This window comes from Azospirillaceae bacterium (assembly GCA_028283825.1).
Classification (GTDB): domain Bacteria; phylum Pseudomonadota; class Alphaproteobacteria; order Azospirillales; family Azospirillaceae; genus Nitrospirillum.
Window position 1 is genome coordinate 111,845 of the sequence record JAPWJW010000004.1, and the last position, 461,373, is coordinate 573,217.

A 461,373-nucleotide genomic window follows, 5' to 3' on the forward strand; every position below is an offset into this window, starting at 1 on the left:
GTGGCCTTCAGCCAGACCTTCAAGCTGGGCCACGGCCTGGACCCCACCGTGCAGTTCGGCCCCCTGGTCAGCGCCGGCCATGCCGCCCGGGTCATGGGTTTCGTCAGGCGGGGCCAGGAACAGGGTGCCAGCCTGGTGGCCGGCGGCGTGCAGCCCGACCGGCCCGGCCACTTCCTGCCGCCCACCATCTTCACCGACGTGAAGACGGACATGAGCCTGTTCCGGGATGAGATCTTCGGGCCGGTCATGGCCATCAACAAGCTGGACACCACCGACATCGAGGAAATCGCCGATCTGGCCAACGACAGCGAATACGGCCTGTCGGGCAGCGTGTGGACCCAAAGCCTGTCCACCGCGCACAAGCTGGCGTCGCGCATCCGCTCCGGCCAGGTGTCCATCAACTGCCACGGCGCCATCGGCAACAACATCCCCTTCGGCGGCTATCGCCAGTCCGGCTGGGGGCGCGAGTTTGGCCGGGAAGGCATGGACGGCTATCTGGAGACCAAGGCCGTCACCGCGCGTTTGTGATGCTTATGCATCGCCCTCAAGCGCCGGGCGCCGGCATCCGCCGGCTTGGCTGATCCTCCCTTTCCAGTCCGCCTTCGGCTCCCCGGAAAGGTCCGGCGGACGCGGTCGCGTCCTACATCCCTTCCGGCCTGGTCAGGAAGGGGCGCAAGGCCAAGACCATGGGGATGATGGCGGCGGCGGTCAGTGTGGCCGCCACGACGCCGATGGTGCGGTCGGAATGGTCGGCGATGGCGCCATAGGCGATGGGGGCCAGCCCGCCGGCACCGATGACGCCGGTGTAGAACAGGGCGAAGGCCCGCCCGACCTCGCCATTCTTCGCCAGTTCCGGCACGGTTCCGTACAGGACGGAGGAGGTGCCGTTGAGGACGATGCCCAGCAAGGGCAGCAGTGACAGGGTGGGGTTGAGCGGCACCATCAACGTCGTGATCATGAACAGGGCCGTCGCCCCTTCGGTGATCACCACCGTCCAGACAACGCCGAAGCGCTGCCCCAGCGGGCCGCAGCAGGCCTTGCCCAAGGCGCCGCCGGCGAACAGCAGGGCCAGGCCGATGCCGGTGGTCGCCCCGGTGGCACCCTTGCTGTGCAGCAGGAAGGGCAGGAACAGCAGGTAACCCATGCGCGTGGCGGTATCGAACGCGCCGATGGCCAGCAGCAAGCCGAAACCCCGGCCGTTGCCGCCCGCCGTGTAGGACTTATCCTTGGGCAAAACAGCGGGCTGCGGCGGTATCAGGGCCAGCAGGCCCAAGGCGGCCACCAGTCCCACCAGCCCCATGATGCCCACCACGGGGCGCCAGGCGAACACGGGCAGCAGCAGGGCGACGACTGCCGGGAAGGTGGCCTTGCCCAGGTCGCCGGCGAAATTGTAGATGCCCAGGGGCCCGCGCGCCGCCCTGCCATAGGTTTCCGTGACCAGCAGTGAGGCGCGCGGGTGCTGCACGCTGGACCCGATGCCCGCCAGGACCAGCCCGGCGCACAGGCCGGGGAAGCCAAGCGGCAGGGCCATCAGCAGATAACCGCCAGCGGCGATCAGCGTGGCCAGCGCCAGGGCGGCACGGGGGCTGAGCCTGCCGGTGAACCGGCCCGCCGGCACCTGCAAGCCGCCCATCGTTCCGGAGTACAGCGCGCGCACCAGCGCCAACCCGGCATAGGAGAGGCCAAACGCCTCCTGCCAGACAGGCAGCAGGGCATAAAGCTGGTCGGTGTAGCCGTCATGCAGCAGGTGGGCGAGGCAGGCGCCCAGCAGGTTGCGCCGCTGTGGTGAACGCCTGGCGTCCGGTTCCTCGCGCGCCCAATCGACGGCTGCCACGGCGTTGCCCCACTGGTTTGCGATGTCTGGCGACGACCCTATACCCGTCAGTTTTTGTCGAATAGAGTGAGGCTTCTCACGCGTTCTGTCCGCTTTTCTCACGGGTTCTCCCATGCGCCGCCTGCCGCCGCTCAATGCCCTGCGTGTCTTCGAGGTCGCGGCCCGGACCGGCAGTTATGCCGAGGCCGGCGCCGCGCTGGGCCTGACCCATGGCGCCGTCAGCCGGCAGATCGCCCTGCTGGAGGCCTGGCTGGGCCAGCGGCTGTTCGTGCGCACGGGACGGCGCATGGTGCCGACCCAGGCGGCCCGCGCCTTCGCGGAGGAGGTCAGCCTGTCCTTCGACCGCGTGGTCATGGCGGCGGAGGCCTGCGGGCGCCCGTCCGCACGGCGCATCCTACGCGTCAACGCCCCCACCACCTTCGCCATGCGCTGGCTGATCCCCCGCCTGGAACGCTTCCATGGCGAGCGCCCGGATGTGGAGGTGGTGGTGACCACCGCGACGACGGTCCATGGCGAACTGCGCGGCGGCTTCGACCTGGCCATCCGGCGCGGCGTGGCGGAACAGTCCCTGTGGCCGCAGTACCGGGCGGTGCATTTCCTGGATGAGGCCGACACCGTGATCATCAGCCCGGCCCTGTTGGCGTGCCTGCCGTTGGACCAGCCGGCCGATATCGCCGGCCACGTCCTGCTGGGTAGCGAGACGCGGCCGGGGGACTGGACCGATTGGCTGGAACGCGCCGGCCTGCCCCACCGCGCCGAACAGCGGCGGCGGATGTTCGACCATTTCTTCGTCACCCTTCAGGCCGTGGCCGACGGCCTGGGCATCGGCGTCGGCCCCCTGCCTGTCCTGCAAGCCGACCTGGACAGCGGGCGCCTACTAACCCCGTTCCCCGACATCACCGTATCCCGCACCGGCTACGTCGCCCTGACGCCCTTCGACGCCAACAAGACACCGGCGCTGACGGCCTTCATCGACTGGCTGGTGGCGGAAGGGGCGGGGGCCGCGACCCCCGGTGGTATTTCGACCGCCGGCGATTAGCAGGCTTGGCCTGGGTCAGATTTATAGTACTTATGTCCCCATAAAATCAGGAGGACATGGATCTCAAGATGGTGGGTTCAAGGAAGAAGACGCCGTTCCTGCGGGCGGCACTGGCTGGTTTCGTCTCCGCGCTGGCCCTGACCGCTGCGGCCAAGGCCGAGCCGATCACGGTGCTGGATCGCGCCGGCGCCTGGGTCTCGGTCGAGGGCTACGGCCCCAACGTGGTGCGCGTCACCATCGCGACGGAGAAGGATGAAGCGCTGAAGGCCCCCGGCTACGGCCTGATCCCTGAGGCCGCCAACAACGGCGGTTTCCGGCGTACCACCGACCAGGGCGGCGACAGCTTCACCTCCAATGCCCTGACCCTGCACGTCGACGCCGCCAAGCCGCCGCGCGTGCCCAGCCAGATGGAAAAGTACTTCGCCCCGCAGCTGCCGCAGGTGAACCTGCAGGTGAAGAACGCTCAAGGCGAAGTCGTGCTGAACATGGACGGCTGGTCCATGGCGCCGCACACCGTGGCGGGCGAGAAGACCTACCAGGTCGGCGCCAGCTTCAAGTCCCCGGCGGATGAGCATTATTACGGCATGGGCCAGAACCAGATGTCGCTGGGCCCGCTGGATCTGCGCGGCCGCACCATCGACTGCAAGCACTGGTACGACGCGCCGGGGGGCGAGACCGTCTGCATCCCGGTGCTGGTCAGTTCCAAGGGTTATGCCATCGTCTGGGACAACCCGTCCGACACCATCCTGAACGCCGGCATCAACGGTGCCACCTCCATCGCGTCCAACGTGGGTGAGCGGGTCAGCTTCTTCGTCATCACCGGCGACACGCCGACCGACATCTATGGCGCCTATGCCCGCCTGACCGGCCGCACGCCCATCCCGCCCAAGGCCGCCTTCGGCCTGATCCAGTCCAAGGCGCGTTACGACAGCCAGGATGAGATCCTGCGGGTTGCCAAGACCTACCGGCAGAAGCAGTACCCGCTGGATATCATGGTGCTGGACTGGTTCTACTGGACCCGCATGGGCCAGATGGACATCAACCCGGCCGAATTCCCCAACCCCGATGCCATGAACCAGGAACTGCACGCCATGGGCATGCAGTCCATCGTGTCCATCTGGCCGCGGTATGAGACCTCGGGCCGCTATTTCAATGAGTTGGACACCAAGGGCTATCTGCTGAAGGACGAGGACGGCAAGACCGTGGACGGCCTGCCCTTCCGCTCCGACCGCACCGGCGGCCTGATCGATTCCACCAACCCCGCCGCCCGCAAGTGGTTCTGGGAACACGCCCGCGACAACATCCTGAGCCATGGCTTCGACTATCCCTGGCTGGATGAGACGGAACCGGACCTGGTGCCCGATGGCTTCTTCTATTCCATCGGATCCGGCGACCGGTACCACAACGTCTTCCCCCTGCTGCATGTGGAATCGGCGACGCAGGGGTTGAGGGCGTGGAAGCCCAACCGCCGGCCCCTGATCCTGGCGCGCGCCGCCTACCTGGGATCGCAGCGCACCGGCGGCCTGTTCTGGTCGTCCGACATCAGCCCGCAGTGGGAGGTGCTGCAGCGCCAGATCCCCACCGGCCTGAACATGACGGCCTCGGGCATCGCCTATTGGGGCAACGACATCGGCGGCTGGCAGTACCTGCCGCAGACCACCAGCTACACCGGCACGCCGCTGGTGAGCCCGGCCGGTGCCGAAGATGTGGTGGGCCAGAACCACGACTATCCGGAACTGCTGGTCCGCTGGTTCGAGTACGGCACCTTCCTGCCCACCCTGCGCCTGCACGGCGATCGCAAGCATACCGAGATCTGGGCCTTCGGTCCGGAGGCGGAGGCCATCATGGCCCGGTATGACAAGCTGCGGTACGCCCTGATCCCCTACCTGTATTCCCAGGCCAAGGCGACGTACGACACGGGCGTGCCCTTCATGCGGGCCTTGTGGATGGACTTCCCCCACGATCCCAACGTGGCTGACCTGGGCACGGAATACCTGCTGGGCCCGGCCTTCCTGGTGGCGCCGGTGACCAAACCGGGCCAGACGGAGAAACAGGTTTATCTGCCCGCCGGCACCGATTGGTACAATTACTGGACCAACCAGAAGCTGGCCGGCGGCCAGTGGGTCACGGTGGCCTCGCCCATCGACCAGATCCCGCTGTTCGTGCGCGCCGGTTCCATCCTGCCGCTGGGATCCGACGTGCAATCGACGGCGGAGAAGCAGAAGATCGTGGCGCTGAAGGTCTATCCCGGCCGTGACGGCAGCTTCACAGTCTATGACGATGACGGCCTGAGCCTGGATTACGAGAAGGGCAAGGGCGGTCAGACCGCCACCCTGCGCTGGGACGACAAGGCCCGTAAGCTGACGTCAGACGGCTCGCGTGAGCCCTTCGCCAAGGCGCCTGCTGACCTGGTGCAGGTCATCGGCAACTGACCGGAGCGGGGCGCCCACTGAAATGGGCGCCCCGTTTCACTCTGTTCGCACCGCCCCCGGCGCTATGCGCCGCGTGACGGTGTGAAAAGCCCGGCGGTCGCGACCTCGACACGCCGGCGCGCGGCCGTCTCATCATCGCCAAATCGGTCGACGGCCCAGGACAGCGCCGTCACCAGCTCGAACACTTCGCTCGCCGTGACGGTATCAACGGCGGCACCCGCGTCCCGCGCCCGTTCGAGCAGGTGTTCCGTGGCGGCCATGAGGGATGCGACCGGCGGGCTCATCGACGACTCCGCCGTGCCGCTGGCGGCGGCGACGCATTGGGGCAGATCGTGCCAAAGCCGCAGCTGCCAGGTCAACCACACCAGCCATCCGGCAAAGGCGTCACGGGGCGCAAGCTCGCGACCCAGCCTTTCCGCCTCATCCATTGCAATGGCGATGCTGGCCTCCATCACGGCGGCGAGCAGATCCTCCCGTGTCGGGAAATTCCGGTAAAGCGTCGCGTTCCCGACCCCGGCGCGGACGGCGATCGCGTCCAGCGACGCGAGCACCCCCTCCGTCTCAAACACCTCCCGCGCCGCCCGCAGGATGGCATCGCGGTTCCGCCGGGCATCGGCGCGCAGGGGCCGGAGTTCCTTCACGCGTTTATCAGCAGCCATCGTCCGTTGCCTTGAAAAAGCGGGGGCTGTCCCCATTTATATGGGGAGTGCCCCCATATATCCCTGGAGTAAGCGATGACCGTATCTTCCGACAAGGCCAATCCACGCATTGATGGCCGAATTGTCCTGGTTACCGGCGCGAATGGCGGCCTGGGCCGGGAGTTTGTCCGGCAGGCGATCGAGCGCGGGGCCGCGAAGGTCTATGCGGCGGCGCGCTGGCCCGAAAGCTGGAATGATGACCGGATACAGCCGCTGCCGCTCGATATCACCGACGTGGCAGCGGTCGCGAGCGCCGTCGCGGCGGCGCCCGACGTCGATCTGCTGATCAACAACGCGGCCATCGCGCCGTCGGGCGATTCCATCGCCGGCCCGGAAGCGGAACTGCGCCGCATCTTCGAGACCAACTTCTTCGGCTCATTGCGCGTCGCCAACGCCTTCGCCCCCGTCCTCGGCGCGAACGGGGGCGGAACCATCCTCAACATCCTGTCATCGGCCGCCTGGGTCAGCATGCCGACCGCCTATGCGGCGTCGAAAGCGGCCTTCTGGTCGGCGACCAACGCCTTGCGGTTCGAACTGGAAGGGCAGGGCACGCAGGTGACGGGCCTGCTGGTCGGCATGATCGATACGCCGATGGCGGCCGGGTACGATGTCCCCAAATCCAGCCCCGCCGGCGTGGTGGCGCAGGCTTACGAGGGCGTCGCGTCCGGGGCACTCGAGGTGTTGGCCGACGATCTCACGCGCGATCTGAAATCGCGGCTGAACACGCCGGCGGAAGGCTTCTATCCCTGGATGCACGCCCAGCTTCGCGCGTTCTTCGCCGGCTGATCAAGGTTGGTCGCCGCCGCGCGGGCATGGCGTGCGCCCGCGCGGCGGAACCAGCCAGCAATCAGGCGTCTCGCGTCAAACCAGGCCGTCGATAGGCTTCAGGGGCTGCAGCACGATGTCGGCGATGGCCGATACGCCGACCTTGAACGCGATCTGGTATTCCGGATCGGCGACCATGTCCTTGAACGCGGAGCGGCGGGGATACTGAACCAGCACGGCGGTATCCCATCCCTGTTCCCGCCCTTCGGTAAGCGCCGGAAGGCCATCGCCGCCGAACAGGATCTTCGCGCCGAACCGGGCCAGGATCGGCTTGGCCATGCCCAGATATTCCAGATACCGGTCCCGGCCGCCATCGGGCGCGAACCGGATGAGGTTCAACATCACGACCTCGGTATCGTCCTCTTCGGTCAGGAACGCTTCCAGGGCGGCGGGGGACAACGCGACCATTCATTTTTCCTTTAACGTGGCAGTGCGCTTGGGGTTCTTCCCCCAATTGCTAACCCGTCGGCGTGCCGGAAACTGTCAGGAGCGGTCGCCGCCGGGCGGGCATGGCGTGTGCCCGCGCGGCCAATCCGGCAAACGTCGGCCTCAGGCCGGGGCGCTGGCGGCGTCCAGTTCCGCGATGGCGTCGGTATCCAGCGTCAGGCGCGTGGCCGCCACCAGATCCGCCAGTTGTTCCACGCTGGTGGCGCTGGCGATGGGGGCGGTGATGGCGGGCTTGGCCATCAGCCAGGCCAGGGCCACGGCGGCGGGCTTGGCGCCATGCCGGGCGCCGACCGTGTCCAGGGCCGCGACCACGCGGAAGCCGTGATCGTTCAAGTACTTCTCGACATGCCGGGCGCGGGCCTTGCCGGCCGCATCCTCCTTAGACCGGTACTTGCCGGTGAGGAAGCCGCTGGCCAGCGAGAAGAACGGGATGACGCCCACCTTCCGCGTCAGACACACCTGTTCCAACTCGCCTTCGAAGGCCGGCCGTTCCACCAGGTTGTACAGCGGCTGCAAGGTCTCATAGCGGGGCAGGCCGTTGGCGGCGCTGACCTCCAGCGCCTGGGACAGGCGGGCCGCGCTGTAGTTGGACGCGCCGATGGCGCGGACCTTGCCCGCCTTGATCAGCGCGTCATAGGCGCCCAGCGTTTCCTCCAGTGGCGTGCCCTGGTCATCGCTGTGCGACTGGTAGAGGTCGATGTAATCGGTGTTGAGGCGCGCCAGGGATTCGTCCACCGCCTGGCGGATGCGGCGCGCGGACAGGCCGGTCTTGCCCTCGCCCATGTCCATGCCGACCTTGGTGGCGATGACGACATCGTCGCGCCGGCCGCGCTTGGCCAGCCAGCGGCCGATGATGGTTTCCGACTCCCCGCCAGTGTGGCCGGGAACCCAGCGGGAATAGACATCCGCCGTGTCGATGAAATTCAACCCCGCCTCCACCAGCGCGTCAAGCAGGGCGAAGGACCGGGCCTCGTCCGCCGTCCAGCCGAAGACGTTGCCGCCGAAGCAGAGGGGCGGGACCTTCAGGCCCGAGCGGCCCAGTTCGCGATGTTCCATGGCGTTCTTCCTCAGCGGGTTGCGTTTTGGGGCGCCCATGCCAGGACAGGGGACCGTCGATGTCAACCGTGGGGACAGCCGATGATCGAAAATGACGCAGGATGCCGCCTGATCCCGAACAAGAAAAACGGGGGCGCCGAAACCGACGCCCCCGGGAAGGATAGGCGCCAACCGGGGAACGGATGGGCGCCGCAGTCATCGCTCAACCCCACGGGTTCAGGGTGTCGCGATCTCGTCGATGGCGCTGTTGAAGCGCTCGGTCGTCTCGGCTTGCGCGGCTTCCGCCGCTTCCTTGCGCTGCAGGTAGAACAGCCGCTCCAGGAAATCCTGGCGGCGGGCCTCACGTTCCTCCAGTGCCGCCTGGTCCAGCACCAGGGTCTCGATACCGGCGGCCAGGTCCAGGCCACCGGCCTTGGCCACGCGCTCGGCGCTGTCCAGCCGGTCGCGCAGCACCGACAGTTCGTTGGCCAGCACCATGATCATGGAGACGGCCTGGTCCAGGCCGGGGGTGTCATAGAAATTCGGGCGTTTGCCCTTGGCGTCCTTGACGACGTGCGGACGTTCAGCGGACATCAGGCGGCATCCTTGCGGGCGGTGGTTTCAGGCTTGTGGGCGATCAGGACTTCCCAGCCGCCGCCGGGGGCGAACTCGCCGGCGGCGAATTCACGCTCCGCCACGGCGTTGGCCGCTTCCTCGCTGTAGCCGGTGACGGCTTGGGCCGCGAACTCCATCACCGCCATGGGGGCGGTGTCGAAGCGCACGTCGGCGCGGTCGAAACCGGCGCGCTCGGCCAAATCGTACTGGTTCATGTCGCGCATGGCGCCCCAGAACGGCTCATTGTTGTACCAGGTCTCGTTGTCCAGGATGAACTGGGTGAACGGGTCCATCAGGTCGAACGGCGGCAGGTCGGCGTGGATCATGTAGCCGCCGGGCGCCAGCAGGCGATGGCATTCCTGGAAGATGCGCGGCATGGCCTTGGCGCTGGTCTCGTGCAGCAGGATGTGGCTGACGACCAGGTCGAAATGCCCGTCGGGGAAGCGGGTCTCCTCCGCGTTCATCTGGGCGAAGTTGACCTCCAGCCCCAGGCCGGCGGCGCGGGCGTGGGCGTAGCGCACCTGGGGTGCGGCCACGTCGATGCCCCAGATCTCCGCGTCCGGGAACAGTTCCTTGTAGGGCAGGGTGGAATGGCCGACGGTGCAACCCATGTCCAGGATGCGGCGCGGCTTGAAGCCGTTCAGGCGGCGCTTGACGTAGTTGCAGACCGACCGGCCCATGTCGTCGTTGAAGGGGCCGGTGTAGCCCATGGCGTAGAGGTAGACGCCACGGTCGTACAAGCGCGCCGACGGAGATGTCGCCCTTGGTCACCTCGGTGGTGTAGCCGCCCGGCATGCAGTGGATGTCCAGCGCCGTGACATAGCGCGGCGCCACGAAGCCTTCCGGGATGTCCAGGATGGCCTTGGACCCGGCCGACAGCTCGGCCGCCTTGGCGTTCAACTCAGGCAACTCACGATCGACCGTCACGTTGGTCGATTCCCACAGCAGTTCCTGGGCGATGCGGTTGGCGGCGGCGTAGTGCTGGAAATACAGGTCGTGCACCATGCCGGCGCGGATGTCGCGGCGGTCGACCGGCTTGCGGCCGTGCTCGCGCTCGAACTTCGGGACGACGCGGCTCTGGTAGACGGGGGTGAGGCCGGGCAGCAGCTTCTGCTGGATGAACCCCTTGAAAGCCTTGGTGAATTCCTGGCGTGCCGCCTCGTCATGCGTAGGCTTGGGCAGCACCGGATGCGCTGTTTGTTGGAAGGTGTTCAGCATGTGCCCGCTCCCGGTTCCGTGATGGTGCGTTGGGGGGATTGAAGGGCCGGCGGCGGCAAAGGCCAAGCGGGCCCCGGAAACTGTCCACCTGGCGGTTGATGGGTGGTGCCGGGCTTCACAAACGCGCGCCCGTGAGATGCCCTGTCACCAAAGCATGGGGCAGGGGGCAAAAAGCAGCATGACCGCGTATTCTGAGGTATCGACCGGCCCGTCCGGCCGCCTGAGTCTTCTGGCCCAGGCCGGATATGGGGTCGGCCAGATCGCCGGCCAAGTCTTCCGTGACGTTCCATCCCTGCTGCTGCTGTTCTTCATGACCAACGTGCTGGGCATCATGCCGGCCTTGGCGGGGGCGGCGATCTTCATTCCCAAGCTGGTGTGGGGGGTAGGCTGCGACACCCTGGTCGGCATCCTGTCCGACCGGTGGAAGCACCGCTTCGCCCGCCGCCGCTGGCTGCTGGTCGGCGCGGTCGGCACGCCCATCGCCTTGATCCTGCTGTTCCATGTGCCGGATCTGCCGGTCACCGGCCGGGTCATCTACGTGGCGTTGGCGTTCAGCCTGTACATGGCGGTTTTCGCGTGCTTTTCGGTGCCTTATTTGGCCATTTCCGGTGAATTATCGTCCGATCCGCACCAGCGCACCGTGCTGATGGCCTGGCGCCTGGTGTTCACCGCCATCGGCATCCTGGTGGGCGGGGCGTTGTCGCCCTACATCGTGCAAAGCCAGGGCGGCGGGCAGCCGGCCTATGAGGCCATGTCCCACTTCCTGGCGGTGGTCTGCCCGGTGGCCCTGGTGCTGGCCTATTTCGGCATCGGCCGCGCCGCCCGCCAGCGGGCCGAGGCCGTCACCGCCCCGGTGGTGGCGCATGTGCGCCTGTCGGCGGGGGAGGTGATCTCCACCCTGCTGGCACCGCGCTTCTCCATCCTACTGCTGGCCAACCTGCTGCAGCTGGCGGGGTCGGGCATGGCCTACGCCTCCATGCTGTACTTCCTGACCTACAACATGGCCCGGACCGACGCCTTCCAGCTGATCGGCGGGCTGGTGCTGATCGCCTGTGCCGCCATCGTGGTGGCCCAGCCCCTGTGGGTGGCGCTGGCCCGGCGGGTGGGCAAGAAGCCCATCTACGTCCTGTCGGCCGCAGGATATGGCCTGTCATACCTGGCGTGGTCCTTGAGCGCCGACGCCGGCGTGGTCGCGGCCTATGCCTTCTCCTTCGTGGCGGCGGTGGTCAATTCCGGCTGGACCCTGCTGGGCTTCTCCATCATGTCGGACATCGCGGGTGAGGATCAGGCCCACGCCGGCCTGTATTCCGCCGCCTGGATCGCGGCCGACAAGATCGGCTTCGCCCTGGGCGGCACCCTGCTGGTGGGTTTCGTGCTGTCGGCCTTCGGCTTCGACGCCGCCCACGCCGTGGCCGGCCTGCCGCAGACGGCCAGCGCCCTGACCGGCGTCATGCTGGCCTTCGGCGTCATCCCGGCCGCCCTGAACATCCTGTCGGCCCTGATCTACTGGCGCTTCGGGCGGGCATGATGAACCAGACGGCAAGCGAGTTTCGGCGGGGCTGGCGCTTGGTGCTGGCGGCCGCCACCGGGGTGGGGCTGGGCATCACCGGTCTCAGCTTCTACACCCTGGGCATCTTCATCGGCCCCCTGACGCAGGAGTTCGGCTGGTCGCGCACGGAAATCGCCAGCGCCACCCTGCTGACCACCGCAACCACCCTGTTCCTGGGCTATCCCGTGGGCCGGCTGGTCGACCGCTTCGGCGGCCGGCGGGTGGGCCTGACCTCCCTGTTGCTGCTGGCCCTGGGCCTGGCGGGGTTGAGCCGCATCGGCCCGTCGCTGACCGGCTTCTACCTGTCCTTCGGTGCCGCCATGGTGATGGGGGCCGGCACCCTGCCGGTGGTGTGGACCCGCGCCATCAACACGGTGTTCGACCAGGCCCGCGGCCTGGCCCTGGGCCTGACCCTGGCCGGCACCGGCGTCTGCGCCATCCTGGCACCCCCCTTTACCCAATGGCTGGTGGCCAACCATGGCTGGCGTGCCGCCTACCTGGGGCAGGGCGCCCTGGTGGCGGTGCTGGGCCTGGTGGTGGTCGGCCTGCTGTTCCAGGAACCGGTGGCGCCCAAGGCCACCATCGCCCAGCCCGTCCCCATCCTGCCGGGATTCAGCGCCGCCCAGGCCCGCCGCACCCGCCGCTTCTGGCTGCTGGGCTTTGGCATGCTGGTGGTGTCTTTCGCCATCGCCGCCCTGATCGTCCACCTGGTGCCGCTGCTGGTGGGCGGGGGCATGGCAAGGGGCGACGCCGTCTGGTTCGCCAGCCTGCTGGGTTTCGCCATCATCATCGGCCGCCTGGGCGTGGGCAGCCTGGTGGACCGCTTCCACCCGCCCGCCGTCGCCTTCGCCGTCATGGCGGCGGCCGCCTTCGGCTGCGGCCTGCTGGCCCTGTCCAGCGGCCGGCCGGGCCTGGCCACGGCGGCCGTGGTGCTGGTCGGCCTGGCGGCGGGGGCGGAGGTCGATCTGGTCGCTTTCCTGGTCAGCCGGTATTTCGGCATGCGGGAATACGGCGCCATCTATGGCTGGCAGCTGGGCTTCTTCGCCCTGGGCGCCGGCCTGGGCCCCATGACCCTGGGCCGCCTGTATGACCTGACCGGCGGCTATGGCGCCGGATTGGGCGCCTGCGCCCTGGGCCTGGCCCTGGGTGGGCTGGCGCTGGGTGCCCTGGGCCCCATGCCCCACCGCTTCCCCGAGACCGCCCCCGCCGCCTGATACCCTGTCCACAGGCCGGATAGGGCGCACGCTGGCCGGGAAGGGCCCGCGCGGAACGGGCATGGTTGGCGCATTCTGTTGATACCCCCGCCAAGGAACGCCTTTGATGTCTGAAACCGCCGGCCTCGCGTCCCCCACCACCGACCTGAACCGGCTGCGCGGCATCCTGGGCGACGACGCGGTGTTGACCGACGCGGCGTCCCTGGCCTTCTACGGCCATGACGTCTACACCGCCGGCGCCCCCTTGCAGGCGGTGATCCGCCCCGCCACCCGCCAGGTGCTGGTGGAGGCGCTGGCGGCCCTGAAGGGCAGCGGTGTGGCCCTGGTGCCGCGCGGCGGCGGCATGTCCTATTCCGGCGGCTACCTGGCGCCGGCGGCCGGGGCGGTGATGGTGGACACCAGCCGCCTGGACCGCATCCTGGAGATCAACGAGACCGACATGTACGTGGTGGCCGAGGCCGGCGTGACCTGGGCCGCCCTGGACGCGGCCCTGGCGCCCCTGGGCCTGCGGGCACCCTTCTGGGGCCCGTTTTCCGGCATCCGCGCCACCATCGGCGGGTCGCTGTCGCAGAACGCCTGCACCTACGGCACCGGCATCTTCGGCACGGCGGTGGACAGCGTGCTGGGGATGGAGGTGGCGCTGGCCGACGGGGCGCTGATCCGCACCGGCAGCTGGGGACATGGCCAGACGGCGGCTTTCTTCCGTCATTACGGTCCCGATCTGACCGGCCTGTTCGGGGCGGACGCGGGTGCCCTGGGCATCAAGACGGCGGCGGCCCTGCGCCTGGTGCGCCGCCGCCCCATCGCCACCGGCATCTCCTTCGGCTTCCAGGATTTCGAGGCGCTGCGCGGCGCCATGGCCGCCGTGGCGCGCGAGGGGGTGGCGTCCGAATCCTTCGGCTTGGACCCCCTGCTGCAAAAACAGCGGCTTGGCATGGGTGATTTGAAGTCGGATCTGAAGATGCTGCTGGCCGTGGGCCGCGCCGGCCGTGGCCCGGTCGCCTCCCTGGTGCAGATGGCCAAGATCGTCCTGGCGGGCAAGAACTTCCTGAAGGATGTGAACTATTCCGCACACTTCACGGTCGATGCTGCCGACAAGGATGAGGAGCGCTCCATGCTGCGCCGCATCCGCGCGGCGGCCAGCACCTTCGGGCGGGAGATCGAGAATTCCATGCCCACGGTGGTGCGCGCATATCCCTTCCCGCCGCTGAACCACATCATGGGCCCGAAGGGGGAGCGGTGGGTCCCCGTGCACGGCCTGATGCCCTTCAGCCAGGCCACCGCCTTCCACGCCGACCTGCAGGCCATCTACGCCCGCCACGCCGACGCGTTGAAGAAGCACAAGGTGGTGACCGCCGCCATGTTCAGCACCGTCGCCACCAACGCCTTCCTCTATGAGGTCGCGATCTATTGGGAGGAGCAGCGGGCCGAATTCCACGACCGCATCCTGGAGCCGTCGGCGGTCCAGAGCCTGCCGCGCTACCCCGCCAACCCGGAGGGCACCACCCTGGTGGAAACGGTGAAGGCGGAGATCGTGGCGCTGTATCGCAAGCACGGCGCCGTCCACATGCAGGCCGGCCGCCAGTATCAGGTAATGGCTGACCGCAACCCGGCGGCGGCCGACCTGTTGCGCAGCGTGAAGCGCTGGGCCGACCCCGACGGCGTCATGAACCCGGGCGCCCTGGGCCTCAACTGAGTTTCCGGTTGCCGGGCCATATCTGCGGGTGTCGCGGCTAAGCACCCCCAGAAATGGCGGACGTTAGAGCGGAACACGATCAGGTGGAATCACCTGATCGTGTTCCGCTCTATCATGAACAGCTTTAGAGCAAGATGCGATCACGCATGATCGCATCTTGCTCTAAACGCCCTCTTTACGGCAATGAGATCAACGTGGCGGCCGAAGAAGCGCCATGCCAAGCCGAAGCACGGCAAGCCAACTCCTCGGCTTTGTCTTGTCCAACCCCACGAAAATTCTTGAAACCCGGACAAGCTGATCCGCTGGATAATGATCTGGGAGCCTGGCAAGTATCCTTGATGCCCTGTCTCGGCCTTGAGGGGCTTTCGTTCGATCGGCCCGCCGGAGCAGTAGCGGCAACTCTTCGCGCGTCGGGTCTGTGCAGTAGGCTGGCTGCCCCGGCTGTTGACGCCACGATTCCGATAATGGCCCCGCATCGACAGCGCCAAATCCCAGCCGTTCCACGATCGCCATGATGTCGGCCCGCGCCCTAGGATCGTCGCCGGCGACGGGTAGCGCAATGCGGTGTGGATCGCCTTCGGACTCGCCCCCTGTGGCCAACCTGGATGCGATGATGTTGTTGAATGCCTTGGTCACGGCGACGCCCAGTGTCCGGGACACCCACTGGGACTCGGCCAGGCCAGCATCGATCTCGGGAATCGCCCCGTCCCGCAGCGGATAGTAATTACCCGCGTCCACCACGATCGCGCCTCGCGGCAGCGTCGCGATAACAGTCTTCGGCAAGTCGCGGATGCGTGCCATAGGGATCGCGATAATGAGAACGTCCACCCCGAGCGAAATGCCGGCGATGTCGACAGCCTCGGCGCCCGTCCTTTGCGCGAACGCCCCGAGACTGTCAGGACCGCGGGAGTTCGCCACCTTCACGGCATGCCCCGTCTCGCCAAGCCGGCAAGCAAGCGCCTCGCCGACATGCCCAGCGCCAATAATTCCGACGTTCTTCATGTTTGTTCCTAAAAGTTACTATTGTTAGTAACTAAGTTATACTGTGGCGCCGTCGGTACAAGACGGCACATGCCTGTGCCCCGGTTACAAGGAGGGAACCTATGTCGACGACGGTGGATGAGTCGGACGAAGGGGCGTCTCATGGCATCGGAGCACTGTCTTGCGCGCCGCACGATATGCTGACGCACCTTGGGGACAAATGGACAATTCTTGTGGTATTGCTATTGGCGCAGACACCGGGTAATCGGCTTAGATTCTCCGGAATAAAGCGTGGCGTGGAGGGTATCTCGCAGCGAATGCTCACACTGACGCTGCGAATGCTGGAACGTAATGGTCTGGTTGTGCGTCATTATTTCGCCGAAGTTCCTCCTCGAGTCGAATATGAGCTTAGCGTCATGGGGAAGGGCATGCTTCCTCCGCTGGAGTTCTTCGCCAAGTGGATCGGTGAAAACTGGCAGGCCATGGAGCGGGCGCGGACCGAGTACGATGCGAGATCGGTCACATGATCAGCTTTCGCGACGGAGGAGGGCCGAACGATGCCGATGATGCAGGAACCATCGGACCGGAACTGGCTGGAGCCCGACGACGTGCCCCGGCCGGTGGTGTGCTTCGGCGTCGCCAACGTGGATGTGGGCCGCATCGAACTGGACCCGCACCACCACCGGAAAAGCCAGTTGATCCTGGTGCAGGAGGGGGCGCTGAGTTGCGAGGTGGAGGGTGGCCTGTGGATCGTGCCGCCCCGCAGCGCCATCTGGATCCCCGGCGGCGCGCTGCACGCCATCAAGGTCACCGGCCTGCTGACGGGATACGGCGCCTTCGTGGAGCCGGACGTGGCCGCCAGCCTGCCCCAGACCTGCTGCGCCGTGTCGGTGACGCCCCTGCTGCGCGAACTGCTGGCCCGCGCCGCCACCTTGCCGGCGCTGTATCCGGAGGGCGGGGCGGAATCGCGCCTGATGACCGTCCTGCTGGACGAGCTGGCCACGGTGGAGGTGGCGGACCTGCACCTGCCCATGCCGACGGATGCCCGCCTGTGCAAGATGGTCGACCTCATGCTGGCGGCACCGGCGGACCGCAGCCTGATGGCGGTCTGGGCGCGGCGCGTGGGCCTGAGCGAACGCACCCTGACCCGCCTGATCTCCCAGCAGACGGGCATGAGTTTCAGCCGTTGGCGCCAGCAGCTCAGCGTCCTGTTCGCGGTCAAGTGGCTGGCCGGCGGCGCCTCCATCCAGCAGGTCGCCGATGATCTGGGGTACGAGAGTGCGGCCAGCTTCGTGACCATGTTCCGCAAGGCGCTGGGCACCTCACCCGCCCGGTACATGGCGGAGCGCCATCCCGGGCGGTTTTGACGGCGGACGGCCGCGCCATCGCCGGACCAACACCAACCACTTTTCTTATAAAATCTACAAAAGATAGTTGTGCTGACTGGTAAATGACTGCATCTCCGTAAATAATTGACTGCCTGCCGTAAGCGCAGTTCCCGGGTTGTCCGAGTAGTGGACAAGACATCGCATGCGCTTTGGCGCGCGCGGCATTTGGGGGGATCGTTCGGTCAAGCCCTACGCCGGCGGGGCCGTCCCGGGAGAACCCGGGATGAAAACATCCTTTTGACGTTCCCTTTTAACGTTGGATGCTCCCCATGCCCCGCCACGATCGCTCCCCCTTGCCGCCCACCGCCCCATCCCGCCGCGCTGTCATCGGCGGTTTGCTTGCGGCCCCCGTCATTCTGTCCACCACCCGCCGTGCCTGGGCCAAGGGGCCGCAGACGGTGGACGTCATCGTCATCGGCGCCGGCCTGGCCGGCCTGAACGCCGCCGGCATCCTGGAATCCCAGGGCCTGAGCGTGCAGGTGGTGGAGGCGTCGGACCGCGTCGGCGGCCGCCTGCGCACCGCCCGCCGCGACGGCTATCAGGCGGAACTGGGCGCCAGCGAGGTCGGGCCGCTGTACGGCCGCGTGCGCGACGCCTGCGGCCGGCTGAACGTGGGCCTGACGCCCCAGGGCATCGTCCCCACCGATATGCTGATCCACGTGAACGGCAGCGCCGTGTCGGCCAAGGACTGGGCCGGTGCCGCCAACAACCTGACGCGCGGGGCCGAGCGGGCCATGCCGCCCTTCGTGCTGCAGCCCGGGCTGTTCCAGAAGTGGCTGCCCTTCACCAACACCGGTGACTGGCTGGAACCGGCCAACATGGCCTACGACGTTTCCGCCGCCGAGTTCATGCGGGCCAAGGGCGTGTCGGAAGAGGCGATCCGCCTGGCTGGTGTCGATGTCAACGCGCCCAACCTGGAAAGCGTCTCCGCCCTCAGCCTGTTCCGCGACCTGGCCCGGGCGCGGGCGGAGGGCTTGAAGGACAACCAGCCGGAATTCGGCGCCGCGAATGTGGAGCGCAGCTACATCGTCGGCGGCGCCGACACGCTGCCCCGCGCCATGGCGGCGGCCCTGAAGCATCCGGTGCGCCTGGACAGCCCGGTGGTGGCGGTGGACCAGACGGCCGACCGGGTGCAGGTGCAACTGGCCGGCGGCGACGTGCTGACCGCCAAGTACCTGGTGATGGCCGCCCCCTTTTCGGCGGCGCGGCGCATCCGCTTCACCCCCGGCCTGCCGGAGGCCCAGACGGATGCCATCGCCGGCGCCCTCTACACCGCCACCACCCAACTGCACTTCCGCATCACCAGGCCCTATTGGGAAAAGGACGGCCTGCCGCCGTCGCTGTGGAGCGACCTGCCGTTCGAACGCGCCTTCGCCTTGAAAAGCCCGGCCACCGGCGCCATCGACAGCCTGGTGGTCTGGGTCAACGGCGACGGCGCCACCCGCTGGGACGACCGCGCGGTGGAACAGCAGGCCGACCTGGCCCTGGCGGAACTGATCCGCGCGCGGCCCGCCATGGCCGGATCCCTGGAGTTCTTGCTGGGCCACAGTTGGGGCCGCAATCCCTATATCGGCGGCATGAAGCAGGTGTTCGGCGCCGGCCAGGTGAAGCGTTTCGCCGCCGACATGGGCAAGCCCGCCGGCCGCATCCACTTCGCCGGCGAACATCTGCGCCGTCTGGAACACGGCATGGAATCGGCCATGGAAACCGGCGAGGGCGCCGCCATGGAGATTCTGGAGAAGGCCTGAGCAAAACCAAATCTAGGACGCGACCGCGCCCGCCGGAGCTTTCCGGGGAGGCGCAGGCGGACTGGAAAGCGAGGAAGGCCAAGCCGGCGGATGCCGGCGCCCGCCGATTGAGGGGGCGGTTGATCGGTCACGATCAGCCGCCGCGCGTATAATAACCACTAACAGGAGAGTTTGGGGACATGAGCGGACCGGAGATGACGCGGCGTGAGAGTCTGGGGCTGGCGGGTCTGGCCATGGCGGCCGGTACGTTGGGGATGGGCACCCTGGCGCCCGCGGGGCCGGCGAGTGCGGCCACGCCCACCTTCCTGACCAAGATCGACTTCAAGGATCCCAAGTGGAACCGGGACGCCTATGCCCGCCTGGACATGGATTTGGATCCGACCAAGCAGAAGATCGGCTTCTTCCGCGGCAACGTCTATGGCGTGCGGGATAATGAGCCGGTGCGCACCCTGTTCAGCGTCGATGGCTTCAGCCTGGTGCGGTCCCAGCAACTGCCCGACGGCAGCTGGCGCCGCATGCTGCGCGAGATCGGCTTCTACCGGAACGCCCAGACCGGCCAGATCATGGACACCTGGCACAACCCCTACACCAATGAGGATGTGCGCGTCGTTCCCATCGCCAACGATCCGTTCAACTTCACCATCAGCGAATTCCTGCCCGAACCGCCGTCCTACGGCGGCCTGAACAAGGAGGCGCCGCCCAAGCGCCCCTTCCTGCTGAACTGGACCTTCGGGCCGGACGACACCGTCCACGTGGAAAGCGACATCCACCTGTTCTACCCGTCGGCCCTGCAGCCCGACAAATGGCCGCGCGAATCGACCGGCGCCTACAACCGCGTGTCGGAACTGTTCCACTACGTCGTCAAGCGCGCCGACCTGGAAAACCCGGCCAAGACCCACGTGCCCTGCATCGGGTCGTGGGCGCGCGTGACGCCCTGGCTGCCCTGGATGCTGATGGGCCAGGCGCCGGGCTGCATCAATTACTTCTGCACCTTCGGCATGGTGGAAAGCCTGGACAAGCTGCCGCCGGATCTAGTGGCGGCGGCCAAGGCCCTGGATCCCAAGTGGCTGTCGGCCCCCGACAGCGACTACGGCCCGTCGCTGTCCAGCCTGGAGAACTACGCGCGCGAGCAGAAGCCGGCGCCGGTTCCGGCCGGCTGGGCCCCGCCGCAGCCACCGGCGCCGCGTACCTTGCCGGGGCGGTGATCGCCTGATCGGCCAGCGGTATGGGACTGAGTCCCATACCGCTGTAGGCCCCGATTGGGGCCGCCGGAGCTTTCCGGGAAGCGTTAGCGGACTGGAAAGCGAGGACAAGGCCAGCCGGCGGATGCCGGCGCACGCCGTTTGAGGGCGATCAAATCAAACTTTGTCCACTGTACGGCCATAACCGACGGGGCACATCGACTTGGCGCCCCGTCGGGTCGTTTCATTGCACCCGCATAACTGGAGGCTTCCTTGGGTCTTGCCGCCCGCGCTGCGCGTCGTCGCGTCCTTCCGTCCTTGGCCCTGCTGGCCCTGCTGGCGACCCTGCCGGCTGCCGCGCAGACACCGGACAAGGGGGAGCGCCTGGCCATCCGCTGCCGCACCTGCCATGAATTCGCGGCCGACAAGCCGCACAAGGTCGGCCCCAATCTGCATGGCCTATTCGGCCGCAAGGCGGGGCAGGAGCCCGATTTCCACTATTCCAAGGCCTTGCCGGCCAGCGGCATCGTCTGGGACGACGCCACGCTGGACGCCTGGCTGACGCGGCCCGCCACGCTGGTGCCGGGCACGACCATGGCGTTTCCCGGCATGCCGGACAAGGCCGACCGCGACGCCCTGATCGCCTGGCTGCACCAGGCGACACGCTAGAGTTTTCTATTCGAGCATTCTTGGAGGAGGCCGACGATGGTTGAGATTTTAGAGGCAGGCACCCCGGCGACCGAGGCGGCGCGGGCCTATCTGTCGGGCCCCCCGCGACGGCGCCATGCTGATCGGCGGCCAGTGGGTGCAGGCGGCCAGCGGCGCCAAGATCGAGACCATCGATCCGGCCACGGGCAAGGTGCTGGCCCATATCCCCGATGCCCAGCCTGAGGACGTGGACGCCGCCGTCCGCGCCGCGCGCCGGGCCTTCCCCGCCTGGGCGGAGACGGTGCCGGCCCAGCGCGCCGCCATCCTGTGGCGCATCGCCGACATCCTGGAACAGCACATCGATGAGCTGTCGGAGCTGGAGACCCTGGACCAGGGCAAGCCGCTGTTCGTCGGCCGCTGGGCGGAGATCCCCGGCGCCATCGGGCAGTTCCGCTTTTACGCCGGCCAGTGCCTGACCATCGAGGGCCGGACCATCAACACCTCGGTGACCTACCAGCCGCAGGGCAAGCAGGTGCAGGCCTGGACCCTGCGGGAGCCGGTGGGCGTGGTCGCCGCCATCGTGCCCTGGAACTCGCCTTTGGTGCTGACGGCCATGAAGCTGGCCCCGGCCCTGGCCGCCGGTTGCACCGTGGTGCTGAAGCCGGCGGAGGACACCTCCCTGACCGCCCTGCGCCTGGGCGAGTTGATGATGCAGGCGGGATTGCCCGAGGGCGTGCTGAACATCATCACCGGGCGCGGCGCCACGGCGGGCTCCGCCCTTGCCGCCCATGGCGACGTGGACAAGGTGGCCTTCACCGGATCCACCGCCACCGGCCGCGCCATCCTGGACGCCTCCAAGGGCAACCTGAAGCGCGTGACCCTGGAACTGGGCGGCAAGTCGCCGGTCATCGTCTTGCCCGACGCCGATTTGGACCTGGCGGTGCCCGGCGTGGCCAACGCCATCTTCTTCAACGGTGGCCAGGTTTGCGTGGCCGGATCCCGCGCCTATGTCCACGCCGACATCTATGACCGTGTGCTGGAGGGGGTGGCGGCCCAGGCCCAGGGCATGCAGCTGGGCCACGGCCTGAACCCGGCCACCCAGATGGGCCCGCTGGTCTCGGCCAAGCAGGCGGAACGGGTGGCGGGACTGATCGACGGGGCGCGTGCCGCCGGCGCCAGCGTGGTGACGGGCGGTGAGCGGCTGGGCCCCGCCGGCACCTTCATCGCCCCCACCGTGATCGCCCAGGTGAAGCCGCAGATGGAAATCGTGCGGGAAGAGGTGTTCGGCCCCGTGCTGGTGATCCAGCGCTTCACCGACGTGGATGAGGTGGTGGCCGCCGCCAACGACAGCGTCTACGGCCTGGCGGCCAGCATCTGGACCCAGTCGCTGTCCCACGCCCATCGCCTGTCGCGCCGCGTGCAGGCCGGCACGGTGTGGATCAACACCCACTCCATGTATGACGCCAGCCTGCCCATCGGCGGCGTGAAGCAGTCCGGCTACGGCCGCGACAGCGGCCTGGCGGCGCTGGACAACTACCTGGAATGGAAGACCGTCTGCGCGGTGGTTTGAGGGAAGGGGCCCCATGACGATGCCAACCGTGCCACCCCACCGCCTGCCCATCCTGGTCAAGGCCGGGTACGGCATGGGACAGGTGGCGGGGCAGCTGTTCCGCGACGTGCCGTCGCTGCTGCTGCTGTTCTACCTGACCACGGTCATCGGCATCGCGCCGGCGCTGGGCGGGGCCGCCATCTTTTTCCCCAAGGTGTTTTTCGGCGCGGTGTCCGACCTGGGCATCGGCATCCTGTCCGACCGGATGGCGGCGCGCATGCCGCGCCGCCGCTGGCTGCTGGTGGGGGCCGTCCTGGCGCCCATCATGATGCTGGCGGCCTTCGCCGTGCCGGACGTGCCGGTGGCGGCACAGGTGGCCTATGTGGTGGTGGCGTTCAGCGGCTATATGATCGCCTTCTCCACCTTCTCCGTCCCCTATCTGGCGCAGTTCGCGGAGATCACCGACGATCCCGCCGAACGGACGGAGATGATGGCGTGGAAGCACGGCTTCACCGGCAGCGGCCTGCTGCTGGGATCGGCCCTGACGCCCATCCTGATCCACGAACTGGGGGGGGCGGGCGCCCGGCCTACATCATCGCCGCGGCGGCGTTGGGGGCCATCTGCACCCTGTCGCTGCTGGTGGCGTGGCGGGCGGCATCCCGCATCCGGGTGGTGCCGGCGGGCGGTCCGGCGCTGGACCTGCGCGGCCTGCTGTCGGTCTTCACCTACCGGCCCTACCTGGTGCTGTGCGCCTCGGCCGTCGCCATGACGGTGGGGGCCGGCATCTCCTACGCCGCCTTCGTCTTTTTCATCACCTACAACATGGCCCGGGCCGACGCCCTGGTGCAGATCGCCATCATCGCCACCCTGGCCGCCGTGCTGGTCATGATCGGCGCGCCCTTGTGGGTGTTCGTGGCCCGGCACCTGGGCAAGAAGCGCACCTATATGCTGGGCGCCCTGGGCCATGCCGGCACAATGGTGGCCTGGGCATGCTCGGCCCATGCCCCCCTGGGTCTGATCTACGTCTATGCCGGCCTGGTCGGCCTGTTCAATTCCGGCTGGGGCCTGATCGTGCTGTCGCTGCTGGCCGACACCATCGCCCGCTCACGCGAGGAGACCGGCCAGGACCGTGCGGGATCCTTCGCCGCCGTCTGGTCCATCATCGAGAAGGCCGGCATCGCGCTGGGCGGCACCCTGATTGCCGGCGGCATCCTGTCGCTGTCCGGGTTCGACGCCCGGTTGGCCAAGCAGGGCATCGCCCAGCCGGCCTCCGCCCTGGACGGCATCGCCGCCGCCTACGGCCTCATACCCGCCAGCCTGATGGTGGTGGCGGCCTTGATCATCTGGCGCTTCGTTGATGAGGCCCAGCCCTTGAAAGCCCCCGCCTATGCCGAGTGATCCCGACACCCGCCTGCGGTTCATCGTGGTCGGCTGTGGCCGCATCGCACCTTCGCACCTGGACGCCATCGCCAGCCTGGCCAACGACGCCACGCTGGTGGCCACCGTGGATGCCGACAGCGACCGGGCGGCCGCCCTGGCCACGCGTTATGGGGCGGCACATTCCTTCACCGATCTGGCCGATGCCCTGGCGCTGCCGGGCGTGGACGCCGTGCTGATCGCCAGCCCCAACAGCCTGCATGCCGCCCAGACCCTGCAATGCCTGGCGGCCGGCAAGCATGTGCTGGTGGAAAAGCCCATGGCGGAGAACGCGACCGACGCGCGCGAGGCGGCGGAGGCCGCACGCCTGGCCGGAAAGGTGCTGTCGGTCGGCCATACCTTCCGCCATAACGCCGCTGTCCGTCACCTTCAGGATCACTGGGCCGATTTCGGCCGCCTGCGCGCCGTGGAAATCTCCCAATGCTTTTTCTGGGATGGCCCGCAGGCGCCGTGGTGGGCGACGCGGCCGGCGGCGGAGGGGCTGATCCTGTCCCTCTACGCCCCCCATCCCCTGGACTTCGTGCAACTGGTGATGGGACAGGACGAGCCATCCCGCGTGCAGGTGGAGGCGGCACGCCACCAGACCGGCTGGCTGGGGGAGGATGAGGCCATGATCCTGCTGGGCTATCCCGGCCGCCGCATGGTCAGCATCCACATCTCCTACAACCAGCGCCAGGTGACCGACCGCAAGACCCTGTTCTTCGACCTGGGCGTGATGCGCATCGAGGATGGGGAATTCCTGTACTGGAACGACGAACTGCTGGTGCGGCCGGATCCCGCCACCATCACCGACGCACGCAGCATGGGCGGGCGGGATCTCTCAGGATATTTCCGCACGCAGCTTCAGGAATTCATCCACGCCGTGCGTGGCCAGCCGCACCGCAGCCCCCTGGGCAATGACGGCGCCCGCCTGATCGCCCTGATCGACCGCATCAAGGCGGCGGCGCGGGCCACCTGTGCCGACGACATCGACGGGCCGCCCGGCCAATGATAGGCTCCCGCAACCAAAAAGCGGGAGGGTCATCATGCCTGTGGTCGGTATCGGCGGCGTCTTCTTCCGGGCGCGGGATCCCAAGGCCCTGAAGGCCTGGTATCAGAAACATCTGGGCATCGGCGGTTATGACTGGGTGCAGCAGGCCGGCCCCACCGTGTTCGCGCCCTTTTCCCAGGACACGGACTATTTCCCGCCGGACAAGCAGGCGATGTTCAACTTCCGTGTCACGGAACTGGACCGGCTGCTCCAGGATCTGCGCGACGCCGGCATCGAGGTCGCCACCAACCCGGAATGGGACTCGGCCGAGACTGGCCGCTTCGCCCGCATCCACGACCCTGAAGGCAATCCCCTGGAACTGTGGGAACCGCCGGCCGAGTAGGCAGCGCGGCGATTCCCGGCACGCTCAGAACTTATAGGTCAGGCTGCCGCCGTCGTACGCTTATCCGCCCCCCTAGGGATTGAAGCCCGACCCTTGCAGCGCCGCGGCCTGCACCAGGGCATCGATCACGACGCGCACTTTCGGCTGGACATACCGCGACCGGGGCCAGACCGCGTGGATCGGCATTTCTGCGCCGGAGAAGGCATCAAGCACGGAGACCAGCCGCCCGGCGGCGAGATGGTCGTTGACCAGCCAGGTCGGCAGTTGGCACAGGCCGCAGCCGGCCAGCACGGCGGCCACCATGGCCTCGCCATCGCTGAATTCCTGCCGCACATGGATCTCCTGCCGCGTGAAACGCCCGGAAGCGTCACGCAGCAGCCAGCCCGGGCGCGGCACGCGGCGCCAGCCGATGATGCAGTCGCGCGTCGTCAGTTCCTCGACCGAGGCCGGGCGCCCGTGTTCCGCAAGGTAGCCGGGTGAGGCGCAGATCAGCACCCGTTGCGTGCCCAGGCGGCGCGCGACCAGATCGTTGTCATCGTCCAGCGTGCCGATGCGGACGGCGAGATCGACGCCCTCGGCGATGATGTCCACGGTGCGCTCCGTGAACATCACGGCCAGATCCAGGCGCTTGTGGCGATTGGACAGGTCAATCAGCGTCGGCATGATGTGCCGGCGCCCGAAGGCCGCCGGCACATCCAGGCGCAGCTTGCCGACCGCGTCCGAGCGGCCGGAGGCCAGGCCGCCCTCCACGCCCTCCAGATCCTCCACGATCCGTAGGCAGGCCTCCAGATAGGCCTCGCCCTCCGGGGTCAGGGTCAGCCGCCGGGTGGTGCGGTGCAGCAGCTTCATGCCCAGGCGCTGCTCAAGCCGGGACACGCTTTTGCCGACGGCGGAGCCGGTCAGGCCCAGGTGGGTGGCCGCCGCCGTGAAGCTGCCGGTCCGCGCGGTTTCGACGAATTCCGCGATGCCGTTGAAGCGTGTCTGGTCGATCATTCTGGAACTGCAGGACGGAGTGACTGGAATATTGACGCCATTATCGCATTAATGGGCCCGAATTAACATGCGCCAAGCATGAGGCCCCGTCGACCTGATGCGGCATGCCGGACGACGGACGGCCTGCGTTTCCCCCTTCGGCATCAGCGCACGGGATCCCGCAATGAACCAGCAACTCAGCGGCCTCATCGATAAGGAGGCGATACGCGACCTGCGTATCCTTTACAGCCATTACCTGGACAGCAACAATTTGGACCTGCTCGACCAGGTCTTCACGGCCGACGCGGTGGTCGAGGTCACGGTCGGCACCCTGCGCGGCCTGACCGAGATCCGTGCGGGCCTGGCCGGCGCATTCACGCTGTACGACCGTGACGGGCAGGGGACTTATCCCTTCCTGCACACCGTCACCAACCATTGGATAAAGCTCACCGGCCCCGACACGGCCGAGGGCCTGTGCTATCTGCTGGATTTCGAGACGGCGTCGAAGCCCGATCCCAACCCCCTGCTGTTGCTGGGGCTCTACGCCGACGAATACAAACGCGTCGATGGCGCGTGGCGCATCAGCCGCACCCGGCTGGACGTCGCCTGGCCCAACCGATCCGCCGGGACGCCGCCGCGCCCCGTGTTCGACGTGCCGGGGCGTGCGTGATGGCCCGGCACGAGCATGCGATGACAGCCGAGGCAGCCGACCAGCCCGCCAGCCGGGCGGTGATCTGGTTGCTGGCGCTGGGGGCCGGCGTCTATTCCAGCCAGTCCCACCACCGCCGTCATCAACGGCGTCACCATCCTGGCGTTCGCCTCGATGAAAGACGCGGAGACCTTCCTGGCCTCTGAAAGCCACGCGGCCATCGTGGCAGCGGAGCGGGAGATCACCCGGCCGGAGCGGAGTGAGTTCTGGACGGGCCTCAGCCTCACCGTCGTCGACCGGCCCCGCGCCTGATTGCTGTATCACCCAAGGAAAAAACAACCATGAGCCTTCTTTTCCAGCCGTATGATTTGGCGGGCCTGCCGCTTTCCAACCGCGTCGTGATGGCGCCGATGACCCGGGCGCGGGCGCCGGAGGACGTGCCGGACGATCTTACCGTCCTTTATTACCGGCAGCGCGCCGGGGCCGGCCTTATCGTCAGCGAAGGGGCGCCGGTCTCGATCGAGGGGCGCGGCTATCTTTATAACCCCGGCCTGTACAACGCGCGGCAGGCGGAGGGATGGCGCCGGGTCACCGACGCCGTCCATGCCGAGGGCGGGAAAATCTTCGCCCAGTTGTGGCATGTCGGGCGCGTGTCCCACACCTCGCTTCAGCCGGACGGCGGCGCGCCGGTCGGCCCGACAAACGGCCGTGCCCCCACCGCCAAGGCCTTCGCCTATGACGCGGCCGGCAATGCCGGCCTGGTGTCGGTCAGCACGCCGCGCGCCCTGGCGACCGATGAGATGCCGCGCATCACCCGGGATTTCGTGCGTGCCGCCCGCCTGGCCATCGATGCCGGTTTCGACGGCGTCGAACTGCACGGCGCCAACGGCTATCTGTTTGAGCAATTCATCAACGGCGCCCTGAACGACCGTACCGACCGCTACGGCGGCCCGATCGAGAACCGCCTGCGTTTCCTGCTGGAGACGTTGGACGCCATCGCGGCCGAAATCGGCGGACACCGAACCGGCGTGCGCATCTCCCCGTTCGGGCGCCTGTTCGACATGATGCCCTACGCGGACGAGGCGGCGACCTGGATGGCGGTGGCCGCCTCGTTCCAGGCGCGGGATCTCGCCTATGTGCATCTCAGCGACCAGTTGACGCTGGGGGCGGAGAAAATCCCGGATGGCTTCGGGGCATCGTTCCGCAAAGCCTACACCGGCACGCTGATCGCGGCCGGCGGCTTCACCCAAGAGACGGGGGAGCGCGCGCTGGAAGCCGGCGACCTCGATCTCATCGCCATAGGGCGGCCCTTCATCTCCAACCCCGACCTGGTGGAGCGGATGAAGAACGGCTGGCCGCTGGTGCCGGCCGATCCCGCCACCTTCTATGGCGGCGGCGGTGCCACCGGCTACACCGACTATCCGCCGTACCAGGGCGGGTGATCCGTGTCCGGTGATGGAAGCGCCCCTCCCCACCCCTTGGGGGAGGGGCGTTGCCTCACGCTTTCAGGGTGGGATAGTCGGTGTATCCCTGACTGCCGCCGCCGAAGAAGGTGGCGCGCTCGGCCTCGTTCATCGGCGCGTCCCGCTTCAGGCGATCCACGAAATCCGGGTTGGCCAGCACCATCTGGCCATAGGATTCCAGGTCGGCCAGGCCGGATGCCACGTCGGTTCCCACCTGGTCGCGGGGGCGGCCCGGCCGGTTCAGGATCAACGTACCGGTCCACAGTCGGCGGATGTCGGACAGCAGCGCCTCATTACCTTGATGCGCGATGTGCAGGTAAGCGAGCTTTATGGTGTCAAGTTCCGCCACCAGGTGGCGGTAGAGATCCGGTCCCTCCGCACCCTCATCAATGCCCCATAGGCTGAGGCCGGGGGACAGGCGGAGGGCCGTGCGGTCGGCGCCGATCTCGCCCGCGATGGCGGTCGCCACCTCGATGGCGAAGCGGGCGCGGTTCTCGATGGGGCCACCGTATGCGTCGGTGCGGGTGTTGGCGCTGGGGGCCAGGAACTGGTGCACCAGATAGGCGTTGGCGCCATGAATCTCGATCCCATCGGCGCCGGCCTCGACGGCCCGGCGGGCGGCGTGGCGGAAGTCCTGGACCGTTTGGCGCACCTCCGCCACCGACAGGGCGCGCGGCACGGGAATGTCCTGCATGCCCTTGATGGTGAACATGCCGCTGCCGGGCGCGATGGCCGATGGCGCCACGCCCTGGCGATGGTGGGGCGTATTGTCGGGGTGGGACATGCGGCCGGCGTGCATCAACTGGATGAAGACGCGGCCGCCCTTGGCGTGCACGGCGTCGGTCACCGTCCGCCAGCCGGCAACGTGCGCATCGGTGTGGATGCCCGGCGTGGTCAAATAGCCCTGGCCGTCTTCGGACGGCTGCGTGCCTTCGGTGACGATCAGGCCGACGCCGGCGCGCTGGGCGTAATACTCGGCCGCCAGGTCGCCCGGCGTACCATCGATCTGCGCCCGCGACCGGGTCATCGGCGCCATGACCAGGCGATTGCTCAGGGTGTGGTGGCCAAGGCGGACGGGGCTGAACAGGCTGCTCATGGAATGGGTCCTCCAATCTCGATACCCGGATCATCCGCCGCTTCCCATGTGGGATAAATCCGGTATTTTGGAGAATACTGATCCGTTTTTGGAGCAATTGCCGTGGAGATTCTGAACGACATGGCCCTGTTCGTGGAGGTGGTGAAAGCCAAGGGCTTTCGTGCCGCGGCCGAGGCCATCGGCATGCCCAACTCCACCCTGTCGCGGCGCATCAGCGCGTTGGAAAAGGGCATCGGCCTGCGCCTGCTGCACCGCACGACCCGGCGGATCGAACTGACCGAGGCCGGGCAGATCTATTTCGACCGCTGCAAGCGCATCGTGGATGAGGCCCGGCTGGCGCACGCGCAACTGGGCGACATGCTGGCCCAACCCACCGGGGTCTTGCGCGCCTCACTGCCGGTGGATTTCGCGCTGACCTACCTGGCGCCCCTGATGGCGGAGTTCGCCGGCCTTTATCCCGGCATCACCTTCAACTTCGACCTGACGCCACGCCGGGTGGACTTGGTCAGCGAACCTTTCGACGTGGCCATCCGCATCGGTGAATCCGAAGACAGCCAGTTGATCACCCGCCTGCTGGCCACCCTCACGCCCCGCCTTTACGCCTCACCGGGATATCTGGCGCAGGCGGGGGAGCCGACGGTGCCGGCCGACCTGGAACGGCATGAGTGCCTGGGCATCCTGCGCGCCGGAACCTGGACCCTGCGCGATGGGGAAGGAACCACCACGGTGCCCATCGGCGGCCGGTTCATCCTGAACAGCGTCGGCATGATCCGCCGCCTGGCGACACTGGACATGGGCATCGCCCTGATGCCGGAGGAAGTGGTCATGGATGAGTTGGCCGCCGGGACGCTGCGCCGGATCATGCCCGAATGGCACGGCCTTCCCACCCCGATCTACGCCGTGACCGAAACCCGCCTGCTGCCGGCCAAGACCCAACGCTTCATCGAATTCCTGCAGGCGCGATTGAGCCGATAAGCCGTCGCCCTGGAGATACCAGCGGCATGAGGTTTCGCCTCATGCCGCTGTAGGCTGCGACCGCAGCCGCCGGACCTTTCCGGGAAGCCGAAGGCGAACCGGAAAGGGAGGAAACCCAGCCCGCGGATGCGGGCGCCCGGCGATTGAGGCAATGTGAAAATCAGAACTTATACCGCACCGTGGCCAGCACGCTGCGCGGGTCCAGCGGGAAGCGGGGCTGGACGACGGAGAAGCCGAAGCCGGTGACATAGCCGCTGGCGTTCAGCAGGTTTTTCACGCCCACATGATAGACCCAGGGGCCTTGCTCATACCCGACATAGGCGTTGACGAAGCTCTGGTCCGGCACCTTGCCGATGGCGCCGTTGTCGATGGTGGAATAGGTCTGGCTGCGGAACAGGGCGTCGCCGCCGAAGCTGAAGGTGCCGGCGCCCAGGGCCACGGCATAATCGGCGCCGACGTTGAACTGCTGGTCCGGCAGGCCCACCACCTTCTTGCCAGTGGTGTCCACCGTCGTCGTGCCGCCGCCGCTGGTGTAGGTGCCGTCGTTGAAGGACGCGTTGCCCCACACCGTCAGTTCATGGGTCACGCGCCACGACGCCTCGATCTCCGCGCCACGGATGCGGGCATCGAAATTGTCCACCAGGAAGGTGCCGTCATCCAGGTTGAACAGCTGCTGGATGTTGTGGACGTCGTTCTGGAAGAGGGAGACGTTGACGCGCACGTGGTTTTCGAACAGCTCCGTCTTCACGCCCACTTCCTTGGCGGAGGTCACCTCGGGCTTGAAGGGGGTGTTGATCTGTTCGGCGGTACCCGCCAGGCCGTTGTAGCCGCCGGCCTTGAAGCCTTCGCTGTAGGTGAAATAGGCCTGGATGTCCGGCGTGAATTTGTAGGTGATGCCGGTCTTGGGGGAGAAGCGGGCGAAGGCGTCGTCACGCTGGATGGCGGTATTGTCGAAGTAGGCCGACAGGTGCTTGTAGTCCACGGTGTAGCGGCCGCCGGCGATCAGCGACAGCTTGTCGGTCAGGTTGGCGGTCAACTGGCCGAAGGCGGCGTAGCTGTCGGTGTCGACGTTGAAACCCTGGGTGCTGGGCGCCAGGAAAATGGACTGATCCACATCCTGCGTGGCGGATTCGCTGAAGTAATAAAGCCCGCCGACATAATCCAGGAAGCCACCGAAGGCGTGGCCCGCCGCCTGCAATTCCTGGCTGATCTGGTGCTGGGTCGATTTGCTGTCGCGGATGTACAGCGCCAGGTATTCATCCGACGGGATGCCCAGGGCGGACGACGGCACGCCGCCGGAGAAATCCTCCCCCCAATTGTTGGTCAGGTGGGAATAGCCGGTGATGGAGGTGATGGTGCCGCCGTCATAATCGGCCTGAAGGTTCAGGGTGCTGCCGTACTGCCGCGTGTGGGTGTAGGACGGGTAGGGCGACAGGCTGGTGTTGTACGATCCCGACAGCGTGCTGATCTGGCTTTCCACCCCGTTGGCGTAGGGGTTGGTGGGGATGGCGTACTGCCCGTCTGAATCCAGGTTGGTGTAGAAGGCGGTGAACCGGCCCCGGATGGGGGCGGAGCCCTTGTAGGCCACGTCGGCCTGCAAACCTTGGGAATTCCTCGGCACCCACGTCCTTCTTCAGGGTGGCGTCATAGTACTTGCCGCCGTCCTGGCCGCGCGCCATGCCGTTGATGGACGCGGTCCAGTCGCCGCTGTCGCTGATGGCGTCGGTGACGTAGGCCTTCAGCTGGCGCTGGTTCCAGTTGCCGTAGCCGCCCTCGACATAGCCGTCCAGGTCCGGTTCCGGCGCGCGGGTCACCAGCTTCACCGCACCGGCGGAGGAGTTGCGGCCGTACAGCACGCCCTGCGGCCCGCGCAGCACCTCCACCCGGTCCAGATCCAGGAAGTCCATGATGGCGCCGGACAGGCGCGCCCGGTAGACGTCGTCGACATAGATGCCGACGGCGGATTCCGAGGTGACGTTGCCGCCGTCGCTGACCCCGCCGCCGCGGATGTAGGGACGCAGCTGGGTGCTGCCGCCCGTGCCCGCCGCGAAGTTCACGTTGGGGGCGATGCGGCCCAGATCGTTGGCGGTGGTGATGTCCATGCGTTCCAGCGTGGCGCCGGTCACGGCGGTGACCGCCACCGGCACGTCCTGCAAGCGCTGGCCCGTGCGCTGCGCCGTGACGGTGATGACCTCAAGCTGGCCGTCGTCGGGTTGACTTGCGCCGGCCTGGGGGGATTCCGTCTGCTGCGGCGCGTCAGCGGCGTGCGCGCCGGCCTGCAACACGAGCGCGCCCAGCAGCGCGACGCCGGAAGCGCCCCGCTTTATTTTCTTTTTCATGCCCTAGCCTCCTTATTTTTGTGGCTAAGGGTAAATGAACATCATAGTTAACAGTCTTAAACGTCAGTTTAGACGACTGTCCGCAGGTTGGTCAAAACACACACAAACAGTGGCGCATCCGTGATGAATGCGCCCAATATTTTATCCGCCTAGCGAATTATTCCATCAGGTGGACAAAAACCCATGGCGATCATCAAGCGCGGCTTCGTCGATACCAGTTTCGGCCAGCTTCACTACCGCACGGCGGGGCAGGGGCCGGCGGTGATTCTCCACCATATGTCGCCCGGCAGCGCCAAGCAGCTGGAATCGCTGATCGCCCTGCTGGCCGACGGCTACCGGGTGGTGGCGTTCGACACCCCCGGCAACGGCGACAGCACCCCGCTGCCCCTGGCGGAACCCACCATCGCCGACCTGGCGGCCGGCCTGCTGGAGGGCATCACCGCCCTGGGCATCACCCAGGCCGCCGTCTATGGGTCCCACACCGGTGCTGACGTGGCGATCGAGGTGGCGATCGCCGCCCCGCAGGTCATCACCAAGGTCATCCTGGACGGCATCGCCGTCTTCACGCCGGAACAGACGGCGGAGTACCTGAACGTCTACGCCCGGCCCTTCGCCCCGGAACTGGACGGCACCCATCTGCTGCGCTGCTTCATGTATTGCCGCGACCAGTCGCTGTTCTATCCCTGGTACAAGCGCGATCTGGCGCACAAGCTGGACAGCAGCCTCTATTCCCCCCAGGCGCTGCAGGATATGGTCCTGGAAGTGCTGAAGGCGGCGGAGACCTATCCGGTCAGCTACCGCGCCGCCTTCACCTACGACCCCACCATCCGTATGCCGCTGGTCACCCAGCCGGTGCTGGTGGTCGCCTCGATGCAGGATGGCCTGCTGGAGGGCACCATCGAAGCCGCCAAGAACATCAACGCGCCGTTTCGCGGCCTGCCCGGCTTCAGCACGCCCGAGTTCAAGCCCAAGCTGGCGGAGGAAATCCGCGCCTTCGTGGGCTGATTGCCGTTACGGCGGCATGAGTTTCGGCTCATGCCGCCTAGGCTGCGACCGCAGCCGCCGGAGTTTTGTGGGGAACGAAGTGGACCGCAAAACGAGGAAGCCCAAGCCAGCGGATGCTGGCGCCCGGCGAATGAGGGGACCTTTGATCGCTCCCGATCAAAGGTCGCTGGATAAGGCGTTCTGACATACCGTCGCGATGGTCCGGCGCAGCCAGCGGTGCGCCGGATCCCCGTCCATGCGGGGATGCCAGATGGCGGAGACGGTGAATTCCGGCATGGGAACCGGCGGGTCAAAGCTTTGCAGGCCCACCGCCTGGTCGCCGACCCCCGCACCGCCCAGGCAGGTTCGCGGCACCAGCGCGACCAGATCCGACCGGCCCGCGATCTGCATCGCATTGGGATAGGCGGGGACCACCAGGACCACGGTCCGCTTGAGGCCCAGCAGCGCCAGGGCGTCATCGACCGGGCCGGCAACGGTCCCCCGGCGGGAAACCGCGATGTGGCGGCAGGCGGCGTAGCGTGCCGCCGTCACCGGCCCCTCCGCCAGCAGGGGATGGCCGGCGCGGCAGATGCCGATGAGCCGGTCGCGGAACAGCACTTGCGTCCGCACCTCGGGCGCCGCGGTGCCGATCACCCCGATTTCCAGGTCGATCAGCCCGTCGCGCAGCGGCTGCGCGTCCTTGTCCGGTTTCGGGGCGAAGCGCAGGCGCACGCCGGGTGCGGCCTGGGTCACCGCCGCCACCAGCGGTGCCGCCAGCAAATCCACGAACCCCTCGCCGGCGCGCAAGCTGAAGGTCCGCTCCAGCGCCGCCAGGTCCAACCGGTCGCCGGCGGGCCTCAGCACGGCCTGCACCTCCCGCGCCAATGCCGGCACGCGGCCGGCCAACTCCTCCGCATGGGGCGTGGGCACCAGCGTCCGTCCGGCCTGCACCAGCAGCTGGTCGCCCGTGGCCAGCCGCAGCCGCGCCAGTGTACGGCTCATGGCGGAAGGGCTGAGGCCCAGGCGCCGCGCGGCGCCGGTCACGCTGCGTTCCGCCAGCAGGGCGTCCAGCGCCACCAGCAGGTTCAGATCCAAATCGTGCATGGGGGAAGGATAACGCCAGGCAAGGCGTTCGGCGCAATCATTCTTTGTATCCTGTGCGCCTGGCGCAAGATTGGCCGGACGCTCATATCGCCGCCTATGCATCAATGAAAGGCGGCAACCCCATGACCCCCAACAACATCCCCACCATCCTGCTGATCGGCGCTTCCCGCGGCTTGGGCCATGCCATGGCCACCGAATTCCTGAAAAAGGGCTGGAATGTCGTCGGCACCATCCGCGCCGGCGGCGGCCGGACCAAGCTGCACGATCTGGCTGAGGGACATCCCGACCGGGTAACAATCGAGACCGTGGACATCTGCGCGCCCGACCAGGTGGCCGCCCTGCGCGTCCGCCTGGCGGGGCGCATGTTCGACATGCTGTTCGTCAATGCCGGCGTCACCAACAACCCGCATGAGACCATCGGTGAGGTGGCGACGGACGAGTTCATCCGAATCATGGTCACCAACGCGCTCAGCCCCCTGCGGGTGATCGAGGCCTTGCAGGACCTGGTCACCCCCACCGGGCTGATCGGCGTGATGTCGTCGGGGCAGGGCAGCGTCAGCAACAATGTGATGGGACTGCGCGAGGTCTATCGCGGCAGCAAGGCGGCGCTGAACATGTTCATGCGCAGCTACGCCGCCCGCGCGGGCGGCACCCGGGCGCTGGCCCTGCTGGCGCCGGGTTGGGTCCGCACCGACATGGGCGGCCCGGACGGGAAGCTGTCCATCGATGAAAGCATTCCCAGCCTGGTCCAGGTACTGCTGGCCAAGCGGGAACGTCCGGGCCTGGAGTACCTGGACTATCTGGGCCGCACCGTGCCCTGGTAAATCCGACCAGCGGCATGAGCCACCTTGCTCATGCCGCTGTAGGCCCCGACTGGGACCGCCGCACCTTTCCGGGGACCAGAGTGGACTGGAAAGGGAGGATCAGCCAAGGCCACGAACGTGGCCGCCCGGCGCTTGAGGGAACCTTTAAGATTCCGACTTCCAGCCGGCGGCACCCTTGTTGCCCGACCGCACGTGGTATTTGAAGCGGTCGGGGCGGTAGTTGCCGTGGATGACCTGGATACTGCGGCCCTTGCGGTCGCGCACCACGCGCTCGATGCGCAGGATGGGGGCGCCGGCCTCCATGCCCAGGGTGGCGGCGGTGACGGGGTCGGCCGCCGTGGCGGTGATCCATTCCTCCGCCTCGTGCGCGGCGGCGCCGGCGCGTTCCAGCAGCACCAGGGTGGGCACCTTGTCCATGTCGGCGCGGGGGATGCGGTCGGCGATGTCCACCGGCATGTACTGCACGATGTAGGAGAACGGCTCCCCCCCCAGCTTGCGCAGGCGCACCACCCGCTGCACCACGGTGCCGGCCTCCTGGTCCAGCTGGGCGCTGATGGCGACGGGCGGGATCATCTCGACCACGTCCAGCACCTCCACCTCCGTCTCCAGCCCCATGATCTTCAGGCTTTCGATCATGTTGGCGAAGCTGCCGTGGACCTGGGGCAGGGTGGCCGAGGGCGTCACCACGGTACCGCGGCCCCGGTGGCGGGTCACCAGGTCGTGGGCCGCCAGCTCGTTCAGCGACCGCTTCACCGTGATGCGCGAGACGTTGAACAGCTTGGCCAACTCCTGCTCACCCGGGATGACCGAGTTGGCCGGAAACTCCCCGCTGCGGATTTTCTCGCGCAGCAGCAGGAATATCTGGTGGTAGAGCGGTGTCGGGGTGGAATGATCCACCTGTTCCGGACTTAACCCCGGAACGGAGGTCGACTGGTCCATGAAAGCCCGCGCGACAATTACAGGGAGCAATTTTTTCTTCAGCTATAAGGGAAATTCAACCGGAAGCAAGGCTGTCGCCCTTGGGACCGGTTTCAGGGAACCGCGGCCGATCACCGCGCCCGGCCGATCCAAAGCCCCATCAAGGGCCCATCCTTGCCTGACAAAAACACAACTCTTTTCCGGGTCTTCCCGATACGCCCCAAGGGCCTAAGCCCCCCTTTGGTTCCACCAAAGGCGCCCCTTGGCGTCTTTCGAAAATGCCCCTAGGTGCCATCAGACACCCTTGGCCTGCCATCCGCACGCCGCAACCGCAGGATAAACCGCAGAGTGGACAGCCGGCGCGTTGGGCGCGCCCCGGCACCGGTTCGGCGGCTAGGGTGGGGGCCATAACGCGGGATGCGGGCCGACGTGTCCGCAGGTCGCCCGCATCACCAAACTGTTCGGGGACAACATGGCGTATCGATTGGGTGTGGACGTCGGCGGTACCTTTACCGATCTGCTGCTGCTGAACCAGCAGAGCGGCGATTTCTGGCGGCACAAGACGCCGTCCACCCCCCATGACAGCTCCGTCGGCATCCTGAACGGGGTGGAGGCCATCTGCGCCAAGGCCGGCGTCACCCCGGCGGACGTGGAATTCTTCCTGCACGGCACCACCGTCGCCACCAACGCCGTGCTGGAGGGCAAGGGTGCGCGCGTCGGCCTGATCGTCACCGAAGGCTACCGGCAGATCATGCAGATCGCCCGCAGCTTCGTGCCCGGCGGCCTGGCCGGCTGGATCGTGTGGCCCAAGCCCACGCCGCTGGCGGCACTTGAGGACACGGTCGAGATCAAGGGCCGCATGGACGCGCAAGGGGTGGAGGTGCGGCCCACCGACGACGCCGACATCCGTGCCGCCCTGGAAACCCTGAAGGCCCAGGGCGTGCAGGCCCTGACCGTGTCGCTGGTCAACGCCTACCTGAACGGCAGCCACGAAGCCCGGGTGGCCGAACTGGCCGCCGAGATCATGCCCGACATCCCCCTGTCGCTCAGCCATATCGTCCTGCCGGAAATGCAGGAATATGAACGCACGCTGACCACCGTCGCCAACGCCTCCGTCCGGCCCATCGTCGGCAACTATGTGCGCAACCTGCGTTCCAAGCTGCGGGGCGGCGGCATGGCGGGCTCCCTGTCGCTGCTGCGTTCCGACGGCGGCCTGATGTCCTCGGAAAAGTCGGAGGAGCATCCCGTCTCGCTGCTGATGTCGGGTCCCGCCGGCGGTGTCACCGGCGCGGTGTGGGTGGCCAAGAACGCCGGGCTGGACAACATCCTGACCCTGGACGTGGGCGGCACCTCCACCGACGTGGCGCTGATCGAGAACCTGGAGCCGCGGCGCGTGCGCACGACCGAGGTCGGCCACCTGTCGGTTCGCGCCTCCTCCCTGGATGTGAAGACGGTGGGTGCCGGCGGCGGTTCCATCGCCTACGTGCCGGAACTGACCAAGGCCCTGCGCGTCGGCCCGCAGTCGGCCGGTGCCGTGCCGGGCCCCGTCGCCTATGGCAAGGGCGGCACCCTGCCCACCGTGACCGACGCCAACGTGGTGCTGGGCTACCTGCCCGAGGCGCTGCTGGGCGGCACCTTCAAGCTGGACCGCGAGGGGGCCAAGAAGGCGGTGCAGACCATCGCCGACAGCCTGGGCATCGGCCTGATGGAGGCCGCGCGCGGCATCATCGACATCGTGAACGAGAACATGTTCGGCGCCCTGCGCATGATCTCGGTCCAGCAGGGCTACGACCCCCGCCACTTCGCCCTGATGGGCTTCGGTGGCGCCGGCCCCCTGCACGTCAACGCCGTGGCCCGCCTGATGGGCAGTTGGCCCGCCGTGTCGCCGGTCAGCCCCGGCGTGCTGTGCGCCCTGGGTGATGCCACCACCCGCATGCGCACCGAGACGGCCCGCAGCTTCTCCCGCCGCTTCAAGGAAACGGACGAGGCCGAGGTGCTGTCCATCCTGGAAGAGATGGCGGCCCAGACCCGCAAGGAACTGAAGGCGGAGGGCATCGCCGACGCCGACATCACCACCCTGTTCGAACTGGACGTGCGGTATGAGGGCCAGGCCTTCGAGGTGCCGCTGTCGATCGACGCGGAAACCCTGAAGCGCGACGGCCTGGCCGGCATCACCGGCCGCTTTGACGAGGAACACCACCGCCTGTTCACCTTCAACATGGAAAGCGACCATGAGCTGGTGAACCTGCGCGCCGTGGCCCTGGGCCCCGTGCTGGAGCTTGAGGCCCACCGCCTGCCGGAGGGCAACGGCGACCCGTCGGCCGCCAAGATCCGCGACCATGAGCTGTGGGCCGATGGCGCCATGCGCCCGGCCGTGATCTACGACCGGTCCAAGCTGCGCGCCGGAGACAAGATCCCCGGCCCCGCCGTGGTGACCGAAATGGACAGCACCACCCTGATCGAACTGGGCTGCGTCGGCACGGTCGACGCGGTCGGCAACATCCTGATCACCCTGGCCTGAGAATAAGGAACCCGAAACCATGACCGCACGGATCATCCAGGCCAACGAAACGCCCTATAACAAGGTGGCCATCGACCCGGTGACGCTGGAAGTCATCGAGAACGCCCTGCGCAACGCCCGCATCGAGATGGACGCCACCCTGGTGCGCACCGCCATGTCGCCCGGCATCCGCGAGCAGGGCGACGCCTTCCCGCTGATCTGCGACCATCTGGGCCGCATGATCGTGGGCCAGTTCGGCAGCTACATCGGCCCCTTCCTGGAAGGCTATGACGGCACCGTCGAAGACGGCGACATGATCTTCCTGTCCGACCCGTACTCCGTCGGCGGCGCCATCAGCCATTGCAACGACTGGCTGGTGCTGCTGCCGGTGTTCAAGGACGGCCGCCTGCTGGCCTACACCTCCATGTTCGGCCACCAGTCCGACATCGGCGGCAAGGTTCCGGGATCCATGCCGATCGACGCCACCAACATCTTCCAGGAAGGCGTGCGCATCCCGCCCGTCAAGATCTGGAAGAAGGGCGTCTATAATGAGGACCTGGTGAAGCTGGTGATGCACCAGGTGCGCACGCCGGCCTGGTGCAAGGCCGACCTGAACGCCCTGATCGCGTCCTGCCGCGTGGCCGCCCGCCGGGTGGTGGAGATGGCCGAGCGTTTCGGCGACGACGTCTACACCTCCGCCACCGAAATGCTGCTGGACCGCAACTACCGCGCCATGCAGCACCTGATCGAAACCTCGGTCAGCGAGGAGAAGGTCAGCTTCCAGGATTACGTCTGCGACGACGGCATGGGCTACGGCCCCTACAAGATCAAGTGCACGATGTGGCGCGAGGATGGCCGCGTCATCCTGGACTTCGACGGCACCGACCCGCAGTCGTCCGCGTCGATCAACTTCTTCCTCAACGAAAACATGATGAAGATGTTCTTCGGCATCTACATGATTATGGTTTTCGATCCGCAAATCCTGTTCAACGACGGCTATTACCCGCTGATCGACGTACGCATCCCGGAAGGTTCGCTGCTGAAGCCGCGCTTCCCGGCGGCGCTGTCGGGCCGCACCCACGCGCTGGGCCGCCTGTTCGACATCATGGGCGGCCTGCTGGGCCAGAAGACGCCGGAGTTCCTGAACGCCGCCGGCTTCTCCTCCAGCCCGCATCTGTTTTATGCCGGCACGGACAAGCAGGGTAAGTGGTTCCAGCTGTTCCAGATCGGCTTCGGCGGCATCCCCGGCCGCCCGCTGGGCGACGGCCCGGACGGCCATTCGCTGTGGCCGGGCTTCACCAACGTGCCCAACGAGTTCCTGGAGCGCTACTTCCCGATGCGCATCGAGAAGTACGAGACCGTGCCCGACAGCGGCGGCGCCGGCCTGCACCGCGGCGGCAACGGCATCAACATGGTTTATCGCTTCCTGGAGCCGGGCGTCATCGCCATCCATGACGACCGCTGGTTCGTGCCGCCGTGGGGTGTGAACGGCGGTGAGCCGGGCACCCGCGCCCGCAAGCTGCTGGTCAAGGCCGACGGCACCGAGATCGTCCTGGGCAACAAGCTTGAGGATTATGAGGTCGAGGCCGGCGACCAGCTGCACTTCATCACCTGGGGCGGCGGCGGCTGGGGGGACCCGCTGGAACGCGATCCCGCCCTGCTGGCCAAGGAACTGGGCCAGGGCCTGGTGACCGCCAACGGCGCCCGCCGCTATGGCGTGGTGCTGGTGGATGGTGCCGTGGACCAGGCCGCGACCGAGACGCTGCGGGCGGAGATGCGCGCCACGCGGGGTGAGATCGCCACCTTCAACTTCGGCCCGGATATCGAGACCCTGCGCGCCAACTGCCTGGCGGAAACCGGTCTGCCGGCCCCGCGCCAGCCCGTCTGGCACCACGCCGCCGCCGCCGAGTGATCCCTGAAAAGACGGCCCCTTCGCCGCCCATGCGCGAAGGGGCCCTTGCCTGAAAAGAGCCTGACAGATGTCCAATCCCATCCTTCGCCAGAAGCTGGCCGCCGGTAAGTTCTTCGTCGTCCCCGGCATCCAGGACATGATCACCGCCGTCATCGCCAACAAGGTCGGCTTCGACGTGGTTTACGGCACCGGCTATTGGCTGACGGCCTCGGCCCTGGGCCTGCCCGACGCCGGCATCGCCAGCTACACCCAGATGGTGGACCGCATGTCCACCCTGGCGCGCACCAGCAACGCCGCCCTGATCGCCGATGCCGACACCGGCTATGGCGGCCTCTTGAACGTGCACCACACCGTGCGCGGGTATGAGCAGGCGGGCGTCACCGCCGTGCAGATCGAGGACCAGGAGTTCCCCAAGAAGTGCGGCCACACGCCGTACAAGCGCATCGTACCGGTGCAGGACATGGTGGATAAGATCAAGGTGGCGTGCGAGGCGCGCACCGATGCCAACACCCTGATTGTCGCCCGCACCGACGCCCGCCAGAGCGAAGGCCTGGACGGTGCCCTGCGCCGCCTGGATGCCTATGCCGAGGCCGGCGCCGACATCCTGTTCCCCGAAGCCCTGACCACCGAGGAAGAGATGCGCACGGCGTGTGAGCGTTTCGACAAGCCGGTGATGGCCAACATGGCCAACGGCGGCCTGACGCCCGTGCCCAACGCGAGCGTGCTGGAGCAGATCGGCTACGCCTTCGCGATATACCCGTCGCTGACCAGCCTGGTGGCCGCCACCGCCATGGAAAAGGCCTTGGTGGACCTGAAGGAACGCGGCATCGGCGAGCCCGAGGGCATCTTCAACTTCAAGGAATTCTGTTCCCTGATCGGCTTCGACGACGTCTGGGCGTTCGAGGCCAAGTGGGCGCCCAAGCCCTGAGATTGGGCGGAAGGCGATAAATCCGGTTACAGTTCATGCGGCGCCCTCAAAAAGCGCCGCATGATTTTTAAGAAGCACCCGAGGGAGTGAACGATGGACATCACGGCGGCCGTGCTGGGACGCAGCGGCGACAACGAACGGCCCTATGGCGCCAACGCGCCCCTGGCGGTGAAGACGGTGCAGTTGGCCGACCCGCAGCCGGGTGAGCTGCTGGTGCGTATCGACGCCGCCGGCATCTGCCATTCCGACCTGTCGGTCATCAACGGCGACCGCCCGCGCCCCATGCCCATGGCCCTTGGCCATGAGGCCGCCGGCACGGTGGTGAAGGTGGGGGATCCCGCCGACACCGGCTTCGCCGTGGGCGACCGGGTGGTGCTGGTCTTCCTGCCGTCCTGCGGGCAGTGCCCGGCCTGCGCCTCCGGCCAGGGGTACCTCTGCCCCAACGGGGCGGCGGCCAATGGCGAGGGCCGGCTGATGCGCGGCGGCCGGCGCCTGTCGGACTGCGGCCACGACATCCACCACCATCTGGGCGTTTCCGCCTTCGCCACCCACGCGGTGGTGGACCGTCGGTCGGCGGTGAAGATCGACGCCGACGTGCCGCCGGAAACCGCCGCCCTGTTCGGTTGCGCCGTGCTGACCGGCGTGGGTGCCGTCATGAACACCGCCCAGGTGCGCCCGGGCGAAAGCCTGCGCATCTATGGCCTGGGCGGTGTCGGTCTGGCCGCCTTGCTGGGCGCGCTGGCCGCCGGCGCGCAGCCGGTGCACGCGGTGGACCCGTCGCCGGAGAAGCGCGCCCTGGCGCTGGAACTGGGGGCCGCCCGCGCCGTGGCGCCGGAGGAGGCGGGCGACCTGCCCCAGGCTGACGTGGTGGTGGAGACGGTGGGCCGCGCCGCCGTTCTGGCCCAGGCCTACGCCGCCGCCCGCCGGGGCGGCCGCATCGTCACCGTGGGCCTGCCCAACCCGTCGGAGATGCTGTCCATCCCCGCCGTGTCGCTGGTGGCGGAGGGCAAGACCCTGATGGGCAGCTACATGGGATCGTCCATCCCCTCGCGCGACATCCCGCGCTACCTGGCCCTGTGGCGGGCCGGTCGCCTGCCCATCGAACGGCTGCTGACCTCCGTCAGCCCGCTGTCGGAGATCAACCAGCTGATGGACGTGCTGGCCGAGGGCAACGCCGTGCGCCAGATCGTGAAGCCCGCCTGATACCGCCGTTGGAACCTTGCCAGATCGCTGGCGAGGTTCCGGTCCTTGATCCTCAGCCGATGCCGGCGATGATGGCGGTGGCATAGGACGTCAAGGTGCTGCCCTGGAAGGGCAGGGACGCCGTGGCCCAGAGGGAGGCGCCGGCCGAACCATATCCCCGCATCGCCTGGGTCACCTGAGTGGGCGTGCTGACCGGCTGGGCGGTGGTGTCGCAGGAAAAGATGGGCCAGACGAAGGCGGCGGGGTTGGGAACGCCCGTGTTCGGCGCCGCCGCGACGGCCTTCGCCCAGGCTGTCGGGTCGTTGCCGGCGCCACCCGCATAGATCTGCAGGTTGAAACCGGCCACCGGCTGGGTGCCCAGGGCGGAATAGACCTGCTGCAACGCCTGGATCCACGCGGATTGCGCGGCGTACGGGCAGAAGGTCACCGGGCACTTGAACTCATTGTAAAGGGCGACGGTCACGGTCGCCACCAGCGCGGCCAAGTCCGTGCCCCCTTCCTCATAATCCATGTCGAAGCCGACGGCCTGCACCCCCCTGATCGCACCCAACAGCTGGACGATGGCGGCGAAGTTGGCCAGTAGTGTCGCCTTCAGCGCCCCACCCGTGTTCAGGATGGTCTGGATATTGGTGAACGCGTTCGAGCCCGCGCCGCCAAGGGAAAGCCAGGCCCGCTGACACTTGGCCCTCGTGACACCTGTGGTGATGACGTCGAACAACATGTTGCGGGCGGCAGCGGTGACTTGGCCACCGGTCGCCAGGACGGGCCCACTATTGCCGAAGTTGATGTCGGCACTGGTGCCGCTTTTCACATTCAGGCTGAACAGGATGTAGTCGGTGGTCGCACTACCCGGGATTTGGGCCAGCGCGGTCCTGAGGCCGCCCTGGTCCAGGCCATTCAAATAGGCACCGTTCATCGTGATCGCCATGGCATCACCTCATAAGGTTAGGGGGAGGGATAGGCCGCGCCCTCAATCTATGGTGATTTTCTATATATATTTTTCTACTATAACAAGTACCGCCGAGTACGACATTCGCCCCAGGGTCCGACAGTTGTACCGCGCGGGATCCACGGAGGACGGCGCGGTTCGCCGGCCGCCTTGGGGCGACAGGAACAGCCGTGCCGACGGTGACCACAAGGCGGACAGGGGGGCAGGCCGGCCGAGGCCCCGGGACATCGGCGGCCTATAAGCGATCTTCACCGCATTGTTTGGCCTTCAGTCGGACCGCCTGCCCGTGACCCAGCCTAAGACCCTCTACGCGAAACTTTGGGACAGCCACGTCGTGGCCGACATGCCCGGCGGCGACACCCTGCTGTATATCGACCGGCAACTGGTGCACGAGGTCAGCAGCCCCCAGGCCTTCGCCGCCATGAAGGCCGCCGGCCGCCGCTTCCGCCGGCCGGAAACGCACCTGGTGGTGGCCGACCATGCCGTGCCCACCGCCACGCGCGGCGGCGCCATCGCCGATCCCCAGGCCCGCGCCCAGGTGGCGGAGCTTGAGGACAATGCCCGGACCTTCGGCCTGACCTACCGCGCGCTGGACGGTGACGGCCAGGGCATCGTCCATGTCATCGGCCCGGAGCAGGGCTTCACCCTGCCGGGCATCACCCTGGTCTGCGGCGACAGCCACACCTCCACCCACGGCGCTTTCGGCGCCCTGGCCTTCGGCATCGGCACCAGCGAGGCCGGCACCGTCATGGCGGCGCAGTGCCTGAAGCAGCGCCGGGCCAAGACCATGCGGGTGGATTTGGTGGGCCGGCTGGGCGCCCACGTCTCGGCCAAGGACATAGCGCTCGCCTTCATCGCGCAGGTGGGCGCCCTGGGTGCGGGTGGTTATGCGGTGGAGTACACCGGCCGCGCCATCGAGGATTTGTCCATGGCCGGGCGCATGACGCTCGCCAACATGACGATCGAGGCCGGCGGCCGCGTCGGCCTGGTGGCGCCGGATGAGACCACCTTCGCCTATGTCGAGGGCCGGGCCCTGGCACCCAAGGGCGCCGCCTGGGAACGGGCGGTCGCCTACTGGCGCACCCTGCGCTCCGACCCCGGCGCCACCTTCGACCGGTTGGTGAAACTAGATGCTTCGGCCATCGCGCCGCACGTCAGCTGGGGCACCAGCGCGGACGAGTCCGCCGCCATCACCGGTTCCATCCCGGATCCGGCGACGCTGGGGGACGACAGCGCCCGCCGGCATGCGGAGAAATCCCTGGCCTATATGGATTTACAGCCGGGCATGGCGTTGGAGGATATCACCATCCAGCGCGTCTTCATCGGTTCGTGCACCAACAGCCGGATCGAGGATTTGCGGGCCGCCGCAGACGTCGCGCGGGGGCGACGCGTGGCGCCCGGCGTCCAGGCCATCGTCGTGCCCGGTTCCACCGTGACCAAGCGGCAGGCCGAGGCCGAGGGCCTGGACGCCATCTTCACCGAGGCCGGCTTCGAATGGCGCCACGCCGGCTGTTCCATGTGCGTGGCCATGAACGACGACCGCTTGAAACCGGGGGAGCGCTGCGCCAGCACCTCCAACCGCAATTTCGAGGGCCGCCAGGGCCCCGGCGGCCGCACCCACCTGATGAGCCCGGCCATGGCCGCCGCCGCCGCCGTCACCGGCCACCTGACCGACGTTAGAAAGCTCCTGCCGTGACGATGCAGCCCTTCACCCGCCTGGCCGGATCCGCCGCCGCCCTGATGGAAGAGAATATCGACACCGATATCATCTATCCCGCGCGCTTCCTGCTGATCACGTCGCGCGACGGCCTGGGGAAATACGCCTTCCACGACCGCCGCTTCGATGCCGATGGCAACGAGGTTCCGGACTTCGTCCTGAACCGCGGCCCCTGGCGCCAAGCCCCCATCCTGGTGACGGCCGCCAACTTCGGCTCCGGCTCCAGCCGCGAGCACGCGGTGTGGACCCTGATGGGCCAGGGCATCCGCTGCGTCATCGCCCCCAGCTTCGGCGAGATCTTCATGGGCAACTGCTTCCGCAACGGCCTGCTGCCCATCGTCCTGCCCGCCGAACAGGTCGAGGCGCTGGGCGAGGCCGCCATGGCCGAAAGCGTGTTCGAGGTGGACCTGGAAGCCCAGAGCCTGACCATCGACGGCAACGCCCCCATCCATTTCGCCATCACCCCGGAACGCAAGCTGGCCCTACTGAACGGCTGGGACGAGACGGGGGTGCTGCTGAACACCTACGGCCAGGACATCACCGCCTATGAGGGCCGGCACCGCGACCGCCAGCCCTGGCTGTTTGACCAAAATCCGTGAGGCGGGCGGCGGACGGATTCCCTTCATGGTGGAAAGCCATCCGATAACTTAGGCTATTGGAAGAAGGTCCCTTGCCGGGTTCAGGCATGCCCCTATCTCACTTCCAGCCGTGAGCGGGGCCGAGAGGGGGGGATTCCCCATGCCCATCAACCAGCAGGATTTTCACAACAGCCTGGCGTCGCTGAACCTCAGCCCCATGATGTGCCTGGGCTTCGAGGAAGATGCCTATGGCGCCACCCTGGGACTGCTGCATTTCCGGGAACTGAGCCTGGGCAATCGGCACGCCTGGGATACAGCGGTCTCCCGGGCAGCAGCCGAACGCAACCCCACCAGCGGCTTCCGCAGTGGCGCTGCCGTGTTCTATGGCATGCTGCACCAGACCCGCCGCACCACCTTCGGCAACAGCCTGGACAACGCCGGCATCAATGTCAGCGAACGCCTGGTGGCCGCCCCCTGGTGCCTGACCGAGGCCGAGTTCCAGTACTGCCTGGTCTACGTCCGTGACGGGGCCGAGCCGGTGTTGAAGGATTACGACCCTAGCTTGATGACGGATGGCCAGGAGGCCGTAGCGGGATGGCTGTTCTCATTCGGACAATTGGCCTTAACAGAGTTCCTTAAAAGGTACGCGCCCGAAGCGATCGGTGCTGTTTCTGTCACCTTGGAGCGTTTGTCCTGGCCACTGTTGATAGCCAATGGAGCAAAGACGGCAATTGACTACATGCTAAAGGAAAAGACCAAGAATGAGATGATGCGGCGCTACGAGATCGACGCCAGACGGCGGGTTACCTGCAGGGATCGAAGCAAAACAAGGGCGGCTACGTCGCTTCAGCCGGAGCGCGGTGATACATGACACAGGTATTCAAGCCGCTGTTCGGCCTGGTGCGGCGCGTGCCGGCATGGGTGGATCTAATCGCGTTCCTCATCCTCGGAACCATCCTGTGGTTCACCATGGATTTTAGGACCATGGTTTTTCTGTTGGTATGGCTGGGGCTCCGGCAAGGTGACGAAGAAAAATGGCTTAAGATGTGGACCGCGTTTGGGCTTGCCGCGATGTTGGCTGTGATGGCGGCCCTCGGGTATCCGGGGCATTAGCCCTCGTCCAGAGCATCGCGCCAGTTGGCGAGGAAGGGGATCGAGCACCTGCTGGCCAAGGACGTGATGCTGCAGCGCTATGAGATCGACGCCAAGCGGCGGGATTACCTGCGGGGATCGAAGCGGAATGGGGATGGTTATATCGCCTCAGCCGGGGCCCGGTGACGCCGATGGAACAGATGTTCAAACCCCTGTTCGAGCTGGTGCGGCGCATGCCGGGATGGGCGGAATTTAGCGTGTTGCTTATCGTACTGATCCTGCCACTGATCACCCATGATGTCTGGTTCATCGTCCTGGCAATGGTATGGGTGGGATCACTCAGGGTGCGGAAGGAAAGTGGTTCTGGATGTGGACGGGCTTCGCGGCTGCCTTGCTAGGAGCAATCATTTTGGTTTGGGCAGACGCCGCAGTGCGGGCAGGAAACCACGCCGTCGGCGCCCTGGAGGCCCCTTCCCGGAACGTCGCACCCGCGCAACCCCTGTCCGCGCCCTTTGGGGCCAGGGATTTCAGCCGCTAAAATCGGCGGGCTAAAACGACGTCTCCAGCCGCAGGTTCACGATCTCGCCCGCGAAGTCGTTCTGGGTATAGAGGTTGTGGTTGTATTCCAGGGTGAGGCCGATGCCGCCCACCTTGTAGCCCAGCAGGGGGCCCAGGCCGTAGGTGCCCACCCGGCAGCCGGCCTTGGCGGCGCAAGATGCGGATCCCGGGCCGCTGTCGTCCTCGACCTGGGTTTCCTGGTGGGCGCCCAGGCCGGCGCTCCATCGGCCGCCGGCCCATGAGCCCAAATCCCGCATGGCGGTGTAGTCCACCGCGATCTCATCGCCGGAGCGATAGCCGGTGGTGGTGTCGCGGAAGTTATGGTCGTAGTGCAGGTCCAGGCTGAGGTTCCAGCCGTGGGACAGCCAGGACAGGCCGATGCCCGGCTCCACCGTCCAATAGCCGTTGCCGGACGCCGCCCCGCCATTGGCGGGCGCGTGGGCGGGGTCGCTGCTGGCGTCGGGGACATAGATGCCCAGCGACGTCTTCAGGTGCACGTCCTGCCCCAGATCCCAGGACAGGATGGCGGGCACGGCGATGGTGTTGAAGGTGCCCCAATGCCCCTTGGTCGCCCCACCACCACTGCGCAGGCCGGTGTAGATGAAGGGCTGCGACAGGGCGGCGGCGTAGTCGGCGCCCAGCACCTTCCAGCCAGTTGACCAGAGGACGATGGGCACCTCCACCTGCACGTAAAGCTGGGGGTCGGTGGCATGGCCGCCGGCGCCCCGCCAGGTGTAGATGCCGGCATAGTTGTCCAGCACGGCATAGAGGCCCGGCGGGGGCAGGGCGCCGGCGACGCTTCCCTCATTCATGCCGCGCAAATAGGGATCCCACAGTTCCTCGGCACGAGCGCGCGGGGCATGGGTGGCGGCCGCCGCGCAGGCAAGCGCCATCGCGGCCGCATGGACATACGGTCGGTTCTTCATTGGTCACGTCAGGTCTGAAAGGGGACTTAGGCTTCCCACCGCAGCTTGGCGGCGAAGGCGGCGCGGTTGTCGGTGTACTTCAGGTGCCGCAGGGTGATTTCCCATACGGGGGCGGCCATGCCGCGCGCCTGGGGGAAGCACTGGTCGTACAGGGCGCGCGCGGTGCTCTCCGCATCGCCCTCCAGCAGCCGGGCGACACCCTGGAACTGCACGCCCCGGATCTCGGTGATTGCCAACGGCTGGCCGGCGACGGTGCCGGCCACTTGGGCGTTTTCCAGCATCCAGCCGCCGTGGCGGGTACGCGTGTCGCTCAGGATGATGAAACGCGGTACCGCGACATCCAGGGCGTAGAACACGCTGGCGGCCCACGGCTCCCGCCCCTGACACACCGCCAACGACAGCACGTGGTGCTCCAGCAAGAAAGCCAGCGCGGGGTCGGGAAGCGGGTTCATCCGAAGATCCGGGTCCAAAGGGCCGACAGCGGCATGGCGAACAGCAGGGCCGGCAGCATGTTGGCGACGGGGAAGGCCTTGATACCACAGATGCGGAAACCCGCCGCCAGCATCAGCAACCCGCCCGCGGCGGAGAAGTCGGCCTGCATGGCTGGCGTGGTCAGCGGCATGATCAGCACCGCGCCAAAGGCCAGGGCCAACTGGATGACCAGTTGCGGCGCCGTGATGGCGGCGACGGCATAGCCCAGGCTGGTGGCGAAGATGCCGGCGGTGAAGAAGTCCAGGAAGGACTTGGCCAGCAGCACGGTGTAGTCGCCGGTCATGCCCTCGTGCATGGCGCCGAACACGCCGGTGCCGCTGGCGCAGAACAGCACGGTGATGGCCACGAACTTTTCCAGGAATTCCTCATGGCTGAGGCTGCCCGGCGGGGCGGGCAGCACCCGGTCCGCCACCGTGCGGACCGACGCCGCCAGCTTGCCGATGCCATGTTCCAGGTACACCAGTTCACCCACCAGGGCGCCCAGGATGCCGGACAGCACCATCACCGGCATGTGCACGGCCTTGCCGATCAGGATGACGGCCATGGCCATGGAACAGATGCCGAAGGTCATCGGCAGGGCGCTGCGCAGGCGGTGCGGCACGCGGGTCGCCAAGGCGGCACCGCCCACGGCGCCACAGAAGACGGCAGCACCGTTGATGTAGGGCCCGATGATCATGGTGCGCGCCCTTCGCTCTCCGCCGTGGTGGCCGGCAGGGTTTCGCCCCAGCGCGGCAGGGCGTCCGATTCAAACCCCAGCAGGCCGATGGCGCGGGCCGCACTGTGCGTCACGATCTGGTCCACATCCTGCGGGCCCGCGTACAGCGCCGGCACCGGCGGGAAGACGATGGCGCCGTATTCGGTGACCGACGCCATGTTGCGGATGTGGCCCAGATGCAGCGGCGTCTCCCGCACCATCAGGACCAGGCGGCGGCGTTCCTTCAAGGTCACGTCGGCGGCCCGGGTCAGCAGATTGTCGGTGATGCCGGTGGCGATGGCGCCCAGCGTGTGCATGGAACAGGGCGCCACGATCATGCCGGCGGTGCGATACGACCCGCTGGAGATGGGCGCCCCCACGGCACCGGTGGGGTAGAAGACGTCGGCCATGGCGATGACCTCGTCCCGCGACAGCGTCGTCTCATGTTCCCGGGTCAAACCGGCGGCCTTGGACATCACCAGGTGGGTCTCGGCGCCCAGCCCCCGGAGGAGCTGGAGCACCTTGACGCCATACTGGAAGCCCGTGGCCCCGCTGATCCCGACGACAACTCGGGGCTTTCCCGAGGGGGGCTTCTGCATGGCTTCCTCCGTTATTTGGCGTTGAAGCCGGGCAGGAAGCGCTCGACATCCACGTCCAGGAATTTCGACCGCTCGAAATGCCCCTTCAGCTTGAAGGGCACGGTGCAGTCGAAGATGGTCTTGCAGGAGATGCCGACGCCCGGAATGCTGGGGCTGAATTCCGGGATCTGCGATGGATCCAGCGGGTGGCAGCGCACACCGGGAATGAAGACGGTGCTGACGTCGCCCTGATAGCGGGTCTGCATGGCCCACAGCACGTCGTCGGTATCGAAGATGTCCACGTCCTCATCCACCAGGATGACGTGCTTCAGCTCCGGGAAGGCGGCGAAGGCCAGCAAGGCGGCCTGGCGCGGGCGGCCTTCGTCCACCGGTGCAGCCTTCCTGAACTGCATCACCGCCAGCAGCTTGCCACCACCCGAGGAATGGGCGAACACGTTCCGCACCCGGCCCGGCATGGCGCGGTCCACCATGTCCAGGATGCTGGCCTCCGTCGGGATGCCGGCCAGGTTCACGTGTTCCTCGCCCGGGCCCACCGTGGTTTGCAGGATGGGGTTGCGGCGGTGGGTGACGGCCTTGACCTTGATGACGGGCAGGGCGTCCTTGGCATCGCCGGTATAGCCGGGGAATTCCGGCATGGCCTTGCCGGTGTCGGTGTTCTGATCCTCGCGCACCCGGACGTTGGGCAGCAGTTCGCCCTCGATCACCACCTCGGCATGGGCGATGGCGCGGGTCCCGACCGTCAGGCAGGGCACCATCTCGACCGCCCGGCCGCGCAGGGCGCCGGCGATGCTGAGTTCATTGAAGCCCAGGGGCGTGGTCGGCGGCTCGAAACAGGCGGCGATCTGGACGGCGGGGTCCAGGCCGATGTTGATGGAGATGGGCAGCGGCTTGCCCGCCGCCTCCGCCTTCTGGCGGAAGACATCGATGTGCCGGCCCGGCGCCAGGTACATGGACAACTCATCCCGGCTTTGCACGCACAGCCGGTGGATGGTCACGTCCGACTCCCCCGTCTCGGGGTCGGAGGCATGGCACAGGCCCATGGTGAGATAGGGGCCGGCATCCTCCGGCGTGTTGGTCGGGGCCGGCAGCAGGGTGCGCAGGTCGAAACCGGGATCGTCCGCCCTGTGCACCACCTCCTGGCACAGGGCGCGGTCGGCACCCACTACCACCGGCGGGATGGCGTGCTGGACGGACGACCGCAGCAGGAAACCCAGCTTCTCCACCGGATGACCCAGCAGGCGGGCGACGCGGCGGCGGGATCCCACCATGCCGATGACCACGCGGAAGTCGGGGTAGCCCTTGACCTTATTGAACATCATGGCCGGCCCGCCCTTGCGCGTCGGGCGCATGCAGGTGCCGCCGCCGCCGACGTAACGATAGACGCCGGACAGCTCGGCCTCCGGATCCACCGGCGTATCGGTCTCGACGAACTCTTCCCCGTACTGCTGCAGCAGGGCGATGGCCGAGCGCAGGTCGGTCACGTCGGAAGCTTTGATCGGTTTCTCTTTCATCGCGGCAACTCTCCATAGTGGGGCGCCCGCAAGCGCCAAACCCAGGACCCACTATCGAAGGGATGATTGAGAAGATCGATACGCATTCAGGCGGATTATTGATAAGATAAAACTTATGGATAATCTGCTCACCACCGTCTCCCTGCGCCGGCTTCAGGTCTTCCTGGCGGTGTGCGAGACCTTGCACATGGCGCGTGCCGCCGAACGGCTGGGCGTGGCCCAACCCGCACTCAGCCAGCAGATTGCGGCGCTGGAGGCAGCACTGGGCGTCCGCCTGTTCAACCGCCGCAAGCGGGGCATAGACCTGACCGCGGCGGGGGCGGCCTGCCGGGCGGAGGCGGAGCGCCTGCTGGCGGCCCACGCCGGCGCCATCGACACCGTGCGCCGCACCGCGCGGGGGGAGGCCGGGCGCCTGTCCCTGGGCTATGTCGCCTCATCCCTGATGGAGCGCGACTTTCCCGCCCAGCTGAAGGTGATGCGCGACCGCTATCCCGATGTGGAACTGGCCCTGCGCGAGGGTGGCGTGGCCGCCCTGCTGGATGCCCTGGAACGGGGGGAACTGGACGCGGCCCTGGTGCGGGCGCCGGTGACGGTCAACCGCCCCCTGGTCCACCAGGTCCACTCCAGCCAGGATCTGGTGGCCATCCTGCCCAAGGGCCATCCACTGGCGGAGTTGGAGGCCGTTCCCATAACCCGGCTGGCGGGTGAGGCCCTGGTCGGTTTCGACGATCCGGAGGATGTGGGCATCATGCGGGTGGTGTCCGACCTGGCCGCCACGGCCGGCACATCCTTGCAGATGAAGTGGCGGGTGTCGGCCATCGGCAGCGTCCTGGGCCTGGTGGCCGCCGGCATGGGCTATGGCATCGTGCCCCGCAACATCGCCCTGCTGGCGGGGGCGGAAATCGTGGTGCGCCCCCTGGCGGACACCCACGCGCGGGCCGAGCTATGGCTGTTGTGGCATGAGCAGCGCCGGTCGCCCACCCTGGCCCGCTTCCTGGCGGTGACGGGTGAATCCACACGCCAAGAATCGTAATTTATCGTTTGCGCACAAATGCTTCCACGTGGCGGCCTGCCGTCATTCTACAGGTGCATCCCGTCGCGGGCTGGGGTTGAATGGCCCGTCCCCTTGCGTGGGGATGTGACGCCAGAAGGAAACGACGACCCATGACGACCGCCAACGGCCGCACCGCCGACCACCCCATCGCCCCGCAGTTCCTTGAGCGCTGGTCGCCCCGCGCCTTCACCGGCGAGGCGATGAGCGAGAAGGATCTGCTGACCATCCTGGAGGCCGCGCGCTGGGCCCCGTCCGCCTACAACGCCCAGCCGTGGCGTTTCGTCTACGCCCTGCGCGGCACGCCGTCGTGGGACAAGCTGCTATCCCTGCTGCTGCCCTTCAACCAGGCCTGGGCCAAGGAAGCCGGCGCCCTGGTCTTCATCGTGTCCGCCACCACCCTGCTGCCGCCGGGTGCGACCGAGCGCGTGCCCTATCGCAGCCATGCCTTCGACACCGGCGCCGCCTGGGGCTTCGCCTCGCTGGAAGCGCAGCGCCTGGGCTGGCACAGCCACGCCATGGGCGGCTTCGACCATGAGCGCAGCCCGGCCGAACTGGGCCTGCCCGCCGACTATCGCGTCGAGGCGGCGGTGGCCTTCGGCCGCCTGGGCGACAAGTCCATCCTGCCGGAAAAGCTGCAGGCCCGCGAAGTGCCGGCCCCGCGTGAGCCGCTGAGCGCGCTGGCCTTCGACGGCGCGTTCAAGGCCTGATGGTAAAGACTGGGGGCGGGTTCAGCCGCCCCCAGCGTCCCTTACTTCATGGTCGGCATGACGAATTCGGCCCCGGCGCGGATGCCGGTGGGCCAGCGCGTGGTGATGGTCTTCAGCCGGGTGTAGAAGCGGATGCCCTCGGGCCCATGCATGTGGTGGTCGCCGAACAGCGACTGCTTCCATCCGCCGAAGGAATGGAAGGCCATGGGCACGGGGATGGGCACGTTGATGCCCACCATGCCCACCTGGATCTGGTGGGCGAATTCCCGCGCCGCGTCGCCATCGCGGGTGAAGATGGCGGTGCCGTTGCCGTAGGGGTGTTCGTTGATCAGGCGCGCGGCCTCGGCATAGGCATCCACCCGCAGCACCGACAGCACGGGGCCGAAGATTTCCTCCTTGTAGATCGTCATGTCCGGCGTGACATGGTCGAACAGGGTGCCGCCCAGGAAATAGCCGTTCTCGTACCCTTGCAGGCGGACATCGCGGCCATCGACCACCAGCCGGGCGCCCTGGGCCAGGCCGGCGTCGATATAGCCCAGCACCTTATCCAGGTGCTGGCGGGTGACCAGCGGCCCCATCTCGGATGCCGGATCCGTGCCCGGCCCCACCTTCAGGGTGCGCAGCCGGTCGGACAGGCGGCCCACCAGGGCGTCGGCCGTGGCCCGGCCCACCGGTACCGCCACCGACACCGCCATGCAGCGTTCCCCCGCCGAGCCATAGGCCGCCCCCATCAGCGCGTCCACCGCCTGGTCCATGTCGGCGTCGGGCATGACGATCATGTGATTCTTGGCACCGCCCAGGGCCTGGCAGCGTTTGCCGTAACGGGCGGCGGTCTCATAGATGTAGCGGGCGATGGGGGTGGAGCCCACGAAGCTGACGGCCTGCACCGCCGGCGCCGACAGCAGGGCGTCCACCGCGACCTTGTCGCCGTTCACCACGTTGAACACGCCGGGCGGCAGGCCCGCCTCCTCCAGCCATTGGGCGATCAGCAGGGCCGCACCGGGGTCGCGTTCCGACGGCTTCAGCACGAAGGTGTTGCCGGCGGCCAGCGCCACCGGGAACATCCACATCGGCACCATGGCCGGGAAGTTGAACGGCGTGATGCCGGCGACCACGCCCAGGGGCTGGCGCAGGGCGTGGCTGTCCACGCCGCTGCCCACGTCGGCCGTGATCTCCCCCTTCAGCAGGGTGGGGGCGGCGGTGGCGAATTCCACCACCTCCAGCCCGCGCTGGACCTCGCCCAGGGCGTCGGAATGGATCTTGCCATGCTGGGCCACGATCACCTTGGCCAGCTCATCCGCCCGTTCCTCCACCAGCCGCAGGAAGCGGTTCAGGATGCGGGCGCGGCGCAGCGGCGTGGTGGCGGCCCAGCCCGGGAAGGCCGCCGCTGCCGCCGCCACGGCCTCATTGACCTCATCCACTGAGGCGAGGTCCACGCGGGCACTCTCCTCCCCCGTCGCGGGGTTGAACACCGGCGCGGTACGGCCTGACCGGCCAGGCACTTGGCGACCGTTGATGTGATGGGGGATGGCGCTCATGGGTTCCTCCGTCCGTTTTTCGTTATCTGCGTCTTCCCTTATCCCGCTTGAATATCCGCGCATCAATGGGCAATTCTGGCACCCTCATTGTGCAGGAATTAAAGCGTAATCCGTCGGAGCGATGCAGATATGGAATGGGATCATGTCCGCGTTTTCCTGGCGGTGGCCCGCGCCGGCCAAATCCTGGGCGCGGCCCAGCGCCTGGGCCTGAACCACGCCACCGTGGCCCGGCACCTGACGGCACTGGAGGCCAGCCTGGGCGCCCTGCTGGTGGAACGCCGTCCCCAGGGCTGCACCCTGACCCCGGCGGGGGAGATGCTGATGGCGGCGGCGGAGCGCATGGAGTCCGACCTGCTGCAAGCCGGATCCGCCATCTCGGGCAGTGCCGGCAGCGTGGCCGGCACGGTGCGCATCGGGGCACCGGACGGCATCGGCACCTATTTCCTGGCGCGTGAACTGGGCACGCTGGCGGCGGCCCACCCCGGCCTGACCATCCAGCTGGTGCCGCTGCCCCGCACCTTTTCCCTGTCGCGGCGTGAGGCCGATCTGGTGATCACCCTGGACCGGCCGGAACACGGCCGCCTGATGGTGCGCAAGCTGACGGACTACACCCTCAGCCTGTACGCCAGCCGCGATCACATCGCCCGCCATGGCGCGCCGGCCTCACCGGCGGATCTCGCGGGCCGGCTGTTCGTCACCCAGGTGGAGGATTTCGCCTACAGCCGCGCCCTGGACTACGCCGCCGAAATCGGCCGCCTGACCGACCGGCATTACGAATGCGGCAGCGTGGTCGCGCAGATGGAGGCGGTGCGCGCCGGCCACGGCATCGGCGTGCTGCACGACTATGCGGCGGCGGCCATGCCGGACCTGGTGCGCGTGCTGCCCGACCTGCGTTTCACCCGCACCTACTGGCTGCTGACCCACCCCGACAGCCACCACACCGCCCGCATCACCGCGGTGCGGGAACACATCGCCGACCGCGTGGCCGCGACCCGGCACCTGTTCATGGGATAGGGTCATCCACCCCATCCACATAAAGAAAACGGCGACCCCGTCGCCAGGGCCGCCGTCGTCTCATCAAACGCTCAACCGCTTCAGTTGGCGGCGGGCGCCGGGTGCTTGGCGGCCAGGTCGACCAGGGCCGCCCAGTTGCTGACCGAGATGAAGTGGCAGATGACCAGGTGCAGCCAGCCACGCTCGCGCCAGCGCAGGAATTCCTCAGCCGGCAAGGCGTTGAACTTCGCCTCGTCGATGACCTTGAAGCCGGCCAGGCTCAGCTTCTGGCCGTCCTTCAGGGTGACGTCGGCGCGGTTTTCCACCAGCAGGTCGGCCTTCACCAGCGCCGCGACAAACTCCGTCGTCACGGCGTAATGGCCCTGGTAGTCGCTGCAGAAGGCCAGGGCGTTGCGGGTGACCTCGGTGGGCTGGCCATCCTGGAACAGCTTGTTGGCGCCGCCCTTGCCGACGACGGGGGCCGCCTCGTCGATGCACAGGGTGAATTCCGACTTGTCGCGGTTTTCCATGAAGATGAAGGGATAACGGCGGACATAGGCCGGGATGTAGGCGCCGGCGGCCCAGGTGCCGTCCGCGTCCACGAACAGGTTTTCACCGTTGCGCAGGCCGAACAGGGCCACCGGCTGGGCGGCCGCCCCATCCACGAACAGGATGGGGTACTGCTTGCAGGCCAGCGTGAATTCCGCCGCGATCAGCGGGACGGAGTTGGCGGTGGCGGCGAACTTGTAGTCCGTCACCGGCGTCAGGGAGGTGTCGCCGTCGCGTTCCGCCGCGATGGGCCGGGGCTGCTGATAGAAGGCGGGAAGGGCGTTCGTGCTCATCGTCTGATCCAAATCCGATTGCTTAAGACTTAACGGGTGGTGGTCTGGTTGGCGGCACCCTCCTCGGTCAGGACCGAGGGCTGGGCGTTGGCGCCGATGATACCATTGATACCGCCGCTGGTGGTCAGCACCTGCGGGGCCGCGTAGGCCGCCAGGGTGTCCGGCGTGATGCCGGCGCTGGTCACCGTGCCGCTGAACAGGCTGTTCACGCCCGGCGTGCTGGGCACCGGCACCCGGGCGACGACCGTCGCCGCCACCTGGCTGACCGTGTCGGTCGGGCCCCAGGGGGTGTTGTTGATGTACCAGGGTGCACCGCGCAGCGGGCTGTCGATGGCGCTGGCCGCCAGGGCCGAGCCACGGCCCTTGACGGTGCCGTACATCGTGGCCGAGGCCGCCTTGTCCACCTTCAGGCTGGCGACGTTGATGGTCTGCTGCGCCGTGCCGTTGGGCAGGCCCACCACCATGGCGCCGGTGCCCGACGACATGATCAGGGCCGTGGTCGCCCCCTGCAGGCCGGCCATGGTGATCTTGCCGTCGGTGGTGATGGTGGCCGTGCCCGTGGGCAGGGTCGCCACCGTCCCGAAGGTGATCGGGCCATGGGTCACCGTGATGGTGGCCGGCACCAGGAAGGTGGCGCCACCGGTCTGGGTGAAGCCGGCCGCCGCCGTCACCGTCGCCGGGCTGGCGAAGCGGATGGTGCCGTCGGCCTGGCTGTCGGCCAGGGCGATCGTCCCGGCGCTGGCGGTGACCGCCTGCTCGAACACGAAGCCATTGCCCGTCAGTTGCAGGCCGCCGCTGCCGTCCGCCACCAGCGTGCCGTGGAAGGTGGTGACATCGCCGGCCGCGGTTTCCACCAGGCTGCTGACCGTCACCGCCTGGGTGAAGGTGGCGGTGCCGCCGGTGCTGATGGTCAGGACGCCCAGCGGGCCGGTGCCGCCGACCGCGCCCGTCACCTGCAGGGCGTCGTCCGCCGTCAGGTTCAGGGCCGACCGGTTGGCGCTGTCCAGCGTGCCGCCGAACACCAGCGAACCGCCGGTGCTGGTCAGCGACTGGCCGCCGTTCACCGCCACGGCACCGGTGTAGGTCTGGGTGCCGGTGGCGTTGATGGAACCGCCGTTCAGGGTGGCGGTGCCGCTGACCGACAGGGGTGTTCAGCGCCTGGTTGGCCCCGAAGGCGCCGGCCAGCACGCCGTTGCCGACGATGGCCAGGGACTGGCCGCCGGCGGTGGCGGCGTCGCCGCCGGCCAGCAGGGTGACGGTGCCGCCGGTCAGGATGGCGTCGCCGCCCAGGGTGACGGCGCCGGTGTAGGTCTGATCGCCGGTGGTGGTGACCGAACCGCCGTTCACGGCGCTGGTGCCGCTGACCGACAGCTGGCGCAGGGCGGTGGTGCCGCCCAGGGCGCCGCCCGCCACCAGGTCGCCGGCCACGGCCAGGGACTGGCCACCGGCGGTGGCGCCGTCGGCACCGGCCGCCAGGGTGACGGTGGCGCCGGTCAGCACCGTGTCCGTGCCCAGCACCGCCCGCTCACCGAAGGTCTGCGCCCCCGTGGTGGTGACGCTGCCGCCGTTGAGGAACAGGGTGCCGGACGCATCGGTGGTGATCGCCGCCGCCTGCACCGCACCGCCGAAGGTGGTGGCGCCGCTGGTGTTGACCACCAGGGTGCCGGCACCGTTGATCGCGGCGAAGGTGACGTCGCCAGAGTTGGCATCGACGATCAAGGTCGAGCCGGTGTTCAGCGCGCCGGTGAAGGTGACGCCGCCGGTGGTGACCAGGTGGGTATCGGCCGTCACGGTGGTGGCACCGCTGACCGACAGGCCGGTCAGGGCCGCGTTGGCACCGATGCCGCCCGCCAGGCTGGCGTCACCCTGGATGACCAGGGCGACCGGCGTGGCCAGGGCATCGGCACCGCCGTTCAGGCTGACCAGCGTGCCGGCCAGGGTGGTGTCGGCGCCGATCACCGCGCGCTCGCCGTAGGTCTGCGTGCCGGTGGTGTCGACCGAACCGCCGTTGATGAACAGGGTGCCGGGGACGTCGGTGGTGACGCTGGCGGCGGTGACCGCGCCATCGAAGGTGGTGGCCCCGCTGGTGTTGACCGTCAGGTCGCCCAGGCGGCTGGTGCCGCCGACCACGCCGCTGAAGGTCACGGCGTTGCCGCCGGTGATCACCAGGGCATGGCCGCCGTCGACCGTGGCCGCGAAGGCGACAGTGTCGCCACCGGTCAGCGTGGTGTCGCCGGCCAGGGTGACGGCACCAAGGTAGGTCTGGCTGGCGGCCGTGGTGACGCCACCGTTCAGGGCGGCGGTGCCGGTCACCGACAGGGCGTTCAGGGCGGTGGTGCCGCCGAAGGCGCCGGTCAGGGCGGTGTTGCCCACGATGATCAGCGACTGGCCACCGGCGGTGGTGCCGTCGGCGCCGGCCGCCAGGGTGATGGTGCCGCCGGTGCTGGTCAGGGTGGTGTCGGCGCCCAGGGTCACGGCACCGGCATAGGTCTGGTCGCCGGTGGTGGTGACGGCCGGATCGCCGAAGACGGTGGTGCCGCTGACGCTGACGGTGCCCAGCGCCACCGTGGCGCCCACGGCCTGGTCCACCACCGCGTTGCCGACGATGGCCAGGGACTGGCCGCCGGCGGTGGCCGCATCCAGGCCGCCCGACAGGGTGACGGTGGCGCCGGTCAGGGTGGTGTCCGCCCCCAGGACCACCGCGGTGGCATAGGACTGCGCGCCGGTGGTGGCGATGCTGCCGCCGTCAATGGCCAGGGTGCCCGTGCCATCGGTGACCGTCAGGGCGGTCAGGGTGGTGGTGCCGCCCACGGCGCCGGTGAAGGTGATGGTGCCCGACGCGGTGGTGATGGTCAGGGCGTGGGCCCCATCCAGCGTGCCGCCGAAGGTGACGGCGCCGTCCGTGGTGGTCAGCGCGGCGTCGGCCCCCAGGGTGGCGGCACCGGTGTAGGCCTGGTCACCCGTGGTGGTGACCGAACCGCCGTTGATCGCGGTGGTGCCGCTGACGGTCAGGCCGGTCAGGGCGGTGTCGCCACCGATGGCGCCGCCGAACACGGCGTTGCCGGTGACGGCCAGGCTGGCCAGGCCGTCCAGGGTGCCGCCGATGCGGACGGTGGTGCCGGTCAGGGTGGTGTCGGCATCCAGCAGCCACGGCGCCGGTGTAGGCCTGCGTGCCGGTGGTGGTGACCACGCCGCCGCTGATCAGGCTATTGCCGCTGACCGAAAGGGTGGTCAGGGCCTGTTCCTGGCCCACCGCTTGGGCGAAGGCGGCATCGCCGGTGATGGCCAGGGCATGGGCGCCATCCACCGTGCCGATGAAGATGATGCTGCTGCCCTTCAGCACCGTGTCGGTGGTCAGCACCAGGGACTCGCCATAGACCTGGCTGCCGGTGGTATCGACCGAACCGCCCGCCAGGCTCAAGGTGCCGGGTGCGTCGGTGGCCAGGCGGGCCGCCTTGACGGCGGCGTCGAAGACCGTGCCGCCGGCCGTGTTGACGGTCAGCGCCCCCAGGCGGGTGGTGCCGCCGACAGCACCGGTGAAGGTGGCGCCGCCGTCGCCGGCCGTGATGGTCAGCGCCTTGGCGCCGTCCAGCGTGGCGTTGAAGACGACGCCGCCCAGGGTGGTAAGGGTGGTGTCGGCGCCCAGGGTGACGGCACCGCCATAGATCTGGTTGTCGGCGGTGACGGCGCCGCCGTTCAGGGCGGTGGTGCCGCTGACCGTCAGGCTGGTCAGGGCATTGGTGCCACCGACAGTGCCGCCGAACACGGCGTTGCCGGTGACCGCCAGGGTCCTGGCGCCATCCAGCGTGCCGCTGAACGTCACGATGCTGCCGGTCAGGCCGACGTTGGACGCCAGGGTGACCGCACCAAGGTAGGTCTGGGCGCCGGTGGTGCTGACATCGGCGGCGATGGTGTCGGTGCCGGTGACCGAGACGCTCTTCAGCGCCTTGGTGGCGCCCAGGGCGCCGCCGGCCGCCAGGTTGCCGACCACGGACAGCGACTGGCCGCCGACCGTCGTGGCATCGACACCGCCCGTCAGGGTGACGGTGGTGGCGGTCAGGGTGGTGTCCGCCACCAGGGTAGCGGCCTCACCGTAGGTCTGCGCGCCGGTGGTGTCGACCGAACCACCCAGCAGCTTCAGCGTGCCATCGGCATCGGTGGTGACGCTGGCCGCCTTGACGGCGCCGCCGAAGGTGGTGACGCCGCTGGTGTTCACCGTCAGGGCGCCCAGGCGATAGACGTTGCCCACCGTGCCGTTGAACGTCACATCGCCGGTACCGGCGGTGATGGTCAGGGCCTGGGGACCGTTCAAGGCGCCACCGAAGGTGACGGCGCCGTTGCTGGTGGTCAGCGTGGTGTCGACCAGCGCCTGGCTGCCACCCGAGTAGGTCTGGGCGCCGGTGGTGGTGATGCCGCCACCGAAGAACGAGGTGGAGCCGCTGACCGACAGGCTGGTCAGGGCGGTGGTGCCGCCCACGACGCCATAGAAGCTACCGGCACCGGCGATGGCCAGGGTATGGGCACCATTCAACGTGCCGCTGAAGGTGACGGAGGTGCCGGTCAGGGTGGTGTCGGCGCCCAGGATAGCGGCCTGGCCATAGGACTGCGCGCCGGTGGTGTCGATGCTGCCGCCGTTGATCGCCACCGTGCCACCGGCGTTGGTGCTGAGGTTGGCGGCCTTGACGGTGCTGGTGAAGGTGGTGGCGCCCGTGCTGTTGACCATCAGGTCGCCCAAGCGGGTGGTGGCGCCCACGGCACCGGTGAAGGTGACGTTGGCCGCCCCGTTGCTGATGATCAGCGCCTTGGCGCCGTCCAGCGTGCTGGCGAAGACGATGTTGCCGCCGAAGGTGGTGAGGTTGGCGTCCGCCCCCAGCGTGACGGCACCGGTATAGGTCTGGCCACCGTTGGTCTTGACGCCGCCGCCGTTCAGGGCGGTGGTGCCGCTTACCGACAGGCTGGCCAATTGCGAACTTCCGCCCACGGCGCCGCCGAACACGGCGTTGCCGGTGACGACCGTCGCGTACCCGCCGTCCAGCGTGCTGACGAAGCCGACGGTGCTGCCGGTCAGGGTCGTGTCGGCGGCCAGCGTGACGGCACCGGTGTAGGTCTGCGCACCGGTGGTGTTGACGGCACCGCCAACCAGCAGGGTGGCTCCCGAGACCGACAGGCTGGTCAGGGCGGTGGTGCCGCCCACGGCACCACCGAAGTCGGCGTCGCCGGTGATGGTCAGCGCCTTGGCGCCGTCCAGCGTGCCGCCGAAGGTGACGCCGGTGCCCTTCAGGGTGGCCGCCGCCGTCAGGGTCGCGGCGTCATTGTAGATCTGGGTGCCGGTGGTGTCGACGCCGGCACCCAGGACCACGGTCCCGCCGGCATCGGTGGTGACGCTGGCCGCCTTCACCGCGCCGGAGAAGGTGGTGGTGCCGCTGGTGTTGACCGTCAGGTCGCCCAGGCGGGTGGTGTCGCCGATGGTGCTGGAGAAGGTGACGGCGCCCGAACCGTTGTTGATGATCAGGCCATGGGCGCCGTTCAGGGTGCCGCTGAACGAGACGACGGAGCCGGCCAGCGAGGTGGCAAGCGTGGTGTCGGCGCCCAGGGTTACGGCACCGTGGAAGGTCTGGTTGCCGACGGTGGAAATCGCGCCGCCATTCAGGGCCGCCGTGCCGCTGACATACAGGCTGGACAGGGCCGTCGTGCCACCCACGGGGCCGCCGAACGTGGCGTTGCCGACGACGGCCAGGACCTTATAGCCGTCCAAGGTGCCACTGAAGGTGACGCTGCTGCCCGTCAGGGTGGGGTTGGCGGCCAGGGTGACGGCACCGGTGTAGGTCTGCGTACCGGTGGTGGTGATGCCGCTGGCGTTGATGCGCGTCGTGCCGCTGACCGACAGGCTGGTCAGGGCCGTGCTGCCGCCGACGACGCCGTTGATGGCTGCATTGCCGGTGACGGCCAGGGTGTGGGCGCCGTTGACCGTACCGTTCAACGTGACGGTGCTGCCGGTCAGGGTGGTGTCGGCGCCCAGGGTGGCGGCGTCGCTGTAGGTCTGGGTGCCGGTGGTGTCGATCGAACCACCCGCCAGGCTGAGCGTGCCGGCCGCGTCGGTGGTCAGGCTGGCGGCCTTGACGGCGGCGTTGAAGGCGGTGGCGCCGCCGCTGGTGACCGTCAGGGCGCCCAGGCGGGTGGTGCCGCCGACGGCGCCGGCGAAGGTGACATTGCCCGTGCCGTTGCTGATGAGCAGCGCCTGGGCGCCGTTCACCGTGCTGCTGAACAGGACGGCGCCGTTGACGGTGCTGGTCAGGGTGGTGTCGGCACCCAGGGTGACGGCACCGGTATAGGTCTGGCCGCCCGTCGTCGTCAGCGCGCCGCCGTTCAGGCCGGTTGTGCCGCTGACCGACAGGCTGGTCAGGGCGGTACCGGCGCCGACCGTGCCGCCGAAGGTGGCGTTGCCGGTGACGGCCAGGGCGTAGCCGCCGTTGACCGTGCCGGTGAAGGCGACGGTGCTGCCCGTCAGGGTGTCGTTGGCGCCCAACGTCACGGCACCGGTATAGGTCTGGGTGCCGGTGGTGGTGACATTGCCGGACAGGGCGCCGGTGCCGCTGACCGACAGGCTGGTCAGGGCCGTGGTGCCGCCGACGACGCCGTTGAGGACCGCGTTGCCGGCGACGGCCAGGGCATGGACGCCGTTGGTCGTGCCGTTCAGCGTGATGGTGGTGCCGGCCAGGGTTGTGTCGGCGCCCAGGGTGACGGCGTCGCTGTAGGTCTGGGTGGCGGTGGTGTCGACCGAGCCGCCGTTCAGGGCGGTGGTGCCGCCGGCGTTGGTGGCCAGGCTGGTGGCCTTCACCGCGCCGCCGAAGGTGGTGGCGCCGGTGCTGTTGACCGTCAGGGCGCCGGCGCGGGTGGTGGAACCAACCGCCCCGGTGAAGGTGACGTTGCCCGAACCGGTGCCGACCGTCAGGTTGCCGGCACCGTCCACGGTACCGCTGAACAGCACGGCGCCGTTGGTGGTAGCCAGGGTGGTGCCGGTGCTGTTCGCCAGGGTGACGGCGCCGGTGTAGGTCTGGCCGCCCGTGGTGGTGACGCCATCGGTGCCCAGGGTGGTGGCACCGCTGACCGACAGGCTGGTCAGCGCCGTGGTGGCGCCGACGGTGCCTTCCAGGTCGGCGTTGCCGGTGACGATCAGGACATGGGCGCCGTTGACGGTGCCGTCCAGCGTGACGGTGCTGCCGACCAGCGTGGTGTCACCGGCCAGGGTCAGGGCGCCGCTGTAGGTCTGGGTGCCGGCGGTGGTGGTGGTGCCGGTCAGGCTGGCGGTACCGCTGACCGACAGGTTCTTCAGGCGGGTGACAGCACCGAAGGCGCCGCTGGTGCCCAGGTTGCCGACGATGGACAGCGACTGCTGGCCATCGGTCGTGCCGTTGGCACCGTTGGTCAGGGTGAGGGTGGTACCGGTCAGGGTCGTGTCGCCGGCGATGGTGACGGCGCCGGTATAGGTCTGGGTACCGGTGGTGGTGACGTCGCCCGACAGGCTGCTGGTCCCGCTGACCGACAGGCTGGTCAGGGTGGTGGTGCCGCCGATCACACCGCTGAAGCCGGCGTTGCCCACGATGGACAGGGTGTGGGCGCCGTTCAGCGTGCCGCTGAAGGTGATGGTGGTGCCGGTCAGGACGGCATTGGCGCCCAGGGTGACGTCGCCGCTGTAGGTCTGGGTGCCGGCGGTGGTGACGCTGCCCGACAGGGTTTCCGCACCCGTGACCGACACGTTGTTCAGGCGGTGGGTGGCGCCCAGGGTGCCGGTCACCAGGTTGCCCGCGACCGTCAGCGACTGGGCATCATTGGTCGTACCGTCCGCACCGCCCGTCAGGGTGATGGTGCCGCCGGTCAGGGTGGTGGTGGCCGCCGACAGGGTGGCCAGGCCGGTGTAGGTCTGGTCGCCGGTGGTGGTGATGGCGCTGGCGAGGTTGCTGGTGCCGGAAACCGACAGGCTGGACAGGGCGGTGGTGCCGCCGACGATGCCGGCGAAGGTGGTGGCGCCGGTGCCGTTGGCGATGATCAGCGCCTGGGCGCCGTTGACCGTGCTGCTGAACAGGACGGTGTTGTTGCCGGTGCTGGTCAGGGTGGTGTCCGCACCCAAGGTGACGGCGCCGGTGTAGGCCTGCGAGCCGGTGGTCTTCACCGCACCGCCGTTCAGGCCGGCCGTGCCGCTGACCGACAGGCTGGTCAGTGCGTTGGTGGTGCCGACGGCGTCGGCGAAGGTGGCGTTGCCGACGATGGCCAGGGTGTGGCCGCCGTTCACCGTGCCGCTGAAGGCGACGGTGCTGCCGGTCAGGATGTCGTTGGCCGCCACGGTAACGGCCCCGGTGTAGGTCTGGGTGCCGGTGGTGGTGACGTTCTTCGACAGTGTGCTGGTGCCGCTGACCGACAGGCTGGACAGGGCGGTGGTGCCGCCGACGATGCCGCTGAGGGTCGCGTTGCCGGTGATGGTCAGCTTGTGCGCGCCGTCCACCGTGCTGCTGAGCGTGACATTGCTGCCCGTCAGCGTGGTGTCGGCGGTCAGGCTGACGGCCTCGCCATAGGCCTGGGAACCGGTGGTGTTGATGCTGCCGGTGTTCAGCGCCAGCGTGCCGACGCTGTCGGTGTAGACGGAACCGGCCGTGACGGCGGCGTCGAAGGTGGTGGCGCCGCCGCTGTAGATTTGCAGGGCGCCGGTGCGGGTGGTGCCGCCCACGATGCCGCTGAAGGTGACGTTGCCGGTGCCGGCGTTGATAGTCAGGGCATCGCTGGACGACAGGGCGTCGCCGTTACCGTCGACCGTGCCGCCGAACAGGACGGCGCTGTTGGTGGTGTTGAGGGCGGTGACGCCGGTGCTGCGCGCCAGGGTGACGGCACCGGTGTAGGTCTGGGTGCCCGTGGTGGTGATGGCCGAACCGCTGAGGACGCTGGCGCCGCTGACCGACAGGCTGGTCAGGGCGGTGGTGCCGCCGATGGTGCCTTCCAGGGCGGCGTCACCGGTGATGACCAGGACATGGCCGCCGTTGACCGTGCTGACCAGGGTGATGGTGGTGCCGACCAGCGTGGTGTCGCCGGCCAGGGTCACCGCCCCGCCATAGGTCTGCGTGCCGGCCGTGGTGGTGGTGCCGGTCAGGCTGGCGGTGCCGCTGATCGACAGGTTCTTCAGGTGGGTGACGGCACCGAAGGCGCCGCTGGTGCCCAAATTGCCGACGATGGACAGCGACTGCTGGCCCGCCGTGGTGCCGTTGGCACCGTTGGTCAGGGTGACGGTGGTGCCGGTCAGGGTGGTGTCGTCCGCCAGGGTCACCGCACCGGTGTAGGTCTGGATGCCGGTGGTGGTGACCGAGGCGGCGTCCAGGGCGGTGGTACCGCTGACCGACAGGCTGGTCAGGGCGGTGGTGCCGCCCACGGTGCCGTCGAAGGCGGCGTTGCCGGTGATGGTCAGCGCGCGGGCACCGTCCAGCGTGCCGCTGAACGTCACGGTGCTGCCGGTCAGGGTGTCCGTGCCCGTCAGGGTGGCCGCACCGGTGTAGGTCTGGGTGCCGGTGGTGCTGACGCTGGCGCCCAGGCTGCTGGATCCTGTGACCGACAGGCCGCTCAGCGCCTTGGTGCCGCCCAGGACGCTGGTGGTGACCAGGTTGCCGTCGATGGTCAGGCCCTGGGCGCCGGCGGTGGTGGCGTCCACCAGGTTGACGGTGATGGTGCCGCCCGACAGCGTGGTGTTCGTCGTCAGGATGAGGTTGTCGGTGTAGCCCTGGTTGCCCGTGGTGTCGACCGAGCCGCCGGACATCGTGACGGTGCCCAGGCTGCCGCTGCCGGCGTTCATCGTGACGCTGGCCGCCTTGACGGCGGCGTCGACGATGGTGGAACCGCTGTTGCTGACGGTCAGCGCGCCGACGCGGGTGGTGGCACCCACTGCACCCGTCAGGGTGACGGTGGCGTTGCCGCTGTTGATGGTCAGGGCATGGGCGCCATCGATGGTGGAGCTGAAAGTCACCGCCTTGGAAACGGTGGTGACCGCGGTGTCGCCGCCCAGGGTCACGGCGCTGTTGAAGGCGATGGTGCCGGTGCCGGTGGTGCTGTAGGTGCCGTTCAGCGTGGTGGCGCCGGTGTAGGACTGGTCGCCGGTGCTGGTGACGCCGGCGGTGCTGATGCTGCCGCCAGTGGCCGTCAGGCCGGCCAGGCCGGATGCTGCCCCACCCAGGGTGATGGCGCCCGTGCCGGACGTCAGGGTCAGGGCATGGCTGCCACCGGTCAGGGCGCCGGTGATGCCGATGGCGCCGTTGCTGCCGCTGGTGTCGATGGTGCGGGTGCCGGTGCCGCCCAGGGTCAGGCCGCCGGTGACGGTGACGGCGCTGGCCGTCAGGTCGCCGGTGATGGTGGTGGCGCCGGTGTAGTGCTGGGCGCCGCTGGTGCTCATGCCGCCGACGCTGATGGTCGTGGCCGTGGCGTCCAGGCTGGCGGCGGTCATGCTGCCGCTGACGCTGATGGCGCCGCCGCTGTTGGTCAGGGTGACGGCGTGGCCGTTGCCGGCGGTGATGCCGCCGGTGGAGGTCAGCGTGGTGCCGGACCCGCCGCCGGTGATGGACACAACGCCGTCAGCCGTGGTCAATCCTGCCAGCGACAGGGTGCCGGGCGCCGACAGGTAGATGCCGTAGTCGCCGGTGCCGTTGGCCAACACCGTGCCCGTCACATTGGCGGACAGGGTGGCGGCGGTGGCGACCAGGGCCTGGCTGGCGCTGCCGATGGCCTTCAGGCTGGTCAGGTTCAGCGTGCCGGCGGTGACGGCGGAACCGCCTTCACCCACCAGGGCGCCGGTGGTGGCGGTCAGGTTGACCGTGCCGGTGCTGGTGGCGTTGATGCCGCCGCTGCCCACCGTCAGGTCACCGGTGCTGGCCGTAAGGCTGACGGTGGAACCGGCCGCCGTGGCGTTGACCGCCGTGGTGGTGAAGCCGACATCGTTGGTGAAGGTGATGTTGCCCTTGGCCGTGGCCAGGGTCAGGCCCGACAGGCTGCCGGTGTTGCTGACCGTCAGGTTGGCGGCCGTGGTGGTGCCCGTCAGTTCCGCGTCCAGCGCGCCCACCGTGGTGGTCAGGGTGGTGCTGCCGCCGGCGGCACCGCTGATGAACTTCAGGCTGTCGGCGCTGATGGTGATGGCGCGCGGCGTGACGCCGGCGGCCACGATGTCGGTGGTGCCCTTCAGGTACAGGTCGCCCTGGGTGGAAACCCCGCCCGAGGCCAGGGTCAGCGTGCCGCCGGCCAGCAGGGCCAGGTCGCCCGTGCCCACGTTGGGCAGGCCGCTGCTGGCGTCGATGTTGCCGGTGGCCTGCAGGTAGGCGGACCCGTTGGTGCCCAGGGTGACGACGGTGCCGGTGCCCAGCGTCAGGTTGCCCGTCTGCTTGACGTTGATGACGCTGCCGGCGTCGGTGGCCGACAGGGCGGTCAGGGTGCCGACTGCCGTGACGATGGGGGCGCCCGCACCGGTGGTGAAGTTGGTCAGCGTGCCGATGCCGGTCTTGGACGACAGGCTGGCGCTGTAGGCGGTGACGTTGGTGCTGCTGCCGCTGGCGGCCAGGATGGCGCCGGTGGTAGCCGTCAGGGTGACGGTGCCGCCGGCGGTACCGGTGCTGACGGTGCCCACGGTCAGGTCGCCGCTGGCGTCCGTGACGGTGATGTTGGCGCCGATGTTGGAGGCGGGGGTCGCGGTCACGCTGGTCAGCGTGGTCGGACCGGCGGTGGTGATGACGGTGTCGCCCAGGGTCGTGCGGGAACTGATCGTCACGCCGTTGGTGTTGTTGTCATCGACATGGACGCCGGCACCGGAACCCCCGGTCAGGCTCAAGGTATTGGCGGTGGTCTGGACGGCGCGCGTGGAGGTGCCGATGCCGCTCTGGGTGGCCAGCGTGACGGTGTTGCCGATGATGCGGGTCAGGTCCGACCCGTCATCCAGGATGACGCCGCCCGTGCTGCTGGCCGTGATGTTCACATTGCCGGTGCCGGCGTCGACGTTGCCGGCATAAACGGTGTAGCCGCCGGTGCTGACGGTGATGTTGCCGCCATCCGACAGGATGTTGCCCAGATAGATGGTGCCGTTGTTGGCGATGGTGATGTTGCCGCCGCCGGTGGACACGTAGGCCAGCGTGCTGGCGGCCGCGGGCGCCAGGTAAATGTTACCCGCCGTGGTGACGGCGTTCACGCGCTGGCCGACCAGGTTCAGGCCCAAAACGCTGCTGGACCCGATGCCGGTCGCGGCATTGACGGAGATGCCGAAGGCGCTGACCTCGTTGCTCAGGCTGGGCGAATTTTGCGACAGCACGCTGCCGGTCAGGGCCGACAGGGTGATCTGGCCCTGGGTGGTGCCGGCGGTGACGGCGCCGCCCAAGGTCAGGTTGCCGCTGCTGACGACGACGGAGATGCCGTCGCCCGAATTGTCGGTGCTGGAGGTGGCGCTGCTCAGCAGCAGGGAACCGGCCGAGGTGACGCTGGTGTAGCCGTCGGCGGTGGAGGTGGTGAGGCCGCCGGTCATGGCACCGGTGCTGTTGATGTAGATGTCGCCGGTGCCGGTGACCGTGGCGCTGACGATGCTGCTGGGGGCGGAGATCTGCAGGGCGTCATCGGCGCTGCCGATGCCGGTGCCGGCTGTCAGGGAGATGGTGCTGCGGCCGGTGCTGGTCAGCGCACCGTCGCCGCCCAGGATGGCGCCGCCCGTGATGACCGTCAGGTTGGAGGTGGCGCCGAAGCTGACGCTGCCCAGGGTCACATCGACGTTCGAATTGGTCGACACCTCCAGCCCGCCGGTGGTGCTGACGTTGGACAGGTTGATGTCGCTGGTCGGCGTGATGTAGATGCCGCCGGTCCCGGCGCTGGCCGTGATGTCGGTGGCGGAGATGCCCAGCAGGAAGTCCAGGTTGCCGATGCTGCTGGCCGTGCCGCCGGCGGCCATCACCAGCGAACCGGTGGTGATGGCGGACGACGTGCCGGTCGCGAGGATGGAACCGCTGCCGGTGGCCGGGGTCACCGTCAGGTCGACGCTGCCGGTGCTGCCCACGTTGATGGTGCCCACCGCCACGTTGTGGTTGGTGTTCAGCGTGAAATCCAGGCCCGACTGGGCCAGGTTGGTGATGGTCGTGGTGGTGGCGCTGTCCGTGATGCTGGTGGTCAGGCCGGTCGCGGCCAGGCTGATGGTGCCGCCGCTGCTGTAGTCGCCGCTATCCGCCGTGCGGTTCAGCGTCAGGCTGGTCAGCGTGGCCGTGTCGCTGACGTAGACGTTCTTGGTGCCGGTCAGCGTCAGGACCTGGGTCGCCACGTTGACGGCGGTGCCCGAGGCGCCGATGGAATGGCCCGTGCTGTCGATGGCCGTCACCAGGCTGACGCTGCTACCGGTGATCAGGTTGCCGGTGCTGGTGCCGGTGATGTCGCCGGCCCCGGCGGTGATGGTGACCGTGCCCGTACCGGCATTGACGGTGCCGACCGAAACGCCGCCGTTGTTGGCGGTCAGCGTCACGTCGCCGGCGGCGGTGATGCTGCTGGCGATCAGGCTGCCGCTGCTGTTGGTTTCCGTGATGTTGACGCTGCCGCTGGCGCCGTTGGCGGCATGGGCGGTGGCGGTCACGGTGGTGGCGGCACCGTTGGCGTAGGTCGTGATGGCGCTGACGTTGCCGATGGAGCCCTGCGCCGTCAGGGTGACGGACGTGGTGTAGCTCAGCGAGCCGCTGAGGATGGAGCCGCCTTCGTTATCCACGGTCAGGGCGTGGCCGTTCAGGTCGATGCTGCCCAGCGCGATGTCGCCGGCACTGTTGTACAGCGTGACGTCGCCATCAGCCGTCAGGCCCTTCAGCGCCGCGGAGGCGGAGAAGCCCAGCGACATGCCGCCGTTGGGGGAGTAGGCCGACAGCGTGTTGACCTGGGCGTCGATCTCGTTGCCCGTGCCGCTGGTGCCGATGTTGCCGTTGCTGGCATCCAAGGTCAGGGACGCGGCCGTGATCTGGGTGGTGGCGTCGCCATCGCCCTTGATGTCGCCGTCGGTGGTGTACAGCTGGGCCGTGCCGGTGGTGCCCAGGTTGATGGTGCCGACCGTCATGGTCTTGTCGCTGGTGAGGCTCAGCGCCAGGCCAGTGGTGTCGGTGATGTTGGTGATGACCGGGCCGGTGCCGTCGTCGGTCATGTTCAGCGCCAGTCCGACCGAGGTGATGTCGTAGGTGCTGGCGTTGGCCGTCGGATGGCGGCTGTAGATCGACAGGTCGTCGATATGAACGTCGGAGTTCAGGTAGACGCTGCCGCTGGTGTCCAGGTTGACGGCCGGGCTGCTGATGTTCAGCGTCGTGCCGCTGACGCCCACGCTGCCGCCGTTGTTGGCGGTCATCAGGGTGGTTTCGGCGGCGGTGATGTGGTTGCTGCCATCGGTGCCGACGATGTCGTGCTGGCTGGTCAGCGACACCAGGCCGCCGACCAGCGCGCCCGTGGCGCGGGTGTCGATGGTGCCGATTTCCAGGCTGTGCTGGGTATAGGCGGTGAAGTTGATGCCGGTGCTGTCGGACACCTGGTCGATGTGGGTGTAGGTGCCGTCATCCCCGCCGGCGAAGGTCAGGCCGGTGGCGGTGATGGCGAAGACGCCGCCGGTGGCGCCGGTCTGCGTCGTCGTCAGCGACAGCGCGGACAGATCCAGGGTGTTGTCGACATAGATGTCGGCGCCGGTGCTGACACCCAGGGACAGGGCCGTGGTCTGGATGTGCGTGCCGGCCGTGCCGATGGAGCCATGGGCCGTCAGGTTGACTGTGTCGCCGGTCACCATCTCGCCCGTCGCGGCTGTCAGGTTGCCGGCGCTGCTGGTGATGGCGACCGTGCGGCCCATCTGGCCGTTCACGGTGCCGATGACGACGTCCTTGTCACCGGTGAAGCTGAAGTCCAGGCCGCTGGTGTCCACCACGTTGACCAGGTCGAACTGGCTGCCCGTGTCGGTCACGTCGAACACCAGGTGCGGCGCCGTGATGGATAGGGTGTTGGACTGGCTCAGGACATGGTGATCGGTGACGGCCAGGGAATAGAGGTCGGACGTGGCATCCACATAGATGTCGTTGCCGCTGTCCAGGGTCAGATTCTGGGCATCGACCGCCAGGTGCGCGCCGGCCGTGCCGATGGAACCACCGGTGGCGGTCAGCTCCAGCGTGGGCGCCGTGACCACACCGCCAGCGGAGGTGATGGCGCCGGAGGTGATGATCCTGGCCGACAGGCCGGCCGTCAGGTCGCCCAGCGCCAGGTCGCCGGTGTTGGACAGGTAGATGCTGCCGCCGGTGACCTTGCCCGTGCTGGCGTAGGTGCTGACAATGGTGCCCGACAGGCTGCTGGCCGTGGTCAGGAAGGGGTCGGTGCCGTCGTTGTAGACGCTGACGCCCGTGGCGTTCAGCGTCAGGGCGCCGGTGGTGATGCGCGACGCGCTGGTCTGGGCCTGGATGGCACCGGTGGTGGTCAGGCTGACGGATCCCGTGCCGACCCCGGTGGAGATGCTGCCGACGGTGATCAGCGCGTTGCTGGTCAGCGCGAAGTCCACCGTGCCGCTGTTGACGGTGAAGTTGCTGATCTGCAGGCCGTAGTTGCCGCTGTTGCTGTAGCTCAGGCTGTCGGTGATGTTGGTGGCGGTGATGCCGTAGCTGGCGGTCGCCGTGCCGGACTGCTTGAGGATGTTGCTGATCGTCAGCGACGACAGCGCGCCGCTGTCGGCGACATAGATGTTGCCGGAGGACGCCACGGACAGGTTGGCGGTGTTCACGCCGATGGCGGCGCCGCTGCTGCCGACGACGGCATTGGTGGCCGTGGCCGACAGGCCGACGCTGCCGGCGGTCAGCGTGGTGCTGGCGGCGGCGGAGATGGACCCGCCGGCCGTCAGCGAAATCGAGCCGGTGGTGCCGGCGTTGAAGTTGTTGGCGACCTGGATGGCGCGGTCGCTGGTGTAGCTGAGGTTCAGCGCCGAGTGGCCGTTGCGGATGGCGAAGTTGACGCCGTTGCTGAACAGCTGCGTCGCGCCGTCGGTGATGGTCAGCGCGCCGCTGAAGTTCTGGGCGGTGATGGCGATCGCATTGTCGGTGTCGGAACCGGGATGCTTGTTGACGATCGCCAGGTTGGTCAGATCGAGGTCATCCTCGATGTAGACCGAACCCACGGAATTGATGGTCAGCGTGCCGGTGGTCAGCACCAGGGCGTTACCGCTGGCGCCGATGTTGCCGTAGGCGGTGCCGGCGTTCTCGGTGGTCAGGGTGATGGGGCCGTTGGAGGACTGGATGCCGCCGTAGCCGGACATCATCGTGATGTTGGCGGTGGCGCCGTCAACCGTCAGCGAAACGTCGTTCAGGGTGGAAATGGTGCCAACCGCCAGGCTCTGCTTGGTGTAGAGGCTGAAGGTGTCGAGGTCGCCGATGCCGCCGGTGGTGTGTCCGGCGCGCAGGACCGTCAGGACGCCGCCGGTGCTGGACAGCAGATAGGTCTGGGTGGGGGCGGTCAGGCGGTAGGTGCCGGAGGTGCCGTTGATGTTCAACGCCAGCGCCGTCAGCGCGGTGTCGTCCTTCACATAGAAATTGGCGGCCGTGCCCACGGTCAGGCTGGTGACGCCGGACAGGTCGATCCACTGGGAGGTGTCGCTGTCGCTGGTCCCGGCCACGCCGACGGACCCGGTGCCCGAGGTCAGCGAGACGGTGTCGGCCGTGATGTGGGTGGTGGCATCGCCGTCATCGACGATGCTGCCGGCCTTGGCGGTGATGGAAACGCTGTCGGCGGTGATGGCGCCGGCGACGAAATTGCCCGAGCCCACAGTGATGGCCAGGGCGCCGCTGCCCGTGTCCACACTGGTGAGGGTGGCCGTGCCGCCGGAGGTCAGCGTGGCGGCCCCGCCGCCGGTGCTCAGGCTGGTGACGGTCAGGGTGCCGCTGCCGCCGCTGGTGAGGGTGGCGGCACCGCCGCCGGTGGCCGCACTGCCCACGGTCAGGGCGCCGCTGGTGGTGGCGAGAGCCAGCGACCCGCCGGCGGTGATGATGCCGTAGCCGTCGGTGGCATCGTTGCCGACAACGGGGCCCAGCACGGTGACGGCATGGCTGCCGGTGAAGGTCAGGTTCAGCGCGGACGTGGCGGTCAGCTGCGTCACGGTGAACAGGGCGCCGCTGTCGTTGACATTGAACGCCGAGATGTTGCCGGCGCTGATGTTGAAGCTGTTGAGGGCGCTGGTGCTGGTGCTGGCCAGCGTCAGGTTCGACAGGGCGGCGGTATCCGCGACGTCGATGCTGCCCTGCGAGGTGATCGTCAGGTCGGCGGTGGTGACCGACAGCGCGTTGGCGCTGCTGCCGACGCTGCCGCCCGTGGCCGTCAGGACCACGGCGCCGGCGGTGGTGCCGGTGGCGGCGTTGCCGTCATCCAGGATGCTGCCGCTGGTGCTGACGATGCCGACCGTGCCGCCGGCGCTCAGCGTGCCCAGCGTCACGCCGGCACTGGCGGTGACGGCGATGTCGCCCGAGGCCGACAGGCTGTTCAGCGTGAGGCCGGTGCCGGTGGTGCTGACCTGGATGTCGCCGGCCGAGGCCGTGGCGTTCAGCGTGGCGCCACTGCCGCTGATCAGGATGGGGGCGCCGCTGGCGCCGATGCCGCCCGAGGCCTGCAAGGTCACGGTGCCGTTGGTCCCCACCGTCAGGGTCTGGTAGACGGGCGTGGAGCTGTAGGCGGAGCTGATGTCCGGATCGGTGATGGATCCGGCATCCGCGATCAGGGTGATGGCCTGGCCCGTGGTGCTGAGGGCGCCCACCTGCAGGTCGCCCTGCTTTGCCTCGATCACCATGTTGCCGGAGTTGTATGAGCCCGTGTTGACGACGACCGTGTTGGTCGCGCTGTCCACCGGCATGGACACGACGACATGGGTGCCGCCGTTGGCGGCGGCCACGGTCAGGTCGCCGGTGGCCACGGTCAGCGCCGTGTCGCTGGTGCCCAGGCTGGAGCTCTGGCTGCCCACCGCCGACAGGGTGATGCTGCCGGCCAGCACCTGGGTCGCGGTGTTGGCGTCGTCCAGGATGCTGCCGTAGTCGGCATAGACGCTGAAGGTGCCGTTGCGGGTGACGTCGATGTTGCCCAGCGTGACGGTGCGGTCGGTCTCGATCGACGCGTTCAGGCCGGTGACGTCGGTCAGGGTGTTGATGGCGAAGGCGCTGGTGCTGTCGGTGACGCTGAAGGCCAGCGAGGGCGCGGTCAGGACGTAGCTGTTAACGCTGCCGTTGGTGTTGTGGTAGGCGTCCAGCGACAGGTAGGACAGGTCCTGGTCGTCGCTGACATACAGGTTGCCGTAGGTGGTCAGGCTCAGCTGGTCGGTGCCGACGTTCAGCGGGTTGGCGGCCGTGCCCAGGCTGCCTTCATCCGCGTACAGCCGGACATAGCCGCCGCTGACGCGGGTCTGGCTGTCGCCATCGTCCAGGATGTCGCCGCTGGTGGCCTCCAGATAGACCTCGCCCGAGGCACTGGCCTGGATGCGGCCCAGCACCAGCGTCTCATCGCTGGTGAACTCCAAATTATCCAGGGTGGTGCCGACCATTTGCGTCAGCAGGAACTGGCTGCCGGTATCGGTGACGCTGAAGGTCAGGTAGGGGGCGGTGACCTGCACGGTGTTGACGGTGCCGGCCGTGGCGTGGTCGTCCTCAATGTACAGGTCCGACAGCGCCACGGCGTTGTCGACGTAAATATCGCCCTTGCTCTGCAGGTCCAGGTTGGTGGTGTTGGTCTTCAGGTGCGAGGCGGAGGTGCCGATGCTCTGCTTGGCCCGCAGCTCGACCTCATCCGCGACGATGGACGTGGTGACCGTGCTGTCGGCCAGGACGTTCTGCGACGCGTACAGTTCAACCCAGCTGGCGTGTTGGGCGTTGTCGCCCGTGGCGGTGATGGTGCCGGCGACGGTGATGGATCCGTCCTTGGTGCGGACATAGATCGAGGGCTGGGTACCGCTGCTGTCCGAGGACGAGATGACGTAGGTGGTCTTGAGGTCGCCCACCGTCAGGTCGCCGGTCGCCTGGGTGATGGTGGCGCCGGTGCCGACGGTGCCGGAGACCTTGGCGACCGCCGTGTTCAGCGTCACGTACCCGACGGAGGAGGTGCCCAGCACCAGGTTGCGGCCGGTGATCAGCGAGCCGCTGCTGCCGGTTGTGATGCCATCGCCCGACGTGGTGGTCAGGGTGGTGGTCAGCGTGACGTTGCCGCTGGATCCCGCGTTGATGGTGTTGACGGTCAGCAGGCCGTTCGCCGTCAGGCTGATGTCATCGCCGCTACCGCCGCCGGTGCTGAGGTTGGTGACGGTGGTCGGGGCGGCCGTCGCCACCTCGATGGCGCCGGTACCGGTGTTCTGAACGCTGGACAGAGTCGTGGCGCTGGTGTTGGTCAGGTTCAGGAAGATGCCGCCGTTGGTGTTCAGGGCGGACAGGGTGCCGGCGTTGCTGGTCAGCGGGTCGGCATGCGTGCCGATGCCGCTCACGGCGGTCAGGCTCAGACTGTTGGCGGTGATGCTGGTGGTGGCGTCGGCATCATCCTGGATGGCAGCGCCGCTGCTCAGCGTCACGGTGCCGCCGGTGACGGTACCGACGGTCAGGTCGGCCGCACCGTTGGCGATCTGGACCGCACCCCCCTGGGCGACGGCGCTCTGCACCGACAGGGTGGTGGCGCCGTTGCTGACATTGATGCCGCCGGTGCCGGCGCTGGCGATCAGCGTGCTGGCATTGGTGTAGAGGGGGGTGGTGCTGGTGCCGATGGCGCCGTTGACGCCCGTGCTGCCCTGGGCCGTCAGTTTGACGGCGCTCGCGGTCAGGGGCGTGCCGGCGCTCATCCCCGACCCGGCGACGATGTTGCCGCCGGTGGCGGTCACCGCGACGTAGCCGCTGCTGGTGACGTTGATGTTCCCCAGCACGACATCGCGGTCGCCACTCACCTGCAAGTACAGGGGCGAGGATGTCTGCTGCAGGGAATTCAGGTTCAGGCTGCCCGTATCGGTGACGTCAAACGTCAGGCCGGGGGAGATCAGCTGATAGGTGTTGGTGACGCTCGGGCGGGCGTGGCTGGCGTTCAGCAGCAGCGCCACCAGCGTTTCGTCGTTGGTGACAAACAGGTCACCACCTGTCTCCAGACCCAGCTGAGTGGTGTGCGTGCTGATGGTGGAGGTGGCGCTGCCGACGCTGCCGCCCGTGGCCGACAGGATGACGCCGTTGGTGCCGCTGATCAGGTTGGTGGTGCCGACATTGGTGATCGACCCCACGCTGGAGGTGACCTGCACGCCGCCGCCGGTCAGCGCGTTGGCCAGCGTGATGTTGCCGTTGGCCGAAATGGTGATGATGCCGGTGTCCGACGTCAGCTTGGCGACGTTGGTGATGGTGCTGCCGATGCCCAGCGCCTGCAGCGTGATGTTGCCGCCGCCGCTGGCCACGATCTCGGTGGTGGACGGGCTCAGGAAGGTGATGCCGCCGGTGGCGGTGGATTGCAGGGTCAGGCTATGGCCGCTGCCCAGGTTGACGGTGCCCAGATTGTCGACGGTGATCTGGCCGGTGGCCTGCAGCACCACGTCGCTGGTGGCGGTCAGGGCCACGATCTTGCCGGACGAGACGGTGTTGGCGCCGGAATCGGCCGCGGTGGAGGCCAGGGTGCCGCTGGCGGCGGCGGTGTCCTGGGTGCCGCTGCCGGAACTGCCGTTGGTGATTTCCAGCGTGGACGGATCCAGCAGCAGGGTACCGGTCTTGCCCTTGGCGGCCGTCAGGGTGACGCCGCCGTCCAGGGTCACGGCCTCATGGCTGGACACTTCAGCGGAACCGCCGTTGCCGCCATTGGCGCCGCCCTTGGCGGTGATGTTGCCGGAGAAGAGCGTGCTGTCCTGCGACAGCAGGGTGACGCGGCCGCCATCGCCGTTGGTCAGGGCGTCGGCGTTCAGGGTGGCGCCGGCCGCCAGGCTGACGCTGCCGGACAGGTTTTGCGCGGTGGCCAGGCTGGTGCCGGTGCCGTCGCTGCCGATGGCGATGGTGCCGCCGCCGGCGTCGCCGCTGGCGTCCACCACCGCACCCGCGGCCACGGCCACGTCGGCGCCGGTGGCGATGACGGTGCCGCCGGTCTCACCCGCCCCCTTGCCGCTGGCGTCCACCGTGCCGGAGATGGCGACGGTGCCGTTGTCGCCGCCCGACAGGATGATCTTGCCGTTCTGGCTGCCGACGCTGGTGGCGACGATGACGCCATCGGTGTTGATGACGTGGTCGACCACGCCCTTGACGGCACGGGCGGACAGCTGGACCACGCCGCCCTCGGCCACGATCTGGCCGGAGTTGACGACCAGCGCCTGGACGGCGCTGCCGTCGGCGTTGTGGGGCAGGGCGGTGACGGCGGAACTGGCGTCGAAGCTCAGCAGGCCGTCGCCCTGGAAATCCAGGGTGAAGGTCTGGGCGCCGCCCAGGGCTACCTTGCCCAGGCGGGCATGGATGACACCGGAGTTCTGGACGCTGGGCGCCACCAGGGCGGCCAGGCCGCTGTCCTTGATGGTGATGTCGCCGGCGTTGACGATGGCGGCGTTGGGGTTGGTCGAGGCCTGGTTGAAGTTGTAGCGTCCGGCCAGGAAGTCGGCGTCGCTGATGTTGGCGGTGGTGGCGACCAGGCTGCCCACGTCGACGCGGCTGCCGGCGCCGAAGATCACGCCGTTGGGGTTGACCAGCATGACCGTGCCGTTGGCGGTCAGCGTGCCGAAGATGCTGGACGGGTCGCTGCCGATGACCCGGTTCAGGATCACGCTGCTGCTGGACGGCTGCACGAAATTGACCGTCTCACCGGCGCCGATGCTGAAGCTCTGCCAGTTGATGGCGGCCTTGTCGGTGCCCTGGGTGATGGTCAGGGTGTTGGGCTTGGACGCGTTGATGGTGGCCGCACCCACCGTCACCGTGCCGCCGGTGGGGTTGGCGTGCGCCTGCGACAGCAGGGCCGACAGGATGTAGGCGCCCAGCGTGCCGCCCACGGCCACGGCCGTGCGGCCGGCGCGCCGGTTGCGGCGGCTGGCGCTCTTGGGCGCCGGCTTCAACAGGTTGGCGGCCGAGGCCAGCAGGGTGTCACGCAGGACATCGCGATGGCGCTGCGCGCCCGGCAGGATGTCGGGCACCTGGCGGCCGACGTGACGGGTCACCTTGGCGTGGGCACCGGAACGCGGGCGGGAAAAGCTGTTGCTGCTCATGATTTCGTTCTCCGCCTTGATCTCAGTAATGCGCCGTGATGCTGAAGAAGACCCGGGTCGACTTGTCGCCGTCGGTCTGGACCGGACGGTCCAGCGGGCGATCGACTTCCAGGCTGGTGAACAGGTTTTCCGCCATGTTGATGCGGACGCCGCCGCCGGCCGACAGCACGCTCACGCGGCCGGTCTGGGCGTAGTTGGACAGGCTCCACACCCGGCCGCCGTCGAACACGGCGTAGAACTGCAGCCCCTCGGGGAACAGTTCGGGGATCGAGGGCGTGTAGCGCACCTCCAGCGAGCCCGCCCAGCCGTTGTCGCCCGAGATCTCGCCCTCGTCATAGCCGCGGGCGTAGTTGGGGCCGCCCAGCGCGATCTGCTCGCTGGCCAGCAGCGGCGACAGGGACATCTGGGCGGTGGCGGTCGCCAGGACACTGAAGTTGGCGGGCAGTTGCTGCACCCGGGTCACGTCGATGGTGAACTTGGTGTAGTCGGCGTTGCCGCCCAGGCGTGAGGCCAGGGCGGACTTGGCCGGGGTCGCGTCCAGGATGTCCAGGCCCTGGTGCACGGTGCCGCGGATGGCGGTGATGCCGTCCCAGGTGTCGGTCCTGTCGTAGCTGAGGCCGGCCCGCAGGATGCGCAGATGGTCCTGGTTGAACGGGTCGTTGCCCAGGGTGGTGCGCACGTCGCGGTATTCGAACTCGCCAAAGGCGCGCAGGTTTTCCAGGCGGGAGCGGATGATGGGGTAGGTGACGGTCCCCATCTCCGACACCACGCGGCTGTGGACGTTCAGCTGGTCCAGTTCCTGCCCCGGGTTGGCGCGGGAGAAGGACGAGGTGAGGCCCGCCGTCAGGCCGTCGCTGCCGAAGGTGCCCTGATAGGCGCCCTGCACGAACCATTCGCGGCGCAAGGGCGCCGACACCTTGCTGGTCAGCGTCAGTCGGTCGGCGTTCTCACCGATGCTGTTGGCCGAGACCGTGCCCACCCATTCGAAGGCGCCGGTGTAGGGCGTGCCGCGGTTGTCAAAGGTCAGCGAGGCGTCGATGGCCTTGCGCTCGGACTTCACCACGATGATGGAGGCGCCCAGGATTGTGGGCGAGGGCTCCAGCGTCGCGCGCACCTTCAGGCCCGGCAGATCGTCGGCCAGCAGCAGGCGGCGCTCGATCTCGCCCACGCTGATGGGGGTGACGCCGCGCAGGGGGGCCAGCAGGCGCTCGATGGCGGCGCGCGCCGGGCCGATGTCGTCGTCGTAGCGGATGTCGGCGACGAAGCCCTCCACCACCTGGATGCGGAAACGGCCGCCGTCGATCGTCTGTTCCGGCACGATGACGCGGCTGGTGATGTAGCCGGCCTCGCGGTAGTGCACCTCGATGTCGTTGGCGACCTTGAACAGGTCGGCCACGGTCACCGTCTTGCCCACCAGACCGGCGTAGAAGCCCGCCAGCTCATCCGCCGGGAAGGCGGTCGCACCCTCCAGGGCCACGGAGGTCAGCGTGAAGCTGTAGCCCTCGGCACCCGCCGGCGCCTGTGCGGCCGGCGCCTTGGGCACGGTGATGGCACCGCCGGGCGTGCCGGGCATGGGCATCACCGGGCGCGGGGCCTCACGCCCCGGCTCGGCCGCCGACGGCAGGCGCGGCGCCTGCTGCGCCAGGGCGGGTGCGGAAAACGCCAGGGCGACGGTCGCCAGCGCCGCCGCGCGGAACGCGCGCAGGCGCACCCCCGAACCATTTCCCAGGGACCGGGGGGCCAGACGCGAGAGGAGGGACGGGGCGTGCGTGGTCATTTCCAGGGTCACCTTGGGGCTTAAAACGGCGGGCCGTGACAGACGGGAAACCAATGCAAAACGCCGACAACACAACGCCGGCCGCTTCAGGGAAGCGGTCGGCGCGGCGAGGAGGCGATTGGCAATCTGCATCAATCTCAGAAAGTCAACGGGTTTTTCGGGTATACGGTCTTAGGTTCAACCGGACAATGCGTGCCCATCTGCCAATAGTCAACACTTAGTCATAGACATAATTGGCCGTTAATCTTTGCTTTACTGGATGTGAGAAGATGTGACGAGATGTGATTGAGTGTTTACGCGTCAATATCTTTAGAAATCGTGTAGAGACTGAATTTTATAAATGGCAGTAATCTTGATTATTCGAATGCCAATTCCGATTGAACACAGGATTCTTTGCATAGACGTCAGATTGCTACATTGTTATGGCACTTGATTTCAGATTGGATATCGACACCGTGGGTGTCGGAATTTCCCAGATATATACAAAATGGGTAGATGCGCCGCCGTCGGCGGAAGGGCGCGCAAGTGCCACGGCGGCAGGCCCGGAACAGGGCCACCACACTCTTGAAAAGCCGAATTATAATCGGAGGTTAACGGGCCTATCGGCCGGCTTGGCCCGTCCAGACGACGGCGCCGTCCACGGCATAAGGCCGGCAGTCCTGATGTTTCGCCCCACAGTCGGCCAGCGCCCGCGCCTGCGGATCGGCAATGCCGGCGGCGAAATTCCAGCCGCCGTCGGGGGCGATGATGAAGGCCTTGGGCCGTGGCAAGGTCAGATAGCGGGCATAGGCGGCCCGGCCCTGGTCGTTGATATAGGGCAGGGCGGCCGCATCGGTGATGGCCGCGAAGCCGCTGGCCGGCGGCGCGGGCGTGGGGCGGGCCCAGACCACGTCGTTGTCCACCGCGTACAGTTGGCAGTCCTGGGACATCTTGCCGCAGGCCGCCATCCCCCGGGCAATGGGGTCAAACCCGCGGTCGAACCCGCCGGTGAAGCCACGGGGTGTCAGGATGAAGGCGCGCGGCAGCGGCTTGGCCAGGAATCGCCGGTACAACTCGCGCCCCTGGTCGTTCAGGTAGGGCACGGCCGCCACATCGTCCACGGCGGCATAGCCGCTGGGCGGCGGGAAGGGGGTCGGCAGATACTCCGGATGGATGGGCTGGTTGGGCAGGCCCAGCCTCCCCAGGAAGGCGTCGGCCTCGGGGATCCACAACACCAGGCCCTCGGCGTAGCTCAACAGTTCATGGGCGTTGTCCATGAAGGGGCCGACATCCACCACCCGGGCGTCGCCGCCCGCCTGGGTATAGCGCTCATGCATCAGGCGCCAGGTGGCCGGCGGGAACAGGCGGTCGTTGTCGCCATAGAACCACAGGCTGGGGATGTGGGTGGCGGCCCCCAACTGGGCGGCGCCCTTGGCCAGCGCCTCACGCCCGGCACTGCAATCCCCTTCCAGCATGCCGCCGACGAAGTTGATCACGCCCTTGACCCCGGGCGGATTGAAGGCGGCCACGCCCAGGCTGTTCCAGCCGCCGAAGCTCTGCCCGGCGATGACGACGCGGGTGAAGTCCAGCCGCGCGTCGTCCTTCAAGGCGATGGCCGCCGCCAGGATATCGCGGGCGTCCTCCACCGCCGTGGCCGCGACGTTACAGCCGTTGGTCTTGACCTTGCCCTCCGACCCGGCGAACCCGCGCATCATGGGCAGCAGCACGGCATAGCCGCGCGACAGGAAATAATAGGAGGCGAAGGAGGCGGCGTAGCGCGGCATCTCCCGCGTCGGCTGATAGGGTTTGGCCGAGCCGTGGTTCATGATGGCCAGCGGGAAGGGGCCGGGGCCGTCAGGCGTCAGCAGGGTGACCTGCAGCTGGGCCGGCCGCTCCGGATCGCCCGGCACCATGGACACCTGCTCGTTCCAGGGGGCGGGCGGCAGCGCCCGCGTCTCGACCGCCGGTGCGGCATCCTCCGCCGCCCTTGCCGGAACCGAACCCGCCAGGATCAGCAGCGCGGCCAGGGCACCGGCCACGCCCCGTCGCCACGCGCGCGCGGCGGTTCCGGTGGGCACATGGACGGACACCAGCGGCTTGAGACTTTGGCTCGCGCCGCTGGAGGCCAGCGACGGCTGGCCCCGCAGGGCGGAAGGAGGACAGCCAAGCCAGTGGATGCTGGCGCCCGGCGCTTGAGGGGGCCTTTGATCGGTCAAGATCAAAGGCTGCGCACATGACATCGCTGACGGACGCTGTATCACGGAACAGGCCCCATGCCTTGGAAATCGCGGGCGCGCATGTTCCCGCGCGCGGGGGTGCACCATCAACTTAAATAAACGGGTGGGCCGGCGTCCCCGACATTCACCCTGATTAATAAAATTTTAGTGCGCATGGCCCCATCAATTCGGGGACAGGCGCCGATGGCGCGGCCGGTAACGCGATGGATGCGTGGGACGTTGGGTACGCAGGGGGATGTTTTGGAAAGTTGGGCCGCCGATTACGTGGTGTTCGAAAAACACGATACCGGATACGGGAGCCTTCCCCTGGTGGTGGCGATCGAATGCTCACAGCTTTTCCTGGAACCGATGACCGGACCGTCGGGCAAACCGGGCCAGCGCATCACCATCGCCGGCGTGGGCACCGCCAGCCGGCAGATCCTGGCCGGCCGGGCATTCGACAACATCGTGTTCAGCACCCCCGCCGGCGAACAGCAAAAGCAGGACGTGGACGCGGTGCAGTTCCTGGACGAAGACGCGCGCGCCATCATCGTCTACCTGCGCTAAGGCCCCCGCCTGGACGCACGCCCGGCCGCGTCTCCGGCGCCCGCGCGACAACCGGCAAAACTAGCAGTGCCACCAGGGCGATCATGATTCCGGGAACCAGGGGCCAGCCGGTACGGTCCACCAACGCCTGGGCGATGAACGGCGCCAGCCCTCCGAACAGGGCGGTGGCACCGGTCGCGCCCAGCGCCAGGCCTGTCAGTCGCCCCTCGCCGGGAAACTGCTCCGCCGTCGCCACCGCACCGACCGCGCTGACCCCGCCCGCCACGGCGGCCAGCACGATGGCCCCGACCAGGGCCTGGGCGGCGGACCCGCTGGCCATCAGCCGGAACAGGGGGATGGGCAGCAAGGCGCCACACAGGATAAGGCCCAGCAGCACCGGCTTGCGCCCCCAGCGGTCCGACAGGACGCCGAAAACCGGCGTGACCACGATGACCGCCACGGCGGCGGCGGTGGACAGCCACAGCGACATCCCCTCGCTCAACGATCCGGCCGAGGTCAGGAAGGCCGGCACATAGGTGATGCCGACATAGTAGGTGATCGACCCCAGGGCGGAGATGGCGAAGGACCGCAGGATGCCGGCCCGATGGTGCGCCAGGGCGTGGCGCAGGGGGTGGGATGGAACGGTGCCCGTCGCCGCCTGCCGTTCGAAATCCGGCGATTCCTCCATGGACGAACGGGCAACCCAGACGCCCCCGGCCAAGGCGGCACCCACCAGGAAGGGAATGCGCCAGCCCCAGGTTTCCAGGTCGGCCGCATCCAGCAGATGCACGGTCGCCGCCGCGACCGCCACGGCCAGCAGGCCGCCGACCTCGCTGGCCGCCGAGGCGCAGGAGGTGACCAGGCCCCGCCGGCCGGGCGCCGCCCCCTCCAGCAGATAGGCGACGACGCCGGTGTATTCGCCGCCCACCGAGAAACTCATGACGCAACGCAACAGCAGCAACAGCCAGCCCGCCGCCATGCCGACGGCGCCATAGGTGGGCAGCAGGGCGGTGGCCAGCATGGCCAGGCTCATCAGCGCCATCGACCACAGCATCATGCGCCGGCGGCCGAGCCGGTCCCCGACATGCCCGAACACTACGGCCCCCAGCGGCCGCAGCAGATAGGCGACGGCGAACCCCGCCAGCGCCGTGGCCAGCGACGCCGCCGCCCCGCCGAAAAAGACACGGGCCAGCACCGTCGCGAAATAGAGGTAGAGGGTGAAGTCGTACCACTCCACCACCGTGGAAAACGCCGCGATGGCCATCGACCGGCGGGGAATGCCCCGCCGTTGCGCGACGGTCATAGCCTCTGCATGGTCCATCGCCGCCCCATCCTCGCATCGCCGGCGCCCGGGAAAGAACGACCGCGCGGGCGACATCGCCCGACAGGGACGATGCCCGCAATGCCGGGGGTAATCCAGCCTTTCAGGCCAACTCGTTGGAAATGTTTGATGATTCTTCGCTGAGCCAGAAAAGACCGGTAAGGATAATTATGGAAATAATATAGCAACCCACCGGGATCAGGCTTACGGAATTAGCGCCCACGAGTAGGCGCCAACATAGGGATAGGGTGCCAGGAAAACGGAGCGAAGACGCCCATGACGGAGGATTGGCGCGTTTTAGGCTTCCTCCCCAGAATTAGTGGGCCTGTATTGCCATGAACATCCATAGAGTAAATGCGTAGCTTGATGAGGCGATCTGCCAATTTTGCATTCGGCCAGGGGGAAAATCACGAAGACCAAAAGCTAGCGCTTCGAAGAACGAAGCGTACTTCGCGATCAGTAAAAATCCACTCCACGAACCAAATAAAATTCCCGATAGACTGAAACCCAAGAGTCCCGACGAAAATAATATCGTGGCCAAATATCCTTTACGAATAATTCCCCTGATTAATTCAGCTATGCGCCCCGATAGCTTAGGTTCGATCATGAGGGCAAGGTTTGCTGCTATAAATATCGTCCAGAATTTTAAGTCCGGACCTACATACGCCGCAACTGCGTCAACTACTTCACCTAGATGCCCCGCTTTCTCGCCGAGTTTAACAGCATCTGCGACAATCATACCAAAAAGCAAGGCGCAGCCGCGTTCCTTGAAGCACCAAGGGTCCTGGATGATGACACGGTCTTCCACGAGGCCCTCCGGTCATTACGCCGCCACTTCAGATAAATGATCCGACAATTCGCCGCTAGTGAAAAGGTCTAATCAGCGGTGCCCCCCGTCTGGTCCCCTACCCCGCCTTTCTAACATCTGATAATTTCAGTTGTCGTTCCCCAAGGGAAAGCCTCCTTGACCGAACCATCAATCGCGCCAACATCACTGCCCGTTCAACACCTACGCCCGACCAAAGGAGCTGCGATATGGATTGCTTCACTGGTGGTTGCCTGTGCGGTGGCGTTCGAATTGTGGCGTCTGGGCGCCCGTATCGGGTCGGGCTTTGTCATTGCCTTGATTGCCGCAAGCATCATGGCGCCCTGTTTCACGCCTCGGCGGTGTTCCCTCAGGACGCGGTGACGGTCGAGGGCGAGACGCGCGACTATGCCGGGCGGTTTTTCTGTCCGCGCTGCGGTTCATCCGTCTTCTCACGCAGCGCCGACGAAATCGAAGTCCACCTGGGGGCCCTGGACACCCCGGACCAGTTGGCACCAACCTACGAAAGCTGGATCATCCGCCGCGAGTCCTGGTTGCCACCGTTTCCGTTCACGCGACGGTACGAGCGTGACCGGGATGCTAGCAGCCGGCTGGAGGAGTAGTCCCGCTCACGCGCCCAGCCGTCGCAGGTCGGCATCGACGGCGGCGGCGTAGCCTTGGCCGAACAGGCGCAGATGCACCAGCAGCGGCCACAGCCGATAGACCGGCAGGCGGTCGCGCCATCCGGGCTCCAGACTCAACGCGTCGAAGAAGGCGGCGGGCGGGTGGTCGAACAGGGTCAGCATGGCCACGTCCACCTCGCGATGGCCATGATAGCAGGCGGGATCGATCAGGGCCGAGACCCGCCGGCCGGAGACCAGGACGTTGCCACCCCAGAGGTCGCCGTGCAGCAGGGCCGCCGCCGGCCGTGCCGGCAGATGGTCCGCCAATTGATCGGCCAGCCGCTCGATGCGGGCGCCCAGAACGGCACCCACATGAGGGGCGTGGCAGCGCAAGCGATGCGCCGCCCAGAAGGCGGGCCAGTCATCGGCTTGCGGGCTGGGCATGGCCACGGCGCCGAACCGATGGTCATGCGGCCAGCCATAAGGCGCCTGGGTGGCGGCGTGCAGGCGTTCGAGAACAGCCGCCAGGTCGTCCCAGGCCGTGGCCGGCCCGCCGTCGGACGCGACCCTCTCCATCACCAGCCAGCCGTCATCAACCGCCAGCACCCGGGGTGCCGGAACACCCTTGGCGGCGATGGCGCGCAGCATGGCGGCCTCCTGCCGCGCGGTGCCGCCCTTCTTGGCGATGGCCGGCGTACCGTCAACGAGCGCCAGTTCATAGACCAGCGACAGGTCGCCACCCGCCAGCCGGCGCAGGAACACCACCTCCTGGCCCAGCAGGATCGCCAGCGCGTCCTTCATCGGTTCCATGTCACATCCCCCTATCGGCAATAGCGCCCCCTCACCCCAGGCCCTTCAGGTAGGCGCAGAACATGTCGGCCATGGCGTCGGCGTAGGCCGCGATCTCCCCCGCCGTGCGCGGGCTTTCGGAGAAGTGCCGGCCCACCTCCGCCAGCGTGGTGGTGATGAGGTCGCCGGCAAGCCCCCGGGTCGCGTCGGTGGCGTGGGGCAGCACCGCCGCCATGAAGGCGCGGACGATCTTTTCCCCCGGCGCCATCGCGTCCTGCGCCTCGGGCGCGTCGCGGTAGAGGGGGGCCGCGTCGTTCAGGGCCACGCGCATCGCCGCCTCGTCACATTCGGACTTGAGGAAGGCATGGACCAGGGTGCGCAGCCGGTCCAGCGGCGGATGGCCGTCATCCTCCAGGATGCGGCGCAGCAGGTCGGTGGTCTGCCGCCATTCGTCGTGTTGCAGGCGGAACAGGATCGCCGCCTTGTTGGGGAAATACTGGTAGAGGGAGCCGACGCTGACCCCGGCCTTTTCCGCCACCCGCGCCGTGGTGAACCGGGCCGCCCCCTCCGTCGCCAAAACCTGAACCGCCGCCTCCAGGATGGCGGCGACCAGGTCGGTGGAACGCGCCTGCTTGGGCTGTTTTCGCGAGGAAATCGGCGCGTTTCGGCGGTCGGCCATCGGGGTTTCCGGCAATGCGAATAGGGAATATGACGAATTAGTCGTATTTTCAGGGCCAACGCAAGACCGCATTCCCCAGACGCGACGGAGCCCACCCCCATGACCACCGCCACCCTGGCCAGCGCCCCGCTGGCGCCCCTGCTGGACCGCCTGTTCGCGGAGGCCGGAACGATGTCGCCGGCGGCACGCGCCGCCGTGGCGGCCTTCAGCCCGGAGGACCGGGCCCGCATGATGCGCAGCAAGACGGAGTATCTGGACTTCTACGGGCAGTTGAAGGACCTGCCGCTGGCCGTGTCGCGCGAGACGGGCGCCCTGCTGTACATGCTGGCGCGGGGCGGCGGGGCGCGGACGATCGTGGAGTTCGGCACGTCCTTCGGCATCTCCACCCTGCACCTGGCGGCGGCCCTGCGGGACAATGGCGGCGGCCGCCTGATCACCAGCGAGTTCGAGGTGTCCAAGGTGGCCCGCGCCCGCGCCAACCTGGCGGCCGGCGGCCTGGCCGACCTGGTGGAGATCCGGGTGGGCGACGCCCTGAAGACCCTGCGGGTCGACATGCCGGACACCATCGACCTGCTGCTGCTGGATGGCGCCAAGGCGCTGTATCCGGACATCCTGGATCTGGTGGAAAGCCGCCTGCGCCCCGGCGCCTTCATCGTCGCCGACAATGCCGACCACAGCCCGGATTATCTGGCGCGCGTGCGCGACCCCGCCAACGGCTATCTGTCGATCCCGTTCGGCGCGGATGTGGAACTGTCCATCCGCCTGGGCTGACGGGAGGCGTCACGCCTGGCCGGCGTAAGTCGCCAGCCCCTCCTGCAACACCGCCAGCATCTGGTCGCGCATGGCGTCGTGGGTCCCGCCCACCCAGGACGCCGCCAGCGGCAAACGGCTCGATCCCCCCGCGCTCTCCGCCACCAGGGGGATGAAACGCACGGCCGGCGTCACCATGCGCGCGGTCCACCGGGGCACGATGGCCACGCCTAAGCCGGCGCCCACCAGGTTGATGATGGTCTGCTTCTCCTCCGCGTACTGGGTGATGCGGGGTGTCAGCCCGGCCTCCGCGAACAGCTTGATGGTCAGGTCGTGGCTGTGCGGGCGCGAGCGCCGTTCCGGCACGATCAGCGGCTGGTCCGCCAGGTCCGCCACCCGCACATGGTCGCGGCCGGCCAGGACGTGGTCGGCCGGCACCGCCACCACCACGCTCTCATGGAACAGGAACAGGAACTCCAGGCTCTTGTCCGCGCTTTCCGGCGGCCGCACGAAGGCCAGATCCAGCCGGCCGGACAGCAGGCGCGGCAACAGGCGGATGGTCTTGTCCTCCACCAGTTGCACCACCACGTCCGGGTGCCGTTCGCGGAAATCATGCAGCAGCATGGGCACCAGGCCGGCGGCGGCACTGTCGATGGCGCCCACGCGCAAGGTCGCCGCCCGCGAACGGCCCCGCGCCCGATAGCGCGCCGCCAGATCATCGGCCTGGGCCAGCAAGGCCCGCGCCTCATCCAGCAGGCCCGCCCCCTCCTCCGTCACCGCCACGTTGCGCGTGGTGCGGTTCAGCAGGCGGGTGCCCAAATCCTCCTCCAGCAGGCGCACCTGGCGCCCCAGGGCGGACGGCAGCATGGCCAGCCGCTGGGCCGCGTGACCGAAATGCAGTTCCTCCGCCACCGCGACGAAACAGCGAAGCTGGTGCAGGTCCATGAACGTCCTTTCCTCCCCCAATCGCGATTATATCACTTTTTTGTATAATCCGTTGCGAATTGACCAAATGCGGTCGGCCGAATGAAAGTCAGCGGACCGCGCCGAATACAAGCGCCAAAAATTAAAATCTTGAATAGACGCCCCGTCCCTGGCGCGCCCGCACAAGATTAAAAAATAACTTATGCGGAGGAAGTGGACATGGAAGACGCGCTCGAACTGCGCGTTCTGCGCAAAACGACCTTGCGTATCGTTCCGTTCATCATGTTTTTGTATCTCATCGCCTTTATCGACCGTGTGAACATCGGCTTCGCCGCGCTGACCATGAACCACGATCTGGGCTTCTCGCCCGGTGTGTTCGGTCTGGGCGCCGGCATCTTCTGGGCTATTTCCTGTTCGAGGTGCCGTCCAACCTGATCCTGCACAAGGTGGGCGCGCGGCTGTGGATCGCCCGGGTCATGGTCACCTGGGGCCTGGTGTCGGCCGGCATGGCCTTCATCCACGACCCCACCAGCTTCTACATCCTGCGCTTCCTGCTGGGCGTGGCGGAGGCCGGGTTCTTCCCCGGCATCATCCTGTACCTCAGCTACTGGTTCCCGGCGCGCCGCCGGGCGGCCGTCACCGCCCTGTTCATGGCCGCCGCCCCCCTGTCCACCGCAATCGGTTCCCCCATATCCGGCGCGCTGCTGGAACTGCACGGCCTGGCAGGCCTGAAGGGCTGGCAGTGGATGTTCCTGCTGGAATCCATCCCGGCCGTCCTGGCGGGCGTCGCGGTGCTGTTCTACCTGACCGACCGGCCGGAAAAGGCCCAGTGGCTGAAGGAGGACGAGCGCGCCTGGCTGGTCAACGCCATGTGGGTGGAACAGGCGGGCAAGCCCGCCGCCGCCGGCCACAGCTTCTGGCGTGGCCTGGCCGACCTGCGGGTCCTGGCCCTGGCGCTGGTTTATTTCGGCACATCGGCCAGCCTGTACACGCTGGGCATCTGGGCGCCGCAGATCATCCGGGCCTTCGGCCTGACGCCGCTGCAGGTCGGGTTCCTGAACGCCATCCCCGCCATCCTGGCCGTCGTCGCCATGGTGCTGTGGGCCCGCCATTCCGACCGCACGGGGGAGCGCACCTGGCACGTGGTCGGCGCCTGCCTGGTGGCCGCCGTGGGCCTGGTCTTCGCCGGCAGCACCGCCAGCATCGCCCTGGTCCTGGTGGCCCTGACCCTGGTCAGCAGCGGCACCAGTGCCGCCAAGGCCCCGCTGTGGAGCATCCCGACCCAGTTCCTGTCCGGGTCGGCAGCGGCGGCCGGCATCGCCACCATCAATTCGGTGGGCAATCTGGGCGGCTTCGTCGGGCCCAGCCTGATCGGCTGGATCAAAGACACGACCGGCAGCTTTGAAGGGGGTCTTTACCTGGTGGCCGGCCTGCTGGTCATGTCGGCCGCCCTGACCCTGGTCCTGTCCCGCACCAGCCGCAAGCCGCCCCTGGCCGCCCCCGTGACCCAGCACTGACTTCAATCAATCGTCAAAATCCAACGCAAAGGCAGTTTCATCATGCGCGAATACGCCATCGCCACCATCCCCGCCGACGGCATCGGGCCCGAGGTCATCGCCGCCGGCACCACCGTGCTTCAGGGCCTGGAGCGCTGGCTGGGCGACGTGAAGTTCAACTTCCGCAATTTCGACTGGGGGTCGGACTACTACAAGAAGCACGGCGTGATGATGCCGGCCGATGGGCTTCAGACCCTGAAGCCGTTCGACGCCATCTATTTCGGCGCCGTCGGCGCGCCGGACGTGCCGGACCACATCACCCTGTGGGGCCTGCGCCTGCCCATCTGCCAGGGCTTCGACCAGTACGCCAACGTGCGCCCCACCAAGATCCTGCCGGGCATCACCTCGCCCCTGCGCAACGTCGGCACCGGCGACCTGGACTGGGTGATCGTGCGGGAGAATTCCGAAGGCGAGTATTCCGGCCACGGCGGCCGCGCCCACAAGGGCCTGCCGGAGGAAGTGGGGACGGAGGTCGCCATCTTCACCCGCGTCGGCGTCACCCGCATCATGCGCTACGCCTTCAAGCTGGCGCAGTCGCGGCCACGCAAGCTGCTGACCGTGGTGACCAAGTCCAACGCCCAGCGCCACGGCATGGTGATGTGGGATGAGATCGCGGCCGAGGTGGCGCAGGAATTCCCCGACGTCACCTGGGACAAGATGCTGGTCGACGCCATGACCGTGCGCATGACCCTGAAGCCGCGGAGCCTGGATACCATCGTCGCCACCAACCTGCACGCCGACATCCTGTCGGACCTGGCGGGCGCCCTGGCCGGCAGCCTGGGCGTGGCCCCCACCGGCAACATCGACCCGGAACGCCGCTTCCCCTCGATGTTCGAGCCCATCCACGGCTCCGCCTTCGACATCACCGGCAAGGGCATCGCCAATCCGGTGGCCTCGTTCTGGACGGCGGCGCAGATGCTGGACCATCTGGGCGAGACCGAGGGATCCGCGCGCCTGATGCGGGCGGTGGAACAGGTGTGCGGCGCCGGCATCCTGACCCCGGATGTGGGCGGTAGCGCCACCACCAAGGAGGTCACGGCCGCCGTGCTGGACGCTATCCACAGCAGCAACGTCTGAGCGGGACCACGGGTGATGATCAGCATCGTGAGTGACGAGAAGGCCCGGTCCGCCTTGCGGCAGGTGTTTGACGCCGCTGTGGCCAGCGCCGCCCCGGGGCCCGCGGTGCTGCGCCACCTGCCGGCCCGGCCAAAAGGTCGTTGCGTGGTGGTCGGGGCCGGCAAGGCCTCGGCCGCCATGGCGGCGGCGCTGGACGCGGCCTGGCCCAATGTCCCCCTGTCGGGCCTGGTCGTCACCCGCTACGGCCATGCCGTGCCCGCCGGCCGGATCGAGATCGTGGAGGCCGCCCACCCCGTACCGGACGCCAACGGCGAACTGGCCGCCCGCCGCATCCTGGACAAGGTGCAGGGCCTGGGACCGGACGATCTGGTCATCGCCCTGATCTCCGGCGGCGGGTCGGCCCTGCTGCCCCTGCCGGCCCAGGGCATGACACTGGCCGACAAGCAGGCCGTGAACCAGGCCCTGCTGGCCAGCGGCGCCACGATCACGGAGATGAACGCGGTGCGCAAGCACCTGTCGGCCATCAAGGGCGGGCGCCTGGCCGCCGCGGCATCCCCCGCCCGCGTCGTCACCCTGGTGATCAGCGACGTGCCAGGCGACGATCCCGCCATCATCGCCTCCGGCCCCACCTTGCCCGACACCAGCACGGTGGCCGACGTGCGGGCCATCGTGGCGCGTTACGGCATCGACCTGCCGCCGTCAGCATCCGCCGTGCTGGCGCGGGGGGAGGAGACGCCCAAGCCCGGCCAGATCGCCACGGACGTGCGCATCATCGCCGCCCCGGCCATGGCCCTGGCGACGGCGGCCCGCAAGGCGCGCGGCATGGGCCTGACGCCCCTGATCCTGGGCGACGCGCTGGAGGGTGAGGCGCGGGAGATGGGCACCATCATGGCCGGCATCGCCCGGTCGGTGCGCGACCACGGGCTGCCCGTCCGCGCCCCAGCATTAATCCTTTCCGGCGGCGAAACGACGGTCAGCATCGGCAAGGGTCCCGCCGGCCGGGGCGGCCGCAACACCGAATTCCTGCTGGGCTTCGCCGTGGCCATGGCCGGTGAATCCGGCGTCTGGGCCATTGCCGGCGACAGCGACGGCATCGACGGGACGGAGGATGCGGCCGGCGCCCTGGTGACGCCCGACACCCTGGCACGCGGCCGGGCGAAGGGCCTGGACGCCCGGACTCTCCTGGACACCCACGACAGCTACACCTTCTTCCAGGGCATCGGCGACCTGGTCGTCACCGGCCCGACCCTGACCAACGTCAACGACATCCGTGCCATCCTGGTCGCCTGACGCGTTTCCCGATGATGGGAAGCCATCATCGGGCCTTGGCATTCCCCCTTACCGGAACGTGAGATCCATGCGTCGCCACCGCCGAGCCAAGATCGTCGCCACCGTCGGCCCCGCCAGCAACACGCCGGAGAAGTTGAAGGCGCTGTTCCTGGCCGGGGTCGATACCTTCCGCCTGAACTTCAGCCACGGCACGCATGAGGACCACGCCAAGGTCCATGCCGCCATCCGCGCGCTGGAAAAGGAAGTCGGGCGCCCCATCGGCATCCTGCAGGACCTGCAGGGCCCCAAGATCCGCGTCGGCACCATCAAGGACGGCAAGATCGTCGTCGCCGCCGGCGAGACCATCCGCTTCGTCCTGAAGGGTGTGGACGGCGACCGCGACGCCATCCCCCTGCCCCATCCGGAGATTTTCGCCGCCGTCCTGCCGGGCCACCACCTGCTGATCGATGACGGCCGCGTGCGGGTGAAGGTCACCAGCCTGGGCGACGACGTCATGACCGCCGAAGTGGTCGTCGGCGGCGTCATCTCCAACCGCAAGGGCGTCAACCTGCCGGGCACCCTGCTGAACCTGTCGCCCCTGACGGTGAAGGACCGCGCCGACCTGGAATTCGGCCTCAGCCTGGGCATGGACTGGGTGGCCCTGTCCTTCGTGCAGAAGCCCAGCGACATGATCGAGGCGCGCGGCCTGATCGGCGACCGCGCCGGCCTGATGGCCAAGATCGAGAAGCCCCAGGCGCTGGAGCAGATCGACGACATCATCCGCCTGTCCGACGGCATCATGGTGGCCCGCGGCGATTTGGGCGTGGAAATCCCGCAGGATGAGGTGCCCGGCCGCCAGAAGGAACTGGTCCGCGCCTGCCGCCTGGCGGTGAAGCCGGTGATCGTCGCCACCCAGATGCTGGAAAGCATGGTCAACACCCCCACCCCCACCCGGGCCGAGGCGTCGGACGTGGCCACCGCCATCTATGACGGCGCCGACGCCGTCATGCTGTCGGCGGAATCAGCCAGCGGCCAGTACCCGCTGGAAGCCGTGACCATGATGGACCGCATCATCGCCACCACCGAAAAGCACAAGCTGTACCATTCCCTCATCCGTGCCTCCGAACCAGGCGAGGAACAGACCCCGCCGCACGCCGTGGCCGCGGCCGCCGCCGACCTGGCGGAGGCGGTGCACGCCCCCGTCATCGTGGCCTTCACCTCCAGCGGCACCACCGCCGGCCGCATCGCCCGCAAGCGCCCGGAGGTGGCCATCCTGGCCATCACCTCCGACCAGGCGGTGTCGCGCCGCCTCTGCCTGCTGTGGGGCACCCACAGCTATCTGTCCGACGACATCCACAGCTACGAGCAGATGGTCCAGGTCGCCTCCACGGTCGCCCAGGCGACGGAGTTCGCCAAGCTGCACGACCAGATCATCGTCGTCGCCGGCATCCCCTTCGCCCAGGCCGGCACCACCAACAACCTGCGTCTGCTGCAAATCGACCGATCCTGAACCCCGCCCGGATCACACCGCCTGGAACAGGCGCTGGCCGATATACTCTCCCTTCGCTGCCCCGCCCGGGAAGGCGAACAGGCCGCCGCCGATATGGGTGACGAACTGGTTCATCATGTCGAACTTGGCCATGGTCTCGAAAATCTTGATGAAGCCGGTGCGCGGATCGCGCTGGTAACAGACGAAGATCAGGCCGGCGTCGTATTCCATGCCCTGGTGCCAGGGTGGCCAGCGTTCGGCGGTGAAGCTGACGCCGTTGTTGTAGGAATAGGATCGCCGCAGGACCCGGGCCCCGTCATTGGTCGCCGCCGTCGCCAGCCGGACGTGGGAATTCTCGGCCAGTGCCGGATTGCCGTCGCCGTCCACGGCAGCCAGGTCGATCACCTCCGTCTCGCGTGTCTTGCCGATAGGCGCGCCGGAGTATTTGCGGCGGCCGAAGGTCTCCTCCTGGAAGGACACCTTCATGCGGTCCCAATGTTCCAGCGCCATGCGGGTGCGGCGGAAGACGCCATAACTGCCGCCCCGCATCCAGGCCGGCCCCTCCTGCCCCACCCAGACCACCTCATCCATCGCGCGGGCGTCGCCGACGGTGGGGTTGCCGGTGCCGTCCTTGAAGCCCATCAGGTTGCGGGGCGTCTTGTCGGGGCCGAAGCCACCGATGAAGCCGACCTGGGCCCAGCGGATTTCCGCTACCTCATAGGCCAGGCGCACCAACTGGCGCACGGCGTGGAAGGCCACCTGCGTGTCGTCGGCGCAGGCCTGGACCAGCAGGTCGCCGCCGGTCAGCCCTTCCACCAGCTGGTCGCCGGTGAACTTGGGCAGGTCGACGAAAGCCGCCGGCCGCTGGGCGGCGAGGCCGAAGCGGTCCTGCCCATCCTTGACGAACAGGCCGGCGCCAAAGCCGAAGGTCACCGTCAGGCGGGCGGGCGGCAGATCCATCGCCTCGCCGCTATCGCGGCCGGGGGCGTTGATATCGGCACCCATTTCCTCCGCCGTGGCGCCCGCCGCCATGCGGGCGGCGGCATCGGTCCAGCGTTGCAGCAGGGCGACGACATCCTCACGCTTGGCCGACACGATGTCGAAGGCAACCACATAGGTGTGGGCCTGGGCCGGGGTGATGATGCCGGCTTGGTGGGCGCCCCAGAAGGGCAACTTGTCGTCGACCGCAGGGGCCGGCTTGGCCGCCGCCACAGCCGGGGCCGACAGGCCGGTGGCGGCGACCAGGCCGCCAGCCGCCGCCAGGAATCCCCGCCGCGTGGCGGCGGGGCTGTCCTTGGACTCGTCGTTCACGACGCTCATTTCGCCGTCGCCTCCATCAGGGTGTTGACGTCGTCCTCGACGTAATAAAAGCCCTTGCCATCCGGCTTCATGGCGATGCCGAACAAATCGCCGTTGCCGGGCGGTGACTGCGCCTGGTCGGAATCGATCCACTGGGCGTAGATCTGCTTGCCGGCGATGGGGTCCACCTCCACCACCTGGCCGTTGCGGCCGTTGCAGACCAGCAGGTGCCCCTCCGGCGTAGTGGCCAGGGCCAGGGGCCAGGCCAGCAGGCCGTTCTCCGTCACCAGCCGGCCCTTGCCGGCGCTGTCGGTCCGGGTCAGGGCGTCGGGGATGGCGGTGATCTGGTTGTCCATGCCGTCGGTCACGTAGAGGGAACCGTCGGGGCTGAGCGCCAGGCCGGTGGGGCCGAACAGGAAGTTGTCGCGGTCCGCCCGGTGGGAGAAACCGTCGCCCACCACCGTCTGGCTGGTCAGCGCCGGGGGCTTGCCCTCCGGGATGGTCAGTTCAAGCCGCAGCACGGTTGCCTTGTGCAGGGCCACCGGATAGCCGGTCGCCGGGTCGCGGACATCGGGCGACGGCATGTCGAAACCGGCCATGCTGATGAACAGGGTGGCGTGGTCGCCGTTGTCCACCACCGCCATGTTGCCCCAGGGGCCATTGATGGTGGGCCCGGACCAGACCGACACCACCTGGCCGTTGGCCGGATCCAGCACCAGCAGGCAGCCGTCGCCCTTGGTCTTGGTGGTGCCGTCGGTGCTGGGCGTGCTGCCCACGATCACCCAGCCGGTCTTCAGCATGGTCATGGCCGTGGTCAAGCCGATGCCGCCGGGGCATTGCGCCATATGCTGGGGCAATTGCGCGAACACGCTGGTCGTCTTGGTGACGGGGTTGTAGTCGACGATGCTGCCACCCGTACCTTGCAGGTTCGACAAATTGTTGAAGTTGTCGACCAGCACGTCGTCCTTCTGGATGCGGCCGGCCGACACCGGCGCCACCACCACGGCGTAGGGGTTGAGGTCGCCGGCATCGGTGACGGTGGACGCCAGGGTGCGGTGCCGGCCGATGGTTTCCAGGAACCCGCGGGGGGCGTCGCCGGCCCAGGCGGTGGCGGTGGTGGCGGCCAGCAGCAGGGCGGCCGGGATCAGCGTCTTGAGGCGCATGGCATGGTCTTTTTTCATGGATGGTTTCCCCCTAGAACAGGATGTTGGTCCGCAGGCCCAGCACGACCTCGTTGCCGATCCGCTGGTTGGGGGAATTGGGATCGGCGACGCCGCCCCCGGGGTTGAAGACGTATTGGATGTCCGGCTGCAACTGCCACCAGGGCCTGACCTGGTACTGGTAGGTCACCTCCACGAAGGTTTCCGTGTGGCGTACTGGGGTATAGGTGCCGTCATAGAGATACTGGTCGCGGTCCAGGGCGGCCGCCTGCTGGCTGACGTGGGTGTGGCCCACGCCAATGCCCAGCGTGTCCGTGTTGCGGTAGGGCAAGGGCTGGTGCAGGACGATGCCCGCGTTCAGGGAGAAGTCGATCAGGTTGCGGTCGCTCTGCGGCGTGCCCATGATGCGGCCGAAGACGCTGAGGTTGCGGTTGTTGTCATGGCTGTCGACCCACACCATCTGGTCGGCCACGGCGTACAGCGCGAAGTCGCCATGGTGCTGGCGGGCGTTGCCGCTGCTGGCCGGATCCGCCAGGGACAGGCCGATGTCGTCATAGCGCAGATCGTCGAAATTCTCGGCGTCGTACCACACGCCCAGCTTATAGGTGCGGGCCAGCGGCGGGGTCTCATCGGGATAAACCACGCTGCCCAGGGCCGGGTAGGTGTACTGCACCTCGGCGATGGCCAGCTTGCCGCCATGGATGGGGAAGCTGGTGCCCGACGGGTTCAGCTGTTGCGGGTCGCCATTGTTGCTGGGCGCCGGGCTGCCGTTGAAGACACCGGCCAGGAAGGTCAGGTTGTCGGTGGGGCGCGCCCGGACGCGCACGCCCAGCGCCGACAGGGGATAGGCGGGGCCGCCGCCCGGCATGTCGGCCGAGGGCACCATGGGCCAGCCGAACATGGTGTTCACGAACAGCAGGGCGTTCTGGCTGACCATGAATTCCTGGTCCAGGCTCTGCTGTCCGATCTTCACGTCCAGCCGATCCTCTTCCAGGAATTTCTGCTGGTACCACAGTTCCCATAGACGCACGGAGCGGTCGGATTCGATGCCGCTGGCCGTCTGCAGGGTTTGCAGATTGTCGGTGCTGAGGTTGCGGCCGTGGAGGTAGAGGGCGCTGGCGTTGAAGGTGCCGCCGTACAGGCCGAACGCGCGGTTGGTGTCCATCTGCAGGGTCGCCGTGGTCAGCCCGTCATACTCGAAACCCTTGCGGCTGCCGCCGGTCACGTTGCCCAGGACCTCACTGGTCTCCTGGATGCCCAGCGACATGCCGTAACGGCTGAGGAAGGTGCGCAGACCCCACATGTCACCCAGCATGTAGTTGCTGCGCCCCAGCGTCTGGACGAAGGCGAAAGGGCCGCCGTCGGTCTGGCCGTTCTGGTAGGCGTCGGGATCCACCGGAATGACCATGGGCGGGGGTGCCGCCAGTGCGGCGCCGGCCAGCGTCGTCATCCAGGCGCCCACCGCCGTGCTGAAGGCATACGCCACCCTTCGGCGCCGGCAGGCCCGGCCGCGCCGCTTTGCATCCTTGTCCATGTGAGGTTCCCTAATCTTTCTTAGTACGAATGACAGTCGTTCTCATTTGCGATTAGGGTTAGTCGCCGGCGGCAGGGCCGTCAATGGCAGGAACAAGTCACAGACTGCGGCGTAATGTCGCCATTACTGTCATATAATTAACAAATACTTTATAATCAAAATCGCAAACATGATTTGCCGCGCAATCATTCACCGTGATCACTTGGAATCGCGCGACGAGTCTTTCATGGGGTGTTGGGGGAACCGGCCGCGATGGTGGGGAGTTTCCTGGGGTCGACACCCCTTCCCCCTGCGCAAGGAAGACCATCCCGATGGCGCCGCGTTCCTTCTGGAAAGGCTATCTCAAGCTGTCGCTGGTCACCTGCCAGGTGGCCATGGTGCCGGCCACGTCGGAGAACGGGAAGGTCCGCTTCCACACCCTGAACCGCGCCACTGGCAACCGGGTGGTCAGCCGTTACGTCGATGCCGTCACCGGCAAACCGGTGGATGAGGATGACGAGGCCAAGGGTTATCCAAGGGGCGAAGACGATTACCTGATCCTGGAGGATGACGAACTGGACGCGGTGGCGCTGGAAAGCACCCGCACCATCGATATCGAGATGTTCGTGCCACACGATGCGGTGGAATGGATCTGGTACGACACACCCCACTACCTGACCCCCGCCGACAAGGTGGGGGCGGAGGCGTTCAGCGTCATCCGCGACGCCATGGCGGCCACGGGCAAGGTCGGTATTTCCCGCCTGGTGATGTACCGGCGGGAACGGGCGGTGATGCTGGAACCCCATGGGGCGGGCATCGTCGTCTGGACGTTGCGCTATGGCGATGAGGTGCGTGATCCCGCCGGCTACTTCGGCGGCATCGGCGAAGAGAAGCCGGAGGGCAAGCTGCTGTCGCTGGTGAAGACCCTGATCGAGGAACGCACCACCGGGTGGGATCCGGCCATGGTGACGGACCCTGTGCAGGACCGGTTGCTGGACATCATCGCCGCCAAGAAGAAGGGCCGCAAACGGCCGGCCAAGGCCAAGGTGGCCAAAGCGGATGAGGCGCCCAGCAACGTCATCAACATCATGGACGCCCTGAAGAAAAGCCTGGCCGCCGAGAAGTCGCGTCAGCTGTAGGGCACGGCCTTGAATTCCGGCAGCGCTTCCGCCAGCCGCGACAGGCCGGCCAGGGCGGGGTGGTCCTCAGGACTGACCAGGTCGGCCACTATGTCCTGGGTGAAGTACCAGGCGACGGCGGCGGTGATGCCGGCCTGCGACGGCCGGCCGGGCCCGACCCACAAGGCGGCCTCCCCCGCTTCCGTTTCCAGTTCAGCTTCCAGCAGGCGATAGGCGGTCACCCCCTGGGCGCGCACCCGGTCGATCCAGGGCTGGTGGCGCCGTTCCTCCGGCCGCAGGTTCAGTTCATACATCACCTGCACCGTCTTCTCACACGCGGCGAGCGCCAGGCCGATGATGCGCTGGCCACGCAAGTAAGCGGCGGGATTGGTGGGCGTCAGGCGCCTGTCGGCCGGCACCAGGCGTTCCAGGTAGTCCAGGATCAGGGTGCTGTCCATCAGCACCGTGCCGTCGTCCAGCACCAGGGTGGGCGCCTTGACCACCGGGTTGATGGCGGCGAAGGCATCGTAATGCCGGAAGACGGACACCTGCTCATGGGTATAGGGCAGGCCCATCGCCGTCAGGGAGATGGCCACGCGGCGCGCATAGGGGGAGTCCGACATTCCGATGAGGCGCATGGGGCGGTTCCTTGGTTCCAGTGTACCGCCATTCTGCCCGTACCGCCGTGGGTTGCAAGGATCACCGCTTGCCGCGCGCAACGCCCTTGTCCGCCAGCGGGCGGGCCGCCGCGCGAAAATCGGCCCAGGGGTCGGCCGCCAGGCTGTCCAGCCGGTTGGGCGCCGTCGCCACGGTGAAGAAATTGGGCCCGATGGCCGGTCCCAACTCATCCCACGCCAGGGGCATGGCGACGGGGGCGCCCGGCCGCGCCCGGGTGGAATAGGGTGCCACCGCCATGGCGCCGCGCTGGTTGCGCAAATAGTCCACCAGGATGCGGCCATGCCGCTTGGACTTGGTGATGGTGGCGACGAAGCGGTCCGGGCTGTCGGCGGCCATGGCCGCCGCGATCCCCTTGGTGAAGGCTTTCGCCGCCGCCCAATCCGCCTTGGGCTTCAAGGGAGCCACCACGTGCAGGCCCTTGCCGCCGCTGGTCTTGACGAAGGCGGCCAGGCCCGCCGCCTCCAGCCTGTCCTTCGCCTCGCGCGCCGCTTCGATCACCGTTTCCCAGGCCACACCGTCGCCGGGGTCCAGATCCAGGGTTATGGTGTCGGGCCGTTCCCAATCGGCCAGGGCGCAGCCCCAGGGGTGGATCTCCAGCACGGCCGCCTGCACCAGGCCGATCAGCCCGTCCAGATCGTTGATGGCGATCAGCGCGCCTTCGTCCGCTGCCGCCGGATCCGGCACCTGGACGATGGCACGGTTCAGGCCCTTCCAGGCGTGCTTCTGGAAAAACATCTCCCCCGCCACCCCAGTCGGACAGCGCAGCAGGGCCAGCGGCCGGCCGACGATGTGGGGGGCGATGAAACGCCAGACCCGGGCGTAATAATCCGCCAGGCCTTCCTTGGTGACGCCGGCATCGGGCCAATACAGCCGGTCGGGATGGGTCAGCTTGACGGTGGTGGACGGCATGGCGGGCTTTCGGGCGGGTGCCCCGGCCGGGGCCTTGGCGGGCGCCTCGCGCTTCACGTCGCGGGGATCCTTGTCCTCGCGCAGGCCACGGAAGGCGGCATGGCGGATGTTGCCATCGCCGGTCCAACTGCGGAAGTCCACTTCCGCCACCAGATCCGGCTTCACATAGCGCACCTGGCGCCGTTCCTCCGCCGTCAGCGCGTCATCGAACGGGCTGGCCGACACGCGCATGGCATCCAGCCGGCGGAACAGATCCTCCGCCACCGCGGCGCTGTAGCCGGTGCCGACGCGCCCGACATGCATCAGCGCGTCACCGTCATAGACACCCAGGACCAGGGACCCGATGGCGCGGCGCGCGGTGGTGGAGGGCACATACCCCGCCACCACGAATTCCTGGCGGTTGCCGCACTTGGACTTCACCCAGCCCTTGCCCCGGCCTGGGCGATAGGCGGCATCGCGCACCTTGGAGACGATGCCCTCCAGGCTCAGGCGGCAAGCGTGGCGCAGCACCAGGCCGCCGGCCTCATCGAAATGTTCGCTGTAGTGCAGGATGCCGCCGTCCCCCTCTTCCGCCATCAGGTCGCGTAACGCGCCTTTCCGCTCCTCCAGCCCCAAGCCCGTCAAATCCCGGCCGTCCAGGTGCAGCAGGTCGAAGGCGTAGAAGGCGAAACGGTCGTTCCGTCCCGCGCTGAGGTCGGCTTGCAGGGCGGAGAAGTCGGTGGTGCCGGCCGCCGTTTCCACCACCAGTTCGCCGTCGATCAGCGCCGTCCTGGCCGGCAGGGCCTTCAGGGCGTCGGGCACCAATCGGCCGAACTTGCGGGTCCAGTCCAGCCCGGTACGGGTCAGCAGTGTGACCCGGCCGCCGTCGATGCGCGCCTGCAAGCGATAGCCGTCGAACTTGATCTCATGGACCCAGCGGTCGCCCGTGGGGGGCTTGGCCACCAGCGTGGCCAGGGCGGGTTCCACGAAGTCCGGCAGGACGCCGGCCTTGGCACCCTTCCCATGCGGTTTGTCTTCAGCTTTGCTGATCTTCCCGGTCTTGGACGACCAGCCCGGCGCCTCCCCCGCCACATCGGCGATCTGGCGCCCGGTTTTCACCGATTCCGGCCGGTCCTTCAGGATGTCGCTGTCGTCGGGCGTGCGCGCCGCCGCATCCTCCCCCTTGATCAGCAGCCAATTCTCGCGTTTCTCGCCCGGCCGGCCGTGCATGCGCACCAGATGCCAGTGACCGCCCAGCTTTTCCCCATGCAGTTCGAAATCCAGGTGGCCCTTGGCGTACCCCTTGGCGGCGTCGCCGATGGGTGTCCATTCCCCCCGGTCCCAGACGATGACGGTGCCGCCGCCATACTCGCCCTGCGGGATGGTGCCTTCGAAGTCGCCATAGTCCAGCGGGTGGTCCTCGACATGCACGGCCAGGCGCTTTTCGCCCGGCACCAGGCTGGGGCCCCGCGTCACCGCCCAGCTTTTCAGCACGCCGTCCATCTCCAGCCGGAAATCGTAATGCAGGCGGCGGGCGTTGTGCTTCTGGATGACGAAGCTGTGCCCCGCCTTGCGACCCTTGCGGCCCCTTGGTTCCGGCGTGGCCTTGAAGTCGCGCTTCTGGTGATAGGTCTCAAGCGCCATGGGCTCAGCCCGCTTTCCGCGTGGGTGCTACCGCCTTGCGGGGCTTGGCCTTGGATGCCCGGCCCAGCCCGGCGCTTTCGCGCAGGGCCGCCATCAGGTCGGTGGTCTTCTTCGGCGGGGCGCGCTTGCGGGTTGGCGGGGCCTTACCCTCCAGCTTGGCCTTCACCAGGTCGGCCAGCGCCGCCTCATAGCGGTCGTCGAAGTCCCTCGGGTCGAACGTGCCCTTCTTGGTGGCGATGATGTGCTTGGCCAGATCCAGCATCTCGCCCTTGATCTTCAAATCGTCGATGTCGCCGAACGCCTCCTGGGCCGACCGCACCTCATAATCGAAGTTCAGGGTGGTGGCGATCAGGCCGGGCCCGTGGGGGCGGATCAGGACGGTGCGCACGCGGCGGAACAGCACGGTGCTGGCCAGGGCAGCCACCTTCTTCAGGCGCATGCCCTCGCGGATCAGGGCGAAGGCCTCATCGGCATGGCGGTCGGCGGGGGTCAGGTAATAGGGCTTGTCGAAATACAGATCGTCGATGTCACCGCAGGGGATGAAGGCGGATATCTCCAGCGTCTTGTCGCTGTCGGGCAGGGCCGCCGCCACCTCTTCCGGTTCCAGGACGACATAGTCGCCCTGCCCCACCTCATACCCCTTCACCTGGTCGTCCCGTTCCACCAGGCGGCCGGTGTCGCTGTCCACGAACTGGCGGTGCACCCGGTGGCCGGTCGCCCGGTTGACGGTGTGGAAGGCGATGCGCTCACTGGCCGAGGCGGCGGTGTGCAACGCCACCGGGCAGGTCACCTCACCCACCTTCAGGAACCCCTTCCAATTCGCCCTGGGTGCCACGCCGCCGTCCTCCTATCCTGGAACAGGCAGAACCGGGAACCGCCGGTCACGGTTCCCGGTTCTGCTGGGCGCGCGAAAAGAACGACGGAGAAGCGACGGTGAAGCTGTTCAATTGCCAGGCTTGCGGACAGTTGCTGTATTTCGAGAACCGCGTCTGTGAACGCTGCGGCCACCCGCTGGGCTATCTGCCCGACGACGACAGGATGCACGCGCTGGAGGCGGAGGACGGCGCCTGGCATGCCCTGGGGGCGCCGGAACACCTCTACAAGTTCTGCGCCAATGCGGATCTCGACGCCTGCAACTGGCTGATCCCGGCGGGGCATGAGGAAACCTTGTGCGCCGCCTGCCGCCACAACCGCACCATCCCCGACGTGTCCGCCCCCGACAGCCTGGTGCGCTGGCGCAAGATCGAACTGGCCAAGCACCGGCTGTTCTACACCCTGATCAAGCTGCGCCTGCCGCTGGTCAACCGCGTGGACGATCCCGAGACCGGCCTGGCCTTCGACTTCCTGGAAGACCCACCTGATAGCGCTGTCATGACAGGACATGACAACGGCCTGATCACCCTGGCGCTGACGGAGGCCGACGATGCGGAGCGGGAGGTGCGCCGCACCCGCCTGCACGAACCCTATCGCACCCTGCTGGGCCATTTCCGGCATGAGGTCGGCCATTATTACTGGGACCGGCTGGTGCGCGATGAAGGCCGGCTGGACGCCTGCCGCGCCGTCTTCGGCGATGAGCGCGAGGATTATGGTGCCGCCTTGCAGCGCCATTACGACCAGGGCGCGCCGGCCGGCTGGCAGCAGACCTACATCAGCGCCTATGCCACCTCCCATCCCTGGGAGGATTTCGCCGAGACCTGGGCGCATTACCTGCACATCGTCGACACCCTGGAAACGGCGCGCGCCTTCGGCATCCGCGTCCGGCCGGCGCAGGACCGCACCGGCGACCTGTCCACCCAGGTGGACTTCGACCCCTACCGCCACGGCACCATCGGGGCCATGGTGGACGCCTGGCTGCCCATCGCCTTCGCCGTCAACAACATCAACCGCAGCATGGGCCAGACCGACGTCTACCCCTTCATCCTGACGGAGGCGGTGATCGCCAAGCTGGGCTTCATCCACGACCTGATCGGCGCCGACCGGACCGCGTCCCCTCTGTCCTGACAGGACAGATGCAATTTTTTATTGTGTCTCGGCGATTGTCTTAAGGCCGTTCCCCGTATTAACTGACAAGGTTGTCGGAAAACGGGAGGGACCAGGACATGGCAGCGCCGGAGGGATACGCCCCAGCGGACCTGATGCAGGCCATCGCCCCCAGCCTGTCCGGCACCAACCTGGAACGGGCGGGCGATCACAACCAGCGCGTGACCCTGCAGGCCATCCGCGTCGGCGGCCAGACCACCCGCGCCGGCCTGGTGGAGGTGACGGGCCTGACGCCGCCCGCCATCGCCAACATCACCAAGCGCCTGCTGGCCGAGGGCCTGATCCTGGAGGCGGGCCGCCAGCACGGCGGGCGCGGCCAGCCGGCCATCGTGCTGGAGATGAACCCCGACGGCTGCTTTTCCATCGGCGTCAACATTGATCGCGACCACATCACCGTGCTGGCGCTGGACCTGCTGGGCAATGTCCGCGCCCGGTCGTCACGGGAGATCGACTTCGCCCCGCCGGAGGTGGTGGCCCGGTTCTTCCGGGAAGAGGTCACGGCCATGCTGGCGCGGCCGGACCTGCCGGCCGGGCGCTTCATCGGCATTGGCGTGGCGGTGCCGGACGACATCGGCCGGGTCAACCTGGCCCGCTGGCCCGAGGCCTACGCCGCCTGGCGCGACGTCAATATCGCCAGCCTGTTCCGGGGCATGCTGCCCGTGCCCCTGCCGGTGTTCGTGGAGAACGACGCCACCGCCGCGGCGCTGGGCGAATTGCAGTTCGGCCACGGCCTGCGCCACCGCACCTTCTTCTACATCCTGATCAGCGGCGGGCTGGGCGGCGGCATCATCATCGACGGCGTCCATTTCCGCGGCGCCCGGGGCCGCAGCGGCGAGATCGGCTTCCTGCCCATCCGCTCCCCCCGCACCGATGCCCGCACCTTGCAGGAGGCGGTGTCCCTGTCCGCCCTGTATGACCTGCTGGCCAAGGCCGGACATGCCGTGTCCCAGCCGGACCAGCTGGCGGCGTTGCGCGGCACGGCGGCGCAAGGCGTGGTGGACGGGTGGGTCGACCTGGCAGCCGATCTGATGACCGACCCGCTGATCGCCACCACCTGCCTGGTGAACCCCGACGCCATCTTCCTGGGCGGCCGGCTGCCCGCCGACCTGGTGGACAGGCTGGCCGCCGCCCTGAACCAGCGCCTGGGCCGGCATGTCGACGTCATTCCGGAAGTGGCACCCGTGCTGCGCGGCGCCATGGCGGCCGATGCCCCCGCCATCGGCGCCGGCATGCTGCCCTTCAACGACCGGCTGCTGCCCACCCGCAGCGCGCTGATGAAGACGGCCGAGGACTGATCCCTGTCGCGTCTCTTTGTCATCCCTGGTTGACACCGCTGTCAGGCTTGCGGCTTGATGCGGCATAAGAAACGGGAGGATGGTCATGGGTACGCGACTTCGTTCGATCCGACACGCTGCGGCATTGCTGGCCGGCGCCTGGCTGACGATGGCCCCCATGGTCCAGGCCGCTGAGGGCCCCACCGTCACCACGACCGGCGGCACGGTGCAGGGGGAAAGCCTGCAACACGGCGGCGCCCTGTTCCGGGGCATTCCCTTCGCCCAGCCGCCGGTGGCCAATTTGCGCTGGCAGCCGCCGCAGCCCATCCGCTGGACCGGCGTGCGCCCCGCCACCCAATCCGCCGTCCCCTGCCTGCAAAGCGCCTATGGCTGGAACGACAAGGACGCCGCCCGCAGTGCGGAGGACTGCCTGTACCTGGACGTGCGCACCCCGGCCTTGACGCCGCCCAAGGCCCTGCCGGTCATGGTGTGGATCCACGGCGGCGCCAACCGCGCCGGCTCCGGCGGGGGATATTCCCTGTCCACCCTGACCGATCAGGGCGTGGTGCTGGTGACGGTGCAATACCGCCTGGACCTCTTCGGCTTCCTGTCGTTGCCGGAATTGACGGCGCAGTCGCCGGCCCACGCCTCGGGCAACTACGGCCTCATGGACCAGATCGCGGCCTTGCGCTGGGTGCGCGACAACATCGCCCGCTTCGGTGGCGACCCGGCCAACGTCACCATCTTCGGCGAATCCGCCGGCAGCCAGGACGTGGGCCTGCTGATGCTGTCGCCCCAGGCGCGCGGCCTGTTCACCAAGGCGATCGAACAGAGCGGCACGGCGGGATTTGGCGTCGCCCCCCGCACCCTGGCGGAGAATGAGGCCCTGGGCCGCGATCTGCTGGCCAAGGCCGGCGCCAAGGATTTGGCGCAGTTGCGGGCCATGCCGGGCCGCGACCTGCTGAATGCTGCCGCCCCCCTGATCCCGCCCACACCGGACGCCAGTTTCATCTGGTTGCAGGCGGTGGTGGACGGCCAGGTGCTGACCGAAACCCCGGCCCAGGCGCTGGCCCAGGGCCACCAGGCGCCGGTCCCCCTGATGATCGGCGCCAACGCCCGCGAACTGGGCCTGCACGGCGGGCCGGAGGCGGTGGTGCCCACCATCCGCCGGGAATTCGGCACCAACGCCGACAGGGCGATGGCTTTCTATGGCATCAAGGACGGCCAGGTACCGGCGCCGGACCCGCGCCTGGGTGACACCGCCACGCAGTTGGCCAGCGACCTTACCTTCCGCTGCCCCTCACTGGCCGTCGCCACCTGGCAGGCGGCGACGGGCGTGCCGGTCTGGGTCTATCACTTCGACCATGACCCGGCGCAAGGGCCCGTCAGCCACGGCAGCGACCTGCCCTTCGTCTTCAGCGGCCAGCCCGCCGGCAAGCCGGGCGACGACCGCCCCACCCTGCCCCGCTACTGGGCCAACTTCGCCCGCACCGGCAACCCGAACGGGACGGACCTGACGCCCTGGCCCGCCTTCGCCGCCGCCAAGGGTTACCTGGAGTTCAGCAACGCCGGCCCGGTCGCCAAGGCCGATTTGCGCGGCCCCATTTGCGGGCTGCTGACGCCCCGGGCGTGAGCCGCTATTTCGCCGCGAAACGATCCCCCGGCCCCGGACGCAATGCCTTCAACTGGACCGCCGCGGCCGTGTCACCCAGCAGGGTGGCCCGCCAGAACAGGGCGGTGGCCCGGGTGATCGTCTCCACCATCCCGGGCGAGGGGGTGGCCTGGGGCCGTTCCAGCGTCTGCCCGTTCAGCATCATGTGGGTGGCGCCGTCGATGATCAGCAGGTCCTTGCCCCCAGCCGGCATCGCCGCATAGGGCCTGAGCCTGTCTTGCGCGGTGGCACCGTTGAGCGACGGCACCGCATCCCGCGTGCCGGTGACGGTGAAGAAGGGGATCCCGATGCCGCCAAAGGCCGTGGCGTCATCCACCCCCTGTGACGGCTGGGGGCTGAATGCGATCGACGCCTTGATCCGGGGATCCCGCATCACGGGCGCGCCGGCGTATACCCCGCCGGAGACGGCCAAGGTCGTCTGGGCGCCGAAGCTGTGGCCCGACATGCCGACCTTGCCCATATCGGCGCGGCCAAGATCGCACGGGCCGACGTGGCCGCCCATGGCGATGCGGTCCAGCACGAAATGCACATCGCCGGCGCGGGCCTGAAGCTGTTCCACGTTCATGCCGCCCCGCATCGCCAGCAGGGGTCGCGCCTGGCCCCTCCAGAGCGCCGTATCGCTGCCGGCGTGCTGGATGTTGACGGTGATGAAGCCTGCAACGGCCCAAGCATCCACCCAATCGGTGCCGGAATCCAGCGAACCGCCCAGGCCGTGGCTGAACAGGATGACCGGCGCCTTGTCGGCACCCACCGGCATGCGGATACGGACGGGGACCGATCGGCCGCCGCGGCCCGGATCGGTCCAGGTCGCCTCGCAAATCTGGACGGTCGGAGCCGCCTGGGCGGCAACAGGGAGAAGAAGCAGGAAGAGGAAAGCGAAGGCGCGGACCATGACCGGTTCCCTGGATCGGATGACACCGTCTATAGTACGCACCAACCCGGCCATCGGTTCCGCGTCCCTAACCCCGGCGGTCGCGCCAGGGGAACAGCGGTTCCACCGTCGCGGCCTCCGTCGTCCGGGTGCGGCTGATGCGCGCCAGTCCGCGTCCGGCAAGGTGGCGCAACGCATCCTGCACCGCCCGCTTGGACAGGCCCGTGCGTTCCGCCATTTCGGCGTGGCTCAGCATGACACGGCCACCAGCGGCGTCGGCCACCAGCGCCAGATAGACCAGATAGGCGGACGGACGGTGGTCGTGGCCCACCAGGTCGCGCATCAGCGTATCCAGGATATAACGGTCGATCTCAGTCACGGCATCCATTGCCATAGCAATGCCTGCTTATCTACCCGCATTCAAGCGGCACATGTTTTAGTGGTGAAACCACCACCAGGACGGAAGGCAACGGGCATGATCAGGCATCTGAAATTCGTCGGAATTCCCACCGGGGACCAGGACCGCGCCCTGGCGTTCTGGACGGAAAAGATGGGCTTCAAGGTCGCGACCGACCAGCCGATGGGCCCTCAGCGCTGGATCGAGCTGACCATCCCCGGGGCGCAGACGGGGGTGGTCCTGTTCACGCCGGAGGGGCATGAGGATCGCGTGGGCACCTTCTTCAACGGCAGCTTCCATTGCGACGACCTGGACTACACCTATGCCAAGCTGGTGGAACGGGGCGTGACCTTCCTGTCCGGCATCGAAAAACAGCCGTGGGGAAGTTACGCCCGGTTCCAGGATCCGGACGGCAACACCTTCGTGCTGTCCAGCCGCTGACCACTCAGGTCTCCAGCCTTTCCGCCATTTCCTCCAGCGAGACGCGTTTGGTCTCGGGGAAGAAGGCCAGCACGACGACGAACTGCAATGCCATCATGGCGGCGAACAGGAAGAAGGGCGCACCCTTGGAATACTGCGCCACCAGGGGGAAGGTGCCCGACAGCACGGCGTTGGCCAGCCAGTGGGTGGCGCTGCCCAGGCTTTGCCCCCGGGCGCGGACGGGTGTGGGGAAAATCTCCGCGATATAGACCCAGATGACGGCCCCCTGGCTGAACGCGAAGGAGGCGATGAAACCCAGCAGGGCCCAGATCAGCCAGGCGCCCTGGCCCAGGCCGGACAGGATCAGGGCGGCCCCCACCAGGCTGGCGGTCATGCCCACCGCCCCCACCAGCAGCAGGGTACGGCGCCCCGCCCGGTCGATCACCGTCATGGCGATACCGGTGAACAACAGGTTGGTGGCGCCCACCGCCACCGATTGCAAATCGGCCGAGACCTTGCCGAAACCCGCCGCCGCGAAGATGTCGTTCAGGTAATAGAGGATGGCGTTGATGCCGCTCAACTGGTTGAACAGCGCCAGGCTGACGGCCAGCAGGATGGGCCGGCGGTGATGGCGCCAGGACAGGCGTCCCTCACCTTCGACACCCGCCTGGGCCAGACTGCGCAAGGTGGTGTCCGGATCGGCCACGCCCATGCGCGCCAGGACCCCGGCCGCCTCGTTCAGGCGGCCCTTGGCGGCCAGCCAACGGGGGCTGTTCGGGATGATGACCAGCAGGCTGAGGAACACGGCGGACGGCACGGCCGTCACCGCCAGCTTCCACCGCCATTCGGCGTCGCCCAGCCCCAGGCCACCCACCAGGTAGTTGCTGAGATAGGCCACCAGGATGCCCAGCACGATGTTCATCTGGAACAGGCCGACCAGGGCGCCGCGCCGGCGCGGCGGCGCGATCTCCGCGATATAGACGGGTGCCAGCACCGACGACCCGCCGATGCCCAGGCCGCCGATGAAGCGGAAGAAGACCAGCGACGGCCAATCCCAGGCCATGGCCGACCCCACGCCCGAGATAAGGTACAGCAGCGCCATCACCCGCAGGCAGTCACGGCTGCCGTACCGGTCGCCCGGCCGGCCGGCGCCCAGCGCCCCGATGCAGGTGCCGACAAGCGCGCTGGACACGGTGATGCCCACGGCCCCCGGCGACAGGCCCATCAGCGTGCGCAAATCGCCGGTGACGCCGGCGATGACCGCGGTGTCGAAGCCGAACAGCAAGCCGGCCAAGGCCGCGGTTGCGATACTGATGAACAAAAATGCCATCTGGTTGATCCTCCCTCTTTTTTCTTTAAACAATTTGTTTTAATAAATGATCGGAGCGCTTGTGTCGATACGCCATGAAACGGCGGAACCGCAGGACGTTCAAGGGGATGGCCCAGTAGGGTACCATCGCCGATGATAAGAAAAGGGGCGGCCGATGCCGTCACCGCCAGGGAGGGCGTTAGGATGCGTGCACCGATGAATGCTGGCCGCCGACTGCTGTGGGCGTCGCTGATGATGTCCGCCGCGATGACCGGGCCGCTGGCCGCCGCCGCCGATACGCCCGCTTATGGCCCCTATAACGCCGCCATCGCCGCCGGTGGTGACGGCCTGGCCAAGCCCCTGAACGGCGCCAGCCTGCCGGCGGACGGCCCCTGGACCCTGTCCGGCTGGTTCCAGGCGGATGAGTTGGGCAAGGGCATCGCCTTGATCGCGGGCGTGGGCGACGCGGTGAACGGCCGTTACCTGGCCTTGAACGACGGCCGCCTCAGCCTGCGCACCGGCAACGGCGCACCCCTGTCCGGCGGATCGGCGGTGAAGCCGGGCACCTGGCACCACGCGCTGGCCAGCTTCGACGGCAAGACCGCGCGCCTGTACCTGGATGGGGCGGAGGTGGCGCGCGGCACCCCGGCATCCGGCATCGTCACCCCCACGGTGGGCCTGGCCCCCCGCACCGCCACCACCAATGCCTTCGCCGGCGACATCGCGGGCTTCACCGTGCGGGCCGGCGCCGTTGGCGCCGATGAGGCCAAGGCGGAGGCCGGCCATCAGCCGGACGCCAGCCTGATCAATTTCGAAGCCGGCAGCCCCACCTGGCCCGTGCAGGTGAAGCAGATCATGATGGGCCAGGTGACGCCGCAGGATCCCTGGACCCTGCCCAAGAGCGGTGCGTCCTATTCCAAGCCGGTGGCCCAGCCCCTGCCCCCCGCCGGCCCGGCGCTGACGGCCGATGGCGCCGACGCCTGGACGGTGGGCGGCTGGCGCCTGGCGGAGGGGCCCAGCGTGCAGGTCGACGGCGCGCACGTGTCGCAGCCGGGCTTCGACACCAAATCCTGGTATGTGGCGACAGTGCCCGGCACGGTGCTGACCACCCTGGTCGACCGGGGCGTCTATCCCGACCCCGATTATGGCCTGAACAACCTGGCCATCCCGGAAAAGCTGAACCGCCAGGATTACTGGTACCGGACGGAGTTCGACGTGCCGGCCACCCTGGACGGCCGCCACCCGCTGCTGACCTTCAAGGGCATCAACTACGCCGCCGAGGTCTGGCTGAACGGCAAGCGCCTGGGCGCGGTGCGCGGCGCCTTCATCCGCGGGCAGTTCGACGTCACCGGCCATTTGCGCCCGGGGCAGAAGAACGTGCTGGCGGTCAAGATCGCCCCGCCGCCCCATCCCGGCGTGCCGCATGAGCAATCCATCGCCGCCGGCGTGGGTGAGAACGGCGGCATGCAGGCGCTGGACGGCCCCACCTTCATCGCCAGCGAGGGCTGGGACTGGATCCCGGCGGTGCGCGACCGCAACACCGGCCTGTGGCAGGACGTGGTGCTGACCGCCACCGGCCCAGTGCGCATCGGCGACACCCAAGTGGTGACCAAGCTGCCCCTGCCCGACACCTCCAAGGCCGATATCACCATCACCGTGCCGGTGGAAAACCTGACGGCCCAGCCGGTGCAGACGGAGATCCGCGCCGCCTTCGACGACGTCACCGTCACCAAGACGGTGACCCTGGCGCCGGGTGCCGGCAGCGTCACGCTGTCCCCATCGGAATTCCCGCAGCTGAGCGTGAAGAAGCCCGCGCTGTGGTGGCCCAACGGCCTGGGTGAGCCCACCCTGCACAACCTCACCTTGGCCGCCGCCGCCGGTGGTGCCAAATCGGATGAGAAGCACACCCGCTTCGGCATCCGTGAGGTGTCGTATGAGCTGTCGCTGATGGACAGCACCCAGCACCTGCGCCGGGTGGAGGTGGACCCCACCGCCGCCTTCCAGCGGGGCGAGCGCGTGGTGGATGGCAGCCACACCGGCATCCACAAGATCGCCGGCGGCTGGGTGTCGTCCCTGCTGCCGGGCGCGGAAAAATCACCGGCGGTGACGCCGGTGGCCGACGAGCGCCTGGCGCCCTACCTGATCCTGAAGGTCAACGGCGTGCGGGTGCCCGCGCGCGGCGGCAGCTGGGGCACCGACGATTGGCGCAAGCGCGTGTCGCGCGACCGGCTGGAACCCTTCTTCCGCCTGCATCGCGAGGCCCACGTCAACATCATCCGCAACTGGGTGGGCCAGAACACCGAGGATGTGTTCTTCGACCTGGCCGACGAATACGGCCTGATGGTGCTGAACGATTTCTGGGAAAGCACCCAGGATTACAACATCGAGGCCGAGGACGTGCCGTTGTTCCTGGACAACGCCGCCGACGTCATCCGCCGCTATCGCAACCACCCGTCCATCGTCATGTGGTTCGGCCGCAACGAGGGCGTGCCCCAGCCGGTGCTGAACGAGGGGCTGGAGAACCTGATCGCCACCCTGGACGGCACCCGTTACTACAGCGGCAGTTCCAACCGCGTGAACCTGCAGGACAGCGGCCCCTACGACTATCGCGACCCGTCGCTGTACTTCACCAAGTTCTCGCGCGGCTTCGCGGTGGAGGTGGGCACCCCCTCCTTCCCCACGCTGGAGGCGTTCCAGGCGGCGGTGCCGGCGGCCGACCGCTGGCCGGTCAGCGACAATTGGGCCTATCACGACTGGCACCAGAGCGGCAACGGCGACACCCACGGCTTCATGAAGGCCCTGGAAAGCCGGTTCGGCCCCGCCACCAGCCTGGCGGACTTCGAACGCAAGGCCCAGATGATGAACTACGAAAGCCACCGGGCCATTTTCGAGGGCATGAACGCCGGCCTGTGGACGGTGAACAGCGGCCGCCTGCTGTGGATGACCCAGCCGGCCTGGCCCAGCACCAACTGGCAGATCATGAGCCACGACTACGACACCCACGGCGCCTTCTACGGCGTGCAGAAGGCGGCGGAGCCCTTGCACGTGCAGTTGAACCTGCCGGACAACGGGATCACCGTCGTCAACAACACCCGCGAGGCCCGCAAGGGCCTGAGCTTGCGCACCCGGGCCTACACGGTCGAGGGCAAGCAACTGCTGGACAAGTCCCAGGCCGTGGACGCCCCGGCCGACGCCGCCACCCTGGTGCAGCACCTGGATCTGGCCGCCGACATCCAGGCCAACGGCCTGGTCATGGTGGAACTGCTGCTGTCGGACGCCAACGGCACCCTGTCGCAGAACGTCTACTGGCGGGCCAACGACGATGCCGGCAACCGCCGCCTGAACGATTTGTCGCCCCAGCCGGTGACGATTGCCGCCACGACGGAGAAGGCGGGTGAGGAGGTGCGGGTGCGCGTCACCCTGGCCAACACCGGCGGCGTCCCGGCCCTGATGGGCAAGCTGACCCTGCTGAACGCCGACGGCACCCGCCTGCTGCCGGCCTACGCCAGCGACAATTACATCTCCCTGATGCCGGGTGAACAGCGGCAGGTCACCATCGCCTATCCGGCGGCGGCGGCCCACGGCCAACCGCAGGTGGCCTTGCGCGGCTGGAACATCCAGCCCGCCACGGCGCCGGTCACGGGGCAATAAACCCCAAGCTCACCTCGGGGCCGTGCCGCAGTGGTCGCGGCACGGCCCCGATTGCATTCAAGGGTTGCCGCAACGCTCACACCCCCAGCGGGATGAGTCCGGTGATTTCACCCAACAAGGCCTCCACCCGGCCCCTTCCGCATGGGCATAATTTATGCGAAATCCCTAATAAGATCAGGCCCAATATTCAATTTATTTCAACCGTTTAGGAGATAAGGCGCGGTGCGACTTGCCGTTCACCACGCCGGACGCCCACCTTATACCCAGAAGATAGTTGTGATTAAAAAAACCAAAAAGGAGAATTAAGTTGACAACGCTGTCAACACAACTGCTAATAACATCGCTGACATAAACGCCAACCGCAGGATCCATCGTCGGTCTAGAAGCGATGGGGTTCCTGGCAATGGGGTATGAGCACCCTGGCGGGCGTTGAGCGGCGGAGCCTTCGGTGCGGCTTCAAGTAAATAATAATATTCCTCGGGAGGATGAGAGACATGAGCGCAAGAGCACTCTGCCCTGCCTGTCACACAGAAAACCCTTATCGATTGAAGCGGCCGATCCACTCCACCTAAGCGGAGGGATGCGGGCGTAGCCGGCTGTCAGATCGGCACGTTCCCGCACGTCGGCACGCAAGTGTCGGCACGCAAGTAAAGCATCGCGACCGGACAGCATCGCTGCGCCGAACCCTGTCTTGCGCCCGCATTGCCGGGCGCCGGCGGGGGCGGACGGGCGGTGGCCGGACCCGCGTACCCACGAGAACCCGTAGGGAGGGAAATCATGCACGGAGAGTTGAAGATTTTGCGGCGGCTGTTGATGGGCGCCGCCTCCATCGCCATCCTGGCGGCCGGCGCCGCCTCGGCCCAGACCGCCGCCCCCGCCGCCGACCCGCAGGCGGCCGTCGATCCCCAGGCGGCCCCGGCCCCGTCGGGCGCGCCGGATGAGATCATCGTCACCGGTTTCCGCCGCTCGCTGGCCGACGCCCTGGAAAACAAGCGCCAGTCCAACCTGATCATTGAATCGGTCACGGCCGAGGACATGGGCAAGATGCCCGACCAGGACATCGCGGAATCGCTGCAGCGCCTGTCGGGCATCCAGATCGACCGCGCCAACGGCGAAGGCACCAAGGTGCGCATCCGCGGCCTGGACCAGAACATCACCCTGCTGAACGGCGAGCCCTTCCTGTCCGGCCTTGAGGCCTACGCCACCGGTGAAGGCTCGGGCGGCGGCGGCGGCACCGCCACCAACTCGCTGGAAGCCATCCCGGCCGACCTGATCGCCGGCGTCGACGTCTACAAGACGCCCAACGCCCAGCTGGTGGACGGCGGCATGGGCGGCGTCATCAACCTGAAGACCCGCTCGGCCCTGGACACCCCGCAGGGCTGGACCGTGGGCGGCAACTTCCGCATGACCAACGGCCAGAACGCCCGCATGGACAGCTGGACACCGGTGGGCGCCATCGTCGGCAGCTATAACTTCAACAACAAGATCGGCGTGACGGCGGCGTTCTCCTACTCGCAGACCGACACCCATTCGGACGTGATGCAGGGCCAGAACCGCGGCGGCTGGGCCATCGAGCCGGCGGCGGGCACGGCCGCCGGGGCCGGCAACCCCATGGCCACCATCCCCGTGTCCTACATCTCGCCGGAACTGCTGTACTACACCGACCGCGATACCGAGCGCACCCGCATCAGCAGCCAGCTGGGCATCGACTACGCCGCCACCGATAGCCTGACCTTCAACGCCGACTGGCTGCATTCCACCTACGACATCCTGACCCAGGAAGCGTCGAACAAGGTGTGGTTCAACAGCAACGGCTTAGGGTTGGGTATCGACCCCACCAAGCCCTATGAGATCGACAGCAACGGCGTCATCAAGTCCGCCACCATCCAGGCCCTGGGCGCGGAGGGCGACAGCGATGTGCAGAACGTCCATGTCACCGCCGACAACTTCCATTTCGGCGGCAAGTGGGACAATGGCGGCCCGCTCCGCGGCAGCTTCAAGGTGTCCTACGCCCGGTCGGAATATAATTCCGACAGCGCCCAGCAGGACGTGGAATATTCGCAGTACAACGCCTCGGTCGCCTGCGCCACCAGCCCCACCGGCTATTGCGCCCAGCCGCTGAACCCGTCGGCCCCCGGCGGCAGCAGCCCGATCAGCCACGGGCCCGCCTATTCCTTCACCTATGTGAACAATGGCACGCTGCCGACCATCAGCTACAACGCGCCCTATGCCAACCTGATCAGCGACCCGAACAACGCGGTGTTCAAGTCGGCCTGGGCCTGGAACATCCATTCCAAGGACGATGTCTGGTCCGGCCATGCCGACGCCGAATACGATCCGGAATTCATCAAGGCGATCAAGACCACCATCTCCGCCGGCATCCGCTTCACCGACAACAAGATCAACTACAGCCTGTCGCACTTCGAACTGGACAAGTCGTCAGGTGGCCAGCAGGCCTATTGCAGTAACGGCACCTGCTACGGCACCTACGGCTATTACATGGACCCGGGCATCCTGAACGAAGGGGCCGCGGGCTTCGGCGGCAACAACGCCGTGGGCGCCACCGGCACCGCGACCACGCCCCCCGTCATCGTCGTCGGCACCGCCCAGTCCGCCCCCAACCGCGCCCAGACCATCAGCAATTTCTTCCCCAGCGGCAGTGCCGGCGGCGCCCTGCTGGTGCAGAACCTGTCGCAGATGCAGAACCCGGTGCAGTGGCTGCAGAGCCTGTTCCCCAACTTCCCGGGCCAGATGGTGCGCGACCCGGTCAATTCCTTCATCGTGGAAAGCAAGCAGACGTCCGGCTATGTCATGGCCGACTTCGGCGGCAAGGAGGATCGCTTCCACGTGAACGCGGGCGCCCGCCTGGTTGACACCCGCCAGACGGTGACGGCCGGCGCCCTGCCCGCCAACCCCATCTACCTGTCGGACGAGTCCTGGGACGGCTCCAACGCCATCACCAACCCCAACACGGTCACGCGTGAGCGGGATTACACCGACATCCTGCCCAGCCTGAACATCGTGCTGGACCTGACCGAAGACCAGAAGGTGCGCTTCAGCACCGCCCGCGTGATGTCCGCGCCCAGCCCCTACCAGCTGGGCACCGGCGCGCAGTACAACTTCACCCGCTACACCGACGCCGCCACCGGCAAGCAGGGCTTCCAGTTCACCGGCGGCAGCGGCGGCAACCCGGACCTGGATCCCTTCCGCGCCACGCAGCTGGACCTCAGCTACGAATACTACTTCGGCAGCCAGGGTGCGGTGACGGTGGGCGGCTTCTACAAGTCCATCGACACCTTCATCCAGACGCAGACCACCTCCATCACCGTGATGGACGATTTCGGCGGCACGGCCGGCGGCTTCACCGCCCCCAGCAACGGCACCGGCGGCAGCATCAAGGGTTTTGAACTGGGCGCCCAGTACGCCTTCGACATGGGGTTGGGCTTCAACGCCAACTACACCTACTCCCTGTCGTCGTCGTCGACCTCCACCTCGTTCGTGAACCGCCTGCCCATCCCGGGCGTGTCGCTGCACGCCCTGACGGGGCAGGCCTATTACGAGCATGGCGGCCTGGAGGCGCGCGTGTCCTACAGCTGGCGGTCCAGCTCGGTGAACGGCGACGCCATCGGGTCCACCTTCGCCTTCACCGACGCCACCACCGGCAAGACGGTGACCTACGGCGTGTTCAGCCGGCCCTACGGCCAGTTGGACGCCCAGTTGGCCTACCAGTTCACGCCGGAGTTCGGCGTCACCTTCGAGGCCATCAACCTGACGGACGAGGCCCAGGAGACCTACCTGCAGTTCAAGAGCCAGCCCTTCACCTACATGAACTCGGGCCGCCGATTCATGCTGGGTGGCCGGTTCAAGTTCGGCGCCTGATCCACTTATCCCGGATCGGGCATCGGGGGCGGCCCCAGCGCATCGGGGCCATCTCATCAGTACCCTCGTTTTACTTTCCCTTCTTGACGCATGCCCTCTCCCCGGGGTCTCTGCGTCCACTATGGGGCGGCATGATGGTATTGTGCCGCCCTTCTTTTTTGTCAGGAGCCGATTCCATGGGGGCCGACGCCCGTAAGCCGACGATCATCGATGTCGCCCGACAGTCGGGCGTGTCGATCAAGACCGTGTCCCGGGTGTTGAATGGCGAGCCCTATGTCAACCGGGCCACGCTGGACCGCGTGACCCAAGCCATCAAGGATCTGGGCTATCAGCCCAATATGTCGGCGCGCACCCTGGCCGGCAAACGCTCATACCTGCTGGCCCATCTCTACGGCGACCCGGCCGGCCCCTACACCATGGAGATCCAGGCGGGCCTGCTGAACCGTTGCCGCGCCCTGGGCTATCACTTGCTGATCGAGGAGATCGACTACCGCGGCGATGACGTGGAACAGCGGGTGCGCGCCGTGCTGGATTGGCTGCGCCCCGACGGCGTGGTGCTGACGGCCCCCATCACCGACAACCCGGCCGTGCTGTCCGTGCTGGCGGGGAAAAGCGTACCGGTGGTGCGGGTGACGCCGGAACCGGGGGGGGAGGTATCCTCCTCCGTCTGGATAGACGAGCGCCAGGCGGCGGCGGCCATGACCCGCCATCTGCTGGCGCTGGGCCACCGGCGCATCGGCCTGATCAAGGGGCCCGGCAACCACGCGGCCACCGACCGGCGCCACCAGGGCTATCACGACGCGCTGGCGGAGGTGGGGATCGCGGAGGATCCGGCGCTGGTGGAACAGGGGGCCTTCACCTTTCCCTCGGCCTTGCCCTGCGCCGACCGCCTGCTGGGTTTGAGCGACCGGCCCACCGCCATCTTCGCCTGCAATGACGAGATGGCGGCCGGCGTCATCGTGGCGGCCCAGGCGCGGGGCCTCAAGCTGCCGGACGATCTGTCGGTGGCGGGCTTCGATGATTGCCCCATCGCCTCCATGACCTGGCCGGCCCTGACCACGGTGCGCCAGCCCATGAAGCAGCTGGGGGAGGAAGCGGCCGACCTGCTGATCGCCCGCCTGACGGAACGGCGCAACAACGGCGCCGTCCCCCACCGCCTGGTGCCGCATGAGATGGTGGTGCGCGCCTCCACCGCGCCCACACCGGCGCGGTAGGTTTTCGGCGGCATGAGTTCCCCCTCATGCCGCTAGGCCGCGACTGCGGTCGCCGGAAGTTTTTGGGGAGCGTAGCGGACTGAAAACTGAGGATAGCCAAGGGCCGGATGGCCCGCCGGCGCTTGAAGCGACCTAAAAACTCCAGCTGGCGCGCAGCACCCCGGAATGGCTCTGGTAGTCGCGGCGCAGCTCGCCGGCATATTCCAGGCGCAGGGTGAGACCATCGCCGTGGTCCAGGGTGGCGCCCAGGCCCAGGGCCAGACCGTCGGCGGCCAACTGGCCGGTGCTGCTGACGAAACCGACGCCACCCAGTTCGCCGGTGGTGGCGACGGGGCCGTTGAGGTAGTCGTGCACCCAGGCCACCCGCACATCGGGGCGCAGGCGGCCCACACCGGTGTCGAGGGCGGTGTCCAGGCGCACGCCCAACTCCTGCGTCAGATTGTCGGTCTTGAGCGCGCCGACGGCCAGGCCAGCCACGCCGGCGTCATGTTCATCATAGGCGTGGTTGGTCAGGCGCACGGCGCGCAGGCCAAATTCCGGCGTCAGGGTCAGGGCGCCCTGCACGGGCAGGGCGTACCCCACCGTCAGCTTGCCCACATATTGCTCCCCGCCATAGTTGGCGTTGGCGCGGGCACCCAGGAAATCGATCCAGCGGCGCTGGTCGTAATGGTTGTAGCCGAACGCCACCTGGCCCTCGACCGACAGGCGCTGGTCGGCGAAGTCGGGCCGCCAGACGCTGTAGGCCGTCAGCTGATAGGTCGCGACGCGCGTCAGGCTGCCAGCCGTGACACCCTGGCCGACGGCGGCACCGTTCAGCCAGCTGAACGCCAAGCCCGCCATGACCTGGCTGTCGGCATACCAGTCGCCGCCCAGCACCAGGCCGGCGCTGCTGGCACGATAGCCCGCCGCCTGCGGGCTGTCGCCGCGCAGGGCGCCACCACCCAGGACCTCCCCCCAGATCGTGCCCTGCCCACCGGCCGACCCGCTGCCGGCACCAGGCCCCCCATCGGCCATCACGGTCGCCGCCGTGCGCTGATGCTGGCTGATGGCGGTGGTGGTCGGGCTGACCGACAGGGCCACGGACTGGGCGGTCAATTGGCTGGGCGAAAGCTGCGCCACCGCCGCCTGGCGGGCGGCGCCGATCAGGCTGTCCAGGGGCGCCAGCACGGCCAACTGGACGGCCTGCGCTGCCGTGCCGCCACTGGCCGCGATGATGTCCAAGGCGGCGCCCGTGCCCATGGCCGCCCCGCCAGCAGCCCGGCCCACGGCGGCGTAGTTAGTGCCAGGCCTGGTTGGCGTCGTGCCCCCACCCGTCCCAACGTCCCCACCGCCGCCATTGCCACCGCCCGTCGCCCCCCCATCGCCACCCGTGGTTCCGGTGCTGGCCGTGTTCAGGGTCAGCACCAGGTCGGTCCTGCCGCCGCTGGTGATGGTGGAACTGGTCACGGTGTAGCCGGCGGCCGTCAGCACCAGGTTGCTGGTGGCAAGGCCGCCACTGGCCGCGACGATGGTGTAGCTGCCGGCCGACAGGGAACCGCTGGTGGCCTTCAGCGTGACACTGCCGCCGGTCAGGCTGGCCGATCCGCTGATCACCAGGCTGCCGTAGCTGCCGGTGCTGCTGACGCCGACCACCAGGTTGCCCGCCCTCTGGCTGTAGCTGCCGGTGATGTTGATGGCGCTGTTCACCAGCAGGGTCGCCCCGCTGTTGATCACGCTATGGCTGCCGACATTGATGTTGTCGTTCAGTAGCAGCGTGCCGGACGCGAAGCGCAGGTTGGCCAGGGTGTTGGTGATCTGGCCGACACCACCGTTGGTTCCCGTCAGCGTGCCCGGCGCCGCGTCCGTGCCGCCACTGATGGACAGGTCGGTGCTGGAATAGTTGGCGATATCGCCGACGATGGCGCCGGTGACCGACAGGGCGCCCAGGGTACCCGTGCTGGCGATGTACAGCGCCGTGGCGCCGCCGGCGGTGTTGGTCAGCGTGCCGGTGACGTTCAGCGTATCCAGCGTGCCGCCGATATAGTCGTTGGCGGCGCTGGCCAGCAGGGTGTTGCCGCTGACCGAACCGGTGGCATCCAGGCCGGTGATGCCGCTGGTGACGGTGGCCCCTGAGTAGCTGGAGCCCGCCCCACCCTGCACCAGGGCGACGCTATCGCCCACGAAGTAGTTGGCGACGCCCGACAGGCCGGCATTGACCGTGCCGCCGGTGATGTTGGCCGCCCCGCTGACGCTCAGCACATGGCCGGCGACATTCAGGCTGCCGCCGGTCTGGCTGTAGTTGCCCGTTACCGTCCCGTCGCCCGCCAGGGCCAGGCTGGCCCCGGTGTTGGTGACCGTGTGGCTGCCGACGTTGATGGCGTCGCCCAGGCTGAGGTCGCCCGAGGCGAACACCAGGTTGGCCTGCGTGTTGCTGATGGTGCCGCCGGTGAAGACACCCACCGTGCCGTTGGACCCGCCGGTCACCACCAAATCATTGGCGCCGTTGTTCACCACGTTGCCGATGATGGTGCCGCTGTTGGCGAGCGTGCCTAGCGTACCGGTCGGGGCGACATACAGCGCCGTGGCGCCACCGGCCGTGTTGGCCAGGGTGCCGGTGACCGCCAGGCTGTCCAGGCTGCCGCCAATGTAGTCGTTGGCGGCATTCGCCAGCAGGCTGGTGCCGCTGGTGGATGCCGTGGCGTCCAGGCCGGTAATGCCGCTGGTGACGGTGGCACCACCGTAGCTGGACCCCGCGCCGCCGCTGACCAGCGTGGCGCTGTCGCCCACCAGGTAGTTGGCAGTGGCGGACAGGCCGGCATTGACCACACCGCCGGTGATGCTGGCCGCACCGCTGATGCTCAGCACATGGCCATTGACGCCCAGGATGCCGGCCGACTGGCTGTAATTGCCGGTAACCGCCACATTGCTGGCCAGCGCCAGGTTGGCCCCGGCATTGGTCACCGTGTGGCTGCCGACGTCGATGGCGTCGCCCAGGCTGAGGTCGCCCGAAGCGAAGGTCAGGTTGGCCTGGGTGTTGCTGATGGTACCGCCGGTGAAGACGCCCACCGTGCCGTTGGAGCCACCGGTGATCACCAGATCATTGGCGCTGCTGTTGAGCACATTGCCGATGATGGTGCCGGTGTTGGAAAGATTGCCGACGTTGCCGCTGCCGGTGATGTTGACCGCCGTGACGGCGGACAGCGTGCCGCTGTTGGTCAGGGTGCCCAGGGTGCCGCTGACGTAATCGCTGACCAGGGTCAGGACCAGGTCGGTGGCGCTGCCACCGGCGACCGTGCCCAGGGTGGCGGTGAAGCCGCTGGCCGCCGCCGTCAGGCCGCTGGCCGACAGGCTGCCGCCGGCCTCGACGATGGTGTAGCTGTCGCCGGCCAGCAGGTTGGCGCCCGCCAGGGCGGTGACGGCCACGGTGCCGCCCGTCAGGCTGGCCGAACCGCTGACCACCAGTTCGCCGGCCGTACCACTGCCGATGCCGGCGGCCAGGGTGCCGCCCGTCTGGCTGTAGTTGCCCGTCACGCTGACGCTGCTGGCCAGCAGCACGGATGCGCCGTTGTTGACCAGCGTGCCGGTGCCGACGTTGACCGCGTCGCTGATCGCCACGTTGCCGGACGCCAGCACGACATTGGCGCCGGTGCTGGTGATGGTGCCGCCGGTCAGGCTGCCCGTCACCGAACCGCTGCCGCCGGTGATGCTGAGGGCGTTGGACGACAGGTTGACGATGTTGCCGCTGATGGTGCCGCTGTTGGCCAGGCTGCCCAGGCTGCCCGCGGCGTCCACCCGGATGGCATTGGCGCCCCCCACCAGGCTGCCGGTATTGACTAGTGTGCCCAGTGAACCGCCCGCCGCCACGTTCACGGCCGTCGCGGCGGTGAGGGCGCCGGTATTGGCCAGGGTGCCCAGGGTGCCACCGATATAGTCGCTGACCACCGTCAGCAGCAGGGCGGTGGCGCCGCCGTTGGTGGCGGTGCCCAGGGTGGCGCTGAAGCCCGTGACCATCGCCACCACATCTGTCGCCGCCAGCACCCCACCCACCTGGGCGAGGGTGTAGGCCTGCCCCGCGATCAGGTTGGTACCCGCCAGGGCGGAGACAGCGACGGTGCCACCCGTCAGTGCCGCACTGCCGCTGACCACCAGTTCACCTGCGCCGGCGCCACCCAGGCCAGCCACCAGGGTGCCGGCGACCTGGGCGTAATTGCCGGTGACGCTGACCGATCCGGTCAGCAGCACTGACGCCCCGGTGTTGACCAGTGTGCCGGCGCCGACGTTGACATCATCGTTCAGGGCCAAGTTGCCGGACGCCAGCACGACGTTGGCGAGCGTGCTGGTGATCGTGCCCTTTTGGCCGGCGGTGTAACCGGTCAGCGTACCGACGGCAACGCCGGAACCGCCGGTGATGCTGAGCGCCTCGCCCGACAGGTTGAGGATGTCGCCGGCGATGGTGCCGCTGTTGGCCAAGGTGCCCAACCGGCCGCCATTTTCCACCAGGATGGCGGTCGGCGCCGCGATCACGCCGCTGTTGGACAGGTATCCGATGGTGCCGGCGTTATAGACGCCGTAGGTCGCCCCCACCAGGGTACCGGCGTTCAGCACCGTGCCGATGCTGCCGATGTTGTAGAGGCCGGCGGCCGTGGGCGCGCCGGCGTCGATGATCCGGCCGTCATTGACCAGCACGTCGATGGTGCCGGCGTTGTAAAGCGCCAGCGGCGCCTGCACCACGCCGCTGTTGCTGAGCGTGCCGATATGGGCGCCGGCGTAGTTGCCGATGCCGGTCACCCCGCCGGTGATCGTACCGCCATTGTCCAGCGTGCCGACGGCACCCAGGTTGGCGACACCGGCGACGGTGCCCTGCAGGGTGCCGATATTGGTAAGGGTGCCGACGCTGCCGGCGGTGCCGACATAGACGGCGGTGTCGGCGCTGACCACGCCGCTGTTGCCCAGCGTGGCGGTGGTGCCGCCGATATAGTTGTTGGCCACCGTGGCCACCAGTTCCACCAGGCCGCCGATGGTGACGGTGGCGACCGCGGCCGTCAGGCCGGGCACCGTCACCTCGGTCAACACACCGCTGTAGCTGGACGCACCGCCACCGATCACCAGGGTGCCCAGCACGGCACCGGCCAACTGGGTGCCGCCGGCCGCCAGGTTGGCCGTCACCGTGCCGCCGCTGAGCAACGCCGCGCCGCTGACCACCAGCTGACTGGCGCCCAGCGCCAGGGTGCCGCCGGTCTGGGTATAGTTGCCGGTGATGGACAGGGTGGTGCCCAGCACCAGGCTGGCTCCGCTGTTCAGCACCGTGTGGGCGCCCACGTCGATGCCCGCGTTCACCAGCAGGCCACCGCCCCCGAACACCACGTCGCCGCCCCGGCTGCGCAGCAGGCCCACTCCACCGCCCAGGCCGATCAGGGTACCCAGCGCACCGCCGGTGGCCCCGGTGATGGTCAGGCCGGAGGTGCTGTCATTCAGGATGGCGCCAGCGATGACGCCGCTGTTGGAAAGAGTACCCAGCGTGCCGGTGGCGGCGACATACACCGCCGTCGCCGCCGTCAGGGTGCCGGTGTTGGCCAGCATGGGCAGGCTGCCGCCGACATAGTCGTTGGCCGCCGCCAGGACCAGGTCGGTCCCGTCCACCCGCCCGGTGGCCGCCAGGCCGGCAACACCGGCGACAACGGTGACGCCGGTATAGCTGGACCCCGCACCACCCTGCACCAGGGTGCCGGCGGCATCGCCCGCCAGATAGTTGGCGGTGGCGGACACGTGCCCCACCACCGTGCCGCCGGTCAGCGCGGCGGCGTCGCTGACCGCCAGCCAGGCGGTGCCGGGCGTGACCTCAAGGCTGCCCCGGGTCTGGGTGTAGCCGCCGGCGATGCTGACCACCCCGGACAGGGCCAGGGCGGCTCCGTTGTTCACCACCGCATGGCCGGTGACGTCCACCGCGTCGTTCAGCAGCAGGGCGCCGGGGCCGAACACCAGATCGCCCACGGTATGGCTGATGGTGGCCTGGGCGCCTGCGACACCCGTTAGCGTGCCCGGCACCGTGCCGCCGGCGATGGTCATGGCCTCGGCCGACAGGTTCACGATGTTGCCGATGATGGTGCCCTGGTTGACCAGGGCCGCCAGGGTGGCGCCGCTGTTCAGGCGCAGGGCGGTGGGGCCGCTGATCACGCCGCTGTTGCTGATGGTTCCGGTGGCGCCGGACAGGTCGATGCCGAAGCCGGTGCCCTTGATGACGCCGCTGTTGCTGACCGACCCCAGGATGGTGGCGTTGGCCAAGCCCTTGTAGCCACTGATGGTGCCGGCATTGTCCAGCAGGGTCAGCACGCCCTGGCCGTTGTAGACACCCTCCCCCCGGCTGGTGATGAGGCCGGTGTTGCTGACCGTGCCCAAGGTGCCCCAGTTCACCAGCGCCACGCTGCGCCCGGTGATGGTGCCGCTGTTGCTGACCGTGCCCAGCGTGCCCAGATTGTAGAGGCCGGACAGAAGGGCGCTGATGGTGCCGGCATTGTCCACCAGGCCGAAGGCGGCGCGGTTCAGCACCGCCGCCAGGGTGCCACCGGTGATGTTGCCGGTCAGGGAATTGATCAGCGTGCCGATCGTGCCCTCGTTCAACACACCCGACAGGCCCCCGATCAGGCCGCTGTTGTTCAGGATGCCCAGGCTGCCGATGGTGTGGACGTACAGGGCGGTGTTGGCGGCGTTGAGGGTGCCGCTGTTGGCCAGCACGCCGATGGTGCCCTTGTTGAACACCGCCACGCTGAAGCCCAGCACGGCGTTGGTGTTCACCAGCATGTCCAGCCGTCCGACATTCACCAATCCGCCGGCGGCACCATTCAGCACGCCGTTATTGATGAAGGTGCCGATGACACCGTCGTTATAGATGGCGAACTGGCTGCCGGCGATGCCGTCGCCGATGGTGCCGCTGTTGACCAGCGTGCCGACGGTGCCGCTGGTGTAGAACGCCGTGGTGGCGGCCGTCAGGTGGGCATGGGCGCCGATGGAAACGGTGTCGATGCTGCCCTGGTTCAGCAGGGCGACCGGCCCGCCGACGATGACGCCATCCTCCAGCAGCAGGCCGATGCTGCCCTGGTTGCGCAGGCCGAAGGTGCCGGTGATGCTGCCGTCATTGCTCAGCGTGGCGATGACACCGGTGTTGGCGACACCCGTTGCGCTGCCGCCCGCGACAATGCCGGTTCCGGTCACGACCAGGCTGTTGAGGGTGCCGGCGTTGGCATACCCGATGGTGGCGCCTGTCAGCGTCACGTCCTGCGCCCGCACGTCGGAAGGGGCCAGAACCACCCCCAGGATCAGCAGCGAGGTGCCCGCCAGCAGTCCGCCCGATGCCGGCATGCCGGCGACCTTGGCGCCTTTCACCATCACGCGTCCTCCCCACCCTCGTCGGTCCCTTTGCCCGGCGTTAGATCGCCAGTGCCTTTACCAAGCGCAGTTGTGGCGGTGTTGCCCGTGACCAAACGGTGACCGTCGGAAAAATGCGAAGATTAACCGCAATAAAATCGGCTGATTTCCAGAACTTGGGCCTTTGTTCGCATTTTATGGATATTTTGGGGAAGGGCCCGCCCGCCTCAAAAACCGATGGCGCCGGTCGGCAGCACCTGGGCGAAGGGGCCGGCCAGGGTCTGGTTGTGGTGGCGGATGATGGCGGCGGCGGACAGGGCCGGCGTATCCACCGTGGTGTGGGCATCAGCGGCCAGCACGGCCTCGAACCCTAAGTCGCGGGCCGCCCGGCACGACGCGTCCACGCAATATTCCGTCTTCATGCCGGCCAGCACCAGGCGCCCCACCCCATGGTCGCGCAGCAACGCGGCCAAATCGGTGCCGGCGAACACGCTGGGCCGCGTCTTGCGCAGCACCACGTCGCCCGAACAGGGCGCCAGTTCCTCCACCAATTGCCAGTCGGCGGCACCGGGGGCGGCGGGCGACCCGGCGGGGCCGTCATGCTGGACCAGCACCACCAGGCCGCCGGCGGCCCGGGCGCGGAACGCCAGATCCCGGATGCGAGAGACGACGACCGCCCCGCCGTGCGCCGGCGTGGACCCATGCACCAGGCCAACCTGCATGTCGATGACCAGCAGGGCGGCCCGTGAAGGCGATGACGGGGATCTGGAAGGATTGCTGCTCATGGGATGTCTCCGTTCGATCAGGGGGAACGGAGGGGCATCCACAGTGTCCTCCCCCGTCCCGAAGGGCGGGGGATGCGGAACGACCTGGCCTTTACGCCGGCAAGCCCATTCCACACGCCCCGCCGGTGGCGGTCGTGGTGGTCTGGGTAGTGGTTTTGGCAACCACGGCAGTGAGGAACAGGGCGTTCATGGGGCGCAGGATGGGCAGGACCGGGCGCGCCGTCAAGCCCGCGATGGCGGGGCGGATGAATTGCCGGCCACCAGATGGACCAGGCGGTCGCAGTCGGCCGCCAGCCGGCGCTCATTCAGGTTGGTGACGCCCAGCAGCAGGCCATGCGCCACCTCCGTCCCGTACCAGGGCGACAGCGGCACTGGCGCCATGCCGTAGGCCAGGGCCTGCACCGCCACGGCCTGGTCGTCCGTGCCCGGCGGCAGGTCGACCACCAGCGACAGGCCGGCGGTAGCCCGTACCGCCAGCCGGCCGCGCAGCGCCTGGGCCAGCGCGGCCCGGCGGGCGGCGTAAAGGCGCTTCATGCGGCGCAGATGGCGCAAATAATGCCCATCGCGCAGGAAGGCGGCGACGGCGCGCTGCACCGGCGCAGCCGGGGCGGGCGCCAGGCAGGCGGCCACGTCGCCGAAATGGCCGGCCAGCGCCGGCGGCACCACCAGGAAACCCAGGCGCAAGGCGGGGCTCAGGGTCTTGCTGAAGGTGCCGGCGTGCAGCACCCGGCCGTCGCCGCCGGCGGCATGGTCCACCGCCGCCAGGGCCGGGGCCGCCCGCCCGGCCAGTTGCAGCTCGCTCAGGTAATCATCCTCCAGCACCCAGGCGCCGGTCCGCCGCGCCCAGTCCAGCAGGGCGACACGGCGCGGCAGCGACAGGGCCACGCCCAAGGGCGCCTGCTGCCCCGGCGTCACCACCGCCAGCGCGGCATCGGGGGCCGCCCTGATGCCGGCGGCGACATCGATCCCCTGCCCGTCCACCGGCACAGGGGCCGGCATCATGCCGGCGAAGGTCAGCGCCAGACGCGTCAAGGGGAAGCCCGGTTCCTCCATCCACGCCGCCTTGCCCTCCAGCCGCAGGGCGCGGATGACCAGGCCGATGGTGGCGCTGAATCCGGACGTCACCAGCACCTGGGCCGGGGCGCAGCGGATGCCGCGCGCGATGGCGAGATATGCGGCGATCTCCGCCCGCAACTCGGCATGACCACGCGGGTCGGGATACCCCACCGGCGCCGCCGCGGCGACCCGCGCGCCCTGCGTCAGAACCCGGGACCACAGGGTAAAGGGAAAGGCGTCCTGCGCCGGCACGCCCATCTGGAAGGCCAGGGGCGGCACCTCGAAATCAGGGAAGAAGGCCGGCAACGGCCCGGTCTCGGACGTCGGCGCCAATACCGGGGCTTCGGCCACGGGCCAGCGCGCCACGCGGGTGCCCGCCGCCCCCATGCCCACGGCCAACTGCTCATCAACCAGCCGTTCATAGGCCACGCGCACAGTGCCGCGCGCGACACCCAGCTGTGCCGCCAGGTCGCGCCACGACGGCAGGCGGGCACCGGCGGCCAAACGCCCGTCCAGGATGGCCCGGCGCAGGGTGGCGTGGATCTGGGCCGCCAGCGGCGTGCCGGCGGCCCGGTCGACATGGAAGGAAAGGTCGGCGTCCATGGGCATCATGGTACAGCATTTTTGATCATTCTTGGGTCTATTCGCTGACCCATGGGTGGCGCATCCTCTGGTCATCAAACATGGCGGCCGGCCGAAATCGTTGCCCCGGACGCAGCGTCCCCACACCCGGCCACCGTCAACGTTACGATGTTCCACCCCTGACCCGAAGGAACCCCGATCATGAGCCTACGTCTCGACTACGCCGCCGCCGCCCCCGCCGGCATGAAGGCCCTGGGCGGCGTCTATGGCTACATCAGCCAGTGCGGCCTGCCGGCCCAATTGGTTGACCTGGTCTATCTGCGCACCTCGCAGATCAACGGCTGCGCCTTATTGCATCGACATGCATTCCCGCGACCTGCTGAAGGGCGGGCTGACCGTGGAAAAGCTGGTGCTGGTGTCCGTCTGGCATGAGGCGGGCGCGCTGTTCACGGAAAAGGAACAGGCCGCCCTGCGCTGGGCCGAAACCGTGACCCGCGTGGCCGACACCGCCGTGCCGGACGCGGAATTCCAGGCCGCCCGCGCCCACTTCACCGACAAGGAACTGTCGGATCTCACCATCGCCATCGGTTTGATGAACGCCTACAACCGCCTGGCCATCAGCTTCCGCGCCGTGCCGGCGGCGGCGAAGGTCTGAGCCCCCAGCGGCATGAGTTGATGCTCATGCCGCTGTAGCCCCCGACTGGGGGCGCCGGAGATTTTAGGGCGCTGACGCTGCCCTTGAATCGAGGACAAGGCAAGCGGCCGGATGGCCGCGCCCGCCATCTGTGGGCGTCTATAAACTTACTTCGAACGCCGGCCGGACGTCGACACCGTCGCCGCCCAGGCCGGCCTGGGCGAACAGGTCGACGATGCCCTGCTGCGCCGTGATGACATCGTCGGCGATGGGCACGGGGCGGAAGTTGGTGCGGCGGATCATCAGGGCCGCCGCGTCCTTGGGCACGCCGGTTTGCTCGGCGAAGACGGCGACGTAACTGTCGGGCTGGGCCGCCGTGAATTCCCGCGCCCGGTTGATGCGGCCGACGAAGTCGCGCACCAGGTCGCGGCGCTGGTCCAGGGCGGCCGGCGTCGCCAGCAGGTAGGACAGGCCGGGCATGCGCCCCTCCGAATCCACCAGCACACGCAGGCCGTCATGCAACTGGCCCAGGGCGGTATAGGGGTCCCAGGTGGACCAAGCGTCCACGCTGCCGGCGATCAGGGCGGCCTTGGCATCGTTGGGCGTCAGGAAGACGATGTTGGCCTTGTCCGCCACGCCGGCTTCCGCCAAGGCGCGCAGCACCAGGAAATGGCCGATGGACCCCTTGCTGGTGGCAACCTGCCGGCCGGCCAGGTCGGCGATACCCTGGACCGGGCCGTCGGGCTTCACCAGCACGGCGGTGCCGTGCCCGCTGGAGCGGTAGGCCGCCACCGCCTTGATGCGCGCCTTGCCGGCCAGGCCGAAGCCGAAGGGCGCGTCGCCCACGGGGCCCAGATCCACCGCCTCGGCGTTCAGCGCCTCGATCACCGGGGCGGCGTTGGCGAACTGCGCCCATTCGATGCGATAGGACAAACCGGCCTTGTCATCGGGAAAGGAGCTGAGCAGCGCCTGCAACCCGCCGCGCTGGTCGCCGACGCGCAGCACGGCCTCGGCCGGGGCCTTCTTGCCGCAGGCGGCCAGCAGGGCCATGCCCGCCCCCGCCCCGATCATCCCGCGCCGCGTCAGCCCACCGCCTGCAACAACCATCGCCGCCTCACGTCCCATTCATTCAAGGGCGCCCATCCTAACCAGCCGCCGGGGCGGGGAACGTTTAGTTATCTTCAACACGGCCTTGAGCATCGTTAATACATTCCGCGCCCAATATTCCCTTTAATTACCTTCAATTGACGCGCGCGCTCCGCCAGGGGAATCCTGACATCCGCATAATGTTCGCGCAGTGAAGGAGTGATCAATCATGGCCGACGGGTCCTATCTCGGCATCCAGTCCCTGAAGGGGCGCGTCAGTGAAGAGGAATGGCAGGTCCGGGTGGAATTGGCGGCGCTGTACCGCCTGGTGGCGCTGTTCGGCTGGACCGACCTGATCTACACCCACATCTCCGCCCGCGTGCCGGGCCCGGATGAACATTTCCTGATCAATCCCTTCGGCCTCTATTTCGATGAGATCACGGCCAGCAGCCTGGTGAAGGTCGATCTGGACGGCAAGATCCTGCAAGCGCCAGTGTGGGAGGATACCGAATACGGCATCAACCCGGCGGGATTCACCATCCATTCCGCCATCCACGGCGCCCGGCACGACGCCCGGTTCGTCATCCACCTGCACACCGCCGACGGCATCGCCGTGTCGTCACACAAGGAAGGCCTGCTGCCCCTGAACCAGCATTCGCTGACCGTCATCCCTCGCCTGGCCTATCACGACTATGAAGGCATCGCCCTGAACCTGGATGAGCGGGAGCGGCTGGTGGCCGATCTGGGCGACAAAAGCCTGCTGCTGCTGCGCAACCACGGCACCCTGGCCTTGGGGCCGACCGCCGCCCACGCCTTCCTGGGCATCCATTCCCTGGAGCGGTCGGCCACCCTGCAGGTCCGCACCCTCAGCGCCGGGCGCGACGGCATCCTGCTGGCGCCGGAGCATGCGCAGGAAGAGGTGCGCCAGCAGGTGGCCAATCACCGCCCCGACCATGCCAAGCTGCCCTGGGCCGGCCTGCTGCGCCGCCTGGCCCGGGAATCGCCGGGGTACGACGCTTAAGTGAGCCCCTCCTCGGCCAGCGCCCGCGCGACCGACGGCACGTGCTTCAGTTGGGCGGCGTAAGTCCGCAATTCTTCCGGCACATCGATCTCGTGCCGGGCCGCCCACAGCAGCATCACGAACAGATAGGCGTCGGCGATCGTCATCCGGTCGCCGACCAGGAACGGCCCGCCACCCAGCTCGTCCGCCAAGGTGGCGAAGTGCCGGAGCAGCAACGCCCGTGACCTGTCCTTCTCCGCGTCAGGCGCCTTTTTCCAGAACGGCTTGAAATTGCCGTGGACCTCCGTCGCCATGAAGGACAGGGCCTCCAGCACCTTCCAGCGGCCGAAGCCCTCGCGGGGCAGCAGGATGCCGGCCTGATCGGCGATGTAAGTGAGGATGGCCAGGGATTCGGCCAATACCGCGCCATCATCCAGTTCCAGCGCCGGGATGAATCCCTTGGGATTGATCGCCCGGAAATCGCGCCCGTCGCTGGTCCGCTTTTCCATGTCGATGGTCACCAGCCGGTAGGACATGCCCGCCTCGGCAAGGGCGATATGGGAGGCGAGGCTGCACGCACCGGGAAAATAAAACAGGTTCATGGGAAGTCCCCTACTGGCCGACCGCTCGGGACGGCCGAAGCCGGCCTGAGGTGGTCTATAAAGTTGACCAGCACCAAATAGGTGACTATAGGCTGGACCCACAAGAACGCATATTTTTGGGACCAGGTCATATGGATGTGCCCACGTCAGCCGAGGTTCCCCCCGATGCGCCCAGGGATTGCCGGGGAGTGAGCGAGGTGCTCAACCGTGTCGGTGACAAATGGACGGTGCAGGTGGTGGTGGCGCTGCGTGAGCAGCCGCGGCGCTTCAACGACATCAAGCGCCAGGTGGCCGGCATCTCCCAGCAGATGCTGACCCGCACGCTCAAGACCTTGGAGCGTGACGGCATGGTGTCGCGCACGGTCTGCCCCACCACGCCGCCACAGGTGGAATACGCGCTGACGGCGCTGGGACAGTCCCTGGCCGTGCCGGTGCGCCAGTTGGCGGAATGGGCCCGCGCCAACCTCGCGGCCATCCATGACAATCGCGTGCGGTACGATTCAGGGGAATAGTCCCGACCCGAAGCATCATGGCCTGACAGAAGACGCCAGTTTGACGCCTTCAATTTCCAGCCTTACAATGTCAGGATAGTATTTGAGGACAGCCGCATGGCACCCGCCAAGACCACATTGGAAGTAGACGTGGGCAAGCTGAACGAAGCGGCCGTACAGGCCGGGTTCCAGCAGGGGCGGTGCGTGCGTGTGTCCATCGAATACGTGGATGCAGGCGATGCGCGCAAGGTGACGGCCCGCCGTCTACGCCCCGCGCTGGACAAGCTTCCCATTCCAGCAGAGACGTCCGGCATGACCGACGCGGAGATTATCGAATACGCCGTTCGCCTGACGGATGAGGCGCGGGGCGCGCACCGCAAGCGGCAGAACGATACCCATTCCTGCTGACCCTATCGCCCATCACCGCCAGGCGTAATTGAAGCTGAGGGAGATGCGTTCCTCATCCGCGCGGTTCAGCGCCACCTCGTGCCGCAGCCAGCTTTCCCACATCAGCAGGGTGCCGGCCTGGGGTATCAGGGCGATGGTGGGCTGTAGCGACCGGTCGGCCTTGGCCTTGCGCGGCGGGGCCGCCATCATCAGGGCCAGGCGCGGATCCTCGAACTTCAGGACCGAAGCGCCGGCCGGCACCTGGACATAGTAGGTGCCGCTGATCACGCTGTTGGGATGGATGTGCGATCCGTGGAAGCCGCCCGGATCCAGCACGTTGATCCACAGGGAATCCAGTTCCAGCTTGCGGCCGCCCAGGTCCCATTCCTGCACCTTGGCGAAGGCCTTGGCGTGGCGGTCCAACTGGGTCTTCAGGCCCTTCAGCACGGGGAAGCGCCAGATCAGGTCGTCCAGCGAGGCGTAACTGGTATAGCCGGTGTAGCCATGCTTGTCCGACCAGCGCCGGCCGGCACCGTCGTCCTCCGCCGCACTGACACAGCAGGCGGCGATTTCCTCATTCGCGGGCATCAGATCGGTCAGTTCGGCCCGGTAGATGCGGGTGGCGAACAGGGTTTCGATCTGGGTCGTGGCGGCACCCTGGGCCGCATTAGGGGGCGTGTCGGTCATGCCCCGGGCTTTAACCCGGGGCGAGGGGAACGTCAATCACGCCGCGTCCGCCTGGGGCTCTTCCTCTTCCCCCTCCTCCTGGTCCGCCACGGCCTGGCGCACCAGGTCGATCAGGCTGGCGATGGATTCCGTCGGGTTGGGACGATGGGCCAGGATGACACTGACCGGCGCCAAGGGTGGCAGCACATCGGCCGGCAGGGGCGGCAGCGGGTCGAAGGCCATGGCGCGGCAGGTCAGGCCCAGGCCGGCCCGCACGGCGGCCCGCAGGCTGGACAGGTTGGGGGTTTCCACCACGATGCGGTAGGGCCGGCCGATGCGATCCAGGGCGCTGATCGCCGCCTCGCGGAAGCGGCAGGGCGTTTCCAGCACCACCAGCGGCAGCACGTCGGCCGCCAGCAGTTCCGGATTGCCCATCCAGCGCACCGCCGCCGTCAGCACCCCGTTGGGGTCGCCGGCCGGGCCGAAGCCCGCCACCACGTCCAGTTTGTCGGTGGTCAACTGGTCCAGCAGTTCCGCCGTGCCGGCGATGCGGGCGTGCAACTGCGCCTTGGGATGGATCTGGGCATAGCTGGCCAGCACGCCGGTCAGCAGCGTGTCGGTCATGTCCTGCACCATGCCCACGCGCACAGGTCCGGCGAAGGCCCCGGCGGTGACGGCACTGACCGCCTGTTCATTCATGTCCAGGATCTTGCGCGCGAAACCCAACAGGGTCACGCCGGCCGGCGCCAGGGTCAGGCGGCGACCTTCACGCAGGAACAGCTGGGTCTGCAGCAAATCCTCCAGCCGCTTGATCTGCAGGCTGAGGGCCGACTGGGTCAGGAAGATGCGCTCCGTCGCCTTTTGCAAGGTGCCGGCATCCACGATGGCGACAAAGGTGCGCAGCAACTCGGTGGGCAGATTGGGGGGCACGGGGATCGTCCTCCGCTGTCCTGAGGTTTCTCGTTAGCCATATTTACACACGCGGGTGATGCCTGCGGCAACCTGACTCTGCAACATATCGATGTACAATATATCGCATAGCTCATTATTTAGCAGTTAAATTTTGTGTTTTTAATTCAAGGCGTGGGCTGGATTGCCATTTCGCCCTGCATCCGAAGCCATAAGCCGGATGCGCCAAAATTCGGCCATCTCATAAGTTACTCAAGGATAAGTCAATTTACGGCCCATCCCACCGTCCTGTCTAAAAACCCGGCCACATCATTCCACAGCAAAGAAGCCCGGTCCGGGAAACAGGCGGATGCCGCCCCGAAAGATTGGGACGAAGGGATTTACATGCGCGCCACGTTCATTCACCGCCGGCACCGGGCCCTGCTGCTGGCGACCGCCCTGGTCCTGCCGATGGCGGCCCAGGCCGCCGACCAGCCGGCACCCGTCACCGACGCCGCGGCCCCCGATACCGCCCCGGTGGATGAGTTGGTGGTGACCGGCCTGCGCGGTGGCGAACGCAAGGCCGCCATCGACAGCCCCAGCCCGATCGATGTGGTGGGGGCGGACCAGCTGGCGGCCACCGGCAAGGTCGGCCTGAAGGAACTGCTGAACGAGCTGGTGCCGTCCTTCAACCTGCCCGGCGTCAACGGCGGCGGCACGTCGTGGACCGTGCGTTCCACCACCATGCGCGGCCTGAACGGCGACCAGGTGCTGGTCCTGGTCAATGGCAAGCGCCGGCACAACACCGCCCTGATCAACAACCTGGCACGCATCGCCAATGGCGGCGTGCCGGTGGATCTGGACCTGATCCCTGTCGCCTCCATCGACCATATCGAGGTGCTGCGCGATGGGGCCGCCGCCCAGTACGGGTCGGACGCCATCGCCGGCGTCATCAACGTCATCCTGAAGGAGGGTGGCGACAGCGGATCGGTGGAAAGCAGCCTGGGCCAGAACTACGGCGGCGACGGCTTCACCAAGCACGTGGCCGCGGACTATGGCTTCGACCTGCCGCAACAGGGTTTCGTCAACCTGGCCGCCGACTACAAGGACAATCAGTCGGCCAGCCGCGCCGCGCCCACCAGCGTCGCCCGGCTGTACAACCCCCTGGCCAACGGCCAGCCCGACCCGCGTGAGGCCACGGCCGACCGCACCTTCTACGGCGGCGGCTACGGCCCGGGACAGGAAACCATCTACAGCGGGTCGTACAACGCCGAACTGCCGGTGGGCGACGACGTCACGCTGTATTCCTTTTCCACCGTCTCAAAGCGGCGGTCGCGCAAGAACACCGGCAGCTTCCTGCCCAACAACATCAACTCCCTGCCGGAGATCTACCCCGACGGCTTCAACGCCCTGCGCCGCATCTACGAGACCGACTTCCAGGCCACGGTGGGCGGCCGTGGCACCATCGGCCCCTGGGCCTGGGACCTCAGCACCACCTACGGCCGCGACGACGCCAAGCTGGACGGCGAGAACACGCTGAACGCCACGCTGGGCCCCGACAGCCCAACCTACTTCCACCTGGCCGACCAGATCTTCGACCAGGTGACCACCGACCTGGATGTCAGCCGTCCCCTGGATGTGGGCCTCTCCGCCCCCGTCACCCTGGCCTGGGGCCTGGAACACCGGTACGAGCGGTATGAGATCGACCCCGGCGACCCCGCCAGCTACGCCATCGGCAACTACGTCATCCCCACGGGATATTACGCCGGCCAGCATCCGCAGCCGGGCCTGGCCTCCTACAGCGGCACCTCGCCGGCCGACAGCGGCGCCATCGCCCGCAACAACGGGGCGGCGTATATCGACCTGTCCACCAACCTGACCCCCGCCTGGTCGGTGGATGCCGCCGGCCGGGTGGAACATTACAGCGGCGACGTGGGCGACACCGCCAGCGGCAAGCTGGCCACGCGGTATGAGATCGCCCCCGGCTACGCCCTGCGCGGCACGGTCAGCAACGGCTTCCGCGCGCCCTCGCTGGCGCAGAGCATCTTCGCATCCTCCACCTTCACCGGCACGGTGGACGCGGCCGGCAACTACATCACCCTGCCGGTCAAGGTGCTGCCCGCCACCTCGGGCGAGGCCAAGGCCCTGGGCGCCACGCCGCTGACGCCGGAGAAATCCACCAACTACAGCGTGGGGTTCACGGCTGAACCGGTGCACGGCCTGGAATTCACATTGGACGCCTATCGCATCGACATCACCGACCGCATCGTGGAAACCGGATTGCTGACCGGGACGGCGGTGTCGTCCGTGCTGCAGGCCGCCGGCTTCGCGCCCGGCCTGTCGGCGCAGTATTACACCAACGCCGCCGATACCCGGACGGACGGCATGGATGCCGTCGCCCATTATTTGGTGGATTTGGACCAGGCCGGCGACCTGCGCCTGGGCGCGGCCTATAGCTGGAACCGCACCTACATCACCAGCTTGAAACCCACGCCGACCCAGCTGTCATCCCTGGGCTACGCCCTGTTCGACCGGCAGAAACAGGCCGATCTGACCGACGGCACGCCACGCGGCAAGGCCATCTTCTCCGCCGACTGGCACTGGGACCGCCTGCATGTCGGCACGCGCCTGACCCGCTATGGCAGCTATACCGAGGCCGGCACCGTGGCCGCCAACGACCGCACCTACAGCGCCAAGTGGATCACCGACCTGGACGTCGGCGTGGACGTGACAGACCGCGTCAGCCTCAGCGTCGGCGCCAACAACCTGTTCGACGTCTATCCCGACACCATCGGCATCGTCGACGCCAAGACCGGCCTGAACAAGTACGGCCTATTCTCCCCCTTCGGCATCACCGGCGGCTATTACTACACCCGCGTGGGCGTGAAGTTCTGACGTCCGAACTTGTGAGCCCCAATGCATGCGCCGGGCAAAAGTCATTCAGCATTATTTCTAAAATTTTTGGTTGAACACCCCGCGCTATACTTCCAGCCGGCCAGCCTTTCATCCCACCCCTTGGTGCCCACGGCAGCCCCTTGTCCCGTGAACGCCCTTCCCTTGGCCTGGAGACATGACATGAGCGTGATCAGCCTGAAGCAGACCGTGACCAACAGCCAGGACGGCGCGTTGGCCATCCGCCCGCTGCAACCCACCATCGGGGCGGAAATCAGCGGCGTGGATTTGAGCCAACCCCTGGACGATGCCGCGCGCGACGCCATCAGGGCCGCCGTGCTGCGGCACAAGGTGGTGTTCTTCCGCGACCAGGACATCACCCGCGACCAGCAGCTGGTGTTCGCCCGGCGCTTCGGCCCCATCTACACCCACCCCACCACCGCCGGGGTGGATGGCCATCCCCAGATCCACGGGATCACGGCGGCCGAGTTCGCCAAGCATGAACAGGCCAAGCGCGAGGCGGCGGCCAAGGCCGGCCGGGTCGACACCACGCATGAGGAGAAGTTCCACACCGATACCAGCTGGCGCCTGGTGCCGGCCTGGGGGGCCGTGCTGCGCGGCGTGACCATACCCGAGGTTGGCGGCGACACCATCTGGGTGGATGCGGAGGCCGCGTACAACGGCCTGCCCGAGGACGTGAAGCGCCGGCTGGATGGCCTGCACGTCACCCACGACTTCCGCGACGCCCTGAACAAGGTGGGGAAGGACTATCCCATCGTGGCCCACCCGGTGGCCCGCCGCCATCCGGAGACGGGCGCCACCATCCTGTGGGTCAACTACTCGCAAAAGCCGCAGATACTGGGCCTGGAACTGGCGGAAAGCCGCGAACTGCTGGCCATCATCCTGAACCAGTACAAGCGCCCGGAATACCAGGTGCGGTTCCAGTGGCGGCCAAATTCCGTCGCCTTCTGGGACAACCGCGCCGCCGTGCATTACGCCGTGCGCAACTACGGCGACTTCCCCCGCGTGGTGGAACGCGTGCTGATCGCCGACCAGGCCCACCATGCGGACCTTTAAACGCCTGGCAGCACTCGCCGCCGCCGCCCTGTCCTTATGGGTCGGCGGCGCACATGCCGCCGACCTGGCGCCTTTGCGCGTGGGCGACCAGCGGGGTGCCGTCCAGGTGCTGCTGAAGGCCGCCGGCGAGCTTGAGAACGTGCCCTATCGCATCGAATGGGCCCTGTTTCCGGTGGGGGCGCCGCTGGTTGAGGCCTTGAACGCCGACGCCATCGACTTCGGCTATGTCGGCGACGCCACCACCACCTTCGCCCTGGCGGCCGGCGCCCGGCTGAAGACCATCAACGTCTGGGAGTTCGGCCAAGGGGGCAGCGCCATCGTGGTGCCGGAGGCCGCCCCTTACCGCATCGCCGCCGATTTGCGGGGCCACCGCATCGGCCTGGTGCGGGGGTCGCCGGGGCACCTGCTGGTGGTGGCGGCCTTGAAGCAGGCGGGCGTGCCGCTATCCGATGTCACGCTGGTCTATCTGTCGGCGGCCGATGCCAAGGCGGCGCTGGGCAGCGGGTCCATCGACGCCTGGGCCATCTGGGACCCGTACGTCGCCGCCGCCCAGTTGCAGGACCACATGCGCATCCTGGTGAACGGTAAGGGCGTGGTGAGCGAGGTTGAGTGTGGTGTCGCCAGCGATGGCGTCATCGCCGCCAAGCGGACCCAGCTGGTTGACTTCATCGGCCGCGTCCGCCGCGCCTATCAATGGGCGGAAACCCACAGACAAGAACAGGCGGAGGCCTACGCCCGCGACACCGGCACCCCCATCGAGGTGGCGACCCTGACCTTCAGCCGCCATGAGGTGGCGGTGCTGCCCGCCGTGACCGACGCCGCCATCGCCACCCACCAGGCCGTGGCCGATCTGTATTTCGAGGCGGGTGTCATCCCCCGCCGGGTGGAGGTCGCCCAGACCTACGACCGCAGCTTCACGCTCAGCCCCTGATACCCAGCCCTGAAGGAGATGACCCATGACGCTCGCCGCCATCGTCCCCGCCTTCCGCCCTCGGGTGGAAACCCAATCGCACCCGGCGGCAAGCCTGCTGGCCCGCCGTTATGCCGCCGACCTGCCGCTGGATGCCGACGAACTGGGCCCCGACCAGTGGAATGAGGTGCTGACCGGCCTGCTGTCGCACAAGTCGGTGCGGGCCTATCGCCCCGATCCGCTGCCCGAGGGCACGCTGGAGACCCTGGTGGCGGCGGCACAATCGGCCCCCACCTCCAGCAACTTGCAGGCCTGGAGCGTGGTGGCGGTCACCGACCCGGCGCGCAAGGCCAGGTTCGCCGCCCTATCGCAGAACCAGGCGCACATCGAACAGGCGCCCCTGTTCCTGATCTGGCTGGCCGACCTGTCGCGCCTGGACGCGCTGGGCAAGGCCCGGGCGGGCGAGGCGGAGGGGTTGGACTATCTGGAAACCCTGATCGTCGGCGTGACCGACGCCACCATGGCGGCGCAAAACGCGGTGGTGGCGGCGGAATCGCTGGGCCTGGGCACCGTCTACATCGGCGCCCTGCGCAACCGGACGGAGGAAGTGGTGGCGGAACTGAACCTGCCGCCCAAGGTGCTGCCCCTGTTCGGCCTGTGCGTGGGTTATCCCGACCCGGCCAAGGCGACGGGGGTCAAGCCGCGCCTGCCGCAGGGCGTGGTGCTGCACCATGACCGCTATGGCACGCAGGACCAATGGCCGGCCATCACCGCCTATGACGGCCATGTCCGCGCCTTTTACACGGCGCAAGGCATCACCGCCCCGGACTGGAGCGACACGGTGGTCAATCGGGTGCGCGGGCCCGCCGCCCTGACCGGCCGCCATCGCCTGCGCCAGATCCTGGTGGATCTGGGCTTCCCCTTGCGCTGAAAGACCGGACGTCGATGTCGCTTCAACTGGAAACCGACGTGCTGATCATCGGCGGCGGCCTGGCCGGGTGCTGGGCCGCCATCGCCGCCGCGCAGGCGGGTGCCGATACCATCCTGGCCGACAAGGGCTATTGCGGCACCAGTGGCGTCACCGCCACCGCCGGGCCCAACCACTGGTGGGTGCCGCCCGACCCGGAGAAGCGGGCCCAGGCGGTGAGCGAGCGCAACAATCGCGCCCTGGGCCTGGCCGATCCGCGCTGGATGGCGCGCATCATCGACACCACCTGGCGCACCCTGCCCACCCTGGCCGATTATTATCAGCATTCCATCACCACCGATGGCGTGCCGCACTACCAGTCGCTGCGCGGGCCGGAATACCTGCGGGCCCTGCGCCGTTATGCCGAGGCGGCGGGCGTGCGCATCCTGGACCATAGCCCCGCCCTGGAACTGCTGCTGCACGCCGACGGATCGGTGGCGGGTGCCCGGGGCCTGCGCCGCCAGGTGAACCCGCCGGCGGGCCAGGACTGGACCGTGCGCGCCGGCGGGGTGGTGCTGGCCACCGGCGGCTGCGCCTTCCTGTCCAAGCTGCTGGGCAGCCGCAACAACACCGGCGACGGTCATCTGATGGCGGCGGAGGCCGGCGCCCGGCTGTCGGGCATGGAGTTTTCCACATACCACACGGTGGCGGAGCGGCACTCCACCCAGACCCGCTCCGCCTCCTACGCCTTCGCCGACTATTTCGATGCCGACGGACGGCAGATCGACACCGGGCCGGATACGGATGTGACCTTGCCCTTGGCCCGCGCCCTGCTGGCCGGGCCGGTCTACGCCACGCTGGCGCGCATGCCGCCGGACCTGCGGGCGATCTTGCCTCAGATCCAGCCGGCCATCCTGCTGCCCTTCCAACGCCAGGGCATCGACCCCTTCACCCAGCGCTTCGCCATCACCCTGCATGGCGAGGGCACGGTGCGAGGCACCGGCGGCCTGCGTCTGGCCGACGACGATTGCCAGACCGACGTGCCCGGCCTCTACGCCGCCGGCGACGCGGCCACCCGCGAACTGATCGCCGGCGCCGTCTCGGGCGGCGGGGCGCAGAATTCAGCCTGGGCGCTGTCGTCCGGCACCTGGTCCGGCCATGCCGCCGCCAGCACGGCTCGCATCCAGGGCCGCCGCGCGGGTGAGGCGGCCGACGCCATCGGTGGTGCCGGCATCCGCCCCAGGACGGCCGGCGGCGACGGCGCCGCCCTCACCCACCACCTGACCCAAGGCGTACAGGCCGAAATGCTGCCCTATGACAAGATCCTGTTCCGCCGCGCGCCCGTTCTGACCCGCTCGCTCGACACGCTGGACGCCCTGTGGCGCGAGGCGCGCGACCGGCTGACCCCCGGTACCGACGTCACCACCCGGGTGCGGGCGCGCGAGGCCGCCGCCCTGGTGGCCTGCGCCCGCTGGACTACCGCCACGGCCCTGGCCCGCGGCGAAAGCCGGGGCCTGCACCGGCGGGAGGACGCGCCGGCCCTGGACGCCACGCTCAGCCACCGCCTGTTGTCCGGCGGCCTGGACCGGACCTGGGTCGCCGCCGACGCGGGTCTGGCCCAGGCCGCTGTGGCCTGAGGGGAACGCCATCATGATCGAACTGGTGATCCAGGACCGCTGCACCGGCTGCAATGCTTGCGTCCAGGCCTGCCCCACCAACGTCTTCGACGCCGCGCCGGCGGGGCCTCCCGTGATCGCGAGGCAGGACGACTGCCAGACCTGTTTCCTGTGCGAGCTTTATTGCGAGGCCGACGCCCTCTACGTGGCGCCCAACTGCGACGCGCCGGTGACCGTGGACGCCGCCACCATCGTGGCCAGCGGCCTGCTGGGCCAGTTCCGCCGCCATTCCGGCTGGCACGAATGGGCCAACGACCCGACCCACGCCAACCTGCACTGGCGCATGGGCGAACTGTTCGCGCGGGGGCGCAAGCCGGCGATCAAATCCGCGACGTGAATGGCCGGATCCGCCGCCCGACCTCGGCGGCGGATGTCGCCGAAACACCGGCTTCCGAGGCCAGCTGCGGCCAACGGTCAATGGCGGCCTTCACCTGATCGACACACGCCAAAGCGACATCCCGGCGCACGCCCACATCGCCGGCGACGCGCAGGATGTGATCAATGCCAGGCTCGCGTCCTTCACGCGCGATGTCCAGCGCGTGTTCCCCGCCCGGCCCGGACGAAAACGTGATGTCATACGCTGGGGACACCGACCAGGTGCCATCGGCGGCCATAAGGAAGCTGTGGTTCTTGGTATGGTCGTCACGGTTCCAGGCCAGGACATTGAAGACCATGCGAGCGAACATCTGTTCAACGTCCGCCTGACGCCGCGTCAGGCTGCGGGTCGCCTTCAGCAGGCCGTCATATCCGACGCTGGGCAGGCGATGATCGATGTTCAGCAGGCCACTCAGGGTGTGCATATGCACACGCCGGTTGCCGACACGATCAAAGCGCCTGATACCGAAATGCCCCGGCCCCGTGGTGGATGGAAACAGGCGGGTCGGCGGCATGGCGATGCCCGCCTGCCGCGCCATGCCAGTGTAGGCCTGTTCAATGGCACCGACATCGGGTGGATCCCCCACCCCTCGGAATTTGACGATCCAATGTTCATAGGCGTCCGGCAGGTCGTCCACGCCATGGATCAATCGCGTGCCGGCCGGCGAGCAACCGACCAGAGCCTTGGGGCGGGCACCTTGGGGTGAGCCGCCGATCCGCAGCAGTTCATCCAGCACGGCCACCGGATCGTCCGCCAGCACCAATCGGGATTCCCCGGCCAGGCGGTCGAGATCGACGTCGTTCCCCGCATCCGCCGCCAGGACGGGATGCTCCGGCACATAGGTAAGCGCCCCCATGCCCCGCGTTCCAACCCAGGCCAGCCGGTCAAGCGGCGTCAACCGGCCAGGCTGGACGCCGACCTGGTGCAGCTTGCGGTCCATCAGCAGGCGCCCCCAGCCGTCGGGCAAACTGTCGTTGAAAAGCCCATGCAAGCGGTCGAACACCTCACGCGGCCCCTCCATGACACCAGGACCGAGGCGCAGGCGGAATGGCGACACTTCAAACCCTTGGCTCAGGAAAGCCTGGTCATATTCGAACCAGGCCGCACGATCCCGCCATGCCAGGCGGCCGACCAGGTGCCCCCCCATTTCCACCCGAAGCAGCGTGATGGGTCGGAATTTCATTATTTGTTCGTCCCCCGCGCCCGCCTCTGCGGCTGCGCGATCATCGCATCCAGCGAGGTGAACTTGGGCGGCTTGAACAGATCTTCGAACGCCGCCTCTTGGCGCAAGGCGATGGCGACGCGCACCACCAGGTCCAGGGAGCCGGCGCCCAGGCGTTCGAACCGCTTCAGGCTGCCCAGGCTGACACCAGCCCTTTCCGCCAATCCCTCCTGGCTGAGGTTGGCGGCCAACCGGGCCTCACGGGCCCGGGCCGCGATCGCCTTGCAGGTGTCGGCGGGTGAGGTGAAATCAGTGAATAACATTTGATCCATTATATCGGAGAAAACCGATCTGTGGATCATATATAGGCTGTTATTCTAGCGCATCAATAGCGCGCCCATTACGGCAACCACCCCGGTATCGCCTTCAGCTCCGCCCGGCGCGACAGGTCGGGCCAGGCCTTGGCCCAGCAGCAATTGTGGTCCTGGCCGGGCACGGTGACGATGCGGGCCGAGGCGGGCTGCGGCTGGTGGGCGACGAAGGAACGGGCGATGGCGCCGTCGATCACCTTGTCATTGGCACCGTTGAAATGCACCTGTGGCAGGCGGGACAGCTTGGCGGCGTCGGTCACCGGGTCCAGCGAGGCCGACAGGGGCGCCAGTTCCAGGGTCTGGACCCACAGGCCCACATCCAGGTTGCCGGCGACCGTGACTAGGCCGACCACGTCCGCCCGGCGTTCGGCCAGCAGGGCCACCAGGCCGCCGCCGCCGGAATACCCCACCAGCACCAGGCGGCCGGCATGGCTCCGCGCCTTCAGCTGGTCCAGCGCCGCCGAAGCGCTGTCCACCACCTCGGGCGCGAAGCGGGCCTTGGTCCAGTAATCCACCTGGCAGGTGCGGCCACGGGTGGGCATCACGTACTGGCAGGGCCGGGCCAGATAGGCCACGGGGCCTGCCCCCGGATGCTGCTGCGCCAGGCGCAGGGCCAGGGGATCGGTGGGCGTGGGATCGGCCGCCGGCGATGTCGGCGTCAGGTAGGCCAGGCCGTCGCCCTCGATATAGACGGTCAGCACGGCGTCGGGCCCTGTGGCCGCCGCGCCGGGCTTCATCGCCGTCGCCAGGTCGAAGGCGCCGGCGGACAGGTAATCCCAGGACCAGCCGCCGGCCTGGGCCACCTCCGGCCCCCGTTCCTGGCGGCCGTAGAGCTTGGACAGGCCGGAGCAGGCGGCCAGGGGCCCGAGGGCCCCCAGCGCCAGGGTCAGCAGCAGGGCCTGGACGGCCCGCCGCCTCACTTCTTCGTGGCCTTCAAGTCGGCCAGGGCCTTGGCGATACGGTCGATGACCGGTCCCCACTGGCCCCATTCCGTCTGCCGGAACAGGCGGACAGACGGATACCACGGCGTGTCGTCACGGCCCTGCAACCAGCGCCAGTCCGGCAGCAGGGGCAGCATCACCCAGGCCGGCCGGCCCAGGGCGCCCGCCAGATGCACGGGCGAGCTGTCGATGGAGATCAACAGGTCGACCTCCATCAGGATGGCGGCCGTATCCTCGAAATCCTTGATCTCGGGGCTGAGGCTGACGACATGCTTGCCCAATGCCACCGGCGGATTCAGCGCCTGCTCCTCCTTCGGGCCCTTCTGCACCGAGAACAGGGTGACCCCGTCCTGCGCCAGCGGCGCCAGCATCTCCAGCCCCATGGACCGGTTGGCGTCGTTGAAGTGCGTCGGGCGGCCGGCCCAGAGGAAGGCCACCTTCAGGCCCTGGTATTGCGACAGGCGCTTGCGCCAATGGTCCCGCCGGTCGGGTAGCGCCGACAGGTAGGGCATGGGCTCGCCCGGCAACTGGCTGACCTGCAGGCCCATGATCATGGGCAGGCTCATCATTTCGGCGTGGACGTCGAAATGGGGCGGCAGTTCGCCGCGCAGGGTGATGGCATCGAAACCCTTCATGCGGCGGGCCAGGCTGGCCGTCTCATGATTGATTTCCAGCACCACGTTGGCCTGGCTCTTCTCCTTCGCCCACGCGACCATGCGCATGAACTGGAAGGTGTCGCCATAACCCTGCTCATCATGGATCAGCAGGGTCTTGCCGGGAATGGCCCGCCCGTCCCAGCGCGGCCGCTGCACCTTGCGCTCGATGCGCGTGGTGTGGGCCAGGCTGTAGCGGTAGGCGTATTCACGCCAACCCCGGTCGAACTCACCCAGCAACAACAGGGTTTCCGCCAGGTCGAAGCGGGTGGACAGGTGCCCCGGCAGGGCATCCACCAGCATCTCCTGGATGGGCTTGGCCTCCAGCACCCGTCCCTGCACGCGCAGGGACTGGGCCAGCAGGGCCCACAACGTCACCGGACCGGTGCCGCTGGCCAGCAGCGGGCGGACCATGGCCTCGACCTCGGCCCCCCGCCCCGCGATCAGCATGGGGCGGACTTGTGCCTCAAGATCCTTGATATCCATGACGACCGCCCCCGTCAGCTGGCGGCCGGCTTGCGGCGGCTGCGGGCGGGCTTGGCCGCCTCAGCCACCGGCGCTTCGACCGGGGCCGCCACGGGGGCGGCTTCGGCCTTGGCCTTCTTCGGGGCGGCCTTCTTCGGTTCAGCCTTGGGGGCCTCAACCTTCGGTGCCTCGACCGGTGCCGCTTCGGCGGCGGGGGCCGCCTTGGCCTTCTTCGGCGCGGCCTTGGGCGCGGCAACCTTGGCGGCCGGCTTGGCCACCGGCGCGTCCGGGGCATTGGGGTCGATGCCCAACGCCGCCAGCAGCGGGGTCAGCTGGGCCGCGTACGGCTTCCAGCGGCCCAGGCTGCTGCGGAAGATGGGCTGGCGCACCTGGTTCAGGCTGGCGGTCTTGATGGTCCGCTGGGTCTTGTGGAAGTCCAGGCAGGCCGGATTCCAGTCCAGGCCGACGAAGTCCACCAGGCGGCGGGCCTCCGTCTCCAGATCGTCCACCACATCCTCGTACCGCACCTCGATGAAGCGGTCGGCCGGCAGGACGGCGCGCCAATGATCCATCAGCGCCTCATAGGCGCGGTAGAACTCACCCAGTTCCGTCAGGTCGTAGGTGAACAGCTGTTCCCGCGTGAACAGCTTGGTGTAGCAGGACAGGCAGGTGTCCACCGGGTCGCGGCGCACATGGATGATGCGGGCGTCCGGCAAGGCCAGGTTGATCAGGCCGGCGAACAGGAAGTTCGACGGCATCTTGTCCACCACCCGGCGACGGTTGCCGGCCAGGGTGCGGACCTGGTCCAGGTAACGCTGGCCGATGGTGGCCTTGCCCTCATCCGTCAGCTGCGGGATGAAAGCCGGATAGGGGCCGACCTGGTTCACCAGCGTGTTCAGGAAGGGCAACTCGCCGGCGGCGGCCACCTGCGGGTGGCTGCCCAGGACCTGTTCGACCAGCGTGGTGCCGGACCGCGGCATGCCAAGGACGAACACCGCCAGGTCGCTGCCCTGGGTCGTGGCCTTGGCGCCCTTGAAGGCGGCGGCGGGGAAACACTTGGCGATGTCGCCGACCCAGCGCTGGGTGGCGGCGCTGTCATAGACGAAGGTCGCCCGCTTCTCACGGTTGCCCTGGTTCAGGTAGGCGAAGGCGCGCTCGCCATCGCCGATGTCCATCCAGGCCTTGCCCAGCGCGAAATTCAGGGCCGTGCGGTCGGTCTGCGACTGCACCGCGTCCGGGCCTTCCAGCAGGGACTGCATGCGGCCGACCAGCGGGTCGCCCGGCTGATAGCGATGCAGGTCGGACAGGTTGAACAAGGCGGAGGCCGAACGCGGGAACTGCGCCACCACCTGGTCGAAGGCGGCCTTGGCCTGGTCCTTGTCACCGCGCTCCATCAGCAGGACGCCGCGGTTGATCATGGCCTTTTCCGGGGCGAAACCCAGCGACTTGGTGGCCTTGTCGAAGGCGACCAGGGCCTCGTCATGCTGGCCCAGGGCCTGCAGCACCTCACCCAGGACGTTCTGCGCCTCGCCATTGTCGGGTTGGCTGGCCACGGCGCGGCGGGCGTCGGCCAAGGCCTCATCCAGCCGGTCCAGGTGGCGCAGGGCGGTGGCGCGCACCGTCAGGGCGCCGGCATGCAGGGGCGCGAAGCTCAGCAGCGAGTCGATCCAGCGCAGCGCATCGTCATTGCGGTTGCGGCCCAGTTCCACCGCCGCCGCGTTGATGTAGGCGTCGGCCAGGCGCGGGTTCAGGTCGATGGCCTTGCGGGCGCTGGCCAGGGCGTCGTCCGGGCGGCCCAGATCGTTCAGCAGGTTGGCCAGGTTGCTCTGCGCCTCGGCATAGGCCGGCGCCAGGCTGAGGGCCTGTTCATAACGCTGGCGCGCCTGGTCCAGGCGGCCCAGACGCTTCAGGGTGTTGCCCAGGTTGTTGTGCGCCTCGGCATAGTTCGGCTGCAAGGCCACCACCCGCTCCAGGCACGACAGGCTGTCTTCCAGCTTGCCGGCTTCCTGCAGGATGATTCCCAGGTTGTTCCAGCCGGCGACCAGCGCGTTGTCCATGGTCACGGCGCGGCGTGCCGCCACCTCGGCCTCGGCCAGCAGGCCCTTCTGGCGGCACATCTCACCCAGGTTGCTGAGGTAGACGGCCGGCACGCGCGGCGCCTGGCAGGCGCGGCGCAGATGGTCGATGGCCAGGTCCAGGTTGCCGTACGCGTGGGCCATCAGGCCCATCAGGTGCAGGGCGTCCGACTGGCCGGGCCACAGGGCCAGCACATGCTGACACAGGCGTTCCGCCTGATCGGCCTGGCCGGCGTTCCAATGGGCGTGGGCCTGGCCCAGCGCCTGCTCGACGGTCATGGTGTTTTGCTGTTGCGTGCTCATGGCTTCGTGCGCTTCGTCAGGACGATGGAATGGTCAGGGCGAGTTCGGATGTCAGGCTTAGTGCTTGGCCGGCGCCGGCAAGGCTTTCAGCGCCGCCGACAGCCCGGCCAACTGCACGGGGATGTCGATCGGGCTCTTGTCGCCATTGATGTAGCGCACGGCCAGCACCTTGCCATTGGTGAAACGGTCCAGCACCTTGCCGTCCTCAAGATCGGCGGCAGCGACGCAGCCGCCCGGCTGGCAACCGTCGAAGGGTAGCGTCAACGGCTTGTCCTGGTCCACCACCAGGGTGATGCCGGGCTGCAGCAGGACGCCCAGCGGCGTTGCCAGGATCAGGCGGGGCTTGCCCTCCGGCCCGATATAGCCCAGGCGGACATGCAGCATCATGACGTTTTGCGGCGTGGCGATGGCGAACTGCTCCACATAGCAGATCTCGGCACCGGCATCGGTCTTGGTGCAGGCCTTGGACCACAGCGGGCCCGGCGCCTTGGTGACCTCAGGCACACCCTTGGCCGCCGGCTGGGTCGCCGCGGGCGCGACCGTGGCCGGCGCCGTCTTGTTCGGCTCCGCCGCCACCGTGGCGCGCGCCGCCCCCATCATCCCCGCGGTGAGACCGATCGCCATTGCGACAGCGGCCGCCCCTGCAAAAATCCTCATCTCGGTACTCCGGAAAAAAGGCCCACCAAAAAACGCGGCTGTTCCCTGTCTGCGACCCGGCCGCTTATAGACAACCGCTTATAGAATGAATCGGCTGGCAACCGCCACGTCCGAACCATCGCGCCGCCCCAATCTGGCCCACCCCATCTGGAGGCGCGATAATGGACTAACCAACAGGGAAGCGATAGCGTCAAGCTCTTAACAAACCGTATACCATCCTATTGCCGCCGCAGGGCGTTGATAGCCGGTTTCCCAAGGAAAATCCTCGGTTTGTTCCTGACGAATTCTGATAACGGATTGGCCGCCCAAGCGACCTAACGGTATTTCTTCCCACATCACCTGAATCTGGGAAGGAAGGACCCGGGCGATTCGCCCGGTGTCACAACAGAGAGTTCCTGTGTCCGGCCCCCGGTACACCCTGGAGGGACGCCGGACCGGCCATCTGGCCGGCCCGGTAGCCCATCGCGTCAGAACGACCAGCTGGCGCGCAGGACGCCGGCGTGGCTTTGGTAATCGCTGCGCAGTTCGCCGTTATACTCCAGCCGAAGGCTCAGGTTGTCGCCCTTGGCCAGGGTGGCACCCAGGGCGATGGCAACACCGTCGGCGCTGACCCGGCCCGTCGTGCTGGCGAAGCTGACGCCACCCAGGACGGCCGTGGTCGAGACCGGGCCGTTCAAGTAGTCGTGCACCCACGCCAGCTTCAGGTCCGGCAGCAGCCGGCCGAAGGCGGTGTCGAGTGCCGTGTCCAGCTTGAAGCCCACCTGCTGGGTCAGGCTGTTGGTGGTCAGCGCGCCGACGTCCAGATCCGCCACGCCGGCGTCATGTTCGCTGTAGGCATGGTTGGTCAGGCGGGCCGCCTGCAGGCTGTACTGCGGCGTCAGGGTGAAGCCGTTGTGGTCCGGCATGGCGTAACCGACCGTCACCTTGCCCACATACTGCTCCCCGCCGTAATTGGCATTGGCGCGGGCGCCCAGGAAGTCGATGTCGCGGCGCTGGTCATAGTGGTTGTAGCCGAACGCCACCTGGCCCTCGACCGACAGCCGGCGTTCGGCGAAGGCCGGACGCCAGACGCTGTAGGCCGTCAGCTGGTAGCTGCCCACCCGCGTCAGGCTGCCCGCCGCGTCGTCCTGGCCCACCGCGTCGCTGTTCAGCCAGCTGAACGCCAGGCCCGCCATGATCTCGGGGTTGATGTACCAGTCGCCACCCAGCACGATCCCCGCACTGCTGGCGCGGTAGCCGGCCGCCTCCGTGGCATTGGCGCGCAAGGCGCCGCCGCCCAGGATTTCGCCCCACAGCACGCCGTTCAGGGTGCCGTCGCCGGCCGACGCCCCGCTGCCGCCCATGCTGTCCATCAGGCCCGCCACCGTCTGCTGGTGCTGGCTGATGGCCGTGGTGGTGGGCGTGAACAGGGTGGTGGTCAGCTGCGGCGTCAGCTGGTTGGGGGCCAACTGCGCCACGGCCACCTGCTGCGCCTTGCCCATCAGGCTGGACAGCGGGTTCAGGACCGCATTCTGGAAGGCCACGGCCGCCGTGCCTGTGCCGGCGGCGATCTGGTCCAGGGCGATACCGGTGCCAATGGCGGCACCACCCTCCGCCCGACCCACGGCCGCATAACGGACGCCGGGCTTGGTCGGCGTGGTCGTGCCGCTGCCACCGGTGCCGTCGCCACCCGTATCGGTGCCCGTGCCCGCACCGCTGTCGCCGCCGCTGCCCGTGTCAGTCCCGGTACCAGTGCCCGTACCGCTGCCGGTGGTGCCGGTGCTGCCGGTGGCCAGGGTCAGCACCAGTTCTGTCTTGCCGCCGCTGGTGATGGTGGAACTGGTCACCGTGTAGCCGACGGCCGTCAGGGTCAGGTTACTGGTCGCCAGGCTGCTGCCGGCCGAGACGACGGTGTAGCTGCCGGCCGACAGCGCGGTGCCGCCGGTGGACTTCAGCGTCACCGAACCGCCCGTCAGGCTGGCCGAACCGCTGATCACCAGGCTGCCGTAGCTGCTGGTGCTGGCGACACCGATCACCAGGTTGCCCGCCGTCTGGCTGTAGCTGCCGGTGATGTTGATCGCCGTATTCACCAGCAGGGTGGCGCCGCTGTTCACCACACTGTGCGTCCCGACATTGATGGCGTCGTTCAGCAGCAGGGTGCCGGATACGAAGCGCAGGTCCGCCAGCGTGCTGGTGATGGTGCCCAGGGCGCTGTTGTAACCGGTCAGGGTGCCCGGCGCATCGTCGGTGCCGCCGCTGATATCCAGTTCATTGGATGAGGCGTTGACGATGTCGCCGGCGATGGTGCCGGTGTTGGACAGGATCAGGACGCCGTCATTATAGATCGCCGTGGCACCGGTGATCAGGCCGCTATTGACCACGGTACCGATGGTGCCGGTGTTGTACACACCGTAGGAGGCGCCGCTGATGGTGCCGCGGTTGTCCACCACCGAAATGGTGCCCTGGTTGTTCAGGCCGGCGGCATCGACCGTGGGTGAGTCGATCAGGGCGCCGGTGTTCAGCACCGTGCCGATGCTGCCGGTATTCAGCAGGCCGATGGTGCCGCTGATGGTACCGCTGTTCGACAGCACGTCGATGGTGCCCCGGTTGGACACGCCGTCGATGGTGCCGCTGATCGTGCCGCTGTTCGACAGCAGGTCGATGGCGCCCCAGTTGGACACGCCGTCGACGGTGCCGAACACCGTGCCGGCATTGGACAAGGTGCCCAGGGTGCCGCCGTTCGCCACCACCAGGCCGACGACACCGCTAATGACGCCGCTGGCGCTGTTGGTCAGCACCCCGATGCTGCCGCCGTCCAGCACGCCGTCCTCTATCCCCGCCACCACGCCGCTGTTGGACACCGTGCCCACGCCGCCACGATTGTACAGGGCGGAATAGCCGCTGATGGTGCCGCCGTTGGACAGGCTGCCGATGGTGCCGCCGACGGTGTTGGACACGCCGTAGACGGTGCCCGTGATGGCGCCCGCGTTGTCCATCGCCGTGATGGTGCCGGCGTTGGACAGGCCGATGGACCCGCCGATGGCGCCGGTGCCGGCATTGACCAGGGTACCGATGCTGCCGCTGTTGCGGACGCCGGTGAGACCGCCGATGGTGCCGCTGTTGACCAGGTCGGGCATGGCGCCGACATTGACCAGGCCGGCGGCGTCGCCCGACGGCGCGTCCAGGATGGTGCCGATGTTGGTCACCGCGATGGTGCCGACGTTATACACGCCGTAGGTGCCGGCGGTGATATAGCCGCTGTTCGACAGGGTGCCGCCGCTGCCGCTGGACAGGATGACGATGCCAGTGGCACCGCCGGTGATCGTTCCAGCGTTGCTGATGCCGCCCAGCGTGCCGACAACCAGGACGCCACGGCTGGTCCCCACCAGGGTGCCGGTGTTGGACAGCGTGCCCAGCGTGCCGCCGGCCGCCACGATCACCGCCGTGGTCGAATGGATGGACCCGGTGTTGCCGATGCTGGCGTAGGTGCCGCCGATATAGTCGGCGGTGGCGGTGATCACCAGGTCGGTGACGCCGCCGCTGGTGACCGTGGACAGGGTGCCGTTGCTGACGGCGACGCCGCTGACCGACAGGGTCCCGGCCTCGACCACGGTGTAGCCGTCGCCCACCACCAGGTTGCTGCCCTGGTTGAAGGCCGCGCTGACCGTGCCGCCGGTCAGGCTGGCGGCACCGCTGACCACCAACTCGCCACCATCGGCCGTCAGGGTGCCCCCCGTCTGGCTGTAGTTGCCGGTGATGGTGACGGCGCTGACCAGCGTCACCGACGCGCCCGCGTTGGACAGCGTGCCGGTGCCCAGCGTGACCGCGTCGTTCAGCAGGATACCGCCGGACGACAGCACCACGTTGCCGAGCGTGCTGGTGATGGTGCCCTGGCTGCCGGCGGTGTAGCCGGTGAAGGTGCCCACGGCGCCCGAGGCGCCACCGGCGATGGTCAGGTCGCCGCCGGTGTTCCGGATATCACCGGCGATGGTGCCACCGTTGGACAGCAGGCCGATGGTGCCGCTGTTGTCGATGGCCAAGTTGGCGCCGCTGATCGTGCCGGTGTTGACCAAAGTGCCCAAGGCGGCGGCGTTCAGGACGCCGGTACCGCCGCTGTAGATGCCGCCGCTGTTGGTCAGCAGGCCCAAGGTGCCACCGATGTTGGCGACACCGGCGGCGATGATGCCGCTGGCCTGGATGACGCCGCCATTGGACAGCGTGTCCAGGATGGCATAGTTGGCGACACCGGCGATGGAGGTGGCGCCGCTGGCGGTGATGGTGCCGCCGGCGCTGTTGACCAGCAGGCCCAGCGTGCCCTCGTTGACGATGGCGGCGATGCTGTCCCAGCCGGAGGCGGAGATGAGGCCGGCGTTGGACAAGGTGCCCAGGGTGGCATCGTTGACGACGCCGCGGATGTAGTTGCCACCGCCGGTGCCGATGGTGCCACTGGCGGCGATGGTGCCGCCGGCGCTGTTGACCAGCAGGCCCAGCGTGCCTTCGTTGAAGATGGCGGCGATGGTGTTCAAGCCTGCGGCGGAGATGAGGCCGGCATTGGACAGGGTGTCGATCGCGCCACCGTTGCGGACACCCGCGCCCACGCCGGAAATGACCCCGCCATCGGTGTTGGCAAGGACGTTGATCACCCCCGAATTGTCGACGCCGATCCGTTGGGTGCCAGTGATGGTGCCGCTATTCCACAGGGTGCCGATCGTACCGGAAGTGCTGATGGCGCTGCCGCCGCTGCTGATGACGCCGGCGTTGGACAGGGTGTCGATCGCCCTACCGTTGAGGACACCCGTGGTCACGCCGGAAATGACCCCGCCATCGGTATTGGAAAGGACGTTGATCACCCCCGAATTGTAGATGCCGATCCATTGGGTGCCGGTGATGGTGCCGCTGTTCCGCAGGGTGCTGATCGTGTTCTGATTGCTGATGCCGCTTTGCCCACTGACGGTACCGCCGTTGGTCAGCGTGCCGATGGCGCCGCCCCGGTTGTAAATACCGATGCCACCACCCGTGATGGTGCCGCTGTTGGATAGCGTGCCGATGGTGCCGATTTCATTGTAGATGCCCGTCCTGGCACTGGAAACCAAGCCGTCGTTTGTCAGGGCGCCGATGGTGCCGGCGTTCCAGATGCCCGCATAATAGTGGTTGGCGTCATTGGTGGCCTGGATCAAACCGCTGTTGGCCAGGGTGCCGATGGTGCCGGCGTTGTGGATGCCCCCGTTGTCGCCGGCAATGGTGCCGCTGTTCCGCAGAATGTCGATCGTACCGGAAGTGTTGATGGCGCTGCCGCCGCTGATGACGCCGTCGTTGGTCAGCGTACCGATCACGCCATCCTGATTGTAGATGCCGAGGACACTGCCACTGATGGTGCCGCTGTTGGACAACAGGGCGATTGTGCCGCTGTTGGACACGCCACGGCTGGTCCCCGCCAGGGTGCCGGTGTTGACCAGGGTGCCCAGCGTGCCGCTGGCCGCCACGATCACCGCCGTGGTGGAATGGATGGACCCGGTGTTGCCGATGCTGGCGTAGGTGCCGCCGATATAGTCGGCGGTGGCGGTGATCACCAGGTCAGTGACGCCGCCGCTGGTGACCGTGGACAGGGTGCCGTTGCTGACGGCGACGCCGCTGACCGACAGGGTCCCGGCCTCGACCACGGTATAGCCGTCGCCCACCACCAGGTTGCTGCCCTGGTTGAAGGCCGCGCTGACCGTGCCGCCGGTCAGGCTGGCGGCACCGCTGACCACCAACTCGCCACCATCGGCCGTCAGGGTGCCCCCCGTCTGGCTGTAGTTGCCGGTGATGGTGACGGCGCTGACCAGCGTCACCGACGCGCCGGCGTTGGACAGCGTGCCGGTGCCCAGCGTGACCGCGTCGTTCAGCAGGATGCCACCAGACGACAGCACCACGTTGCCCAGCGTGCTGGTGATGGTGCCCTGGCTGCCGGCGGTGTAGCCGGTGAAGCTGCCCACGGCGCCCGAGGCGCCACCGGCGATGGTCAAGTCGCCGCCGGTGTTCCGGATATCACCGGCGATGGTACCACCGTTGGACAGCAGGCCGATGGTACCGCTGTTGTCGATGGCCAAGTTGGCGCTAGCGATGGTGCCGCTATTGGCCAACGAGCCGATGGTGCCGCTGTTGTACAGGGCGGCGTTGCCGCCGCTGATCGTGCCGGTGTTGACCAAAGTGCCCAAGGTGGCGGCGTTCAGGACGCCGGTACCGCCGCTGATGCTGCCGCTGTTGGTCAGCAGGCCCAAGGTGCCGGCGAAGTTGGCGACACCGGCGGCGGTGATGCCGTTGGCCTGGATGACGCCGGCGTTCGTCAGCGTGCCCAAGATGGCATAGTTGGCGACACCGGCGATGGAGGTGGCGCCGGCGGGGATGGGGCCGCCGGCGGTGATGGTGCCGCCGGCGCTGTTGACCAGCAGGCCCAGCGTGCCCTCGTTGACGATGGCGGCAACGCTGGCCCAGCCGGAGGCGGAGATGAGGCCGGCGTTGGACAAGGTGCCCAGGGTGGCGGCGTTGACGACGCCGGCGATGGAGTTGGCGTCGGCGTGGCCGGTGGTGCCGCTGGCGACGATGGTGCCGCCGGCGCTGTTGACCAGCAGGCCCAGCGTACCTTCGTTGAAGATGGCGGCGATGGTGTTCAAGCCGGCGGCGGAGATGAGGCCGGCGTTGGACAGGGTATCGATCGCCCTACCGTTGAGGACACCCGCGCTCACGCCGGAAATGACCCCGCCATCGGTGTTGGAAAGGACGTTGATCACCCCCGAATTGTCGATGCCCATCCATTGGGTGCCGGTGATGGTGCCGCTGTTCCGCAGGGTGCCGATCGTGTTCTGATTGCTGATGCCGCTTTGCCCGCTGACGGTGCCGCCATTGGTCAGCGTGCCGATGGCGCCGCCCCGGTTGTAAATACCGATGCCACCACCCGTGATGGTGCCGCTGTTGGACAGCGTGCCGATGGTGCCGATTTCATTGTAGATGCCCGTCCTGGCACTGGAAACCAGGCCGTCGTTTGTCAGGGCGCCGATGGTGCCGGCGTTCCAGATGCCCGCATAATAGCTGTTGGCGTCATTGGTGGCCTGGATCAAACCGCTGTTGGCCAGGGTGCCGATACTGCCGGCGCTGTAGATGCCGGCGCTACCGCCGGAAATGGTGCCGCTGTTGGTCAGGCTGGTGATCGTGCTGTTGTTGTAGACGCCCTCATTGCCAGAGATCGTGCCGCTGTTGGTCAGCGTGTCGATCGTGCCGCCCTGCGCCACCATCACGCCATAGTGGCTGCCCGACAGGGTGCCGCTGTTGGCCAGGGTGCCCAACGTGCCGCTGGCGGCCACGACCACGGCGGTGGTGGAACTGATCAAACCGCCGCCGGCGATGCCCAGGCTGCCATAGGTACCGCCGATATAGTCGCCCGTGGCGGCCATCACCAGGTCGGTGGCCGACCCGTTGGTGACGGTGGACAGGGTGCCGTTGCTGGCGACCACGCCGGCGGTGGACAGGGCGCCCGACACTTCGAGGATGGTGGTGCTGTCGCCCACGAACACATTTACGCCAACGCCACCCATGCTCACGGTGCCGCCGGTCAGGCTGGCCGCACCGCTGACCACCAGTTCGCCACCATGGGCCAGCAGGGTGCCGTCGGTCTGCGTAAAGTTGCCGGTGACGCTGACAATGCTGACCAGTTCCAGCACCGCGCCGGCGTTGACCAGCGTGCCGGTGCCCAGCGTGACCGCGTCGTTCAGCAGGATGCCGCCGGACGACAGCACCACGTTGCTGAGCGTGCTGGTGATGGTGCCCTGGCTGCCGGCGGTGTAGCCGGTGAAGGTGCCCACGGTACCCGAAGCGCCACCGGCGATGGTCAGGTCGCCGCCGGTGTTCAGGATATCACCCGCGATGATGCCGCTGTTGGACAGCAGGCCGATGGTGCCTTCGTTGCCGATGGCATACCTGGCGCTGGCGATGGTGCCGGTGTTGACCAGCAGGCCGATGGTGTTTGTGTTATAGAATCCAGCCCGTTCACCGGTGATCGAACCGTCGTTGGTCAGCGTACCGATGGCGCCATTGTTGTAGACGCCGTACGTGGCGCCGCCGGAGATCAAACCGGCGTTGGTCAACGTGCCGATGGTGCCATTGTTGACCACGCCCGCACGGGAAACGTTTGCCACGCCATTAAAGGCGATCGTGCCATCGTTGGCAAGCAAGCCGATGGTGCCGGCGTTGTTGACACCAGCCGCATCGCCGGAGATCAAACCGCTGTTGGACAGGGTGCCGATGGTGCCGTAACTGTAGACACCGGCTGCGGCGTAGGGCCCCGAGCCGGCGGAAATGGTACCGGCGTTGGACAGCGTGCCGATGCTGCCACTGTTGTAGATCGCGATCTCGCCGGCACGGATCAACCCGCCGGCCGAGTTGGACAGGACGCCGATAACGCCGCTGGTCAACACGCCCCTGGAACTGCCCGACAGGGTGCCGCTGTTGGCCAGCGTGCCCAGGCTCCCGGTGGCGGCGATATAAACGGCGCTGGCCGCTGTCAGCGTGCCGCTGTTGGACAGGGTGGCCAGGGTGCCGCCGATATAATCATTGCTGATGACCGCCAGCAGGTTATTCCCGTCCACGCCCTCGCTGACCGCCAATCCGGTCAGGGCGCTTTGCACCGTCACGCCGGCATAGCTGGACGCCGCACCGGCGCTGACCAATGTCGTGGCCCCAGCCAGGTAGTTGCCGGTGGCGCCGTAAAGCACCGCGACGGTGCCGCCGGTCAGGCTGGCGCTGCCGCTGACGTAAAGGCCGGCGCCGCCGGACGTCAGGTCCAGGGCGCCGGCGGACTGGCTGTAATTGCCGGTGACGCTGACCAGGCTTTCCAGCACCACGGAGGCGCCGATGTTGAGCAGGGTGTTGCCGCCGACGTTGACCGCGTCGTTCAGAAGCAGGTTGCCCGACGCCAGCACCACGTTGGCCAGCGTGTTGCTGATCGTGCCCTGGCTGCCGGCGACATAGCCGGTCAGGGTTCCCACCGTCGCGCCGGTGCCGCCGACGATCGTCAGGTCGTTGGTCGACAGGTTCAGGATGTCGCCGGTGATGGCGCCGGTGTTGATCAGCCGGTCGAAGCGGGCACCGGTATCGTTGTAGATGGCGGTGGGGCCGGTGATCAGGCCGCGATTGACCAACGTGCCGATGGTGCCGACGTTGTAGACGCCGTAGGTCGCGCCCAGAATGGTGCTGTTGTTCAACACCGTGCTGATGTTGCCGGTGTTGTAAAAGCCGGCGGCCGTGGGCGCCCCGGCGTCGATCACGCCGCCATTGTTGACCAGCACCCCAATGGTGCCGCTGTTGTACAGCGCCACCTGGCCTGAAACCTGGCCATCGTTGGTCAGCGTGCCGATGCTGCCGGCGTTTTGGATGCCGGTGATGCTGCCCGCCACGGTGCCGCTGTTGTACAGCGTGCCGACGATGACGCCGGAGCCTACCGCAAGCCCCGTCACCGCGATGGTGTTGGCGTAAGAGGTGGTCGGGGCGGTGATGGTGGTCTGCGCCTGGGCGGACGCCGCCAGGCCCATGCCGACGGCCAGCAGCGAGGCGCCGGCCAGCAGACGGCCGCGGCTACCCTGGACGGTGCCCTTCGGGGCGGCGGCGCCATGAGTCATGGCGCCGGCCGCACCCGCGTTCAAAATCCGTCCCATTTTCCCACCATCACAAATTATGCCCCAGGCAACGGCAACGCCCATGCCCCGCACGAACCGCCGCGCGTCATTGGGGGAGTATCATCGAAATAGGATTCAGCTTCAATTTTATTATCTTAAATATATGTGCAAAATTCTCATGTCAGAAGCACTATCATGGAAATGATTTTCCAGAAAGTCCATCATCACCAACCACAATTCACCGTTAAATGTTCGACAAATTAGCCATTAAAATTGCGTTAACGCTGGAAATAATTGTATATTTGCGTGAAAATTCCCCGGTTCCAGCTCAAATCATCCTTTCGTTACTATGGATCGTCACAGACTTCATGCGGATTTGACACAAGCGCCAACTTCACGAATGCCCTATGACAACCCACGGCGCATGTGAGCGAATGACCTAACTATTCCCAATCACGTCCGCCAGAAAACCCGAGCGCCATAAATCAGATTCGACGCGATCGGACATTGCCGATAACACGACGGCGGGGACGCGTCGCGTGAAATTGTTCGCCTTTTCTGCCGGTTTTATTGACGATCACGTTCCCACGACTACCCGTCGGGGCGGTACTTGGCCATTTCGCACGAAAGTCGCGACGCTCCACTTGACCGTCGCGTTTTATATATAATTCCTTGGCAGCACCATCACCCTCACATTACAAGACTTTGAGGGGCTGTTCGGCAGGCGGCCGGGGCGCCCCGGCCTTGCCACCGAATCCCGGTCACCCCGCGCGATGCTGGACTATCATACGGCCCTGGTGCTGACCTACGCGCTGGTCTGCATGGACGGCGTGATCGCCGTCGTGGTGTGGCAATCGCAGAAGCGGCTGATCGGCATGGAGCTGATCGCGGCCTCCTACATGCTGCCCGTGGTGGCCGTGGGCCTGATCGCCCACCGCGAACCGCTGACCATGATCTCGGGCAACGTCCTGTATAATCTCAGCGAGGCGCTGGCGGCGGAGGGCATGGCCATCTTCCTGCGCCAGCCACGCCTGCCGGGCTGGGTGCTGCCGGCCACCGCCCTTGGAACGCTGGTGCTGTGGACCGCCGCCGCCATCTGGTTCCCCGACAACATACAGCTGCGCAACGCCGTCTCCACCATCATCACGCTGGCCTGTGTCTGCCGCATGATAGCACTGCTGATGCGCGACCGGGGACAGCCCGTGTTCCTGCGCCGGGTGACGCTGGCCTGCCTGGGCCTGCACGGCACCGTGTGCACGGTGCGCCTGGGCGCCGCCCTTCAGAACCTGGTCACCGGCCGCTGGGTCGGCCAGCTGCTGCCCGAACAGGTCCTGCCGCTGTGGTATGTGCTGGAACTGGCGGTTTACACCAACCTGCTGTTCTTCTGCCTGCTGGCCATGTTCTGCGGCCGGCTGGCGGAGAATTTGCGCGCCCGCGACCGCGACCTGTGGGCGGAGCAGGAAAAGCAGATCCGCCTGTCGGAAACCCTGGCCACCGAACGCCGCCTGCACCAGGAGCAGCGGGAATTCCTGCACCTGCTGAGCCATGAGTTCGGCACCCCCCTGGCGGTCATCGACCGGTCGGCGGAGATGCTGCAGATGCAGGTGGGGGAAGAGCCCCCTGAGGCCCCCCGGACCGGCGCCATCCGGGGACGGCTGGACACCATCCGCGCCACCGTGCGCCGCCTGTCCCACCTGGTGGAGGATCTGCTGCGGGCGGAGCAGGCGGGCCTGGAAACCGCCCGGCGCGACCGGCTGGACGCCGGCGCCCTGGCGCGGCAGGCGGTGGCCGCCGCCTATAACGACGCCCATGGCGGCGCCAAGGGCTGGGAGGACGGCCGCGTGCGACTGGACATCACCGACGGCCCCGCCGCCTTCCTCGGCGATGCCGACATGATGGTGATGGCCATCGCCAACCTGGTGGCCAACGGCCTGAAATACTCCCCCGCCGACCAGGCGGTGACGGTGACCTTGAAGACCTCGCCGGCGACCCTGACCCTGACGGTGCGCGACCGGGGCATCGGCTTCCCCCCGGCGGAACTGGCCACCGTGGGCCAGCGCTTCTTCCGCGCCTCCAACGCGCGGACGCACACCGGTACGGGCCTGGGCCTGTACCTGGTCAAGATCATCCTGGCCAAGCATGGCGGCCAGCTGGACCTGGCCAATCACCCGGATGGCGGGGCGGTGGCCATCCTGCGCCTGCCCGCCGCCGGTGCCGCCCCCCGCCCAATCGACCCTATACAACCCGCCGCGCTGGTGAAAGGCTGAGCCCCTATGCAGACCATCCTGGTCGTCGAGGACGAACCCTCGCTCCGCACCGATCTGGTGCACTACCTGGCCGCCAAGGGATATGCCGCGCACGCCGCCGCCACCGCCACCGAATGCCGCGGGGCCTTGGGCGGCCTGGACCAGGTGGACGCCGTGCTGCTGGATCTGGCGTTGCCCGACGGCGATGGCCACACCCTGCTGGCCGAAATCCGCCAGGCGCGGGGCCTGTCCTGCGGCGTCATCATCCTGACCGCCTTCGGCGAGGCGGAGGACAGGGTGCGCGGCCTGGACGGCGGCGCCGACGCCTATCTGGTGAAGCGCGCCAGCCTGCGCGAGATCGAGGCCACGCTGGTCAGCGTGCTGCGCCGCGTGTCGGCGCCGCCACCGGCCGCCGTGCACGACGGGCAAGCGGCCGCTGCCGGCTGGGTGCTGGACACCGCCAACTGGATGCTGACGGCGCCAGGCGGCCAGGGCATCAAGCTGACGGGCATGGAACTGAACTTCCTGGCGCTGCTGGCGGCCAACCCCGGCCAGGTCTGCACCCGCGGCGCCATCGCCGAGGCCCGCGGCCGCACGGCGCAAAGCGACGACCGCAACATCGATGCCATGGTCAACCGCCTGCGCCGCAAGATTGAGGGATTGAGCGGGCTGGAGGCCCCCATCCGCGTGATCTACGGCAGCGGTTATACGTTCGCCGGGCCTTTGACCGCACTTTAATACCCACGGCCTTTGACCATGGCCGGTCAAAGGCCCCCTCAAGCGCCGGGCGCCAGCATCCGCTGGCCTCCAGCGGCACGAGCCTTCGTCTCGTGCCGCTGGCATTAGACCGCCATCATTCCCCGTAGCGCCGCCACCGTCCCGGTCACCGCGTCGGGCCGGCGCACGGCGTCCGGCGGGAGACGGTGATCGGCCAGCAGACGGGCGGGACCGGGGGATAGCACAAGCACACGGTCGGCCAGGCTGGCCGCTTCCGCCAGATCATGGGTCACCAGCAGGGTGGGCACCGGACGGTGGTGCCACCGTTCCAGCAGCAGGGTGCGTGCGACCACCGCATTGGCCTCATCCAGCGAGGTGAAGGGTTCGTCCAGCAGCAGGGCGTCGGGGTGGATGGCCAGGGCGCGGACCAGCGCCAGCCGCCGCGCCATGCCCAGCGACAGGTGCGACGCCCAGGCGTCCGCCGAGGAGGCCAGCCCCAGCCGGCCCAGCAGGTCGGCCGCCAGGGCCGGATCGGCGCCGGCGATGGCTAGGTTCTGGCGCACGGTGCGCCAGGGCAGCAGGCGCGGCTGCTGGAACACCACGCCCGGCCGCCGGGGCGCCGGGGTCCAGTGCACGGCGCCGTCCAGCCCGTCATGCGCCAACCCGGCCGCCAGGCGCAGCAGGGTGCTTTTGCCGCAACCGGACGGTCCCACCAGGGCCACCACCTCCCCCGCCGCCACGGTGAAGGCCACCGGCCCCAGCACCACACGGCCGGCCAGGCGCAATTCCCGGATATCCACCGTCAGCCCGGTCATAGGCGCCACCGCCCGACCCAGCGCTCCAGCGGTTGCAGCCCCGCCCACTCGATGACCTGGACGATCAGGATGAAGGCCAGGGCGTAGGCCAGGATGTGGGCCACGTCGAACAGCTGGAAATAGACCTGGATCTGGAAACCCACGCCGTCGCTGCGCCCCAGCAGTTCCACCACCAGCACGATCTTCCAGATCAGCGACAGGCCGGACCGGGTGGCGGCGAACAGATAAGGGGTCAACTGGGGCAGGACGACATGGCGCAATGTGGCCCAGCGCCCCAGGCGATAGGTCCGGCCCATGTCCAGCAGGTCGGTGTCCAGCGCCCGCACCCCCTCGCGCACCGTCACCGCGGTGGTGGGCAGCTTGTTCAGCGCCACGGCGGCGATGGCCGCCGCCTCCGTCAGGCCGAACCACACATACAGCAGCACGATCAGCACCAGGGCCGGCAGGTTCAGCAACAGCAGGAGCGCGCTGTCCAGCCACAGATCGACGCGCCGCCACCAGCCCATGGCGAACCCCAGCGCGACGCCCCCCGCCATGGACAGGACGAAGGACGCCGCCACCCGCGCCAGGGTGATGCCGACATGGTGGGGCAAGGCGCCGGACGCCACCTCTCGCCCCAGCACGGCCAGGACGGTGGAGGCGGGCGGTGCCAGCGGGCTGGCCGCCAGCCGCCCCGCGACCTCCCACACGGCCAGCAGCACCAGGACGGACAGCGCGCGGATGGCCCAGGCCCTACTCACCAAGACTGGGCCGCCTGCCAGAAGGTGCCCGGCGGCAGCGTATCATCGCTGGAGCCCACCAGCGCCGGGCCGCCCACCGCCACCAGCACGCGGTACAGCTGGGCGGCCGCATCCCATTCCGCCGGCCCCCAGTGACGGGGGATGCCGCGCCGGTACCAGTCACGCAAATGATCGAATTCCGCGTCGCTGCCGGCGTCGGCCAGGGGGCGCAGCCGGGGCCATTCGTCGTCGTTCCTGGCCAGCAGATCCCGCGCCGCGGCGGTGGCGGCGATGAAGCCATCCAAGGCGGCGCGGTTGGCCCGTGCCCAGCGGTCGGAGAAGACATAACCCACCATGGGGACCACGCCCTGGATGCCCAGGCCGGCCACCGCACCTTCCGTCGTCAGCAGGCTGCGTTGCCCCGCCGCCTGGCCCTTGGCGGCGAAGGGCCAGTAGGTCAGCAGGGCGTCCAGCCGGCCGGCCGTGAGCGCGTTGGCCAGCAGGGGCGGCGCGCCGAAGGTCTTCTGCGCCGTGGCGTCCAGGTCGATGCCGGCCTGGCGCTGGGCATAGGCACGCAGGATCAGCCAGTTCTTGTCCAGGGGGCCGCCGGCAATGCCCAGGCGCCGGCCCGCCAGGTCCGGCACCGCCGCCACCGGCCCCGTCGCCGGCAGCATCAGGGCGCCGGCGGTGTTGGAAAAGGGGATGAAGGTCCAGTCGCCGGCACCGGTGGCGCGCTGGCGCGCGACCCACAGCCAGTCCACCGCGACGGTATCGACCTCACCCGCCTGCAGGGCCACCTGCGTCGCCTGGCCGGTGGCGAATTCCCGGGTCTGGACAGCGATGCCGTGGGTGGCATCCAGCCCATGCCGGCGCACCACGTCCAGTTCCCAGGACACGGTGCCGTAACGCAGGACACCCACCCGCACGGCGGGCCCGATGGCTGCGGACAGGGCGGCACGGCCACGCCGCGGAACCAAGCCGGCCACCAGGCCGGCGCCCAGCAGCGCGCGGCGCGAAATCGTCATCGTGGGGCATCCTCCCGACCCGTATGGCCGGATTATTCTTGAGTCCCGGTCCCGGCATTATCGGGCCGCCGCTTTCCACCCTGTCAACCCAAGCCCCTCTACGACTATAGAACGAGGGGGCGGGCGGACGGCCGGACCTGATTTCCTATTGGCGCCCGTGCGGGCCGGGGCCCATTATCGGTCGGGCAGTCCCTGGGTCTGATCGCAAGGAGACGGCGGACATGTCCAACCGCCGCCATGGTCTTATCGGCGTGGTGCTTTCCGGCCTGATGGTTGCCGGACCCGCCGCCTATGCGGCCCCCCCGCAACCAGCCGCCAAACCGGCCGATCCCGTCGCCAACATCGCCTATCTGGCGCTGACGCAGAAACGCATCTGGCCGCAAAGCTTCCTCGACCAGCCGCCGGATGACGACGGCGTGCAAGGCGCCCGCCTGGCCCTGGCCGACAACGCCACCACCGGCCGCTTCATCCACCAGGCCTATCACCTGGAAGAGGCGCTGGAACCCGACGCCGACGCCGTCGTGGCGGCGTTCAGGAAGCTGTACGCCCAGGGTTATCGCGCCTTCGTCACCGATGTGCCGGCCGACCTGCTGCTGCGCCTGGCCGATTTGCCCGAAGCCAAGGACAGCACCCTGCTGGACGCCACCACCACCGACGACGCCCTGCGCGGCGAGCAGTGCCGGCGCAACGTCCTGCACCTTCTGCCCAGCCGCGCCATGCTGGCCGACGCGCTGATGCAGTACCTGGCGGTCAAGAACTGGCGCACCATCCTGCTGGTGGCGGGGCCGGAGGCGGGCGACAAGCTGTACGCCGACGCCCTGCGCAAATCGGCCCGCAAGTTCCGCATCAAGATCGCGGCCGACAAGCCCTGGACCTACGACCCCGGCGCGCGGCGCACCGACACCGGCCACTACGCCATCGGGGCGGAGGTGGCGCGCTTTACCCAGGGGCTCAGCTACGACGTGCTGGTGGTGGCGGATGAGGGCGACAATTTCGGCGACGACCTGGGCTATCGCGCCACCGACCCCCGGCCGGTGATGGGCACGCAGGGCCTGGTGCCCGCCGCCTGGGCCCGCCCCTTCGAACAATGGGGCGCCACCCAGTTGCAGGCCCGGTTCCTGAAGCAGGCCAACCGCTGGATGACGGAGCGCGACTACGGCGCCTGGATGGCGGTACGGGCCCTGGGCGAGGCCGCCACCCGCGGCGGCAGCGTGGAGGGGGCGGCCATGACCGCCTACCTGCGCAATCCCGATTTCGAACTGGCGGCCTTCAAGGGCGCCCGCCTCAGCTTCCGTTCCTGGGACGGGCAGTTGCGCCAGCCGGTGCTGCTGGCCGACGCCCGCTCCCTCGTCTCCGTCTCGCCCCAGCCGGGCTTCCTGCATGAGACATCGGAACTGGACACGCTGGGCCCCGACCAACCGGAGACGACATGCCATCCAAAATAATGCCGGCGGCACGAGACTTTGACTCGTGCCGCTGGAGGCTGGCGACCGCCAGCCCCGGAGTGAGCACCGCAGGGCGGAACGAGGATAGCCAAGCCGGCGGATGCCGGCGCCCGGCGCCTGAGGGGGCCTTTGATCGTTTACGATCAAAGGCCACGCGTATGATGACGGTCGCAGTGTTGGGGGGAATGCTGGTGATCGCAACACCCGCCTGGGCCGAGCGCCTGCTGGTGTCGAATGAAAAGGACAACACCGTCACCGTGGTGGACGCCGGCACCCTGGCGGTCATCAAGACGGTGAAGGTGGGCGCCCGGCCGCGCGGCATCACCCTGTCCAAGGATGGCAAGGCCCTCTACATCTGCACCAGCGACGCCGACCATATCGAGGTCCTGGACCTGTCCAGCCTGACCGTCACCCGCGTCCTGCCCAGCGGCCCGGACCCGGAGCTGTTCACCCTCAGCCCCGACGGCAAGACGCTGTACGTCTCCAACGAGAACGACAACATGGTGTCGGTGCTGGACATCGCGTCCGGCCGCATCGTCACCGAGATCCCAGTGGGGGTGGAACCGGAGGGCATGGGCATCAGCCCCGATGGCCGCATCCTGGTGAACACGTCGGAAACCACCAGCATGGCCCATTTCATCGACACCCAGACACATGAGATCCTGGCCAACGTGCTGGTCGGCAGCCGGCCGCGGGTGGCGCAATGGACCAAGGACGCGGCGCAGGTGTGGGTATCGGCGGAGGTGGGGGGCACCGTGTCCATCATCGACGCCGCCCAGCGCAAGGTGATCAAGACCATCCGCTTCGACATCCCCGGCGTGCCCAAGGAATCCGTGCAGCCGGTGGGCATCGCCCTGACCGCCGACGGCAACAACGCCTTCGTGGCCCTGGGCCCCGCCAACCGCGTGGCGGTGATCGACACCCACAGTTTCGAGGTCAAGAAATACCTGCTGGTGGGCCAGCGGGTATGGAACCTGGCCTTCTCCGGCGACGGCAAGCGCCTGTACACCACCAACGGCGTCAGCAACGACCTGTCGGTGATCGATGTCGAGGCGGAAAAGGTGGTGAAGTCGGTACCGGTGGGCCGCCTGCCCTGGGGCGTGGTGGTGGCCCCGTGACGGCCGCCGGCCAAGCCGCCCTATCCGTATCCGGCCTGACCCACGCCTTCGGCGCCGTGCCGGTGCTGCGGGAGGTGGGGTTCGGCATCAATCCCGGCGACTTCACCGTGCTGCTGGGCCTGAACGGTGCGGGCAAGACCACCCTGTTCGCCCTGGTCACCCGCCTGTACCACAGCCGGGCCGGCCGCATCGCCGTGTTCGGCCACGACATCAAGGCCCAGCCCTCCGCCGCCCTCGCCACCATGGGCGTGGTGTTCCAGCAGCCCACCCTGGACCTGGAACTGACGGTGGAACAGAACCTGGCCTATCACGCCAGCCTGCACGGCATGGCCGGATCGCGCGCCAAGGTTCGCATCACGGAGGAGTTGGAGCGCGTGGGCCTGGCCGACCGGCGCCGTACCCGGGTGCGCCAACTGTCCGGCGGCCAGCGGCGGCGGGTAGAACTGGCCCGCGCCCTGGTGCATGACCCGGCCCTACTGCTGCTGGACGAACCCACGGTGGGCCTGGATATCGAAAGCCGCCGCTTCCTGCTGGCCCATGTCCGTCATCTCTGTCGCGACCGGGGCCTGGCCGTGCTGTGGGCCACCCATCTGATCGATGAGGCCGACGACGACGCGCACGTCATCGTGCTGCACAAGGGCCAGGTGCTGGACCAGGGCCCCGTGCCCGACGTAGTGGACCGCAGCGGCGCGCTGAGCCTGCGCGGCGCGTTCGATGCGCTGACAGGCCAGGGCGCGGCGGTGCCGGCATGACCCCCATCCACTATGCCCGCTGCCTGGGCGGCATCGTGCGGCGCGAGGCGCTGCGCTGGACACGGCAGCGCGGCCGGTTCCTGTCGGCCCTGGTGCGGCCGCTGGTGTGGCTGGCCATCTTCGCGGCCGGCTTCCACTTCGTGCTGGGCGTGTCCATCATCCCGCCCTATGAGACCTATATCCCGTATGAGGTCTACATCGCACCGGGATTGCTGGCCATGATCCAGCTGTTCAACGGCATGCAAAGCTCCCTTTCCATGGTTTACGACCGGGAGATGGGCAGCATGAAGACCCTGCTGGTCAGCCCCTTCCCGCGCTGGTTCCTGCTGACGGCCAAGCTATTGGCCAGCGTGGTGGTGTCGGTGGTGCAGGCCTATATCTTCCTCGCCATCGCCTGGTTCTGGGAAATCGACCCGCCGCCGCTGGGCTACCTGACGGTGCTGCCGGCCCTGGTCTTGTCCGGCCTGATGCTGGGTGCCCTGGGCCTGGTGCTGTCGTCCTTCATCCGCCAGCTGGAGAATTTCGCCGGGGTGATGAACTTCGTCATCTTCCCCATGTTCTTCGCGTCAAGCGCGCTGTACCCGCTGTGGCGGGTGAAGGAAAGCAGCCTGACGCTCTACTGGGTCTGCCAGTTCAACCCCTTCACCCACGCCACCGAGTTGCTGCGCTTCGCGCTCTACGGCCAGGCCGATCCGCTGGCGGCCGCCGTGGTGGCGGGCTGCACCCTGGTATTCATGATCCTGGCGGTGTGGGGTTACGACCCCGGGCGCGGCCTGCTGGCCCGGCGGGGCGGCGGCGAATGACGGGCGGGAGCAAGCGCATGCGTTCACTGGTCCTCATCCTTCTGACCACCCTGCTGGCCGCCGGCACGGCACGGGCGCAAGCCCTTCAGACGGATCCCGACTGGCCTTGCCATCAGCGCCTGGTGCCGCAGCTGACGGGCGCCACGTACTGGAGCGGCCCCGCCCTGCCCGACCATGCCGACTGGCGCGCCGACAAGCGGGTGGCGCCGGTGGTGCTGGCCATCACCCCGCGCGAGGTGCCGGCCGAGGATGGCGCCAAGGATCTGGCGCGTTTCGCCGACAAGGTGCCCAAGGGCCGCCGCGCCATCCTGTACCCCAAGGCCTTCGCCGGTATTGTCGAGGAGGTCAACCGCCAGCGGACGGAGGTCATCGACCGCATCCGCGACCTGGCCCGTCGCCAGCGCGATATGGGTGACCTGGTATCCCACGCCACCACCGAATTGCAGGCCCTTCCCGCCGACACGGCCGACGCCGCCCAACAGCAACAGCGGGCGGAGATCGTGCAGCGCCGCGGCTACCTCATCCGCAATTTCGAGGAGGTGGAGCGCACCATCCGCTACAGCTGCGAGGTGCCGGTGGATCTGGAGGCCCGCCTTGGCAGTTATGCCCGCGTGCTGACGGATCGGTTGCCGTCATAATACGCGCGGCATTTGATCGTGACCGCTCAACTGCCGCCCCTCAGGCGCCAGGCGCCGACATCCGTCGGCTTGGGGTTCCTCGCTTTCCAGTCCGCTATGCTTCCCGGAAAGCTCCGGCGGCTGCGATCACAGCCCACAGCAGCACGAGTCAGCATCTCGTGTCACCGCTACAAGCCCTGCACATTGCGTTTTCCCGTTTCGCACCATGTGCGTCATGGTATAGTGACCCGCGTTCCAAGTTAATAGAGCGGGCAAATCATGCTGGGCGAGCTTAAGGCCGAACATTTCCTGCCATTGCTGAAGCAGGAATTCACCGTCACTTATCCTGATTACCAGACAACTCTGGTTTTGAACGACGTGGAGCACGGCAAGAAAAGCGTAGCACCGGGGCGCTTTCGTGACCCGTTCTCGCTATTCTTCAACGGCACCGATCCGGAAAGGGTGCTGAACCAGCAGATGCACCCCCTCACCCACCCCACCCTGGGCACGCTGGAGATCTTCCTGGTGCCCCTGGGCCGCAACGAGGATGGCACCTTCCACTACCAGGCCATCTTCAGCTGAAGACGGGATAAGGGACGGGCAGCCATGAGGCCGCCCGTCCGCATCTGATCCCGCCAAGCTTGGCGCCCGTCAGGAATGGCGCCAATGCATCAGCATGTAGGGGCCGACCTCCTCCACATCCGTGAAGCCCAGGCGCTGGTACAGCCGCCGCGCCGGGTTGCTCTGTTCCACATGGATGGAACAGAGGGCATAGCCGCCGGCCCGCACCAGATCCCGCACCCAACTGAGCAGCGCGCCGCCCAGCCCCCGGCCCCGCCATTCCGGCACCAGCCCGATTTCCACGATGCGCAGGTCCGCCAGATTGCGGCGGAACAGGTAGAGCCGGCCGATGGGCCGCCCCGCCATTTCCAAGATCAGGAAGTCGGAATCGAAATAGTTGGTGTCGTAGTGGGCGGCCTGCAGGCGCGCCTGGTCCCGCAGGAAGGCCAGGCGTTCCTCATCACTCCAGGGGGCGGCCTGCATCTCCTCCCACCGATGGGAGACATAGAGGTCGCGCACGAAGTCGGTATCCTCCGCCCGCTTGGGGCGCAGGGACAGGCCCAGCGCCACCAAATCGGGAGGAAGCGTCAGCGCCGGCGGTTCGGCGACGGCGCTGTCCACAGTCAAGGCATCCACTGACATCACGGGCGGCTGGGAAATTCGCCGAACTGGCAGATGCAGAAATTCATGACCAGGTAGGGCTGGTCGTTGGAACGGGGCACCGGCGCCGCCGCCCCGGTGGGGCCGATGCTGGCCGCGGCCAGGGAATAACCCGTGGGCGCGGTGGATGTCGGTGCCACGTACATATATTGGACCGTGGTCCGTGTCAGATACGTGGCCGACGAAGGCTCCTCGACAAACTGCGGGTTCGCGGTGGCGCTGGGCGCATCAACGTTCATGGTATGGTTGTGCGCCGGGTAATTGGTGCTGAGCAGTGTCACCGTGTCAGACCCGGCGACCTGCCCAGCGGTACGCGGCGTCAGCCCGACGCCGTTGCCGGTGGAGACGGGGATGCGGCCCATCAGGTTGGGAAGATTGAAATAGCTCTGTAGATCACCGCCGTAGGTGTTGCCGATGACCGCGTAGAGGGTGTTGTTCTGCGAGATACCAACTTGCTGGCCGTTGCATTGCGACCAGTTGGCGGGCGGAAAGGTGAAGCCGAAAGCGCGGATTTCACCGGTGAACGGATCAGCCATGACGGGTTCCTTACGTGAAGGAAAGCGGGAGGGGGAGAGTCGCGGGAGACGCGACCTCAGTTGCGGCTGGGGTAGATGCCCTGCATGGCCAGGATGTAGGTCAGCGCGATGAACGGCATCGTGTTGTCGTGCGGCAGGGCGCCGCCACCCGTGCTTCCCAGGGCGGAACCGATGTAGGTGGTGTACAGCTGGCCAATCGTCCCGTGGACGTCGGTGGTGTAGGGCCCCTTGACCGTCGCCGAAGGGTTTTTCGCGAACATGTTGCCCGACGCCGTCGCGCTGGTGGCCGTCACGCCGCTGGCATAGAAGGGGTGGCTGTGGGAGGGTATGTTGTTCTGCACCAACGTCACCGTCTCCGTGCCACCACTCTCGCCCAGCGTACGGTTGGTCAGGCCCAGCCCCTGGCCTTGGCCGATGGGCGTGCGGCCCTGATAGTCCGGCAGGTTGAAATTGGTGACGCCGTTGCCGCCGTATGTCGTGACGATCAAGGCGAACAGCGCCTGGTTCTGGCTGATGGCGACCGTGGCGCCGTTGCAGGCAGCCCAGTGCTGCGGAACGTAGGGTCCGGCGAAAATGCGGATTTCGCCCAGGAAGCATTCGGACATGCGTGTCCTCCCATATGCGTCGGATAGCGGGGAAGGGTCAGTTGCGTGGCGGGAAAACGCCGGACATGGCGATGCAGTAATTGGCCACGGCCCACGGCTGCATATTGGCCACCGGCACGCTACCGCCAGCGATGGCAATGCTGGCTGAGTTCAACGCGACCAGCGTGCCGGCTTGGGCGGGGGGGATATATACGAACGAGCCCCCGCTGACATTGCCCGGCAAACGCCCCGCCAACGATGTGGGAGGGGTCGTCCCGTTCGTGTTCGCGACGCTGGTGGAATGGGTGTGCGTGGGCAGGTTCTGTAGGGTCAGCCCCACGGTCTCGGAACCGGCGGACAGGCCGACCGTCGGCATCGTCTGGCTGAGGTGGCGGGGCGTGCGGCCGCGCAGGTCCGGCAGGTTGAAGTTGCTGGTACCGTTACCGCCGTAATAAACACCGATCAGCGAATACAGCGCGATGTTCTGCTGCAGGTTCAATGTCGCGCCATTGCACAACGCCCAGCCCTTGGGCGCCCAATTCCAGGTGAAAATGCGGATTTCGCCAACGAATGGGTCCATATCTCGGCCTCCCTGTAACTTCCTGTCGAGGGAATTTGTGATTAATTCTTACACGCCTAGGTAAGCTCTCGCTGAGAGTAACCCTGTAGCGCGACAAAAACCACAAAGTTAATCACGCAAAAGATTAGGTCTTCGCGGGCGCGCCTGCCTCTTTTGATGCATCACCCGTTTGGCCCCCAAGCTCCGTGGCCGGCCGTTCCGGCGGCTGGGTTCGCAACAATTGCAATTTCCCTTTATAGGGATGCTGAAAAGGTCCATCGGGCAGGTGCACCCGCTGCTGATGCAGGTAGCCTTCCCGGAAACCGGGGCTGTAAGGCCGCCGGATATCGGGTTTGAACGCCACGTCGTACAATTCCGTCACCGGCCCGGCGATGGTCAGCCAGTGCGCGTTCCGCCCCGTGCGCAAATCGATGATCTGCAAGCCGCAGCGCTGCTGTATTTGTCCGGCCGCCAGCTTGTCATGCAGCGCCATGCCCTTGCCGAAACTGTTGGGGCGCAGTTGCGACAGGCCGATGACCGCATAGTCACCGACGAAGGCCAAGCCACGGGCGAAGCCGGGGCAGTCGGCCACAGGCACGAAACCGCCCCGTTCGGGATCGACATAGCCGAATTCACCGGCGGCGGAGTTCAGCAGCCATAGCCGATCACGGTACCAGCGGGGTGAATGGGGCATGGACAGACCCTGGGCCATGACCTCACCCGAATCCAAGTCGATCACCATGCCGCCGCCGTTGCGGGTGGTCCGCCACCCCACCGGCTCATCATAGCGCCCGCAGATCGTGGCATAGGCCACCCGCCCGTCCCGCGCGCCGATGCCGTTCAGGTGGCAGCGGTCCTCCACTGCCAGGGCGGACACGAAGTCCGGCGCCCACAGCGGGCGAAAGTTGTATTGTTCATCCAGCGCCGCGATGCAGCTGAAGTTGGTATTGGCGAACACCAACTCATGGTGTTCGCCCATGAATTCGACGTCGGCCAGGATGTCATGCGTGTCGCAAGGCCCCACGAAATAGCCTTTGCGCGGCATGTAGACGGCGCCATAGCCCTTGCCGTCCACCATCGCCGGACCCGTATTGGCGAATTTCCAAATCTGCTCGCGATTGCCAACCCACAGCTTCTCGCCATCAACGGCCAGCCCCATGGCCGTGCCCACGACGCGATCCAGCACGTGCAGGCCACCGTCCACCACGTACAGGAAAATCAGGCGGCCGGACTGATAGGTGGACAGGATCAGATTGCCCCCCGTCTCCTCCAGCCATTGGGTCAGCCCGTCGGAGGGCAGGAACTGCGGCGGCGGCAGCTTGTCCTGAACTGAAACAGATACCGGGGCTGGCGTCGACGCCTCCAGTTGTGCTTCCCCACCCAGCCCGGTCACGCGCGTTTCGGACGCCATGGACCACAATCCCCTGCTGTATTTCTTACGCGATCAGCTTGGCCAGACGTGCCCTTCATAGCGACCCAGCCCTGTCTCACCGCTTTGTATCTAACAAATCCATTTGGTTAAAGCCAGGAACTGCGCCAGCCCGCCGTTACATTTCCATTAATACTGGACCCTTCACCCCTTCCATCCAGCGTATTACCTCGGAAAATGGAGAAGAGCCGAATGTCCCAGCGTCCCGGATTTATTAAAACCGATACTTCTGGATAGGGCATCCTAAGCGGACGGGACTAGACCGCCACGATCGGAACCATCCATCACATCTGATCACAAAAGTTGATCTCTTCGGAGATAGGCCCTTTTGCCGCAAAATATGTGGCAGATGACCCTAACTTGTGGTTTAAGCGGAACAGGGGAACAGTTGCACCACATGATGGCATTTCTCCCAACGTGGAGACGTCGGGCGGTTGCAGTTCCCGGTGGCTTTTATATCCCTTTTGGTGAGTGAACACCATGCCCGACGGTTCGCGCCCCCCGGCAAGCCCCCCTCGCAAGAACGCCCCGCGCGCCCTGCGCCTGGCCCTTGAGCCCCGCATGATGTTCGACGCCGCCGCCGCCGCCACGGCGGCGACGGTCACCAAGACGGCAACCACCACGGCGGCCACCGCCGATACGCACGACACCGCCAGCACCCAGGCGCTGCTGGACGCGGCGTCCAAGGCCGCGGCGACGGCCGCGACTGACGCGGCCAAGACCACAAGCGCCACCGACGCCAGCAAAACCACGACCGATGCATCGACCGCCACGGCGGCAACGGTGACCGCCGCAGCCGCCGTCACCCCCACGACGACGACCAGTACGGTGCATGAGGTGGTCATCGTCGATACCAGCGTGGCGGACTACCAGACCCTGATCGCGGGCATGGACCCCAGCGTGCCCGTCATCCTGCTGGGCGAGGGCCAGCGCACCGTCCACGGCATCGCCCAGGCCTTGTCCGGCTACAGCAACCTGGACACCATCATCCTGGTGACGGAGGGCGGCGACGGCGGCATCATCCTGGGTGGCACCCATGTGCTGACGGACGGCGATCTGGCCAGCCGCGCCACCGACCTGGCGGCCATCGGCGCGTCGATGAAGTCGGGCGGCGATTTCCTGCTGTTGGGCTGCTCCATCGCCGCCGACGACACCGGCAAGCAGTTCGTGGACGATTTCGCCCGCTATCTGGGCAACGACATTGATGTCGCCGCCTCCACCAACCGCACGGGCCCCGCGGCCCTGGGGGGTGATTGGGTGCTGGAATACACCACGGGCGCGGCCATCGACACGGTTCTGCCCTTCACCGTGGCCGGCATGCAGAACATCGACCACTGCCTGGGTTGCACGGCCAGCACGCTCAACGGTGGCTTCGCCAAGATTTACCACAACGGCACCTACATCGGCTTCTATACCGCCAACGCTGGCAGCCCCTATGTCGGATTTTGGGGTGCCGGCGGCCCCGGCACGGCCATCGATCCCTCTCAATCCGTCTATGGCGAGACCCTGAGCCAATTCCTGGCCGATCCCACCGTGGCGCAATGCCAGAGCGGACCGTCGCTCGGCGGCACCCACACCAGCACGGCCAACGACACCGGCACGGCCACCCCGTTCAGCAGCGTTACCTTCAGCGACGGCAACAGCGTCGCCAGCTACACCGTCAGCATCACCCTGGACGCCAACAACGGCACGCTGACCGGCACGGGCCTGACCAGCACGGACAGCACCCACTACACCCTGACCGCCAGCAGCGCCGCGACGCTGCAGAGCGAACTGCAGGCCCTGGTCTTCCATCCCACCACCAACCAGGTGGCCGCGGGGTCGACCAAGGTCACCACCTTCACCCTGACACCCAACGACAGTGCGGGCACCGCCGGCACGGCGGACAGCACCAGCAAGATCACCGTCACCTCGATCAACGACGCACCGGTGCTGGATGCCACCAAGTCGCCGGCCTTCACCTCGGAACCCCAAACCAGCACCGCGGCGCCCAGCGGCACCGTCGGCACCCTGGTGTCGTCGCTGGTCGCCATTGGCAGCGGAATCAGCAACGTCACCGACCCCGACGTCAGCGCGGCGACGGGTATCGCCATCACCGCCACCGACACCAGCCATGGCACATGGTGGTACAGCACGAACGGCGGCAGCACCTGGACCGCCGTCGGCACGGTCAGCAACACCAGCGCCCTGCTGCTGAAGGCGGATGCCAATACCCGCCTGTATTTCCAGGTGGCGGACAGCACCTATGCCGGCACGCTGACATCGGCCATCACCATCCGCGCGTGGGACCAAACCACCGGTACCGCCGGCAGCACGGCGACCACCGCCACCAACGGCGGCACCACCGCCTTTTCCAGCGCCACCGACACCGTCAGCCTGACCATCACCCCGGTTCCCCCCACGGTCACCGACGCCAACATCACCGTCAGCGGTGGCAGCGGCGGCACCGCCACCACCTTCCTCGCCGGGAACACGGTCACTGTCACCTGGAACAACACCGCCAGCGGCGACAACAACATCATTACCATCAGCACCGTTACCGTGGACTTCAGCGCCTTCGGCGGCAGCAGCGCCCAGAGCGCCATTAATACCAGCGGCACCTGGACCGCCACCTACACCCTGCCCGCCACCGTTACGTTGGGCAGCAATAAGAACATCACCGTCACCGTCACCGACAACGCCAGCAACATCACCACCACTGCCGACACCAGCAATTCCACCGTCGCCAACAGCGCGCCGGTGCTGGACGCCAGCAAATCGCCGGCCCTGCCCAACGAACTCAACACCACATCCTCCCTGCCCACCATCGGCGCAGGCACTCTGGTTTCCACCCTGGTCGCCAACGGCAGCGGCATCGCCAATGTCACCGATGGAAATTCCGGCGCCCTGCTGGGCATCGCCATCACCGGCACGGACAGCACCCAGGGCACGTGGTGGTACAGCACCGACGGCGGCAGCAATTGGACGGTGATCGGGACCGTCAGCAACACCAGCGCCCTGCTGCTGGCGGCCGACAGCAATACCCGCCTGTATTTCCAGGTGACATCCAGCAGCAGCTACACCGGCACCTTGGCTTCCGCCCTGACCATCCGCGCCTGGGACGAGACCAGCGGCAGCGCCGGCAGCACGGTGAGCACCGCCACCAACGGCGGTACCACCGCCTTCTCCGCCACCACCGACACCGTCAGCCTGACCATCACCGGGCCCAACGTCGCCCCCACCCTGACGGTCACCAGCAGCAATCCCACCTTCACGGAAAAGGGCGCCGCCGCCACCCTGTTCACCAGTGCGGCCGCCGGCCTGGGCGGTACCGATACCGGGCAGAACATCAGCCAGCTGGTGCTGACCGTCAGCAACCTGGCCGATGGCGCCAATGAGATCCTGTCGGTCGACGGCACCAACGTGGCACTGACCAACGGGCAACAGCGTCACCACCGCCACCAACGGCTACAGCGTCGCCGTCAGCGTCACCAGCGGCACCGCCACCGTCACCATCAGCGGCACGATGACCACCACGGCGGCCAACACGCTGGTCAACGGCCTGGCCTACAAGGACAGCAGCACCGACCCGACCACCACCAGCAGCCGCGTGGTCACCCTGACCAGCATCAAGGATGATGGCGGCACCAGCGACGGCGGCGTGGATACCACCACCCTGGCCGCCGCAACCACCGTCAGCCTGGTACCCGTCAACGACGCCCCCACCCTCACCACCACCGCCGCCACCACCCCCACCTTCACCGAGGGCGGCAGCGCGGCCAGCCTGTTCAGCGGCACGGCCATCAGCACCATCGAGGCCGGACAGACCATCCAGACCCTCAAGCTCACCGTCGCCGGACTGGCTGACGGGGCATCGGAAGTGCTGTCCATCGACGGCACCAGCGTCGCCCTGACCAACGGCAACAGCGTCACCACGGCCGCCAACGGCTACAGCGTCGCCGTCAGCCTCACCAGCGGCACCGCCACCGTCACCGTCACCAAGACCGGCAACTTCTCCGCCAGTGCGGCGCAGACCCTGGTCAACGGCCTCACCTATAGCGACACCAGCGACGACCCCACCGTCGGCAGCGGCCGTACCATCACCCTGACCCAGATCCAGGACAGCGGCGGCACCAGCAACGGCGGCATCGACACCAGCACCCTGGCCGCCGCCACCACCGTCACCCTGGTACCCGTCAACGACGCCCCCACCCTCACCACCACGGCCGCCACCACCCCCACCTTCACCGAGGGCGGCAGCGCGGCCAGCCTGTTCAGCGGCACGGCCATCAGCACCATCGAGGCCGGACAGACCATCCAGACCCTCAAGCTCACCGTCGCCGGACTGGCTGACGGGGCATCGGAAGTGCTGTCCATCGACGGCACCAGCGTCGCCCTGACCAACGGCAACAGTGTCACCACCGCCGCCAACGGCTACAGCGTCGCTGTCAGCCTCACCAGCGGCACCGCCACCGTCACCATCACCAAGACCGGCAACTTCTCCACCGCCGCCGCCCAGACCCTGGTCAACGGCCTCACCTACAGCGACGCCAGCGACGACCCCACCGTCGGCAGCGGCCGCACCATCACCCTGACCCAGATCCAGGATAGCGGCGGCACCAGCAACGGCGGCATCGACACCAGCACCCTGGCCGCCGCCACCACCGTCACCCTGGTACCCGTCAACGACGCCCCCACCCTCACCACCACGGCCGCCACCACCCCCACCTTCACCGAGGGCGGCAGCGCGGCCAGCCTGTTCAGCGGCACGGCCATCAACACCATCGAGGCCGGACAGACCATCCAGACCCTCAAGCTCACCGTCGCCGGACTGGCTGACGGGGCATCGGAAGTGCTGTCCATCGACGGCACCAGCGTCGCCCTGACCAACGGCAACAGCGTCACCACCGCCGCCAACGGCTACAGCGTCGCCGTCAGCCTCACCAGCGGCACCGCCACCGTCACCGTCACCAAGACCGGCAACTTCTCCGCCAGTGCGGCGCAGACCCTGGTCAACGGCCTCACCTATAGCGACACCAGCGACGACCCCACCGTCGGCAGCGGCCGTACCATCACCCTGACCCAGATCCAGGACAGCGGCGGCACCAGCAACGGCGGCATCGACACCAGCACCCTGGCCGCCGCCACCACCGTCACCCTGGTACCCGTCAACGACGCCCCCACCCTCACCACCACGGCCGCCACCACCCCCACCTTCACCGAGGGCGGCAGCGCGGCCAGCCTGTTCAGCGGCACGGCCATCAGCACCATCGAGGCCGGACAGACCATCCAGACCCTCAAGCTCACCGTCGCCGGACTGGCTGACGGGGCATCGGAAGTGCTGTCCATCGACGGCACCAGCGTCGCCCTGACCAACGGCAACAGTGTCACCACCGCCGCCAACGGCTACAGCGTCGCTGTCAGCCTCACCAGCGGCACCGCCACCGTCACCATCACCAAGACAGGTAACTTCTCCGCCAGTGCGGCCCAGACCCTGGTCAACGGCCTGACCTACAGCGACACCAGCGACGACCCCACCGTCGGCAGCGGCCGCACCATCACCCTGACCCAGATCCAGGATAGCGGCGGCACCAGCAACGGCGGCATCGACACCAGCACCCTGGCCGCCGCCACCACCGTCACCCTGGTACCCGTCAACGACGCCCCCACCCTCACCACCACGGCCGCCACCACCCCCACCTTCACCGAGGGCGGCAGCGCGGCCAGCCTGTTCAGCGGCACGGCCATCAACACCATCGAGGCCGGACAGACCATCCAGACCCTCAAGCTCACCGTCGCCGGACTGGCTGACGGGGCATCGGAAGTGCTGTCCATCGACGGCACCAGCGTCGCCCTGACCAACGGCAACAGCGTCACCACCGCCGCCAACGGCTACAGCGTCGCCGTCAGCCTCACCAGCGGCACCGCCACCGTCACCATCACCAAGACCGGCAACTTCTCCACCAGTGCGGCGCAGACCCTGGTCAACGGCCTCACCTATAGCGACACCAGCGACGACCCCACCGTCGGCAGCGGCCGTACCATCACCCTGACCCAGATCCAGGACAGCGGCGGCACCAGCAACGGCGGCATCGACACCAGCACCCTGGCCGCCGCCACCACCGTCACCCTGGTACCCGTCAACGACGCCCCCACCCTCACCACCACGGCCGCCACCACCCCCACCTTCACCGAGGGCGGCAGCGCGGCCAGCCTGTTCAGCGGCACGGCCATCAGCACCATCGAGGCCGGACAGACCATCCAGACCCTCAAGCTCACCGTCGCCGGACTGGCTGACGGGGCATCGGAAGTGCTGTCCATCGACGGCACCAGCGTCGCCCTGACCAACGGCAACAGTGTCACCACCGCCGCCAACGGCTACAGCGTCGCTGTCAGCCTCACCAGCGGCACCGCCACCGTCACCATCACCAAGACAGGTAACTTCTCCGCCAGTGCGGCCCAGACCCTGGTCAACGGCCTGACCTACAGCGACACCAGCGACGACCCCACCGTCGGCAGCGGCCGCACCATCACCCTGACCCAGATCCAGGACGGCGGCGGCACCAGCAACGGCGGCATCGACACCAGCACTCTGGCCGCCACCACCACCGTCACCCTGGTACCCGTCAACGACGCCCCCACCCTCACCACCACGGCCGCCACCACCCCCACCTTCACCGAGGGCGGCAGCGCGGCCAGCCTGTTCAGCGGCACGGCCATCAGCACCATCGAGGCCGGACAGACCATCCAGACCCTGAAGCTCACCGTCGCCGGACTGGCTGACGGGGCATCGGAAGTGCTGTCCATCGACGGCACCAACGTCGCCCTGACCAACGGCAACAGTGTCACCACCGCCGCCAACGGCTACAGCGTCGCCGTCAGCCTCACCAGCGGCACCGCCACCGTCACCATCACCAAGACCGGCAACTTCTCCACCGCCGGCCGCCCAGACCCTGGTCAACGGCCTCACCTACAGCGACACCAGCGACGACCCCACCGTCGGCAGCGGCCGCACCGTCACCCTGACCCAGATCCAGGACGGCGGCGGCACCAGCAACGGCGGCATCGACACCACCACCCTGTCCGCCGCCACCACCGTCACCCTGGTACCCGTCAACGACGCCCCCACCCTCACCACCACGGCCGCCACCACCCCGACCTTCACCGAAGGCGGCAGCGCGACCAGCCTGTTCAGCGGCACGGCCATCAGCACCATTGAGGCCGGGCAGACCATCCAGACCCTGAAGCTCACCGTCGCCGGACTGGCTGACGGGGCATCGGAAGTGCTGTCCATCGACGGCACCAGCGTCGCCCTGACCAACGGCAACAGCGTCACCACGGCTGCCAACGGCTACAGCGTCGCCGTCAGCGTCACCAGCGGCACCGCCACCGTCACCATCACCAAGACAGGTAACTTCAGCGCGTCCGCCGCCCAGACCCTGGTCAACGGCCTGACCTACAGCGACGCCAGCGACGACCCCACCGTCGGCAGCGGCCGCACCATCACCCTGACCCAGATCCAGGACGGCGGCGGCACCAGCAACGGCGGCATCGACACCACCACCCTGTCCGCCGCCACCACCGTCACCCTGGTACCCGTCAACGACGCCCCCACCCTCACCACCACGGCCGCCACCACCCCGACCTTCACCGAAGGCGGCAGCGCGACCAGCCTGTTCAGCGGCACGGCCATCAGCACCATTGAGGCCGGGCAGACCATCCAGACCCTCAAGCTCACCGTCGCCGGACTGGCTGACGGGGCATCGGAAGTGCTGTCCATCGACGGCACCAGCGTCGCCCTGACCAACGGCAACAGCGTCACCACGGCCGCCAACGGCTACAGCGTCGCCGTCAGCGTCACCAGCGGCACCGCCACCGTCACCGTCACCAAGACAGGTAACTTCAGCGCGTCCGCCGCCCAGACCCTGGTCAACGGCCTCACCTACAGCGACGCCAGCGACGACCCCACCGTCGGCAGCGGCCGCACCGTCACCCTGACCCAGATCCAGGACAGCGGCGGCACAAGCAACGGCGGCATCGACACCACCACCCTGGCCGCCACCACCACCGTCACCCTGGTGCCTGTCAACGACGCCCCCACGCTGACCACCACCACCAGCGCCCCCACCTTCACAGAGGGTGACAGTGCGGTCAGCCTGTTCAGCGGCACGACCATCAGCACCATCGAAGCCGGGCAGAACATCCACGCCCTGACACTGACGGTCGGCGGCGTCGCGGACGCCTCATCGGAAGTGCTGACCGTCGATGGTACCAGCGTGGCGCTGACCAACGGCAACAGCGTCACCACCACCGCCAATGGCTACAGCGTCGCCGTCAGCGTCACCAGCGGCACCGCCACCGTCACCATCACCAAGGCCGGCGACTTCTCCACCGCCGCCGCCCAGACCCTGGTCAACGGCCTGACCTACGCCAATACCAGCGACAATCCCACGGTCGGCAGCGGCCGCACCGTCACCCTGACCAGCGTCCAGGACAGCGGCGGCACCACCAGCGGCGGCGTGGACACCACCACGCTCAGCAGTGCGACCACCGTCACCCTGGTCGCCGTCAACGATGCCGGCAGCCTGACCGACGGCGCCACCGTGCCGCTGACCGCCATCGCCATAACCCAGACCAGCACTCCCGTGACCGTCGCCAGCATCCTGGCCAGTGCCGGCTACAGCGACCCGGATGCCAACGGCGTGTCGGGCCTGGCCCTGACCGGCAACAGTGCCGCCGGCACCTGGCAATATTCCACCGACGGCGGCACCACCTGGATCAGCGTCGGCACGGTGTCCACCTCCGCCGCGCTGCTGCTGGACAGCACGGCGGAGCTGCGCTTCGTCGGCAACGGCAGCACGGTGGAAACCGCCACGCTCACCTTCCAAGGCTGGGATGAAACCAGCGGCACCGCCACCAGCGGCGCCACGCGCCAGACGGCGGACATCACCGGCACCGGCGGCACCAGCGCATTCACGACGGGCAGCGCCACCATCAGCATCGCCTCGCAAGGTGCCGTGCTCACCGCCGGCGGCAGCAGCGGCTACACCGAACTGACCATCGGATCCGTCATCGACAGCGGCCTGATCCTGACCGACGCCGCCACCGGCACCATCAACAGCGCCACCATCACCATCGGCAGCGTGGTCAGCGGTGACGTGCTGGGCTTCACCAATCAGAACGGCATCTCCGGCAGTTATGACGCCGGCACCGGCGTACTGACCCTGACCGGCAGCGCCAGCCTGGCCGATTACCAGGCCGCCCTGCGGTCCGTCACCTACAGTTCCACCAGCCACGACCCCACCAGCGGCGGCACCCGCACCGGGCGCACCATCAGCTGGTCGGTCAACGACGGCATCGCCGCCAGCACCGCCGTCACCAGCACGGTCACCCTGACCGCCGTCAACGATGCGCCGGTCCTGAGCGTGGCCGGCGCCCAGACCTTCACCGACACACTGACGCACGGCGTGGCGGTCAGCGTGGCCGACGCCGACGCGGGCACCGGCGTTGAGACGGTGACGCTGGCCGCCGGCAAGGGCAATCTGGCCGTCACCGCCTCCGGCGATGCCAGCGTCAGCGGCAACAACAGCGGCAGCATCACCATCACCGGTACCCTGGCCGATGTGAACGCCACCCTGGCCAGCCTGACCTATGCCACCACGGCCACGGCCAGCGACAGCGACACCATCACGGTCGCCGTGAACGATGGCGGCAACACCGGCACCGGCGGCGCCCTGACGGATGCCAAGACCATCGCCATCACCCTGACCGGCAACGCCGCCCCCACCGTCACCGTGGCCGGCGCCCAGAGCATCGCCGACACCAACGCCCATGCCCTGAGCGGCGTGGGCGCGACCGACAGCCTGGCGGGCAGTACGGTCACCGCCACCGTGTCCGACCTGCAGGGCAATCTGGGCTTCACCGCCGCAGGCGAGGCCAGCTAATCAGCGGCAACGGCACGGGCAGCGTCACCATCACCGGCAGCCTGGCCGACGTGAACGCCACCCTGGCCACCCTGGCCTACACCACCACGGCGACAGCCACCGGCACCGACACGATCACCGTGACGGTCAACGACGGCGGCACCAGCCTGATCGGCGGGTCCAAATCCGCCAGCCAGACCATCGCCGTCACCCTGACCGGCAACGACGTCCCCAGCCTGGCGGTCGCCGGCGGCCAGAGTTATGTCGACCAGGCCAGTCATGCCATCGGCGGTGTGGCCATCACCGACACCCTGTCGGGCAGCACGGTCACCGCCACCGTGTCCGACCTGCACGGCAACCTGGGCTTCACCGCCGCGGGTGCGGCCACTGTCAGCGGCAGCGGCACGGGCACCGTCACCATCACCGGCAGCCTGGCCGACGTGAACGCCACCCTGGCCAGCCTGACCTACGCCACCACGCTGACCGCCGCCGGCAGCGACACCATCACCGTGGCCGTCAACGACGGCGGCACCGCCCGCATCGGCGGCGCACAGACCACCAGCGGCACCATCGCCATCGCCATCGCCAGCAACGACACCCCCGTCGTGACGGTGGCCGGCACCCAGAGTTATGTCGACACCGCCACCCACGCCATCGGCGGCGTCAGTGTGGCCGACGCCTACGGCGGCACCATCACCGCCACCGTGTCCGACCTGCACGGCAATCTGGGCTTCACCGCCTCAGGCTCCGCCACCGTCAGCGGCAGCGGCACGGGCACCGTCACCATCAGCGGCAGCCTGGCCGATGTGAACGCCACCCTGGCCACCCTGACCTACGCCACCACCGCCACCACCACGGGCACCGACACCATCACCGTCAGCGTGAACGACGGCGGCGGCAGCCTGATCGGCGGAGCGAAAACCGCCAGCCAGGCCATCACCGTCACCCTCACCGGCAACGACACCCCCGTCCTGACCGTCGCCGGCGCCCAGAGCTATGTCGATACCAACGCCCACGCCATCAGCGGCGTCAGCCTCAGCGACGGCCTGACCGGCAGCACCGTCACCGCCAGCCTGATCGCCAACACCGGCAACATCACCGTCACCGCCGCCGGGGCCGCCTTCGTCGGCGGCAACAACAGCGGCGTGATCATCATCAGCGGCAGCCTGGCCGACGTGAACGCCACCCTGGCCAGCCTGACCTATGCCAGCACCGCCACCACCACCGGTACCGACACCATCATCGTGGCGGTCAGCGACGGCGGCAATACCCGCATCGGCGGGGCGAAGAGCGCCAGCCAAACCATCACCGTCAGCGTCACCGGCAACGACACCCCCGTCCTGACCGTTGCCGGCGCCCAGAGTTATGTCGATGCCAACGCCCACGCCATCAGCGGCGTCAGCATCAGCGACAGCCTGACCGGCGGCACCGTCACCGCCACCGTCAGTGCCGGCGCCGGCAATGTCGCCGCATCCGCCGCCGGCGGGGCCACGATCACCGGCGGCGGCACCGGCACCATGGTGATCAGCGGCAGCCTGGCGGATGTGAACGCCACCCTGGCCAGCCTCACCTACGCCACCACAGCCACCACATCCGGCAGCGACACCATCACCATCACCGCCAACGATGGCGGCACCACCCGCGTCGGGGGCGCCAAGAGCACGACGCAGACCGTCTCCGTCACCCTGACTGGCAATGACACCCCGGTCCTGACCGTCGCCGGCACCCAGAGCTATAACGACACCACCGCCCACGCCATCAGCGGCGTCAGCATCGCCGACAGCCTGACCGGCGGCACCGTCACCGCCACGGTCAGTGCTGGCACCGGCAACGTCGCCGTCTCCGCCGCCGGCATCGCCGCCGTCAGCGGCAGCGGCACGGGCACGCTGATCATCACCGGCAGCCTGGCGGATGTGAACGCCACCCTGGCCAGCCTCACCTACGCCACCACAGCCACCACATCCGGCAGCGACACCATCACCATCACCGCCAACGATGGCGGCACCACCCGCATCGGCGGCGCCAAGAGCACGACGCAGACCGTCGCCGTCACCCTGACCGGCAACGACACCCCCGTCCTGACCGTCGCCGGCGCCCAGAGCTACGTCGATACCAACACCCACGCCATCAGCGGCGTCAGCGTCAGCGACAGCCTGACCGGCGGTACCGTGACCGCCACCGTCAGTGCCGGTGCGGGCAACGTCGCCGTCTCCGCCGCCGGCATCGCCACCGTCAGCGGCAGCGGCACGGGTACGCTGACCATCAGCGGCAACCTGGCGGATGTGAACGCCACCCTGGCCAGCCTGACCTATGCCACCACCGCGACCGCCACCGGCAGCGACACCATCACCATCGCCGCCAATGACGGCGGCACCAGCCGCATCGGCGGCGCCAAATCGACGACGCAAACCGTCGCCGTCACCCTGACCGGCAACGATACCCCCGTCCTGACCGTCGCCGCGTCGCAGAGCTACAACGACACCAACACCCACGCCATCAGCGGCGTCAGCATCAGCGACGGCCTGACCGGCAGCACCGTCACCGCCACCGTCAGTGCCGGTGCGGGCAACGTCGCCGTCTCCGCCGCCGGCATCGCCACCGTCAGCGGCAGCGGTACCGGCACGCTGACCATCACCGGCAGCCTGGCGGACGTGAACGCCACCCTGGCCAGCCTCACCTACGCCACCACCGCGACCGCCACCGGCAGCGACACCATCACCATCGCCGCCAATGACGGCGGCACCAGCCGCATCGGCGGCGCCAAATCCACGACACAGACCATCGCCATCGCCCTGACCGGCAACGACACCCCCGTCCTGACCCTGCCCGCCGGCAAGAATTTGAGCGCCACCGGCAGCCAGGCCATCAGCGGCATCACCGTCAGCGATACCCTGACCGGCGGCACGGTGACGGTCACCGTCCGGGACGGCTTCGGCGGGGCGCTGACGGTCTCGACCTCAGGCACGACCACCGCCACCGGCAACGGCACGGGCACCGTCACCATCACCGGCGGCGTCGCCGATGTGAACGCGACGCTGGCCAGCCTGGCCCTGACCCCGGCCACCACCGGCAACGACATCATCACCGTCACCATCACCGACAACGGCACGGCCCGCGTCGGCGGCGCCAAGACCGCGACCGGCACCCTAGGCGTCACCATCAACCCGGTGGTGATCCCCATGTTCGCCACCAACAACACGCCGATCACCACGACGCCCACCACCACCACGGTGATCACCACCACCACCGAAACGATGATCATCACGCCGACGGTGGCGGCCACCGGCAGTGGCAGCACCATGACGATGACCGACCCGGTCGGCAGCGGCCTCGCCGGCGTGCGGGGCACGCCCACCGCCGGCCTGCAGGGCAACACCGTCATCGCCACCAGCACGTCCCCGTCCTCCACCGGCGGCAATTCCACCGGCGGCCCATCCACCGCCAACACGCCCGACCTCAGCCCGGTCACCTCCACCAACGCCCCGGCCACGCCCACGCTGACCACCAGCCTGGCCCTGGCCGGGTCCAGCACCGGTAACGTGCTGGTCAGTGGCAATGCCGGCATCGTGGCGGTGGCCTCCCTGAACGGCGGCAACACCACCCTGGCCCAGGCGACGGAGGTCAGCACCCAGTCGGTCAGCGCCGGGCAGCTGATGACCTTCCAGCTGCCGCAGAACACCTTCGTCAGCGGCGACCCGCAGGTGTCGCTGCAGGCGCGCCAGGCGAATGGCGAGCCGCTGCCGGCGTGGCTGAAGTTTGATCCCGCCACCGGCACCTTCAGCGGCCAGCCGCCGGCGGGCAGCACCGGCACCATCGCCGTGACGGTGACCGCCCGCGACAGCAAGGGCAACGTGGCCCAGGCGAAGTTCAACATGAACGTCGGCCAGCAGGGCACCGGCGGCGGCGGCGGCGGCACGCCGGGTGGCAACCGCGCGCCGCAACAGCACGCGGCCAATGATCCGGCCCTGGCCCTGCCGGCCGACCTGCACCCGGTTGAACTGGCGGCCTACCGTCCGGCGCCGGACCTAGACCTGGCCGGCGCCAACCATGCCGGCCCGGCAGATCGCATCCCCGCCGGCAAGCCATCCCTGACGGCGCAGCTGCATGCCGCCGCCGGCGGTTTCGGCGCCGGCACCTTCGGTATTCCCACCCACCACGGCATCCTGGACGACAGCCTCAACCTGCTGGCCAGCCTGCTGGACGTGTTCGGCGGCGGCGACGCCGTCCCTGCCGCCCATCCCATCCCGACCAACACCACGACCGCCTGAGGCTTCATGACGTCAATGCCTTATTCCGCGCCGGCCCGGCGCTCCCGTCTGCGTACCTTGGCCGGCCCTGCCGCCGCTTGCGCTCTGGTGGCCTTGTTGGCGGGCTGCTCGGTGACCCCCCGCCCCCTGACCACGGATGAGCACAAGACCCGCGCCGATGAGGCGCTGAAGATGGTGCGCGACCGCATCGACCCGATATCGGCGCCGGTGACCCTGGATGAAGCCATCGCCCGCGCGGTCAAGTACAACCTGGACCACCGGCTGGCGCTGATGGACCAGGCCATCGCCAACCGCCAGCTGGACGTGTCGCGCTGGGACCTGCTGCCCAAGCTGGTGGTGGATGGCGGCCTGGCGGGACGCAGCAACGAGCTGGCCTCGTCCTCCTACTCCGTGCTGACCGGCAAGCAGTCGCTGGAACCCTCCATCTCGTCCGACCGGCGCAGCGGCACCGCCGACCTGCAGCTGAGCTGGAGCGTCCTGGACTTCGGCGTCAGTTATTACCAGGCACGGCAGAACGGCGACCGGGCCTTGGCCACGGCGGAAAAGCGCCGCTCGGCCGTCAACGCCATCGTGCAGCAGGTGCGCGCCGCCTATTGGCAGGCGGTGGCGGCGGAGCGGATCGGCAGCCGCATCGACCCCGTGCTGGCCGACGCCCGCGCCGCCCTGGTCGACGCCCGCGAGGTGGAACGCCAGCGCCTGAAGCCGCCGCTGGAAGCCCTGCGGTATGAAAAGTCGACCATCGAGGTCATCCGCCAGCTGGAAAACCTGCAAGCCGACCTGGCCCTGGCCAAGACGCAGCTGGCGGCCCTGATGGGCCTGCCCCCGGGCCAGACCTATCAGCTGGCGCTGCCGGAAAACCCCACCGCCCTGCCGGAACTGAAGACCCCGGTGGCGGAGTTGGAGCGGACGGCCCTGATCAACCGGCCGGAACTGCGCGAGCAGGCCTACAACCGCCGCATCGCGACGGATGAGGTGCACAAGGCCTTCCTGAAGCTGTTCCCCAACCTGACCATCTCCGGCGGGCTGGATTACGACAGCAATTCCTTCCTGGTGAACCAGCGCTGGGCCGAGGGCGGCCTGCGCATGTCGTGGGGCCTGTTGAACCTGCTGTCGGGCGACGACTTCATGGGCCTGGCGGAAACGCAGCGCGACCAGACGGAAGTGCGCAACCTGGCCCTGTCCATGGCCGTTCTGACCCAGGTGAACGTGGCCTGGCAGCAGCTGGGCCGGGCGCGGACGCAATACCTGGAGGCGACGGAACTGGATGGCATCGAGGGCCGTATCTACGACCAGGTGCTGGTGCAGCAGCAGAACAACACCGAAAGCAAGGTGGAGCGCGTGCGCGCCGCCGGCGCCCGCATCGTGGCGGAACTGAGCAAGGCCCGTGCCTACGCCGACATGCAGAACGCGCTGGCGTCGCTGTACGTTTCCGTCGGCATCGACCCCCTGCCCCAGGCGGTGCCCGACTATTCGCTGAAGACGCTGATCACGACGGTGTCGGCGGTGAACCACCAGATCGACGCCGGCATGTTCGGGGCCGCAGAATCGGCCGACGCCCCGCCGCCGGTGCTGGATGACCCCGGCAAAGGCCTGACCACCTCACCCTAAGACGCACTTTTAAGGTTATTTGTCGGGTTAACACCGTCCCGTAAGTAGAAATAAGGGGGAGACCGCCCGGTCTCCCCCTTTCCTGTCGCCCCTTCCTGCCGCCTGGTTCCACAAATCGTGAGCGTCGCCTTGTCCCCCATCCGGTTCCGCCTGATCACCGCCTGCGTCACAGTCCTGCTGGGCATCGCCCTTTTCGATGGGGTCGCCGGGGCGGCCGACACGGCGCCCGAAATCCGGGCGCAGCTGGTGCCCAAGCGCAGCACCATACTGTCGGCCGAAGTGGCGGCGCAGATATCGGAACTGCCCCTGCGTGAGGGCGACAGCTTCGCCGAGGGGCAGAGGCTGGTGGCCTTCGATTGCGGCGTGCAGCGTGCCCGCCTGGCCCATGCGGCGGCGCAGGAAACGGCGACGCGCAAGGCCTATGAGGTCAAGAGCAAGCTGAACGCCCTGAATTCCATCGGCGCGCTGGAGCTGGAGACGGCGGCGGCGGAACATGCGGTGGCCGAGGCCGATTTGCAGATGGCCAAGGTGATCACCTCCCACTGCGTCATCAGCGCCCCCTTCGCCGGCCGCATGGGCCCGATGGAGGTAAAACGCTATCAATCGGTGGCGGAAGGGCAGAAACTGATGGAGATCCTGGATCCGTCGGAGTTGGAGGCCGAAATGCTGGTGCCTTCGTCCTGGCTGAAATGGCTGAAGCCTGGGTACGCCTTGGAAATCGGCATCGAGGAGACGGGCCGGAAGTATCCGGCCAAGGTGTCGCGCCTGTCGCCGCGCATCGACCCGGTGTCGCAATCCATCCGCGTGTTCGCCGTCATCGACGGCAAGTTTCCGGACCTGCTGCCGGGCATGAGCGGCCGCGCCCTGCTGTCCGCACCGAACTGAGGGGTTGCGCCATGACCGTCACCCCCATCCACCAGTCCGGCCCGGGGCAGCCGGGGCCAGCCCAGCCCGACGCCGCCGAGCTGGCCGGCCGGCAGCTGTTCGGCCTGACCACCCTGTTGCAGCTGCAGAAGCGCGCCCGCCATGTGCGCAGCGAGCAGGAACTGGGCTTCCTGATGGTCAACGACACCTTCGGCCTGGTGCGCTATCGCCAGGCACTGGCCTGGCGCCGGGCGGAGCGGGGCGAGGGTGCGGTGCTGGCCGTGTCCGGCCTGTCATCGGCCGACGCCGACAGCCCCTATGCCCGTTATGCCTGCCGCCTGCTGTCGGCCCATGGCGACCCGACGGCGATCACGGCGTTGAGCAGCGCCGGCCTGCCGGCGGACCTGGCGGCCGAGTGGCCCGACTATCTGCCCGCCCACGGCCTGTGGCTGCCGCTGACGGCGCCGGATGAGCGCCGGCTGGGCGGCCTGCTGCTGGCGCGGGAGGAGCCGTGGACCGACGCCGACCGTGTGCTGCTGGAAAACCTGGGCGACGCCTACGCCCATGCCTGGGGGGCGCTGGCCAAGCAGCAGCGCCGCTGGCACCGCGACGCCGCCCGGCTGAAGTCCCTGCGCACCCTGGGGTACGCGGCCGCGGCACTGGTGGCCCTGTCGCTGTTCCCCATCCGCCTGTCGGCCCTGGCCCCGGCCGAGGTCATTCCCCAGGCGCCCACGGTGGTCCGCGCCCCCTTCGACGGCGTGGTCGACAAGTTCCTGGTGACACCCAACCAGCCGGTGGTGGAGGACCAGCCGCTGTTCCAGCTGGACCCCGTGCGCCTGCAGAACCGGCTGGACGTCGCCAACGCGGCGCTGGAGGCGGCGGATGCGGAATACCGCCAGACGGCGCAGCAGGCGGTGTTCGATGAGAAGGCCAAGGCGCAGCTGGTCGTCCTGCAAGGCAAGCGCGACCAGGCGGCGGCCGAGGTCACCTATGTCCAGGATTTGATGAAACGCGTCGTGGTGCGGGCACCGCGCGCCGGCCTGGCGGTATTCGCCGACGTCAACGACTGGATCGGCAAGCCCGTCACCCAGGGCGAACGCGTGCTGACCGTGGCCGAGCCCAAGGACGTGGAACTGGAGATCAAGCTGCCGGTGGCCGACGCCATCGCCATGGACGTGGGCGACCCCGTGTCGCTGTTCCTGAACATCGATCCACAGCATCCGCTGGACGCCACCATCCGCCTGGCCGCCTATCAGCCCGAGGTGGGCACGGACGGCGTCGCCGCATACCGCCTGAAGGCCAAGTTCGACGGGGCCCAGGCCCCCGTGCGCATCGGCCTGCAAGGCACGGCCAAGATCTACGGCCAGCGCACCACCCTGTTCTACTACCTGTTCCGGCGGCCCTTGGCGGCCCTGCGCCAACGCCTGGGCGTCTGAGGCCATGACCACCACCGAGATCATGGGCTTCAGCGCCGGCGGCACCGAACCGCCGGCGGTAACGCGGCTAGCCCCGTTGCGGGAGGAATTGACCCTGCTGCCCGGCCCGGCGCTGGCCGATGGCTCACCCAGCTGGACGCTGCACGACCAGGCGGCGGGCCGCTTCTACCGCCTGGGCTGGCTGGAGTTCGAGGTGCTGCGCCGCTGGCACCTGGGCATCGCGGAGGAGATCGCGGCCGATGTCGCCGCCACCACCACCCTGCGCGTCACCCTGGACGATGTGCTGTCGGTGTCCCTGTTCCTGATCGCGCACAACCTGGTGCGGCGCCAGGGACCGGGCGCCCTGGCCAGCCTGATGCGACAGACGGAGATGGCCAAGCCCGGCCTCTGGCAATGGCTGCTGAAGAACTATCTGTTCTTCCGCGTGCCGCTGGTGAAGCCCGACCGTTTCCTGACCCGGGCCTTGCCCTACGTCTCGTGGATATTCACCCGCGGTTTCCTGGTGGCCACCCTGGCCGCCGCCCTGGTCGGCATCTACCTGGTGACGCGGCAGTGGGACCAGTTCCGCACCACCTTCGTCAGTTTCCTGTCGCCCTCGGGCCTGATCACCGGCGCCATCGGCCTGGCCGTCGCCAAGGTCATCCATGAGTTCGGGCACGCCCTGACAGCCAAGCGTTACGGCTGCCGGGTGCAGACCATGGGCATCGCCTTCATGGTCATGTACCCGCTGCTGTACACCGACGTCAGCGACGCCTGGCGCCTGCCCAACCGGCGCCAGCGCCTGGCCATCGGTGTCGCCGGCATGGGAGCGGAGCTGACCCTGGCGGCCTACGCCACCCTGGCCTGGTCCTTCCTGCCGGAGGGGCCGGTGAAGGCCGCCGCCTTCCTGCTGGCCACCACCAGCTGGATCATGACCGTGCTGGTCAACACCAGCCCCTTCATGCGCTTCGACGGCTATTTCCTGCTGTCCGATCTGCTGGACGTGCCCAACCTGCACGACCGCGCCTTCGCGCTGGGCCGCTGGTGGCTGCGCGAGCGGCTGTTCCACCTGGGCGAACCGGTGCCGGAGGACATGCCCCGGAAGCGGCGCACCCTGCTGATCGCGCTGGCCTTCGCCACCTGGATCTATCGCTTCACCCTGTTCATCGGCATCGCCGCCCTGGTCTATCACCTGTTCTTCAAGGTGCTGGGCATCCTTCTGTTCATGGTGGAGGTGTGGTGGTTCATCCTGCGCCCCCCCATGCGTGAGGTGATGGAATGGGTACGGCGCCGCGGATCCATGACCTGGAACCGCCGTTCCGCCGCCACCGCCGCCTTCGCCGCCTTCCTGCTGCTGCTGGCCTGGCATCCCCTGGCGCAGCACGGTGACCGCCCCCGCCATCCTGCGCGCGGCACAGGAGACGGAACTGTTCCTGGAAGAGCCCGGGCAGTTGGAGGCGGTGCTGGTGAAGGCCGGCCAGCCCGTGACCGCCGGCCAGGTGCTGTTCCGCCTGTCATCCCCAGACCTGGATTACAAACTGGCCAGCCAGCGCATCAAGATCGACACCCTGAAGTGGGAAAGCACCTATCGCGGCACGGTGGTCGATCCCCGGCGCCAGCGCCAGGCGGCGCAGGAGCTGGAGACGGCGACGGCCGAGTTGCGCGGGCTGGAAGCGGAGAAATCCCGCCTCACCATCACCGCGCCCTACGCCGGCGTGATGGCCGAGGTGGCGGAGCCGCTGTCGCCCGGCGAATGGCTGCCGGCCCGCGAACGGCTGGGCCTGTTGCTGGACCCGGCGCACCCGATGATCGAGGCCTATGTGCGCGAGGCCGACCTGCACCGGGTGGCGGTGGGCGATGAGGGCCGCTTCCGTCCCGACCAGAGCGTGACCGGCGCCATGGACGGCCGCATCCAGGACATCGACGACACCAGCACCCGGGTGCTGACCCGCCGCTATCTGGCCAGCCCCTTCGGCGGCGACATCGCCGCGCGCGAGGATAGCCAGCACCAGATGGTGCCGGAGGAATCGCTGTACCGCGTGCTGGTCACCCCGGCCAAGGACGCCGCCCCCGCCAGCCTGCAGCGTGGCCGCGTCACCCTGGAGGGTGCCCGCGAAAGCCTGGTGGGCAGCCTGTGGCGACGCCTGGTGTCCATCTTGCTGCGCGAGGGCGGGTTCTAATCTGGTTGAAGTCCCCTCAAGTGCCGGGCGGGCGCATCCGCGCCCTAGGCTTATCCTCAGTTTTCAGTCCGCTTCGCTCCCCAAAAACTTCCGGCGGCCGCAGTCGCGGCCTACATGAGCTGACGCTCATGCCACGGGCCTAATACCTTTCGGGCATGGAGGGCGGGCCGCCCCTGCGCTAAGCTCTCGGGAATAAAAGAAGATCGGGAGGAGAGCATGGCTCGCATCGTTTTCGCGGCATTTGCCGCCGTCGGCCTGGCGGCCGCCCCCCTTGCCGAGGCACACGCGGCCCCCAAGGCGGCGGAGCATCATCCGCGCTACGACTACCCCACCGCCGTGCGCGCCGACTATGTCATCGGCTGCCTGGCGTCCAACGGCTTCAAGCATGAACTACTGGGCAAGTGCGCCTGCGGCATCGACACCATCGCCGACATGATGCCCTACGACGATTATGAGAAGGCAGACACCATCCTGCGCATGCAGCAGGGCGGCCTGGGCGACCGCGGCGCCGTCTTCCGCGACACGCCGCTGGCCAAGGACGAAGTGGAAAAACTCCGCCGCGCCCAGGCGGAAGTGAACTTGCGTTGTGTTTGAGGGGGGTCAGGCCGGGAGTAATTCCGTCCGTAGGAATCTCAACACCTCATCAATGGCGCCGGCCGTGGCATATTTCTGCCCCGTGGGCGTCGTGTTGCACGTCACTGTTTGCCTGAGCCTCATAAACCGACCGCAGAAGATCAATGCGATCAATCAGCCGTGGAGCACGGTCCGCCACCTCGGGCAGGACCGCTTTCAATTGCTGGGGATGATGATCGATCACCGCCGCCAAATCGAACACGTCGCGTATTTTAAAATTGGACGGACGGTGGAACATTTTCTTGACCGCGATTTCCCACGGCGTCTCAAGGGGAACCGCGCGCCCCTCGAATGACCAATCCATCACGGCATCATCTGTGCGGCGGCCGGCGGCGATGAAGTCGATTTCCCCTTCGGCGAACACCAGCTTCAAATAGTTGCCGGGATATTCGTGAGGCCGTCCCCCCAACATCGCTTTCGTCACCGGGTTGCGGTGCGGCGTAAGGGCACGGATGACATCGCTGGACCCGACAAAAACATCAATGTCGAAGCTGATCCGGTGACCATAATGGACGGCCAGCGCTGTGCCGCCCCCGAAGCTCCAGGTGGTGCCGTCAGGAAGGGTGTCGATCAGCGACAGGGTTCGACGCAGCAGAACGTCCCAGGCTGAGGGCCGCCATTTCGGTGACCCAGGCGGCGTTGGCGGCATCAGTCAGTCTCCAGGTGCGAAGGGCACGGTACAGGTCTTCGAAGCTGAGGGCGCCGCTCAGCACCAGATCATGCAGGGTGCCCATGGAAACCTCATCAAAGAAGGCCTCGACATGAGGGCGCCACGCCGCGATCGATTCCGGCGACAGCAACAGGGCCAGAAGGCCAGGGCCGTCCAGCGCGACCGGACGGGGGGCATTGATGGTGGACAAGGCCAGCGCCAGCGCCGGCCCGGCAGTGCCCAGGTGCTTGTATTGGGTCCGCCAACGGGCTGCCACGCTCTTCAAAGCATCAGATACGGCGGCGGGGGCCTGTACCTCCACCCGCGCCAAGCCACGGGGGCCGAGGCTGGATTGCCGGTAACGGCGAACCCGTTGGGCCGCGGTGACATCGCGTTTGGGGTTGATGGCCATTCGTGAGCTTGCTCCTTGAACCCCATCATATCGTAACCGGATTACGGCCGCTATACACCTCGCTCACCCTTGCGCATCCCCCCCCTCCGCGCGACAATCCCAAAGGTTGAAAGCATTAGGGGAGGGGACACGATGCTTTATCCGGACGCGCTGGCGCCCATCGTGGCCTTCCTGCGCGGCATCGGGTTCACGGTGGAATTCGGGCCGGGTGCCGCCGGCGGGTTCCTGCCGGGCGTGAACATCCAGGGCGGCGCCATCCACATCGATCCCGACACCCTGGTCAGCCCAGGCGATCTGCTGCACGAGGCCGGGCACATGGCCATCCTACCCCGGCGCCTGCACGCCCGCCTGGGCCGCGACCTGGAGGCCGACACCATCGCCGCCGTGGCGGCGGAGGCGGGTCCGGGCATGCCGGCCGATCCTGTCCTGGCCGCCCCGCTGCAGCAGGGGGAGTTCATGGCCCAGGCCTGGTCGTACGCCGCGGCGTTGCACCTGGACGTACCGCCGGAATGCGTGTTCTTCCCCGGGTCCTACCACATCGACGCCTATGAGGGCACCCACCCCATGCAGGTCTGGCTGGAGGCCGGGACCCACCACGGCCTGGGCGCCTTGGCCAAGGTGGGCATGACCGGCTATGCCGGCATCTTCGCCCTGATGCACGACAACGGCCTGGCCCCCTTTCCGCACATGAACCGCTGGATCCAGATGTAAAGAGTGAAATTAATAAACAACTTATGCAAAACTTTGTTCTATTTTAGGAGAAAAAAGATAGGATTTCATCTAATATTGGAACACCAGACGGCAATTTTTCTACGATTTCATTTATTCCTTTGTAACCATGGCCAACACACACATTATTAATAATGCCTGATATGTTATCATCATGCTGATATAATTCTATCACAACCCTCGATATGAGATCAGAAATTAATAGACATAAAGACAAGGATGCAGCCTTGTATAAGGACGTTGCTCTTATTATTGAAGTTTTTTCGTCAGAGATCCCTATAAATAAACCGTGAGTTTCATGAGTCCAGTGCGAGAATTTAGAAAAGAATCCATACAATCTGCCAGCGGTTGGATATATTCTCGTTAACAACGATATATTAGATGATGCTTTAATTGATCTTACCTGATCTTCATCGTCTTTATCAAAGGCGGCAATAGACCATGCTAGCATCTCAAGTGCCGTTCTAAGAACAGGAATTGTTTCTAGAAAGAGGCCCATATTTGCGAGAATTCGCGCTGAATTTATCATATCAGGAACTTTATAGAGTGTTATTTCCGCACCAAAGGCACCAAATGATTCTCCTTTTTCTCCATGAAATTTCCTTAGAGTCCGGCCCGGAATCGGATAGGTAGTTTTATGTCCTTGCCAATCTCCTGGTGAGGAGCTTGACGCTGGCAGTGAAGATCCAAGCCGTTGCGGTGTCGGTTCCCCGTTCGAAGTCCTTGGCGAGGCGGCGATTCCGGCCCAACCAGGCGAAGGTCCGTTCCACCACCCAGCGCTTGGGCAGGACGACGAAGCCCTGGGCGGTGTCGGATCGCTTGATGATCTCCAGGGTCCAATTACCCATGGTGGCCAGGGCGGTCTCCAACTTGTCGCCCGCGTAGCCGCCATCGGCGAAGACATGCCGCAGCCACGGGAACGCGGCGCGGATCGAAGCCAGTACCGAAGGAGCGCCATCGCGGTCCTGGATATCGGCGCCATGAACAACCGCACCAACCAGTAACCCATTGGTATCCGTGATGATATGGCGTTTGCGGCCTTTCACCTTCTTGCCTGCGTCATACCCACGCACGCCACCGGCCTCCGTGGTCTTGGCCGATTGGCTGTCGATCACCCCGGCGCTGGGGCTGGCCTCGCGGCCCATCCTTTCCCGCGCACGCATCAGCAGCAGATGGTTCACCCGCTTCCACGTCCCGTCGTTCCGCCAAGTGTAGAAGTAACGCTGTACCGTTGTCCGCGGCGGAAAGCTGTCCGGCAGCATCCGCCACGCGCATCCGCCCTCCAGCACGTAGAAAATCGCCTCCACCACCGACCGTAGCTCCACCTCACGCGGACGGCCCCGCCGGTACGCGACAGGAAGCGCCGGGCACAGGACGTCCCATTCTTCGTTCGTCAGATCGCTTGCATACTTCAGATGATCCCGCCGATACTGACGACGGGTGGTATCAGTCCACATAATCTTGGGATCCATTCTCGTCTTCGCAAACAGAACGAATCACAAGTGACTGATATCACTCCACTTATTTATGGGCCAGGCTCTTAGATTTAATCTAATTTCGTGCATAATTCCTTGTATTATATGAGATATTTGACCTGAAAAAGGTATTTTGTAATCCTCATAGGAATTTTCTCCAACATATTTCTTTCTCGTATAGTCTACAGAATTTAAAGACATTTCATATGAAATAAGAGCTGAAATAACTCGCCTTTTAAGTTCTGACGGCGAGTCGTCAGTCATCCCAATTAACAGAGGACTCCCAGGGCGCCCCAATAAGAAATCAAATTCTCGCGTATTTCTCAATCCAAAATCATCATTTAACACGACGCGCACATGATCTGGCACAGAATTATTAACAATATATACCAAATCTTTACTCCGAAAAGGATCAGACAATTCTATCTCCATAATATTCATATGTGGTCTTTTGGAATCCACAACCCCTTACCCAGTAGGTAAAATATTTATCGGAAACGACCTCTTCAACCTTTAAGCACGAGCCTTTGATGGCTTCATCAAAATCGTCTTCCCGCCCAAACCTCCCACTTTTTAACCCCTGTCATCACCCTGGAAAGAATGGCTAAAGGTGGCGTCGGTGCTGTCGCGCACCGTCACCGCCAGGGCCGCCGTGCCTTGGGGGCGGTAACTGAAGGTGATGGCGGGGTCCTCGCTGAGGGAGATGTCGGCATCCAGGGTGAACACCAGGGCTCCGCCGCTTTTGACCGTGACGTCGCGGATGTAGCGCGCCGGCGTGTACATCCGCGTCACCTGGTCCATCTGCATGCCGTTGTAATTGGGGTGGCTGATCAGCAGCTGGGCGGTGACCACGCCGGCGGGCAGGCCGTCCGCCGGCGGCACCGTCCTCAGCCGCATCTGGCCCAGCCGTTCCATGGCCAGCTGGGCATCCTTGGTGGCCGGGGCGGAACAGCCGCCAGCCGCCTTGACGTAGCGTTCGGTCACGTACCAGTGGCCGTCCGCCGTCTCCACCACGGCGTGCAGGTTGGTGTAGGCATCCACCCGGATGCGGGTCTTCACCTGGCGCGGCACGGCGGCGGGACCGAAATGAAAGGTGCCGACCAGGGGCGACGGGTTGTTGTCCACCACCAGGTACAGTGCCTTGACCGCCAAGCCCGCGTCCAGGGTCAGGGTTACCGGCACCAGGGCCGCGTCCAGGGCCCTGTCCGGCGCCTCCAGTGCGATCTGCCCCTTGGCCGCCGGTGCCAGGTCGTGCCCCGCGAACAGGGCCTGGCGCAGATCCTGCCAGCGGGCGGCGGCTTCGGCGTCCGTTTCGGCGAAGGCCGGCTGGAGCACCAAGCCCAGCATAAGCGTTGCAAGGGCGAATAGGCGCGGCGTCATGGCGGATCCTCCCACTCCAGTTGCTTGAAGGCCGTCGTGGCGTTGCGGCCGTTATAGGCGTCGAACAGTTGCCAGCGGGCCTTTTCGGATTGCCCGGCCGTGGCCGCCGCCTGGTCGATGTCGCCCCCCTTGGCCAGGATGGTCCGCACATCGTGGGCCAGGGTGGTGAGATAACGTTCCTCATCCTCCGCCCCCGCCGGCCAGGGCACCTCGATGGGCCCGTGGCCGGGGACGGCGCGGGTGGCCGGCACGGCCTTCAATTGCCCAAGAACCTTCAGCCAGCCGCTCAGGCTGCCGTCCAGGGCCGGAGTGCGGCCCACGAACAGCAGGTCGCCGGTCCACAGCGTATGGGTCTGTTCGTCCATGACGGTCAGGTCGCTGTCGGTGTGGGCGGCACCATAGGCCGTCAGGTGCAACGTCTGGCCGCCCAGGTCGATATCGGCCGTGTCCGCGACGGCCTGCGTGGGCGGCAGCGCGTCACCCACCGCCGCGATATCCACGCTCAGGATGCGCGCCAAACCCTGGCGATAATAGGCGCCACGTTCCCCCCAGGCGGCGGCGAAACGGGCATGGGCGATGACCACCGGATGGTCCTGCGCGAAAGCCACGGCGCCCAGCACATGGTCGGGATGGTCGTGGGTATAGATGAGGTAGCGGATGGGCCGGTCGGTCACGGCCCGCACCTGGATGCGCAACCTTTCGCCGTCGCCCGCACTGCCCCCGGGATCGATCACCGCCACGGCGTCGCGGCCGACGATGAACCCGACATTGGCGATGGCGTCGCCGTTGGCGGACGTGGCATCCGCCACGGCGCCCTGGCGAACGTAGACGCCGGGCGCCACCTGAGCGGGAGCGGGCACATCGACCGCCCAAACGGCAGGCAACGGGCACCAGGCCACGACCGCCCACAGGAACAGACAGACCCGGATCAGGCGTCGGCGGGCCATGCCTCCCCCGCCGTCACCTTCTCCCGCTTCCCGGCTTGGCCCGCCTGGGTGGCGTATTGGCGATAGACAAACTCGGCCGGCGCCTCACCCCGGTTGGCCACAGCCGCCAGCATGACGCCGTGATCGGGCGACAGGGCGCAGGCCGGGTCGACACGGCCGGCATCACCGGTCAGGGCGAAGGCCTGGCAGCGGCAACCGCCCCAGTCCACTTCCTTCCGGTCGCAGGACTGGCAGGGTTCCGGCATCCAGGCCGTGCCGCGATAGCGGTTGAACGCCTCGCTGTCGTACCAGGCCGCCGCCAGGCTGCCGGTGGCGACGGACGGCCAGTCGAAACCCGGTAGGGTCTCCGCCGCGTGGCAGGGCAGCGCCTTGCCGGAGGGCGAGACGTTCATGAAGCGCCGGGCCCAGCCGCCCATGCAGGCCTTGGGCCGGGCGGCGTAATAATCCGGCGGCACATAATCGATCACCATCCGGCCTTTCAGCCGCGCCCGCGCCGCCTCCACCACCTGGGTCGCCGCCGTCAGCTGGTCCCGGCTGGGCAGCAGGGCGTCGCGGTTCATCAGGCTCCAGCCATAATACTGGACGTGCGCCACCTCGATGCGGCCGGCACCCAGTTCCAGGCCCAGCGCTATCATCTGTGGCAGGCGTTCCAGGTTCTGGCGATGAACGACGAAGTTCAGGGTCAGGGGCAGGCCGGCATCCGTCACCAGGCGGGCCAGCACCAGCTTGCGCGCCTGCGCGCCCGGCATGCCGCCGATGCGCTCCGCACTTTCGGTTTCCACGTCCTGGAAACTCAGCTGCACATGGTCCAGGCCGGCATCGGCCAGCACGGCCAATGACGCCCGGTCGAGCAGCACGCCGGAGGTGATGAGGTTGCTGTACAGGCCCAGCCCGGCGGCATGGCGCACCAGTTCCGGCAGGTCCTTGCGCGCCGTCGGCTCCCCGCCTGAAAAATGCAGTTGCAGGATGCCCAGGGCCGCCGCCTCATCCAGGACGCGTTTCCAGGTGGCGGTGTCCAATTCCTCCCCCGCCCGCTGCAATTCCACCGGGTTGGAGCAGTAGGGGCAGCGCAAGGGGCAGCGGTGGGTCAGTTCCACCAGCAGGCCCATCGGGGCCTCTACCGCGCGCGTCCTGTCAGGAGGGGAGGACAGGTGGGTCATAGGGTGACGGCCCCCTTGTCGGCCAGGTCGCGCAGCATGGTGCGGACATCGCCCGCCATCTCCTCGCGGGGCACCCCAAAACGCGCGGCCAGGTCATCGATGATGGCGCCCAGGCTGCGCTGGCCATCCACCAGCTTCAGGATCTCCGTCGCCGGCTCATCCGGCAGGAACAATCGTTCCGGTGCCAGAACGATCCAGCTTTGACGGGTGGTGTCAAAGCGGAACTTCACACCCCGGGCAAAGGCCGGGACGGCCGCCTCACCCACCGTATCGACGATCATGTCGCCTTCTTCGGCCATCGCCTAGCGTCCTTCCGGCACGAAGGCGCCGGGCGGGATGTAGCCGGGCTCGACATAGGCGAAGTGCAGGGCATCCAGCTGTGCCCACAGGATGTTGCACTTCTCCGTCAGCGCGGCGATGGCGGCCTGCTGCTGTTCCAGCGTGCGGGCATGCTGCTTCACATACGCCAGGGCGAAGTCCACGTCGCGCGGCGCCTGGGTCAGGCGCGGCGTGAAATAGGCCAGCGTTTCCTGGGTGATGAAGTCGTAGTTGGCCAGCATGCCGGACACGCGCTCGGCGATGATGGTGGGGGAGAACATCTCCGTCAGCGAGGAGGCGATGGCCTCCAGCACCGACCGGTCGCGCACCAGGGCGACATAGGCGTCCACGGCGTAGCGGGTGGCCGGCAGGATGCCGGCGGTGGATTCCACATAGTCGCGGTCCAGGCCCACGCCGGTGGCCAGCCGCAACCAGCGCTCAATGCCGCCATTGGCGGGCGTATCGGCACCGGGGAAACCGTCGTGATCCTCAATCCGGCTGCGCCACAGGCGGCGCAGGTCGGGCGTGGGCAGGCGGGACAGCAGCACGGCGTCCTTCGCCGGGATACGGCTTTGATAATAATAGCGGTTCAGTGCCCAGGCTTGCACCTGCCCCCGGTCCAGGGCGCCGCTGTGCAGCAGCTTATGGAAGGGGTGCAGGTTGTGATAGCGCGTGGCGCCCACCTGGCGCAGCGCCGCCTCCAGCGCGTCAGGCGACAGCGGTTCGTCAATGGCGGGGGTCGGGTTCAGGGCGTGCACGGCTGCGGTCATAGGGTGATGTCCATTCCGTCGTAGGCCACCTCCCATCCCGCCCGGTCCACCGCCTGGCGTTCCAAGCTGTCGTCCATCAGGATGGGGTTGGAGTTGTTGATGTGGATGAAGATGCGGCGACGCACGTCCAAACCGTTGAAGGCCCTCAACGTGGCGTCCACGCTCATGTGTCCCATGCGCAGGCCGGTTTTCGCCCCAAGGCCCGCCTTGATCATTTCGGTATCGGTATAAAGCGTGCCGTCGAAAAACACCAAATCGGCACCGCGCAGGCGGTCGGCCAGGGCCGGTGTCATCTCAGCACAGCCGGGAATGAAGAAGAGGCAGTGGTGGCCGTCGTCGATGGCGACACCCACCGTGTCCTCCCCCTCCGTGATCGGCGGGGCGTCGCCGGGTTGAAGGTCGCCTTCAAGGTACAGGGGCACCTTGCCCGGCACGGGGAACAGTTCCACCCACAGGCCGCCCATTTCCGTGGCGAAACCACCACCGGTCAGCGGTACGCGTTCGTTCAGGGCCAGGGGGCTGCGCGCCACGACGTCACGCGCCAGCACCTCGAAAATCGGGTTGGCGTCCAGGATGCCCAGGGTGCGCGCGGTGGCATGCACGGTGAAGGGCTGCCGTTCGCGCAGACTCAACAGGCCGGCGATGACATCCACGTCGCCGCCGCTCAGCACCACACCGGCAATGGGGGTGGACCGTTGGCCATGGTTGGGATGCAGGGCCGGTGTCGCCGCGATCTGTTCACGCAGGTCGGGCGACGCGTTCAGCAGGAACCACCGCCGGCCGTCGTGGCTAACCGCCAGCGAGGCTTGGGTGCGGGGCCGCACCGCCGGATCGCCGGCACGCGCCCGCCGACAGGCCACAGCGTGGGAATTCCATTGCGGGAACCCGCCGCCGGCCGCCGCGCCGAGGACAATGATATGCATGGTTTTCAGGCAGTACGCCAAGGCAAAGGGGCCACCGCTAGCCTCAACCACCAAGGACCGAAGCCCACAGCGGCCCCTTAGTCGTTGAATTGATTATTTTACGTCAGCGCAGGCGTAGCAGTTGATTTCCATGCCCAGCGCGATTTCAACGATCTTCGGAGTCTTCCAGCTCATAACATTTCCTCCGGTTTTTCGGAATCGGGCAGAGGCCCGTTCCTATATTTAAAATAATTCTAAAACGCCTTGCCGTCAAGGTGGGGCACCCGATTGAGCGGCACATTCATCCTTAAGACTTTGACCCCGCCGCTTGTTCCTTGCGGGCCTTCAGCGTCGCCGCCAGGTCCGACAGACCGATGGAGTAGGCCTCACGCATGATGGCCCGTTGTTCCTCCCCCGCCTCATCCTCCACCAGGCCGACCTGGCCGGCCCATTCGATGAAGGTCTGGTCGGTGGTGGTCACCGGCACCACGCGCACCCGCGCCACATAGTCCGAAAACCCCAGGTTGGTGTCCGCCAGGGTGTAGCTGAACGTCATTCGTTCCACATCCCGCGACAGCAGCCGCTGCACCACCGTGGCCCCGTCCCGGCTGAACACCAGGCGCCGGACACAGCCGACGGTATTGTTGGGCACATCGCCAATCCGTTCACACACGCCGATACCCGACATCCACTTGTCGATGCCCAAGAAATCGCCGACCACTTCCCAGACCACATCCACAGGCGCATCCAGAACGGCGCTGGCGTAGGCTTTGCTCATCCTCCTGCTCCTCCGTCCGCCACGACGGGGCCAGCCGGACGGCTGTCCCCGAGGCGGGCGTGAGTGCCGACCGCATGGCCTTGACGCTCACGCCCCCGTCCATGCGGCCGCAGTCCGCACGGGTTCCCAAACCATATAGGCATGGGCGCCCGTCAGAAGAAGGCAATGGCGCCCGCTGCGATTGTATCCTCTTGCGCCTTGTTCCCGCCATGGGCCGTGGCGGTTGTATGTGCGTATTCGCAGATAAGGTTAACCCAACTGGTTAGCTTGTACTTGCAGCCGGCGGCCCAGGACTCGTTGGTCTTAACCAGCAGGGGATTGACCTCACCCGATGCCAGGTCCAGGCGGCTCAAGCCATAACTGCCGGACAGGGTGAGCCGCTTGAAGAAGGTGTAGCTGCCCTGGACGTAATAGCCGTCCGATCCGCGTTTCTGGCCGGTGGCGCTGACGGCGTCGAAGAACAGGCCGGTGGTGCCCAACCCATCGCCCAGATAGCCGTAGGCCACCAATTCGGCGTCGGCGATGTCCACCTTGGCGCCGAAGTCCCAGCCCGTGCCGCTGACGCTGTGGCCCTGGGCCAGGGCCTCGGTCGACGAGACGCTCTTCAGGTCTTGCGTCACGACGTTGGTCCACAACTGCGCCTTCACCAGGCTGCTGGCGTCGGCCGGCAGTTCAAAGTTCAGGCCCGCCTGGATTTGCGGATCGTCGTGGGCCGACAGCGTGCCGGACAATCCGGAGAAGTTGAAGGCGTCCAGCGGCTGGAAGATGCCGACCGTGGCCGTCAGTCCGCCGAACTTGGGCGTGGTGTAGCTGATCTGCGGCAGCCAGTCGGTGTAGACATAGCCGATGCCGATACGGCCCAGGGAGGTGTTGGACGGCGCCACGTTGCCGCCGGTGGACCCCACGCCGAACAGGGTGAAGTCGTTCAGGATGGCCTGCTGGCCGAACAGGCCGATGTCGCGGCCCACCTTGAACGTGCCGATGTTGGCGTTGCCCACCGTCAGGTACTGCTGGCGGAAGTCGATGCCGGAGGTGGCCAGGGCCCGGGTCGCACCACCGGAATTGGCGCTGCCGGCGCCCGTCACGCTGTTCAGGCCCGGATACATGCCGAAGTGGGCGACGATATCCAACCCTTCCTGCTGGGTCTTCAGTTCCACGGCGAAGTTGCCGGGCAACAGACCGTTGCGGATGGAGGAGTTGTCGCTGCTGCCCACCGCGGCCAGGCCGCCGGCGACGACATGGTTGGGCGCCACGCTGTCCGGGCTGTCATGGACGTAGAAGCCGTTGATTTCACCCGACAGGGTGACATCGACCGGACCGACATGGACGCCGATGCCCTTGTCCGTCATGCGCACGATGGTGGGGTCGGGCGGCGCCGTCGCCGCGGTGGCCGCCGCCGCGGCGCTGGCCACGGCCGCCGGCGGGGGTGGGGGCGGTGCTTCCACCGCCTTGCGCTGTTTCAGCTGGTCGTATTCCTGCTGGGACAGGATGCCCTTCGCCAGCAGCTTGGCCAGCAAATCGTCCGTCGTATCCGCTTTTGCGATGTTGGCCGGCAGACACGCCAGCCCGCTGATCGCCGTCACGCCCAGAAACAAAGCCATCCGCATGGACTTCATTCTTGTTTCCTCCCGGCTTATATTCGCAGGGTACCGGCTTATGATCATGGCAATAGAAGCCACAGGGCGGAAGTTTCCGCGCGCCGATGATTTCCCTGCTGTTTGGCGGAGTCTTTCCGGGCCCCGCCTTAATTTCACACTTGAAGTCCTTTGCCTTGGTCGCGCAATAGAACTAAAGAACCGTTGCGGGCCCGGCACGGCTTGCGCAGGCTTTGGCTTATCCCATGAAATCATGGACGTGGATCCGCCATGCGGCAACGCAGCCGCCGGACGGACGCCCGGATGGACCCATGAAAACTCGGCCTGGCCCCGCCCTTCCGCCCCCGCCCGCACCCCTCGCCCCCCTGCCGTTTTCCCCCACATTCGGCGGGGTCGCCACCCCACGCCAGGCCGGCCGCGCGGCGGGCCCCCGCACGCCGGTGCGCCGGGGCGGGTCGAACAAGGCGGACGCGCGGGCGGCGGTGGCGGAGCTGCACGGCCAGATCGGCGGCGGCGAGCTGGCCTTCGTCCTGGTCTTCTGTTCCCCCGCCTATGACCGGACGGAAATGCTGGCCGCCCTGGCCGAGGCCTTCGGCGACACGCCGGTCTTCGGCTGCACCACGGCGGGGGAGATCACGCCCTTCGGCTATATCAGCGGCGGCCTCAGCGGCGTCAGTTTCCCCGCCGACGACTTCATGGTCCACACCGCCCTGTTCGAGGGTTTGAGCCGTTTCCAGATCGCCGAGACCATCGAGCGCACCCACCAGCTGGTGACCCAACGCCATGTGGAGGCGCAGGGGCGGCCGGGATTCGGCCTGTTGCTGGTGGACGGCCTGTCGACGCGCGAAGAACAGCTGGTCAGCGCGCTGGGCAACGCGCTGGCCGGCCTGTCGCTGATCGGCGGATCGGCCGGCGACGGGCTGGATTTCAAATCCACCTTCATCCTGCATGGCGGGCGCTTCGTCGGCGACGCCGCCATCCTGCTGCTGGTCACCTCGCGCCGGCGCTTTTCCGTCTTCAAGACGGAGCATTTCGTGCCCACGGCGCACAAGATGGTGGTGACGGGCGCCGACCTGGAGTCGCGCACGGTGTTCGAGATCAACGCCGAACCCGCCGCCCAGGAATACGCCCGCCTGCTGGGCCTGACGAATGAGCCGCTGACCCCGAAGATCTTCGCCGCCCATCCGGTGGTGGTGCGGGTGGGCGGGCAGTACCACGTCCGCGCCATCCAGAAGGTGAACCCGGACAACAGCCTGACCTTCCTGTGCGCCATTGATGAAGGGTTGGTGCTGACGGTGGCGCGCGGCATCGATATCGTGGAAAATCTGCACGAGCTGTTCCGCCGCCTGGAGCGGGAGATCGGGCGGCCGGAAACCATCGTGGGGTTCGACTGCGTGCTGCGGAACCTGGAAACCGAACAACGCAACCTGAAGGCCGCGGTCTCGGACCTGTTCGTCGCCCACCGGGTGACGGGCTTCTGCACCTATGGCGAACAGTACATGTCCATGCACGTCAACCAGACCTTCACCGGCGTCGCCATCGGTGCGGCATGATCGTGCCCCAGCCCCTGCCCGCCATTTCGGAGGATGCCGCCACGGAAGCCGGGCGCCGCATCGCCGAACTGGAACGGCAGGTGGCCAAGCTGACCCGCATCAACCAGTCCCTGATGGACCGGGTGGAATTGCATGTCGACGGCCAGGGCTCCGCCTTTTCCCTGTTCCAGACGGCCATTTCGCTGGAGGCGCAGGTGCGGTCGCGCACCCAGTCGCTGGAAGGCGCGCTGGTGGATCTGGAGCGGTCGTATTACGAGGCCGCCAGCGCGCGGGAACAGGCGGAGACCGCCCGCCTGCGCCTGTTCACCGCCATCGAGGCGGTCAGCGGCGGCTTCGCCCTGTTCGATCCGGCCGACAAGCTGGTGCTGTTCAACCAGGATTACCTGACCTTCTGGCCCGGCATGGCCGGCGACGTGCACCCCGGCATGTCTTTCGCCGACATGCTGCACCTGGCGGTCCAGCGCAAGAGCGTGATGGACGCCTACCGCGACCCGGACGGCTGGGTGCGCCGCCGCCTGCGCCAGCACGCCGAATGCCAGGGCCCCAGCATCCACGCGCTGAGCGACGGCCGCTGGATGCAGATCAACGAGAAGCGCACCAACGACGGCGGCGTGGTCGCCATCTACACCGACATCACCGCCCTGAAACGGCGTGAGACGCAGCAGTGGCAGGCCGCATTGGCCAGGAAGACCACCCTGCTGCAGGCCACCTTGGACAACATCTTCCAGGGTGTCGCCGTCTATGACGCGCAGCAGGCGCTGGTGGCCTGGAACAATGAATTCGTGCGCCTGCTGGACCTGTCGCCGCGCTGCGTGCGCCGGGGGGCGGTGTTCGCCGACTTCCAGCGCTTCAACGACAGCCTGGCCCCTCACGGCATCGTGGAGCCGCGCTTCCTGGACCCGGAAAGCGACCCCGTGCCCCTGCGCCTGGAACAGGCATGGTTCAACGGCCGCGTGCTGGATATCGAGCGCAACCCCATGCCGGACGGCGGCTTCGTCCTGACCTTCACCGACATCACCGAACGCAAGCGCAATGAAGAGGCGCTGCGCGACAGCGAGCGGCGCATCCGCCTGGTGACGGACGCCATGCCGGCCCTGATCGCCTATGCCGACGCGGATGAGCGCTATCAGTTCGTCAACGCGCCCTATCGCCAGTGGGTGAAACGGCCGGAAACCGCCATCCTGGGCCGGCCCATGCGCACGGTGATGGCGCGCGACTTCTATGAGCGCTGCCAGCCCCACATCCACCACGCCCTGACCGGCCAGTCGGTGGCCTTCGAGGTGGAACTGCCGGGCGACGACGCCGACAGCGGCCCCCGCTACACCCACGTCACCTTCGTGCCCCATCTGGGCCTGCCCCAGCCGGGCGGTGGCCCCGCCGTGCTGGGCCTGTTCACCCTGATGCAGGACGTGACGGAGCGGCGCCGGGCGGAGGCCGCGATCAAGGAGGCGAACGAGACCCTGGAACGCCGGGTGGGCGAACGCACCGCGGCGCTGACCGCCCTGAACGGCCAGTTGCAGCAGGAGATCGCCGAACGGCGGGAGGTGGAGCGCGCCCTGCAATCCGCCAAGGTGGAGGCGGAACAGGCCAACCTGTCCAAGACCAAGTTCCTGGCCGCCGCCAGCCACGACCTGCTGCAGCCGCTGAATTCCGCCCGGCTGTTCGTGTCGGCCCTGGCGGAACTGGAACATGGGCCCAAGAACCGGTCGCTGATCGACAACATCGACATCTCGCTGTGCGCGGTCGAGGGCCTGCTGGACGCCCTGCTGGACATCTCCAAGCTGGATGCGGGGGCGGTGTCGGCGGAGATCGTGGACTTCCCCATCGGCAGCCTGCTGGGCCCCTTGTCCACCGAGCATGAGGTGCTGGCGCGCGAGCAGGGGCTGGCCCTGCGCTACGTGCCGTCCCGCGCCGTGGTGCGCAGCGACATCCGCCTGCTGCGCAGCATCGTGCAGAACTTCCTGTCCAACGCCGTGCGCTACACCCAGACGGGCACCGTGCTGCTGGGCTGCCGCCGGCGGGGCGATGCCCTGCGCATCGAGGTGTGGGACAGCGGCCCCGGCATCCCGGCCGACCAGCTGGATGAAATCTTCAAGGAATTCCACCAGTTGCACCGGGGCCCCATGCTGGCCGGCCCGGCGGCGGATGGCGAGAAGCGGCGCGGGCGCGGCATGGGCCTGGGCCTGGCCATCGTGCGCCGCGTAGCCAAGGTACTGGATTTGAAGGTGGAGACGCGGTCCCTGGTGGGACGCGGGTCGGTGTTTTCGGTGGAGGTGCCGCTGGGCGCCAAGACCGCGTCCACCACCCCGCGCCGCGTGGCCGGCAATGGCGCCGCCCGCCGCCTGGACGATACCCTGGCCCTGGTGATCGATGACGAGCCCAGCGTGCTGATGGGCATGCAGGCCCTGCTGTCCACCTGGGGATGCGAGGCGCTGGTGGCCGCCACGGGGGAGGAGGCGCTGGGCATCCTGTCCCGCCTGCCCCGGCCGCCCGACGTCATCATCGCCGATTATCATCTGGGTGACGGCCGCACCGGCCCCGAAGAGGTCGCCCGCCTGCGCCGCACCATGAGTGCGGACGGCGGCACCGCCCCGCCCGCCATCATCATCACCGCCGATCACGGCCCCGAGGTCGAGGCCCAGGTGAAGCAGAAGCGCTATTGGATGCTGAAGAAGCCCCTGAACCCGGCGCAGCTGCGGTCGCTGCTGTCGGGGATATTGGGATAGGGAAACCCGTCCCTACAGGTCATCGCAAAGATCATCGAAGAAGGCCTTGTCCGCCGCCAGTCCCGTGGCGGCCGGCAGGGGATTGCGGGCGCGGAACGCGGCAAAGCGCTCTCGCAACGGCAGCCCGACGTCATCGCGGTCATCACGAGCGACCGGCGGCCCCCTTTCATCATCAGTAGACATTGCATGCCCCCGTAACCAAGCCGATCCCACCGTAGGCCAAAAGCCCCACCCCTGACAGTCCGGATTGACACCCGCCCACAACCAGCGATATCCCCAACCGGCAAGATCGACCACCGGGTAAGGGGGGTTCCGGCAGTTCCATGCGTTCCCTGTTGGCCGGCCTCAGCGCCGCGGACATCCGCACCGATCCCTTTCCCCACATCGTGGCCGACCGGCCCATGGAGGCCGGGCTGTATGAGGCCTTGAGCGCTGGCTTTCCGCCGTTCCAGCGCATGGGCTGGGACTGCGGGCCGGAGGACATGCCCAACAACCGGCGGTTTGAGCTGTCGGCACGGATGATCCTGGACGCGCCCGACCTGCCGGAGGTGTGGAAGGATTTCGTGGAACGGCACAGCGGGCCGGATTTCCTGGCCGAGGTGGCCGCATTGTTCGACGGGCATTGGGATCCGGCCATGCTGGCCGCCCTGGACGGCCGCATCACCGGCCATGACACCGGGCGGCGCAGCCTGACGGACCAGGGCGACCACCGCATCATTCAGGACGCGCGCATGGAGATCAACACGCCGGTGCGCGGCCGGCCGTCATCGTCGCGCAGGGCCCACCTGGACACGCCCAACCGGCTGTTCTCCTGCCTGTTCTATCTGCGGACGCCGGAGGATGACGCCGTGGGCGGCGACCTGCTGCTGTACCGCTGGCGCCCCGGTGCCACCCGCCGGGCGGATACCTATGAGCTGCCGGAAGAGGCGGTGGAGGTGGCGGCCACCGTGCCCTATGCCGCCAACCGGCTGGTGATCTTCCCACAGAACATTGACGCGCTGCACGGCGTCGGCATCCGCCATCCCACGCCGCACACCCGGCGGTATGTCTTCATCACGGCGGAACTGACCCACGATTGGCTGGTCCCGCCCGCGACGAAAGCCTGAGCCCATGCGTCTGTTGATCCACGGCATGCAGTCCAGCGGCGCCACCGCCTTCACCCGCGCGCTGGCGGAGCGGCCGGGCTGCCTGGCCATGGTGGACATCGCCAACAACTTCGCCGCCCCGCGGGTGACGACCACGGCCGACTTCGTGGCCAAGGTGGTGGTGACCACCGCCTATACCCTGGCGGAGCATGTGGCGCGCTTCCGCCCCGACCGCACCATCCTGCTGCTGCGCGATCCGCGCGACAATTACGTTAGCCTGGCCGACAAGAACTATCGTCACCATTCCGGCCTGATGGACGAGAAGTTCGAACTGCTGGACCAGATTTTCGCCGACCGGCACCAGTACGACGCCGTCGTGCATTACGAGGATTTCGTGGCCCGGTCGCCGGCCGTGCACCAGGTGCTGGCCGACCTGGGCTGGCCCATCGGCGAGGAGAACTACACCTTCCGCCGCGACTACAATGATCTGCTGGGCACCCTGTGGGACGCGGAGCCCGTCCTGCAAGACACCATGACGGTGGTGTTCGGCAACGCCCAGGGCAAGGGCGTCAGCGACAAAGTACCGGGACAAGCCGCGCACCCCGGAAGTGGAGGCCGAGGTGGCACGCCTGTGCCCCCGCCTGCTGGCATATTATCAGGCGCGCGACTGACCCTTTACCCCTCGACCACGTCGGCGAAGCTGTCCAGGTGCAGGCGGCCGGCCATGACCACCGCCTGGGTGCGGCTGTAGACCCGCAGCTTGTGCAGGATGCTGGACACGTGGGCCTTCACCGTCGTCTCGGCGATGTCCAGGTCGTAGGCGATTTCCTTGTTCAGCTTGCCGGTGCCCAGCAACTGCAGCACGCGGCGCTGCTGCGGCGTCAGGGTCAGCACCCGTTGCAGGAAATCGTCGTCCGCCCGCTGGCCTTTCCCGTCCGCGGCGGGTGCCGACTCCGGCAGATTCTCCGGCTGGTAGATGCCGCCGCCGGCCACCAGGGCCAGGGCCGCGATGATTTCCTGCCGGGGGGTGGATTTGGGGATGAAACCCACGGCACCCAGGGCCAGGGCCTCCCGCACCAGGCGGGCGTCCTCCAGCGCGGAGATCACCACCACCGGCGTGGCCGGGAATTGGGTGCGGACCCGCAGCAGCCCTTCGAAGCCGTCCACCCCGGGCATGCGCAGATCCAGCAGAAGAAGATCGGCCATCCCAATCTCCCCCAGCAGCTGCATTACGGCCCCGAGATGGGCGCATTCAAGGATTTCCGCCTGGTCGAAGGCGGATTCCACGGCGAGCGCCAGCGCGCCCCGGACCATGGGGTGATCGTCGGCAATGATTATTTGCGTCATGCGTCGCCTCGTTTACGGGCGATTGTCGTTAGGCGTTTCCTCACCCCGACGATATGCGATCTTATCCGCCTGGGCTAGTACCTGAGAGGGTTAGGCGTGAAGATTGTGGAAGATTCCACCGCACCCGTTTGGCGTGCCACGCCCCTAACCTTGGACATAGACCATCATTATATTGATAATAAAAGATTATTCAGGGATGGGAACGTGTACACTCAGCCCTGAAGGCCGCGCACCATGGCTGCAGGATTTACCCTTGTACCAAAGTACAATTGGCACCTGGGACGGGCTTCTTGAAGATGGCCCCCATGCTGAACCGCGTACCCTTCCCCCCACCGTTTCAACGGGATGTACCAAGGGAAGGGACGTGGCCGGCAAGGTTCTGTGGATAATCCCGGGACCGCCTGTAAGGTTTGGATCGGGCCGGGTCAAAATCAGCCAAGACCAGCTTCAAAAACAACGCGGGCGCCGCCACCCTCCGCTTCAGAAACGGCAGTTTGACGGTCGCCCCAGTTCTTGAACATGGTCCCGGCGGATCACCCCCTCAGTTCCCGTCGGCGGATGGGGAACGGGGGTGGAAAAAGACCCTGACCGGCCTATCCTTTTTTAAAAAATGAACACGGAGGAGACAGCCATGCGTTGGAAAAAGCCCACCGTCACCGAAGTCGCCCTGGGCATGGAAATCAACTGCTACGCCTGCGCCGATCTGGCGTGACGTTTCAGGTGACGGCCCAGTCCTGAGACTATCGTCGCGCCCCTGGCGTGTCGCCGCCAGGCGGGTTCCCCAGGCCCGCTTGCGGTCGAGAGACAGGGTTCGGCCATAGACCCGACATAAGATTATGGGCGGCGAACCAACGCCGCCTTCCCGCGTTCGCACTTGCCTGCCCGCCGGCCCACCCGCACCGATCCCCAGTCGGTTCGGGACCCATGTGACCCGGCGGCCCTGAAGCCAGGCACCCCAGCGTCGCCCATCCGCCGGCCAGGCGGACACCAAATTCGGCCGGACCTACCGGCCAATCCCAGGGAGGGAATAATGAATCAGCGGAAAAAGCTTCTGTTGTCCTGGTCGGCCTTGGTGGCGGCCAGCCTGTTGTCCAGCCAATCGGTGCTGGCCAACGATGAACTTTCCAAGCTGTCCAAGGACCCCAAGCAGTGGGTCATGCAGGCCGGCGATTACGCCAACCAGCGCACCAGCACGCTGAAGCAGATCACCACGGCCAACGTGAAGGACCTGCGCCCGGTGTGGACCTTCTCCACCGGCGTGCTGCGCGGGCATGAGGGCGGGCCGCTGATCGTGGGCGACATCATGTACGTCCACACCCCCTTCCCCAACACGGTGTTCGCGCTGGACCTGAACAACCAGGGCCGCATCCTGTGGAAGTATGAGCCCAAGCAGGACCCCAGCGTCATTCCGGTCATGTGCTGCGACACGGTGAACCGCGGTGTCGCCTATGGTGACGGCAAGATCATCCTGGACCAGGCCGACGCCAGCGTGGTGGCCCTGGACGCCAAGACCGGCAAGGAATTGTGGAAGGTCGCCAACGGCGACGCCAAGAAGGGCGAGACCATGACCTCCGCCCCCCTGGTGGTGAAGGACAAGGTGCTGGTCGGCATCAGCGGCGGCGAATTCGGTGTGCAGGGCCGCATGACGGCGCTGAACCTGAAGGACGGTTCCGTCGCCTGGAAGGCCTATTCGGTCGGCCCGGACGACCAGATCCTGGTCGATCCGCAGAAGACCCTGAGCCTGGGCAAGCCGGTGGGCGCCAATTCGTCCCTGTCCACCTGGCAGGGCGACCAGTGGAAGACCGGCGGCGGTGCCGTCTGGGGTTGGTTCAGCTATGACCCCGCCCTGAACCTTGTCTATTACGGGTCGGGCAACCCCTCGACCTGGAACCCTAGCCAGCGGCCGGGCGACAACAAATGGTCCATGACCATCTTCGCCCGCGACGCCGACACCGGCATGGCCAAGTGGGTCTATCAGATGACGCCCCATGACGAATGGGACTATGACGGCGTCAATGAGATGATCCTGGCCGACATCAAGGTGAAGGGCACGCCCGTCAAGGCGCTGGTCCACTTCGACCGCAACGGCTTCGCCTACACCATGAACCGCGAGACCGGCGAACTGCTGGTGGCGGAGAAGTACGACCCCGCCGTCAACTGGGCCACGCATGTGGACATGAAGACCGGCCGGCCGGAGGTGGTGGCCAAGTACAGCACCCAGTCGGGTGGCGAGGACCACAACACCAAGGACATCTGCCCGTCCGCCCTGGGCAGCAAGGACCAGCAGCCGGCCTCGTTCTCGCCGGAGACCGGCCTGTTCTACGTGCCGACCAACCACGTCTGCATGGATTATGAGCCGTTCAAGGTGTCCTACACCGCCGGCCAGCCCTATGTCGGCGCCACCCTGTCGATGTACCCGCCCAAGGGCGAAAGCCACCTGGGCAACTTCATCGCCTGGGATCCCAGTGCCGGCAAGATCGTGTGGAGCAACAAGGAAACCTTCTCCGTCTGGTCGGGCGCCCTGACCACGGCGGGCGGCGTCGCCTTCTACGGCACGCTGGAAGGCTACCTGAAGGCGGTCGATATGAAGACCGGCAAGGAGCTTTACAAGTTCAAGACGCCGTCCGGCATCATCGGCAACGTCACGACGTATGAGCACGCCGGCAAGCAGTACATCGCCGTGCTGTCGGGCGTGGGCGGCTGGGCCGGCATCGGCATGGCGGCCGGCCTGGGTGGCGACCAGGAAGGCCTGGGTGCCGTCGGCGCCTACAAGCAGTTGGCCAACTACACGCAGTTGGGCGGCGTGCTGACCGTCTTCGCCCTGCCCTGACCCCCTCTCCCTCCACTGACACCCTGCCTGGGTTCCCCCACCCAGGCAGGGTTTCTTTACCCCGCCGCCCGGCCAACACCGCAGACGCGGGAACCGGGGCGGTTCGAACAAAGAGGTCTGACTGATGCCGAAATGTCTGGCGCTGGCCGCCACCGTTGCCGCATTGGCCCTGTCGCCGCTCATCCCCGCCGCCGCCCCCATGGCCCGCGCAGCGGAGGCCGGCAACGGCAGCGCCCCTTCCGTCACCAAGGTCGCCGCCGAAGCCAAGCCCTATACGGTCGAGGGCGGCAAGGTCGACAAGGGCACCTACAACGGTTATCGCCGCTACGGCGACGCCTGCATGCGCTGCCACGGGCCTGATGGCGCCGGCAGTTCCTATGCCCCGGACCTGACGGACAGCCTGAAGCATATGGACCACGACACCTTCGCCGAGACGGTGATCAACGGCCGCAAGAACGTGAACACCGCCAACAGCAACGTCATGCCGTCGTTCGGCACCACCGAGGACGTGGTCAATTACCTGGACGACATCTATTCCTATCTGAAGGCCCGGTCCGACGGCGTCCTGGGGCGCGGCCGGCCGCAGCGCATCGGTGATTGATGGCCCGGCAAGCGATGAAAGGCATACGCCTGGCCCTGGCGGCCCTGCCGCTGATCCCGCTTTTCGCCCTGATGCCGCAGATGGCGCGGGCACAGACGGCGGAACTGGTTTCCCGCACCGAACTGCGCATCTGCGCCGACCCCAACGACCTGCCCTATTCCAATGAAAAGGGCGAGGGGCTCGAGAACAAGCTCGCCGCCCTGATCGGCCAGGATCTGCAGCGGCCCGTCAGCTACGTCTGGTTCCCCCAGGTCATGGGTTTCGTGCGCAACACGCTGCGGGCGCGGCAATGCGACCTGGTGATGGGCACGGTGGCGGGCGATCCGCTGATGGACAACACAAACGCCTATTACCACAGCGGCTATATGATCGTGACGCGGACGGATTCCGGCATCAACGCCACCGCGCTAGGCGATCCGGCATTGGCCGACAAGCGTTTCGGACTGGTGGCCGCCACCCCCCCCACCGACCTGCTGCTGCGCCATAACCTGATGGACCACGCCACCTCCTACGCGCTGGCGGTGGACACGCGGTATGAATCGCCGGCGCGGTCCATGTTGCAGGATCTGGTGGACCACAAGATCGACGTCGGCCTGCTGTGGGGGCCCATCGCCGGTTATTACATCAAGCAGGACAAGCTGCCGCTGAAGGCGGCATTCCTGGACCCGGAAGGCGGCCGCCTGGACTTCCGCATCGCCATGGGCGTACGGGCGAATGAGCCGGAATGGCGGCGCACGGTGGACCAGGCCCTGCAACGCCACAAGCCGGAGGTGGAACGCCTGCTGGCCGACTACGGCATCCCCCTGCTGGATGAACAGAACAAGCCCATCCCGGCCAGCATGCCGGGTGCGGTTTCGGGCGGCAAATGATACCAGCGGTACAAGACCTCGACTTGTGCCGCTGTAGGCCGGCGACTGCCGGCCCCGGAGCGAGCACCGCAGGGCGGAACGAGGACAGCCAAGCCAGCGGATGCTGGCGCCCGGCGCTTGAGGGGGCCTTTGATCGGTTACGATTAAAGGCCGCGCGTAAGAAGCGTGCCCCGGTCACCATGGCGGCAACGCTGGCGTCCTGCCTGTTGCCGTTATTGGCGACCGGCGCGCTGGCTGGCACCGTGCCCGCTGATCCGGGGTCCAACACGGTGCCGGAGCCGCCTGGCTATCGCCTGGACGATTACCGCGCGCCGGTGCCGGCCACGGTGGCCGGTGGCCGAGTGCTTCATACTTCCGAACTGCGCGCCCTGCTGGACAGCCAGGCTGACGGCCCGGTGGGGGAAAAGACCCACGCCATCCTGATCGACGTGCTGCCGGTCCCGCGCCGGCCGGCGGGCATGAGTCCCGGCACCCCCTGGATGCCGCTATCCCATACCGACCTGCCAGGCAGTGTCTGGCTGCCCGAGGTCGGCCGCGGCGCCCTGGCCCCCGCTATCGAATCCTGGTTCCGACAGCAATTGTCAGAATTGACGACAGGCGACAAGGGCCGGACGCTGATATTCTATTGCCAACCAGAGTGTTGGATGAGTTGGAACGCCGCGAAACGGGCGGCCGGCTACGGCTACACCAACATCATCTGGTATCCGGACGGCGTCGAAGGCTGGCGCGCCGCCGGACTGCCCCTGGCGCCAGCCACGGCGATCCCTCCCCCCGAGGCATCACCGGGCACGCCTTAATTCTTGGCGATCACGAACAGCAAAGACTGGCAGAGAGAAGGAGAACGTAACGTGCGACGTATCGGATTTTGGGCGGCGACGGCCGCCACGATCATCGCCGGCATGACGGCCGGGACGGCCCTGGCGGCAGGCGACCCGGCCGCCGGCCAGATCGTCTTCAAGAAATGCGCGGTGTGCCATTCACCTGACGCCGGTGTGAACAAGGTGGGCCCCAGCCTGCACGCCGTCGTCGACCGCAAGTCGGCCACCGTCGCCGGCTTCGACTATTCCGCCGCCATGAAGGCCGCCAACAAGACCTGGACGGCCGCGGAACTGGACGTCTACCTGACCAACCCGCGCGCCGAAGTGCCGGGCACCAAGATGGTGTTCGTCGGCCTGCCGGTCCAGGCGGACCGCGACAACGTCATCGCCTATCTGGCGACGCTGAAGTAAGCGGCAACCTCCGTGTAAATGATCCTGGCAGCATGCAACCCTGTTTCATGCCGCTGTAGGCCCCGACTGGGGCCGCCGGAGATTTGCGGGGAGCGTAGCGGACTGGAAATCGAGGAAGCCCAAGCCCACGGGATGTGGGCGCCCGGCGTCTGAGGAGCCTTTGATCGGTCACGATCAAAGGCTGCGCGTATAAGCAAACACCCCCGCCTGGGCGACCGGGCGGGGGTGTTCTCATTTCAGCTCAGCCGAACCCGATCAGAACTTGACCGAGGCGGTGATGCCGTAGCTGGCCCGGTCGCCGTAGGACGGCGCGTACTGGCGCAGGCTGGGGATGATGAAGCTGCTGCTGATGTACTGCTTGTCGAAGATGTTCTTGCCCCATAGCCAGATCTTCCAGCGATCGTTGTCCACACCCAGGCGGGCGTCGGTCAGGAAGAAGCCGTCGATGGAGACCAGGTTTTCAGCATCGGCGTACATCTTGTTCTGCCAGGTCTCGTCAACCCCGGCGAACCAGTCCCAGTCGCCGCGCAGCGGCTGGCGCCATTCGCCGCCCAGGTTGGCGGTGATGGAGGGCGAGCCTTCGATCTGCTTGCCGCCGATGCTGCCATCGGCCTTGCAGATGATGTTGTCGCACAGGCCGATGTAGTTCACCGCCACCGAGCCGGCGTCGTACCGCGCATGGGTCCAGGCCAGACCGTAGTTGAAGGTCAGCGGGTGGATGGGGCGGTACATGCCGTTGACCTCGATACCGTAGGAGGTCGCGTTGCCCGTGTTCTCATAAATGCTGGGCGGGGTCGTGCCCAGGTTGACGGTGGTGGAGTGGTAGTTGGACGGCACCACGGCCGACTGCTTGTTGGCCCAGGTGATGTAGAAGAAGTCGGCGTTCACCGTCAGGGTGTCGTGCAGGAAGGTGTTCTTCGCACCCGCCTCGTAGGTCCAGTTGGACTCTTCACCGAACGACTGTTCCCCCTTGGTCAGGGTGGTGGTGCTGGCGGTGTAGCCGTTGAAGCCGCCGGCCTTCACGCCCTTGGCCGCCGAAGCGTACAGCATGGTGTCCGGCGTCAGGTGGTATTCGGCCGTGGCGCGCGGAATGAAGTCCTTATAGTCGCTGGTCAGCAGCGGCAGCGCCGGGTTCTTGGTCCGGCTCAGGATGTCGTTGAAGTCGATGCTGTTGTCGGAATAGCGGCCCTCAAGCGAGATCTTGGCCTTGTCACCCAGGAAGCTGTACGACGCACGGGCGAACACCGCGTCGGTGTCGTACATCGTGTCGTAGTCGTTGTAGACGATCAGGCCGCTGGGGTTCAGCGGGTTGTCCGACAGGCGGGTCAGCGTGGCGCCGGGCGACACCAGGCGGATGCCGAACAGGAACTGGTCGCGGGCGCTGGAGTGCATGCCGCCGATGTCGGCCTTGAACGGGCCGCCATCGTCCCAGGCCAGCCGCAGTTCATGGCTGGTGGAGTTCAGCACGCCACCTTCATGCTGCTGCGAAATCACGCCGCCGCCGGTCGGGTTGTAGGTGTTGGGCGCGAAGGACAGATCCTCCTGCGCCTGGCCGCGCGCCTGGCCGTAGATGTAGTGCAGGGTCAGGTCCGGCGTGATGTCCCAGTCGGCGGAGATGCGGTAGACCTTGGTCTTGATCTCCGTCGGCGGTTCGGACGCGGCGAACAGGCCCTCCGGACGGTTGCCGACGCCGGACAGCAGGGCGCTGGGGTTGGTGGGCAGCGTGCCGCAGAACATGGAGTTGCTGGGGCCGCAGTTCAGCTTGTCCTCACTGAAGGTGCCGCTGACCTCGTAATACGGCCGCAAATATTCCGTGCGGTTGTCTTCCTTGTAGAAGGCGCTGATCTTGATGGTGTCGGTGGGGGTGAAGTTCACCAGGCCGGACACGGCGTCGCGCTTGTAGGCGCCGAAGTTGGCGGTGTCGCCCGAGGCGCCCGGCAGGTTGTTCTTCCAGGTGCCGTTGCTGTCCTCACGCCCCACGAAGATGCGCGCCGACAGCACGTTGTCGATGATGGGGCCGCCCACGGCCGCCGTGAAGCGGCGGGTATCGTCGCTGCCGTAGCTGACCAGCGCCTCACCACCCAGCTTGTCGCCCGGCTCCTTGGGGATGTAGTTGATGGCGCCGGAGAAGGTGTTGGAACCGTAGAGCGCGCTCTGCGGACCCTTGATCACCTCGATGCGTTCCCAGTCGCCCAGGGTGGAACTGGCCATGTAGCCACGCTGCATGTAGACGCCGTCGATGAAGGCGCCGACGTTGCCCACCGCGTTCTGCACGTTGGCCTGCGACAGGCCGCGCAGGTTCATGTCGCCATGGAAGGCGGTCACGAAGTCCTTGAACTGGAAGCCGGGCGTGAAGCGCGCCAGGCCTTGCAGGTCGGTGATGCCGTGCGATTCCAGCTGTTCGGAACTCATGGCGGCGACCGCCAGGGGCACGTCCTGCAAACGTTCCGCCGTCTTACGCGCGGTGACGACGATTTCCTCCAGCCCATCGCTATCGGTGCTGGCGGTGGTGGCCGGCGTCGCGGCCGGGGCGGCGGGCGCCGGCGCCTGGGTGGAAGCGGTCTGGGCGAAAGCACCGGTGGACGCGGAGGTCGCCACCAGGATCGCGAACGCGGACAGCGACGTGGCGAGCATGTCCTTGGATTTCATAGTCATCAACCTAAAACCCCCTGTTCTCATTTTTTTGGAACTGAGGAAATCGTATGGGAGGGGAACGGATATGAGTCTGAATTTCCGAGATGTGATTGCCTGGCGAATAGATCACAAGACAACACACTGTACAAAGGCGTTCGTTTCCAGGTTATTAACTTGGAACGCCAAAAAGACCGCCACCGTTTCCGGGGCAGTTTATTTAAAATTACAGATAACATTGCCCTAAGACTTGCCCTGTACCACGCCCGGCCGCGGAAAAGCGGCCATCCCATCATCTTTGCCCACTGTCCCTGTTCCGTTTCCGGACTTCATTCACACGGTTTGATCCCCTCCCCCCAGGAAGGTCGCCGCCAGCCGGCGGAACTGCGCCACCACGGCGCGCACCGGCGGACGCTCCAGACTGTCGGCGCGATAGACCAGGCCGGCGCGCGGCCGCCCGGCCGGTGCGCTGATGTCCAGGCGCACCAGGCCCCGGGCCGCCGCGATGGCGTCCGGCACCAGGGTCAGCAGGTCGCGCCGGGCCACCAGATCCAGCAGCAAGGTCAGCGAGGCGCTCTGCGCCACCCGGGCCGGCGGGGCCACGCCCGCCGCCTCGAACCCGGCATCGAACGCCTGGCGCAGATGCACCGCCCCGCTCAGCACCCAGGGGTGGGGGGCGAGGTCGGCCAGGTTAAGGCCCGGCAGCATGGCCAGCGGGTGGGCCGCGCGGGCATGGATGCCGCAGGCGACCGTGCCCAATTCCTCATACACCAGGCCCGGCACGCGCACGCCGTCGGCGAACATGGTGAGCGCCAGGTCCAGCCGCGCGTCCTCCACCTCCGCCGCCAGGGAGAAGGTGGCGCCGGTGGACACCGACAGCTGGATGTCCGGGTAGGCCGCCATGAAGGGATCCAGCGCGTCGGCCGCCCCCAGATGGGCGAACACGGTGTGCAGACCCAGGGTCAGGTCGCCGGTTTTCAGCGCGCGGAAGGCCCGCGCCTCGGCCATCGCCCGGGCGTGCTCGTTACAGATGATGCGGGCGCGGGCCGCCAGGCTTTCGCCGTAGCTGGTCAGCGTGACGCCCCGCGCCTCGCGTTCGAACAGGGGCAGGCCCAGGGCGCGTTCCAGCGCCCGGATGCTGCGGCTGACACCCGATTGCGTCAGGTTCAGCGCCTCGGCCGCGCGGCCCACGCTGCCGTAGCGGGCCGTCGCCAAAAAGTGCTGAAGCTGCTGCATTTCCATGAAGGGCCGCCCCGTTTCGGTTTCAGGTCAGGACGCGACGGGCCGGGAATAGCCGGCGCGGGCCAGGATCTGGTCCACCCCGCGTTCCCGCGCCGCCAGCGGCGCCCCCAGCACGGTGGACACGAACTGGTCACGCTGGCGTTCCAGGTCGGCCTTGAAGGCGGGGTCGCCGGCGTAGTCGTCGATGTCGGCGGCGGTGATGCCGGCCTTTTCCGCCAGCAGGCGCTCGGTGATCGCCATGCGATCACGCATCACCCACACCTCGGTCACCAACGTCATCAGGATGCGGGCGACGTCGTCGATGTCGGTGGGGGCCAGGTAGGGGCCTGTCATGTCACTCATCTTCACGCTCCCACGGCGGCGGTGTCGGGCTTGCGGGCCCGGACGATCCACGGGTACTGGTCCTGGCCGATGGCGTAGGACTCCACATTCTCGAACCCGGCATCGCGCAGCATCTGTTCCTGGTCGGAATGCAGCACGGCGGTGAAGAACGGCTCATTCCGGTGCCGGGTGTCCCAATCCAGGATGACGGCGTGGAACATGCTGACGGCGCGGAAGGGCGGCGGGTCGGACATGACGATGTCCCCGCCGGGCTTCAGGATGCGGAACATCTCGCGGTAGAGATCCCCGTTCACCTTGGGCGGCAGCTCATGGTGCAGGGCGTAGGTGATGACGGCGTCGAAGCTCGCGTCCGGTTCGCGCGTGTCGACCACGTCGCGCTGCTTCAGGTGCACCTTCAGGCCCATGCGCTCGGCCATGCGGTGGCCGTTCTTCAGCAGCAGGGGCGACAGGTCGCACCCCACCAGTTCCGCGTCCGGGAACACGGTGTTCAGGGCGCGGGCGGTGGTGGCGCCGCCGCAGCCGGGCTCATAGATGCGGTCGTAGCGGTCCTTGGGGAACTGGCGGATGGCCTGGACGCGCTGCTGGGTGATGTCATCGCCCACGCCCACCGCGGCGTAGCCGCCCAGGCGGAAGACCAGCGGGCCGACGGCGAAGGCGAACAGCGGACCGTACAGGTCATAGCCATCCCAGCCGCCCGGCTCCAGATGCCATTCGACGGCGTCGTAGTATTTGGGCGGGACGATGCTGTCGTCCAGTTCCAGCGTGCCACCAGCACTCTGGTCCAGCGGCGCCGTGACGAAGCGTTCGAACTGGGCGCGGCGTTCCTCGATCGCGGGGATGCCGCGGTTGAAGTTCTCCTCCCCCACGAAACGCTGGCAGAAGCGTTCCAGACGGTACAGCGGCAGGCTTTCGGCCAGGTCGCGGGCCTGGGTGAGGCGGGCGCCGGCGCCCTTGGTGCCGGCCGTGTCGGCGGCATGCTCGGCCGTCAGGCGGGCACCCTCCGGATCGGCGGCGAAGGCGGCGGCGGCGCGCGGACGGAACTGGCCGGACGAGAATTTCTGGAGGGAGCCCAGCAGCTCCATCCCGGCGCGGCCGCGCTGGCTGAGACCGAAGGCCGGCTTGGCGCCGGCGGGGGTCGAGTCCAGTTTGGTCAGGAAGGTCATGAATTCAGCCCTCTTGTCCCTGAATGATTTTGGCAACTGTCAGCCTAAGGACACGCGGCACCCCCAGGAAGGCCCATGTCGGACTGGATCCCCGAGGCTTCGTCATGGTGTGCCGCCCGCACCGTTGTCCCTGCTGTCCCAAACCACCCGCCCTGTTTCTGGCCCGGCCCCTGCACGGCCGATCCCGCCCAGGGATTAAAGTTCTTTATTACGGTGATCAATAAATACTGCGTTAACACGGGCAATGCCTACCACGGTAAGCGGTCGCGTTAGTCGCCTGGCGAATAGATTGGGCCGCCGGACCGGCGCCCACCCCCCGCTCTGCTACCGTTTTTCGTGAATTGATGACGATTAAAAACGGGAATGGGGTGATTTCCATGGGGGCGCTTTTTCGCAAACGGCTGATGGCGGCCGCGGCCGGCCTGGTGCTGCTGTCGCAGGGCATGGCCTTCGCCGACACCGTCGCGAACCCGTATTCGGGTGACGGCGGGGTCAGCGACTTCTACCGCTGGAACGCCCCCATCCCCGCCCCCGGCCGCATGCTGCGCTGGGAGACACTGCCGGCCGACCAGGCGCTGGACGGCGCCGCCCGGGGCGACCGCATCCTCTACAGTTCCACCGACGGCTGGCTGCCTGACGGCGCGCCGGCAACGGGCACCGTGGTGTCCGGCCTGGTCTACCTGCCCAAGGGCGCGCCGCCGGCCGGCGGCTGGCCCGTCATCGCCTGGGCGCACGGCACCACCGGCACGGCGGACGTCTGCGCCCCGTCCTGGCAGCCCAAGGCGGAGAGCGAATCCCAATACCTGAACCGCTGGCTGGCCCAGGGCTATGCCATCGTGGCCAGCGACTACCAGGGCCTGGGCACCGCCGGCCCCCACCCCTACATGGGCCTGAAGGCGGCGGCCTACGGCATGCTGGACGCCGTGCGCGCCGCCCGCGCCGCCTATCCCGCCCTGTCGCCCAAGACCATCGTGGTGGGCCAGTCGCAGGGTGCGCACGCCGCCCTGGGCACCGGCCTGCTGGCACCCGATTACGCGCCCGACGTCAAGCTGCTGGGCGTGGTCGCCACCGGCGTGCCGGGGGAACCCGACTTCGCCCCCACCCTGCCGGCCGACCTGGACCAGTCCACCACCATCGCCAAGGCGGCGGTGATCGACCCCGCCACCCCGCGCGGCGCGGTACGCGGCCTGGCGTTGGACCGCTTCGACCCCTGGGCTGTGGTCTACCTGAACTATTTCACCAGCTATGCCACGGTGGATCCGGCCTTCAAGGCGGCGGACTACCTGACGCCGCGCGGGCTGGAGCTGCTGCGCGACGTGGCCGGCGGCTGCCATTCCACCGCCCTGGCGGCGGTATTCAAGGAACGGCCGCCGCTGTCGGCCCTGTTCACCCGCGACCCGGCGCCGTATGAGGCGAAAATGGCCGTGCGCCGCCGCTATCCCGACCCGGCCTTCCGCATGCCGGTCTTCATCGGCATCGGCTTGAAGGATCTGTACACGGCGCCGGAGCTGTCGTTCAACGTGGCCCGCGCCGCCTGTTTGCGCGGGTCCACCGTGGCGGTGCGTTTCTATCCCGGCCAGGACCATTCCGGCGCCGTCCTGCCCTCGCAAGCCGACAGCCTGCCCTTCGTCCAGGCCCTGTTCGCGGGCCAAGCGGTGGCCGGCAATTGCGACGGGCTGGCCTGGCCGGGGCGCAGCTGAGGCCGATCCGGCGCCGATTGTGTCCGGCGCCGGACCATGATTCTGCCGATTAATGAATCTGCTTCATCATAGCATCCAAGACTCAATGCGTAGTCGCGCGCGGATCGGGCTGGTATCAGCTGCCCCTCATCAAGGCTGAGCCGCTTCCCGCCGGGGTCCTGTCACCCCGTGGGCGGGCATCACCGATCAACAGCGTTCGGCTTATGGACGGGCGTCCCTTCGCCCTTGCCGCGTCGCATGCGCGCGGTGTCCGACCGGGTATCTTGGAGACTATGGTAATGAGGCTAAGCATCGGCCAGGTGTTGGCCATGGGCGCAATTCCGCTCGCCCTGTCCGCCTGTTCCCCCAAGGACACGCCCAAGACGGGCGCCGTTGCCGAGGTCGGCATCGTCACCCTGCAGGAACAGGACACCGCCCTGACGACCTCGCTGCCCGGGCGGGTCGTGGCGTTCGAGACATCGGAGGTCCGTCCCCAGGTCAACGGCGTCATCCGCCGCCGCCTGTTCGAGGAAGGCGCGCTGGTTCATGCCGGCCAGGTGCTGTACGAGATCGAGGACGCCCCCTATCGCGCGGCGCTGGCCGGCGCCAAGGGCAATCTCTCCACGGCCCAGGCCACGATCCGCTCCACCCAGCTGCAGGCCGAGCGCTACCGGCGCCTGATCGCCATCAAGGGCGTCAGCCAGCAGGACGTCGACAACGCCGAGGCATCCGCCGCCGAGGCGCGGGCGGTGGTCGACGCGCGGAAGGCCGACGTCATGGCGGCGGAGGTCAACCTGGATTTCACCCGCGTGCGGGCCCCCATCACCGGCCGCATCGGCCGGTCGCTGGTGACGGTCGGCGGCCTGGCCCAGACCGGGCAGACCCAGCCGCTGGCGATGATCAGCAATATCGGCGACGTCTATGTCGACGTGACGGAACCGGCGGGCAAGCTGCTGGACCTGCGCGACGCCATCCGCCAGGGCGGCCTGTCGCGTGACATTCCCACGGCGGCCAAGGTCCAGCTGATCCTGCCCAACGGCAAGATGTACCCGGCCGAAGGCACGCTGGCCTTCACCGACACGACGGTGGACAACAACTCCGGCTCGGTCACCATCCGCGCGCGGTTCACCAATCCGGACGGCGTGCTGCTGCCCGGCATGTATGTGCGCGCGCAATTGGTCCAGGGTGTGCGCCACCACGCCATCCTGGCGCCGCAGCAGGGGGTGACGCACGACGCCCGCGGCGACGCCGTGGCCCTGGTGCTTGGCGCGGATGGCAAGGTGGCGCAGCGCCGGCTGACGCTGGGTCCGCCCGTCGGCGATCGCTGGCTGGTGGAAACGGGCCTCAAGGCCGGCGACCGCCTGATCGTCGAAGGCCAGATGACTGTGAAGCCGGGCGACGCCGCCACCGGCGCGCCGCCCCAGCAGATCGCGGCGGGCGACACCGGTCGCCCCGACGCCGCCGGCAAGGATTGACCTGCCATGTCCCGTTTTTTCATCAATCGACCCATCTTCGCATGGGTGATCGCCATCATTCTGATGCTGGGCGGCGGGATCGCGCTGCGTTCCATGTCGGTGGCGCAGTTCCCGGCCATCGCCCCGCCCATGGTGCAGATCGCCACGACCCTGCCGGGTGCGGACGCCGGCACGCTGGAGCAGACCACCACCCAGGTGATCGAGCAGCAGATGAGCGGCCTCGATCACCTTGAGTATTTCAGCTCCACCAGCGACAGCGCCGGCAACCTGACCATCATCCTGACCTTCGCCCAGGGCACCAACGCCGACACGGCCCAGGTGCAGGTCCAGAACAAACTGCAGCAGGCGACGCCGATGTTGCCCGAGGAGGTGCAGCGCCAGGGCCTGACCGTCACCAAGGCGGCCAAGAACTTCCTGCTGTTCTTCGCGCTCTATTCCACCGACGGCAGCCATTCGCAGCAGGATCTGGGCGACATCATCGCGTCCAAGCTGAAGGACCCCATCAGCCGCGTGACCGGCGTGGGCGACACCCAGCTGTTCGGGTCGCAATACGCGATGCGCGTCTGGGTGGACCCGATCAAGCTGACCAACCTGAACCTGTCGATGCAGGACGTGACGGCGGCCATCCGGGCGCAGAACGCCCAGGTCTCCGCCGGCCAGGTCGGCTCCCTGCCCTCACCCAAAGGGCAGGCGCTGAACGCCGTGATCACGGCGCAGACGCGCATGACCACGCCGCAGGAGTTCCGCGACATCATCCTGCGCACCAATCCCGACGGGTCCAACGTCCGGCTGTCGGAGGTGGCCCGGGTGGAACTGGGCGCGGAGGTGTACAATTTCCAGCCGACCTACAACAACGGGCCGGCGTCCGGCTTCGCCATCAAGCTGGCCCCGGGTGCCAACGCCCTGGCGACCGTGGACGGCGTGAAGGCCAGGATCGACGAGATCTCAAAGCGCTTCCCGCCCGACGTCAAGGTCGTCTACCCGCTGGACAATTCCGCCTTCGTCAAGATTTCGATCGAGGACGTGGTCCACACCCTGTTCGAGGCGATCATCCTGGTCTTCCTCGTCATGTTCGTGTTCCTGCAGAACTGGCGCGCCACGCTGATCCCCACCATCGCGGTGCCGGTGGTGCTGCTGGGCGCCGTCGCCGTGCTGTATTACGCCGGCTTCACGCTGAACACGCTGACCCTGTTCGGCATGGTGCTGGCCATCGGCCTGCTGGTCGATGACGCCATCGTCGTGGTCGAGAACGTGGAACGCCTGATCCATGAGGAAGGGCTGACGCCCAAGCAGGCCGCGCTGAAATCGATGGAGGAAATCTCCGGCGCGCTGGTCGGCATCGGCCTGGTGCTGTCGGCCGTGTTCCTGCCGATGGCGTTTTTCGGCGGGTCGGCGGGCGTCATCTTCCGCCAGTTCTCGCTGACCATCGTCATCTCCATGGTGCTGTCGGTGCTGGTGGCGCTGGTCCTGACCCCCGCCCTGTGCGCCACCATCCTGAAGCCGGGCGACCATTTCGGGGACGATGTCGAGGATCCCGCGGCCAGGGGCCCCGCCCGGATCCTGGGCCGCTTCTTCGCCTGGTTCAACCGCACCTTCAACCGGACGCGCGACGGCTATGAGGGCGGCGTGCGCCGGGCGGACCGCAACTGGGGCCGCACGCTGGCGGTCTACGCCATCATCGTCGTCGGCATGGGCGTCATCTTCATGCGCCTGCAGGGCGGCTTCCTGCCGCAGGAGGACCAGGGCTTCATCTTCACCCAGGTGACCCTGCCGGTCGGCGCCTCGCTGGAGGAAACCCAGGCGACGATGGCGCGCGTCACCGACTATTACCGCCAGAAGGAAGGGGCCAACGTCGAAGGCGTGTTCAACGCCCCCGGTTTCGGTTTCGTCGGGCAGGCGCAGAATGTCGGCCTGACCTTCATCCGCCTGAAGGACTGGTCGGAACGCAAGGGCGAGGCGAACACCGCCGACGCCATCGCCGCCCGGGCCAACGGGGCCTTCCGCGCCATCCGGTCGGCGCAGGTGCTGGCCTTCGGGCCGCCGGCGGTGTTCGAACTGGGCAACGCCACCGGCTTCGACTTCGAACTGAAGGACGAGGCGGAACTGGGCCACGAACAGCTGATCGCGGCCCGCAACCAGTTGCTGGCGCTGGCGGCCAAGGACCCGCGCCTGGCCCTGGTCCGTCCCAACGGCCTGGAGGACACGCCCCAGATCAAGCTGCACGTCGACAAGAACAAGGCGGGTGCCTTGGGCCTGGCGCTGGCCGACGTGAACGATACGCTGACCACGGCCTTCGGCGGCACCTACGTCAACGACTTCATGGATCGCGGCCGCGTCAAGAAGGTCTACGTCCAGGCGGACCAGGACTTCCGCACCACGCCCGACGCCATCGGCGATGTGTATGTGCGCGGCTCATCGGGGGCGATGACGCCGTTCTCGGCCTTCGCCACCTGGAAGTGGGCCTTCGGCCCGACCAAGCTGGAACGCTACAACGGCGAACCCTCGGTCGAGATCATGGGCGCGCCCGCCCCCGGGCATAGCTCGGGAGAGGCGATGCAGGCCATGGAGGAACTGGCCGCCAAGCTGCCGGCGGGCATCGGCCACGAATGGACGGGCATCAGTTATGAACAGCAGAACAGCTCGGGCCAGGCCGGCGCCCTCTACGGCCTGTCGCTGCTGATCGTGTTCCTCTGCCTGGCCGCCCTTTATGAAAGCTGGTCGGTGCCCATCGCGGTGCTGCTGGTGGTGCCGCTGGGCGTGTTCGGCGCCGTGCTGGCGTCGTGGCTGACGGGCCAGGCCAACGACATCTATCTTCAGGTCGGCCTGATCACCACGGTCGGCGTCTCGGCCAAGAACGCGATCCTCATCATCGAGTTCGCGGAAGAGAAGATGCGCGCGGGCATGGGCGCTGCGGCGGCGGCACTGGAAGCGGCCAAACTGCGCCTGCGCCCGATCCTGATGACCAGCTTCGCCTTCACGCTGGGGGTGTTGCCGCTGGCCCTGTCGCATGGCGCCGGTTCCGGCGGTCAGAACGCCATCGGCTGGGCCGTCGTCGGCGGCATGCTGTCGGCCACCGTGCTGGCCATCTTCTTCGTTCCCACCTTCTTCCGCATCGTCAAGCAGCTGTTCCGCCAGGACCAGCCCACTGGCGACGCCGCGCGGGATTTCTGATCCATGCCCATTCATCGCAAGACGCTTGCCCGCAAGATGGCGGCGCTGCTGGCGCCGGGCCTGCTGCTCGCGGGCTGTAACCTGGCCCCCGATTATGTCCGGCCCGACCTTCCCGTGGCACCTGCGGTCACCTCCGGCGTGGCCGGGCAGGAGACCGCCGCCGCACGCGGCACGGACACGGGCCCCACCGGCTGGCGCGACTATTTCACCGACCAGCGCCTGCGCCAGGTGATCACCCTGGCGCTGGACAACAACCGCGACCTGCGCGTCGCCCTGGCCAACGTGGCCCAGGCCCGCGCCCAGGCGCGTGTCCAGGGGGCCGACCTGTTCCCCACCATCGCCGTCGGCGCCAGTGCCGATTACGAGCGCACACCCGCCGGCCTGAACAGTGTCGGCGCCACCGGCACCCGCTATGACCTGTACCAGGCGCAGGTCGGCGTATCGGCGTGGGAACTGGACCTGTTCGGCCGGATGCGCAACCTGACGCAAGCGGCCCAGGAACAGTATTTCGCCAGCGCCGACCATCGCGACGCGGCACAGGTGACGCTGGTGGCGGAGGTGGCCGACGCCTGGCTGCAACTGGCCGCCGACCGTGAACAACTGGCGATCGCGGGCGACACCGCCGACACCTTCGCCGAGACGCTGAAGATCACGCAAGGCCGTGCCGGCACCGGCGTCTCCTCCGATCTCGACGTCCATCAGGCGCAGACCACCTATCAGCAAGCGCGCGCCGACATCGCGCGCCTGACCGCCACCGTGGCCCAGGACCGCAACGCCCTGGACCTGCTGGCGGGATCCCATGTCGGGGATGCGCTGCTGCCCGATGGCCTGGGCGACCAGGACGCCACCATCGAACGGCTGCCGGCGGGGCTTTCCTCCACCGTCCTGCTGAAGCGTCCCGACGTGTCGGCGGCCGAGCACGCGCTGAAGGCGGCCAACGCCGACATCGGTGCCGCCCGGGCAGCCTTCTTCCCCCAGATCTCGCTGACCTCGGCATTCGGCACCATGAGCCTGGGCGCGTCGAACCTGTTCGGGGGCGGCAGCCAGGCATGGTCGGTCACCCCGACGGCCACCTTGCCGATCTTCGACATGGGCCGTAACGCCGGCAATTTGGACTATGCCAAGGCCACCCGCGACGCGATGGTGGCGACCTATGAGAAGGCGATCCAGACGGCCTTCCGCGAAGTGGCCGACGCCCTGGCGCGGCGCGAGACGATCGACGGCCAGCTTGAGGCAGAACGCACGCGGACGACCGCCGCCAGCGGCGCCCTGCAAATATCCCGCGCGCGCTTCGAGGAGGGCGTCGATCCCTTCCTGGCCACGCTGGACAGCGAACGGACCTATTATTCGACGCGGCAGGACCTGGTCTCCACCCGCCTGGAACGGCAGACCAACGCGGTCGAACTGTTCCGGGCGCTGGGTGGCGGCAACGACGCCCCGGCGCCCGGGCCCGACGCGGAAGCACCCTGAAACCTCGAATCCATCCGCCATCAGCGGGAACCGGTTTGGCGCCCGCCGCGTTTGATCGGAAACGCGGGCGGGCTCTACCTTCTTGATCCGCCGGTGGATTAGGCGATTGCGCCGTTCCGTGATCCGCTTTATGGGCACGGGCGGACCCTTGCAGCATGACCCCGGATGGAGAGGTTAAATGGCGATTCCCCACCCAAGCGCCCGACAACAAAGCCGATGGCTGAAAGCCGGCATCGCGCTGCTGACCGGCATTTTTCTGGGCACGGCCGCAAGCACCGTCTCCTATGCCCAACCCCAGCGGCATGCCGACCTGATCAAGGGGATGAACCTGGTAAACCCCGAGCGGCTGTCCGCCGACCAGCAGAACGCCATGTTGGACGCCATGAAAGCGGCCGGCGTCAAAACCATCCGCTGCGGGATCACCCCGGACGACAAGGGCCTGGACTTCGCCAAACGTGCGGCGGAGCGGGGCATCAAGATCGACTGGATCATGGGTTTTGGCGGCTATCGCCCCGACGCCCCCACCCGGGCCTATCAGCCGGACAAATATCCCGAGATGTGGGGCGGCCACCCCCTGTCCGCCGCCGACCCGGAACAGTTCCGTGCCAAGTACGCCCCCTTCCTGAAACGGCTGGAGGAGGCCGGAATCGTGCTCGCCAGTTTCGAGGTGGGCAACGAAATCAACTGGACGGCCTTCAATCAGGACTTCCCCCTGCCCGGCAAGGGGAAGATCTTCGGCCTCAAGGATCTTTACGACGACCCCGAAGCCAAGCAAGTGGCCGAGGGTTTCAAAGTGTACATCAAGATTCTGTCGGCGCTTAAGGAGATACGGGACGCGTCGACCCTGAACCGCAAGACGCCCATCCTTACCGCCGGCCTGTCCGCATATGATGGTCCCGAGGGCCAGCTGCCCAATGGTTACCATTATGATTCCGTCAGCACCAATGCGACGCTTGAATATTTGCGGACCTTAGGCCTGGACGACATCGTGGATGAATATGCCGTTCACATCTATCCATCAGCCGTGGGCGGCGATTCGGCCGCCGCGAATGACAAGCGCAAGGCGTTCCTTGATAATTACGCGCTGAACCAGTGCCTGTCAGGAAATGGCAAAAAGAAATGCGCGGTAACGGAATGGAACTTCCCACAAAATAACAAATCATGCCCACTGGACGACACCGATCATGCCAAGCTGGTGGCGGACATGACGAACATGTTCCAGAAATACGCCGATGAAGGGCGGGTTAGCAGCCTGTATTATTTCGCGTGGAATGATGACGCGTGGTCAAAAAACGTGACCTCGGCCAGCCTGTTTCGGTGCGGCGCCTTGACCGAAAGCGGCAAGGTCTTTCTGGACCAAAGTGCCGGCAAATAAATAGAGCCCCGTCCCCGCGGCACGAGGGCTTGACCCGTGCCGCCGTAGGCTGCGACCGCAGCCGCCGGAGATTTCCGGGGAGCCGAAGGCGGACTGGAAATCGAGGATAGCCCAGCCAGCGGATGCTGGCACCGGCGTCCGGGGGGACCCAAAAAAGAGGGGCCCGGTCCACCCCAATGGACCGGGCCCCCCTCCCCCACTTAACTCTTTGAACCGGCGGGCTTACTTGCCCAGCTGGCCCGGGATGTGGCTTTGCTGCTGGGTCAGGTACCAGTCCGCCATTTCCTCGCGGGTGGCCCACCAGACGCCGGGCAGCGACTGGGCGTGCTGGATGAACTCCCGCAACGCACGGACGCGGTGGGCGCGGCCGGAAACGTGGGGATGCAGGCCCACGTTCATGATGCGGGCGGTCTTCGCACCCTCGGCATACAGCACGTCCAGTTCCTCGATCAGCGCGTCGCGGAACTGGTCGGTGGTGAAGTTCTTGCGCGTGATGAAGGTGAAGTCGTTGATCTCGTTGGAATAGGGCGTGGCCACGATGGGGCCCTTGTCGGTGCGGATCATGAACGGCTGATCGTCGTTCATGATGTCGCAATAGAACTTGAAGCCCTGTTCCGCCAGGATGCCGGCGGTGTTCAGCGTGCCGCGCAGCGACGACGACAGCCAGCCCTTGGGCCGGCGGCCCACGTGCTTTTCATACATCTCGATGGAACGCAGGATGATTTCGCGTTCCTTCTCCGGCGCATGGGCGAAGTTGGTCAGCAACTCGCCCTGCTCGTAATTATGCGCCAGCAGTTCCCAGCCGCGTTCCAGGCAGGCGTCCACCATGGCCTTGCGGCGTTCGAAGGTGACGGCGTTGGTGGTGCAGCTGGCCTTCACGCCCAGTTCGTCGAACAGGTCGTACAGGCGCCAGATGCCGACGCGCTGGCCGTATTCACGCCAGGTGTAGTTCGGGAAGTCCGGGGTGTTACCGGGCAGGATGTCGGGCAGGATGGCGGGGCCGCCGGCATAGTAGGGCTTGTCCGTGTCCTTCGTCAGATCCCAGGTTTCCAGGTTGAAGGTCAGGATCAGCGCGACGCGCTTGCCTTCCGGCCAGGCCAGCGGCTTGCGCTGCGGCAAGGGGACGTAATCGTATTCCATGACTGAGCTACTCCCTGCTTGTGGCGCCCGGCCTTCCCCGGACGGACAGCCTGTAATCCCCGCATACTCATGTGCCTCAGACGCCGGCGGGCCATCCGGCCCTTGGCTATCCTCGTTTCGCGGTCCGCCTTCGGCTCCCCACAAAACTGCGGCGGCCGCAGTCGCGGCCTAGAATGCCAATAGGTGATTGAGGGCAATCCCCACTGCCCTCAACCACCGCACTGTCGCTTTAATTAACCTCAGAACTCTTCCAGCAGACGGCCCAGGCCGAAAATCTTGTCCTGTATGCCGCAGGCGCGCAGGGCGTGCCAGTAGGTGGCCGTGTTGATGGCGATGACCGGCTTGCCCAGCCACAGCTCGGCGGCGGCGGCGAGGCGCACCATGGACAGGTTGGTGCCGACCTGCACGATGGCGTCGACGTCGTCGCCGTCCAGCTTCTTCAGCACCTCGCGCAGTTCAGGTTCCTGCACCTGGGCGATGGCGGTCCAGCTGGGGCACTGCAAGGGGGTGTCGCGCACCACGTCGAAGCCGTTGTCGCCCAGGAAGCGGGTGACCTCACGGTTGGCCGTGGGGAAGTAGGGGGAGACGAAGGCCACCCGCTTGATGCCGCCGTAGGCGCGCAACGCGGCGGCCACGGATTCCGACCCGATGGAGGCGCCGACGTCGGTGACGTCACGGATGCGCTGCTGGAACGCCTCCGACCCCTTCTGGCCGCCATAGAAGGTGATGGCCGACATGCCCATGACCAGATAGTCGGGCTTGCAGGTCAGGACGCCCTTCACCGCGTCGATGGTGTTATCGGAAATCAGGGTAGTGCCCATGCGGAAGGTCTCATCCGAGACCGCCTGGGCATCGTCCACGATGATGCGGCTGTAGTGGTTGGTGACGCCATAGGGGCGCATCGCCTCCATATCCGGCTGCACCGTGGTGTTGGTGGACGGGCCCAGGACACCCAGCTTCAGGCGCCAACCCTGGGCGTCACGGCCGGGAACGTACCGATCTTTGCGCGCGATGGTCATTGGATGCCCTCTTCCTGTTTCAGGCTGCCGAACATGGACTGGGTGATCAGGTACTGGCGGCGGGCGACGGGGTCGTTGACCAGCCGTTCCATCTCCGCATGGCGCTTGCGATGGCCGGCCGCCTGGCCTTCCCGCATGAATTCCATGTTCTTGATGGTCTGCGCCTGGGTGAAGTCGTGCGTCACCGTCCGCCGCTGACGGTCGAACCGCGACAGCAGGGCATCGGCATCGCCACCGTTGTAAGCCGCCACCAGCTTGGCACACAGGTTGAAGGCATCGTGGATGCCGCTGTTCATGCCGAAGCCGCCGATCGGGTTGTTCAAATGGGCGGCGTCGCCGATGATCAGCACCCGGTCCTGGCGGAACGACTTCGCCACCCGCTGGTGCACGCGATAGATGGTGCGGTGGTGGGTCTTGACCTCATCCGTCAGGCCGATCAGCCCGCCGAACACCGCGTTCTTCTTCTCATCCGACACCAGCATCTGGTCCGAGACATCGCCCGCCGGCACCAGGATGCGCCACAAGGACGGCACGCGCAGCAGCACCAGCCATTCGGTGGCGTCCGACACGTAGTTCACATGGCACAGGCCGTCGATGTACTTCTCCAGCGGGGTTTCCGTCGTCAGGCACAGGAACTTTTCCGGGTACGTGAACCCGTCGAATTCCACGCCCAGCCACTTGCGCACCAGGCTGCTGGCGCCGTCGGCGCCGATCAGGTAGTCGCCGCGCACCTTTTCCAGGCTGACCGGCGTTTCCGCCGTCACCGTCACGCCGTCCGAATCCTGTTCGAAATGCACCAGGCGGTGGTTGAACAGCACCTCCGCGTTCGGCTCATTCTCCAGCTTGGTCGCCAGCAGGCGGGACAAATGGTACTGCTCACATTGGACGCGGAAGGGATACCGCGTGATGTCCGACAGTTCCGACATGTCGAAGGAATAGACATCGCCGCTGCCCCGGTCGCGGAACTGGTAGACCGGCGCCTTCAGGCCGCGTTCCAGCAGGGTCGGCGTGATGCCCAGGGTGTCCAGCATCTCAAGCGTCGGCGGGTGCAGGGTGGAGGCGCGCAGGTCCATGGCGCAGTCCGGCCCCGCCTCCAGCAACACCACCTCGATCCCGTGGCGGGCAAGGTAATAGGCCGCGACCGTGCCGACAGGCCCCGCGCCCGCGATGATAACCTTCGTCTTTTTCATGCAACCACCTGTCATTCCGGGTGCACAGGATTTGCGGGAACAGAATTCGCACCGCGATTATTTTGCGGCCGAACCGATCATTCCCCGCGAACCAACACCAGTTCTTTATGTGCCCAAGTATCCATTAGGCGGGGCGGGCCGTCCTGGACGGCCACGGCCATAACCGCCTAGTGGATATGGCCCCTTCAGATGCCGCCGGGGCCGACACCCCAGCCAGGGCCGGTACCGTCGGCGACAAAGCCCTTGGGCAGGCCGGCATCGGGGGTGAATCCATAAAGTTCAACGCCCGGCAGCGCGTCCTTCACGATGGTGCGGACGGTCAGCAGCTTGTCCAGGTCAATGCCGGTGGACACGCCCGAGGCCTCCAGCATGAACACCAGATCCTCGGTGACGATATTGCCGGAGGCGCCGGGCGCGAACGGGCAGCCGCCGATGCCGCCCAGGCTGCTGTCCAGGGTGGTGATGCCTTCCTCCAGCGCCGCGTAGGCGTTGGCCAAGCCCTGGCCCCGGGTGTTGTGCAGGTGGACACCGGTGCAGGCCGCCGCCCCCACCACGCCGCGCACCTGGCGGATCAGGCGGCGCACCTGGGCCGGGTTGCCGTAGCCGGTGGTGTCGGACAAGCCGACCTCGTCACAGCCGGCGGCCATCAACGCCTCCGCCAGGGACAGCACGCGGGCCTCCGGCACCATTCCTTCCAGGGTGCAGCCGAAGGCGGTGGACAGCCCGCCCTCGAACTTCGGCCGCTGGTCGGCCGGCAGGCTTTTGATCAGGTCGGCGATGCGGCGCGTTTCCTCGATCATCTGGACATGCGTGCGGTTGACGTTGCGCAGGCTGTGCGTCTCACTGACCGACAGGGGGATGGTGATCTTGTGGGCGCCGGCCGCCACCGCACCCTCCGCCCCCCGGAAGTTGGGCACCAGCACCGCCACCGTCAGGCCGGGCAGGGTGCGGGCGTAGGCCACGATCTCCGCCGTATCGGCCAGCTGGGGCAGGATCCTGGCCGGAACGAAGGACCCGACCTCGATCTCGCGCACGCCGGCGGCGTATTCCGCCGCGATCCAGGCCTTCTTGGCCGCCGTCGGCATGATGGGGCTGATGCTTTGCAGGCCGTCGCGGGGGCCGACCTCGCTGATTTCCACGTGCGCCATGGCTCAGGCCTCCTCAGTTTCGGCGACGATGCCACGCGCCAGCAGGTCGGCGATGGTGTCCGGCGAATACCCCGCCTCGGCCAGGACGGCGCGGGTGTCCTGGCCCGGCCGGGCCAGGTCGCGCTGCTTGCCGATGCGGCGACCGTCCAGTGAGATGGGCAGGGACGGCAGGCGGGTTTCGGTGCCGTCGGGCAGGGTCACATCGACCAGGCCGCCGCCCTCCACCAGCTGCGGATCCTCGAACATCTCTTCCGGCTTGGCGACGGGGGCGAAGGGCAGGCCCACTTTTTCCAGCAGCGGCAGCAGCTCATCCCGGGTGTAGCCGGCCACCAGGGCCTGGACGCGCGGGATGATGATGTCGCGGGCCTTCACCCGGCCGTTGTTCTTCTCAAACGCCGGGTTGCCGCCCAGATCGTCCAGGCCGAAGGCCTGGCAGAAGGCGCGCCACTGGCCGTCGGTCACCACGCCGACGAACACCTGCTGTTCGTCCTTGGTGGTGAACAGCTCATAGATCGCCCAGGCGCTGATGCGCACGGGCATGGGCCGGGCCGGCTGGCCGGTCACCGCGTACTGGGCCATGTGCTGGCCCACCAGGAAGATGCAGTTCTCAAACAGGGCGCTGGTGATGCTGGCCCCCTTGCCCGTGGTGGCGGGGCCCTGCCAGCCGCGCTGCATCAACGCCGCCAGCACGCCGATGACGCCGAACAGGCCGCCCATCACGTCGATGACGGAGGCGCCGGCGCGCAAGGGCCGGCCGGGCGGGCCCGTCATGTAGGCAAGGCCGCCCATCATCTGCGCCACCTCATCCAGGGCGGCGCGTTCCTGGTAGGGGCCGGACAGGAAACCCTTGGCGGAGCAATGGACCAGGCCGGGGTTCAGTTGGCGCAGGGCCTCGGCGCCCAGGCCCAGCTTGTCCATGGCGCCGGGACGGAAGTTTTCCACCATGACGTCGGCGCCGGCCACCAGGTCGGTCACCAGCTTCAGGCCTTCCGGCGACTTCATGTCCACGCACAGGCTGCGCTTGCTGCGGCCGTACATGGGGAAGTAACCGGCGCCGGAGCCCAGCAGGCGGCGGGTGTTGTCACCGCCGATGGGTTCGATCTTCAGCACGTCGGCGCCCAGATCGCCCAGCACCATGCCCACCGTGGGGCCCATCACCATGTGGGTGAATTCCACCACCTTCAGGCCCGCCAGGGGCAGCGCTTCAGTGGGAATCGTGTCGTTATGCGTCATGATCGAACCTAAAGGGTGGGTACGGGCAGCGCCCACGGCGTGGCGGCGCGGTAATCGGCCTCGAAGGACTGGATGGCCGGCAGGCGCTTCAGCGTCAGGCCGATGGCGTCCAGCCCTTCCAGCAGCATGTCGCGGTCGGCCGGCGACAGGGTGAAGGGGTAGGTTCCGGGGTCGCTGCCCAGGTGCGGACCGGTCAGCAGGCCCTGGCGCAGATCGACCGTCAGGCGGGCGGGGGCGGGATCGTCGGATGTCGCCTGGCCGGCAGCCGTGGCCAGCGCCGCCACCGCGTCGGCCGGCAGGGTCACGGGCAGGATGCCGTTGCGCACGCAGTTGCCGTGGAAGATGGCGCCGAAGCTGGGCGCCACGATGCAGCGTACGCCCCATTCCTTCAGCGCCCACACCGCGTGTTCGCGCGACGAGCCGCAGCCGAAGTTGGACCCGGCCAGCAGGATGGTGGCCTGGCGGAAGGGCGCGCGGTTCAGGATGAAGTCAGGGTTTTCCGTGCGCGCCGCCACGTCGGCGTAACGCCAGTTGGCGAACAGGCCGCCGGACAGGCCGGTCTTGCCCACCGTCTTCATCTCCCGCGAGGGGATGATGGCGTCGGTGTCGATGTTCTGGCGCTGCAAGGGGGCGGCGACGCCGGTCAGGGTGACGAACGGTTCCATGGTCTCAATCCATCAGGTCGCGGACGTCGGCGATGCGGCCGGCGATGGCCGACGCGGCGACGCTGGCCGGGCTGGCCAGGTGGGAGCGCGTGCCGGGACCCTGGCGGTTCTCGAAATTGCGGTTGGTGGAGGTGATGACCCGCTGGCCGGCGCCGAAATGCTCCCCACCCGCGAAGAAGCACATGGAACAGCCGGCCTCCCGCCATTCGAACCCGGCATCCAGGAACACGCGGTCCAGGCCCTCGGCTTCCGCCGCAGCCTTCACCTGCATGGATCCCGGCACGACGATGGCGCGCACGCCCCGCGCCACGTGCCGGCCCTTCACGATGGCGGCGGCGGTGCGCAGGTCCGACAGGCGGCTGTTGGTGCAGCTGCCGATGAAGGCGGCGTCGATGGCCAGGTCCGCCAGACGATCGCCCGGGTTCAGGCCCATATAGGCCAGGGCGCGGCGCTGGGCCTCGCGGTTGTTGGGGTCGGGATCGGCCGCCGGGTCCGGCACCTGGCCCGTCACCGCCATGGCATGCTGCGGGCTGGTGCCCCAGGTGACGACGGGCGCCACCTCGGTGCAGTCCAGTTCGATTTCCTTGTCGAAGACGGCGTCGGCGTCGCTGCGCAGGTCAGCCCAGGCGACCACCGCGCGGTCCCAGTCCGCACCCTTGGGCGCGAAGGGACGGCCGGCCAGCCAGGCCACCGTCTTGTCGTCCGGCGCGCACAGGCCGGTCCAGGCGGCGAACTCCACCGCCATGTTGCACAGGGTCATGCGCGCCTCGACCGCCATGGCCTCCACCACCGGGCCGGCGAATTCGATGACATAGCCGCTGCCCCCCGCCGCCGTATGCCGGCCGATCAGGGTCAGCACCAAATCCTTGGCGGTGACGCCGGGCGCCAGGGCGCCGGTCAGGGTGACGCGCATGCGTTTCGGCCGGCGCACCGCCAACGTCTGGGTCGCCAGCGCGTGCTCACCCTCGGTGGAGCCGATGCCCCAGGCGAGCGCGCCCAGGCCGCCTTGCGTGCAGGTATGGCTGTCAGGGCAGACCACCGTCAGGCCCGGCAGGGTCAGGCCCTGTTCCGGGATGACGACGTGGACGATGCCCTGGCGCGGGTCGCCCAAATCGAACACCTGGATGCCGGCGGCATTGGCGGCGGCGCGGGTTTCCTGGATGAAGGCCTTGCCGCCCGGCATCAGGGTATCGTCGCTGCGGCCCGGCAGGGTGTCGACGATATGGTCCATGCAGACGAAGGCCTGGGCCGGGTTGCGTACCGTGCGCCCGGCCTCGCCCAGGCTTTTCAGGGCGACGGAGCCCGTGCGCTCATGCAGCAGCACGCGGTCGACATACAAGAGGTCGGTCCCATCGCCCAAATCGGCGACGCGGTGCCGATCCCAGATCTTCTCCACCAGCGTCTTGCCGGGCATGAGGCACCTGTTCTCAACAAAGAAAAGCGGGACCGGCCGGTCGTGCGGCCGGCCCCGTACGGTTTACTTGCGCCAGGCGTCCAGGATGGCGCCGCCGGTCATGGCGCGGACGCCGGGCCGGGCCAGCGCCTGTTCCAGGCTGTCGGCCAGGGGACGGATGCGGTAGGCCTGGCCCGAGATGTGCGGGCGCAGGGTCAGCGACAGCACGCGGCCGCCGAAGCGGTCGGCCTCATCCACCAGCCAGTCGGCGGAATCGGCCACCTGGGCCACCCATTCCTCTTCCGGACGACGGTAGGTCACCAGGATCTGCCAGTCGTCCAGCATGTCGGACAGCGGCATGGCCGTCAGGTCGCCGGCGGTGGTGCGGAAAGCCGTGGGCAGTTCATCGTGCGCCCAGTCGGCGAACCATTCCACCCCGCCCTCCTTCAGGCGATCCGGTGTGGCGAAGCCCTCGGCACGGGCGGGGCTGAGCCAGCCCTGGGGTGCGGTACCGGTGACATCCTTCAGCGTCGCCAGGGTGTCGGCGATGGCCTTGCGTTCCGCCCCCTCATCCATGGCGGTGTGGTGGATGGTGTCGGTGTCCCAGCCATGGGCGCCGATCTCATGCCCCGCCGCCTGAATGTCGCGGATCAGGGTGGGGTAGCGTTCCGCCACCGCCCCTTGCGCCCAGAAGGTGGCGGGGATGCCCAGCCGGTCCAGCACCTTCAGGATGCGGTAGACGCCGACACGGTTGCCGTAGTCGCGGGTGGTGTAGTGGCGCAGGTCCGGGTAGGGCGTCTGCATGGCGCCCGGCGCCTTGAAGGGTTTGCCGGACGGGTTCAGGGGGAAGAATTCCAGCAGGACGTTGACCCACAGGGCCACCTTCGCCCCATCGGGCAGCACCAGCGGCGCGCGGTCGCGCACGGGCGAGGCGTCGTAACGCTCATGGTCGGGGCCCAGGCGGCGCTTGGGGTAGACCAGGTAGTCATCGGGAAGCGGCATCGTTGATCCCCCCTCAGCCGGCAACGGGATTGAAGCCCGACCCGCCGCGCGCGTTGCCGCGCCGGGCGATGTCGGCGACGGCGCCGTCATAATGGTTGGCCAGGTAGAACTCCGCGATTTCGGCGGCGGTGGTGATCCAGATGTCGTCCTTGTGGCCGGTGATGTATTCCAGCGCCTCCTGGAACGGGCCGATGCGGTTGGGGTGCGACACCAGATAGGCGTGCAGCGGGATGCACATGACGGTGCCGCTTTCCTCACCCTCTTCCAGCAACTGGTCGAAGTGGCGCTTCAGCACGTCGGCATAGGCGCGGGGGCTCTGGTTGTAGACGCCATAGGTGATGACGTCGTTGACCTCCAGGCTGTAGGGCATGGAGATCAGGCGGCCGTCCTTCACCTTCACCGGCTGCGGCTGGTCATCCTGGAACAGGTCGCAGGTGTACCAGAAGCCGTATTCGGCCAGCAGGTCCATGGTCTTTTCGGTGTGGGTCAGGGCGGGGGCCAGGTAACCCCGGATGCGCTGGCCCGTGGCCGCCTGCACCGACCGGATGCTGTCTTCCAGCACGGCGCGCTCCTGCGCCTCATCCATGCCGTAGGAATAGCGGGTGTTGTAGATGCCGTGGCTGAAGAATTCCCAGTTGCGGGCCACGCACGCCTCGATGATCTCCGGGTGATGGTCCAGCATCGCCACGGAGAGCGAGATGGAGCCGCGCACGCCGGCCTTGTCCATCACCTCCATCAGGCGCCAATGGCCCACCCGGTTGCCCCAGTCGCGCGCCGAATAGGGCACGATGTCGGGGGACGGGGCGGCCCAGGGCTTGCGGCTGGGGTTGCCGGGCGGATCGAACTCATAGAACTCGATGTTCGGGGCCACCCAGAAGGCCAACTTCTTGCCGCCCGGCCAGACGATCTTGGGGCGTTCCTTGTACGGCCAGTAGTCGTAGAGGTTGGGATCGCGATGGGTCACTTCTGCCCCCCCAGCGTCGCCAGATGGTCGATGGCCTCGGCCACGCCCACCACGTCGGCGTACTTCAGCAGCAGGTCGGTCAGGTTGGCGTAGTGGTAGGACTCGTGCTTGTCGGCCACGCACTCTTCCGGAACGATGGTGCGGTAGCCGTGGGACAGGCTGTCCACCGCCGTGGCGCGCACGCAGCCGCTGGTGGACCCGCCGGTGATGACCACCGTGTCGATCTTGTGCCAGACGAGATAGCTGGACAGCTGCGTCTCAAAGAACGCGGACGGCATGCGCTTGGTGTACAGCAGATCGACGGCGTGATCGATTTCCACGCGCGGGTCGAAGGCGTGGCGGTCGCTGTCGTACTTGATGTTCTGCAGGCTGTCGGGCGTGTTGGTGCGCGTCCCCCAGACCCCGGCGTCACCGGCGTCGGCCTTATAGGCCACACGGGTCCAGATCACCGGCATGCCGGCCGCCCGCGCGGCGGCGGACAGGGCGTTGGTGTGGGCGATCTGGTCGGGATCGGTGACGTAGGCCGTCTTGGGGAACAGGTCGGGCCGGGTGTAGGCCTGCTGGAAATCAATGTTCACGATGGCCAGGCGCTGGCCGAAGCCGAACTTCGCCCGCGCAGGATTGGCCTTCACCTGCTCATACAATTGGCGGGCGGTCTTTTCTTCCCGCACCATGGTGCTTTCGAACCGCATCGGTCGATCTCTCCAGTCTGGTTGGCCCCCTGCCCCGCCACGATGGAAGCCGAAGCCGCCCCCCGCCATGCCCAGACCCCGCTTTGTCCGCAGGACGGATAGGGGGCCGAACGGCGGGGCGGGTGAACCGATGCGCAGGTGGGGATTTGGGCTGGAGCGTGGGGTGGGGATTCCGCCGGGCGGATAGGGAAGCGCGTAGCATGGCGTGCTACATCACCATTGCCGGATGTTGCATGTCGTGCTACAAAACTGAGCGCCTGAGCGTTCGACGGATCAGCCTCACATGATCCAAAGCTTTGTCGGCAAGATCGCCGAAGGAATCTGGACCGGCACGCTCAAGAAGGGCTTTCCGGCCGACGCCGTGCGACGGGCCGAACAGGCGCTGTACATGCTGTCAGCGGCGCCCAGCCTGGAAAGCCTGCGCAGTCCACCGGGCAACCGGCTGGAAGCGCTGTCCGGTGACCGGAAGGGCCAGCACAGCATCCGCATCAACGACCAGTGGCGGGTGTGCTTCCGCTGGCAGGATGGACATGCCCACGACGTGGAAATCGTCGATTACCATTGAACGGACTGATTATGGATAAGACCGACATCGCCCAGTCGTTCAGGATGCGCCCCATCCACCCCGGCGAAATCCTGCGGGAACAGTTCATGGAGCCGCTGAACCTCACCGCCGGAAAGGTGGCCAAGGCGTGCAACCTGCCGCGCAGCCGCATCGAGCGCGTGGCGGGAGAGGCGACGGACATCACGCCGGACACCGCCCTGCGCCTGGGCAAGTGCTTCAGCGTGGAGCCCGAGTTCTGGCTGAACCTCCAAAGCCTCTACAATCTGGCCCTGGCGCGGCAGAATGCCACCGACCTGGATGCCATCCGGGTGTTGCGCGCGGCGGAGTAAATGAAAGTTACGGTGTTTCAGTTTGAAGTTTCTTTTCCTTCGGCAGCAAACAAAGGATTCATTTTTCTAATCGGGAAACCATAGAGGCCAGAGGACTTGTCGAGACATAGCACTCCTGCAATAGGACTCGCTGTGGATCAAGCATTGGACAGAATGGTGGCCGGACAGTTATTTCATAACCAGCTTTACCCATACACTCCTGAATATAAGAAGCAGAAATTGAGTATGGCTCAAATGACGCCTCCTTGAATTCAACGATTGCCTGCATCTTACATGAATGATACTGATAATAAGTAGCATTTGGGGTGATAAAAATATAAATTGCAACACCAGCTACAGGTATGAACCATAAAGCTCTATTCATGACGGTCACGTCCCAGGTCGTGGAATAGGAGCGCGTCCACCAGGCAAGACTTGGTTGTCAGCGTAGCTGGCTGAAGGTCTGACCTAGCGAGCGGTTATCGCGGCTCTTTCGCCGTCACGTCTCCTAAACGAGAAAACCCACGATGACCGACCCGATGATGGCGCCATGCGTGATGCTTGAAAAGAGTGCTTGCGCTCATGCTCTCAGAGAGATGATCAGCTTAGCTGTTCCGTGGCTGATTGAGATGGAGGTGTAGAGGTTGACTTGCGCCAACCACGGACCGAATACCTAGTCTTACACCCACCCCTTCAAATGTTAGTCAACCTGACTATTCCCCAACGACTAAATCGAACGGGGTGCCAAAAAAAATCAACTTTAAGGTGGACGAATACCAGATGGGCAGTCCTTCAGGCCCAGCCCCGGCAACCCGGTGTCGATACGATCCCCCTGCTTGACCGCGCACCCGTAACGCGTTACGACTTGTAACGCGTTACGGAAGGGTGAAGGCGATGGCCAGCGTGGCGGAACGGATGCAAGCGATGCGGGCACGGCGGCGTGCCGATGGCCTGCGCGAGGTGCGGTTGGTGGTGCGGGACGTCCGTGCCGCCGCCACCCGGCGCCGGATTGCCGACCAGGTGGCCCGCCTGTCGCCCACGCCGGAAAAGGACGCCCTGGACTGGAACGAACAGGTTGGCGAGTTTGATGAGGCGCGGTGACGTGGTGGTGGTCGCCGCTACCGGCAACTACGGCAAGCCCCGACCGGCAGTGGTGGTGCAGACCGATGCCTTCCCTGAAACCCACGCCTTCGTCATCATTTGCCAGATGACCAACGAATTGGTGGATGCGCCGGATTTCCGGATCGATATCGAGGCCGATCCGCGCAATGGTCTGCGAGAGCCGTCGCAGATCATGGTGGACAAGCCAGTGACGGTGCGGCGGGAGCGCATTGGGCAAGTCATCGGCCACCTCGACCCGAATGAAATCGCCAAGCTGGACGCCGCCATCGCCCTGGTGATGGGGCTGGCGGACTAATACCAAATTGCGTTGAGTGGAACTCATCGCGGTTTGGTATCGGCGGCGACTGCCGCCGCGCGCCGTAAGGTGCGGAAGCCAAGCAACTGTCTTCATGAGGCGTGAGCCGGATCGTATTCGCGCTGTTGCCTGAGGATTGAGTTTGCGAGGACGATGATTTTCCGCATGAGTGCGGTGAGAGCGACCTTGGGCTTTTTGCCGGCGGCGATGAGCTTTTTGTAGAAGGCGGCCAGGGGTGGGTTGTGGCGGCTGGCGACGACGGCGGCCATGTAGAGAACGTTACGGACGGCGGGTCTTCCGCCGTAGATGCTCCGGGGCCCGTCGCGTTTTCCGCTTTGATTGTCCATGGGTGCGACGCCGGCGAGGGCGGCAGCCTGTTGGCGTGTAAGGGCGCCCAGTTCGGGCATATGGGCCAGCGCGGTACTTGCGAAGACAGGGCCTATGGCGGGGATGGAGCGGAGGAATTTGTTCTTGGTCTTCAAGACCTCCGAGGCGGCGATGTGGCTGGCGATGCGCTTATCGACCAGGACGATCTGAAGGGCGATGGATTTCAATCGTCGCTTGGCCAGTCGGCGCAGTTCGGCGTTCTCCAGCCGTCTGGCCTGGTTGGTGATCGTGGTCCGATCCTCAAGCAATTGGCGGCGGTATGTTGTCAGCTCAGCCAACGCTTCCCGGTCTTTGTCCGGCTTGTGGTCTTCCCCTTTGATCGCCTTGGCATAGGCTGCGATCATGCGGGCGTCGAGCCGATCATTCTTGGCCCAACGACCGGAAGCTTTGGCGTAGTAGCGAACCTTGCGGGGGTCGACGATCCGAACTGGGATCTCGGCCTTCACCATGGTCTGAGCGACGGGCCGTTCATAGCCACCGCTGGCCTCCATGACGATCTGCACGGTGCGTTTCCGGCAGCGTTGCCGCAAAGCCACGTAGCCAGCCGGGGAATTCTCAATTTGGAAGACATCCCCGGTTTCATCGTCGAAGCCGTCGAGACGGTCCTTGCTGACATCCAGGGCGATGATAGAGTCGTTCTGCGCCATCTTCATACTCCCAGCCTTGCGCATGCGGGGCGGCGACCCCGTGCAACTGTTCGGGCTAATGAAGGGGCCGACCGGAGAGCCTTGCTTGGCTACGGAGCCGGAACTTCCCGCCGTTGGAACGGTCTTCCGGTCGGATCACGGGCTGGGGCATGCCCCAGCCCGTGACGGCGCTACTTTACGCAGATTGGGAAGATACAAGCCGCCGGATGGCGGCGCCGGCGCCTGAGGGCGATGAGCCAGGCCGTAGGTCGGGATCATCGCTACCTGGTATAAGGTGTCCGGTGAGGGAGGGCTGCCGCCGGCCTTCCTGCACCGAGAGGCAACAAGGTGACCGCATGGCCATAAACGCCGCCACCAGCGTCCCACCATGCCGTGACCCCGCTTTTGTCTGCAGGACGGATAGGGGGCCGGACGGGGTGCGGGGTGAACCGATAGGCGGAGGGGGAAAGGCGCCGGCGCGCGGACTGGTGATCCTCCTGCGCCGATAGGGACCGGCTACCAGGAATCCAATGCAGGCATGTTGCACAGCATGCTACAATTGGTCTCATCATGGATAAGACCGACATCGCCCAGTCGTTCCGGATGCGCCCCATCCATCCCGGCGAAATCCTACGGGAACAGTTCCTGGAACCGCTGGGCCTCACCGCCGGCAAGGTGGCCAAGGCGTGCAACCTGCCGCGCAGCCGCATCGCGCAGCACAAGGTGAAGGAACCGAAGATGTCGCAAAATCCAAATGTACCCCACGATGATTTTCGCGCTGGATTTGAGGTTGGATGGCAAACCGTAGTAGGCACTGGCGCATCCGTCCCATTGGCACCGCTGACGCCACTCACGCCCTTAGGCTCGACACCCTTCCTCGAAGGGGTGAAAGCAGGACTTGAAGCTGCCGGCATCGACCTTGATCGCCGGTAGACCGTCCTGACCACAAGGTGAAGCCTTGACGAAAGAAAGGAAAATCCTTACCTTTCAAGGAAAGGAAAATCCTTACCGGAGAGGTGGCCGTGATCACCAGCAAGCTGACCAGCAAGGCACAGACAACGATCCCCCAGCCCGTTCGAGCGGCATTGCACCTGCAAGAGGGTGACGAGATCGTGTACGCGATCGACGGAGACCGGGTGGTATTGACCCGCGCCGCGAAGGAACGGCTGGATGATCCCTTTGCCACCTTTAGCGAATGGGCCGGCGAGGCTGATCGGCGGGCCTATGCCGGACTTTGATGCCTGGGACGTCATCAAGGTTCCCTTTCCCTATACTGATCGCCCTGTGCGGGAACGCCGACCGGCGGTCGTCGTCGCAGCTAACGGCATCCAGCAGGAGCATGGGTTGCTGTGGGTACTGATGATCACCAGCGCCGCGAACCGTGGATGGTCAGGTGACGTGGCTGTGTCTGATCTGGTTCATGCCGGCCTTCCGGCTGAATCAGTGGTGCGCACGGCTAAGATCGCAACGATTGAGGCCAAGGAAGCCGAACGCATCGGCAGTTTGCCCGCACCGGATCGTGTCGATGTGGTACGCCACCTTATGCTGCAACTGACGCGCGCACCGAACTGACACAGGATGAAGGGCGGAACGCCGTCGCCAGCGCCCCGCCCTTCATCCACAATTCAGCGCTTCAAATCCTACTGGATCCCCTGCCCCGTCAGCGGCGCCACCACGGCGTCGATCAGGCGCTTGCGCAGGGCGTCCAGTTCGGCCTGCAACTCGGGGCCGACCTGGTAGCGGTTCACCGCCTCGTGCACGTCCACGCCCTTGTCTTCCAGCACCGCCTCCAGGATGCGGACGCGGTCGGTCAGGATCCAGACTTCGCGGGTCAGGCTCAGCAGGGCCTCGCCCACGGCGTCGATCTGTTCCGGCTTCAGGATGCGGCGGTCGACGGGTTCGGAGATGATGCGGGTGTCGGGGTTGGCGCGGGCGTTCACTGGGCGGTTCCTTCGGGCTTGCGGCCACGGACGAGGTAGGGTTGGCCGCCCGGCAGGGCGTAGGCCTCGACATCGGTGAAGCCGACGGACTCCGCCGCGGCCTTCAGGTCCATGGTGGCCGACGAGCGCCAGTATGGCTCCCCACCCCACCGGGCCATCCAGTCGAAGCGCCAGGAGGCCAGCTTGTCCAGGTCGGCATAGCGCGGCACGTCGGCCATCACCATGTGGCCGCCGGGTTCCAGCACGCGGAGGGCCTCGGCGAAGATGGCCTTGATGATCTTGGGCGGCAGTTCGTGCAGCAGGTTGTAGCTGGCCACCAGGTCGAAGCTGCCGTCCGCGAACTTGGTGTCCTCCGCCGCGCGCTGGTGCAGCGCCCAGGGCAGGCCCGCCTCATTGGCCGTGCGCTTGGCGTGTTCCAGCATGCGGGGGGAGAAGTCGATGCCGGTGATGGCCGCACCCGGGAACGTCTCCGCCAGCGCCAGGGTGAAGTGGCCGGAGGAGGCGCCCATGTCCAGGATGCGGGTGTAGTCGCGGCGCGGCGCCTGTTCCGCCACCTTGCGACGCAGGGCGAAGATGTTGGCGCCGAACGCCTTGGTGATGATGAACTTGTGGATCAGTTCACCATGGACGTAGCCGTTGTCGGGGCTCGCGTCCCAGCCGCCGGTGGTGCGGTGGAACCACACGCGGCTGAAATAGGTCGGGATCTCCAGATCCGGGTCCAGTTCCAGGGTGGCGGGCCCCTCGTCCAGGCGGGCCAGCACGGGGTCGATCTCGTGCCGGATTTCCTCAAACGCGCGCAGCGCCGTGGGGCCGTGGTCCTTGGCCGTCCATTCCACCAGCAGGGCCCGGACGCGGTAGGGATCGTACCCCTCCAGCGCCGCGTCGATCACCTGGTGGCGGTCGTCCATGTCGTCGGGCAGGGTGGCGGCTGTCAAGGACTGGGCCGCCAGTTCCTGTTCCACCCCGGCCTGAAGGCGGCCGGCGGCGGCGCGGACGCCGCAATGGAAATCGATGGCGGCGCGTCCGCGCTGGGCAAGGCGAGGGGGTTCCATGGCTTTACTCCCGATTGTTGCGCGACGATGGGAAACTTATTCAGCACCTGTCACCTGGCGCGCCGCCGCCCGTCCGGCCAGCTTGCCCAGGGTGGTGGCGGTCAGCAAGCCGTTGCCGGCGAGATAGCCCGAGGCGTCGGGGCCGGAGATGCCGCGGGCGGCACCGCCGCCGGCGAACAGGTTGGGGAACACCGTGCCGTCCGCCCGGCGCACCCGCGCGTCCCCGTCCACCGCCAGGCCGCCCTGGGTGTGGAACAGGGCGCCCGTCACCTTGGCGGCGTAGAAGGGACCGGCCAGCGGCGGCTTGCCGGTGAAATCGCGGCCGAAGGCGTCGGCCTGATCGCCAGCGACACAAGCGGCGACAATGGCCAGCGTATCGGCCAGGGCGTCGGCCGGCAGGCCGGTGGCCGCCGCCAGGGCGGCGACGTCGGGGGCGGTGACAATGGCGCCGGCACGCAGCGCGTCCTGGTAATCGTCGAAGGCCAGCATCAGTTCATGCAGGCGCTGGTCGAACACCGACCAGGCGACGCCACCCGGCTGGGCGATGACGTTCATCGCCTGTTCCGAATAGCCCGCCGCTTCGTTGGAGAAGCGCCGGCCGTCCAGGTTCACCTGGATGCCGCCCTCCATGATCAGCGGCCACAGGATGGGCACGCCGTGGCCCACCGCCAGGCCGCCGTGACCCTGGTAGCCGGTCATGTCGGCCAGTTGCGCGCCCAAGTCCCGGCCCCAGCGCACGGCGTCGCCCTTGTTGCCGGGATGGCCGTGGTAGAGGGCGCCCGCCATCTCGGGGATATGGTCGCGCACCATGTCGGCATCGCCGCCAAAACCGCAGCAGGCCAGGATCAGGGCGTCGCACCCGATATCCTCGGTGGCGCCATCGGGCCGGTTTATCCGCAGGCCGATCACGCGGTCATCCTGCACATACAGGTCGGTGACCGTGGCCTGGGTCAGCAGGCTGGCTTCGGTGGCGCCCAGTGCGGCCTCCAAGGCGCCCTGCAATTCACCGCCGGTGCGGTTGGGCGTGCCGTACATGCGTTTGGCGGTGTGGCCGGCGTAGAGGAAGCCGTCCACCAGGGCCAGCGGCACCTGGTGGCGGTCACGCAGCCAGGCGACGGTGTCGGCCGATTCCCCAGCGATGCGGCCGGCGAAATCGGCGTCGGTGCGGCCCTTGGTCTTGGCAAGGATATCGGCCAGGAAACGCGCCGGGCTGTCATCGATGCCGGATGCCGCCTGTTCCGGCGTGCCGGCGGCGGGGATCAGGCCGGTGGACATGGCGGTGGAGCCCAGGGGCGTGTCGTCCCGTTCCAGGACCAGCACATCCGCCCCGCCGTCGGCGGCGGCCAAGGCGGCGCTGAGGCCGCAGGCGCCGGCGCCCACCACCACCACCTGCACGGCCAGGTCCAAGGGTGGAATATTGTCCCGGATGATGCCCATCGCGCCCTGCCCTGCCCCGTTGTCACTATATGCTTGTATGCTTGTGATTAGGATGCTTGTTCACCACGCCTTAACCGGTCGAGGTTAACCTGCCGATGTATTCGACAGGCGAATAGGCATGAGGCTAAACCTGCCGCCGGAAAACGGTTCAGGCAGGATGCGAAAACCGCAAGGCGGATAAAAAAGGGGCAGTTATGGACAGAGGCATTCCCATCCGGGCGATCAGCCGGGCCATCGTTGTTCTACAGGCGATCAACCGTCACCATTCCCTGACGTTGATGGAGATCGCGACCGAGACCAAGCTGCCCTACCCCACGGTATGCCGCATCGTCCAGACCCTGCTGTACGAATATCTGATCGAACAGGAACCGGCGCAGAAGAAGTACCGGGTGACCGCCCTGGTGAAGACCCTGAGCGTCGGCTACCAGGACGACGACATGCTGGTGACCGTCGCCCACCCTCTGCTGATCGAGCTGTGCCGCAAGGTCAGCTGGCCGGTGTCCATCGCCACGCGGGTGGGCAATTCCATGGTGCTGCGCGACACGACGCACGCCATGACCTCGCTGACCTTTTCCGTCTACCATCCCGGTTTCAAGCTGCCGCTGCTGGAGTCCGCCTCGGGCAAGGCCTACGCCGCCTTCTGCGCGGAGGATGAGCGCCAAAGCATCCTGAAGGGCATGCAGCGCCTGGACAGCATGGAGGACCGCTACGGCAGCGTCATGCTGAACAACGCCGCCCTGCTGGATGACATCCGCCGCCAAGGTTACGCCACACAGTCGCGCAACCAGTACACCGCCAACCCCGGCAAGACCTCCAGCCTGGCGGTGCCGGTGCTGTACCAGAACCGGGCCATCGCCTCATTGACCATGAGTTTCTTCGCCAACGCCCTGACGCTGGAGGGTGCCGCCGCCAAGTACCTGGGCGATTTGCAGGCGGCGGCGGCCGAGATCGGCCAGGGCTTCACCGCCGCCATCCAGGGTGGCCTGGCGGCCTGACACCACATCGCTGGCCGCGACGGTGAATATTCGCAACCGGTCTTCCCGAATTCCCCGTGCAAGCGAAGGGAATCGGGAAGATGATTTATGCAATTATACTTCTTTTGCCATCACAAAGCGGGAACGGAATTAATCGCCAGAATTCTTGACCGTTTTGCCTTTATATTCGGTTGGAATAATGGATCCATTCTTGGACTGGCACGGGATGTCGACCTCACCAAGACGGCGGTGCTTTTCGCACATACCCTGATCGGTTTCGACCTTGGGGCCCGTCCGCACCGGGGCGTGCGCCTGGTCCGCGACCCGCGCGACATCTGGCTTTCCGGTTACCTGTACCATCGCCGCTGTGACGAGGCCTGGTGCACCAACACTGATTTCAGCCGGCAGGCCCCCATCCGCTTCCCCCAGGTGCCCCATTCGCGCCAGCACTGCGCGGAGGATTGGAAGCGGTCCTACCTGGCGGGGCTGGGCGGGCGGTCTTACCAGCAGAACCTCATGGCCTTGGACCGGGACGCCGGCCTGGCGTTCGAACTGGATCGCTATACCGGCTGGACCCTGGAGGCCATGGCCGCCTGGCGGCCCGATCCCGACACCATCGACGTGCGGATGGAGGATTTCATGGCCGACTTCGACGGCACCCTCACCCGCATCGTGCGCCATTGCGGCATGGAGGAGGCGATGATCCCCGCGGCATTGGCCGTGGCCACGTCCGGCGCGGTGGCGCCGTCACTGGACATGAACCGCATGTCGGACGCCCAGGTGGCGTCCGATCCCCACATCCATTCCCGATCCATCACCAAATGGCCGGACCTGCTGAGCCCGGCCCAAATGGCGATGGTGGAGGACCGCCACGGCGCCCTGATCCAGGCGCTGGGTTATCCCGTCGGCTCACACCCTCAGCGCTGCGCCGGCGGCGGCAGGGCGCGCAGGTAGGCGACCACCTCATCCTCGGGCAGGACGTCGGCGTACTTGGCGTTCATGTCGAACAGGTTGGCGCGGTGCGGATCAGGGTGGCGGTCGCCGCAGGCCTCGGCCGCGACGATGGTGCGGAAACCGTGGGAGCACGCGTCGATGCAGGAGGCGCGCACGCAGCCGCTGGTGGTCAGGCCCGTCAGGATGACGGTGTCGATGCCGGCCGCGGTGAAGGTGGAGGCCAGGCTGGTCCCGAAAAAGGCGCTGGGATACTGCTTGGACAGGATGATCTCATCCTCCTGCGGCTCCAGCCCCTGGGGCCAGGCGCCATAGGGGCTGCCGGGCAGGAAATGGCGCAGCGGCAGCGCCTTCTGGAAGAAGCGGCCGCCGTCCAGGCCGCCCGCCTGATAGGTGACACGGGTCAGGATGACGGGCACACCCGCCGCCCGCGCCGCCTCACGGATGCGCAGGGCGGAAGCCAGGGCATCGTCCACGCCGGCGTACAGGTCGCATTCCGGGGAGAAATAGGCCTGGACGAAATCCACCAGCACCAGGGCCGGTTTGCGGCCGAAACCGATGCGGCCGTTGTAGACGGACTGGTAGTTGCTTTCCAACGTGGTGCTCATGGGTGCCCGATCCCGCGTTTGCGATCCAAAGGGAGGCCACCATCCCCCTGAAGCGGCCTGGGACGGTAGTACCGCCCCACCCTCTATCCGCCTGACGGCCAAGTCGCCAAGCCATGCTGGTCCACACAAGTCACGCGGGCAATCGTGAACCCGGTAAAACAACGGCCTGCGGGGAGCATGAGGGGCATGGGGGACACGGTAGGGGGCAGCACCTTGGGCGCGGACACACGGTCGGACACCATCAGCCGGACCTTCGTCGAGACGCCGTCGGGCCAGATCCATGTGCGGGAAACGGGGCCGCGCGACGGCGACGCCGTCCCCCTGTTGTGCCTGCACCAGAGCCCCGCCTCCAGCCTGACCTTCGCGCCCATCCTGCCGCATCTGGCGCAGGGAAAGCGCCGGGTGCTGGCGCTGGACACGCCGGGTTTCGGTGAGTCCTTCCGGCCGGCGCACAAGCCCGGCATCGTCGATTACACCCAGTGGATCGCCGACGTGCCCGACACGCTGGGCCTGCCGCGGGTGGATCTGCTGGGCTATTTCACCGGTGCCGCCATCGCCGCCGAACTGGCCCTGCTGTACCCCGACCTGGTGCGCCGCGTGGTGATGGTGGGCCCGCCGTGGTTCAGCGAGGAACAGCGGCAGAAGGCGCGCGAAAACGCCTGGCCCGGCCGGCCCCGCCCCGACGGCGGCCACCTGATGAAGGAATGGGACCGGGTGATGACCCGCTATCCCGACACCCTGCCGCTGGACATCAAGGCCGACCTGTTCCAGGAATTCTTCCGCGGTGGCGCCAACGCCATCTGGGGGGAGGAGGCGGTGGCCGAATACGATTTGAGCCAGCGCCTGGGCGGCGTCACCCAGCCCGTGCTGGTGATGCAGCCCGACGCCTTCCATGGCGATGGCGAGGCCGCCCATCGCGCCCTGCCCGACAGCCGTTACCTGCGGCTGGAGGGCGTGCCGCCCCTGGGCCTGTTCCACCTGAACACGATGGAGATCGCCACGGCGGTGACTGCCTTCCTGGACCAGCCGTGAACCAGGGCACGGCCGGCAAGCGTCCCTTCGTCCTGGTCCATGGCGCCTATCACGGCGGCTGGTGCTGGTCGCCGGTGGCCGAGCGCCTGCGGGCGGCGGGGCATGCGGTGCACACCCCCACCCTGATCGGCCTGGGCAACCGCGCCCATCTGGGCCACCCTGGCATCGGGCTGGAGGACCACATCCTGGATGTGGTCGGCCTGGTGCGGCGCCTGGGCCTGAACGATTTGGTGCTGGTGGGCCACAGCTATGCCGGCATGGTGATCGAGGGGGCGTGCGACCGGCTGCGCGACGCGGTGGCCCATGCCGTCTTCCTGGACGGCGCCATCCCGGCGGATGGGGAAAGCGCCTTTCCGGCCCTAGACGCGGCCACCCTGGAACAGCGCTTCGGCCCCTATGTCGACGGCTATCTGGTGCCGGTGCCGCGCGATGTCGCCCGCCTGGGCATCCCGGCGGCGAATGTCGAACTGACGGAACTGGTGCGCCGCCAGCTGACGCCCCACCCCATGCGGGCCTGGACCGACCGGCTGCGCCTGCGCCACGGCGGCTCATCCGGCCTGACGCGCAGTTATGTCTACTGCACCGTCAAGGGGCCCGACCAGAAGCCCAACGCCCGCGTTGCCATCGTGCGCGACGACCCGGCCTGGGGTTATCACGAACTGGCCTGCGGGCATGACGCCATGCTGGCCGCCCCCGACCTGACCACCGCCCTGCTGTTGCGGCTGGTGGCGCAGGACGCGCCGGAGAAGGGCCTATGATGCGCCTGCTGGTCCTGCTGCTGCTGATCCTGCTGCCGGCGCTGGCCATGGCACAGGAGCTGGCATCCACCACCGTCACCTTGGCCACCGGCACGGCCCGGGGCGACATCGTGATGCGGGTGACGGCGCCGCCGGGAACAGGACCCCTGCCCCTGGTGCTGTTCTCCCACGGCAACTTCTATTCCAAGGACGACTACCAGCCGCTGGTGGCGGCCTGGGCCAAGGCCGGCTTCGCCGTCATCCAGCCCACGCACCTGGACGCCCGCGTGCTGGCCCTGCCGGCGGACGACCCGCGCAAGCCCGGCATCTGGCGGTCGCGGCGCGACGACCTGGTCTATGTGCTGGACCACCTGGACCAGGTGACGGCGCAAGCGCCGGCCCTGCGTGGCCGCGTCACGGCATCCCGCGTGCTGGTGGCCGGCCATTCCTATGGCGGGCACACGGTGGAGATGCTGCTGGGCGCCCGGGTGCGCGATCCCGAAACCAAGGCCTGGCTGGACCTGTCGGACGCCCGCGTGGCCGGGGGCGTCCTGCTGGCCCCACCGGGTCCCTGGGCCGACCTGGCACCGAACTGGAAACCGCTGGGCGTGTACCTGGACGTGAACTGGAGCGCGATGCGCCGCCCCGCCCTGGTGGTGGTGGGCGAGTTGGACCACGGCCCCATGAGCCCGCGCGACTGGTCGTGGCGGGGGGAGGCCTACAGCCAGAGCCCAGTGGGCCTGCCCGACGGCGCCCACTGCCTGTTGCTGCTGCACGATGTCGGGCATTTCCTGGGCGGCATCGGCGGCCCCAACGCCACGGAAGCCGGCACCAACCCGGCCGCCGTCACCCTGGTGGCCACGGCCACCGCCGACTATCTGCGCACCCTGGCCGCCCCCAGCGACCCCGCCTGGCCGCGCGCGCTGGCACGTTTGCGCGACCTGCCCCTGGTGGCTCGGGCGGAGTGCCGGTGATTATCCGATAGTCGGAACCGCATACCGGCGAACCTGGGGATCAATGCTCACCAGGGTCATGCCTTCATGTTGCGCTTGGGCAATCAACAGCCGATCGAAGGGGTCATGATGGAGCGGCGGAAGGGCACCGGCGCGCATGGTATGCGCGACCTGAATTGCCAAAGGTTCAAAACCCGCTTCCTCCAGCATTGCCTCAATCCGGTCCACCGGAAAAGCCAACTTACCCAGCGCCTGCTTGATCGCGATCTCCCATGTCGTGGCGGCGCTCACGAAAACGTCAGCGTCGAGGCGGATGATCGCGTCCCGCGCTGGCATGGGCAGTGCCGGATCGCCCGACATCCACCACAGGACGATATGGGTATCAAGAAGCAGCCTCACGTGCCGTCGCCCAGAAACGCTTTGGCAATTTCTTCCGGCAAGGGCGCGTCAAAATCCGGCCCGATGTGAATCTGGCCCTTGAACTGTCCCGGCTGTCGAAGTTTGGGCCGTGCCGCCAATGGCACCAAACGCGCCAATGGGCGGCCGGCCTTCGCTATGACAATCTCCTCACCTGCCGCCGCACGCTCAACCAACTGCGACAGGTTGGTTTTCGCTTCATACAGGTTGATGGGTTGGGACATGGCGGGCCCTCCTGACCAATATTGGTCAAGGATACCACCAATCCGCTTTTGATCAAGCAGTGAGGAACGCCCGCAGCATCGCCGCCGTCTCCGCCGGTTTTTCCTGGTGCAGAAAGGACCCGGCGTCGGCCATGTGATCGATGGTGACGTTGGGGATGAGGCGGCGGCCCACCTCCTCATACTTGGTGTAGAAGCCCCGGTCGCCATAGACCAGCAGGGTCGGCGCCTGGATGCGGTGCAGGTAGCCGGAGATGCCCATGCGGCCCACGCCGCGTTCCGTGGGGCGCACCCAGGCGCCGGCGCGGGCGCGGCTGAGGGCCTGTTCCGCCTCCACCCTCGGGTCGAAGGAGGCGAAGCGGGCGGTCTGCGCCGCCGTGCGCGGCAGGGGCACGCCGTTGGCGTCGAACTGGTCGCGCACCGCCGCGTCCTGCTTGGCCAGTTCCTCACGGCTGTAGCGGTCCGCGAGGCTGACGCTGACCAGCGCCAGGCGCTTCACCGCGTCCGGCCACAGGGCCGCCATGGCGATGGCGATGCAGCCGCCCAGGGAATTGCCGGCGACGTTGAACCGCTCCACCCCCAGTTCGTCCAGTGCCGCCATGATCATGGCGGCACTCTCCAGCGTGCTCTGCAGATAGGGCGGCGATCCCGCCATGACGGAGCCGCCATGGCCGGGCGGATCGATGATCAGGATGCGGAAACGGTCGGCCAAAGCCAGGGCCACCTGGCGCCAGTCCGCGGCCCAGCCGCCCACCTTGGGCATCAGCACCAGGGGTTCGCCATCCGCCGGGCCCAGCGCCACATAGTGGATACGGCCGCCGGCGCGGACCACGTCGCCTTCCGTGATGCCGGGCGCCTGCGTCCAGGACAGCACCCCGGCTTCCGTCAGGGGGCTTTCAGCGGTTTGCGTCATCGTGGTTTCCCCGGCATTGGCATTCATGGGGGCCCCTGCGGTCATGAAGGCGCCCCCCGTGATCAGCAGGCTGCGGCGGTCGAGACTCATGGGTTGCTGGCCCTTTATTGTGGAAAGGCCATTAGGCAACGATCCGCATCGACCGGAAAAGGGCGCCAGCCCAACTGTTCGCCAGATGAAAAGGCGCTTCAAACCATCAAATCAAAATGGCTTTCCGCCAGGCAGGCGCCGTTGACCAGCAGTTCCACCCGGTGGCGGCCGGCGTTGTGGGTGCGGGTGGTGAAGTCGCGCACCACCTGGGACAAGGCCAGGCGCGCGGTGGCACCGGCCGCCAGATCCAGCACCTTCCATTTGAAGACCTTGCGCGAGGTGCTGCCGTTCTTCTTCACGTAGTGCACGGCGTAGTCGACCACCAGGCGCTGGGCCGTGGTGGCGGTGGAGGCCAGGTCGGCCGAGAGGGCCAGCGTGCCGCCCAGCGCCAGGGCCGTGGGCGCCGCCCGGAAATCCGCCACCCGCGCCTGCGCCGCCTCGCCGGCACCCATCACCGCCAGGGCGCGGCGGTTGCCCGCCTTGATCAGGGTGCGCAGGGCGTGGCGGGCGATCCAGGCGGTGGCACGGTCCTGCAATGGCCAGGTGGCCAGCCGGTCCAGCACCCAATCCGGATGGTCCTTGGTGATGTCGTTCAGGTGGTTGGCGACCGACTTGCGGACATACGCGCTGGGGTCCGCCTTCAGGGCGTCCAGGATGGGCGCCGTGGGTGACGGGTCGGCCACCAGCGCGTCCAGGCGGAAGGACCAGGGCAGGCGCGGCCGGCACCCTTCGCTGGCCAGGCGGCGGACATGCTCGTCACTGTCGGACGCCCATGTGGTCATCACCGCCAGCGTGCGGTTCAGATCCCGTCGCAGGAAGGGACGGATGGCGAATTCAGACGAGCCGAAGCGCGTGAAATGGGCCAGCGCTTTCATTGCGATATCGAAACGACCGTCGAAATCCTCCATCGCGCGCAGCATGGCGTACTCCGGCAAGGCCATGCTGGCAAAGGCGCTGTCCAGGTGCGGGGCCGCCTGGTACAGCACATCCAGCGCCGCGGTGAAATCATCCGGCAGGGTGGCCACCAGGCTGGATGCCACCTGCCGCAGGCGCTGCATGATGCTGAGGTCCACCAGGTTGGCGGACGCCAGCGCCAGGAAAGCCGCGCGGTCGAAGGACGGGTAGACCGTCGCCACCTGGGCCGCAATATGGGCCAGGCGGGCCGGGTTGAAGATTTCCTTCAGGGCGGGGGCGGCGTCGGTCATGGGCATTTGCTTCCGGGAAATGGCCGGCCGATAGGAACCCGGGAGCCCTGGGACCGTCCAGCGCCGCCATCACACCCAACGCCGTCGCGATACCGGAACGGCTGGGATTCAGTTTGGTGGAACACGCGCGCGGCCATGCCGAAAGGCTAGGTCGGGACGGGGGCGAACGGGTGTTCCGGCTGGGCGGGCCGGACACCTGATTCCGTCACCCGACACATCTTTCCGGTTGCACATCACTACATCAACTTAAGTATTGGTGCAACGCAGCAACATCTTACCTGCAAGTAAAGCCGCCGTGCGCCTTCGGCGCAGGGCTGAGACCGCTTTTTCGCATGCTTCCCAGGCCTCTGAGGGCAAAAAACCTAACCCCCCGCATAGGCGGTTCATTAACCGGGTCTTAACCCCATCGATTGGATTATCATACCTAAGGGCCGGCCTTACCCAGTCAGCCGCACAGTCTCATGCAGTTATGATAAATTCTGACATTTTCTGGATTACTTGTGATGAGTTCTGCCCGTCGTTGTTGATTTCTTCATCCACGACAAAGTCGATGCCAAGAATCCGCTAGGAAAACCGGGCTCGGCCGTGACAAATCTCTATCACTTTCGGGTTCATGCACCGTTGGAGGCGACCGCGTCGCCTACGGCCTACGGTTGTATGGTCAATCCCCGGTGGATGCATGGGACCTATCCCGATTTCCACTTGGTACTGGTGTGACGCCTGCCCTAAACCTATAGCGGAAGATGTATCTCTAATGGACAGGATCGTGGAACATGCCACTGGGCCGGTCCGGTCTCGGACCAACGGCACCGCCGCCATGGACATGCACGCGCCCCCTCAAACGACCGTTCATAGCTTCGGCCTGAACCGCCTGAGCTTTGAAATCCTGTGGTCGCTTGGCGAAGGTGCGGTGGTCTTCGGCATCGGCCGCATCCTCCTGTCCCTGTCCGCCCTGGTCATCGGTGACGACGCCGCCATCGACAGCGGCCGTATCGCCTTCTGCCTGGCGGCCGGTCCCGCCTATGCCCTGCTGGCCTGGTTGCTGGGCCGTTTCCCCCGGTCGCCGCGTGTGACCGATGCCGCCGCCACCGCCGCCGTGCCGCGCGTGGCCGCCGCCCTGTTCATCTGCCTGCTGTCCGTCACCATCGCGGAGGGCAGCACCACCGCCGCCGACGTGGCCTGGGTCCTGTCCTGGTTCGCGCTGACCACCGGCGCGCTGATGCTGACCCGCCGGCTGGAAACGGCGGTCGTTCCCCATGTCGTCAGCCGACGGTCGCGCATGCGCCGCGCCGTCATCGTCGGCGCCGGGCCCGCAGCCCTGCAACTGATCGAGGACATGGCCGGCCAGATGGGCCACGAGATCGACTTCGTCGGCTTCTTCGATGATCGCCAGACCCGGTCGGTGGGCCTGCTGAAGCGCCACGTCCCCTATCTGGGCGGCCTGAACGCTCTGATCGACTTCGCGGCGGAGAATGACGAGATCGACGTGTACATGGCCCTGCCGTGGACCGCCGGCGCCCGCATCTCCGCCCTGCTGGAACGCCTGCGCTTCCTGCCCCTGACCGTCTGGCTGGTGCCCGATCCCGAGCTGTCGGCCCTGTCGCTGCAAAAGACCAGCGCCTTCGACGGCGTGGTCATGCCGACGCTGATGACGCCGCCTTTCTCGCATTGGGGCCGCATCGCCAAGAACAGCTTCGACTTCGTCGCCGGCATGGCCATCCTGCTGCTGATCTCGCCCATCCTGATGGCCACCGCCATCGCGATCAAGCTGGACAGCCCCGGCCCCGTGTTCTTCCGCCAGCAGCGCAGCGGGCAGTACGGCCGCAAGTTCAGCATCTTCAAGTTCCGGTCGCTGCACGTGGCGGCGGCGGACGCGGAGGCCGCCACCCTGGTCAGCAAGGGCGACAACCGCGTGACCCGCGTGGGCCACTACATCCGCAAGTATTCCATCGACGAACTGCCCCAGATCCTGAACGTGCTGCGGGGCGAGATGTCGCTGGTCGGTCCCCGCCCACACGCCCCCAAGGCCAAGGCCGACGGCAAGCTGTACGGCGAGGTGGTGCCCGACTACGCCCTGCGCTATCGCGTGAAGCCCGGCATGACCGGCTGGGCACAGGTCAACGGCTGGCGCGGTGAGACGGACACCGAGGAAAAGCTGCGCAAGCGGGTCGAATTCGATTTCGACTACATCAAGAACTGGTCGTTCTGGCTGGATATGGTCACGCTGTTCCGCACCATTCCGGCCATGCTGTTCCCCAAGAACAACGTTTGATCAACCATTCAGCCGGTAGGATGCGCCAAGGTCAAGGCCGGCGCATCCTGCCGGCTTGATGCTATACGGGTCTACAATCACCGGCTTCAATTAACCATGTCCTATCCCATTTACATCAACGGCCGGTTCCTGAACCAGCGGCAGACGGGCGTGCAGCGCTTCGCCCGCCAGACGGTGCAGGCGATCGACCATCTGCTGGACCAGCCCACGCACCAGTCCCTGAGGGACCACGTCGTGCTGCTGGTTCCGGCCGGAATGGAGGATGTGACACCCGTATTGCGCAACGTCCGCGTCCAGGCGGGCGGACGCTTCCGGGGCGGCTATGCCTGGGAACAGCTGGACCTGCCGCGCCTGGCGACCGATGGCGTGCTGTTGAACCTGTGCAACCTGGGGCCCCTCGCCAAACGGCGCCAGGTGGTGGTGGTGCACGACGCCACGCCGCGCGTCAGCCCGGAAAGCTTCTCCCTGCCCTTCCGCCTGGCCTATCGCGTGCTGGTGCCCCTGCTGGGCCGCGTGGCGCGCGGCATCGTCACCATCAGCGACTTCTCCCGCAATGAGATCGCGCAGTGGTATGGCATTCCGGCCAACCGCATCACCCTGTGCAGCGAGGGCGGCGACCATATCCTGGACGTCACCGCCGACAGGGGCGTGCTGGACCGCAACGGCCTGGCGGCCCAAGGCGGCCTGACCAACCGGCCCTATTTCCTGGCGGTGGGCGTGGGCAGCGCCAACAAGAACGTGGACCTGGTCATCCAGGCCTTCGAAAAGGCGGCGCTGGACGGCGTGCGCCTGGTCCTGACCGGCAAGCGCGACACCCGCGTGCACCCCGCCGCCGGCGTCCAGGCGGTGGCGGCGGCCAGCGACAGCCTCTGCCCCGTCGGCCATGTCAGCGACGGCGAACTGCGCGCGCTGTATGAGAACGCCCTCGCCCTGGTCTATCCCTCCCGCTACGAGGGTTTCGGCCTGCCGCCGGTGGAGGCCATGACCTGCGGCTGCCCCGTCGTCATCAGCGACCAGGAAGCGCTGATCGAGGTCGCGGCACCGAAGGAGACGGGCGCCGCCCTGGTCTGCGGCATGGACGATGCCGACGGCCTGGCCCTGCTGCTGCGCCGGCTGGCAACCGAAGATTTGCTGCGCCGGCAGCTGTCGGTCCGCGGCCGCACCCGCGCCGGCCGTTTCCTGTGGTCGCACACGGCGAAAAACCTGCTGGACCGCTGCCTGGCGGTGGCGTCGTGAGCGGCCGGTTGGGAAAGCTTCTGTCCGGCCCCTTCCTGCGTTATCTGACGCTGCGCGGCGGCACGGCGGCGGCCACCCTGCTGGCCGGCGTCTGCCAGACCTACACCTTCGCCCGCGTGCTGGACCCGCACCTGTTTTCGCTGTTCATCGTCATCGGCAATCTGGGCCTGTCGCTCTGGCTGTTCGACCTGGGCATCGCCAAGGTGCTGTACGTCAATTTGCGCCAGCGTTTCCTGGCGGCCGGCGCGCCGGCCGAGTTGAAGGCCGACCCGATCTCGGCCCAGGCCACCGGCGTGGTCGGCCTGTACGGCGCCCTGGTGGCCTTGGGCTCCCTGGTTTGCCTGGGCATCATGGCCGGGCGCGGCACCGCGGCGGAGGGGGTGGAGTTCGCGCTGTTCTTCGCCTATTCGGCGCTGAACCTGGTGTGGTTCACCCTGCGCAACATCAGTTCCGCCACCGACCAGTTCCTTTATTTCGAAACGCTGGAGGCGGCGCGGCGCTTCGGCCACCTGGCCCTGATGTTCTGCCTGCTGGCGTCCATGCCCTTCCTGGCCTTTCTGCTGTTGAGCAACCTGGTGTGGGCGGTGCTGCTGGTGCTGGCCTGCCGCCGCCTGGCGGCCGTGGGCGGGCTGGACGGCCGCGTGGCCCGGGCGCCCGCAGCATTGGCCGCCTTCTTCCGTGGTCATCGCCCCATCCTGCTGGCCAGCGGCAGTTACGCCGCCGGTGAGATGTACATCTACAACTTCCCCAGCGTGCTGGTGCCGGCGGTCCACGGCCTGGGCGCGCCCGTCATCATCTTCGACACCGCCTTCAAGATCTTCCGCAGCGCCACCGTGCTGTTCTCCGCCGTGTGCGACGTTCTGGTGCCGCGCCAGACCCGCGCCCATGCCGAGGGCGACGTGCCCGCCCTGCGCCGCGCCACCGGCCTGGCCCTGGCCCTGGCGGCCGTGCCGGCGCTGGCCCTGTGCGGCCTGCTGCTGGTGGCGGGTGATCGCATCTACAGCCTGCTGCTGGGCCCCGCCGCCGTCATGCCGTCCAGCTTCACCCCCATCCTGGTGGTGCTGGTGCTGGCCAACCTGGTGCAGACGGTGTCCAACTTCGTGCTGGTGCACACCGGCTTCTTCCCCCTGATCGCCCGGTCGGCAGCATTGGTGGCGGGCCTGATGACCGTGGTGGCCGCGGCCGACGCCTGGCTCAAGCCGGACATCCACGGCTTCGCCGCGATGTACATGGCGGCCTACGTCGTCAGCGCCCTGATCTATGGCGCGCTGGCCTTGCGCCACCCCTTGCGCGGCCGGGAACGGCCGGCGGCGGGGGCGGCGGCATGATCCAGATCGACATCTGGCAGATCCTGGGGCGCATCCCGTTCGGCAACTGGCTGCTGCTGGCGGTCTGCGCCGCAGCCTTCATCGGCTTCTACGTGCTGGACTACCGCAAGTGGGGCTGCCTGTCCTTCGCCAGCTATTTCTTCGGCTTCAACTACCTGCTGAAGATCATCGTGATGTACCCGTTCGCCTGGTCGGCGAACAACATCCTGGCGACCAGCCGGCATTTCGAATCCATCGTCGTCCATATCGACAAGGCGCTGTACATCACCATCGGCGGTTTCGTCTGCATGGTGCTGGGCATCCTGGCGGCGCGCGTGCTGAACCGCCGCCAGCCGGCGGGGTGTGAGCTGATCTACCACACGCTGGCGCGCGGCTGGCAAAGCGGCGGCGGCGTCGCCCTGGGCGTGATGATCGTGGCCGGCCTGACGGGCGTGCTGTTCCTGATGGGTTTCCAGGCCTTCGTCGCCCGCAGCCTGGTGTTCGAACGCAACGACCTGCGCCCCTTCTATAACCTGTGGAGCCAGGTCGTCCCCTTCTTCGCCATCAACGCCATCGTCTTCGGTGCCGTGAACCGCAAGTGGGGGGCGGTCGCCATTGGCCTGGCCATGGCGGCCCTGGGCATCATCGGCGGCAACCGCACCGTGGCCATCCTGACCATGATGCAGGTGGGCGTGATCCTGGCCATGCCCAAGCGCTTCCGCAACCTGCCGGTCATGCTGCTGGCGGCATTGGGCCTGGCCTCGTTGGCCGTCACCATCGGGTCGCTGCGCGACGCGTCGATGACCGACCAGCGCGATTTCCTGTTCAGCCTGCTGTACGGCAACGACCTGTCGGACCTGCGCGACTTCGCCTGGATCCTGACCGGCATGGACGACAGCCCGCTGTACTGGGGCAAGACCTACATCGCGGGTTATCTCAGCTTCATTCCCGCCTTCATGTTTCCCTTCCGCGAGGAATTCGGCTTCGGCCGCGTCAGCCCGCAGCTGGCTGGCCTGGACCCCCTGTTCCACAGCGGTCTGCGTCCGCCGATCTTCGGCGAGATGTACGTGAATTTCGGCCTGCCCGGCGTGCTGATCGGCGGCTTCATCTACGGCGTGCTGGTGGGCCGGGTGATGCATTGGATCACCCGCACGCTGAACCTGCCCAACACCCCGGACAAGCCGGTGTCGCCGGTGGTGGTGTGGACGGGCTTCGTCATGCTGCAGATCATCGACAGCGTCGTGTTCACGCCGGCCTTCTTCGGCGTCTACGTGCTGGTGGCGCTGCTGTTCCTGGGCCAGATGCTGGCCCGCATCGGCGCCCGGCGCTGGGCGTGAGGGTGGATATGATGGACGGAACCCTGCCCCCGGCCGACACGGCCGTCATCCCCGCCCAAACGGCGGTGGCGCGCCCCTTGCGCGTGCTGCACATCGTGGAATCGGCCGCCACCGGCGTGGGTCGCCACCTGCTGGATTTGCTGGAGGGCACGCTGGCGCAGGGGCATGGCGCCGACGTCCTGTTCTCCCCCACCCGGGAGGACGACATCTTCCGCCAGGGCCGCGCCCGGCTGACCAACGTTCATTTCCGCGCCATCGCCATGCGCCGCGCGCCCACCCCCACCGACCTGAAGGCGCTGTGGGCGGTGAAGCGGCACATGGCCAGCTTCGGCCCCTACGACATCATCCACGGCCATTCGTCCAAGGGCGGCATGCTGGCCCGCCTGGCCGGCATCGGCACCAAGGCCCGCGTGGTCTACACCCCCCATGCCATCTCCACCCTGGACCCCAACCTGACGGGGCCGAAGCGCGCGCTGTTCCATGTGGGCGAGGTGGCGCTGGCCTGCCTGACCGACCAGATCATCGCCGTCTCGACCGGGGAGCGTGAACACATCATCGGCCTGGGCATCCCGGCCGACAAAGTCACCACCATCACCAACGGGATCGAACCGCCGGTAACCGCCCCGCGCGACGACACGCGCCGCGAACTGGGCCTGGCGCCCCATCATCTGGCCATCGGTTTCGTCGGCCGCCTGACAGCGCACAAGGGCATCGACATCCTGATCGATTCCTTCGCCCGGGCACATGCCGTGGCCCCGCACGCCCGCCTGATCATCATCGGCGACGGCGATGCCGGCGACGACGCACGGACGCGGGCCGAGGCGCTGGGCTGCAGCACCGCCATCACCTGGCTGGGGGCCCGCGACGCCGTGCGGTATTACGGCGCCTTCGACCTGCTGGCCCAGCCCAGCCGGTACGAGGGCCTGAGCTATACCCTGCTGGAGGCCGCCGGCCTGGGCCTGCCCATCATCGCCACCGACGTGGGCGGCACCCGCGACGTCATTGTCGATGACGTCACGGGCGTGGTGTCGCCATCGCACGAGGCCGCCCCCGGCGCCTTCGCCGACCTGCTGTGCGCCCTGGTGACGGATCCCGGGCGCCTGGCGCGCTACGCCGACGCCGCCTTCGCCCATGTGGGCCCGGGCGGCCGGGCCCGCATGGTGACCCGTACACTGTCTCTTTACCAATCCCTGCTATGACCGATTGACACGATGGCACATTTCACAACTAAGGCCTGGCCGATGAGCTGGTGGTCCCGCAAGCAGGAACAGGTTGAGATGACGGTGGACCGCGCGGCCATCGCCGGCCAGCCGCTGTTCAGCCTGTTCAACAAGCTGGCGATGATGCCGCATGATCCGGACGAGGGTTACGCCATCCAGGTCATCGGCGCCCGCGCCGGCGCCGGCGCCTCCACCATCGCCAAGGCCTTGGCCGAATTCGCCGCCATCAACGTGGACGGTCCCGTGCTGCTGGTTGACGCCGACCCGTTCGACCGTGAACAGGTGCGTTTGTCGGAACTGGTCCTGCCCAGCAGCCTGCACGACGCGCAGCAAGGCCTGGTGCCGATGGATGAGGTCCTCAAGCCCATGGGGATCGCCGACCTGATGCTGGCCACCCTGACCCAGCCGGTGGCGCGCAAGAACGGCCAGCCCGTCACCTGGTCGCTGTCGATCAGCGCCATGGGCGACATCGTGGACCAGCTGCGCCGGCGTTTCCGCTGGATCATCTTCGACAGCGCGCCACCGCAGAGCCTGGCCTTCGCCCATGTGCTGTCGCGCTTCGTCAACGGCACCGTCATCGTGGCGGAGGCGGAGAAGACCCGCCTGCCGGTAGCGCAGCAGCTGATCTACCAAATCCGCGCCAACGGCGGTAAGCCGGTGGGGCTAGTCATCAACAAACGGCGCCTGCTAATCTCGGAATTCATTTACAGGTTCCTGTAATGGATGGACATGCAGCTTCTCAACACCCTGGCCACGATCGGCTTCGTCCTTCCCCTGTTCGTCGCCCTGCTGGGCATGCTGCTGGCGCGGCGCGACTATCTGGTCGCGGCCTGCTGGGGCGGGGGGGTCACGATGGCGCTGCTGATCGCCTTTGGCATACGCGGGATGCTGCGGGACGACCCGGATCTGCCGCATTTTCCCAGCGGGCACGTCACCCTGGCGGTGGCGTTCTATGGCGGGCTGCTGATCATCTGGCTGCGCGGCGGGCAGGCCCCCGGGCGCAGGAATCTGCCCCTGGTGGCGCTGGCGCTGGTCGCCATCGCCCTGGTGGAGGGGTGGTCGCGTGTGGTGACGACGGAACACACCTGGGTGGACGTGACGGGCGGCTTCATCGTCGGCACGGCGGGCCTGCTGATCACCGGCTGCCCCTGGGCCGTGCGCCGCATCCAGAGCGGATCACGCCTATGGCTGGCCGCGACCCTGGCCGTGGCCGCCCCCTTCGCCTTTTTCAACGTCACCTGGCTGGACGGCCTGATCCGGAATTTTGTGGTTTTGTAAGGGTTCCCTCAAGCGCCGGGCGCGGCCATCCGGCCGCTTGGCTATCCTCAGTTTCCAGTCCGCTGACGCTCCCCGGAAACTTCCGGCGGCCGCAGTCGCGGCCTAATTTTTTTAAAGACAGCGAAATCCGCAGAGGTGAGCGATGATCCGCCGCCTGGTGCTGGCCGCCAGCCTGCTGGCCATGGTGCCGTGGGTGGTGCCGGCGCGGGCCGAGGACGTGCTGTCCAACCGGCTGGAACGGCGCAAGGTGATCGAGAAGGGACGGGACAAGCGCTCGCGCCTGGATGCCGATCCGCCGCAGGTGACCACCAAGGCCGCGCCAACCCAGATCCGCGCCTATGACAGCGACACCCTGGTCGTCGGGCCGGTGATGTACCGGCTGTGGGGCATCGCGGCCCCCGCCATGAACGAATTCGGCGGCTATAGCGCCATGCAGGGCCTGATCAAGCTGATCTACGACACCAAGATCGAGTGCGCGCCCACCGGCCAGGTCATCAACGGCGTCGCCGTGGCCCGCTGCAAGGTGGACGGCAACGACCTGTCGGCGCAGATGGTGGCCGGCGGTTATGCCCGCGACTGCCCCCGCCAGTCGGCCGGCACCTATGCCGAACTGGAACGCAGCAGCATCATCAACGTGGCCGGCGACTTCGACCTGCCGGCGGAATGCCTGGCGGACTGGTGAGATATCATGGCCTCATCCCCTCCGGCGCCGGGCGCGGCCGGATGCCAGCGCCCGGCGCCGGAGGGCGCGGCATTAATTAAGCGTCTGCTGCTGGCCCAGGGTGTAGTTGAAGCTACGCTGGAAGGGCACGACGCGGGTGATGAACTGGTCCACCCACTGGTCGACCTCGGCGATCGTGCTCTTGGGCACGAAGATGATGTCGAAGGGGTGCAGGCGCACGTCGTCGGCCGTGCCGGCGACAAAGCCGCTGATGTCGATGATCTTCATCATCGGGCGGCCGTTGGGGGCGCGGCGGATCAGCACCACCTTGTGGCTCTGCGCCGTTTCCATGAAGCCGTTGGCCATGGCGATGGCCTCCAGCACGCCGATGCGGCCGGGCATGTTGAACAGGCCGGCGTTGTTGACCTCACCCCCGATGAACACCCGTTCCGAGGCGTAGGCGCGGATGGCCACCTGGACGCGGGGATCGCGCAAATCGTGGCCGAAGCGCTGGTTCAACTCGTTGGTGATGTCGGGAACGGTCCGGCCCTCGGCATGCACCACGCCCACCAGCGGCAGGGTGAACTGCCCGTCGGGCCCCACGGTCACGCGGTCGTTGAATTCACCGTTGAACGGCAGCTTGACCTCAACCTCATCCCCCAGGCCGATGTGGTAGTCGGTGTCCTCATCCTCCCACGGGGTGAAGGCCGCGGCCTGGCTGGCGCCGGCGCGCACCGGCCGGCCGGCGGGTGCCGCCCGCAGCGCGGACGTCTGCGCCGCCAGCGTCTTTTCGTCCGGCGGCTGGATGGAATTGGGAACACACCCGGCCAACGGCGCGATCGCGCCCACGGCCAGCAGGACCAGTCCCAGGGAGACGTGTTGTTTCATATTCGGCGGCTGCGATTTAAAAGAGGGTTTGCGTATGGGCACGGGTGAATAGAATAGTCATTTTCTTCTGTTTTGTAACCCGGTGTAAACTTTTTGCCCCCATGCTAGTGCCGTACCCATCTATCCAACCGCCTGTTCTTGTGATCATTCCTTACAATCCTGCGTTTCGCTTCGCTGACTTACCTATCCGCCCCTGACCTTTCGACCGCTTGACCTTGACGCTGAAAGCCAACCCGATGCCGCACACACAGATGCCAGCCGCCCAGGCCCTGTCCGCCCAGGCCGCCGCCCCGTCGCAGGCCATCGCCTTCACGGTGCGCGACCTGGTGCTGATCCTGTTCCGGTATCGCCAGCGGGCACTGGCGGCCTTCGCCTTCTGCCTGATGCTGGCGGTGCTGCTCAGCGTCTTCATGCGGCCGGTACACCAGTCCGACGCCTCGGTCCTGATCAACAAGTTCAGCCGCGAATTCACCTATCGCCCGGAATCGGGGGCCGCCGCCGCCCTGATGCCCATGACCAGCGATCCGGAGGAACTACTGAACACCCAGGTGCAGCTGATCCGCAGCCGTGACGTCATCATCACCACCATCCAGAAGGTGGGCCTGGACAAGCTGTACCCCAACCTGGCGGAAAGCGACCCGGACAAGATCAACTGGGACAAGGCGGTGGAACGCTTCACCGACGCGCTGGGCACCGTGCCGCAGCGCACCTCAAACATCCTGCACCTGTCGTTCCGCCACCGCGACGCGGGCGTGGCCAAGCAGACGCTGGACACCCTGATCCAGGTGTTCCGGGAGAAATCGATCAACGTCTACCTCAACTCCCAGACCCAGTTCTTCGAGACCCAGGTGGCCGACGGCAAGAAGCGGGTGGATGAGGTTTACAAGAAGCTGGCGGACTTCCGCCGCGTCCACGGCGTGCAGGCCTATGAGGGGCAGATGGCCCTGCTGCTGCAGCAGCGCCTGAACCTGGACAGCACGGCCAAGCAGGTGGACGCCGACCTGGCGGGCGCCCATCAGCGCGTGACGGAACTGAAGCGCCAGATCAAGGAGACGCCGCCCGACGTCACCGCCTACACCGACAAGGAACAGAGCCGGGTGGTGGAAGAGGCGCGGACCAAGCTGTTGAACCTGCGCCTGCGGGAGCAGGAACTGCACGCCCAGTTCACCGACGAAAGCCGGCAGATGCAGCAGCTGCACCAGGAAATCACGGTGGCGGAACAGTTCCTGAAGACGGAGGAAGGCCGCTTCGCCGGCACCGTGCGCAAGGCGCGCAACGACGTGCTGACCAGTGCGGAGCAGGATTTGAACCGCACCATGGCCGACGCCGCCGCCTTGGAGGGCCGCAAGAAGGACATCGCCGCCCAGATCGCCAGCGTCGACGGCAAGATCAACGGCATGAGCGGCAGCGAGGCCCAGCGCTGGACCCTGGAACGCGATTTCACCGCCGCCCAGGAAAGCCTGAAGGGCCAGATGGCCCGGCTGGAGGAGGCCCGCGCGTCGGACAACATGAACCGCGGCCAGGTGGGCAACATCGCCATCGTCCAGGAACCGTCCCTGTCGCGCGAACCGGTGCAGCCCAAGCCCATCCTGAACCTGACCCTGGGCATCCTGGCCGGCCTGTTCACCGCCATCGTGGCGGCATTGCTGTCGGAATTCGCCTCCGACACCATCTACGACCCCACCCGCGCCGAACGCCTGCTGGGCATCCCGGCCCTGGCGGTGTTCAACGTGCATGAGAAGCCGGTGCAGTAAGGCGGGCCGGCCCCGCGCCAGCCCCCAAGATGGTATTGACGCCCTCCTTCCAGGTCCGCACTCTGACCTGGAAGGAGTGGACCCATGACCGAGATCGGCGCCCTTGAGGCGAAGGACCAGTTCTCGCGTCTTCTTGCACGCACCGCGCAAGGGGAGGCGTTCACGATCACCAGCCATGGCCGCCCCGTGGCGCGCCTGGTCCCCATCGAGCCCAGCCACGACGCGGAAGATGCCCGGGCTGCCTTCGCCCGACTGCGGGCCCGCGCCGCCACCTTGACCGGCGCACCATTCAGCCGCGCGGAAATCCGGACCTATCGCGACGAAGGCCGTCGGTGACCATCGTCCTGGACTCATCCGCGACGATGGTGTGGGTGTTTCCGGACGAGGATACTGATGTTGCCGTGACGTTGTTCGAGCACGTCGTGCGGGAGGGTGCCGTTGTGCCATCCTTATGGAAGCTCGAAGTTGCCAACACCCTGCTGTCCGCCGAACGACGGGGCCGTATCGACAAGGAGTTCCGGGAGGCGGCGGTCACTGATCTGGAAGCCATGCCGATTATGATAGATGGCGAAACCAGCGCACACGCCTGGCGAACCACGCTGGATTTGGCCGCGTCCCACCGCTTGACCGTCTATGACGCCGCCTATCTGGAACTGGCGCTGCGTAACAACATGGCCCTGGCCACCCTTGACAAGGAACTGGCCCGCGCCGCCGACGAACTCGGCCTGACGGTCATCGGCGTCATCTGACGCTTCGCCCACCAAACCGTCTCCAGCTTCAAATCAGCGGCCTTATCGACAAGATCGCCAGGGGTCCCTGGGCGCACTGTTCCCTCGCACCGGCAACCAGCCAGTCAGCAATTCCGCTCACAAGCGAACGCGAGGAAGACAGCCATGACCATCACCGCCACCCCGACCCCGGGCGCCAAGCTGCTGACCCCGACCGATCACATCCTGCTGATGATCGATTTCCAGTCGCAGATGTCCTTCGCCACCCAGTCGATCGACGCCACCACCCTGCGCAACAACGCAGCATTGGTGGCCAACGCCGCCGCCGGCTTCAAGGTGTCCACCATCCTGACCACGGTGGCGGTGAAGACCTTCTCCGGCCCGATGTATTCCGAAATCACCGACGCCTTCCCCGGCCAGGACCTGCTGGACCGCACGTCCATGAACACCTGGGAAGACGCCGCGGTGATCAAGCGGCTGAACACCTTCGGCAAGGGCCGCATCGTGCTGTCCGGCCTGTGGACCAGCGTCTGCATCGTCGGCCCGGCCCTGTCGGCGCTGGAGCAGGGCTTTGAGGTCTACGTCATCACCGACGCCTGCGGCGACGTCTCGACCGAGGCGCATGAGCGCGCGGTGGCGCGCATGGTCCAGGCCGGCGCCCGCCCCATCACCGCCCTGCAATATCTGCTGGAACTGCAGCGCGACTGGGCCCGTACCGAGACCTACGCCATGACCACCGGCATCGCGCAGAAGTTCGGCGGGTCCTACGGCCTGGGCATCACCTACGCCAAGACCATGTTCGGCGCCCACGAGGGCTGACCCCGTTGAGAAGTCGCACGGCCGGTCATCATGCCGGCCGTGCCCTTTTCCTGACGCCCAAGGGATGCCCCCGATGAAAATCTACCTGATGTCGCTGGGTGCCGGCCTGCTGGTCGGCGTCATCTACGCCCTGATCAACGTCCGGTCGCCGGCCCCGCCGGTGGTGGCCCTGGTGGGCCTGCTGGGCATCCTGGTGGGCGAACAGGTCCCGCCGCTGCTGAAGACCCTGTGGGCGAAGGAGCCCGTGGCCCTGTCCTGGCTGCACCAGGTGCGGCCGCACATGTTCGGCCATCTGCCCCAGGCCCAGCCCCAGCCGTCGCGACTGGCCGACGGCGCCCCCGCGACCGATAGCGCGAAAGGCATCTGACGCCATGACTGATACAGACATCCAGACCGCCGACCTGATCCTGCACCACGGCCTGTTCACCACCCTGGACCGCGCCAACCCCACGGCCACCGCCGTGGCGGTGAAGGATGGACGATTCATCGCCGTTGGTGGTGAGGCCGAGGTGATGGCGCACGCCGGCACCGGCACCCGCCTGATCGACCTGAAGGGCCGCCGGGTCCTGCCCGGCCTGATCGACAACCATCTGCACATCATCCGCGGCGGCCTGAACTTCAATATGGAGCTGCGCTGGGACGGCGTGCGGTCCCTGGCCGACGCCATGGCCATGCTGAAGCGCCAGGTGGCCATCACCCCGGCGCCGCAATGGGTGCGCGTGGTCGGCGGCTTCACCGAGCACCAGTTCGTGGAAAAGCGCCTGCCCACCATTGATGAGTTGAACGCCGTGGCCCCCGACACGCCGGTGTTCATCCTGCACCTGTACGACCGCGCCCTGCTGAACGGGGCGGCCTTGCGCGCCGTCGGCTACACCAAGGACACGCCGGAGCCGCCGGGCGGCCAAATCCTGCGCGACGCCAAGGGCAACCCCACCGGCCTGCTGCTGGCCAAGCCCAACGCCGCTATCCTGTACGCCACCTTGGCCAAGGGCCCCAAGCTACCCTTCGAGTACCAGGTGAATTCCACCCGCCATTTCATGCGCGAACTGAACCGCCTGGGCGTCACCGGCGCCATCGACGCCGGCGGCGGTTTCCAGAACTACCCCGACGACTATGAGGTCATCCAGAAGCTGGCCAATGAGGACCAGCTGACCATCCGCCTGGCCTACAACCTGTTCACGCAGAAGCCCAAGGGCGAGAAGGACGACTTCCTGAACTGGACCCGCACCTCGGTCTACAAGGACGGCACCGACTACTTCCGCCACAACGGCGCCGGCGAGATGCTGGTGTTCTCCGCCGCGGATTTCGAGGATTTCCGCCAGCCCCGCCCCGACATGGCGCCGGAGATGGAAGGCGACCTGGAGGGGGTGGTGCGTGTCCTGGCGGAAAACCGCTGGCCCTGGCGCATGCACGCGACATACGACGAAACCATCAGCCGCGCCCTGGACGTGTTCGAGAAGGTGAACCAGGACGTGCCGCTGGAAGGGCTGAACTGGTTCTTCGACCACGCCGAGACCATCTCCGACGAATCCATCGACCGCATCGCGGCGCTGGGCGGCGGCATCGCCGTGCAGCACCGCATGGCCTACCAGGGCGAATATTTCGTGGAGCGTTACGGCCTGGGTGCGGCCGCCGCCACGCCGCCGGTGGCCAAAATCCTGGACAAGGGCGTGAAGGTTTCCGCCGGCACCGACGCCACCCGTGTCGCCTCATACAACCCCTGGGTCTCGCTGGCCTGGCTGATCACCGGCAAGACCGTGGGCGGCCTGCGCCTCTATTCCCAGCACAACTGCCTGGACCGGGAGACGGCCCTGCGCATGTGGACGGAGAACGTCACCTGGTTCTCCAATGAGGAAGGCAAGAAGGGCCGGGTCCAGGTGGGCCAGCTGGCCGACCTGATCGTGCCCGACCGCGACTTCTTCGCCTGTGCGGAGAGCGAGATCGCCGACACCGCGTCGCTGCTGACCCTGGTTGGCGGCAAGGTGGTGTACGGCGCCGGCGACTTCGCCCGGTTCGACGAGAACCCGGTGCCGCCGGCCATGCCCGACTGGTCGCCGGTGCGCACCTTCGGCGGTTATGGCGCCTGGAACCTGCTGGAGCCGAAGGACACGCCGTTGCAGCGCCAGGCGGCGCAAGGCTGCGGCTGCGCCAATGACTGCAACGTCCATGGCCACGCCCACGCCACCGCCTGGTCGGCCAAGCTGCCCATCGCCGACCTGAAGTCGTTCTGGGGCGCCCTGGGCTGCGCCTGCTGGGCGGTTTGAGGATGAAGCCCGCCGCGCTGACACCCGCCTGGGTCCGTTGGGTCGCCCTGCTGGGCCTGTGCGCCGCCTACATCCAGGGCGGTGTCAACAAAGCCCTGGATTTCAGCGCGGCGGTGGCGGAACTGGGCCATTTCGGCATGCCGGCGTCGGCCCCCCTGGCCGCCGCCGTCATCGCCCTGGAACTGGGGGCGTCCTTGCTGATCCTGACCGGCTTCCTGCGCTGGCTGGGCGCCCTGGGGCTGGCGGGCTTCACCCTGTTCGCGACCTTCATCGCCAACAATTACTGGGACATGGCCCCGCCCGAACGGTTCATGGCGGCCAACGGTTTTTACGAACATCTGGGCCTGGTCGGCGGCTTCATCCTGGTGGCCTGGCACGACCTGCGGACCCGCAACCAATCCTCCTGATAGGAACCTTGAGATCATGAAATTCAAGACCTTTACCGCCGCCCTGCTGATGGGTGCGGCACTGGCCGCCCCGCTGGCGGTTCCGGCCGCCGCCAAGACCGCAAGCCTGCCGGCCGTGGCCGTCGCCCCGCAGTACGACACCACCCACGTCTATGTGGCGGTGGACGATGTGGACAAGTTCGCGGCCGCCTTCCTGGCGACCTTCGGCGGGCAGAGCACCAAGCAGGGGGTGGCGACCGTCACGCCCACGCCCAGCAGCACGACGACCCAGCTGTTGCAGACGCCGGTGGGCACCATTTCCCTGTTCGGGTTCAAGACGCCCATCCCCTACCCCTTCGGGGCGGAGCGCACCGGTTACCTGGTGACCGACCTGGACGTGGCGACCAAGGCCGCGCGTGAGGCCGGCGCCGATGTGCTGGTGGAACCCTTCCCCGACCCCATCGGCCGCGACGCCGTCATCCAGTGGCCGGGTGGCGTGAACATGCAGATCTACTGGCACACCACGCCGCCCAACTACGCCGCCTTCCAGACGGTGCCGGAAAATCGCGTCTACGTCTCGGCCCACAAGGCGGGTGAGTTCGTGAAGGACTTCGTGGCCTTCAGCCATGGCAAGGTGGTGTCGGACGACGCCAAGGCGCCGGGCACGGAGATCGGCCAGGCCAGCGGCACCTACCGCCGCATCCGTATCGAAAGCGCCTTCGGCAAGATGGCGGTGATCGTCACCGACGGCCACCTGACCTGGCCCTACGGCCGTGAGATGACGGGGTATGAGGTGACCAACCTGGACGAAACGCTGGCCAAGGCCAAGGCCGCCGGCGCCACCGTGGTGGTGGAACCCTACACCGCCGACCACCGCACCGCCGCCATGGTGCAGTTCCCCGGCGGCTACATCGCCGAAATCCACGCCGCCGCGTCTTAACGCGCACGGCATTTGATCGTGACCTCTCAAATGCCCCCTCAGGTGCCGGGCGGCCGCATCCGCGGCCTTGGCTTCCTCGTTCCGCGCCCCTTTTACACTGTATGGGGGGGTGCTCACTCCGGGGCCGGCGGTCGCCGGCTTCGGGTGGCACGGGGGCGGCGCCTGATGGCCCTGGCCTGCGCCCTGGCGACCACCCTGACGGGGGTGGCCAGGGCGCAGGAGGCGGTGCCGGACGACAGCACCACGCCGGAAACGGCGGTCCCGCAAGGGGCCGCCGCCACCCGCCCGGCCATCAAGTCCAACCGCTGGCAGGAGGACTGGTCCGCCCTGGCCAACCCGGCCCTGCGGATCCAGCCGCTGGACAGCCTGAAGTACATCCCGCTGGATGCCACCGACGCCCTGACCTACCTGTCGCTGGGCCTGACCCTGCGGGAGCGGTTCGAGGATAACGAGGCGCCCAGCTTCGGCATCGGCGGCCGCAAGGGCGACAGCTACGTCATCCAGCGCCTGCAGGCCCATGCCGACCTGCACCTGGGCGAACATTGGCAGGTGTTCACCCAGTTCGAGGACGCCCGCGCCTTCGACAAGACCACCCTGACCCCGGCCGACCAGAACCAGGCCGATTTGCGCCAGGCCTTCGTCGCCTATAGCGGCGACCTGGGCAGCGTGGACGACCAGGACGTCACCCTGAAGGTGCGTGCCGGCCGGCAGGAGATGGGATTCGACCGCCAGCGCTTCGTGTCCAGCCGCGACGGCCCCAACGTGCGCCAGGCCTTCGATGCCGTGTGGGCCGACCTGGAAACCGGCCCCTGGCGGGTGATCGGTTTCTGGAGCCACCCGGTGCAGTACCGCACCCTGGAACCGTTCGACGATTATTCCGACACCCACCTGCAATATGGCGGCCTGCGTGTGGAGCATTCCGGCGTGGGACCGGGCGAGCTGTCGGCCTATTATTCCCGCTACCAGAATGACGACGCCAAATTCCTGGACGCCGCCGGCATCGAGCGGCGCGACATCTTCGACGTGCGTTACGCCGGCGACGCCGCCGGTTTCGACTGGGATGTGGAGGCCATGGGGCAATGGGGATCGGTCGGGTCCCAGCAGGTGGGCGCCTGGGCCGTCGGCGCGCTGACCGGCTACACCTTCAAGGGTGTCGCCTGGACGCCGCGCCTGGGCTTGCAGGCGGACGCGGCCTCAGGCGACGGCCATCCCGGCGACGGCCACCTGGGCACCTTCAACCCGCTGTTCCCCAACGGCTATTATTTCGCGCTGGCCGGCTACACCGGTTATGCCAATGTCATCCACCTGAAGCCGTCGCTGACCATCAAGCCCGTGGCGAAGCTGACCCTGATGGGGGGCACCGGCCTGCTGTGGCGGCAGACGACGGCCGATGCCGTCTATGTCCAGCCCAACAACGCCGTGGCCGGCACCGCCGGCAAGGGCACACCCTGGACCGGCATCTACGGCCAACTACGGGCCGACTACGCCGTGACGGCCAACCTGACCACGGCGGTGGAGGCGGTGCACTATGTCATCGGCGACACCTTGCGCCGGGCCGGCGGGCATGACAGCGACTATCTGGGCATCGAACTGAAACTGGGGTGGTAGCCATGAAAACGGGATTGCCGGTATTGCTGAGCGTCAACGCCGGGTATGTCGACACCGCCGGTTTTCTGGCGTTGCAGGGCCTGTTCACGGCCCATGTCACCGGCAACTTCGTCACCTTCGGCGCGTCCATGGTGCTGGGCACCTCGGGTGCGGTGGCCAAGCTGCTGGCCCTGCCGGTGTTCTGCGTGGTGGTGATCCTGTCGCGGATCCTCAGTGCGGCCCTGGTGCAGCGGGGCAAGCCGGTGGTGCGCATCCTGCTAGCGCTGAAATGCCTGCTGCTGACCATCGGTGCGGTGCTGGCCGTGCGCTGGGGCCCCTTCCCCGACGGCGACGCCCTGCCCGCCATCGTCACCGGCATGGTGCTGGTGACAGCGCTGGCCATCCAGAACGGCCTGCACCGCATGCACCTGGGCAGCGCCCCGCCCAGCACCCTCATGACCGGGACCACCACCCAGATCATGATCGACCTGGCCGACCTGATGCGCGGGGCACCGGCGGAGGTCCGGGCCGCCGCCAAGGGCCGCCTGGGCCGCATGTCGGCCAGCGTCATCGCCTTCGCGCTGGGCTGCGCCGCCGCGGCCGGCCTGTTCGCCACCGTGCAGTGCTGGTGCTTCGTCGTGCCGCCGCTGATCACCCTGGCCGGGCTGATCGCGGTGGGCAAGGAACCGCTACCCGGGTGACAAGGGGGGGCGGGCGGTCCCCTATTCCAGGCGCCGCCCCTCGGTCCGGCCGTGGTCGATGAAATGGCGGCGGGCGCCCTCATAACCCAGGGTGCCGAACTCGCCATAATAATCATGGCCCGCCACGTCGGGGTAGCGGCGCCAATAACCGTAGGCCAGCTTGATTTCCGCCGCCGGGTTCTGGACACCCGCCTTGCGCGCGGCCTCGGCGTAGAGAGCCTTAGTGTTGCGGGCGTGGATGTCCCGCCAGGTCGTGTCCAGGGTGGCCAGGTGCCGAATCGTTTCCACCTTCCCCTGCCATGCCGCCGGGAAGTCGTCCCCGAAGGGACCGGAACTGTTGTACTTGAAATGATGGGTCAGCGTCTTGCCGTCGAGGCTATGGATTTCGGCGGCGGCGAAATCCCGGCCGACATTGCCTGAATCCATCACCTTGAATTGATCGTACCCCATGCAGACAAGCATGCAGAAGACGTCAATCGTGTGCGCCTCGGCGGACAGATAGACGGGCTGGATGCCACGCTTGTACAAATCTTCCAGGACATCATAGTCCAGCCCCTCCACATCCACCTTCAGAAGGTCGGGCATGCCCTCTTCCATGATGATGCCGGACAGCCTTTTCACGGCGACGGGCATGATGCGATATCGGCCGCCTTCATTCGGCTGTGGCGCGAAGGTGCTGGTCGTCGATTGCTGAGTATCGATATAGAAATCGAGTATACCCTCTTCTTTCCCGACGCCGATGTTCAGGATTTTCAATAGTCCACCGGCAATCTCGGCGCGGAAGTGGGCCGCCGCCTCTTTGCAAAGTTCAGGGTTGGCTTCAATCGCGATTACCCGATAGCCTTTTTTTATGAAGTATTCCGTATCGTCGCCATTGTTCATGCCGACATCATATGCGAGAGGCTTTATCTTGGACAATTTAAGCACCCCATAAGCACAAACAGCCGGGCGCCGGCAAGACGTCGCACGAATTACACGGCGGCGGGGTGATTCTGCGCGAAACATTTTTGCGGTGTCCACAGCCGAAAGAATGGATATCCCTAAAGCCAGAGGGGCGGGCACTGAGAACAAATCGCAACGGCTCCAAAATCTCGTGCGTGATGGCCCGGCGCGATGAAAATTAACCGAAATTTTACGCTTGGCCCATTGAATAACCCGACGGAACGGGAACTATGCTCCATACGCCCAATCCCTTGAGCGACCGTTAAACCCCACTCAATTGCTTAGGTCATTTCCGCCACCGAACCACCCTAATCTAATGCACCAATCTTACCCCAAAAGTTTCTATTGGCAGACGCCGCCGGAAGCGGATGCTTGAGCGGGAGAGATCATGATTAAGGCATTGCGCACGTGAGGATTCTTCAACGGCCAAGAGACCTCAAATGAATGACAGAGACTTAGGGCGCCTGGGAAAATTCCATCTTGAGGATGAAAGAGGGAAAAATGAAGTAAGGTTCTATGGCGAAACCGCCAAGGTCGGCGGATGGGCCATTATTCCGGATGCCTTGCATTCATTTGATATATTCTACAAAGACAGTTTTATCGCCCAGATTACGCCCAATGGGGAACGTGAGGACGTTCAGACAGAATTTCCCGACCACCCCAACGCGTTGATTTCTGGCTTCAGCATCGATGTCAATATTGGGCTCATCCCAGCCGAGGAACGGGAGGGGGCAGTACTGGCCTTTCGCATGCGCCGCGCGGGGCAAATAGTCAACGAAGTATCGTTTGTTCTTGTCAGGGGCGCCCCCGCCGGGGAGTTCCACCTGGACAACGCGCGCTACGACCAGGGCATGCTTCAGGTCAGCACCACCAACGTCCACCTGGTCGGCTGGACGGTCGCGCAGGAAACGATTCGCACTGTTTCCGCCCGCATGAGCGACGACGTCGTCCTGCCCGTCCAGTTCGGCATTCCCAGAGCCGACGTCCTGGCCGTGCGACGGACCAATCCCAACGGCCTGAACACCGGCTTTTCCCTGTTCATTCCGGAAATGCCGGAGGGCGTCACCGACCTGAAATTCCTGGTGGAACTGCAAACCGGCCACGTGCTGGAGCGCCGATACACCGTGCAGGCGACGCGGTCCAATGATGAGGTGCGCCTGGTCCGAACCCGCAGCTATGCCGAACGGCGTTTCTGGGAACTGGCGGCGGCATGGCGGGGCGACCATGGGCCCCGGGCAACCACCGCCTCACCCGCCGGTGGGCCGGCGGCGGCCGTCTGGGCCGTTGTCATTGGCATGGGCACGGAACCGAGCGATACACCGGAACAGGCCGGGGCGGTCGCGACGCGCCTGCAAACCACCTTGGACGCCCTTGAGCACTGTTCGAACAGCGGCTGGCGTGTCCATCCCCTGACCAGCGCCGTTCTCCCGGACCTGTCCTCTGAGACGGGGGCGGGCGACAGGCGGACAGGCGATACATTCCGCGACGGCCGGCACCTGCAGGCGTTGTTGGCAGGCGTCGCGGCACAGCACGCGGCCCCCCTGTACGTCACCTTCCTGGGGAGCCCGGGGACACCATCGACACCATCGCGCCGGCCGTTCTGGCCGCGCACGCCGACCCGGCCGTCGATCTGCTTTACTGGGATGAGCGCGCCACCGTCGCTGATCGCCAGAGCCTGCTGCGCAAAACCCCCGGCGCGCCCTTCGTCACCGCCCTGCACATGAACTTCGTCGGGCGCGGCTGGGCCGCCCGCGTGACCCAGGCGATGCTGGCCGGCCTTGCCGACAACGACCTCACCGTCTTCGCCGCCCGCCACCCGCTGGATGTGTTTTATCACCGGCCCCAGCGATGCCGGCATATTCCCGAGGCCTTGTCCGTCACCCAATATGAGGATGGGCACCGAAGCCTGTCACCGATCCAGCGCGAGGCGCGCGCCCGGGTGCTGGACGACATCCCGACCCGCTACGGCACCCCACGCATCTCTGCCCCCCCGCCACGCCGCTGACGGACACCGGTCAGGGCCCGGACACCCCGCCCCTGCGCCTGACGGCCGACCTGGCCGGGCGGGCGCCCCTGGTCTCGATCATCATTCCCACGAAGGGCGTGCGGGGCCGCGTCTTTAAATGCCTGGAGGACCTGCGGCAGCGCACCAGTTACAAGGCCATCGAGATCATCGTGCTGGATCACATTGATTACAGCCCGGAAAACCTGGAGGACAAGAACCGCATCCGGTCCCTGGCCGACATCGTCGTCCCGGTGGCCGGTCCCTTCAACTGGTCGCGCTTCAACAACATGGCCACCGTGCTGGCCAAGGGCGATGTCTTCCTGTTCCTGAACGACGATGTCGAGGTCGTCACCGAGGACTGGATCGAACAGCTGTTGGGGTATCTGAACCTGCCCAACATCGGCGCGGTGGGCCCCCGCCTGCTGCTGCCCAGCGGACGCATGGTGCAGTCCGCTGGCGTTTCCCTGATGAGCCAGCCCGGCTGGGCCCGCAACGACTTCGCCTTCAGCGCCGCCGATTATGCCCTGGGCGGCGGCATCAACCAGGTGCCGCGCAACTGCACCTCGCTGCTGGGTGCCGCCATCGCCGTGCCGCGCGACCTGTTCATCCGCATGGGCGGTTTCGAGGAAGGGCTGGCGCTGACCTTCAACGACCTGGATTTCCACATGCGGCTGCGCGACCTGGGATACCAGGTGGTGGTGGTGCCCCAGGCCGAGCTTATCCACCATGAAAAGAACTCGCGCGCCGAGCTGGTGGAAAGCGAGATGGAGCCGCTGTACTGGAAACGCTGGCAGGCCCGCCATGGCAGCGGCGATGCCTATTGGCATCCCGACCTGGAACGGGAAAGCGGTCTGTACAAGGTGGACGCCGAACCGGTGGAGCCCATCTGGGCGGCGGGCATCGCCGGCGTCAGGAGCGATATCCGGCGCATGCTGCTGCTGCGCCTGGATCATGTCGGCGATTTCATCCTGACCCTGCCGGCCTTCCGGCAGCTGCGGGCGGCGTTTCCCCAGGCCAGGATCGAGGTGGTGGTCGGCGCCTGGAACCGCGACCTGGCGGCGCAGTCGGGGCTGTTCGACCACATCCATGTGTTCAACCTTTATGCCGCGCGGTCCAGCGACGGGCGGGCCCTGCTAGGCGACGCGGCGGCGGAACAGTTCGCAGGCGTACTCCAGGGACGGTCGTACGATCTGGCGGTGGACTTCCGGATGGATGGCGACACCCGCTTCCTGCTGAAGCATGTCGCGGCCACGACGCGCGCCGGCTATTCCCAGGGGGTCGCCTATCCCTGGCTGGACGTGTCGGTGGAGTGGGAGGGCAACCTGCCGCAATGGCGCAAGGCCGCCAACGGTTCCATCCAGCTGCAACGCCTGGTAAGCGCCCTGGAACTGGCCTTCCCCACCGCCGAGACCGCCTCCGCCTCATTCTGGCAGGACGATCCGCGCGTCCACCGGACATCGTTCAAGAAGCTGCCCCTGGTCGTGCTGCACCCCTTTGCGGGTAACGAGATCAAGATGTGGCCGGCGGCGCATTGGGCCGGCCTGGCCGCCATCCTGGTGGAAGCGGGCATGACGGTTGAAATGATCGGCACCGCGGCGGAAGAGGCGGCCTACCCCGACCTGGTGCAGGCTCTGGCGGCCGCCGGCGCCCGGAACCGCATTGGCCAGTTCACCCTGCCACAGCTGGTGAATTACATCGCGACGGCGGATTGCTTCGTCGGATCGGACAGCGGGCCCAAGCATATCGCCGCCTCGACCGGCATTCCCACGGTGGCGGTGCAGTCCGGATTCGTCGATCCGGTCACCTGGTCGCCGTTCAACGCGCTGGGGGTCAGCGTCATCCGGCGGGTGTCCTGCGCCCCCTGTTACCTGGACGACGTCGCCCTGTGCCGGCGTAACCACGAGTGCATGCGCAAGATTTTCCCAGCCCAGGTCTTCCGCCATGTCATGGCCCTGACGGGGGCGGCGATGGGGATGGCGGCAGCGCACGCGCACGCCCCGCCCCCCCTCATTCCTCCGCCCGTTTCCGCCCCGAGGGCCCTGGCAAGGAAGTCCATGGGCGACGACTGACGTGACAACTGACAGGACGACGGCCAGGATGAGATCGCAGGAGAATGTCACGGTGACCAAGACGGCCCGGGCGCGCGCACCGAAGAAAACCGCCGGCAAGCCGGACCCGACGGCAAAGGCAGCCTTGCCCGAACCGGGTCCCGCCAAGCCTGTCGCCGTTCCCAAGCCCCCCCTCTCCAGGATCGCCCTGACGGAGCCGTCTGCGGACGCCCTGCAGGACAAGACGCGTGCGGCACCCAGGAAGCCGCGCGGCATCGACCCGGCGCCCGCCGCCACCGATATCTCGTCACCAGAAGCCGCCTTCCAGAACCAGCAGATCAAGAACCTGTGGAGCAATTTCCGGCGGGTGGACGAATTCGCCGGCGGCCTGGCGCTAGAGGTCAACCAGTTGCGCCACCAGCTGGACGCCGCCGAGAAGGCCCGCAGCGCCGAATCCCGCCGGGTACGCGATCTGCAAGCCGAACTGGCGGGCCTGGAGGAGCGACCCAGCACCGGCGACCTGGAAAAGGCGCGGCGGGAAGCCGAGCTTTGGAAGCAGCAATACCAGGCGCTGGCCCACCAGCACATGACCCTAAGGCAATGGCTGGCCAAGCTGCCCTGGTCGCCGATGGGTGCTGAAGGGATTGAGGAGTGGGACCAGGCCGACCTGGACCGGAAGGCCCTGTCGACCCAGGCGTATTACAGCACGCTGGCGGCATTCGTGACCTGCCCGCCCACCCTGTCCGCCGAACCGCAGCCGGAACAGATCGCGGAATTCTACCAGGGTGCCGGCCTGACCGGCGTGGTCGAGCGGGTCTGGAAGGAGGATGAGGGCATCAACCTGTGCACCGGCTGGGCCACCACACGCGCCCTGCCCGACATCCATGTCCTGGTCAGCCTGTTCGACAATGAAGGCTGCATCGGTTATGGCCAGCCCCATCAGCCCCGCGAGGATGTCGCGGCGGCGTTGCAGGAGTGCAACCCACACTGCGGTTTCCGCATCACCCTGACCCGCCCGCCCAAGGGCGCCCTGCGGGTCTTCATGCATGTGCTGCAACGCGGCAAGCCGCCCTTCGCCCTGAAGCTGCCCTTCCTGTCGACGGTGCGGTGACCGCCGGACCGGATCAGGAGAAACAGGCGGCTATGGCGCAGGCGCCGTCCCGCATGGCGGCACAGATGGCATCGCGGCTGCCCTCGAAGCGCACGGCCGGCATGACGATGGACAGGGCGTAGCGTTCCGGCGTGCGGGTATCCAGCGTGATGCCCACGCCGCAAACGCCGTGGATGTTCTCCCCCACATCCATGGCGATGCCCGCGCCGCGTACTCCGCCCAAGTCGGCCAGCAAAGCCGGCAGGGTGGCCACCGTCCGTTCCGTCCGCCGCTCCCAGGTACCCGCCAGCCGCCGTTCAATCTCCGCATCGTCCATGGCCGCCAGCAGGGCCTTGCCGTGGGCGGTGCAATAGAGCGGCAGGGCCGTGCCCACCGGCGTCACCACCCGAAGCTCGCGTTCCGACGCCACCTGGTCCACCAGGATGGCGTGGTTGCCGCGCAGGACGGACAGGTTGACGGTTTCCAGCGTGGCACGGCCCAAGGCCTCGACATGCGGTCGGGCCACGCTGACGACATCGACGAAGGCGGCGCCGGCCAGGCGCAGGATGGCGGGGCCCAGGGTGATCCGCCCATCGGCGACGGCCGCCATCTGCTGCGCCTGCAGGGCCGCGACCAGGCGCTGGACGGTGCTGCGCGGCAGATCCGTCGCCCGCGCCAGCACCGCCAGGGTCACCCCCTGGGGCTGGTTCTCCAGCGCGCGCAGCACGGCGGCGGCCCGCGCCACCACCTGCCCGCTGTTGCCGTCCTTGTCCTGGTCCATCACCGCTGTCTAACAGGCGCAGGCTTGGCCCCGCAAGCCGGTACGCAAAGCGCAACCACATCACCTGCATGAGATTTAGCTCATGCAGGTATAGGCTGCGACCGCAGCCGCCGGAGCTTTACGGGGAGCCGTAGGCGGACTGGAAAGCGAGGACGAGGCTAGACCCCGGATGGGGCCGCCGCCGTCTGAGGAACTTCAAATGCGCAGCAGCGCGCGGGCGTTGCCGGCCGCCACCGCGCGGCGTTCCGCGTCGCTGATGTTGGCGGTCTCGATCCAGCGGCAGGCCACCGCCGGATCCTCGAACGGATAATCGATGGAGAACATCACGTTGCGCGGCCCCATCGCATCCAGGGCACAGCGCAGGGCCGCATCGGAACAGACGCCGGAGGTGGTGATGTAGATGTTCTCACGCACATAGTCCGACGGCTTCTTCAGGATGGCGTAGCGCTGGTTGCTGATGGGATAGCGGCTGTCCAGCCGCCACAGCTGGATGGGCAGCGTCTCACCCATATGGCCCAGGATGACGCGCGCGTTGGGGTAGCGATCGAAGGTGCCGCTGAAGATCAGCCGCATGGCGTGGGTGCAGGTCTCCACCGCCCAGCTCCACGTCGGGCCCCACAGTTCGGGGTGGTCGGCATAGGCCGGCGACGGGGCGGCGGGATTGCCCGGATGGATGTAGATGGCGGCCCCCAGCGCCGACACCCGTTCCCAGAAGACGTCGTAGGCGCGGTCGTCAAGATAGCTGCCGTTGGTCTCGCCGTTGATCAGGGCGCCCTGGAAACCCAGTTGCGTCATGCAGCGTTCCAGTTCATCGGCCGCGGCCAGCGGCTCCTGCAAGGCCAGATGGGCGAAGCCGCCGTAGCGGTCCGGACGCTTCTGCACCTCCGTCGCCAGGCGGTCGTTGGCGGAACGGGCCAGGCGCACCGCCTTGGCGGCATCCCGTTCGATCTGCACGCCGGGGCCGGCGATGGACAGCACCGCCTTTTCCACGCCGTTGCCGTCCATCATGGCCAACCGCCGTTCCCCGAAATCGGACAGGGCGGGCAGCGCGCGGTCGAACAGGTCGGGGCGGATGTTCTGCTTGGTTTCCGCCAGGTAATCGACGAAGTCGGGGAACATGCAGTGTTCCTCCAGACCGATCTTGGCGACACCCTTGCCGGCGGCGGGCGTCGGCTTGGCCAAGGCGGTCTCGGCCCCCAGGACCAGGGCGGCAGCGGCGGCGGAACCCAGGACGCCGCGGCGCGTGGGGGAAAAGTCGGTCATGATGTTTCCTTTTGGGTGATCAGGCCGGCCGGCCGTGGCGGACGGCCAGGACGGCGAAGGCCAGCGCCATCACGGCGGCGGCCGGGAAGACGGTCAGGGCGGTGGCGGGCAGGAATCCGGCGAAGGACGCCAGGAACTGGCCCAGGAAGATGGCCAGCGACAGCCGGGCCAGGGCCGGCCCCCGCCGCGCCGGCGGGCTGCGCTCAATGACGGCGTGGTTGGCCAGCGGAATGGACAGGCCGAAGCCCACCCCCAGCAGCACGCCGCCGGCACCGTAGGCCGCCAGACCGATCCGGGGCGCCAGGGCGAACAGCGTGAAGGCGGCGGCATAGGCCAGGAAGGCCGACAGGAAGGTCCGCCCCTCCCCCAGCCGGACCACGACACGCGGCAGCAAAAAGGCGGTGGCGACCGCGACCAGGGAAACGAAGGACAGGAAATAGCCGGTTCCGGCGGCGGACAGGCCGATGGCGGCCAGGGCCGGCGGCAGGAACAGCACGCCCACGAAAAAGACCCCCATGGCGCCGCCGGCGATGACGAAGACGGCCGCCGGCAGGCGGGCCCCGGACGGACCATCATCCCGCGGCGGTGGTGCTGCCGGCGGGCGGGGCATCCACCGCAGCTGCGCCGCCAGCAATGGCACGGCCAGCAGGTAAAGCGTGAAGGGCAGGCGCCAGTCGCGGTCGGCCAGCCAGCCGCTGACCGCCAGCATGACGACACCGCCCAGTTCGATCGCCATGCCCTGCGCCGCGATCATGCGCAGGCGCCGGACCGGATCCGGCCAGAAGGCGGCGATCAGCGTGGTGCCGCTGGCCATCACCAGCGCCGTGGCCACACCCAACAGCAGGCGATCGGCATAAACCGCGATGGGCCCCGACAGCAGCGGCGCCACGCCGCCCAGCAGGCCGTAGGCGGCCAGGCCGATGGCCAGCGCGCGATAGGCCCCGCCCCGGGGGCCGGCGATCATCCGGCCGGCCAAGGGGCTGCCCAGGATGACGCCCAGCGACGGCAGGGTGACCAGCCAGTCCGCCCCCCGGGACACACCCAAACCGGCGGCGGTGGCGGTCAGGCCCGGCACCACGACGCAGCCGACCATGATGGTCAACGCAGCACCCAGCAGCAGGATGGGCGCTGTCGCGCAGGGCGGGAAGGTATCGACGGACATGATGAGATAACCGCTTAATGGGCATATTGCCCGTTAAACGGTTAACTGGCGGTTTTGATGCCTGTCGTCAAGGGGCTTGTCCGGCAGCGATGGAAAGGGGATGTCAGCGGAACCGCCGCCGCCAGGCGCCGGGCGGCAGGCCGGTCATGGTGGTGAACACCCGGGTCAGGTGGCTTTGGTCGGCGAAACCGCAGGACAGGGCGATGTCGGCGATGGGCAGGGGGCCGCGCAGCAGGTCCTTGGCCCCCGCGACGCGCCGTTCCATCAGCCAGCGATAGGGCGTCAGGCCGGTGGTCTGCCGGAAGGCCTTGATGAAATAGCCGCGCGACAGGCCGCATTCGGCGGCGACCTGGGCGATGCCGATATCGCCGCCCAGGTTGGCGGCCAGGAATTCCTTGGCCCGCGCCTCCTGCCAGGCGGACAGGCCACCGGTGCGCAAGGGGAAGGCCGCCGTCATGCCGCCATAGGCCTGGGCCACGTGCACGGCCAGCGCCAGGGTGACCTGGTCCACGAACAGGCGCCCGCCGCCGTTCGGCATGTCCAGCGCCGGCAGTAGGGCGCAGGCCAGGTTGTAAACCACCGGGTCCAACGTGCCGGCGGGGCAGGTGAAGCCGCCGACGCGCGGGCGGCCCAGATCCTGGGTCACCCCGTCCAGGACGGCGCGGGGAATCTGGACCCGCACATTGTCGAAGGCCGACAGGTGCCGGCAGGCCCAGTCCTCCCCCAGATGGGTCACGGCCAGCGCCGTGCGGGCGTGGCCGCCGGCATGGACCAGCTTTCCGCCCCGCCACAACTCATGCCGGGCGAAGTCGCGCAGCTGCACGATGACGGAAAAGGCGTCCAGGCTGGGTATGGGCAGGCGTTCCAGCGATATCGGTTCATCCTGGTCCCGGCGCATGCGGACAACGGACATCTCCGCCCGCCGCGGCAAAAGGGGACGCGGCGCCGGCGTCAGCGCATCGGACAGGGCCATACCGCGACCGGTCGTCATTCCTTTTCTCACCAAGCCATCGCGGGCTGGGACCATAGGGCAAGGCCGCCGATGTCCTCTTGTCGAAAAGAACGCCAATCATCGGGGCCCGTCCCCCAGGCGCGACGGCGGCATCCGACAAACGGCAACGCCCTTGTTCAAAACAGCGGACCGCTGGACAAGATCGGACCGGCCCACCACCCTAGGGTAGGTGGGTCAGCATTGGCATGGTTCGCCAACAACACGATCTTCATCCAAAAGCCGCCGGGGGTCCATGAGCAGCGTCGCGCAATTCGAATTCATCCTGCTACTGCTGGTGGCTATCCTGGGGTTGCGGCTGCTGGCCGGGCGGCTGCGCCTGCCGCCGGCGGCGGCCTTGCTGATCGGCGGCATCGGCCTGGCCTTCGTGCCCGGGGTGCCGGCCTTCGACCTGGATCCCGACCTGGTGCTGGTACTGTTCCTGCCACCGTTGCTGATGGATGGCGCCTATTACATCGTCTGGCGGGAATTTCGCCGCAACCTGGGCGGCATCCTGCAACTGGCCATTGGTGCCGTGCTGTTCACCACCCTGGCGGTGGGCCTGGTGACGCACGCCCTGGTGCCCGGCCTGCCCTGGGCGGTCTGTTTCGCACTGGGGGCAGTGGTGTCGCCGCCGGACGCCGTGGCGGCCAAGGCGGTGCTGGAACGGGTGACCCTGCCCCGTCGCCTCAGTATTTTGCTGGAGGGCGAAAGCCTGCTGAACGACGCCGCCGGCCTGGTGCTGTTCCGCTTCGCCATCGCCGCGGCGCTGACCGGCGTCTTCAGCCTGGGCCAGGCCACCATGGCTTTCGGCGGCCTGGCCATCGGCGGCGCCATCGTGGGCGGGGTGCTGGGCTACGCCTGGATTCGCGCGCTGCGCCTGCTGAAGGATGAGCACCTGACCATCACGGCCATCTTCCTGCTGTCCTGGGCATCCTATATCTGCGGGGAAAAGCTGGGGGTTTCCGGCGTCATCGCCACCGTGGCCGCCGGCCTGGTGCTGGGCTGGCACCAGCATGAGGTGTTGAGCGCCGGCGTGCGCCTGACCGCCACCGCCGCCTGGCAGGTGATGGTGTTCGTGCTGGAGGCGCTGGTCTTCATCCTGATCGGCCTGTCGCTGCGCGGCGTGATGGTGCGCCTGGGCGGCGTGGAACATGCGCTTGAGACCCTGGCGCTACCGGTGCTGGCCGTGCTGGCCACCGTGGTGGTGGCGCGCTTCGTCTGGGTGTTCGCGGCCGAGGGCGTGGGCATCGCGCTGCGCCGCCTGTGGGGCCAGCGCTGCCCCTGGTCGCCGGGCAGCGCCCTGCTGCTGAGTTGGGCGGGCATGCGCGGCGTGGTCACCCTGGCGGTGGCCCTGTCCATCCCCATCGAGGTGCCGGGCCGCGACCTGATCCTGGCCGCCGCCTTCGCCGTCATCCTGGGCACGGTGCTGATCCAGGGCAGCAGCCTGGGCCCCCTGATCCGCTGGCTGGGCCTGGACCGGGCCGGCATCGGCCCCGGCACCATGCTGACCCGGCCGCAGGCCATGGCGGCCGTCACCGCCGCGCAGCTGAGGGCGGTGGAGGCCCGCGCCTACAACCCCGACGGCAGCGTGCGCCACCCCCGCCTGCTGGAGCAGTACAACCACCGCGCCCGCATCGCCGACCGCTACAGCCGGGAGGCCCAGGTGCTGGCCAGCGACCGCGACGCCCATTACGACGTGGTGCTGGCCACCATCGCCGCCGGCCGGACCGAGGTGCTGCGCCTGCACCGCGCCGGCCGCATCCACGACGACGTGCTGCATGTCGTGGAGTATGAGCTGGACTTGCAGGAGATGTCGGCCGTCACCGCGCAGGAACGGGGTGGTTAGGGTTCCGTCGCGCGATCGCACTCCGCGCACCGCGCCCGGCGTCGCAAGGCCGCCGGGCTGACACCCAGCACATCGGCGAAGACACGGGTCAAGTGGCTTTGGTCGGCGAAGCCGCAGGCCACGGCGATGTCGGCGATGGGCAGGCAGGTGCCGACCAGCAGATCCCGCGCCCGCTCCACCCGGTACCGGCGCAGCCAGCGATAGGGCGTCTGTCCCGTGGTGCGGCCGAAGGCGGCGATGAAATAGGCGCGCGACAGGCCGCAGGCGGCGGCCACCTCGGCCATGGTGATGGCCCCGTCCTCGCGGGCGACCATATAGGCCTTGGCCCGGGCGACCAGGAAGGGCGGCAGTCCGCCGCGGGCGGGACCACAGGCGGATGCGGTGGCTATTTGGCAAGATGCGGGCATGGGGCGTCCTTCACCGGGCGCGGCAAAGCGCCCGCGTCGGCGGGAAACGGAAGGGCTGTTCGGGGGGAAATGTCCGGCGCTTAAGCCGGTGGGGATCTGGACATGACGAAGCCTCCTCAGGGGCCGTGATCACATGCCCCTGAGCCTAAGCCCGTCGCCCATACTCAGAAATAGAAACGATGGAAAGTCATCGTTTCCAAAAATAACTTCATGTCAGCGGTACGAGATTCTGACTCGTGCCGCTATAGGCTGCGATTGCAGCCGCCGGAGATTTACGGGAAGCCGAAGGCGAACCGGAAATCGAGGAAGCCCAGCCAGCGGATGCTGGCGCCCGGCGCCTGAGGGGGCCTTTGATCGGTTACGATCAAAGGCTACGCGTACAAGTTCACCAACCGCTGAACCGATCCCACCGGGCCAAGGGGCCGTCGGACAGCACGGCATAGGCATCGAACTGCGCTGCCGTGGCGCAGGCGTGGTTGGGCAGGATGCGCAGTTGCGACCCCACCGGGAAACGCGCGGCCAGATCCGTGCCCGCATCCCCCGTCCAGTGCAGCACGCCGTGTTCCTGGTTGGCGCCACGGAAGGTCAGGTCGGGGATGGGCCGGCCGTCGTGGTCACACACCAGGCCATAACCGTGGTCCACCGCCTGGCCTTGCGTGCCCCGGTCACGGCTCATCGCCATCCAGCCGGCGTCGGTGATGATCCAGCCGGTATCCGGCCGGTGGCCGATGACGGTCGTCAGCACCGACAGGGCGATATCGTCCAGATCGCAGACACCCACCCCCGCCATCACCAGGTCGAAGAAGGCATAGACGCCGGCCCGCACCTCCGTCACGCCCTCCAGATGCCGGGCGTTGAGGGCCGTGGGGGTGGACCCGACGCTGACCACCGGGCAGGCGTGGCCGGCGGCACGAAGGCGTTCGGCCGCCTGGACGCAGCCTGCCCGTTCCTGCTCCGCCATCGCCGCCAGGGCGTCGGGCGTGGACAGGCCGTAGGAACTGCCGGCGTGGGTCATGACGCCCACCAGCCCGGCACCGGCGTCCTCGACCACCCCCAGCGCCGCCGCCACCGCCAGCAGCAGGGGATCGTCGGGGCGCACGCCGGAACGGTGGCCGTCGGTATCGACCTCGATCATCACGGCGTGGCGATGGCCGTTGGTCCGGCCGTGGGCCGACAGCTGTTCCGCCGCCGCCACCGATTCCACCACCAGGGTCAGGTTCAAGCCGGCCCGAACCAGCCGCAGGGCATGGTCGAACTTCGCCGGGGCGATGGCGACGGCGTAGAGGATGTCGTCGAAGCCGGCGGCGAAGAACCGCTCCGCCTCCTTCAATGTGGAAACAGTCAGGCCGCGCGCGCCGGCCGCCACCTGGCGGCGCACCACGTCAGCGCTCTTGCTGGTCTTCACGTGCGGCCGGAAGCGGACACCCAGCGCATCCATCCGCGCCTGCATGCGGGCGATGTTGGCATCCAGGCGGGCCTGGTCCAGCAGCAGGACGGGGGTTTCCAGATCGGCGGGGATGGGCATGGCGGCGCTCCTGTCTTCAGGGGCCACACCATGCCAGAACGGGATCGTGCGCGGCGGCAAAAAAGGGCCCGGTCCGCCATGACGGCGGCCGGGCCCTGTAGGGAGGGTAGGAAGGAAGATGAAGCCACACACGGGCCATGCAAGCCCGCATGTACGGACTCAACCCCCGCCCCCCCTGCCTGTTCCACCCGCGGCCAGGCCCGCATTCGGGGCACCCCGTCCGCGACCGGTGCCGGCGCCTATACGCCCAGGGCCAGGATCTGCTGTGCCGCGCGTTTGCCGTGCTGGAAGGCGCCGGTGTAGTTCTGGGCGCCGTTCAGTTCGGCATGCGCGATGGCGATGCGGCCGAAACCCTTGGCCACCACCTCGCGCGGGCTGGGCCGGCCGTCCACACCGTAATAGAAGCCCGGCGGCTGCACCACCCGGGCGTGGCCCCAGCGGTTCAGGATGATGCCGGCGATGTCGCGGCGCGGATCGAAGCCGGATCCGGTGAACATGTCCGCCATCTGGCTGCGGATGATGCGTTCGTAATCGGCGTAGCTGGTGGCCAGCAGGCGGCCCCGGCCCAGGCTGGCCTGGGTCGCGGCATCATGGCCGGGCGTGTACAGCCCCATGTAGAAGGTCAGCAGGGTGGGCCGGTCCGGATGCAACGGCGGGTCATAGTCGCCCACCACCATGGGCCGGCGGATGTTGGCGCAGAAACCGAACATGGTGCCGTCGTCGATCCAGCGCGCCGCCGTGGCGCCCAGGCGATAAAGGAAGCGCCAGTTGGTCAGGGCCACGTTGGCCACCAGGGCGGGGGCATGGATGAACTGGGCATAGGCGGCACGGATGTCGTCCGGCAGGTCCGCCACCACCCGGCGGGTGACCCAGCCGCCGCTGGCCATGATCACCGCCTTGGCCCGCACCCGCTTCAGGTCGCGGTCGCGCTCATAGGTCACCAGCACCGCCCCGCTGTTGGCATCGCGGTTCTGATGTTCCACCCGCACAGCGGTGGCGCGCAGGCGGATGCGGGTGGGCTGTCCCTGGCGATCCAACGCATCGAAACGCACCCGGCCGTTGGCGACGGCGTTGAATCCCGCCTGTCCGCCTGTGGGTCCCGCGCCCAACGCGTCCGGGATCAACGCGCGGGTCAGATAGCGGCTGAGCATGGAATTGCCGCCGGGGAAGGAGGGGGTGGGCTTGCCCCTGCCCTCCGTCACGTAATGGTGGCCGACGCGGGCGGACACGGCATCCGCCCCCACCCCGCCCAGCAGGCCCACCACCGGCTGGGCGAAGCGCGTCACCGCCGGCGCGTAGCCCTTCACCTGTTCCAGGTAGTGCTTGTAGGTCATGGTGTCGAGCAGGCGCGGGTCCTCGTCCCCCGTCTCCCCCGTCGTGGCGCGCCATTGCAGCAGCTGACGCCGGACATCGGCCCCATAGGGCGTGCGCGCCAGGGCGTCTTCCCAGATGTTGCGCACCCAGTAGGGCTGCTTGGCGCCGGTGGACGGATCGAAATGATAGGCCACGTCCACCGTGCCTTCCGCCATGCCGTCCATGTTGTCGTAATTGTCGAGCGCGAAGCGCAACGGCGTCAGCTTGGGGTCCCAGTCCTTGAAGGTGTAGGTCCGCGGGATGTCCAGTTCCGCGAACACCTGGTCCACCTGGGTGCCGCTGCCCGGTTCCGGCGGCAGGAAATCGTTGGAAGCCTGGGGGCCGATCAGGCGCACGCCGTTCACCAGGAATTCGTTCTGCTTGGCGGCACCGCCGAAGACGGGATGGTTTTCCAGGATCAAGCAGCGCCGCCGGCCGCCGGTACCCTTGGCGTATTCGTAGGCCGCCATCAGGCCGCTCAAGCCGCCGCCGACGATCACCAGGTCGTAATCCTCATCCACCGGCCCGGCGGCGGGGCCATCACCCAGCGCCTGATAGGCGCCGTCGCGCACGCGGTGGGCGGCGTTCATCACCGCGGCGGTGTTGCCGTTGGACAGGGCATAGTCCCCGACGCCGCCATAGCCGGTGAAGGGATCAAGGCCGTCCGCGCCCTGCCCTGCCGCCAGGGCGTGCGCGGGACAGGCGGCAGCACCCAAGGCGGCGCCGCTGCCCAGCAGGACGCCGTTCAACATGTCGCGACGGGTGATGGGCGCGGTCAGGCCCAGGCGGTCCGTGTCAGCCAATTCGGAAGATTCCCATGTTCGTTGCATCCCCGCTTGTCCGCCATAGTAGGGCCACCCGACCGGGGGCGGGAACGCACAATTGATCGATCAACCGTCCTGCCGGGACGCAGGGAAAGAGCGCCGCCAGGGGATAAGTTCTGACGTCAGAACTTATCCCTCGCCCTTTGGTGCAAAATTACCGCGTCGCACAATTGACTAAATTGGGAAAAGCCGCCATCACGTCGCTGGCGCGATCGATTTCGCGTACCAACGGCCATAAGTTGTGATGGAGGGAATTTTGGATCCGATGATCGGTAGTGTCATCCTGTGGAGCGGCTCTTGGATTCCGGAGGGCTGGCATCTCTGCGACGGCAGCCAGTTGCAGGCCATGCAGTACCAGCCGCTTTTCTCCATAATCGGGAACAAGTATGGCGGTAACGGAACGACGACGTTCGCCTTGCCCGACTTGCGCCAGAACGCGATCGGCGCCCTGCAATGGATCATCGCCATCATGGGTGATTATCCGCCGCGTTCATAAAGAGTCCGCCCGCGCGGAACAGCATGGCCGGAGGGCGAAAGCTAATAAGGGGATAGCTTTCGCCCTTCGATTCGGGGATTGGATTTTCCGGGGGAAATGCCCGGCGGATACACCCCGCACGCATGCTGGTTCTGACGTCAGAACCGGCCCGGAAAACCGGGTCTCAGCGCAGCGTCGCCGCCGCCTCGTCCGCCACCCACTCCACCCATTTGTGGATGTTGCTGGCGGCGACGGCGGCCCGCACCTCGGGCGCGCCCAGGTCACGGGCCCGCTTGTAGAAACGGGTGCGCACGTCCAGCGGCTCCGATGCCAGGCGATCAATCACCGCCTGGCGCGGGGCTCGCACTTCCGTCCCCGTGATCGCGGGTGGCACCACAGGGATCATGGACACCACCTCCCCCGCCATCTTGCGCACGAAGCCGGCAAAGGCCAGGTCGGCATTGCGGATCTTGCCCGTCTGGCCGGATGCCCATTCCGCCCAGCGGTCCAGGGCACCCTCGATGTCAATGCCGGGATAGTCGGTTCGCAGCTGCTCCACGGCCGTGTCGCTGATCCGCCGCTTCAGGCCCAGCACCGACACCGGCCGGTCGCGGTCGGTCTTGCCGTCTTCCAGATCCACGGTGTCGGCGTCACGGGCGCCGGCGGCCAGGCCCCGGCCCACGGGGCCCACCGGATCAATGGCGAATTCCGTGGCGCGCGCGGCGGAGGTCAGGGCCGCCCTTTCCTTCTTGCGGATGGTGAAACGCAACGCGATCACCGGCCGACCACGTGAGGGCGAGCGGATGGGGGTATAGCTGCACTCAATGGCCGACAGCTCATTCACCTCACGCACCGCGCGTTCCAGCACCTCGCGCTGCAGGATGCCGAAGTTCTTGTTGGCAGAACTGTTCTTGACGCTCAGCAGCTGGCGGAAGGCGTCGATCTCCACCTCCCAATCCGGCTCGCGCAGGTTCACCCGCACGCTCAGCAACTCATACAGCGCCAGGGCGTACTTGGAACTGAAGCTGGTGCACACCGCCAGGTGGATGCGTGCCCAGGCCGACGGTTCCGCCAGGGCCGGGCGCAGTTCCGCCGGGAAGGACCATTCCGCATAGCCTTTACCCTTAGGCAGGGCGCGGAAGCTCAACAGCGGAGCGCCACCTTCCTTCACCTCGCCATCGGCGCTGAGGTAGGGGAATTCCACCCGCACCGACATCAGGCGGTCAAAGCAGCTTTTCAGGCGGGCGTTGCTGTGCTCCGTCTCCTCACCGATGGCGCGCTTCAGGTCGGCCGTGGCGGCGCGGAAGGGCGGCAGTGCGGCGGTGGCGTCGGCCAGCTTGTCCCAGCTGTGGGCCAGGATGACGTTGAACAGCTTCTTGTCCGACAGCGTCAGCCCACCGCCGGTCTCAATGATCTCGATGGTGCCGCGCGGCTTGGGCACGGTCGGATCCGTGTCCAGGCGAAAGGGGTCCCCTGTCGCCTCCGGGCGCCTGGCCGGCGGTTTGGCTGCTGTCCTAGTCATGTTATGCAGTGGGCCAGCGGCACCACACAGAGTCAACACAGGCACCGGCCGCTGGCGACAGAACACACAGTAAGGCATCCCCGCCACGCCCAACTGGCGACAAAGTACATAAAGACCGCGACGGCGCCCCGATCAACTGGCGAGAAAACGCACACGGTGGCCGACTGCAACCTGGAAAAACCCTCCCCCAGCCTCCGACTCCGCCCCGACTCTCAATTGGCGAGAAAACACATAGAAAGCCCGGATATTGCCTGATGAGAAAACACATAGAGAAAGGTGGAAGCGGGTGTCAGCCACCCAAGCAAGTATCTGATATCAATAGGATTTATTCAGTGCCGCGACGCCGCCTTCCTGCTGACGACAAAACACACGCAAACGACTCGGGGAACGGTGGCGAGAAAACGCATAAAAAGCCCGCGCCGGTTCCCACCCCGCCCCTTGGGCCCTCACGCGCGCGACGCCAAGACCGCCCAGACACCCATGGCGAGAAAACGCACAAGGAAACCAGGGACGGCGACAACCCGCACAGAGACGGCGGACAAAACGCATCCAGAGGGGCGACAAAGCGCACGCAGACTCGGGACAAAGCGCATGCGGACACCGTACAACCTATTGATCTGACTTAGATATTCCTCACCTGAACAAGAACAAGGGAATCTAGGAAAGAGTCAGGACCGGTCCCTTCCATTGGAAAACAGCATAGGGTCGGGATGGCCGGGGTATCAACCATCAACCATCAACGTTGCCGTTGACACTTGATGGTGCCGCTGGCTAGGTTCTGACGTCAGAACTTCGGGCCTTGGGGGATGGGATCATGAACGGCGATCGGATGCGTGAATTGCGCCAGGCCCTGCGCTTGAGCCAGGGTGGCTTGGCGGACCTGCTGAACGCCCGCCTGTCGCGGTCTTATGACAAACCCAAGATCAGCCGCTGGGAAAACGGCAAGGAGCCCATCCCCGATGACGTGGCGGCGGAGTTCCAGCAGTTCGCGTCCGGCAAGCCGCGCAACGCCCGGGTGTTCGTGCTGGCCAACCAGAAGGGCGGCGTGGGCAAGACCACCAGCGCCCTGAACCTGGCCTATGCCCTGGGCCAGTCCGGCCGGCGGGTGCTGCTGGTCGATATGGATCCGCAGGCCACGGCCACGGTGGCCCTGCTGGCCGACGCGGCGGTGGAGGTCTACCGCCAGGGCCGCACCATGGCCCATGTCATCCTACAGAACCGCCCGCTGGCCGATGCCATCCTGAAGCCGGGCGTGGTGGAGACGGCGGTACCCCTGCCCTTCGATCTGGCGGCCAGTCATATCGAACTGTCGGAAACCGACGGCCGGCGTGAGCCGGGTTTCGATGCCGCCCTGCGTGAGGCGGTGGACACGGTGCGCGCCGGTTATGATTTCATCGTCATCGACGCGCCGCCCAACCTGGGCATGCTGACCTGGATGGCCCTGGCGGCGGCGCAGGAGGTGCTGATCCCCGTGCGCACCGAACCCTACGACACCATGGGCGTCGGCCTGATCCTGAACACCATCCACAAGGTGCAGCGCCGCCTGAACCCGGGCCTGCGCCTGGCCGGCATCCTGCCGACCCAGTTCGGACGCCGCAAGTCGGTGGACCGCGAGGTGCTGGCCCACCTGGTGACGGCCTTGGGTGAAAAGGTGCCGGTGCTGGAGGCGGTACCCGACAGCGCCGTGTTCGGCCACGCCGCCCGCAACGGCCGCATCGCGCTGGAGGCATCGCCGACCTCCACCGCCGCCGCGGTTTATCGTAAGCTGGCGGACTGCATCATCAACGACCGGCCGTTGGCCCGGGCCGTGATCGAATTGACCCCCATCGAGAATGAGGCCTGACCGCCATGACCGCGAAGAAGCGCCCCTCGCCCATCTTGGGTGCGGCCTCCGCCCTGATCGATGAGGCGTCGGAAAGCCTACTGACGCGCAACAGCCGCTTTCATCACACCATAGAACTGCGCATCGACCACATCACCGCCGACCCGGACCAGCCACGCAAGACCTTCTCGGAAGAGGAATTGGCCGGCCTGGCCGCCAGCATGTCGGAACAGGGCCAGCTTCAGCCCATCCTGGTGCGGCGTGATCCCATTGATCGCGGCCAATGGATGGTGGTGGCGGGTGAGCGCCGCTGGCGCGCCGCCCAGCGCCTGGGCTGGGGCTTCATCCTGGCCATCGAGCACAGCGGCGACCCGGAAATCCTGGCGCTGATCGAAAACCTGCAGCGCGTCGACCTGACGCCGGTGGAAGAGGCGCGCGGCCTGAAGCGCCTGATCGAGGGCAAGGGCTGGACCCAGAACCAGGCGGCCGAGGCCCTGGGCAAGACCAAGGGCGAGATCAGCGCCACCCTGCGCATCCTGTCGCTGCCCAACGACCTGCTGGAAGGGGTTCTGACGTCAGAACTGGGCCTGGCGCGCAACGCGCTGGTGGAACTGTCGCGGGTGGATGAACCGGCGGTGCGCGACCGCCTGATCCAGTCGGCGCGGTCCGGCACGCTCAGCGTCCGCTCCATCCGTGCTGCCAAGGCGCAGGAGGCCGCACCGGCGGTGGAAGAGGGGCGGCCGTCCAGCGGCATCAGCCAGCCGGGGGTCAACCTGGCCTCGGTGGAACGGCTGTTGAGCAATCTGCGGGGTGTGCGTCCGGCGGCCTTGCGTGATGCCGACCGCGACCGCCTGCGGGCCCTGCGGTCGGCGATCGACGATCTGCTGTCGCGCTAACATTTGCGCCAGCGCAAAGACGAAGCGATTTCACCGTCGTAGGGAAGGGGGGACGCGGGCGATCGGGTCCGCGCCGCCCTTCATGACGGAGAATTCAAGATGCGTTCGCTTCCCTTGGCGCTGGTGGCCCTGTTGACCCTGGCCGGGCCCGCCTTCGGTGCCGAGCATGTGGTCAAGATGTTGAACAAGGGCGCCGACGGCATGTTCGTGTTTGAGCCGGCGTTGTCGAAGATCGCCCCGGGCGACAAGGTGACTTTCCAGTCGGTCGATGCCGGCCATAACGTGGAAAGCATCCCCGGCATGCTGCCCGATGGCGCCCAGCCCTTCACCAGCAAGCCGAGCGAGACCGTTACCATCACCTTCGACAAGCCGGGCGTCTACGGCATCCGCTGCAAGCCGCATTACGGCATGGGCATGGTCGGCCTGATCGTGGTGGGCACGCCCACCAACCTGGACGCCGCCAAGGCGGTGCCGCAGACCGGCAAGGCCAAGGCCGCCTTCGAAAAGCTGCTGGCCGCCGCCAAGTAAGCACGGCGTAAGCTTCTGAAATGGTGACATGAAAAGGCGGGGAGGGGGCTTCCCCGCCTTTTCCTTTTGCGCATCGGTCCCTTCCGTTGACCCTTCCACCCTATTAGTCATATGATAATATTATGGCAGGGTGATCCCCCACGATATCGGCACATGCCGGACGGCGGGACCAAAAGGAAGACGGGAAAAGCATGCGTGACCAGGGCGGGCGCGATCGGCGCGAAATGACGGGTGTGGCCGGAACGGGGCAGGCGGCCGTGGACCGGCGCCGTTTCCTGGCCGCCACGGCCGGCGCCTCGCTTACCGGAATGGCCGGGACGGGCCTGGCCGGTGCCGCACTGGCGGCCCCGGCGGCGGGCGGTCCGGTCAACCTGGCCGTCATCGCCCGCATCGACTGGTCCGACCGTTCCAGCGGTGCCAAGCCCGAGGCCATCAACAGCGGCGCCCAACCCGCCAACTCGGCCGATGAGGCGCAGGGCGCCTTCGGGACGGAGCCGGGCGGCGGCCCCGCCTGGATCGAATATGGCTGGGACGTGCCCGTCCGCACCGACGCGGTGGAGGTTTACTGGTGGCTGGGCGGCTACAAGGGCGCCTTGCCCAAGGCCTGGCGTCTATCGGCGTGGGACGGCCGGCGTTTCGTGCCGGTGCGCGATGTGCAGGGTCTGGGCCTGGCGCCCGACGCCTTCAACCGCGCGACGTTCAAGCCGGTCACCACCACCCGCCTGCGCCTGGACATCGACCCGGCGGACCAGGCCTCGGTGGGCGTGCTGCAATGGCGGGTGTGGAGCCATGGTGCCGCCCCCGTCACCCCACCCCTGGTGACGGCCGGCCTGGACCGCGCCGTCGTGCTGGGCGGTCGCACCTACCTGGACGGCCGCGTGCGCACGCTGGAGACCGCACCGGCGGCGGCGGCCCTGTGGCATAAGGTCAGTGGTCCGGGTGCTGTGGATTTCGCCGACGCCACGCGGGTCGATACCACCGCCCGCTTCGCCGTGCCCGGCGACTATGTGCTGCAACTGGCGGCCAAGTCGGACGGCAAGACCGCCCTGTCGACGCTGAAGGTGCGGGCGGAGACGCCGCCGCCGGACCAGCGTCTGGACGTGGTCTACACCACCCCCTACGCCATCGACAGCCCCCTGTGGTCGGCCCGGGCCAAGGCCCTGATCGTCGACTGGATTCCCCATTGCGTGGACTATTGCGAGCGCACGGACCTGACGGTGGGGCAGGGTGGCCTGGACAATTTCATCGAGGCGGCCAAGGCCCTGCGCGGCGAGGCCCACGGGAAGCACAAGGGCTACGTCTTCTCCAACGCCTGGGTGCACCAGACGGTGGAGTCCATGTGCATCGCCCTGATGGTGGACGCACAGGGTGACAGGGAGATCCTGGCGGCCCAGGATCTGATGCGCCGCAAGCTGGAGGAATGGATTCCCGTCATCCTGGCCGCCCAGGAACCCGACGGCTATCTCCAGACCGCCTACACCCTGGCCGATCGCGCGAAGTGGCCGGCCCGCTGGTCGCCGGCGCAGCGCGGCAACCATGAAGGCTATGTCGCCGGCTATTTCATCGAATCCGCCATCAACCACCACACCCTGACCGGCGGGCGCGACCTGCGCCTGTACAACGCCGCCAAGAAGCTGGCGGATTGCTGGGTCGCCAACATCGGCCCGGGCCGCAAGGACTGGTTCGACGGCCACCAGGAGATGGAACAGGCCCTGGTGCGCTTCGGCCGTTTCGTCAACGACACCGAGGGCGGTGGACGCGGCGACGCCTATATCAGCCTGGCGCGCTTCCTGCTGGACAGCCGCCGCGGCGGTTCCGAATACGACCAGAGCCACCTGCCGCCCGCCCGCCAGTATGAGGCGGTGGGCCATGCCGTGCGCGCCATGTATTTCTATTCCGGCATGGCCGACATCGCCGCCGAAACCCATGACGCGGATTACCAGAGTGCCGTGCTGTCCCTGTGGGACAACATGGTGAACAAGAAATACTACGTCACCGGCGGCATCGGCAGCGGCGACACGTCGGAAGGCTTCGGGGCCAACTACGCCCTGCGCAACGACGCCTATTGCGAGTCCTGCTCCAGCTGCGGGCTGATCTTCTTCCAGTACAAGCTGAACCTGGCCTATCACGACGCCAAGTACGCCGATTTGTATGAAGAGACGATGTACAACGCCCTGCTGGGGTCCACGGCGCTGGACGGCAAAACGTTCTGCTACACCAACCCGCTGATCAACACCGAACGCACGGCGTGGCACGTCTGCCCCTGCTGCGTCGGCAACATCCCGCGCACCCTGCTGATGGTGCCGACCTGGGCCTATGCCAAGGACAAGGCCGGCGTGAACGTCAATCTGTTCATCGGCAGCCGCATCAACGTGGGGGATGTGGCGGGCACCGGGGTGGAACTGGTGCAGAAGACCAACTACCCCTGGGACGGCGCCGTCGCCATGACGGTGAACCCGGAAAGGCCCAACCGCTTCGCCGTGCGCATCCGCGTGCCCGACCGCGCCACCAGCCCGCTTTACACCGCCGTGCCGCCGGTGCGCGGCCTGGAAAGCCTGGTGGTGAACGGCCAGCCGGTGGAATACCGGATGGAGAAGGGCTACGCCGTGGTGGAGCGTGACTGGACGGCCGGCGACCGCATCGACTTCGTCCTGCCCCTGGCGGTGCAGCGCGTGACGGGGGATGACAGGGTGGAGGCGACGCGCGGCCGGGTGGCCCTGCGCTATGGTCCCCTGGTCTACAACGTGGAACGGGCCGACCAGCCCGACATCGACAAGCCCTTGTCGGCCACCGCGCTGACCGCCGAATGGCGGCCGGACCTGCTGGGCGGCGTGGTCGCCATCACGGGGACGTGGCAGGACGGGACGCCCATGCTGGCCATCCCCAACTACGCCCGCATGAACCGCCTCAAAGGGCAGGGTGGTGAGATCGGCGGCACCAATTCCACCGTCGACTACGCCCCCGGATCCCAGGCGCAATCAGCGGTGACCCAGCAGGAGGCGGCGCGCCTGGGCAATGTCACGCATTCACAGGTGTGGCTGACCAAGGCCTGACGGGGGTGCTGGCGCCGGGCGGCTGGTGGGTGCCCCACCACGCCGCACCCGTCACGCCCAAATTTCCATCGCCGGAAGAGGCCCCCGGTTGCTAGATTGACAGCAGGCCTTTCCTGGAACCCTGCCTCTCATGCCTACCGACGTCGCCGTTCAGCCCGCGCACATCCACCTGGTGGAAGATGACACCGACATGGCGCGGGAAATCGCGACCAGTCTGGAGGCGCGCGGTTACGTCGTCAGCGTGTCGGCCACGGCGGATGACGCGCTGGGGGTGCTGCGCGACGACCGCACCATCAACCTGGTGATCGCCGACCGCATGCTGCCCGGCGGCATGGACGGGCTGGACATGGTGCAGCAGCTGCGGGACGAGGGCCTGCCCATCCCCATCCTGGTGCTGAGCGCCCTGGGCTCGGTCGATGACAGGGTGCGGGGCCTGAACGCCGGCGGCGACGATTACCTGACCAAGCCCTTCGCGGTGGAGGAACTGGTGGCGCGGATCGAGGCGCTGCGCCGCCGCCCGGCCGACACCCGTGCCACCATGCTGCGCGTGGGCTCGCTGGAGATGGACCTGCTGAACCGCACGGTACGCCGGAACGGGCGGGAGGTGCCCTTGCTGCCGCGGGAATTCAAGCTGCTGGAATACCTCATGCGCCGGCCGGACCAGGTGATTACGCCGGCCATGCTGCTGACCGACGTGTGGAACTATCGCTTCATCCCCCAGACCAATGTGGTCGACGTGCATATGGGTAAGCTGCGCCACAAGGTGGACGAGGTGGGGGAGTTGCCCATGATCCACCGTGTCCGCGGCACCGGGTTCATGCTTCGTGCCGCGGACTGATCTTTTCCACGCCGCCCCCTTCCGCCGGGCGCTGGGCTTCGCCGCCGCGCTGTCGGTCGGCATGCTGCTGATCTTCGGTTTCATCTACTGGCAGACCAGCGAGGCGGAGACCATCCGCATCCAGGAGGATATCGGGCAGGAGGCGGTGGCCGCCGCCCGCACGCCGTCGGAAACCCTGCTGCCCCATTTGCAGCTGCGCATCCTCAGCGACTATCACCGCGTCACCGTGGCGGCGTGGTTCGATGCGCACGGCAAGCCCATCTACGGCAACATGGCGGCGCTGCCGCCGGACCTGCCGGCCGATGGCAAGGGCCGGCGCCTGGACGTGATCACCACCGACAGCCCCGATCCGCAGCCCGCCATCGTGGCGGCGCAGATGCGGGCCGACGGTGGCACGGTGGTCATTGGCCGCGCCATGGACGAACTGATCGCCCTGCAACGCATCGTCGCCCGTACCCTGGTGATGGGCCTGTTGCCGGCCCTGGCCCTGGTGCTGGGGTCCGGCATCTGGGGCGGGGCCCGGGCATTGCAACGGGTGCAGGCGGTGCAGGAAACCATGGGCCGCATCGTCGGCGGCGATCTGCGCGAACGGCTGCCGGTGTCCGGCCGCCGGGATGATATCGACCGGCTGTCGGACCGGGTGAACCAGATGCTGGACCGCATGGTCCATCTGCTGGATGAGTTGCGGGCGGTGGGTGACAACATCGCCCACGATCTGCGCACGCCGCTGTCGGTCATGCGGGCCAAGCTGGAACGCGGCCTGGGCGCTGAACAGCCGCAGGCATTGCGTGAGACGGTGGAGGCGGCGCTGGTCGACCTGGACCGCGCCTTCGCCATGATCACCGCCCTGCTGCGCATCGCGGAGCTGGAGGACAGCCGCCGCCAGGCGGCCTTCGGCACGGTGGACCTGACCGAGATCGCGAACGAGGTGTTCGAACTGTACGAACCGCTGGCGGAGGCCCAGGGCGTGACCTTGCGGCGCGAGGGCGGGGGGCCCCTGTTCATCGTCGGCGACCGCGATCTGCTGATCGAGGCGGTGGCCAATCTGACGGACAACGCCGTCAAGTTCACCCCCGCCGGCGGCACCGCCACCATCCGCACCCTGATGCTGGACGGGGTGCCCACGGTGCAGGTGGCCGACACCGGTCCCGGCATACCGGAGGATGAGCGGGCGGCGGTGGTGCGCCGCCTCTATCGCCTGGACAAAAGCCGCCACATCCAGGGCAACGGCTTGGGCCTGGCGCTGGTCCAGGCGATTGCAACCTTGCATGGCTTCCAGCTGCAAATCGGTGGCGACCAGAATGGTGCGGAAATCGCCGTGATTTGCCTTGTCCAAAAGGACGAAGAAGTTGTGACCGCAACCACTTAAGGCCTGATTTTCCGCAATTTCCGGCGGTATTTTGCGCCGCAACCAAAAAAATTATTTAATCCCCTTTCCCCTGAACGTCGCCTATTTCCCAAGGTGTTGGGTTCCCGCACCCGCACTTGAGGGATCACGAGACGTGTTGCACCGCACCATGAACGCGCGCCATCGGCGCCCCGCCGACCGCCCCCGCCTTGGCCTGCAGAAGCAGGGGGCGCCGTCATGATCGAGATCGTCAAGATCGCGCTGCGACGCCCTTACACTTTCATCGTCATGGCCATCCTGATCCTGATCTTCGGCGTTTCCGCCGCGGTCAAGACGCCGACGGACATCTTCCCCAACATCGGCATCCCCGTGATCGCCGTGGTGTGGACCTATAACGGCCTGCCCCCCGATGACATGTCGGGCCGCATCGTCAGTTATTACGAACGCTCGCTGACCGCGACCGTGAACAACATCGAACACATCGAATCCCAGTCGATGCAGGGCTACGGCGTGGTGAAGATCTTCTTCCAGCCCACCGTGGACATCAACGCCGCCCAGTCGCAGGTCACCGCCATTTCCCAGACGGTGCTGAAGCAGATGCCGGCGGGCATCACCCCGCCGCAGGTCATCGTCTTCAACGCGTCGTCCGTGCCCATCCTCCAGCTGGCGGTTTCCAGCGACAAGCTGTCGGAAACCAAGCTGAACGACCTGGCGCAGAACTTCATCCGTCCGCAGCTGGTCACCGTCGCCGGCGCCGTGCTGCCCTCCGTCTACGGCGGCAAGGTGCGCCAGGTGCAGATCGACCTGAACCAGCAGGCGCTGCATTCCTACGGCCTGTCGGCCAACGACGTGGTCAACGCCCTGTCGGCGCAGAACCTGATCACCCCGGCCGGCACCCAGAAGGTCGGCAAGCTGGAATACGCCATCGACCTGAACGACAGCCCCAAGCAGATCGCGCCCTTCAACGACATGCCCATCAAGACGGTCAACGGCACCGTCGTCTATATGCGGGATGTCGCCAATGTCCATGACGGCAGCCCGCCCCAGACCAACGTGGTGCACGTGGACGGCAAGAACGCCGTGCTGATGTCGGTGCTGAAGTCCGGTTCCGCGTCCACCCTGGACATCATCAGCGGCGTGAAGGCCAAGCTGCCCGAGGTGGAGAAAAGCCTGCCCGACGGCGTGAAGCTGACCCCCATCGGCGACCAGTCGATGTTCGTGAAGGACGCCGTCAGCGGCGTTATCCGCGAAGGCGCCATCGCCGCCGCCCTGACCGGCCTGCTGATCCTGCTGTTCCTGGGCAGCTGGCGGTCGACCCTGATCATCACCGTGTCCATCCCGCTGGCCATCCTGGCGTCCATCACCACCCTGTCCATCCTGGGCGAGACGATCAACGTCATGACCCTGGGCGGCCTGGCGCTGGCCGTGGGCATCCTGGTGGACGACGCTACGGTGACGATCGAAAACATCAACTGGCATCTGGAACACGGCAAGCCGATCGAAACCGCCATCCTGGACGGCGCCAAGCAGATCGTGGTGCCGGCCACCGTGTCGCTGCTGTGCATCAGCATCGCCTTCGTGCCCATGTTCGGCCTGGGCGGCGTCGCCGGCTACCTGTTCCGCCCGATGGCGGAGGCCGTGGTCTTCGCCCTGATCGGTTCCTACATCCTGTCGCGTACCCTGGTGCCGACCCTGGCCAACTACCTGCTGCGCAACCAGGTGCATGCCGGCGGCCACGCCCACGGCGACATCCATGCCCCCCCTGCCAAGAACCCGCTGGTGCGGTTCCAGCGCGGCTTTGAACGCCGGTTCGAAATCGTGCGGTCGGCCTACCAGGGCCTGCTGCTGCTGGGCCTGAACAACCGCAAGGTCATGATCGGCGGCTTCCTGGTCATCTCGCTGGCCACATTCGGCCTGGCGCCCTTCCTGGGGCAGAACTTCTTCCCCGACGTGGACGGCGGCCAGATCAAGATGCACGTGCGGGCCCAGACCGGCACGCGCATCGAGGAAGTGACCAAGCTGAACGACCGCGTCAACCTGGCCGTCCAGCGCATCATCCCGCCCAAGGACCTGGGTGAGATGGTGGACAACATCGGCCTGCCGGTCAGCGGCATCAACATGGCCTACGGCAACAGCGGCACCATCGGCGTGCAGGATTCCGACATCCTGATCAGCCTGAAGGACGGCCACGCCCCCACCGCCGATTATGTCGATACCCTGCGGCGCGAACTGCCGCGCCTGTTCCCCGGCACCGTCTTCGCCTTCCTGCCGGCCGACATCACCACCCAGGTGCTGAACTTCGGCCTGCCGGCGCCGCTGGACGTGCAAATCTCAGGCAACGATCTGGACACCAACCGGATCTACGCCAACAAGCTGCTGGCCAAGATCGCCCGTATCCCCGGCGTCGCCGACGCCCGCATCCAGCAGGCCTTCCAGCTGCCCTCCCTCAAGGTGGACGTGGACCGGTCGCTGGCGGGCCTGGTCGGCCTGACGGAAAAGGACGCCGCCACCACCATGCTGGACACGCTGGCCGGCAGCAGCCAGACGGCGCCGACCTATTGGCTGGACCACAAGAGCGGCATCTCCTACCCCGTGTCGATCCAGACGCCGCAGCGCGACATCGACACCATGGGCGGGCTGCAGACCATGCCCTTGTCCGCCACCAACTCCAACCAGCTGCTGGGCGGCATCGCCCGGATCAGCCGGGGCCGCGAGGACGCGGTGGTCAGCCACTACAACATCCGCCCGGCCATCGACATCTACGCCACCCCCCGTGGCCGCGATCTGGGCGCCGTCAACGCCGATGTGCAGAAGGCCATCGACAGCATGGCGGCCGACCTGCCCCGCGGTGCCCATGTCGAGGTGCGGGGCCAGGTGACGACCATGACCAGCGCCTACAGCCAGCTGTTCGTGGGCCTGGCCTTCGCCGTCGTGCTGATCTACCTGCTGATCGTCGTGAACTTCCAGTCGTGGGTCGATCCGTTCGTCATCGTCATGGCGCTGCCGACGGCGTTGTCCGGCATCGTCTGGATGCTGTTCACCACCGGCACCACCCTGTCGGTGCCGGCATTGACGGGCGCCATCATGTGCATGGGTGTGGCCACCGCCAACTCCATCCTGGTCATCAGCTTCGCCCGTGAACGGCTGGCGGCCGGCGTGGACGCCTTCAGCGCCGCGATGGAGGCCGGCTACACCCGCTTCCGCCCGGTGTTGATGACGGCGCTGGCCATGATCATCGGCATGTTGCCGATGGCCATCGAGCCCGGCCAGAACGCGCCCCTGGGGCGTGCCGTGATCGGCGGCCTGGTGTTCGCCACGCTGGCCACCCTGTTCATGGTTCCCGCCATGTTCAGCCTGGCCCACGCCAACGATCACAAGCGCGCCGCGGCGGGGCAGGGCGAAGCCCACCCCGAACCGGCCCACGTTTGATCCCGCATAGCCTGCCCCCAGATACCGCCCGATCCGGAGTAGACCCAATGTCCACGGCACACATCCAGACCCCCAACCCCCGCCGCCTGGCCCTGCTGGGCGTCACCGCCCTGGTGGCCGCCGGCGCCATCGTCGTGTTCGGCATCACCACCCGCGCCCATGCGGACAAGGAACTGGTGCAGTGGAACGCCGACCAGGCCATCCCCACGGTGGCGCTGGCCAACGTCACCCGGGACACCAAGGCGCAGGTCCTGTCCCTGCCCGGCACCTTGCAGGCCTACAACAAGGCGCCGATCTACGCCCGGGTCAGCGGTTACCTGAAAAGCTGGGACAAGGACATCGGCGCCCATGTGAAGGCGGGCGACCTGCTGGGCACCATCGACACGCCCGACCTGGACCAGCAGCTGGAACAGGCCAAGGCGCAGCTGGCCCAGGCCCAGGCCCAGGCGAAGCTGGCGGATCTGACGTCAAAGCGCTGGGCGGCGCTGGTGGAATCACAGTCCGTGTCGCAGCAGGCGGCGGATGAGAAGGTGGGCGATGCCGCGGCCAAGCAGGCGGCGGTGGAAAGTGCGGCGGCCAACGTCCGCCGGCTGGAAACCCTAACGGCGTTCAAGCGCATCGTGGTGCCGTTCGACGGCATCGTCACCGCCCGCACCACCGACATCGGCGCCCTGATCAGCGCCGGTGGCGGTGGCGGGCCGGAACTGTTCGAGGTGTCGGACCTGCACGTCCTGCGCCTATACGTCCAGGTCCCGCAGTCCTTCGCCGGCCTGCTGAAGCCGGGCGTCAAGGCCACCTTCACCCTGCCGCAATATCCCGGCCGGACGTTCGAAGCGACGCTGACCACCACGGCCAACGCCATGAACACGGCCAATCGCAGCATGCTGGTGGAACTGCAGGCCGACAACAAGGACGGCCTGCTGACTCCCGGCACCTACGCCGACGTGCACTTCCAGGTGCCGGCGGACGCCAACATGGTCAGTGTGCCGGCCACCGCCCTGGTGACCGGCGACACGGGTGTCCAGTTGGCGGTCGTGGGTGCGGCCGGTACGCCCAACGCCGGCAAGGTGGTGCTGAAGCCGGTGCAGCTGGGCCGCGACATGGGCGACACGGTCGAGGTGGTGGCCGGCCTCAGCCCCGGCGACCAGGTGATCGACAGCCCGCCGGAAACCCTGAACAGCGGTGACGAGGTGCGCCTGGCCGCCGGTTCCACCGGGCAGGCCGGCAAGATGGCCGACAACGCGGCCCCGGCGGGGTCGGACAAGGTGAAGGCGGATCGGTGATGAGCACGCGCACAACCAAATACCTGCTGGCCGGCGGTGCCTTGCTGGCGCTGGCGGCGTGCAACTTGGCGCCGGACTATCAGCCGCCCAGCCTGACCCTGCCGCCGGCCTTCAAGGAAGCCGGTGGTGCCCCCTGGGGCCCCGCCCAGCCGGCGGACGCGACGACGCGCGGCCCCTGGTGGACGGCGTTCAACGACCCGGTGCTGAATGGCCTCGAGGACAAGATCGAGACCGCCAACCCCAGCCTGGCGGTGGCCCTGGCCCGCTATGACGAGGCTCGGGCGGACGCGGCCTCGATGTCGGCCGGCCTGCTGCCGCGCGCCGACCTGAACGCCAGCATCACCAACAACCGCCAGTCCGAGGATCGGCCCCTGCGGTCGCGCACCCAGCAGGACGTCTACGGCAACAACACCATCGGCGGCACCGCGTCGTATGAGGTGGATTTGTGGGGCAAGGTGCGCAACCAGGTGACGGCCGGCCGGGCCGCGTCACAGGCCAGTGCCGCCGACCTGGCGTCGGTGCGCCTGGGCCTGCAGGCGGAACTGGCCACCGACTATTTCGCCCTGCGCGGCCTGGACGACCGGGCGCAGATCCTGGCCGACACGGTGACGGCCTATGAAAAGCAGCTGAGCCTGACCCAGACCATGTTCAAGGGCCACATCGTGGCCGGCATGGACGTGTCGCGGGCCGAGACCCAACTGGATAGCGCGCGGTCGCAGGTGTCCCAGATCGCGTCCCAGCGGGCGCAGATGGAACACGCCATCGCCGCCCTGGTGGGCTTGGCCCCGGCGGAATTCAGCCTGACGGCGGCCTCCTGGAACCCCAGCCTGCCGGCCGTGCCCACGGGCCTGCCCTCCAGCCTGCTGCAACGGCGCCCGGATATCGCGGCGGCGGAACGCGACGTGCTGGCGGCCAACGCCGGCATCGGCGTGGCACGCGCGGCCTATTACCCCGACCTGACCCTGCAGGCCAGCGGCGGGGTGGAGAACACCGGCTTCAACCTGTTCAAGCTGCCCATGACCTTCTGGTCGGTGGGCCCGGGCGTGACCCTGCCGCTGTTCGACGGCGGCCGTCTGGACGCCGGCCTGGCCAAGGCGGTGGCCCAGCATAACGAAGCCTCCGCCCAATATCGCGGCACCGTCCTGACCGCCTTCCGCGAGGTGGAGGACAACCTGGCCGCCATCCGCCTGCTGGGCCAGGCCGCGAAGGAAGAGGACGCCGGCACCGGGGCCGCCCAGCGCACGCTGGACATGGCCATGAACCTCTACCGCGACGGCGCCGACAGCTACCTGGACGTGGTGACCGCCCAGACCGCCTTGCTGGAGGCGCAGCAGAGCAGCCTGGACCTGCACACCCGCCAGGTGCAGGCTGACGTCGCCCTGATCCGCGCGCTGGGTGGCGGCTGGGACGTCAAGTCCCTGCCCTCCCAGGAAGAGGCGGCGACCCTGCCGGAGGACACCAAGGCGCCGTAAGTTGAAATCCGATGGAGGCCAGGCATGGATGATGTCATCGTTCACGCTTGGCCCATCGGAGATCATGCCATGCGCACGGCCCTTGTTCTCGACGATGATCTCGTTATGAGGGCGCAGGCCCTGACCGGGATCACTGGAAAGAGCCAAGCGGCTGGCCCTTCTTGGGGGTAGCCAGCCGGACTTGACGATAACACCCAGGCGGCGTTCCGTTCAGGATTGATGCCGCCGGCAAAACAAAGGCCCGGTCCCTTCGCAGGGGCCGGGCCTCGCTTATTGAGTCAGGCGGTTATCAGTGGTGGGCGTGGGCCTCGGCCAGGCCGCCGGCACCGTCGCTGATGCCGATCTTCACGTTTTCCATCATGCCGTTGTCCTCATGGTCCAGGATGTGGCAGTGCAGGACGTATTCGCCGATGTACCGCTCATACCGGGTGCGGACGATCAGGCGATAATACCCTTGCGGGTTCTCGCTCAGGGGGGCCTTGACCTTGGTCTTGACCCACAGCGTGTCCTTCCAGGTGCCGCGCAAGCCGGCGTACTGGCTGTCGCCATCGGCCTCGACATAGCCGGGGGCGCTAACGTCGTTGCCCTGTGGGTCCAGGATGGCGACGATCTGGAAGGGGTTCACGTGGATGTGGAAGGGATGCTCCACCCCATAGGACCGCAGTTCCCACTGCTGCGCCGTGCCCAGGATCAGGGACCGGTCGATACGGTCGGGCTGGTAGGGGGCGGCCCCGTCGGGAACCCAGAAGCCTTTGTCGGTCTTCACCGTCTTGAAGCTTTTGCCCACGGTGAAGGAGAAGCCCTGCGGGTTGGGCTCTATGCCCTGGCCCAGGTAGAACACCATTTCCTGCAACGGTGTGCTCGCCACTTCCGCCTCGGTGATGGTGGGGTGGGGCACGAAGCGGGTCAGGCGGGGGGCGGGCTTGCCGTTGCTGTCCTTGGCCTGCAGGTCGGCGACGATTTCGGTCTTCACGTCGGCCGGCATGGTGCGGTTGGCCGCCGCCACCAGGGTGTCGACCAGGGTCTTGATCGGGTCCTTGGTGGGGGTGCCGCCACGGACGGCGACGATGCCCAGCAGGTTGGCCGGCGTCGGCAACTGGCTGACGGTGGAGGCGGAGGGGTCGGCCTTTTCCGTCATGCAGTAGTTGCCGGCCTCCGGGAACACCACCAGCAGGTCATAGCGATAGCCCGGCTGCAGGACGGTGTCCTCCTTGGTCAGGGTGCTGCCCATGGTCAGGCCGTCGGCCGCCACCACCTGGTAGGGTACCGCCGGACCGCCGCAATTGGTGTCCAGGAACTGCGCCAGCGTCGCCTTGGTCGGCAGGGCGGACGGGTTGGCGCCGGGCGTCATCTTGTGGAATTCCACGTTGATGGTCTCACGCACGCCGGCATGGATCAGGCGCCAGCGTTCCACCGTGCCCGCCTGCACGTCGCTGAAGGTGGGCAGGACGGCGCCGTTGATGCTGGTCCAACGGTTGGAAAGCCCCCATTTGTTGGGCCCGAACAGGCTGTAATCCTCAATCACGCCCACCTGGTCGGGCTTGCAGTCGAAGGTCGGTTTGCCGTCGGCGCCGGTGCAGGCGTATTCGATCTGCTGGAACAGGACCGTGCGGTCCTTGAACGACTGGCCGTTGGCGGCGATCAGCAGGGTGTCCAGGTCGCCGTTGACCTTCACCACGCTGCCGTTGGCCCCGGCCTTGTTGGCAGGCTTGCGGTCGCCATGGATGATCAGGGCGCCGGCCATGCCGCTGGCCACCTGGATGGCGGTGGAGCCGTGCTGGTGCGGGTGGTACCAGAAGGTGCCGGCCGGATGGTCGGCCGGGATGTTGTATTCGTACTGGAAGCTGACCGTCGGCTTGATGGAGATCAGCACGTTGTCGCTGTTCCCCGTCGGGCTGACCCACAGGCCGTGGGAATGCAGGTTGGTGGTGTTGAAGCAGTGCGGCGTGTTGATGGTGGGCACGTCGCCGCAGTTCGGTTCGGCCGGCAGGTCGTTGTGCAGGGTGATGCGCACGGTGTCGCCCGGCGTCACGTTGATTTCCGGCGCCACGAAGGGCGTGCCCGGCGACACCCCGGTGCCGACATAGCTGCGCAGGTGCACCCGCTGGTAACGCTGCTGGCCAGGATCGTACAGGGCTGAATCGCTGTACTGGATATGCAGGTCGTAGGCCCGCTCCTTACCGGCGTGGGGCTCGGCAGTGGTGGCCAGGCTCAAGGCCGACGCGGCCTTGGGCAGGCCGGGCGTGGTGGCGGACCCCACGGACGGGGCCGTCTGCGGCAGGGATGGGGGGTTGGCGAAGGTGGTCTGCGCCGACGCCGCCTGCGTCAGCAGTGCGCTGACCGCCACCGTGGCCAGGCCGGCGCCCAGCCTTTCAATCCTGGTTGTCCTTGGTCTTTTCATGCGCATGGTTTGCCCCCGCTTTGGCGGCGTCGCCGCCTTTGGTTGAATCATTTTGGGGGAATTTAGCAGATGGCGCGTCAACGTCCACCCGTTAAACGGGTATATGTCGCAATTTAGACATTTCGATACGTGCGCACCCTCCGGCAGGCAGGGGCTGGGCAGGCGCCCGATGCTGGCGTTAGACTGGCAGGGACAACCATTCCCTGAGGCGAAGGACCCATGGCGCGAACCGAACATCTGGCCGACTTCATCCGCGGCCTGCCGAAAGCCGAACTGCACCTGCACATCGAGGGCAGCCTGGAACCGGAACAGATGTTCGACTTCGCCCGCCGCAACCGGGTCGACCTGCCGTTCCGGTCGGTGGAAGAGGTGCGCCAGGCCTACGCCTTCACCAACCTGCAGGACTTCCTGGACATCTATTACCAGGGCGCCCAGGTCCTGCGGACGGAGGAGGACTTCCACGACCTGGCGCTGGCCTATTTCCGCCGCCTGGCGGCTGATGGCGGCGTGCATGCGGAGATCTTCTTCGATCCCCAGACCCACACCGACCGGGGCATTCCCTTCCCGGTGGTGGCCGACGGCCTGCTGGCCGGCATGGCGACGGCGGAACGCGAGCTGGGGATTTCGTCCAAGCTGATCCTGAGTTACCTGCGCCACCTGGATGAGGATGCGGCCTTCGCCACCTTGCGCCAGGCGGAACCGTACCTGGACCGCATCGTCGGCGTCGGCCTGGATTCATCCGAGGTCGGGCACCCACCGGCCAAATTCGAGCGCGTGTTCCAGGCCTCAAAGGAGCGTGGGCTGAAGATTGTGGCGCACGCAGGTGAGGAAGGGCCGCCGGACTATGTCTGGCAGGCGCTGGACCTGCTGGGCGTTGACCGCATCGACCACGGCAACCGCGCGCTGGAGGATGCGGCCCTGACCGACCGGCTGGTGGCGGAGGAAATGACCCTGACCGTGTGTCCGCTGTCGAACCTGAAGCTGTGCGTGGTGCCGGACCTGGCGGCCCATCCCCTGGCCCGCATGCTGGATCTGGGATTGCGGGCCACGGTGAACGCCGACGACCCGGCGTATTTCGGCGGCTATCTGCTGGACAACTACACCCGCACGGCGGCGGCGCTGGATCTGACGGCGGCGCAGCTGGTGCAACTGGCCCGCAACAGCATCACTGGCTCCTTCCTGGATGAGGCGGCGCAGGCGCCCCACCTGGCGCGGCTGGACGGGCTGGCTTAAAGCCCCAGCCACACCCCCGCCGCCATGATGGCCAAGGACAGGGCCACCAGCACGCCCCACAGCGGCAGGATGAAGCGTATCCAGGTACCGAAGCCGACGCGGGCGGCGGCCAGGTAGGCCAGCAGCATGCCCGAGGTGGGGGTGACCATGTTGGTCAGGCCGTTGCCGAACAGGAAGGCCATCACCGTCATCTGCCCGCCCACGCCCGCCATGTGGGCGATGGGCGCCAGGATGGGCAGGCTGACGGCGGCCTTGCCGGAGGTGGAGGGGATCAGCACGTCCAGCGCCATCTCCACCACCGTCAGGCTTTGCGCCACCAGCACCGGCGCCTGTTCCGACGTCAGGCCGGCCAGGGCGTTGATGATGGTGTCCAGCACCATGCCGTCCTTCAGCACGATCTCGACGGCACTGGCCAGGCCCACCAGGAAGCCCGCCAGAAGCATGCTTTTCATGCCGTCGGTGTAGGCCTCCGCCGCCCGCGATCCCGAAAGGCCGCCGGCCAATGAGATCAGGATGGCCAGCACGATGTAGAAGGCGCCCACCTGGACGTTGCCCCAGCCCAGTTCCAGCCCGCCATAGGGGATGACCGCCATGGCCAGGGCCAGCAGGCCCAGCACGCCGGCGTGGCGTGGCGACAGGCGCGCGCTGTGGGGCACATGCGCCGGCACCCTGTACCCTGTGCGCCGCAAATGGCGCATCACATACAGAACGCCCAGGGTCATGAAGCCGAGGTAGACGGCCAGGCGCAATCCCATGCCGCTGAACGGTGCCACCCCGGCGATGGGCTGGGCCACCAGCAGGGCCACCGGGTTGGTGACCGACGCCAGATAGCCGATCTTGGCCGCCACCGTCACCACCGCCACGGCGAACAGGGGCGTCAGGCCCATGCTTTCGGCCAGCACGACGATCACCGGGATGATGACGACGAATTCCGAGATCATGCCCAGGAAGGTGGCACCCACGGAAATGACCGCCATCAGGATGGGCGCCAGCACATAGGCGTTGCCCCGCACCAGGGACAAGAGGCGGGCGACGCCGGCATCCAGGGCGCCGGTGGCGCGCAGCACGCCGAACATGCCGCCGGAAAACATGATCATGAAAAACAAATTGGCGGTGGCGGCCAGGCCGGCGGGGATGGACAGGGCCACCCCCGCCACGCTGGCGGGATAGGCCAGGGCGGCACCGCTTTTGTGCGGGCTCAGCAGGGCGTCCACGCCATAGGCCTTGGGCACGGCGTGGAAGGTGCCGGGCACCACCAGCTTGTCCGCCCCCCGCGCGAATTCGCCCGAGGGCACCAGATAGGTCATCAGGGCGGCCGCCAGGATGATCAGCATCATCATCGTGACCGGATGGGGCATGCGGCCGTGGGCGTGGCTTACCTTTGTAGGCAACCCTTGTTCATGGGTCGCCCCGTTTTCCAATGCCGCCATTTCTTGCCCCTGCCTTGCCCTGTTTATCGAACGCTTGGGGCCAAGATTTGCACGAATAGGGACGTTTATTTAACTCTATAACCAATCTGCATAGGATCCTCGAATTTCTTCATAAGATTGTCGGCATCGATTCCGGCTGTTTATCTGCCCCCACACAGGGAACTTCCCAATCAAGGGAGCTTCGGTCCCGGCCAAGGCGGCGCCCCGCGAACGATGGGCGCCCCACCGGGATGTCATGGGAACGGGGGATAAAGAAATGAAAATGGGCAGCACGACAGTTGGGTCCCGCATCCGCCAGGCCGTCGGCCTTGGCCTCTTCATGTCCACCAGCCTGCTGGCGCTATCCGGGGGCGCTTATGCCCAGCAGGCGGCCAAGGCGCCGGCCGATGACGAGTTGCAGGAAATCGTCATCACCGGCACCCACATCAAGGGCCAGGACGCCCAGGCGGTGGGCAACATCCAGAGCCTGACGGTGGACGATATCCAGCAGGCGGCGCCTTTGTCGGTGGGCGACCTGCTGCAGGCCCTGCCGTCGGTGGGTGTCAGCCTGAATTCCAACGGCACCCAGGGTACGTCCTTCGGCGTCAGCTCCATCAACCTGCGTTACCTGGGCAGTGCCGAGGGCAGCGGCAACCGCACCCTGGTGCTGGTGGACGGCCACCGCTGGGTCAACGCCGTGGGCGGCCGCGGCTTTCGCGACTTCGTCGACCTCAATACCATCCCGGTGGGCCTGGTGGAGAATATGGAGGTGCTGAAGGATGGTGCCTCGGCCATCTACGGTGCCGACGCCATCGCCGGCGTGGTCAACATCCACCTGAAGTCCGATTTCGAAGGCGTGCGCGGCAATTTCCAGTCCGGCATCTCCTCCAACGGTGATGGGCGCAGCCTGGCGGGCGACGTCACCATCGGGCACAAGCTGGGCCGGGGCAACCTGCTGTTCTCCGCCGACATCGTGGATGAGCTGCCCATCCTGACGGCCGACCGCGACCTGACGCGGACGGCCCTGACGGCCCCCACCAGCCCGCCCATCAGCCCGCGCGGCCTGTACAACCTGCCCGGCGTATCCTCCTCCACCCTGACCCGCATCGCCGGCACCGACGGTAGCGCCACCGGCGACTTCCGCACCGCCGCCCTGCCGGGCGACTATTTCAACACCCTGGTCCAGGGCAAGGACGCGGTGGGGCCCAGCACGCGCTATGGCACCTTCCTGCGCTACACCACCGACATCACCGACGACATCAGCGGCCACGTGGAATTCCTCTACAACCACCGCCGCTCTTCCCAGCTGTATTCTCCCTATCTGCTGGACGTGAACGGCAGCCAGGGTTTCGCCATGCCGGCCGACCAGGCCTACAACATCTTCGGCAAGGCGTTCTCCGGCTCCAGCTTCCGCCTGCGCCGCTACATGGAAGAGATCGGCGACCGCCAGAACGTGCAGGAGGTGAACACCTGGCGGGCGGATGCCGGCCTTGAGGGCAAGGTGCATTTGTGGGGCGACTGGAACTGGGACGCCTTCGTCTCCTACTCGAAGAACGAGGCCACGTTCGACGCCTCCAACAACGTCAATTACGACCATCTGGCCTTGGCCCTGGGCTCACCCACCCGCTGTGCCGCCACCGCCGGCTGCGTGCCGCTGAACATCTTCGGCAAGATCACGCCGGCGATGGCGAACTACATCCGCTACAACGCGCATGACGAGGATGGGGTGTCCCAGACCTCGGCCGAATTCAACCTGTCGCGCAGCCTGTTCACCCTGCCGGCGGGCGACGTCATGGCGGCGGCCGGTGCCTCCTACCGCCGGGAATACGGCTATGACACCCCGGACGCGGTGGTGAACGCCACACCGGTCTACGTCACCGGCCTGACGGAGACGTCGGCCGCCACCCGCAACCCCACCAGCGGCAGCTACAACACCAAGGAAGGCTACGTCGAGGTCGATGTGCCGCTGCTGCGCGACCTGCCGGCCATCTACAAGCTGGATGTGGACGGGGCGCTGCGCTACTCGGACTACAGCACCTATGGCGGCAACACGACCAAGAAGGCCGGTGTCGCCTATCGCCCGGTGGCCGACCTGCTGTTCCGCGGCAGCTATTCCGAAGGCTTCCGGGCGCCGTCCATCCTGGAATTGGACCAGGGCGGCCGTAACACCCAGTTCCAGGCCATCGACCCCTGCAACGGCGGCGGCAAGGGCCTGGCCGGCTGCGCCAGCGTGCCCACCAGCTACAGCCAGTACAATTACGGCAACGGCCTGATCAACGGGTCCACCGGCGGCAATCCCAACCTGAAGCCGGAAACCTCGCGCACCGACAGCGTCGGTGCCGCTTTCACGCCCGGCTGGCTGAAGGGCGCCAGCGCCACGGTGGACTACTTCGCCATCGAGGTCGACAACGCCATCTCCAGCGAGACGGCGCAGCAGATCCTGACCAGCTGCGCCAATCTGGGCGGCAGCGCCTGCAGCCTGATGCAGCGCGACCCCACCACCGGCCAGGTCGTCAACGTCCTGCAGGCGGTGACCAACTTCAGCAAGATCAAGGAAAAGGGCCTGGACGTCTCGCTGGGCTACACCTTCGACAGTGGTTTCGGTCTGTTCACCACCGGCGTCAACGCCTCCCGCCTGTTCCAGTTCGACAACTACATTCCCCAGCCCGACGGCACCATCCTGCGCCAGGAACTGGCTGGCCATTCCGACCAGCCGCGCGCGACATATCCCTACTGGAAGGGCCAGGCCTCCATCCGCTGGAACCAGGATGACGACGGTCCCTGGGGTGCCGGCTGGAAGGCGCGCTACATCGGCACCTCGCGCGACATTCCCAACAACACGGTCAACGGCGGCCACATCCCGGCCATCGTCTACCAGGACGTCCAGGTCAGCTACGACTTCCGCGACCTGCTGACCAAGGTGACCCTGGGCGTGGACAACATCTTCAACGTCCAGCCGCCGGCGTCGGCCGCCAACAACCCCATCAATTTCGACATGTACACCTACGACGTGCGCGGCACCTACATGTACATGCGCCTGTCGTTCCGTATGTAAAGCGAAGTTGACGTATTCCGGCGGGCCATCGGGTCCGCCGGTCGTTTTCGGATTTCCTGCCTGAAGGTGGCCTACGCCATGACCCCTTTCCCCCCGGTTGAAGACGTCCATGTCGACCGCGACGTGCCCGTCGCCATGCGCGACGGGGTGACGCTGGTGGCCGACATCTACCGCCCCGTGGTGGCGGGTGCCGTCTGGGACCGGCCGTTGCCGGTGCTGCTGGAGCGCACGCCTTATGACAAGCGCGGCGTGGTGCTGTCGGAAATCAGCGTGGCCGACCCCACGCCCCGCCCCCGCGCCCAGGTGGCCGCCGCCCTGGTGCGCGCCGGTTATGTCGTCATGATCCAGGACGTGCGCGGCCGCTATGGCTCCGCCGGCGTGTTCGCCAAGTACGTGAATGAGGCGGAGGACGGCTTCGACACCCTGGGCTGGATCGGGGCTCAGCCCTGGTGCGACGGCCGGGTGGGCACCTATGGCCTCTCATACTGCGCCCATGTGCAGACGGCGGCGGCGGCGCTGGCGCCCCCCAACTTGGCCTGCATGATGGTGGATTCCGGCGGCTTCGCCGAGGCGTATCACGCCGGCATCCGCCAGGGCGGCGCGTTTGAGCTGAAGCAGCTGACCTGGGCCTATCGCCACGCCCTGCTGTCGCCGGCGGCGGAGCGTGAGCCCGCCATCCACGCCGCCATCGCGGCGCAGGACATTGCCGACTGGGTCAGGCGCTGGCCTTGGGATCGCGGCCACTCCCCCATCTCGCCGGTGCCGGAGTTCGAGGCCTACGTCCTGGAACAGGCGCGGCATGGCGAGTTCGATGATTACTGGCGCCAGTCGGGCCTGGGCCTCGCCCGGCATTACGCCGCCATGTCGGACGTGCCCACCCTGCTGATGTGCAGTTGGTACGACCCCTACGCGTCGGCCACCCTGTGGAATTACGATGGCATCACGCGGCACAAGCGGGGCCCCGTGCATCTGCTGATGGGCCCGTGGACCCACGGGCGGCGGTCGGAAACCTTCGCCGGCGACGTGGATTTCGGCGCGTCCGCCACCCTGGACGGCGCCATCGCGCCGGATTTCGACACCTTCCGCATCCGCTGGTTCGACCGCTGGCTGAAGAACGCCCCAACCCCGGATGAGGCGCCGGTGCGGGTGTTCGTCATGGGTGGCGGGTCGGGCCGCCGACGCGCGGAAGATGGCCGGCTGGACCACGGCGGCGCCTGGGTCGAGGCGCCCGCCTGGCCGCCAGCGGGCACGGTGCCCACCGCCTATCATCTGCACGCCGACGGCCGGCTGGACCCGGCTTTGCCGGAGGCGGGCCCGGCCAGCCTGGCCTACGACTATGACCCCGACCGCCCCGTGCCCACCATCGGCGGCGCCACCGCCTCGGGCGCCCCGGTGATGGAGGCCGGGGCCTTCGACCAGGTGACGACGGCGGAGACCTATGGCGCCGCCGCCCCCTTCGGCCCGCTGGCCGACCGCGATGACGTGCTGGTGTTCCAGACCCCGCCGCTGGACCGTGACCTGACGGTGGTGGGTGACCTGAAGGCGGTGCTGCATGTCGGTTCCGACCAGCCCGACACCGACTTCACGGTCAAGCTGGTGGACGTGCACCCGCCCAGCGCCGACTATCCCCGGGGCTACGCCATGAATTTGGCCCACGGCATCCTGCGGGCGCGCTACCGCCAGGGTTGGGAACGGGCGGTGATGATGGAACCGGGCCGGGTTTACGAGGTGACCATCGCCCTTTTCCCCACCGCCAACCGCTTCTTGGCCGGCCACCGCCTGCGGCTGGAGGTGTCCAGCAGCAATTTCCCCCATTTCGACGCCAACCCCAACAGCGGCGGGCCGCAAGGGGTGCCGGGTCCCAAGGCGGTGGCGCGTAACCGTGTGCACCTGGATGTGGCCCACCCCTCGCGTCTCATCCTGCCCGTGCTGGCCGACTAGGAAAGGGATAGCCCATGCCCGTCAGGATCGACCGTCGCCGTCTGTTGATGGGCCTGGGCATCGCCGGGCTGGTGCGGCCCGCGTGGGGTGCGGCGGGGGCCTTGCGCATTACCGCCACCGGCCAGGCGCTGCTGCGCGCCGATGTCGCCGCCCGGCCCTATGACGGCTTCGCGGCCCTCGCTGCCCGGCTGCGGTCGGCCGACGTGGTGTTCACCGAACTGGAAACCGCGCTGGACGGTCCCGGCGCCGGCCCGCCCCAGCGGGATGCGGAGCTGGAGCACGCCTCGGGCCCGGCGGTGCTGGCCACCCTGCGCGCCCTGTCGGTGAACCTGGTGGCCACCGCCGGCAACCATGCCTTTGACCTGGGCACCGGCGGCATCCTGTCGACGCTGGCGGCGCTGGATGCCGCCGGCCTGGCCCATGCCGGCACCGGTGTCGACCGCGCCGCGGCTGTCACTCCGGCCGTGGTGGCCACGCCCGCCGGCCGGGTGGCGCTGGTCGCCATGGCCGCCGGCAAGGTGCGTGAGGGCGGGGCGGCCCTGGACGGCCGGCCAGGCGTCAATGAGATCCGCCGCAATGCCGACGGCAGCTTCAATGCGGAGGATGAGGTCCTGGTCCTGTCCGCCATCGCGCGGGCCGCCGGGCGGGCGGACATCGTGCTGGCCTATCACCACAACCATTATTGGGCTGACGATCCGACGGCGACGCCGCCCTGGCTGGCCGCCTGGGCGCGGCGCTGCGTCGATGCCGGGGCGCACGCCTTCATCGGCCATGGCCATCCGGCCTTGCAAGGGGTGGAACTCTATCGCGGCCGGCCCCTGCTGTACGACCTGGGCGGCCTGTTCTTCCAGACGCGCACGCCGCCCGGCCATTACCCGCCCGAGGCCTGGCAGAGCGTGCTGGCGGAAATGACCTTCCGCGACGGCCGGCTGGCGGCGCTGGACTTGGTGCCATTGGCTTTGAATGAGATGCCGGACACCAGCGGCGATCCCGATAGCCGGGGGCTGCCCCGCCTGGCGTCGGGGGACGAGGCCGCCGCCATCCTGGACCGCGTAATCGCCAAATCCGCCGCCTTCGGTACGCGGCTGGTGCGGACCGGCGACCGCGCGGCACTTATTGTGTAGAAGGATGAAGGGGCGGCAAAACGGGGGCAGGGACGGTGAAGCTGAATTTGCGGGCGCTGGAGGCATTCCGCCTGATCCTGGCCACCGGGTCGGGTTCGGCCGCCGCGCGCCAGATCGGCATCAGCCAGCCGGCCGTCAGCCGCCTGATCACCCGTTTGCAGAACGATGTCGGCTTTGACCTATTCTATCGTGAGCGCGGCCGCCTGGTGCCCACGCCCGAGGCGCTGATCCTGTCGAACGAGGTGGAAACGGCGCTGGCCCGCCTGGACCAGGTGGCGTCATTGGCGCGCAACATCGGCCAGCTGGACATTGGCGAGCTGCGCATCGTCGGCCCCCCCAGCCTGGTGGAGGGCAGCCTGTCCGCCATCATCGCCGGTTTCCTGGGCAAGCACCCGAACCTGAAAATCTCCATCCATCCGCAGGACGCCGAAACCACCCGGGAGATGGTGGCGACCAAGGAGGCGGAGTGCGGCTTCGCCAAGCTGCCCATCGATCATCCCGGCTTGCGGGCGGAGGTGGTGGTGACGTCCGAATCCGTCTGCGTGCTGCCGCCCGACCACCCCCTGGCGGCGCGTGAGGTGATCACCCCGCCCGACCTGCGCGGTGTGCCGCTGGTGCTGTTGGGCCAGGGGCCGGTGTCGCGGGCCGGGTTGGACAGCGTGTTCCGCAAGGCCGGCTTCTCGCCCCGCGTGCGGCTGGAAACCCGTAGCGTGGCCTCGGCCTGCGCCTTCGCCGCTCATGGCGTGGGTGTCGCCATCGTCAACGAATTCATGGCGCGGGAATATGCCTGGCGCGGTGTACACCTGCGCCGCTTCCGCCCGCGCGTGCTGCACCACTACGCCTTCATCACCGCCAGCGCCACGCCGATGGCCAAGGTGACGGCGGCCTTCCTGGCCCATTGCCGCGACGCGCTGAAAAGTGACGCCTTGCAGGATGAGGTGCTGGCGGCCGGGGACGACTGACCGCCTGGCCTCGTTCTACCTCCCTGGCCGGGTGCGCCAGGCGGCGGACGCGCGGTCCATGAAGGCATCCGGCTGGATCGGGGGCAAGGCCTGGGCCGCGTCGGAAAAGAAGGACTGGCCCGCCCATAGGCCGTGATCGCCGACCATGAAGAAGCGGCGCTTGGCCCGGGTCAGCGCGACATTCAGAAGATTGGGCTTTGATGCCGCCCACTGCGCCGCCCCTTGGGTTTCCGCGTCGGTGCCCAGGACCATGATCACGGTATCCTCCTCCTTGCCCTGGAAGGTGTGTACCGTGCCGATCCGGGCGGACCAGCGATTCAGGACGCTGGCGGTCGGGTGGGGTCCGTCATCCCACACCCCGGAGCCCAGGCTGATCGCCCTGACCAGTTTCTCCTTCACCTCCTTGAAGGGGGAAATCACGTAGACGTCCGGCAGCGTGCCGAACTCCGCATATGTCGCTGCCAGCAGGCGCGCCACGAAGGCGGTCTGTGCCGGCACCGACTGCCGTCCCTCGACCGTCCCGCCGATGTCGATCCAGGCGGAGGCGCCGAAGAACGGCGCGGCATCCCCCGGGGGCAGACGGTGGTCGGGACCGAACACCATCTTGCCCTGGTAGGCGATGGTGTTGGCGACGTGGAACATCGGATCGATGCACCGCCGGTGCACACGCAACGGGCTTCCGATCCATATGGGGTCGCCGCCCTCCGTCGGGACGCTGGTGCCCAGGGGGTTGGCCGCATCCGCCAGTACCTGTACCGACACCATGTCCGGCGAATAGCTGCCGCCGCGCGTATGCGGCGACAGCGCCGCCAGGTCGGTGATCAGGCGCTTGGGCAGGGTGAACACCGGCTCGATCTGCAAGGGATCACCGATGACCAGCGCCCGTTGCGCCCGGTGCAACGCGCCGACGGCCGCTTGCGGCACCGCCTGGCCCGCCTCGTCAATGAACAGCCAGCCCAGCGACGCCGCACCCAGCCCCCTGAACTGGCGCGCGTAGGAGGCGAACGTGCAGGAGACCACCGGCACCACCATGAACAGGCTCTGCCAGATGGCCTGCAGGGCCGCGGCGTCCCGCGCGACACCCCCTTGAAGCAGCAGTTCGCAGGCCATGAGGTTGTGGCCGAACCCGCCGCCCTTCACGGACACCTCAGCCAGCCAGGCCTCATGCAGGCGCAGCGCCGCCCGGAACAGTTCGGACCGCAGGTCGGCCAGTTCAGGCAGATGCCACAGGCCGGCTTTCTGCGGGGCGTCCCCTTCCAGATCGTCCAGGTTCGCCGGCGGCGTGATGGCACCGAAGCGATCCCGCAGGCCGCGATGGGCCCGGTCCAGCCGGGTCCAATCGTCCGCCGCCGCTTGCCGTCGGCGTTCGGCGGTCGCCAGGTTCGCTTGCGCCTGGTCGTGGGCGGCCTGGGCTTCCGATACCTGGCGCTTCAGTTTGTTGAGCACGTCGTGTTGGCGAAGTTGCGCCTCGGCATTGGCGCGCACCTGGGCCCGGTGCTGGCGCGCGGTGGCCGTGCCCCAGAGGCGCTGCCACAGGGACGGCGCCTGCCGGTCGATCAGGCGTTCCTCCTCGGCCAGCGCCGACAGTCCGGCCTGGGCGGCGTTGGCTTGCTCTTGCGCCAGTGTCAGCGCCTGCCACCGGCCGTGCGACGCCGCCTGGGCGGCGGCCAGGGCCCGTTCGGCTTCGTCACACCAATCGTGCCGGGTGCGGCCGGACAGCTGTTGGTGCAGGTCGGCATATTCGGCCATCTGCGCGATCAGGGCCTCGACCGCCTTTTCCGCGGCGTTGAACGCTTTGGCCGCGTCGTGGAAGGGTGGGACGGGCACTTCCGTCCGCCATTCCCACAGCGTGAGCGGACGATCCCCGCCCGCCTTGTATGCCTCCGGTTTGATCTTGAGGCCCAGCAGGCGCGCCGCGAAGCCCCGGCGGTTCGCCGCGCGGCCCAGCGCGCAGGCGATCAGGCCCCAGGGCATGTCGTCGTTCGACAGCCTGCGGCAACTGCCGTCGCCTTTCTGCGCGGCGACCTTGTGCGCCACCCGTTGCAGGTAGCCGAAGTCCTCACCCTTCCGGACCGAGGCCCGTTTCGGCAGGTCATGGGAAATGTTCTCGACGGCCGCGTTGTTGGAGGACGCGACCACCATCTCGAAACCCGTCAGGGCGGGGATCAGCGTTGAAAGATGAAGCGGGCCGGCCTTGCCCGGGACCGTGATCCTGCCATCGAAGGCGGCCTTGGCGCTGTCCAGCCCGGCCAGCACCCGGGCGCGGCTGACGATGGTGTCGGCGATGATGTCGCGCAACAGCGTGGTCTTGCCGGTGCCGGGCGGCCCGTTGACGGACGCCAGGCCGGATGAGGCCAGGTGTTCCCTTGCGGTGTTGACCGCGAACTGCTGCATCAGGCTCATCGCGTGGCCCGGATCGCTCAACCAGCGGCCCCGGTTCATGCGGCCGGGCGCCAGGGTTTCGACGATCTTCCGGCGCCCCACCTCGGTATAAAGATCCAGGCGCCCGTCCCCGGGCAGCGGCGTCAAATAACCGCGCACCGTTTCCGGCACGCGGCCTGCCGCCACATCCGCCATCACCATTTCGATGTCGTCGATGAAGAAGCTGTTCAGGATGCCGATCTCGGGCTGATCCTCCGGCCCGTCTTCCTCTTCCTCCTCTTCCGCGTCGCTGGGGGCGGTATCCTTGGGGACTGGCGTGGTTTCAGGGGCCTTCCGCAGGATGTCCTTGGGCGCATCCTTGAACAGGACCTCCAGGGCGGCTTCGGGCTGCCCGGGGGCGGGACGGAAACCCGCCCAATCGGTGAAAAGCGTCGCAAGCGCGCCGACTTCCGCCGGTTGCAGCGGGCCCTCGGCAACACGGCGCGTCCTGAAGTTGGCAATCCGATTGGCCAGTTCCATCCGCGCCGTTGAAAAGGCTTCGCCGGTCAGCGCTTCCAATCCGTTTTCTCGGACGCGGGCGACGGCCCAGGGCAGGCTTGAGACCTCCACCGTCTCGAACTGCGGGCAGGCGGCCGCGTCCAGCCGCAGGCTGGCGATGCAAGTGCGCCCCTCAAGATCGCCGCGCTGTTCATCCTCATAACGGTCCCGGTCGTCTTGCCCTGGGCCCGCTGGTAGCGCCCGGCTGACGATGGCGGGCGCCTCCGACTTGTCGAACACGCCCAGATACAGCGTGTATCCCGCCACGACCTTGTTCGCGGGCGGATTGGCGAAGGTGACGGGAGTCGTTTCCCCCTTGGCGCGCCACAGGCTCTTGCGCCCGTCCTTTTCACGCAGCCTGTCGTCCAGATCGAAGGGGATGAAAAATTCGGCCTTGTGCCAGAAACGCAGGATATCCAGCAGGCGGTTCGTGTCTTCGCTCATCGGGCAGCGTAGCCGTGTCATTGACCCCAGGGCCAACCTTCACGTTCAGGTGTGGCGCCGGGGACCAACCATAAACGCGACACGCCGCGATGCGAAAACACATTGTGGTTCTGGGGGGATCAGCCCCCCAGGCCCAGCATGCCGATGGCCCCCCCCGTGGCGCCCATCGTGTGGTCGTACAGCACCTTGGCGCCGATGGCGATCAGGCCGATGCCGCCTGCCACCTCGGCCCAGCGGCCCAGCACGGGGCCGGCGGCGCGGCCCAGCATCACCCCGCCGAACGCCATGGCGAAGGTGACCAGGCCGATCAGGGCGATGGTGGTGGGCACGTCCACGTTCATATAGCCCAGGGTGATGCCCACGGCGGTGGCGTCGATGCTGGTCGCCAGCGCCGTCATGACCAGGGTCAGGGGCGAATGCCGCTCCGCCTTGGGCGCGTCCTCGTCATGGTTGAACAGGGCCAGCCAGGCCATGCGGGCGCCGACGAACAGCAGCAGGCCGAAGGCGATCCAGTGGTCGTAGGCCTCGATATAGCGCGCGAAGGTCAGGCCCAGGCCCCAGCCGATGATGGGGGCGGCCAGTTCGAACAGGCCGAAATAGGCGCCGACGCGCGCGGCCTCCCGTATGCCGGGGCGGTTCAGGGCGGCGCCCTTGCCCAATGAGGCGGCGAAGGCGTCCATGGACAGGCTGAACGCCAGGGCGAAAGACGTGGTGATGGGCATGCGGGGCGGCCTCGATAACAACGACGGCCAGGCAAGAGACAGCGGCGACCCACGCATCCGCCTGGCCGGCCGGACGCGCTTCGTGCCACTGGTCTCGCCAACGATCCGATTGCGGCGGATCGTTCGCTCGCGCCATGGGTGCCCGGTTAAAGCCGGATCACACCAGGTCTGTTGACGCGGCGCCCGCTGAAGATCGCGGGCGGCTACTCCCCAATGATGGGGGGTGCTTAACGGGGAAGGGGTGTCGCTGTCAAGCGTGGGGGTGTGACATAGCACCGCGTTTTCGGGGCCGGCCGTCCTGCGGTCACGATGTCGGCCGGTCCAGCCAGGCGCGCGTGCCGGCCAGCAATTCATCCGCCAGGGCCGGATCATCGACCAGGCGCGCCAGGATCACGGCACCCACCATGGCCGACCACCCGCCGATGGCGGCCCGGCGCCGCTCTTCCGCCGTGTCGTCCGGGGCGCTGTCGGCGAAGGTGTCGATCCGTCGCCGGATGGACGCCGTCAGGGCCGCGCGCGTTTCCACCGAGGCGCGCGCCGCCTCCGTGCCCAGGGCGGCGAACACGCAGCCCTCCGCCGGATGGTCGCGGTGGTCGGTGCCCAGATAGACATCGGCGAAGTCCCGCATGCCCGCGGGGTAGGGCTTGCCGGCGGCGGCCCTTGCCGCCGGGTCCACCGCATGGGCGCAGGCCCGGGCCACCAGATCATCCTTGGAGGCGAAATGGCCGTAGAAGGCGCCGTGGGTCAGGCCGGCGGCCTTCATCACCGCCGCCACCGTCACGCGGTCGAACCCCCGTTCGCGGAACAGCCGGGATGCCGCCTCCAGGATGGCCTGGCGGTTTTCGGCGACCTGGTCGCGGCTGACTTTCATGGGGTGGGGCTCCTGACGGGACGGCTTGACTTTATTCATGACGATCATCATGAATGCACTAATCATGATGATCGTCATGAATAAGCCCCTCGGGAGATTTCCATGAGCCCTTCGACCCTGCCCACCGCCCTGATCACCGGCGCCTCCACCGGCATCGGCGCCACCTATGCCGACCGCCTGGCCCGTCGCGGCCATGACCTGGTGCTGGTGGCCCGTGACCAGGTCCGCATGGACGCCCTGGCGGCCCGGCTGCGGGCGGAGGCCGGCGTGGCCGTCGATGTGCTGCCCGCCGACCTGACCGATACGGCCAGCCTGGCCCGGGTGGAGGCACGCCTGCGCGACGACGCGGCCATCGGCCTGCTGGTCAACAATGCCGGTGCCGCCGCCCACGGCGGTTTCGCCGACGGGGATGTGGAGGCGTGGGATCGGCTGATCCGTCTGAACGTCACCGCCCTGACCCGCCTGACGGGGGCGGTGCTGCCCCGCTTCATCGCGCAAGGGGCGGGCAGCATCGTCAACGTCGCCTCCGTCGTCGGGCTGGCGCCGGAATTCCCGCTGGGTGTCTATGGCGCCACCAAGGCCTATGTGCTGGCGATGTCCCAGGCCTTGCAGGCGGAACTGGGCCCGCGCGGCCTGTACGTGCAGGCGGTGCTGCCGGCCGCCACCCGCACCGAGATCTGGGAGAAATCGGGCCGCGACGTCGATAGCCTGGCCGGCGTGATGGAGGTGGGCGAGATGGTGGACGCCGCCCTGGTGGGCTTCGACCGGCGTGAGGCCGTGACCATCCCGTCGCTGCCGGAGGTGGGGCAGTGGCAGGCGTTCGACACCGCCCGCCGCGCCATGCTGCCCAACTTCGCCCAGGCGCACGCGGCCGAGCGCTATCGCGCCAAGACGGTTTAAGCTTACGCCCGTCCGGCCTGGCCCGGCGGGGTCACGGCCGGCGGGTCGCTGGCGGGGAAGCTTTCCTCCAGCGCCTCATCCAGCAGGTCTTCGGCGTGCTTGTCGTCGGTCTTGGGCTTACTCGCCGGCGGGACAGCGGGCGGGGTGGGGTCGGCCATGGCTGGTATCCTCCTGGGACCGGAATCCTAGCGGCTGCGTCCATGCGTGCGCCATGACGCTTCGGCCAGCGCAACGAAGTCAGACAATCGTGCGACGTTTTGGCGGCTCTCGATCCTAGCCACGGCATCTTGATGTTACCGGTAACTTCGGCAACAGTGGCGTGGAAAACGATTACAAATAGGGTTGGAAACGCTGTCATGACGGGAAATGTGTTTATCGGACGCGGGCGCCGCGCCCGCCGCCTGTTCGTGTCCACGGCCTTGGTCGCCCTGGCGCTGGGCGGTTGCCAGGACCGCACCGGCGCCTCGACCTCGCCGCCGCCGGCATCGGCCCTGGCCCCCCTGCCGGCGCTGATGGGCCAGGCGCCCTACCAGTGGAAAAGCGTGCAGATCGTGGGCGGCGGCTTCGTCGACGGCATCGTCTTCCACCCTACGGTGCCGGGCCTGCGCTACGCCCGCACCGACATGGGCGGCGCCTATCGCTGGGACGGGTCGGCCAAGCGCTGGCTGCCCATCCTGGACTGGGTGTCCTATGACGACACCAACCTGATGGGCGTGGAAAGCATCGCGGTCGATCCCCACAATCCCGATCGCGTCTACCTCGCCTGCGGCACCTACACCGCGAAAGAGGCGCCGGACGGCGCCATCCTGCGCTCCGACGACCGGGGCCAGACCTTCCACCGCACCAACGTGCCCATCAAGTTCGGCGGCAACGAGAACGGCCGGGGCAATGGCGAACGGCTGATGGTGGATCCCAACGATCCCGACACCCTGTTCCTGGGCACCCGCCACGAAGGCCTGTGGGTCAGCCACGACGGGTCCATGACCTGGACGCGGGTGGCCGGTTTCCCCGACGTGACGGAGGATACCTCGGCCGAGGCCAAGGCCGGCGTTTCCCCTTGGGGCCGGGGCGGGTCCGGTCTGGTGTTCGTGGTGTTCGATCCCAAGAGTACCGCCAAGGACGGGAAGGGCAGCCGCACCCTGTATGTCGGCGCCTCGCTGAAGGGCCGGGACAATCTGTTCCGCAGCACCGACGGCGGCGTCACCTGGCAGGCGGTGCCGGGCCAGCCCACGGCCAACCGCCCGACGCGCGCCGTGCTGGCGTCCGACGGCACCCTCTACGTCGCCTACGGCAGCACCCCCGGCCCGTCGCGCATGACCGATGGCGCGGTGTGGAAGCTGGACACGCATACGGGCAAATGGACCGACATCACCCCGGAAAAGCCGGACGCCGCCCACGGCCGGCCCTTCGGCTATGCCGCCGTCTCGGTGGACGCGCACAATCCCAAGGTGGTGATCGCCAGCAGCTTTGACCGCAACCGCGACCCCAGCGCCCCGCCTGGTGCTGGCCACCACGGCGACGACATCTTCCGCAGCGTGGATGGCGGCAAAACCTGGAAGCCGGTGTTCACCGGCGCCCATGGCGGCCTCTATGACTACAGCCTGGCGCCCTATGTGAAACCCACGCCCATCCACTGGCTGTTCGATGTCGAGATCGACCCCGCCGACCCCGACCACGCGATGTTCACCACCGGCTACGGCGGGTGGGAAACCTACGACTTGCGCGCGGTGGACCGGAACCAGCCCAGCCACTGGCAGGTGATGAGCACCGGTATCGAGGAAACCGTGGGCATGGCGCTGAACAGCCCGGCCCAGGGCGCGCGCCTCATCTCCGCCATCGGCGACTACGGCGGGTTCGTGCACTGGGACCTGGATAAGCCGGCGCCGGAAGGGGCGGCCAGTTCACCCCTGTTCGGCAACACTGACGGCGTGGTCTCCGCCCCCCTAAACCCGGGTGTCATCGTCCGTGTCGGCATCCATGACGAACGTTATCCCGCCTCCAACATCGGCTATTCCCTGGACGGCGGGCACAGCTGGCAGCCGGCCGCCATGCCCACGCCGGAGGTGAAGCGCGGCAAGGTCGCGGTCTCGGCCGACGGCGCCACCTGGGTGTGGACGCCGCAGGGTGCGAAGGAAGGCATGGTGACGGGCGCCTATGTCACCACCGACCGGGGTGCCACCTGGACCTCGGCCCAGGGCCTGCCGGATGGGGTGAAGATCATCGCCGACGCGGTCGATCCCAGCACCTTCTACGCCTTGTCGCTGTTCGACGGGAAACTGTACGTCAGCACCGACCGTGCCGCCCACTTCCAGGCGCGGCCCTTCACCCTGCCGAACCCGCTGCCCACACCGGCGGTGGTGCGCAACGGCCGGGGCGATGTACGCGGCGGCCAGGACGCGCTGTACGCCACGCCGGGCGCCAAGGGTGACCTGTGGATCGCCGCCTTCGATGGCCTCTACCACGGCACGGCCCAGGGCGGTGCGTTCGAACGCATGGCCGGCGTGGACCAGGTGCACGCCTACGGCTTCGGCAAGGCGGCCCCCGGCGCGTCGGTGCCGGCGCAGTACCTGGTGGGCACCATCTCGGGGCAGCGGGGCATCTTCCGCTCCGACGACGGCGCCCGGCACTGGACGCGCATCAACGATGACCAGCACCAGTGGGGCCTGATCCTGCAGGTGACGGGCGATCCCAAGCAGTACGGCCGCGTCTATGTCGGGACCCACGGCCGGGGCGTCGTCTACGGCGATCCGCGTTGAGGGAATAACCCACTACTCCAAAGGGTTAGTGTCTTCCGGGCAACCCCCGGAAGACACTGAATCCGATATCGTTTGCATCTCTGCCATTATAGCATGGGGGCCCGCCGCCGGACCCGACCCCATGCCGACCCATCCCCCTGCCATCCCCCCTTCCGCCCCGCCGTCGCGCAGGGGGGCATGGTGGCGCCGCGTGGGCCCACCCCGCCTGTGGTGGGATGTGCGGCGTAAGCGCTTCTGGGCCGTCGCCTTTCTTCTGCTGTACACGCTGGCCGGCTTCCTCGTGGTGCCGCCCCTGGTGCGGCGGCAGGTGGTGGCGGTGGCGCAGAAGACCTTCCAGCGGCCTGCGGCACTGGACGGGGTGCGCATCAACCCCTTCCTGCTCAGCATCGACCTCAAAGGCTTTCGTTTGGGCGAGGCGGACGGCTCCGCCCTGCTGGGTTTCGACCGGCTGCACATTCGCCTGGCGCCCAGCGGCGTGCTGCACTGGGCCTGGGGCATCGGCGACATCCGGCTTGAAGGGCTGAAGGCCACCTTCATCCGTTATGGCGATACCGACACCAACATCGGGCGCCTGTTCCGCGGCGCGGCCCAGGCGGAAGGGGCGCCGGCCAAGGAGGATACGGGCCTGCCGCGCCTGCTGATCCACCACCTGGCCATCGTGAATGCGGCGGCCGATGTTACCGATCAGGTGCCGGGCACCCCGTTCAAGACCAAGGTCGGCCCCGTGAGTGTGGAGTTCAACGACCTCAGCACCCTGCCGGAACGGCTGGGGCAACAGCATGTGCAGGTCGGGCTGGAAGGGGGCGCCACCCTGGAATGGACGGGCAAGTCCGGCCTGAACCCCATTGTCTCCACTGGCCATGTGGCGGCGCGCGGACCCTATCTGCCCCTGCTGGCCCGCTACTTCGGTGACGCGCTGCACGTCGCCGTGCCCACGGGCACCGTCGCCGCCGACCTGGAATACCAGGTCAGCCGCCGGCCGGGCGGGGACTATGCCCTGGCAGTCGACCATCTCAGCCTGGCGGTGCGTGACCTGGCCGTGCGGGAGGGAAGCGGGGACGGGGCGCCGTTCCTGACCCTGCCGGACCTGCGCCTGGCCGGCGGCCACCTAGCCTGGCCGGAGATGAAGGCCGGCGCCGACAGCGTGGCCGTGAATGGCCTGGCCCTGGCCTTGCGGCGGCAGGAGGATGGCGGCATCGCGCCCCTGCCCCTTCCGCCGGCACCGGCCCCTGGGGGGGCCGTCCCTGGAGAGGCGGCCCCAGCCGGGCCCGCCTGGACGGCCACCCTGGGCAAACTCACGGTGCACGCTGCCCAGGCGGTGATCGAGGACCACGCGCTGCATGAGCCGACGCGACTTGAGATCACGCCCATCGACCTCACCGTCGATGGCCTGTCCAATCAGGCGGGGACGGCCTTCCCCTTCACCGGGTCGGCGGCATTGGCGTCGGGGGGCGAGGTCCAGGCCCAGGGCCAGGTGACGGTCCTGCCGGCGGTGCAGCTGGATGCCAAGCTGGCCGTGGCCGGCCTGCGCCTGGCCGCCCTTCAGCCCTATGTGCGCGAATGGTTGCGGGTGGATGTCAACGACGGCCAACTGAGCGGCGAGGGGGATGTGACCCTGGCGGGTCCCGCCGGTCTCAGCATCGTCGGCAAGGGTGAGGTGCAGGCGCTGGCGGTGACGGAGCAGGGGGGCGACACGCCCGTCGTCTCCTGGGACCGGCTGGAGGTCGACCGTTATGAATATCGCCAGGCGACCAACACGGTCAGCCTGTCCCGGGTCACCGTCACCGGCCCCTATCTGCGCCTTCAGGTGGCGGCCAACCAGACCACCAATTTCAGCCATCTGGTGGTGGCGGGGGACAAGGCGGCACCCGCTTCCGCGCCGCCGGGGGCGGCCCCGATGGTCAGTGTCGGCCGGGTGGTGGTGGCCGGCGGCAAGGCGGACTATGGCGACGCGTCCTTGCCGCTGCCCTTCGCGGCCCACATCACCAGCCTGCAGGGGACGGTGTCGGCGCTGGCCATCGGCACACGCTCGGCGGCGCGGTTGGCGCTGGTGGGCCAGGTGGGCGATTTCGGCCAGGTGACCGTCGACGGCCGGCTGCTGCCCACCGATCCCGGCGGCGACACCGATGTCGTCCTGAAGTTCCGCAATGTCGAATTCCCCAGCCTGTCGCCCTACACGGTGAAGTTCGCCGGCCGGCGCATCGCCCAGGGCCGGCTGGACGTCGATCTGCACTACGCCATCGACGACGGAAAGCTGAACGGCGCCAACCGCGTCGTCATCCGCGACATCAAGCTGGGCGACCGGGTGAATGTGCTGGGCGCCCTGGACCTGCCGCTGGATCTCGCCATCGCCCTGCTGAAGGATGAGGAGGGCCGGATCAATGTCGACCTGCCGGTCAGCGGCAACATCCACGACCCGCGCTTCGATATCGGCAGCGTCGTCTCCGCCGCCATCGGCGACATGCTGAGCAACCTGGTCACCGCCCCCTTCCGGGCGCTGGCGGCCCTGTTCGACGGGGCGGACGCGGACCAGTTGGACCATATCGATTTCGCCCCCGGGCGCGCGGACCTGTCCCCGCCGGGGCGGGAGAAGATCCTCCACCTGGCCCAGGCGCTGACGGCGCGGCCGCAACTGGCCCTGGTGGTGCCCGGCGTCACGGCGCCCAAGGCCGACCGAGTCCAGCTGCAATATGACGCGCTGGATGCCCGCATGGTCCACGACCTGGCGGACCGCGACACCGTCGAAGACCAGCGCCAGTACCTGGAAACCCTGTTCGCGCAGCGCCTGGACGCAGAGCAGCTGGCGCCCCTGCGCCTGTCCTTTACGCACGCGGCGGCCTCCCAACCCATCGATGCCAAGGCGCCCCCGCCGCCTGTGCTGGATCAGGCGGGCTATGTGGCGGCCCTGCGGGACCGCGTGGCCGGGACCGAAGCGGTGGACGATGCCGCCTTGGCGGCGCTGGCCCAGGCGCGGGCGGCGGCGGTGGCTGGTGCCCTGGCGCAGCAGCGTCCGGGCCTCGCCCCGGGCCGGATCAGCCTGCGCGGTGCCGTCCATACCCGGCCGGGCGAAGACGGCCTGATCCCCCTGAAGCTGGACGCCGCCAGCACGGGCGATTAGGGGAAGGTCTCACACCTCCGTCCATTCCCGCACCAGGTTGGCGTAGACGCGGGCGACGGCGTCGAATTGCGCGCTCTTGCCCTCGCGCTCGAACAGATGGGTGCGGGTCTTGGCCAGGTCGTACAGCATGGACCGGTGTTCCGTGTTGCGGATCATGCTTTGCAGCCAGCCGACCGCCGCCAGGCGGCTGCCCCGCGTCACCTTGGCCACGCGGTGCAGGGTGCCCGACGGGTAGGCCAGCAGGGAACCGGCCGCCGGCTTGAACGCCTGCTCATGCCCGCCCAGGTCGATGACCAGTTCGCCGCCGTCGTAACTGGCGGGGTCGCACAGGAACAGGGTGAAGGAGATGTCGGCCCGGACCGCACCCCGGTCAGGGGTGAAGATCACCGGCATGTCGTTGTGGGTGCCGTACTCCATGCCTTCGTCATAGCGGTTGAAGGCCAGGGGCGCCATGAACAGGGGGAACAGCGCCTGGCGGAAGGCCTCGCACCGCTCGATCCCCCGCACCACCTGGCGGAAGGCGGCCTCATGGCCCGGCATGCCGGCCTGCAGTTGCAGGTTCTTCTTCACCTGCCGGATCTGCTCCCCCGCCGTGGCGGCGCCATCGGCGAAGGGGGTGCCGCGCAGGCCCGTCAGCAGCTGGCCGATCTCATGGTCCGACAGGATATGCGGGAAGATGGTGATCATGGATGCCCTGTTCCTGGCGCCGCCGCCTTGGTCCGGCGCGGCCTTCTTGATCCGGCCACCTTGGCTTGCCGTCCGCCTGCTGGCAACGGGGATGGTGTCGCGGGTAACACAGGCTTGGCGCACATACCAATCTTTGGTATTTTGTCTTAGGCATTCTTGAGGCCGGAGGTATGGCATGTCCGGAAAAAACACATCGGTCAGCCTCGGCGACCATTTCACCCGTTTCGTGGAAAACCAAGTCGCCCAGGGGCGCTACAGCAATGCCAGTGACGTGATGCGCGCAGGGTTGCGTCTGCTGGAAGAGCATGAGGCCCAGCTGGCGACTTTGCGCGCGGCGCTGATCGAAGGGGAAGAAAGCGGAATCAGCGACCGCAATGTCCAGGATATCTGGGCTGCGGTGAAGTCCGGGAATGACTGAATACGCCCTCTCAAAAAGGGCGGACAGCGATCTGGTCCAGATCGCGCGCACATCATTGGCGCAGTGGGGGCCAGTGCAGGCCGAGCGATATATCGGCGGCCTGCATGAGTTGTTTCTACGCTTGGCCGAGTTTCCGAATCTTGGTCGGAACGCCGGGGATATTCGATCCGGCTATCTGCGCATTGAAAGCGCCGCTCACATCGTTTTCTACAAACAGACGGTCGATGGCATCCTGATTGTGCGTGTGCTGCACGAACGCATGGATTTCAGCCGACATCTTTAGGGCGCGTTCCATGCACCATACAGATCAGGTCTTGGCCGTTATTAGCGTCGTACCTTCCGCCACCAGTTCCACCACGCAGCCCGGCTTGTTGTCGCCGATCTGCGCCCGCAGGCCGTGCAGGCGGGCGATGGCGGCCACCAGGCTCAGGCCCAGGCCGGTGCCGTCCAGGTGGCGGGTGCGGTCGGACCGGTAGAAGCGCGAGAACACCAGGTCGCGTTCCTCTTCCGCGATGCCGGGGCCGCTGTCGGCGATGCGGATGATGGGGGCGCCGTCGCCCTCGCGCAGGCCCAGGCTCAAATCCACGCGGCCGCCCTGGGGCGTGAACTTCAGGGCGTTGTCCACCAGGTTGCCCACCGCCTCCATCAACAGGTCGCGGTCGGCGTTCAGGGGCGGCACCGGGCCCACCGTGGCGGTGAAGGTGATGTCCTTGGTCTCGGCGATGGGCTGGTAGAGCTCTTCGATCAGCAGGATGATCTCCGCCGGGTCGACGGTGGCGAAACCGGTCCGGCGGGTGCTGTTCTCCAGGCCCCGGATGCGCAGCAGGGCGGTGATGATGGCCAGGGCCTGGTCCAGGCCGCCGATGGCCTTGTCCACGGTGTCGCGGGTCTCGGCGGCACCCATGTCGCCCTTCAGGGTGCGTTCCAGCCGGGCGCGCACGCGGGTCAGCGGCGTGCGCAAATCGTGGGCGATCTCATCGCCCGTGGCCTTGATCTCCCCCACCAGGCGTTCCGTCTCATCCAGGATGCCGTTGAACAGCATGGACAGGCGGTCCAGTTCGTCGCGCGGCCCCAGGCCGGCGATGGGCAGGCGTTCCTGCATCTGGCCGCCCATGATGCGTTCGGCCGCCCGGTGCACCGCCTTCAGGCGCTGCTGCGTGCGCCATGCCAGGAACATGCCGGCGACCAGCGCCAGGATGATGGCGGGGACGGCACCCAGGGCCAGGGCGTCCATCACCACTTCGCGCAGGATGACCATGTACTGGCCGTTGCGGCCGATCACCAGGACGTTGCCGTTGGGAATGTGCAGGGCCGCCAGCCGCACCTCCGTCTCGCCCATGGCGGGCAGGTCCAGGCGGGCGGCCATGACCACGTGCACCTGGCCGTCCACCGGCAGATCCTCCGGCACCTTTTCCAGGTTGCCGGCGATGCGGTCCCCGTTGGGCTTGAACAACGCCGCGTAACCCACGCGGTGGAAATCGCCCGTCACGTGGGTGTTGATCAGGGCCAGGATGGCGTCCTGGGTTTCACCGGCCAGGACGCGGGCGTCGTCGGTGATCAGGCCGTCGATGCGGTGGGTCTCGAAGACCGTGGCCCGCCAGTAGATGAAGCTGAACAGCAGCAGGGACGAACCGGCGAAGAAACAGGCGAACAGCAACGCCAGCCGGAAGCTGGAGGTGCGGACAATCTCATTGGGGTTCACGAAGGACGAACCCCACATTGCGGATGTTGTAGATCATGGGATAGTCGCCGGGCGCATCCACCTTGCGGCGCAGCTTGCCGATATGGACGTCCACCAGGTTGGTCTGCGGCGAGAAGCGATAGTTCCACACGTCTTCCAGCAGCATGGCCCGGGTGATCACCTGGGCCGGGTGGCGCATCAGATATTCCAGCAGCTTGAACTCGCGCGGCAGCAGTTCCACCGGCCGGCCGTCGCGGCTGGCCTCACGGCTGATCAGGTCCAGCTCCAGCGGGCCCACGCGCAGGCGGGTGGTGCGGATTTCCGCCGGACGGCGCAGCAGCGCCTCCACCCGGGCGGCCAGTTCGGTCAGGATGAAGGGCTTGGTCAGGTAATCGTCACCGCCGGCCTTCAGGCCGCGCACCCGCTCATCCACGTCGTTCAGCGCGCTCAGGAACAGGACCGGCACGCGGAAATCCTCGGCCCGCAATTGGCCGATGACGGCCAGGCCGTCCAGTTCCGGCAGCATGCGGTCCAGGATCAGCAGGTCGAAACGGCCTTCGCGGGCCCGTTCCAGGCCCAGGCGGCCGTTGTCGGCGTGGCTGATCATGTAACCGCGGTCGGACAGGTCGCGGATGATCTCCTCCGCGGTTTCCTGATCGTCCTCAACCAAAAGGATGTGGGCTCTGACGCTCACCGGGGGCCATCCTAGATCGTCGCTAATCTCGATGCTCATCCCGCGCGGTCCACTGTCTCCAAGGGTCGAAACCCGACAATCCGCCAAGTGCGGATCGGTGACAATTGCCAAACGGGATAGGGCGGAATGCGGCGGCGCCGCTGGGGTCGAGACGGTTTGGTTACAGGTCCGTGACGGTCGAAAAGTACGGCCCCACCATCCGCCTCTTTACGTGGGATCGCCAATTAAAATGGCGGCCGTATTTTTAAAAAAAATTATAATTCTGACTATACGCCCGCCATGGTACCGGATCCGCCATCGGAAATCCCATGACCGGTGGTTGTGAATTCAAGATATCACGATATCGGATAAATTACGGTCCTACGGTCTATTTTGTCGCACGCTGGTGGACAGGTTGTCGCACCTTGAGAAGGCGTTCGGCTTAAAATAATCGTAGCCATGTTCTTCTACGCGCGCGCATGTGTTTCCTGTCATATCGATCAGTGATTATCATGAAATTAGATTTAATAAATAAACTAGCCTTTAATTGCTCCGTGACTCACAAGGACTCATCTTCAATTCATCAGTCATCGTTTGACGCATGGAGCGAACAATGAAGTCAGTTCTCGGTAAATGGCAGATCAGCGGGGGCGCCTTAGCCCTTGTTCTGCTGGCCGCTGCTGGCGTTACCCACGCCGCGACCATCCCGGCCACACAGGTTGACACGGTGAAGCGCGTTTGCCGCGACACCATGGGCCTGACGGCGCCCAACACCGATTATGCGGCCTGCGTGGACAGCCTGACCGCGTCCCTGACCGAGGCCGCCGACAACCGGTCCGAGGCCAGCGCCGACCTGGCCGGTCAGTCCGCCTGCAGCCAGAAGGGCCTGAAGGCCGACACCGCCGACTACGCCACCTGTGTCCTGGACTATCGCAACAAGGTCCTGGGCGCCAGCCACCCGGCCCATGTCGCCTCGGTCGATGCCGGCCCCATCGCCATCACCGGGGGGAACTAAGATCATGAAGCGCCTGTCTTTCGCCCATTTGGCCATCACCCCGCGCATGGCCGCCGCCCTGGCCGCCATCACCCTGGTCGCCGGCATCGGCGGCAGCCTGGCCGCCTGCGCCGGCCAGACCTACGGCACCATCCGCCTAGCGCAGGAGAACCGCGCCTGTGCCGAGGTCGGCTTCACCCCCGGTTCGGGTGAGCATTCCCGCTGCGTCGCCAACCTGGACGCGGCCATGACCCAGACCATGCTGCCCATCAACTGATTGGCGGTCCCGGTTCCGGCGGATCCTTCGTCCCGCTTAACGGGATCCACCGGAAAGGCCCCGGACTGGCAGGGGAGCCCCCTTCATCCCCCCTGCCGGCCGGGCGCTGGAGACCCGCCCCGGTACCGGCAGCTCCCCCGCAAGGCCGGAGACCGGGGCGTGCGTCTTGTTGTCGCAAGTAATATAGCACTATATCGCGCTATCGCTGTAAATGGATATCAGGACAGCATGAATGTTAGAGTTAAGTGTGATCAGAGCACGAAATTAAAATCCGATTTAATTACCTAAAAGATCCTTTAGTCGACCGTCATATTTCTTCAGCAGAGAACTGATTAGAAAGGCCGACCGTCCCGGCGGGGGCGGATTAAGAAGCCAATGATGGTGGGAGTTGTCGTAATGTCTGTTGAAGGAACGAAAGGTCGAATGACCATTTCGCACAATAAACGCCAGGCTGGTCTTTCGGCCTCGCGTATCGCCCTGACGGTCGCCGCTTGCGGCGCTTTCCTTGGCCTGGCTTCGCCGGCTTTCGCCGATGATGCCGCGACCACGACCTCTAAGCACAAGAAGACCACCGAAGCTGCCGCCACCCCGGCGCAGATCGTGGCGACCCAGGCGCAGATCGATGCCCTGAACAAGCAGATCCAGGCGCTGCAGACCCAGCTGTCGGCGATGGCCAACCAGCAGGACGCCAACGTCAAGGCGGTGGTGGCGTCCGAGGCCGCGGCCGAGAAGGCCGCCGTGGCCGCCACGCAGATCGCGGCCCAGCAGCCCAAGGTCACCGACCCGAACGACAACAGCATCCGCCTGGGCAAGGGCGTGAAGCTGACGTTCGGCGGCTTCCTGGAAGCGGCCAGCATCTACCGCTCGCGCAACATGACTTCGGACGTGGCGACCCCCTACGCTGCCATCCCGCTGAAGAACTCTTCCAACTACGATCGCGGTGAATTCCGCGGCACGGCGCGTCAGAGCCGCGTGACCATGCTGGCCGAAAGCGACGCCGGCGACGCGCACCTGGGCGCCTATTTCGAGTCCGACTTCCTGGGCGTCGGCACCAGTTCCAACAGCGGGCAGAGCAACAGCTACACGCCGCGCCTGCGCCAGGCCTTCATGACGGCCGACTGGAAGGATGCCGGCTGGCACCTGCTGGCCGGTCAGTCGTTCAGCCTGGTCACCCCGACCAAGTCCGGCATGGGTTCGCGCAACGAAATCCTGCCCATGGGCCCCGACGCCCAGTACGCCGTGGGCTTCGATTGGACCCGCAACTGGGGTGTCCGCGTCGTCAAGGATTGGGACAACAAGTACTTCCTGGGCGTGGCGCTGGAAAGCCCGCAGGCTTCCATCACCGGTTCCACCTCGCTGGTCTCCGCCAGCTACACCAACACCGGCGGTTCGCTGCTGAACGCCACCGCCAACTACTCCACCGACATCGCCCCCGACCTGGTGGTGAAGTTCGCGGCGGATCCGGGCTACGGCCACTATGAACTGTTCGGCCTGGCGCGTGAGTTCCAGAGCCGCGTGGGTGGCGAGAACTATACCGAGACCGGCTACGGCATCGGTGCGGCGGCCGTGCTGCCGGTGGTGGCGAAGTACCTGGACTTCCAGGCCAACGTCCTGGCCGGCCAGGGTGTGGGCCGCTACGGCTCGTCCAGCCTGCCCGACGTGGCGGTGTCGCCCTACGGCCACCTGGCGCCCATCACCGAGGTGATGGCCATGGCCGGCCTGGTCGCCCATCCGTCGTCGGATTGGGACCTGTACGCCTACTACGGGCTGGAACAGGACGACAGCAAGGCCTACATCGTCAACGGCAAGGCCTACGGCTACGGCAACCCGCTGTCGGTCAACACCGGCTGCTACAGCGAGAACTCCTCGCTCACCTGCACCGGCAACACCCGCTCGGTCCGTGAAATCACCGCCGGCTACTGGTGGAAGTTCTACCACGGCAACATGGGCACGATGCAGTTCGGCATGCAGGCCGAATACCTGAAGCGCGACGTGTTCCAGGGTATCGGCGGCAGCCCCAAGCACCGACGACACCGTGCTCTACACCGCGTTCCGTTTCTACCCGTTCTAAGCACCGCCGGCCCGGTTCCCCCAGGGGGGCCGGGCCTTTTTCACGTACGCCCTGCCATCATGAAAGCTTGATGGGGGCCAGCCCCGAAGAGGAGATCGACCATGACGGAGAAAGCCACGCCCAAGGCCAAGGACCAACGGGTCATGACCACCTTCCGCCTGGAACCCGACCTGCTGCGCCAGATCAAGATCCGCGCCGCACTGGACGGCACCAGCATCAACGCGCTGATGGAACAGGGCATCCGCCATATCCTGCGCATCAACCGCGAAACGGACGAGGCGGTGCGCCGCTTCATCGTCTTCGTGGCGGAACTGAGCCCGGCGGAAATGCAGCGCCTGGGCGCCGGCCTGGACGACATCATGCAGGAGGAGAAGGGCGGGGAATTCTATCTGTGGGCCCACGCCCTGTCGCGCGCCGCGACCGACCGCACCATCTTCGACAGCCACAGCCTGGCCGGTGCGCCGCTGGACGGGCGGCAGATCCGCCAGCACCTGCTGGACCACGCCGACGCCCTGGTGAACGACCACCCGGTCCAGGCCGTGCGCGGCGCCGGCCGGGGCTGACCCGGAAAAGGACGCGGGCGGCCCCATGGGGACCGCCCGCGCCTTCCGTTTTCATACCAACCGCACAGGATTCCGTCTTGTGCCTCAATAGGCTGCGACCGCAGCCGCCGGAGCATTTCGGGGAGCCGAAGGCGGACTGAAATGCGAGGAAGCCCAGCCAGCGGATGCTGGCGCCCGGCGCCTGAGGGGGCCTTTGATCCGTCAAGATCAAAGGCCACACGTATCAGAAATTAAAGCGTACGCCGGTGGTGGGCGCGAAGTCGTTGTTGTACAGGTAGCCGGCGGCCTGGCCCCCGCTGACCTGTGAGTACATGAAGCCCAGATAGGCGTCGAACCGCTTGGCGAAGCGATAATCCGCCACCATCGACCAGGCGTTCAGCGTGCCGGAACAGGTGGCGGCACTGGTGTCCGAACAGCTTTTGGCGCCATAGCTGTTCTGCCCGTAATGGTAATAGGCGCCCGTCAGATCGACCTTGGAGGTCACGGCGTACTTGGCCCCACCCCACACCACCTGCAGGATCTTGTCGTGCGGGAAGGCCGTGTTGTTGACGATGGCCAGGGTATAGCCGCCGATGTCGGTGGTGCCCGCCTGCAAGGGCACCGACGGGTTGGAATAGTCGATGTACTCATAACCCGCGAAGAACTTCAGGTCGCGGTCCAGCGTGTATGAGGCCATCAGGCTGTAGGCGTCGTTGTCCGAGATGGTGCCGGCCAGCGAGGTGCGCGGGCTGTAGCCCAGCGCCTGCACCTGGGTGACCTGCGCCGCCGTCAGCGGGCCGACCGACACCGCGTTCTGCTTGTGGGCGAAGGCGGCGTCGAACGACAGGCCGCCGATGTCGCTGCCGACATCGAATTCCAGCGCGTTGCCGTGCATGCCGCCGTTGTCCTCACCGAACTGGTAGAGGGCGCCGACGCGCACCGGACCGATCTTGTTGGTGTATTTGACGGCGTTGTCCAGGCGGAAGTCTTCCGTGTCGCCGCCACCGCCGGCCACGCCGGAAAAACCGATGACCGAGAAGGCGTACGAGGCGCCCTGGGGGTCATAGGCGAAGACGTTGTCGGCGACCAGGGAGTTCTGGCGGCCCACGGTCAGCGTGCCCCACACCGGTGAACTGACGCCGGCGTAGGCGGCGCGGTTGAAGGCCTGGCCGGCGTGGCTGCTGTCGCCATAGCCGGTCTGCTTGGTGGTCGCCAGGCCGTTGTTGGCGGCGATCGATCCGGGGCCGTCGGCCAATTGGCCCGATTGCGGGTTGAAGCCGGTTTCCAGCTTGAACACCGCCGACCAGCCGTCGGCGATCTCCTCCGACCCCTTCAGGCCGATCTTGGACTGGCTGAGGCCGTTGGAGGTGAAGGTGGCGGTGCCCTTGTTGCCGTTCTTGCTGACCAGGTAGTTCACGGCGTCCGGCCAGTACTGGCTCAGCGGCGCGCCGTGGGACTGATAGCCGAAGCCCACGTCCACCGTGCCGTACAGCGTGATGCCGTAATAGCTCAGGCTGCCGTCGCCCGGCGGCTTGGTGGAATGGGCCATGTCGTAGGCCGCCTTCTGCGCCGCGTCGGCCGCCACCTGGGCGGATTGTGCGCGATCGGCCGCCTGCTGCGCCGTCTGGGCGGTCGCGGCGGCGGTGGCCGTGCTTAGGCTGGTGGTCTGCGTCTGCTGCGTTTCCAGCGTGTTCAGCCGGTCCTGCATCGCCTGCATGGCCTTGGACTGGGCGGCCATCTGCTCCTGCGCCTGCTTCATCTGGGCGCGCAGCTGGCGTAGTTCATCCGCGTCATTGGCCCAGGCTGGCTGGCTGGCGAGGGCCAGCAGGCCGCAGGCGGCCGTCATGGCCAAGCCGCGGCGCCATTTGGGGCGCCGGCGGACATCGTGTCGGTTCATGGGTAAGTCAACTCCCTGGGCACCGCCCGCGCGGCCAACGCGCCGGCGGTGCCCTATCCGGTTACATGGGCGTGCGTTTTCGCCTGGCCGATCGGGCCAGGAGCCGCGACAAGTCCTGCTGCGACCGCGAAATAACGGCCCCATCAGGCGTATTGACCTGTTGCGGTGCACAAAAATTTTCAGGCATTCTAAAAGAGTTGTTAACTCTTCTTTAAAGAAGATATCGACGACGAAGCAATCGTCCGCGACATCCTGTACTGGGTAAGTTTCCTCTATCGACGTGCCATCTTCGGTGGTCGTCTTTTTTGTCAACGATACTTATGGGTAAGAACTACATGGATATTAAGTAGATGCTTGGGCGGCCAAGGCGACTAAATAATTTTTCAGTTAGATGAAACCCAATTTAATTGTCTGAAGCGCTGGGCCGCGCCGTCTTCCGGGCGCCCCGCCCTTCGGTTATGGTGGACCCCTCTTTCCGGACGGAGCCCGCGCATGGACGATCCCTTGATGGCAGATCGACTGGCCAGCCCTGGCCTGTGGGCGCGTTTGCGCCGCCAGCTGACCCGCCTGACCGGGTCGCAGGACGTGGACGACCATCTGCATACCGCCTTCATGAAGCTTGAGGCCTATCGGGCGCGCGAACCGGTGCGGAACCCTGAGGCCTTCCTGGTGCGCGCCGCCGCCAACAGCGCGCTGGACGAACACCGCCGGGTGCAGCGCCAGGCGTCCCTGCCGTTGGGCGATGCCGATCTGGGCCCGTCCCTGGCGGACGAGGCCCCCTTGCAGGATGAGGTCTACGCCGCCCGCCAGCGGCTGGACCGGGTGCGCCAGAGCATTGCCCAACTGCCGCCGCGCACGCGGGAGATTTTCCTGATGCACCGCCTGGACGGCCTGAAATACCATGAGATCGCGGCGCGGCTGGGCATCAGCCAGAGTGCCGTGGAGAAACACATCGCCAAGGCGGCCCTGGCGCTGGCGGCGTGGACGAAGGGTTGGTGAGACAGGTGGCCCGGGCAGATATTCAGGATGCGGCTCCCCATACTGCCGCCGATGTCGAGGCCGCCGCCTGGATGGCGCGGCTGCGCGGGCCCGACCGGACGGAGGCGGCGTTGGCCGCCTTCCGCGCCTGGTGCGACGCTGACCCCGCGCACGCCGCCGCGTTTGAGCACATGACCGCCGTCTGGGACGTGGCTGGCGGCCTTCATGCCGAGCGTGCGGCCCTTTCGGGTGGCGCCACGCCGGCCGCCCGGCCCAGCCGCCGCCTGGTGTTGGCCGGCGTCGCCGGCGCCCTGGCGCTGGGCCTGGGCGGTGTGGGCTTCTGGCAGCGGGCGGGCGCCACCGTCTACAGCACGGCGGTGGGGGAGCAACGCCGGCTGTCGCTGGCCGACGGCACCCGCGTCATCCTGGATACCGACAGTGAGATCCGGGTGCGTCTCAGCGACCGGGCGCGGCGCGTGGCCCTGGTGCGCGGGCGCGCCAGCTTCGCGGTGGCCGACGACCGGCGGCCCTTACCTGGTGGACGCCGCCGACCGCCATATCGAGACCGACCCCGGTGCGGCCCAGTTCGACGTCCGCCGGGATGACGACATCGTCACCGTCACCCTGGTGGCGGGCGGTGCCCGGGTGCTGGGGCAGGTCGCCGCCCCGGTCACCCTGGCCGGTGGGCAGCAGTTGGTGGCGTTGCAGGCCGGAAACGAGGTCGACCAGCCCAACGTGGCCGACGCCACCGCCTGGCAAAGCGGCCGTGCCGTGTTCCGCGGTGACACCCTGGCGGCGGCGGCGGCGGAGATGAACCGCTACAGCCCGGTCAAGCTGACGGTGTCACCCCAGGCGGCGGGCTTGCGGGTCAGCGGCACCTACCGCGTGGGCGACAACGCCGCCTTCGCCCATTCCGTCGGGACGCTGCTGTCGCTGCATGTCGTGGCCAGTGGGGGGCGGGGCGGCGACGGCTTGATGCTCACCCCGTGACATATTCATGAAATTCCAAAAAATCCCCGAAAAAGGGATGAGGTAAATCCCGGCGCCCGCGTCGACGGGAAGGGGCTGCGGGGCAGCGCCCGTCATCTCGGGGGATATCATGGGTTTCAAACAAGAAAGTCGGGCGGTCGGATCCCGTTTGCGTCGCGCCCTGGTCGTGGGTACGGCGCTGGCGCTGCTGATGGGGGCGGGGATCGCCGGCGGTGCCGCCGCGCAGACCGGTGCCATCGCGCAAATCCAGCTGCCGTCGCAGGCGCTGGCCGCCTCGCTGGAGGCGGTGTCGCGCCAGACCGACACCAACATCCTGTTCACGCCCGACATGGTGGCCGGCCGCATCGCCCCGGCGCTCAGCGGCCCGATGACCGTGCGCGACGCCGTGGCCCGCTTGCTGGCCGGCAGCGGGCTTGAGGCCGTGCCGGACGCCGGCGGCGGCCTGGTGGTGCGCAAGATGGTGCCGCACGCGGCGGCTGGCGGCTCGCAGCCTGAGGTCCAACTGGCGGCGGCGGACCTGTCGGAAATCGTCGTCACCGCCCAGCGGCGGGCGGAAAATTTGCAGGACGTGCCGGTGGCGGTGACCGCCCTGCCGGCCAAGACGCTGCGCGACCAGCGCATCACCAACCTGCAGGACGTGTCGCGGGTCACACCGGGCCTGCTGGTCTCCTCCTTCAGCTACAGCAGCCCGACCATCGCCATCCGCGGCGCCAGCAACACCTTCACCCAGATCGGGGTGAACCGCCCGGTGGCGGTGGTGCTGGACGACGTGTTCATCACCCGCAGCTCGGCCGCCATGTTCGATCTGTTCGATCTGGATTCCGTGCAGGTTCTGCGCGGGCCACAGGGCACGCTGTTCGGCCGCAATGTCACCGGCGGCGCCATCCTGCTGAACACCCGCAAGCCATCCTTCACCACGCCGGAGGTCGCGGGCTCCATCGGCTACGGCAACTACAACGCCTTCGACGTCAACGCGTTGGTCAGCGGCCCCATCAGTGACGACGTGGCGGCCAAGCTGGTGGTCTCCCGCCACAGCCATGACGGTTACGGCCAGGATCGGCTGACCGGCCGGCCGGAGGACGATCTGGACAACACCAATTTGCGCGGCCAGCTGCGCGCCCGCGCCGGCCGGGTCGACACCCTGTTCACCCTGGACTACAGCGACGACCACAACGGTGGGCGCACCCTGTCGTCCCTGGGCGGCGGTGATGACGGCAACCCGCGCACCTCCGAACTGGGCTTCCCGCAGAGTTTCACCCGCCACATGGCGGGCTTCGCCAACACCACCGACATTGATGTGGGCCAGGGCACGGTCACCGCCATCACCGCCTACCGCCTGTCGCGCGCGGTGGAGCGCTATTCGTCCACCGGCACCAACTACGCCTTCCTGACGACCGGCAGCCAGCAGATGAACGACGATGCCGACAACGTGAAGGATTTCTCCGAAGAGGTGCGCTACACCAGCCCGGAATGGGATCTGGGCCACTTCGTCGCCGGCGTCTATTACCTGAACGAGGACGCGACCCGGCAGCTGGGCGTGCGCAACTACGCGGCGCGCACCGGTGCGCTGACCGCCAACACCCTGGCCAACCAGTCGGTGGGCACCAACAGCATCTCCGGTTTCCTGGACGGCACCGTCAACCTGCCGGCGGATGTCAAGCTGACCCTGGGCGGCCGCTACACCCTGGATGAGAAGCAGGGCGACCTGATCCGCACCAACTACCTGACACCGGCCCTGGGCTTCAGCACCGGTGACCTCAACAGCGCCTGGGCGCAGTTCACGCCCCGCGCCGTGCTGTCGTGGCAGCCGACGCCGGATTACATGCTGTACGCCAGCATGGCCAAGGGCTTCACCTCCGGCGGCTACAATACGGAGGCGACCACGCTGGCCGCCATCGCCACCCCCTTCAATCCTGAAAAGGTGACGAATTATGAGGTGGGCGCCAAGACCAGCTGGTGGGACCAGCGCCTGACCGCCAACCTGGCGCTGTTCCACCTGGATTACCGGGACAAGCAGGAATACGTGCAGAACACCGTCACCGGCATCGGCACCATCCTGAACGCCGCCAAGGCGACGTCGCAGGGGGCGGAACTGGAACTGGGTTTCCACCCCCTCCAGGGCTTGGACCTGACCGCCGCCTATTCCTACCTGGACACCGCCTATGATGATTTCTTCATCGCCCGGGTGGTGAACAACACCGGCCATCCGCTGGGCTCCTCGCCCAAGCACAAGCTGGCGCTGACCGCCAATTATGAGACGGCGGTGGGCACCCTGGGCTACGTCGGCGGCAACCTCAGTTATTCGTGGATGGACGACTATTACACCGGCGCCACCAAAAGCCCGCAGCTGTTCGTGCCGGTCTACTACCTGGTCAACGCCAGCCTGACCTTCCAGACGCCGGACCGCCATTACCGCCTGACGCTGTGGGGCAAGAACCTGCTGGACCGGGATTATCTGCAGACGCCGTCCACCGCCGGCGTGCTGTCGGAATATCTGGGCGCCCCCCGCACCTACGGCGCCACCCTGTCGGCGGACTTCTGACCATGGCGACTGTTGATCGCCGCCGCTTCTGCCAGGGTTTGGCCGGGGCGGCGGGCCTGGCGGCCTTTCCCGTCCGGGCCCAGGCCGCCGGTTTGCCGCCCTGGACACCGGGCACGCTGGACATCCACCACATCGACATCGGGCGGGGCAACGCCACCTTCATCCTGGGGCCGGACGGCACCACGATGCTGGTCGATTGCGGCGCCAGCGACGACGGGCCGGAATTGTCGGCACCGGCCCGGCCCGACGCCAGCCGGGGGCCGGGCGAATGGGTGGCGCGCTATGCTTTGCGCCAGGCCGCGGCGGCGGGGCGCGACAGCCTGGACTATCTGGTGGTCACCCACGTCCACCCCGACCACATCGGCGACGTGGCGGCGAACTTGGCACGGGCGCCGGACGGCGACTATCGCCTGACGGGGGTCAGCGAGGTTGACCGCCATATGCCGGCGGCCCTGGTGATCGACCGCGCCTATCCCGACTACGGCGCCTTGCCGCCGCCGCCGGCCCCCTTCACCGCCAACTACCGCGCCTGGCTGGACGCGCGCTCACGCGCCGGCCGGCCGGTGCAGGCGGCGCGGGTGGGCTCGACCGACCAGATCACCGCCAAGGGCGGCCTCACCGTGCGGATGCTGGCCGGCAACGGCCGGGTGTGGACGGGGCGGGAGGGTGAAAGCCGCCCCCTGTTCCCCGACCTCACCACCCTGGCGCCCGCCGACCGGCCAAGCGAGAACATGGCTTCCCTGGCCCTGCGCCTGGACTACGGCCGCTTCCGCTATTTCACCGGCGGCGACCTGACGGCCAGCACCCGCGACGGCCGTTTCCCCTGGATGGACGTGGAAACGCCGGTGGCCCAGGCGGCCGGGCGGGTGGAGGTGGCGGTGGCCGACCATCACGGCTATTTCGACGCCTGCGGGCCGGATTTCGTGCGCCTGCTGGACGCCCAGGCCTATGTCATCCCGTCCTGGCACGCCACCCACCCCGGCATGGCCCAGATGGAACGCCTGACCGGCGCCTGGCCCGGTGCCACCCCGCGCGACGTCTACGCCACCGAACTGCTGCCGGCGGCGGCCCAGGTGAACCAACGCTTCCTGCCGGCCCTGCGCAGCCGCCAGGGCCACGTGGTGGTGCGGGTGGCACCCGGCGGCGCCAGCTACACGATCCACGTGCTGGATTCGACGCGCGAGGACGGCGGCGTGGTCCTCAGCCGGGGGCCGTATCTGTGCCGGGGATAGGCTGGGTCAATGCGGCTGCAACCAATACAGCCGATCATCCTTGTCGAAGCCGGCCAGCAGGCTGTCCATCCCGTTGGGCGCCACGGCGCGGTAACGGCGCATCCGGCCCTGCTGCACGGAATATTCCTCGATAGGGGTCAGCGTGACGGGTGGCTTGAAGGCCGGCAGGACGTCCCGGCGTGCAGTGGGATCCGACAGCCCCGCCATCATTTCAGGCGCGAAGATCTTGGTGTCCAGCCGGGGTGCTTCGCTCATGTCCAGGATGGCGGCCAGGCGCTTGTCCACCGGGTCGGCGGCGATTGGGGCCAAGGTCAGGGGCGTGCCGCCCGGTGCCGAGAGCTCCGCTACGACCCAGGCCATGCGGCGCAAGGCGGCGTCGGCACCCCCGACATTGGCGCAGACGGTGACGGCGATGTCGTCCGCCGGCAGGCGCAATGTGGCGGCGCTGTATCCCGGGATGCTGCCGGCCCTCAGATGATAGACCCGCCCCCGTGTCTGGCCCAGGTGCCAGCCCAGGCCATAGGGGATGGACCGGCCGGTGGCCAGCGGTGTGGGCGCCAACATGGGGGCCAAATCCACGGCTGCTATCCTGCCCTGCTTCCAGCCGCCGTCCCAGCGGGCGATGTCATCGGCATCGAACAGGATGCCGCCGGTGCCGGCGTAAGGGGCGCCCCCATAGGATAGGGGCGCATGGATATAGGTGGGGCCGAGGCTGTCTCTTGACCGTTCATAAGGTTCGGCGCGTCGCTCAATGATCTGCTCCCCGGCATCGGTCTGGCCGGTGGGGACATACGCCTGCGGGAAGATCCGGTTCGCCAGGAAGGCGGCGAAGGGCTGTTTTGCGACCGTTTCCACCAGCCAGCCCAGCAGCAGGTCATCTGTGTTGGATGGCGCCCATGCCTCGCCTGCGCTGAAGCGGGGTGGGGGCGGGCTGGTGATCCGTTGGAAGGCGTCGCGCCGGGGTGGGTGGAATGGATCGGGCAGGATATCCAGGTAATCGGGCAATCCGCTGGTATGGGTCAGCAAGGATTGGATCGGCGCATCGGCCCAGGCCGGCGGCAGGTCGGGCAGGTAATGGCCGATGGATTGGCCGCGATCGACCAACCCATCCTCGGCCAGGCGAAGGACACAGAGCGCGGTGACATGCCGGCTCGCCGGCCCCAGATTGAAGAATGTCTGCGCGGTGACGGGAACGCTGAAGGGCAAGGATGCCCAGCCCCAGCCGTGGAAAGCGGTACGGCCATGGCTGGTGACCGTCAGCGCCACGCCGGGACTGCCGACTTCCTGGATCACCCCTGCCAGCCGCTGCACGGTATCGACGGGCAGGGCGTCAAGCATCAGCAGGGGCGGCCTGAGCGTGGTTGACGATGCCCACCCCCGGCCTGTTTGTGCCATCAACGCCGCCGCCATTCCCGCGGCCAGCACATCCCGTCGTCGCATTTCATCCATTCCCCCAAACGCTACCATGGTCCGCCATCATCCGCCTTTTTTCGGCGGAACCAGGGCGGTGGCGTGGTTTTCAGACGGCGCCTTCTGTCACCCCATCGCCGCCCGGTGGGCGGCCAGGACGCGGATGTCGGTCTCGTGCAGGACGATGGCGGACAGGCGGCCGCTGCGATAGGCGCCGGTGTCGACGGCGATGCGCTGGGGCAGGATGTCGACCTCGGGCACGATGGTGTGGCCGTGGACGATGACCTTCTCATGCGGGCCCGGTGCCAGCATGAAGGGCGCGCGGATCCACAGCAGGTCTTCCGGGGCCTGTTCGTCCAAGGGCACGCCGGGGCGGATGCCGGCATGGACGAAGGCATAGTCGCCATAGGTGACGCTGTATTCCAGCCCTTCCAGGAAGCGCCGGTGTGAGGGCGGCAGCTGGGCGGCCAGCGCCTCGGCCAGGGCCAGGCCCTGCTGTGCCGCCGGCCCGTCCATCACCGCCGGGATGCCGTAGCTGCGCAGGGTGGCGGGCCCGCCGAACTCCAGCCAGCGCAGGGCCGCCAGCGGGTTGTTCAGGAAGTCCAGCATGGACTGCTCATGGTTGCCGCGCAGGCAATGGCGGGTGAAACCGGGCAGCAGGTCGTCCAGGGCATGGCCGTCCATGGCCGCACCCCCGCGCAGCAGGTCGATCACCCCCCGGCTGTCCGGCCCCCGGTCGACATAGTCGCCCAGCATGACCAGCACGGGCTTCAGCCCCGGGGTTCGCGTCCGGACCCGTTCGAAGTCGCGGGCGATGATGTCCAGCAGGGCGCGCAGCAGCGCCAGTTCGCCGTGCACGACTCGCCGACGGCATAAACGATGTGCCCGGCGGGTGGGCGCGGGGCGTTCGGGCCGCCGGGGGCGGGGGCCCTCGAGGGCCGCAGGGCGTCGCGCAGTCGGTTCAGCATCGCGGGCGGCCGGCATCCCTGTTGGATGGTTCGCGGGTGTAATGGTTAAGGACGGTAGGGACGTCCGCCGCCCTTGTCACCACCCCATGGGGATAAGGGCAGCGCAGGGCCGGGATGTGAAAAGTGTCAGGTCGCCGATTGAGCCCCGCCGGGCGGCGTCAGCTGCGGCAGGCCCAACAGGCTGACCAGGGTGCGTCGGGGCTTCACCAGGTCGGCCAGGGTATAGTCGTCCAGCACCGCCAGGAAGGCCTGCAACGCCTCCTTCAGGGCGGATTTCAGCACGCAGGTGGGGCTGAGGCGGCAGAATTCGGGGTCGGCGTCGCCGAAGCATTCCAGCAGGTCCAGCTCCTGCTCCGTCGCGCGCACCACCTCGCCGACGCGGATATCCTCCGCCTTGCGGCCCAGGCGCAGGCCGCCGCCCCGGCCGCGGACGGCCTCGACGTAGCCCAGCTGGCTCAACTGGTGCACCACCTTCATCAGGTGGTTCTTGGAAATGCCGTAGATCTGGGCCACGTCGTTGATGGTGGCCAGCCCGTCGGGCTTCAGGGCCAGGTACACCAGGGTGCGCAGCGCATAATCCGTGTAGCTCGACAGCCGCATCACCGCCTCAGGAAAAACAGCATGGCCAATACATATATATAATCTGGGCATTTAAGCCAGCCAGCCGCCCGCGTTCAATGCCCATTTGTTGCGGGCCGCTCCACGGCGGCCTTCAGCGTGGCCGCCACGCGGTCGGCGCGGTCCATGAAAAAGGCGGCGGCCTGGGGGCTGGGGGCGATATCGGCCAGGGTGTCGCGGAACAGGGCCAGCCAAGGTGGGAACAGTGCCGGCGTCAGGCCGGGCATGGATTGGTGCGCCCGCACCGGCTTGCCGTGATAACGCCCGGTCCACAGCGCCAGCGACGACCAGAAATCCTTCATGCGGGCCAGGTGGGCGGGCCAGTCGGCGATCGCGGTGTTGAAGACCGGCCCCAGCAGCGGGTGTACCCGCACCCGGGCGTAAAAGGTCTCCACCAGGTCATCGATGAACGCCTCCGTTATGCCCATGCCGGCCGCCTGCGCCGCCAGCATCTGGCGTGTCCGCTCACCATCCAGGCGGGGGTTTTCCATGCCATCCTCCTCAGGCGGCGGCGGTTTCGGCCAGGCGGTCGTGGCGGGCGTACAGGATGGATTCCTCCTTGTGCCAGCGCAGGTGCAGCATGGCGTGCATCCGGCCGAAATCGATGGCGAATTCCAGGCCCGAGCCGCCGTCGCGGTACTTGTCGAAGAAGGCCAGGATGTCGCCGCTGATCTTCGTCATCTCCGCGCTGAACTGGTCGGCGTGGGCGCGGGCGCCGGGGTCGATGCGGGCCAGGTTGCGCAATGCGGGATAGAACTCCGCATCCTCGCGCTGGATGTGGTCCACGAACAGGGCGCGGGCGTCCAGCAGGGCGGCGCGGCCCTGGGGTGTGCCGATGCCCAGGTCGCGCACGCGCTCCAGCACGGAACGCAGGTCGGCATGGTCGTGGCGCAGGCGGTCGGTCAGGGTGGACATGGGGGCTCTCCGGTTGGCCCTCCCGGCGGGGGGCGTTGCGATGGGATAAAGATGCATCATAAATACATCTTTAAGGATGTCGAATTTGCGGATGGATGGCATGCGCGGCCGGCTGTGACGGCCATCGCTTCCCGACCGACTGGGCCGTCGTTGCCGCCAAACGCAACGACAATGACCGGTGGGTTCCCTGTTATGGGCTATCCGCCCGCGCTAGTTTTCAAGCGACGAAAATGGGGTCCTACTGATTGCGGTTCCAATGGTTGGGGGCCTGGACAATTCGTCCGGTCGACGCTTGTCCGCCCTGGGGGGACCTTGGCCGCACGTCAACGCCTGGGGGCATGTAAAGGCTCCACCCTGGGCGGCACAAATCAAGGAGACCAGTCCCATGGATGCGGTAATCCTCTCGCGTCTACAGTTCGTGTGGGTGGTGGCGTGGCACATCCTGCTGCCCGCCTTCACCGTCGGCATCGCCTCCTACATCGCCCTGCTGGAAGGGCTGCACACCTGGACGCGGCGTCCGGTCTACCTGGCCGTTTCCAAGTTCTGGATCCGCCTGTTCGCCGTCACCTTCGGCATGGGTGTGGTCAGCGGCATCGTCATGCCCTTCCAGTTCGGCACGAACTGGAGCCGCTTCACCGACGCCGTGTCCAACGTCGTCGGGCCCCTGTTCGCCTATGAAGGGCTGACCGCCTTCTTCCTGGAGGCGGCGTTCCTGGGCGTGCTGCTGTTCGGGCGCAAGCTGGTGCCGCCCTGGGCGCATTTCGTGGCCGCCACCATGGTGGCGCTGGGCACCTTGCTGTCCACCTTCTGGATCCTGGCGGTGAACAGCTGGATGCAGACGCCCCAGGGCTACACCGTCGATTGACGGGCGTTTCTTCCCGGCCAGCTGGGTCGATATCATCTTCAGCCCCAGCTTCCCCTTCCGCCTGGCCCATGTGGTCAGCGGCTTCTACGTCACCACCGCCTTCGTCGTGCTGGCGGTGGGTGCCTACACCGTGCGCAAGGCCCGTTTCCCGGAAGAGGGGCGGGTGATGATGCGCATGGCGCTGGGGTTCCTCACGCTGTTCGTGCCCATCCAGATCGTGCTGGGCGACATGCACGGCCTGAACACCCTGGAACACCAGCCGGCCAAGCTGGCCGCCATGGAAGGCCTGTGGGAAGGGGGGACGGGCGTCCCCGCCTCCCTCTTCGGGTTCCCCGACCAGAAGGCCGAGACCAACCATTTCGAGATCGCCGTGCCCAAGCTGGGCAGCCTGTACCTGACCCACCATTGGGACGGGGCGGTGAAGGGCCTGAAGGACTTTCCGCCCGATGAACGCCCGCCGGTAATCGTCGTCTATTGGGCCTTCCGCATCATGGTGGGGATCGGCCTGCTGATGCTGGCCATCGTCGCCGTCGGCTGGCTGTTGCGCTGGCGCGGGCGGCTGTACGACACCGCCTGGTATCTGCGTGGGGTGCAATGGGCGGGCGCCTTCGGTTTCATCGCCGTGCTGGCCGGCTGGACGACGACCGAGGTGGGGCGCCAGCCTTGGACCGTCTACGGCCTGATGCGCACCGCCGATTCCGTGACGCCGTCGCTGACCGTGTGGGACGTGGTGCTGTCGCTGCTGATGTACATGGCGGTCTACCTGCTGATCTACCCGACCGGCCTGATGTTCCTGCGGCGCATCGTGCGCAACGGCCCGCTGGACCATGACGCCCAGAACGACACGCCGGTGGAAAGCGGCCGGCCGGCCCAGCCGGTGGTGGCCCTGCCGCTGGCCCATATTCCTGAAGGAGACGCCCGATGAACGGCCCCATCCTCGATCTGGTCGGCGTCTGGACGGTGATCCTGGGCGCCGGCGTCTTCTTCTACGTGCTGCTGGACGGTTTCGACCTGGGGGTCGGCATGCTGTACGGCCTGAACCCCGACAGCCGGTCGCGCGGCATCATCATGAATTCCATCGCCCCCATCTGGGACGGGAACGAGACCTGGCTGATCCTGGGCGGGGTCGCCTTGCTGGCGGCCTTCCCCCTGGCCTTCGCCATCATCATCCCGGCCCTGTATTTCCCCGTGCTGCTGATGCTGCTGGCCCTGATCTTCCGGGGCGTGGCGTTCGAATTCCGCTTCAAGGACAAGGAACACCGGGGCTTCTGGGACAACGCCTTCTGTTATGGCTCCGCCGTCGCCACCTTCGCCCAGGGCACGGTGCTGGGCGCCTATATCCAGGGTTTCCAGGTGGTGGGGCGGCAGTTCACCGGCGGTTCGTTCGACTGGCTGACGCCCTTTTCCGTGGTGACGGGCGTGGGCCTGATGGCGGGGTACGCCCTGCTGGGGGCCGGCTGGCTGATCCTGAAGACGGAAGGGGACCTGCAGGTCTGGGCGCGCAAACAGGCGCGGCGCGCCCTGGTGCTGGTGCTGGTCGGCATCGCGATCGTCAGCCTGTGGACGCCCTACGCCTTGCCGGACATCGCCCAGCGCTGGTTCAGCTGGCCCAACATCGCCTTCCTGGCGCCGGTGCCGCTGGCCAGCCTGGTCCTGGCCTTCGCCACCTGGCGCAGCCTGGGCCGGGACCATCACGCCTGGCCTTTCGTCTTTTCCATCGGGCTGTTCGTGACGGCCTATCTGGGCCTGGCCATCAGCCTGTGGCCCAACATCGTGCCCCACAAATATTCCCTGTGGGACGCCGCCAGTTCGGAAAGCACCCAGGCCTTCCTGCTGGTGGGCACCCTGTTCCTGCTGCCGGTCATCCTGCTGTACAGCGGCTGGTCCTACTGGGTCTTCCGCGGCAAGGTGAAGGCCGACGCAGGCTATCACTGATGGCAAGGCGGGGGCCGGTTCACGCCGCCAGGCGCGGCCGGCCCCAATAGGGCAGGTAGCGGCCGGCGAACAGGGCGAAGGCCGCCACCCACAGCAGCGCCGATAGCGCCAGCAGGGCCAGCGGCAGGCCGCCCGACAGGCTGGCGACGATGCGGGCCAGGGCGGCACCATTGACCAGCAGGTAACAGCAGGTGGTGGTCCGGTCGGCCGTCAGCGTCCGGCCGGTGTGGCCCAGCGATGCCCGGCTCATGACCGCCAGCACCATGGTGCCGATGGACCCGGCGGTCAGGGCGTGGATGGCGGCGGCGGGTGGCACGGCCGGGGACAGCAGCGTGGCCCCCAGCAGGGCCGCCCCCGCGACCACCCACAGGTAACCGACGTGCAGCACGGCCAGCAGCGGTTCCGCCGCCGTGGCCCAGCCCCGCCAACGGATGAGGCGCGCCAGGTTCAAAGCGGCGGCGGCCAGCAGCAGCCAGCCCACCGCCTGGACCGTAGGCGCGAAGGCCCAGCCCAGCAGGCCGGTGTGCAGGCTGGCCAGGGCCAGTTTGTCCACCAGGCCGGGGGGTGGTCGGCGGCAGGGCGGTCCCGCCCCGCTTCACCAGCCAGTTGCGGGTGAAGGCGGGGATGATGCGCCCGCCGATGGCGGAAATCAGGATGACGATGGCCGCCAGGCCCAGGCGCCAGCCCAGGCCGGCCGGGACGGTGGCGCCGGCGGCCTCGGCATACATGGCCAAGTCGGCGATGGTCAGCACGGCCAGGGGCACCGTCATCACCAGGTTGCGCCAGTTGCGGGCGATGATGACCTGGCGCGCCGCGATGACGCCCAGGGTGGCCGGCAAGGCTGCGTCCACCATTGCGGCCAGGGCCGGCGGCACCGTCACGACCAGGCCGGCCAGGGCCAGCAGGCGGCCCGCCAGCCACAGGGCGACCAGCAGGGCCAGCGGCCGGCCGCGCAGGGGTGGGCGCCCGGTCCAATTGGGCACGGCGGTCAGGATGAACCCGGCCACCGCTGCCATGACGAAACCGAACAGCATCTCATGGATGTGCCAGGCCAGCGGGTCCAGCCCGGCGGGCCCCGTCAGCGCGCCGGACAGCAGCGCCACCCACAGGGCCAGCGCGATGGCGGCCCAGGATGAGGCCGCCAGGAAGAACGGCCGGAAGCCCTCGGCCAGCAGGGACGGGCCGGTATAGGCGGATGCAGGCGTGGCCATGGGATCTCTCCGGGCAAGGGGCGCCGATGGGGCGCCGACCGGGCCAGGATGGCGCGTGCGTGTCGGCCGAACGTTGTGCTGGCGCAAACAAACGGCGCATGATGTCCCATGCCTGAGCCCGCGTTTGCCTTGCGGCGATTGTCCCCGGACGACGTGCCGGCCATCGCCGACCTGTATGCCCGCTGCCGGGACTATTTCCTGCTGGAAGGGGGCGCGCCGCCGACCGTGGATGACGCGCACGTGCTGTTCACCGACATTCCGGAATCGAAACAAGCCGTTGACCAGGCCGTATTCGGCTGGGGACAAGGCGGCCGGCTGGATGCGGTCGCGGCGGTGCTGTCCGACTATCCGGTGGTGGGGGAATGGTATCTGGGGGTCCTGCTTGTCGACCCGGCACGGCGCGGCCAAGGTGTCGGCCGCACCATCTACGGGATGGTCGAGGCCTGGGCGGTGGCGCGCGGCGCCCGTCACATGCGGGTGGCGGTGCTGGAGGCCAACACCGCCGCGCATGGATTCTGGCGATCCCTGGGATTTGCCGACCTGCGCACCGTCGCCGCCGAACGGTTCGGGCGCAAATGGCACCGCCGCGTCGAATTGCGGCGGGATCTGGTGGGCTATGCCAGCGGCACGAGAGTCTGACTCGTGCCGCTGTAAGCTGCGACCGCAGCCGCCGGAGCTTTCCGGGGAGCGTAGCGGACTGGAAAGCGAGGATGAGCCAAGCGACCGGATGGCAGCAAGCGGCGTCTGAGGGGCGGCATTTGATCCATCAAGATCAAATGCCGAGCGTATTAGAGCGGCCAGTCGCTGCCGGCGACGAAGGCCAGGGCCAGGGCTTCGATGCCGGCCTGGTCCTGCGCGTCGAACCGCGCCGGGTTGGGGCTGTCCAGGTCGATGACGCCCAGCACCTGGCCGTCCAGGATCAGCGGCACCACCAGTTCGGAGCGCGAGGCCGCGTCACAGGCGATGTGGCCGGGGAAGGCGTGCACGTCCTCCACCAGCACGGACTGGCGGCGTTCCACCGCCGTGCCGCAGACGCCGCGCCCCACGGCGATGCGCACGCAGGCCGGCTTGCCCTGGAACGGGCCCAGCACCAGCTCGCGCGTGCCGCCCAGGTTGCCTTTGGCCGCGTTGCGCATGAAATAGAATCCGGCCCAGTTCAGGTCGGGCAGGGTGGTGAACAGCAGGGCCGACAGGTTGGCGGCATTGGCGATGGCGTCGCGCTCATCCGTCAGCAGGCCGGACAGGTCCAGGGCCAGGTCGCTGTAGAGGGTGGCCTTGTCGCGCGGCGTGTCGATGGTGCGGGCTTCGAACATGGGGAAACGAACCTCGGGAGAGACAGGAAGGGTGTCAGGCGAATTGTGCCAGCCAGGGGGCGATTATAGCGCGCGCCTGATCGGCCGCGCGGGTCGCCATCACAGCGCCCTCGCGGCGCAAATCGGGCACCGACAGGCCGGCGGCCGACAGTTCAGCCGCATGGCCCACATACCACAGATCCAGCCGCGCGGGATCGGCCTCGACATGGAATTGCAGGGCCAGGGCATGGGCGCCATAGCCATAGGCCTGGTTGGCGTAAAGGTGGTTGGACGCCAGGCGCGTGGCCCCCTGCGGCAGGTCGAAGGTGTCGCCGTGCCAGTGCAGCACCTTGGCACCATCCTCGCCCAACGGCGCCAGGCAGGACGCGCGCCCCACCTCGGTCAATGCCACCGCCCCCCAGCCGATCTCCTTGGCCGGCCCGGCATAGACCCGGGCGCCCAGGGCGCGGGCCATCAGCTGCGCGCCCAGGCAGATGCCCAGGGTCGGCCGCCCGGCCGCCAGGCGGCGTTCCAGCAGGGCGATCTCCGCCGTCAGGAAGGGATATGCGGCTTCCTCATAAACCCCGATGGGCCCGCCCAGCACCACCAGCAGGTCGGCATCGGCCAAGGCGGGGTCGGCCAGGTCGTCCACCGGCGCCTCGCGATATTCCACCGCCCAGCCTTGCTCCGCCAGCACCGGGCCCAGCAGCCCCAGATCCTCGAACGCCACATGGCGCAGCGCTATGGCTTTCTTCGGGCTGGGCATGGGCGGAACCTCCGGCGGCGGGTTAGAGGTTCTTATAAACAGTCGCCTATGGCGCTGGCTCAAGGTTTTTCGTTCCGCTGATGCTTACCCGTGCCGTTGCTGGCGCTGCATATAGTCCCGCAGCACGGCATTAATCCGTGTCTGATAACCATCCCCTTGCTCTTTGAACCAGGCGAGAACATCGGCATCGAGACGAAGGGCGATCGGTTTCTTGATCGGCTTGAACAGAAGGCCGCGCACAGCACCGGACCAGTCGGTCACTTCCGGAGCGTCGGGATCTGTAAGGTCAATGTCGCTGTCGGGAAGATCGCGGACCGCATCCAGGGCCGCTTGCTCCTCAGCCGTCAGTTTTCTAGTGCTCGCCATGCTTGTATGCCTTTCTTTCCGTCCGGTCGGCCCGGCGAACACTGATGATCCGGCCAGGGGCGTCGTCATCGGGCAAGGTGTGCACGATGAAGAGGGTGACGCCGCTGATCGAGGCCAGGGTATTCCAGCGATCGCCATCCGGATGAGGATCAGGGACGGAAACGGCTAAAGGGTCATCCAACGCTGCTCGGCCCACGCTAAGGGGCAGGCCATGCTTGCGGCGGTTGGCCTCATCCTTCTTGGGATCCCAGATCCACGCCATCCGAACCCTCATGTCTATACGATAATGTATAGACATGAGGGCCCGCAATCAAGGCGCGGGCGTTGTCGATGTGACGACTTCCGGAAACGTCCCTTCCCAGCCGCCGCCCAACGCCTTGTACAGCCCCACCATGGCCAGCGAGATGGATGTCGTGGCCTCTATCCGATTGCGCCTGGGTGCGCAGCAGGGCGGTCTGCACGGTCAGGACGCGCAGGTAGGTGGCGGCCCCCTGGCGGTACTGCATCTCGGCGGCGTCCAGGGCGGCCTGGTTCTGGCGCACGGCCTCGTCCAGGCGGTCGCGGCGCTTTTGCGAGGCCGCCAGGCTGGTCAGGGCGTCGTCGATCTCATGCCAGGCGCGCAGCACCGTCTGCTGATAGGTCAGGGCGGCCGCCTGCTGTTCGCCTTTGCGCAGTTCCAGGGTGCCCCGGCGCTGGCCGCCGTCGAACAGCGGCAGGCTGACGCTGGGCCCCACCGAATATTGCCGCGATCCCCAGGCGCCCAGTTCGGTGAAACGCGTGGTCTGCAAATCCAGGTCGGCGGTCAGGGTGATACGGGGGTAGAAGTCGGCCTCCGCCACGCCCACGCCGGCCGTGGCGGCGTGCAGCCGGGCGCTGGCGGCACGGATGTCGGGCCGGCGGGTGGCCAGTTCGGATGGCAGGCCCACGGGGTACGACCGCCGGCACGGGCGGGATGGGCTGGCCGGTGCGCAGCTCCGCCGCCAGGGCGCCCGGCGCCTCCGCCGCCAGCTGGCTCAGCGCGTTGATCAGGCGGGCCTGCTGTTCCTCCAGCGCCGGCAGCCGCGCCTCGATGGTGGCGACCTCCGCCGCGGCCGAGGCCACGTCCAGGGTGGTGGCGACCCCGTTTCCCTGGCGGGTGTGGGTCAGGTCCAGCAGGTGGCGGGCGATGTCCAGGTTGCGTCGGGTCAGGTCCAGGTCGGCCTGCACGCCGCGCAGCTGGATGTAGTCACGCGCCGTCTCCGCCGCCACGGCCACCAGCACGTCACGCCGCTGGTCGGCGGTGGCCTCCACCGTGGCGGCCATGCCCTCCACCGCGCGGGCGGTATGGCCCCAGAAATCCAGTTCCCACGCGGCGTCGATGCCCGGCTGGAACAGGTCCAGCGCGGAGGAGGGCGCGCCCAGCAGGCCGTACAGGCCGGTGGGGCTGACGCGTTCGCGCTGATAGGCGGCGTTCAGCCCGACATTGGGCTGGCCGGCGGCGTCCGCCACCGTCAGGCCGGCGCGCGCCTGGACCAGGCGGCTGGTGGCCAGCGCCAAATCCAGGTTGGCGGCGGCCACCTTGGCTTCCAGCGCCGTCAGCCGGGCGTCGCCGTACAGGTTCCACCAGTCGGGCGTGATGGCGGCCTCAACCGCCCGGGACGGCGTCCCGGTATCGGGTGCGGCGGGGTCCTGCCAATGATCGGGCACCGTGGCGGTGGGCGCCTGGAAATCCGGGCCCAGGGTGCAGCCGGCCAGCAGGGCCAGCGTGGCGGCGGCTGTCAGAAGGGGGCGCCTCATTTGCCGTTCCCCTTGGCGGTCGTATCGATTTGAGTGATGACCGACAGGCCGACGCGCAGGGCGGCGGCGCCGTCCTGGCCGGGTTCCAGGACGATCTTCACCGGCAGGCGCTGCACCACCTTGGTGAAGTTGCCGGTGGCGTTGTCAGGCCCCGACGGGGGCGAAGGTCACGCCGGTTGCGGGCGCCACGCTGTCGACATGGCCGCGCAGGGTGACGCCCGGCAGGGCATCGACGTTGACCGTTACCGGCTGCCCGGCGCGGACATGGGCCAGCTGCACTTCCCGGTAATTGGCCAGCACATAGGCCTGGGCCAGGGGCAGGACGGCCAGCAGGGGGTGGCCGATGTTGACATAGGCGCCCACGCGCACCTCACGCTGGCCCACGGTGCCGGCGATGGGGGCGGTGATGCGGGTGTAGTCCAGGTTCAGCTGCGCCTGGTCGCGCGCGGCCTGGGCCTTTTGCAGCGCGCCGGCGGCACTGGCCTTCTGCGCCTCCAGCACCGGCACCTGCTTGCGGGTGGCGTCCACGCTGGCGACGTCACGCTGGCGGCCGGCCAACTGCTGGTCCAGCTGGGCGTCGGCCTGCTGTTGCTGTTCCAGGGTGCCGGCCCCGCTGCTGGCCAGGGCGCGGTAACGGTTGGCGCCGGCATGGGCCAGGGTCAGGGCAGCGTCGTCCGCCCGCACCCGCGCTTCCGCCTCGGTGATCAGGGCCTGCTGCCGGTCCAGGTCGGCGCTCAGATGGTCCAGCTGGGCGGCGGCGGTCGCCACGTCGGCCTCCGCCGCCGCCAGGGCGGTGCGGTAATCGCGGTCGTCGATGCGGGCCAGCAACTGGCCGGCCTGGACCGCCTGGTTATCTTCCACCAGCACCTCGGCGATCAGGCCGGACACCTTGGGCGCCACCAGGGTGTAGTCGGCGGCGACATAGGCGTCGTCGGTCACGGGGCGGGCGGGGTCGCCCAGCAGGCGCGTGCCGCCGGCATAGGCGCCACCGGCCAGCAGCAGCACGGCCCCGGCGATGCCCGCCCGCTTCACGGTCTGGGATGTGGTCATGGGTCTGTTTCCTAAATGAATTGGGGGCCGGTCAGGCGGCGGGCCGGGCCGCCGGTCGGGGCGGATAGACCCGCACCGGCATGACGGGGATGAGCACGATCAGGGCCAGGGCCACCACGGCCATGACGCCGTAGATGTCGGCCACGGTCAGGACCAGGGCCTGCTCCCGCACCCGGTTGCCCAGGCGGGTCAGGTCCCCCATCGCGCTGTCCAGGATGGGCAGGTTGCCCAGCCGATCCAGCAGGGTGTTGGAATGCAGATGCTCCCGCGCGGTGCCCAGGCCCTCCACCACCGCGGTGCCGATGACGGCGGCCAGGCCCTTCACGCTGTTGAACATGGCGGACGCGAAGGGCCCGTCGGTGGGCGTCAGGCTGCCCGTGGCCTGCATCAGCAGGGGGATGACGGCCATGGGCTGGCCGAACACCTGCAGAAGCTGCAGCAGGTAGAAATTCTCACGCGACCAGTCGCTGGTGACCTGGGTGGCGCCCAGGCAGGACAGGGCGATCAGGACCAGGCCGGTGGCCAGCACCCAGCGGCAATCGATCCAGCGGATGTTCAGCAACGCGGCCACCAGCGGCAAGGCCACCAGTTGCGGCAGGGCTACCATCAGGGCCAGGGGCGTGGTTTCCAGCGGGCGATAGCCCCACACCTCCCCCAGATACAGCGACGGCAGGGCGCCCACGGCCGACAGCACCACCAGCACGCCGGCCAGGGTGATCAGCGCGTGGCTGAAGTTCCGGATGCGCAGCAGGCGCAACTGGATGAAGGGCAGGGCGTGCGACCATTCGTTCACCAGGAACAGGACGAACAGCCCGGCCCCGCCCAGGGCCGTGCCTACGATGAGGGGTGAATTGAACCCATCCAGCCGGTCGGCCTGCATCAGGGCCACCACGATCATGCAGATGGCGGGAAAGCCGGTCAGCAGGCCCGGCCAGTCGAACCGGTGGAAGCGTTCCAGCCGTATGGGATCCTGCGGCAGGCCATAGGCGCAGGCGGCTGCCGCGACGGCGCAGAACGGCACCACCTGCCAGAAGGCGAAACGCCAGTCGAACACCTCCGTCCACAGGGCGGCCAGGGGCACGCCCAGGTTGGGGCCGAAGGTGGCGGTCAGGGCATACGCGCCCAGGCCGTACAGCTTGATGCCCGGCGGCAGGAAGCGCAGCGCCGACGACATCAGCATGGGCGGCAGGCAGCCGCCCACCAGCCCCTGCGTCGCGCGCAGCAGGATCAGGCTTTCGGCGTCGGGCGCGAAGGGGCACAGGATGCCCAGGGTGGCGAACGCCAGGATGACGCCGACGATGAAGCGGCGCATGGAAAAGGTGACGGCGAACCAGGGCGCGAACAGCATGCCCGCCACCTGTGTGGCCTCGTACGCCGTGGTCAGCCAGGTGCCATCGTCGTGGCCGATGCCCATGCCGCCCCGGATGTCGGCCATGGCGACCTCCGTCACGTGCTCATTCAAGCCTGCGACCAGGGATGCCAGCAGCACGCCCAGCAGGGCGATGACGATGCGGGGGCCGAAGGGCGGCGGCATGGGCGGGGCGTGGGGGTGGGCCTGGGGATGGGCGGACATGATGCCAACGGACTTTCAAAAGGGTCGCCCTGCTATAGTCCCCTTGTGACCGTTCAAAAACTGAATGTATCTGAATGAATAAGTGCGTTAGACGCACTTATTGTCAGCGGAAGGATCACCCTTCGATCTGTCCCAGGGCGATGGCGCGGGTGGTCTGGCGCAGCCAGCGGTGGGCGGGGTCGTTGTCGAACCGGGGGTGCCAGGACTGGCGCACCACCACCGCCGCCAGCGGCAGGGGGATGGGGAAGATGCGCACGGCCAGGCCCAGGCGCTTCATGCTGGGCAGCATCATGTCCGGCAGGGGCAGCAGCAGGTCGGATTGCGACAATGCCGCCAGCGCCGTGTACAGCGACCCCGTCACCAGCGCCACGTGTGAGGTCAGGCCCATGGCTGAAAGCGCCTGGTCCACCGGCGTGTGGAACAGGCCACGGCGCGAGATGCTGATGCGGGGATAGGCTGCGAACCGGGCGGCGGTGATGTCCTCGCCATCGCCATGACCGCCGTCGCCGAAGATGGGGTGGTCGGGCCGGGCCACGCCGACGAAGCCTTCGGTCGCCAGGGTCTGCACCCGCATTTCCGGGCCGGACGGCGGGTTGGAGGCGATCAGCAGGTCGACGCGCCCCTCGCGCAGGGCGGCGTCATCGCCCTCCCCCTCCGGTGCGAAGCGCAGCTTCACGTTTGGTGCCCGGGCCTGCAGGGTCTTCAGCAGCAGGCCGCCGTGGGCGCTGGCGTAGAAGTCGTTGCCCCGGATGGTGAAGGTGCGGTCCAGGCGGCTGAACTCCGGCTCCCCCTCCGCGCGCAGCAGGCCGGTGGCCTCCGCCACCATGGTGCGCACCCGCTCGCGCAGTTCCAGGGCGCGGGGCGTGGGCACCAGGCGGCGGCCGGCCCGCACCAGGATGGGGTCGCCCACCGTCTCGCGGATGCGGGCCAGGGTGCGGCTCATGGCCGGCGCGCTCAGGTGCAGGCGGCGGGCGGCACCCGCCACGCTGCCTTCCTCCAGCAGCAGGTCCAGGGCGATCAGCAGGTTCAGGTCGGGGTATTGCATGGCACGCAATGATAGCGCGCCCATGCATCAGGATAAATCATCTTCCGCCACCCGGCGCAGGGCGTCGGTGTCGCACAGGGTCAGGTGCTGCCGCTCGCCGGATATCCAGCCCTGCTTCGCCCACGCCGCCAGGGTGCGGCTGGCGGTGTGCAGGGTGGTGCCGGACAATTCCGCCAGGTCCCGCCGCGTCAGGGGGAAGGCGATGGCGGTGGCGCCTGATCCGTTCCTGGCCGATTGGGCGGCCAGGCGCAGCAGGGCGCGGGCCAGGCGCTGTTCCACCCGGCCGGTGGTGGCCTCGCGCAGGCGTTCCTGCACCTCCATCAGCCGCCGGCCGATGACGCCCACCAGGTTCAGGGCGATGGTGGGGTGCCGGGTGATCAGGTCGCGCAAGGCGGCCTCGGTCCAGCTGATCTCCACGCTGTCGGCCACCGTCTCGGCATCGGCGGGATACAGGCGGTCGGTGAACAGGGGCACGGTGCCGAACATCTCCCCGGCACCGATGAAGCGCAGGGCCACCTGGCCGCCGGCGGCCCCCGACTGGCTGATGCGCACCCCGCCGCTCAGCAGGGCGTGGCAATGCTGGGCCGGGTCGCCCTGGTGGAACAGCCGGGTGTGGCGGGGCACGGTGCGGATGCGGGCGGCGGCCATCACCTGGGCCAGGGCCGGCGGCGCCAGGCCCTGGAACAGCTCCATTCCCGCCAGTGCTGCGGGGGGCCAGGCATTGGTTTGGGAAGGCATGGTGGACATGGCCGGCATTGTACCCCATGGGACGCAATGCCGGCCTGCCATGTTCGCGCGCACAGCCAAGATGTTTTTCGGTCCTATCCTGTCGGCGCAATCAGTTGAGGGAACGGGTATGCACATCGGCATCATGGGCGCCGGCGCGGTCGGCTGTTTCTACGGGGCCTTGCTGGCGCGGGCGGGGCACGACGTCACCCTGGTCGGGCGGCCGGCCTTGGTGGCGGGCGTGGCGGCGCAAGGTGGCCTGCGGCTGGAGATGGCGGGTTTCGACGGCATCGTGCCCATCAATGCTGCGGCCGATCCCTCGGCGCTGGCCGAGGCCGACCTGGTGCTGTTCTGCGTGAAGTCAGCCGACACCGTGCCCACCGGCCGGGCGATGGCCCCATACCTTAAGCCGGGCGTGCCCGTGCTGACCCTGCAGAACGGCGTGGACAATGCGGAACGCTTGAGCACCGCGCTGGGCCGGCCGGCAGTGCCGGTGGTGGTCTATGTCGCCACCGGCATGGGCGGCCCGGCCCATGTGCAGCACCACGGGCGCGGCGACCTGATCATCGGCCCGTCGGCGGACAGTGATGCCATCGCCGCCGCGCTCAGCGCTGCCGGCATCCCGACCACCGTGTCGCACGGCGTGGTCGCGGCGCTGTGGGACAAGCTGATCATCAACTGCGCCCACAACCCGCTGTCGGCGGTGGGGCAGGTGACCTATGGCCAGATGGTGGCGGTCGAGGGCGTCACCGATGTCATGACCGACGTGGTCCATGAATGCGTGGCCGTGGCCCATGCCCTGGGCATCGCGGTGCAGGACGACATCCTGGACCGCGTGCTGGCCCTGTCGCGCAGCATGCCCAACCAGTACGCCTCCACCGCCCAGGATCTGGCGCGGGGCAAGCGGACGGAGATCGACTATCTCAACGGCCATATCGTGCGGAAGGGCGGCGACCTGGGCATCGCGACACCGGTGAACCGCACGCTGCTGGCCCTGGTGAAACTGCTGGAATCTAAAGCCTGACATGCAGGCCCCGGCGGTGCAGCGGCACCAGCAGGGCGATGATCAGGGCCAGGATGCCAAGGGCGCAGATGAAGGAAGCCAGGTAGGGCTCCGTCACCACCCGGCCCACCAGGCGATAACCCCAGGCCTGCGGCGTCAGCGGCCCCTCTGTTGTGGGGATCAGCGGCAGGCCGCCCAGGGCGTCCAGCACCTGTGACAGGCTGAAGGCCAGGATGGCGTTGCCGCCCAGCACGCGGCAGGGATACGCGGCCGCTGACCATCCCGGATGCACCGCCGGCCGGTCCAGCAGGGCCGACAGCAGCATCAGGGTGGTCAGGGAAAAGCCGCCGCTGAACAGGGCGAAGCTGGCGGTCCATAGCCGCTTGTTGATGGGCAAAACCGGGTCCAGCGCCAGCCCGGTCCCCATCAGGGCCAGGCCCACCGTCAGCAGCACGGATTTGCGGTCGGTTCGCTTCAGGAAAGCGCCGGCCAGCACGCCCATGGCCACGTTGGCGCTGGCCGGCAGGGTGGAGGGCAGGCCGTCCGGGTCATAGGTCACCAATCCGGCGGCGTTCGTGCCGTAGGGCCACAGATGGGGCACGGTGAAGACCTGACGGTCGATCCAGGCGAACAGGTTCCCGTCCGGGTCCAGCTGGCCGGGGCCGAAGCCCGGCACCGGTATCCACACCAGCGCCGCCCAGGACCCCAGCAACAGCACGGCGATGGCGCCGGCCACGGCCCCCAGGTTCAACGCCGGCGCCCCATCGGCGCCCTGGCGTCTGGTCAGCAGGCACAGGCCCGCCACCAGGGCATAGCACAGGGCGATGCGCTGCAGGATGCCGGGCAGGCGCAGATGCGCCAGGTCGAAGGCCGGCAGGGCGTTCAGGAACAGGCCCAGCAGGATCAGGGACAGCGCCCGCCGCCCGATCTGCCGTGCCGCGGCGGCGGGATCGGCCGCCATGCGGGGGAAGGACAGGGCGATGGCCAGGCCGATGCCGAACAGGAAACCCGGCGCCACCATGTCCGCCAGGGTCCAGCCGTTCCAGGCGGCGTGCTTCAGCTGGGCGTAATATTTGTCCCAGTCGCCCGGGCTGGTCACCAGGATCATGCCGGCCACGGCCAGGCCGCGCAGCACGTCCAGGGAGGCCAGGCGGATCTTGGCGCCGGCGCCCGCCAGGGCGGGTGCGGCGATGGCTGTCACGGTCATGGCGGCGGACACCCCCCTTTGATTATGGGGAAACCCTAGCAGGTTGTGACAACGTTGTCACAAACCTTATTCGGGGGCGCCCGGCAGGCGGCGCGCCCCGGGGCCCAGCGCGCCCAGCTTGTCCGCCGGGTTGTGCAGGCGGCAGACCTCGATGGACAGGCAGCCGCAGCCGATGCACTGGTCCAGCGTGTCACGCAGCGCGGTCAGGGTGAGGATCTGCTGGTCCAGGCGTTCACGCCATAGCGCGGACAGGCGGGCCCAGTCGGCGCGGGTGGGGGTGCGGCCGTCGGGCAGGCCGGCCAAGGCGGCGGCGATATCGGCCAGCGGAATGCCCACTGCCTGTGCGGCCTTGATGAAGGCGACGCGGCGCAGCACGTCGCGGGCATAGCGCCGCTGGTTGCCGCCCGACCGCAGGCTGCTGATCAGGCCCTGGCGTTCGTAGAAGTGCAGGGCGGACACCGCCACCCCCGCCCGCTCCGCCACCTGGCCGACGGACATCAGGGCCTTGATGTTGAAGGGTTTGCCCGTCGACGCATCCGCCATGATCCATCCCACCTTATCCCAACATATATTGAGGTTTTAGCCCGGCGGCTCGGCAATTTGAATGGCCTTTTGGGAAAGGTCATGTGCTGAGCGATGCTTGAGAAGGGTTGGCCGGTACGATATCATCATACCGGCTTCATGACATGGCGAGGGAAGGTCCGCATGGCGGCACCCGAGAAACGGTCATTCACCCTGCCGACCGAACAGACCGCCTACATCGATGACATGGTCGCGACCGGCGCTTACGCCAGTGCCAGCGAAGTGGTGCGCGCCGGCATCCGTGCTTTGCAGGAGCGTGACGCCGCTGTGGAGCGGTGGCTGCGCGAAGAGGTGGTGCCGGTTTATGACGCGATGAAGGCCGACCCATCGCGGGGCGTGCCGGCGGAGGATGTGTACGCCGCCATTCGTGCCCGCCATGCGGACCGGCGCAAGGGAAGCGTGTGATCCCTAGCCTCGTTTACTCCCCCTTGGCTGCGATGCCGTGGATCATGATGTCCACGATGCCCTCGGTCCATGCCTCTTCCAGCGGGATGTTCAGGATCAGCCGGTAGTAGAGCGACCCGAAGGTCAGGTCCAGGATGGTGTTGGGGTCCAGGTTGGGCCGCAGCGCCCCTTCCTCCATGCCCCGTTGCAGCAGCTGGATGGCCTTGGCCCGGCGCGGAATCAGGAAACCTTCCTGGAACAGGCGCAGGGTTTCCGGGTCGCGCTGGCATTCCGCCAGGATGCCGGCGACGATGCGGCCGGTCGCACCCCGCATGGCGCGGGTCACCGACCGCAACAGGCGGGCGAAGGTGTCCAGCGTGGAGGCCCCGCTGATGTCCAGGGGCGCCTCCACCGCGATGCGGTCCAGCACCGCCTCCATGGCGATGGCGCCGCGGCTGGGCCACCAGCGATAGAGGGTGCTGCGCGACACGCCGGCGCGGCTGGCCACCTTGTCCAGGGTCAGGTGGGCCAGGCCGTTTTCCTGCAACAGCTCGTACGTGGCTTTCAGGATGGCGGCGTGGCTGGCATCGCTGCGCGGACGGCCGACGGAGGCCATGGTGCTTCTCCCGATGGGGTAGGGACGGGCGGGTGACATCCCACCCTAACCCCGCCTGTGATTACCGACACATTCCGGTACAGCATGTCTCGTATTCAAACGCGGCGCTGCCGGCTAATTTCGAAACAGTACATCTTGTATCGAAATTTGAACACGGGCGTCTTCGGCCCCACCCGATCCGATCTTTGAGGAGGCTTCCCATGGCCAACATCACCGACACCGCCGCCGGCATCCCGTCGGCCTCAAATCCCGCCGCCACCTCGAAGGTCGGTGGCATCGTGAAGCGCGTGCTGCTGGCCGGCGCCGGCCTGGCCGCCCTGGCTTATGCCGCCCATGCCGGCGTTGATTACTGGACCACCGGCCGCTTCCTGGTGGAAACGGACGACGCCTATGTCGATGCCGACGCCTCCACCATCGCGCCGCACGTGTCCGGCTACATCGCCCGGGTGCTGGTGGATGACAACCAGGTGGTGAAGGCCGGCCAGCCGCTGGCCACCATCGATGACAGAGATCTGGTCACCGCCCTGGCGCAGGCCCGCGCCGCCCGCCAGACGGCGGAGGCCAAGGTGGTCAACATCGTCAGCCAGATCACCATGCAGCAGGCGCTGATCGACCAGGCCGGTGCCCGCCGCGTCTCGGCCAAGGCGGCGGCGGCCTTCGCCGCCCAGGACAATGACCGTTTCAGCCAGCTGGTCATCACCGGCGCCGGCAGCGCCCAGAAGGCGCAGCAGGCGGCATCGGTGCACCGCCAGGCCGATGCCGACGTCAGCAATGCGGAAGCCGCCTTGGTCGCCACCCGCCAGCAGGTCGCCGTGCTGGAAACCCAGCGCGCCACGGCGCTGACGGAGGTGGAACAGGCCAAGGCCGCGGAACACCAGGCCGAACTGAACCTGGGCTACGCCACCATCACCGCCCCGGTGGACGGGGTGGTGGGCGCCCGCTCCGTCCGGGTCGGCCGCTACGTCCAGGCGGGCACGCAGCTGATGGCGGTGGTGCCGCTGAAACAGGTCTACGTCGTCGCCAACCTGAAGGAAACGCAGCTGACCAACGTGAAGCCCGGCCAGTCGGTGGACATCGCCGTCGACACCTACCCCGGCGCGGTCGTCCACGGCCGGGTGGACAGCATCTCCCCCGCCAGCGGGCTGAAGTTCGCGCTGTTGCCGGCCGACAACGCCACCGGCAACTTCACCAAGATCGTCCAGCGCGTGCCGGTGAAGATCGTGCTGGACGCCGATGCCGCCGCCGGCAAGGGCGCGGTGCAACTGCGCCCCGGCATGTCGGTCGAACCCAGCATCAACACCAAGGACGCGGCGAACTGAACGGTTCGCGCGCGGGATCGGGAGTAAGGGTCATGGCAAACGCGGTGCCCAATACAGCGCCCGGCGCGGAAGCGCCCATCGGCTTCAGGACATGGGCGGCGGTGGTGGGGTCGATGATCGGCGCCTTCATGGCGGTGCTGAACATCCAGATCACCAACGCCTCGCTGCCCGACATTCAGGGCGCCATCGGCGCCGGCATCGATGACGGCGGCTGGATCTCGACATCATACCTGGTGGCGGAGATCGTGGTCATCCCGCTGACCGGTTTCCTGGTGCCGGTGTTCTCGCTGCGCCGCTACCTGCTGACCAACACGGTGTTGTTCCTGGTGCTGTCGGTCGCCTGCGCCTTCGCCGGCAATCTGCAGCAGATGATCGTGCTGCGGGCCTTGCAGGGTTTCTTCGGCGGCGTGCTGATCCCGCTGGCCTTCACCATCACCCTGACCATGCTGCCCCGCTCCAAACAGCCGGTGGGTCTGGCGCTGTTCGCCGTGTCGGCCACCTTCGCCCCGGCCATCGGCCCCACCATCGGCGGTTACCTGACCCAGACTTATGGCTGGAAGTACATCTTCTACGTCAACATCGCCCCCGGCCTGGTCATGCTGGCGGCCCTCATCCCCACCCTGCCGGCGTCGCGCATGAACCTATCGCTGCTGAAAAAGGGCGATTGGCCCGGCATCGCCACCCTGGCCATCGGCCTGGCGGCCCTGCAAACGGTGCTGGAGGAGGGCAACAAGGATGACTGGTTCGGTTCCCCCTTCATTCTGAAGCTGTCGGTGGTGGCGGTGCTGTCGCTGGCCGCCTTCCTGTGGATCGAACTGACGGTGGCCCATCCGCTGCTGAACCTGCGCCTCTTGAGGCAGCGCAACTTCGGCCTGGGCAGCGTCAGCAACATCATCCTGGGCATGGCGCTTTACGGTTCGGTCTACCTGCTGCCCAGCTACCTGTCGCAGATGCAGGGCTACAACTCCCAGCAGGTGGGTGAGGTGCTGGCCTGGACCGGCCTGCCGCAGTTGGCCATCATTCCCTTCATCCCCTACCTGATGAAGAAATTCGACACGCGGGTCCTGGTGGGCGCCGGCTTCGTCCTGTTCGCCGCCAGCTGTTTCCTGAACATCCACCTGACCAAGGACTATGCCGCCGACCAGCTGTTGCTGCCCAACGTGGTGCGCGCCGTGGGCCAGTCGCTGGTGATGGCGCCCCTGTCGGCGCTGGCCACCGGCGCCATCGCCAAGGAGAACGCGGGCTCCGCCTCGGCCCTGTTCAACATGATGCGCAATTTGGGCGGTTCCATCGGCATCGCCGGCTTGCAGACCATCCTGACCAAGCGGGAACAGTTCCACTCCACCGTCATCACCACCCACGTGACGGGGTTCAGTGAGGCCACCGCCGACCGGATCCAGCAGTTGCAGCAGTATTTCATGTCGCTGGGCACGGTCGATCCCGATGCCGCCTGGAACCAGGCGATCCAGGCCATCGGTAAATCGGTGAAGCTGCAATCCTTCCTGCTGGCCTACGGCGACGCCTTCTACCTGATGGGGGCCGCCCTGCTGCTGGCGCTCGCCGCCGCCCTGTTCATGCAGAAGACCGCCGGCAGCGGGGCGGGCGCGCACTGAGCCGCTGTTCCCGTCAGATGCCAGACGCCTCCACCCACCGGTGGGGGCGCTTTGGTTTTGGGGGCGCCGGCTTGAATGAAAGGCGATTTTGCCTTACATTTTGACTGTCTCCACACAGCGGGAAAACGTCAATGGGCATCGTTCTAACCGTCACCGCCAAGGGCCAGGTCACGTTGCGCAAGGACGTTCTGGATCATTTGGGCATTCGGCCTGGCGATAAGCTTGAAGTGGATCTGCTCCCGTCGGGGCGGGCGCAGGTGCGGGCGCGGCCGGGGCAGCCGGTTTCCAGCATTTTTGACATGCTGAAACGGCCTGGTCAGCCGACGCTGTCGGTTGAAGAAATCAATGAGGCCACCGCTGCCGGATGGGCTGGCGAGCGGTGAAGATCATTGTCGATACCAATGTCTTGCTGCGCGCCTTCCTGGGCGATGACGCGAAACAGGCGGCGGTCGCAAAACGGACTTTGGAGCAGGCGAGCCTCATCGCCATACCCGTGCCGGCATTTTGTGAATTCGTGTGGGTGCTGCGACGGCAATACAAGGTGCCGGGGGCGGATATAGCCGCCGCGATCGAGGCATTGTTGGTGATCGAAACCGTCCAGACGGACTTGCCTGCGGTTGAGGCTGGTTTGGCGGTCTTGAAAGCGGGCGGTGATTTCGCCGATGGCGCCATCGCGGCCCAGGGTGGTCCCTTGGGCGGGGCGTTGTTCGCCACCTTCGACCAAACGGCGCGCCTCCTTTGGCAGCGCCAGGGTGGACAGGTGGCCATGCTGGAATAGGGGGCTGGGGGCTGCTGATGGCATTGCGCCCCCTCCCGCTACCCGCCCATCACTCCGCCAGCAAATGGTTCAGGTCGTCGATCCGCCGTTGCAGGCGGGCTGCACCCAGCAGGCTGGCCAGCCAGACCACCACCAGGCAAAGGGCGGCGATGGTGAGGGCCAGGGCCAGGATGGCGTAGGCCGTCCCGATATCGCCGCCGCCGTGGATGGCGACCCCGCTGCCGGCCGCCATCAGCACGATGCCGGGAACGTAGGGCAGCAGGTACCAGCGCCAGACGGCGGTCATCTCATCGCGCTGGTGGATCAGCGCGCCGCGATAGGCGTCCACCACCTCCACCGGCCGGCCGTCGGCCACGGTGGCCTTTGGCGGCGCCCGGCGCGGAATCTGGGTCAGGGTGTAAAGGACGGCCAGCATTTCCAGAGCCCCGCCGGCCTTCAGCATCCAGCCGGGCATGAACCAGACATAGGTGCAGAACAGCAGGATGCTGAGGGCGGCACTGCCGTATTGCCAGCGGGCGCGGTGGCGGACGAGGTGTTCGAACCGGGCGGCCTTCGCCTTGATGTCGTTCAGGGTCATGGCGTCGATCTCCTGTTTCTGGCTTTGCCAAAGGGTTTGCAGGGTGTCGGGCTCGGGTGTCATGCCTGGCCTCCCTGGTGGAAGTGCGGGGGGTGGAAGTGCCGGGCCAGCACGGCCTTGGCGCGGTGGATCTTGGTGGCGACGGCGCCGGGGGACAGGCCGGTGATCTCGCCGATGGCGGCGGCGTCCATCCCCTCCAGGTACAGCAGCATCACCTGCTGGTCCGGGGCCTTCAGGCGGCGCACCAGGTCGTACAGCCGGGCCACGGTGCGCTGGCGGTCGGCGGCGTCCTCGGGGTTGTCGGCGGCCGGCAGGTCGGCCAGTTCGTCCAGGCTGGCGGCCTGGTCGGGCCGTGATTTGCGTTGGCGCAGGGCATGGCCGGCGCCGACGTTGTGGGCCACGCGGTACACCCAGGTGCGCATGGAACAGCGGCCGTCGAATCCACCCAGGCTGCGCCACAGGGCCAGATGGATGTCCTGCAGCAGGTCGCGGGCCAAGTCGGCGTCGCGCTCATAGGCGCGTGCCAGCCGTTCCAGCGCGGCGCCGAAGCTGTCGGCGGCCCGCTGGTAGCGCGCATCCTGGTCTTCATCCCCGCCGTCCATGTCCCGTCCCTCGGTGGTGCTGACAAGGTAGTCCGACCGGCTGGCGATTTCTTTCAGGGCATACGAAAAAAAGCCCCTGTCCCGGGATCGGGCAGGGGCTTCAGGGTGTGATGGGGGCGGGGGGGCTGCTACGCCGCCATCAGTTCCTCGGCGGGGCCGAAGAATTCGTAATGGATTTGGGATGCCGCCACGCCCGCCTGGGCCAGGCCGGTGACGAAGGTCCGCAGGAAGGGCTTGGGCCCGCACAGATAGATGTCGGCCCCGGCCAGCGGCGTGTTGGTCCTGAGCCAGTCCAGGGTGACCAGGCCCCGGGTGACTGGCCCGGCGTCGTGGCTGACGCCGACCGCGTCACCCGCCAGCGGGTCGGCGTAGAAGGTGGCGACCTTGATGTGGGGCCGCGTCGCCGCCAGAGCGCGCACGTGGCCATCCAGGGCGTGGGTGGCGCTGTTGGCGGCACCGTGGATGTAGTGTGTCTCCAGACCCGGGTGCCGGTCGGCGATGGTTTCCAGCATGGCGACCATGGGTGTCAGGCCGACCCCGCCCGACAGCAGAATCACCGGCCGCTGCGGCCGTTCCGCCAGGAAGAAGTCGCCGGCGGGCGGGGACACCTGCAGGACATCGCCCACCGCCACCCGGTCGTGCAGCCAGGGGGAGGCGGCACCGCCCACCTCTCGCTTCACGGTGATGCGATAGCTGCGGCCATTGGCGGCGGTGGAGATGCTGTAGTTGCGGCGCACCGGCGCCTGGTTGGCGCCGTGCACCGGCAGCAGGAAGGTCAAATACTGCCCCGCCTTGTGGCGCAGCACGGGGCCGCCGTCCTTGGGCGCCAGGACCAGGCTGGTGATGACGGCGCTTTCCACGATCTTCTCGGCCACGATGAAGTCGCGCCAGCCGGCCCAGCCGCCCTCCGCACCGGCCACGGCGTCATAGATCACCTGTTCGCGCGCCATCAGCACGCGCGCCAGGAACCAGTACGCCTCACCCCAGGCGTTCAGCACGGGCGGCGTGGCGGCATCACCCAAAACCTCCTGGATGGCGGCCAGCAGGGCGGTGGCCACGAAGGGGTAATGTTCCGGCAGGATGCGCAGGCCCACATGCTTCTGCGCGATGCGCTCCACCGCCGAACCCAGGGCGCCCAAATTCTCGATATTGCGGGCATAGCCCAGGATGGCGTCGGCCAGGGCCTTGGCCTGCGCCCCGCCGCCCTCGCCACCGGGCGTGTGGTGGTGGGATTGGTTGAACAGCGCCGCGATATGCGTGTCCTGGAACAGGCGCGCATACATGGCGCGGGTGATGGCGGGGCCGTGGTCGGCCAGGGCGGGCACGGTGGCCTTGACGATGGCGATGGTCGCGGCGCTCAGGGGCTGGGGCATGGTGGTTCCTCATCTGCGGTGGGCAAAAGGCTCCGCCCTCAGGCCGGCCGCGTGGCCGCCCGCTGGGGCGAAGGGAAGGGGCGGGGATTTAGGCGGCGGGCCGGTAGAACAGGCCCAGTTGCAGGCTGGTGGCGATGCGGGCCGCCTTGGCCAGGGCGTCGGCCGCGGCCTCCGGCGGCAGCACCTCCGCCGTCGTCTGCGACCACAGGGCCAGCCAGCGGTCGAACATGGCGGGTGTCAGCCGCTGCAAGTGCTTCAGGTGGGCGGCCATGGGGTTGCCCTTGTAACGGGGACCGGCCAGCCTTTCGGGCGGCAGCATCAGGGCCGACCAGAAGGCCGTCAGGGTTTCCAGATGCTGGTCCCAGTCGGTGATGGCGCGGTTGAACACCGGCCCCAAATCGGGATCCTGCCGCACCCGGGCATAGAAGCGGGACACCAGCGTGGCCAAGAGGCGCTCATCCATGGCTTGCTCTCTAAATCATGTATTTTGAATACATGTTATTGGGCGACCAAAAAGATGCGTCATGAATATATGTTATGTCGGCTATGTGGGATTGGCCTGGCGCGGCCGGACGCCTACCGCCCGGCGATGCCCAGCAGGCGCCGCGTGGTCTGAAGTGCCGTCTCGAACGGGTCGTGGGTGCGCACGATCTTGACCATGACGCTGGCGCCCAGCCACAGGTAATAGAGCGAGGCCGCCAGGTCCGTCGCCGGCTCCGTGACGGACAGCGACCCGTCCTGGACACCGGCGTCGATGGCGCGCGTCAGCCGCGCGATGATGCCGTTGGTCCCCGCCTTCAGCACCAGCCGCATCGGTTCCGACAGGTCCGACACCTCGGCCCCCAGCTTCACCGCCAGGCAGCGCCCCTGGCAGTCGTAGGCGCCCTGGTTCTCGCGCCACAGGGCCCAGTAGGTCATCAGCCGCTCCGCCATTGTCAGGCCGGGGCGGGCCAGCAGCGTGTCCATCTCACCGTGATAATCGGTGAAATACTCCACCAGCATGGCCTCGCCAAAGGCGTCCTTGGAGGCGAAGTAATGATAGAAGGACCCCTTCGGCACGCCGGCATCCTTCAGGATCTCGGTCAGGCCGACGGCGGAGAAGCCCTTCCGGCTCATGATCTTCTGGCCGGAGGCGAGGATGGTCTCGCGGGCGTCGGGTTCGTGAAGTGCGATCATCATGGCGCCAACCTACCGTTCATTAGACCAGTCGTCTACAACATAGTGCGCCGTTCGCGCTGCGCTAGGCCGGTTAACGCGAATCTCCGTCTCATTGGGCAAAACTGCCGAGCCGATCTGCGAGGAAGGTGTGCCGGGCTCGCGCCAGAAAAATCGACCTTGAGCAAAATAGGCACTAGACGACCGGTCTAATCGCAGTTAGTTAAATGTCCATCGGCGCCACCGACGGTCCGACGGACGATCCGGTGGCGGTGAATGTCTTCAAGGGTCAAGACGACCGGTCTAATCAATCGGCCACTCCTGGCCGCCCCAACAAGATGAAGGAACTTTCCCCATGAAAATCCTGATGGTGCTTACCTCGCACGACACGCTGGGCGATACCGGCCGCAAGACCGGCTTCTGGCTGGAGGAGCTGGCGGCCCCCTACTACACGTTCAAGGATGCCGGGGCGGAGATCGTCCTGGCCTCGCCCAAGGGCGGCCGTCCGCCCCTGGACCCGAAGAGCAATGAGCCCGATTTCCAGACCGCCGACACCCACCGGTTCGAGGCGGACGCGGAGGCAACCGAGGCGCTGTCCCACACCGTCAAGCTGTCCGATGTTTCAGCGGCCGACTTCGACACCGTGTTTTATCCCGGTGGCCATGGCCCGCTGTGGGACCTGGCGGAAGATGGCAACTCGATCAACCTGATCGAAAGCTTCGTGGCCGCCGGCAAGCCCGTCGCCTTCGTCTGTCACGCCCCCGGCGTCCTGCGCCATGTGAAGACCGCCGGCGGGCGGCCGCTGGTGGAGGGCAAGAAGGTCACCGGTTTCACCAACACCGAGGAAGAAGCGGTCGGCCTGACCCAGGTCGTGCCCTTCCTGGTCGAGGATGAGCTGAAGGCCAAGGGCGGCCTCTATTCCAAGGGTCCCGACTGGGCATCCTACGTGATCCAGGACGGTCAACTGATCACCGGCCAGAATCCCGGTTCCTCGCCCGCCACGGCCCGGGCGCTGATGGACGCGCTGAAGGTCGGCGCCTGATCACCTGAAAACGGCAGGCGGGGGCATCCGACATGCGCACCCTTTGGCACTGGGTTGGCACCGCCTTGGTGGCGCAGCCCTTCTATTCTGAAGAAATCAGGATGGTCCAGCTGCTGCTCCAGCCCTGGATCCATCGGCTGCCGCACGTCGCCTTGCCCCGCCTGGGCCGATAGGCCCCAACCACCCACCACACATCCCCGTACCATCACCCCCGGCGCCGACCGCGCCGGGGGACGGGTCCCCGCATGCCCGCCCCGGGCGGCGGCGGACCCGGGAGGAGACCAGACGATGACCGGAAACCACATCTATTTCTCGCCCGTCCAGCTGGGCCGCCACACGCTGGCCAACCGCATCGTGCTGCCGCCGCTGACCCGCCAGCGTGCGGCCCAGCCGGGCGATGTGCCCACCGACCTGATGGCCGACTATTACCGCCAGCGCGCCAGCGCCGGCTTCATGGTGACGGAGGGTGCGCAGATCGAGCCGCGCGGCCAGGGCTACGCCTGGACGCCGGGCATCCACACCCCGGCCCAGGTCGCCGGCTGGCGCAAGGTGACCGACGCGGTCCATGCCGAGGGTGGGGTGATCTTCGCCCAGCTGTGGCACGTCGGCCGCGTGTCGCACCACGCGCTGCAGCCGGATGGGGCGTCCCCTGTCGCCCCGTCCGCCATCGCCCCCGACAAGGTGCGCGCCTTCATCGAGACGGCACCCGGCGCCGGTGTGCTGGTGCCGCCGCCCACGCCCCGCGCGCTGACGGTTCCGGAGATCGAGGAACTGGTCGGCCTTTACGCCCAGGCGGCGCGCAACGCCATCGCCGCCGGCTTCGATGGGGTGGAGATCCACGCGGCCAATGGCTATCTGGTCAACCAGTTCATCTCCGCCCACGCCAACCAGCGCGACGACGCATATGGCGGCTCGCTGGACAACCGCCTGCGTTTCCTGCGTGAGATCGTGGCCGCCGTGTCCGACGCCGTCGGCGCCGACCGGCTGGGCGTGCGCTTCACGCCGCTGTTCGAAAGCACCGACCAGGATCGCGTCTATATCGGCCTGGTGGAGGATGATCCGCACGCCACCTACATCCAGGCGATCAAGGTGCTGGACGACGCCGGTGTCGCCTATCTTTCCATCGCCGAGGCCGATTGGGACAACGCGCCCGACCTGCCCCCCCGTTTCCGCCAGGCGGTGCGCGCGGCCTATCGCGGCCGGATCATCTATGCCGGCCGGTACACCGTGGAACGCGGCGCCCGCCTGCTGGAAAGCGGCCTGGCGGACATGGTCGCCTTCGGCCGCCCCTTCGTCGCCAATCCCGACCTGCCGGCGCGCATCGCCAACGGCTGGCCCTTGAACCCGGTGGACACCGCGACGCTCTACGGCGGCGGCGCCAAGGGCTACATCGACTACCCGACCTATGGGGCCCCGGCCACGCAAGCCGCGGAATAGTCCCCGACCCCTTTCAGAAGAAGGATTGAGCACCATGGACATCCTGAACAATCTCAAGGCGGCCGGCTGGCTACGTGAGCGGAACGCGATCGGCGGCACCTGGCGTGATGCGGAAGGCGGCGCGCGGTACGACGTCGGCAATCCGGCGACGGGGGCCGTGATCGGCACCATCCCCTGGGCAGGCGCGGTTGAGACCAAGGCCGCCATCGATGCCGCCCAGGCCGCGTTCGGCCCGTGGTCGCGCGAACTGGCGACCACCCGCGCCGACGCCCTGTTGCGCATGGCGGCGGTCATCCGCGACAATGCCGACCTGCTGGCGTCCATGCTGACGCTGGAACAGGGCAAACCCCTGGCCGAGGCGCGCGGCGAAATCCAGCTGGGCGCCAATTACGTGCAGTGGTTCGCGGAAGAGGCGCGCCGCGTCAATGGTGAGATCATCCCCTCGCCCTGGCAGGGGCGCCAGCTTCTGGTCATGCGCGAACCGGTGGGCGTGGTCGCCGCCATCTCCCCCTGGAACTTCCCCTTCTCCATGCTGTCGCGCAAGATCGCCCCGGCGCTGGCGGCCGGCTGCACCGTGGTGGTGAAGCCGTCGGAATTCACGCCCTATTGCGGGCTGGTCTGGGCCATCCTGGCGGAAAAGGCGGGCATTCCCGCCGGCGTGGTTAATGTCGTCACCGGCGACGCGGTGGCCATCGGTGGTGAGCTGACCGCCAATCCGCTGGTGCGCAAGCTGACCTTCACCGGCTCCACCCGGGTGGGCAAGCTGCTGTACCAGCAGTCGGGCGCCACGATGAAGAAGCTGTCGATGGAACTGGGCGGCAACGCCCCCTTCATCGTCTTCGACGACGCCGACCTGGACCGGGCGGTCGAGGGCGCCATCGCGGCCAAGTACCGCAACGCCGGCCAGACCTGCGTCTGCGCCAACCGCTTCTATATCCAGGACGGCATCTACGAGGCCTTCGCCCAGCGCTTCACCGAGCGGGTGAAACAGCTGAAGGTCGGCGACGGTTTCGAGGACGGCGTGCAGCAGGGCCCGCTGATCAATGAGGCGGCGGTGGCCAAGGTCGCCGCCCATGTCGCGGATGCGCTGGCCAAGGGCGGCACGCTGCTGGCCGGCGGCCGGCGCCACGCGCGGGGCGGCACCTTTTTCGAGCCGACGGTGATCCGCGACGCCACCGACGACATGGTGGTCGCGCATGAGGAGACGTTCGGCCCCCTGTCGGCCCTGTTCCGCTTCAAGGACGAACAGGACGCCATCGATGCCGCCAACGCGTCGGAATTCGGGCTGGCCGCCTATTTCTACACCACCAACCTGGCCCGCACCTTCCGCGTCGCCCGGGCGCTGGAAAGCGGCATGGTCGGCATCAACGAAGGCATCATCACCAATGAGGCCGCCCCCTTCGGCGGCGTGAAGGACAGCGGCATCGGCCGTGAAGGCTCCAGCCACGGCATCGAAGAATTCCTCCAGCTGAAATATCTGAGCCTCGGCGGGCTCTGATACTGAGCGCCCTCAGGCGCCGGGCGCCCGCATCCGCGGGCTGGGCTTCCTCGCATTCCAGTCCACTCCCGTTCCCCGGAATGCTCCGGCGGACACGGCGTCGTGTCCTACCAGCGGCTCGTGCCGCTGTGGGCCCCATTTGCAAAACAGGAGAGTGACATCATGAGCAAGGGTATCGAAGGCAAGGTCGTCCTCATCACCGGCGGCAGCACGGGCATCGGGGCGGAAACCGCCCAGTTGCTGGCCCAGCGCGGCGCCAAGGTGGCCATCGCCGCCCGCCGCAAGGACAAGCTGGACGGGGTCGTGGCCGATATCACCGCCAGCGGCGGCAGCGCCCGGGCCTATGTGCTGGACGTGACCGACAAGGCCCAGGTGCAGGCCGTCGTGGCCGCCGTGGTGGCGGATTTCGGCCGGCTGGACGTGCTGATCAACAATGCCGGCCTCATGCCCATCCGCCCGATGGCGGAGGTCAACACCGACGAATGGGATCAGATGATCGACGTGAACCTGAAGGGGACGCTGTACGGCATCGCCGCCGTGCTGCCGCGCTTCCTGGCGCAGGACGGCGGCCACATCATCAACCTCAGTTCCGTCGCCGGCATCAAGGTCTTCGCGCCCGGCGGAACGGTCTATTCGGGCACCAAGTTCGCGGTGCGCGCCATTTCCGAAGGGCTGCGGCAGGAGGTCGGCGAAAAGGTCCGCGTCACCTCGATCGAGCCGGGCGCGGTAGAGAGTGACCTCAAGCATTCCACCACCGGCACCGCCCAGGAAACGGTGCTTCAGTTCTACAAGCAGGCGATCCCCGCCGCCTCGGTCGCGCGCGCCATCGCGTTCGCCATCGAACAGCCGGACGATGTGGATGTGAATGAGATCGTCATCCGCCCGACCCGGCAGGAATTTTGATACCAGCGGCATGAGACAACGACTCATACCGCTGTAGGACGCGACCGCGTCCGCCGCAGCATTCCGGGGAGCCGCAGGCGGACTGGAATGCGAGGAAGCCCAGTCGCCGGATGGCGACGCCCGGCGTCTGAGGGGGCTTTGATCGGTCAAGATTAAAGCCATTGGCATGAGGTTTCCGGGGCGCCGCGCCAGCGGTGCCCCGCACCCTTGAGAAATTTCAAACAATCAACAAACGAAAAGTCCATTGCCGGAAAAATTTCCACGGCATTTAATGGAGAATATCGAACGCAGAACACCACATTCTTTATGTGAAATGAGGTGCGGCCTTGTCCTTGACCCTCGACGCCAACACCGGATCCTTGCCGGCCGCCGCGCCCCCTGCCACGCCGCTGGTGTGGCGGGCGCTGGGCCGGATCGGCAATTCGCGCTGGACCGTGCCCCTGGTCCTGCTGCTGGCGTGGGAGGCGGGGTCGCGCCTGGGCCTGATCCCGGCGCGTGTCCTGGCCGCACCCAGTGCCGTGGCGGGCACCTTCTGGTCGCTGCTGGTGTCGGGTGAACTGGTGTCCAACCTGCTGGTGTCGTTGGCGCGCGTCGCCATCGGCCTTGGCATCGGCGTCGCCGTGGGCACGGTGCTGGCCGTGGTGTCGGGCCTGTTCCGCCGGGGGGAGACGCTGGTCGATCCCTTGATGCAGATGCTGCGCACCTTGCCCTTCCTGGCGCTGGTGCCCCTGTTCATCGTCTGGTTCGGCATTGGTGAGGTGCCCAAGGTGGCGCTGATCGCCCTGGGTGCCGCCTTCCCGACATACCTCACCCTGTTCTCCGGCATCCGCGCCATCGAGGCCAAGCTGGTGGAGGCGGGGCGCAGCTTCGGCCTGTCGCGGCTGGAACTGATCACCAACGTGGTGCTGCCGGGGGCGGCCCCGTCCTTCCTGGTGGGCCTGCGCTACGCCCTGGGGCACGCCTGGCTCAGCCTGGTGGTGGCGGAACAGATCAACGCCTCGGCCGGCCTGGGCTACCTGATCAACAACGCGCGCGACTTCATGCGCACCGACATCATCGTCGTCTGCCTGGGCGTCTATGCCGTCCTGGGCCTTGGCACCGACTTCCTCGTCCGCCTGCTGGAACGCCGCCTCCTGGCCTGGCGTCCCACCTTCCTGGAGCGCTGACCCATGGACCCAATCCAACGCCGCCGCTGCCGCCCCCCGTACTGCAGACAAGGACGCCGCCGCCGTCCGTGTGCGCGGCTTCACCCGTAGTTTCGGTGACGTCACCGTGCTGCGCGACCTGGACCTGGACATCGCGCCCGGTGAGTTCGTGGCCCTGCTGGGCCGCAGCGGGTCGGGCAAGACCACGCTGTTGCGCACCCTGGCCGGCCTGGACGCGGCACCGGCGGAACAGGTATCGACCCCCGGCGCCCGCGCCGTGGTGTTCCAGGAACCGCGCCTGCTCCCCTGGAAGCGGGTCTGGCGCAACGTCACCCTGGGCTTGCGGCAGAACGCCGGCCGCAAACAGGCGGCCGCGGCGCTGGAAGAGGTGGGGCTGGGCCACCGGGTGGACGCCTGGCCCGCCACCCTGTCGGGGGGTGAGGCGCAGCGCGCCGCCCTGGCCCGCGCCCTGGTGCGCGAACCGCAATTGCTGCTGCTGGACGAACCGTTCGCGGCGCTGGACGCGCTGACCCGCATCCGCATGCACCAGCTGGTGCTGTCCTTGTGGCGGGCGCACAACCCGGCCGTCCTGCTGGTCACCCACGATGTGGATGAGGCGATCTCCCTGGCCGACCGCATCCTGGTGCTGGCCGACGGGCAATTGGCGGTGGAGGAAAAGGTGACCCTGGCCCGTCCGCGTGAGGCGGGGCCGGAGTTCCAGGCCCTGCGCCGCCGCCTGTTGGCCCATCTGGGGGTGGAGCAGGCGCCGGTGCGCGAGCCGGTACCCCTGTCCTTCGTGCCGCCGGTGGCGGTGCGCCCCCGGCATGTGGGTGCTGGCGTCAACGGCCATAACGGCGGCCATCATACCGCCAACTGTTCCGCGCCTTCGGCCGGCACCTATGTGGGTGGGGGGCTGGCATGACCGCCACCGCCCTGCGCGCCGTCACCGAACCGGACGACCTGAACGGCCCGGCCCTGGACCGTGTCCTGGCCGGCCTGACGGCGGAATTCGCCGCCGGTGCCGCCCTGCACGACCGCGACAGCAGCTTCCCGTTTGAGAATTTCAGAAGCCTGCACGCCCACGGCCTGCTGGGCCTGACGGTGGGGCCCGCCTGGGGTGGGGCCGGCGCCGACCTCGCCACCACGCTGAAGGTGGTGCGGGCGGTGGCCAAGGGCGATCCCGCCACTGCCCTGGTGCTGGTGATGCAGTACCTGTTCCACGCCTCATTGGGGGCGGGGGCCGAAAGCCGCGTGGTGCCGGAGGATCTGTATGCCCGCGTGGCGCGCGACGCGGTGGAGAACGGCGCCCTGATCAACGCGCTGCGCGTGGAGCCCGACCTGGGCACGCCGGCACGCGGCGGCCTGCCGGCCACGGTGGCGCGGCGCACCGCTGACGGCTGGTCCATCAGCGGGCACAAGCTTTATTCCACTGGCATCCCGGCCCTGACCTGGCTGGTGGTCTGGGCCCGCACTGATGAGCCGGAGCCGCGCATGGGCGGCTTCCTGGTGCACCGCGACGCCCCCGGCATCCGGGTGGAGGAGACCTGGGACCATCTGGGCCTGCGCGCCAGCGGCAGCCACGACGTGATCCTGGAGAATGTGCCCACCCCTCTGGACCATGGGCTGGATCTCCGCGTGCCCGGCGCACCCACCCCGCGCGACGCCCTGTTCGGCGCCTGGGCCGCTGTCCTGACCGCCGGCATCTATGACGCGGTGGCGCATGCCGCGCGCGACTGGTTCGTGGGCTGGGCCAAGCAACGTATGCCGTCGAATCTGGGGGCTGCCCTGTCCACCCTGCCGCGTTTCCAGGAAACGGTCGGCGCCATCGACGGCCTGCTGCTGTCCAACCGCGTGCTGCAGGATGCCGCAGCACGGGGTGACACCACTACGGTGGAATCCGGACTGGTGAAGCACCTGGTGACGGAAAATGCCATCCAGGTGGTGGAAAAGATCATTCAAATCACCGGAAATCCCGGCATCACCCGCCACAACCCCCTGGAACGCCATTACCGCGACGTGCTGTGCGGCCGCATCCACACGCCCCAGGCGGACGTGGTGCTGACCGGCGCCGGCCGCGCCGCCTTCGCCGCACATCCTTGAGGAAGGGTCGCCCCCATGTCCCAGACGCTTCAGTTCATCGGCATGATCGGCCACCGCAACGGCTCGGAATCCCGGGCGCCCAGCGGTCCCATCGTTGATCGTGAGTACATCGGCGCCGTTGCCCGTGCCCATGAATATGCCGGCTTCGACCGCATCCTGATCGGTTATTACAGCACGGCGCCCGACGGTTTCCAGATCGCGGCCTATGCCGTGCAGCAGACGGAGCGGCTGGGCATCCTGTTGGCCCACCGGCCGGGCTTCGTGGCGCCCACGCTGGCGGCGCGCCAACTGGCCTCGCTGGACCATTTCGCCAAGGGCCGCCTGGCGGTGCACATCATCACCGGCGGCTCGGACGAGGAACAGCAGCGCGACGGCGATTTCCTGACCAAGGCCGACCGCTACGCCCGCACCGACGACTACCTGGACGTGGTGCGCAAGGTCTGGTCCAGCGACACGCCTTTCGACCATGACGGCCCCTATTACAAGACGCGCGGCTCCCTCTCCTACGTGAAGCCGGTGGCGGGATCCCTGCCAGTCTATTTCGGCGGCTCGTCGGAGGAGGCCATCGCCATCGCCGGCCGTCACGCCGACGTCTACGCCTTGTGGGGGGAGCCGCTGGACGACGCCCGCGACACCATCACCCGGGTCCGGGCGTCCGCCGCCCTGCACGGCCGCCACGACCAGGTCGGCTTCAGCCTGTCGCTGCGCCCCATCCTGGGCCGGACGGAGGAGGAGGCCTGGGCCAAGGCCGACCGCATCCTGGAAAAGGCCCGCGCCCTGCGCGAGGCCAACCCCGGCGGCTGGGGGGAGAAGCGCGCGGGTGAGCCACAGAATGTGGGCTCCCAACGCCTGCTGGCGGCGGCATCCGCCGGCAAGGTGCGCGACCAGCGCCTGTGGACGGAGATCGCGGCCCTGACGGGGGCCCAGGGCAATTCCACCAGCCTGGTGGGCACGCCCGAGCAGGTGGCGGAATCGCTGTTGGATTATTACGACCTGGGCATCCGCACCTTCCTCATCCGGGGTTTCGACCCGCTGGAAGATGCCATCGAATACGGCCGCGACCTGATCCCCCTGGTGCGCCAGGCGGTGGCGGCGCGCGAGACGGCGCCCCTCAAGTCGGTGGTGGCCGCCGAATGACGACCCTGCGTGTCGCCAGCCAGTTGCCCGAACCCATCAATGCCGAGGTGCTGCGCCAGGTCAGCGCCTCGGCCGGCGACGGCAGCGTCGAATTGATCACCCTGCCGCGCGGCGTGCCCGCCGACTGGCCGCGGGAGGCCGACGTGTTCGTGGCCGCCCCCTTCCGCCGCGCCGGCGGTGATCTGCCGGTCCAGCCCCTGGGCTGGCCCTTCAACCTGCGTTGGGTGCAGTTGATCTCCGTCGGTATCGACTTCTATCCCGAATGGCTGTTCGACGGCCCGGTGGTGACGGCGGCCAAGCGCTCGTCGGCCACGGCGCTGGCCGAATTCTCCCTGGCCGCCATCTTCGCCGCCGCCAAGCGTTTCCCCGACATCTGGATCAGGAACGCCGCCGCCTGGCAGCCAACGCCGTTGGGCCTGGTGGATGGCGCCACCCTGGGCATCGTCGGCTTCGGCGGTATCGGCCAGGCGCTGGCGCCGCGCGCCCAGGCCCTGGGCATGAAGGTGCTGGCCACCCGGCGTGGCCCCGGCGACCTGGGTGTGCCGGGGGTGGAACGGGTGGACGGCGTGGCGGACCTGTTCGCCCGTGCCGACCATGTGGTGCTGGCGGCACCGGCCACGGCGGAGACGCACCATCTGGTGAACCGCGCCGTTCTGGCGGGCGCCAAGCCGGGCCTGCACCTGGTGAACGTGGCGCGCGGCATCCTGATCGACGACGCGGCGCTGCTGGACGCCCTGGCCGACGGCCGGGTGTCGCTGGCCACGCTGGACGTGACCCACCCCGAACCGCTGCCCGATGGTCATCCGTTCTACAGCCACCCGCGCGTGCGCCTGTCGCCCCACACCTCCGTCTTCACACCCGACACCCATGCCAACCTGGCGGCCAAGCTGGCCGGCAACCTGATCCGTTTCCATAAGGGCGAACCCTTGGAGGACGTGGTCGATCTGGCGCGCGGCTACTAGCCCTTTCCAAGAAAGCCCCACCGATGACCCTGATCACGCGCCGGTCCGCTTTACTGGGACTGGGCAGCCTGCCCCTGTTCGCCGGCGCGCTCAGCCTCGGCGCCTGCGACCGCAAGGACGCGGACCTGGCTGGTGTCACCCTGCGGGCGGCGACGTACCGGGGCAACCCCGACGCCTTCTTTGACAAGGCGGGTGTGGCCGACTTTCCCTACCAGCTGGAAACGGCGCAGTTCGCCGGCGGCAACCTGATCGCCGAGGCGATCAACGCCCATTCCCTGGACGTGGGCGGCATGAGTGAGATTCCGCCCATCTTCGTGGCCGCCGCCAACCACGGTGCTGCGCATCGTCGCCGTGCTGCAGGGTGACGTGAACAACCAGGTGGTGCTGGTGCCGGGCGATAGCCCGCTGAAGACCAATGCCGACCTGAAGGGCAAACGCGTGGGCTATGTCCGCGCCACCACCTCGCAATACATGCTGCTGAAGATCCTGAAGGAACAGGGCCTGACCTTCGCCGACATAACACCCGTGGCCCTGTCGCCGCAGGACGGCCTGGCGGCCTTCCAGCAGGGCAGCCTGGATGCCTGGGTCATCTACGGCGTGGTGGTGCAACTGGCCCGGCAGGCGGGGGCCCGCGTGCTGACCACCGGCCTGAACCGCCTGTCCGGCAACTACCTGGTGGCGGCCTCCAAGGACGCGCTGGCCGACCCGCTGAAGAAACGCGCCCTGGCCGATTACTTCCAGCGCTACGCCAAGGTGCTGGCTTGGATCGAGGCGGATCCCAAACGCTGGATCGGCATCCGCGCCCAACTGACCAGCATCACCGAGGCGGCGTACGAGCAGGAATACCGGGAACGCAGCGCCGGCTATCGCCTGCTGCCGGTCAGCGACGCGGCCATCGCCTCACAGCAGGACGTGGCCGACACCTTCGCCGCCGCCGGCGTCATTCCCGCCCCCATCGACGTGCGCCCCCTGTGGGACGACAGCCTGCATGAGGCGCTGGTCTAGGGGTAATTACCATTCCGGTAACTGGGAGTTTTCCAGAGAGGAAATTCTTGGTAATTTAAGAGGGCAACCGGGGAGAGTTCGTACCTCTCCCCGGCGCCCTTCACCTCCCTAGCTTCAGTTCAACGGCCATGCCGAGGAACCGGAAGCGGAGATGAAGGAAGAAGGACCGGATTAGCATCCAGGTGTTCCTCTTCCTGTGGCGGGGAGGCGGCCCATCCGCCCCCTGACCACGGGGGAGATATTCCCCGAAAATCGAAGCGCGCATCACAGCCTGCCAGGAACATTCTGGCAGTTCTTGGCTGTCCGCGATTTTTCCTGACCCCCATGTCACACCGGGCCCCCGCCATCTCGTCTTTAGGGCGTGCACTGACGCACGACCCTGACCGGAGACGATGATGACCACCTCCCACCATGCCCCCCGTCTGCCCAACCATTTCAAGCTGGCGCCCGACACCATCAAGGCCATGCTGGCGGTCGAGGCCAGCATCCGGGCCAGCGGGCTGGAGCATAGCCTGTTGGAATTGGTGAAGACCCGCGCCGCGCAGATCAACGGCTGCGCCTTCTGCCTGCACATGCACGCGACCGATGCCCGTGCGGCCGGTGAGACGGAGATGCGGCTTTACATGCTGCCGGCCTGGCGGGAATCTACCCTGTACACGGATCGCGAGCGGGCGGCCCTGGCCTGGACCGAGAGCCTGACCCTGTTGGCCCAGACCGGGGCGCCGGATGAGGATTACGCCGTGCTGAAGGCCCAGTTCACCGACGTGGAGCAGGTGCAGCTGACGCTGGCCATCGGCGCCATCAATCTGTGGAACCGCTTGCAGGTGGGTTTCCGCGCTGGCCATCCGGAGGTGAAGGCGTGACGCAGGCGGAGGTGACGCCGGACCCCACCGCAGTCTTCCAGGCGCAGCGGCCCCGGCTGGTGCGCCTGGCTTATCGCATGCTGGGGTCGGTGGCGGAGGCGGAGGACGTGGTGCAGGACGCGTGGCTGCGCTGGTGCCAGGCGGACCACGCGACCGTGACGGCGCCTGCCTCCTTCCTGTCGCGCATCGTCACCCGCCTGTGCCTGGACACGCTGAAGTCCGCCCGCGTGCGGCGGGAGACCTATGTGGGATCCTGGCTGCCGGAACCCCTGGCCGGTACCGATGAGGACATGGCGGAGGATGACCTTAGCCTGACGCTGATGCTGGCGCTGGAACGGCTGTCGCCGCTGGAACGCGCTGCCTTCCTGCTGCACGATGTGTTCGGCGTGGCGCTGGACGAGGTGGCGGGCACCCTGCACCGCGATGCCGCCGCCGTGCGCCAGCTGGCGTCCCGCGCCCGCCGGCACATCCACGCCGCCCGCCCGCGCTATCCCGTGGCGCCGGAGGAGGGGGACCGTATCGCCCAGGCCTTCTACGCCGCCTCGCACCTGGGCGACGTGGCGGGTTTGAGCGCCCTGCTGGCCCGCGACGTGGTGCTGTATGCCGATGGCGGCGGCAAGGTCCGCGCCTTCTTCAACCCCATCCGCGGCCTGGCCCGCATTGTACGGTTGTTCGCCAGCCTGTCCGCGAAGGGGGAGTTCACCTCCGCCATCCTGGTCCGCCCCCTGCGGATCGATGGCCTGCCCGGTTATGTCAGCGTGGAGCGGGGGGCGGTGTTGCAGACCACCGCCTTCGCCATTGAGGAAGGGCGCATCACCGCCATCTACATCACCCGCAATCCGGAAAAGCTGGCCCGTGTGGCACAAGGCCTGGGCCTGGATACGGCGGGCCAGCCAGTAAGTCCGCACGCGATCTGAAAGGGTCGCAATAATACATCAGATGCCCAAAATATAATTTCAGCCTTCTTGAGTGAAGGACAGGGCGCAAAAAATCCTCTACTGTCCGGGAAAGCGCTGGAAATTCGGGCGCGCGGCCCAAGTCGCGCGTTTCAGTGCCTGGATGGGGTCGATGGGTGAGATGCCGTATGTAAGGGGGCAGGGGACACCGGCCCGAATGAGGCCTGCGCGCCGGACGTTGCTTTCCGCCACCCGCGCCTTGCTGCCGGCATTGGCGCTGGGCCTTGCCCTTTCCGCCTGCTCCACATCCTCGGGCGGCGGGGGTGGGGCGGATGTACCCGAAGGCCGGCAAGCGACCCAGCAGGCCAATCCGTTGGGCCAGGCCATGCGGGCCGGTGTCGAGGCCATCAATGAGGGCGATGCCGCCCGCGCCAATCAGGAATTGGGCCAGGCCATCGCCCGGGACATGAAGAATCCCGCCCTGCATGCTGCCAACGCCCTGGCCTATCAGTTGCGCGTCCGCGCCGGCGAACGCGACCTGTTCGACCTGGCGGAAACCGGGTATCTGGTGGCGCTGGAACAGCGGCACGATTTCCAAAGTGCGGCCCTGCAGCTGACCCATCTCTATTTCGACAACCACCGCTACCAGCAGGCCCAGCGGGCCGCCGCCTATGCCCTGGAATTGGACAGCGGCAGCACCGAGGCCCTCTACCTGCTGGCCGGCGCCTCCTATTACCTGGGTGACGTCGAGATGGCCTTGTGGGCCATCGACAAGGCGCAGGCCCTGGCGCCGCAGGACCCCGTGGGCATGCGCATGGTGCCCGCGATCTACGCCCAGGCCGGCCTGACCGATGAGGCGCAGGCCTTCCTGGACGCTCATCGCGACGCGTTCACGGGCCAGGCCGGTGAAGGCCTGTCGCGCCGGCTGGGTGAATGGAAGATCGCCTACGCGGCGGCGGAGGGCGAGGGGCCGGCGGCACGCGCGGGGGCGGCCAAGGCCGGTGACGCCAAGGCCGCCAAGGCTGATGCGAAGACCGACACCAAGCCGGCCGATGCCGCCACCACCGACCAGGGGCCGCTGGCCTACGCCTGGTCCGACTGCAAGCAGCAACTGACCGACAAGGCGGCGGCCACCGCGGCGGCGCCGGCCGCTTCGGGTGAAGCTACAAAGACGGCGGACGAGACGATCGCCCTGACGGCCCTGCCGTCGCCGTGCAAGGCGCGCGGCATGCCGCGCATGGCGGTGGTGGACGTCACCATCCTGCGCACCGACGATATCCGCAGCAGCACCCACGGCATCAACCTGCTGGACGGTCTGGCGGTGACCCTTCAGCGCAGCGCCACGCGCACGGTGACCAAGACCACCGATGTGGCCGACAGCACCACCTCGGTCTTCACCCGCACCGTGGGCCTGGGCACGTCCGCGGCCGGTGCCATCGCCTATTCCCTGAACCTGGCCAACGTGTCGGGGCAGCGGGCGGAGGTGATCGCCAAGCCCAGCCTGATCATGCTGGACCGGCAGCCGTCGCAGTTCTTCTCCGGTTCCAACGTGGCCATCGGCGTGGCCGCCAACTCCGGTGGCACCAGCTCGCTGGAACAGATCAACATCGGCGTCAGCCTGTCGGTGACGCCCACCTTCATCGACGACAACCAGATGCTGTTGAACGTGAAGGCGGTGCGCACCCTGTTCGAACCCATCACCACCACCTCGTCCACCTTCTCGCAGTCGCTGGAGGTGTCGCGCAACATGGTGTCGGCGGCGGCCAATGTCCGGGTCAATGAGACCCTGGTCCTGTCCGGCTTGACCGCGCATGAGAACACCAAGAACAATTCGGGCGTCCCCCTGCTGAAGGACATCCCCGGAGTGCAGTACCTGTTTTCCAGCGACTCCACGCAGCTGGTCGACCAGACGGTGCTGATCCTGATCACGCCCCGGGCCATCACCACCTACGGCCAGGCGCTGGACAAGATCGACGCCCTGAAGGACGACGGCACGGTCGAGCCCAAGCTGCTTCAGGAAACCCGCGCCCGCGCGCTGAAGGAACTGGGCGGCCGTTGGCCCACCCTGTACGAGCTGATTCACCAGCTGGACCGCAACGCCCGGGCGTTTGATACCCGCACCAACGACATCCGGTTCGACGACTGGCAGCAGCCGTCGCACCTGAAGCGCGTGCTGCGCGACGTGGCCGACGCCCTGTATTTTTAGGGCGGAAACCACAATCCACAGATCGTTGATGTCTAATAACATTTCCCTTAAACGAAACTCGTTTTTATAGAACTGTGAAATACGCGAAACGGGTGCTCCACCATTCGTTTAGCGGAGCACATTTTCATGGTTCGTCGGGCACCGGTTTCCCCTCTCGCCGCGTCTTCCCTGCTGCTGGGCGCGGCCTTCTGTGCCTTGGCGATCCCGGCATCCGCCCAAACCGCCGCACCCGCCCCGGCGGAGGCCCCCGGCGACGCCCCGGTGGCGGATGATGAGGGCGGGGTGCCCGTCATCGTGGTGACGGCGCAAAAGCGCCAGACCAAGCTGCAGGAAACCCCCATCGCCCTGTCGGCCTATGGCGCCGACGCCCTGCAGGACCAGCATGTCAGCACGGTGCGCGATCTGGCGGGCCTGGTGCCGGGCCTGACGGTGCCGCGCGGCGGCATCACGCCGACGACGCAGCTGTTCTTCCTGCGCGGCATTGGTGAGACCGACCCCATCTTCGACCCCGCCATCGCCCAGTATGTGGACGACGTCTACATCCCGCGTTCCATCGCCGCCTCGCCCTTGCTGGCGGAACTGGAGCGGGTGGAGGTCTTGCGCGGGCCGCAGGGCACGCTCTATGGCCGCAACACCAGCGCCGGCGCCATCCGCTACATCACCCGCGATCCGGACGGGGAACTGCGCCTGTCGGTGGATGCCGGTGTCGGCACCTGGGGCGCGTTCGAAAGCCACGGCTACGTCTCCGGCCCGCTGATCGACAACAAGCTGTTCGCCAGCCTGGCCTATGGCCATGAGCAGCACGACGGCTACACCCGCGACCCCACCATCAACAAAGATGTGAACGACCTGAACGTGGACAGCGTGCGGGCCAAGCTGCGTCTGCAGGCGACCGACGACCTGGACATCCAGCTGACGGTGGATGCCAAGCGTGATCGGTCCACCACCGCCTATTACACGCCGAAGAACCAGCCGGGCGGCGGCTTCGACCCGTCGCTGTCGTTCGCGGAACCGGACCCGCAGGACAATTCCAATTCCGGCGGGGCGGCGCTACGCATCACCCAGGCGCTGGGCGACAAGGTCACGCTGAAGTCGGTCACCGCCTACCGCGCCTTCGGCCAGGCGCCGGTGGCCTATGACAATGACGGTGAGGCCGCGGTCAAGCAGGTGAACTACATCCGCTATTTCGAGAATGAACTGACGCAGGAGATCCAGGCCAACGGTAGCTGGGGTCCGGTGGACTTCACCAGCGGCCTGTTCTACCTGCACGAAAACTTCTCCTCCGACCGCAACGGCTACAGTTACCCCAGCCTGGCCAACCCCCCGCAGGAACAGGTGGGCAATACCAAGACCGACAGCTACGCCGCCTACGGCCAGGGCGATTACCACATCACCGACAAGCTGACGGGCACGGTGGGCGTGCGCTACACCATCGAAAGCCGTGACTTCACCTATCAGCAGTTCGACGACAATCTCGACGGTTCCCGCATCACCGATGCCGCCGGCAACCCCATCGTGCCGGCCACCGCTACCAACAAGGCCGGCGCCTTCCAGGCCAAGTCGGACGCCACCTGGTATTCACTGACGCCCAAGTTCGCCCTCAGCTACCAATGGACGCCCGACCTGCTGACCTACGCCAGCATTTCCAAGGGCTTCAAGGCCGGCGGCTTCGATAACCGCGCCAGCGCCCTGATCAACGCCCAGCTGCCCTACCAGCCGGAAAAGGTGCAGACCTATGAGGTGGGCGCCAAGACGGAATGGTGGGAACGGCGGGTGCTGGTCAACCTGGCGCTCTATTACAACGACTATACCGACCTGCAGGCGACGGCGACCGATCCCGCCACCCTGCGTTCCCGCCGCCTGAACGCGGCGTCGGCCCATACCGAGGGGTTTGAACTGGAGACGACCTTCGCGCCCTTCGCCGGTTTCCGCTGGGACAACTCCGCCTCCTACACCCTGGCGCTGTATGACGAATTCCTGAATTACGCCGGCATCGGCACCAGTGCCACCGGCAACCGCCTGCCCTATGCCCCGCGCTGGACCTTCCGCACCGCCCCCACCTACACCCTGCCGCTGAAGGTGCCGGGGGAGGCGCAGGTGGGACTGGACGCGCAATACCAGACCCAGGCTTACGCCGACGTGGCCAATTCCTGGCAGGTGGCCATTCCGGCGCAGTGGAACATCAACCTGTTCGCCAAATACACGACGGAGGACGAACGCTGGACCTACTCCGCCACCGTGCGCAACCTGGCCGACCGCCGCCTGCCCCAGGGCGGCAGCTACTCCGCCTCGGCCGCCGGCACGGTCTGGTATTACGTGGAAAGCCCGCCCCGCACCGTGTTCTTCCGCGTCGGGTATAAGCTGTGACGGGAGAGTTTATACCCAAGGTAGGTGATTTGCATTTTAGATAAACTTGAAAAGTGTTATATGTGGATCTCGACACTCCATTAACGTGTAGGGGTTGGGGCCATGAGCACCACGTCAAATGCCGTTCCCGTGATCTTCGACAACCAATCCGGCGGTGAGGTCTGGATCCAGTTCCTGAACGGCGTGTTCGGAACCGGCCAGACGGGTGCGGGCGGCACCGTCGCGCTGTCCGGCGACACCGCCTATTCCCTGAGCGACCTGACGGGACCCGTGCCTGGCCTGCCCGGCCTGGGGAATGTGCCCAATGTCGCCCTCAGCGACTTCACCAACGGGCGCCTTTACCTGAACGTCGGCAGTGCAGGTCTGCAGAACCTGGGCAATGGTTATCAGCCCGCGTCCGCGACCGTGACCGATCCGAACTACCACACGCCTTACGCGTATATCGAACTGAACGTCTTCGGCAATCCCGCCAACAACATGGACCTCAGCGACATCGATTTCTTCAGCATGGCGCTGGAGGCCAGCACCTGGCTGAACGGCCAGCAGGTGGCCGCCATGACCTTCGTGAATTCCGATCCGACGGCCTTGGGCCAGGGGGTGGAGACGTTGGCGACCCTGTCCGGCGGCCAGGCGGTGGTGGGGCAGATAACCCGGGTGAACGGTCCCGGCCTGGCGCCCGGCTACCACGACTGGACCGACTATTTCACCTATCTGGCCGGCCTGCCGGCCCCGGTGGCCACCATCGCCGGCACCTATGCCGGCCAGGGCGCCGGCAGCGGCAGCACCACGACGGAACAGACCTATTCGCTGACCGCGACGTTCGACCAGGCCGCCCAGACCGTCACCCTGTCGGGCAGCGCCAGCGTCGTCGGCGCCACCACCATCGTCCTCACCTACGCCGCGCTGAACCTGCCCACGGGCGTCTATGGCGCCAACCCGTCCTACAGCGTCAACGGCGGCGCGCAGACCGGCGGCATCGTCAACGATGTCTATGGCTGGGTCGTGGCCGACCTGCTGGCCGGTCTGAACTACGGCTTCCTGGGCAGCACGACGCCGGTGAACAGCCAGCCCCTGGGCGCCTACACCTCGTCGCAATGGCTGCAACTGGCGGCCGACACCCCCAGCATCCGGTTCGGCGGCGCGCAGTCGAACAGCGCTTATTACAATGGTTATGCCGCCCAGATCGCCAAGATGACAGAAGACGCCTACGGCTTTCCCTTCTCTGACCGGGTGCAGCAACTGCTGCTTTATTTCCCGCCGGCGGGGCAAACGAACGGTGTGGATTACCTGAAGATCACCATCCTGCCGATCAACTATCCTTTGTAATCCAAGACCTGGACCGGCCTCCACACTATAACGGTTGTATCAATCCGTGGTGTGGAGGCCGCATATGGCTGATGTCGCTGAGTTGTTCATGCATGACGGCGATCAGGCGGTCCGCCTGCCTGACGCCTATCGCTTCAACATCGACGTGAAGGAAGTGTTCATCCGACGCGATCCCAAGACCGGCGACATCATCCTGTCGCGGCGGGAGGATGACTGGGCCGGTCCGGTCGTCGATGACGAGGGCGTGGAACTGCCGCCCGGCTTCGTCAGCGCCGAGGAACAGGCCCTGGGCGTGCGGGAGGTGACGGAGGAGCGGCACCCCCTGGCGGATTGGGAGGAGTGAGGCGTCCTTCCCCCGTCCGCCGCCGGATTCCCATGCCCGCTTAGTCCAAAGGCGTGCTCGCCAGTTGGGTGCGGCCATGTTTTGCTATCGCCCGCGTTTATGACCGGGCCTTAAGCGTCCCATCAGGGAAACTCGATTTTCCCCGCCCCGCCCGGTCCCCATAGTTGCTGTCCACCCACCTTGGCGGAGGGAACGATGAGCGACGTTAATGAGACGACAGGGCCCCAGGCGCCGGCGCGGTTGCGCGCCTTCGTCGGGCGGCTGGACGGCCTGCTGGCCCTGAACCTGCCCGAAGGCGCGTTGCTGGACCGGGCGCGGGATGCGCTGGCCGACCTGGTCGCGGCGGACGACTGGCTGCCGCCGGCCTATGCCGAGCCTGATCCCGTGCGCTATCGCCAATTCCTGCTGTACGCCGATCCGGACGGGCGCTTTTCCGTCGTCAGTTTCGTCTGGGGGCCGGGGCAGGAAACACCGGTGCACGACCACACCGTCTGGGGCCTGGTCGGCATCCTGCGGGGGGCGGAATATTCCCAGCGCTTCGTCGTCGCGTCGCGCGATGAACTGGTGACCGTGGGGCCCAAGCAGCGGTTCGAGGCGGGGGAGGTGGAAATCCTGTCGCCGGATACGGGCGACATCCACCGGGTCACCAACGCCCACCTGGACCGCACCTCCATCAGCATCCACGTCTATGGCGCCGACATCGGCCAGGTGCGCCGCTGGGTCTATCCGGCGCAAGGCGCGCGCAAGCCCTTCACCTCCGGCTACAGCAATGCCGGCGCCACGCCCGCCTTCACGCTGTCCCGCGTTTCCTCATTGGAGCCCGCCTGATGCCAGTTGCCTTGCCCACCGCCACCCCGGCGGACGTGCGCCTTGCCCTGATCGCCCGGCGCGAACTGGCCTTGTTGGACGTGCGGGAGGAGGACCCCTACGCCCAGGCCCATCCGCTGTTCGCCGCCAACCTGCCCCTGTCGCGGCTGGAGCTTGAGGTGCTGGACCGCGTGCCCCGTCGCGACACGGCCATCGTGCTGTTCGATGAGGGCGAGGGGCTGGCGGAGCGCGCGGCCGCCACGCTGGCGGATCTCGGTTATACCGACGTGCGTATCCTGGCCGGCGGCCTGGACGGCTGGCGTCAAGCGGGGTTCGAGGTCTTCCGCGATGTCAACGTGCCCTCCAAGGCCTTCGGCGAACTGGTGGAGACGGCGGCGCACACGCCCTCGCTGGCGGCACCCCAGGTGAAGGCCCTGCTGGACGCGCGGGCCGATTTGGTGGTGCTGGACAGCCGCCGGTTTGAGGAATACCGCACCATGAGCATCCCCACCGGCACCAGCGTGCCGGGGGCGGAACTGGTGCTGCGCGCCCGCACCCTGGCGCCCGATCCCGCCACCACCATCGTCGTCAACTGCGCCGGCCGGACGCGCAGCCTGATCGGGGCGCAATCGCTGCGCAACGCCGGCGTGCCCAACCCCGTCTACGCCCTGCGCAACGGCACCATCGGCTGGACCCTGGCCGGCTTCACCCTGGACCAGGGGCAGGAGCGCCGCTTCCCGGCGGTGGTGGACGCGGCGGCGCAGGAGGCGGCCCGCACGGCCGCGCGCAAGGTCGCCTACCGCGCCGGCGTGCGCCGCGTGCCTTACGCCGATCTTGAGGCGCTGGAGGAGGCCGGCCGCACCCTCTATCGCCTGGATGTGCGCACGCCGGAGGAATTCACCGACGGCCACATCCCCGGTTTCCGCAGCGCGCCGGGCGGCCAGCTGGTGCAGGAAACCGACCATTCGGCGCCCGTGCGTGGCGCCCGCATCGTGCTGTTCGACACCCTGTCCGTGCGCGCGGACATGAGCGCGTCGTGGCTGGCCCAGATGGGGTGGGAGGTGCTGGTGCTGGACGACGTGCCGGCCGCCGCCCTGTCCGCCACCGGCCCGTGGCGGCCCACCCTGCCGGCCCTGCCGGCGGTGGAGGCCATCCCCGCCGATCATCTGGCGCGGCTGCTGAAGGATGGCGGCGTCACCCTGCTGGATGTGGGGCCCAGTCCGGCCTATCGCCGGGGGCATGTGCCCGGCGCCCGGTTCATCATCCGCGCCCGCCTGGGCACTGACCTGCCGGCGGTGGCGCGGGACGGCACCATCGTTGTGACCAGCCCCGACGGTGCGGCTGCCCGCTTCGCCGCGGCGGACATCCAGGCCCTGACCGGCCGGCCCGCCCTGGTGCTGGACGGTGGCACGGCCGGTTGGGCGGCCGGCGGCCGTGACCTTGAGGTGGGGCCGGGCACATTGCTGTCGGCCCCGGATGACGTTTACCGCCGGCCCTACGAGGGCACCGACAACGCGGTTGGAGGCCATGCAGGCCTACTTGGATTGGGAATACGGCCTGGTGGGGCAATTGCGCCGCGACGGCACCCACGGCTTCTTCGTCATCCCGCCCTCGCGTGACGCCCACGACACGCCCCCCTCGCTATCGCCGCATCTGGCGGCCGACCACTGATAACGGGAACCGTCCATGTCCTTGACCTTCTATTACGCCCCCGGCGCGTGTTCGCTGGGCGTGCACATCGCGCTTGAGGAAGCGGCGGCCGACTACACCCCGCGCCTGGTGCAACTGGCGGCGGGGGAACAGCGCCAGCCCGACTACCTGGCCATCAACCCCAGCGGCCGGGTACCGGCACTGCGGACGCCTGAGGGCGTGCTGACCGAATGCGCCGCCCTGCTGACCTATGTCGCGCGGCGCCACCCACAGGCCGGCCTGCTGCCCGATGATGCCTTCGCCGCCGCCCAGGCCGCGCAGTGGCTGGCCTTCCTGGGCAGCAGCGTGCACGTCGCCTTCGCCCAGTCCTTCCGCCCGGAACGGCACACCGACGACCCGGCGGCGCAGGCGGCCCTGAAGGCGGCCGCACCCGCCCGCGTGCGGGCCCATCTGCGCCGGCTGGAGGACCACTTCGCCGCCAACCGATCCGAAGGTCGCGGCCCCTGGCTGCTGGGCGACCGCTACAGCGTGGCCGACCCCTATGCCCTGGTCTTCCACCGCTGGCTGCCCCGCCTGGACATCGACCCCGCCGACTATCCCGCGTGGGGCCACCAGGCCGACCGCCTGTATCAGCGCCCGGCCGTGCGCCGCGCCCTGGAACAGGAAGGCCTGGCCATCCCCCTTTCCGTCGCCGCCTGAGCGTTGGCCCGACCCTATCGGAGACATTCCCATGACCGTCACCTTCATCGGCCTGGTCGCCACCCGCGAAGCCTCGGAAATCCACCCGCCGCAGGGCCCCATCATCGACCGCGCTTATGTCGAGAAAAGTGCCCGGGCGCATGAGGCGGGCGGCTTCGACCGCGTGCTGGTGGCCTTCCATTCGCGCACGCCGGAAAGCATCCTGGTGGCCAACCACGTGGCCAGCGTCACCAGCCGTTTGGGCCTGATGATCGCGCACCGGCCGGGTTTCACCAACCCCACCCTGGCGGCGCGCCAGTTCGCCACCCTGGACCATTTCACCGGCGGCCGGGTGGCGGTGCACATCATCACCGGCGGTAGCGACGCCGAACTGCGCCAGGATGGCGACTTCACCACCAAGGACGAACGGTACGACCGCACCGACGAATACCTGCAGGTGCTGAAGCAGGAATGGACCAGCGACCGGCCCTTCGACCATCACGGCCGCTTCTACCAGGTGGAACAAGGCTTCGGCGATGTGAAACCGCTGCAGAAGCCGCACATCCCCATCTATTTCGGCGGATCGTCGCCGGCCGCCATCCGGGTGGCGGGCAAGCACGCCGACACCTACGCCCTCTGGGGTGAAAGCCTGGACCAGGTACGCGAGGCGGTGACCACCTTGCGGGCGGAGGCGGCGAAGCACGGCCGCACCATCCGCTTCAGCCTGTCGCTGCGCCCCATCCTGGCCGACACGGAACAGGCCGCCTGGGCCCGCGCCGGCCGCATCCTGGAACGCACGCTGGATCTGCGCCGCCAGGCCGGCCTGCCCGTCACCGGGCACACCCCGCCCAACGCCGGCTCCCAACGCCTGCTGGATGCCGCCGGCCAGGGCAGCCGGCTGGACAAGCGGCTGTGGACCGGCGTCGCCGCCGCCACCGGGGCGGCCGGCAATTCCACCAGCCTGGTGGGCACGGCCGAGCAGGTGGCGGAAGCCTTGCGCGACTATTACGATCTGGGCGTCACCACCTTCCTCATCCGCGGCTTTGATCCCTATGACGACGCGGTGCAGTATGGCCGGGAACTGATCCCCGCCACCCACGACCTGATCGCCCGCACGCGGGGTGAGCCCTTGGCGGCCGCCAACTAAAGGGCGGCGGTCAGCGGGTCGTAGGGCGCCCGGCTTTCGCGTTCGTGCGGGGGGATGTCCGACGCGCCATCGGGGCCGGCGCGGAAGATTTCCCCCTGCCGGCGGGATTCCAGCAGGATGGCGTTGGCGCGGTCGCGGCGGGCGGCCTCATAGGTCTTGAGTGCCTCCGCCGGGTCCACCTTCGCCTCGAACGCGCGGGCCAGGACGATGGCATCCTCGATGCCCAGGGCGGCGCCGAAGCCCAGGAAGGGCAGGACGGGGTGGGCGGCGTCGCCCAGCAGGCCGACACGGCCCCGCACCCAGGTTTGCAGCGGATCGCGGTCGTACAGCGCCCAGCAGGCGGTGGTTTCCAGCGGCGCGCAGGAGGCGAGGCCGATCACATCCTCATGCCAGCCGGCGAACAGGTCCAGCAGTTCGGCCCGCGTGGCGTGGCGGTTCCAGCCTTCCTCCGTGATATCCACGCCGTGGGCGAAGGCCACACAGTTCACCACCGTGCCCTGCTGGATGAGATAGCGGCTCAGGGACGCGCGGGGGCCGACGGACATGCCCAACGCCTTCGCGTAAGGCCGGGCCTGTTCCAGGGGCACCAGGAAACGATAGGCGACGATCCCGGTGCGGCGGGGTGCGGCCTCCCCGAACAGCAGGCCGCGCACGGCGGAGCGCAGGCCGTCGCAGCCGATCAGGGCGGCACCCCGCAGGCTGCGGCCGTCGGCCAGGGTCACCGTCACGCCCTCATCGTCCTGGGTGAAAGCGGTCACCCGGCTGTCCAGCTGGACCGCGTGCGGATCGTGCGCGTCGATGGCGTCCTTCAGCAGGCGGAACAGGTCGGCGCGGTGCAGCATGTGCACGTCGGCGAAATCGGTGGCGACCCAGTTGCGCTGGCCCAGCGATCCCGCCAGCGGCGCGCCCGTGCGGTAATCCAGTGCCGCCCCCGGGCGCGGCTTGTCCGACGTGGCGTCCAGCCGGTCCTTCAGCCCCAGGGAGTACAAGCTGCGGCTGGCGGTCTCGCGCAGCGTGATGCCGGCGCCGACATTGCCGATGCGGGCGGTCTGCTCCAGCACGACGACGCGGCGGCCGCGCCGTTGCAGGGCCAGGGCCGCCGTCAGGCCGGCGATGCCGCCGCCGGCCAGCAGGATGGTGTCCTCACTCATGTCTTTCCCCATTCTAGCAATGCCCCCTCAGGCGCCGGGCGCCGGCATCCGCCGGCTTGGCTGTCCTCGCGTTTCAGTCCGCTACGCTTCCCAAAACGCTCCGGCGGCCGCAGTCGCGGCCTACACGAGATGGAATCTCGTGCTTCTCTTATTTTCGAACGGATCAGCCGGCGACGATCATCGGGTCGTCGGGCGCGTTCAGGAATTCAAAGCCGCTGTCGGTGATCAGCAGCAGGTCTTCGTTATGGCCGGCGCCCCAACCCAGTTCGATGTAGGGCAGATCCAGGGTCACGCACATGCCGGGTTGAAGGGCGAAGTCCTGCGGGATGGGATAGGGGACGTCGTCGCGCGTCGGCTGGTCGTCATGCTGCAACCCGACGGAATGCAGATGGCAGGCGGCGATGACCTCGCTGGGCATCCCGGCCTTGATCATCGCCGCGCGGCCGATGGCGTTGACCTCCGAGAACATCACGCCCGGGCGGATATGTTCCAGCGCCGCGGCGCGTCCGATCTGCTGCGCCTGGTGCCGTCGCAGCAGGGTGGCGGTGGGGTCGCCGATGGAAACGGTGCGGGCGAAATCGCCCATGTAATGCTGGTACTTGGCGCCGCAGTCGATCATGTAGCTGCGGCCCGCCCGCACCACCTCGTCCGGCAGCATGCCCTGGGTGATGCCGATCAGCAGAAAGCCGATCTCCGCCCCATGCGTCGCGGCGGTGGCGGTGAAGTTGGCCCGCGCCTCCTGATAGGTCATGCCCGGTGCCAATGAGCGTGCGGCCGCCAGCGCCGCCTCGCGGCTGGCCATTTGCGCCCGGCGGATCAGGTCGATCTCGTGCGCCTGCTTCACCAGCCGGATCTCGCGGAAGATGTTGTCGCCGGGCACACAGGTCACCGCCTCATACCCGATGCGCGACAGCAGGTGGGCGATGCGCATGTCGTCGACGGCGATGCGCCCGCCGGCCAGGCCGGATTGCTGAAGCGCCCGGACCAGGGCCCATTCGATCGACGCGGCGTTGTTGGGCTGGAACCCCTGCTGTGTCGCGTTCCACCGCGCCTCGCGCGGCGACAGGTCGTTGTCGGGATTGACGGCGAAACGGTGCTGCAGGGTGGTGCCGTAGGGCACCGGCTCCTTCCGCATCTGTTCCGGCGTGGCGTCGATATAGTCCTGCCAGTTCTCCACCCCGCTGAAGGTGATGTATTCCGGCACCTCCCGGTCGCCTTTCAGCAGGTCCCAGGCGCTGCCGCTGGTGCCGACGAAGAACCCGGGCTGGGACGGGTCGCTGGGGAAGGTGGCCAGGGCCGGGAACTCCCCGCCGAAGTCGGTGAACACCGGCCAGGTGTTGCTCAGGTAATAGACGTTGTGCGGGCGCAGGGCGACCAGGCCGTCGATGCCGTGCCGTTCCATCACCATGCGGGCGCGGTCGCGGTTGAGCGGAAGCGGGCGGTGGCTTTCAGGGCTCATGGGGGTGGCTCCAATGGGATGGGTCAGGCGGTGAGGACGGCCGTGTCGGTCGCGATAGACCGGCGGCCGGCCAGCAGCAGGGTGATGGAGGCAGCACAGGCCAGGATGACGACGGCGCCCAATGCCGCGCCCACCCCGCGCGGCGTGGTGAAGACGTGGTCGCTCAGCAAACCCACCGCGAACGGCCCGATGGTCTGGGACAGCAGGTTGGTGGTGAGGGTCAGGACGGCCAGCGTCTGGCCGCGCAGGGAATTGGGCGTGACGGCGTTCAACGCGGTCAGCAGGCCGATGAAGGGAATGTTCATGGCCAGCCCCATGATGACGTAACCGACCATCGCGATGGTGGGGGCGGGGGCGACCGCCACGATCAGGGCGCCGGCGGCCACGCAGGCCAGCGCCAGCACCGCGACCAGCACCGGCGCGTCGCGCCGGCCCCACCGCCCGACCAGGCTGACGATCCATCCCCCCGCCAGGCTGCTGGCGACCCCGCAGGGCAAGCCTACGGACCCGAGGGTGCCGGCCACCATCGCGGGGGACCAGCCGAAGCCGCGGACCATGAAAGTGGGAAACCAGCCGATCAGCGCGTACGTGGCCACCATGCTGGCGGCCGACCCGCCGATCAGCGCCAGGTAGGTCAGCGGCCGCGCCGCCAATTGCCGGGCCAGCGGGCGCAGCGATACGCGTGGCGGCACGGTCCAGCCTTCGCGCCGGGGCGGTTCCTTCACGGTCAGCAGAAAGGCCGGCGCCATGATCAGCCCCGGCAGGCCGAATAGCACGAACACGATTTTCCAGCTGGGCACGCCGCCCAATTGCCCGGGCAAGGCGTGGATCAGCGCGTCGGCGAAGGCCAGCACGGCGCCGCTGAACAGCAGGGCGATGCCCGTTCCCATGCTGCCGCCCAGGCTGTAGACGGCGAAGGCCCGCGCCCGCTGTTCCGGCGGGAAATAGTCGGCGATCATCGACGTGCCGGCGGGGCTCAGCGTCGCCTCGCCCGCCCCCACGCCGACGCGGCCCAGCAGCATGCCGGCGAAGCCCGTGGCCAGGCCGCAGGCCATGGTGGCGATACTCCACACCGCCATGCCGGCGGCGATCAGCGTGCGGCGGTTCGTTCGATCGGCCAGCAACCCCAAGGGCAGGCCCATGGCCGCGAAGAACAGGGCGAAACCCAGCCCCTGCAACAGCCCGACCTGGGTATCGGTGAAGCCGAACGACGCCTTGATGGGCTGCACCAGCAGACCCATGCAGATGCGGTCGACGATGGCGATGGCGTAGCTCAGCACCAGCAGGGCCAGGCCCCACCAGGCCACGCGTCGCGGCGGCCAGCCGCCCTTATCAGGCTCAGGCACAGCTTCAAGCATCACGCTCAACTCCAGGATTGGTGGTGCCGCGCTCTTCGATCACGCATTCGAGCCATATCCGGGGTGCGGCCGCGTCCGGTGTGTTGATGCGGTCGATCAGGACGGCCACGGCGTGGTGGACCAGGCCGGCGATGGGCAGGCGGACGGATGACAGCCTTTGCGACCGCCACGCCGCCGCCGGCGTGTTGCCGATGCCGACCAAGGACAGGTCGCGCGGCACCGACAGTCCGTGGGCGAGGCGTGCGGCATCCAGGGCGCCGATGGCCATCAGGTCGGTGGCCGCGAAGATCGCGTCCGGCCGTGTCGCCGGATCGGCGAACAGGGTGTCGGCCGTGTCATGGGCGGCCTGGTAGTCCAGCGCCACCTCGCGCCAGCGGCAGGGCTCGGCGCCCGCCGCGCGCATCTCCTCGGCGAAGGCCAGGAACTCATCGCCCGGTGCCCGTCCGGCGCCGATCATGGCGACGGGCCGGCGGCGGCCATCGCGCCGCATGATGCGCGCCACATCCACGCCGATCCGACCATCGGTCCAGACCATGGCGATGTCGGGGGCGATGTCGGCGTCCCGCTGGTCCAGCAGGACGATAGGCACCCCCGCCTGGGAATAGGCGTGGGCGACCTCCGGCGACGGCCGGGCGGAGATCAGGATGGCGCCGTCGATGCTGTAGTCCAGGGCCTCACGCAGGGCCTCGTCCGTCGGCTGGTCGGGCTGGGTGACCAGCAGCAGGGTGCGCAAGGTCCGGCCGCGCAACTCCACCGTCAGCCGCGACACGAACTCGGAAAAGAAGGGGCTGTTCAGGTTGGCCAGGACGATGGCGATCAGCCCCGTTCGGCTGGTGATCAACCCCCGGGCCAGCAGGTTGGGCCGGTAGCCCAGGGCCTCCGCCGCTCTCAGCACGCGGGCCCGCGTCTGCGCCGCCACCACCGCCCCCGGGGTGTAGGTGCGTGAGACGGCGGACCGGGACACGCCGGCCAGCCTGGCCACGTCCAGGGCGCTGACCCGGCGCGGTTTGGACGTGCCGGGCAAACGGGATCCGTCGTTCGGCAATCCGCCGCTCCCTCGTGTGATGTGGCCTCCCCGGCCGTGTTGCACACGAGTGCACACCAACCTGCCGTCTGGCGGCGCGGGTGATCGCTGAACGTGTCCGCGTGATGGACGGGGCGGCGGTGAATGCCTCCCCGTCCATTCGCCTCAGCGTCCGCCGAACCGCCGGTACAGGGCGGGCAGGACCAGCAGGGTCAGGGCGGTGGCGCTGATCAGGCCGCCGATCACCACCGTGGCCAGGGGGCGCTGCACCTCAGCACCCGTGCCGGTGGCCAGCGCCATGGGCACGAAGCCCAGGGCCGCCACCAGCGCCGTCATCAGCACCGGCCTCAGGCGGGTCAGGGCGCCGTCGCGGATGGCGTCCAGGCTGGGCATCCCCTCGCCGATGCCGGCCCGGATGCGCGACACCATCACCAGGCCGTTCAGCACGGCGATGCCCGACAGGGCGATGAAACCCACGGCGGCGGACACGGAAAACGGCATGCCCCGCAGCCACAGGGCCACGATGCCGCCCGTCAGGGCCAGGGGCACGCCGCTGAACACCAGCAAGGCGTCGCGCGGGCGGCCCAGGGCGCCGTACAGCAGCAGGAAGATGACGGCGAAGCCGGCGGGCACCACCACCGCCAACCGAGCGCGCGCCGCGGTCAGATTCTCAAACTGCCCGCCCCAGCGGATCCAGGACCCGGCGGGCAGGGGTACGGCGTCCAGCCGCGTTTGCGCCTCCGCCACGAAGCTGGCGATGTCGCGGCCCCGCACGTTGGCCTGCACCACCACCCGGCGCTTGCCGTCCTCCCGGCTCACCTGGTTGGGGCCGACGCTGGTGGTGAAGGCGGCGACGGCGCCCAGGGGCACGAAGCGTGCGGGCTCCCCCGGCAAACGTACCGGCAGGGTTTTCAGGCCGTCCAGATCGTTGCGGGGTGCTTCATCCAGGCGCAGCACCACGTCGAAGCGCCGATCGCCCTCGAACACCTCCCCGGCGGTGCGGCCGCCCACGGCGATGCCGGCCACATCCAGGATGTCGGCGGCGTCCAGGCCAAACCGCCCGGCGGCGGCGCGGTCCACCTGGATGTCCAGGATGGGCAGGCCGTCGGCCTGTTCCACCCGCACGTCCGCGGCACCCGGAATGCCGGCCAGCACCCGGGCCATCCGCTCCGCCGTTCGTTGGATCTCGGCGAAATCGTCGCCGAAGACCTTGATCGCCATGTCGCTGCGCACGCCGGAGATCAGTTCGTTGAACCGCATCTGGATGGGCTGGGTGAACTCATACGCGTTGCCGGGCACGGTGTCGGCCGCCGCCTCCAGCCGGCGGATCACGTCCGCCTTGGGCCGGGCCGGATCGGGCCATGCCGACCGCGGCTTCAGGATGATGAAGGTGTCGGACACGTTGGGCGGCATGGGGTCGGCCGCCATTTCCGCCGTACCCGTCTTGGAATAGACCAGCGCCACCTCCGCCACCCCACCCAAGGCCTTTTCCACCGCCTGTTGCAGGGCGGTGGATTGGGTCAGTGACGTGCTGGGGATGCGCATGGCGTGCATGGCGACGTCCTGCTCATCCAGGGTGGGAATGAACTCCTGCCCCATGCGGGTGTACAGGCCCAGGCTCAGCAGGAACAGGCAGGCGGCCCCGAACAGAACCGGGCCGGGGCGGGACAGCGTCCGGTCCAGCACGGGGGCGTACCAGCCCCGGGCGCGGAGCAGCAGCACGCTTTCCCGTTCCCGCACCGGCCCCCGGATGGCCAGGGCGATCAGCGCCGGCACCAGGGTCAGCGACAGGATGAAGGCCACGGCCAGGGCCAGCAGCACGGTCAGCGCCATGGGCTGGAACATCCGCCCCTCCACACCGGTGAAGGTCAGCAGCGGCAGGTAGACCACCATGATGATGGCCTGGCCGTAGACCGATGGCCGCAGCATCTCCCGCGCCGCCAGCACCACCGTTTCCAGGCGCGTGGCCAGCGGCAGCGGCCGGTCGGGCGTGGCGGCGGCGTGCTGGCGTTCGCCCAGGCGGCGCAGGCAGTTCTCCGCGATGATGACGGCGCCGTCGACGATCAGGCCGAAATCCAGCGCCCCCAGGCTCATCAGGTTGGCGCTGATGCCGGCGCGGGCCATGCCGGCGGCGGTCAGGGCCATGGTCACGGGGATGACCGCCGCCGTGATCAGCGCCGCCCGCAGATTGCCCAGCAGGACGAACAGCACGGCGACGACCAGGGCCGCCCCCTCCGCCAGGTTGCGGCCCACGGTGCGCAGGGTGGCGTCCACCAGCTTGGTGCGGTTCAACACCAATTCGGCCCGCACGTCCGGCGGCAGGGTGCGGCCGACCTGGGCCAACCGGTCGGCGATGGCGGCGGCCACCGTGCGGCTGTTCCCCCCGATGCGCATCAGGGCTGTGCCCACCACCACCTCCGCCCCGTCGCGGGTGGCGCTGCCGGTGCGTGGTTCATGCCCTAGGGTCACGTTGGCGACGTCGCGCAGGAACACCGGCACGCCGTCGCGGGCCGCGACCACCACGCCGCCCAGATCCGCCAGGGTCCGCAGGCGGGCGTCGGCCCGCACCACGTAGGCCTCCCCGTCCCGTTCCAGATAGCCGGCACCGGCACCGGTGTTGTTCCGTTCCAGGGCGGCCGCCACCTGTTGCAGGCCGATGCCCCGCGCCGCCAGCCGGGCCGGGTCGGGTGCCACCTGGTACTGCTTCACATGGCCGCCGATGGCGTCCACTCCGGCCAGGCCGGGCACGGATTTCAACTGCGGGCCGATGATCCAGTCCTGGACCGTGCGCAAATAGGCCGCGCGCTCGTCCTCGGTGGTCAGCACCTGTCCCTCCGGCGTGCGGTAGTTGCCGTCGCTTTGCCAGCCGGGGGAACCGTCACGGGCCGCCTTGGCGTCGAAGGGCGCCAGGGCCACCGTCCACATCGCGACCTCGCCCAGGCCGGTGGCGATGGCGCCCAGGCGCGTCTCCGCCCCGGCGGGCAGGCCGGCCTTGGCCTCGCCCAGCCGTTCGCCCACCTGCTGGCGGGCGAAATAGATGTCCACCCCGTCGGCGAACAGGGCGGTGACCTGGGCGAAGCCGTTGCGGGACAGCGACCGCGTGCCCTCCAGCCCCGGAATGCCGGCCAGTGCCGTCTCGATGGGGAAGGTGACCTGTTTCTCCACCTCCACCGGCGACAGGGCGGGGGCGGTGATGGTCACCTGCACCTGGTTGTTGGTGATGTCGGGCACGGCGTCGATGGGCAGGCGGCGGGCGTACCAGGCGGCCATGGCCGCCACCACCACGGCCAACAGCACCACCAGGTGCCGGCGGGCCACGGCGGCCGTCAGGATCTTGTCCAACATGGGATCGGCCCCCTCAATGCTCGTGGCCGGCGGCGGCCTTCCCGGCCTCCGCCTGCAGGACGAAGGCGTTGCCGGTGGCCACCTGTTCACCCGCCGCCACACCGGCCAGCACCGCCACCGTTTGCCCGTCGTCGCGGCCCAGGCGGACCTGTCGGCGCTCGAACCCGCCGGGCACGCGCACGAAGGCCACGGTTTGGCCCTCCACCGTCCGGATGGCGGCCCGGGGCAGGGCCAGGGCGGCGGCCTCACGCCCGGTCTCGATCTCCCCGGTCACGAAGCCGCCGGGCCGCCAGGCGGCCCCCTCCGGCGCGATGACCACGCGGGCGGCGCCGGTGGCCGGATCGATGGCGGGGCCGACACGGGTGACGCGGCCCGTTGCGGTGGCACCCCCTGGGCCGGTCAGGCGCACGGGCGCGCCCACCGCCACCTGTCCCAGGTCGGCGGCGTAGACGGCGGCCTCCACCGTCACATGGGCCAGATCGGCGATGACGTAGATTTCCGCCTCCGCCGACAGGCTTTCGCCCTTGGTGGCCTTGCGTTCCACCACATGGCCGGCGAACGGCGCCTTCAGGTCCAGGCGGCGCAGGCCGCGCAGTTCCGGGCGGCGCAGGCCCCCGCCCTCGGCCAGGCCCATGGCCGTCAGGGCTTGCGCTGTGCGGCGGGTGCGGATGCGCGCCTCCGCCAGGGCGCTCCGGGCTTGCAGATAGTCCTGCTCCGCCGAGATGCGCTGGCGCCACAGCGCCTCCTCCCGCGTGGCGGTGGCCTGCGCCAGGGCCTCCTGCTCCCGGGCGGCCAGATGGTCGGCCTGGGCCTGTGCGGCTTCGGCGCTCTCCAGCACGGCCACGGTTTCGCCCGCTGCCACCGGGTCGCCCGGGTTCTTGGCCAGGACGGTGACCACGCCCGGCACGCGGGCCGCGATGTGGGCGACATGGTCGGGGTCCGCCGCCACCGTGCCGGTGACGCGGACGCGCCGGACCAGGGTGCCGGGGCCGGCGGCGATGGTGGCGATATGTGCCGCGGCGATCTGCTGGTCGGTAAGGGGCAGCAGCGCCTCGTCGTCGCCATCATGATGGGCGGCGGCCGGTTCCTCCGGTGCGGCACCCTGCGGCGCGTGGCCGGTGGCGGCCCAGGTGGCCAGGGCGGTCAGCACCAGGGCGCCGGCGCCCCAGCGGATGGGATGGGGGATGGTCATGGCATGTCTTCCGAAAGGGGGGCGGCGCCGCGAAGACGGTCCAACGCGATACGGCTTTCCTGGTAGTCGCGCAGGGCGGTGGTCAGGCCCAGCCGCGCGTCCAGCAGCGTGCGCTGGGCGTCCAGGACGTCCAGGTAGGGGAACTTGCCCTGGCGATAACCTTCCTGGGCCAGGGCGCCGGTACGCTCCGCCCCCGGCACCACGGTTTCGGCCAGGGTGCGGGCCTCGGCCCGGGCGGTGGCCAGCCGGTCGCGGGCGATGGCCAGGGCGGTGTCATGCTCCCGCCCTGCGCGCTCCATCTCCATCTCCGCTTCCAGGGCTTCGGCCCGCGCGCGGCGGATGTTGCCCCGGTTGGTGTCGAAGGCGGGAATGGGGATGGTCAGGCCGACCACGGCGGCGGTGTCGCCGCCATCGTTGAAGCGGCGGATGCCCGCGCCGATCTTAACGTCCGGCACGGCCTTGGCCCGCTCCACGCCCACCGCGGCGCGGGCGCGGGCCAGTTCCGCCCGCCAACGGGGCCAGATCCGGCACGTCTCCGCCGGCCTCGGCCGCCCCGTCGGCGGCCAGAAGATGAAGGGCGGCGGTATCCAGTTGGGCGGCCGCCACCGGCCGGTCAATCAGCAGGGACAGGGCGTGGCCGGCCGCGTCCTCATCCCGCCGGGCGCGGGCGGCGTCCACCGTCGCCTGGGTCAGGGCCAGGCCGGCGCGGTCCTCCCGCATCGGGCTGTCACGGCCGGCCTGTACCCGGCCGGCCACAGCACGCCGGGTTTCATCCGCCAGGGCGCGCTGCTCCTCCACGATCTGCCGCCGCTCGTGGGCGGCCAGAACGGCGATGGCGGCCAGGCGCACGTCGCGCGCCAGGTCCAGGCGCACGGCGTCGCGGTCCAGGGCGCCCCGGTGCGCGGCGGCGGCGGCGGTGTCCCGTCGCCAGCCGCGCTTGCCGCCCATCTCTATCGTCTGGGTCAGGCTGTAGGTCGTCTCCAGCGCCTTGGCGCCGCGATAGGGGCCGCTGCCGGCGGCGTTCTCGGCCTGGATGCCGAACTCCGGGTTGGGCAGGGTGTCGGCTTGCTCCGCGGCACCGGCCAGGGCGTCGGCGCGGGCGTCGGCCGCCCTCAGGGCGGGTGAGGTGGCCAGGGCCAGGGCGACAAGGTCATCGAGGGTAAGCGTGGGGGTGGGGGGCGGTGACGCGGCCGCCCCCGGCGGGGTCCAGGCGACGGCAAGCGCCGCCACCAGGCCCAGGGCCGGGATACGCATGGGGATAGGCTCCGGATACGCGGGAATCGTTCACCGGCGGCCTGGCGATGCAGGTCGCGCCGGCGCGGGTCAGGCGGGAACGATCAGGCGACCGGAGGGCGGTTTGGCGGGCTGATGGCGCGGCCGGCGGGGTCCAGCGATGCCGGAACACGGGCCCGGACCAGGGTGTAGGCCAGGGGAGCGGTCACGACGGCCAGCGCCACCTGGTCGGCGGCGTGCACATGGCCGCAATGGCCCTGGCCGGCGTGCAGATGGATGGCGGCATGGTGGCCGTCATCGACGCTGTCGGCCTGGCCCTCGACCACCACATGCTCGGTCGGGGCACCGCAGGCGGCGGCATAGCCGGCAACCTCGACGACCGAGGGGCCGTCGATGAGGGCGGAGAACAGCAACAAAAGGGCAAGCAGCCAGCGCATGGCGCCCAATCTGGGGATCGGTACCGGCCGGCGCAAGGTTATTTCGCCGTCCAGTGCTCCACGACCACCGGCTGGCCGCCCAGGGTGCCGGTGTGCTGCACCTCCGGCCCCAGGGGGATGCGGGTGCCGGTGCGCACGAACACCGCCATCTCCTCCAGGCCCAGGGTCAGGGTGTGGACGCGCCCGCCCGCGAACGGTGCGTTGTCGGGGAAGCGGCGCCAGTCGCCCGCCGGCAGGTAGACCCGCACCCGCCCTTCCGCGTTCAGGCAGGGCGCCACCAGCATGTCGGGGCCGAAGAAGAACTGGTCCTCGAACGCCCAGGCGGCCGGATCCTCGGGGCAGGCCAGCGCCATGGCGCGCTGCACCGGCAGGCCGGTGGCCGACGCCGTCTCCATGGCGGCATGCAGATAGGGGATCAGGCGATAGCGCAGCTTCAGCGCCGCCAAGGTGGCGGCCTCCGCCTCCGCGCCATAGGACCAGGGCTCGCGCGGGCCAATGCCGTGCAGGCGCATGTGGGCGGAGAAGACGCCGGCTTGGGCCCAGCGCACATACAGGATGGGGTCGCGCTGGTCGCGGTAGAAGCCGCCGACATCGGTGGCGTAATAGGGGGCGCCGCTCAGGCCCCAGGACAGGCCGCCGCGCAGATTGCCGGCCATACCTTCCCAATCCGCCTGCGGGTCGCCGCCCCACTGGGCCGGATAACGCTGCGCCCCGATCCAACTGGACCGTGAGAACAGGAAGGCGCCGGACGGGCAGTAGGCGTCCGCCGCCTCATAGACGCAGCGGTTGTACAGATGGGTGTAGACATTGTGCAGGGCGTGCCCGGTCTCGCCATTGCTGGCCAGCAATGTCGGGTTCCACCTGTTCGCCGAAGTCAGCCTTGATCATGTCCACGCCGATGGCGAACAGGCCTTTATGCTGGTCGCGCCAGTAGGCGTAGGCTTCAGGGTGGGTGAAGTCGATCAGGCCGCTGTCGGGCAGGGGTGTCAGCACGGGGCCGAACGCCTCCATATCCCACTTGTAGCGATAGGCCTCACCCGTGCGCCGGTCTTTGAGCAGCCAGCCCTTGGCCGCCAGCTCGTCGAACAGCGGGTTGTTGACCGACACCAGCGGGTATTCCCAGGCGCAGATCTTGAAGTCCATGGCCTTCAGGCTGGCCAGGGTCGCGGCCGGATCGTGGAAGCGCTTCGGATCCCATTCGAAGGCGAAGCGGGTGTCGGTGTCCTGCCAGGCGCGACCGTCGAAGGTGATGGTGTCGCAGGGCATGCCCTTGGCCCGCACCTCCGTCGCCACGGCGATGACCTCCTCCGGCGTGCGGTAATAGGCCTTGGACAGGATGACACCCAGGCTCCACAGCGGTGGCACCGGCGCCCGGCCGGTCAGGCCGGTGTACTGTTCCAGGATGGCGGCGCCATCGGATCCCGCGAACAGGAACAGGTCCAGGTGGTCGTCCTCCACCACCAGGCCGTAGGCGCGCTGCGACCAGGGGGCGTAGCCCACCCCGTGGGTGACGGGGCTGGGCGTGTGCACCAGCAGTCCCCAGCCCTCGGGGCTCCACGCGAAGGGGGTGTTCTTGTAGGACCACTGGCCGTTGACGCCCAGCGCGTCCTCATTGCGCGACCGCACCAGCTGGCCGCGATGGTCCAGCCGGCCCCACTTCTCCCCCAGGCCGTAGACCGGCTCACCTGATGCCAAATCCAGGCTGACGAACCAGCCGCCGTCCAGCCGGGCGACGGGCGGCAGGCGGAAACGGCGGACGAAATGCCCGTCGGTGGGGGATGACTGCACCGGCCGGCCGTCGGCATGGGCCAGGGTGAAGGACAGGGGCGCATGCTCCAGCGTCAGCACCAGGCCGCCGCCGGTGATGACGGTGCGCCCTTCTTCATCCGTCAGGGCCGGGGTCAGCGCCGCCGGTTCCTGGTCCAGCAGGCCATAGCCGCCAATGGTGCGTTCACCGCTGCGCAGGCGGATGCCGAAATCGTGCAGGGTCAGCCACAGGGGGCCGGCATTGGTCTCCAGCACCACGGTGCCGTTTTCCAGCCGGGCGGCGGCCGTGACGGCCACGGCGGGGATGCGGCCCCAGTTGGGGGTATCCGACGCCCCGACCATATCCTGCAACACGCCCATGACCCGAAATCCTTGAATGCCGCGAACCGTTCAGCGGCAATGCCCATAACCCAATCCGCCCCAGGCCGCCAGGGAAACCCCCCTCGGTCCGTTTAAAGAGACTCAGGCCGCCATTGGTGGTGGTCCTTTGGGGTATGGGGCGGCATGAAACGGTTGTATCGGCGGGTTCTGGTCACGGGCGGGGCGGGTTTCCTGGGTTCCCACCTCTGCCGCCGCCTGGTCGATGACGGCTGCGACGTGCTGTGCGTCGACAACTTCCACACCGGCAACAAGGAAAACTTGGGCACCCTGATGGGGCATTCACGGTTTGAGCTGATGCGCCATGACGTGACCTTCCCCCTGCATGTCGAGGTGGATGAGATCTACAACCTGGCCTGTCCGGCCTCCCCCATCCATTACCAGCAGGACCCGGTGCAGACGACCAAGACGTCGGTGCTGGGCGCCATCAACATGCTGGGCCTGGCCAAGCGCCTGCACGCCCGCATCTTCCAGGCCTCCACCTCCGAGGTTTACGGCGACCCGGCGGTGCACCCGCAGGCGGAGGATTACAACGGTAACGTCAACCCCATCGGCCCCCGCGCCTGTTATGACGAGGGCAAGCGCTGTGCCGAGACGCTGTTCTTCGACTATCACCGCCAGCACGGGCTGAACATCCGCGTCGCCCGCATCTTCAACACCTATGGCCCGCACATGTATCCGGACGATGGGCGCGTGGTGTCAAACTTCATTGTCCAGGCGTTGCGCGGCATGCCAATCACCCTTTACGGCGATGGCCGACAGACGCGCAGCTTCTGCTACGTCGATGATCTGATCGAGGGCATCGTGCGCCTGATGGCGGCCGACAACGATTTGACCGGCCCCATCAATCTGGGCAATCCGGCCGAATGCACCATGGTGGAATTGGCGCAGGCGGTCATCAGGAAGACCGGCTCCTCCTCCCGCCTGGTGCACCACCCGTTGCCGGCCGACGACCCGCTGCGCCGCCGGCCCGACATTCGCCAGGCCGGCGCCTTGCTGGGGTGGGAGCCGACGGTCAGCCTAGACCAGGGCCTGGACCGCACCATCGCCTATTTCCGCCAGGCGCTGGCCGCCTGACGTTCTGACGTCAGAACATTTTTCATTCCCTCAATCGCCGGCGCGGCCTCCGGCCGCTGGGCTTCCTCCCTTTCCAGTCCACTTCGTTTCCCAGAAAGGTCCGGGGCCGGCGGTCGCCGGCCTGGAAAAGGGTGGAGAGCGTGCTGCGGATCAATCACCCCGGATGCCCGATGGTGGTCAGGGCCTGGTCCAGTTCCTGGATGGCGCAGACGATGTGGTAGAAGCTGCTGGCGGGTGCCGCTTCCTCCACGAACGTCCCGTCGGGGTTCAGGCGGTCACGCCACAGGCCCTTCACCGGCGTGTCGAAATATTTCATCAGGCCACGCCCGCCGGCTGCCGCCATGGCCCAGTAGCCGTCACCGCGGTCGGCATCCTCACGGGTGGCCAAGGCGGCCAGCACGGCGCATTTGATGCGTTCCGTCTGCGGCCACAGGCGGGCCACCGGGTCGTGCGGCGTCAGGTCGTCCAGCAGGGCGTTCATGGCGACGCCACGCTTGGCATCGACACCGGGGCCCTCACCAATGGCGATCATGCGCCAGGCGGCATCCGATGCCGCCTGGTTGCCGGTCAGTGCCGCCCAGCGCAGCATCAGCCACGACCATTCGAACTGGTGTCCCGGCTCCACGATGCGGCCGGATATGCCGGCCTGGGGCCGCCAGTCGCCGTCGAAGAACTCTTTCAGTCCACCCATGTCGTCGTCGATGAAGCGGGTCAGGGCCAGGTGCACGATCTCCTCCGCCAAGTCGCGCCAATTGCCATCGCCGCCCTGCTCCATCCAGGCCAAGGATGCCTCCAGCATGTGCATGTGCGGGTTGGACAGCAGCGGCAGGGTGCGGGGGTGGCTTTCCTCAAACCCGCCTTGGGCGTGGTGCAGCGTGTCCAGCAACCGCTGGCGCAAGGCCACGGCCATTTCCTCCGGCACCCTGTTCTCCGGCGTGGCACTTTGCGCGGCGGCCAGCGCGAACAGGGCGAAGGCCTGGTCGTACAGCACCACGGTATCATCCAGGCAGGTACCGTCCGGCGCCACCTTGGTGCGGAACAGCCCGTCCGGCCGGCGATAGTGGTTCAGGAAAAAGGTCAGGCCGTGCTCCGCCGCCTCACGCACCGGGCCGTTCCAGCCGGACTTGGCGGCGACGGAATATGAGTAGACCTGGCGGGCCTGCACCCGCGCCCGGCGGGCATCGTTGGTGGGCTTGCCGTTCAGGTCCAGCTTCTCATGAAAGCCGCCGTTCACCCGGTCGGCCCCCGCCCGCCACCACAGCGGATAGGCATGCTCCACCAGCCAGGCCTTCAACTGGCCGCGCACGGCCGCGGCATCCGCCACGGCACCCGTGGGGCTGGAGTTCGGGGTGGGGGATGAAAGGACAGCCGCGTGCATCATCATTCGCCTTCCGGTACAGCGTTCGGGGAACATGCCGAAGACGATAGAAGTCGGCGCCCGGGGCGGCCAGGGGCAAGGCGGTAATAAATCGGTGACCGGCGGGGGGATCAGGGGGCATCACCGAATTCGATAATCGCGAGCAGCTGGCGCAGATCTTCTTCTACGATGGCGGCGCGGAGCACTGCTGCGCGATCCAAACGCTCCGCCAGCCGAGCAGCTGCCATTCCCTTTTCATATCGCGGCCATCGTTTGCTCAGTTCTGCTTCGGCTAGCGCGGAAGTGGTCGGATGCAGATGGCCACAATTTACAAGGTGACGTAGCAAGAACGCTTCATGGCAGGGTAATTGCCAGATCAAATGCAGGCCGAGACGACTAGCCAGAGCCCGGGCATCTTCGCGTCGTTGCAAATGCACATCTCTACGGTCTGCATCTAGCATGATAACAGAAGCCGCGAATGGTGTAGCTCGGGTCGCTCGCTGTCGAATTTGCCGTTCCGCTGTCTGGATAATGGCGAGTGGATCACCCCCGCCGAGCAAAACGATTTCAAGATGTATCCGTCGATGCCGTTCCTCCAACAAACGGCTGAGCAGCGCAGCATACCCTTGTTCGCTTTCGCCTTCACATCCTAAGAAGATGCGGCGACGTTGAGGCATGAAAGGGCAGCGTGGGCGTATCATCCGATTTGCGGAATCGCGCCGTAAATACCAGCCATGTACTTCTTATAATAATTATCTGCCCGACGAACTCCCTGAATGTCACGCAGGCCATAGATTCGCGTACGTCCGCCACTATCTTTATCACAAAAGAAAACTTCCTCTTTAGAAAGTGATTCTAGAAGGGAAACACTGTGACAGCTTATCCATAATTGAGCGTTATGGGGATTGCGCTTCCGATCTCGGAACCATTGCAGTATCTCAGACAACATTTGCGGATGAATGGCGCCGTCCAACTCGTCTAGAACGGCAACCCCCCCCGTTTCAAGGGCTTGAAGTATGTATGGAAAAATCTTTAAGAATTGACGCGTTCCGTGACTTTCTAAAGTAAGATGTACGGGGCTTGATAGGCCTTCATGTTCAAAAATGGCATGAAGGCCCTGTGCATCAGGCAGGAATTTCATTGCCCGAATTCCAAGATCGACACGCTGAACTTCGCGATTGAAAGCTTCAAGCCAAGAAGGGTTATTCACATACAGTTGAATAACCTGTTCATCGCGAACATCTTCTTTTTGAACAAGAATATTGCTGCACAGCTTCGCTGCTGCATCGCGAAATATGGTGGCACCAGGGTGTTTAAGCTGCGCAAGCGTGGAAATTACACTAGCGTTCGGCCTCAAGATCGCTTCGAGCGTAACTCGGAAGCGCGAGAGATCAAACATTCTAGCCGCTTCAACTTTTCCTTCAGCATCACGTTCAAAAACTCGAACTTTACGCGCTGCTGTTGAGGGCCAATAATGCAGGCTTTCGTGCAGGACGGTGTGATTGCCTTGTCCGCCGATCACAACTTCATAAACATAGCGACACTGTGGTGCTGTTGCATCTTCCGCTCTTGTGAGATCCTCAAGTCCAGCCATGTAAGCGGTGAGGCGCGTAGGCCTCGCTAATCCCTGAGTGTTATTAAATCGCTGGAACGGTAAAGGATTTCCGGCCGGAACAGAGAAACTATGCTGCACAAAAAAAGAGATGAACGTCAACGCTCTGAGGACGTTGGATTTTCCAGATGCATTCGGGCCAAAGAACGCAACGATTTTAGGAGCCTTCTCCGTTGAGTTCCGCCATATGGGCACGAATCGTTCCGGGGCATCCGGAGCATGATTAGCTACTCTCAGGTCAATAACCTGTGATTCCAGGATCGAATAGAAGTTTTCAATCTCAAGACGGTGGAGCATCGCTGAATCCCAAGCTACCACGAGATATTTAAAGCATGAATGTGGGATATCAACGTTTTTTTGTCAAAAGTTTGCGCCCACAAAAAAGGCCCAGGTCCGGTGAGGGACCTGGGCCTCTGTGCCACTGCCGCCCCCGTAGGGGGAGAGGAAGGGCGGCGGTGGCGATGGTTGAGGATCAGGCGGCGTGCTGCGCCTGTTCGGCTTCGTGACCCGGTTCGGCCAAGTCCTTCTCGTGGGTGATCAGCTTGCCGCCGGCGACGGTGCGCAGGATCACGTAGAACACCGGTGTCAGGCCCAGGCCGAAGAAGGTCACGCCCAGCATGCCGAAGAACACGGCGATACCCATGGCATGGCGCATTTCGGCACCGGGGCCGCTCGACGTCACCAGGGGCACCACACCCATGATGAAGGCGATGGACGTCATCAGGATGGGACGCAACCGCATGCGGCTGGCCTCGATCGCCGCCTGGACGGGGGTTTTCCCATGGATTTCCAGTTCACGGGCGAACTCCACGATCAGGATGGCGTTCTTGGCCGACAGGCCCACCAGCACCATGAAGCCGATCTGGGTGAAGATGTTGTTGTCACCGCCCGTCAGCCATACGCCGGCCAGGGCCGACATCAGGCTCATGGGCACGATCAGCAGGATGGCCAGCGGCAAGGTCAGGCTCTCGTACTGGGCGGCCAGCACCAGGAAGACCAGCAGCACGCTGATGGGGAACACCCACAGGGCGGCGTCGCCGGCCAGGATCTGCTGGTAAGTCAGGTCCGTCCACTCGAACTTGATGCCGCGGGGCAGCACTTCATGGGCGATGCGCTCCGCCGCTGCCTGGGCCTGGCCCGAGCTGAAGCCGGGGGCCGGGCCGCCGTTGATGTCGGCGGCGGTGTACCCGTTATAGCGCACCACCATTTCCGGACCGTAGCTGGGGGTCACGGTGACCAGCGACGACAGCGGCACCATGGTGCCCTGGTTGTTGCGGGTCTTCAGCAGGCCGATGTCGTCGGCATGGGAACGGAAGGGCGCGTCAGCCTGCACCCGCACCTGGTAGACGCGGCCGAAGCTGTTGAAGTCGTTGACGTACAGCGAACCCATGTAGATCTGCATGGTGTCGAACACGTCGGTGACGGACACGCCCAGCTGCTTGGCCTTCACGCGGTCCAGGTTCACGTCCAGTTGCGGCACGTTGATCTGGTAGCTGGAGAATGTCGGCCCCAGCTCCGGCGTCTTCATGGCCTTGCCCACGAAGTCGTTGGTTGCCTTGGCCATGGCCTCGTAACCCAGGGCGCCGGTGTCCTCCAGCTGCAGCTTGAAGCCACCCAGCGTGCCCAGGCCCATCACCGGCGGGGGCGGGAAGACGGCGATGTAGCCTTCCTTGATGGCGGCGTACTTCTGGCGCAGGTGGGCCGCGATGGTGCCCGCGTCCACATGGCCCGGCCGGTCCTCATAATGCTGCAGGGCCACGAAGACGATGCCGGCGCTGGAGCTGTTGGTGAAGCCGTTGACCGACAGGCCGGGGAAGGCCACGGCGTTGGCCACACCGGGTTCCTTCAGGGCGATCTCCGACATCTTGCGGATCACGTCCTCCGTCCGGTCCAGCGAGGCGCCGTTGGGCAGCTGGGCGAAGGTGACCAGGTAGTCCTTGTCCTGCGCCGGCACGAAGCCGCCGGGGACCAGGTTGCCCAGGTAGAAGGTGACGCCCAGCAGGACGACATAGAGGCCGGCCATCAGGCCCTTGTGCCGGATGACGCCGGTGACGCCGCCGCCATAGGCCTGCGAGCCGCGGTGGAACACCTTGTTGAAGGCCCGGAAGAAGGGGCCGAACACCATGTTCATGCCCCGCGTCAGCCAATCCTGGCCGTCATGGTGCCCCTTCAGCAGCAGGGCCGCCAGGGCGGGGGACAGGGTCAGCGAGTTGAAGGCGGAAATGACGGTGGAAATCGCGATGGTCATCGCGAACTGCTTGTAGAACTGGCCGGTCAGGCCGCTCATGGCCGCCAGCGGCACGAACACGGCCACCAGGGTCAGGGCGATGGCGATGATGGGGCCGCTGACCTCCCGCATCGCCTGGTAGGTCGCTTCCTTGGGCGACAGCCCGGCCTCGATGTTGCGCTCCACGTTTTCCACCACGACGATGGCGTCGTCGACCACGATGCCGATGGCCAGCACCATGCCGAACAGCGACAGCGCGTTGATGGAATAACCGAAGCCCAGCAGCAGGGCGAAGGTGCCGACGATGGAAACCGGCACGGCCAGCAGCGGGATGATGGACGCCCGCCAGGTCTGCAGGAAGATGATGACCACGACCACCACCAGGGCGATGGCCTCGGCCAGGGTGTGGATCACGGCGTGGATGCTGGACCGGACGAACTGCGTCGGGTCATAGACGATGCGGTATTCCACGCCCGGCGGCATGTCGGCCGCCAGTTCCTTCATGGTGTCGCGCACCTGGTCGGAAATGGCCAGCGAGTTGGCGCCCGGCGCCTGGTTGATGGCCATGGCCACGGCCGGCTTGTTGTCCAGCAATGCCCGCAGGCCGTATTCCGACGCCGCCAGCTCCACCCGCGCCACGTCGCGCAGGTAGGTGACGCCGCCATCGCTGGTGGTCTGCAGGATGATGCCGCCGAACTCGGCCTCGGTCCGCAGGCGGCCCTGGGCGTTGACGGACAGCTGCAGGGGCACGCCCTTGACGGTGGGGGAGGAACCGATGACGCCGGCCGCGACCTGCACGTTCTGTTCCTGGATGGCCTTGACCACGTCATCGGCCGTCAGGTTGTGCTGGGCCACCCGCTGCGGGTCCAGCCAGACACGCATGGAATAGTCGCCCGAGCCCCAGACCTGGACCTCGCCCACGCCCTGGATGCGCGCCAGCCGGTCCTTCACGTTCAGGACGGCGTAGTTGCGCAGATAGGTCATGTCGTAGCGGTCGTTGGGGCTGATCAGGTGGACCACCATGGTCAGCGTCGGCGACGACTTGATGGTGGTCACGCCCAGGCGCTGCACGTCCTCCGGCAGGCGGGACAGGGCCTGGGACACCCGGTTCTGCACCATCTGCTGGGCCAGGTCGGGGTTGGTGCCCAGCTTGAAGGTGACGGTGATCGCCACGTTGCCGTCGCTGTTGGCCTGCGACTGCATGTAGATCATGTTCTCGACGCCGTTGATCTGCTCCTCAAGCGGGGCGGCAACGGTTTCGGCGATGACCTTGGGGTTGGCGCCCGGATACTGGGCGTGGACGACCACGGTGGCGGGCACCACCTCGGGATATTCCGAGATGGGCAGTTGGAAGACGGAAATCAGGCCGGCCACGAAGATGGCCACCGACAGCACGCCGGCGAAGATCGGCCGGTCGATGAAGAAACGCGAGATATTCATGATGGATCTCGATGGGAACGGAGCCCGTGCCGGTTCGTCTTACAACGAACCCGCGGCGGCCTGCCGGGTGTCGGGGGCGGCGGTTTCACCCGCCATGGCAACGTTCTTGGGCTTCACGGCATCGCCCGGGCGGGCGAACTGCACGCCGTTGACGACGATGCGCTCACCGGCCTTCAGGCCTTTGGTGATGACGCGCAGGCCGTCCTGCATGGTGCCGATGGTGACCTCGCGATAGGCTACGTGGTTGTCCTCGCCCACCACCAGGACGTACTTCTTGTCCTGGTCGGTGCCGATGGCGCGGTCGTCCACCAGCAGGGCGTCGTGCGGCGTGCTGCCGCCCACCTTGATGCGGGCGTACAGGCCGGGAACCAGCAGGCCGTCGGCGTTATCGAACTTGGCGCGCACGCGGATGGTGCCGGACGTGGTGTCCAGGTGGTTGTCCACGTGCTGCACCGCGCCGGTGCGGGAATAACCGTCCTCGGTGGCCAGGCCCAGCTGTACCGGGGCGGCGTTGTCCCGGACGCTGGCGATGTAGCGCAGGTAGGTCTGCTCATCCACGTCGAACGAGGCGTAGATGGGCGAGACGGACACCAGGGTGGTCAGCGGCACCGACGCGGCACCGGCGGCCACCATGTTGCCCACCGTGATCTCCGCCCGGGAGACACGGCCCGAGACCGGCGCCACCACCACCGTGTAGCTGAGGTTCAGCTTGGCCACCTGCAATGCTGCTTCCGCCGCCTTCACGTCGGCGCCGGCCTGCTGGAAGGTGTTCAGCCGGTCGTCCAGGTCACGCTGCGGGATGGCGTTGCTGGTGATCAGCCGCCGGGCGCGCTCCAGGTCGGTGGTGGCGTATTGCTGGCGCGACTTGGCCGAGATCAGGGTGGCTTCCGCCCGGTCGACTTCCGCCTGGAAGGGGCGCGGGTCGATGGTGAACAGCGGGTCGCCCTTCTTCACCAGGGCGCCGTCCTTGAAGTTGACGGCGACGATGGGGCCGGAGATCTGCGGACGGATGTCCACATGCTCCACCGCCTCCAGCCGGCCGGAATAGCTCTGCCAGTCGACGACGGTGCGGTTGATGACCGGGGCGACGTCCACCTCCACCGCCGGGGGGGCGGCGGCGGGCGACGAGGCCTGGGCGGTGCTGGGGCCGTGCACGAAAAAGCCGCCGATGGCGACCACGGCGACGCCGGTGGCCAGCGCCAGCACCAGCTTGGTACGGGAATTGGACATGGGGGAACTCCTTGGAAATGCTGGTCAGGGGGCGCGCAGGCGCCGCCCCAGGAAGTTGGCGGTGGCCGCCAGGACCGATGGGTGGTCGGCCAGGTCGGCATGGGAAACGCGGGGGAAGCGGGTCACCTCGGTCGGGATTCCGGCCCCGATCAGTTGGCCCGCGTACTTCTCCGCCTCGACGTGCAGCACGTCGTTCTGGGCGGTGATGATCAGCGCCGGCGGCAGGCCGCCCAGACGCATGGATTCCAGAGGGGCGGCATAGGGGTGCAGGCGTTGCAAGGCCTCAGGCAGATAGGCGCGGTAACATTTGGCGCAGTCGGCCACGGTGATGTCGGACCCCAGGGCCTGTTCGTCGCCCACCCGGGTCAGGCTGGGGTCCAGCATGGGGCCGACCAGCACCTGGGCCTTCAAGGGCAGGTCGCCCTGGTCGCGGGCGATGAAGGTCAGGCTGGCCACGATGTGCCCGCCGGCGTCATAGCCCGCGACACCCAGCCGGCTGCCGTCGCCGCCGAAATCCTTGGCGTGTTCGGTCGCCCACAGGGCGGCGCGGAAGGCGTCGCCCGGGGCGGCCGGGAAGGGATGGTCCGGGGCCAGGGAATAACCCACGGAAATGACGAAGGCGGGGGTATGGGTGGCGACGAAACGGGCGGCCCCGTCGGCGTCGTCCAGCCCGCCCTTGGTGAAACCGCCGCCGTGGAAGACCAGCACGACAGGCAGGGCCGGCCGCGACCCGCTGCGGGCCACCTCCGGCGTGTATAGGCGCAGGGTCACATCCTGGGCGTAGCCCGGGATGCGGGTTTCGCACACGGTGATCCCGGCCGCAGCACCGTCGGTCCCCACGGCGGAGGTGCCGGTAATTTCACGAGATTTCGGGCGCGAGAGGCGAGGCATTTCACATGGGCGCCGGGGCGCCCCTCCTGGTTTGGAACAGGGTGGACTGTATGGGTTTCTGTTTGGCGAATAAATCTGTTGATCGCTGCTACACAATTCGGATTAACAGAACAATCAAGCGGCGACAGGACGGAAAAAGCCCCTGCCACGCGGCGGCGCAGCATTGGGTGTCGGATTGCCGGACAGATGTGTGAACGTCAGAAGCCGCGCAGGATGACCCCGATGAAGGGGATCAGGTCGCACAGGGCGGCCGCCGCGAACAGGCTCAGGCCCGCCACGGGAACGGCCAGCACCGCCAGCATCGCCCAGGTGGACAAGGACGGCAGGGTCGGGAACGACCGGCGGGAGGAAACCCGGCGGCCGGTGTCCATGTGAAGATCGGGGGCGCCGTCAGGGACGCCGAAAGTCGGTGCGGCCATGTCTTTGTCCTCGCGTGTTGGGGTGATGCCCACACCCTTGCCGCATTCCGGTGGCGGTCGCGTCCCGTTTTCCGGCGTCGAAACGGCGGAAGGCGGGCGGCGGTATCGGCCGCAGGAACCAGGCGCAGGCTGCCAGGCATCGATTTTCGGGTGGCTGGGCCGGGACGGACGTCCCGGCTCGCACCGGCTGAAACACGCCCAGGCCCTTCACCTCTTCGGGGAAAGGTCGGCCAGGCGCGGGTAAACTGGTTGGGGCCCCGATGACGGGGCGGAATTGAAGAAGCGGGCCTTCGGAGGGCCCTTGTCGCTGACGCTCAACGGCGGTGCAGCAACAATCCCATCATAGCGAACGGTGCGCTAAGCGGAATATGCGATAATCCGAATAATCTATTTAGAAAAAACCGCATAATCGGGATGTTGGGGCGTGGTGCTCTGGCTCCAGTTAGGGGCAGGGCAGGGAGATGGAGTTTCCAAGAGTCTCTGGCCAAATTATAGTGTGGGGCGCTTCTTTGGCAAGCTAGGGGCTATGCCAGGAGAAATAGGGGAATTGCACGTAGCGGCCATCTGTAGCGAATATGAGACCGTGTGCGTGAGAATTGTCACTATCAGCAATTAAAAGTTGTCAAATTTTGATACGTATGCTATTAAAGTGCGACTCGCTGCCGATGGAGCATTCTCATGCGTGTCATTGCGGTGGCTGTGTCGATGTTAATGGCTTTGGCGTCTTATCTTTTGGCCAAGGAAGCCTTGGCTCAATATATACCTCAGCATGTCCCCGGAAGTATCTGCTTCACTCAATACGTTTGGTGTTGGGCTCAGCCGCCTGGTCCTGTTGGGAGCCCTTGCGCTTGTCCAACGATGCAGGGATGGACGCCAGGCGTGCGAGGTTAGGAGAGGTGCTATGAAGAACAATATAATGGAAGATTTGGTCAAAGATTCAACTCTTGCATCACAATTTGCTATTAGATATGGGAAAATACGCAACATAGACCTTCTTGATGATATCGAGAAGGCTCGGAAATGCGTTGATAATAATCAGAATGATTCTGATTTATTGCTTAAATTAGAGAAAGGGTTAAATAGCCTAATAAAGGATATATCGCCGATAACTCTGAGAGATCTGCGCTCTGGGTGGTCCCCGCATGAAAGCCGTAAAGCAGATATTCCATCTGTTGTATTTTCTGTGTCATGCGTATTGCTTATCATTGTAACTGCTTATTGGACGCAGGTGTATGATCGTGCAAGTACAGTATATAAGAGCACAATAGAATTGCAGGACGTTAGGGGTTCTGAAAGAGTTATAAAGTTACTTGGTTTTCTAATGAAGAATAAGGACGACGTTCTTGAGTCGATGGGTGGTGGAAATAAAGATGTAATATACGAGTCCTTTAATAAGGAATTGTTTGATCTGGAAAGAATAAATATAAGAGAGCTAAATCATAGAGAAATTCTTGATCAGTCTGTTAGGGAGATTGATATAGCTAGAAATATAACAAGCCATTTTTTTTGGTGGAGAAAATCGGCAGAAGAATTGCAGCAGGAGCAAATTGTAAGTAAATATAGGGAAAACTATAAAAATCAGGTCGCTGGATTTAAAATTCCAAAGGAAGGAATTATTGATGATAACGTAAGACCAGTTAGTGATCAGATAATTAATGCGCCAGATATCGATAAAATTAATTCCATGCTTGGGTCTTTTATAACGCGGGTCAGAGCATTTAATTCAGCTATAAGTGTCAATTTTGATCCGCTAAATTTACAGGATTATACATTTTATATTTATAAATTAAAAGACGGGCTGAATATTCTTGGGTCCTGGATTCTTCCGTGCCTGTACGGTATGCTCGGAGCAGCAGTATTTTACATACGGCGACTACTTGATTCTTCTATTCCACCTGCGCCATGGATGCAAATAACCTATAGAATAGTACTGGGTGGATTTTCTGGTATTATATTGGTTTGGTTCTGGACGCCAGGAAGTGGCAGTAACCAGCCTTCCTTTGCTAATATATCGTCATTTGGTTTGGCATTTATTGTCGGGTTTAGTACAGATGTTCTATTTCAGGCGTTGGATAGATTGGTGAACTATATGGCCATGGCTATCGGAAACGCCTCCCAATAAATGACCGAACCATCACGTCTCTATGGTTTCCCTTAAGGGATAGAGATCATAATTCATTCCCGTAGGGCGTTCTGTAGTTTCGCCATGGGGGCACGCATTGCTGGCCAGTAGCGCTACTCACGCGCAGATCAGGCACTTCTCCGCCTCGTCCTCGATTTCGACCGCCACTGGCGGGGCCGCCGGCTTCTCGGGGCACATCTCGCTGATCTGGCCCTTGAACAGGGGGCAGCCATCGAAGATGTCGGCCACCCAGTCCACGAACACCCGCACCTTGGGCGACAGGTGGCGGTTGTGCGGGTAGACGGCGGAGATGGGCATGGGCTCCGGCTTCCAGCGGGGCAGCACTTCCTTCAGCTGGCCGGAGCGCAGGTAGGGCATGGCCATGAAATAGGCGGGCTGGATCAGGCCCAGGCCTTCCAGGCCGCAGGTGAGATAGGCGTCGGCGTCGTTCACCGACACAGGGCCATCGACCTTGATCTCCTGCACCTCACCCTCGACGATGAAGGACAGATCCACCACCTTGCCGGTGCGGCTGTGGAAGTAGTTCACGGCCACGTGCCGTTCCAGATCCTCCAGCGTTTCCGGCACGCCGTGGGTGGAAAGGTAGGCGGGGCTGGCGCAGGTCATGCCCTGGAAGATGCCGATGCGCCGGGCGATCAGGCTGCTGTCCTGCAAATGGCCGACGCGCAGCACGCAATCCACGCCGTCCTGCACCAGGTCGACCGGCCGGTCGCCCATGCCGATCATCAGGTCGATGTCGGGATACTGGCGATAGAACTCATGGATGCGGGGGATGACCAGCAGCCGGCCGATGGATCCCGGCATGTCCACACGCAGCTTGCCGCGCGGGTTCTTCTTCATGTTGACGAAGGAGGATTCGGCCTCGTCGATGTCGGACAGGATGCGGATGGCGCGCTCATAATAGGCGGCGCCATCGGGCGTCAGGCTCAGGCGCCGGGTCGTGCGCTGCAACAGGCGCACGCCCAGGAACCCTTCCAGGTTCTGGATGATGGTGGTGACGGAGGCCCGCGGCAGGCCCAGCGTGTCCGCCGCCTTGGAAAAGCTGTTCACTTCCACGATGCGGGTGAAAACCTGCATCGCCTGCAATTTATCCATGACCACCACCGGACGTCGCGCGCTGTGGACCAATGTAGGTCGTCGGGGGCCGCTGTTCCAGGGCCCAGCGTGATGACGTCAGCGGAAGCGGTCCACTGCCCGGGCGATGGCGGCCAGTTTGTCCTGGGCCGATCCGCCGGCGCAGATGGGGTTGTCGGCGAAGGTGGCGAAGCCGCAATCGGGGTGCAGCAGCACGCGCTCCCGGCCGAACAGGTCGATGGCGTGGCCGATGCGCGCCGCCACCTCGTCCACCGCTTCCACCGCCGCATGCTTCTGGTTGACCACGCCCACGCCCACCCGGGCATCCACCGGCAGGGCCTTCAGGATGTCCATCTCGCCCGCGCGCGGCGTGCACATCTCCAGCAGATAGGCGCCCACCTTCACCTGGGCCAGCGTGCCCACCAGGGGGGCGTAACTGCCGGACAGGGCGACACTTTCGTCCGGCGTCCAGTTGCCGCGGCAGACGTGCAGGGCGGTGCGTTCATGCGGGAAACCGGCCAGCACGGCGTTCAGCAGGTCGCGGGCGAAACCCAGTTCATGGTCGGGCCCCAGCGATTCCGACAGGGCGCCGCACATGAAGCTGCGTTTGTTCTTGGCGCCGGCGAACACCACCTCCGACAGCACGGGTTCGTCGAACTGGATCAGGGATGCCCCGGCATCCAGCAGTTCCGCCACTTCCTCCCGCAGCACCCGTACGATGTCCTGTGCCAGGGCCTCGCGGCTGGCGTAGGCCTGGTCGGAAATGCATTCCATCCACATGGTGCGGGTCAGCAGATAGGGGCCGGGCAGGGCCACCTTCACCGGCCGGGCCGTCACCGTGCGGGCGAAATCCACCTCATGCGCCACCAGCGGGCGTGAGCGTGTCAGGGGCCCGAATACCGCCGGGTGGCGTACGTCGCCCGCCGGAATGTCCAGGGCGCGCAGCTCCGCCTCGAACTCTTCCGGATCGTCCACCAGGGGCAACAGGTCGGTGAGCGGAATCAGCTGGCAATTGTCCAGCCGGCTGGCGACGAAGCTGGCGTAGCTGTCGCGCCGCTGCTCCCCGTCCGTCACCAAATCCACACCGGCCTTTTCTTGCGCTGCGATGGCCAGGCGCACGGCGTCGTCGGCCGTCTCATGGAAGGCCGCTTCCGCCAGGCGGCCCTCGACATGGGCGTGCATGGCCTCGATCATCCAGCGTGGGCGGGGCCAGGACCCGATGCCCATCACCGCCAGTTCGGGCACCGGCGGGGCCGCCACCGGTTCGCGCTTCCGGGCGGGTGCCGCAGGTGCCAGGGCCATGGGCGCCGCCGACACGGGCACCGCTGGGGCGCGTTCCGACAGCAGGCCCTTGCACACCAGGAAACTGCGCTGCCGGCCCACCTTGGTCCACGACACCAGCTCATTCCGGGTCATGCGGCACCAGGCCGGCAGGTCCTCATCCACCGAGATTTCCGACGACCGGATCTCCAGCAACCCCCCACGGGGCAGCGGGTCGATGTGGCGGCGGATCAGCAGCAGCAGGCCGTTGCCGCAATCAAGGTCGCCACCGTCGAAGGAGACGTCGGGGGCGTGGGCGTGGCTGGCGATGGGGTCCATGGGATGCTGTCCGCTCAAGAGGTGCCGTAAAGCCGGGTGAAGGCCGCCGCGTCGAAGCGGTCGGTGGGCAGGTCGGCCTGCACCCGCCCGCCGGCCAGGCCGACGATACGGTCGGCGACGGCGCGGGCCAGATCCCACCTGGTGCAGGCTGCACACCACGCCCACGCCGTCGGTGCGCGCGATGCCGCGCAGCAGGTCCAGCACGCCAGCGGCCGTGGCCGGATCCAGGCTGGCCACCGGTTCGTCCGCCACGATCAAGCGGGGGCGTTGCGCCAGGGCGCGGGCGATGGCCACGCGCTGCTGCTGCCCGCCGGACAGGCTGTCCGCCCGCTGTCCGGCCTTGGCCAGCAGGCCCACCCGGTCCAGGCATTCCAGCGCCAGCAGGCGGTCGGCGCGGTCGAAGCGGCGCAGCCAGCCGCGCCAGGCCGGCACATGGCCCAGGCGCCCGGCCAGTACGTTGTCCAAGGCGGTCAGCCGGCCCACCAGGTTGAATTGCTGGAACACCACGGCCACATCGCGCGCCACCCGTCGCCGGTCGCGGCCGCGCACCCGGGCGATGTCATGGCCCCCCACCCGCACCGTGCCGGCGTCGGGCGTGGCCAGGCCGGTCAGGCAACGGAACAGGGTGGTCTTGCCGGCTCCACTGGGCCCCAGCACGGCCACCACCTCACCCGCCGCCACGCTGAAGCCGACATCGCTCAGTGCCGCGTGGCCGTGGAAGGATTTGGCCAGGCCCTCCGCCCGCATCAGATCCATCACACCAGCTTCCTGCGCAGCCAGCCGGACAGCTGGTCCAGCGCCGTCACCACCACCAGGATCAGGGCGATGATGGTGACCAGGCGGGGGAAATCCAGCAAATCCATGCTGTTCTTCAGTTCCTGGCCGATGCCGCCGGCCCCCACCACGCCCAGCACGGTGGAGGCGCGGACGTTGAATTCCCACCAGAACAGGGTGGTGGACAGCAGCACGGGCAGCACGTCCGGCATCAGGGCATACAGGATGGCGGTCAGCCGCCCGGCGCCGGTGGTGCGCACGGCGTCATAGGGCCCCAGGTTGGCATTCTCCAGATGGTCGGCGAACTGCTTGGCGGCACTGCCCCAGGTATGCAGGGCGATGCCCAGCACGCCGGCGAACGGTCCCAACCCGACGGCGGCCACGAACAGCAGGGCGAAGACGAAACTGTCGATGCCGCGCAGCGCGTTCAGGAACCAGCGCGCCGGGTAGTACAGGCGCGGCCAGGGTGTCAGCGGCCGGCTGGCCAGGATGGCCATGGGCAGGGCCAGCACGGTCGCCAGCGTGGTGCCGATGGCGGCCATGGCCACCGTTTCCGCCGTGCGCCGCAGGAACAGGGGCAGTTCATGCAGGTCGGGCGGCCAGGCGGTGGCCAGCCAGCGGCCCAGCTTGGGCAGGCCGGTTGCCAGCTTGTGCAAATCGATGCCCGCCATCTGCCATGAGGCGACATAGAAGGCCAGCAGGGCGGCGCAGGTCAGCCACAGGTGCCAGCGGCGGGCGGAGAAACCCCGGCCCGCCGCCTCCATATCCTGTAGCGCCCGCTCCGCCGCGCTGGTCATGCTCAGGCCTTCGCCTTGATCTTGCCCAGGGCGATACCCGCCTTCTCGATCATGTCGTAGGAGGCGTGGTTGGCGGCGACGAAGCCGGTGTAGCGGTTGGGCAGCAGGGTCTTGGCCTGTTCCACCGTGATGGCGGTCAGGATCTTCTGCACCTTCTCCCCCATGCCGGCCGGGGCGTTGGCCGGCAGGACGATGGCGTCGTTGGGCAGCGGGTCGGACGTCCACACGATCTTGTTGGCATCCTCCTTCACCTTGCCGCCGGCGATCATGGCATTGCGGTTGCGGTCGAAGTCGGTCGCCAGATCCACCTGGCCCGAACTGACGGAGATCTCATTGGCGGCGTGGGTGGCGCCCTCCGTGTACGTCCAGAAGGTCTTGGGATCGATCTTCCAGACCTCCTTGGCGTAATAGCTGGGGATCAGCCAGCCGGAGGTGGAGCCGACATCGGCGAATGAGATGGCCATGCCCTTGGTGTCGTCCGGGAACTTGGCCACCTTGACGTCCGGCCGGGCGATGATGATGCCCAGGTAGGTGGGCTTCTCGTCATACTTCACCGTCGCCACCGCCTGGCAGCCGGTGGCGTTGTTGGCGATGATGTAGCCCCAGGGGCCCATCCACGCCAAATCCAGCTGGCCCGAGCCCATGGCGACGGCCATGCCGGCCCAGTCGGTGGTGGCCACCAGGTCGAAATCCACGTCCAACTCCTTCGCCAGGTGGGCGAACAGCGGCATGTAGGCTTTCTTGGTGTCCTCCGGCGAGGGCAGCAGCGGCCCGACGCCGAAGCGCAGGGTCCGGCGGCCTTGCGCCCGGCCGGGCGTGGCCAGCGTGGTGCTGAGCGCGATGCCGGCGCCGGCGGCGATGAAGCTTCTGCGGTCCATATCCCCAACCTCTTCCGTTCAGTAGCTGACGCTGGGGGCGCCATCGCCCATGAATTCCACCAGCTTGGCGCCGCCCACGATCTTGGCGCCGGGCACCAGATTGTCCTCATCCAGCCCGCGCTTCTTGAAGCAGGGGGAACAGACATAGATGGTGCCGCCGGCGGCGGCGAAATTGGCGATCAGGTCCTTCAGCGGGGCGAAGCCTTCCTCATGGATGTCGTCAGCATAACCCTGCTGTGACAGGCGGGTGCCCTCGATGGACAGGAACACCACCGTTTCCTTGTCGGACGCGACGGCGGCGTTGGCGATGACGAAGGCGACGGTGGCCTTGTCGGTGTCGTTCTTGGCGCAGCTCAATGAGACGACGAACTTCCCGGACATGTTTGTTCTCCGTTGATAAAGGGGGCTCACGCCCAGTCGGCGCGGGCGCGGATCCAGAAGCTGTGGGTGGCAGGGTCGTGGCGGACCAGGTCGTTGCGGGTCATGCGGCACCAGGCGGGAATATCCTCCGGCGCGCCGCTATCGCGGGCGACGACACGCAGCAGGCCGCCCGGCATGGTCCGCAGGCGGATGCGCAGCAGCATCACCAGCTCACCACAGCCCATGTCGCCGGCATCCCAGGTGTCGTTTTCGGTTTCCAGCCCGTTCGCCATGCCCAACCATTTCCCAGCCCCGCCCGATAGGGACGGTGCTGCGGAATCCATGAGGATTCTTGAAGTGAGGGAGCGGGTTTCGGTCGTGTGACGTCCGCGGGGACCGCGGGCCATGGCCAGCCCGAACCGGGCATGACGTGGAACCGAAAACGCTCGGCCCGACGATAGGTTAGGGGCCGTCACGGCGTCAAGGACGCGGGGTGGTGACGGAATGTTGGCTGGGCGCTTTAGCCGAGGCTTGTATATGCGCTAAAAGTCATATTCTCTTGATGACATATGCACCTGAGATCATATTGAAGGTTGTCATGAAGTGGGATGTGCGGTTTGACCCGGCCTTCGCTGAGGAGGCCAAGCAGTTCGATAAGTCGGTGCGGATCGAAATCGCCGCGCTGGCAGGGTTGTTGGAGCAATTCGGCCCCCAACTCCGGCGGCCCCATTGCGATACGCTGAATGGTTCGGCGTATGCGAACATGAAGGAACTGCGCTTCGCACTGCCCGATGGCGCATGGCGAATCGCCTTCGCGTTCGACCCACGGCGGCAGGCGATCCTTCTGGTCGGCGGTGCCAAGTCGGGGGTGAACGAGAAGCAATTTTACCGCGATCTTATCCGGGTCGCTGATGGTCGCTTCGAGGCACATTTGAAGGCGCTGGATAAGGCGGGTGGAGGTAAGGAATGACCGTTAGCCTGGAAGAGTTCATGAACGACCTCACTCCGGAAGATCGGGTGGCCGTGGCCGCGCGCACCAAGGAGCTGATCGAGGAGGAACTGACGCTGCGGGATTTGCGCCAGGCGCAGGATCTGACGCAGGAGCATATGGCCAAGCTGATGGGAATTGAGCAGGAAAGCGTGTCGCGCATTGAGCGCCGCGCTGATTTGCTGCTGTCCACCCTGAGCAGCTACGTTTCAGCCATGGGGGGCAAGCTCCGCCTGGTCGCGGAATTTCCGGATCGCAAGCCCATCGCCGTTGCCTTGGGCGACATCACAGGCGAGGTCATGGCCAAGCCGGGCCGACGCCGGTCCCGTAAGATCGGCTAGGATCGCAATTTCCGACTTCAATGCCGAAAAGATCACGGGTCCAAACGGCGGCGCGCTTGGACCCGTGATGAATGGTACCCGCCCCGGCATTACCGCCAGGGCGGGGTGGATGACGCTTAGAACCCGGCCTTCAGGGTCACGAAGAACTGGCGCGGGGCCAGGGGGTAGGCGGCGTAGGTGCCGCTGGCCGAACCCACCGTGACGGTGGCGGCGGCCTTGGTGTCCGTCAGGTTGGTGATGTTCAGCGAGATGGAGCTGGACTTGATGCCCGTGGTCAGGGCGCCCAGGTCGTAGCTGGCCTGCAGGTTGAACTGGTAGTAGGACGGCACCCACATGTCGTTGGTGTAGGTGGCGTACCGCTTGCCGTAGTACTCGCCACTGACGTTGGCGCTGAAGGCGCCGTAGTTGGTGGACAGGATGAAGCGGTTCATCCATTCCGGATCGCCGGGGATCAGCTTGCCGGCGGTCAGCACCGTGCTGGCGCCGCTGACATAGTTCTGGTCGTATTCGGAGTGGTTGTAGGACAGGGCGTCATAGAGCGAGAAGTGGTCGCCCAAATGGATGGTGGCGGCGATGTCCACGCCGTTGGTGGTGACACTGCCCACGTTCTGCAGGATGCCGACGCCGCCGACGAAGCTGGTCAGGGTGGAATTCGGGCTGATCAGCAGCTGACGGTTGCTGAAGTCCACGTGGTAATAGCTGATCTGGCCGCCGATGCCGGTGATGGGCCCGAAATTGAACTGGTGATCGGCGCGGATGCCGGTCTCATAGGTCCAGGACGTTTCCGGATTGCCGGTCTTCTTGAACAGGTCGAAGGCCGCCTGGTTGCCCAGGCTCCACGGTGAGGCGCCGCCCAGGCCGTAGGTCATGTACTGCCGCAGGTTCTTCTGCACGTTCACGAAGAACTGGTCTTCCGGCGTGATGTCCCACAGGGCGCCGAACTGCGGCAGGAAGGCTTCCTTGGTGTCGATCTCGCCCTGCGGCAGGTTGGTGGTCGTGCCGCTGTAGGAACCGGACAGCGGCTGCACCGGCATGGTGCCGTCGGCGAACTGCATGCTAGACTTGAAGCCGGCCTGCAGCTTGACGGTCGGCAGGATCTGCCACTGGTCCTGCAGGTAGGTCTGCACCACGTCCACGCTCAGGTGGCTCTGCACCTGGGTGAACAGCGGGTTGGTGGGCACGTCGTAGGGCGTCAGCGGATCGTTCACCGACAGCTGGTACCAGCGGCGCGACACGGTGCTGGCGTTGTGTTCGTACCAGACGCCGGCCTCGATCTCATGCTTGCCCAGATCGTAGGTCAGGCTGGAGCGGGCGCCCTCGCGGTCGATCATGTATTCGGTGGTGCGCACGCCGTAGCCGCTGCCGCCCAGGATGCTCTTCAGGTCCTGGCCGGGGTAGTAGACGTTGAACACCGAGGCCGCACCGCTGATCGGCAGGGCCACGATGCCACGGCCTTCGTCATGGTGGTAATAAACCTGGTTCTTCCAGGTCAGGTTGATCGCTGAGCTGGTAGTCATAGCTCATGTAACCCAGATAGTCGGTGCGCTGGGCGGCGCTGAAATAGTTGGAATAGTTGGCGCCCAGGGCCGTGGGCGTGTTGCCCTTGGCGTCGACGTAGGACAGCGCCTTGGTGAAGTCCGGGTACAGGAAGGGGCGGGTGTAGGGCTGGTAGGCCTGCGTCGCGCTGATCGAGGTCGCGTCCTCGTTCGGCTCGGTCTTGTCGGACCAGTCGAAGAAGGCCTTGAAGGTGCCCTTTTCGCCGGCGTGCACGAACTTGGCGTTGACCTGGTAGCCGCCCTGCTGGCCGTTGAAGTCCCAGGCGCGGGCATCCTGGCGCACGAAGGAGATATAGGCGCTGTTGCCGTCACCAAAGGTGCCGCTGTCCAGGCGGGCGAAGGTGCGGAAGGTGTCGTAGCTGCCGAACACCTGTTCGATCTGGCCGCCGGCTTCCGCCTTGGGGTCGTCGGAGAAGGTGGCCAGCGTGCCGCCCAGGTTGCTGGTGGACGCGGTCCCCAGGTCGCCGGCGCCGGACGCCAGGCTGACGCGGCCGATGTTCTCGCTGATGATGGCGCGCTGCACCGACAGGCCGTTGTAGTTGCCGTAGGACTGGTCGCCCAGCGGCACGCCGTCCAGGGTGTAGCCCAGCTGCTGGGCGTTGAAGCCGTGGATGTACAGCGACTCGTTCTGCTCGTTGTTGCCCCACGGATCGGCGTTCTGGAAGATGACGCCGGGCAGCATGTTGATGGCCTTCACCGCGCTGGCGCCGGGCATGATCGTCTGGATCTGATGGGCCGGCAGCTCAATCTCCGAGGCGGAGCGGCGGGTGGAGGTCACCACGATTTCCTGCACCTGATCGGCATCGGTGGCGGCGGCGTCCGGCGCCTGCTGCGCCATGGCGGGAAGCGAGAACCCGGCCAGCATCGCCAGCGCGGCGGCCGACCCCATCAGGTTACGAATGTGCATTTTTAGCCCCAGGTAAATGAAATCGCTGGGGTAATAGCCACGCTGTTGCAGTGCGGCAAATTAAGGTTTCGTTTCAGATTTTGGACTATTTATTACGGATTTATGGCATATATTACTTTCACTGAGACAGTTTTAGTCGTAGTGACTATGCCATAAGGACGCATTTGGGCGCCGGGTGGCTCAGTTACTGCAATCCGTGCGGGTGGGGATGGGGTGTCCGCCTAACCCTTCGATGAATTGGCGGCCGGGTCCGTGGATGATACGGAGCCGGCCGCCCAAACTTTCCGGCTTTCGCCTGTGGCATAAATGGCACGGGAAAATCGGTGCCCCGTGCCCCCGGGACTATGAAGGTCAGGGTGACGCCAGATGGTCGTCCGTCGTGACCACGGTGGCATAAGCGAAGGCCAGCGCCGCCATGAAGGCGGCATGCACCTGGGCCGCCGGCACGGTCACGCCGTTGAAGTCCAGGTCGCGGGTGGCGCAGGCGTCATGGACGACCGTGACGGCATATCCCAGGTCGGTCGCCGCGCGGGCGGCGGCATCGATGCACATGTGGCTCATGGCGCCGGCCAGGACAATGCCCTTGAGACCCTGCGCATCCAGGATGGCTTTCAGGTCCGTGTCGCGGAAGGCGTTGGTGCGGTTCTTGGTGATGACCGGTTCGCCACCTTCGTCGCGCACGCTGGCGTGGATGGCGGCACCCGCCGATCCCGGTGCGAAAAAGGGCGGGTTCCCGGCCGGCATCTCATGGCGGACATGGATCACCGGCCGGCCCGCGGCACGCGCGGCGGCCAGCAGGCGCGCGGCGTTGGCGGCCGCCTGTTCCACCCCCACCAGCGGGAACCGCCCGCCGGGAAAATAGTCGTTCTGCAAATCCACAATCACCAGGGCGGTGTCGCTTGCCATCATTGTTCCCCTCGACCGATGCGACGGCATCCTCGCCGTCCCTTGCAGGAATAGGCGGCCCGGCGCACGGTGGCGATTGGCGGAACTGACAAATACCGGGGCGAATCCGACAAATGGAAAAAAAAGGGTGCACCACCCCATGTCGCGATCCTGCTGTATCCCCGCGCGCAACTGGCGGCGGTGCACGGCCTGACCGACCTGTTCGCCGTGGCGGACCGCTTGGCGCGGGCGCGGCTGGGGACGGCGGACAGCCTGCTACGGGTCAGCCACCGGCGGATGGAGGGCACGGCCGCACCCTTCGACACGCATCCGCAGGGGGCCGGCGAGCCTGACATCGTCATCCTGCCGCCCAGCCTGGGCGGCGACCCGCCAGCGGGTCCGGCGGTCCAGCCGTATGTGGACTGGCTGCGCCAGCGCCACGCGGCGGGCGCCACCCTGGCATCGGTCTGCGCCGGCGCTTTCCTGCTGGCGGAAACCGGGCTGCTGGACGGCCGGACGGTGACCACCCATTGGGCCCTGGCCGATGCCCTGGCGGCGCGTTTTGGCCAGGTGCGGGTCGATGCCGACAAGCTGCTGATCGACGATGGCGACCTGATCACCGCCGGCGGCCTGATGGCCTGGACCGATCTGGGTCTGACCCTGGTGGACCGCCTGCTGGGCCCGACCGAGATGATGGAAACCGCACGCTTCCTGTTGGTCGATCCGCCGGGGCGGGAACAGCGCTACTACAGCGCCTTTTCCCCCCGCCTGGCCCATGGTGACGCCGCCATATTGAAGGTGCAGCACTGGTTGCAGCGGAACGGCGCCCGTGATGTCACCACCGGCGCCATGGCTCAAATGGCGGGGCTGGAGGAACGGACCTTTCAGCGGCGGTTCGGCGCCGCCACCGGCCTGAAGCCCATCGAATATTGCCAGCACCTGCGCATCGGCAAGGCGCGCGGCTTGCTGGAGGCCGGCAACGATCCGGTGGACCAGATCGCCTGGGAGGTGGGGTACGAGGACCCCGCCGCCTTCCGCAAGCTGTTCGTCCGCGTCACCGGCCTCAGCCCCGGCGACTATCGCCGCCGCTTCGGGGTGCGTCGCCGCTGAGGCCGGCCGGAAACTTTGCGGACGTGCCGCCGTATCACTCACGAATGGTCAGGGGCGAAGGTGCGACATGACGAAATGGATGCGAGGCCTGGGGTTCGTTGCCTTGGCCGCAATGCTGGTGTTGTGCAGCGGGTGCGTTGCCGTCGCGCGCCAGGGGGTGAAGGCCCTGCGGGGCGACGGCAAGCCGGCGGCGGCGTGCGATGGCACCATCCTGCCGGCCGGCCTCGGCGGGGCGGTGGATGGTCCCTATGGCATGGTGACCCAGGTCGTGCCCGATCCCGCCTTTCCCGGGCAGGACATATTGGTGCTGAAGCCGGAGGGCGCGCCCGGCCCGTCGCCGGTCATCCTGCTGGCCCACGGTTATGGCCCCAACCGCTGGACCTTTTATGAGGATATGATCCGCCATCTGGTCAGCCGTGGTGCGGTGGTGGTCTACGCCCCCTATCCCCTACTGGGCGCCATGGGCCCCCTGGGGCGTTACGACATCCTGTGGGCGGGGTTCCAGGCGGCGGTGGCGGCGGCCGGGCCGGCGATGGACCTGACGCGCGTGGGCATCATCGGCCATTCCTTTGGCGGCGGTGCGGTACCCTTCCTGGCCCACCACGCCTTCGTGGAGCAGGGCTGGGGCCGCCGGGGCGCCTTCACCCTGATGCTGGCGCCCTGGTACGCCTATGGCACCGACGATGCCCAGATGGCGCAACTGCCCGCCAATGTCCTGCAAGGCTGGCAGGTTTATGACGGCGACACGGTGAACGACCATCGCATGGCGGTGGACCTCTATCGCCATGCCCCCACCGGGGCGGGCCGCTATTTCTTCCAGGTGAATTCCGGCGACCTGCGGTGGCCGGGCGGGCCGGCCGGCGGTTGCCCCCTCACGGCGGACCATTTGACACCCAACCGTGACAACGCGCCGTTGCTGAAGCGCCTGGCTGTCTTGCCGGTGGCGGACGCGTTGGCCGACCAGGCGTTCGTGCCCAGTGCCGAGACCGCTAACCACTTGGCCGCCCTTGGGCAGGCGAAAGATGGCTATCGGCCCCTGGTCCGTGCCACCGATCCAGCCCCATTGAAGCCCCAGGACACCTATCGCTGGCCCTGGAACAGTCAGCAGAACCCCCGGACGGGCGAGGGCACGCCCTGATGCGAAGAAAAATGGGCCGCCGGATTGCGCCGGCGGCCCCAGGTGCTTCCTCAGGGGGCCAACCCTTTGGAAGGATGCGAACCTGACGCATGGGCCCTGGGCCCAAAACTGGCCGTCACGGGAGAAGGCTTAGAAGTCGTACTTCAGGCGCACGTAATAGTAGCCGCCGTCATAACCGTAGGGGCTGCTGAAGGAGTACTGTTGGCCAACGCCCAGGGTGCCGAATTCGCTGCGGATCTTGGCGGGGTACTTGTCGCCCAGGTTCTGGCCGCCGACGGTGGCGGTCAGGTTCTCCAGCACCTTGTATGAGACCTCGGCGTCGAAGATCCAGGCGGGGTCGAAGTTCTGGCCCAGGCAGGTGGTGCCGCAGATGCTGACATTGTCCTCCCAGGCGCCGTAATAGCTGGCGCGGCCCAGGAAGCTGAACTTTCCGATGTCCCACACGCCGGTCAGGATGGCGCGGTAGTGCGGGCTTTCGTTCTGCAGATCCTGGATCTGGCCCACGCCGATGACGGCGGAGTCATACTTGGTGACGACGGTGTGGTTGATGTTCATCGCTGCCGTGGCGTGGAACGTGCCCCGGTCGTCGCCCAGGTCGAAGGTCTTGTTGGCGACGATGTCCACACCCTGGGTGCGGGTGTCGAAACCGTTGGCGAAGTAGTTGACCTCGCCGCCCACGCCCACCGCCGCCAGGGCCGGCTGTGCGGCGATGTCGGCCGCCGACACCGCGTAGGTGCTGGTGATGCCGATGCGGTCCTTAACCTTGATGTTGAAGTAATCGACGGTCAGGTTGACCTTGTAGGGCAGGTCGAACACCAGGCCGCCGGCGATGTTGAACGAGGTCTCCGGCTTCAGCGCCTTGGACCCGTAATAACGGGCGATGGCGCTGCCCACCGGATAGGTGCCCTGCTCCACCGGGTTGCCGTCCTGGAAGACGGTGGTCACCTTCTCCACGTTTTCCTGGCCCGGCGTGGGCGCGTGGAAGCCGGTGTTGACGGAGGAACGCACGGCCAGCCAGTCGGTCAGCTGATAGCGGCCGTTGACCTTCCAGTTGGTGGTGTTGCCGAAGTCGCTGTAATCCTCGTACCGCAGCGCGAAGCCCAGGCTCAGGTCCTTGATCACGTCGGCTTCGGCGTCGGCATAAAAGGCGTAGTTGCTGCGGGGGAACTGCCCGGCGTCGGTGGCCGTGAAGCCCGGCATGCCGTTCGACCCCACCGGCACATAGGCGGAATAAGGCCCGGACTCGTAGGATGCCGCGTCGCCGGCGGTGATGGTGTAGACCTCGCGCCGGTATTCCGCACCACCGGCCAGGGTCAGGGGGCTGGCCAGCCAGTCCAGGTGGACCGGGTAGGTCAGGTCCAGGTTGAGGTTGGTTTCCTCCTGGGTCTGCGTGCCCACGTAGAACTGCGTGGGGCTGCTGGGGCCCAGTGACGGGTTGACGGTGTTGGTCAGGTTGTAGCGCACCTCGTCCCGGCCGTAGGACGCGCTGGCATCGACGATCAGGCCGGACTTCAGCGTCGTCTTGTAGCCGCCGGTGATGCTGCTATCCAGGATGTCGCCGTAGAACCAGGGGTGGTAGCCGCCGGGGTAGACCTGGGCCCAGGAGAAGTTGCTGCCGTCGTCCAGCGTGAAGTTGGTGCCCAGCCAGCTGGATTTCGGATCGCGATAATAGAAGCTTTCCTTGGTGTTGCTGTGGCCGAAATTGCCGAACAGGTAGACCTTGGAATTGTCGGTCAGGTCGATGCCGCTGTTGATGAACAGGCGTTCCGCCTCCACCGCGTTGTCGCCCCAGCGCTGGTTGGGGGTGGGATAGCCGCCGGGGCCGGGGTCGTAACCCGACGCCTTCAGGGCGGTGACGTCGCTGCGCTCCACCCCGCGGTCGGTGGGGTCGTTCTTCTGGTACTCGGCGCTGATGTTGACGAAACCTCGGTCGCCCAAGGGCAGGCCGGAATTGACCTGGATATGGGCGGTGCCGCCGTCGCCGGCATAATCCTGGCCCCACTGCGCGATGATGCTGCCGCCGTCCGAGGCGTCCTTGAGGGTGAAGTTCATGACGCCGGCGATGGCGTCGGAACCGTATTGGGCCGAGGCGCCGTCGCGCAGCACCTCCACCTGCTTGATGGCGATGGACGGGATCTGGTTGAGGTCCGACCCTTGCGAGCCGGCGGTTTGCGCGTCACCCGCGATCTGCACCAGGGCCGAACGGTGGAAACGCTTGCCGTTGACCAGCACCAGCGTCTCATCGGGCGGCAGGCCGCGCAGGGTGGGGGGGCGCACAATGCCCGAACCGTCATCGCTGGAGAAATGACCGACGTTGAAAGAGGGGACCAGCGTGCGGATCAAGTCCTGGGTATCGCTGCCGGCCTGGCGCTCAAGATCTTCCGGTGTGAATACATCCACGGGTGAAGGACTGTCAGCCACCGACCGGTCGACACGGCGGCTACCCGTGACAACGATTTCGGTCAGGCTGCTGTCCGCGTCGGCAGGGGCTTCGGCCGCAATGGCGGACGTGACCAGCGCCGTGCTGGCCAATAATGAAAACGCAGTAATGGTGCGTATACGGTGCCGTTTACACGCGGTTCTCCGCGTATAGCCCCAAAAGCCCATATGAAGTCTCCCAGTTTATCGTTTCGATACGCCACTGGGTCGCTTCGTGGTGATTTTCCCTGATGCCCATCTTGCTCTTGGTTAAAGCGTACGGGACACGACTCTGGGTTGGGGATGCGACATTTTGACATCGGCCAATCGGAATAGAAGATTCCGTGGAAAGTAATAATGATCGCAAAGTTTCCTGGGTGAATATGCGAACAAAGCAACTTCCGGGTGAGGGCGACTGCCGGAAACCTAACCATTTCGGATGGGTAACGACATTGGCTTCGCCCAATGCGATGTACCCTGGACAGACATCTGGTGGCCCGGCGACAGGCAGTTGACAGGACCCGCGCCGGGGTCGTCAACTGGTCGGGCGGGGTCGAAAAACAGACGGGAGATTGCCTGCCATGACAGTTCTGACCTGCGCCGTGGCGCTGAAACTGGTGGAATCCATCCTGGCCGAGGGGCGGTCACGTCAGTTGGCGCCCTTGACCGCCGCCGTCCTGGACGCCGGCGGCCACGTGGTGGCCCTGGCCCGTGATGACGGTTCCAGCCTGCTGCGCCCACAGATTGCGACGGGCAAAGCCTGGGGCGCCCTGGGTTTGGGCTTCGGCGGCCGTGAATTGGCGCAGCGCGCCGCCAAGATGCCGGCCTTCTTCACCGCCGCCATCGAACTGGCCGACGGCAAGCTGGTGCCGGTGCCGGGTGGTGTGTTGATCCGCGACTCGCAAGGGCACATTGTGGGTGCGGTCGGTGTCACCGGCGACACCTCCGACAATGATGAGGCCTGCGCCGTCGCCGCATTGGCGGCCGTGGGCGGTGACCTGGGCCTGCGCCCCGACACGGGCGCCTGACCCCCGGCCCTGCAACTCACCAGCTGCGTGGTCTGTGGCGCATTTCTCACTTTGTCCATTTTCAGGAAGTGACACCCGGCGGGAAAATTGCAAACATGGGTTGCAATCCGTTCTTGCCGGGGAAAAAGAATGAAACTGGGGGCTGTATTGGCGATCGCCTGTTCGGTGGGCGCCGGTCTGACAGGGTGTTCGGGCCTGCACAACGGGTTCGATGGCGCCAGCCATACGCTGGACCCGCAGGGACCGGTCTCCCTGAAGGACAGGAACTACGCGCTGACGGCGGTGGGCAGTGGCGCCACCGGCCAGATCTACGCGTTCGAACTGGCCTACAAGCGGGCCTTCGATGACCAGCTGGCCATCATCAACGGCGGGGCCATGCCATTGTCCAGCGACGCGCCGGCGTCCCGAAGCGCGCGGCGCATGGCGGTGGAGGGCATCGCCCTGACCGACAGCTATTGCGCCACCTTTTTCCTGCACGCCGGCGAGAACCAGAAATGGCTGGAGGTGGGCAAGGACGTGGTGACGGTGCTGGGCACCCTGGCCTCGGGCGTGCTGGCGATTTCCAGCTCTGCCAATTCCGATGCCGCGGCGGCCGCGGCCCTGTTCACCGCCACGGCCTACAACGGCGTCGATCTGTACACCCGCAACTTCCTGTTCGGCAGTGACAACATCAATGTCGTCAGCGGCATGGTCATGAAGGTGCTGGCGGGGCACAAGGCGGCGGTCCTGCCCGACAACGACCCGTCGATCTGGACATTCGAGGGGGCGGTCGAGGTGATCGTCGATCATCAGGCGCTGTGCACGCCGGCGGCCATCCGCGACCGGGTGCTGTCGGCCATCTCCGGTGGCCAATTCCAGGCCTATACCCCGGCGGGGCAACTGCTGACCCCGCCGCCGTCTCAACCTCCGGCGGGGCCAACACCCGTGGGATCAGCCCCTGGGGCACCTGCGTCCCCCACCGCGCCGCCCGCGACCCGGCATGTCGAGATGAAGCTGATCAACCCCGCGCTTCAGTGATGATGGTGCCCGCCGCTTGCCGGGAAGGGGTGGCGTGCGGCGTCGGCGGCCTGTGCCGCCAACTTGGTCACGGCGTCCGCGTCCGCCGGGAACGGCCCTTGCCAGGCGGTGCGTAGCGCGCCCTGGCCATCCACCAGCACCAGCAGGGGGCCCGAAGGTGCGCCGCTGATGGTCCGGTAGGCGATGGCCGCCTCCGGTGCGGTGGCGCCGCAGGCGGTTTCGGGGGCCGGATGGTCCGGGTCGGTCGACACCAGCACGGGCACGATGCCGGCCTTGGCCACGGCGGCCAGCGCGTCCGGCGCCACGTCGGTGTAACCGATGGCCAGCAGCAGCGGGTGGCCCGCCAGGTCGGCCAGGCTGCCGGCCTTGGCCAGGGGGCCGGCGGGGCAGCTGACGTCCAGTTCGGGTGCGGGCATGCCCCAACTCCACACGCCGCCGGCCGCCGCCACCGTGGTGCCGCTGTTCAGGGTGTGGATGTAGTCGATCAGGGACCAGCGGTCGTCTTCCGACAGCTGGGTCTCAAAGGGCGGCATCACGGGATTGCCGTCGGGATCGGGCATGCCGTGGCTCAGCCACCAGAAGATGTCGCCCGCGCTGTGGTCCAGCAGGTGATGGGCGGTCAGGTCGGCCGGGGGGATGCTGAGGTTGGCGGCATCCGGCCCATCGCCCGCCCCGCCGGCGCCATGACAGCGGGCGCAATGTGTGGGGAACAGGGATGCCCCTTGCGCCACCGAGGCGGCGGTGAAGCCGGTGGGCGATGACCAGAAACTGGTGGGGTAGGCCTCCACCGTCAGCAGGTCCAGGTCCGGCACGCCGTACCAGAAACCGGCGCCGGCGAGCGCCAGGGCTGGCAGGCGCCAGGCCAGCAGGCGGCGGCGCCAGGCACCCGGCCAGGGCGGCACGACGGCCAGCGCCAGGGCGACGACACCGGCGGCGGTGAATGCCAACGCGTGCCAGGCCATGGGGCCGTAATCGGGATCGGTCAGGATTTCGCCGCTGAGCTTGCGGCCGAAGGGCCACATCGGCTGGTCGTGCACCCCCGGCACGATGGAGGCCAGCCAGGCGGCCAGCGCCACCACGGTGGTGCCCAGGGCCAGTTCCACCAGCACGCTCAGGCGCAGGGTGGCCAGGGTGACGGTGCCGCGCGCCAGGCCGGGGCTGATGTACCAGCGGTTCAGCGCGGCGCAGCCCAGCATCAGGCCGAACAGGACCAGCTTGGCGATGGCCAGATGGCCGTAGGTGGTGCCGATCAGCCCCGCCAGGGTGCCGATCAGGCTTACGCCGTTCAGCAGGGCCGTGGCCGCCAGCAGCGTGACGCAGGTGGCGCCCAGGGGAGAGAAACGGACGGACAAATCCGCCGCCAGCCTTGGATGGCGCAAGGCCAGCAGCAGGCCCGCCATGCCACCCAGCCAGGCGCCGGCCGCCAGCAGGTGCAAGACCTTCCGCCACCAGGCCCGGCAGGCTGGCGGCATCGAAGGTGACGGCGACATGGCCGACGGCGGCATGCAGGGCGAGATCCAGGCCGGTCAGGGTCGCCAGCGCCGCCGGCTGCATGCGCCCGCCCAGCGCCGCCACCCCGGCCAGCAGGATCAGCCGGGGCAACAGCACGTGGCCATAGCGCGTGGCCGCCGTGGGGGCCAACGCCCCCAGCACGGCGGCCGGCGTTCCGTCGCCCACGAACACCGCCGCTTGCGCGGCGAACCAGACCAGGCCCATCACCAGGGCGCCCGCCGCCGCCCACCGTGTCCAGCGGCGCAGGCTGTCGATCAACCCGGATGCGTCCTGCGCTTTCGCCACCACCAGGGCGGCGAAGGCCGGCAGGCCCCAGGTCAGCAGGGACAGGGTGAGGTGCAGCGCCCGGGCGATGGCCAGGCTGGTTTCAAGCGTGCTCATGGGAACGGATCAAACAGGCGCGGGCTTACTTCTGCACCTCGAAAGTGAAGCTGCCCTGGGACTTGTGGGTGTCGACCGAGGTGACGGCCCAGTCGACGGTGTAGGTACCGGGCGCGGCACCGTTGATGCTGACCAGCAGGTGCTTGGCGTCAGACGGGTCGGTGTGGGTGTCGCCCTTGTCCACCTTCTTGCCGTTTGGCCCCGGGCCCGTGACGGTGATGGTGCTGAACTTGGGCTCCAGATCCTCGGTGAACCAGGCCTCCACCTGGGCGGAGCCGGCCACCGTGCCGCTGGCCGTGGGCACGGAACGCTTCAGGTGGGCGTGGGCGGCGGCGGTGCCGGCGATGCCCAGCGCCAGGGCGAAGGCGGCGGTGGCGGTGATGAGGCGCGAGGTCATGGGCTTGGTCCTTTTTGCTTTTGGATATGCCGGAGGATGGGGGCAATGACCGGGCGTCACAACGACACCTTCAGGCCGCCGAAGAAGGTCCGCCCCGGGAAGGGGTGGTAGAGGAAGTACTTTTCATCGTTGATGTTGTCGACGCCCAGGTCCAGCGTCAAATTGTCCAGCACCTTGTAGTTGATGTGCACGTCGGCGACCAGGAAGCTGTCAAAGGCGCCGAACACCTTGGATACGCTGTCTGTGTTGTCCAAGGTCGAATACTGCTTGCCGCTGTAGCGCCCGGCGACGGTGAAGGCCCATTGCTCATCCGGGCGGTATGTGGCCGCCAGGGTGACGCGCCAGTCCGGCACATAGGGCACGTGCTTGCCGTTGGCACTGGTGCCGGTGGTGCTGGCGAAATTGGGGTCTGACAGGATGGTGCTGTCGACATAGGTGACGCTGCCCGACAGCTCCAGCCCTTTCACCAGCACGTTGTCGCGGCTGGCCGCCAGTTCCACGCCGCGGTTGCGCACCTCATCCACGTTCACGACGTAGGTGACGGGCGTGGCGCCGGTCAGGAAGGCGGTCTGCGAGATCATGGCGTCGTGCGTGTTCTCCTGGAACAGCGACAGGCGCACATGGCCGTCCTGGAAGCTCTGCTCCACCGCCAGCTCACCGCTCAACACCCGTTCCGGCTTCAGGTTGGCGTTGGGGCTGGTGTAGGTCGTGCCGGTCTGCACCAGCTGGTACAGCTCCGACACCGTGGGGAAGCGGTAGGCCTCCCCGAACGAGGCGGTGACCGTCAGGTCGGACGCCGCCGCCCAGGCCAATGACGCCTTGGGCGAGAAGCGGGTGGCGTCGGCGCCCGCCTGGTTCACCCCCGTCGTGCCGCTGTAGTTGTAGCCGTCGAAGGCCCGCCAATGCTCCAGCCGGCCGCCCAGGGTCAGGGTCCAGTCCGGCAGCAGCGCCCAGGCGTCCTCCGCCCACAGGGCCAGGGTCTGGGTCTTGCCCCGGCCGCTGGAATACAGGCTTTGGCCCTGGTCGCTGCCGGTGCCCCAGGTGGCGGTGCTGTAGGTGGGGTTCACCAGTTCGTATTCGTCGCCGTGCACGCCGGCGCTGACCGTGTGGTTGCCGCCCAGCCAGTTGCCCGCCCGCCACAGGCCCTTGGCATCCAGGGTGGACCAGTTGGTGCCGTCCAGGCGGGCGATGCGGCCGGCGGTGCTGAAGCCCGTGCCGGTGGCACTGACCCCGGTGGGTGTGCGCTGGATGTCGTCCAGGTAGTCGTAGTGGGTGGCCACCACCTCACCCTCCCACGTGCCGCCGGTATCGGTCTTCAGGGTCAGGCTTTGCGCCAGGTGCGCCTCCCACAGCGTGTACTTGCCGCTGGCGAAGCCGGAAAGTCCCGCAAAGGTGGGGGTGCCTGAGGTGTCGGTCAGGTAGGTCTGCACCCCCGACGTCGTATCGTTCTGCCAATAGCCCAGGGTGTAGGTCGCGTGCAGGCCGTCGGCGAAGTCATAACCCAGCTTCAGCTTGGCGTTGGTCATCTGGCTGTGCAGCAGGCCGCTGGCGCCCACCACGTCGGCCACCGCACCCGTCTTGTTCAGCGCCAGGATGGTGCCGCTGGTGCCGGCCGGCGCCTTGGCGTTGGTGACGATGGACAGGGGCTGGCTGTCGCTGTTCAGGTAGTTGGCGGCCAGGAACCAGGTGAAGCCGCCGATGCGGTCGCCCACGCTGGCGCTGGTCTGGGAACTCACCAGGTCCTTGTGCGTGCCGTACATGTTGAAGGTCTGCACCGCCTCCGTCTGCTTGGCGGTGGCTTCCAGATGGTCGGGTTCCCGGGTGGTGATGCGCACCACGCCGCCCATGGAATTGCCGGGGTATGCGGCCGAATAGGGGCCGTACAGCACATCCACCCGCGCGATTTCCTCCGGTGCCACCAGGCCCCAGCGCGGGGCACCGGTCGTGTTGTTGTTGGAGATGAGGGCGGAGATCAGGCTGTCGTCGGCATAGACCAGGCTGCGGGCACTGGAATTCACCCCCCAGGTCCGGGTGGCCAGCACGGCCTGGGTATCGCCCATGTTGCGTTTGCGCAGGAACAGGCTGGGCAGGTACTTCAGCGCGTCCTCGGTATCGATGACGTTGATGGTTTCCGCCACCGTCTTGGCGGTGACGCTTTCCGTCGTCTGTGGCGTGTGGGCGGGGCGGTCGGCGGTGACGGTCACACTGTCGACGCCATCGGCGCCGGCGTCTTCGGGACCGGCCAGGGCGGTGGTGGCCAGGGTGGCGGCGGTAAGCGCGATGGCGGCCGTGGACAGGCGCCGCGCGGCATTTTTACGGGCAAACATTGAAGGCGATCCTTCAGGGCGACGGTCGTCGCTGCCGGCCATGCCGGTCAGGGAGTCCGCGCGGGACAGGGGTTGCCGTTTCCACGTGGGGTGGAGCGGCGGTCATCCAGGGGATGCCCGGGTGCGGCCGGCGGTGCCGGCGGCGTCAGGAAATGAGAGGGCCCGGGGCTCAGGCGGCCAGCGGCGGGGCGCGGGCGCCGGGCGTGCCGGGCAGGCGCAGGTGCCGATGGCGCCGGTCGGCCGTGGGACGCCAGGTCTGGCGTTGGCGTTGCCGTGTGGGCAGGGCCAGGACCAGCAGCAGCAGGGGCACGACCAGGGCCGCCAATGCCGCGAAGGCGCAGGGGCCCATATGGTCCAGGGCACCCATGCGGTGCGGGTCGCCATCCATGGGCATATCGCCGGTGGGTGTGCCGGACATGGCCCTATGGTCCATGTCGCCGGCGGCACCGGGATGATGATGGTGCATCCGTTGATGCAGGGACTCAAAGTGCCCCGGGGATGCCGGCGCTTCCACGGATGCCATGCCCGGCATCCGCTCCAGCCCGTCATGCACGTCGGGGCACAGCATGAAGGGGGCGGGCCCGCCATCGGTGTTGATCATATAGCCGACGGGAATCAGCCCGCGCAGCAGCACCGCCACCAACAGCAGCCAAACCCACCCGCGCGGCGCGCGGCGGGCCCGGCCAAGGCCCAGCGACCTCAGCGGGGCGGCCAGCGATGCCGTCAGGGTGGAAAGGGCTTGGGACACCATGATGCTACTTTTATGATCCTATATGCGATGTTATGGCAACCAAAAGGATATGCTGCCCACCATCCTATTCTTCGGCCCCTTTGTCCACCCTGAGATGGATCAAGGCTGTGATTTGGTTAACTGTTGGCGATGCTCACCGGTCCTGGAAGCGCAGGGCCTCCACCAACAGGGCGAACGCCGGGGAGGGATGGCGCCGGCTTGGATAATACAGATGATGGCCCGGGAACGGCGGACACCAATCCTCCAGGACGCGGATCAGGTCGCCGGAGGCGAGGTGGGGCGCCACCATGTCCTCCGGCATATAGGCCAAGCCCAGCCCTTGCAGCACGGAGTCCAGCCGCGGCACCATGTTGTTGAGCACCAACTGTCCGTTGACGCGCACCTTCAGTTCGCGGCCGTCCTTCTCGAACTCCCACGGGAACAGGCCGCCATATGTGGGCAGGCGCACGTTGATGCAGTTGTGGTCGGTAAGGTCCTGTGGCACCAGCGGCCGCCGATGCCTGGCGAAATAGGCGGGGGCCCCGACGACGGCCACCCGCAAGTCCGGACCGATGCGGAGCGCGATCATGTCCTTGGCCACCTGCTCACCCAACCGGACACCGGCGTCGAAGCCCTCGGCGACGATATCGACCAGGCCATAGTCGACCACGATCTCCACCCGGATGTCCGGGTACATCGGCAACAGCTTGGCAAGGCCCGGCTGCAACACTGTCTGCACCGGGTGCTCGGCCGCCGTGATGCGGATGGTGCCGGCCGGCCGCTCCTGCATGTCGCTCAGCTCGGCCAGCGCCTGTTCTATTTCCTCAAAGCGGGGCGCGATCGTCCGCAACAGGCGTTCTCCCGCTTCTGTCGGCGCGACGCTGCGGGTGGTTCTGGCCAGAAGGCGAATGCCCAACCGCCCCTCCAGCCCCTTGATCGTCTGGCTGAGTGCGGAGGGGGAAACGCCGAGCTTGGCACCGGCGCGGGTGAAGCTCCGCTCCTTGGCGACGGTGGCGAAGGCGGCCAGCTCATCAAAATGCTGTGCCATTTGTTAGCCTGTCTAAATACGTCATCGCGATTATGGCGTCTAATTACAGGATCGGGCCAGGACTATCTTCCACGGCAGACGAGGACGCCGGGCGCACCGGTGTTCGCGACCGCCAGGAGCATCGATATGGAAAAGCGCGTTTTAGGCACCAGCGGCCTTGAGGTTTCCGCCTTGGGTTATGGCTGCATGGGCCTGTCGGCGGCGTATGGTCCCGCCACACCGACGCCCGAGGCCATCCGGGTCATCCAGGCCGCCTTCGACCGGGGTGTGACCCTGTTCGACACGGCGGAGGCCTATGGCCCGTTCGCCAATGAGACGCTGGTGGGGGCGGCGGTCGCGCCGTTCCGCGACCAGGTGGTGATCGCCACCAAGTTCGGTTTCGATATCGACATGGCGACGGGCGCCCGGACCGGTGGCCTGAACAGCCGTCCCGATCACATCCGCGCCGTGGTCGAGGCGATGCTGAAGCGCCTGGCGACCGACCGCATCGACCTGCTGTACCAGCACCGTGTCGATCCCGCCGTGCCCATGGCCGACGTCGCCGGGGCGGTGAAGGACCTGATCGCGCAGGGCAAGGTCAAGCATTTCGGGTTGTCGGAGGCCAGCCTCGCCTCCATCCGCGCGGCGCACGCGGTACAGCCCGTGGCGGCCCTTCAGAACGAATATTCGCTGTGGACGCGGGACGTTGAACAGAACGGCGTGCTGGCCCTGTGCGAGGAACTGGGCATCGGCTTCGTGCCGTTCAGCCCGCTGGGCGCCGGCTTCCTGACCGGGAAGATCGACACGACGACGGAACTGGCCCCCGGCGATTTCCGCGCCATCTCCCCCCGCTTCGCGGCCGAGGCGCGGGCGGCCAACATGGCGATGGTGGATCTGCTGAAGGTGATCGCCGAGGGCCGGAACGCCACGCCGGCGCAGATCGCCCTGGCTTGGCTGATGGCCAAGAGGCCCTGGATCGTGCCCATCCCCGGCACGACCAAGCTGCATCGGCTGGAAGAAAACCTGGGCGCGGCCGATGTCGTGCTGACGGTCGAGGATCTCACATCCATCGACGCGGCCGCCGCCCGGATCAGCATCCAGGGCGCGCGTCTGCCGGAATTCGTCCTGGCCCAGACCAACGGCTGAGCGCACTACAGGACGAAGAAGCCCACCGTCGCCAGGGCCATCGCCAGCGCTGCCAGCCACCCGGCGATTTTCATGCCACGCGGCAGGGTCAGGCGGCCCATGATTCGGGGGTTGCTGGCGATGACCATCATCACCGCCATCAGGGGTGCGGCCAGCACGCCATTGACCACCGCACTCCAATACAGCGCCTTAACCGGGTCCAGGCCGGTGAAGGTCAGGGCGGCCCCGCCCAGGGTGGCCAGCGCGATGGTGGCGTAGAAGTTGCGGGCCTCGCGCGGGCGCCGGTCCAGCCCTTCCGCCCAGCCGAACAGTTCACTGACGCCGTAGGCGGCCGATCCGGCCAGGACCGGCACGGCCAGCAGGCCGGTGGCGATGATGCCGGCGGCGAACAGGGCGAAGGCGAAGGGCCCCGCCACGGGCCGCAGGGCCTCCGCCGCCTGGGCGGATGTCTGGATGTCGGTTATGCCGTGGGCGTTCAAGGTGGCGGCCGTGGCCAGGATGATGCACAGCGCCACCACGTTGGACACGCCCATGCCGACCATGGTGTCCAGGCGGATGCGGGCCAGTTCCGGCCCCGCCGTCTTGGGATCCATGCGCAGCGCCCTGACATGGCGGCGGTGCAGTTCCTCCACCTCCTGCCCGGCCTGCCAGAAGAACAGGTAGGGGCTGATGGTGGTACCCAGCACGGCCACCAGGGCGGTGGCGTGGGCGCCGTCGAAGGTCAGGTGGGGCACCAGGGTGGCGACCGCCGCGTCCTTCCACGACACGCCGGCGATGAACACCACCGCCACATAGGCGAACAGGGACAGGGTGGCCCATTTCAGCAGGGCGGCGTAGCGGGCGTAGCTGACCTGGATTTGCAGCGCCGCGCAGACGATGCCGAACAGCAGCGGGTAGACCGCCTGCGGCCCGCCGATCAGCAGGCCCAGCGCCGATCCCATGGCGCCCAGGTCGGCCCCCAGATTGATGACGTTGGCGACCACCAGCAGCAACACGGCCGATCGCAGCAGCCAGGGGGAATAGTGGCGCCGCAGGCTGTAGGCGATGCCCCGGCCGGTGACGCAGCCGATGCGGGCGGCGACCGCCTGGATGACCGCCATCAGGGGGAAGCTGAACAGCATGGTCCAGCCCAGCGTATAACCGAACTGGGCGCCCACCTGGCTGTATGTCGCGATGCCGCTGGGGTCGTCATCCGCCGCCCCGGTCACCAGCCCCGGGCCCAGGGTGCGCAGGAAACCGATCTGTTGCGACGGCGGCAGGGCTTGGGCGACCGTTTCCGGTTGCTCAGCCAAATCGATCCCGGGCAGGGGCATGGCGGTGTGGTCCTGGGTGACGCGCGCCTGGGTGACGCGCGCATGGATGAGCCCGCACCCTAACACGCTGTCTTCGCACGCCGTTCGCCCATTGTCGTTGCGGGCGGCACACCGGGTTCGCCTGCGTCTATGCGTCCCACCCCAGGGCCAACGCGCCGGCCAGGCCGGAATCGCCGTCCAGGCCCGGGGCCACGACGTAGGCGTCCAGGCCATCGGCCACGGTCGGGTGGTCGATGTAGTTGCCGATGCGGCGGTAGGCATGGGCCCGTACCCGTTGCAACAGCCCCGGCCGGCCGCCGACACCGCCGCCGATGACGATGCGCTGGGGCGATACGGCGAACAGCATGTTGGCCACCATCTGGCCCAGGTAATCGCCCACCAGGTCCCAGGCGGGGTCGTCGTCGGCAAGGTCGGTCGCCGGCCGGCCGGCGCGCGCCTCGATGGCGGGGCCGCTGGCCAGGCCCTCCAGACAATCGCCGTGATAGGGGCAGCAACCGGCGAAGGGGTCGCGGGTGGGGTCACGGCGCACCAGCAGGTGCCCGCCTTCGGGGTGGACCAGGCCGTGCTGTGGCCGGCCGCCCACCACCAGGCCGACGCCGATGCCGGTGCCGACGGTGACATAGACATGGCTGTCCAGGCCCTGGGCCGCCCCCCAGCGCCCTTCGCCGAGTGCCGCGCCGTTGACGTCGGTATCGATGCCGACCGGCACGCCCAGGGCGTTGGCCAGGTGATCGCGCACCGGCGCGCCACTCCACCCCGCCTTGGGCGTGCGGGTGATGGAGCCATAGGCCGGGCGCCTGGGGTCCAGTTGCAGCGGGCCGAAGCTGGCGATGCCCACGGCATCCAATCCGCCCAGGCGTGCGCCCAAGCCACGCAGGGCGTCGGCGCAGCGGGCCAACGTCTCCTCCGGCGTGGTGGTGGGAATGCGGCTGGTCTCGATGGACTGCGGGCGGGTGGTGCCGTCCATCAGGGCGGCGCCCACGATGGCCTTGGTGCCGCCCAGTTCCAACGCGCCGATGCGCTTCATGCCCGATCCCCTCCCATGGTGCTTGTGGCCGGGGCATCCTGCCAAAGGCGCGCAGGGGAAGACAACCGAAAGGGATGGGTATGCCAGCGGCATGGGCCCTTTGACCCATGCCGCTGTAGGCCGCGACCGCGGCCGCCGGAGCTTTCCGGGAAGCGAAGCGGACCGGAAAGCGAGGAAGCCCAAGCCGGCGGATGCCGGCGCCCGGCGTTTGAGGGCGCATTTGATCTATCAAGATCAAATGCCACGCATATCATGCCGCAAGCACCTGCTGGATTTGGGCCACCGGCAGGTTGGTCAGGTCCTTGGCCACCTCCGCCACGATGATGTCGCGGGTGGCTGGGGTCAGGTGCTGGCGCAAAATGCCCAGGGCGCGCGGTGGGGCGGCCAGCACCATGCGGCCCACCGTGCCGTTCTGCACCATGGTGTCCAGGTGCCGGGCGACATGGGCCAGGAACTCGGCCTCCGCCTGGTCCTGCCAGTTGGTTTCCTCGGTGGCGCTGCGGTTGGTGCCGAATTGCACGCGGCCGGGCTGGGCGGTGCCCAGTTCGCGGCTGGGCGCGCTGGGCCGGGTCTCGGCATGCTGGACGGACAGGTTCAGGTTGGTGGCGTCGCCGTCGTTGCGCAACACCAGCAGCTTGGCCCCATCACACGTCACCACCCAGCTGTGCCGGGCAATCATCACGTCGTCCATGGCCTTGGGTCCTCCCCTGAAAATTCGTGCCGCGTGTCACCGCGGTGACGCTTCAGGAACGGTCAGGCGCCGTCGTTGGTTCCCATATCCGCCCATCGGCGGCAATGGGGCGGTGGGCGTGACGGCGGGACAGGGGCTCCTGCCACCAGGCGGCGTAGGCGGCGTCGGACAGGGCCTGCACCTCCACCGCCTCGTGGTCCTGGGCCGTGCCCACTTCCCAATAGACATCCAGGTTGGTGAGGTCGGGCTGGGGCAGGCGGCCATCGCGGTGGTCCTGCCACATGCCCCGATACAGGCCCTCCAGCGCGCACACCAGGCCCGGCATGTCGAACAGGGTGCAACTGTCGCGCCCTGCCGCCAGCCGGTCACGGTAGTGCTGGCGCAGGGCGGCGTCGCGGCCCAGGGCGACGGCACGGTCCACATAGTCCGCCGGGGTGGCGCAAACCAGTTCGGGCAGGCCCGCGGCGCGCACCAGGCTGCCGCAGACGCGGGTGGCGAAGCCCCGGCCGTCCAGGGTCAGCACCGGCACGCCCATCCACAGGGCGTCCGATGCCGTGGTGTGGGCGCCATAGGGGCTGGTGTCCAGGAACAGGTCGGCCAGGGGATAGCGCGCCAGATGGTGGGGGTTGGCCAGCTTGTCGGCGAACACCAGCCGCTCCGCCGCGATGCCCCGGGCGGCGGCGGTCGCACGCAGCCGCGCTTGCGCGCCCTCGGTGCTGGACAGCAGCCACAGCACGCTGCCCGGCACGCGGGCCAGGATGGTCAGCCAGCGGTCGAGGGTAGGCTGGGTGATCTTGTGCGCGCCGTTGAAACAGCAGAACACCACGCCGTCTTCCGGCAGGCCGTTGTCGCCCCGTGTGGGCCGGGTCGGCGCTACCACCCGCCGGCGGTCGTTGGGCTGGTAGCAGGGCAGGCGCAGGACGGTTTCGGTGTAATAGCGCTCAAAATCCTTCGGGATGATCCAGTCGTCGGCGATGATGTAGTGGTGGTAGGGGCTGGCCATGCTGCCGGGGAAGCCCAGCCAGTTCACGATCACCGGCGCTGGTCGCAGGGCCAGCACGCCGGTCCGCGCCTCGCGGGTATAGCCGTTCACGTCCACCAGGATCTGGATGCCGTCGTCGGCGATGCGCCGGGCGGCGGTGGCGTCGTCCATGCCCGTCAGATCGGTCCAGTGGTGGGCGGACGCCTTGTAGCGATCATGCAGCGGATCGCTGGCGGCCGGCCCGCAATAATAGGCGTGTACCTCGACCTGCGACGGGTCGTGCAGGCCGAACACCTCGGCCATCAAATGGCCCACCGCGTGCTCGCGCATGTCGGACGACAGGTAACCCACGCGCAAGGGGCCGTCGGCGCGCGCCTCCACCGCCGCCCAATGGCGGGTGATGGGCGGGGTGGCGGGCAGGCCCACCTCATGCCGGTTATAATGCCAGCCCACGGCCAGGTGCATCATGGGGTCGTCGGTATGGACGGCGATGGACAGGGGCGACATGCCGCCCATCAGGCGGGCGCGGTCCATGCGATCCCAGGGTTGCACCACCGGCCAGGCGCACTGCCGCTGCCGCAGGGCCAGCAGGTGCTGGATGGCCTCCGGCTGGTCGCGGTCCAAATCCAGGCTCTGGCGCAGCATGCCCTCCGCCGCGGCATCCTGGCTGTTGGCTTCCAGCAGGCGGGCGGACTGGTTCAGGGCGGCGATCTTATGGCTGAGGGTACCGCCGGTGACACCGGCCAGGGCACCCACCACCGTCTGCCATTGCGCCACCGCCGGCCCGGCGGCCCCCAGCCGTTCCAGCACCCGGCCCAGATTGATGCGGGCCGGCATGAAGTCGGCGTTCAGGGCGATGGCCCGTTCCAGGCAGCCGGCGGCGGCCAGCAGCAACTGCCGGTCGGCCCCCGCCGCATCGCTGAGCGCCACGCTATGGTTGAACAGCACGGCGTACAGCAGCGGATGGTTGGGATGATCGTCGATCCAGCGCTGGTACAGCCCCATGGCCTGGGGGGCGGCCCCGGCGGCGCGCAGCGCCTCCGCCGTCTGGATCAGGGTGCCGGGGTCCATGTCCGGCGAAATGGGCATCAGGTCATCGGGCATGGTCTTACATCACGGCCGCTTGCAGCGCCGCCAACTGCGTCGCCGTCATGCCGGCCTGCTGGGTGGTGGTGAAGGCGTCGATCTGCGTGGCGGTCAGCGCGTCGATCTGGTCGGTGGTCAGCATGGCGATCTCGGTATCGGCCAGCGAGGCGATCTGGGTGGTGGTCAGGCCGCCCAGCTGCGTGGCGGTCAGGGCCGAGACCTCGGTGGTGGTGAGGTAGCCCAGCTGCGTGGTGGTCAGCGCCCCCAGCTGGGTGGAACTCAGGGACGCGAACTGGGTGGCCGTCAGGGCGTCCAGTTCCGTCACCGTCAGGTTGGTGATCTGGTCGGTACCCAGCGCCGCCAGCTGCGTGCCCGTGAGGCTGGCCATCTGGCTGCTGGACAGGGCGCGCAGCTGCACGCGGGTCAGGGCCTGCATCTGCGTGGTGCTCAGGGCCTGCAGTTCCGTGGCCGTCAGCGCGCCGATGGCCGTGGTGGACAGTACGCTGATCTGCGTCGGGTTCAGGGCCGTCAGCTGCGTGGTGGTCAGCAGGCTGATCTCCGTCGCTGTCAGGGCCCCGATACCGGTGGTGGACAGGCTGGCGAATTGCGTGGCCGTCAATGCCGCCAGCTGGGTGGTGGTCATGGCAGCCGCGGCCGTGGCGGTCATGGCGGCGATGGCGGTGGTGGACAGGCTGGCGATCTGCGTCGTCGTGAACTCACCCCATTGCGTGCCGGTCAATGCCGCGATGCCGGTGTCGGTCAGGCCCGCGATCTGCGTGGTGGTCAGGATGTCCAGGTCGGCGGCCGAGAATGCCGCGATGGCGGTGGTGGACAGGGCGCCGATCTCGGTGGGCGTCAGGATGGCCACCTGGGTGGTGGTCAGCAGCGACACCTGGTCGGCGGTCAGCCCGGCGATGCCCGTGGTGCTGAAGGCCGCTATCTGCGTGGTGGTCAGCGCCTGCACCTGGGTGGTGGTCAGGGCCGCGACCTCCGTCGCCATCAGGCCCTTGAACTGCGTGGCGCTCAAATTGGCCAGCTGCGTGGTGCTGAGGGCGGCGATCTGGTCGGCGGTCATCACTCCCAGCTCGGTCGTGGTCAGCCCCCGGATCTGGGTGGTGGTCAGCGCCGACACCTCCGTCGTCGTCAGCGCCGCCACGCCGGTGGTGCTGAACGCCGCGATCTGGGTGGAGGTCATGGCGCCCAGCTGCGTGGTCGTCAGGGACGGCATCTGCGCCGCCGTCAGGCCGGCCAGCGCCGTGGTGGTCAGCACGCCCACCTGGGTGCTGGTCAGGGCCGCCAGCTGGGCGGTGGACAGCTGTCCCACCTCCGTCGCGGTCATGGCCTTCACCTGGCTGGTGGTCAATGCCGCGATGTCGGTGGTGCTGAGCGTCGCCAGCGCCGTGGCGGTCAGGTTGGCGATCTGGGTGGAGGTCATGGCCCGCAACTGGGTGGTGGTCATCATCGCCACCTCCGTCGTTGTCAGGCCGGTGATGGCGGTGGACGACAGGGCCGCCATCTGCGTGGTGGTCAGGCCCTTGAACTGTGTGGTCGACAAGGCGGCGACGTCGGTGGACGTCAGGCCGTTGATGGCCGTGGTGGTGAAGGCCGCCAACTGGGTGGTGCTGAGTGCCGCCAACTGCGTGGTGGTCAGCGCCCCGGCGGCGGTGGAGGTCAGGCCGGTGATCTGCACCGTGGTCAGGGCCGCGATCTGGTCCGTGGTCAGCGACGGGATGGCGGTGCTGGTCAGGGCGCCGATCTCTGACGAGGACAGGGCCGCGAACTGGGTGGTGGACAGGTTGACGGCTTCCGTTCCCGTCAGCCCGGCCACGCCGGTGTTGGACAGGGCCGCGATCTGCGTCGCCGTCAGTGCCGCCAGCTGGGTATCCGACAGCGTGCCGATCTGGGTGGAGGTCAAGCCCTTGACCTGGGTGGTGGTCAGGGCGGTGATCTGGGTTGCCGTCAGTGCCGCGAACAGGGTGGTGCTGAGCGACCCGATCTCCGTACTGGTCAGGGCCGCCATCTGGGTGGTGCTGAGGGCTGTCAGCTGGGTTTCCGTCAGGCCGCTGACGCCGGTGGCGGACAGGCTGGCCACCTGGGTGGTGGTCAGGGCCGCCAACTGCGTGCCGCTCAGGGCCGCGACCTCCGTATCGCTCAGGGCCTTGACCTGGGTGCTGGTCAAGGCCGCCATCTGGCTGGCGGTGACGGCGGCCAGCTGGGTCAAGGTCAGGGCGGCGATCCCGGTGGTGTTGAGGCCCGCGATCTGGGTGGTGGAAAGGGCGCCGATCTCGGTTTCGGTCAGCTGGCCCACGGCGGTGGTGGTCAGGGCGCCCATCTGGGTGGTGGTCAGGGCCGCCATCTGGTCGGCCGACAGGGTGTCGATATCGGTTTCCGTCAGGCCGATGATTGCGGCCGTGGTCAATGCCGCGACCTGGGTGGTGGTCAGTGCCGACAGCTGGTCGGTGCTCAAATCCCCCATCTCGGTGGAGGTCAGGCCCTTGATCTGGGTGGTGGTCAGCGACGCCATCTGGCTGGCGGTCAGGCTGTAGATCTGCGTATCCGCCAGGTAGGCGATCTCGTTGGCGGTCAGGCCGGCCACCTGGTCGGGCGTCAGCGTGGCGATGTCGGTCTCATTGAGGCCGCCCAGCGCCGTGGTGGTCAACGCACCCACCTGGGTGGAGGTCAAGGCGTCCAGCTGGGTGTCCGACAGCCCGGCCACCTCGGTCACCGTCAGGGCCTTGACCTGGGTGGTGGTCAGGGCCGCGATCTGGTCCACCGTCAGGGCCGCCAGCTGGGTGTCGGCCAGGGCCACGATGGACGTGGTGGTCAGGGCCGCCACCTGGGTGGTGGCCAGGGCCGATATTTCCGTTTCCGTCAGGGCGCCGATGCCGGTGGTGGTGAAGGCCGCCACCTGGGTGGTGGTGAGGCCGGCCACCTGGGCCGTCGTCAGCGACGCGATGGCCGTGGTCGACAGGTTTTTGATCTGGGTGGTGGTCAGGGCCGCCAGCTGCGTGGCGGTGAAGGCGTCCAGCTGGTCGGTGGAGAAGGCGGCCAGTTCCGTCTTGGTGAAGCCGGTCATGGCCTTGGTGGAGATGGCGGCGATCTGTGTCGCGTCCAGCACCGCGATCTGGTCGGTGGTCATCGCCGCGATGGCGGTGGAGGTCAGGGCCGCCACCTGGTCCACGCTCAACCCATCCACCGCCGTGGCGGTCAGTGTGGCCGCACCCGTGGAGGTCAGGGCCGCGATCTGCGTGGTGGTCAGGGCGTCCAGCTGGGTATCGGACAGGGACGCCAGTTCCGTCGTGCTCAGGCCCCGGATCTGGGTGATGGTCAGGTTGGCCACCTGGTCGGCCGACAGCGCCGCCAGCTGGTCGGTGGTCAGGGCCGCCAGGTCGGTGACGTTGATTCCCTTCACCTGGGTGGTGGTCAGCTGGGTGATCTCGGTCGTGCTCAGGCCGCCGATGCCCGACACCGACAGGGCGCCCATCTGCGTCGCCGTCAGGGCCGCCAGCTGGGTGGTTTCCAGCTCACCCATCTCGGTTGCCGTCAGGGCCTTGACCTGGGTGGTGGTCAGGGCCGCCAGCTGGGCGGTGGTCAGCGCGTCCATCTGGTCGGCGTCCAGCGCCGCGAGGTCGCCGGCCGAGATGCCCTTGATCTGGGTGGTGGTCAGACCGGCCAGCTGCGTCGGGCTGAGCGCCCCGATCTGGGTGGTGCTGAAGGCGTTCAGCTGGGTGGACGTCACGGCCGCCAGTTGCGCCGCCGTCAGTTCACCCACCTCGGTCGCCGTCAGGCCCTTGATCTGGGTGGTGGTCAGGGCGCCCAGCTGGCGTGGCGGTCAGGGCGCCCACCTGGGTCGCGTCCAGCACCGCCAGCTGGGTGGTGGTCAGGCCCTTCATCTGGGTGGCGGTCAGGGCGCCCACCTGGGTGGCGCTCAAGGACGCCACCTGCGTCGTGGTCAGGGTCCCCATCTCGGTGGAGGTGAAACCCTTGATCTGGGTGGTGGTCAGCACCGCCAGCTGGTCGGTGGTCAGGGCCGCGGCGCTGGCCAGGGTCAGGGCGCCCAGTTGCGCCGCCGACATCGCCGCCACCTGCGCGGTGCTGAGCGACACCGTCTCCGTCGTCGTCAGCGCCTTGGCCTGGGTGGTGGTCAATGCCGCGATCTGCGTCGCCGACAGCACGGCCAGCTGGTCGGTGCCCAATGCCGCGACCTCGGCCGCGGTCAGCCCCTTGATCTGGGTGGTGCTCAGGGCGCCCACCTGGGCGGCGCTCAAGGCCCCCAGCTGCGTCGTGCTGAGGGCGCCGATGGCAGCCGCACTCAGGCCCGCCACCTGGGTGGTGGTCAGGGCCGCTATCTCCGTCGTCGTGAGGCCCTTGACCTGGGTGGTGGTCAGGCCCGCCATCTGGGTGACGTTCAGGGCCGCCACCTGGTCCAGGCTCAGGGCCCCGATGTCGGCGGAGCTCAACCCCTTCATCTGGGCGGC

At 67.5% G+C, this 461,373-nt stretch carries 374 protein-coding genes, 3 pseudogenes and 1 riboswitch (2 of these 378 only partly in view); of the genes and pseudogenes, 198 read left to right on the forward strand and 179 right to left on the reverse strand.

The window, feature by feature from the left end; all coding sequences use genetic code 11:
* Nucleotides 1-528, forward strand: partial view of an aldehyde dehydrogenase family protein gene (locus tag PW843_24830; protein MDE1149789.1) — the 3' end only. Its footprint begins 981 nt before the window's first position; 528 of the gene's 1,509 nt are visible here — the last part of the coding sequence; its start codon lies off the left edge, out of view; its stop codon occupies nucleotides 526-528.
* Nucleotides 529-640: 112 nt separating this feature from the next.
* Here PW843_24830 and PW843_24835 read toward each other — a convergent pair whose 3' ends face one another.
* Entirely contained in the window at nucleotides 641-1,834 is a 1,194-nt protein-coding gene (locus tag PW843_24835) for an MFS transporter (GenBank protein ID MDE1149790.1), read from the reverse strand.
* A 112-nt stretch (nucleotides 1,835-1,946) separates the two neighbouring features.
* On the opposite strand from PW843_24835, the gene PW843_24840 reads away from it, so the two are divergent.
* Nucleotides 1,947-2,873 carry a LysR substrate-binding domain-containing protein gene (locus PW843_24840; GenBank protein MDE1149791.1) on the forward strand — a complete coding sequence of 309 codons (927 nt, stop codon included), beginning with the start codon at nucleotides 1,947-1,949 and terminating at the stop codon, nucleotides 2,871-2,873.
* Nucleotides 2,874-2,929: 56 nt separating this feature from the next.
* On the forward strand, nucleotides 2,930-5,305 hold the full coding sequence (locus tag PW843_24845) for a glycoside hydrolase family 31 protein (protein ID MDE1149792.1): 2,376 nt from the start codon (nucleotides 2,930-2,932) through the stop codon (nucleotides 5,303-5,305).
* Nucleotides 5,306-5,367: 62 nt separating this feature from the next.
* Here PW843_24845 and PW843_24850 read toward each other — a convergent pair whose 3' ends face one another.
* Entirely contained in the window at nucleotides 5,368-5,964 is a 597-nt protein-coding gene (locus PW843_24850; GenBank protein MDE1149793.1) for a helix-turn-helix domain containing protein, read from the reverse strand.
* A 75-nt stretch (nucleotides 5,965-6,039) separates the two neighbouring features.
* Here PW843_24850 and PW843_24855 point away from each other — a divergent pair, with 75 nt between their 5' ends.
* The gene (locus PW843_24855; GenBank protein MDE1149794.1) at nucleotides 6,040-6,789 is read left to right on the forward strand and encodes an SDR family oxidoreductase; all 750 of its coding nucleotides are present in this window, start codon (nucleotides 6,040-6,042) and stop codon (nucleotides 6,787-6,789) included.
* Between the two features lie 75 nt (nucleotides 6,790-6,864).
* On the opposite strand, the gene PW843_24860 is transcribed toward PW843_24855, so the two are convergent.
* The 4 genes from PW843_24860 to PW843_24875 form a co-directional block, all read right to left on the reverse strand.
* Complete coding sequence (locus tag PW843_24860; GenBank protein MDE1149795.1) at nucleotides 6,865-7,227, reverse strand: DUF1330 domain-containing protein; 363 nt, start codon at nucleotides 7,225-7,227, stop codon at nucleotides 6,865-6,867.
* A gap of 150 nt (nucleotides 7,228-7,377) precedes the next feature.
* Nucleotides 7,378-8,331: an aldo/keto reductase gene (locus PW843_24865; GenBank protein MDE1149796.1), complete on the reverse strand. Its 954-nt coding sequence runs from the start codon at nucleotides 8,329-8,331 to the stop codon at nucleotides 7,378-7,380.
* A 216-nt stretch (nucleotides 8,332-8,547) separates the two neighbouring features.
* Nucleotides 8,548-8,904 (reverse strand): hypothetical protein, encoded by a 357-nt coding sequence (locus PW843_24870; GenBank protein ID MDE1149797.1) that lies wholly within the window; start codon nucleotides 8,902-8,904, stop codon nucleotides 8,548-8,550.
* Nucleotides 8,904-9,665: a class I SAM-dependent methyltransferase gene (locus tag PW843_24875; GenBank protein ID MDE1149798.1), complete on the reverse strand. Its 762-nt coding sequence runs from the start codon at nucleotides 9,663-9,665 to the stop codon at nucleotides 8,904-8,906. Before PW843_24875 ends, PW843_24870 begins: the two co-directional genes overlap by 1 nt.
* A gap of 58 nt (nucleotides 9,666-9,723) precedes the next feature.
* On the opposite strand from PW843_24875, the gene PW843_24880 reads away from it, so the two are divergent.
* From PW843_24880 to PW843_24895, 4 genes are all read left to right on the forward strand, one after another.
* Nucleotides 9,724-10,185 (forward strand): hypothetical protein, encoded by a 462-nt coding sequence (locus PW843_24880; GenBank protein MDE1149799.1) that lies wholly within the window; start codon nucleotides 9,724-9,726, stop codon nucleotides 10,183-10,185.
* A gap of 136 nt (nucleotides 10,186-10,321) precedes the next feature.
* Entirely contained in the window at nucleotides 10,322-11,671 is a 1,350-nt protein-coding gene (locus PW843_24885; GenBank protein MDE1149800.1) for an MFS transporter, read from the forward strand.
* Complete coding sequence (locus PW843_24890; GenBank protein MDE1149801.1) at nucleotides 11,668-12,906, forward strand: MFS transporter; 1,239 nt, start codon at nucleotides 11,668-11,670, stop codon at nucleotides 12,904-12,906. The genes PW843_24885 and PW843_24890 overlap by 4 nt, the downstream gene beginning before the upstream one ends.
* 106 nt (nucleotides 12,907-13,012) lie before the next feature.
* Entirely contained in the window at nucleotides 13,013-14,602 is a 1,590-nt protein-coding gene (locus PW843_24895; GenBank protein MDE1149802.1) for an FAD-binding oxidoreductase, read from the forward strand.
* Nucleotides 14,603-14,791: 189 nt separating this feature from the next.
* Here PW843_24895 and PW843_24900 read toward each other — a convergent pair whose 3' ends face one another.
* Nucleotides 14,792-15,604 carry an NAD(P)-binding domain-containing protein gene (locus PW843_24900; GenBank protein ID MDE1149803.1) on the reverse strand — a complete coding sequence of 271 codons (813 nt, stop codon included), beginning with the start codon at nucleotides 15,602-15,604 and terminating at the stop codon, nucleotides 14,792-14,794.
* Nucleotides 15,605-15,705: 101 nt separating this feature from the next.
* Between PW843_24900 and PW843_24905 the strand changes: the two genes are divergently transcribed.
* From PW843_24905 to PW843_24945, 9 genes and pseudogenes are all read left to right on the forward strand, one after another.
* Entirely contained in the window at nucleotides 15,706-16,110 is a 405-nt protein-coding gene (locus PW843_24905) for a helix-turn-helix domain-containing protein (protein ID MDE1149804.1), read from the forward strand.
* A 30-nt stretch (nucleotides 16,111-16,140) separates the two neighbouring features.
* Nucleotides 16,141-16,950: a helix-turn-helix transcriptional regulator gene (locus PW843_24910; GenBank protein ID MDE1149805.1), complete on the forward strand. Its 810-nt coding sequence runs from the start codon at nucleotides 16,141-16,143 to the stop codon at nucleotides 16,948-16,950.
* Nucleotides 16,951-17,240: 290 nt separating this feature from the next.
* Entirely contained in the window at nucleotides 17,241-18,719 is a 1,479-nt protein-coding gene (locus PW843_24915; GenBank protein MDE1149806.1) for an FAD-dependent oxidoreductase, read from the forward strand.
* A gap of 179 nt (nucleotides 18,720-18,898) precedes the next feature.
* Nucleotides 18,899-19,924, forward strand: coding sequence for a DUF1838 family protein (locus tag PW843_24920; protein MDE1149807.1), 1,026 nt, complete (start codon nucleotides 18,899-18,901; stop codon nucleotides 19,922-19,924).
* A 249-nt stretch (nucleotides 19,925-20,173) separates the two neighbouring features.
* The gene (locus tag PW843_24925) at nucleotides 20,174-20,569 is read left to right on the forward strand and encodes a cytochrome c family protein (GenBank protein ID MDE1149808.1); all 396 of its coding nucleotides are present in this window, start codon (nucleotides 20,174-20,176) and stop codon (nucleotides 20,567-20,569) included.
* Between the two features lie 115 nt (nucleotides 20,570-20,684).
* Nucleotides 20,685-22,118 carry an aldehyde dehydrogenase family protein gene (locus PW843_24930; GenBank protein MDE1149809.1) on the forward strand — a complete coding sequence of 478 codons (1,434 nt, stop codon included), beginning with the start codon at nucleotides 20,685-20,687 and terminating at the stop codon, nucleotides 22,116-22,118.
* A 73-nt stretch (nucleotides 22,119-22,191) separates the two neighbouring features.
* A pseudogene (locus PW843_24935) lies at nucleotides 22,192-23,495 on the forward strand (MFS transporter).
* Complete coding sequence (locus PW843_24940) at nucleotides 23,485-24,525, forward strand: Gfo/Idh/MocA family oxidoreductase (protein MDE1149810.1); 1,041 nt, start codon at nucleotides 23,485-23,487, stop codon at nucleotides 24,523-24,525. The pseudogene PW843_24935 and the gene PW843_24940 overlap by 11 nt, the downstream one beginning before the upstream one ends.
* A gap of 34 nt (nucleotides 24,526-24,559) precedes the next feature.
* A complete protein-coding gene (locus PW843_24945) occupies nucleotides 24,560-24,907 on the forward strand; it encodes a VOC family protein (GenBank protein MDE1149811.1) in 348 nt (115 codons plus the stop codon).
* A gap of 72 nt (nucleotides 24,908-24,979) precedes the next feature.
* On the opposite strand, the gene PW843_24950 is transcribed toward PW843_24945, so the two are convergent.
* The gene (locus tag PW843_24950) at nucleotides 24,980-25,900 is read right to left on the reverse strand and encodes a LysR family transcriptional regulator (protein ID MDE1149812.1); all 921 of its coding nucleotides are present in this window, start codon (nucleotides 25,898-25,900) and stop codon (nucleotides 24,980-24,982) included.
* Between the two features lie 163 nt (nucleotides 25,901-26,063).
* Here PW843_24950 and PW843_24955 point away from each other — a divergent pair, with 163 nt between their 5' ends.
* The 3 genes from PW843_24955 to PW843_24965 all read left to right on the forward strand — a co-directional run bounded on the left by PW843_24955 (nucleotide 26,064) and on the right by PW843_24965 (nucleotide 27,970).
* Nucleotides 26,064-26,549 carry a nuclear transport factor 2 family protein gene (locus tag PW843_24955; GenBank protein MDE1149813.1) on the forward strand — a complete coding sequence of 162 codons (486 nt, stop codon included), beginning with the start codon at nucleotides 26,064-26,066 and terminating at the stop codon, nucleotides 26,547-26,549.
* A 153-nt stretch (nucleotides 26,550-26,702) separates the two neighbouring features.
* Nucleotides 26,703-26,840 carry a hypothetical protein gene (locus PW843_24960; GenBank protein MDE1149814.1) on the forward strand — a complete coding sequence of 46 codons (138 nt, stop codon included), beginning with the start codon at nucleotides 26,703-26,705 and terminating at the stop codon, nucleotides 26,838-26,840.
* A gap of 29 nt (nucleotides 26,841-26,869) precedes the next feature.
* A complete protein-coding gene (locus PW843_24965; GenBank protein ID MDE1149815.1) occupies nucleotides 26,870-27,970 on the forward strand; it encodes an alkene reductase in 1,101 nt (366 codons plus the stop codon).
* A 55-nt stretch (nucleotides 27,971-28,025) separates the two neighbouring features.
* Here the strand turns inward: PW843_24965 and PW843_24970 are convergent, their stop codons facing one another.
* Complete coding sequence (locus PW843_24970; GenBank protein MDE1149816.1) at nucleotides 28,026-29,087, reverse strand: alkene reductase; 1,062 nt, start codon at nucleotides 29,085-29,087, stop codon at nucleotides 28,026-28,028.
* A 102-nt stretch (nucleotides 29,088-29,189) separates the two neighbouring features.
* On the opposite strand from PW843_24970, the gene PW843_24975 reads away from it, so the two are divergent.
* Nucleotides 29,190-30,062, forward strand: a complete 873-nt coding sequence (locus PW843_24975; GenBank protein MDE1149817.1) for a LysR family transcriptional regulator — start codon at nucleotides 29,190-29,192, stop codon at nucleotides 30,060-30,062.
* A 160-nt stretch (nucleotides 30,063-30,222) separates the two neighbouring features.
* On the opposite strand, the gene PW843_24980 is transcribed toward PW843_24975, so the two are convergent.
* Both PW843_24980 and PW843_24985 read right to left on the reverse strand, forming a co-directional pair.
* A complete protein-coding gene (locus PW843_24980) occupies nucleotides 30,223-31,662 on the reverse strand; it encodes a TonB-dependent receptor (GenBank protein ID MDE1149818.1) in 1,440 nt (479 codons plus the stop codon).
* A gap of 235 nt (nucleotides 31,663-31,897) precedes the next feature.
* Nucleotides 31,898-32,401, reverse strand: a pseudogene (locus PW843_24985) (TonB-dependent receptor plug domain-containing protein).
* 183 nt (nucleotides 32,402-32,584) lie between these two features.
* Between PW843_24985 and PW843_24990 the strand changes: the two are divergent.
* Nucleotides 32,585-33,406, forward strand: a complete 822-nt coding sequence (locus tag PW843_24990) for an alpha/beta hydrolase (GenBank protein ID MDE1149819.1) — start codon at nucleotides 32,585-32,587, stop codon at nucleotides 33,404-33,406.
* Between the two features lie 156 nt (nucleotides 33,407-33,562).
* On the opposite strand, the gene PW843_24995 is transcribed toward PW843_24990, so the two are convergent.
* Nucleotides 33,563-34,489, reverse strand: coding sequence for a LysR family transcriptional regulator (locus tag PW843_24995; protein ID MDE1149820.1), 927 nt, complete (start codon nucleotides 34,487-34,489; stop codon nucleotides 33,563-33,565).
* Nucleotides 34,490-34,611: 122 nt separating this feature from the next.
* Here PW843_24995 and PW843_25000 point away from each other — a divergent pair, with 122 nt between their 5' ends.
* On the forward strand, nucleotides 34,612-35,313 hold the full coding sequence (locus PW843_25000) for an SDR family NAD(P)-dependent oxidoreductase (GenBank protein MDE1149821.1): 702 nt from the start codon (nucleotides 34,612-34,614) through the stop codon (nucleotides 35,311-35,313).
* A 144-nt stretch (nucleotides 35,314-35,457) separates the two neighbouring features.
* Here PW843_25000 and PW843_25005 read toward each other — a convergent pair whose 3' ends face one another.
* Nucleotides 35,458-36,252 (reverse strand): GntR family transcriptional regulator, encoded by a 795-nt coding sequence (locus PW843_25005; GenBank protein MDE1149822.1) that lies wholly within the window; start codon nucleotides 36,250-36,252, stop codon nucleotides 35,458-35,460.
* Nucleotides 36,253-36,703: 451 nt separating this feature from the next.
* Here PW843_25005 and PW843_25010 point away from each other — a divergent pair, with 451 nt between their 5' ends.
* The 4 genes from PW843_25010 (at nucleotide 36,704) to PW843_25025 (ending at nucleotide 42,774) form a co-directional block, all read left to right on the forward strand.
* Complete coding sequence (locus PW843_25010; protein ID MDE1149823.1) at nucleotides 36,704-38,752, forward strand: hydantoinase/oxoprolinase family protein; 2,049 nt, start codon at nucleotides 36,704-36,706, stop codon at nucleotides 38,750-38,752.
* Between the two features lie 19 nt (nucleotides 38,753-38,771).
* The gene (locus PW843_25015; GenBank protein MDE1149824.1) at nucleotides 38,772-40,643 is read left to right on the forward strand and encodes a hydantoinase B/oxoprolinase family protein; all 1,872 of its coding nucleotides are present in this window, start codon (nucleotides 38,772-38,774) and stop codon (nucleotides 40,641-40,643) included.
* A 67-nt stretch (nucleotides 40,644-40,710) separates the two neighbouring features.
* Entirely contained in the window at nucleotides 40,711-41,571 is an 861-nt protein-coding gene (locus PW843_25020; GenBank protein ID MDE1149825.1) for an isocitrate lyase/PEP mutase family protein, read from the forward strand.
* Nucleotides 41,572-41,664: 93 nt separating this feature from the next.
* Complete coding sequence (locus PW843_25025; GenBank protein MDE1149826.1) at nucleotides 41,665-42,774, forward strand: alcohol dehydrogenase catalytic domain-containing protein; 1,110 nt, start codon at nucleotides 41,665-41,667, stop codon at nucleotides 42,772-42,774.
* 52 nt (nucleotides 42,775-42,826) lie between these two features.
* Here PW843_25025 and PW843_25030 read toward each other — a convergent pair whose 3' ends face one another.
* Nucleotides 42,827-43,702, reverse strand: a complete 876-nt coding sequence (locus PW843_25030; GenBank protein ID MDE1149827.1) for a hypothetical protein — start codon at nucleotides 43,700-43,702, stop codon at nucleotides 42,827-42,829.
* Between the two features lie 307 nt (nucleotides 43,703-44,009).
* Here PW843_25030 and leuC (PW843_25035) point away from each other — a divergent pair, with 307 nt between their 5' ends.
* From leuC (PW843_25035) to PW843_25055, 5 genes are all read left to right on the forward strand, one after another.
* Nucleotides 44,010-45,419, forward strand: coding sequence for a 3-isopropylmalate dehydratase large subunit (gene leuC, locus PW843_25035; GenBank protein ID MDE1149828.1), 1,410 nt, complete (start codon nucleotides 44,010-44,012; stop codon nucleotides 45,417-45,419).
* Nucleotides 45,420-45,421: 2 nt separating this feature from the next.
* Nucleotides 45,422-46,039, forward strand: coding sequence for a 3-isopropylmalate dehydratase small subunit (gene leuD / locus PW843_25040; protein ID MDE1149829.1), 618 nt, complete (start codon nucleotides 45,422-45,424; stop codon nucleotides 46,037-46,039).
* 139 nt (nucleotides 46,040-46,178) lie between these two features.
* A complete protein-coding gene (locus PW843_25045) occupies nucleotides 46,179-46,889 on the forward strand; it encodes a hypothetical protein (GenBank protein MDE1149830.1) in 711 nt (236 codons plus the stop codon).
* Nucleotides 46,886-47,131 (forward strand): hypothetical protein, encoded by a 246-nt coding sequence (locus tag PW843_25050; GenBank protein ID MDE1149831.1) that lies wholly within the window; start codon nucleotides 46,886-46,888, stop codon nucleotides 47,129-47,131. Before PW843_25045 ends, PW843_25050 begins: the two co-directional genes overlap by 4 nt.
* A 24-nt stretch (nucleotides 47,132-47,155) precedes the next feature.
* Nucleotides 47,156-47,296: a hypothetical protein gene (locus PW843_25055; GenBank protein MDE1149832.1), complete on the forward strand. Its 141-nt coding sequence runs from the start codon at nucleotides 47,156-47,158 to the stop codon at nucleotides 47,294-47,296.
* Between the two features lie 362 nt (nucleotides 47,297-47,658).
* Here PW843_25055 and PW843_25060 read toward each other — a convergent pair whose 3' ends face one another.
* From PW843_25060 to PW843_25080, 5 genes are read right to left on the reverse strand one after another with little or no spacing between them, the layout of a single operon-like run.
* A complete protein-coding gene (locus tag PW843_25060; GenBank protein MDE1149833.1) occupies nucleotides 47,659-48,561 on the reverse strand; it encodes a transporter in 903 nt (300 codons plus the stop codon).
* Between the two features lie 59 nt (nucleotides 48,562-48,620).
* Nucleotides 48,621-49,046, reverse strand: coding sequence for a pyridoxamine 5'-phosphate oxidase family protein (locus PW843_25065; GenBank protein MDE1149834.1), 426 nt, complete (start codon nucleotides 49,044-49,046; stop codon nucleotides 48,621-48,623).
* Complete coding sequence (locus PW843_25070) at nucleotides 49,043-49,762, reverse strand: DUF554 domain-containing protein (protein ID MDE1149835.1); 720 nt, start codon at nucleotides 49,760-49,762, stop codon at nucleotides 49,043-49,045. Before PW843_25070 ends, PW843_25065 begins: the two co-directional genes overlap by 4 nt.
* On the reverse strand, nucleotides 49,759-50,379 hold the full coding sequence (locus tag PW843_25075; protein ID MDE1149836.1) for a UbiX family flavin prenyltransferase: 621 nt from the start codon (nucleotides 50,377-50,379) through the stop codon (nucleotides 49,759-49,761). The genes PW843_25070 and PW843_25075 overlap by 4 nt, the downstream gene beginning before the upstream one ends.
* 11 nt (nucleotides 50,380-50,390) lie before the next feature.
* Entirely contained in the window at nucleotides 50,391-51,890 is a 1,500-nt protein-coding gene (locus PW843_25080; GenBank protein MDE1149837.1) for a UbiD family decarboxylase, read from the reverse strand.
* Between the two features lie 115 nt (nucleotides 51,891-52,005).
* On the opposite strand from PW843_25080, the gene PW843_25085 reads away from it, so the two are divergent.
* Together PW843_25085 and PW843_25090 are read left to right on the forward strand one after the other, a co-directional pair.
* Nucleotides 52,006-52,923 carry a LysR substrate-binding domain-containing protein gene (locus PW843_25085; protein ID MDE1149838.1) on the forward strand — a complete coding sequence of 306 codons (918 nt, stop codon included), beginning with the start codon at nucleotides 52,006-52,008 and terminating at the stop codon, nucleotides 52,921-52,923.
* Nucleotides 52,924-53,054: 131 nt separating this feature from the next.
* A complete protein-coding gene (locus PW843_25090; GenBank protein ID MDE1149839.1) occupies nucleotides 53,055-53,651 on the forward strand; it encodes a nitroreductase family protein in 597 nt (198 codons plus the stop codon).
* Between the two features lie 41 nt (nucleotides 53,652-53,692).
* Here the strand turns inward: PW843_25090 and PW843_25095 are convergent, their stop codons facing one another.
* A complete protein-coding gene (locus PW843_25095) occupies nucleotides 53,693-55,189 on the reverse strand; it encodes a CoA-acylating methylmalonate-semialdehyde dehydrogenase (GenBank protein MDE1149840.1) in 1,497 nt (498 codons plus the stop codon).
* Nucleotides 55,190-55,318: 129 nt separating this feature from the next.
* Between PW843_25095 and PW843_25100 the strand changes: the two genes are divergently transcribed.
* Nucleotides 55,319-56,203 (forward strand): LysR family transcriptional regulator, encoded by an 885-nt coding sequence (locus PW843_25100; protein MDE1149841.1) that lies wholly within the window; start codon nucleotides 55,319-55,321, stop codon nucleotides 56,201-56,203.
* A gap of 80 nt (nucleotides 56,204-56,283) precedes the next feature.
* Here the strand turns inward: PW843_25100 and PW843_25105 are convergent, their stop codons facing one another.
* From PW843_25105 to PW843_25120, 4 genes are all read right to left on the reverse strand, one after another.
* Nucleotides 56,284-60,078 (reverse strand): SapC family protein, encoded by a 3,795-nt coding sequence (locus PW843_25105; GenBank protein ID MDE1149842.1) that lies wholly within the window; start codon nucleotides 60,076-60,078, stop codon nucleotides 56,284-56,286.
* Nucleotides 59,981-79,237 (reverse strand): filamentous hemagglutinin N-terminal domain-containing protein, encoded by a 19,257-nt coding sequence (locus PW843_25110; protein ID MDE1149843.1) that lies wholly within the window; start codon nucleotides 79,235-79,237, stop codon nucleotides 59,981-59,983. Before PW843_25110 ends, PW843_25105 begins: the two co-directional genes overlap by 98 nt.
* Before the next feature lie 22 nt (nucleotides 79,238-79,259).
* On the reverse strand, nucleotides 79,260-81,014 hold the full coding sequence (locus PW843_25115; protein MDE1149844.1) for a ShlB/FhaC/HecB family hemolysin secretion/activation protein: 1,755 nt from the start codon (nucleotides 81,012-81,014) through the stop codon (nucleotides 79,260-79,262).
* Nucleotides 81,015-81,613: 599 nt separating this feature from the next.
* A complete protein-coding gene (locus tag PW843_25120; GenBank protein MDE1149845.1) occupies nucleotides 81,614-83,032 on the reverse strand; it encodes a CocE/NonD family hydrolase in 1,419 nt (472 codons plus the stop codon).
* A 438-nt stretch (nucleotides 83,033-83,470) separates the two neighbouring features.
* Here PW843_25120 and PW843_25125 point away from each other — a divergent pair, with 438 nt between their 5' ends.
* Entirely contained in the window at nucleotides 83,471-83,776 is a 306-nt protein-coding gene (locus tag PW843_25125; protein ID MDE1149846.1) for a hypothetical protein, read from the forward strand.
* On the opposite strand, the gene PW843_25130 is transcribed toward PW843_25125, so the two are convergent.
* Complete coding sequence (locus PW843_25130; protein MDE1149847.1) at nucleotides 83,757-85,058, reverse strand: MFS transporter; 1,302 nt, start codon at nucleotides 85,056-85,058, stop codon at nucleotides 83,757-83,759. The genes PW843_25125 and PW843_25130 overlap by 20 nt on opposite strands.
* A 334-nt stretch (nucleotides 85,059-85,392) precedes the next feature.
* Entirely contained in the window at nucleotides 85,393-85,884 is a 492-nt protein-coding gene (locus tag PW843_25135) for a hypothetical protein (protein ID MDE1149848.1), read from the reverse strand.
* Nucleotides 85,885-86,111: 227 nt separating this feature from the next.
* On the opposite strand from PW843_25135, the gene PW843_25140 reads away from it, so the two are divergent.
* Nucleotides 86,112-86,504 carry a GFA family protein gene (locus tag PW843_25140; protein MDE1149849.1) on the forward strand — a complete coding sequence of 131 codons (393 nt, stop codon included), beginning with the start codon at nucleotides 86,112-86,114 and terminating at the stop codon, nucleotides 86,502-86,504.
* Between the two features lie 6 nt (nucleotides 86,505-86,510).
* Here the strand turns inward: PW843_25140 and PW843_25145 are convergent, their stop codons facing one another.
* Together PW843_25145 and PW843_25150 are read right to left on the reverse strand one after the other, a co-directional pair.
* Complete coding sequence (locus PW843_25145; protein MDE1149850.1) at nucleotides 86,511-87,314, reverse strand: fructosamine kinase family protein; 804 nt, start codon at nucleotides 87,312-87,314, stop codon at nucleotides 86,511-86,513.
* 31 nt (nucleotides 87,315-87,345) lie between these two features.
* On the reverse strand, nucleotides 87,346-87,972 hold the full coding sequence (locus tag PW843_25150; protein MDE1149851.1) for a TetR family transcriptional regulator: 627 nt from the start codon (nucleotides 87,970-87,972) through the stop codon (nucleotides 87,346-87,348).
* A 99-nt stretch (nucleotides 87,973-88,071) separates the two neighbouring features.
* Here PW843_25150 and PW843_25155 point away from each other — a divergent pair, with 99 nt between their 5' ends.
* Nucleotides 88,072-88,743, forward strand: a complete 672-nt coding sequence (locus PW843_25155; GenBank protein MDE1149852.1) for a class I SAM-dependent methyltransferase — start codon at nucleotides 88,072-88,074, stop codon at nucleotides 88,741-88,743.
* 9 nt (nucleotides 88,744-88,752) lie between these two features.
* On the opposite strand, the gene PW843_25160 is transcribed toward PW843_25155, so the two are convergent.
* Nucleotides 88,753-89,667 (reverse strand): LysR substrate-binding domain-containing protein, encoded by a 915-nt coding sequence (locus PW843_25160; GenBank protein ID MDE1149853.1) that lies wholly within the window; start codon nucleotides 89,665-89,667, stop codon nucleotides 88,753-88,755.
* Nucleotides 89,668-89,865: 198 nt separating this feature from the next.
* Here PW843_25160 and PW843_25165 point away from each other — a divergent pair, with 198 nt between their 5' ends.
* The 5 genes from PW843_25165 (at nucleotide 89,866) to pyk (ending at nucleotide 95,058) form a co-directional block, all read left to right on the forward strand.
* Nucleotides 89,866-90,081, forward strand: coding sequence for a hypothetical protein (locus tag PW843_25165; GenBank protein MDE1149854.1), 216 nt, complete (start codon nucleotides 89,866-89,868; stop codon nucleotides 90,079-90,081).
* Entirely contained in the window at nucleotides 90,066-91,163 is a 1,098-nt protein-coding gene (locus tag PW843_25170; protein ID MDE1149855.1) for an MFS transporter, read from the forward strand. Before PW843_25165 ends, PW843_25170 begins: the two co-directional genes overlap by 16 nt.
* 42 nt (nucleotides 91,164-91,205) lie before the next feature.
* Entirely contained in the window at nucleotides 91,206-92,279 is a 1,074-nt protein-coding gene (locus PW843_25175) for a tartrate dehydrogenase (protein MDE1149856.1), read from the forward strand.
* Nucleotides 92,280-92,294: 15 nt separating this feature from the next.
* Nucleotides 92,295-93,569: a glycerate kinase gene (locus tag PW843_25180; GenBank protein MDE1149857.1), complete on the forward strand. Its 1,275-nt coding sequence runs from the start codon at nucleotides 92,295-92,297 to the stop codon at nucleotides 93,567-93,569.
* 67 nt (nucleotides 93,570-93,636) lie between these two features.
* Nucleotides 93,637-95,058, forward strand: a complete 1,422-nt coding sequence (pyk, locus tag PW843_25185) for a pyruvate kinase (GenBank protein MDE1149858.1) — start codon at nucleotides 93,637-93,639, stop codon at nucleotides 95,056-95,058.
* Nucleotides 95,059-95,070: 12 nt separating this feature from the next.
* On the opposite strand, the gene efeB is transcribed toward pyk, so the two are convergent.
* From efeB to PW843_25200, 3 genes are read right to left on the reverse strand one after another with little or no spacing between them, the layout of a single operon-like run.
* Nucleotides 95,071-96,357 (reverse strand): iron uptake transporter deferrochelatase/peroxidase subunit, encoded by a 1,287-nt coding sequence (efeB, locus tag PW843_25190; protein ID MDE1149859.1) that lies wholly within the window; start codon nucleotides 96,355-96,357, stop codon nucleotides 95,071-95,073.
* Nucleotides 96,354-97,517: a hypothetical protein gene (locus PW843_25195; protein ID MDE1149860.1), complete on the reverse strand. Its 1,164-nt coding sequence runs from the start codon at nucleotides 97,515-97,517 to the stop codon at nucleotides 96,354-96,356. Before PW843_25195 ends, efeB begins: the two co-directional genes overlap by 4 nt.
* 13 nt (nucleotides 97,518-97,530) lie before the next feature.
* A complete protein-coding gene (locus PW843_25200) occupies nucleotides 97,531-99,030 on the reverse strand; it encodes a carbohydrate porin (protein ID MDE1149861.1) in 1,500 nt (499 codons plus the stop codon).
* 311 nt (nucleotides 99,031-99,341) lie between these two features.
* On the opposite strand from PW843_25200, the gene PW843_25205 reads away from it, so the two are divergent.
* Entirely contained in the window at nucleotides 99,342-100,148 is an 807-nt protein-coding gene (locus PW843_25205) for a Ku protein (protein ID MDE1149862.1), read from the forward strand.
* On the opposite strand, the gene PW843_25210 is transcribed toward PW843_25205, so the two are convergent.
* From PW843_25210 to PW843_25220, 3 genes are all read right to left on the reverse strand, one after another.
* A complete protein-coding gene (locus PW843_25210; GenBank protein ID MDE1149863.1) occupies nucleotides 100,139-100,765 on the reverse strand; it encodes a glutathione S-transferase in 627 nt (208 codons plus the stop codon). The genes PW843_25205 and PW843_25210 overlap by 10 nt on opposite strands.
* Before the next feature lie 61 nt (nucleotides 100,766-100,826).
* Nucleotides 100,827-103,337: a DNA ligase D gene (gene ligD / locus PW843_25215; GenBank protein MDE1149864.1), complete on the reverse strand. Its 2,511-nt coding sequence runs from the start codon at nucleotides 103,335-103,337 to the stop codon at nucleotides 100,827-100,829.
* Nucleotides 103,338-103,341: 4 nt separating this feature from the next.
* A complete protein-coding gene (locus PW843_25220) occupies nucleotides 103,342-104,172 on the reverse strand; it encodes a Ku protein (protein ID MDE1149865.1) in 831 nt (276 codons plus the stop codon).
* A gap of 98 nt (nucleotides 104,173-104,270) precedes the next feature.
* Between PW843_25220 and PW843_25225 the strand changes: the two genes are divergently transcribed.
* The 3 genes from PW843_25225 to PW843_25235 all read left to right on the forward strand — a co-directional run bounded on the left by PW843_25225 (nucleotide 104,271) and on the right by PW843_25235 (nucleotide 108,284).
* Complete coding sequence (locus PW843_25225) at nucleotides 104,271-105,338, forward strand: putative zinc-binding peptidase (GenBank protein MDE1149866.1); 1,068 nt, start codon at nucleotides 104,271-104,273, stop codon at nucleotides 105,336-105,338.
* Between the two features lie 98 nt (nucleotides 105,339-105,436).
* Nucleotides 105,437-106,672, forward strand: coding sequence for an ROK family protein (locus PW843_25230; GenBank protein ID MDE1149867.1), 1,236 nt, complete (start codon nucleotides 105,437-105,439; stop codon nucleotides 106,670-106,672).
* An 85-nt stretch (nucleotides 106,673-106,757) separates the two neighbouring features.
* The gene (locus PW843_25235) at nucleotides 106,758-108,284 is read left to right on the forward strand and encodes a carboxylesterase family protein (protein ID MDE1149868.1); all 1,527 of its coding nucleotides are present in this window, start codon (nucleotides 106,758-106,760) and stop codon (nucleotides 108,282-108,284) included.
* A gap of 4 nt (nucleotides 108,285-108,288) precedes the next feature.
* Here the strand turns inward: PW843_25235 and PW843_25240 are convergent, their stop codons facing one another.
* Together PW843_25240 and PW843_25245 are read right to left on the reverse strand one after the other, a co-directional pair.
* Nucleotides 108,289-109,215, reverse strand: a complete 927-nt coding sequence (locus PW843_25240; GenBank protein MDE1149869.1) for a hypothetical protein — start codon at nucleotides 109,213-109,215, stop codon at nucleotides 108,289-108,291.
* 67 nt (nucleotides 109,216-109,282) lie between these two features.
* Nucleotides 109,283-109,582 carry a helix-turn-helix domain-containing protein gene (locus PW843_25245; GenBank protein ID MDE1149870.1) on the reverse strand — a complete coding sequence of 100 codons (300 nt, stop codon included), beginning with the start codon at nucleotides 109,580-109,582 and terminating at the stop codon, nucleotides 109,283-109,285.
* A gap of 87 nt (nucleotides 109,583-109,669) precedes the next feature.
* Between PW843_25245 and PW843_25250 the strand changes: the two genes are divergently transcribed.
* The gene (locus PW843_25250; protein MDE1149871.1) at nucleotides 109,670-110,032 is read left to right on the forward strand and encodes a VOC family protein; all 363 of its coding nucleotides are present in this window, start codon (nucleotides 109,670-109,672) and stop codon (nucleotides 110,030-110,032) included.
* Between the two features lie 4 nt (nucleotides 110,033-110,036).
* On the opposite strand, the gene PW843_25255 is transcribed toward PW843_25250, so the two are convergent.
* Nucleotides 110,037-111,341 (reverse strand): sugar porter family MFS transporter, encoded by a 1,305-nt coding sequence (locus tag PW843_25255; protein MDE1149872.1) that lies wholly within the window; start codon nucleotides 111,339-111,341, stop codon nucleotides 110,037-110,039.
* 183 nt (nucleotides 111,342-111,524) lie between these two features.
* Between PW843_25255 and PW843_25260 the strand changes: the two genes are divergently transcribed.
* The 3 genes from PW843_25260 (at nucleotide 111,525) to PW843_25270 (ending at nucleotide 120,064) form a co-directional block, all read left to right on the forward strand.
* Complete coding sequence (locus PW843_25260) at nucleotides 111,525-114,971, forward strand: beta galactosidase jelly roll domain-containing protein (GenBank protein ID MDE1149873.1); 3,447 nt, start codon at nucleotides 111,525-111,527, stop codon at nucleotides 114,969-114,971.
* Between the two features lie 777 nt (nucleotides 114,972-115,748).
* On the forward strand, nucleotides 115,749-118,850 hold the full coding sequence (locus tag PW843_25265; protein MDE1149874.1) for a TonB-dependent receptor: 3,102 nt from the start codon (nucleotides 115,749-115,751) through the stop codon (nucleotides 118,848-118,850).
* A gap of 176 nt (nucleotides 118,851-119,026) precedes the next feature.
* On the forward strand, nucleotides 119,027-120,064 hold the full coding sequence (locus PW843_25270) for a LacI family DNA-binding transcriptional regulator (protein ID MDE1149875.1): 1,038 nt from the start codon (nucleotides 119,027-119,029) through the stop codon (nucleotides 120,062-120,064).
* A 132-nt stretch (nucleotides 120,065-120,196) separates the two neighbouring features.
* Here the strand turns inward: PW843_25270 and PW843_25275 are convergent, their stop codons facing one another.
* From PW843_25275 to PW843_25285, 3 genes are all read right to left on the reverse strand, one after another.
* Nucleotides 120,197-127,429: a hypothetical protein gene (locus PW843_25275; GenBank protein ID MDE1149876.1), complete on the reverse strand. Its 7,233-nt coding sequence runs from the start codon at nucleotides 127,427-127,429 to the stop codon at nucleotides 120,197-120,199.
* Nucleotides 127,430-127,632: 203 nt separating this feature from the next.
* Nucleotides 127,633-128,190, reverse strand: a complete 558-nt coding sequence (locus PW843_25280; protein ID MDE1149877.1) for a cysteine hydrolase family protein — start codon at nucleotides 128,188-128,190, stop codon at nucleotides 127,633-127,635.
* Between the two features lie 222 nt (nucleotides 128,191-128,412).
* Nucleotides 128,413-129,849 carry a PLP-dependent aminotransferase family protein gene (locus PW843_25285; GenBank protein MDE1149878.1) on the reverse strand — a complete coding sequence of 479 codons (1,437 nt, stop codon included), beginning with the start codon at nucleotides 129,847-129,849 and terminating at the stop codon, nucleotides 128,413-128,415.
* A gap of 180 nt (nucleotides 129,850-130,029) precedes the next feature.
* Between PW843_25285 and PW843_25290 the strand changes: the two genes are divergently transcribed.
* Nucleotides 130,030-130,260, forward strand: a complete 231-nt coding sequence (locus PW843_25290; GenBank protein ID MDE1149879.1) for a hypothetical protein — start codon at nucleotides 130,030-130,032, stop codon at nucleotides 130,258-130,260.
* Nucleotides 130,190-130,483 carry a carboxymuconolactone decarboxylase family protein gene (locus tag PW843_25295; protein ID MDE1149880.1) on the forward strand — a complete coding sequence of 98 codons (294 nt, stop codon included), beginning with the start codon at nucleotides 130,190-130,192 and terminating at the stop codon, nucleotides 130,481-130,483. The genes PW843_25290 and PW843_25295 overlap by 71 nt, the downstream gene beginning before the upstream one ends.
* A 138-nt stretch (nucleotides 130,484-130,621) precedes the next feature.
* Here the strand turns inward: PW843_25295 and PW843_25300 are convergent, their stop codons facing one another.
* Nucleotides 130,622-131,569, reverse strand: a complete 948-nt coding sequence (locus PW843_25300) for an ABC transporter substrate-binding protein (GenBank protein MDE1149881.1) — start codon at nucleotides 131,567-131,569, stop codon at nucleotides 130,622-130,624.
* 208 nt (nucleotides 131,570-131,777) lie between these two features.
* On the opposite strand from PW843_25300, the gene PW843_25305 reads away from it, so the two are divergent.
* On the forward strand, nucleotides 131,778-132,569 hold the full coding sequence (locus PW843_25305; GenBank protein MDE1149882.1) for a class II aldolase/adducin family protein: 792 nt from the start codon (nucleotides 131,778-131,780) through the stop codon (nucleotides 132,567-132,569).
* Here the strand turns inward: PW843_25305 and PW843_25310 are convergent.
* Entirely contained in the window at nucleotides 132,566-133,150 is a 585-nt protein-coding gene (locus tag PW843_25310) for a glutathione S-transferase N-terminal domain-containing protein (GenBank protein ID MDE1149883.1), read from the reverse strand. The genes PW843_25305 and PW843_25310 overlap by 4 nt on opposite strands.
* 188 nt (nucleotides 133,151-133,338) lie before the next feature.
* Between PW843_25310 and PW843_25315 the strand changes: the two genes are divergently transcribed.
* Together PW843_25315 and PW843_25320 are read left to right on the forward strand one after the other, a co-directional pair.
* The gene (locus tag PW843_25315; GenBank protein MDE1149884.1) at nucleotides 133,339-133,662 is read left to right on the forward strand and encodes a helix-turn-helix domain-containing protein; all 324 of its coding nucleotides are present in this window, start codon (nucleotides 133,339-133,341) and stop codon (nucleotides 133,660-133,662) included.
* 96 nt (nucleotides 133,663-133,758) lie between these two features.
* Nucleotides 133,759-134,049 carry a hypothetical protein gene (locus PW843_25320; GenBank protein MDE1149885.1) on the forward strand — a complete coding sequence of 97 codons (291 nt, stop codon included), beginning with the start codon at nucleotides 133,759-133,761 and terminating at the stop codon, nucleotides 134,047-134,049.
* Between the two features lie 12 nt (nucleotides 134,050-134,061).
* Here the strand turns inward: PW843_25320 and PW843_25325 are convergent, their stop codons facing one another.
* Both PW843_25325 and PW843_25330 read right to left on the reverse strand, forming a co-directional pair.
* A complete protein-coding gene (locus PW843_25325; GenBank protein ID MDE1149886.1) occupies nucleotides 134,062-134,715 on the reverse strand; it encodes a TIGR02466 family protein in 654 nt (217 codons plus the stop codon).
* Nucleotides 134,716-134,751: 36 nt separating this feature from the next.
* Entirely contained in the window at nucleotides 134,752-135,624 is an 873-nt protein-coding gene (locus tag PW843_25330; GenBank protein ID MDE1149887.1) for a LysR substrate-binding domain-containing protein, read from the reverse strand.
* Nucleotides 135,625-135,987: 363 nt separating this feature from the next.
* On the opposite strand from PW843_25330, the gene PW843_25335 reads away from it, so the two are divergent.
* From PW843_25335 to PW843_25360, 6 genes are all read left to right on the forward strand, one after another.
* Nucleotides 135,988-138,477: a TonB-dependent receptor gene (locus PW843_25335; GenBank protein ID MDE1149888.1), complete on the forward strand. Its 2,490-nt coding sequence runs from the start codon at nucleotides 135,988-135,990 to the stop codon at nucleotides 138,475-138,477.
* Nucleotides 138,478-138,657: 180 nt separating this feature from the next.
* On the forward strand, nucleotides 138,658-139,551 hold the full coding sequence (locus PW843_25340) for a TauD/TfdA family dioxygenase (protein ID MDE1149889.1): 894 nt from the start codon (nucleotides 138,658-138,660) through the stop codon (nucleotides 139,549-139,551).
* On the forward strand, nucleotides 139,538-140,482 hold the full coding sequence (locus tag PW843_25345) for an ABC transporter substrate-binding protein (protein MDE1149890.1): 945 nt from the start codon (nucleotides 139,538-139,540) through the stop codon (nucleotides 140,480-140,482). The genes PW843_25340 and PW843_25345 overlap by 14 nt, the downstream gene beginning before the upstream one ends.
* 25 nt (nucleotides 140,483-140,507) lie before the next feature.
* Complete coding sequence (locus PW843_25350; protein ID MDE1149891.1) at nucleotides 140,508-141,392, forward strand: NADPH-dependent oxidoreductase; 885 nt, start codon at nucleotides 140,508-140,510, stop codon at nucleotides 141,390-141,392.
* Between the two features lie 14 nt (nucleotides 141,393-141,406).
* A complete protein-coding gene (locus PW843_25355; GenBank protein MDE1149892.1) occupies nucleotides 141,407-143,005 on the forward strand; it encodes an FAD-binding protein in 1,599 nt (532 codons plus the stop codon).
* A 13-nt stretch (nucleotides 143,006-143,018) separates the two neighbouring features.
* A complete protein-coding gene (locus PW843_25360) occupies nucleotides 143,019-143,381 on the forward strand; it encodes a ferredoxin family protein (protein ID MDE1149893.1) in 363 nt (120 codons plus the stop codon).
* On the opposite strand, the gene PW843_25365 is transcribed toward PW843_25360, so the two are convergent.
* The 7 genes from PW843_25365 to PW843_25395 form a co-directional block, all read right to left on the reverse strand.
* Nucleotides 143,365-144,567, reverse strand: coding sequence for a type II toxin-antitoxin system HipA family toxin (locus PW843_25365; GenBank protein MDE1149894.1), 1,203 nt, complete (start codon nucleotides 144,565-144,567; stop codon nucleotides 143,365-143,367). The genes PW843_25360 and PW843_25365 overlap by 17 nt on opposite strands.
* 35 nt (nucleotides 144,568-144,602) lie before the next feature.
* On the reverse strand, nucleotides 144,603-144,905 hold the full coding sequence (locus PW843_25370; GenBank protein MDE1149895.1) for a helix-turn-helix transcriptional regulator: 303 nt from the start codon (nucleotides 144,903-144,905) through the stop codon (nucleotides 144,603-144,605).
* Between the two features lie 77 nt (nucleotides 144,906-144,982).
* On the reverse strand, nucleotides 144,983-145,873 hold the full coding sequence (locus PW843_25375; GenBank protein ID MDE1149896.1) for an alpha/beta hydrolase: 891 nt from the start codon (nucleotides 145,871-145,873) through the stop codon (nucleotides 144,983-144,985).
* Nucleotides 145,870-147,033 (reverse strand): glycosyltransferase family 9 protein, encoded by a 1,164-nt coding sequence (locus PW843_25380; GenBank protein MDE1149897.1) that lies wholly within the window; start codon nucleotides 147,031-147,033, stop codon nucleotides 145,870-145,872. The genes PW843_25375 and PW843_25380 overlap by 4 nt, the downstream gene beginning before the upstream one ends.
* A 14-nt stretch (nucleotides 147,034-147,047) precedes the next feature.
* The gene (locus tag PW843_25385) at nucleotides 147,048-149,390 is read right to left on the reverse strand and encodes a sulfotransferase (protein ID MDE1149898.1); all 2,343 of its coding nucleotides are present in this window, start codon (nucleotides 149,388-149,390) and stop codon (nucleotides 147,048-147,050) included.
* Nucleotides 149,391-149,447: 57 nt separating this feature from the next.
* Nucleotides 149,448-150,014, reverse strand: a complete 567-nt coding sequence (locus tag PW843_25390) for an invasion associated locus B family protein (protein MDE1149899.1) — start codon at nucleotides 150,012-150,014, stop codon at nucleotides 149,448-149,450.
* A 500-nt stretch (nucleotides 150,015-150,514) separates the two neighbouring features.
* The gene (locus PW843_25395) at nucleotides 150,515-159,712 is read right to left on the reverse strand and encodes a hypothetical protein (protein MDE1149900.1); all 9,198 of its coding nucleotides are present in this window, start codon (nucleotides 159,710-159,712) and stop codon (nucleotides 150,515-150,517) included.
* 734 nt (nucleotides 159,713-160,446) lie between these two features.
* On the opposite strand from PW843_25395, the gene PW843_25400 reads away from it, so the two are divergent.
* A complete protein-coding gene (locus tag PW843_25400) occupies nucleotides 160,447-161,940 on the forward strand; it encodes a HAMP domain-containing sensor histidine kinase (GenBank protein ID MDE1149901.1) in 1,494 nt (497 codons plus the stop codon).
* Between the two features lie 6 nt (nucleotides 161,941-161,946).
* Nucleotides 161,947-162,657: a response regulator transcription factor gene (locus tag PW843_25405; GenBank protein MDE1149902.1), complete on the forward strand. Its 711-nt coding sequence runs from the start codon at nucleotides 161,947-161,949 to the stop codon at nucleotides 162,655-162,657.
* A 104-nt stretch (nucleotides 162,658-162,761) separates the two neighbouring features.
* On the opposite strand, the gene PW843_25410 is transcribed toward PW843_25405, so the two are convergent.
* Genes PW843_25410 through PW843_25420 form a run of 3 tightly spaced genes read right to left on the reverse strand, consistent with a single transcriptional unit; the run spans nucleotide 162,762 to nucleotide 165,195 of the window.
* Nucleotides 162,762-163,451 (reverse strand): ATP-binding cassette domain-containing protein, encoded by a 690-nt coding sequence (locus PW843_25410; GenBank protein MDE1149903.1) that lies wholly within the window; start codon nucleotides 163,449-163,451, stop codon nucleotides 162,762-162,764.
* Nucleotides 163,448-164,194, reverse strand: a complete 747-nt coding sequence (locus PW843_25415) for an ABC transporter permease subunit (protein MDE1149904.1) — start codon at nucleotides 164,192-164,194, stop codon at nucleotides 163,448-163,450. The genes PW843_25410 and PW843_25415 overlap by 4 nt, the downstream gene beginning before the upstream one ends.
* Nucleotides 164,188-165,195: an ABC transporter substrate-binding protein gene (locus PW843_25420; GenBank protein MDE1149905.1), complete on the reverse strand. Its 1,008-nt coding sequence runs from the start codon at nucleotides 165,193-165,195 to the stop codon at nucleotides 164,188-164,190. The genes PW843_25415 and PW843_25420 overlap by 7 nt, the downstream gene beginning before the upstream one ends.
* A gap of 221 nt (nucleotides 165,196-165,416) precedes the next feature.
* Here PW843_25420 and PW843_25425 point away from each other — a divergent pair, with 221 nt between their 5' ends.
* From PW843_25425 to PW843_25450, 6 genes are all read left to right on the forward strand, one after another.
* Entirely contained in the window at nucleotides 165,417-166,640 is a 1,224-nt protein-coding gene (locus PW843_25425; protein MDE1149906.1) for an ABC transporter substrate-binding protein, read from the forward strand.
* A 185-nt stretch (nucleotides 166,641-166,825) separates the two neighbouring features.
* A complete protein-coding gene (locus PW843_25430; protein ID MDE1149907.1) occupies nucleotides 166,826-167,758 on the forward strand; it encodes a PQQ-dependent catabolism-associated beta-propeller protein in 933 nt (310 codons plus the stop codon).
* On the forward strand, nucleotides 167,755-168,510 hold the full coding sequence (locus tag PW843_25435; GenBank protein MDE1149908.1) for an ABC transporter ATP-binding protein: 756 nt from the start codon (nucleotides 167,755-167,757) through the stop codon (nucleotides 168,508-168,510). Before PW843_25430 ends, PW843_25435 begins: the two co-directional genes overlap by 4 nt.
* Nucleotides 168,507-169,313 (forward strand): ABC transporter permease, encoded by an 807-nt coding sequence (locus PW843_25440; protein ID MDE1149909.1) that lies wholly within the window; start codon nucleotides 168,507-168,509, stop codon nucleotides 169,311-169,313. Before PW843_25435 ends, PW843_25440 begins: the two co-directional genes overlap by 4 nt.
* A 17-nt stretch (nucleotides 169,314-169,330) precedes the next feature.
* Complete coding sequence (locus PW843_25445) at nucleotides 169,331-169,951, forward strand: hypothetical protein (protein MDE1149910.1); 621 nt, start codon at nucleotides 169,331-169,333, stop codon at nucleotides 169,949-169,951.
* Between the two features lie 258 nt (nucleotides 169,952-170,209).
* A complete protein-coding gene (locus tag PW843_25450; GenBank protein MDE1149911.1) occupies nucleotides 170,210-170,512 on the forward strand; it encodes a hypothetical protein in 303 nt (100 codons plus the stop codon).
* 69 nt (nucleotides 170,513-170,581) lie between these two features.
* Here PW843_25450 and PW843_25455 read toward each other — a convergent pair whose 3' ends face one another.
* The 5 genes from PW843_25455 to PW843_25475 all read right to left on the reverse strand — a co-directional run bounded on the left by PW843_25455 (nucleotide 170,582) and on the right by PW843_25475 (nucleotide 174,241).
* Complete coding sequence (locus PW843_25455) at nucleotides 170,582-171,112, reverse strand: GNAT family N-acetyltransferase (protein MDE1149912.1); 531 nt, start codon at nucleotides 171,110-171,112, stop codon at nucleotides 170,582-170,584.
* A 20-nt stretch (nucleotides 171,113-171,132) separates the two neighbouring features.
* Nucleotides 171,133-171,687 carry a tail fiber protein gene (locus PW843_25460; protein MDE1149913.1) on the reverse strand — a complete coding sequence of 185 codons (555 nt, stop codon included), beginning with the start codon at nucleotides 171,685-171,687 and terminating at the stop codon, nucleotides 171,133-171,135.
* A 56-nt stretch (nucleotides 171,688-171,743) separates the two neighbouring features.
* Complete coding sequence (locus PW843_25465; protein MDE1149914.1) at nucleotides 171,744-172,292, reverse strand: tail fiber protein; 549 nt, start codon at nucleotides 172,290-172,292, stop codon at nucleotides 171,744-171,746.
* Nucleotides 172,293-172,329: 37 nt separating this feature from the next.
* On the reverse strand, nucleotides 172,330-172,851 hold the full coding sequence (locus PW843_25470) for a tail fiber protein (protein MDE1149915.1): 522 nt from the start codon (nucleotides 172,849-172,851) through the stop codon (nucleotides 172,330-172,332).
* A gap of 124 nt (nucleotides 172,852-172,975) precedes the next feature.
* On the reverse strand, nucleotides 172,976-174,241 hold the full coding sequence (locus PW843_25475; GenBank protein ID MDE1149916.1) for a TIGR03032 family protein: 1,266 nt from the start codon (nucleotides 174,239-174,241) through the stop codon (nucleotides 172,976-172,978).
* A gap of 498 nt (nucleotides 174,242-174,739) precedes the next feature.
* Here PW843_25475 and PW843_25480 point away from each other — a divergent pair, with 498 nt between their 5' ends.
* The 8 genes from PW843_25480 (at nucleotide 174,740) to PW843_25515 (ending at nucleotide 195,090) form a co-directional block, all read left to right on the forward strand.
* Nucleotides 174,740-177,877, forward strand: coding sequence for a DUF4347 domain-containing protein (locus PW843_25480; protein MDE1149917.1), 3,138 nt, complete (start codon nucleotides 174,740-174,742; stop codon nucleotides 177,875-177,877).
* Nucleotides 177,765-181,457, forward strand: a complete 3,693-nt coding sequence (locus tag PW843_25485) for a hypothetical protein (GenBank protein ID MDE1149918.1) — start codon at nucleotides 177,765-177,767, stop codon at nucleotides 181,455-181,457. Before PW843_25480 ends, PW843_25485 begins: the two co-directional genes overlap by 113 nt.
* A 2,775-nt stretch (nucleotides 181,458-184,232) precedes the next feature.
* Nucleotides 184,233-188,429 carry a hypothetical protein gene (locus tag PW843_25490; protein MDE1149919.1) on the forward strand — a complete coding sequence of 1,399 codons (4,197 nt, stop codon included), beginning with the start codon at nucleotides 184,233-184,235 and terminating at the stop codon, nucleotides 188,427-188,429.
* A 111-nt stretch (nucleotides 188,430-188,540) separates the two neighbouring features.
* On the forward strand, nucleotides 188,541-190,037 hold the full coding sequence (locus PW843_25495; GenBank protein MDE1149920.1) for a TolC family protein: 1,497 nt from the start codon (nucleotides 188,541-188,543) through the stop codon (nucleotides 190,035-190,037).
* Between the two features lie 117 nt (nucleotides 190,038-190,154).
* Entirely contained in the window at nucleotides 190,155-190,922 is a 768-nt protein-coding gene (locus PW843_25500) for an efflux RND transporter periplasmic adaptor subunit (protein MDE1149921.1), read from the forward strand.
* Nucleotides 190,923-190,933: 11 nt separating this feature from the next.
* Entirely contained in the window at nucleotides 190,934-192,337 is a 1,404-nt protein-coding gene (locus tag PW843_25505) for an HlyD family efflux transporter periplasmic adaptor subunit (protein MDE1149922.1), read from the forward strand.
* Nucleotides 192,338-193,815: 1,478 nt separating this feature from the next.
* Entirely contained in the window at nucleotides 193,816-194,496 is a 681-nt protein-coding gene (locus PW843_25510; protein ID MDE1149923.1) for an HlyD family secretion protein, read from the forward strand.
* Nucleotides 194,497-194,712: 216 nt separating this feature from the next.
* Nucleotides 194,713-195,090, forward strand: coding sequence for a hypothetical protein (locus PW843_25515; GenBank protein ID MDE1149924.1), 378 nt, complete (start codon nucleotides 194,713-194,715; stop codon nucleotides 195,088-195,090).
* A 49-nt stretch (nucleotides 195,091-195,139) separates the two neighbouring features.
* On the opposite strand, the gene PW843_25520 is transcribed toward PW843_25515, so the two are convergent.
* Together PW843_25520 and PW843_25525 are read right to left on the reverse strand one after the other, a co-directional pair.
* Nucleotides 195,140-195,778 (reverse strand): nucleotidyl transferase AbiEii/AbiGii toxin family protein, encoded by a 639-nt coding sequence (locus tag PW843_25520; protein ID MDE1149925.1) that lies wholly within the window; start codon nucleotides 195,776-195,778, stop codon nucleotides 195,140-195,142.
* Nucleotides 195,684-196,190 carry a hypothetical protein gene (locus tag PW843_25525; GenBank protein MDE1149926.1) on the reverse strand — a complete coding sequence of 169 codons (507 nt, stop codon included), beginning with the start codon at nucleotides 196,188-196,190 and terminating at the stop codon, nucleotides 195,684-195,686. Before PW843_25525 ends, PW843_25520 begins: the two co-directional genes overlap by 95 nt.
* A gap of 132 nt (nucleotides 196,191-196,322) precedes the next feature.
* Between PW843_25525 and PW843_25530 the strand changes: the two genes are divergently transcribed.
* Nucleotides 196,323-196,901, forward strand: a complete 579-nt coding sequence (locus tag PW843_25530; GenBank protein ID MDE1149927.1) for a hypothetical protein — start codon at nucleotides 196,323-196,325, stop codon at nucleotides 196,899-196,901.
* 653 nt (nucleotides 196,902-197,554) lie between these two features.
* Here the strand turns inward: PW843_25530 and PW843_25535 are convergent.
* The 9 genes from PW843_25535 to PW843_25575 all read right to left on the reverse strand — a co-directional run bounded on the left by PW843_25535 (nucleotide 197,555) and on the right by PW843_25575 (nucleotide 206,250).
* Nucleotides 197,555-198,376, reverse strand: coding sequence for an IS5 family transposase (locus PW843_25535; GenBank protein ID MDE1149928.1), 822 nt, complete (start codon nucleotides 198,374-198,376; stop codon nucleotides 197,555-197,557).
* 591 nt (nucleotides 198,377-198,967) lie between these two features.
* Entirely contained in the window at nucleotides 198,968-199,774 is an 807-nt protein-coding gene (locus PW843_25540) for a quinoprotein dehydrogenase-associated SoxYZ-like carrier (GenBank protein ID MDE1149929.1), read from the reverse strand.
* A complete protein-coding gene (locus PW843_25545; protein ID MDE1149930.1) occupies nucleotides 199,771-200,634 on the reverse strand; it encodes a quinoprotein relay system zinc metallohydrolase 2 in 864 nt (287 codons plus the stop codon). Before PW843_25545 ends, PW843_25540 begins: the two co-directional genes overlap by 4 nt.
* Before the next feature lie 68 nt (nucleotides 200,635-200,702).
* Nucleotides 200,703-201,881 (reverse strand): pyrroloquinoline quinone biosynthesis protein PqqE, encoded by a 1,179-nt coding sequence (gene pqqE, locus PW843_25550; GenBank protein ID MDE1149931.1) that lies wholly within the window; start codon nucleotides 201,879-201,881, stop codon nucleotides 200,703-200,705.
* Nucleotides 201,878-202,180: a pyrroloquinoline quinone biosynthesis peptide chaperone PqqD gene (pqqD, locus tag PW843_25555; GenBank protein MDE1149932.1), complete on the reverse strand. Its 303-nt coding sequence runs from the start codon at nucleotides 202,178-202,180 to the stop codon at nucleotides 201,878-201,880. Before pqqD ends, pqqE begins: the two co-directional genes overlap by 4 nt.
* 3 nt (nucleotides 202,181-202,183) lie before the next feature.
* The gene (gene pqqC / locus PW843_25560) at nucleotides 202,184-202,930 is read right to left on the reverse strand and encodes a pyrroloquinoline-quinone synthase PqqC (protein ID MDE1149933.1); all 747 of its coding nucleotides are present in this window, start codon (nucleotides 202,928-202,930) and stop codon (nucleotides 202,184-202,186) included.
* Between the two features lie 35 nt (nucleotides 202,931-202,965).
* Nucleotides 202,966-203,892, reverse strand: coding sequence for a pyrroloquinoline quinone biosynthesis protein PqqB (gene pqqB / locus PW843_25565; GenBank protein ID MDE1149934.1), 927 nt, complete (start codon nucleotides 203,890-203,892; stop codon nucleotides 202,966-202,968).
* A gap of 286 nt (nucleotides 203,893-204,178) precedes the next feature.
* Nucleotides 204,179-204,649, reverse strand: a complete 471-nt coding sequence (locus PW843_25570) for an SRPBCC family protein (protein ID MDE1149935.1) — start codon at nucleotides 204,647-204,649, stop codon at nucleotides 204,179-204,181.
* A 152-nt stretch (nucleotides 204,650-204,801) separates the two neighbouring features.
* On the reverse strand, nucleotides 204,802-206,250 hold the full coding sequence (locus PW843_25575) for a porin (GenBank protein ID MDE1149936.1): 1,449 nt from the start codon (nucleotides 206,248-206,250) through the stop codon (nucleotides 204,802-204,804).
* A 305-nt stretch (nucleotides 206,251-206,555) separates the two neighbouring features.
* Between PW843_25575 and PW843_25580 the strand changes: the two genes are divergently transcribed.
* Both PW843_25580 and PW843_25585 read left to right on the forward strand, forming a co-directional pair.
* Nucleotides 206,556-207,797: an FIST N-terminal domain-containing protein gene (locus PW843_25580; GenBank protein MDE1149937.1), complete on the forward strand. Its 1,242-nt coding sequence runs from the start codon at nucleotides 206,556-206,558 to the stop codon at nucleotides 207,795-207,797.
* On the forward strand, nucleotides 207,794-210,523 hold the full coding sequence (locus PW843_25585) for a PAS-domain containing protein (protein ID MDE1149938.1): 2,730 nt from the start codon (nucleotides 207,794-207,796) through the stop codon (nucleotides 210,521-210,523). The genes PW843_25580 and PW843_25585 overlap by 4 nt, the downstream gene beginning before the upstream one ends.
* Nucleotides 210,524-210,535: 12 nt before the next feature.
* Here PW843_25585 and PW843_25590 read toward each other — a convergent pair whose 3' ends face one another.
* Nucleotides 210,536-210,706: a hypothetical protein gene (locus PW843_25590; GenBank protein MDE1149939.1), complete on the reverse strand. Its 171-nt coding sequence runs from the start codon at nucleotides 210,704-210,706 to the stop codon at nucleotides 210,536-210,538.
* Between the two features lie 140 nt (nucleotides 210,707-210,846).
* On the opposite strand from PW843_25590, the gene PW843_25595 reads away from it, so the two are divergent.
* Together PW843_25595 and PW843_25600 are read left to right on the forward strand one after the other, a co-directional pair.
* On the forward strand, nucleotides 210,847-211,629 hold the full coding sequence (locus PW843_25595; GenBank protein ID MDE1149940.1) for a 2OG-Fe(II) oxygenase: 783 nt from the start codon (nucleotides 210,847-210,849) through the stop codon (nucleotides 211,627-211,629).
* 4 nt (nucleotides 211,630-211,633) lie between these two features.
* The gene (locus PW843_25600) at nucleotides 211,634-212,359 is read left to right on the forward strand and encodes a hypothetical protein (protein ID MDE1149941.1); all 726 of its coding nucleotides are present in this window, start codon (nucleotides 211,634-211,636) and stop codon (nucleotides 212,357-212,359) included.
* Here PW843_25600 and PW843_25605 read toward each other — a convergent pair.
* On the reverse strand, nucleotides 212,284-212,955 hold the full coding sequence (locus PW843_25605) for a response regulator transcription factor (protein ID MDE1149942.1): 672 nt from the start codon (nucleotides 212,953-212,955) through the stop codon (nucleotides 212,284-212,286). The genes PW843_25600 and PW843_25605 overlap by 76 nt on opposite strands.
* A 1,030-nt stretch (nucleotides 212,956-213,985) precedes the next feature.
* Here PW843_25605 and PW843_25610 point away from each other — a divergent pair.
* The 5 genes from PW843_25610 (at nucleotide 213,986) to PW843_25630 (ending at nucleotide 218,484) form a co-directional block, all read left to right on the forward strand.
* Nucleotides 213,986-215,785, forward strand: a complete 1,800-nt coding sequence (locus PW843_25610) for a methanol/ethanol family PQQ-dependent dehydrogenase (GenBank protein ID MDE1149943.1) — start codon at nucleotides 213,986-213,988, stop codon at nucleotides 215,783-215,785.
* 124 nt (nucleotides 215,786-215,909) lie between these two features.
* Entirely contained in the window at nucleotides 215,910-216,386 is a 477-nt protein-coding gene (locus PW843_25615; protein MDE1149944.1) for a cytochrome c, read from the forward strand.
* A gap of 14 nt (nucleotides 216,387-216,400) precedes the next feature.
* Nucleotides 216,401-217,255 carry a substrate-binding domain-containing protein gene (locus tag PW843_25620; GenBank protein ID MDE1149945.1) on the forward strand — a complete coding sequence of 285 codons (855 nt, stop codon included), beginning with the start codon at nucleotides 216,401-216,403 and terminating at the stop codon, nucleotides 217,253-217,255.
* Between the two features lie 179 nt (nucleotides 217,256-217,434).
* Nucleotides 217,435-218,052, forward strand: coding sequence for a PQQ-dependent catabolism-associated CXXCW motif protein (locus PW843_25625; protein ID MDE1149946.1), 618 nt, complete (start codon nucleotides 217,435-217,437; stop codon nucleotides 218,050-218,052).
* A gap of 51 nt (nucleotides 218,053-218,103) precedes the next feature.
* Entirely contained in the window at nucleotides 218,104-218,484 is a 381-nt protein-coding gene (locus tag PW843_25630) for a cytochrome c family protein (GenBank protein ID MDE1149947.1), read from the forward strand.
* Between the two features lie 255 nt (nucleotides 218,485-218,739).
* On the opposite strand, the gene PW843_25635 is transcribed toward PW843_25630, so the two are convergent.
* The 4 genes from PW843_25635 to PW843_25650 form a co-directional block, all read right to left on the reverse strand.
* Entirely contained in the window at nucleotides 218,740-221,139 is a 2,400-nt protein-coding gene (locus PW843_25635) for a TonB-dependent receptor (GenBank protein MDE1149948.1), read from the reverse strand.
* A gap of 309 nt (nucleotides 221,140-221,448) precedes the next feature.
* Nucleotides 221,449-222,357, reverse strand: a complete 909-nt coding sequence (locus PW843_25640) for a LysR family transcriptional regulator (protein MDE1149949.1) — start codon at nucleotides 222,355-222,357, stop codon at nucleotides 221,449-221,451.
* Nucleotides 222,358-222,384: 27 nt separating this feature from the next.
* Nucleotides 222,385-222,699: a hypothetical protein gene (locus PW843_25645; protein MDE1149950.1), complete on the reverse strand. Its 315-nt coding sequence runs from the start codon at nucleotides 222,697-222,699 to the stop codon at nucleotides 222,385-222,387.
* A gap of 2 nt (nucleotides 222,700-222,701) precedes the next feature.
* Nucleotides 222,702-223,862, reverse strand: a complete 1,161-nt coding sequence (locus PW843_25650) for a methyltransferase domain-containing protein (GenBank protein ID MDE1149951.1) — start codon at nucleotides 223,860-223,862, stop codon at nucleotides 222,702-222,704.
* A 377-nt stretch (nucleotides 223,863-224,239) separates the two neighbouring features.
* Between PW843_25650 and PW843_25655 the strand changes: the two genes are divergently transcribed.
* The 5 genes from PW843_25655 (at nucleotide 224,240) to PW843_25675 (ending at nucleotide 233,032) form a co-directional block, all read left to right on the forward strand.
* On the forward strand, nucleotides 224,240-225,562 hold the full coding sequence (locus PW843_25655; protein ID MDE1149952.1) for a lipase family protein: 1,323 nt from the start codon (nucleotides 224,240-224,242) through the stop codon (nucleotides 225,560-225,562).
* Between the two features lie 308 nt (nucleotides 225,563-225,870).
* On the forward strand, nucleotides 225,871-227,016 hold the full coding sequence (locus PW843_25660; GenBank protein ID MDE1149953.1) for an efflux RND transporter periplasmic adaptor subunit: 1,146 nt from the start codon (nucleotides 225,871-225,873) through the stop codon (nucleotides 227,014-227,016).
* Nucleotides 227,017-227,022: 6 nt separating this feature from the next.
* A complete protein-coding gene (locus PW843_25665) occupies nucleotides 227,023-230,187 on the forward strand; it encodes an efflux RND transporter permease subunit (GenBank protein MDE1149954.1) in 3,165 nt (1,054 codons plus the stop codon).
* 3 nt (nucleotides 230,188-230,190) lie between these two features.
* Nucleotides 230,191-231,657, forward strand: a complete 1,467-nt coding sequence (locus tag PW843_25670; protein MDE1149955.1) for an efflux transporter outer membrane subunit — start codon at nucleotides 230,191-230,193, stop codon at nucleotides 231,655-231,657.
* Nucleotides 231,658-231,835: 178 nt separating this feature from the next.
* Nucleotides 231,836-233,032, forward strand: a complete 1,197-nt coding sequence (locus tag PW843_25675; protein ID MDE1149956.1) for a hypothetical protein — start codon at nucleotides 231,836-231,838, stop codon at nucleotides 233,030-233,032.
* A 222-nt stretch (nucleotides 233,033-233,254) separates the two neighbouring features.
* On the opposite strand, the gene PW843_25680 is transcribed toward PW843_25675, so the two are convergent.
* The 10 genes from PW843_25680 to PW843_25725 form a co-directional block, all read right to left on the reverse strand.
* On the reverse strand, nucleotides 233,255-234,172 hold the full coding sequence (locus PW843_25680) for a polysaccharide deacetylase family protein (protein MDE1149957.1): 918 nt from the start codon (nucleotides 234,170-234,172) through the stop codon (nucleotides 233,255-233,257).
* Nucleotides 234,173-234,411: 239 nt separating this feature from the next.
* Nucleotides 234,412-235,191, reverse strand: coding sequence for an arylmalonate decarboxylase (locus PW843_25685; protein ID MDE1149958.1), 780 nt, complete (start codon nucleotides 235,189-235,191; stop codon nucleotides 234,412-234,414).
* Nucleotides 235,188-236,381, reverse strand: coding sequence for an NAD(P)/FAD-dependent oxidoreductase (locus tag PW843_25690; protein ID MDE1149959.1), 1,194 nt, complete (start codon nucleotides 236,379-236,381; stop codon nucleotides 235,188-235,190). Before PW843_25690 ends, PW843_25685 begins: the two co-directional genes overlap by 4 nt.
* Nucleotides 236,382-236,566: 185 nt before the next feature.
* Nucleotides 236,567-237,529: a hydroxymethylglutaryl-CoA lyase gene (locus PW843_25695; GenBank protein ID MDE1149960.1), complete on the reverse strand. Its 963-nt coding sequence runs from the start codon at nucleotides 237,527-237,529 to the stop codon at nucleotides 236,567-236,569.
* Nucleotides 237,530-237,532: 3 nt separating this feature from the next.
* A complete protein-coding gene (locus PW843_25700) occupies nucleotides 237,533-238,762 on the reverse strand; it encodes a CaiB/BaiF CoA-transferase family protein (protein MDE1149961.1) in 1,230 nt (409 codons plus the stop codon).
* Nucleotides 238,763-238,770: 8 nt separating this feature from the next.
* Nucleotides 238,771-239,427: a 3-isopropylmalate dehydratase small subunit gene (gene leuD, locus PW843_25705; GenBank protein ID MDE1149962.1), complete on the reverse strand. Its 657-nt coding sequence runs from the start codon at nucleotides 239,425-239,427 to the stop codon at nucleotides 238,771-238,773.
* A gap of 4 nt (nucleotides 239,428-239,431) precedes the next feature.
* On the reverse strand, nucleotides 239,432-240,841 hold the full coding sequence (leuC, locus tag PW843_25710) for a 3-isopropylmalate dehydratase large subunit (GenBank protein ID MDE1149963.1): 1,410 nt from the start codon (nucleotides 240,839-240,841) through the stop codon (nucleotides 239,432-239,434).
* Nucleotides 240,842-240,904: 63 nt separating this feature from the next.
* Nucleotides 240,905-241,822 carry a polysaccharide deacetylase family protein gene (locus tag PW843_25715; protein MDE1149964.1) on the reverse strand — a complete coding sequence of 306 codons (918 nt, stop codon included), beginning with the start codon at nucleotides 241,820-241,822 and terminating at the stop codon, nucleotides 240,905-240,907.
* A gap of 13 nt (nucleotides 241,823-241,835) precedes the next feature.
* The gene (locus PW843_25720) at nucleotides 241,836-242,786 is read right to left on the reverse strand and encodes a polysaccharide deacetylase family protein (protein MDE1149965.1); all 951 of its coding nucleotides are present in this window, start codon (nucleotides 242,784-242,786) and stop codon (nucleotides 241,836-241,838) included.
* Nucleotides 242,783-243,478: an isochorismatase family protein gene (locus PW843_25725; protein MDE1149966.1), complete on the reverse strand. Its 696-nt coding sequence runs from the start codon at nucleotides 243,476-243,478 to the stop codon at nucleotides 242,783-242,785. Before PW843_25725 ends, PW843_25720 begins: the two co-directional genes overlap by 4 nt.
* 283 nt (nucleotides 243,479-243,761) lie before the next feature.
* Here PW843_25725 and PW843_25730 point away from each other — a divergent pair, with 283 nt between their 5' ends.
* The 4 genes from PW843_25730 (at nucleotide 243,762) to PW843_25745 (ending at nucleotide 245,768) form a co-directional block, all read left to right on the forward strand.
* Nucleotides 243,762-244,043 (forward strand): type II toxin-antitoxin system RelE/ParE family toxin, encoded by a 282-nt coding sequence (locus tag PW843_25730; protein MDE1149967.1) that lies wholly within the window; start codon nucleotides 243,762-243,764, stop codon nucleotides 244,041-244,043.
* A gap of 11 nt (nucleotides 244,044-244,054) precedes the next feature.
* A complete protein-coding gene (locus PW843_25735) occupies nucleotides 244,055-244,372 on the forward strand; it encodes a HigA family addiction module antitoxin (protein MDE1149968.1) in 318 nt (105 codons plus the stop codon).
* A gap of 873 nt (nucleotides 244,373-245,245) precedes the next feature.
* A complete protein-coding gene (locus PW843_25740; protein MDE1149969.1) occupies nucleotides 245,246-245,452 on the forward strand; it encodes a DUF3018 family protein in 207 nt (68 codons plus the stop codon).
* Nucleotides 245,439-245,768 carry a type II toxin-antitoxin system PemK/MazF family toxin gene (locus tag PW843_25745; GenBank protein ID MDE1149970.1) on the forward strand — a complete coding sequence of 110 codons (330 nt, stop codon included), beginning with the start codon at nucleotides 245,439-245,441 and terminating at the stop codon, nucleotides 245,766-245,768. Before PW843_25740 ends, PW843_25745 begins: the two co-directional genes overlap by 14 nt.
* A gap of 92 nt (nucleotides 245,769-245,860) precedes the next feature.
* Here PW843_25745 and PW843_25750 read toward each other — a convergent pair whose 3' ends face one another.
* A complete protein-coding gene (locus tag PW843_25750) occupies nucleotides 245,861-246,802 on the reverse strand; it encodes an IS110 family transposase (GenBank protein MDE1149971.1) in 942 nt (313 codons plus the stop codon).
* A gap of 549 nt (nucleotides 246,803-247,351) precedes the next feature.
* Between PW843_25750 and PW843_25755 the strand changes: the two genes are divergently transcribed.
* From PW843_25755 to PW843_25765, 3 genes are all read left to right on the forward strand, one after another.
* Nucleotides 247,352-247,714 (forward strand): hypothetical protein, encoded by a 363-nt coding sequence (locus PW843_25755; protein MDE1149972.1) that lies wholly within the window; start codon nucleotides 247,352-247,354, stop codon nucleotides 247,712-247,714.
* A gap of 89 nt (nucleotides 247,715-247,803) precedes the next feature.
* Nucleotides 247,804-248,019, forward strand: coding sequence for a type II toxin-antitoxin system PrlF family antitoxin (locus PW843_25760; protein ID MDE1149973.1), 216 nt, complete (start codon nucleotides 247,804-247,806; stop codon nucleotides 248,017-248,019).
* Nucleotides 248,006-248,353, forward strand: a complete 348-nt coding sequence (locus tag PW843_25765) for a type II toxin-antitoxin system PemK/MazF family toxin (protein ID MDE1149974.1) — start codon at nucleotides 248,006-248,008, stop codon at nucleotides 248,351-248,353. Before PW843_25760 ends, PW843_25765 begins: the two co-directional genes overlap by 14 nt.
* A 68-nt stretch (nucleotides 248,354-248,421) precedes the next feature.
* Here the strand turns inward: PW843_25765 and PW843_25770 are convergent, their stop codons facing one another.
* From PW843_25770 to PW843_25780, 3 genes are read right to left on the reverse strand one after another with little or no spacing between them, the layout of a single operon-like run.
* Entirely contained in the window at nucleotides 248,422-248,721 is a 300-nt protein-coding gene (locus PW843_25770; protein MDE1149975.1) for a hypothetical protein, read from the reverse strand.
* Nucleotides 248,718-249,773 carry a class I SAM-dependent methyltransferase gene (locus PW843_25775; GenBank protein ID MDE1149976.1) on the reverse strand — a complete coding sequence of 352 codons (1,056 nt, stop codon included), beginning with the start codon at nucleotides 249,771-249,773 and terminating at the stop codon, nucleotides 248,718-248,720. The genes PW843_25770 and PW843_25775 overlap by 4 nt, the downstream gene beginning before the upstream one ends.
* Nucleotides 249,774-249,809: 36 nt before the next feature.
* Nucleotides 249,810-251,210: an FAD-dependent oxidoreductase gene (locus tag PW843_25780; protein ID MDE1149977.1), complete on the reverse strand. Its 1,401-nt coding sequence runs from the start codon at nucleotides 251,208-251,210 to the stop codon at nucleotides 249,810-249,812.
* Between the two features lie 194 nt (nucleotides 251,211-251,404).
* On the opposite strand from PW843_25780, the gene PW843_25785 reads away from it, so the two are divergent.
* On the forward strand, nucleotides 251,405-252,205 hold the full coding sequence (locus tag PW843_25785) for a helix-turn-helix domain-containing protein (GenBank protein MDE1149978.1): 801 nt from the start codon (nucleotides 251,405-251,407) through the stop codon (nucleotides 252,203-252,205).
* A 228-nt stretch (nucleotides 252,206-252,433) separates the two neighbouring features.
* The gene (locus PW843_25790) at nucleotides 252,434-253,138 is read left to right on the forward strand and encodes a hypothetical protein (protein ID MDE1149979.1); all 705 of its coding nucleotides are present in this window, start codon (nucleotides 252,434-252,436) and stop codon (nucleotides 253,136-253,138) included.
* Here the strand turns inward: PW843_25790 and PW843_25795 are convergent.
* Nucleotides 253,102-253,743 carry an isochorismatase family protein gene (locus PW843_25795; GenBank protein MDE1149980.1) on the reverse strand — a complete coding sequence of 214 codons (642 nt, stop codon included), beginning with the start codon at nucleotides 253,741-253,743 and terminating at the stop codon, nucleotides 253,102-253,104. The genes PW843_25790 and PW843_25795 overlap by 37 nt on opposite strands.
* A 186-nt stretch (nucleotides 253,744-253,929) precedes the next feature.
* On the opposite strand from PW843_25795, the gene PW843_25800 reads away from it, so the two are divergent.
* The 3 genes from PW843_25800 to PW843_25810 are packed head-to-tail and all read left to right on the forward strand — an operon-like array spanning nucleotide 253,930 to nucleotide 256,486.
* Nucleotides 253,930-254,775: an alpha/beta hydrolase gene (locus PW843_25800; GenBank protein MDE1149981.1), complete on the forward strand. Its 846-nt coding sequence runs from the start codon at nucleotides 253,930-253,932 to the stop codon at nucleotides 254,773-254,775.
* Nucleotides 254,772-255,533, forward strand: a complete 762-nt coding sequence (locus PW843_25805) for an alpha/beta hydrolase (GenBank protein ID MDE1149982.1) — start codon at nucleotides 254,772-254,774, stop codon at nucleotides 255,531-255,533. Before PW843_25800 ends, PW843_25805 begins: the two co-directional genes overlap by 4 nt.
* Nucleotides 255,530-256,486 (forward strand): hypothetical protein, encoded by a 957-nt coding sequence (locus PW843_25810; protein MDE1149983.1) that lies wholly within the window; start codon nucleotides 255,530-255,532, stop codon nucleotides 256,484-256,486. Before PW843_25805 ends, PW843_25810 begins: the two co-directional genes overlap by 4 nt.
* On the opposite strand, the gene PW843_25815 is transcribed toward PW843_25810, so the two are convergent.
* The 4 genes from PW843_25815 to PW843_25830 form a co-directional block, all read right to left on the reverse strand.
* Nucleotides 256,487-256,864: a type II toxin-antitoxin system VapC family toxin gene (locus PW843_25815; protein ID MDE1149984.1), complete on the reverse strand. Its 378-nt coding sequence runs from the start codon at nucleotides 256,862-256,864 to the stop codon at nucleotides 256,487-256,489. It lies immediately after the preceding gene.
* The gene (locus PW843_25820; protein MDE1149985.1) at nucleotides 256,861-257,106 is read right to left on the reverse strand and encodes a type II toxin-antitoxin system Phd/YefM family antitoxin; all 246 of its coding nucleotides are present in this window, start codon (nucleotides 257,104-257,106) and stop codon (nucleotides 256,861-256,863) included. Before PW843_25820 ends, PW843_25815 begins: the two co-directional genes overlap by 4 nt.
* Before the next feature lie 52 nt (nucleotides 257,107-257,158).
* Nucleotides 257,159-258,016: an alpha/beta hydrolase gene (locus PW843_25825; GenBank protein ID MDE1149986.1), complete on the reverse strand. Its 858-nt coding sequence runs from the start codon at nucleotides 258,014-258,016 to the stop codon at nucleotides 257,159-257,161.
* A gap of 188 nt (nucleotides 258,017-258,204) precedes the next feature.
* Nucleotides 258,205-259,311, reverse strand: coding sequence for a DNA alkylation repair protein (locus PW843_25830; GenBank protein MDE1149987.1), 1,107 nt, complete (start codon nucleotides 259,309-259,311; stop codon nucleotides 258,205-258,207).
* A gap of 766 nt (nucleotides 259,312-260,077) precedes the next feature.
* Between PW843_25830 and PW843_25835 the strand changes: the two genes are divergently transcribed.
* From PW843_25835 to PW843_25870, 8 genes are all read left to right on the forward strand, one after another.
* Nucleotides 260,078-261,583, forward strand: a complete 1,506-nt coding sequence (locus PW843_25835) for an undecaprenyl-phosphate glucose phosphotransferase (GenBank protein MDE1149988.1) — start codon at nucleotides 260,078-260,080, stop codon at nucleotides 261,581-261,583.
* Nucleotides 261,584-261,679: 96 nt separating this feature from the next.
* On the forward strand, nucleotides 261,680-262,819 hold the full coding sequence (locus tag PW843_25840; GenBank protein ID MDE1149989.1) for a glycosyltransferase family 1 protein: 1,140 nt from the start codon (nucleotides 261,680-261,682) through the stop codon (nucleotides 262,817-262,819).
* 8 nt (nucleotides 262,820-262,827) lie between these two features.
* Nucleotides 262,828-264,147 carry a hypothetical protein gene (locus PW843_25845; GenBank protein ID MDE1149990.1) on the forward strand — a complete coding sequence of 440 codons (1,320 nt, stop codon included), beginning with the start codon at nucleotides 262,828-262,830 and terminating at the stop codon, nucleotides 264,145-264,147.
* Nucleotides 264,144-265,463, forward strand: coding sequence for an oligosaccharide repeat unit polymerase (locus PW843_25850; GenBank protein ID MDE1149991.1), 1,320 nt, complete (start codon nucleotides 264,144-264,146; stop codon nucleotides 265,461-265,463). Before PW843_25845 ends, PW843_25850 begins: the two co-directional genes overlap by 4 nt.
* Nucleotides 265,464-265,471: 8 nt before the next feature.
* Entirely contained in the window at nucleotides 265,472-266,662 is a 1,191-nt protein-coding gene (locus PW843_25855) for a glycosyltransferase (protein MDE1149992.1), read from the forward strand.
* 42 nt (nucleotides 266,663-266,704) lie between these two features.
* Nucleotides 266,705-267,403, forward strand: a complete 699-nt coding sequence (locus PW843_25860) for a hypothetical protein (protein MDE1149993.1) — start codon at nucleotides 266,705-266,707, stop codon at nucleotides 267,401-267,403.
* 3 nt (nucleotides 267,404-267,406) lie between these two features.
* On the forward strand, nucleotides 267,407-267,961 hold the full coding sequence (locus PW843_25865; protein MDE1149994.1) for a phosphatase PAP2 family protein: 555 nt from the start codon (nucleotides 267,407-267,409) through the stop codon (nucleotides 267,959-267,961).
* A 142-nt stretch (nucleotides 267,962-268,103) separates the two neighbouring features.
* Nucleotides 268,104-268,643 (forward strand): hypothetical protein, encoded by a 540-nt coding sequence (locus tag PW843_25870; protein MDE1149995.1) that lies wholly within the window; start codon nucleotides 268,104-268,106, stop codon nucleotides 268,641-268,643.
* A 72-nt stretch (nucleotides 268,644-268,715) separates the two neighbouring features.
* Here PW843_25870 and PW843_25875 read toward each other — a convergent pair whose 3' ends face one another.
* Nucleotides 268,716-269,510: a polysaccharide export protein gene (locus PW843_25875; protein MDE1149996.1), complete on the reverse strand. Its 795-nt coding sequence runs from the start codon at nucleotides 269,508-269,510 to the stop codon at nucleotides 268,716-268,718.
* A 236-nt stretch (nucleotides 269,511-269,746) separates the two neighbouring features.
* Between PW843_25875 and PW843_25880 the strand changes: the two genes are divergently transcribed.
* From PW843_25880 to PW843_25925, 10 genes are all read left to right on the forward strand, one after another.
* Nucleotides 269,747-271,264, forward strand: a complete 1,518-nt coding sequence (locus PW843_25880) for a GNVR domain-containing protein (protein ID MDE1149997.1) — start codon at nucleotides 269,747-269,749, stop codon at nucleotides 271,262-271,264.
* A gap of 84 nt (nucleotides 271,265-271,348) precedes the next feature.
* Nucleotides 271,349-271,600, forward strand: coding sequence for a type II toxin-antitoxin system prevent-host-death family antitoxin (locus PW843_25885; GenBank protein ID MDE1149998.1), 252 nt, complete (start codon nucleotides 271,349-271,351; stop codon nucleotides 271,598-271,600).
* Nucleotides 271,597-272,013, forward strand: a complete 417-nt coding sequence (locus PW843_25890; protein ID MDE1149999.1) for a type II toxin-antitoxin system VapC family toxin — start codon at nucleotides 271,597-271,599, stop codon at nucleotides 272,011-272,013. The genes PW843_25885 and PW843_25890 overlap by 4 nt, the downstream gene beginning before the upstream one ends.
* Before the next feature lie 144 nt (nucleotides 272,014-272,157).
* Nucleotides 272,158-272,811, forward strand: coding sequence for an isochorismatase family protein (locus tag PW843_25895; protein ID MDE1150000.1), 654 nt, complete (start codon nucleotides 272,158-272,160; stop codon nucleotides 272,809-272,811).
* A 73-nt stretch (nucleotides 272,812-272,884) separates the two neighbouring features.
* Nucleotides 272,885-273,178, forward strand: coding sequence for a XapX domain-containing protein (locus tag PW843_25900; protein MDE1150001.1), 294 nt, complete (start codon nucleotides 272,885-272,887; stop codon nucleotides 273,176-273,178).
* 4 nt (nucleotides 273,179-273,182) lie between these two features.
* Nucleotides 273,183-275,075 (forward strand): amidohydrolase, encoded by a 1,893-nt coding sequence (locus PW843_25905; protein MDE1150002.1) that lies wholly within the window; start codon nucleotides 273,183-273,185, stop codon nucleotides 275,073-275,075.
* Nucleotides 275,076-275,077: 2 nt separating this feature from the next.
* Nucleotides 275,078-275,482, forward strand: coding sequence for a DoxX family protein (locus PW843_25910; protein ID MDE1150003.1), 405 nt, complete (start codon nucleotides 275,078-275,080; stop codon nucleotides 275,480-275,482).
* A gap of 16 nt (nucleotides 275,483-275,498) precedes the next feature.
* On the forward strand, nucleotides 275,499-276,401 hold the full coding sequence (locus PW843_25915; protein MDE1150004.1) for a glyoxalase: 903 nt from the start codon (nucleotides 275,499-275,501) through the stop codon (nucleotides 276,399-276,401).
* A gap of 165 nt (nucleotides 276,402-276,566) precedes the next feature.
* Nucleotides 276,567-278,009 carry an alginate export family protein gene (locus PW843_25920; protein MDE1150005.1) on the forward strand — a complete coding sequence of 481 codons (1,443 nt, stop codon included), beginning with the start codon at nucleotides 276,567-276,569 and terminating at the stop codon, nucleotides 278,007-278,009.
* 2 nt (nucleotides 278,010-278,011) lie between these two features.
* Nucleotides 278,012-278,689 carry a DUF1275 family protein gene (locus tag PW843_25925; GenBank protein ID MDE1150006.1) on the forward strand — a complete coding sequence of 226 codons (678 nt, stop codon included), beginning with the start codon at nucleotides 278,012-278,014 and terminating at the stop codon, nucleotides 278,687-278,689.
* 21 nt (nucleotides 278,690-278,710) lie between these two features.
* Here the strand turns inward: PW843_25925 and PW843_25930 are convergent, their stop codons facing one another.
* Nucleotides 278,711-279,571, reverse strand: a complete 861-nt coding sequence (locus PW843_25930; GenBank protein MDE1150007.1) for an FkbM family methyltransferase — start codon at nucleotides 279,569-279,571, stop codon at nucleotides 278,711-278,713.
* Nucleotides 279,572-280,071: 500 nt separating this feature from the next.
* Between PW843_25930 and PW843_25935 the strand changes: the two genes are divergently transcribed.
* The 4 genes from PW843_25935 (at nucleotide 280,072) to PW843_25950 (ending at nucleotide 284,795) form a co-directional block, all read left to right on the forward strand.
* The gene (locus PW843_25935) at nucleotides 280,072-281,355 is read left to right on the forward strand and encodes a hypothetical protein (GenBank protein MDE1150008.1); all 1,284 of its coding nucleotides are present in this window, start codon (nucleotides 280,072-280,074) and stop codon (nucleotides 281,353-281,355) included.
* The gene (locus PW843_25940; GenBank protein ID MDE1150009.1) at nucleotides 281,352-281,636 is read left to right on the forward strand and encodes a hypothetical protein; all 285 of its coding nucleotides are present in this window, start codon (nucleotides 281,352-281,354) and stop codon (nucleotides 281,634-281,636) included. Before PW843_25935 ends, PW843_25940 begins: the two co-directional genes overlap by 4 nt.
* 83 nt (nucleotides 281,637-281,719) lie before the next feature.
* A complete protein-coding gene (locus PW843_25945; GenBank protein ID MDE1150010.1) occupies nucleotides 281,720-283,705 on the forward strand; it encodes a glycosyltransferase family 9 protein in 1,986 nt (661 codons plus the stop codon).
* 28 nt (nucleotides 283,706-283,733) lie between these two features.
* Nucleotides 283,734-284,795 carry a hypothetical protein gene (locus PW843_25950; GenBank protein ID MDE1150011.1) on the forward strand — a complete coding sequence of 354 codons (1,062 nt, stop codon included), beginning with the start codon at nucleotides 283,734-283,736 and terminating at the stop codon, nucleotides 284,793-284,795.
* A 13-nt stretch (nucleotides 284,796-284,808) separates the two neighbouring features.
* Here the strand turns inward: PW843_25950 and PW843_25955 are convergent, their stop codons facing one another.
* The 4 genes from PW843_25955 to PW843_25970 all read right to left on the reverse strand — a co-directional run bounded on the left by PW843_25955 (nucleotide 284,809) and on the right by PW843_25970 (nucleotide 288,971).
* On the reverse strand, nucleotides 284,809-285,555 hold the full coding sequence (locus tag PW843_25955) for an IclR family transcriptional regulator (protein MDE1150012.1): 747 nt from the start codon (nucleotides 285,553-285,555) through the stop codon (nucleotides 284,809-284,811).
* A gap of 195 nt (nucleotides 285,556-285,750) precedes the next feature.
* Nucleotides 285,751-286,818, reverse strand: a complete 1,068-nt coding sequence (locus PW843_25960) for an amidohydrolase family protein (protein ID MDE1150013.1) — start codon at nucleotides 286,816-286,818, stop codon at nucleotides 285,751-285,753.
* 19 nt (nucleotides 286,819-286,837) lie between these two features.
* Nucleotides 286,838-287,980 carry an MFS transporter gene (locus PW843_25965; GenBank protein MDE1150014.1) on the reverse strand — a complete coding sequence of 381 codons (1,143 nt, stop codon included), beginning with the start codon at nucleotides 287,978-287,980 and terminating at the stop codon, nucleotides 286,838-286,840.
* 103 nt (nucleotides 287,981-288,083) lie between these two features.
* Complete coding sequence (locus PW843_25970; GenBank protein MDE1150015.1) at nucleotides 288,084-288,971, reverse strand: AraC family transcriptional regulator; 888 nt, start codon at nucleotides 288,969-288,971, stop codon at nucleotides 288,084-288,086.
* Nucleotides 288,972-289,224: 253 nt separating this feature from the next.
* Here PW843_25970 and PW843_25975 point away from each other — a divergent pair, with 253 nt between their 5' ends.
* The gene (locus PW843_25975) at nucleotides 289,225-290,817 is read left to right on the forward strand and encodes a Na+/H+ antiporter (GenBank protein MDE1150016.1); all 1,593 of its coding nucleotides are present in this window, start codon (nucleotides 289,225-289,227) and stop codon (nucleotides 290,815-290,817) included.
* Here PW843_25975 and PW843_25980 read toward each other — a convergent pair.
* The 3 genes from PW843_25980 to PW843_25990 form a co-directional block, all read right to left on the reverse strand.
* Nucleotides 290,814-291,224 carry an AraC family transcriptional regulator gene (locus PW843_25980; GenBank protein ID MDE1150017.1) on the reverse strand — a complete coding sequence of 137 codons (411 nt, stop codon included), beginning with the start codon at nucleotides 291,222-291,224 and terminating at the stop codon, nucleotides 290,814-290,816. The genes PW843_25975 and PW843_25980 overlap by 4 nt on opposite strands.
* Before the next feature lie 385 nt (nucleotides 291,225-291,609).
* Entirely contained in the window at nucleotides 291,610-292,749 is a 1,140-nt protein-coding gene (locus PW843_25985) for an alanine racemase (GenBank protein MDE1150018.1), read from the reverse strand.
* A gap of 239 nt (nucleotides 292,750-292,988) precedes the next feature.
* Nucleotides 292,989-294,905, reverse strand: a complete 1,917-nt coding sequence (locus tag PW843_25990) for an NAD(P)-binding protein (GenBank protein ID MDE1150019.1) — start codon at nucleotides 294,903-294,905, stop codon at nucleotides 292,989-292,991.
* A 286-nt stretch (nucleotides 294,906-295,191) separates the two neighbouring features.
* On the opposite strand from PW843_25990, the gene PW843_25995 reads away from it, so the two are divergent.
* The gene (locus PW843_25995) at nucleotides 295,192-295,422 is read left to right on the forward strand and encodes a phage tail protein (protein ID MDE1150020.1); all 231 of its coding nucleotides are present in this window, start codon (nucleotides 295,192-295,194) and stop codon (nucleotides 295,420-295,422) included.
* A 163-nt stretch (nucleotides 295,423-295,585) separates the two neighbouring features.
* Here PW843_25995 and PW843_26000 read toward each other — a convergent pair whose 3' ends face one another.
* Nucleotides 295,586-296,842, reverse strand: coding sequence for a replication initiation protein (locus PW843_26000; protein ID MDE1150021.1), 1,257 nt, complete (start codon nucleotides 296,840-296,842; stop codon nucleotides 295,586-295,588).
* An 895-nt stretch (nucleotides 296,843-297,737) separates the two neighbouring features.
* Here PW843_26000 and PW843_26005 point away from each other — a divergent pair.
* From PW843_26005 to PW843_26045, 9 genes are all read left to right on the forward strand, one after another.
* A complete protein-coding gene (locus PW843_26005) occupies nucleotides 297,738-298,766 on the forward strand; it encodes an AAA family ATPase (protein ID MDE1150022.1) in 1,029 nt (342 codons plus the stop codon).
* A gap of 5 nt (nucleotides 298,767-298,771) precedes the next feature.
* On the forward strand, nucleotides 298,772-299,641 hold the full coding sequence (locus tag PW843_26010) for a ParB/RepB/Spo0J family partition protein (protein MDE1150023.1): 870 nt from the start codon (nucleotides 298,772-298,774) through the stop codon (nucleotides 299,639-299,641).
* A 99-nt stretch (nucleotides 299,642-299,740) separates the two neighbouring features.
* Nucleotides 299,741-300,169 (forward strand): pseudoazurin, encoded by a 429-nt coding sequence (locus tag PW843_26015; protein ID MDE1150024.1) that lies wholly within the window; start codon nucleotides 299,741-299,743, stop codon nucleotides 300,167-300,169.
* 191 nt (nucleotides 300,170-300,360) lie between these two features.
* Entirely contained in the window at nucleotides 300,361-303,222 is a 2,862-nt protein-coding gene (locus PW843_26020; GenBank protein ID MDE1150025.1) for a glycoside hydrolase family 127 protein, read from the forward strand.
* A 130-nt stretch (nucleotides 303,223-303,352) separates the two neighbouring features.
* Nucleotides 303,353-304,060, forward strand: coding sequence for a response regulator transcription factor (locus PW843_26025; GenBank protein ID MDE1150026.1), 708 nt, complete (start codon nucleotides 303,353-303,355; stop codon nucleotides 304,058-304,060).
* A complete protein-coding gene (locus PW843_26030) occupies nucleotides 304,047-305,429 on the forward strand; it encodes an ATP-binding protein (GenBank protein MDE1150027.1) in 1,383 nt (460 codons plus the stop codon). Before PW843_26025 ends, PW843_26030 begins: the two co-directional genes overlap by 14 nt.
* A 216-nt stretch (nucleotides 305,430-305,645) precedes the next feature.
* Entirely contained in the window at nucleotides 305,646-308,837 is a 3,192-nt protein-coding gene (locus tag PW843_26035; GenBank protein MDE1150028.1) for an efflux RND transporter permease subunit, read from the forward strand.
* 47 nt (nucleotides 308,838-308,884) lie between these two features.
* On the forward strand, nucleotides 308,885-310,120 hold the full coding sequence (locus PW843_26040) for an efflux RND transporter periplasmic adaptor subunit (GenBank protein ID MDE1150029.1): 1,236 nt from the start codon (nucleotides 308,885-308,887) through the stop codon (nucleotides 310,118-310,120).
* Nucleotides 310,120-311,592 carry an efflux transporter outer membrane subunit gene (locus PW843_26045; protein ID MDE1150030.1) on the forward strand — a complete coding sequence of 491 codons (1,473 nt, stop codon included), beginning with the start codon at nucleotides 310,120-310,122 and terminating at the stop codon, nucleotides 311,590-311,592. The genes PW843_26040 and PW843_26045 overlap by 1 nt, the downstream gene beginning before the upstream one ends.
* Before the next feature lie 289 nt (nucleotides 311,593-311,881).
* Here PW843_26045 and PW843_26050 read toward each other — a convergent pair whose 3' ends face one another.
* A complete protein-coding gene (locus PW843_26050; GenBank protein MDE1150031.1) occupies nucleotides 311,882-313,999 on the reverse strand; it encodes a multicopper oxidase domain-containing protein in 2,118 nt (705 codons plus the stop codon).
* 213 nt (nucleotides 314,000-314,212) lie between these two features.
* On the opposite strand from PW843_26050, the gene PW843_26055 reads away from it, so the two are divergent.
* Nucleotides 314,213-315,226 carry an adenosine deaminase gene (locus tag PW843_26055; protein ID MDE1150032.1) on the forward strand — a complete coding sequence of 338 codons (1,014 nt, stop codon included), beginning with the start codon at nucleotides 314,213-314,215 and terminating at the stop codon, nucleotides 315,224-315,226.
* Here PW843_26055 and PW843_26060 read toward each other — a convergent pair.
* Nucleotides 315,223-316,617 carry a hypothetical protein gene (locus PW843_26060; GenBank protein MDE1150033.1) on the reverse strand — a complete coding sequence of 465 codons (1,395 nt, stop codon included), beginning with the start codon at nucleotides 316,615-316,617 and terminating at the stop codon, nucleotides 315,223-315,225. The genes PW843_26055 and PW843_26060 overlap by 4 nt on opposite strands.
* A 301-nt stretch (nucleotides 316,618-316,918) precedes the next feature.
* Here PW843_26060 and PW843_26065 point away from each other — a divergent pair, with 301 nt between their 5' ends.
* The 4 genes from PW843_26065 to PW843_26080 all read left to right on the forward strand — a co-directional run bounded on the left by PW843_26065 (nucleotide 316,919) and on the right by PW843_26080 (nucleotide 323,717).
* Nucleotides 316,919-319,690, forward strand: a complete 2,772-nt coding sequence (locus PW843_26065; protein MDE1150034.1) for a TonB-dependent receptor — start codon at nucleotides 316,919-316,921, stop codon at nucleotides 319,688-319,690.
* Between the two features lie 78 nt (nucleotides 319,691-319,768).
* Nucleotides 319,769-321,631, forward strand: coding sequence for a CocE/NonD family hydrolase (locus tag PW843_26070; GenBank protein ID MDE1150035.1), 1,863 nt, complete (start codon nucleotides 319,769-319,771; stop codon nucleotides 321,629-321,631).
* A 14-nt stretch (nucleotides 321,632-321,645) separates the two neighbouring features.
* Nucleotides 321,646-322,755 carry a CapA family protein gene (locus PW843_26075; GenBank protein MDE1150036.1) on the forward strand — a complete coding sequence of 370 codons (1,110 nt, stop codon included), beginning with the start codon at nucleotides 321,646-321,648 and terminating at the stop codon, nucleotides 322,753-322,755.
* 35 nt (nucleotides 322,756-322,790) lie between these two features.
* The gene (locus PW843_26080) at nucleotides 322,791-323,717 is read left to right on the forward strand and encodes a LysR family transcriptional regulator (GenBank protein MDE1150037.1); all 927 of its coding nucleotides are present in this window, start codon (nucleotides 322,791-322,793) and stop codon (nucleotides 323,715-323,717) included.
* 15 nt (nucleotides 323,718-323,732) lie between these two features.
* On the opposite strand, the gene PW843_26085 is transcribed toward PW843_26080, so the two are convergent.
* From PW843_26085 to PW843_26095, 3 genes are all read right to left on the reverse strand, one after another.
* Nucleotides 323,733-327,080, reverse strand: coding sequence for an AAA domain-containing protein (locus PW843_26085; GenBank protein MDE1150038.1), 3,348 nt, complete (start codon nucleotides 327,078-327,080; stop codon nucleotides 323,733-323,735).
* Nucleotides 327,081-327,199: 119 nt separating this feature from the next.
* Nucleotides 327,200-327,802 (reverse strand): manganese efflux pump MntP family protein, encoded by a 603-nt coding sequence (locus PW843_26090; GenBank protein MDE1150039.1) that lies wholly within the window; start codon nucleotides 327,800-327,802, stop codon nucleotides 327,200-327,202.
* A gap of 99 nt (nucleotides 327,803-327,901) precedes the next feature.
* Nucleotides 327,902-328,026: riboswitch (yybP-ykoY riboswitch) on the reverse strand.
* Nucleotides 328,027-328,106: 80 nt separating this feature from the next.
* The gene (locus tag PW843_26095) at nucleotides 328,107-328,673 is read right to left on the reverse strand and encodes a helix-turn-helix domain containing protein (protein MDE1150040.1); all 567 of its coding nucleotides are present in this window, start codon (nucleotides 328,671-328,673) and stop codon (nucleotides 328,107-328,109) included.
* Between the two features lie 102 nt (nucleotides 328,674-328,775).
* Between PW843_26095 and PW843_26100 the strand changes: the two genes are divergently transcribed.
* A complete protein-coding gene (locus PW843_26100; GenBank protein ID MDE1150041.1) occupies nucleotides 328,776-329,573 on the forward strand; it encodes an SDR family oxidoreductase in 798 nt (265 codons plus the stop codon).
* 2 nt (nucleotides 329,574-329,575) lie between these two features.
* On the opposite strand, the gene PW843_26105 is transcribed toward PW843_26100, so the two are convergent.
* Nucleotides 329,576-329,731 carry a hypothetical protein gene (locus tag PW843_26105; protein MDE1150042.1) on the reverse strand — a complete coding sequence of 52 codons (156 nt, stop codon included), beginning with the start codon at nucleotides 329,729-329,731 and terminating at the stop codon, nucleotides 329,576-329,578.
* Between the two features lie 198 nt (nucleotides 329,732-329,929).
* On the opposite strand from PW843_26105, the gene PW843_26110 reads away from it, so the two are divergent.
* Together PW843_26110 and PW843_26115 are read left to right on the forward strand one after the other, a co-directional pair.
* On the forward strand, nucleotides 329,930-332,329 hold the full coding sequence (locus PW843_26110; GenBank protein MDE1150043.1) for an exo-alpha-sialidase: 2,400 nt from the start codon (nucleotides 329,930-329,932) through the stop codon (nucleotides 332,327-332,329).
* Between the two features lie 190 nt (nucleotides 332,330-332,519).
* A complete protein-coding gene (locus PW843_26115) occupies nucleotides 332,520-335,447 on the forward strand; it encodes a DUF748 domain-containing protein (protein MDE1150044.1) in 2,928 nt (975 codons plus the stop codon).
* A gap of 9 nt (nucleotides 335,448-335,456) precedes the next feature.
* Here the strand turns inward: PW843_26115 and PW843_26120 are convergent, their stop codons facing one another.
* A complete protein-coding gene (locus PW843_26120) occupies nucleotides 335,457-336,134 on the reverse strand; it encodes a Fe2+-dependent dioxygenase (protein MDE1150045.1) in 678 nt (225 codons plus the stop codon).
* A 175-nt stretch (nucleotides 336,135-336,309) separates the two neighbouring features.
* Here PW843_26120 and PW843_26125 point away from each other — a divergent pair, with 175 nt between their 5' ends.
* Together PW843_26125 and PW843_26130 are read left to right on the forward strand one after the other, a co-directional pair.
* On the forward strand, nucleotides 336,310-336,552 hold the full coding sequence (locus PW843_26125) for a type II toxin-antitoxin system ParD family antitoxin (GenBank protein ID MDE1150046.1): 243 nt from the start codon (nucleotides 336,310-336,312) through the stop codon (nucleotides 336,550-336,552).
* Nucleotides 336,545-336,835, forward strand: a complete 291-nt coding sequence (locus PW843_26130) for a type II toxin-antitoxin system RelE/ParE family toxin (protein ID MDE1150047.1) — start codon at nucleotides 336,545-336,547, stop codon at nucleotides 336,833-336,835. The genes PW843_26125 and PW843_26130 overlap by 8 nt, the downstream gene beginning before the upstream one ends.
* A 24-nt stretch (nucleotides 336,836-336,859) precedes the next feature.
* On the opposite strand, the gene PW843_26135 is transcribed toward PW843_26130, so the two are convergent.
* Together PW843_26135 and PW843_26140 are read right to left on the reverse strand one after the other, a co-directional pair.
* Nucleotides 336,860-338,254 (reverse strand): HAMP domain-containing sensor histidine kinase, encoded by a 1,395-nt coding sequence (locus tag PW843_26135; protein ID MDE1150048.1) that lies wholly within the window; start codon nucleotides 338,252-338,254, stop codon nucleotides 336,860-336,862.
* Nucleotides 338,241-338,927 (reverse strand): response regulator transcription factor, encoded by a 687-nt coding sequence (locus tag PW843_26140; GenBank protein ID MDE1150049.1) that lies wholly within the window; start codon nucleotides 338,925-338,927, stop codon nucleotides 338,241-338,243. The genes PW843_26135 and PW843_26140 overlap by 14 nt, the downstream gene beginning before the upstream one ends.
* Nucleotides 338,928-339,519: 592 nt before the next feature.
* Here PW843_26140 and PW843_26145 point away from each other — a divergent pair.
* The 4 genes from PW843_26145 (at nucleotide 339,520) to PW843_26160 (ending at nucleotide 342,811) form a co-directional block, all read left to right on the forward strand.
* Nucleotides 339,520-339,921, forward strand: a complete 402-nt coding sequence (locus tag PW843_26145) for a hypothetical protein (protein MDE1150050.1) — start codon at nucleotides 339,520-339,522, stop codon at nucleotides 339,919-339,921.
* 4 nt (nucleotides 339,922-339,925) lie between these two features.
* Entirely contained in the window at nucleotides 339,926-340,177 is a 252-nt protein-coding gene (locus PW843_26150) for a hypothetical protein (protein MDE1150051.1), read from the forward strand.
* Nucleotides 340,178-340,600: 423 nt separating this feature from the next.
* Complete coding sequence (locus tag PW843_26155) at nucleotides 340,601-342,319, forward strand: hypothetical protein (protein MDE1150052.1); 1,719 nt, start codon at nucleotides 340,601-340,603, stop codon at nucleotides 342,317-342,319.
* A 30-nt stretch (nucleotides 342,320-342,349) separates the two neighbouring features.
* Nucleotides 342,350-342,811, forward strand: a complete 462-nt coding sequence (locus PW843_26160) for a hypothetical protein (GenBank protein ID MDE1150053.1) — start codon at nucleotides 342,350-342,352, stop codon at nucleotides 342,809-342,811.
* Nucleotides 342,812-343,034: 223 nt separating this feature from the next.
* Here the strand turns inward: PW843_26160 and PW843_26165 are convergent, their stop codons facing one another.
* Entirely contained in the window at nucleotides 343,035-344,687 is a 1,653-nt protein-coding gene (locus PW843_26165; GenBank protein MDE1150054.1) for a porin, read from the reverse strand.
* Between the two features lie 507 nt (nucleotides 344,688-345,194).
* Between PW843_26165 and PW843_26170 the strand changes: the two genes are divergently transcribed.
* The 5 genes from PW843_26170 (at nucleotide 345,195) to PW843_26190 (ending at nucleotide 350,429) form a co-directional block, all read left to right on the forward strand.
* On the forward strand, nucleotides 345,195-345,686 hold the full coding sequence (locus PW843_26170) for a sigma-70 family RNA polymerase sigma factor (GenBank protein ID MDE1150055.1): 492 nt from the start codon (nucleotides 345,195-345,197) through the stop codon (nucleotides 345,684-345,686).
* Nucleotides 345,683-346,270 (forward strand): DUF4880 domain-containing protein, encoded by a 588-nt coding sequence (locus PW843_26175; GenBank protein MDE1150056.1) that lies wholly within the window; start codon nucleotides 345,683-345,685, stop codon nucleotides 346,268-346,270. The genes PW843_26170 and PW843_26175 overlap by 4 nt, the downstream gene beginning before the upstream one ends.
* The gene (locus PW843_26180) at nucleotides 346,203-346,655 is read left to right on the forward strand and encodes a hypothetical protein (GenBank protein ID MDE1150057.1); all 453 of its coding nucleotides are present in this window, start codon (nucleotides 346,203-346,205) and stop codon (nucleotides 346,653-346,655) included. The genes PW843_26175 and PW843_26180 overlap by 68 nt, the downstream gene beginning before the upstream one ends.
* A 109-nt stretch (nucleotides 346,656-346,764) precedes the next feature.
* On the forward strand, nucleotides 346,765-349,197 hold the full coding sequence (locus PW843_26185; GenBank protein ID MDE1150058.1) for a TonB-dependent receptor: 2,433 nt from the start codon (nucleotides 346,765-346,767) through the stop codon (nucleotides 349,195-349,197).
* A gap of 2 nt (nucleotides 349,198-349,199) precedes the next feature.
* Complete coding sequence (locus tag PW843_26190; protein MDE1150059.1) at nucleotides 349,200-350,429, forward strand: MBL fold metallo-hydrolase; 1,230 nt, start codon at nucleotides 349,200-349,202, stop codon at nucleotides 350,427-350,429.
* A 6-nt stretch (nucleotides 350,430-350,435) separates the two neighbouring features.
* Here PW843_26190 and PW843_26195 read toward each other — a convergent pair whose 3' ends face one another.
* From PW843_26195 to PW843_26215, 5 genes are all read right to left on the reverse strand, one after another.
* Nucleotides 350,436-351,767, reverse strand: a complete 1,332-nt coding sequence (locus PW843_26195; GenBank protein MDE1150060.1) for a serine hydrolase — start codon at nucleotides 351,765-351,767, stop codon at nucleotides 350,436-350,438.
* 198 nt (nucleotides 351,768-351,965) lie between these two features.
* Nucleotides 351,966-352,697, reverse strand: a complete 732-nt coding sequence (locus PW843_26200) for a metallophosphoesterase (protein ID MDE1150061.1) — start codon at nucleotides 352,695-352,697, stop codon at nucleotides 351,966-351,968.
* A gap of 236 nt (nucleotides 352,698-352,933) precedes the next feature.
* Nucleotides 352,934-353,407, reverse strand: a complete 474-nt coding sequence (locus PW843_26205; protein MDE1150062.1) for an Rrf2 family transcriptional regulator — start codon at nucleotides 353,405-353,407, stop codon at nucleotides 352,934-352,936.
* Nucleotides 353,408-353,481: 74 nt separating this feature from the next.
* The gene (locus tag PW843_26210; GenBank protein MDE1150063.1) at nucleotides 353,482-353,916 is read right to left on the reverse strand and encodes a group III truncated hemoglobin; all 435 of its coding nucleotides are present in this window, start codon (nucleotides 353,914-353,916) and stop codon (nucleotides 353,482-353,484) included.
* A 10-nt stretch (nucleotides 353,917-353,926) separates the two neighbouring features.
* Nucleotides 353,927-354,397 carry a hemerythrin domain-containing protein gene (locus PW843_26215; GenBank protein MDE1150064.1) on the reverse strand — a complete coding sequence of 157 codons (471 nt, stop codon included), beginning with the start codon at nucleotides 354,395-354,397 and terminating at the stop codon, nucleotides 353,927-353,929.
* 328 nt (nucleotides 354,398-354,725) lie between these two features.
* Between PW843_26215 and PW843_26220 the strand changes: the two genes are divergently transcribed.
* The 3 genes from PW843_26220 (at nucleotide 354,726) to cydB (ending at nucleotide 357,140) form a co-directional block, all read left to right on the forward strand.
* Entirely contained in the window at nucleotides 354,726-355,205 is a 480-nt protein-coding gene (locus PW843_26220) for a cytochrome ubiquinol oxidase subunit I (GenBank protein MDE1150065.1), read from the forward strand.
* 61 nt (nucleotides 355,206-355,266) lie between these two features.
* Nucleotides 355,267-356,130, forward strand: a complete 864-nt coding sequence (locus PW843_26225; GenBank protein ID MDE1150066.1) for a cytochrome ubiquinol oxidase subunit I — start codon at nucleotides 355,267-355,269, stop codon at nucleotides 356,128-356,130.
* The gene (cydB, locus tag PW843_26230; protein ID MDE1150067.1) at nucleotides 356,127-357,140 is read left to right on the forward strand and encodes a cytochrome d ubiquinol oxidase subunit II; all 1,014 of its coding nucleotides are present in this window, start codon (nucleotides 356,127-356,129) and stop codon (nucleotides 357,138-357,140) included. Before PW843_26225 ends, cydB begins: the two co-directional genes overlap by 4 nt.
* Before the next feature lie 19 nt (nucleotides 357,141-357,159).
* On the opposite strand, the gene PW843_26235 is transcribed toward cydB, so the two are convergent.
* The gene (locus PW843_26235) at nucleotides 357,160-357,696 is read right to left on the reverse strand and encodes an NnrS family protein (GenBank protein ID MDE1150068.1); all 537 of its coding nucleotides are present in this window, start codon (nucleotides 357,694-357,696) and stop codon (nucleotides 357,160-357,162) included.
* 98 nt (nucleotides 357,697-357,794) lie between these two features.
* On the opposite strand from PW843_26235, the gene PW843_26240 reads away from it, so the two are divergent.
* Both PW843_26240 and PW843_26245 read left to right on the forward strand, forming a co-directional pair.
* Nucleotides 357,795-358,331: a hypothetical protein gene (locus PW843_26240; protein MDE1150069.1), complete on the forward strand. Its 537-nt coding sequence runs from the start codon at nucleotides 357,795-357,797 to the stop codon at nucleotides 358,329-358,331.
* 128 nt (nucleotides 358,332-358,459) lie between these two features.
* On the forward strand, nucleotides 358,460-358,990 hold the full coding sequence (locus PW843_26245) for a GNAT family N-acetyltransferase (protein MDE1150070.1): 531 nt from the start codon (nucleotides 358,460-358,462) through the stop codon (nucleotides 358,988-358,990).
* A gap of 149 nt (nucleotides 358,991-359,139) precedes the next feature.
* Here the strand turns inward: PW843_26245 and PW843_26250 are convergent, their stop codons facing one another.
* From PW843_26250 to PW843_26295, 10 genes and pseudogenes are all read right to left on the reverse strand, one after another.
* Nucleotides 359,140-359,664 carry a GAF domain-containing protein gene (locus PW843_26250; protein MDE1150071.1) on the reverse strand — a complete coding sequence of 175 codons (525 nt, stop codon included), beginning with the start codon at nucleotides 359,662-359,664 and terminating at the stop codon, nucleotides 359,140-359,142.
* A 34-nt stretch (nucleotides 359,665-359,698) separates the two neighbouring features.
* Nucleotides 359,699-360,409 (reverse strand): glutamine amidotransferase, encoded by a 711-nt coding sequence (locus PW843_26255; protein MDE1150072.1) that lies wholly within the window; start codon nucleotides 360,407-360,409, stop codon nucleotides 359,699-359,701.
* An 84-nt stretch (nucleotides 360,410-360,493) separates the two neighbouring features.
* Entirely contained in the window at nucleotides 360,494-360,775 is a 282-nt protein-coding gene (locus PW843_26260; GenBank protein ID MDE1150073.1) for a BrnA antitoxin family protein, read from the reverse strand.
* The gene (locus PW843_26265; protein MDE1150074.1) at nucleotides 360,762-361,037 is read right to left on the reverse strand and encodes a BrnT family toxin; all 276 of its coding nucleotides are present in this window, start codon (nucleotides 361,035-361,037) and stop codon (nucleotides 360,762-360,764) included. Before PW843_26265 ends, PW843_26260 begins: the two co-directional genes overlap by 14 nt.
* A gap of 48 nt (nucleotides 361,038-361,085) precedes the next feature.
* A pseudogene (locus PW843_26270) lies at nucleotides 361,086-362,551 on the reverse strand (efflux transporter outer membrane subunit).
* Entirely contained in the window at nucleotides 362,548-362,670 is a 123-nt protein-coding gene (locus PW843_26275) for a hypothetical protein (protein MDE1150075.1), read from the reverse strand. The pseudogene PW843_26270 and the gene PW843_26275 overlap by 4 nt, the downstream one beginning before the upstream one ends.
* Nucleotides 362,671-362,695: 25 nt before the next feature.
* The gene (locus PW843_26280) at nucleotides 362,696-363,601 is read right to left on the reverse strand and encodes an HlyD family secretion protein (protein ID MDE1150076.1); all 906 of its coding nucleotides are present in this window, start codon (nucleotides 363,599-363,601) and stop codon (nucleotides 362,696-362,698) included.
* A gap of 31 nt (nucleotides 363,602-363,632) precedes the next feature.
* Nucleotides 363,633-365,174, reverse strand: coding sequence for an MFS transporter (locus PW843_26285; protein MDE1150077.1), 1,542 nt, complete (start codon nucleotides 365,172-365,174; stop codon nucleotides 363,633-363,635).
* Nucleotides 365,175-365,289: 115 nt separating this feature from the next.
* A complete protein-coding gene (locus tag PW843_26290) occupies nucleotides 365,290-366,243 on the reverse strand; it encodes a LysR family transcriptional regulator (protein MDE1150078.1) in 954 nt (317 codons plus the stop codon).
* Between the two features lie 3 nt (nucleotides 366,244-366,246).
* Nucleotides 366,247-366,966, reverse strand: coding sequence for a Crp/Fnr family transcriptional regulator (locus PW843_26295; GenBank protein MDE1150079.1), 720 nt, complete (start codon nucleotides 366,964-366,966; stop codon nucleotides 366,247-366,249).
* A 109-nt stretch (nucleotides 366,967-367,075) separates the two neighbouring features.
* Here PW843_26295 and PW843_26300 point away from each other — a divergent pair, with 109 nt between their 5' ends.
* Complete coding sequence (locus PW843_26300; GenBank protein ID MDE1150080.1) at nucleotides 367,076-367,969, forward strand: 2-dehydropantoate 2-reductase; 894 nt, start codon at nucleotides 367,076-367,078, stop codon at nucleotides 367,967-367,969.
* Here PW843_26300 and PW843_26305 read toward each other — a convergent pair.
* Nucleotides 367,959-369,155: a heparan-alpha-glucosaminide N-acetyltransferase domain-containing protein gene (locus PW843_26305; GenBank protein MDE1150081.1), complete on the reverse strand. Its 1,197-nt coding sequence runs from the start codon at nucleotides 369,153-369,155 to the stop codon at nucleotides 367,959-367,961. The genes PW843_26300 and PW843_26305 overlap by 11 nt on opposite strands.
* Nucleotides 369,156-369,221: 66 nt before the next feature.
* On the reverse strand, nucleotides 369,222-369,698 hold the full coding sequence (soxR, locus tag PW843_26310) for a redox-sensitive transcriptional activator SoxR (protein ID MDE1150082.1): 477 nt from the start codon (nucleotides 369,696-369,698) through the stop codon (nucleotides 369,222-369,224).
* A gap of 162 nt (nucleotides 369,699-369,860) precedes the next feature.
* Between soxR and PW843_26315 the strand changes: the two genes are divergently transcribed.
* Nucleotides 369,861-370,142 carry a type II toxin-antitoxin system ParD family antitoxin gene (locus PW843_26315; protein ID MDE1150083.1) on the forward strand — a complete coding sequence of 94 codons (282 nt, stop codon included), beginning with the start codon at nucleotides 369,861-369,863 and terminating at the stop codon, nucleotides 370,140-370,142.
* 13 nt (nucleotides 370,143-370,155) lie between these two features.
* On the opposite strand, the gene PW843_26320 is transcribed toward PW843_26315, so the two are convergent.
* A complete protein-coding gene (locus PW843_26320; GenBank protein MDE1150084.1) occupies nucleotides 370,156-370,737 on the reverse strand; it encodes a TetR/AcrR family transcriptional regulator in 582 nt (193 codons plus the stop codon).
* 200 nt (nucleotides 370,738-370,937) lie between these two features.
* On the opposite strand from PW843_26320, the gene PW843_26325 reads away from it, so the two are divergent.
* From PW843_26325 to PW843_26340, 4 genes are all read left to right on the forward strand, one after another.
* Nucleotides 370,938-372,056 carry an HlyD family secretion protein gene (locus PW843_26325; protein ID MDE1150085.1) on the forward strand — a complete coding sequence of 373 codons (1,119 nt, stop codon included), beginning with the start codon at nucleotides 370,938-370,940 and terminating at the stop codon, nucleotides 372,054-372,056.
* 32 nt (nucleotides 372,057-372,088) lie between these two features.
* A complete protein-coding gene (locus PW843_26330) occupies nucleotides 372,089-373,669 on the forward strand; it encodes a DHA2 family efflux MFS transporter permease subunit (GenBank protein MDE1150086.1) in 1,581 nt (526 codons plus the stop codon).
* Nucleotides 373,670-373,800: 131 nt separating this feature from the next.
* Nucleotides 373,801-374,052 carry an AbrB/MazE/SpoVT family DNA-binding domain-containing protein gene (locus PW843_26335; GenBank protein MDE1150087.1) on the forward strand — a complete coding sequence of 84 codons (252 nt, stop codon included), beginning with the start codon at nucleotides 373,801-373,803 and terminating at the stop codon, nucleotides 374,050-374,052.
* A complete protein-coding gene (locus PW843_26340; GenBank protein ID MDE1150088.1) occupies nucleotides 374,049-374,447 on the forward strand; it encodes a type II toxin-antitoxin system VapC family toxin in 399 nt (132 codons plus the stop codon). Before PW843_26335 ends, PW843_26340 begins: the two co-directional genes overlap by 4 nt.
* A gap of 49 nt (nucleotides 374,448-374,496) precedes the next feature.
* Here the strand turns inward: PW843_26340 and PW843_26345 are convergent, their stop codons facing one another.
* The 5 genes from PW843_26345 to PW843_26365 all read right to left on the reverse strand — a co-directional run bounded on the left by PW843_26345 (nucleotide 374,497) and on the right by PW843_26365 (nucleotide 378,178).
* The gene (locus PW843_26345) at nucleotides 374,497-375,087 is read right to left on the reverse strand and encodes a hypothetical protein (protein MDE1150089.1); all 591 of its coding nucleotides are present in this window, start codon (nucleotides 375,085-375,087) and stop codon (nucleotides 374,497-374,499) included.
* Nucleotides 375,084-375,626 carry a sigma-70 family RNA polymerase sigma factor gene (locus PW843_26350; protein ID MDE1150090.1) on the reverse strand — a complete coding sequence of 181 codons (543 nt, stop codon included), beginning with the start codon at nucleotides 375,624-375,626 and terminating at the stop codon, nucleotides 375,084-375,086. Before PW843_26350 ends, PW843_26345 begins: the two co-directional genes overlap by 4 nt.
* A 128-nt stretch (nucleotides 375,627-375,754) precedes the next feature.
* The gene (gene hmpA, locus PW843_26355; protein ID MDE1150091.1) at nucleotides 375,755-376,999 is read right to left on the reverse strand and encodes an NO-inducible flavohemoprotein; all 1,245 of its coding nucleotides are present in this window, start codon (nucleotides 376,997-376,999) and stop codon (nucleotides 375,755-375,757) included.
* 88 nt (nucleotides 377,000-377,087) lie between these two features.
* Entirely contained in the window at nucleotides 377,088-377,462 is a 375-nt protein-coding gene (locus PW843_26360) for a group III truncated hemoglobin (GenBank protein MDE1150092.1), read from the reverse strand.
* A 113-nt stretch (nucleotides 377,463-377,575) separates the two neighbouring features.
* Nucleotides 377,576-378,178, reverse strand: coding sequence for a TetR/AcrR family transcriptional regulator (locus tag PW843_26365; GenBank protein ID MDE1150093.1), 603 nt, complete (start codon nucleotides 378,176-378,178; stop codon nucleotides 377,576-377,578).
* A 331-nt stretch (nucleotides 378,179-378,509) separates the two neighbouring features.
* On the opposite strand from PW843_26365, the gene PW843_26370 reads away from it, so the two are divergent.
* From PW843_26370 to PW843_26470, 21 genes are all read left to right on the forward strand, one after another.
* Complete coding sequence (locus PW843_26370; protein MDE1150094.1) at nucleotides 378,510-379,196, forward strand: type 1 glutamine amidotransferase domain-containing protein; 687 nt, start codon at nucleotides 378,510-378,512, stop codon at nucleotides 379,194-379,196.
* A 288-nt stretch (nucleotides 379,197-379,484) separates the two neighbouring features.
* On the forward strand, nucleotides 379,485-380,633 hold the full coding sequence (locus PW843_26375) for an alkene reductase (protein ID MDE1150095.1): 1,149 nt from the start codon (nucleotides 379,485-379,487) through the stop codon (nucleotides 380,631-380,633).
* 34 nt (nucleotides 380,634-380,667) lie between these two features.
* Nucleotides 380,668-382,131 (forward strand): NAD-dependent succinate-semialdehyde dehydrogenase, encoded by a 1,464-nt coding sequence (locus tag PW843_26380; GenBank protein ID MDE1150096.1) that lies wholly within the window; start codon nucleotides 380,668-380,670, stop codon nucleotides 382,129-382,131.
* 162 nt (nucleotides 382,132-382,293) lie between these two features.
* Nucleotides 382,294-383,034 carry an SDR family oxidoreductase gene (locus PW843_26385; protein ID MDE1150097.1) on the forward strand — a complete coding sequence of 247 codons (741 nt, stop codon included), beginning with the start codon at nucleotides 382,294-382,296 and terminating at the stop codon, nucleotides 383,032-383,034.
* Nucleotides 383,035-383,360: 326 nt separating this feature from the next.
* The gene (locus PW843_26390) at nucleotides 383,361-384,200 is read left to right on the forward strand and encodes an ABC transporter permease (protein MDE1150098.1); all 840 of its coding nucleotides are present in this window, start codon (nucleotides 383,361-383,363) and stop codon (nucleotides 384,198-384,200) included.
* Nucleotides 384,201-384,270: 70 nt separating this feature from the next.
* Nucleotides 384,271-385,101, forward strand: coding sequence for an ABC transporter ATP-binding protein (locus tag PW843_26395; protein MDE1150099.1), 831 nt, complete (start codon nucleotides 384,271-384,273; stop codon nucleotides 385,099-385,101).
* Nucleotides 385,098-386,279, forward strand: coding sequence for an acyl-CoA/acyl-ACP dehydrogenase (locus PW843_26400; protein ID MDE1150100.1), 1,182 nt, complete (start codon nucleotides 385,098-385,100; stop codon nucleotides 386,277-386,279). Before PW843_26395 ends, PW843_26400 begins: the two co-directional genes overlap by 4 nt.
* 15 nt (nucleotides 386,280-386,294) lie before the next feature.
* Complete coding sequence (locus PW843_26405) at nucleotides 386,295-387,416, forward strand: LLM class flavin-dependent oxidoreductase (protein MDE1150101.1); 1,122 nt, start codon at nucleotides 386,295-386,297, stop codon at nucleotides 387,414-387,416.
* Nucleotides 387,413-388,378, forward strand: coding sequence for a D-isomer specific 2-hydroxyacid dehydrogenase family protein (locus PW843_26410; protein ID MDE1150102.1), 966 nt, complete (start codon nucleotides 387,413-387,415; stop codon nucleotides 388,376-388,378). Before PW843_26405 ends, PW843_26410 begins: the two co-directional genes overlap by 4 nt.
* A gap of 23 nt (nucleotides 388,379-388,401) precedes the next feature.
* Entirely contained in the window at nucleotides 388,402-388,743 is a 342-nt protein-coding gene (locus PW843_26415) for a hypothetical protein (protein MDE1150103.1), read from the forward strand.
* Entirely contained in the window at nucleotides 388,712-389,383 is a 672-nt protein-coding gene (locus tag PW843_26420; protein MDE1150104.1) for an ABC transporter substrate-binding protein, read from the forward strand. Before PW843_26415 ends, PW843_26420 begins: the two co-directional genes overlap by 32 nt.
* A 392-nt stretch (nucleotides 389,384-389,775) precedes the next feature.
* Nucleotides 389,776-390,246 carry a carboxymuconolactone decarboxylase family protein gene (locus PW843_26425; protein ID MDE1150105.1) on the forward strand — a complete coding sequence of 157 codons (471 nt, stop codon included), beginning with the start codon at nucleotides 389,776-389,778 and terminating at the stop codon, nucleotides 390,244-390,246.
* Nucleotides 390,243-391,163: a sigma-70 family RNA polymerase sigma factor gene (locus PW843_26430; protein MDE1150106.1), complete on the forward strand. Its 921-nt coding sequence runs from the start codon at nucleotides 390,243-390,245 to the stop codon at nucleotides 391,161-391,163. Before PW843_26425 ends, PW843_26430 begins: the two co-directional genes overlap by 4 nt.
* A 196-nt stretch (nucleotides 391,164-391,359) precedes the next feature.
* Nucleotides 391,360-393,348 (forward strand): hypothetical protein, encoded by a 1,989-nt coding sequence (locus PW843_26435; GenBank protein ID MDE1150107.1) that lies wholly within the window; start codon nucleotides 391,360-391,362, stop codon nucleotides 393,346-393,348.
* A 126-nt stretch (nucleotides 393,349-393,474) separates the two neighbouring features.
* On the forward strand, nucleotides 393,475-395,715 hold the full coding sequence (locus PW843_26440; GenBank protein MDE1150108.1) for a TonB-dependent receptor: 2,241 nt from the start codon (nucleotides 393,475-393,477) through the stop codon (nucleotides 395,713-395,715).
* A 102-nt stretch (nucleotides 395,716-395,817) separates the two neighbouring features.
* Entirely contained in the window at nucleotides 395,818-397,041 is a 1,224-nt protein-coding gene (locus PW843_26445) for a hypothetical protein (GenBank protein ID MDE1150109.1), read from the forward strand.
* Between the two features lie 64 nt (nucleotides 397,042-397,105).
* Nucleotides 397,106-397,384, forward strand: a complete 279-nt coding sequence (locus PW843_26450) for an AbrB/MazE/SpoVT family DNA-binding domain-containing protein (GenBank protein MDE1150110.1) — start codon at nucleotides 397,106-397,108, stop codon at nucleotides 397,382-397,384.
* 195 nt (nucleotides 397,385-397,579) lie between these two features.
* Nucleotides 397,580-398,212: a cysteine dioxygenase gene (locus PW843_26455; GenBank protein ID MDE1150111.1), complete on the forward strand. Its 633-nt coding sequence runs from the start codon at nucleotides 397,580-397,582 to the stop codon at nucleotides 398,210-398,212.
* Nucleotides 398,212-399,810 (forward strand): rhodanese-like domain-containing protein, encoded by a 1,599-nt coding sequence (locus PW843_26460; protein MDE1150112.1) that lies wholly within the window; start codon nucleotides 398,212-398,214, stop codon nucleotides 399,808-399,810. The genes PW843_26455 and PW843_26460 overlap by 1 nt, the downstream gene beginning before the upstream one ends.
* 67 nt (nucleotides 399,811-399,877) lie before the next feature.
* Nucleotides 399,878-400,540 carry a glutathione S-transferase N-terminal domain-containing protein gene (locus PW843_26465; GenBank protein MDE1150113.1) on the forward strand — a complete coding sequence of 221 codons (663 nt, stop codon included), beginning with the start codon at nucleotides 399,878-399,880 and terminating at the stop codon, nucleotides 400,538-400,540.
* Nucleotides 400,541-400,571: 31 nt separating this feature from the next.
* Nucleotides 400,572-401,666 carry an LLM class flavin-dependent oxidoreductase gene (locus PW843_26470; GenBank protein MDE1150114.1) on the forward strand — a complete coding sequence of 365 codons (1,095 nt, stop codon included), beginning with the start codon at nucleotides 400,572-400,574 and terminating at the stop codon, nucleotides 401,664-401,666.
* On the opposite strand, the gene PW843_26475 is transcribed toward PW843_26470, so the two are convergent.
* The 11 genes from PW843_26475 to PW843_26525 form a co-directional block, all read right to left on the reverse strand.
* A complete protein-coding gene (locus PW843_26475) occupies nucleotides 401,663-402,817 on the reverse strand; it encodes an FAD-dependent monooxygenase (GenBank protein ID MDE1150115.1) in 1,155 nt (384 codons plus the stop codon). The two genes, PW843_26470 and PW843_26475, sit on opposite strands and share 4 nt — an antisense overlap.
* Before the next feature lie 163 nt (nucleotides 402,818-402,980).
* Complete coding sequence (locus PW843_26480) at nucleotides 402,981-404,276, reverse strand: M24 family metallopeptidase (protein ID MDE1150116.1); 1,296 nt, start codon at nucleotides 404,274-404,276, stop codon at nucleotides 402,981-402,983.
* Between the two features lie 23 nt (nucleotides 404,277-404,299).
* Nucleotides 404,300-405,634 (reverse strand): MFS transporter, encoded by a 1,335-nt coding sequence (locus PW843_26485; GenBank protein MDE1150117.1) that lies wholly within the window; start codon nucleotides 405,632-405,634, stop codon nucleotides 404,300-404,302.
* Nucleotides 405,627-406,679, reverse strand: coding sequence for a LacI family DNA-binding transcriptional regulator (locus tag PW843_26490; GenBank protein MDE1150118.1), 1,053 nt, complete (start codon nucleotides 406,677-406,679; stop codon nucleotides 405,627-405,629). Before PW843_26490 ends, PW843_26485 begins: the two co-directional genes overlap by 8 nt.
* A gap of 144 nt (nucleotides 406,680-406,823) precedes the next feature.
* A complete protein-coding gene (locus tag PW843_26495) occupies nucleotides 406,824-410,003 on the reverse strand; it encodes a CusA/CzcA family heavy metal efflux RND transporter (protein ID MDE1150119.1) in 3,180 nt (1,059 codons plus the stop codon).
* Between the two features lie 13 nt (nucleotides 410,004-410,016).
* A complete protein-coding gene (locus tag PW843_26500; protein MDE1150120.1) occupies nucleotides 410,017-411,195 on the reverse strand; it encodes an efflux RND transporter periplasmic adaptor subunit in 1,179 nt (392 codons plus the stop codon).
* Entirely contained in the window at nucleotides 411,192-411,650 is a 459-nt protein-coding gene (locus PW843_26505; GenBank protein MDE1150121.1) for a TolC family protein, read from the reverse strand. The genes PW843_26500 and PW843_26505 overlap by 4 nt, the downstream gene beginning before the upstream one ends.
* A complete protein-coding gene (locus tag PW843_26510) occupies nucleotides 411,637-412,449 on the reverse strand; it encodes a TolC family protein (protein MDE1150122.1) in 813 nt (270 codons plus the stop codon). Before PW843_26510 ends, PW843_26505 begins: the two co-directional genes overlap by 14 nt.
* A gap of 83 nt (nucleotides 412,450-412,532) precedes the next feature.
* Nucleotides 412,533-412,865, reverse strand: coding sequence for a hypothetical protein (locus tag PW843_26515; protein MDE1150123.1), 333 nt, complete (start codon nucleotides 412,863-412,865; stop codon nucleotides 412,533-412,535).
* Nucleotides 412,866-412,903: 38 nt separating this feature from the next.
* Complete coding sequence (locus tag PW843_26520; GenBank protein MDE1150124.1) at nucleotides 412,904-413,713, reverse strand: glycoside hydrolase family 31 protein; 810 nt, start codon at nucleotides 413,711-413,713, stop codon at nucleotides 412,904-412,906.
* Nucleotides 413,637-414,992 carry a glycoside hydrolase family 31 protein gene (locus PW843_26525; GenBank protein ID MDE1150125.1) on the reverse strand — a complete coding sequence of 452 codons (1,356 nt, stop codon included), beginning with the start codon at nucleotides 414,990-414,992 and terminating at the stop codon, nucleotides 413,637-413,639. The genes PW843_26520 and PW843_26525 overlap by 77 nt, the downstream gene beginning before the upstream one ends.
* A gap of 144 nt (nucleotides 414,993-415,136) precedes the next feature.
* Between PW843_26525 and PW843_26530 the strand changes: the two genes are divergently transcribed.
* On the forward strand, nucleotides 415,137-416,087 hold the full coding sequence (locus PW843_26530; protein MDE1150126.1) for an SDR family oxidoreductase: 951 nt from the start codon (nucleotides 415,137-415,139) through the stop codon (nucleotides 416,085-416,087).
* Nucleotides 416,088-416,241: 154 nt separating this feature from the next.
* Here PW843_26530 and PW843_26535 read toward each other — a convergent pair whose 3' ends face one another.
* The 7 genes from PW843_26535 to PW843_26565 form a co-directional block, all read right to left on the reverse strand.
* Nucleotides 416,242-417,471, reverse strand: a complete 1,230-nt coding sequence (locus PW843_26535; GenBank protein MDE1150127.1) for an AGE family epimerase/isomerase — start codon at nucleotides 417,469-417,471, stop codon at nucleotides 416,242-416,244.
* Between the two features lie 104 nt (nucleotides 417,472-417,575).
* The gene (locus PW843_26540) at nucleotides 417,576-418,121 is read right to left on the reverse strand and encodes an RloB domain-containing protein (protein MDE1150128.1); all 546 of its coding nucleotides are present in this window, start codon (nucleotides 418,119-418,121) and stop codon (nucleotides 417,576-417,578) included.
* Between the two features lie 20 nt (nucleotides 418,122-418,141).
* Nucleotides 418,142-419,353 (reverse strand): AAA family ATPase, encoded by a 1,212-nt coding sequence (locus PW843_26545; GenBank protein MDE1150129.1) that lies wholly within the window; start codon nucleotides 419,351-419,353, stop codon nucleotides 418,142-418,144.
* A gap of 175 nt (nucleotides 419,354-419,528) precedes the next feature.
* On the reverse strand, nucleotides 419,529-422,723 hold the full coding sequence (locus PW843_26550; protein MDE1150130.1) for an efflux RND transporter permease subunit: 3,195 nt from the start codon (nucleotides 422,721-422,723) through the stop codon (nucleotides 419,529-419,531).
* A gap of 39 nt (nucleotides 422,724-422,762) precedes the next feature.
* Nucleotides 422,763-423,953 carry an efflux RND transporter periplasmic adaptor subunit gene (locus PW843_26555; protein ID MDE1150131.1) on the reverse strand — a complete coding sequence of 397 codons (1,191 nt, stop codon included), beginning with the start codon at nucleotides 423,951-423,953 and terminating at the stop codon, nucleotides 422,763-422,765.
* Nucleotides 423,954-423,977: 24 nt separating this feature from the next.
* Nucleotides 423,978-424,844, reverse strand: coding sequence for an alpha/beta hydrolase (locus PW843_26560; protein ID MDE1150132.1), 867 nt, complete (start codon nucleotides 424,842-424,844; stop codon nucleotides 423,978-423,980).
* Nucleotides 424,845-425,041: 197 nt separating this feature from the next.
* On the reverse strand, nucleotides 425,042-425,263 hold the full coding sequence (locus PW843_26565; GenBank protein MDE1150133.1) for a hypothetical protein: 222 nt from the start codon (nucleotides 425,261-425,263) through the stop codon (nucleotides 425,042-425,044).
* A gap of 901 nt (nucleotides 425,264-426,164) precedes the next feature.
* On the opposite strand from PW843_26565, the gene PW843_26570 reads away from it, so the two are divergent.
* Nucleotides 426,165-427,385 carry a hypothetical protein gene (locus PW843_26570; GenBank protein ID MDE1150134.1) on the forward strand — a complete coding sequence of 407 codons (1,221 nt, stop codon included), beginning with the start codon at nucleotides 426,165-426,167 and terminating at the stop codon, nucleotides 427,383-427,385.
* 117 nt (nucleotides 427,386-427,502) lie between these two features.
* Here the strand turns inward: PW843_26570 and PW843_26575 are convergent, their stop codons facing one another.
* From PW843_26575 to PW843_26600, 6 genes are all read right to left on the reverse strand, one after another.
* Nucleotides 427,503-428,483, reverse strand: coding sequence for a LysR family transcriptional regulator (locus PW843_26575; GenBank protein ID MDE1150135.1), 981 nt, complete (start codon nucleotides 428,481-428,483; stop codon nucleotides 427,503-427,505).
* A gap of 96 nt (nucleotides 428,484-428,579) precedes the next feature.
* Nucleotides 428,580-430,835 (reverse strand): ATP-binding cassette domain-containing protein, encoded by a 2,256-nt coding sequence (locus PW843_26580; GenBank protein MDE1150136.1) that lies wholly within the window; start codon nucleotides 430,833-430,835, stop codon nucleotides 428,580-428,582.
* Nucleotides 430,835-431,650: a phosphonate ABC transporter, permease protein PhnE gene (phnE, locus tag PW843_26585; GenBank protein ID MDE1150137.1), complete on the reverse strand. Its 816-nt coding sequence runs from the start codon at nucleotides 431,648-431,650 to the stop codon at nucleotides 430,835-430,837. Before phnE ends, PW843_26580 begins: the two co-directional genes overlap by 1 nt.
* A gap of 2 nt (nucleotides 431,651-431,652) precedes the next feature.
* Entirely contained in the window at nucleotides 431,653-432,528 is an 876-nt protein-coding gene (locus PW843_26590) for a phosphate/phosphite/phosphonate ABC transporter substrate-binding protein (protein ID MDE1150138.1), read from the reverse strand.
* 18 nt (nucleotides 432,529-432,546) lie between these two features.
* On the reverse strand, nucleotides 432,547-432,909 hold the full coding sequence (locus PW843_26595; GenBank protein MDE1150139.1) for a DsrE family protein: 363 nt from the start codon (nucleotides 432,907-432,909) through the stop codon (nucleotides 432,547-432,549).
* Nucleotides 432,910-432,935: 26 nt separating this feature from the next.
* Nucleotides 432,936-433,181, reverse strand: coding sequence for a sulfurtransferase TusA family protein (locus PW843_26600; GenBank protein MDE1150140.1), 246 nt, complete (start codon nucleotides 433,179-433,181; stop codon nucleotides 432,936-432,938).
* Nucleotides 433,182-433,486: 305 nt separating this feature from the next.
* Here PW843_26600 and PW843_26605 point away from each other — a divergent pair, with 305 nt between their 5' ends.
* Together PW843_26605 and PW843_26610 are read left to right on the forward strand one after the other, a co-directional pair.
* Nucleotides 433,487-433,858 carry a type II toxin-antitoxin system RelE/ParE family toxin gene (locus tag PW843_26605; protein MDE1150141.1) on the forward strand — a complete coding sequence of 124 codons (372 nt, stop codon included), beginning with the start codon at nucleotides 433,487-433,489 and terminating at the stop codon, nucleotides 433,856-433,858.
* Entirely contained in the window at nucleotides 433,855-434,217 is a 363-nt protein-coding gene (locus tag PW843_26610) for an XRE family transcriptional regulator (protein MDE1150142.1), read from the forward strand. The genes PW843_26605 and PW843_26610 overlap by 4 nt, the downstream gene beginning before the upstream one ends.
* A gap of 116 nt (nucleotides 434,218-434,333) precedes the next feature.
* On the opposite strand, the gene PW843_26615 is transcribed toward PW843_26610, so the two are convergent.
* From PW843_26615 to PW843_26625, 3 genes are all read right to left on the reverse strand, one after another.
* On the reverse strand, nucleotides 434,334-435,734 hold the full coding sequence (locus PW843_26615; protein ID MDE1150143.1) for a TonB-dependent receptor: 1,401 nt from the start codon (nucleotides 435,732-435,734) through the stop codon (nucleotides 434,334-434,336).
* The gene (locus PW843_26620) at nucleotides 435,676-436,680 is read right to left on the reverse strand and encodes a TonB-dependent receptor (GenBank protein MDE1150144.1); all 1,005 of its coding nucleotides are present in this window, start codon (nucleotides 436,678-436,680) and stop codon (nucleotides 435,676-435,678) included. Before PW843_26620 ends, PW843_26615 begins: the two co-directional genes overlap by 59 nt.
* 351 nt (nucleotides 436,681-437,031) lie before the next feature.
* On the reverse strand, nucleotides 437,032-437,589 hold the full coding sequence (locus PW843_26625) for a cysteine hydrolase family protein (GenBank protein MDE1150145.1): 558 nt from the start codon (nucleotides 437,587-437,589) through the stop codon (nucleotides 437,032-437,034).
* A gap of 66 nt (nucleotides 437,590-437,655) precedes the next feature.
* Here PW843_26625 and PW843_26630 point away from each other — a divergent pair, with 66 nt between their 5' ends.
* Together PW843_26630 and PW843_26635 are read left to right on the forward strand one after the other, a co-directional pair.
* Nucleotides 437,656-438,675 (forward strand): GlxA family transcriptional regulator, encoded by a 1,020-nt coding sequence (locus PW843_26630; GenBank protein MDE1150146.1) that lies wholly within the window; start codon nucleotides 437,656-437,658, stop codon nucleotides 438,673-438,675.
* A 103-nt stretch (nucleotides 438,676-438,778) separates the two neighbouring features.
* On the forward strand, nucleotides 438,779-439,813 hold the full coding sequence (locus PW843_26635; GenBank protein ID MDE1150147.1) for a hypothetical protein: 1,035 nt from the start codon (nucleotides 438,779-438,781) through the stop codon (nucleotides 439,811-439,813).
* 129 nt (nucleotides 439,814-439,942) lie between these two features.
* On the opposite strand, the gene PW843_26640 is transcribed toward PW843_26635, so the two are convergent.
* Complete coding sequence (locus tag PW843_26640; GenBank protein MDE1150148.1) at nucleotides 439,943-442,345, reverse strand: TonB-dependent receptor; 2,403 nt, start codon at nucleotides 442,343-442,345, stop codon at nucleotides 439,943-439,945.
* Nucleotides 442,346-442,812: 467 nt separating this feature from the next.
* Between PW843_26640 and PW843_26645 the strand changes: the two genes are divergently transcribed.
* Together PW843_26645 and PW843_26650 are read left to right on the forward strand one after the other, a co-directional pair.
* Nucleotides 442,813-443,259: a heme-binding protein gene (locus PW843_26645; GenBank protein ID MDE1150149.1), complete on the forward strand. Its 447-nt coding sequence runs from the start codon at nucleotides 442,813-442,815 to the stop codon at nucleotides 443,257-443,259.
* Between the two features lie 129 nt (nucleotides 443,260-443,388).
* Complete coding sequence (locus tag PW843_26650; GenBank protein MDE1150150.1) at nucleotides 443,389-444,276, forward strand: hypothetical protein; 888 nt, start codon at nucleotides 443,389-443,391, stop codon at nucleotides 444,274-444,276.
* Here the strand turns inward: PW843_26650 and PW843_26655 are convergent.
* The 5 genes from PW843_26655 to PW843_26675 all read right to left on the reverse strand — a co-directional run bounded on the left by PW843_26655 (nucleotide 444,270) and on the right by PW843_26675 (nucleotide 450,671).
* The gene (locus PW843_26655) at nucleotides 444,270-445,712 is read right to left on the reverse strand and encodes a CopD family protein (protein ID MDE1150151.1); all 1,443 of its coding nucleotides are present in this window, start codon (nucleotides 445,710-445,712) and stop codon (nucleotides 444,270-444,272) included. The genes PW843_26650 and PW843_26655 overlap by 7 nt on opposite strands.
* 482 nt (nucleotides 445,713-446,194) lie before the next feature.
* Entirely contained in the window at nucleotides 446,195-446,566 is a 372-nt protein-coding gene (locus tag PW843_26660) for a copper resistance protein CopC (protein MDE1150152.1), read from the reverse strand.
* 56 nt (nucleotides 446,567-446,622) lie between these two features.
* Nucleotides 446,623-448,893 (reverse strand): TonB-dependent receptor, encoded by a 2,271-nt coding sequence (locus tag PW843_26665; GenBank protein MDE1150153.1) that lies wholly within the window; start codon nucleotides 448,891-448,893, stop codon nucleotides 446,623-446,625.
* A gap of 169 nt (nucleotides 448,894-449,062) precedes the next feature.
* Entirely contained in the window at nucleotides 449,063-449,644 is a 582-nt protein-coding gene (locus tag PW843_26670) for a hypothetical protein (GenBank protein ID MDE1150154.1), read from the reverse strand.
* 133 nt (nucleotides 449,645-449,777) lie between these two features.
* Nucleotides 449,778-450,671, reverse strand: a complete 894-nt coding sequence (locus PW843_26675) for a LysR family transcriptional regulator (GenBank protein MDE1150155.1) — start codon at nucleotides 450,669-450,671, stop codon at nucleotides 449,778-449,780.
* 126 nt (nucleotides 450,672-450,797) lie between these two features.
* Here PW843_26675 and PW843_26680 point away from each other — a divergent pair, with 126 nt between their 5' ends.
* Nucleotides 450,798-451,796 (forward strand): aldo/keto reductase, encoded by a 999-nt coding sequence (locus tag PW843_26680; protein ID MDE1150156.1) that lies wholly within the window; start codon nucleotides 450,798-450,800, stop codon nucleotides 451,794-451,796.
* Nucleotides 451,797-451,801: 5 nt separating this feature from the next.
* On the opposite strand, the gene PW843_26685 is transcribed toward PW843_26680, so the two are convergent.
* The 6 genes from PW843_26685 to PW843_26710 all read right to left on the reverse strand — a co-directional run.
* Nucleotides 451,802-453,109 (reverse strand): divalent metal cation transporter, encoded by a 1,308-nt coding sequence (locus PW843_26685; GenBank protein MDE1150157.1) that lies wholly within the window; start codon nucleotides 453,107-453,109, stop codon nucleotides 451,802-451,804.
* A 127-nt stretch (nucleotides 453,110-453,236) separates the two neighbouring features.
* A complete protein-coding gene (locus PW843_26690) occupies nucleotides 453,237-454,136 on the reverse strand; it encodes an ROK family protein (protein MDE1150158.1) in 900 nt (299 codons plus the stop codon).
* Between the two features lie 250 nt (nucleotides 454,137-454,386).
* Nucleotides 454,387-454,827: a host attachment family protein gene (locus PW843_26695; protein ID MDE1150159.1), complete on the reverse strand. Its 441-nt coding sequence runs from the start codon at nucleotides 454,825-454,827 to the stop codon at nucleotides 454,387-454,389.
* A 52-nt stretch (nucleotides 454,828-454,879) separates the two neighbouring features.
* Nucleotides 454,880-456,913, reverse strand: a complete 2,034-nt coding sequence (locus PW843_26700) for an O-linked N-acetylglucosamine transferase (protein ID MDE1150160.1) — start codon at nucleotides 456,911-456,913, stop codon at nucleotides 454,880-454,882.
* Between the two features lie 4 nt (nucleotides 456,914-456,917).
* The gene (locus PW843_26705; protein MDE1150161.1) at nucleotides 456,918-460,667 is read right to left on the reverse strand and encodes a heme utilization protein; all 3,750 of its coding nucleotides are present in this window, start codon (nucleotides 460,665-460,667) and stop codon (nucleotides 456,918-456,920) included.
* A protein-coding gene (locus tag PW843_26710; GenBank protein MDE1150162.1) for a hypothetical protein crosses the window boundary here: on the reverse strand, nucleotides 460,660-461,373 show its end. The gene runs 984 nt beyond the window's last position; the window shows 714 of its 1,698 coding nt (coding positions 985-1,698); its start codon lies off the right edge, out of view; the stop codon is at nucleotides 460,660-460,662. The genes PW843_26705 and PW843_26710 overlap by 8 nt, the downstream gene beginning before the upstream one ends.

Bases quoted from the DNA above. Each gene is read 5' to 3' on its own strand.
- PW843_26290 (MDE1150078.1), bottom strand. From the start codon at position 366,243: ATGGGCGCGCTATCATTGCGTGCCATGCAATACCCCGACCTGAACCTG.
- PW843_24885 (MDE1149800.1), top strand. From the start codon at position 10,322: ATGACCGCGTATTCTGAGGTATCGACCGGCCCGTCCGGCCGCCTGAGT.
- PW843_25410 (MDE1149903.1), bottom strand. From the start codon at position 163,451: ATGACCGGGCTGACGGTGGATATCCGGGAATTGCGCCTGGCCGGCCGT.
- PW843_25090 (MDE1149839.1), top strand. From the start codon at position 53,055: ATGACGACCGCCAACGGCCGCACCGCCGACCACCCCATCGCCCCGCAG.
- PW843_26450 (MDE1150110.1), top strand. From the start codon at position 397,106: ATGGCTGATGTCGCTGAGTTGTTCATGCATGACGGCGATCAGGCGGTC.
- soxR (MDE1150082.1), bottom strand. From the start codon at position 369,698: ATGGCGGATGCGTCGACGGGCAAACCCTTCAACATCAAGGCCCTGATG.
- PW843_26625 (MDE1150145.1), bottom strand. From the start codon at position 437,589: ATGATGGCAAGCGACACCGCCCTGGTGATTGTGGATTTGCAGAACGAC.
- PW843_25080 (MDE1149837.1), bottom strand. From the start codon at position 51,890: ATGAAAGAGAAACCGATCAAAGCTTCCGACGTGACCGACCTGCGCTCG.
- PW843_25650 (MDE1149951.1), bottom strand. From the start codon at position 223,862: ATGACCTTCCTGACCAAACTGGACTCGACCCCCGCCGGCGCCAAGCCG.
- PW843_26160 (MDE1150053.1), top strand. From the start codon at position 342,350: ATGACGGAGAAAGCCACGCCCAAGGCCAAGGACCAACGGGTCATGACC.
- PW843_25515 (MDE1149924.1), top strand. From the start codon at position 194,713: ATGGCTCGCATCGTTTTCGCGGCATTTGCCGCCGTCGGCCTGGCGGCC.
- PW843_26005 (MDE1150022.1), top strand. From the start codon at position 297,738: ATGAACGGCGATCGGATGCGTGAATTGCGCCAGGCCCTGCGCTTGAGC.
- PW843_26215 (MDE1150064.1), bottom strand. From the start codon at position 354,397: ATGCATCTTTATCCCATCGCAACGCCCCCCGCCGGGAGGGCCAACCGG.
- PW843_26050 (MDE1150031.1), bottom strand. From the start codon at position 313,999: ATGCGCATGAAAAGACCAAGGACAACCAGGATTGAAAGGCTGGGCGCC.
- PW843_25070 (MDE1149835.1), bottom strand. From the start codon at position 49,762: ATGATCATCGGGCCCTACATCAACGGTGCTGCCGTCTTCTGTGGCGCC.
- PW843_25605 (MDE1149942.1), bottom strand. From the start codon at position 212,955: ATGACGCAAATAATCATTGCCGACGATCACCCCATGGTCCGGGGCGCG.
- PW843_25355 (MDE1149892.1), top strand. From the start codon at position 141,407: ATGTCGCTTCAACTGGAAACCGACGTGCTGATCATCGGCGGCGGCCTG.
- PW843_25270 (MDE1149875.1), top strand. From the start codon at position 119,027: ATGGGGGCCGACGCCCGTAAGCCGACGATCATCGATGTCGCCCGACAG.
- PW843_24965 (MDE1149815.1), top strand. From the start codon at position 26,870: ATGAGCCTTCTTTTCCAGCCGTATGATTTGGCGGGCCTGCCGCTTTCC.
- PW843_26035 (MDE1150028.1), top strand. From the start codon at position 305,646: ATGATCGAGATCGTCAAGATCGCGCTGCGACGCCCTTACACTTTCATC.
- PW843_25030 (MDE1149827.1), bottom strand. From the start codon at position 43,702: ATGGCGATCACGATGAACGGTGCCTATTTGAATGGCCTGGACCAGGGC.
- PW843_25655 (MDE1149952.1), top strand. From the start codon at position 224,240: ATGGGGGCGCTTTTTCGCAAACGGCTGATGGCGGCCGCGGCCGGCCTG.
- PW843_26195 (MDE1150060.1), bottom strand. From the start codon at position 351,767: ATGCTTGACGCCCTGCCCGTCGATACCGTGCAGCGGCTGGCAGGGGTG.
- PW843_25020 (MDE1149825.1), top strand. From the start codon at position 40,711: ATGTCCAATCCCATCCTTCGCCAGAAGCTGGCCGCCGGTAAGTTCTTC.
- PW843_25405 (MDE1149902.1), top strand. From the start codon at position 161,947: ATGCAGACCATCCTGGTCGTCGAGGACGAACCCTCGCTCCGCACCGAT.
- PW843_25165 (MDE1149854.1), top strand. From the start codon at position 89,866: ATGGAAGACGCGCTCGAACTGCGCGTTCTGCGCAAAACGACCTTGCGT.
- PW843_26025 (MDE1150026.1), top strand. From the start codon at position 303,353: ATGCCTACCGACGTCGCCGTTCAGCCCGCGCACATCCACCTGGTGGAA.
- PW843_26400 (MDE1150100.1), top strand. From the start codon at position 385,098: ATGACCGCCACCGCCCTGCGCGCCGTCACCGAACCGGACGACCTGAAC.
- PW843_25980 (MDE1150017.1), bottom strand. From the start codon at position 291,224: ATGCCCGCATCTTGCCAAATAGCCACCGCATCCGCCTGTGGTCCCGCC.
- PW843_25670 (MDE1149955.1), top strand. From the start codon at position 230,191: ATGCCCATTCATCGCAAGACGCTTGCCCGCAAGATGGCGGCGCTGCTG.
- PW843_25785 (MDE1149978.1), top strand. From the start codon at position 251,405: ATGGACAGAGGCATTCCCATCCGGGCGATCAGCCGGGCCATCGTTGTT.
- PW843_25060 (MDE1149833.1), bottom strand. From the start codon at position 48,561: ATGGCGCTTGCCTGCGCGGCGGCCGCCACCCATGCCCCGCGCGCTCGT.
- PW843_26415 (MDE1150103.1), top strand. From the start codon at position 388,402: ATGACCCTGATCACGCGCCGGTCCGCTTTACTGGGACTGGGCAGCCTG.
- PW843_25635 (MDE1149948.1), bottom strand. From the start codon at position 221,139: ATGACTATGAAATCCAAGGACATGCTCGCCACGTCGCTGTCCGCGTTC.
- PW843_25960 (MDE1150013.1), bottom strand. From the start codon at position 286,818: ATGACCGACTTTTCCCCCACGCGCCGCGGCGTCCTGGGTTCCGCCGCC.
- PW843_25920 (MDE1150005.1), top strand. From the start codon at position 276,567: ATGGCCCTGGCCTGCGCCCTGGCGACCACCCTGACGGGGGTGGCCAGG.
- PW843_26690 (MDE1150158.1), bottom strand. From the start codon at position 454,136: ATGAAGCGCATCGGCGCGTTGGAACTGGGCGGCACCAAGGCCATCGTG.
- PW843_25480 (MDE1149917.1), top strand. From the start codon at position 174,740: ATGCCCGACGGTTCGCGCCCCCCGGCAAGCCCCCCTCGCAAGAACGCC.
- PW843_25340 (MDE1149889.1), top strand. From the start codon at position 138,658: ATGAGCGTGATCAGCCTGAAGCAGACCGTGACCAACAGCCAGGACGGC.
- PW843_26330 (MDE1150086.1), top strand. From the start codon at position 372,089: ATGGCAAACGCGGTGCCCAATACAGCGCCCGGCGCGGAAGCGCCCATC.
- PW843_26700 (MDE1150160.1), bottom strand. From the start codon at position 456,913: ATGCCCGATGACCTGATGCCCATTTCGCCGGACATGGACCCCGGCACC.
- PW843_25235 (MDE1149868.1), top strand. From the start codon at position 106,758: ATGGGTACGCGACTTCGTTCGATCCGACACGCTGCGGCATTGCTGGCC.
- PW843_25425 (MDE1149906.1), top strand. From the start codon at position 165,417: ATGTCCAACCGCCGCCATGGTCTTATCGGCGTGGTGCTTTCCGGCCTG.
- PW843_26470 (MDE1150114.1), top strand. From the start codon at position 400,572: ATGACCGTCACCTTCATCGGCCTGGTCGCCACCCGCGAAGCCTCGGAA.
- PW843_25475 (MDE1149916.1), bottom strand. From the start codon at position 174,241: ATGGCGTCCGAAACGCGCGTGACCGGGCTGGGTGGGGAAGCACAACTG.
- PW843_24970 (MDE1149816.1), bottom strand. From the start codon at position 29,087: ATGAGCAGCCTGTTCAGCCCCGTCCGCCTTGGCCACCACACCCTGAGC.
- PW843_26465 (MDE1150113.1), top strand. From the start codon at position 399,878: ATGTCCTTGACCTTCTATTACGCCCCCGGCGCGTGTTCGCTGGGCGTG.
- PW843_25420 (MDE1149905.1), bottom strand. From the start codon at position 165,195: ATGACGATTTCGCGCCGCGCGCTGCTGGGCGCCGGCCTGGTGGCCGGC.
- PW843_26360 (MDE1150092.1), bottom strand. From the start codon at position 377,462: ATGGATGAGCGCCTCTTGGCCACGCTGGTGTCCCGCTTCTATGCCCGG.
- PW843_26660 (MDE1150152.1), bottom strand. From the start codon at position 446,566: ATGACCTCGCGCCTCATCACCGCCACCGCCGCCTTCGCCCTGGCGCTG.
- PW843_25180 (MDE1149857.1), top strand. From the start codon at position 92,295: ATGATCAGCATCGTGAGTGACGAGAAGGCCCGGTCCGCCTTGCGGCAG.
- PW843_25585 (MDE1149938.1), top strand. From the start codon at position 207,794: ATGATCGTGCCCCAGCCCCTGCCCGCCATTTCGGAGGATGCCGCCACG.
- PW843_25895 (MDE1150000.1), top strand. From the start codon at position 272,158: ATGACCATCACCGCCACCCCGACCCCGGGCGCCAAGCTGCTGACCCCG.
- PW843_25795 (MDE1149980.1), bottom strand. From the start codon at position 253,743: ATGAGCACCACGTTGGAAAGCAACTACCAGTCCGTCTACAACGGCCGC.
- PW843_26595 (MDE1150139.1), bottom strand. From the start codon at position 432,909: ATGTCCGGGAAGTTCGTCGTCTCATTGAGCTGCGCCAAGAACGACACC.
- PW843_24990 (MDE1149819.1), top strand. From the start codon at position 32,585: ATGGCGATCATCAAGCGCGGCTTCGTCGATACCAGTTTCGGCCAGCTT.
- PW843_25940 (MDE1150009.1), top strand. From the start codon at position 281,352: ATGAACTTCGTCGGGCGCGGCTGGGCCGCCCGCGTGACCCAGGCGATG.
- PW843_25240 (MDE1149869.1), bottom strand. From the start codon at position 109,215: ATGGTCCGCGCCTTCGCTTTCCTCTTCCTGCTTCTTCTCCCTGTTGCC.
- PW843_26040 (MDE1150029.1), top strand. From the start codon at position 308,885: ATGTCCACGGCACACATCCAGACCCCCAACCCCCGCCGCCTGGCCCTG.
- PW843_24870 (MDE1149797.1), bottom strand. From the start codon at position 8,904: ATGTCCGCTGAACGTCCGCACGTCGTCAAGGACGCCAAGGGCAAACGC.
- PW843_25115 (MDE1149844.1), bottom strand. From the start codon at position 81,014: ATGACCACGCACGCCCCGTCCCTCCTCTCGCGTCTGGCCCCCCGGTCC.
- PW843_25745 (MDE1149970.1), top strand. From the start codon at position 245,439: ATGAGGCGCGGTGACGTGGTGGTGGTCGCCGCTACCGGCAACTACGGC.
- cydB (MDE1150067.1), top strand. From the start codon at position 356,127: ATGAACGGCCCCATCCTCGATCTGGTCGGCGTCTGGACGGTGATCCTG.
- PW843_25485 (MDE1149918.1), top strand. From the start codon at position 177,765: ATGACCACCACGGCGGCCAACACGCTGGTCAACGGCCTGGCCTACAAG.
- PW843_25290 (MDE1149879.1), top strand. From the start codon at position 130,030: ATGAGCCTACGTCTCGACTACGCCGCCGCCGCCCCCGCCGGCATGAAG.
- pyk (MDE1149858.1), top strand. From the start codon at position 93,637: ATGCGTCGCCACCGCCGAGCCAAGATCGTCGCCACCGTCGGCCCCGCC.
- PW843_26570 (MDE1150134.1), top strand. From the start codon at position 426,165: ATGAAGAACAATATAATGGAAGATTTGGTCAAAGATTCAACTCTTGCA.
- PW843_25150 (MDE1149851.1), bottom strand. From the start codon at position 87,972: ATGGCCGACCGCCGAAACGCGCCGATTTCCTCGCGAAAACAGCCCAAG.
- PW843_26475 (MDE1150115.1), bottom strand. From the start codon at position 402,817: ATGAGTGAGGACACCATCCTGCTGGCCGGCGGCGGCATCGCCGGCCTG.
- PW843_25380 (MDE1149897.1), bottom strand. From the start codon at position 147,033: ATGGATATCAAGGATCTTGAGGCACAAGTCCGCCCCATGCTGATCGCG.
- PW843_26460 (MDE1150112.1), top strand. From the start codon at position 398,212: ATGCCAGTTGCCTTGCCCACCGCCACCCCGGCGGACGTGCGCCTTGCC.
- PW843_25535 (MDE1149928.1), bottom strand. From the start codon at position 198,376: ATGTGGACTGATACCACCCGTCGTCAGTATCGGCGGGATCATCTGAAG.
- PW843_25350 (MDE1149891.1), top strand. From the start codon at position 140,508: ATGACGCTCGCCGCCATCGTCCCCGCCTTCCGCCCTCGGGTGGAAACC.
- PW843_25715 (MDE1149964.1), bottom strand. From the start codon at position 241,822: ATGCCGCTTCCCGATGACTACCTGGTCTACCCCAAGCGCCGCCTGGGC.
- PW843_25100 (MDE1149841.1), top strand. From the start codon at position 55,319: ATGGAATGGGATCATGTCCGCGTTTTCCTGGCGGTGGCCCGCGCCGGC.
- PW843_26545 (MDE1150129.1), bottom strand. From the start codon at position 419,353: ATGCTCCACCGTCTTGAGATTGAAAACTTCTATTCGATCCTGGAATCA.
- PW843_26325 (MDE1150085.1), top strand. From the start codon at position 370,938: ATGGCCAACATCACCGACACCGCCGCCGGCATCCCGTCGGCCTCAAAT.
- PW843_26265 (MDE1150074.1), bottom strand. From the start codon at position 361,037: ATGGCGTGGATCTGGGATCCCAAGAAGGATGAGGCCAACCGCCGCAAG.
- PW843_26365 (MDE1150093.1), bottom strand. From the start codon at position 378,178: ATGATGATCGCACTTCACGAACCCGACGCCCGCGAGACCATCCTCGCC.
- PW843_26535 (MDE1150127.1), bottom strand. From the start codon at position 417,471: ATGATGATGCACGCGGCTGTCCTTTCATCCCCCACCCCGAACTCCAGC.
- PW843_25700 (MDE1149961.1), bottom strand. From the start codon at position 238,762: ATGACGCATAACGACACGATTCCCACTGAAGCGCTGCCCCTGGCGGGC.
- PW843_25965 (MDE1150014.1), bottom strand. From the start codon at position 287,980: ATGTCCGTCGATACCTTCCCGCCCTGCGCGACAGCGCCCATCCTGCTG.
- PW843_25395 (MDE1149900.1), bottom strand. From the start codon at position 159,712: ATGGGACGGATTTTGAACGCGGGTGCGGCCGGCGCCATGACTCATGGC.
- PW843_24845 (MDE1149792.1), top strand. From the start codon at position 2,930: ATGGATCTCAAGATGGTGGGTTCAAGGAAGAAGACGCCGTTCCTGCGG.
- PW843_25065 (MDE1149834.1), bottom strand. From the start codon at position 49,046: ATGAACCCGCTTCCCGACCCCGCGCTGGCTTTCTTGCTGGAGCACCAC.
- PW843_26380 (MDE1150096.1), top strand. From the start codon at position 380,668: ATGGACATCCTGAACAATCTCAAGGCGGCCGGCTGGCTACGTGAGCGG.
- PW843_26105 (MDE1150042.1), bottom strand. From the start codon at position 329,731: ATGGCCGACCCCACCCCGCCCGCTGTCCCGCCGGCGAGTAAGCCCAAG.
- PW843_24865 (MDE1149796.1), bottom strand. From the start codon at position 8,331: ATGGAACATCGCGAACTGGGCCGCTCGGGCCTGAAGGTCCCGCCCCTC.
- PW843_25840 (MDE1149989.1), top strand. From the start codon at position 261,680: ATGTCCTATCCCATTTACATCAACGGCCGGTTCCTGAACCAGCGGCAG.
- PW843_26305 (MDE1150081.1), bottom strand. From the start codon at position 369,155: ATGACCGTGACAGCCATCGCCGCACCCGCCCTGGCGGGCGCCGGCGCC.
- PW843_26020 (MDE1150025.1), top strand. From the start codon at position 300,361: ATGCGTGACCAGGGCGGGCGCGATCGGCGCGAAATGACGGGTGTGGCC.
- PW843_25155 (MDE1149852.1), top strand. From the start codon at position 88,072: ATGACCACCGCCACCCTGGCCAGCGCCCCGCTGGCGCCCCTGCTGGAC.
- PW843_25860 (MDE1149993.1), top strand. From the start codon at position 266,705: ATGAGCTGGTGGTCCCGCAAGCAGGAACAGGTTGAGATGACGGTGGAC.
- PW843_25365 (MDE1149894.1), bottom strand. From the start codon at position 144,567: ATGGGGGGGCACCTGGTCGGCCGCCTGGCATGGCGGGATCGTGCGGCC.
- PW843_25430 (MDE1149907.1), top strand. From the start codon at position 166,826: ATGCTGGTGATCGCAACACCCGCCTGGGCCGAGCGCCTGCTGGTGTCG.
- PW843_26695 (MDE1150159.1), bottom strand. From the start codon at position 454,827: ATGGACGACGTGATGATTGCCCGGCACAGCTGGGTGGTGACGTGTGAT.
- PW843_26110 (MDE1150043.1), top strand. From the start codon at position 329,930: ATGACGGGAAATGTGTTTATCGGACGCGGGCGCCGCGCCCGCCGCCTG.
- PW843_25645 (MDE1149950.1), bottom strand. From the start codon at position 222,699: ATGAGTGACATGACAGGCCCCTACCTGGCCCCCACCGACATCGACGAC.
- PW843_25465 (MDE1149914.1), bottom strand. From the start codon at position 172,292: ATGTCCGAATGCTTCCTGGGCGAAATCCGCATTTTCGCCGGACCCTAC.
- PW843_25540 (MDE1149929.1), bottom strand. From the start codon at position 199,774: ATGACGCCGCGCCTATTCGCCCTTGCAACGCTTATGCTGGGCTTGGTG.
- PW843_25460 (MDE1149913.1), bottom strand. From the start codon at position 171,687: ATGGCTGATCCGTTCACCGGTGAAATCCGCGCTTTCGGCTTCACCTTT.
- PW843_25440 (MDE1149909.1), top strand. From the start codon at position 168,507: ATGACCCCCATCCACTATGCCCGCTGCCTGGGCGGCATCGTGCGGCGC.
- PW843_26565 (MDE1150133.1), bottom strand. From the start codon at position 425,263: ATGGCCGCACCGACTTTCGGCGTCCCTGACGGCGCCCCCGATCTTCAC.
- PW843_25620 (MDE1149945.1), top strand. From the start codon at position 216,401: ATGAAAGGCATACGCCTGGCCCTGGCGGCCCTGCCGCTGATCCCGCTT.
- PW843_25910 (MDE1150003.1), top strand. From the start codon at position 275,078: ATGAAGCCCGCCGCGCTGACACCCGCCTGGGTCCGTTGGGTCGCCCTG.
- PW843_26295 (MDE1150079.1), bottom strand. From the start codon at position 366,966: ATGTCCACCATGCCTTCCCAAACCAATGCCTGGCCCCCCGCAGCACTG.
- PW843_24915 (MDE1149806.1), top strand. From the start codon at position 17,241: ATGCCCCGCCACGATCGCTCCCCCTTGCCGCCCACCGCCCCATCCCGC.
- PW843_26145 (MDE1150050.1), top strand. From the start codon at position 339,520: ATGAAGTCAGTTCTCGGTAAATGGCAGATCAGCGGGGGCGCCTTAGCC.
- PW843_26165 (MDE1150054.1), bottom strand. From the start codon at position 344,687: ATGAACCGACACGATGTCCGCCGGCGCCCCAAATGGCGCCGCGGCTTG.
- PW843_24855 (MDE1149794.1), top strand. From the start codon at position 6,040: ATGACCGTATCTTCCGACAAGGCCAATCCACGCATTGATGGCCGAATT.
- PW843_26580 (MDE1150136.1), bottom strand. From the start codon at position 430,835: ATGGATCTGATGCGGGCGGAGGGCCTGGCCAAATCCTTCCACGGCCAC.
- PW843_24910 (MDE1149805.1), top strand. From the start codon at position 16,141: ATGCCGATGATGCAGGAACCATCGGACCGGAACTGGCTGGAGCCCGAC.
- PW843_26560 (MDE1150132.1), bottom strand. From the start codon at position 424,844: ATGCCTCGCCTCTCGCGCCCGAAATCTCGTGAAATTACCGGCACCTCC.
- PW843_25675 (MDE1149956.1), top strand. From the start codon at position 231,836: ATGGCGATTCCCCACCCAAGCGCCCGACAACAAAGCCGATGGCTGAAA.
- PW843_24940 (MDE1149810.1), top strand. From the start codon at position 23,485: ATGCCGAGTGATCCCGACACCCGCCTGCGGTTCATCGTGGTCGGCTGT.
- PW843_25995 (MDE1150020.1), top strand. From the start codon at position 295,192: ATGATCGGTAGTGTCATCCTGTGGAGCGGCTCTTGGATTCCGGAGGGC.
- PW843_25900 (MDE1150001.1), top strand. From the start codon at position 272,885: ATGAAAATCTACCTGATGTCGCTGGGTGCCGGCCTGCTGGTCGGCGTC.
- PW843_25010 (MDE1149823.1), top strand. From the start codon at position 36,704: ATGGCGTATCGATTGGGTGTGGACGTCGGCGGTACCTTTACCGATCTG.
- PW843_25110 (MDE1149843.1), bottom strand. From the start codon at position 79,237: ATGAGCAGCAACAGCTTTTCCCGCCCGCGTTCCGGTGCCCACGCCAAG.
- PW843_24995 (MDE1149820.1), bottom strand. From the start codon at position 34,489: ATGCACGATTTGGATCTGAACCTGCTGGTGGCGCTGGACGCCCTGCTG.
- PW843_25145 (MDE1149850.1), bottom strand. From the start codon at position 87,314: ATGGAACCGATGAAGGACGCGCTGGCGATCCTGCTGGGCCAGGAGGTG.
- PW843_25400 (MDE1149901.1), top strand. From the start codon at position 160,447: ATGCTGGACTATCATACGGCCCTGGTGCTGACCTACGCGCTGGTCTGC.
- PW843_26285 (MDE1150077.1), bottom strand. From the start codon at position 365,174: ATGTCCGCCCATCCCCAGGCCCACCCCCACGCCCCGCCCATGCCGCCG.
- PW843_26385 (MDE1150097.1), top strand. From the start codon at position 382,294: ATGAGCAAGGGTATCGAAGGCAAGGTCGTCCTCATCACCGGCGGCAGC.
- PW843_25905 (MDE1150002.1), top strand. From the start codon at position 273,183: ATGACTGATACAGACATCCAGACCGCCGACCTGATCCTGCACCACGGC.
- PW843_25750 (MDE1149971.1), bottom strand. From the start codon at position 246,802: ATGGCGCAGAACGACTCTATCATCGCCCTGGATGTCAGCAAGGACCGT.
- PW843_24945 (MDE1149811.1), top strand. From the start codon at position 24,560: ATGCCTGTGGTCGGTATCGGCGGCGTCTTCTTCCGGGCGCGGGATCCC.
- PW843_24920 (MDE1149807.1), top strand. From the start codon at position 18,899: ATGAGCGGACCGGAGATGACGCGGCGTGAGAGTCTGGGGCTGGCGGGT.
- PW843_24960 (MDE1149814.1), top strand. From the start codon at position 26,703: ATGAAAGACGCGGAGACCTTCCTGGCCTCTGAAAGCCACGCGGCCATC.
- PW843_26190 (MDE1150059.1), top strand. From the start codon at position 349,200: ATGGCGACTGTTGATCGCCGCCGCTTCTGCCAGGGTTTGGCCGGGGCG.
- PW843_25140 (MDE1149849.1), top strand. From the start codon at position 86,112: ATGGATTGCTTCACTGGTGGTTGCCTGTGCGGTGGCGTTCGAATTGTG.
- PW843_25725 (MDE1149966.1), bottom strand. From the start codon at position 243,478: ATGCGGTTCGAAAGCACCATGGTGCGGGAAGAAAAGACCGCCCGCCAA.
- PW843_25730 (MDE1149967.1), top strand. From the start codon at position 243,762: ATGATCCAAAGCTTTGTCGGCAAGATCGCCGAAGGAATCTGGACCGGC.
- PW843_25695 (MDE1149960.1), bottom strand. From the start codon at position 237,529: ATGGCGCACGTGGAAATCAGCGAGGTCGGCCCCCGCGACGGCCTGCAA.
- PW843_25325 (MDE1149886.1), bottom strand. From the start codon at position 134,715: ATGACCGACACGCCCCCTAATGCGGCCCAGGGTGCCGCCACGACCCAG.
- PW843_26525 (MDE1150125.1), bottom strand. From the start codon at position 414,992: ATGGGCGTGTTGCAGGATATGGTCGGGGCGTCGGATACCCCCAACTGG.
- PW843_26455 (MDE1150111.1), top strand. From the start codon at position 397,580: ATGAGCGACGTTAATGAGACGACAGGGCCCCAGGCGCCGGCGCGGTTG.
- PW843_25870 (MDE1149995.1), top strand. From the start codon at position 268,104: ATGATCCGCCGCCTGGTGCTGGCCGCCAGCCTGCTGGCCATGGTGCCG.
- PW843_26410 (MDE1150102.1), top strand. From the start codon at position 387,413: ATGACGACCCTGCGTGTCGCCAGCCAGTTGCCCGAACCCATCAATGCC.
- PW843_25825 (MDE1149986.1), bottom strand. From the start codon at position 258,016: ATGACGCAAACCGCTGAAAGCCCCCTGACGGAAGCCGGGGTGCTGTCC.
- PW843_25580 (MDE1149937.1), top strand. From the start codon at position 206,556: ATGAAAACTCGGCCTGGCCCCGCCCTTCCGCCCCCGCCCGCACCCCTC.
- PW843_26185 (MDE1150058.1), top strand. From the start codon at position 346,765: ATGGGTTTCAAACAAGAAAGTCGGGCGGTCGGATCCCGTTTGCGTCGC.
- PW843_25300 (MDE1149881.1), bottom strand. From the start codon at position 131,569: ATGGTTGTTGCAGGCGGTGGGCTGACGCGGCGCGGGATGATCGGGGCG.
- PW843_24930 (MDE1149809.1), top strand. From the start codon at position 20,685: ATGCTGATCGGCGGCCAGTGGGTGCAGGCGGCCAGCGGCGCCAAGATC.
- PW843_26100 (MDE1150041.1), top strand. From the start codon at position 328,776: ATGAGCCCTTCGACCCTGCCCACCGCCCTGATCACCGGCGCCTCCACC.
- PW843_24850 (MDE1149793.1), bottom strand. From the start codon at position 5,964: ATGGCTGCTGATAAACGCGTGAAGGAACTCCGGCCCCTGCGCGCCGAT.
- PW843_26220 (MDE1150065.1), top strand. From the start codon at position 354,726: ATGGATGCGGTAATCCTCTCGCGTCTACAGTTCGTGTGGGTGGTGGCG.
- PW843_25640 (MDE1149949.1), bottom strand. From the start codon at position 222,357: ATGGAAATGCAGCAGCTTCAGCACTTTTTGGCGACGGCCCGCTACGGC.
- PW843_26500 (MDE1150120.1), bottom strand. From the start codon at position 411,195: ATGACCATCCCCCATCCCATCCGCTGGGGCGCCGGCGCCCTGGTGCTG.
- hmpA (MDE1150091.1), bottom strand. From the start codon at position 376,999: ATGCCCCAGCCCCTGAGCGCCGCGACCATCGCCATCGTCAAGGCCACC.
- PW843_26540 (MDE1150128.1), bottom strand. From the start codon at position 418,121: ATGCCTCAACGTCGCCGCATCTTCTTAGGATGTGAAGGCGAAAGCGAA.
- PW843_26150 (MDE1150051.1), top strand. From the start codon at position 339,926: ATGAAGCGCCTGTCTTTCGCCCATTTGGCCATCACCCCGCGCATGGCC.
- PW843_25005 (MDE1149822.1), bottom strand. From the start codon at position 36,252: ATGGACCAGTCGACCTCCGTTCCGGGGTTAAGTCCGGAACAGGTGGAT.
- PW843_25520 (MDE1149925.1), bottom strand. From the start codon at position 195,778: ATGCCGCCAACGCCGCCTGGGTCACCGAAATGGCGGCCCTCAGCCTGG.
- leuD (MDE1149962.1), bottom strand. From the start codon at position 239,427: ATGGAACCGTTCGTCACCCTGACCGGCGTCGCCGCCCCCTTGCAGCGC.
- PW843_25130 (MDE1149847.1), bottom strand. From the start codon at position 85,058: ATGACCGTCGCGCAACGGCGGGGCATTCCCCGCCGGTCGATGGCCATC.
- PW843_26240 (MDE1150069.1), top strand. From the start codon at position 357,795: ATGACGATGGCCGCCAGGCCCAGGCGCCAGCCCAGGCCGGCCGGGACG.
- PW843_25955 (MDE1150012.1), bottom strand. From the start codon at position 285,555: ATGGACCAGGACAAGGACGGCAACAGCGGGCAGGTGGTGGCGCGGGCC.
- PW843_26495 (MDE1150119.1), bottom strand. From the start codon at position 410,003: ATGTTGGACAAGATCCTGACGGCCGCCGTGGCCCGCCGGCACCTGGTG.
- PW843_25205 (MDE1149862.1), top strand. From the start codon at position 99,342: ATGGCGCCGCGTTCCTTCTGGAAAGGCTATCTCAAGCTGTCGCTGGTC.
- PW843_26085 (MDE1150038.1), bottom strand. From the start codon at position 327,080: ATGAGCGAAGACACGAACCGCCTGCTGGATATCCTGCGTTTCTGGCAC.
- PW843_25865 (MDE1149994.1), top strand. From the start codon at position 267,407: ATGGACATGCAGCTTCTCAACACCCTGGCCACGATCGGCTTCGTCCTT.
- PW843_26370 (MDE1150094.1), top strand. From the start codon at position 378,510: ATGAAAATCCTGATGGTGCTTACCTCGCACGACACGCTGGGCGATACC.
- PW843_25050 (MDE1149831.1), top strand. From the start codon at position 46,886: ATGACACAGGTATTCAAGCCGCTGTTCGGCCTGGTGCGGCGCGTGCCG.
- PW843_26205 (MDE1150062.1), bottom strand. From the start codon at position 353,407: ATGCGGCTGTCGAGCTACACGGATTATGCGCTGCGCACCCTGGTGTAC.
- PW843_25970 (MDE1150015.1), bottom strand. From the start codon at position 288,971: ATGACGACCGGTCGCGGTATGGCCCTGTCCGATGCGCTGACGCCGGCG.
- PW843_25875 (MDE1149996.1), bottom strand. From the start codon at position 269,510: ATGAAACAACACGTCTCCCTGGGACTGGTCCTGCTGGCCGTGGGCGCG.
- PW843_25855 (MDE1149992.1), top strand. From the start codon at position 265,472: ATGATGGACGGAACCCTGCCCCCGGCCGACACGGCCGTCATCCCCGCC.
- PW843_25265 (MDE1149874.1), top strand. From the start codon at position 115,749: ATGCACGGAGAGTTGAAGATTTTGCGGCGGCTGTTGATGGGCGCCGCC.
- PW843_25775 (MDE1149976.1), bottom strand. From the start codon at position 249,773: ATGGAACCCCCTCGCCTTGCCCAGCGCGGACGCGCCGCCATCGATTTC.
- PW843_26600 (MDE1150140.1), bottom strand. From the start codon at position 433,181: ATGGCGAACGGGCTGGAAACCGAAAACGACACCTGGGATGCCGGCGAC.
- ligD (MDE1149864.1), bottom strand. From the start codon at position 103,337: ATGGCGCTTGAGACCTATCACCAGAAGCGCGACTTCAAGGCCACGCCG.
- PW843_25260 (MDE1149873.1), top strand. From the start codon at position 111,525: ATGCGTGCACCGATGAATGCTGGCCGCCGACTGCTGTGGGCGTCGCTG.
- PW843_25830 (MDE1149987.1), bottom strand. From the start codon at position 259,311: ATGACCGACGCCGCCCCCGCCCTGAAGGAAATCTTCAACCCGGCCCGC.
- PW843_26375 (MDE1150095.1), top strand. From the start codon at position 379,485: ATGACCGGAAACCACATCTATTTCTCGCCCGTCCAGCTGGGCCGCCAC.
- PW843_25085 (MDE1149838.1), top strand. From the start codon at position 52,006: ATGGATAATCTGCTCACCACCGTCTCCCTGCGCCGGCTTCAGGTCTTC.
- PW843_24905 (MDE1149804.1), top strand. From the start codon at position 15,706: ATGTCGACGACGGTGGATGAGTCGGACGAAGGGGCGTCTCATGGCATC.
- PW843_25255 (MDE1149872.1), bottom strand. From the start codon at position 111,341: ATGGCATTTTTGTTCATCAGTATCGCAACCGCGGCCTTGGCCGGCTTG.
- PW843_26095 (MDE1150040.1), bottom strand. From the start codon at position 328,673: ATGAAAGTCAGCCGCGACCAGGTCGCCGAAAACCGCCAGGCCATCCTG.
- PW843_25950 (MDE1150011.1), top strand. From the start codon at position 283,734: ATGAGATCGCAGGAGAATGTCACGGTGACCAAGACGGCCCGGGCGCGC.
- PW843_26130 (MDE1150047.1), top strand. From the start codon at position 336,545: ATGACTGAATACGCCCTCTCAAAAAGGGCGGACAGCGATCTGGTCCAG.
- PW843_26015 (MDE1150024.1), top strand. From the start codon at position 299,741: ATGCGTTCGCTTCCCTTGGCGCTGGTGGCCCTGTTGACCCTGGCCGGG.
- PW843_26010 (MDE1150023.1), top strand. From the start codon at position 298,772: ATGACCGCGAAGAAGCGCCCCTCGCCCATCTTGGGTGCGGCCTCCGCC.
- PW843_25925 (MDE1150006.1), top strand. From the start codon at position 278,012: ATGAAAACGGGATTGCCGGTATTGCTGAGCGTCAACGCCGGGTATGTC.
- PW843_25570 (MDE1149935.1), bottom strand. From the start codon at position 204,649: ATGAGCAAAGCCTACGCCAGCGCCGTTCTGGATGCGCCTGTGGATGTG.
- PW843_25765 (MDE1149974.1), top strand. From the start codon at position 248,006: ATGCCGGACTTTGATGCCTGGGACGTCATCAAGGTTCCCTTTCCCTAT.
- PW843_26155 (MDE1150052.1), top strand. From the start codon at position 340,601: ATGACCATTTCGCACAATAAACGCCAGGCTGGTCTTTCGGCCTCGCGT.
- PW843_26260 (MDE1150073.1), bottom strand. From the start codon at position 360,775: ATGGCGAGCACTAGAAAACTGACGGCTGAGGAGCAAGCGGCCCTGGAT.
- leuD (MDE1149829.1), top strand. From the start codon at position 45,422: ATGCAGCCCTTCACCCGCCTGGCCGGATCCGCCGCCGCCCTGATGGAA.
- PW843_26445 (MDE1150109.1), top strand. From the start codon at position 395,818: ATGAGCACCACGTCAAATGCCGTTCCCGTGATCTTCGACAACCAATCC.
- PW843_26530 (MDE1150126.1), top strand. From the start codon at position 415,137: ATGAAACGGTTGTATCGGCGGGTTCTGGTCACGGGCGGGGCGGGTTTC.
- PW843_26170 (MDE1150055.1), top strand. From the start codon at position 345,195: ATGGCAGATCGACTGGCCAGCCCTGGCCTGTGGGCGCGTTTGCGCCGC.
- PW843_26280 (MDE1150076.1), bottom strand. From the start codon at position 363,601: ATGACCACATCCCAGACCGTGAAGCGGGCGGGCATCGCCGGGGCCGTG.
- PW843_26210 (MDE1150063.1), bottom strand. From the start codon at position 353,916: ATGGAAAACCCCCGCCTGGATGGTGAGCGGACACGCCAGATGCTGGCG.
- pqqE (MDE1149931.1), bottom strand. From the start codon at position 201,881: ATGACCCACCTGTCCTCCCCTCCTGACAGGACGCGCGCGGTAGAGGCC.
- PW843_25850 (MDE1149991.1), top strand. From the start codon at position 264,144: ATGATCCAGATCGACATCTGGCAGATCCTGGGGCGCATCCCGTTCGGC.
- PW843_25280 (MDE1149877.1), bottom strand. From the start codon at position 128,190: ATGAGCAGCAATCCTTCCAGATCCCCGTCATCGCCTTCACGGGCCGCC.
- PW843_25880 (MDE1149997.1), top strand. From the start codon at position 269,747: ATGCCGCACACACAGATGCCAGCCGCCCAGGCCCTGTCCGCCCAGGCC.
- PW843_26620 (MDE1150144.1), bottom strand. From the start codon at position 436,680: ATGCACATTCGTAACCTGATGGGGTCGGCCGCCGCGCTGGCGATGCTG.
- PW843_26485 (MDE1150117.1), bottom strand. From the start codon at position 405,634: ATGCTTGAAGCTGTGCCTGAGCCTGATAAGGGCGGCTGGCCGCCGCGA.
- PW843_25245 (MDE1149870.1), bottom strand. From the start codon at position 109,582: ATGGATGCCGTGACTGAGATCGACCGTTATATCCTGGATACGCTGATG.
- PW843_26245 (MDE1150070.1), top strand. From the start codon at position 358,460: ATGCCTGAGCCCGCGTTTGCCTTGCGGCGATTGTCCCCGGACGACGTG.
- PW843_24950 (MDE1149812.1), bottom strand. From the start codon at position 25,900: ATGATCGACCAGACACGCTTCAACGGCATCGCGGAATTCGTCGAAACC.
- PW843_26675 (MDE1150155.1), bottom strand. From the start codon at position 450,671: ATGGCACAGCATTTTGATGAGCTGGCCGCCTTCGCCACCGTCGCCAAG.
- PW843_25800 (MDE1149981.1), top strand. From the start codon at position 253,930: ATGGGGGACACGGTAGGGGGCAGCACCTTGGGCGCGGACACACGGTCG.
- PW843_25780 (MDE1149977.1), bottom strand. From the start codon at position 251,210: ATGGGCATCATCCGGGACAATATTCCACCCTTGGACCTGGCCGTGCAG.
- PW843_25615 (MDE1149944.1), top strand. From the start codon at position 215,910: ATGCCGAAATGTCTGGCGCTGGCCGCCACCGTTGCCGCATTGGCCCTG.
- PW843_26440 (MDE1150108.1), top strand. From the start codon at position 393,475: ATGGTTCGTCGGGCACCGGTTTCCCCTCTCGCCGCGTCTTCCCTGCTG.
- PW843_25230 (MDE1149867.1), top strand. From the start codon at position 105,437: ATGGCAGCGCCGGAGGGATACGCCCCAGCGGACCTGATGCAGGCCATC.
- PW843_26075 (MDE1150036.1), top strand. From the start codon at position 321,646: ATGCCCGTCAGGATCGACCGTCGCCGTCTGTTGATGGGCCTGGGCATC.
- PW843_25665 (MDE1149954.1), top strand. From the start codon at position 227,023: ATGTCCCGTTTTTTCATCAATCGACCCATCTTCGCATGGGTGATCGCC.
- PW843_25385 (MDE1149898.1), bottom strand. From the start codon at position 149,390: ATGAGCACGCAACAGCAAAACACCATGACCGTCGAGCAGGCGCTGGGC.
- PW843_25575 (MDE1149936.1), bottom strand. From the start codon at position 206,250: ATGGCTTTGTTTCTGGGCGTGACGGCGATCAGCGGGCTGGCGTGTCTG.
- PW843_25310 (MDE1149883.1), bottom strand. From the start codon at position 133,150: ATGAACCTGTTTTATTTTCCCGGTGCGTGCAGCCTCGCCTCCCATATC.
- PW843_25930 (MDE1150007.1), bottom strand. From the start codon at position 279,571: ATGAACAATGGCGACGATACGGAATACTTCATAAAAAAAGGCTATCGG.
- PW843_25530 (MDE1149927.1), top strand. From the start codon at position 196,323: ATGCTTTATCCGGACGCGCTGGCGCCCATCGTGGCCTTCCTGCGCGGC.
- PW843_26510 (MDE1150122.1), bottom strand. From the start codon at position 412,449: ATGCGTATCCCGGCCCTGGGCCTGGTGGCGGCGCTTGCCGTCGCCTGG.
- PW843_25685 (MDE1149958.1), bottom strand. From the start codon at position 235,191: ATGACCATCGCGCGCAAAGATCGGTACGTTCCCGGCCGTGACGCCCAG.
- leuC (MDE1149963.1), bottom strand. From the start codon at position 240,841: ATGCCCGGCAAGACGCTGGTGGAGAAGATCTGGGATCGGCACCGCGTC.
- PW843_26645 (MDE1150149.1), top strand. From the start codon at position 442,813: ATGACAGTTCTGACCTGCGCCGTGGCGCTGAAACTGGTGGAATCCATC.
- PW843_26575 (MDE1150135.1), bottom strand. From the start codon at position 428,483: ATGCAGGTTTTCACCCGCATCGTGGAAGTGAACAGCTTTTCCAAGGCG.
- PW843_26550 (MDE1150130.1), bottom strand. From the start codon at position 422,723: ATGAATATCTCGCGTTTCTTCATCGACCGGCCGATCTTCGCCGGCGTG.
- PW843_24890 (MDE1149801.1), top strand. From the start codon at position 11,668: ATGATGAACCAGACGGCAAGCGAGTTTCGGCGGGGCTGGCGCTTGGTG.
- PW843_26670 (MDE1150154.1), bottom strand. From the start codon at position 449,644: ATGGTGTCCCAAGCCCTTTCCACCCTGACGGCATCGCTGGCCGCCCCG.
- PW843_25160 (MDE1149853.1), bottom strand. From the start codon at position 89,667: ATGGACCTGCACCAGCTTCGCTGTTTCGTCGCGGTGGCGGAGGAACTG.
- PW843_26650 (MDE1150150.1), top strand. From the start codon at position 443,389: ATGAAACTGGGGGCTGTATTGGCGATCGCCTGTTCGGTGGGCGCCGGT.
- PW843_25660 (MDE1149953.1), top strand. From the start codon at position 225,871: ATGGGCGCAATTCCGCTCGCCCTGTCCGCCTGTTCCCCCAAGGACACG.
- PW843_25015 (MDE1149824.1), top strand. From the start codon at position 38,772: ATGACCGCACGGATCATCCAGGCCAACGAAACGCCCTATAACAAGGTG.
- PW843_25045 (MDE1149830.1), top strand. From the start codon at position 46,179: ATGCCCATCAACCAGCAGGATTTTCACAACAGCCTGGCGTCGCTGAAC.
- PW843_25505 (MDE1149922.1), top strand. From the start codon at position 190,934: ATGACCGTCACCCCCATCCACCAGTCCGGCCCGGGGCAGCCGGGGCCA.
- PW843_25600 (MDE1149941.1), top strand. From the start codon at position 211,634: ATGCGTCTGTTGATCCACGGCATGCAGTCCAGCGGCGCCACCGCCTTC.
- PW843_25095 (MDE1149840.1), bottom strand. From the start codon at position 55,189: ATGAGCGCCATCCCCCATCACATCAACGGTCGCCAAGTGCCTGGCCGG.
- PW843_25820 (MDE1149985.1), bottom strand. From the start codon at position 257,106: ATGTCCCAACCCATCAACCTGTATGAAGCGAAAACCAACCTGTCGCAG.
- PW843_25175 (MDE1149856.1), top strand. From the start codon at position 91,206: ATGCGCGAATACGCCATCGCCACCATCCCCGCCGACGGCATCGGGCCC.
- PW843_25450 (MDE1149911.1), top strand. From the start codon at position 170,210: ATGCTGGGCGAGCTTAAGGCCGAACATTTCCTGCCATTGCTGAAGCAG.
- PW843_25680 (MDE1149957.1), bottom strand. From the start codon at position 234,172: ATGGAATACGATTACGTCCCCTTGCCGCAGCGCAAGCCGCTGGCCTGG.
- PW843_25295 (MDE1149880.1), top strand. From the start codon at position 130,190: ATGCATTCCCGCGACCTGCTGAAGGGCGGGCTGACCGTGGAAAAGCTG.
- PW843_26350 (MDE1150090.1), bottom strand. From the start codon at position 375,626: ATGGACGGCGGGGATGAAGACCAGGATGCGCGCTACCAGCGGGCCGCC.
- PW843_25470 (MDE1149915.1), bottom strand. From the start codon at position 172,851: ATGGACCCATTCGTTGGCGAAATCCGCATTTTCACCTGGAATTGGGCG.
- PW843_25200 (MDE1149861.1), bottom strand. From the start codon at position 99,030: ATGGACAAGGATGCAAAGCGGCGCGGCCGGGCCTGCCGGCGCCGAAGG.
- pqqD (MDE1149932.1), bottom strand. From the start codon at position 202,180: ATGGCCGAAGAAGGCGACATGATCGTCGATACGGTGGGTGAGGCGGCC.
- PW843_26315 (MDE1150083.1), top strand. From the start codon at position 369,861: ATGGCGGCACCCGAGAAACGGTCATTCACCCTGCCGACCGAACAGACC.
- PW843_24840 (MDE1149791.1), top strand. From the start codon at position 1,947: ATGCGCCGCCTGCCGCCGCTCAATGCCCTGCGTGTCTTCGAGGTCGCG.
- PW843_25610 (MDE1149943.1), top strand. From the start codon at position 213,986: ATGAATCAGCGGAAAAAGCTTCTGTTGTCCTGGTCGGCCTTGGTGGCG.
- PW843_25985 (MDE1150018.1), bottom strand. From the start codon at position 292,749: ATGCCCATCCCCGCCGATCTGGAAACCCCCGTCCTGCTGCTGGACCAG.
- PW843_26590 (MDE1150138.1), bottom strand. From the start codon at position 432,528: ATGGACCGCAGAAGCTTCATCGCCGCCGGCGCCGGCATCGCGCTCAGC.
- PW843_26070 (MDE1150035.1), top strand. From the start codon at position 319,769: ATGACCCCTTTCCCCCCGGTTGAAGACGTCCATGTCGACCGCGACGTG.
- PW843_26685 (MDE1150157.1), bottom strand. From the start codon at position 453,109: ATGCCCCTGCCCGGGATCGATTTGGCTGAGCAACCGGAAACGGTCGCC.
- efeB (MDE1149859.1), bottom strand. From the start codon at position 96,357: ATGAGCGTCGTGAACGACGAGTCCAAGGACAGCCCCGCCGCCACGCGG.
- PW843_26120 (MDE1150045.1), bottom strand. From the start codon at position 336,134: ATGATCACCATCTTCCCGCATATCCTGTCGGACCATGAGATCGGCCAG.
- PW843_26425 (MDE1150105.1), top strand. From the start codon at position 389,776: ATGATGACCACCTCCCACCATGCCCCCCGTCTGCCCAACCATTTCAAG.
- PW843_26480 (MDE1150116.1), bottom strand. From the start codon at position 404,276: ATGAGCCCTGAAAGCCACCGCCCGCTTCCGCTCAACCGCGACCGCGCC.
- PW843_25690 (MDE1149959.1), bottom strand. From the start codon at position 236,381: ATGAAAAAGACGAAGGTTATCATCGCGGGCGCGGGGCCTGTCGGCACG.
- PW843_25735 (MDE1149968.1), top strand. From the start codon at position 244,055: ATGGATAAGACCGACATCGCCCAGTCGTTCAGGATGCGCCCCATCCAC.
- phnE (MDE1150137.1), bottom strand. From the start codon at position 431,650: ATGACCAGCGCGGCGGAGCGGGCGCTACAGGATATGGAGGCGGCGGGC.
- PW843_26680 (MDE1150156.1), top strand. From the start codon at position 450,798: ATGGAAAAGCGCGTTTTAGGCACCAGCGGCCTTGAGGTTTCCGCCTTG.
- PW843_25195 (MDE1149860.1), bottom strand. From the start codon at position 97,517: ATGAAAAAAGACCATGCCATGCGCCTCAAGACGCTGATCCCGGCCGCC.
- PW843_25885 (MDE1149998.1), top strand. From the start codon at position 271,349: ATGACCGAGATCGGCGCCCTTGAGGCGAAGGACCAGTTCTCGCGTCTT.
- PW843_26125 (MDE1150046.1), top strand. From the start codon at position 336,310: ATGTCCGGAAAAAACACATCGGTCAGCCTCGGCGACCATTTCACCCGT.
- PW843_25755 (MDE1149972.1), top strand. From the start codon at position 247,352: ATGGATAAGACCGACATCGCCCAGTCGTTCCGGATGCGCCCCATCCAT.
- PW843_26515 (MDE1150123.1), bottom strand. From the start codon at position 412,865: ATGCGCTGGCTGCTTGCCCTTTTGTTGCTGTTCTCCGCCCTCATCGAC.
- PW843_25625 (MDE1149946.1), top strand. From the start codon at position 217,435: ATGGCGGCAACGCTGGCGTCCTGCCTGTTGCCGTTATTGGCGACCGGC.
- PW843_26405 (MDE1150101.1), top strand. From the start codon at position 386,295: ATGTCCCAGACGCTTCAGTTCATCGGCATGATCGGCCACCGCAACGGC.
- PW843_26250 (MDE1150071.1), bottom strand. From the start codon at position 359,664: ATGTTCGAAGCCCGCACCATCGACACGCCGCGCGACAAGGCCACCCTC.
- PW843_26345 (MDE1150089.1), bottom strand. From the start codon at position 375,087: ATGACACCCGAGCCCGACACCCTGCAAACCCTTTGGCAAAGCCAGAAA.
- PW843_26335 (MDE1150087.1), top strand. From the start codon at position 373,801: ATGGGCATCGTTCTAACCGTCACCGCCAAGGGCCAGGTCACGTTGCGC.
- PW843_26045 (MDE1150030.1), top strand. From the start codon at position 310,120: ATGAGCACGCGCACAACCAAATACCTGCTGGCCGGCGGTGCCTTGCTG.
- PW843_25285 (MDE1149878.1), bottom strand. From the start codon at position 129,849: ATGGACGCCGACCTTTCCTTCCATGTCGACCGGGCCGCCGGCACGCCG.
- PW843_25320 (MDE1149885.1), top strand. From the start codon at position 133,759: ATGGCACCCGCCAAGACCACATTGGAAGTAGACGTGGGCAAGCTGAAC.
- PW843_26320 (MDE1150084.1), bottom strand. From the start codon at position 370,737: ATGGCCTCCGTCGGCCGTCCGCGCAGCGATGCCAGCCACGCCGCCATC.
- PW843_25000 (MDE1149821.1), top strand. From the start codon at position 34,612: ATGACCCCCAACAACATCCCCACCATCCTGCTGATCGGCGCTTCCCGC.
- pqqB (MDE1149934.1), bottom strand. From the start codon at position 203,892: ATGCATATCATTGTCCTCGGCGCGGCGGCCGGCGGCGGGTTCCCGCAA.
- PW843_26300 (MDE1150080.1), top strand. From the start codon at position 367,076: ATGCACATCGGCATCATGGGCGCCGGCGCGGTCGGCTGTTTCTACGGG.
- PW843_25075 (MDE1149836.1), bottom strand. From the start codon at position 50,379: ATGCAGAAGCCCCCCTCGGGAAAGCCCCGAGTTGTCGTCGGGATCAGC.
- PW843_25360 (MDE1149893.1), top strand. From the start codon at position 143,019: ATGATCGAACTGGTGATCCAGGACCGCTGCACCGGCTGCAATGCTTGC.
- PW843_25390 (MDE1149899.1), bottom strand. From the start codon at position 150,014: ATGGCGATCGGTCTCACCGCGGGGATGATGGGGGCGGCGCGCGCCACG.
- PW843_26615 (MDE1150143.1), bottom strand. From the start codon at position 435,734: ATGACTACCAGCTCAGCGATCAACCTGACCTGGAAGAACCAGGTTTAT.
- PW843_25975 (MDE1150016.1), top strand. From the start codon at position 289,225: ATGAGCAGCGTCGCGCAATTCGAATTCATCCTGCTACTGCTGGTGGCT.
- PW843_25740 (MDE1149969.1), top strand. From the start codon at position 245,246: ATGGCCAGCGTGGCGGAACGGATGCAAGCGATGCGGGCACGGCGGCGT.
- PW843_26055 (MDE1150032.1), top strand. From the start codon at position 314,213: ATGGCGCGAACCGAACATCTGGCCGACTTCATCCGCGGCCTGCCGAAA.
- PW843_25935 (MDE1150008.1), top strand. From the start codon at position 280,072: ATGAATGACAGAGACTTAGGGCGCCTGGGAAAATTCCATCTTGAGGAT.
- PW843_25915 (MDE1150004.1), top strand. From the start codon at position 275,499: ATGAAATTCAAGACCTTTACCGCCGCCCTGCTGATGGGTGCGGCACTG.
- PW843_25250 (MDE1149871.1), top strand. From the start codon at position 109,670: ATGATCAGGCATCTGAAATTCGTCGGAATTCCCACCGGGGACCAGGAC.
- PW843_25445 (MDE1149910.1), top strand. From the start codon at position 169,331: ATGCGTTCACTGGTCCTCATCCTTCTGACCACCCTGCTGGCCGCCGGC.
- PW843_24895 (MDE1149802.1), top strand. From the start codon at position 13,013: ATGTCTGAAACCGCCGGCCTCGCGTCCCCCACCACCGACCTGAACCGG.
- PW843_26610 (MDE1150142.1), top strand. From the start codon at position 433,855: ATGACCGTTAGCCTGGAAGAGTTCATGAACGACCTCACTCCGGAAGAT.
- PW843_25305 (MDE1149882.1), top strand. From the start codon at position 131,778: ATGGCCGACGGGTCCTATCTCGGCATCCAGTCCCTGAAGGGGCGCGTC.
- PW843_25590 (MDE1149939.1), bottom strand. From the start codon at position 210,706: ATGTCTACTGATGATGAAAGGGGGCCGCCGGTCGCTCGTGATGACCGC.
- PW843_25810 (MDE1149983.1), top strand. From the start codon at position 255,530: ATGATGCGCCTGCTGGTCCTGCTGCTGCTGATCCTGCTGCCGGCGCTG.
- PW843_26255 (MDE1150072.1), bottom strand. From the start codon at position 360,409: ATGCCCAGCCCGAAGAAAGCCATAGCGCTGCGCCATGTGGCGTTCGAG.
- PW843_24955 (MDE1149813.1), top strand. From the start codon at position 26,064: ATGAACCAGCAACTCAGCGGCCTCATCGATAAGGAGGCGATACGCGAC.
- PW843_26435 (MDE1150107.1), top strand. From the start codon at position 391,360: ATGAGGCCTGCGCGCCGGACGTTGCTTTCCGCCACCCGCGCCTTGCTG.
- PW843_25345 (MDE1149890.1), top strand. From the start codon at position 139,538: ATGCGGACCTTTAAACGCCTGGCAGCACTCGCCGCCGCCGCCCTGTCC.
- PW843_25210 (MDE1149863.1), bottom strand. From the start codon at position 100,765: ATGCGCCTCATCGGAATGTCGGACTCCCCCTATGCGCGCCGCGTGGCC.
- PW843_25370 (MDE1149895.1), bottom strand. From the start codon at position 144,905: ATGTTATTCACTGATTTCACCTCACCCGCCGACACCTGCAAGGCGATC.
- PW843_26665 (MDE1150153.1), bottom strand. From the start codon at position 448,893: ATGTTTGCCCGTAAAAATGCCGCGCGGCGCCTGTCCACGGCCGCCATC.
- PW843_25525 (MDE1149926.1), bottom strand. From the start codon at position 196,190: ATGGCCATCAACCCCAAACGCGATGTCACCGCGGCCCAACGGGTTCGC.
- PW843_25595 (MDE1149940.1), top strand. From the start codon at position 210,847: ATGCGTTCCCTGTTGGCCGGCCTCAGCGCCGCGGACATCCGCACCGAT.
- PW843_25025 (MDE1149826.1), top strand. From the start codon at position 41,665: ATGGACATCACGGCGGCCGTGCTGGGACGCAGCGGCGACAACGAACGG.
- PW843_26605 (MDE1150141.1), top strand. From the start codon at position 433,487: ATGAAGTGGGATGTGCGGTTTGACCCGGCCTTCGCTGAGGAGGCCAAG.
- PW843_26065 (MDE1150034.1), top strand. From the start codon at position 316,919: ATGGGCAGCACGACAGTTGGGTCCCGCATCCGCCAGGCCGTCGGCCTT.
- PW843_25335 (MDE1149888.1), top strand. From the start codon at position 135,988: ATGCGCGCCACGTTCATTCACCGCCGGCACCGGGCCCTGCTGCTGGCG.
- PW843_24900 (MDE1149803.1), bottom strand. From the start codon at position 15,604: ATGAAGAACGTCGGAATTATTGGCGCTGGGCATGTCGGCGAGGCGCTT.
- PW843_26555 (MDE1150131.1), bottom strand. From the start codon at position 423,953: ATGTCCAATTCCCGTACCAAGCTGGTGCTGGCGCTGGCCACCGGCGTC.
- PW843_26090 (MDE1150039.1), bottom strand. From the start codon at position 327,802: ATGCCCATCACCACGTCTTTCGCCCTGGCGTTCAGCCTGTCCATGGAC.